The organism is Lentzea sp. NPDC102401 (genome assembly GCF_044765805.1).
Lineage (GTDB): Bacteria > Actinomycetota > Actinomycetes > Mycobacteriales > Pseudonocardiaceae > Lentzea > Lentzea sokolovensis.
The window spans coordinates 1-397,570 of the sequence record NZ_JBIWKS010000011.1; the positions used below are offsets into that span (position 1 = coordinate 1).

A 397,570-nucleotide genomic window follows, 5' to 3' on the forward strand; every position below is an offset into this window, starting at 1 on the left:
CAAGGACTCACAGTCCAGGCGAGCAGAGTGCTCACCCACCAGCGCTACCAGAACCGAGCCTGCCAGACGACCGGCTCAGCACTCATTAGGCGAGCAGACAGAGCGCGCGGTCACGGCAAGCCCACGCCCGCAAGCGACACCGAAGGCGAGCCGTTCTTACCGTGCGGTTTGGGTGGGGTGGCTTCGTCACGAGTCGTGCCACAGCTCTTGCTGCATCAGGGAAGGGGTGTCAACTCGACACGCTTTTCGTCGAGTTGACACCCCTTCCCTGATGTGGCCCGCTCCTGGTGCGACTCGTGACGAAGCCACCCCACCAACGCAACCACCACAGCAACGCAACTCCGCCCAACGCAACAGGCGTGCCATCAACCCGCGCATGGCGCAGACCCCGGCTTTTGATCAGATTGGCGGGGTCTGGGGCGGAGCCCCAGGAATCAGCCGCCGCATCCCCTCGCACGGTGACCCACCTACGGACAACAAACCGCCGCCCGCCAACGCAACAGGGGGACGACCCACCCAACCGACGCGCAGAACCGACGCACAAAACGAAAAGGGGGGCTGGGGCCAGGCGGAAGAAGGCCCCAGCCCCCTCTCTCAAACCCCTGCCAACGGCACGGACGCCGCCAGCTCCTCAGCAGGGGAAACCACGGGAACCTCCCCCGACTCCTCCGAAGGAGGCTCGGCCCGATCACAAGGAGGCACAACAGGCGAAGCAACAGGCGGAACAGGCTCCTCAGCCCGAGGCGTCGACGGCGGAACCTCAGCAGGCGGATCCACAGGCGGAGCCGTGGAAACAGGCGGCACAACCACCGGCGTCTCCACAACCGGCGGAGGCTGCACACTGGACACAGTGGACGGCACCGAGGTAGTGACCACAGGCGGCGAAGCCGCTCCAGAAGACGACGGCGAAGCCGGCTCTTCCTCCTCAGGCTCCGAAGGCTCATTCCGCCCAGTAGCAGCAGGCTTGGCAGAAGAAACCCGGACGGTCTCGGTAACAGTGGTGCCCACAACCCGAGTCTGCGTGGCCAGGCGAGCCGCCCGAACCTCCCGAGCCGCCCCCTCCACCACCACGGTCTCGGTAACGGTGGCCAACGAAACCCCGGTCTCGAAGGGCTCAGTCCACCACTGGGACGTAGAAGGCCGAGCAGGCGGAGGCGCGGCCAACGGCGCCTCACTCGGCGACCCCGTCAAGGCGATCAACGCGAACATGCCGCCCAGTGCCAGGAACGGCACGACGACCACGGCCCCGAAGCACCCGCGGCCACTGCGCGGCTCATCACGGTGACTCATCTTCAGCACACCCCCGAACGGTGAGAACTGTTCCATCTGGTTGATCGTCCACATGGAACAGTCCGTCACAGTTCTTTAGTCACACGATGGGGTGTTCAGCTCAGCGGCGGCAACTCCGGAGCGTGAGCGGCGGGTGAAGATGAAAGGGTTTCCAGAGCCAGCGAAACGGCCTTCTCCAGCTGTGGGTCGCGGCCGGAAACGCGGTCGGACGGTGTCATGACCACGTCGATGTCCGGGTCGACACCGTAGTTCTCCACCGCCCAGCCGTGGCCCTTGAAGTAGGACGCGTACCTCGGCTGGGTGACCATCGTGCCGTCGACCAGCGTGTACAGCATGTCGATGCCGATCACACCGCCCCAGGTGCGCACCCCGACAACGGGGCCGATCCCGAGTTCCTTGATGGCCACGTTGACGATGTCGCCGTCCGATCCGGCGTACTCGTCGGCCACCGCCACCAAAGGGCCACGAGGCGCGTCCTGCGGGTACGACTCGGACGCCGTGTAGCCACGAGCGACGGACCAGCCGATCACCTTGCGGCCGAGCTTCTCGATGACCAGCTGCGAGGTGTGCCCGCCGCCGTTCTCGCGGACGTCCAGCACCAGAGCCTCGCGAGCCAGCTCGACCCGCAGGTCTCGGTGCAACTGGGCCCAGCCGGCGCCCATCATGTCCGGCACGTGCAGGTAGCCCACCCGGCCACCGGACTGCGCGTGCGTGAACGCGCGACGGTTGGCGACCCAGTCGTGGTAGCGCAGAGGCTCCTCATCAGCCAGAGGCACGACTACGACCCGACGCAGCTCGCCGCCACCGCCGGGCCGGACGGTCAGTTCCACGGGCTTCCCGGCGGTCCCCACCAGCAACGCCCCCGGCCCTGCCAGCCCGACCGGGCGGCCGTCCACGGCCACGAGAGCGTCACCAGCGCGCACGGCCACGCCAGGCGCGCACAGCGGCGAACGCGCGTGCGGGTCGGACGTCTCGCCGGGGATCACGCGCTCAACGACCCAGGAGTCGCCGTCCCGCACCAGGTCGGCACCCAGCAGTCCCTGACGACGCGAGGCGGGCACGTGCGGTGACGAGCCCCAGACGTACGCGTGCGAGGTGCCGAGTTCGCCCTGCACCTCCCACAGCAGGTCGACCAGGTCGTCGTGGCTGCCCACCTCGGCCACCAGCGGCCGGTAGCGGTCCAGTTCGCCCTGCCAGTCGACGCCGCCCATGTCGGTGCGCCAGAAGTGGTCGCGCATGAGTCGCCCGTTCTCGGCGTACATCTGCGCCCACTCCAGCGCGGGATCGACGACGACGCGCACGCGTGCGAGGTCGATCTCCACGTAGTCGGCCGAGTCCTCGTCCGCCTTGCTGTCGGACGGCACGACCCGCAGGTCACCGCGGTCCTCGACGACCATCCGCTTGCCGTCGCCGGACACCGCGAACGCGTCCGCGCTGTCCGCCAGGCACTCGGTCTTCTGCTTGGTGAAGTCGTAGCGCTCCAGCACGGTGCGCGGCGGGCGCGCTTCTGGCGACGCCAGGTTGTCCCCCAGCACGCCGAGCAACGGCCGGCGCAGCCACAGCAGGCCGCCGCGAGCCGCCTTCAACGACACGTAGTCGGCGGCCGCGACGGGCACCGGCACCACGCGGTCGGCGAGACCTTCGAGGTCGACCTTCGTGACCGAGGCCTTCTCGTCGTCGTCCTCGGAGTCCTTGTCCTCGTCGCCGACCGGGCGGCCGCCGTGCATCGGCGCGAACGGCGACGGCGTCGTGGCGGCCAGCGGCACGAGGTGCGGTCGGCAGCCGGTCGGGAACGACAGGTCGAACACGTGCGCGTCGTAGACCGGGTCGAACGTCCGGATCGACAGGAACGCCAGGTACTTGCCGTCCTCGGTGAAGGTCGGCGCGAAGTCGGCGAACCGCAGCGGCGTCACGTCCACAACGGACAGATCCACCGCGTTCACCATCTTGATGTGCCGCAACGGAGTCGGCCCGGGATGCGACCACGCGAGCCACGCGGAGTCCGGCGAGAAGGCGAGGTTCGTGATGTGCGCGTTCGCACCGCGAACGACCTCACGAATCTCACCGGAAGCGATGTCCACCAACAACAAACGGCCGTCGTGCGTGGCGACGGCGACGCGCGAACCGTCCGGCGCGGCGGCCAGGGACATGACCCGCCCGAGCGCACCGGAGGCGATGCGGCGCGCGGTGTTGCCCGGCTCGACCCCGCCGACGGGCGCGACCTCCAGGGCCTCCTCGCCCTCGACGTCGGTCACCCACACCACGTGATCGGTCTCGCCGAGCACCTTCGGCAGCCGCGCGCGGACGTCGGAGCGGTCGGCCAGCACGCGAACGGGGCCGTCGCGGTGCGTCACCCAGTGCACGGAGCCGCGGACCTCGACGGCAGAGGCGCGGCCGGTGTGGTCGACGCTGAACGACTCGACGTTGCCGGAAGCCTTGACGTGACGCGGTTGCAGGCCGGTGCGCGGGCCGCCGAGCTTGATGTCGAGCTTGCGCAGTTCGGACAACCCGTCGAGCAGCCACAGCTCGCCGGCCTGGTGGAAGATCACCCGCGAGCCGTCGGTGGAGGCGTTGCGGGCGTAGAACTCACCGGAGGTGTGGCGCTGGAGGTCGGTGCCGTCCGGCAGCACCGAGAACACACTGCCGACGCCGTCGTGGTCGGAGATGAACGCGATGCGCCCGTTGACCCACATCGGGTTCGCCAGCGACGACTGCAGGCCGGACAGCACGCGGACGAAGTCGCCGGAGCCTTCGGCGTCCACCCAGAGCTTGCCCGCGGTGCCACCCCGGTACCGCTTCCACCACGCCGGTTCCTGCATGTAGCTGGACGACGCGACGACCTGGCCGTCCGGGCCGAACGACACGTCGTTGACCCACCCGTACGGCAGCACCTCGGAAGGCCCGCCGTCCAGGGGAACGGCGTGCGCCTGCTTGCGGTGCCGCGACATCTGGCCCGTGGTCGACACGGCGAGCACTCGCCCGTCCGGCGTCCACCCGGACACGGCCGTCCGGGCCACGCCCCAGTGCGTCAACCGGCGTGCGGGACCACCGTCCACAGGAGCCACGCGCACTTCCGGGGCGCCGTCGATCCAGCTGGCCCAGGCCAACTGCGTGCCGTCGGGCGAAAAACGGGGCGTGCGCGCCGGTACCTGATCAGCGGACGCGCGCCAGGCCCTTCCTCCGTCGACGGGCGCGAGCCACACGTCGTCCTCGGCCACGAACGTCACCAAGTCACCGCGCAGATGCGGATATCGAAGGTAAGTCACGAGATCGACGTTAGCCCACGCTCACCGTTTCAGGAGGGCAAAAAACGCCGCCAGTCCTCAGCCATAAGAGAATCTAGACCTTCGGCCCGCGCCTTGGCCTCCGCCTCGCGGACGTTCGCGGCGAAACGGCGGCAGACCTGGCGAAGCTCCGTCTCCGGGTCCTCACCCGCGAGCTTGGACAAAGCGGTCACGGCGAACAACGTCGTGCCCGTGTCGTCACCCTCCGGCAGCAGGTCGACGGGGAAGCCCGCGCGTTTGGTGCGCTGCACCAGCTTCGCGGCCAGCGCGACGGCCGGCTGACCCAGCGCGACACCGTCCACACTGGACTCGCGCTGCTTCTCGGCCTGCTTGAGCTCCTCCCAGCGGTGCTGCTGCGAGGTCGCGTCGTGCACCGCCGGGTCGTTGCCCTCGAAGACGTGCGGATGCCGTCCGACGAGCTTCGCGACCAGTTCGGACGCGACGGCGTCGATGTCGAACGGGTCCTCGGGGTCCTCGGCGGCGACGCGGGCGTGGAACAGCACCTGCAGGAGCACGTCACCGAGCTCCTCGCGCATCGACACGCGGTCGCCGTCCTCGATCGCCTCGAGCAGCTCGAAGGTCTCCTCGACGAGGTACTGGCGCAACGAGTCGTGGTCCTGCTCGGCGTCCCACGGGCACCCGCCCGGCGAACGCAGCCGGTGCATCACCGCGGCCGCGTCGAGCAGCGCGGCGCCCAGCGGCTCCGGCGTCGTGATCACGGTCGCGTCCGGGTACCGGGAGGCCTCGGTGGTGATCACGACCGCGCCGTCCTCCACGACGGCGGGCGCGGGGCCGTCGACCCCGAGCGAGGACCAGAACTCCAGCGGCACGCCCTCGCCCGCGTAGACGGCCGTGGCCGTGCGCAACGCGGGCAGGGCGGCGGCGGGCAGCACGGCGTCGAGCCGCTCGCTCAGGACGACGACGGTGATCAAGACTTGTTCTTGGTCGAGCTCACACCGACGAAACCGGCGCGCTCGCCGGGGTTGCCGACAATCTGCGCGTTGGTCGGGTCCCACACGCCGTAGCGGGGGTTGACCTCGATGTTCAGGTCCGCGGTGAGGAACTGCGCGATCCGCAGGCCGAAGGCGGCGAGCAGCTGCGGGTCGATGCGCTCGATCAGGTCTTCCTCGCCGGGCGTCGGCGAGACCTTGTTGCGCTCCTTGACCAGCGCGACCATCCAGCTGGACTGCTGCTCGTCGGCCGGGAAGGCGACGACGGTGCCGGGCTTCACGCCCCACAGCATCGTGTGCACCAGCGACGGGTTCTCGGTGACGCGGACCTTCTGGTTCGTCGCCGACGCCTGCTGGCCGCTGGTGGTGCGCGGCGCCTCCTGCACGAACTTCGACATCTTCGAGGAGTCGGCGGTGACCTCGGCGGCCTTCTCCTTGGCCTCCTTCGGGTCCTGGACCTGGAAGAAGTCGATGACGACCTCGAGCGTGGAGAGGTTGCGGCGGGCGAGCTCACCCATCACCAGCACGTCGCGCTGACGGCGGTAGATCGTGGTCTCGTCCTGCTCGCTCTGCTTGGCGGCGGCCTCGGCGCCGCCCTTCTCCTTGATCGCGTCGAACACCTTGGTCTCGTCGACCGTGATGTTCTCGAGCTGACCGGCCCGCTCGGCGATCTTGTGGTTGATCTCGTCGGCCAGCACCAGCTTCGAGACCTGGTCGAGCTTGCCCTGGTCCTGCATCTGCTGGGCCGCGGGCTCCTTCTTGAGCACCTTCACGGTGCGGTCCTGGACGGTCTGCAGACCGATCGCCTGGTCCCCGACGATCGCGGCCGAGGTGGCCTTCGCGGGCCCGGTGCCACAACCGGTGGCAAGCAGCGCCACAGCCACACCGACCAGCGAGAAACGCTTCAGAACAGTGCTCACGAGGATCTACCCTCTCACGCCTTGGTGACCGGGGTCACGGGAGTCCCCGCGAGTGAGTCGAGGAACGCACCGCACCAGTTCAACAGCTCCTGGTCGCGCAGCTGCGGTGCACCCATCCGGCCGCCCGCCGCTCCCTCCGTCGGCCTAGGCACGGTGACCGTCCCCATGGACTGCTTGTAGACGGCCTTGGGGAAGAGCCTGCGCAACCTGACCAGCTGCGAGTCGAGCAGTTCCAGCTTCGCGAACCGCAGGTTCTGACCCATCGCGATCACCTCGGTGACCCCGTGGCGGCGGCAGGCGTGACGCAGGCGGGCCACGCCGAGCAGGCGCTCGACCGGCTCCGGCGGCGTGCCGTAGCGGTCCTTGAGCTCGTCCCAGACGGACGTCAGCGCGGCCTCGTCGGAGGCGGCCGCGATCTTGCGGTAGGCCTCCAGCCGCAGCCGCTCCCCCGGCACGTACTCGTGCGGGATGTGCGCGTCGACCGGGAGATCCACGCGGACCTCGGCGAGGTCCTCCTCGACCTCGCCGCCGTCGGCACCGGCGTGCTTGCGGAACGCCTCGACGGCCTCGCCGACCAGCCGGATGTACAGGTCGAAGCCGACGCCCGCGATGTGACCGGACTGCTCGGCGCCGAGGATGTTGCCGGCGCCGCGGATCTCCAGGTCCTTCATCGCGACGGCCATGCCGGCGCCCAGCTCGGTGTTCTGCGCGATCGTCGCGAGCCGGTCGTGCGCGTGCTCGGTCAACGGCGTCTCGGCCGGGTACAGGAAGTACGAGTACCCGCGCTCGCGGCCACGGCCGACCCGGCCGCGCAGCTGGTGCAGCTGGGCCAGGCCGAGCAGGTCGCCGCGCTCGACGATCAGCGTGTTGGCGTTGGAGATGTCCAGGCCGGTCTCGACGATCGTCGTGCAGACGAGCACGTCGTACTCGCGTTCCCAGAACCCCTGGATGAGGTGTTCGAGCTTGTCCTCGTTCATCTGGCCGTGCCCGGTCACGACCCTGGCCTCCGGCACCAGTTCGCGGATGCGCTTCGCGGCCTTCTCGATCGTCGAGACCCGGTTGTGCACGTAGAAGACCTGGCCGTCGCGCATCAGCTCGCGCCGGATGGCCGCGCCGACCTGCTTGTCGTCGTACGCGCCGACGTAGGTGAGGATCGGGTGCCGTTCCTCCGGCGGGGTCAGGATCGTGGACATCTCGCGGATGCCGGCCAGCGACATCTCCAGCGTGCGCGGGATCGGCGTCGCGGACATCGTCAGCACGTCGACGTGCGTGCGCAGCGCCTTGATGTGTTCCTTGTGCTCCACACCGAACCGCTGCTCCTCGTCGACGATCACGAGGCCCAGGTCCTTGTACCGCACGTTCTTCTGCAGCAGCCGGTGCGTGCCGATCACGATGTCGACCTCGCCGTCCGCGAGACCGGCGATGGTCTGCGCGGACTCCTGCGCGTCGGTGAAGCGGCTCAGCCCCTTGACGTTCACCGGGAACTGGCGCATGCGCTCGGCGAACGTGTTGAGGTGCTGCTGGGCGAGCAGCGTCGTCGGCACCAGCACGACGACCTGCTTGCCGTCCTGCACCGCCTTGAACGCCGCGCGGACCGCGATCTCCGTCTTGCCGTAGCCGACGTCGCCGCAGATGACGCGGTCCATCGGCACGGACCGTTCCATGTCGGCCTTGACCTCGTCGATCGCGGCCATCTGGTCCTGCGTCTCGGTGAACGCGAACGCGTCCTCCAGCTCGCGCTGCCAGGGCGTGTCACTCGCGAACGCGTGGCCGGGGGCGGACTGGCGGGCCGCGTAGAGCTGCACCAGCTCGGCCGCGATCTGCTTGACCGCCTTGCGCGCCTTGGACTTCGTGTTCTTCCAGTCGCTGCCGCCGAGCTTGTTCAACGACGGCAGCTCGCCGCCGACGTACCGGCTGACCTCGTCGAGCTGGTCGGTCGGCACGAACAACCGGTCGCCGGGCTGGCCGCGTTTGCTGCTGGCGTACTCGAGGACCAGGTACTCGCGGGTGGCGCCCGCGACCGTGCGCTGGACCATCTCCACGTACTTGCCGATGCCGTGCTGCTCGTGCACCACGAAGTCGCCGGCCTTGAGCGCCAGCGGGTCGACCGCGTTGCGCCGCTTGGACGGCATCCGACGCATGTCCTTCGTGGACGTGCCGCCGCGGCCACCGGTCAGGTCGGTCTCCGTGAGCACCACCAGCGCGAGGTCCGGCAGCACGAACCCGTCTTCGAGCGCGCCGCGCACGACCGTGACGGTTCCCGCTTTCGGTGCCGCGTCGAGGGATTCGACGCAGACGGCCGAGACTTCGGCTTCCCCCAGCCGTTCGACGGCGCGCTGCGCGGTACCGGCGCCGGGCACGACCAGCACGGCCGCACCACCCGTCGCCGTGTGCGCCTTGAGGTCGGCGAACGCGCGCTCGACGTCGCCCTGGTAGGCCTCGACCGGCTTGACGTCGAGGTGCACGACATCACGGGCGTCGGTGGTGAGCTGGCTGAGCGTCCACCACGGACGGTCGTTCGCCTTGGCGTGCTCGGAGATCTCGCCGATGCCCTGGTACCCGCTGCGGCCGAGGTCGATCGGCGCCTTGCCACCGGAGGCGGCCGCCATCCAGGACGCTTCGAGGAACTCCTGCCCGGTGCGCACCAGGTCGGCCGCGCGGGCCCGGATCTTCTCCGGGTCGTTGAGCAGGACGTGCGTGCCCTTCTCGACCACGTCCGTGAGCAGCTGCAGCTCGCCGGGGCACAGCGCGGGGATGAGCGCCTCCATGCCCTCGACCGCGATGCCGCCCGAGATCTTCTCCAGCATCTCCGCGAGGTGCGCGTCGGACCGGTGCTCCTCGGCCAGCTCGGCCGCGCGGTGCCGCACGTCGTCGGTCAGCAGCAGCTCACGGCACGGCGGCGCGACGAAGTCGGTGACCTCCACCGGCAGCGAACGCTGGTCCTGCACCGAGAACGGCCGGATCTCGCTGACCTCGTCGCCCCAGAACTCGACGCGGAACGGGTGCTCGGCCGTCGGCGGGAAGAGGTCGAGGATGCCGCCGCGCGTCGCGTACTCGCCGCGCTTCTCGACCATGTCGACACGGCTGTAGGCGTTCTCGGCGAGCCGCGTGAGCAGCTCGGCGAAGTCCTGCTCCTCGCCGACCTTCAGGTGCACGGGCTTGAGGTCGCCCAAGCCAGGCGCCATCGGCTGGATGAGGCTGCGGACCGTCGTGACGACGACCCTGATCGGGTCGTCCTCGGGGTGCTTGAGCCTGCGGAGGATCTGCAGCCGCGCGCCGACAGTGTCCGCGCGCGGGCTCAGGCGCTCGTGCGGCAGCGTCTCCCAACTCGGGAAGAACGCGACCTTGTCCGGGCCGATCAGGTCCTTGAGGACGTTCGTCAGCTCCTCGGCCTCCCTGCCCGTGGCGGTGACGGCCAGCACCGGCCGGACCGTGGACAGCGCGGCGGTGACGAGCGGGCGGGCGGCCAGCGGACCGTCCAGCTCCAGCTCGGGAACCCCCGCCGATTCGATCAACGTGCGGAGGGCTTTGTCGGGCAGGACACCATCGAGCAGGCCGAGCAGCGACATGTGAGAAACCCCGGTCGAGTGCGGAATGGCGCACGAGGTGCGAACGCCGGACAGACCCCTGCCTGGGACGAGGGGCCTCACCATCCACCTTAGCTCGTTCCGCGACCCCTTATCGGGTGGCTCGAGCGCGGCTCCGGGAGCGCGTCCGTCAGGTCTGCCTCGAGGATCATCACGTGGTGGTGGCCGGGCGGTTCGCGCAGGCGGCCCGCCAGGTGGTGAGGGCTTCCTCGACGGCGCTCGACGTGTGCACCTCGACCACACCATCGGATCGTCGCCCCCCCAGGTCGTCGGCCTCGACCCAGCGCGCTGCCCAGCGGTGGGCGGCGGCCCGGTTGAGCGTGCCGTCCAGCACGGCCTGCCACACGAGCTCGACCGTCTCCCTGGTCGCGTGATCGGGAACGATCATGTCCAGCACGCCTCCGGTTCTATTCGATTGACCGCGGCCCGATCCTGAAATCGTGTCAACGAGAGAGATCAGGGCTGACTACGACGATCAGTCCATCGTGGTCTACCAGGCCTATTCACCGGCCATCGCCGATCCGGCCGTGGCTGCGCAACGGTTCGTGCCGCCGTTCAAGGCGGAGCGGATGACGTGGATCAAGCCGTCGTTCCTCTGGATGATGTACCGCTGCGGGTACGCCCGGAAGGAGGGCCAGGAACGCGTGCTGGCCGTGCGCATCACCCGTGCGGGGTTCGATTGGGCGGTCTCCAACGCGGTCGAGAGCAGCGTCAGGGGCAAGCCGTCGGTGCGCGTGCAGTGGGATCCCGAACGCGGGCTCAACCACGAAGCGCTGGAACACCGCTCCATCCAGATCGGACTGACGCGCGAGGCCTCGGCCATGTACGTCAACGAGTGGATCACGAGCATCACCGACGTGACGGCCCTTGCGCGCGAGGTGCACGGGAAGGTCCGTGCGCTCGATCTGGACGGAGCGCGCGCGTTGCTGCCCGTTGAGCGGCCTTACGGAACCTCCACGGCACAAATCGCATAGTTGGGACATGCGCGCACTTGTTGCTGCCGGGTTGGTGCTGGTCGTCGCGGCGTGCTCGTCGCCGGAACCTGGCGGCAACGCGCCGTCGAAGGCTCCCGCGCCAACAGGGCTCAAGGTCGAGGAGGTCGCGGGCGGCTTCCAGCACGCCTGGGACGTCGGGTTCCTGCCTGACGGCTCCGTGCTCGTCACCGAACGGCCGGGCACCATGAAGCTCGTCAGGAACGGCCAGGTCACGCCCATCGACATCGACCTGCAGGACATCCAGGTGCGCGGCGAGGGCGGCCTGATGGGGCTGGTGATCCATCCGGACGACCAGCGCTTCACGGTGTGCTACAACACGTCCAAGGACGTGCGGCTGGTGACGTTCCGCCTGAACGGCACGAAGGCCACCAAGACCAAGGACCTGCTCACCGGCATGCCGTCGAACTCCAGCGGACGCCACTCCGGCTGCCGGCCGACGCTGGCGCCGGACGGCTCGATGTTCGTCGCGACCGGGGACATCGCGCAGGCCCGCAACCCGCAGGACAGGACCAGTCTCGGCGGCAAGGTGCTGCGGATCGACCCGGAGACGGGCGAGGGTGCGGCCGGCAACCCGTTCATCACCTCGGCGAACGCCAACGAGCGCCGGATCTACTCCTACGGGCACCGCAACGTGCAGGGCGTCGTGTTCCGGCCGGGAGGCGACCAGATCTTCTCCAGTGAGCACGGGCCCGACGTCGACGACGAGGTCAACCTGGTGCAGAAGGGTGCCAACTACGGCTGGGACCCGTCCAAGGGCGGCACGAAGAGCGGGTACGACGAGAGCGTGCCTATGACCGACCTGCAACGGTTCCCCGACGCGGTGCCGGCGGTGTGGTCGTCGGGATCGCCGACCGAGGCGATCTGCCAGGCGGCGTTCTGGAACGGCAAGCTCGCGATCACCGCGCTCAAGGGCTCGAAGCTGCTGCTCTTCACGCTCGACGCGGCGGGCAAGGTGCAGAACGTGAGCATCCCCGATGAGCTGAACGACAAGTACGGCCGCCTGCGCGCCGCCCGCACCGCGCCGGACGGATCGCTCTACATCACGTCGTCGAACGGCACGGACGACAAGCTGCTCAAGCTCACCGGCACCGCCTGAGATCCTGGATGGCCGCCCGACCCCTCGACGAACGGCCACCCCGAGGAGCATCGCTCCAGGGGGCTCGGACCGTTTCAGCGAACCAGATCAGGAACGGCTGCGCAGCCTGGGCTTGTGCTCCATCGCGGAGAGTCCGTTCCACGCGAGGTTGACCAGGTGCGCCGCCACCTCGTCCTTCTTCGGCTTGCGCGCCTCCAGCCACCACTGGCCGGTCAGCGCCACCATCCCGACCAGCGCCTGCGCGTACAGCGCGGCGAGCTTGCGGTCGTAGCCCTGCTTGGCGAAGTGCAGCCCGAGGATGTGCTCGACCTGCGACGCGATGTCGTTCAGCAGGGAGGAGAACGTGCCGGAGGACGACGCGACGGGCGAGTCGCGCACCAGGATGCGGAACCCGTCCGTCGAGCCCTCGATGTAGTCGAGCAACGCGCAGGCGGCCTGTTCGAGCAGCTCACGCGGGTGTGAGCCGCCGTCGAGGGCCGTGATGATCTGGTCCATCAGGCGCTGCATCTCGCGGTCGACGACTACGGCGTAGATGCCTTCCTTGCCGCCGAAGTGCTCGTAGACGACGGGCTTCGACACGCTGGCGCGGGACGCGATCTCCTCGACCGACGTCGCGTCGAAGCCCTTCTCGGCGAACAGGGACCGGGAGACGTCCAGGAGCTGCTCTCGGCGTTCCTTGCCCGTCATCCTGACCCTGACCATCGAGTCAGCCTACAAAGCTCACGTCTTCGCGGTGATCCTGGCCAGCCGCTGTTCACTCGGCCAGCGCACGTTGGTCGCCCAGCCGAGTTTCTCGAACACCCGGATCACACGGGCCGAGATGTCGATCTGGCCCCGCTTCACGCCGTGCCGCGCGGAGGTCGGGTCGGCGTGGTGCAGGTTGTGCCACGACTCGCCGAAGCTCAGGATCGCCAGCGCCCAGACGTTGGCGGAGCGGTCGCGGGCGGCGAACGGGCGGTCGCCGACCATGTGGCAGATCGAGTTCACCGACCAGGTGAGGTGGTGCAGGAAGGCCACGCGGACCAGGCCCGCCCAGAAGAACGCGGTCAGGCCTCCCCAGAAGGACCATGTGAGCAGGCCGCCCAGCACGCCGGGCGCGGCCAGCGAGATCGTCGTCCACAGCACGAAGTGCTTGTCGACCCACACGACGTCCTCGTCGGCCAGCAGGTCCGGGGCGAAGCGCTGGTGGTTGGTCTTGTCGCGCTCGAACAGCCAGCCCATGTGCGCGTGCCAGAAACCCTTGGCCAGCGCCGCGGGACCGCTGCCGAACAGCCACGGCGAGTGCGGGTCGCCCTCGCGGTCGGAGAAGGCGTGGTGGCGGCGGTGGTCGGCCACCCAGTCGATCACCGGCCCCTGCAACGCCATCGAGCCGGCGATCGCGAGCGCGATCTTCAGCGGGCGCTTGGCCTTGAACGAGCCGTGCGTGAAGTACCGGTGGTAGCCGATCGTCACGCCCAGGCCGGAGAGGTAGTAGAACGCGACGAAGAGGACCACGTCGACCCAGCCGAGGCCCCAGCCCCACGCGAAGGGGACGGCGGCCAGGAGGGCGATGAGGGGAACGACGACGAACACGTACACGCCGGACTGCTCGGCGTTGCTTCGTCGTTTTCCCAACAGCGGCTTGGGACCCTGATCCGTGGACTGGTTGATCGTCGTCGTCATGCGCGAACCTCTGGGGGTGGGGGGCGGACAAACCTACGCGACCGTAACTTACGGAAGCGTAGGTTAGGGCCGTCCGCCGTCGCCACACCCCGCGTGGAAACTCTCGGGCAGTTCTCAGGATCAGCACGCTGTGTCGCCTGGAATCGAGACCTCGACCCGGCATCATCGGAAGATGGCCAGACGCAGGATCATCCGGATCACCGTGACCTCGTTGCTCGTCGTGCTCGTGCTGGTCACAGCGGCTCTGGGCGTCGTCGGCTGGTACTACAGCGGTGAGCTGCTCGAACCGGAGGAAGTGCCGCGGCGCTACCCGGAGACCGCGCTCGGCGTGGACGACAAGAACGTCGTTCTGGCCGAATCGAAGCTCACGACGCTGCGCGGCACGTTCGGCATCGTCTGGCCCGGCGGCACCGCGAAGGTCGGCGACGTCGCCTCGGCCGAGGACGGCCGCGTAGAACGTCCTCTGCTCGAAGGCACCGCACCGCCTGAGGGCACGAAGGTGCGCATCGAGACCGACGTCTACGAAGGCACCCCCAAGACGTCGCTCGGCCTGGTCTACAGCGACGTCGCGATCCCCGGCGAACTCGGCGACATGCCGGCGTGGTTCGTCCCGGGATCGAACCAGGACACGTGGGTCATCACCGTGCACGGGCGGGGCGCGTCACGCGAAGAAGCGCTGCGGGTGGTGCCTCAGTTGCACGGCGCGGGGCTGCCCGTCCTGCTGATCACCTACCGCAACGACGCCGGCGTGCCGAAGTCGCCGGACGGCCTCTACCACCTCGGCGACACCGAGTGGCACGACGTCGAGGCCGCCATCAGGTACGCGCAGGGCAAGGGCGCGAAGAAGATCGTGCTCTACGGCTGGTCGATGGGCGGCGCGATCGTCGGCCAGACCCTCGCCCGGTCCGGACTCGCGGCGGCCGTGACGGGCGTGGTGCTCGACTCCCCCGTCACGAACTGGACGCAGACGCTCAACCTGCAGGCCGCGAACCGGGGCGTGCCGACGTGGCTCACGCCGGTGGCCGAGCTGGTGTCCGGCTGGCGCGCGGACATCGACTTCGACCGGTTCGACCTGGTCCGCAACCCTCCCGCACTCAAGCCCCCGACGCTGCTCATCCACGGTTCGGCGGACGGCACCGTGCCCGCCCAGTCCTCGCGCGACCTCGCGACGGCGGCGAGCGGGCTCGGGTGGCCGCTGCAGTACGTCGAGATCCCGGGCGCCGACCACACGTCGGGGTGGAATGTGGCGACGGACACGTACCGGGACGCGCTCGGTGACTTTCTGACCAGGTCAGTCGGCGCCAAGCCGTGATCTTGAACTGAGCCGAGTGAGTGGTGGTTGGACAAGAAGAGGACCACTCGTGACAACATGTGCCCTGAGCGGACGCGAGTTCGCTCATTCCGCCATGGTGTAAAGGCAGCACCTCTGATTTTGGTTCAGATGGTCCAGGTTCGAATCCTGGTGGCGGAGCTGGGCACGAGTCAGTGTGGTCTTTGGGAGGTGCGAAGCTGCCCGAGGAAACGGTCGACGAGCAGGGCAACGTGGGCCACCGCCATCACGAGATGTCCGACGCGTGGCTGGTTGGTCGCGCGTCCGAACTCGTCGCCGTGGCCCAGAGCAGCCACCTCGCCGCGCAGCTCGACGCGGCCTCCGAGATCGACCACATCCTCGCCGAGGCGCAGGGTCGTGGTGAGCCCCGGATCGTCGCGCAGCTGCTCAGAGCCGCGGCCGTGGTCAGGCTGGTCACGCCGGGCCTCGTCGACATGTCCGATCCGCAGCTCGACGAGATGCTCGCCCACTGCCGCCGGCACGGCCTGATCGTGCTGGAGGCGGACGCGCGGGCGTTGCGCGGACGCCGGTTCCTGCTGGGCAACGCCGAGGACAAGGCGCTGACCGAGATCGCGTCGGCGCTCGCGATGATGCTCGACGAGGAACCCGAGATCGACCCGGTCTTCGACAAGCGCATCTGGGACCAGCTGCTCGCCACGACGCTGCAGGACATCGCCCTCGTGCTGACCCAGCTCGGCGTCTACGAGATGGCGGACGACGTGCTGGCGGGCGCGAACAACGCGTTGCGCGAGAGCGGCCAGCCCCACCAGATCTACGTGCACCTGGTCAACCGCGCCCGGCTGCGGATCGGCTGGGGCCTGCGGCTCGAACGGGTGAACCTGCACGACGCCGCGCACGAGCAGTTCAAGGTCGCCTCCGGGCTCGCCGAGGCCGCCGAGGTGCCGTTCCGGCAGTCGCTGCACCCCGGCAGGCGCGACCTCGACGCCGCCGAGCAGGTGCCGATCCTCGGCGCCGCGCACGCGCTGACGAATCCCAAGGAAGGCCACCTCGACCGGCTGTGGTCGTTGCGCGGCCTGTCGATGTACGCGCGGGAACTGATCATCGTCGCGATCGCGCTGGCCCGGTGCCTGGTCGAGGCGAACCGGCTGGACGACGCCCTCAAGGTGCTCGACGACACGCGCACGCAGATGGAGCACGACACGTCCGAACCGTCGCTGGTGCTGTCGCTGGAGCGCGAGTACGCGCACCTGTCCGGGCCGCACACGACGTCGGCGTTGCAGGCCTACAACGCGGCCCTGGAACTGGAGCTGTGGCAGATGCGGGAGTCCCGCGTGGCCACGTTGCAGACGCGCCGTGAGCACGAACGGCTGACGCGCGCGCACGGCCAGATAGCGCAGCAGGCGTTGCAGGACCCGCTGACCGGACTGCCGAACCGCCGCGCGCTCGACGACAAGATGGGCGAGCTCATCGCCGGTCAGGTCGATCCGTTCTCGATCGCGCTGGTCGACCTCGACGGATTCAAGGGCGTCAACGACCGGCATTCACATGCCGAGGGTGATGATGTTCTTCGGGTGATTGCCAGCACACTCCGGCAGGCCCTGCGGGGTGACGACATGGTGGCCCGCTACGGCGGCGACGAGTTCGTCGTGCTGCTGCCGGGAGCCCCTCTGCACGCCGCGGAAGCGGCACTCGGCCGCGCCGTGGATGCCGTGGCAGGCTTGCCAATCGACCTCTCCCGGGGCGTGACGCTGTCGGTCGGCGTCATCTCGCTGCGCCCCCGCGAATCCGCCAACCAGGCCCTGTCAAGGGCGGACTCGGCGATGTACGTGGCGAAGCGTCAAGGTGGCTGCCAGGTTGCGGCCGTGGCCGGGGAGCCGTCCGCGGAGGCTTAGGCTGGTCGCGGACTTCGAAACACCCAGCCTGTTAGGGAGAGCATTGATGCTCGAGGGCCCTGTCAGCACGGTCGTGCTCGCCGCCGGGGAAGGCACCCGCATGCGGTCGTCCACGCCCAAGGTGCTGCATCGGATCGCCGGACGCTCACTCGTCGAACACGCGGTGCGCGCGGCGGCCGGCACAGATCCCGACCACCTGGCCGTCGTCGTCGGCCACGGCCGTGAAGCCGTCACCGAGCATCTGGACACCCTCGCCGGTGCGCTGGGACGCAAGGTCACCGTCGCGGTGCAGGCCGAGCAGAAGGGCACCGGGCACGCCGTCTCGTGCGGCCTGGCCGAGCTGCCCGACGACCTGGGCGGCACGGTGATCGTCAGCTACGGCGACGTGCCGCTGCTCGACACCCAGACGTTCACCGCGCTGCTGGCCGAGCACTCGGCGGCGGGCAACGCGGTCACCGTGCTCACGGCCGTGCTGGACAACCCCACCGGGTACGGCCGGATCGTGCGCGACGACGACGGCACCGTGCAGCGGATCGTGGAGCAGAAGGACGCCTCCGACGTCGAGCAGCTGATCACCGAGATCAACTCCGGCGTCTACGCGTTCGACGCGGCGGTGCTGCGCGACGGCCTCTCGCGGTTGTCCACCGACAACGCGCAGGGCGAGCTCTACCTGACCGACGTCCTGGGCATCGCCCGCGGCGACGGCCTCCGCGTCGGCGCGCTGATCGCGGCCGACCCGTGGCTGGTCGAGGGCATCAACGACCGCGTGCAGCTCTCGGCCGTCGGCGCCGAGATGAACCGCCGCATCGTCGAGGGCCTCATGCGCTCCGGCGTGACCGTCGTCGACCCCGCCTCGGTGTGGGTGGACGCGGACGTGCAGGTCGGCCAGGACGCCCTGATCGAGCCGAACGTGCAGCTCCGCGCGGGCACGGTGATCGGTCCCAAGGCGACCGTCGGCCCCGACACGACCCTGTCGGGCGTGACCGTCGGCGCCGGCGCCTCGGTGATCCGGACCCACGGCAGCGACTCGGTGATCGGCGACAACGCGTCCGTAGGCCCGTTCGCCTACCTCCGCCCCGGCACGAAGCTGGGCGTGAAGGGCAAGATCGGCACCTTCGTCGAGACGAAGAACTCGCAGATCGGCGACGGTTCAAAGGTCCCGCACCTCTCGTACATCGGCGACGCCACGATCGGCGACCACAGCAACATCGGCGCGGCTTCGGTGACCGTCAACTACGACGGCGTGAACAAGCACCGCACGATCGTCGGATCCCACTGCCGCACCGGTTCGGACAACATGTTCGTAGCGCCGGTGACCGTGGGCGACGGCGCTTACACCGGCGCGGGCACCGTCCTGCGCCGCAACGTCCCGCCGGGCGCGCTCGCCGTGTCCGGAGGCCCGCAGCGCAACCTCGAAGGCTGGGTCCTCAGCCGTCGTGAAGGCACGGCCGCCGCTCAGGCAGCAGCCGAGGCCCTGGCGAAGCAGAATGCCGACGAGAACACAGAGGAGGGTCGCTGACCGTGAACCCGCAGATGCCCGGCACACCGAAGAAGAACCTGATGCTCTTCGGCGGGCGTGCCTACCCGGAGTTGACGGAAGAGGTCTCGAAGCACCTCAACGTCACGGTGACTCCTCAGTCGGCCTACGACTTCGCGAACGGCGAGATCTTCGTCCGCTTCGAGGAGTCCGTGCGCGGCTGTGACGCCTTCGTCATCCAGTCGCACACCGCGCCCATCAACCAGTGGCTGATGGAACAGCTGATCATGGTCGACGCCCTGAAGCGGGCCTCCGCCAAGCGCATCACCGTGATCATGCCGTTCTACCCGTACAGCCGTCAGGACAAGAAGCACCGCGGCCGCGAGCCCATCTCGGCCCGCCTGGTGGCCGACCTGTTCAAGACGGCAGGCGCCGACCGCCTCGTCTCGGTCGACCTGCACACCGCGCAGATCCAGGGCTTCTTCGACGGCCCGGTGGACCACCTGTGGGCCATGCCTCTTCTCGCGGACCACATCCGCGGCAAGTACGCGGGCCACGAGATCACCGTCGTCTCCCCCGACTCGGGCCGCACCAAGCTGGCCGAGAAGTGGGCGGACACCCTGGGCGGCACCCCGATCGCGTTCATCCACAAGACCCGCGACCCCCTCCGCCCGAACGAGGTCGTCTCGAACCGCGTGGTCGGCAAGGTCGAGGGCCGCCTCTGCATCGTGATCGACGACATGGTCGACACCGGCGGCACCATCGCAGGCGCCGTGAAGCAACTCCTCAACGAGGGCGCCTCCGACGTGGTCATCGCCGCGACGCACGGCATCCTCTCCGGCCCGGCCACACAACGCCTGCAGGACTCGGGCGCCCGCGAGGTCGTGTTCACCGACACGCTGCCCATCCCAGCGGAGAAGCGCTTCCCGAACATGACCGTGCTCTCGATCGCACCGCTCCTCGCGCGCGTGATCCAGGAAGTGTTCGAGGACGGCTCCGTCACCTCGCTGTTCGACGGCAACGCCTGACCCTCCCTTCTTCACCGCACGCGGGGAGCTTTCGTGCGTTCTATGGGCACGAAAGCTCCCCGCGTGTGTTTGGCGCGGCCCTCCGCCTCGCCACCAGCTCCCCGCGCGGCCAACCGCACGCGGGGAGCTTTCGTGCGTTCTGTGGGCACCAAAGGGCCCTGCGTGCCAAGAGCGGGGACCCCGATTAGCACCCCAGCCGCCCACTCACCTACACTGGTCGGGTTGCCTCGGCGAGGGCGAGCTATCGAGCTCGGCGTGATCGACGCGGTGGCTTGATGCCGCGCGTGTTGACCGTAGTTCCGCGCTGCTCGCCGCCGCTGGCCACCACCCAAAGCCTCAACCGCTGAAAACTTGTGCACCGCCCCGACGTACAAGGCCAGACTTGTAAGGAGTACCCCACCGTGTCCGAGGTCCGTCTCGCCGCTGAGCAGCGCACTGAATTCGGCAAGGGCGCCGCCCGCCGTACCCGTCGCGCCGGCAAGATCCCCGCGGTGCTCTACGGCCACGGTTCCGACCCGCAGCACCTGGCCCTGCCGGCGCTCGAGTTCGCCCGTGTTGTCCGTGAGCACGGCCAGAACGCCGTCCTCACTCTCGCCCTCGACGGCGCGAGCGAGCTGGCGCTCACCAAGACCGTCACCACGCACCCGATCAAGAACTACATCGAGCACGTCGACCTGCTGCTCGTGAAGCGCGGCGAGAAGGTCACCGTCGAGGTGCCGCTGGTCATCTCCGGCGAGCCCGCGTCGGGCACGCTGCTGACGCAGGACCTCAGCACGATCCAGATCGAGTCCGACGCGATGAACATCCCGGACCAGATCGAGCTGTCGATCGCCGGTGTCGCCGCGGGCACGCAGATCCACGCCAGCGACCTGACCCTGCCCGAGGGTGCGGTCCTGATCACCGACGCCGACGCTCTCGTCGTCGCGGTCAACGAGGCGCCGTCCGCGGCGCAGCTCGAGGGTGACGAGGCCGCTCCGGCCGAGGCCACCGAGGAAAGCTGAGCCCCATCACGTCGGGCCGAAACGACGGCGCGTCACCTCCTCACAAGGGGGGCGGCGCGCCGTTGCAGTACCTGCGGCCCGCCGACGTCCGGTCCAAGACCTTCCGCCGCAAGCGGCAGGGGTACGACCCGGATCAGGTCAACGAGTTCCTGCAGATCGTCGCCGACGCACTGGCCGGCCGTCTCCGCCTGAACCCGGACCACGTGCGCACCGTCCAGTTCGCCGCGGTGCCGAACGGCTACGACCCGCTCAGCGTCGACGGCGTCCTGCACGTGCTGGAGTTCCAGATCCGCAACGGCATCGTGCCGCCGACGGGCCTGAACACCGGCGAGGACATCCACGCGCGCAAGCTCACCAAGGCGAGCACCGGATACGATCGCGCCGAAGTCGACGCCTTCATCATCCGGGCCGCGGCCAACCTGGACGGCCGGGGCGCCATGACCTCCACCGAGGTCCGCAACACCCGGTTCAGCATCACGTCCGGCCTGCTGGGCAAGGGGTACCAGGTGCAGGCCGTGGACACGTTGCTGGACGATCTCGAGCAGGAGTTGCGGTTCCGTGGACGCTGACCTCGCCCTCATCGTCGGCCTGGGCAACCCGGGCCCCAAGTACGAGGGCAACCGTCACAACATCGGCTTCCTGGTCCTCGACGAACTGGCCGCCCGCGTCGGCGGCAAGTTCAAGGCCCACAAGTCCGGCGCCGAGATCGTCGAGGGCCGCCTGTCCGGCCACCGCGTCGTCCTCGCCAAGCCGCGCAGCTTCATGAACCTCTCCGGCGGCCCCGTCGCGAGCGCCGTGAAGTTCTTCAAGCCCACCACCATCGTCGTGATCCACGACGAGCTGGACCTCCCGTTCGCCGCACTGCGCATGAAGCTCGGCGGCGGCGACAACGGCCACAACGGACTCCGCTCCATCACGAAGTCCCTGGGCGGCCCGGACTACCACCGCCTCCGCTTCGGCGTGGACCGCCCCTCCGGCCGCCAGGACCCCGCCGACTACGTCCTGAAGGACTTCTCGACGGTGGAACGCAAGCAGCTCGCCCTGGAGATCGACCGGGCGGCGGACGCGGCGGAGGCCATGGTCACCAAGGGCCTGGAAGCCGCGCAGAACAGCTTCCACTGACGGCACCGCGAAGTTCCACAGTGGGCGGCACGACGATCCGAAAGGTCCATGCCGCGCAAGCACCCGCGCGTGGTGCTGTGCGAGGCCCGTGAAGTCCTCGGCTTCGTCGCCCGCGCACTCCCCCGCAGGAGCGCGAGGGAGCTGCGCAAGCGACTCGAAGAGCTCGATGCCCGCTACTAGACCAGAGCAGCCGCAGCGGACCGCCTGAGCTTGCCGGAGGGCGTCTTCGGCAACGTCCCCGGCGCCTGCACCACCACGGCGAACGGCCGCAGCCCCACGGCGTCGACGACCCGAGCGGTGACCTGCTTGACCAGATCCTTCTCGGCGGCCTCGTCCCCGGCGAGCTTCGACTCCAGCACGACGGCGAACCGTTCCCGCTTCGTCCCCGCGTCCAGCCTCACCGCCACGGCGTTGCCGGCCCGCACTCCGTCGACGGAGCAGGCGGCACGCTCCACATCGGTCGGGTAGATGTTCCGGCCGCCCATGATGATGACGTCCTTGCGGCGCCCACAGACGACCACCTGGCCGTCTTCGACCACGTACCCGACGTCCCCGGTGGACAGCCAGCCTTCGGCGTCCTGCGTGGCGAGTGGACCGTTCACCGTCAGGTAGCCGGGGGTGACGGCCTCGCCGCGGATCTGGAGCTCGCCGACGTCCCGCACGCCCAGGACCGCACCGGAGTCCGAGACCACCCGCAGTTCCAGACCGGGCAACGGCGGGCCGAGCAACGGGAACGCGCGACCGTCCGAAGCGGGCACTGCCTTCTTGTCCGCTTCCACGGCGTCCGCGTCCACCACGTCCACCGACAGGCCGGTGAACAACGGCGCGAAAGCCACACCCAGAGTGGTCTCCGCCATGCCGTAGGCCGCCAGGATCGACTCCGGGCGCAGCCCGAACCGTTCGCCCGCGGACACGAAAGCCTCGACGGCGGAAGGATCGATCGGCTCGGCGCCGTTCAACGCCAGCCGAAGAGACGACAGGTCGAAGGAATCCGACGAGGACGCAAGGCGGCGCGCCACGATCGCGTAGGCGAAGTTCGGCGCGGCGGTGATGGTGCCGCGGTAGCGGGTGATCAGGTCGGCCCACAGCGTCGGGCGTGACAGGAAGTCGACGGGTGTGACCTTCACCAATTCCAGTCCGAACAGCATCGGCACGGTCAGGAAGCCGACCATCCCCATGTCGTGGAACAGCGGCAGCCACGAAACCATGACGTCAGAGGCGGGATCGAGCGCCGCCGCGATGCGCATGCCCTCGGCGTTGGCCATCAGATTGCGGTGCGTGATTCGCACCGCCTTCGGATCAGCCGTCGATCCACTCGTCAACTGCAGCAGTGCCGTGGCATCCTCGTCGGTGGGAACAGGAGCAGAGATCGGTTCCGCGTCGAGTTCGGAGAGCAACCTGTAAGGCACTCCGTGCTGGTCCAGAACGGCAGCCAGAGCGTCGAAGGGGCTGCCGAGCAGGACCAGACGCGAATCGATCATGGCGAGCACCCGCAGCGTGTCCTCGGCCCACTCGGCCAGGTCGGTGCGTGGTGTGGGTTGATGCAACATCGTGACGCTGCCACCACACAGCCATGCGGCTTGCACGGCTGGGGCGATCACGGCTGGTTCGGCGGCGAGCACGGCGATCGCGGTGCCCGGCGCCACGTCGAGCGCACCGGCCATCCGCCGGGCGCGTTCGTGCACCTCGGCCCAGGTCTGGCGGACCGGCGCGGCGGGTTCACCCGTCGTCATGCCCCTGTCCCCGCCGCTGGAGGCCGTCGCCAGCATCACATCCACGAACTGACTCATGTTCGCGATCGTAGTGGCGCCGTTTGGTCCATCAGGACGAAACGTTATGCCACGCGAAACGCGATACTCCCCAGTACAGGTACGCAGGAGGAGGTCATTGGTGGATCGGGGCGGCCCCGGAGCGCAGCATCGTCTGCCCGCGCATCCGGCACCTCTGCTCTCCGCGCAGGACGTGGCCCTGGTCGCGTTCCACCGTCCCCCGCGTGGTCAGCGCGGGTACGACGCGGCTGAGGTGGACGCGTTTCTCGACCGTGTCGAGAGCACCATGAAGAGCAAGGACATCCTCACGCGCGAAGACGTGCTCAACATCAAGTTCAGCACCGCGACCCGTGATCCGGGCTACGACGTGAACGAGGTCAACGTCTTCATGGAACTCGTCGCGGACACGTTGCGGTCCACTCCGCAACGCCAGCAAGCCTCCGCACCGGCCCAGGGCGCGCACGCCACGTCGCAGGCGATGAGACCCGCGGTGCGACTGTCCCCCGACGACGTCGCCGCCGTGCGCTTCCACAAGCCCAGACCGGGGACCCGCGGCTACCACGAGGGCCAGATCGACGCGTTCCTCGACCGCATCGAAGGCACTCTGCGTGGCAGGGACAACCTGACCGCCCAGCAGGTGCAGGACGCCGTCTTCGGCGAGACCGCACCGGGCACGTTCGGCTACGACGAGGAAGACGTCGACACGTTCCTCGACCTCGTGGTGCTGATGTTCGAGACCGCGCCGCCGCTCAGGGCGGCCCCGCCGACGACGCAGCTCCCGCAGCAACAGCAGCGGCCGCAGCAGCGCCGTCCGCAGCCAGATCCACGCCCGCGGCCCGAGCCGCGTCCCCAGCCGCAGCAGCGCCGCCCGCAGCCGCCGGCCCCGCTGCAGCCCGTTCAGCAGGCCGCGATGCCGCAGTCCATCGACTCGCCGAAGCTCACGGCGGCGGACATCCGCAACATCGCGTTCCACCGCCCTCCCCGTGGCCGCCGCGGCTACCAGGAGTCCCAGGTGGACGCGTTCCTCGACCGCATCGAGGCGACGCTGCTCGGCCAGGACAACCTGACCGGCAAGGACGTCCGCGACGTCCGGTTCTCCCGTCCGCTGATCGGCAGGCGCGGTTACGACGAGACCGAGGTGGACGGGTTCCTCGGCCAGATCGAGCAGCAGCTCTCCGGACCGGTGCGCAGCATGCCGCAGGTCAAGTCGTGGAAGGACCTGCGGCAGCTGCGGATCCCGCAGGCCGCGGCCGGTCAGCGCGGCTACCGCACCGCGCAGGTCGACCGGATGCTGGAGGAGATCGGCGTCGCGCTCGACGGCATGCTCGGCGCGAGCTCGGAAGAGGTCATGAAGGCGCGCTTCAGCTACGCGTTGCTCTCCGGGCAGGGCTACGACACGTCGTTCATCGACGAGCTGCTGCCCCAGCTCGCCGCCGAACTCCGCCGCAAGGGCAAGTAGTCCAGGGCGGGTATCAGCCCTCGACGACCTCGGCCGCCGCCATCCACTGAGCCTCCACGTCGGACTCCTCCGCCAGCACGGCGCGGAGTTCGGCGTCGAGCTTCAGCAACCGACCGGAATCGGTCGCGGCGTCGGCGAGCGCGGCGTGCAGCTCCGCTTCCTTCTTGTGCAGCACCTCGAGACGGCGTTCCAGCCGGGCCAGCTCCTTGCGGGCGGCGCGCTGATCGGCGGCGTTGGACGGCGCCTTGCCGGCCGCCGGAGCGGCAGCCTCCCTGTCGCGCATCGAGTCGCGGCGCTTGAGGTACTCCTCGATGCCGCCGGGCAGCTCGGTCAGGCCGCCGTCGCCGAACAGCGCCACGACCTTGTCGCACACGCGCTCGACCAGGTACCGGTCGTGCGAGATCACGACGAGCGTGCCGGCCCACGAGTCGAGCAGGTCTTCCAGCTGCTGCAACGTGTCGATGTCCAGGTCGTTCGTCGGTTCGTCGAGCAGCAGCACGTTCGGCTCGGCCATCAGCAGCCGGCACAGCTGCAGCCGCCGGCGCTCGCCACCGGACAGGTCCGACACGGGCGTCCACTGCTTCTGCGCCGAGAACCCGAACCTCTCGCCCAGCTGTGACGCCGACATCTCGTACTTGCCGAGCACGACGCGCCTCGCGACCTCCTCGATCGCCTCCAGCACGCGCATCGACCCGTTCAGGTCGAGCAGCTCCTGCGAGAGGTGCGCGATCTTGACCGTCTGGCCCTGGATCCGCTTGCCCGTCTCGGTTTCCCGTTCTCCGGCCAGCAGCTTCAGCAACGTCGTCTTGCCGGAGCCGTTGACGCCGACCAGACCGATCCGCTCGCCGGGGCCGATGCGCCACGTCAAGTTGCGCACCAGGTACCGGTCCGGAATGGACAGTGTGACGTCCTCGAGCTCGATCACCGTGCGTCCCAGGCGCTTCTTGGCGAACGCGAGCAGCTCCACGTTGTCCCGCAACGGCGGCACGTCCGCGATCAGTGCCTCGGCGGCCTCGATCCGGTAGCGCGGCTTCGAGGTCCGGGCGGGCGCGCCGCGGCGCAACCAGGCGAGCTCCTTGCGCGCCAGGTTCTGCCGCTTCTCCTCCAGCACGCCCGCGAGCCGGGTCCGCTCGGCGCGGGCGTAGATCCAGTCGGCGTAGCCGCCCTCGTACTGCTCGACCTTGCCCTGCACCACTTCCCACGTGCGGTTGCAGACCGTGTCGAGGAACCACCGGTCGTGGGTGACGACGACGAGCGCGCACTTGCGGGCCAGCAGGTGCTCCGCGAGCCACCGCACGCCCTCGACGTCGAGGTGGTTCGTCGGCTCGTCGAGCACGAGGAGCTCGAGGTCCTGGATCAGCGCGGCCGCGAGCGCGACCCGGCGCCGCTCGCCACCGGACATCGTGGAGACCACGGAGTCCAGACCCAGTGCCGTGATCCCGAGTCCGTCCAAAATGGATCGAACGCGGGCGTCGGCCGCCCACTCGTGCTCGGCGTCGAACCCGAGCGGGTCGATCACCGCGTTGCGCACCGTGGAACCGTGCGGCAGTTCGGTCCGCTGCGTCACGACGGCCATCCGCAGATCGCGCGACCGCGACACCCGGCCGTCGTCGGCGGGCTCCACCCCGGCCAGCACCTCGAGCAGCGTCGTCTTGCCACCGCCGTTCAGGCCGACGACACCGATGCGGTCGCCCTCGTTGACGCCGAGCGACACGCCGTCGAGCAGCGGCCGGACGCCGAACGACTTCGACACGGACTCCAGGTTGACCAGGTTGGCCATCAAAACCTCACGACTAGTAAGAAACTGCCCGATGCAGGCTACCCAGCAGGACCAAAGCCCTCGGCTACGCGTGCACCTCGGGGGGCGCGGGCTTGGGCTCCTCAGTCGCGATCACACGCGCTCCTGGGACCGGCCCGTGCGCCACCCGCACCGTCCGGCACACACCGGCACCGGCGAGTTCGGCGGCCACGCGGACCGCCGTGTCGCCGTCCTCGCACAGGAACGCCGTCGTGGGGCCTGATCCGGACACGATGCCGGCCAGCGCGCCCGCGTCGACGCCCGCGCGCAGAGTGCGGCGCAGGTTCGGGCGCAACGAGACGGCAGCGGCCTGGAGGTCGTTGCCCAGCAGCAGAGCGAGCTGACGGGGGTCGCCGGAGGACAGGCCCTCCAGCACGGCCTCGACCGCGCCGACGCGCGGCGGGTCTCCCTCGGCGCGCAGGCGGTCCAGCTCGTCGAACACGTCCGGAGTGGACAGTCCGCGGCGGTCGAACGCCAGCACCCAGTGGAACTGGTGGCGACCCAGCACGGGCACGATCCGCTCGCCGCGGCCGGTGCCCAGAGCGGTGGAGCCGTACAGGGCGAAGGGAACGTCCGCGCCGAGCTTCCCGGCCAGTTCGGCCAGCTCGTCGCGGCTGATGTCCAGGCGCCACAACGACGACAGGCCGACCAGCGCCGCCGCCGCGTCCGCGCTGCCGCCCGCCATGCCGCCCGCGACCGGGATGGCCTTGCGGATGACGACGCGGACCTTGGGGTCGTCCGCGTCCTTGCCGACGTGGGTGGCCAGCAGCTGGACCGCGCGCCAGGCGAGGTTCGAGGCTCCGGTGGGCACCTGGTCGGCGCCCTCGCCGTACACCTCGACTCCTGGCTCGTCGGCGACCGCGACCGTGACCTCGTCGACCAGGGACAGCGCCTGGAAGATCGTCACCAGGTCGTGGTAACCGTCCGGGCGCACGTCTCCTACGGCCAGGTGCAGGTTGACCTTGGCCGGGACGCGAACTGTGACCGGGGGTGGAACGACTGCGAGCACCATGTCAGCGTACGGGCGTTCTGGTGTCCCGGACTCCTCCCCCGGCCACTGTCACCGTCAGACCGGGATGACCGAACCGTTGAAGGTCTGCTTGATGTAGTCCTTGACCTGCTGCGATCCGAGCAGCTCCGCCAGGTCCCTGACGCGCTTGTCGTCCTTGAGCTCGGTCCGCGTGACCAGGCCGTTCGCGTTCGGGTTGCCCTCGGCCTTCTCCAGCGCGAGCGAGTCGGTGGCGGGCTTGAGGCCGGCGTCGATGGCGTAGTTGCCGTTGATCACGGACGCGTCGGTGTCCTCCAGCGAACGCGGCAGCTGAGCGGCCTCCAAGGGCACGAACTGCAGGTTCCTGGGGTTCTCCGCGAGGTCGCGCACGGTCGGTTGGTCCATGGCCTTGAGCTTGATCAGGCCGTTGGCTTCCAGCAGCTTCAGGCCACGGGCCTCGTTGGTGGCGTCGTTGGCGACGGCGATCTTGGCGCCGGACGGCAGCTCGTCGAGCTTCTTGACCTTCTTCGAGTACAGGCCGAGCGGCTCGACGTGGACGGGCTCGACCCACTCGACCTTCGCGCCGCTCTCCTTGGTGAACGTCTCCAGGTACGGGACGGTCTGGAAGTAGTTGGCGTCGAGCGACCCGTCGACCAGCGCCGTGTTCGGCTGCACGTAGTCGGTGAACTCGACGACCTCGATCTTGAGACCCTTCGACGCGGCGAGGTTGTCGGCCACGTACTTGAGGATCTGGGCGTGCGGGACCGGCGAGACACCGACCTTGAGCGTGTCGGACGCACTGGCACCCGACGAGCAAGCGGACAGAGCAGTCAAACCGGTCAAAGCGACTGCGATCAGGGCAGCACGAATACGCATGACGTTCCTTTTGAGAAATTGCTACGGGTCAGACGGAGGCGTGCCGGCGCCGGTCGGACGCACGGGCGGCACGGGTGAAACCGAGTTGGATCACGGTGGTGAGCACGGCGAGCCACGCCACGGTGCTCCACAGGATCCGGTCGTTGAAGCGCTGGTAACCCTCGCGGATCGCCAGGTCGCCGAGGCCGCCACCACCGATCACGCCGGCCATCGCCGAGTAGCCGATCAGGGCGATCACGGTGACGCCGATGGCGTTGATCAGCGCGGGCAGCGACTCGCGGATCAGCACGCTGCGCACGATCCTCAACGTCGAGGCGCCGGTCGTGATCGCGGCCTCGACCACGGTCACGTGCACCTCGGACAGGATGTTCTGCACGAGGCGCCCCACGAACGGGATGGCGCCCACGGCCAGCGGCACGATGACGGCCGTGCTGCCGATGGAGCCGCCGACGATGAGGCGGGTGACCGACGTGAGCGCGACGAGCAGCACGATGAACGGCATCGAGCGGCCCAGGTCGGTGACGAAGCTCAGGATCCTGTGCACCGCGGTGTTCGGCCGCAACCCGCCCTTGGCGGTGAGCTGCAGCCAGACACCTACGGGAACTCCGAGAACGGTGGCGATGACGGTGGAGACGCCGACCATGTACAGCGTCTCGCCGGTTGCTTCGAGAAGGAACGAGAAAACGTCGGACCAGGGTGTTGCAGACCTCACGCAGCTACTCCCTGGGGGCCCTTCAGGGACCTCTGCACCGAGCCGCCGGCCTCGCCGATCCACTCCAGGGCGGAGTCCGAGCGCTCTCCGTTCAGGCCGAGCCGGAAGCGCGCGACCGGGGTCTCGCCCAGGCGCGTCAGACCGCCGCCGACGATGTTCAGCTCGACGCCGAACCGGTGCGCGGCCTCGGGCAGCAACGCGCCGACCGCGGCGAACCCGACGAGCACGACGTCCGCGACGCGGTCGTAGCTGCTCTCGTTGATCGGGTTCAGATCGACGGCGGGCAGCAGCGCACTGCTCGTGCGGCTCGCGACGTCGTTGACCAGGTCCAGAACCTTGCCGTGCTCGACGACGCGGCCCTGCTCCAGCACAGCGACGTCATCGCAGATCTTGCGGACCACGCCCATGTCGTGCGTGACGACGAGAACGGTCACACCCAGCTCGGCGCGCGCACGGTCGAGCACGGTCAGCACGGAACCGGTGGTCTCCGGGTCCAGAGCGCTGGTCGGCTCGTCGGCGAGCAGCACGGACGGGTTGGCGGCGAGGGCGCGCGCCACGGCGATGCGCTGGCGCTGCCCGCCGGACAGCTGGTCGGGGTAGGAGGCGGCCTTGTCGGTCAGCCCGACGAGGTCCAGCAGCTCGCCCACACGGGTGCGGCGCTGCGGTCCGGGGATGCCCGCGGACTCCAGCGGCAGGGCGATGTTGCCGGCGGCCGTGCGCTGACGGAGGAGCGAATCCCCTTGCGGCACAACGCCGATCTGGCGGCGGGCGGCACGCAGGGCCGACCCGTCGAGGCTGGTGATGTCAGTGCCGTCGACGCGGATCGCACCCGAGTCGGGACGCTCCAGCAGCGCGACGCACCGGGCGAGCGTCGACTTGCCGGCGCCACTCGGACCGACGACGCCGAGCACGGTTCCGGCCTCGACGTCGAGGGTCACGCCGTTGAGGGCACTGACGCCCTGGAAGGACTTGGTGAGGTTTTCGACAGTGATCACGTCTGCTCCACGGCTGCGCGCGACGGCACACTGTCCGTTTGAGACGGACGTGCGCGGTCGAAGTTTCTGCTCAGGTGTGTGCGCCACTCGATGACTGAGTGCGCGTCAAAGGACTCTGAAAAGGCGCCTTAGACGAGGTGGCGACGACATGCAGAAGACGAGCGACGGCACTGGTCGATGACTCGACGGCGCGTCAGCATTCGCACGGTACCCATGGTGCTCCTCCATCGGTCCTGGCGTTAGCACCTGCCCGCATCCAGCGGGTGGTTGCTGCGACGTCGTAGAGCCAGGTCTCTCAGTCGCTCCGGATGGCAAGTAGCAGTCAACCGGACGGACGTTCGGTTGCGCAAGCCAGATTCCGATTCGTTCGACAGATCACACTGTTGGCCGAAGGATCCCCGGCCTAGACCTCGGCGATCCGGATGAAGTCGATCACGCTCAGCTGCTCGCCTCGAACCTGGGGATCCACACCAGCTTCGGCGAGCAGTTCGTCAATGTTTCCCGGGTTGCCGGCCCAGCCCTTCAACGCCGCCCGCAGCGTCTTGCGGCGCTGCGCGAAAGCGGCGTCGACGATCGCGAAGAGCTTCTTCCGGTCCACTGTGGACAGCGGCTTTTCGTGACGCTGGAACCACACCAGGCCCGAGTCGACGTTGGGTGCCGGCCAGAAGACGTTCTTGCCGATGGAGCCGGCCTTCTTGGACTCCGCGTACCAGGCGAGCTTCACACTCGGGACGCCGTAGATCTTGTTGCCGGGCTTCGCCGCCATCCGGTCGGCCACCTCGGCCTGGACCATGACCAGACCCTTCTGGAGGCTCGGGAGTTCGGCCAGGAGGTGCAGCACCACGGGGACCGCGACGTTGTACGGGAGGTTCGCGACGATCGCGGTCGGTAGGACCGGCAGGTCCTCTTGGGTGACTTTCATGGCGTCTTTGAGGACGACGTGCAGCTTGCCCGCGTTGTCCGGGTCCATCTCGGCGACCGTCTGAGGCAGCCGCTGCGCCAGTGGCGGGTCGATCTCGACCGCCACGACCTGTTTGGCGGCGGGCAGCAGGGCGAGCGTCAGGGAGCCGAGGCCGGGGCCGACCTCCAGGACCACGTCGTCGTCCGTCAGCCCGGCCGCGGCGACGATCTTGCGGACCGTGTTCGGGTCGTGCACGAAGTTCTGGCCGAGCTTCTTGGTCGGGCGGATGCCCAGCTCTTCAGCCAGACGACGAACTTCGGCAGGTCCCAGCAGGCTCACCGGTGCATTCTCGCAGGCTCGCCCGTGGAGGGACGGGCTGGGACCGCGGTCGTGGGCCTGATGGGCAGCACCGAGCCGGTGCCGGTCATCGCCGCTTGACCGGCGGCCTGGGTTCACCCGCCTCGGCAACGACGAAGGCCGCCCGTGGCGAACCAGGGCGGCCTTGTCAGGGGGACGGAGAGGGTTGTGCGTGTTTACGGCAGGCCGAGCTTGGCGCGGCAGCCCGGCCACGCGCCGTACGTGCCGCCGGCGCGGTCGCGGAGCTTGGTCGCGATGGCGATCTGCTGCTCGCGCGTCGCCTGGTGCGGAAGCTGCGCGTACGCGGTGCCGCCGTTGGCCGCCCAGGTGCCCGCGTTGAACTGGAGACCGCCGTAGTACCCGTTGCCGGTGTTGATGGCCCAGTTGCCGCCCGCCTCGCACTGCGCGAGACGGTCCCAGACAGCACCGTCGGGCAGCGGCTTGGTGCCGACGGTGATCTTCTTCGGCTTCGGCTCCTTGGTGACCTTGCCGCCGATCTTCTCGCGGCTGATCTCCTTGCCGTTCTTCACCGTCACGCGGTACGTCGACGTCTGCTCGCCCGGCGCGCCGGGGTCGGTGACGGTCTGCTCGCCCGCGTTCATGTTCGGGTCGTTGGTCTTCTCGACCGGCGGCGCGACGGGCTCGTTCACGTTGATGACCGTGACGCCGGTGCGCGAGATGTAGACCTCGGCGCCGGTCGCGAGCTTCACGTCCATGCCGGACGCGACGGCGTCCTCGGGGCCGAGGCTGAGGTTCTCGGCCTTCAACAGCTCGTCGACGGTCAGTGCGGTCGTCTGGACCTCGCGGACCGGGTTCGCGCCGTCGAAGAGCTTGATGTTCTTGCGGGTCTTGACCTCGACGCTCATGCCCTCGAGCGGCACGTCGTGCGAGCCGGGCGCGGACATCCAGGCGCCTTCGAGCGGCACGCCGAACTGCTTGGCGGCCTCCTCGACGGTGACCGAGCGGACCCAGTCCTCGCGGGCCTGGCCGTCGATGCTCATCTTGACCAGGCGGCCGCGGTCGAGGCTGATCTTGCCGCCGTCGGAGACCGGGGCGTTCAGCGAGGGCGACAGGGCGTCGTGCTCACCGACGACGATGCCCTCTTCCGCCAGGACCTCGCCGACCGTGCCCTCGTAGGAGTGGACGGTCTGCATCGCGCCGTCGACCTCGACGGTCAGCGACTTGTCCATCGCCATCGCGGTCACGCCGCCACCGGAGATCGACACCAGCACCGCGGCGACCGTGCCCTTGAGGAAGCGGCGCTTCCACGTCGAGGCGGCCTTGACGAGGACCTGAGGGTCCCGCAGTTCCTCTTCCTCCGACGGGAGGACGAGGGGCGGCATGATCGTCGTCTCGGCGTTGATGAGACGGATCAGCTCGTCGACGTCCACGTTCGCCGAGGCGAGCAGGTCGTCGGCGTCGGGGCCGAGCACGTCGAGCACGTCCGCGGGCGTGATGGTCAGCGCACCGGCGGGGAAGCTCGGGTGGGGATCAGCGACGTCAACCGCCGTGCCGCCGACCGGCGTGAACCAGTCGGTGTCGTCGTTGAAGTCGTACGGAGCAGCAGCTCTGTCGCTACCAGACAAGGGTCGATACCTCCATTGCGGAAGCTGTGAGGCCACCGCACAGTTGGCGTTGACAAGATCATTCGAGTTGGAGCTCGAAGGTTCCCGGCAACTCCTCCTACGTGGTCTCGCTTCTTCGCGCTTCTGGCTTCGGTCCCGCCCCGACTGCGGGCGTGCTCCGAACCGACTGGGTCGGTTCAGGTGGCACGGTCACGGGACAGTAACGGGGTAGCCGACGTTGCGCAAACACCCCCGCCAATGTTGTGACGTCAGTCACCCATCGGGGTAGGAACCTCTTGCTCCGTTCGCTCTACGTCGCATTTCAGTGGTCAAGCCCGAACACTCGTTGAGCAGTACGGGTGACAGCGGAGCAGAGTTCAGAAAGATCTTCGTTACGCAACGTGGCGAGATCCCGAATTGTGTAATTCACACAATAGGGTTCGTTTGGGCGGCCCCGGAACGGATGGGGCGTCAGGAACGGGGCGTCCGTCTCGACGAGCAGCTGATCCTGGGGCACCAGGGCCGCCGCCTCCCGCAGCGCACGGGCGTTCTTGAACGTCACCGGGCCCGCGAACGACAGCACGTACCCCGCGTCGACACAGCGACGAGCGAAGTCCGCGTCACCGGAGAAGCAGTGGAACACCACAGTGGACGGTGCGCCCTCGCTGTCGAGGATCTTGAGGATGTCCTCGTGCGCGTCCCTGTCGTGGATCATCAACGGCTTCCCGACTCGCTTGGAAAGGTCGATGTGCCAACGGAAGGCCTCGTGCTGAGCGGCCGGCGGCGAGTAGTCCCAGTAATAGTCCAGACCGGTCTCGCCGATCGCGACCACGCGGGGCAGAACGGCCAACCGCTCCAGTTCGGCCTTCTCCGCGTCCCCGAACGAAGAGGTGCGCGTCGGGTGCACGGCCACCGCCGCGTAGACCCGCGGGTCCCAAGTGGACGCCTCGGCGGCCCACTGCGCGGCCAACAGGTCGTCCGCCACGGTGATCACGTGCGAGACGCCGGCGGCCTCCGCCCGATCGAGCAGGACCGCCACGTCGGCCGCGTCGACGGCCCCGCACGCGTCGAGATGGGTGTGGGCGTCGATCACCGGTGCCGGAAGAGCTTCCGGCACCGGCGGTCGTTCACGCTTGTCCGCCACTACTCGGTCACGATCGGAGCCCACTCGGGCCCGACCTCGCCCAGCTTCGAGTCCAGCTTCGTGAACAACGGGGACGGCTTCTGCAGCGGCCGGCCGACCTCGAGCGGCGTCGACTCCCACTTGGCCTGCTCACCGGCGTAGTCACCGGTCAGCACCGGGTACGAACGGTCGGGGATGTCCAGGTCGTCGACCTCGGTCATCTCCGGCTGTGCGGCCCACACGCCGGTGCCGCCCAACGCCTCGTGCACCTTCTGCGCCGAGTGCGGCAGGAACGGCGTCATCAGCGTGTTCGCGTCCTGCACGACCTGCAGTGCCGTGTGCAGCACCGAGTCGCGGCGGTCCAGGTCGTCCTTGAGCTTCCACGGCTCCTGGTCGGACAGGTACTTGTTCGCCAGCGAGATCACGCGCATGGCCTCGCCGGAGGCCTGCTTGAACCGCGAACGGCGCAGGTGCGCGCCGACCGTGTCGAACGCCGCCTTGGACTGCGCGAGCAGCTCGTGGTCGGCGGGCGTCAGCGCGGTGGCCTTCGGGATCGCGCCGACGTTCTTGTGCGCCATCGAGATCGAGCGGTTGACCAGGTTGCCCCACTCGTTCGCCAGCTCGAAGTTCGTCCGGCGGACGAACTCCTCCCAGGTGAAGTCGGTGTCCTGGTTCTCGGGACCCGCGACGGAGATGAAGTACCGCAGCGCGTCCGGCCCGAACTCCTTCAGGAAGTCGCCGACGTAGATCACGGTGCCGCGCGAGGTCGAGAACTTCGAGCCGCTCATCGTCAGGTACTCCGACGACACGACCTCGGTCGGCAGGTTCAGCGTGCCGAACCGGCCGGGCTCGCCGCCCTTGTCGCCCGCGCCGTTCTGCCCGAGCAGCAGCGACGGCCAGATGAGCGAGTGGAAGACGATGTTGTCCTTGCCCATGAAGTAGTAGCTCTGGGCGTCGCCCGTCCAGAACTCCTTCCAGGCATCGGGGTTCCCGGTGCGCCGCGCCCACTCGACGGAGGCGCTCAGGTAGCCGATCACCGCGTCGAACCACACGTAGAACCGCTTCATCGGCTGGTCGCTCCACCCGTCGAGCGGGATCGGCACACCCCAGTCGAGGTCGCGGGTGATGGCGCGCGGCCGCAGGTCCTTGATCAGGTTCTGCGAGAACTTGAGCACGTTCGGACGCCAGTCCGACCGCGTGCCCATCCAGCTGCTCAGCGAGTCGATGAACGCGGACAGGTCGAGGAACAGGTGCTCGGTCTCGACGAACTTCGGCGTCTCGCCGTTGATCTTCGAACGCGGGTTGATCAGTTCCGACGGGTCGAGCTGGTTGCCGCAGTTGTCGCACTGGTCGCCGCGCGCGCCCTCGTAACCGCAGATCGGGCAGGTGCCCTCGATGTAGCGGTCGGGCAGGGTGCGGCCGGTCGACGGGCTGATGGCGCCCATCTCGGTCTTGGGGACGACGTAGCCGTTCTTCCACAGCGCGGAGAACAGGTCCTGCACCACCTGGTAGTGGTTGCCGGTGGTGGTGCGGGTGAAGAGGTCGTAGGACAGGCCGAGGCCCTGCAGGTCAGAGGCGATGACGCGGTTGTACTTGTCGGCGAGCTCGCGGGCGGTGAGCCCTTCCTTCTCGGCCTGCACCTGGATGGGTGTGCCGTGCTCGTCCGTGCCGCTGACCATGAGCACCCGGTGTCCGGACATCCGCATGTAGCGGGAGAAGACGTCGGACGGGACACCGAAACCGGAGACGTGACCGATGTGCCTGGGGCCGTTTGCATAAGGCCAGGCCACCGCGGTCAGTACGGAGGCACTCATGGACATAGCCTACGGAGGCGGTGCCAGGGGGTTTTCACCGAGTGGGAGGTCTGTTTGTCCGCGACCAGAATGCTGGTGCTCGGCGTGGTCAAGCTCGTCGGCGAGGCACACGGTTACGTGGTGCGCCGCGAGCTGAAGTCGTGGTCGGCGGACAGCTGGGCGAACGTGCAGCCGGGCTCGATCTACCACGCGCTGAAGTCGCTGGCCAAGGACGGCCTGCTGGAGCCGGTGGGCACCGCGGAGTCCGAGGAGGGCCCCGCCCGCACGACCTACAAGATCACCGCGGCTGGTGAGCGCGAGCTGCGCAACCTGCTCTCGCACGCGCTGGCCGACCCGGCCGCCGGCAACGACGAGGTCTCCGCGGGCGTGGCGATGCTCAACCTCGTCCCCCGCAGGCAGGCCGTCGTGATGCTGAAGAACCGCCTGACAGGTCTCGAAGGGCAGCTCGCGCCGACACGGCACGGCATCTCGTCGATGCCGGAGATGGGCAAGCCCGCGCACGTCAGCGAGTTGTTTCGACTGTGGCTCGTCCATCTCGAAGGCCAGGTGCGCTGGACTCGGGAGCTGATCGAACGCCTAGAGGCCGGTGCGTACGAGCTAAGTGACTAGTCAAACTTGATTAGTCCCCGCTAGCCTCTAGTCAAAGTTGACTAGAGGGGATTCAGCCATGATCAAGGCACGCGGCCTCGCGCGCCGATTCACCACGAAGACCGGTCCGGTGGACGCGGTCGCAGGGGTGGACATCGACGTCGCCGAGGGTGAACTGGTGGGGTTCCTCGGGCCGAACGGCGCGGGCAAGTCCACGACGTTGCGCATGCTCACCACGCTGCTGCAACCGACCGCGGGTGAGGCGACCGTCGCCGGGCACGACCTGCTGACCGACCCGGCCGGAGTGCGCCGCAACATCGGTTACGTGGGCCAGAAGAACGGCTCAGGCCAGGACCAGCGGGTCGCCGACGAACTGGAGTTCCAGGCCCGTTTCTACGGCCTGTCCAAGCACGACGCCCGCACGAAGGTCGCCGACCTGCTCGACCGGTTCGACCTGCGGGGCCTGGAGAAGCGCGGCGTCATCACGTTGTCGGGCGGCCAGCAACGCCGGCTCGACATCGCGATGGGCATGCTGCACGACCCGCGGCTGCTGTTCCTCGACGAGCCGTCCACGGCCCTCGACCCGCAGAGCCGCCGCAACCTGTGGGACCACATCAAGCAGCTCAAGGCCGACGGCGTCACGGTCTTCCTGACCACGCACTACCTGGACGAGGCCGACTACCTGAGCGACCGGTTGCTGGTGATCGACCACGGCTCGATCGTGGGCGAGGGCTCACCGGACGACCTCAAGCACCGCGTCTCCGGCGATCTGGTCGTGCTCGGCACCCCGCAGGCCTCGATCGTCGCCTCGAAGTTCGAGAACGCGGTCGTGGACGGCGAGAAGGTCAGCTTCCGCATCCCGAACGGCGACCGCGCGTTGCCGGGACTGCTGCGCGACCTCGACAACATCGGCGTGGAACTGCACTCGGTGCAGGTCCATCGGCCGACGCTCGACGACGTGTTCCTGACCATGACCGGCCGCTCGTTGCGGGAGGAAGTCAATGCTGCATGACACCTGGCTCGTGTTCTCCCGCGTGATGCTTCCGGTGCTGCGCAATCCCGTGGCGATCGTGTTCGGGATCGCCCAGCCGTTGCTCTACCTCGGTCTGTTCGGACCGCTGCTCGGCGACACCGGCTGGCAGTGGTTCGTGCCGGGTCTGCTGGTGCAGATGGCGTTGTTCGGCACGGCCTACGCGGGCTTCTCGCTGCTGCCCGAGGTGCGCACGGGCGTGATGGAACGCCTGCGGGTCACCCCGGTCAGCCGGGTCGCGCTGCTCGTCGGCAGGGTCGGCAAGGACGTCGTGCTGCTGGTCGTGCAGAGCCTGCTGATCATGCTGGCCGCGATGCTGTTCGGTTTCCGGGCGTCGGCCGGGCAGATGCTGCTCGGCCTCGGGCTGGTGGCGTTGCTGGGCATCGCGATCGGCTCGGTGTCGTACGCGATCGCGCTGAAGGTGAAACTGGAGTACGTCTTCGCGTCCGTGCTGTCGGCGTCGATCGTGCCGTTGATGCTGCTCTCCGGCGTGCTGCTGCCGATGTCGAACGGCCCGCAGTGGCTCTACTGGTTGTCGCGGATCAACCCGCTCGCGCACGTCGTCGACGCCGAGCGGTCGATCTTCAACCCCGGCTCGATGGTGTACGGGCTGGTCGCGGTCGCGGCGCTCGTGCTGGTCGGCGTGTTCTACGGCGTGCGGACGTTCAACAAGGAGTCAGCTTGACTTGATCGCCGCGTCGTAGAGCGTCTTCTTGCTGATCCCGGCCGCCTCCGCGACCTCGGCGGCGGCCGACTTCATCCGTTCCCCGTCGGCGACGCGCTGCTTGACCTCGGCGACGAGCGTGTCGAGGTCCGGCGTGTCCGCGATGGGGGCGGGACCGAGCACCACGGTGATCTCGCCGCGTGCGCCTTCCACGGCCCACTCGGCGAGTTCGGCGAGAGTTCCGCGCACGACCTCTTCGTACTTCTTCGTCAGCTCACGGCACACGGCGGCGCGGCGGTCCGGTCCGAGCACCTCGACGGCGTCCGCGAGCGTGTCCGCGAGCCGGTGGGGCGCCTCGAAGAAGACGACGGTGCGTTGTTCGGTGGCCAGAGGTGCGAACCAGCGCTTGCGTTCACCGGACTTGCGCGGCGGGAAGCCGTCGAACGCGAACCGGTCGCTCGGCAGGCCGGACAGGGCGAGCGCCGTCGTCACCGCGGACGGCCCCGGCAGGCAGGTGACCGTCAGGTCCTGCTCGACGCACGCGGCGACGAGCCGGTAGCCGGGATCGGACACGGACGGCATTCCGGCGTCCGTCACGAGCAGCACGGTCGCGCCGTTGTGCAGCGATTCGAGCAGTCCCGGCAGGCGCCCGATCTCGTTCTGGTCGTAGAAGCTGATCACCTTGCCGGACGGCTTGACCTGCAACGCGGCCGCGAGGCTGTGCAGGCGCCGGGTGTCCTCGGCGGCGATCACGTCGGCGGTCTCCAGAGCCTCGATCAGGCGCGCGGAGGCGTCGCGGATGTCCCCGAGAGGGGTGGCTGCCAGGACGAGACGGCCTGAACCGGATACAGGACTCACAAGCTTCACCCTACGATCGGCGGCGTGACAGTCCTCGTGCAGCCAGGAGTGGCGCCCGTCGTCGTCGAGGAGCCGCGTACGGATCGTGCGGCAACGCTCGACCCTCCGCCGTCCGGAGACCGGATGCGCGGATGGCTCATGACGATCGTCGTGACGCTGGTCGGTGCCGTCGTGCGCTTCTGGAACGTCGGTTATCCGACGGACAAGGGCACGCCGATCTTCGACGAGAAGCACTACGTGCCGCAGACGGCGCAGGTGCTGCGCAACGGCGGCTACGAGGACAACCCCGGCTACGAGCTGATCGTCCACCCGCCGCTCGCGAAGCAGCTGATGGCGATCGGCCAGGAGCTCTTCGGCTACGACGGCATCGGCTGGCGGTTCGCCTCGGCGCTCGCGGGTGCGATCACGATCCTGCTGATCGTCCGGATCGCCCGCCGCCTGACCCGTTCGGACCTGCTGGGCGCGCTCGCCGGCGTCCTGCTCATCGCGGACGGCGTCTCGCACGTCCAGTCGCGGATGGGCATGCTCGACATCTTCCTGGCGTTGTTCGTCGTCGCGGCGTTCGGCTGTCTGGTCGTCGACCGCGAACAGATGCGCGAACGTCTGGCCGTGGCCGTGCGCGAGGGCTTCGTCAACAACTCGGCGTTCGGCCCGTGGATCGGCTTCCGCTGGTGGCGCTTCGGTGCGGGCGTGATGCTCGGCGCCGCGTGCGGCATCAAGTGGTCGGGCATCTGGTACATCGCCGCGTTCGGCCTGCTGACCGTCGTCTGGAGCGCGCTGGCACGCAGGGCCGCGGGCGTCGAGGAACCGTGGCTGGGCGCGCTGGCCAAGGACGTGCTGCCGTCGCTGGGCGGCCTGGTCGCCGTCCCGGTGCTGGTCTACGTCGCGACGTGGTTCCCGTGGATGGCCAGCGAGACCGGCATCGACCGGCACGTGGTCGGCGGCAAGGTCAAGGACATCTCGTACGTCCCGGACGTCCTGCAGTCGCTCTGGTACAACGCGAAGAACGTCTACAAGTTCCACGTAGAGCTGGTCACCTCGGAGACCAACCGGCACCCGTGGGAGTCGAAGCCGTGGACGTGGCCGATGGGCCTGCGTCCGATGCTCTACTACTACGACAACTCCGTCACGGGTTGCGGCGCGGCGTCGTGCCTCGGCGCGATCATGCTCATCGGCACGCCCGCGATGTGGTGGCTCGCGTTCCCGGTGATCGGCTGGGCGATCTACCGCACCATCGGCAGGATGGACTGGCGCTACGCCGGCGTCCTGGTCGCCTACGCGGCGGGCCTGCTGCCGTGGTTCCTCAACCTCGACCGGCAGATGTACTTCTTCTACGTCACACCGATGGCGCCGTTCCTGGTGCTGCTGATCGTGCTGGCGCTGGGCGAGATCCTGGGCCGCAAGACCGCGGGCTCCGAACGCCGTGGCACCGGTCTGCTGGTCGTCGCGCTGTACGTGGGCATCGTGGTGGCGAACTTCGTGTGGCTGTGGCCGATCTTGAACGGCAATCCGATCACGCCGGAGATGTGGCAACAGCAACTGTGGCTGCCCAGCTGGCGCTGAGATAATTCGCGTTGGGACTGGGACACCACCGATCCGTTGACTGAGGTCGCCCGCTCCACGGGCAACGCCGGGGTGTCCCTGGTCGACCTGTCCGAGTACTTCTGCGACGAGAAGCAGTGCTGCGCCGTCTGACTAACTCTCGCTGATCTTCAACGCACGCTCCCTGGTCAGGTCTCCTTCGAGTCTGTTGGTGACCTGACCTCGTTGCCACAGCAGGGTCTGCCCGGCCCCCTGCGGCTCCTCGGTGTGCCACTGGCCGTCACGGTCGATGTAGAAGAACGCGTGCGGGTAAGGGATCCAGATCTTGTCGTCGATCAGCTCGACGCCCTCCTGGTGGATCAGCTTGCCGACGGTCGAGCTGATCGTGCCGTCGAACTGGTCGAGCCTCAAGGCTCCGTAGTGCAGCGTGACGAACCGTCCTTCGTGGACGGTGATCCTGTCCGGCTCGCCGAGTTCCGCCGGAAGGTGGATCTCGAACGGCATCTGCTCGCGCGCCTGGTCGAGCGAGACCTCCTGGCTGGGCAACGGAGGCGCGACGCTCGGCGGTGCTTCAGTGCGGAACTCGACGCCGGCGAACTCCAGGAGGTTCTGCACGCCTGCCCGCACCGCCGGGGACACGGCGAAGGCGATCGCGAAGGCCGTCACCGCGGCTACTAGCGCGGCCAGCCAACGGTTTCGGCGGCGCGGGGCGTTGATCCGGGTCAGCACCTGGGCGGTGACGTCCGGCGGTTCGGGCACGTGGATCCGCCGCCCGAGGTCGAGGAGGGCGGCCTCGGCCGGTTCATCGGTCATGGGCCACCTCCTCCAGCATCGGGCGCAGTTTGGCGAGTGCCCTGGACAGCCGCGACTTCACAGTTCCCCTGGCCAGGTTGAGGGTCTGCGCGGTCTCGGCCTCGCTCAGCTCCAGCAGGTACCGGCACGTGACGACCTGGCGATCGTGCTCGGGCAGGCTCTGCACGGCCTTCAGGAGCTGGGCGCGGGAGTCGTCCACGAGCGTGCCGGGGTCGTCGTGGTCGACGGTCTCCGTGACGGTGGCGAGCTTGAGCTCCATCAGGTTGCGCCGCCGCCGGCCGCGGTGCAGGTTCTTGGTCTCGTTGGCGACGATCTTGAGCAGCCACGGCTTGAAGTCGGCATCGGGCTTGAACGTGTGGAGCTTCCGGTACGCCTTCACGAACGCCTCCTGCACCACGTCACCGGCGTCCGCACCCGCCCCGAGCAGGTAGGCCGTCCGGTGCGCGAGCGCGGTGTACCGGGCGACCAGCTCGCCGTAGGCCGCCTGGTCACCTGCGATCGCCCGTGCCACCGCGTCGTCCGTGATGCCCTTCCTACACCGGGAACCTCACTTCGGTTCCCGGTGTAGTCGCGTCATGAGAATTCTCGCCTTGATATGCGCTTTCTTGCTGATCAGCGCGCCCAGTGCGCTCGCGGGCGGCTGGGCGGTCACGTACGTCGACCCGCTGCCGTCGATCCAGACCTCGACCACGCACACGGTCGGCTACTGGGTGCTGCAACACGGCACGCACCCGTTCTCCGGTGATCTCGGCAAGACCGGCCTGCGGTTCCAGTCCGGAGCGGACTCGCGGCAGTTCATCGGCGTACCGCTGGGCGAACCCGCGCACTACGCCGTGACGTTCTCCTTGCCCAACGGCACCTACGAGGTGTTCGGCGTGCAGGGCATGTTCCAGGACCACCCGCTGGGCATGCTGACTGTGCCGGGCACGTTGCTGGTGAAACCGGTCGACCCGCAGATGGTGCAGGGAACGGTGGAAGGCGCGTGGCCGTGGCAGGAGATCGCGCCGCCGCTGAAGAAGGCCGCCCCCGCACCGGCCGCCGTGACCGTGCCGGACGAGTCGCCGGGAAAGCCTTTACCCGTGTGGATCATCGGCGCGGTGGTCGCCGGCGCGGCCGGGCTGTTCTTGCTGCTGCGCAAGCGGTTGCGGCCATTTGCCCGAAGGTGAGTGGTGAGGCGATCGGCGGAAACCGCCTCACCACCCTTCGCGTGGCATCCCGTGAGATGCCGAGGCTTTCCGGGTGAACCACGGCTTAGGTCGGTGAACGGTGAATCACCGTTACGGACCGGTCCAACGTTCACCCGGATGCCTAAGCGTCGACCGAAGCCTCGTGAGGCACCGGTGCCGCCGCCGACACCTGAAGTTCGGGTCCGTCCTGTGATGACGGTGCCGTCGACACGAGTGCCACGGGGACGTCTGCAGGCGGCGTGAACGCACCCTCCGCCCTGATCTTCGGCGGTGTGGCGGACCACGGCTTGAGGTTCTGCACGATCTCCTCGTAGAACAACGAGACCGCGTTCAGCACTGAGTCGATGAAGGAGTTGCGCCCGGTGCCGCGTTTCGAGCCCATGGGGGCCGAGATCTCGACCCGGAACCCGCGGATCTCCTTCTGCGGATCAGTGATCAGCAGCGCGGGATTCGCGCGGACCGCGCCCAGCAATTCCGACGCGCCGGCTCCCCTGCCGTGTGCGACGAACGCTTCCAGTCGAACCGAGTCGGGCGCGTTCTTCAGCTGCCGGAGCAACCAGTTGATCCGGGTCGCAGGGCGTCCTTCCCTGGGACCTTCCACGTCGACACCGCAGATCACCCTTCCGGCCCGCAGATCGGCGACGACGTGCAGCGTGCCGACCGTGTCGGGAATGCGAATCCCTCCGGACAGCCTTCCGTCGGCCACGAGCTGCGCGAGCTGTCTGGCGAGACGGACCTGCGGCTCCGCGAGATCTTTGCGGGACAACGCCGGCGTGACGTCCGTGCCGAGGCGTCTGCCGAGCTGCAGTCCGGCGAACCGGAGCAGAGCCTCGAACCGGAGCACCACGTCGGGTGCGATCTTGTCGGTCGTCCGCAGCGTGCGCGCCTCCACCGCGTCGCGCAGCGGAACCCACGACTGCCCCATGTCCTCGAACGCCATCGCACCTGATCGCGGATGTTCGAGGTACCTGATCAGCTCGCCGAGGACCCACGCCTGATCGGGGTCGGCAACCCCGCGGTGCTCTTTCTGCATCACGGCTTCGCAGAGCACCTCGCTCCACGACCAGTGATGAAGCGCGACCTTCTTGAGCTTCTTGCGATCCACTGGCGTTGGATGCTGACCAGGCAACGGCGAGATCTCGTTCGAGATAGTGATGACCGCGTCGAACCCGAACTCCCGCGCGACATCCAGGTAGTTCTCCAGCTGTGCCACCTGGAGCTCGTTGGATCCGGTCTTCACCTCGACCAGCGCGGTCCACGACTTCTGCCCGCGGGTCACCCTGATCAGCCCGTCCGGGATGAGCTTGCGGCCGTCGAGTTCGAACGGGACCTCGATGAAGGTCTGCACCGCGGCGGCAGGCGCGCCCAACGGCTGGGTCAACGCCCGCCCGAACTCGCGTACCGCTGACATGACAGCCAACAATGCCGATGTCGCCCGTCGCTCTTGTTCTTCAGCACCGTTGATGCCCGAAGTCGGAATCAGGCGTGCGGCATGCCAACTCTCTTCAGCGGTCATAGTTCCCTCGCATGGCGGCTTTGCGTTCAGGAAACAACGCTGTCGTCGTTGAACTCTTTACGACCGTTACCGCCGTGCGAGGTGTTCACCCGGATGCCTACATCGGCATGTGCCTCGTGGGCGGCGGCGTCGGCTTGCTGATCATCTTGGTGACCGGGCCTTCCTTGCTCATGCCCTGCTGGTCGAGGAACTGCGAGAGCTGCCCCCGCACCTGGGCCAGCGACGGACGGCGGCCCGGTTCCGGGTCCATCGCCGCGAGCAGCAGGCGGGCGTGCGCGCTCTTCTGCGGCAGCTTGGTGATCGGTTCGCCCTGCGCGGCGGCCATCAGCGAGGAGATCGGGTTCTCGCGGGAGCCGCGCGGCGGGTGGCCGGTCAGTGCGTAGGAGACCGTGGCGGCCAGCTGCCAGGAGTCGGACGCCGGCGAGGCCGTCTCACCGCGCGCCGTCTCCGGGGCGAGGAAGTCCGGGGTGCCGACCATCATGCCGGTGGCGGTCAGCGTGCTGTCGCCCTTGGAGCGGGCGATGCCGAAGTCGATCAGGTGCGCGGTGCCCTGGTTGTCCACGATCACGTTGGACGGCTTCACGTCGCGGTGCAGAACACCGCGGTCGTGGGCCGCTGCCAGCGCGTCGGCCATGTTCAGCCAGAGGCGGGCGGCGAGCTTGTCGTCGATCAGGCCGTTCTTCAGCACCGTCTCGGACAGCGAGGCGCCCTCGATGTACTCCATCACCAGGGCCAGGCCGTCCGGGTCCTGGACGATGTCGAAGACCCGCACGCAGTTCGGGTGCCGGACCGCGGCGAGCGCGCGGGCCTCGCGGAGCATCCGCGCCTCGGTGTCGTTGTCCGGGGCGTGCGCGAGCTTCACCGCGACCGTGCGGTCGAGCTGCTCGTCCACGGCCAGCCAGACCGTGCCGAAGCCGCCGGAACCGAGCTGGCGGACGCGGCGGAACCTGCCGTTGCCGGGGTTCCAGACCTTGCCCGACTTCTGCACGGGCGCGGGCGACTCGGCGTTGGCCGCGCCCGGTCCGAACGGCAGCGGGCCCGGCGTGTCCGCGAGCACGGCCGGGTTGGACGGCTGTGGCGGCTTGGGCTGGGGCAGGACCTCGGCGACACGGGTCGGCGGGTACTGGCGCGGCGGCTGGTTCTGGGGCGGCTGCTGCGGCTGCGTGACCGGGCGCATCGGCCGGTTCATCGGGGCCGGCTGGTACTTCGGCACCTGCGCCGGCTGGTACGGCGGCGGGTTCTGGGGCGTGTTCTGCGGCGGCGGCCGGTGCGCCGAGGCGTCGATCGGCTTGGTCGGCGCCTTCTTCTGAACAGGCTGACCAGACGGAAGCTGGTTGTTCTGAGGCTGCGGCGTGCGCGCCACCGGCTGCGGTGGCGGCGAGTTCTGCGAGTTCCGGTCGGCGGACCGGTCGCGGCCGGGGCGGTTCAGCATGGCGGTAGTCAACCCGAAAATCCGCACGACGATTGAGCCGATTACCGCAATTGGCAGAAACCCGAGGAGCACATGGCCCACAAGTGTCACGGGGAATGCCGACGTCGTCACCAGCAGTACCAGGAACATCGGCCAGAACACCCGGCGCGGCCAGTTCGGCCCGAGCCGGAACGCCGAGCCCGACTGCAGCATCACGAACAGCAGGCACAGCAGCGCGAGCACGACGGTGATGACGGCGGCGACCAGGAACACGGGCTCCGCCATCGGCCGCTGGGCCACGCCGATGATCGACGGCGCCCCGTCGACCAGGTAGCTCCCCTGGGAGAACGTGCCGAAGCAGGTGTTCTCGTCGAGCGACGCGGACCCGTCGATGGCACGCTTGGCCAGGCCCTGCACGGTGCCGCGCATGATGAGCCACGGCAGCACCAGGCAGCTGGCGACGCCGAGCACGGTGAAGATGGCACCGGTCACGGGGCCGTAGGAGTTGCCCACGATGCGGCGCACGGCGATGGACAGCAGCGCCCCGATCGTCGGGAACAACCCGAGCACCGCACCGAGCGCCGTGGTGGTCCACACCCAGTCACCGGGGCAGACACTCGCGCCCACGAAGCCGTGCAGCCACGTGAGCAAGGACTCAGCGAGCCCCACGACTCACACCACCCCTTCCGAGATCACCCCCAGCCTAGGCGACCTGTCAGCGTACGGTGCGTGATTGGTCTGCGGTTGATGCCACAGCAACCCTTTCCTTGATCACCGCGTTGTGCCTCCGTCCAGCACGCGTTGGGCCTCTTGGCTCTTACACGTTGCGATGGACGGCTCCGTTGACCGATGTCGCTCTGAGTGCACGATTCGTTATCGAACGCAGCGCTGATGGACACCTGGCGAACGGGTGGAAGAAACGGCCTCAGCCGTGGTGAACCCGGTGATCGGAGTGGGTGCGCGAGCTTCCTCGCCCCGCCGACGCGCTGGAAGTCGTGACAGCCGGATCGGGCGCCACAGGCAGGTCACCGAGGCCCGCGACGAACTCGACGGTCCACCGGTGCCGCGCGGCCGGGTCGCGCTCCGTGTAGGAGTCGCCGAGGCCGTAGGTGGCGACGCGGGTGTTCTGCTGGTCGTACATCTCGGCGGTGAGCTGCGAGCCGACCAGGCCCTTCTCACCGGGTGCGCATTCCAGTTCGAGCCGGGTGCGGATCCACTGCGGCTCGGTGGCCGGGTCCGCTTCGAGCTCCTCGGAGACCGCGGCGCAGGACGTGCCATGGGCACGGACGATCAGGGCGGCCCGGAAGACGACGAGCTCACCGGCCGTGCAGCCGGTGAGAACGCGCGCTTCTACAGCTGTCTCCGTGCTGGAGACGACAGGTCGGGCGGCCGTGCACCTGGCGGCAGGGGCTTCGGTCGACGCCGCTGCACCACTGGAGGTGCCGGCCACGAGTAATAACGCGGCGACCACAGATCTCATGAGAGAAAACTATTTGTGGACGCCGCGTTCTTCACCGAACTTCACCCCATAGATGGGTGAGTGCGAAACACGTTGTACGGCAGGCCGTCCCGGCGGATGTCAGTGTTGGCGGAGATCAGATCACCGAGGGTGCGGCGGTAGTCGATGCCGTACCGCGCTTTGATCGAGCGCAGAGCCGGATCGCCTGCGTGGAAGAAACGGTCGCCGTCGCGCAACGCCTCGAACTGCTTCTTCCAGATGGCCTGCTGAAGCTCGCCGAACTCGCTGCCAGGCAGCCGCGGCTCGGCCATCATGCCGACGATCGCGTCCAGGCCGCCCACGTCCTCGTAGATGGCCTTCATCCGGGCGGCGACCGTCGTGCGGCGCTGACCAGGGCTGATCCAGTCGAGGCTGTCCGGATCGTCGATCTCGGCGCCGGGCGTGAGCTCGGGATCGGCGGGGAACGACTCGGTGGCCTCGCCGGAGATCGCCTGGAACGACGGCTTGGGCGCGAGTCCGTACGCACGGCGCACGTCGTTGTACGAGGCGATGCCGTGGTCGCGGCCGCGTTGCACGTCCAGCGCGGCGACGTCGACCACCGCGGTCAAGCAGCGCGGCTGGCAGCCGGGGATGACGAAGATGATGCTGCGCAACGCGTTCTCGTCGATCAGCTCGTCGTTGAGGCCCTCGTCCTGCCGGCCGAAGCTCTGCAGCAACGGGCCGAGCTGCACGTCGTCGACGAGGTCGGGGTTGAACGGCAGCAGCTGCGGCGGCACCTTCACCTCAGCCTTGGAGCCGGTGACTGTCACGGTGAAGCCCTTGTCACGCAACGTCTTCAGCTGCGTCTCCGAGTAGCGGCTCGCCTCGGTGACGACCGAGAGGTCGCCGCGCACCATGCTGTGCGACCGGTAGCCGACGGTCGCGAACTCGTTCGCCAGACTCGTTCGCACGGACGGGTTGTAGCCGCGGTAGGGAGTGAGCCGCACGCCCATCGCCGGCAGGAACTCCTGGTACGTGATCCACTGCTGTTCGGCGCTCACGACCCTGCGCGCGATCTGGAACTTCTCCTCGTCGGAGAGATGCGCGGGGAGCCGGTCCACGATCCTGTTGTGCTCGCGGGCGAACAGCGTCTGCACGGCGGTGATGGTGCCGTTCTCCATGCCGCGCATGTCGCCGGTGACCACGCCGGGCCCGCTGGTGATCGCACCGAACGGCCCGGTCATCGCCGGTGCGGTCTCGGAGTTGCCTCGTGCGTCACGACGCGGCAGGAGGTTGTTGGGCAGCAGCAGTTTCGCGCCGTCACGCAGCCAGTCGAGCCGCTCCTCGCTACCGCCGTAGACCGCCCAGCCGTCGAGGTAGGAGCTGACGATGTTCTTCTGCTCGCGCGGGCTCGACCCCGGCACCTCGCCGCTGCGCCGCATGGGCGTGGACAGCAGGTCGTTGCGCACGGTCTCCAGCGGCGCCTCGTTGTCCCACGGGATCGAGGCGTCGACGGCCGTGTCCTCGCGCAGCCCGAAGGTGTGGTCGACGAACTGGGCCCACACCTGCGCCCACTGGCTGACGTGCCGTTCGGAGAGGTACCGCTGCCCGCCCTCGGCGAAGATCCGGTTGCTGACGTACCGCGCGTTCGGGCCGTCCGCCGGCTGCCCGGCGCCGTCCGCGTACCTCGTGGGAGCCAGCCGGGTGTACCCCTCGCCGACGGCCCCCCACTCGGGATGGGCGCGGTTGTTGCCGCGCCCGTCGAGACTCTGCACCTCGAAGGACGGGGACTCCGCGTGCGCGATGCCGCCCCCGAGGAGCGCCCCGATCGCCACCAACGCCGCTGCCTTGCGCAAGACCTGCATGGGCTGATGATGGCGACGGGCGCCGTGACCGAGCGTGTCCAGTTCTTCACGGCGTGACAGATCCAGGCCACGCAACTGGGAATTCCCCTGGACTTCCCGCCTTTGCCGGACTTCAGGTCCCGTCCGGTTCCTGGCAGGGACCTGTCAGTGGTCGTGGTGGTCGTGCTCGGGAGCGAACGGCTGATAGAGGTAGAACATCGTCACCGGCTCGTCGCCCGCGATGGTCTCGTGGTCGACACCCGGCGGCACGAACGCGTACGAGCCCGCCGTCGCTTCAACGCCACCGATGCTCACCGTGCCGTCGACGACCCACGTGTGCTGCGTCGCCGACGGGTGGTTGTGGCCGACGTCGCGCGCACCGGGCGCCATCTGGATCAGGCCGACGATCGTGTCGCCGTTCGGGGACTTCCACAGCAGCTTGTTCTGCAACCGTTCGTCGCCGTGCAGCGGGAACGACTTCAACTGGGCAAGGGCCTCAGCGGACAGGACCGTCACTTTGTCCTGCGGCGCGTCGCTCATGGGGAACAGCCTTTCGGGAGCCGAACGAGCTTACGGCCCTTATATAGACGAAAGAGCCGTCCACATTACGGTGAACGGCCCTTTTCGACTCAGCTCAGCCGCACTTCGCGGCGCTGTTGAACAGCAGGAACGTCTCCAGCTTCCCGTCGGTGAAGTAGAAGTTCAGCGCGACACCCTGCTGATCGGGCACCGGCACCTCGAACTTCTTGCCGGCTTCGGAGTCCACGACGTTCGGGTACGCGGCCTTGAGCTGCTCGACCGTGGCACCCTTGCCGATCTTCTTGGCGGTCGTGGCTCCCGGCGGCGGCACGATCATCCGGATCTTGTCACCGGCGAACATGACGCCACCGTTGGCCTCACGCGCCTCGGCCCGTTCAGCGATGCGCTTGGTGGACTCCGCGATGAGCTCGGTCGCCTTGGCCGAGGCCTCCGCCGACGCCGCGAGCCTCTCCGCGTGGGCGGCGTAGTCCGCGGCACCCGCGTTCGCTCCCGGCGCAGGTCCGACCGCTGCCTCCGCGTCGTCCGCGGCCTTCTGCGCGGCCGCGTACTTCAGCTCGAACTCCGCGTCGTCCGCGAGCTTCTTCGCGTCCGGCGCCGGTCCGTTCTGGTACCGGTAGTCCTCGCAGGTGCCGGTCTTGCCGGCACCGGTGACGGCGAGCTCACCGGTGGCGAGTGCGTCCTGTTTGGACATTCCGGGCTTCAGCTTGCCGAAGCCCGTGACGTCGAAGTGCTTCTCCTGCGTCGCCGGCTGCTGGTCCCCCGACCCCGAACTCGGCTCCGGCGTGCAACTGACGGTAGCGAGCGCCACCGCCGCGACGAGCACGGCTTTCAATCCCCCATGGTTGTTCACGCGCACAAGATATCCAGCTTCGCAGCATTGACCGAACGCGTTTCAGGACGGGTCCGGCACCTGCCATCCACCGAACTCGCTGGAGGAATGGAGGATCGGAACGCGAGGACGATGCCCTCCGCCACGCGCCGCGTGCCACGTCAGCGCCGGGATCCTGATCGGCGACCGCCAGCGTCCACCGGCATTCCCTTGCGCTCACACGAGCTGTGTACCGAAGCAGACCGAACGCAGTCAGTACTTTGTGGACTTGCGGCCACAACACGAGAACCCCGACCTGTTGGTCAACCTACGGGGGTCCGGGGGCTTGCCCCTGGCCTGGGGGCTCGGCCCCCAGAAAATGCCTCGGGCCGAGAAGATCTGCGCTTTTTGCAGATACTTCTCGGCCCGAGGAACGAGTGGAGCTGAGGGGAATCGAACCCCTGACCTTCTCGATGCGAACGAGACGCGCTACCAACTGTGCTACAGCCCCTTGCGGTGTTACGAGAGAACTATAGCAGTCCCAGAAGGGGTGTTTCACCACCCCCTCCTATGCCCCGACAGCACCTCGGTACCGCAGCGACTCCAGTCCCTCTAACTCGACGAAGACCGGGTCCTCGTCGTCGGAGTCGACCGGGATGGTGCCCGGACGCACGTGGTGTTCGAAGCGCGGCAACGGCGGCAGCGCGGGCCTGTCCTCGACGACCTCGACCTTGGTGGTCTCGGGCTCCTCGGCGGCCTGCTGCGGGACTTCGGCGGCAGGGGTCTCCTGCTGCTGCGGACCCGTCGCACGGCGGCGACGCACCTGCTGCAGTCGGGCGAGCCGGCGCGCGCGGATCTCCTCTTCGATCCGCACCTGCCGGCGCAGGTAGGTCAGGTAGCCCACGATCAGCAGGTCCAGCGCGGCGTGGCCGTACCAGAGCTTCGCGTAGAACACGCCGGCGACGATTCCCGTCGCCACGGCGGCGACCAGCAGGAACGCCACCACTCTGCGGCGGAACGCGTACTTGGCCTGCGCCACCAGAACGGCGGCTTCCGGGTCGTAGCCACCACGGCCGCGCCGGAAGGGGCGTTCGACGTACTCCTCCTCGTCGAAGTAGTCGTCGTCGATGTCGTGGATGTCGTCGTACTCGGCGTCGGGCATGGCGTCGTACTCCTCCCCCACGCTGCGCGCACTCTCCTGGCGCTTGCGGGCCATCATGGGGACGAGGACCACGAGCCAGGCGACGACCAGCGCAATGATGATCAGCGAACTCGGCATTCCCCGTTCACCTCCCCCGGCCCACGCGTGGTGCTGTCAACCACGCTAGTCACAACAGTCACACCTGTCTCGGAGGCACGCCGAACCCGGTGCGTACCAAAGTGTGGTGTATCACCCACTTTTGGGTGAAGTGATTACGACAAACGGAAGCAAACGTCAGGGAAGACGGGCCTCTCCGCGTGCGACCAAACGGCGCACTAGGCCATCAGAGACCTCTTCGGACGTGAGGGCGAAGCAGAGGTGGTCACGCCACTGTCCGGCAACATCCAGATAACGCTTGAAGAGGCCTTCCTCGCGATATCCGGACTTCGTGAGCACTCGGATCGAGGGGCCGTTCTCGGGACGGACGGTGGCTTCGAGCCGGTGCAGACCAGCGTCGCGGAAAGCGTGGTCCGTGAGCAACGCCACCGCGGCCGTTGCGACGCCGCCGCCCGCCCGATCAGCGGCTACCCAGTAGCCGATCCACGCCGACTGCAGCGAGCCCCGCACGATGTTGCCGATGGTGATCTGACCGGCGACCTCGCCGTCCACGAGGATCATGAACGGCAGCGTGGAGCCGCGCCGGGCCATGCCGCGCAACGACGACCACTGCGCAGGCCAGGACAGCGTCGCGTTGCGCTCGTCCCAGCCCTCCTGCGCCGTGGGTTCCCACTGTTCGAGGTAGGCGCGGTCGCGGATGCGCAGCCTCGACCACCTGCTGCCGTCGAAGAACCTCGGCCCGCGCAGCTCAACGGTTCCGGCGCGCACCTGAAGGGGCCCCAGCCGGACCGGCCAGCCGGGGTGTCTGCCCAGATCGGCGAAAACGCTCATCCACGCTGCGCAAGGAAGCTGACCAGCACCTCTTCACCGACGGAGATCTCGGTGACGTCCTCGTCGACCATGATCAGGCAGTTGGCCTCCGCCAGTGACGCGAGCAGGTGCGACCCGGACGTGCCGAGCGGCTGCACCAGGTACTCGCCGTTGTCGGCGTCGCGCAGCAGCTGGCCGCGCAGGAAGCCCCGGCGGCCCTTCGTCGACTGCAGTGGCGACAGCAGGCGTGCGCTGACGGCGCGGCGGTACGGGTTCTTCTTGCCCAGCGCGGCCCTGATCAGGGGCCTGACCAGCACCTCGAACACCACGAGCGCGCTCATCGGGTTCGCGGGCAGCAGGAACGTCGGCACGGCGTCCGGGCCGAGCCGGCCGAAGCCCTGCGCCGAGCCGGGGTGCATGCCGACGCGGGTGACGTCCATGTCGCCGAGATCGGTGATGGCCGCCCTGACCTCGTCGCCGATCGTGCCGCCCACGCCGCCGGCGATGACGACGATCTCGGAGAGCAGCAGCCTGCCCTCGACCACCTCGCGCAGCCGCCGCGGGTCGGCGGACATGATGCCGACCCGGCTGACCTCGGCGCCCGCGTCGCGTGCGGCGGCGGCCAGCGCGTACGAGTTCACGTCGTAGACCTGGCCCTGACCGGGCGTGCGGTCGACGTCGACGAGCTCCTCGCCGAGCGAGATGACGGACACGCGAGGACGTGGGTGCACGAGCACCTTGTTGCGTCCGACAGCGGCCAGCAGACCCACCTGAGCAGCACCGATGGACGCGCCGCGGCGCACGGCGACGTCCCCGGTCTGCACGTCCTCGCCGGTGCGGCGGACGAACCCGGCGGACGGCACGCTGCGGTTGACCGTCACCTTGGCCTGGTGGCCGTCGGTGTAGCCGAGCGGCACGACCGCGTCGGCCAGCGTCGGCAGCGGCGCGCCCGTGGCGATCCGCACCGCCTGGCCGGGCTGCAGTCTGCGGGGCTGCCGGGAGCCGGCCGGGATCTCGCCCACGACCGGCAGCTGCACCGGGCCCGCGTTCGCACCGGACACGTCGACGCTGCGCACCGCGTAGCCGTCCACGGCGGCCTGGTCGAAGCCGGGCAACGCGCGTTCCGCGATGACCTCTTCCGCGCAGAGCAGGCCCTGCGACTCCGAGATCGCCACGCGCACGGGTGCGGGCCGCACCGCGGCCGCGATCACCCGAGCGAGCTGCTCGTCAACTGACCTCATGTGATTGGTCCTCGCGCTCAGGAGTTGTCGAGGCGTTCCCGCAACCACTCACGCAGATCGGGTCCGTACTCAGGGGTCTCGAGTGCGAAGTCAACCGCAGCCCGCAGGAATCCGGCGGGATTGCCGAGATCGTGTCGCCCGCCCCGGTGGACCACGACGTGCACGGGGTGACCCTCGTTGATCAGCAACGCGATGGCGTCGGTGAGCTGCAGCTCGCCGCCCGCGCCCGGCGTGATGCGCTTGAGCGCGTCGAAGATCGCCCGGTCGAGGAGGTACCGGCCGGCCGCGGCGAACGTCGACGGCGCGTCCTCCGGCTTCGGCTTCTCGACCATGCCGACGACCTGCTTGACGTCGTCGTTGCCGGTGTCGCGGACGTCGAACACGCCGTACGCGGAGATCTGCTCGCGCGGGATGTCGAACGCCAGCAGGACGCTGCCGCCCTTCTCCTCGCGGACCTTCGCCATCTTCTTGAGGGCGTCGGCGGGCAGGATGATGTCGTCGGGCAGCAGTACCGCGACGGCCTCGTCGTCACCGGTCAGGTTGCCCTCGGCACAGCCGACGGCGTGGCCCAGGCCGAGCGCCTGCTCCTGGATCGCGGTCTCGGCCTTGATGAGCTGCGGGGCGCGCCGGATCTTCTCGACGAGGTCGGTCTTGCCCTTGTCGGTCAGCGACTGCTCGAGGTCGGGGTTCGCGTCGAAGTAGTTCGCGACCGACGACTTGGTCGGCGACGTCACGATGACCAGCTTCGTCGCGCCTGCCTCGGCTGCCTCCCGCGCCACGTACTCGATGGCGGGGGTGTCGACCAGGGGCAGCAGTTCCTTCGGCACGGCTTTGGTCGTGGGGAGGAAACGGGTGCCCAGACCGGCCGCGGGCACGATAGCGGTGTGGAAGGCGCTGCTCATGGGCAGCGATGCTAACGACATACCGGGGGATACCCACCATGACGTCCGATCTTCGTGACCGGAAGGCCACGCTGCGTTCACGGTTGCTGGCTTCACGGCGTTCGCTGTCCGCTGAAGTTCGCACTCTTGAAGCCGCCGCGCTGGCCGCGCACGTGGCCGCGCTGGAAGTTGCGCCTGATCAGACGGTGTGCGCTTTTCTGCCGGTCGGATCGGAGCCCGGTGACGCCTCGTGGCTGGACGGGCTGCGCTGCCGGGTGCTGCTACCGATCGTGACGGGCGACTCGCCGCTCGACTGGGCCGAGCACACCGGGCCGTCCGGGCTCGCCCCCGCCGGGTTCGGGCTGCTGGAGCCCACCGGTCCCCGGCTCGGCGCCTCGGCGATCGCTGGAGCCTCGCTGGTGCTCGTGCCGGCGCTGGCCGTGTCGGTGGACGGGGTGCGGATCGGGAAGGGGCAGGGGCACTACGATCGCTCGTTGCCGCTGGTCAAAGCCCCGCTGGTCGGTGTCGTGCGTGACTCGGAGGTGCTTTCCTTCGTGCCTGGCGAGCCTCACGACGTGCGGATGAACGGCGTGCTGACCCCCTCGGTGGGTCTGCGATGGCTGTGACTTTGACCTGGGGTGTTTGCGCTCTGGGAAGGTCCTGAGCGAAAATCGTGTTGGCACTCACAAAGGTCGAGTGCCAGAGCTAGGAGCAGACCCAGTGCCTACGTACCAGTACGCCTGCACCGCGTGTGAGCACCGGTTCGAGGCTGTGCAGTCGTTCAGCGACTCCTCCCTCACCGAGTGCCCCGAGTGCTCGGGCAAGCTGCGCAAGCTCTTCGGCGCCGTCGGCGTCGTCTTCAAGGGCAGCGGCTTCTACCGCACGGACAGCCGTTCGGGCTCGTCGAAGAGCACGGCGGCGACCTCGCCCTCGACGGAGACGAAGTCCACGGAGAAGAAGTCCGCGGACACGAAGTCCTCTTCGGACTCGAAGTCCTCGGCGAGCGCTCCGGCGGCCGCCGCGTCCTGAAGATCGCGAGTTGTCCACAACTTGCGGCTGAGCCCCATTCGACTGCCTCCGACCGTCCTACGGTCGGAGGCATGAACCTTTCCACGACCGTTTCGGACCGGGTCCGCTCGCTGGCACGCCGCCGCCCTCCCGCCGCGTGGCGCCGCTTCCTGGCCCTCGGGCTGGCACTGCTGGCCCTGTCGACGTTCTTCTGGCCGGACGTGGGCCATCCCGCCGTGGTCGCCTCACGCGATCTACCGGCCGGAGAGCCGCTCACCGCCGCCGACGTCCGGGTCATGTCGCTCGCCACGCCGCTGCCGGGCTCGTTCCCGGCCTCCGACGCCGTGGTGGGCCGCGCGTTGTCGTCACCGGCGCGGGCAGGCGTCCCGCTGACCGACTTCGATCTGGCCGACGCCGCCGCCGATCAGGCCTCGGTGGCCGTCCGGGTGGCTGACCAGGGCCTCGCCGCCGTGGTGCGGCCGGGTGGCCGGGTCGACGTGGTGTCGGCGTCGGGCGAGGTGCTCGCGGAGAACGCGGCGGTGCGGGAGACGCGCGGAGAAGTCGTCGTCCTCACGTTGCCGAGACTTAATGCAACTCGCGTGGCCGCGATGTCACTGGATCATGCATTAGCCGTTACTCTCCGCTGATGCTGAAGGGTTTCAAAGACTTTTTGATGCGCGGAAACGTCGTCGACCTGGCCGTGGCCGTGGTCATCGGCACGGCCTTCACCGCGATCGTCACCGCGTTCACCACGAGCCTCATCAAGCCTCTCATCGCCTCGCTCGGCAGCACCGAGACGAAGGGGCTGGGCTTCTACATCCGCTCCGGCAAGGAGGACACGTACCTGGACTTCAGCAACGTCATCAACGCCGCGATCAACTTCGTGATCGTGGCCGCTGTCGTCTACTTCGTCCTGGTGCTGCCGATCCAGAAGATCCAGGAGCGCCGCAAGAGGGGCGAGGAGGCAGGCCCGTCCGAGCCGACGAACGTCGAGCTGCTCATCGAGATCCGCGACCTGCTCGCGGCCCAGCAGAACACCCAGCCCCAGGCCGTGGCACCGGCACCGGACCGCCGCGGTCCCGCGATCTGATCCTCCACCCGTCCCCCGCCGAGACGAAGCGCGCACCGCTACCCCGCGGCTCGCGCTTTGTCCTGGGCGTTCGACTCGGAACTCGCCGCTCGCGGTGGCGGATCTGCCTGCGGCCCCGCCGTGGCATCCAGCACGCGCGTTCGCTCAGGCCCCCGGCCGCCCGCGAACGCGGGATCCGCACTCGCCGGTTCATCCGCCGAGCTGCCGGCAGCCTCCAGCGCGAAGTCACCAGGCTCGTCGACTTCGCCGCACACCCGCTTCAAGAACGCGGAACCGTGCCACCGCGGCCGGCCACACCCACGGCTCGCGCTGCCCAGCCGCTCGGCGGACTGGGCGTCAGCCGCCGTGGTGCGGCGGCCTGTTCTCGCGGTACCAGGCCTCGCGGTCGTCCCCGGAGGCCCCGCCACCGCGCTCGTCCGACGTCGTCTCCGGAAGCACGTCGCCGAACACCTCTGCCAACCGACGACGGCGCGCTACGGCGTCGTCGTCGGCCGGCGTCGGCTTCTCACTCTTCGTCAAGACCGCTCAGCTGCTCGATCACGTAGGGCACCAGGGCCGACAGCGTCGCCATGCCGTCGCGGACCGCGGAGCGCGAGCCCGCGAGGTTCACGACGAGCGTGCTGCCGGAGACGCCGACGAGGCCACGCGAGATGCCCGCGTCGACCGCGCCCGCGGCGAGGCCGGAGGCGCGGAGCGCCTCGGCGATGCCGTGGATCGGGCGGTCGAGCACGCCCTGCGTGGCGTCGGGGGTGACGTCGCGCGGGGACACGCCTGTGCCGCCCACGGTGACCACGAGGTCGACGCCACCGATGACGGCCGTGTTGAGGGCGGCCCGGATGTCGACCACCTCACCCTCGACCGCGACGGTGCCGTCGACGATGAAGCCCGCTTCTTCGAGCAGTTCGGTGACAAGAGGTCCGGAGTTGTCGTCCTGCTCACCGTGCGCCACCCGGTCGTCCACGATCACGACCAAAGCGCGGCCAAGGCGCTGCGCGCTGCGTTCCATACCGATCACCGTAGCGGGAGTCTGACTTCGAAGCGGCAGCCAGGACCGTGGTTCTGGGCGTCAATTCTCCCGTGGTGCGCGTCGACGAGCCCACGCGCGATGGAAAGCCCCAGTCCGGCGCCGGTCGGATTGCGCGCGACGCTTCCCCGGAATCCCACGTCGAACACCAATGGCAGCACGTCATCGGGGATGCCACCGCACGCGTCGTCCACCCGCACCACCGCGTCGGGTCCGTCCACATCGACCTGAACGGACACCGCGCCACCCTCCGGCGTGTGCCGAATGGCGTTGGACACAAGGTTGCGCACGACACGCATCAGTTCCGGATCTGAGCCCCGCACGACCGGCCACTCGCGAGCGTCCGCACGCAACACCACGCCCTTGCGCGCCGCCACGGGCCGGGACGCGGCCACCACGTCGCTGACCACATCGGCCAGCCGGACGTCGTGCATCGTCAGGTTCAACGCGCCGGCGGTGATCCGCGAGAGCTGGAACAGGTCGTCCACCAGCTTCGTCAGGTGGTCGGCCTCCAGCGCGATCTGCTTGGCGTAGACGGCGACCTCACCGGGCTCGGAGACGACGCCGTCCTCCAGCGCCTCCGTCATCGCCCGGATCCCGGCCAGCGGCGTCCGCAGGTCGTGACTGATCCACGCCACCAGTTGCCGCCGCGCCGCCTCGGCCTCGCGCTCCCACATGGTGCGCCGCGCGATCGCCCGGCCCAGCATGATCGAGAACGGCACCGTGACCAGGCCGACCAGCGCGCACGCCATGAGCGCGGCGTTGAGCATGGGCGTGAACATGAACCCACCGACCACGAGCACGCCGCCGATGGTCGCCACCACCGGCACTATGACCATGACGGTCATCGCGGTGGTCAGCGACACGCGGCTCAGTCGGTCGAACACGGGTCATACCTGTAGCCGACGCCCCACACCGTGCTCAGCCGCTTCGGTTTCGCCGGGTCCTCCTCGATCTTCTCCCGCAACCGTCGCACGTGGACGGTCACGGTCGACTGGTCGCCGAACTGCCAGCCCCACACCCGTTCCAGCAACTCGGCCCGGCCGAACGCCTTGCCGGCGTTGCCGATGAAGAACGCCAGCAGGTCGAACTCGCGGGTCGTCAGCTGCAACGGCCGCCCGTCCACCGTCGCGGTGTGCGCGGCCACGTCCAGCACGAGGTTCCCGTCCCGCACCACCCGCGGCTCGTAGGCCTTGCTGGCCCGCCGCAACACCGACGAGACCCGCAACGCCAGCTCACGAGGGCTGAACGGCTTCGTGACGTAGTCGTCCGCGCCGATCTGCAACCCGGCGATGCGATCTTCTTCCTCGCCCAGCGCCGTCAGCATGACCACCGGCGTGCTGCCGCGATCCCGGATCCGCCGGCACACCTCAAGCCCGTCGATGCCCGGCAACATCAGGTCCAGGACCACGATGTCCGGCTCGTGCGTGGCCATCAGCCGCAGCGCCTGTTCCCCGTCACCGGCGAGTTCGACCTCGTACCCGGCGTGTTCGAGGTAGCGGCGCACGACATCGCGCACCGTCGTGTCGTCGTCGACGACCAGCACCCGTTCCACCACGTCACCACGCTAAGCCACGAACGCCTGCCAGGCCCGCAAGCGTCACAACGCCGTAAGAAGACGAAACAAAGAGGCCGCAGCCGCGCACGGGGCAGGTGCGCACGGCTACGGCCTCTCCGGGGTCGTCACGTCCGGGTTTCTGGCGGGCGGCGGATGCCAGAAACCCGGACGTCCCCCGACCTATCCCACCTCGACACCGTCGAGGGTGGCTTCCACCGTCCTGTTGTCGGACAGCGTGATCGTGACCTTGTCGCCGGGCGCCTTGGACCGCACGGCGGCCACCAGCGTGTCCGACTCGTCGATGCGGCGGTCACCGAACTTGGTGATCACGTCACCGGCCTTGAGCCCGGCCTTCTCGGCGGCGCCGCCACCGGTGATCTCGGTGATCTTGGCGCCCTGCTCGGTCGACTCGACCTTCACGCCGAGCACGGTCTGCTTGGGCTTGCCGCTCTTCACGATCTCGTCGATCGTGCGGCGCGCCTGGTCCATCGGGATCGCGAAGCCGATGCCCACGGAGCCGGCCTGTCCCTGGCCCTGGCTGGGGCTGTAGATCGCCGAGTTGATGCCGACGACCTGGCCCTGCATGTTCACCAGCGGGCCGCCGGAGTTGCCGGGGTTGATCGCGGCGTCGGTCTGGATGGCGTTCAGCACGGTCGCCTGCGAGTTGCGGTCGCCGCCGGCCGAGACCGGGCGGTTCACCGAGCTGACGATGCCGGAGGTGACGGTGCCGGACAGCTCGAACGGCGAGCCGATCGCGACGACGGCCTGGCCGGTCTTCATGTCACCGGAGTTGCCGAGCTGCACGACCGGGAGGTTCGAGACGCCGTCTGCCTGGATGACGGCGATGTCGGAGCTCGGGTCGCGGCCGAGGATCTTGGCGGTGGCGGTCTTGCCGTCGTGGAAGACGACCTTGATGTCGCCGCCGGAGGCAGCGCCCTCGATGACGTGGTTGTTCGTCACGATCTGGCCGTTGCCGGAGATGATGAAGCCCGAGCCCTCGCCGGCGCCGGAGCGCGTCGTGACCTGGATCTGCACGACGGACGGCAGCAGCTTGTTCGCCACGTCCTCGACCGAGCCGGCGGGCGCGTTCGAGGTCTGCGAGGCCGGGCGGGGTGAGTCGAGGGAGCTCACGGACGACGAGTCGTTCGCGAAGGTGTAGCCCAGGTAGCCGCCGAGGCCGCCGGAGAGGCCTCCGACGATCAGCACGAGGGCGGCGACGCCCGCCACGACCTTTCCACGGCCCTTGGGGCGCTGGGGGACGGGCGGGGGCTGGTAGCCGGGCGGGAGGTAGTACTGACCCGTCTGCGGCCCGGTGTGCGGTCCCTGAGGCCCCGCGAACGGGCCGGAGGGCGGTCCCGCGGGCTGTTCCGCGCCGAACTGCGCGGTCGTGGCGCCGAGGCCGAGCGGGTGAGGTTGGCCGGACCCTGATGGAGGAAGCTGCTGGCCGGGTCCGGGCCCGCCGAGCTGCGTCTGGCCCGCGTCAGGTGAGGGCACCTGCGGCTGGGCCGAAGTGAAGGAGGCGGGCACATCGCCCAAGCCGGCAGGAGCGTGGTTAGCCCCAGCCTGGCCGGATCCCCCCTGCAAAGGATCCGGCTGGCCGGGTTCCGGCAGCGACGGGCCCTGCTCCCGCGCGCCGGAGTCTGTCTGACCGGCGCTCGGAGGCACGGAGGTGGGCTCTTCCGGCTTCGGCGCTGGCTGGTTGCTCTCGGTCATGGGCATAGTCTCTCGGGCCGTCCTGAGAGAACCCTTAGACCAGCCTGGGAGCTAGTTGTGTGTTCCCCGGAGCCGTTCCGCGATCTGTTCCGGCGTCACGTCGTTGATCCACACGGCTTCTCCCGACTCGGAGCCCGCGAGGTACTTGAGCTTGTCCTTCGTCCTGAGCACCGAGAAGACCTGCAGGTGCAGCCACATCTCGTCACGGCCGACGTTGACCGGCGCCTGGTGCCAGGCCGCGATGTAGGGCAGCGGGCGGTCGTACAGCGCGTCCAGGCGGTGCAGCACCAACAGGTAGAGCGACGCGAAGTCATCACGCTCCACAGAGGACAGTGCGGCGATGTCGGGCACCTGTCGGCGTGGCGCCAGCACGACCTCGACGGGCCAGCGGGCGGCGGCGGGCACGAAGGCGGCCCAGTGCGCGGACTCTTCCACCACACGCGCGCCCGCGCGAAGCTCGGCTTCCAGCACGTCGCCGAACAACGGACGCCCGTACGCCGCGTAGTGCTCCAGCGCTGCCTCGAGCATCCGTTCGGTGCGAGGCGTGATGAACGGGTACGCGTAGATCTGGCCGTGCGGGTGCGAGAGCGTCACGCCGATCTCTTCGCCGCGGTTCTCGAACGGGAAGACCTGTTCGACCCCTGGCAACGTTGACAAGAAGGCGACACGGTCCGCCCACGCGTCCACGACGGTGCGCACGCGCGACTCGGAGAGCTCGCCGAACGACTTGTTGTGGTCCGAGGTGAAGCACACGACCTCGCACCGCCCACGCCCCGGCGCGCGCACGAACAGCGCTTCACCATCCACAGTGGACGGCACGTCCGGCACGTTCTGCGCCAGCGAGGGGAACCTGTTCTCGAACACCACGACGTCGTAGTCGGCCTCGGGGATCTCCGTGGGCCTGCCCGGCGTCGACGGGCACAGCGGACAGAGGTCCGCCGGCGGCTTGTACGTGCGTGTCTGGCGGTGCGCCGCCATCGCGACCCACTCGCGGGTCAACGGGTCCAGCCGGACTTCGGACATCGGCTGGGTCTCCGGGAGATCCCGGGTGTCCACCGCGACTCGCGGTGGTGCCTCAGCGCTGTCGTCGAAGTAGATGATCTCCCGGCCGTCCGCCAGTTTGCCCGCGGTACGCCTCACGCCAACTCCTCGCCACTTCCTGGTACATGAGCCAAGACCAACTCGCCGACCTGCTCGGAGAGGATCGCCCGCGCGTCGTCCGGCAAACCCTCGTCCGTCACCAGGACGTGCGCCTCGTCGAGGTCGGCGATCGTGGAAATGCCGACGGTGCCCCACTTCGTGTGGTCCGCGACCACGACCACGCGGCCGGCAGCGTCGACGAGCGCGCGGTCCGTTTCACTCTCGTTGAGGTTCGGGGTCGTGAATCCGGAGCGCTCGGCCATGCCGTGCACGCCCAGGAAGACCACGTCGAGATGCAGCGATCGCAACGCCTGCACGGCCACCGGGCCCACGAGCGCGTCGGATGGCGTGCGCACACCACCGGTCAGCACGACCGTGCGGTCAGTACGCCCGCTCTGCTGCAGCACGTCCGCGACGCGGATGGAGTTCGTGACGACGGTCAGGTCGGGGATGTCGTCGAGGAAGCGGGCTAACGTCCACGTCGTCGTGCCGGCGGACAGGCCGATGGCCGTGCCGGGACGCACGAGGCCCGCGGCCAGTGCCGCGATCGCCTCCTTCTCGGGCAGCTGCCGCACCGACTTGGCCTCGAAACCGGGCTCGTCGGTCGAGCGCCCGACGACGGACGTGGCGCCGCCGTAGACCTTCTCCACCAGTCCGCGGGCTGCGAGCACGTCGAGATCGCGGCGCACGGTCATGTCCGAGACGCCGAGCCGGACGACGAGGTCGCTGACGCGCACCGCACCCGTACGACGGACCTCTTCGATGATTACCGCTTGCCGCTGACGTGCCAGCACCTCACACCTCTTCCCTGAGGACGACTACGTCCCCGGCTCGCACGGTGAGGTGCCCGGAGACCTGCTCGCCGGACAACACGTCGACACCGGACGCCTCGATCTGCGCGTCGGTGTCTGTGTGGTTGACGGCGAAGAGGAACGATACGTCGCCCTTGCGCCGTACAAGCTCAATCGGCGAGGGCGACACCGCCACACCCGCACCGGAAAGCGCGTTTTCCACCGTTCGGCCGAGACCGTCCTCGTCGAGATCGCAGGCCACGTACCAGGCGACACCGTTGCCGAACGCGTTGCGCGTCACCGCCGCCACGCCGGGCAACGGGCCGTCGGCGTAGGAGACAACGGTGTCAGCCGTGCGCGTGTGCAGGTGCTCCGTCCACAACGAGGCAGTCGACCCGTCGGTCAACGAGACTGTTTCGTTCTCCCGCAGCGGGTAGAACTCCTCGGACCACACGCCGAGCACGTCCCGGAACGCTCCAGGGTATCCGCCGAGCCGCACGCGCGTGTGCTGGTCGGCGACACCGGACAGGTACGTGACCACGACATGACCGCCGCCCGCCACGTAGTCCGCGATGACGGCGGCGTGCGCGTCGGACACCGCGTAGAAGGCGGGCACGACCACCAGCGAGTACGCGGAGAGGTTCGTGCCCGGCGCCACGAAGTCGACCGTGACACCGGCCTGCCAGAGCGCCTTGTAGTACCCGAGAACGTGCCTGTAGTAGTCGAAGTCCTGCGTCGGGTGGGCGTCCTGGCGCAGCGCCCAGCCGGACTGGAAGTCGAACAGGACCGCGACGGAAGCGTCCACAGTGGAACCGACGACCTCGCTCAACCGGCCGTACTCGGCACCGACCTCGCAGACCTCCCGGTACACCTTCGTGTCCGTGCCGGCGTGCGGGACCATCGCCGAGTGGTAGCGCTCGCTGCCGCCGCGCGACTGCCGCCACTGGAAGAACAACGTGCCGTCGGCGCCGCGGGCGATGTTCTGGAACGAGTGCCGCCGCATCTCCCCCGCCGTCTTGGCGATGTTGCGCCGCTGCCAGTTCACCGCCGAGGTCGAGGCCTCCATCAGCAACCACGGCTTGCCACCCGCCAGGCCGCGCACGAGGTCCGCGGACATCGCGAGCTCGATGTGCCGATCAGGCGACTGGGCCTCGGTGTAGTGGTCGTTCGAGACGAAGTCGACCTCGCGGGCCCACTTCCAGTAGTCGAGGTCGCCGAACGTCCAGTTGACCATGAAGTTCGTGGTGATCGGCACGTCCGGCGTGATCATGCGCAGCACGTCCCGCTCGGCCTTGTAGAGCTCCAGGATCGCGTCGTCGGAGAACCTGTCGTAGTCCAGCACGTGCGCCGGGTTCTGGAACGTCGGCGTCACGCGCGGCGGCAGGACCTGCGCGAAGTCGGTGTAGCCCTGGCTCCAGAACGCCGTGGACCACGCGTCGTTGAGCTGGTCGAGCGTGTAGCGGCTCGACAGCCACTCGCGGAACGAGGCGGCGCACGTGTCGCAGTAGCAGCGCTTCACGTGGCACGCGTACTCGTTGCCGACGTGCCACGCGGCGAGGGCGGGGTGGTCGCGGTAGTGCGAGGCCATCTCGGCGGCCAGCGCGGTCGCCCGGTCGCGGTAGATCGGCGACGACGGGCAGTAGGCCTGCCGCGAGCCGTGCGAGAGCCTCACGCCGTCCGCGCGGACGGGCAGCATCTCGGGGTACTCGGTGGTGAGCCACGGCGGCGGTGCGGCGGTCGCGGTCGCGAGGTCGACCCGGATGCCGCCTGCGTGCAGCAGGTCCATCACGCGGTCGAGCCAGTCGAACCGGTACTCGCCCTTGCTGACCTCGATCTTCGCCCAGCTGAAGATGCCCAGGCTGACCATGGTGACGCCGGCGCGCCGCATGAGCTCGACATCCTCGGTCCAGACGTGTTCCGGCCACTGCTCGGGGTTGTAGTCAGCCCCCCAGCCGAGGCCTTGCAGGTCAGTTGGCCACGTCGTCACGGCGCAAGCGTGGCCGACAACGACCCCCAACGTCAACACAAGCAAACACAACTGCCCGTTGGGGTCTGTTCGGCGGTTGACCGGGACAAGTACCGGGAAACGCCGACCAACCGCCCGGAACGCGGCTGTCCAGGGGTTTAACAGCTCCGTAACGGGACTTGACATGCTGTATGACTGGGACCACATTATGCGCAACTTTGTTGGAGTCCTGTTCGGTTCGCACGTGCGAGTGTCACCTGTAGGAGCGATGATGGTTCTGCACACGCCTGGTTCCACTCCGTTACCGCACTTCGGTCGGCGAACGATGCTGCGAGTCATGCTGGCCGGTGCGGGCGTTGCCGCGACCGGTGGTCTTCTTTCGGCGTGCGGCGGTGGTTCGGGCACGGGTAGCGAGTCGAAGGTCGTCACCTTCGGCAACAACCTGTCCGACCAGGTGCCGAAGGACGCGATCACCGCCGCGGTGAAGGCGTTCGAGGCCCAGTCGGGCGGCCTGTCCGTCACGATCAACACCAAGCAGCACGAGCAGTACCAGGAACAGATCAACAACTACCTGCAGGGCAAGCCGGACGACGTGCTCGCGTGGTTCGCCGGCTACCGCATGCGGTTCTTCGCCGACCAGGGTCTCACCGGCGACCTCAGCGACCTGTGGGGCAAGATCGGCGGCAACTACTCCGACGCGCTCAAGCAGGCGTCGACGGGCACGGACGGCAAGCAGTACTTCGTGCCGTTCACCCAGTACGCGTGGGGCATGTTCTACCGCAAGAGCGTCTGGCAGGAGAAGGGCTACGCCGTCCCGAAGACGCTCGACGAACTGGTCGCGCTCGCCACGAAGATGAAGGCCGACGGCCTGATCCCGATCGCCTTCGCCCAGAAGCAGGGCTGGCCGGGCATGGGCACGTTCGACCAGCTGAACTTCCGCACCAACGGCTACCAGTTCCACGTGGACCTGCTGGCGGGCAAGGAAGACTGGCAGGACAAGCGCGTCAAGGACGTGTTCGACACCTGGAAGCGGCTGCTGCCGTTCCACCAGGAGAACGCGCTCGGCCGCGAGTGGCAGGAAGCCGCGCAGACGTTGCAGCAGAAGAAGTCCGGCATGTACCTGCTCGGCGCGTTCGTGGGCCAGCAGTTCCCGGACGCGGACAAGGAAGACCTCGACTTCTTCCCGTTCCCGGAGATCAACCCGACGCACGGCACCGACACGGTCGAGGCGCCGATCGACGGCTACATGATGGCGAAGAAGCCGTCCAATCCGGACGGTGCGCTGAAGCTGATGGAGTACCTGTCCTCCGCCGAGCCGCAGCTCGCCTACCTGAAGGCCGACCCGACCGCGGTCGCGACCAACCAGAAGGCGGACCAGGCCGGGTACAGCCCGCTGCAGAAGAAGGTGGCGGACACCATCAAGAACGCCAAGCACATCACGCAGTTCCTCGACCGCGACACCGATCCCGGCTTCGCGAGCGAGGCGGCCACCAACGGCCTCATCGAGTTCATCAAGGACCCGAACAACATCGACTCCGTGCTCAAGGGCATGGCTGATCAGGCGAAGAACATCTTCAAGTGACCGCGTTGCAGGAGAAGCCGAAGGCGGTGGTCCCCCCGGGACCGCCGCCTCGTCGGCGTGGAAAGCGTGCCACGGCCCTCGCCGGCACGGACAAACTCGTGCTGGCGCTCATGCTCGGCATCCCCACGGTCGTGCACCTGCTGTTCGTGTGGATCCCGACGCTGGGCTCGGTCGCGTTGTCGTTCAGCAGGTGGAACGGCATCGGCGGCTTGGAGGACATCGAGTGGATCGGTGTCGGGAACTACGTCGAGATCTTCACGGAGTACCCGCGGTTCTGGCCTGCGGTGCAGCACAACCTGATCTGGTTGCTGTTCCTGCTGATCGTGCCGACGTCGGCGGGTCTGCTGCTGGCCGTGCTGCTCGACCGCGAACTGAAGTTCAGCCGGGTCTACCAGTCCGCGCTGTACATGCCGATGGTGCTGTCGCTGGCCCTGGTGGGCTTCATCTGGCAGCTGATCTACACGCCGGACGGCGGTCTGCTGAACTCGTTGCTGGGGTTGAGCGACAACCCGGTCGACTGGATCGGTGACTCGGACATCAACCTCTACGCGGTGCTGGTGGCCGCGGCGTGGCGGCACACCGGCTACATCATGCTGCTGTACTTGGCGGGCCTGAAGTCCGTCGACCCGGCGCTGAAGGAAGCGGCGTCGCTCGACGGCGCCTCGGCCTCCCAGACGTTCTTCCGGGTCACGTTCCCGGTGATGAAGCCGGTCAACATCGTCGTGCTCGTCGTGACGGTGATCGAGGCGCTCCGCGCGTTCGACATCGTGTACGTCATCAACAAGGGGCGCAACGGTCTGGAGCTGCTGTCGGTGCTCGTGACCGACAACATCATCGGCGAGGCCTCGCGCATCGGCCGCGGCTCCGCGGTCGCCGTGGTCCTGCTGACGATCTCGCTCGGCTTCATCATCACGTACCTGTACCAGGTGTTCAGCAAGGAGAACCGGACGTGACGGCCACCTTGGAACGCGCCCCGGTCGTGAAGCAGAAGCGCCGGGTCACGCCGGCACGCATCGCGTTGCACACCTTCCTGATCCTGACGTGCCTGATGACGCTGGCGCCTCTGCTGTGGGCGGTCTACGCGTCGCTGCGGACGTACGACGACACCTCGGTCAACGGCTACTTCTCCATCGCGAAGTCGCTGACGTTCGAGAACTTCGCGAAGGCGTGGGAGATCGGCGACCTGCCGCACTTCTACTGGAACACGTTCCTCATCACCGTGCCGGCCCTGATCATCACGCTGGTGCTGAGCTCGATGGTGGCGTTCGGCGTGTCGCGGTTCAGCTTCAAGTTCAACATCGCGCTGCTGATGCTGTTCACCGCGGGCAACCTGTTGCCGCAGCAGGTGATCGTGACGCCGCTGTGGCGCCTGTACCGGCTGATCGAGCTGCCGGCGTGGATGTCGGAGAGCGAGTCGCTGATCGACTCACCGCTCGGCGTCATCCTCATCCACATCGCGTTCCAGATGGGCTTCTGCACGTTCGTGCTGTCGAACTACATGAAGACCATCCCGTACGAGCTGACCGAAGCCGCTCGCGTGGACGGCGCCTCGGTGTTCCGGCAGTACTGGCAGCTGACCCTGCCGCTGTGCCGGCCGGTGCTCGCGGCGCTGGCGACGCTGGAGTTCACCTGGATCTACAACGACTTCCTGTGGGCGTTGGTGCTGATCCAGGACGGCGACAAGATGCCGGTCACGTCGGCGTTGCAGAACCTCAAGGGCACGTTCTTCACCGACAACAACCTGATCGCAGCGGGCTCTCTCCTGGTCGCGCTGCCCACGTTGGTGGTGTTCTTCGTGCTGCAGCGGCAGTTCGTGGGCGGACTGACGCTGGGCTCCACGAAGGGCTGAGAACGCGAAAGGGGCGGCGACCACGTGGTCGCCGCCCCTTTCGCGTTGCCTGGAAGTACTACTTCCCGCCGGTCTGCGGGTTGAAGTCCGAGATCGAACCCCATCGCCCGACGGGAATCACGATCACGCGGGCCTTGCCCACCACGTTGTCGATCGGGATCGCGCCGTCGGCCGGAGTCGGGTCGCCGTGCTTGCGCGAGTCCGACGAGTTGTTGCGGTTGTCGCCCATCACCCACAGCTTGCCCGCGGGGACGGTGACCTTCTCGAACGAGTCCTGCTGGCGCGGGCCGCCGCCGAAGTTGAGGTACGGCTCGTCGAGCGGCTTGCCGTCGACCATCACGCGGCCCTGGTCGTCGCAGCACTCGACGGTCTGGCCGCCGACGGCGATGACGCGCTTGATGAAGTCCGTGCCGCTGGGCTCGGACAGGTTCACCATCGAGCCGAGGTCCTGCAGCGTGCCCACCACGAAGTTCGGGGGCTCCTTGCCGCCGGTCCAGTTCGGCGGGCCGCGGAAGACGATGACGTCGCCGGGCCTCGGGTCGCCGAACAGGTACGTGATCTTCTCGACCAGCACCTTGTCGTTCACGCAGCCCGTGCAGCCGTGCAGCGTCGTCTCCATCGAGGCCGACGGGATGACGAACACGCGCGCGACGAACGTCTGGATGACGACGGTCAGCAGCAACGCCACGCTGAAGATGACCAGCAGCTCTTTCCAGAACGGCTGCTTCTTCTTCGCCTTCTTCTTGCGGAACCTGGGCGCCGGGTCGTCCTCGTACGCGGAGGAACGCGGCGAACGGTCCTCGTACGACGAAGCGGTCGAACCGGACGTCGAGAAGCGCGACGTGGGTTCAGCGGGGCCGTCTCCGGTGGGAGGGGTCGTCTCCCAGGTCGACGAAGAATCGTCGTTCACGCGATGACTCACAGGCCCACCTTACGGACGTCCGGGTAGGCGCAACGTGAACAGGGCTCCACCCTCGGGGGCTCTGCCCGCCGTGGCCGTGCCGCCGTGCCGTTGCGCCACCTGTTTGACGATGGCGAGTCCCAGACCTGAACCCGGCAGGGTCCGCGCCTCGGACGAACGGTAGAACCGCTCGAAAACGTGAGGTAGATCGGCGTCCGCGATACCGGGGCCCGCGTCCGCCACCTCCACCACGGCGCTGCCGTCGCCCACCTGACGGAGGTTCAGCCGCACCGCCGAACCCGAGGGGCTGAACTTCACCGCGTTGTCGAGGAGGTTCAGCACCGCGCGCTCCAGAGCACTGGAATCACCCAGAAGTGTCCACGGCTGCAGCTGCACGTCGAACGTGACGTTCGAGGCGCGGCGGCGGGCGCGGTCCATCGACCGTTCCACCACCTCGACCAGGTCGACGGGCTCGTGGATGACCTGCGGGGCGTCCTCGCGGGCCAGTTCGACCAGGTCACCGATCAGCGTGGTCAGTTCGTCGAGCTGGGCGCGCACGTCCGAGTGGATCTCCTGCTTGTCCACTTCGGACAAGTCGGGTGAATTCGGGCGTTCCGATGCGAGCAGCAGCTCCAGGTTGGTGCGCATGGACGTCAGCGGCGTGCGCAGTTCGTGGCCCGCGTCGGCGACCAGGCGGCGTTGTCGTTCCTGCGACTCGGCGACGGCGCCGAGCATCGCGTTGAAGCTGTGCGTCAGCCGCGCCAGCTCGTCGTCGCCCGCCACCGGTATCGGCGTCAGGTCGCCCGTGTTCGCGACGCGTTCGGTGGCCTCCGTCAGCCGTTGCACCGGCCGCAGACCCGTGCGTGCGACGGCCGTGCCCGCGATGGCCGCGAGCAGCACACCGGCACCGCCGATCAGCAGCAGCACGACGCTGAGCTTGGCCAGCGTGGTGCGCTGAGGCGACATCGACTGGGCGATGATGATCGCCTGGCCCGGCTGGTACTTGACGGCGATGACCCGTGACTCGGTCTTGTGGTCGGTCCAGATGAACTCGTTCCGCTCGCCCTGAGCCACGTCCCAGGCCTCCGCGACCGTCGGCGGCCGGTCGGAGTCCTGCGGGAAGAGCAGCTGCCCGCTGTCGGCCAGCAGCACGGCCATCTTCACGTCGCCGGCCGCCAGGAACGCCGCCGGGTACTTGCCGACGAAGTCCGAACCGTTGATCTTCTCGCCGGCCGCCACGGCCACCGCTCGCGTGCGCAGACTCTCGTCCAGAGCGTCGTAGGTGCTCTTGCGGACGATCATGTACGCGCCGAACGACACCAGCGCGACGGCTCCGGCGACGCAGAACGCCGCGAGCCAGGTGACCCGGGCCCGCAGCGACGCCTTCTGCAGGCGTCCCTGTGGTTCCACGATCACGGAGGGGTCTCCCGCAGGACGTAGCCCACCCCACGCACCGTGTGGATCAGCCGCGGCTCGCCCTCCAGTTCCGTCTTGCGACGCAGATACCCCACGTAGACCTCGAGAGCGTTGCCCGAGGTCGGGAAGTCGTATCCCCACACGTCCTCCAGGATGCGGCTGCGGGTGAGCACCTGGCGCGGATGCGCCAGCAGGAGCTCGAGCAGCGCGAACTCGGTGCGGGTGAGGCTGATCGGACGCTCGCCGCGGCGGACGTCGCGCGTCGACGGGTCCAGCTCCAGGTCGGAGAACTTCAGGGCGGCGGCGGACTTCTGGGCCGCGTCGTCGTCGTGGGCGGCGCGGCGCAGCAGCGCGCGCAACCGGGCCAGCAACTCCTCCAGCGCGAACGGCTTGGGCAGGTAGTCGTCAGCTCCGGCGTCCAGACCGGACACCCGGTCGCTCACGGCGTCACGCGCGGTCAGCACGAGGATCGGCAGGTCGTCGCCGGTGCTGCGCAGCCTGCGGCACACCTCGAGGCCGTCGAGGCGCGGCATCATCACGTCGAGCACCATCGCGTCCGGCCTGGCGGCGGTCACCGACTCCAGGGCCTGCATGCCGTCTCCGGCAGTCTCGACCTGGTAGCCGTTGAACTGGAGCGAGCGGCGGAGTGACTCCCTGACCGCCCGGTCGTCATCGACAACGAGGATGCGCATGGGAGCAGTCTTGCCGAGGGATCTGAGAGCCGCCTGAGAAGGGCCCTAACTGCAGGTGTGAGTACAGCGTTAGCTTCTGCTAGCCCTCCAAGCCCCTGGCGACAGGTGCGTTCCACTTCCGCCAGAGCGCGATGAGCCTGATGGTGATGATTAGTGACGCACCGGTCAGCGAGACCAGGCCTTTCGGCAGACCGGCCCATTCACCCACCGCCACGACGACCGCACCGCAGAGCGCCGCCACGGCGTAGATCTCTCTCCTCAGGACCAAAGGAATCTCACGGAGGAGCAAGTCACGGAGCGCTCCACCGCCGATGCCCGTCGTCATGCCGATGAGGCAGGCCGCGTAGGGCGTCGCACCGAGTGACAACGCGGTCGACGTGCCGGACGTGACGAACAGCCCGAGACCCACGGCGTCCAGCAGCAACACGCTGCGGCGGAGCTTCGCGACCTGCGGGTGGAACCAGAAGACGATCAGGCCCGTGCCGCCCGCGACCAGCAGGTACGGCCAGTTCCGCAGGCTCGTCGGCGGGTGCACGCCGAGCAGCACGTCGCGGATGATGCCGCCGCCCAGCGCCGTGGTGAGCGCCAGGATGGTCACGCCGAACACGTCGAGGCGCGCACGGACCGCGGCCACCGCCCCGGAGGCGGCGAAGACCGCGATACCGATCAGCTCCAGGACGATGAGCAGCACGAACGGAGAGAGTAGTGCTTCAGCGCGGTGGCGCTGCCCGGCGGTAACCAGCGTCCAGCCGGCCCCCCGCGGACACCAGCACGGCTTCCACGACGGCGATGAACCGCTCGGCGCCCTGGCCCCGCACCAGCGCCCGGTAGGAGTCCACGAGCTCGTCCTCCTTGGCGTCACGCAGCCGCCGCATCAGCCACTTCCCGTGCCCGAGCCACCGGTTCTGCACGACCAGCGCCAGCTCGCCCGCGCAGGTCAGCAACCGGGCCGCGACGAACAGCCGTTCGTCCTCGTCCCGTGCGCCGATGAGGTCTTCGAGCAGGTCAGTGGTGCCGTAGCGGCGATCTTCCAGCTCCGTGACGGTCGCGAGTGGAGGACCCGCGTCCAGCAGCACGCGCGCCTCGGCCCGCATGCGCTGACCGGTGCCGTCGGCGTCGATCATCAGGAAGCCCTCGGCGCACATGTGCAGCAACGGAGGCCGCCTGCCCTCGGTGTCGCGGGCCACGAAGTCCTGGAACGACTCGATCGTGTGACAGAACAGTTCGACCGGCCAGCCTCGGTGCCGCAACGTCTCCCGGAACGCGCAGGGCAGGTCGTCGACGATCACGACCATGTCCAGGTCGGAGTTGGCGGTGTAGTTCCCCGCCGCCACGCTGCCGCCGAGGAACGCGGCCGTGGCCAGCGGAAACCGGACGTCGAGGAAGTCCCGCGCGACCTGCACCGGGTCCTTGTCCCAGTCCAGCGGGTGCCCGGTGACGTAGTAGTCCTCGTCGGGGCTCAGCGGGCCGAGAACCTGCTCGACGCGCGACCGGATCTCCGGAACCACCTCGTGCATGTCCACGAGCCACGGGTTGTCCTCGGCGTCGAAGAACGGTCTGATCGCCAGGAACTGCGCACGGGAGAGCTCGCGCACGCTGACCGGTGAGCCACTGCGCCGCTTCGCATAGCCCTTCAGGCGCCAACCCATGTTGTCGCCGTAGGCATGCCTGACCTCGTCCTGGTCCCCCGCCACGCCTTCATTCTTACGCGACGGGACGGCGTGGACGAAGTCAGACGCGCGCGACCGCCAGCAAATAGCCCAGTGACGGCTGGATGGCCAGCGGCGACAGGATCTGGTCGAGGTACTGCCGAGCCTCTTCCCCGTGCGCCGCGATGAGGGCGTCGTAGTGCGTGCGCGCACCGATCTGCATCCGCGGCACGGTCTTGCGCGTCTCGTTGCTCAGGTCCAGCAGCTCCACGACCTGCAAACCGGCTGCCGCCAACAACTTCGGGTAGCCGGCGAACGTCGGCACCTCGTCGATGGCGTACGTGCTCAGGATCGGCTGGAGATCGTCCATCACGCCCGGTGCGACCGGCCTGCGCTGCACGAAGTCGGACACCACCACGACGCCCGAACGCTTGACCACGCGCGCGAACTCCCGCAGCACGCTGACCCTGTCCCCCAAATGTGGCAACGTCTCCACGGCCCACGCCGCGTCGAACGTGTCGTCGGGGAACGGCATCGCGTGCGGGTCCGCGTGCACGAACCGGACCTGCTCGTCCACGAACAGGGCCTCTGCCCGCGTGTTGGCGCGCGCCACGTGGTCGGCGCTCGGCGAGACCGAGACGATGTCGGCGTGCGACGCCTCGGCCAGCCGGAACGCGGACGTGCCGACCCGGCGGCCCAGGTCCAGCACGCGCCAGCCGTGCCGGGCACCGAGCCGGTCGATGTGCAGCGCCGTCATCCGCTCGGCGGCGATGCGGTTGGAGGACTCGTCCTCTTCGGACGTCCAGAGACCGAAGTGCAGGTTGTGGTCCCAGATCGCGCGCATGACCTCGTGGTAGACGTCGGTCATCAGAAGAAGTCCGCGAGCCGGGGTGTGCCGGACGAAGCGGTGAGCTGGTCCAGCACCACCGCGTCGGCCGGGTCGCCCTCCAGCAAACCCGCGCGCCGCAACGCATGCGTGTTCTGCGCGCCGGAGAACCACGGACCGAGTGCCCGCGCGTGCAGCCGCACCGCGCCGATACCACCGGGTTCGACGCGCACCACGCCGTCCTCCACGACGATGCGATGCAGGCCGGCGTGCCACGGCGCGTGTTCGTCGATGATCTCCACGTCCACCGCGGCATCGGCGAGGCGCGGCCAGCCTCGGGCGGCCACCGCGGCGGGCAGGTCGACGACGCGTTGCATCCAGGTCGCGGTCAGCACCGGGTGGCGCAACGGGGTACCGCCCAGGAGGTTGACCGTCGCCGGGTCGGTGATCCGCAGGTCGACCGCGTCGAGCGTGCCCGCCCAGGACGCCAGCGAGGCGAGGAGGTTCAGTTGTGCCTCGACGTCGACGCCGATGAGGTCGAGGACCCTGAGCCGGCCCATGTCACCGCCGGGCTTGCGCTCGGCGGTCAGGTACCCCCGCAGGCCGCTCGGGCCGGGCAGCACGCTCACCAGGTCCAGCTCCAGCACCTTGCCGAGGTCGATGCTCGGCGGGCGGCGGTCGGCCATGCCGTCGATCGTCCGCGCCACCTCCAGGTAGCACTCGTGCAGCGCCGTGAGATCGCTCCCATCGGCCGGGCGCGCAGGTATCCGCTCGGCAGGCCGGGGAACCGAGAGCAACCTGTCCATCGGCAGCTCGACCCACTCGAAGACCCCGGCCTTCTCCCAGCCACGCCCCCGGTACAGGGTCGGCACGGTCGGGTAGAGCGCCGAGATCGGCTGGCCGTGCTCGCGCATGACGACCAGCGCGGCGTCGAGCAACGCGTTCGCGACGCCACGGCCGCGATACGCCCCGTCGACGGCGACGCCGCCGATCCCGCCCATGGCAACCGCGGCGCCGCCGTAGAACTGCGCGTAGGAGCCGATGCCGAGCACACCCGCGACCCGGCCGTCGATCTCGGCGACCAGTCCGTGCGTGCCCGGTTTCAGCAACGGTCCGGACGGGTCGGTCCCGTTGAACGCGATCCGGCGGAGCCGGAACACGGCGTCGCGGTCGTCTTCGGTGTACTCACGGATGTGCACGGACAACTATCTACCAGGAAAAGAAGCCCTCACCCGTCTTCTTTCCCAGCTCGCCCCGAGCGACTTTGTCTCGTAACAACTGCGGCGGCTCGAACCGCGGCCCCAACTGGGCCGCGAGGTGCTCGGCGATCGCCAGCCGCACGTCGAGTCCGACCAGGTCGGTGAGCTCCAGCGGGCCCATCGGCCAGCGGTAACCGAGCTTCATGCCGGTGTCGATGTCCGCCGCGGAAGCGACACCTTCCTCCAGCATGCGAATCGCTTCCATGCCCACGGCGACACCCAGCCGAGACGTCGCGAAGCCGGGAGAATCACGCACTTCGATGACGGTTTTTCCCATTTGTTCGGCCCAGGTTCGCGCCTTGGCCACGTTCGCCGGGTCGACGCCCTCGTGGTGCACGAGTTCGACGAGCTGCTGCACCGGGACGGGGTTGAAGAAGTGCATACCCAACACTCGTTCGCCGGGCAGTCCGGCGGCGATCTCGGAGATCGACAGGGAGGACGTGTTGGAGGCCAGGACCGCGTCCGGGCACTTCTCGGCCGCGAACCCCAGGACCTTCTGCTTCAGCGGCACGTTCTCCGGCACGGCCTCGACGACCAGCTCGGCGTCCGCGGGCAGTTCACCCGTGCTCAGGTTCGCGAACACGGCCTCCGCGTCGGCGAGCTTGCCCTTCTCCTGCGCCCTGTCCAGCGAGCGCCGGACGGCGAGCCTGCCCTGCTCGGCACGTTCGGCGTCGGCCTCCGACAGCGTGACCTCGTGCCCGCCCGCGAGCAGGAGGTGCACGATGCCGGCGCCCATCGTGCCGCCGCCGATGACGACGGCCTTCACTTCTCGACCACCTCGGCGCTGAACATCGCGACGAGCTCCATCCCGCCGATCTCGGCGAGGTTGGCGCCGGACGTGGCCCACTCCGGCGTCTGGAGGGCGGCCTTGAACGACTCCTCCGACTCGAAGTACATCTCCGCGATCAGGTGCAGCTCGGTCTCACCGAGGAAGCCCGCGAAGACCACCCGCTGCACCTTGGCGACCTCCGCGCGCACGATGCCCGGAACCGAGTTCACGATCGGCAGGTGCGACTCGAAGTACTTCTCGTCGAAGCCCTCGGGGTCGGCGGGCTTCTTGTACAGAGCGATGTACTTGATCATGTGACACCATCCTCCTCGACTCGCCGAGCACTGTAACGCCCGGAGCACCCGCGGGGCTGAGGCACGATGGTGAGGTGCGGATCATCCTGCTGCGCCACGGACAGAGCCTCGGCAACGTCGACGAGCTCGCCTACTGCCGCATCCCCGACCACGCCCTCCCGCTCACCGAGACCGGCGAGGACCAGGCACGCGCCGCCGGCCCGGCGATCAAGAACCTGATCGGTGACGGCCAGGTCGCGGCCTACGTCTCGCCCTACAAGCGGACGCGCCGGACGTTCGAACTGCTCGGCATCGACGCGGAACGGATCGTCACCGAACCACGGGTGCGCGAGCAGGACTGGGGCAACCTCCAGGACCCGGTCCAGCAGGAGATGCTCAAGCACCAGCGGCACGCGTTCGGGCACTTCTTCTTCCGGCTGCCCAACGGGGAGTCCGGCGCGGACGTGGACGACCGGGTGGCGGCGTTCCTCGACGGCCTGACCGTGCGGATGCACAAGGACGAGAACCACCCGAAGACCGTGCTGGTCGTGTCGCACGGACTGACGATCAGGTTGCTGTGCCGCAGGTTCTTCGACTGGAGCATCGAGCTGTTCGAGTCACTGTCCAATCCGGACACCTGCGAGAACCGCGTGCTCGACCACGACGGCAACGGCTGGAGGCTGGACCGTCCCTTCGACCAGTGGCGCGACTCACCGGACGGAACGGTCCAGCAGCCCGTTTAGATCAACCCGCGCTTGTAGGCCGCGACCAGACGGCGGGGAACGAGGAGTTCCTTGCCGTCCAACGTCCGCACGCGCACCAGGTCCGGCGCAGTGGCCTTCCACTGCGACCGGCGGTGGCGCGTGTTGGAGCGGGACGTCTTGCGCTTGGGAACGGCCATCAGCGCTCTCGCTTTCCGTAGCGGCGGTTGAACTTCTCGACCCGGCCGGCGGTGTCGACGAGTCGTTGCGTGCCCGTCCAGAACGGGTGCGAGTCGGCGGTGATGTCAACGACGAGCAGCGGATAGCTGTTGCCGTCCTCCCACTCGATCGTGCGGCTGGACGTCGCGGTCGACCGGGTCAGGAACGTACTGCCGGTGGACGCGTCCTGAAAGACCACCGGGTGGTAGTCGGGGTGAATGCCTTGCTTCATATCGCCAGCTTTCGGATCGAGTCCACGAAGGACAGTTCGTCGTCGGTGAGCAGTGCGCTTTCGAACGCCGCGGTGATGGAGTCCGGCTCGCCCAGGGTGATCGCCACGATCTGAGTGGTCCTGTCCCCGCGCGGCCCGCCCTCGCCGACGTGCATCCCGCAGCCCGCGGATTCCAGGTGCAGCGCGACGTCCGGCTCGTCCGCGACCCACAGCCGTCCGCGCGAACGCACGACCGTTCCGTCGAGCAACGAGTCGAGCGCCTCGTTCAGCCGGACCGGATGAAACGGCCGGTCGGCCGTGAAAACCGCTGTCGAGACACCGCATTCGGGCGTCAAAGGCATCAGCCGCGGCCGCGTGCTCTTGCGCACGACGACCGTCTCGGGCGTGCAGCGATGCGCGCCGGGAGTCAGCCGGTCGAGCACGGCAAGCGTGCGTTCGTCCGCATCTCCTTGCAGCACCAGCACATCCGCGGCCTCGGCCTGCGCGACGACGACCTGCGCCACCGTGCGCTGGTCGCTGACCATCGAGGCGTCGCCCAGGGCGTCGTCCAGCCAGGTCGCCGCGTCGAGGACGGTGATCACGCACTCGACTTCGACGCCGAGCTTGCGGCGCACCGCGTCCGGTTCGAGCAGCGGGTCCAGGTGCAGCACGACCGTGTGGCCTTCCAGGGCGGAGAGCAGTTCCCGCAGGTCCTCCCGCACGGTGCAGGACACGCAGCCGTGCAGCAGCTCGACGTCGGTCGCGATGCCGTCGACCCACCGCCGCACGCACGTTTCCGCAGCTACGTGCCGCACGAGCACCGAACCGGGCCGGTCGCGCCACACCCGCACGGCGACGTCGTGGTCGACCAGCCCCGCCACCATAACGACAACGGTTTCCATGTGAGGTACCGTAGATGAAAACGAAAGTCGTTTCAATCTACGTCCATCTCTCAGGAGGTACTCGTGCGCTGCCAGCTGACCGGCCGTGAGCCGGGCTTCGGCAACCGCGTCTCGCACTCGCAACGCAAGACGCGGCGCCGGTGGAACCCGAACATCCAGCAGAAGCGGTACTTCGTGCCGTCGCTGAACAGGAACGTGACGCTGACGCTGTCCGCGAAGGGCATCAAGACCGTCGACAAGCTGGGCATCGAGGCCACCGTCGCCCGGCTCCGCGCGCAGGGGGTGAATCTCTGATGGCCAAGAGCACGGACGTCCGCCCGATCATCAAGATGAGGTCGACCGCCGGCACCGGCTACACCTACGTGACCCGCAAGAACCGCCGCAACGACCCGGACCGGCTGGTGCTGCGCAAGTACGACCCGGTGGCGCGCAGGCACGTCGACTTCAAAGAGGAGCGCTGACGTGGCGAAGAAGTCGAAGATCGCCGCGGACCGGCGACGCCGCGAGGTCGTGGCGCGGTACGCGGAACGGCGCCACGAGCTCAAGGAGATGCTGCGGCACCCGGAGACGCGCGCGGAAGCGTTGCGGGGCCTGCAGAAACTGCCACGGAACGCGTCGCCGACCAGGCTGCGCAACCGCGACGTCGTGGACGGACGGCCGCGCGCCTACAACCGGAAGTTCGGCCTGTCCCGCGTCCGGCTCAGGGAGATGGCCCACCGCGGTGAGCTGCCCGGCGTGTCGAAGGCGAGCTGGTGATGCGCGAGAAGAGGCCGCCCAAGCGCAGGGTGAACCTGCTCGCGAAGGAAGGCGTGACCGTCGTCGACTGGAAGGACGTCACGCTGCTGCGCAAGTTCCTCTCGGACCGGGGCAAGATCCGGTCCCGCCGGGTGACGGGACTGACGCCGCAACAGCAGCGTCAGGTCGCCACGGCCATCAAGAACGCACGGGAGATGGCCCTGTTGCCGTACCCGTCACAAGGGCGATGACACGGACCGCCGCGCTGGCCAGGAAGGCCAGCGCGGCGAGTTGCACCAGCAACGCGAGCACCCAGGTCGTGTGTTCGTCGACCGTGAGATCGCCACGAACACCCACCAAGAAGGTCGCGTAGAGGCCCCAGCACTGCAGTGCCGCCAACCCGGCTCCGACGATCGTCGTACGCAGCGAGACGACCACCACGACCGCCGCGAGCAGGATCAGGGCCACGAAAGGCCAGGCACCGGTGAACGTGGCCACGCCGACTCCGCCGCCGAATCCGAGCGCGGAGCCGTAACCACCTTTCATTCTTCGCATCAGATCGGTCTATCGCCTCAGGTGAGATCAGCGCCACCTCTCCAGCGTGAAGTTGGTGCTTTCGAGTGAGGCACGATCGCACGAATGAACCTGTACGAAGCAGTCCACCGACGCAGGGACACGCGCGCCGAGTTCTCCGGCGAGGAAATCCCGTCCGACGTGCTGCGACGGGTGCTGACCGCCGCGCACGCCGCCCCGAGTGTCGGCCTTTCCCAGCCGTGGGACTTCGTGCTGGTGCGGGATGAATCGATTCGGCGGGCGTTCCGGGATCACGTTCAGGCCGAACGCAGTGTCTTCGCGGCTCAGCTGGATCATGAACGAGCGGAGACGTTCGCTCGTATCAAGGTCGAAGGAGTCATGGAGTCGACCCTCGGCATCGTGGTCACCTACGACCCCGACCGGGGTTCACCGGCGGTGCTCGGCAGGCACGCGATCGCCGACGCCGGTCTGTACTCGGTGTGCCTGGCGATTCAGAACCTGTGGCTCGCGGCGACGGAAGAGGGACTCGGTGTGGGCTGGGTGAGCTTCTACCGGGAGGATGTGCTGCGGCGACTGCTGGACATCCCCACAAGGGTCCGTCCGGTGGCATGGTTGTGCGTTGGTCCGGTTCGATCACTGCCCGATACGCCTGATCTGGAACGTCACGGTTGGCGCAACCGACTACCCCTTGATGACGTCCTGCACCACGATCGGTACGGGGCGCGACCGACCCGGTAGCCTGTGCGGGCCGCTCGGCGAGTCGGAACGGAGTCGATGAACGAGTGGAGCAGCGCGATCCGCTGGTAGCGGGCCAGATTCCGCGGTTGGACCTAGAGGTCCGCGCGTTGTACAACGCTGGCCGCGTGCCGGAGGCGAACAGCCTCTTCGACGAAGTCGTCACGAAGGTGTCCCCCGGAGCCGACCGCTGGGTGCGATCAGCGGTGCTGGTGAACCGGGCGGTCATGGCGTGGCGCCTCGGCCGCATACCGCTGGCCCTGGAACTGGCCGCCGAGGGATGGACCGACCTCGACATCGACCGTTCCGACAGCCCGGCCGTGGCCCACACGATGGGTTCCCTCGGTTATCTGATGGAGGGCATCGGCAACCGGCGCGCGGCGCTGGACATGCTGCGGCTGTCCGTTCAGGTGGCGCGGCGGGCGGGCAACACCGACGTGCTGGCCCAGTGCCTGCAGCGCCTCGGTGGTTCGCTCAACTTCCGCGCCTGCTCTGGCCCTCCCGCGGCGGCGCCGGCGATCTTCGAGGAAGCCCTGGCGTACCTCGACGAGGGCATCGGCATCGTGAAGGACGAGCTGCACCGGCGCGCGCTGCTCGGTGCGTGCGGGCGGTCCCTCGCCGGTGTCGGTCAGCTGGACAAGGCCGAGGAGATGGGCGAGGAGACCCTGCGGCTGTCGTTGGACGCCGACGACCTGTGGGGCATCTCGGTCGGCAACTGGGTTCTCGCCGTCGTGCGTCGTGAGCAGAACGATCTCGACGAGGCGCGCACACTCGCGTCCCGTGCGGTGACGAACGCCGAACGCATCAACGACACGTCACTGCTGCTGCGGTTCTCCACGGAACTGGCGGACATCTGCCACGCCCTGGGTGACGCGGAGGGTGAGGCCGCGGCGTTGCGGCGGTCGATGGCGGCTTCTCGCACGGCCACGGAGACGTTGCAGGAAGGTCTGGGCCAGGCACTGGAGCAGCGCCGCGTGGCCGTTCAGGCACAACGGCTGGCGGTGGCGGCGCAGGAGGCCGCGGCGCGCGACCCGTTGACGGGCCTGGCGAACCGGCTCGGGCTCGAACGCGCCGCTGCCACGTTGCTGGAGTCGACGGCGGCGCGCGGCAAGGTGCCGTGGCTGGTGCTGGTCGACGTGGACTGGTTCAAGAACGTCAACGACGACGCCGGGCACGCGACGGGCGACGCGGCGTTGCGCGAGATCGCGGCGTTGCTGCGGCGCGAATGCCGGTCGGACGACCTGGTGGCGCGCTGGGCCGGCGACGAGTTCGTGGTGCTGCTCGGCGACACCGGGCCGAACATGGACGTCGGCCCGAACGTGGCCGAGCGGATCCGCGCGGCCGTCGACGGGCACGACTGGACGATGGTGCTCGGCGCGGTCCGCCGCCCCACCGTCAGCATCGGTGTCGCGGCGGGACCGGCCAAGCTGGACCAGCTGTTCGCGGCCGCCGACATGGCGCTGTACCGCGCCAAGCGGCACGGCCGCAACAGGGTCGAGGTCGAGCCCTCGGTGGACGAGGTGCCCGAGATCGTGTCCGGGAACTGAGGTCCCGGACTCAGGCGATCAGGCCGCCGCGGTAGGCCACCAGCGCGGCCTGCACGCGGTTGACCGCGCCGATCTTGCCGAGCACGGACGAGACGTAGCCCTTGACCGTCGCCTCCGACAGGTGCAGGGTGCCGCCGATCTCCGCGTTGGACATGCCCTGGCCGATCAGCACGAGCACTTCGCGCTCGCGTTCGGACAGGCTTTGCAGCAGCCTGCGCGCAGGCTCCGCCATTCGTTCGCCGTCGGCCACGGCCGCGAGAACTCTGGCGGCGACACCGGGGTCGAGAACCGCTCCCCCGCGCGCGAGATCACGCACGGCTTTGACGAGCTGTTCCGGTTCGGTGTCCTTGAGCAGGAAGCCGGCCGCGCCGAGGCGCAGTGCTTCCGAAACGTATTCGTCGACGTCGAACGTGGTCAGGATGCAGACCCTCGGTGGGTCCGGCAGGGTCCGCAGCCTCCGCAGGGCCACGAGTCCGTCCGAGGTGCGCATCCGGATGTCGAGCAGTACAACGTGCGGACGATGCTGGCGTGCCAGGTCGGCTACCAGGTGTCCGTCATCGGCCTCAGCAACAACTTCGATGTCCCCGACGCTGCTCAGGATCATGCGAAGGCCGGAGCGGACGAGGTCCTCGTCGTCGGCCAGCAGAACCTTGATCACGACGCCTCCCGCATTGGCGTTCCGTGCTCCCTCATGTTCGTGATCTTCGCGTACGCACGCCGAAGACCACGTTAATTCTCAGTTATCTCATCATGTGGTAACGGATTTTCGAGATCACCGGCAACGTTCACAGTTACCGGAATAGCGCGCCGACTTCGCTGCGTAGGCATGCCACCAGGGTTTAGGGGGAGCCGTCAGAACGCTGAGTGACGAAACATCGGAATCCCACTCAGTGGAATGTCGTACCAGAAACACGGATACGGCCTCGGTAATCCGATTCAGATGTCTCACTTGGCATCGTTTCTGCCCATATCTTTTCTTGATGGGCCTCGGTATCGATACAGGACCTTCTCGGCCGTTCCAGAAAACGCGAAAGCCTTTCGCAATAGCCCTACTGGAAAGTAACGTGCGTCACAACAGCCCTGCCCTGCACGGAGAGGAGCTTCGCGCGATGCGGAGAGCCAATCCGGTGACGTCCCTGCTGGCGACTGCCGCCGTCACCGCCTCCCTTTTGATCGTCCCGTCCGCCGCACAGGCAGAGGAGTCACGCGCGGCCGCGTTCGCCGCCGACGACTACTGCCTCGGCCAGTGCAACGACATCGTGCCGCCGGGCAACAACGGCAACGCGACGCTGGCCGAGATCCTCACCCACAAGGCGTTCGGCACCAGGCCCGCGCACTCGGCCGACCAGCTCGGCAAGTACGACGCCCTGGTCAACGGCTACGGCGGCCTGACGAACAGCCAGCTGACCGACTTCTTCAACGACGCGTCGTTCGGCGTGCCGTCCGACCAGGTCGAGAGCACGATCAAGCCGCGCGCCGACGTGACGATCGTGCGCGACAAGAAGATCGGCATGCCGCACATCACCGGGACCACGCGGTCCGGCACGATGTTCGGCGCCGGCTTCGCGGCCGCCCAGGACCGCCTGTGGCTGATGGACATCTTCCGTCACCTCGGCCGCGGCCAGCTGACCGGTTTCGCCGGTGGTGCGCCCGGCAACCGCGTGCTGGAGCAGAGCTTCTTCAACCAGATCGCGTACACCGAGGCGGACCTGCAGAAGCAGATCGAGTCCGCCGCGGCGAACGGCGGTGAGCGCGGGCGGCAGGCGTTGGTCGACGTCGACGACTACACGGCCGGCGTCAACGCCTACATCACGCAGTCCGTGGGCGCCCGCAACTTCCCCGGCGAGTACGTGCTGACCGGGCACGCCGACGCGATCACGAACTGGAACGACATCCAGCCGTTCAAGTCGACGGACATGGTCGCGATCGCCTCGGTGGTCGGCGGCCTGTTCGGTGCCGGCGGTGGCGGCGAGGTGCAGTCGGCGCTGGTGAAGCTGGCCGCGCAGAACAAGTACGGCGCCGCCGTCGGCGAGCAGGTGTGGAAGGCGTTCCGGGCGCAGAACGACCCCGAGGCCGTCCTGACCCTCCACGACGGACAGTCGTTCCCGTACTCGGCCTCTCCCGCTTCGCCCCAGGGCCTGGCGCTTCCCGACGGCGGCAGCATCACGCCGGAACGGATGGTCTACGACGAGGTGGGTGGCACGGGTGCTTCCGTCGCCGTTCCCGCTTCCGAGGACGTGGCGAAGGCTCGGGGGATCTTCTCCGATGGCGTGCTGCCTCCGGACCTGCTGAACAAGAAGCACGGCATGTCGAACGCTCTCGCGGTCTCCGGCGCGTACACGGACAGCGGGAACCCGATCGCCGTGTGGGGGCCGCAGACCGGTTACTTCGCACCGCAGCTGCTTCTGCTGCAGGAGCTCAACGGGCCCGGCATCCGTTCGCGCGGTGTCTCGTTCGCGGGCGTCTCGATGTACGTGCAGCTCGGCCGTGGCGTGGACTACTCGTGGAGCGCCACCTCTTCCGGGCAGGACATCGTCGACACCTACGCCGTCGAGCTGTGCAACCCGGACGGTTCTCCTGCCACCAAGGCGTCTTCGTCGTACCTGTTCCACGGCTCGTGCCTGCCGATGGAACGGCTGGAGCGCAAGAACGCCTGGAAGCCGACGGTCGCCGACGGCACACCCGCCGGTTCGTACACGTTGGTGATGTACCGGACCAAGTACGGCCTGGTGACGAGCCGTGCGACCGTCGGCGGCAAGGTCGTGGCGTACACGACGTTGCGTTCGACGTACATGCACGAGGTCGACTCGATCATCGGTTTCCAGGAGCTCAACGATCCTGGCGCCATCCGTTCGGCCGCGGACTTCCAGCGCGCGGCCAACAAGATCGGCTACGCGTTCAACTGGCTCTACGTCGACTCCCGCGACTCCGCGTACTTCAACTCGGGCCTGAACCCGGTGCGCCGGTCCACTGTGGACCCGAACCTGCCGACCTGGGGCCGCGCCGAGTACGAGTGGGTGAACTGGAACGGCGACGAGAACACCGCGGCGTACATGCCGTTCGCCGGGCACCCGAACTCGATCAACCAGGACTACTACGTGTCCTGGAACAACAAGCAGGCCAAGGACTTCACGTTCGGCGGGTTCGGCCACAGCGCCGTGCACCGCGGTGACCTGCTCGACGTTCGCGTGCGGGCTCTGATCGCTTCCGGCCAGAAGGTCACGCGGGCTGCTCTGACTCGCGCGATGGCCGAAGCGGCCGTGGCCGACCTGCGTGCCGAGCAGGTGCTGCCCGAGTTGCTTCGGGTGGTCGAGTCCGCTCCGGTCGACGCTTCTTTGGCGCCTGTCGTGCAGAAGCTGAAGGACTGGCAGCGCTCCGGCTCGTTGCGCAAGGAGACCGCGAAGGGCAGCAAGACCTACAATCACGCCGAAGCCATCCGGATTCTGGATGCCTGGTGGCCGCTTCTGGTGGAGTCGCAGTTCAAGCCGTCGCTGGGCGACGACCTGTTCAACGCACTGGTAGGAGCCCAGCAGGTCGACGAGGCCCCATCCGACGCGCACGGTGCCGCGCCGCACAAGGGTTCCTCGTTCCAGTACGGCTGGTGGGGCTACGTGGACAAGGACCTGCGCAAGGTCCTCGGCGACCCGGTCCAGGGCGCGTTCCCGCAGACGTACTGCGGCGGCGGCACGTTGTCCGGCTGCCGCACGGCCCTCGTGAACTCGTTGACGCAGGCCGTCGCCAAGCCCGCAAACGTGGTCTACCCAGGTGACGCCGACTGCGCCGCGGGCGACCAGTGGTGCGCGGACACGATCATCCACCGCGCCATGGGAGGCATCACCCAGGACAAGATCAGCTGGCAGAACCGCCCGACGTACCAGCAGGTCGTGCAGTTCCCGTCCCGCAGGGGCCAGAACATCACCAACCTGGCCGCCGGCCGCACCGCCACCGCGTCGTCCCACGAAACGGGCTGGAACAACCTCCCGCCGTCGAACGCGCTGGACGGAAACCCGACCTCGCGCTGGGCCAGCGACTGGAACGACAACCAATGGATCCAGGTCGACCTTGGCTCAGTGCAACGAATCGGTCGCGCGGTGTTGCGGTGGGAATCAGCCTTCGCCAAGGGCTACCGCATCGAGATTTCCAATGACGGTGGCAACTGGCGGAACGTTTTCTCCACAAGTGCTGGCGATGGCGGCGATGATGTCGTAGCGTTCACACCACAGGACGCGAGATACCTCCGGATGACAGGTACCCAACGGGCCGGTCAGTACGGATACTCCCTGTACGAACTTGAGGTCTACGTTTCGTAGGCCTTCGAGATGAGGACGCCGATCCACCCCCAGGGGTCGGCGTCCTCTACTTATTTCAGGCCCTGAACAGGTAGTTCCTGATCTCGCCACCGATGTCGTGCGTCGGCACCCACTCGCCACCGTGCCACGTGCTCATCCGGTACCCGCGCTCGACGAGGAAGTCCGCGACGTCCTTCGCGTGGTACCCGAACCGCTCGACGTGCCGTTCCTCGATCTCCAGCAGGAACGCGGGCTTGAGCCGTTCGATGGTCTCCACGGCCCCTTCGAGGACCCTGAGTTCGGCCCCCTCCACATCGGCCTTGACGAAGTCGAGCTTGCCGATCCCCTGCTCCTCGACGAAGTGGTCGAGCGTGTCCGTCTTGACCAGAACGTCCAGGTGCTGGTCGAACTCCTCGTTGGACCCCAGCCCGTTCGCCCCCACCGTGAGGAACGACCGCCCGGTGATCGGACTCCCGTGCCGCACGGGAACGCTCATGACCTCGCGCCCCTGCTTCTCCGCGCCAAGGGCGACCGAGTGCCGCTTGATGTTGGCCCCTTCGCGCGGCCTGAGCACGTACGAAAGAGCGGGGTGCGCGAACACGAGCGGCTCGACGCTGTGCACAGTCCCTTGTGGACCGACCAGTCTCGACAAAGTGACCGTGTAAAGCCCCAGTGCGGCCCCGACGTCGATGCAGACGTCTCCCGGCTTGACGACCTTGCGGAGCCCGATCAGCTCCGCCTCGGCATAGGGCGTGAGCCGGGCGAGCGCCTGCAACCCGGCAACAACAGCAGCACTGCGAAGTTGGGTCAACACCCCAGTCAGCCTAGACGTGTCCGTTCCGGTGCTGCTCGCCCGCAGGCAACCCGATCTGATCGGCGAACTCCGCGGCCACCCGCTCCCCGCCGTAAACGCTCAACGCCTTGACCAGGTGCAGCCTCAGGTCCCGCCGATGCGCGTCCTCGAGCTCAGGCATGGCCCGCTCGACACTGCTCACCAACGACTCGGCCCAATGCCCGGCCGGCTCCCGCTGCGCGATCTTCACCAGCTCCGCGAGGTGGCCGGCCAGCTTGACCGCCTCCTCGACCTGATACCCGTTGCGCTGCAACCACCAGATCGTCGCCGTACCGACGTCCGTCAACACCTCGTCCCGCAGGTACCGGATCTCAGCCCGCTCGACATCCCGTTCGGCCAACTTGAACGTCGAGTTCCGGAGCAACTCGATGTGCTTCTTGGCCATCTCCAGGTCGTCGTCCCCGACCGAGACCTTCACCTGCTCCGCCCGAGCCCACACGTGCGTCCCAGGCACCTGCCGCTCAGTGGCGAGCTCATCCCCCAACTGCACCTGCAGGGCAGCGTGATGAACCAACATCACCTTGCCGCTGATCTCCTTGGCCCGCTGCAGAACGTGATGAATGGCAGCACTCCGCGGCGAGTTGTGCCGAAGGCCCGTCGCGAGATCAAGCCGCCACACCACCGTGAACTTGAGCTGGAAGTCCAGCCCGTACACCGCACTCGCCAACGGCGTCTCGAACTCCTGCTGATGACTGCTCGCCGGCGGCACGAAGGTGATGTCGTCAGCTCTCTTGGGCACCGTCCGGCGCCACCAAGCCTTGAAGGCACCAAGCGGGCCAGGACGGAAGTCGGGCCAGGGTCTGCTCACACGCCCTCCCTACCTGACGTTTGTGCCCGGTAGAAGGTGGCCTGCCTCACTTCCCTCCAACGGCCGCAGCCTCGTTCGTGCACCCCTCACCGTGCGTGAGCGAGGCGCCGGTCCGCGGTAGCCGGGGGCGCTGGTCAACTCGGTAGCGGCACCCCGGTAGACTGCTGTCGCTAGCCCTAGTAGCTCAGGGGATAGAGCATCGGTTTCCTAAACCGTGTGTCGCAGGTTCGAATCCTGCCTGGGGCACCACCTTTCGCCGGGTGAAATCAGGGCCTGACATGCTGAAACGCTGTCGGGCCCTGATCTATTCGGCCATCTACCAGCCCCACCCGAAGCCAGCCATCAGTCCTTCGCTTCGCGAACGTCCATTCCCAGCTCGGCGAACGCCTTGAAGTCCTGCATGTGCTGTAGAGACTGCTTGCGGAAGGCGCCAGGCATCAGAAGCCCCACCAGCCGCATCAGCACGCCGCTGAACCGGTACTCGTTCTCGCTCACCCAGAGGGTCGTCTCAGGGCCGGCTTCGGTCAGCTGCTCGCGCGCGACGCTCCACACGCCCTCGCCCGCGATCTCGCGTTCGAAGTGCACGACGGTTCCTTCCGGGATCTCGTGCAGGTCTGCCGGTTCCCTGCGGGTGATGGTCTCGGTGCCCTCGAACTTCTGCTGTCCCGTCTGCATCACGACCCGCGATTTGGTGCCGACCTGCCCGTGCACCCCGCTCAGCGGCTCCTGCAGCACCAGGCCTCGTAGCCATTTCGGCATTTGTGCCGGGTCGGCTAGCAGTTGGACCACGGTCTCCAGCGGTACGGCATCGCGTTGGACGTCATCCGCCTGAGCGGACGTGGTTGATGTACGGCTCGTAGGCCGACAGGTCGCGGTGCGGCTCGTACGTGCTCAGGTAGTAGTAGTCGGCCACGATGTTGGCTTGTTGTTCGGTGTTGAAGTCGGCGAACGACTTCCCGCGCAGGCCTTCCTCGCCGCCGTAGTCGTAGAGGCCCTTCACGAAGAAGCCCGCCATGGCGGTCGGGAGCAGGCTCAGCACGCTGCGGCCGTGTTGGTACTGGTAGGCGTGGGTCAGTTCGTGGACCAGCCAGCGCTCGTACCTCGCCTGGTGTTGCGGTGTGGTCAGGATTCCCTTGGGGAAGGTGACCAGCTTCGGGAGGGTGCGGGCCACGCCGAAGCTGCCCAGGAGGCCGCCTTCTGCCAGGCGGAGTTTGCTGATGTCCAGGGCGTCGCCGAACACCACTCGGGCGATGTCGGCCTCGCGTGATTCCAGGTTGCGGCGGAACGCCATGGCAGCTCCCGTGCGTCGGAGGATTCCCGATGTTAAGCGGGCGAACGGCCCAGCGCTCCGAACCAGCAGAAGTACCGGCAGAAAGGCCGTTGTGCACCAACGGTCATTGACCGCTGTAAACAAGGTTTCCTAATTTCGGGGCCATGAGTGAGCCTCCGGGACGCAGGTCGCAGAACGGTCCACGCCTTCAGGAGCTCTACGAGGACGCGCGGAGGCGGTATTCGCGGCGCGGGCTCTTCCGGGCCGGGGCGGTGGGTGGGGCCGTGCTCGCCACAAGCCTCACCGGCACCGCGTCGGCCAGTGGGTTCGAGGTGCCCGGGGTGTTGCTCAAGGAGACCGCGAACGGCAAAGCGCTCAGGCCGTTCGGGCGGCACATCGCGTTCGGGGCGGATCCGTCGAGGCAGGTGGTGGTGTCGTGGCAGGTGCCCGCCAACGTTCAGGCGCCCTACCTGCGGATCGGCACCGCGGCCGGTGAGTACGGGGAGAAGTTGCCTGCGGAGGTGAGGGCGCTTACCAGCGACTTGGCGTGGCAGGAGAGGGAGCCGCTCTTCACCATCTCGCCGCATCTGGGGAAGGGCGTCACGCAGTACTACCTGCACGTCCGGCTTGACGATCTGGTGCCGAACACGACGTACTACTACGTGGTGGGGCATCAGGGGTTTGAGCCACAAGAGCCTGCGACCTTCCGGACGGCACCGGGCACCACCGCTAGGACCGCGTTCTCGTTCACGGCCTTCGGAGATCAAGGGGTCGGGCACAACGCGTTGGCCACCAACGGTCTCATCGCCGATCTGGGGCCGCAGTTCCACCTCGCGATGGGCGACATGAGTTACGCCAACGACGGTGAGGGTGGGCGGCCGGAGACCGACAAGTACGACGCGCGGAAGTGGGATTCGTTCTTCGCGCAGAACGAGCTCGTGGCGGCTGAGGTTCCGTGGATGGTCTCGCTCGGCAACCACGAGATGGAGAGCTGGTACGACAACCACGGGTATGGCGGGATGCGGGCGCGGTTCACCATGCCCGACAACGCCTGGGACGGGTCCACCTGCATCTACTCCTGGCGATACCAGAACGTCGGGATGATCAGCTTGGACGGCAACGACATCTGCTACAACAGCGACGCCAACCTCGACTACACCGAGGGCAGACAGCAGACCTGGCTGAAGGCGCAGCTCGAGAAGTTCCGCAAGGACGCGAGCATCGACTTCATCGTCGTCTACTGCCATCAGTGCACGTACTCGACGTCCGGGAACAACGGGGCCGAGGTCGGCGCGCAGAAGCGGTGGGCGCCGTTGTTCGACCAGTACCAGGTGGATCTGGTTCTCAACGGGCACAACCACGTCTACGAGCGCACGGATCCGATCAAGGCGGGCAAGGGCACCAAGAAGGCGGACATCAGGAGCACCATCAACCCCGTCAAGGACGGCACGACCTACATCACCGCGGGCGGTGGTGGCGAGAGCATCAACAGCTGGGCCGACTCGAAGATCTCCGACTCCTACTTCGGCAACGTCAAGGACGTCACGGCGACGATGCGGGTCGACCAGGAGGACGGCGAGGAGAAGCTGGTCAAGGTGACGTGGTCGCGGGTGCGGTATCGCGGGTACGGGCTGATCGTCGTCGACGTCGAGCCGAGAACGGACAAGCCGGCCCAGATGAAGGTCCGCGCGCTCACCGAGACGGGTGCGCTGGTCGACGAGTTCACGATCCGGCGCGGCTGAGAGGGCCTGACATGACTGAAGAACACTCGCGCCGGTTGTTGTTCAAGGTCGGTGGCGCCGCGCTCGTCACGGCCGCGATCACCGGTACGAAAACAGCCCAAGCCGCACCGGACGGGCGGAAGGTCAGGCCGGTCGGACGGCATCTCGCGTACGGCGCGGATCCGTCCAGGCAGGTCGTGATCTCCTGGCAGCAGCTGGAGAAGGTCAACGGGCCGTACGTCCGGATCGCCACCAACGGGGGTGAGTTCGGGCCGAAGATCGCCGCCGAGCTGCGCACGCTCAAGAGCGAGATCGGCTGGCAGGAAGGCGACCACAGCTTCCCGCCGCACGGCCCAGATCCTATGTACCAGTGCTACTTGCACGCCAAGCTCAACGACCTCACACCGGCAACGACGTACTTCTACGTCGTTGGGCACGACAACTACGATCCCGCCACCAGCAAGCGTCCCAACGAGATCGCGTCCTTCAAGACCGCACCGACAGCAACCGCCACAACGCCGTTCACCTTCACGGCGTTCGGCGACCAGGGCTACGGCTACAACGCGCGCAAGCTCACGAGCCTCGCCGCGGACCAAGGTCCGGCCTTCCACCTCGCGCTCGGCAACCTGAGCTACGCCATCCACGGCGGCACGACGAACGTCGAGGGCGGGCACGCCGACACCGACAAGTACGACGCGGCACGGTGGAACAGTCTGTTCGCGCAGAACGAGTTCATGGCGCAGACGACACCCTGGATGCTGACGCTCGGCAACCGCGAGATGGAGAAGTGGTATTCCCCCAACGGCTACGGCGGCATCAAGCAGCGCGTCACCATGCCGGACAACGCGTGGAGCGGCTCCATCGGCATCTACGCGTGGCGGTACCAGAACGTCGGGCTGATCAGCCTGGACGGCAACGACATCTGCCACCGCAACGCCGCGAACCTCGACCACACCAAGGGAAAGCAGCTGACCTGGCTGGACGGGCAGCTCGAGAAGTTCCGCAAGGACAAGAGCATCGACTTCATCGTCGTCTACCTGCACCACGCCCCGTACTCGACGGCCGACGGCGGCGGCGCGGAGAGCGTCGCGCAGCAGAAGTGGGCGCCGGTGTTCGACAAGCACAAGGTCGACCTGGTCCTCAACGCGCACAACCGCGTCTACGAGCGCACCGACCCGATCAAGGCTGGCAAGACGAGCAAGGAAGGCACGATTTACATCACGGCGGGCGCGGGCGGTCAGTCGCTGGACAAGTTCTACAAGAACGCGCCGGAGTCCTACCTGGGCAACGAGAACACCAGCGGCACCCCGACCATGCGCTGCTACAAGAGGAACAGTGCGAGCTCGACTGACACCAAGGTCACCTGGTCACGCACGAGGTACCGGGGCTACAGCATCGTCGCGGTCGACGTCACCAAGACCACGATGAAGGTCCGCGCGCTGAACGAGGACGGCGTACTGATCGACGAGCTCACCCTGCGACGCCGCTGAACCGGTAGCGGATCTCCGTCAACTCGGCCCCGCCGATGGTCTCGGTCTTGGCCGTGCCATCGGCGCGGAACCCGAGCCGCTCGTAGAACCGCCGCGCCCGCGGGTTCTCGTCGAACACCCACAGCACCACGTCCTGCTCATCGCCCAAAGCAGCTCGAGCCAGCGAGAACCCCAGGCCGGTGCCCCACGCGGAGGGCAGCACGTAGATCGCGTACACCTCGAACGCCGCATCGGGCTCACGGGACGGGCCGACCGCGACGAACCCGGCCACCTCGTCGTCGACGAGCCCGACCCACACCCCACCCCGCGGGATGCCGCGTTCCCACATGGCTGTGCGCTCTTCCACGGAGAGCCCGTCCAGCACGGAGTCCGGGACCAGACCGCGGTAAGCGGCCTGCCAGGTCTGGACGTGCACGGAGGCAACGGCAGGAGCGTCGGCGACGACTGCTGGACGGACTGTCACGGCATCCCCCAATGGCATGATCGAGCGCATGCGGATCATCGTCGACGCGGACCCCGGCATCGATGATGCCCTTGCTTTGTACTACCTGCGCGCCCAGCGAGAAATCGAAATAGTCGCCATCGGCACGGTCCACGGCAACGTGCCGGTGCAGCAGGCCACCGCCAACGCTCTGAGGCTCACCGAACGCCTGAACCTCGACGTCCCGGTGGCGATGGGCGCCGCGAAACCGCTCGCCCAGCCCCTCAAGACCGCTGAAGACGTGCACGGCCAGGACGGTCTCGGCGGGCATGCGGGAGACGAGCCGAAGACCTTTCCCACGAAGGAAAGCGCCGCCGAGCAGCTCGCGAACCAGGCACGCGCCAACCCGCGAGAACTGAGCCTGCTCGCGATCGGTCCGCTCACCAACGTCGCGCTGGCGCTGCAGATCGAGCCACGCCTGCCGGAACTGCTCGACAAGGTCGTGGTCATGGGCGGCGCGCTCAACGTGCCGGGCAACATCACCTCCCACGCCGAGGCGAACTTCTGGCACGACCCGGAGGCGGCCGATCTGGTCCTGGCCGCCGGCTTCGAGGATCTCACCATCGTCGGCCTCGACGTCACCATGGAGAGCCACGCGTCACAGGAGTGGCTCGACGCGCTCCCCGACGACTGCTACCCGCGGCGGATCCTCGGCTTCTACGCCGACTTCTACGGCAGCTTCCTGGGCAGGAAGGGCTTCGTCCCGCACGACCCGCTGGCCGCCGCGATCCTGGTCGACCCCGGTCTCGCGAGCTACCACGAGGACCGGTTCGCGATCGAGCTCACCGGCCGCTACACGCGCGGCAAGATCGTCGCCGACCAACGGTTCCTCGCCCCCGGAAGCCCGTTCGGGCGGGACATCGCCACCGAACGCACGAAGGCCAGGTACGCCGTCACGGCCGACCACGCCCGATTCCTCGACCAGCTGAGGCACGCTGTGACACAACCATGACAAACCACCGACGGGACCTGGACAAACACCAGGGACCGTGAAGGTATGAACGTCCACTTGAAACGATGGCTCGCGGTCTCGGGGGCCGCCGTGGTCATCGCGACGGGCGTCGTGGCCGGGGGCTCCTACTGGCGGCTGGAGAGCAATCTCAAGACCGTCGATCTCTCCACGGAGATCACCCACCCCAGGCCTCCGTCGACGCCTGGCCGCCCCCTCAACATCCTCCTCATCGGCAAGGACGACGGGCGGTCCGACACCGCCATGGTCGTGCAGCTGAACGCGAAGGGCGACCAGGCACGCGTGGTCAGCATCCCGCGCGACACGATGGTGCCGAGGCCGGAGTGCGGGACCAACCCGCCGGCCGCGATCGCCATGTTCAACAGCGCCTTCTCCACGGGCGGCGCCGCGTGCACGGTGGCGACGGTCGAGCAGATGAGCGGCATCCGGATCGACCACTTCGTGCAGATCGACTTCAACGGCTTCCGCGACGTCATCGACAAGCTCGGCGGCATCGACGTCACGATGCCCGAGGCGATCGACGACGAGAAGAGCGGGCTGCACGTGCCGGCAGGGCCGACGAAGCTCGACGGAACCCAGGCGCTCGCATTCGTGCGCACCCGCTACAGCATCGGCGACGGCAGCGACCTGAACCGCATCAAGAACCAACAGCTGTTCATGCGGGCGTTGAGCGAGAAACTGGCGAACGAGAACTGGCTCGCCAGCCCGGCGAAAACACTCCAGCTCGCGGACATCCTCACGAAATCCATCGTCACGGACACCGGAATCGGTTCGATCCCCGAATTGGCCGATCTGGCGGGAAAACTCACCGCTCTGAAACCGGACGCGATCACGTACGTGACGCTGCCGACCGAGAGCTACCTGCCCGATCCGAACCGGGTTCAGCCCAAGCAGCCGGAAGCGGACGAACTGTGGCAGGCCGCCTGACCTAGCAGGCGGCGCCCTGCCACTCAGCGGGAAGCGGACCCGCGGGCCACGGCTGAGGAGACCCCCAGGACTCCTCAGCCGTGGACGTTCTGCCCCAGTCAGCCACAGCCACTTTGACGGTCTCCCAGTCTCGTGAAGGACGTGGATTCGAGGTTGTCAGACCGCCTCGTTATGGTGGGCCTCTGACCACCTGTCCGATGCGTGCGCCGCAGCTCAGAAGGGCGGTCCACGTTTTCCGGTCCGGACGAGGAGGAGGCCGATTGGGACCCCGTGGCGTCTTCGCGGAGCGCTTCGCGCTGCTCTACGCGGAGGCAGGCGACCCGCCTCTGAAGCGAGTCACGGAGTCGGTCACCCGTGCCCGCCGGACGGATGAACAGGGCCGGCCTCTGCGCGTGCCCGCCCAGCGGGTCAGCGACTGGCGGCGCGGGCGCAACGTCCCCGCCAGGTTCAGCGGCCTGAGCGCGGTCCTGGAGGTCCTGGTCGGCGAGGCGCGCAAGCGCAGGCCCCAGCCCTCGATCGACGGCCTGTACGAACTCGACGTGTGGCGCGCCCTCTGGGAAGAGGCGCTCGCGAGCCCTGTCGCGGAAACGGGCACACCTCCTCAGGAAGACAACTCCGTCTGCCCGTACATGGGCCTGAGCGCATTCGGGCCGCAGGACGCGAATTGGTTCTTCGGCCGGGAAAGGGCGACGAACGCACTTCTCGACCGGCTGAACGAGAACGGCATCACCACGCTCGTGGGCGCGTCCGGCGCCGGCAAGTCCAGTTTGATGAAAGCGGGCGTCCTCCCCCGGCTGAACAAAGAGGCCGTCATCATTTCGCCCGGCACCGATCCGCTGAAGGAGTTCGCGCTCCAGGTGCCGGAGCTGATCCGCGTGCTGGAGTCCGCCGCCGAGTCGGACGGGCTCGTCGACTTCGCCCACGAGGTGCAGGCCGCGGTCGGCGACCGGGTGGTGATCGTCGACCAGTTCGAGGAGGCGTTCACCCTCGGCGGCGACGAGAACCGGTTGCGGATCTTCGTCCAGGCCCTGCACGCGGCGGCGGGGAGAACTGCGGTCGTGCTCGGCGTGCGGGCCGACTTCTACGCCCGCTGCCTCGACTTCCCCGAGCTCGCCGAGGCCCTGCAGACCAGGCAGATGGTGCTCGGCGCGATGACGGCGGCCGAGTTGCACGACGCGGTGACGAACCCGGCCAAGGCAGCCGGGCTGCAGCTGGAAGCCGGTCTGGTCGACCTCGTGCTGCGCGACCTCGGCACACACAACCGCCGCGGCAAAGACGCCTACGACGCGGGCGCGCTCCCCCTGCTCAGCCACGCGCTGCTGGTCACGTGGCAACGCAGGCAGGCGGGCCGCCTCACGATCGCCGGCTACCGGGCGGCGGGCGGCATCCAGGGCGCCGTCGCCGCCACCGCCGAACGTGCCTGGTCAGACCTCGACGAACCGGCGAGGGCCGCCGCGAGACAGCTGCTGCTGCGCCTGGTCAGGGTCGGCGACGACACCCAGGACACCCGCCGCCGTTCCAGCCGCCACAGCCTGCTGGAGGCGAGCACGAACCTCCCGGCGACGGAACGTGCGCTCGAAGTCCTCACGCACGCCCGCCTGATCACCATGGACGCCGACTCGGTGCAGATCACGCATGAGGCGTTGCTGCAGGCGTGGCCGCGGTTGCGCAGCTGGATCGACGAGGACCGCGCGGGCAACCTGACCCGGCAGCGGCTGGAAGAGGACGCGGCGACGTGGTCCACGCACGACCGCGACTCGTCACTGCTCTACCGCGGTGCACGGCTGGAGGGCGTGCGCCAGCAGCAGGACGTCACCACGATCGCCAAGGAGTTCGTGCGGACGTCCGAACGCCAGCACCGCAAGAGCGTCTGGCTGCGCCGCAGCGCGATCTCCCTCGTCGTGATCTTCGCGCTGATCGCCGCGGGCGCCGCGGTGATCGCCGTGCGGCAGCGTGACGACGCGGTGTTCCGCCAGATCGTGGCAGAGGCGGACCGGCTGGCCGACACGGACGCGTCGGTGGCCGCCCAACTGCTGCTCGCCGCCCACCGGTTGCGGCCGGACGACCTGGACGTGGGCTCCAAGCTGCTCGCGAACCAGCAGAAGCCGCTGGCCGTCCCGCTGCCGGGGCACACCGGCGCGGTGTACCTGACGTCGTTCACCACTGACGGCACCGTGCTCGCGACCGCCAGCTACGACCGGACCGCCCGCCTGTGGGACGTGCGGGACCGCGCGAACCCCAAGCCGCTCGCGGTGATCACCGGCCACACCGACTGGCTCACCTCCGCCGTGTTCTCCCCGGACGGCAAGGTGCTCGCCACCACCGGCAACGACAAGACGATCCGGCTGTGGGACATCACCGACCGGGCGAATCCCCGGCACCTCAGGACGATCGAGACCGGCAACGGCACCAGCTACCTGCTGGAGTTCAGTCCCGACGGCAGGATCCTGGCCGCGGCGAACGAGGACAAGACCGCACGGCTGTGGAACGTCAGCGATCCCGCGGATCCGCAACCGCTCGGCGAACCACTACGCGGCGCCACCGCGGCGGTGCGGACGCTCGCCTTCACCCCGGACGGCAGAACGCTCGCCACGTCCGGCGACGACCAGGTGATCCGGCTCTGGGACGTCGCGACCAGGACGGCGCTGGGCAAGCCGATGACGGGCCACACCGGCGGCGTGCACTCGGTGACGTTCAGCCTGGACGGGAAACTCCTCGCCTCCGCCGCCGACGACACGACGGTGCGGTTGTGGGATCCCGTGACGCAGGCACCGATCGGTGACCCGCTCGTCGGCCACACCGCCGGCGTGTGGTCGGTGAAGTTCAGCCCCGACGGGCGGATGCTCGCCTCCGGGGCGGTCGACGGCACCGCGCGGCTGTGGAACGTCACCGATCCGGTCAACGCGATGCAGCTCGGCAAACCGCTCGCGGCGCCCAGCGGTGGCGTGTTCGCGGTCGGTTTCTCCCCGGACGGCGCGACGCTGGCCACCGGCGCGGGCGAGAACTCGGTGCGGTTGTGGTCGTTGCCGCGGCACGTGGTGCCGGTCCCCGCCGGGAACGCGGGCGTGACGTCGTTCAGCGAGGACGGCAAGCTGCTCGTGACCGCGGACGGCAACGGCGGCAAGGACGGCAAGACCGCGCGGTTCTGGGACACCGCGGACCCGTTCACGCCGAAGTTCCTCGGAGCGGTGAAGGTCAGCCCTGACAAGGGATCCGTCCGGGTGCAGCTCCGGCCGGACGGCAAGGTGCTCGGCGCGCTGGCCGGCGAGAAGTCGCTGCAGCTGTGGGACACGAGCGATCCCGCGCACGTCGTGCCGCTCACGCCGTTGATCACGCTCGGCACGCGGTTCACCAACCAGCTCGTCTTCGCTCCCGACAACAAGATCATGGTGACCGGCGGCGACGACGAGTCGGTGCAACTGTGGAACGTCAGCGATCCCGCGCGACCGGTGAAGCTGGGCGAGCCGCTGACCGGCCACGACGGGTACGTCAACGACACGACGTTCAGCCCTGACGGCAGGACCATGGTGACCGCGAGCAGCGACCGCATGTTCCGGCTGTGGGACATGACCGATCCCGCGAGACCGCGCCTGCTCGGCAAACCGGTGGAGGACCACCACGAACCGGTGCAGCGCGTCATCTTCACGCCGGACGGCACCAAGCTGATCACCGGCGGCGCCGACAAGGCGATCCGGCTGTGGGACGTGCGCGACCGGGAGAAGCCGGTGGCGCTCAGCGTGCTCACCGGGCAGACACAGCAGGTCTTCTCGCTCGCGGTGACGCCGGACGGGAAGACGCTCGCGAGCGCCAGTGCGGACAAGACGTTCCGGTTGTGGGACATCGGAAATCCCGCCAGGGCGACCCCTCTCGGCCAGCCGATGGCGCTCGCGTCCGGCGCCGAGCCGAACGTCCTCTTCAGACCGGACAGCCGGACGCTGGTGCTGTCGGGCGGGGGCGACGGCCTGCTGCGCCTGTGGGACATCGACGTCTCGCACGAGGCCGACCGCATCTGCGCCACCACACGGGGCGCGCTCACCGAGCAACTGTGGCAGAGCCGCCTGCCCCAGGTGGAGTTCCACGCGCCCTGCTGACGGTGCTCAACCAACGCAAACCCTCTCACCGACAGCACCTCATCGATTACTGTCCGCTTCATGCGTCTTCTTGCTCGGGTCGGCAGCTTGCGCGCGGTCGTCGCGGTGACCGTCGGGTTCATCGCCCTCAACATGATTCTCGTGGTGCTCGGCAACGTCACGGACTACGGCACGAACGAGGCGTTCGTGAAGCACGTCCTCGCGATGGACACCACGTTCGGCGAGGGGCTGAAGTGGCGGGCGATCACGAGCCCCGCCGTCGTCACGATCGTCTACGTCTTGATCATCCTGTGGGAGGCGATCTCCGCGGTGCTGCTGACCGCGGGCACCGTCGCCTACGTCCGCGACAAGGAGGACAGCGCGCGCAGGTTCGCGTCCGCCGGTCTGCTGATGATCGTGGCGCTGTTCCTGGGCGGCTTCATCACCGTCGGCGGAGAGTGGTTCGCGATGTGGCAGTCGAAGGACTGGAACGGCATCGGCGCGGCCCTGCGGATGGTGACCATCGCGGGCTTCGCGCTGATCCTCGTGCACCTCAGCCCGCGTCGGGCCACTCAGTAGTCGGCTCCACGCAGAACACGGGTCCGACGCCGGCGTCGGCGCCCAGGCCACTCCACCAGTCGCGCTGCTCAGCGTCCTCGATCAAGTCGATCACGACGAGCCCACCGGCCTCGTGCACGAACCCGAAGAGGTCGCTGAGCACGTGCGACACCAACTCGTCCGGCTTCTGGCAACGCCCCTTCACCCGCACGGCCGCCACGCCGAGCGACCGCACCAGTTCGATCTCCGCGGTGGAACCGGAGAAGTCGCGCGCGCCGATGTGGATGCCCATGTCGGAGAGCAGTTCGAGGTTGTCGGCGGCCTCGCTGTCCTCGGACGCGAGCACGTGCACCGGAAAGCCGAGCAACAACCGCCCGGCCGGTAACCCGGTGTCCGCGAGCACGCGCCGCACGTCGCGCACGAGGTCCGGGCTGTTCGCCATGCTCTCGGTGAGGCAGACCGCGAGCATCTCCTCGTACCGGCACGCGGACTCGGCGGCCGTCCGCAGCATCCACTCGCCGAGCGGCAACATCAGCCCGGTGTGCTCGGCCATCCCGACGCACTTCTCGTGCGGGATCAGCCCGACGTCCCGATGCCGCCAGTTCAGCTCGGCCTCGACGCACACCCGCGCCGATCCGTCGAGCTTCATGACGGGGTTGAACACGACCTCGATGTCGCCGTTCTCCCAGGCGCCGGGCATCACGGCGGCAAGAGCGAACTCCTCCTGCTCCCGCTTGTCCTGAGTGGCGTCCTGCAGCCCCCACTGCCGCCGTCCGCTGCGCTGGGCACGCCGCAACGTCATGTCCGAGGCCCGCAACACCTCGGCGGGATGATCGCCGGGATGCAGCCGGGGCAGCACCCCGATCGACGCCGACACCGCGACCCCGTGCTCGCCGAAGTAGACGGGCTCGGCCAGTTCGTGCTCGATCATCCGAATAGTCGTGTCGACGTCCGGCGTCTCGGGCCCGTTCTCGACGAGCACGGCGAACTCGTCGCTCTCAAGCCGGGCGACCATCGCCTTCTCGGCGGAGAACACCGAACTGAGCCGTTCCGCTACGAGCTTGAGCACCTTGTCGCCGATCTCGCGCCCCAGGCCGTCCGTGATCACCGCGAAGGCGTCGAGATCAAGGTGGTACAACGTCACGCCGTACTCGATGTCGCTGTGCAGCAACGACTCCAGCCGTGTCGTGAGGTACTGCCGGTTCGGCAGTCCGGTCAGCGCGTCGTGCAACGACTGGTACTGCAACCGCCCGCCGAGCAAGGTGAGCTGGCTGTCGTCGTCGATCATCACGACGAAGTGCTGCGGGTTGTCCTCCGCGTCCTTCTGCACGGTGGCCGCGAGCAACACCCGGAAGTGCTCACCATCGCGATCGATCAGCCGCGGCCGCTCCTCGACCCGCCGCATCCGCCCGTACCGCAGGCCGGCCAGCGCGTCGTTGATGAGCGGCAGATCAGCGGGCGCGATCAAATCCGTGAGCGTCATCCCGGCGGCGTCTTCACGCCGAAGAATGGTGCACAACGCCTCGTTGGCCCGAATCAGCTCCCCGTCGAGCCCGACCATCGCGATGCCGGTGGAGGAATGCGCGAAAATATCCTCGAACCGCTCTTCGCTGGCCTGCAAATCCAGCTGCACGGCCCGATTCGCCCGTAACAGAGCCTGACTGACACTTTCCTGCTGCTCCAGGACGAACGCCTGAATCGCCCCGGTGTAAGCGGCCGAAACAGCCCCGATCACCAGCGCGGCCTGCCGGGCGTCGGCCCCCTCCCGCACGACGAACATCGCGAGAACCTCGATGGACTCCCGCAGACTCTCAGCGCCGACGCAGTGGATCTCCACCAGCCGAGTGCCGACCAGCGAGGCCACCTGGGGATCCCCGACGAGCGCCTCAGCCACCAGGTTGAGCAGCTCGTGCAGCTCCTCCGTCAGCTTCGCGGCAGACAGGGGTATGTACGCGGTACGACTGACCTTGATCGCCCAGTCGCGCGCCAACGCGTCGCGTCCCACCGGACGTGACGGTCTCGCGTCGTCCTGGCTCGGCAAAACGTTCCACCTGACCTGCTCGGCGAGCAACGGTGCGGAAGCCTACCGCCAGCAAACCACACCGTCCCAATGCGCGGCGCCGTTCCCCCCAACGGGGGCATAGCCATCTCTGAGCGTTACACCCTTTACTCGCTCGATCGGACCAATTTTCTCACGAACAAGCCCAACCCTCGACCCTCGATCGGGCTACAGCGGCCAGCGGAGGGTTCACGACGATGAACGGCAGGCGAGCCCGAAGCCCACGAGCGTCAGCCCCCGATGATGTGCCGCAACTGAGCCAGCAGATCCGACCGGGACGTAGACCCCAGCCGCTGCCTCATCCGAGCCATGTGGTGCTCAACGGTCTTGGCGGAGATGAACAACCGATCCCCGACCTGCTTGTAGGTCATCCCCTCCACCACCAGCTGAGCCACCTCCCGCTCCCGATCACTCAGCTTCCCGGCGTCCTCGACGACCGGAGCGGCGTCCTCAGCCCCGCGCCGAACCGAAACCGGCCGCCCCTGCAACAACCGGGCACAGTCCAGCAACCGAACCATCGCCTGCCGGTCGGAAGTGCGAATAGCCGCCTGCCCAGCCAACCGGGACGCATCCCACCACAGCCCGACCGCGTGCAGCCCCCGAGCAGCTTCCTCGACCCGATCAGCGTCGACCTCGCCGGCCACCACATCCAGCCAGCACTCGGCAGCCGCGGACAGAATCGCGCAGTACCGGTTCCGCTCCCGATGAACGGCCAACGCGGCCGCATGCTCCTCAGCGGCAGCGGTGTTCTCGTCGATGATCGCCGCGTGCAGCAAACTCCAGTGCAGCTGCGTGGCCCACAACGGCGGATTTCCCAACGCCCGCAACAAAGCGGCTGCCTGCGCAAGATGCGGCGCCAGCCGCTCGTGATCCCTCAACCGGGCGGCGGCCGCGGCGAACTCCCCCAACGGCAAAAGGCTGAACAGATCCACCGGATGCCGAAGAACAGCCTCACAGGCCTGCTCCCACGTCCGCCGCAACGTGGCCAGATCGGAGTTCCGCCGGGCAACACCCATTTCAAGGGCCACCGCGAAAATCCAGTCACGGGGTTCAAAGGTCCCCCGAACGGACATCAACGTCTCGCGAGCCACGGCCAGGTTCCCGCGCAACATGTGCAGCCATGCCTGCAACAACCGATGCCGCACGGACATCAGCACTCCACCGGTACCGGTCTCGACCGCACGATCCAGCACCGACTCCGCCACGTTCGGCTCGCCACAGTGCACCGCGACCAGCGCGGCCAACGCAGCCGGGCTGTCTGGCAACAACACCGCACCACCAGCAGGTTCGAGCATCGACGAAGCACGGACCAAAGTGGACAGTGCCGCGGTCTCGGCACCGACAACCGACTGCCGAACCCCCTGCAACATCAGTGAAGCCGCACCACCGAGCATCGTCGGCGGCTGCGGAGGCGTCTCCTCGAACAGATGCCCGGTGCCGATCAACCCGATCCCGGCAAAGGCAGCCGCATAGGGCGTGGCGGCCCAACGGAACAACTCGGTGCTGCGCGCCAACTGCCCGCGGTGAGCCAGGGCGACAGCCGCCACCTCGGCCGCGGTCCGGCGATGCGGCGAATCGGCAACGCTGATGACCTGGTCGGCAAGGCGAAGCGCACCGTCCAGATCACCCGCCATCGCCGACGCCGTAGCCCACGAAGCGGCGGTCTCGGCAGCAGGAACTCCGCCCCCGGTCGAGGCCTTGAACAGCCGGGCCGCAAGAGCAGGATCCGAAGCCAAAGCCTCACGAGCAGCGGCGACGAACACGGGCCCGCCGATGCCGGTGTCGAGCAACGGCCGCACCAACTCAAGAACGGGACCACCGCGGTCGAGCTGGAGCTGGGCCAGCTTCTGCCGCACCGCGATCCGCCGCTCAGCACGGGTCAACGACCCCACAGCCCGCGAAGCGAGCGGCAGCAGGGTGCCGTCCTCGGCGAGCAGACCGGTGGCGCGGGCGGCCTCGATGATGTCGCTGACCTCGTCGAAGTCCTTGTCCAGCAACGCGGACAGCAGGTCCAGGCGCTGGGCGGCCCCGGCTTCCGCGGCCAGCAGGAACTTCTGCAGATCGGGGTCGAGCCAGTCGAGTTCGGCGCGGAACGCACTCAGCACGTCGGAAGAAACCTCCGCGACAGCACCAAGGCGCTCCACGAACAGAGGCACGCCGCCGGTCTGCGCGAACACGAAGTCAGCAACGGCTTTGGGAGCGTTCAGCAGTTCGCGAACTGCCTCACGGGAAAGCGGCTCCAACGGCACGACGACCGCGCCACGGGTCAGTTCGGCGAGCAACGCACGCCGCGGCCACGGGCGGTAGGCCAGCGCCAAAAGCGGTTCGGAGGCAAGTGCGCGCAACGAAGCATCGTCCAGCAGGTGCGCGTCGTCGACCACGCGCACGGCGGTGTTGGTGATCTCCGAAAGCAGCGCTGTCTTGCCGTAACCACCAGGCGCCGCAACGACAACACGCAGGCGGTCACCTGCGGTTGCGTCGTTGATCCGGTCGAGGACGCCTCGCACTGGGGCGTCCAGCACCAACCTGGCTCGCGTGGTCACGCTCAACGGCCGTCCTCATCATCGTCTCGGGATCGGGAACCGGAGCGGCGTCCGGCGGGCTTCAGCGCGCTCGCGACGCGCTTCACCCGCCTCGGCGGCAGCTCCAGCGGGGACACGTCCACCGGCGGGCGGGGCGGTGGCGCGGAGAACTCGTCGTCGTCGGGGTTCGGGACCTCGCCGACGGGGAAGCGCAACGACGCTTCGCGGGTGTGCACCAGGACCGACGTGTCGAGCGGGGCCGGTTCGGCCTCGGGGCCCATCAGCACCAGGCGCGCGGCGACCGCGAGGCCCTTGGCGACCGAGTGCTCGGGGGCTGCCTCGGCCAGCACGCGGCAGTCGACCGCGGACGACAGCGCGTCGCCGATCACGGGCATCCGGCAGCCGCCACCGACGAGCAGCACGGCGTCGGGCTGCACGGCGCCCAGGGTGCGGACGAAGGTGCCGACCAGGTGGTCGACGGACGGCCGGATCTCGTCCACGAACTCGTCCCGCGCGATCTCCACACCGCTGACCACCACGGACTGACCGGACGGGCCGAACGCCCGCTTCGCCGCCTCGCACTCGGCGGACGACACGAGGCCGTCCTTGCCGAGCCGGCCTCGCACCAGTCCCAGCAGCAGGTCGTCGAAGTCGGCGCCGGTGTGGTGATCGACGCCGTCGACGTGGTTGACCAGCTCGAACGTCCGTTTCTGCGCACGCCGGACGACCGACGCGGAGAACGCGTGGCTGCCCAGCGAGAACACCGCCAACGACGCGTCAGGCACCACACGGGAACGCACGGCGTGGTTCTCGGCCGCGGCCAACGGCTCTGGCACCAGCGTCACGTCGTGCACGCCGACAGCCCGCAACGCCGCGTGGAGCTGTCCTCGGCGATAGGGGCCCCACCCGGCCGGGTGGCTCACCGCCAGGTGACGGGGCCGTTCACCCTCTCGGGCGACCACCTCACCGACGACCCACATGATCAGCAACGCGGTGAGCTCCTCGGCCGTGCACACCTCCGGGCCCAGCGCGAACGGCACCGCGTCACCGATCCGGCGAGCGAAACCGGAGGCCGTCCACCCGGCCGCGCCGCGCTCGCCGACCGTGAACGTCCCCGCGTCCGTGAGCTGCAGGAACGAGGGCACCACAAAGGCGATTTCGGCATCCCGGGCACCGTCGAGGCGGCACACGGCAGCCGTCGTCCGGGTGGTCCCGACATCGACTCCGAGTACGTACGCCAAGTCTCTTCCTCACCTGTTCGCAGCAGCGACCAGTACCTACACGGGTGAACAAGAGGCACTCAAGCGAGGCCCCTAATCCCCTAGGGGGTCAACGACCGTCACCCCATTGGGGAACGGGGAATCACTGGGAGTGATCCCCGATGCAGGTGGGGGCCTCGCTCTCATAACTTTCAGCCACACACCCCGAACGACATCCGCGTCTCACCAGGAGTGCCCTCAGATGACCCAGCCCAGCACGCTCCACGACTTCGTGCTCAACCTGCTCAGCGACCCGTCGCTCAAGGACGCGTTCGCGGCCGACGCTCAGGGCACCCTGGAGCAGGCTGGCCTGGCCGACATCACGGCCGTCGACGTGCAGGAGGTCATCCCGCTGGTGATCGACCTGCTGCCCGCCACCCCCGCTGGCCTGCCCGCCATCGACGGTGTGGACCTGGCCCTGCCCACCGACGCCCTCCTCGCGGACGGCCCGCTCGGCGCCATCAGCCAGCTGCAGGCGGTCGCGTCTCAGCTGACCTCGTCGGGCGTGAGCCTCAGCGACCTGCACACGTCGTCGGCCGGCGTGCTCGCGGCGGACGAGAACGGCTTCAACCTCATCACGGCCAACAAGACCCTCGGCCAGTACACGTCGACCAACGTCGGTCTCGACGGTGACTTCTCCGCCGTCGGCGACGTGACGAGCGTCCTCGACCAGACCGCGTCGCCGCTCACCGGCACCGTGCTGGACGTGGCCGACACCGCCACCGCGACCGTCGACGCGCCGCTGGACGGCGTCACCTCGGCCGTTCCCGGCGTGGACGGCGTCCTCGGCCACCTGGGCGGCGTGACGGGTCTCGCCCACGACGCCCTCGGCGTGCTGGGTGGCGGCGGCGCCGACCTCGGTGTCCTGAACGTCTCCGGCCTGGGTGACCTCGCCGACGGCAACCTCACGGCGCACTCCACCGAGACCGTCATCACCGCGGAGCACACCGCGACCGGCGTCGTCGACACCGCCACGAGCCTCACCGGCACCGCGACCGGCCTGGTCGGCGACCACGGTGTCGGCAACGTGCTCGGCACCGTCACCGACGTGACCCACAACGTCCCGGTCGTCGGCGACCTGGACCTGGGCCTGCTCGGCTGAGCCACCCTCCCGACGCGGACCGGCCCTGTCTCTCGTGGACAGGGCCGGTTCGTCGTCTCGGCTGACAAAACGATCAAAACAGTTCACGTTCTCCCTCGGTGAGCAACGTCACCGTCCTTCCGAACAGCCCCGTCTGGCCGAACAAAACCGGTATCGCGTTCGAGGCTTTCACCCAAGGGGGTGAACACGGCACTATGAGTCAGGTGATGGCACCGCCCTGGCTCGACGTGCTCGACGAGACGATCGGGGCCTGCGTCACGCACCGGAGGCCCGATCTGGAGGCCCGGCTGCGCGAAAAGCGGGCACAGCAACTCGACCCGAAGTTGCGCGTTCTCGTCGTCGGCGAGTCCAAACAAGGCAAGAGCCAGCTCGTCAACGCGTTGCTCAACGCCCCGGTCTGCGCGGTGGGCGACGACATCACGACGACTGTGCCGACCTTCGTCCAGCACGCCGACACCCCGTCGGCGGCGCTGGTCCGCAACGCGTCCGCGGGCGGATCGATCTTCCACACACCGACCGAGCGCATCGCCGTGCCGATCGACCAGGTGACGAAACAGGCCGCAGCGCAGCACGTCGTGCGGGCCGAGATCGGCATTCCGCGCGCGTTGCTCGACAGCGGCCTGGTCCTGATCGACACCCCCGGCGTCGGCGACACCCGGTCCGCGCACACCGCCAGCACGTTCGCGACGCTGATGCAGGCCGACGCCGTGCTGCTGGTCTCCGACGCGACCGGTGAGCTGACCTCGGCGGAGATGACGCTGCTCAAGAAGGTCATGGAGGCCTGCCCGAACGTCACGGTGGTCGTCACCAAGATCGACCTCGTGCCGAGCTGGCGCAGCGTCGTGGAGCGCAACCGGGCTCTGCTCGCCCGCGCCGGCGTCCGCGCGAAGCTCATCCCGGTGTCGAGCGCGCTCAGGCTGCGCGCCGCGAAGACCGGCGACCAGCGCCTCAACGCCGAGTCCGGGTTCCCGGAGCTGGTGACGTGCGTGCAGAGCGACATCGTGGCGAGCGCCGAGCTGCTGGCCCGCCGTGCCGTCGCCGTGGTCGCGTCGAGTGCGATCACGCAGCTCGTCACGCCGTTGCGCGAGGAGCTGACGGCGCACGACTCGTCCCACACGGTCGCCACGATCTCGACGCTGCAGGAGGCCCAGCGGCGCGTCGACGAGCTGCGGCGCCGGTCCGCGCGCTGGCAGAACGTGCTCAACGACGAGATGGCCGACCTGATCTCCGACGTCGAGTACGACCTCCGCGACCGGACCCGCAAGATCCTGCGCGAGGTCGACAAGACCTACGACGAGGCCGATCCCGCGGTCGGCTGGGACAAGTTCGAGCAGTGGCTGGAGGACAACCTCAACGAGGCCGCCACCACGAACTTCGCCTGGCTGATGGAACGCGCGGAGTGGGTGGCCACGAAGGTCGCCAAGAACTTCCCGGTCTACCGCGAGGACCTGATCCCGGGTTCGGTGCTGCCGGACGACCTGCTCGAACCGGTGAGCAAGCTGGAGAAGCCGAAGATCGAGCCGTTCTCGGTGCCGCAGAAGCTCTTCACCGGTCTGCGCGGCTCCTACGGCGGCGTGCTGATGTTCGGCCTGGTCACCTCGCTGGCGGGCATGCCGCTGATCAACGTGATCTCGCTCGGCGCCGGCGCCCTGTTCGGTGGGAAGTCCATTTTGGACGAGAGCGACCAGCGGCTGAAGCGCCGCCAGGCAGCCGCGAAGGCCGCCGCCCAACGGCACGTGGACGACTTCTTCATGAAGTTCTCCAAGGACGTCCGCGACTCCGGGCGGCACATCCAGCGCTCGCTGCGCAACCACTTCAGCACGCTCGCGGAAGAGCTGCAGGAGACGTTGCTGGAGTCGGCCCGCAGCGCCAAGCGCGCGGTGCAGGACGACCAGACCGAACGCGAGCGCAGGATGCGGGAAGGCCGCAAGGAGCTGGACAAACTCGTCACGCTCTACAAGCGGGTACAGGCGCTCGGGGGTCCGGCGATGGAGCTCACCGCGTGACATTGGACCGCGTCGTCTGGTCGATGCTGCAAGAGGCGTTGGGCGTCTACCGCGACAGCCCCCGTGCCACGGCCTGGCTGCGCTCGCACGTCGAGCGCTACACCGAACCCGTGCGGATCGCGGTGGCCGGCCGGTCGCGGATCGGCAAGTCCACTGTGGTCAACGCGCTGGTCGGCGACGAGTTCACGCCGCAGAGCTCGTTCGTCTGGTACCGCGGCGGCACCGAGCCGCGCGCACAGGTGTTCGCCGGACCCGGCCGGCCGCACGACGTCCCGATCGGCAGGCGGGGCAGCCGCAACCACGTCGAGACCGGCCAGTTCGACCGCGCCGACCGGATCGTCGTCGACTGGCCCGCGCGGGCGTTGCGCGACGTCGTGCTGATCGACACCCCGTCCGAGGCCACCCCGGAGCAGGTGCTCGGCGACGCGGACGCGTTGCTGTACCTGATGCGACACGTGCAGGACGAGGACCTGAAGTTCCTGCAGTCCGCCAACGACCACCCGATCGCCCGCACAGCCGCCGTGCACACGGTCGCGGTGCTCGCCCGTGCCGACGAGATCGGGGCAGGGCGGATCGACGCGCTGTCGTCCGCCAAGCAGATCGCCCGCCGCTACCGCCGTGACGTGGCCGTGGAACCGTTGTGCCAGAACGTGGTCTCGGTCGCCGGGCTGCTGGCGGTGGCCGCGAGGACGTTGCGGGAGGACGAGTTCGCGGCGTTGCGCGTGCTGTCGTCGCTGGGCCGCGAGGAGCTGGAGGACCACCTGCTGTCGGCGGACCGGTTCGCCGGCGAGCAGTTCCCGCTGACGATGGAACCGGCCGTGCGGCAGGCGTTGCTGGAACGGTTCGGGATCTTCGGCGTCCGGCTGATCACCGCGTTGATCAGGCAGGGCTTCGACTCGCAGGTGAAGCTGACCGGCCAGCTGGTGCAACGCAGCGGGCTCGGCGAGCTGCGCGACTCGATCGCGGTCCACTTCGTCGAGCGCCGCGAGATCCTCAAGGCGCGCTCGGCGTTGCTGGCGCTCGACGTGCTGTTCCGGATGGAGCCGCGGCAGAACTCCCGCAAGCTGATGGCCGACCTCGAACGGGTCGTCGCCTCCGCGCACGACTTCCGCGAGCTGCGACTCGTGGCGGCACTGCAGTCCGGACGGACGAAGCTGCCCGCCGAACTGCAGGCGGAGGCGTTGCGGATCATCGGCGCCGAGGGCGTCGCTCCGTTGGCACGGCTGGGTTTCGAGTACGAGGCCGACGCGCGGGAGTTGCGCGAGGCCCTGCTCGACGCGCTGGTCCGGTGGCAGGCACAGGCCTCGGACGTCCACGCGTCTCACGAGCATCGGAAGGCCGCGCAGATCGTGGTCCGCACGTGCGAGGGGCTACTCCCCCAGTTCAGCTGAGGCACGATGGTCGCCATGGAACTCGTGCGGTGGGAGGACGGGCACTTCGGCTACATGCTGCGGTGGGCGTCCGATCCTCGGATGACGGCGTACGTCGGCAACGGCATGCCCTGGACTCCGGACTACGTGGTGGAACGGCACGAACAGGCGCTGCGGCACTGGGAGGACCACGGCTTCGGCCTGCACGTGGTCGTCGAGGACGGCGTGGTCATCGGCCTGGCGCAGATGCTCGACGGCGACCTCGGCGAGATCGAGATCGGCTACTGGATCGACCCGGCGCACTGGGGACGTGGCGTCGCCACGCGGGTCGCCGTGGAGTTGCGGGACAAGGCGCTCGCCATCGCCGACCGGGTCGTCGCCGGGACCGACGCGCGCAACGTCGCGTCCGGCCGGGTGCTGGAGAAGGCAGGGCTGACCTACTTCACCAGCAGGAACATGGGCGGAAGGCTTCAGCACTGCTATGCGTTGCAGCGAGGTATGAGCGACAAGGGCGTACTGCGGTACAGCGCGTTCACGACGGACCCTGCGGGCGGCAACCCGGCGGGCGTGGTGCTCGACGCGTCCGACATGACCGACGACGAGATGCTCGCGGTCGCCGCGAAGGTCGGTTACTCGGAGACGGCGTTCGTGGTGCCGTGGGTGGCTGAGCGCCAGTTCGACGTGCGGTACTTCAGCCCCAAGGCGGAGGTGCCGTTCTGCGGGCACGCCACGATCGCCACGTCCGTCGCGCTGGCCGAGCGGATCGGCGACGGGCCGCTGACGTTCCACACTCCGGCCGGTGAGATCACCATCGAGACCTCCGCCGGGACGGCCTCGCTGACCAGCGTGCCGACCGAAAGCGCTGTCGCGGATCCGGCGTTGGTCTCCGCGGCCTTGGAAGCGTTGGGGTACAAGGAGATCGGTGACGGGCCGGTGCACGTCGGCTTCGGCGGGGCCCGCCATCTGCTGATCCCGGTGCGGGACCGCGAGCAGCTGCGCGAGCTGGACTACGACTTCGACGCGTTGCGCGACCTGATGCTGGCGCACGACCTGACGACGGTGCACCTGTTCTGGCGCGAGTCCGCGGAGTTGGTGCACGCCCGCGATCCGTTCCCGGTCGGAGGTGTGGTCGAGGACGCGGCGACGGGCGCCGCCGCGGCCGCGTTCGGTGGCTACCTGCGCGATCTCGAAGGACCGCAGCGGTTCGTCATCAGCCAGGGCGAGGACATGGGCAGGCCGTCCCGGCTGGAGGTCGACGCGACTCGCGAGGACCGCCGGGTGGTCGTGACGGGTGCGGCGGTTCCTATCCGCTGATCCGTTCCAGCACCACGACGGGGATCTCGCGGTCGGTCTTGCGCTGGTAGTCGTCGTAGTCCGGCCAGACCTCGGTCATCAGCTTCCACAGCCGGTCCCGCTCGTCGGGCCCGGCCGTGCGGGCGCGCGCCTGGAACTTCTCCGCCGCCACCTGGACGTCGACCACGGGTTCCTCTTCGAGGTTGAGGTACCAGGCCGGGTGCGTCGGCTTGCCGCCCTGCGACGCCACGACCACATGATCGTCGCCGGAGGGCTGGTAGATGAGCGCGGTCCGCCGCATCTCGCCGCTCTTGCGTCCCTTGGTGGTCAGCAACAACGTGTAGACACCCGGCCGCCACTCGTGGCCCTCGGCGCCGTTGGTCTCGACGTACTTCTGGATGTGCTCGTTGACCCAGCTCGTGGGAGAGTCCTTCACCGCCATGGGTTCGACGCTACTGCCGCGGAGCGCAGGGTGCGCGACAGCAGCGTCGAACCGAGGGGTGCGCACCCTCCCGCGCCGGACCCTCGGGCGCTGCCGCAAGCGCCGGGCCGGATGATCGATCGAAAGTCACTATGCCCCGATCGAAGGGTGGCGGTGCATTCAGAAGGGGGATACAAGGTCTTTATGCCCGAGTTGGAGCTCCGCCACCTTCGCGCGGTACGAACTATCGCCGAAGAAGGCAGCGTCACCAGGGCCGCGACGCGGCTCGGACTCACCCAACCCGCCCTGTCCGCCCAGCTGCGCACCGTGGAACGCCTCGTCGGTGGCCAGCTCTTCGACCGAACGCGCAACGGTTGCGTCCCAACGGACCTGGGGCGCCGAGTGCTGGGCACCGCCAGGTTGGTGCTCGACGAGATGGCGCAGCTGATGGCCAACACCCGGGAGACCGACCGGCGAGGGCCGCTGATCTTCGGCTGCATCCCGATCCTGTACTTCGCCTCGGTCGTCGAGGGGCTTCGGGCGCTCAACGCCGACGTGCGCGCGGAGGTTCGGCCTTCGTCCGCGGAGATCGTGGACATGCTGGAGGCCGGGCAGGTGCACGTGGCGCTGTTCGAGTTCTTCGACGGGATGCACGCGCGGGATCTGGCCGGGATCGAGCTGCGGAAGCTCGTGACCGAGCCGGCGTTCGTGGCGTTGCCGGAGACCGATCCGCTGGCCCTGCTGGACGAGGTCGACCTCGCTGATCTCGCTGATCGGGACTGGGTCACGCCGCCCAAGCAGCACATCGGCAGTCGTACGCAGATGTTCCAGGCCTGTGCGGATGCCGGGTTCGTGCCTCGGCTCACCCATCACACCGGGGAGGCCAGCATGGCTCGCGGGCTGGTGGCCGGCGGGTGCGTGTCGTTTGCCGCCGCGCCCTCCCGGACCGGGGAGGGGATCGTGATCCGGCGGTTGCGGGGGATGCCGTTGATGACCGACATCTTCGTGGCCACTCGCCGGGATTCGCCGGTGGCCGGGCGGGCGCACGAGGTGTTCGCTTGTGCCGCCGAGGCTTATCGGTCTGTGCTGGACCGGAATCCGGAGTACCGCAAGTGGTGGGACGCGCATCCGGAGGCGCATCCCGAATTCACCTAGGCGGCCGGAAAGGCCGGGCTGAAAGCGCCCGGCCGTGCCATCACCCGCGCTGGTCGCGTTCCGGCGGTTCTACTGGACCTTGATCGGCGTGGAGGGGCGGCCGATCAGCTTCTCCAGGTCCGGGCGGACCTCGGCGAACACGCCCTCGCGGATCGCCTTGAAGAAGTCCACGAAGATCGCGGGCACGCCGGCCGCGATCAGGTCCTCGTCGCTGACGTCCTGGAAGCGGTCGCCGGCGAGCTCCGGGAAGGACCAGGTGGTCGAGCCGGTGAGTTCGTAGACCTGGTTCTCGTGGCCGGGGGTCGTCAGGGCCGCGGCCGCGGCCTGGGCGTAGTCGTCACGGGCGGCGCTGGCGATCCGGCCGTCCTTCGTGGAGACCGCGACGGTGTCGCCGGAGAGGGCGCCGAGGTAGTTCTCGTGGTACATGCCGTTGCGCAGGAACGTGAACGGGATGCCGGTGGCGCGGATGGCCTCCTCGGTGGCCTTGTGCACGACCGCGACGCCCACCGTGGACGTGTCCGCGTCGGTGAGGCTCGTGTAGAAGATGTGGCCCACGCCGTGTTCCACCGCCTTGGCGATGGCGTTCTTGTGCTGCTGGATGCGGGTGTCCGTGTCGGGGGCCTCGCCGGACACGATCAGCAGCTTGTCGGCGCCGGTGAAGTTGAGGGTCTCGGGCTGTTCGAAGTCGCCCTGGCGAACCTCGACGCCGTCGAGCGTGAACTTCTCCGGGCTGCGCACGGAGACGATGACCTGCTCGTCCGTGCGAGCGAGGACGTGGCGGACCACTGCGTTGCCGAGCTGACCGGTTGCTCCGGTGATGAGGATCGTCATAGCCACAAAGCTAGGGATAGCGCTAACCTTTCGTAAGTACCCACTTTGAAGTTGGGTACTTACGTGGAGGTGAGCATGCAGGTCACGATGTGTCCCGAGCGGGCAGTCATGGAGCACGTCACAAGCCGGTGGGGCGTACTGGTGCTGCACGCGCTCTCCAACGGGGAGGCGTGGCGGTTCAGCGAGTTGCGGCGTGAGCTGGAGCTCGCCAGCGAGAAGATGCTCACGCAGACGTTGCGGACGCTGGAGCGGGACGGGTTCGTGCATCGCGAGGTCTATCCGGTCATCCCGCCGCACGTCGAGTACTCGCTGACGCCTCTCGGCAAGGGTGCGGCGAACCACCTCGTGGCGCTCGCCCACTGGATCGCGGCGAACCAGCCCGAGGTCACCGAGGCGCAGGAACGCTATGACGCCTCCTGAGCCTGGCCGGAGTGTCGACAGGGAGACATCGGGTTAGTCACCCGATTGCGTAGTGTTAGTTCTCACTAAGTCCCGAGAAATGCGGGTCGGTCATCGGATGGGTCACGATTAGGGGGCGCGATCCGGCCCCTTGGACTGGCACAATGGACCAATGGCCCAACCGTTCACCGACGAAAGCCATCCGGCGGAGCCCTATCCGGGCACTCGTCCAGACCACTGTTTCGTCCACGTCGACGAAACGGGCTGGCCAGTGCGACCGGACCTCACGATGGAGTCGGGATGGCGAGTTGAGCCGGAGAACATCGACCTAGACCAATGGTTGGCCAACCATGGTGAGGCCCCGCTGGCGACCCGGATGCCGGTGCTCGGCTACGGCTCGAACGCCAACCCCAGCAAGCTCACCTGGCTTCGCGAAGAGCTCGGACTTGAAGGCCCCGCGGTCGTGCTTCGCGCACGGTGCGAGGGCCTTTCTGCTGTCTGGGCCGCCGGTTTGCGCATGCGTGACGGCCAGCGCCCCGCCACCCTCGCGGGGGCTCCCGGCGTCACGGAAGAGCACTCCATCTGGTTCGCCACGCCTGAGCAGCTGCGTGTGCTGGACCGCTGCGAGGGACGCGGGCTGCGCTATCGCCTCGCACGTGTCCACACGGGCCGTGTGGTGCTCTACAACGGTGGCGTCATCGACAGCGTTCTCGCCTACACGGCGGGCTCCAAGAAGCGGATGCCCGTGCTCTTCAACGGCCGTATGGTCCGTTGCGCGGACGTCTCGCAGCGAGGGGCCCGCGTACTGGGCGAGAGGGCCGCGATGAGCGACGGACTGGACGTGACCGAGGTCCACGGCGAGCCGTCCGCCGACGACTGGCCCGAACTGCTCTTCGTCTACGGCACGCTCCAGCCGGGCGCAAACGCTTGGCACCTGATGGAGCCGCACGTCGTGGAGTCCGAGGAGACCCACCTGCCCGGCACGTTGTTCGACACGGGCATGGGCTACCCCGCGCTGCGCCCCGGCGCAGGGCTGGGCGTGCCGGGCTTCGTGCTGCGGCTCAGGTCGCCCGAGGACGCGCTGCCGTTGCTCGACGAGTACGAGGGCGAGGACTACCGCCGCGTGCGCGTCGTGCTGCCCGACGGCCGGATCGCGTGGACGTACATCTGGACCGCGGCGGTGAAGGGCATGTCCGAACTGCCGGACGGCTGGGACGTCCACCAGATCCGGTCAACTTCTCAGCCCTGAAGAGCCGGGCCTGCGCCCGGTTCCTTCAAGCCAAGTCGCGTTCCTCATCCACCACTGGCCGTGGTGTGCGGGCCGCATCCACCAACGACCTAGGCAGTCATCGGTACGGGCACGTTCAGACATCTCCGGCTCGGGCACCTCGCAGGTGGCGATCAGGAACCACATGCCGTGAACGAGTCGGGATTCCGCCGCCAAACCATCGAGTGAATTTCCGGCATGGTGTGTGGGCTAGTTGATATTTGGGCACATCCTTCGGTGGTAGGAGGTGCACCCATGACTCGTCGTCTGATCGCTTGCGGACTGGTGCTCACCGCGTTTACCGCCGTAACGGCTTGTGGGACGAGAACCCCGGACAACGCCTCGCAAACGCTGCCGACGTCCACGTCACCGTCTTCGTCGTCGTCGGCACCCGCCTCGTCCACCGCCCCGGCCGGCAACTCCGGTGCGGCCGCTCCGGCCGTGAAGCGCTGCGACTCGGCCGCGCTCAAGGGCGAGGTCACCCCCACGGACGCCGGTGCGGGCAACAGGTACGGCAAGTTCGTCGTCACGAACTCCGGCACGATGCCGTGCACGCTCAACGGCTACAGCGGTTTCCAGCTGGAGAACGCCTCCGGCGCGGTGCCGACCAAACTGGAGCGCAAGGCGGATCCGGGGCCGGCGGCCATGACGCTCGCACCGGGTGGCAAGGCATCGGCGAACCTGCACTGGGGCGTCGTGCCGTCGGGCAACGAGCCCGTGGAGGGCCCGTGCCAGCCGGAGCCGTCGAAGGCCGCGGCCATTCCGCCGGACGAGACGGCGGCGCTGACCGTGCCGTGGACCCTTGGCCCCGTTTGTTCCGGTGGCCGGATCGAGATCAGCGCCTTCTACGCTTCGTAGATGCACGTACCTGGATGGCTCGCCGTGCTTCCGCACGGCGAGCGCATCGCCCGTTCACTGCGCGCAGCCGGTGTTCCGGTCGCGGTGAGCGAGGACATCGAGGCGGTGGTGGAAGCCGCCGATCGACCGGTCGTCCTCATTGGACACTTCACCGGCGCGCCCGCCGCGGTTCGTTATGCGCAAACGCATTCGGGGCTCGCCGCCCTGATCCTGATCTCGCCGGTGCTCGGTATGTGGGACGGCGCGTCCAACGGGCTGGCCGACCTCATGGACGAGGTCAGCTTCGGCCCGGCGCTGGGCGACCTGCCGACGTTGTGGCTGCACGGGTCGGAGGACGAGATCGTGCCGATCTCGGACACCCGCGCGGGCACCGACCGGATCCGCGGGTCGGCGTTCGAGGAGCACGTCGTGGACGGGCTGCTGACCGACGGCGAGGCCGTCACTCGGGTGCTGGAGTTCGCGCGGAGGGTCATCTGACACCATTTCGGGTGTCATGGACGAAGACGACCTCGTGCTGGTGATCACCGTGGTGGTCGAAGCAGCGAACGAGCAACAGGCGCGTGCCGCGTGCGGCGCGCTCATCAGCCGTGCGGGCGCTCAGATCGTGGACGCCCGTGACTGCTCGGACGAAGAGCCGGGCTGCTGGGCTGTGGTCATCACAAGGCCGAGCACGGAGAAGGCCACTCACAACGTCGCCGCGGCGCTGGCTCGGGCCGTGCGCACCTTCGTGCGCGGTCTGGGTGAGGGCTTCTCGGCGCCACGGGTGGCGTGCGAGCCACCGACGGCGTGGACCGTGCTGGACGAGCCGGAGCTGATCAACCAACTGGTGCCGGGCGCCGAGCGCGTCATGGTCGAGGTGTGGGCAGGAGATGACCCGTTCGGGGCAGGCACTCCGCGTGACAAGTCACCCAGCAAGCCGTCTTGATTCACCCGGCCGGTCGGTGCTTCAGCACGACAGGCTGTAGGCGGCATTGTGAGTGTCACAACACGCGTGGGCAAGGGGCCAGCAGCGCGCTCAACTGATCATTAAAGCAAGGCCCGTTCGAGTGGATTCAGGCATCCACCCGGTTAGCCGATCTTCGCTCTCAACTGTGAAAATCTGGGCACAATCTCTACTAAGGGTGGTCGTCAGACCACCTTGTTCCGGAGGGTTCGGGAGCCGACATGGCCAGCATCGAAGAGGTCCGTGCCGCAATTGCCCAGGCGATCGACAAGGCGGCTCAGAGCCAGTCCGCCCTCCAACAGGCGGCTGAGCTCGCCGAGGACGCGCAGCAACTGCTGACATCGGTCACGCAGGGCTCCGTGCAGGCGGACGTCGAGACGACGAACGCCCAGTTCGCCCAGGTCGTGTCCGGCGTGAGCGAACTGCAGAACTACCTCGGCGCCGGCATTTCCGGGGCCGAGGGCATCAACAGCAGGCTTTGATGGCGTCCATCGGCGAGGTTCGCGCCGCGCTGGAGCAGGCGAGCGAGATCCTGCGTGAGTCGTACCGCAACGTGCGATCAGCGCAGGAGGGCCTCGACGAGGCCGTCGCGATCCTCGCCGAGTCGAGCGAGAACCACCACGAGTCGCTGCTTCCACCGGAGTTCGTGCGTGCGAAGGAAAGATTCCCTGATCAGCTCGAGCTGATGGTGGGAACCCTAGAGCGCATCCAACGACTCACCGTGGAGCTGTGATGAGCAGGCGGGACGACCGGCGACAGAGGATCGAGGACGCCTTCGCGGAGTTCCAGCGCGCCGTTTCGGCCGCGCTGGGTTCGGTGGCGCGCGAACACCGGGCGCTCGCCTCCGAGCACGCCAAGGACATGTTCGAGTTCACCGTGCGGGGCATGGGCGTCGACAAGGCGTTGCAGGACGTCGCTTTGAAGGACGTCACCTCGTTCCTGACGGTCGACGAGAAGCGCGTGAAGAACCCGCGTCAGGCACCGCTCTCGATGGCGCAGTTCGCCGAACGCCTCGACCAGATCAAGTACGACTGGCAGCAGTCGTTCCACGAGTGGACGACCTCGGGTCCCGAGCAGCTGACAGAGCTGGTGAACTCGGTCGCCGCCGGTCCCGCGTCGTGGCCGCACGAGTCGTGGCTCGGCCACCCCGGCACGCACGACGGCAGCGAGGGCGTGCCGGAGCTGTGGCGCATCGGCACCGGCGTGGTGACGTCGGCGCCGGAGACCAGGCCGTTCCCCGTCGCGGTGCCGTTGCTGGATCAGGCACACCTGCACATCTCGTCCACTCCGGACACTCGCCAGCTCGCGGACACGCTGGTGGAGAGCCTGTTGCTGCGGGTGTTGTCGCACTTCCAGCCGGGGCTCGTGCACGTGCACGTGTGGGACGTCGGCCAGCTGACCGGGTCGTTGCCGGGGCTCTACCCGCTGACCCGTGCGAACCTGCTGACGGTGCACGACCCGGCACGGCTGCACGAGCTGCTGGACGAGCTGTCCGAGCACATTCGCCAGGTGCACACCAAGGTTCTCGTCGACGGCCATCTGACCGTTCGTGCGGTCAGCGGTGAGGGCCGGCGCACCGAACCGTGGCGGATCGCCGTGCTGTTCGGCAACCGCAAGGCGTTGAAGGAAGACCAGCAGCAACAGCTGCAACGCGTGGCGCGCAACGGTTTGGCGTGCGGTGTGCAGCTGTTCATCGTGGACATTCCGATCACGATCAACTCGCCGGTGGAGACGGTGTCGTTGCGCAGCGACGGCACCGCGTTCTGCACGATGACCGGCAAGAACGTGACCGTCACGCTGGACGACGCGCTGCCGCGCACGCTGGTGCCGCGCGCTTGTGCCGCCATCGCGGAGAAGCGCGAGGAACGGCGTTCGCGCATGGGCAAGTTCGAAGATCTGCTGCCCGACCGGCCGTGGACCGAGAACTCGTCGGCCGGAGTCATTGCGCCCGTTGGCTTCGACGACGGTGAACAGGTCTGCGTGCAGCTCGGCGACACCTCACCGCACGCGCTGATCGGCGGGCCTTCGGGTTCCGGCAAGACGAACTTCCTCTACGCGATGCTCGGTTCGTTGTGCGCGCGCTATTCGCCGAACGAGCTCGAGTTGTACCTGCTGGACTTCAAGGAAGGCGTGTCGTTCGCGCAGTTCGCGCCGGGCCGCAAGGACCCGTCGTGGCTGCCGCACGCGCGCCTGGTCGGCGTGAACGTCAACACCGACCGCGAGTTCGGCGTGGCACTGCTGCGGTACCTGTCGGACGAGATGCGCCGCCGCGCGGACGCGGCCAAGCAGCACGAGGTCACCAAGCTGCAGGACCTGCGCGCCGAGGACCCGTCCGGCCGCTGGCCGCGGATCGTCGCGGTGATCGACGAGTTCCAGTACCTGTTCGGCGAACGCGACCAGGTCACCGCTGCCGCGACGCAGCTGCTGGAGGACGTGGCGCGCCGCGGCCGTTCGCAGGGCATCCACCTCGTGCTGTCGTCGCAGGACGTCTCGGGCATCGAGGGTTTCTGGGGCAAGTCGGCGATCTTCGAGCAGTTCACCGTCCGCATCGCGCTGCCCAAGGCCCGCCGCGTGCTGGCGGAGCCGCAGAACGACGCCGCCGTCGAACTCCCGCGCTGGCACGCGGTGATCAACCACGAGTCGGGTGTCAAGCCCGGCAACGAGATCTGCCGCATCCCGGACTCGACGTCCAAGGGCACCATGGACTTCCTGCAGACCGAGCTGTGGCGGCGCGAACGCGGCCAGGCGCCAAGCCTGTTCGACGGCAGCAAGATCCCGCTGATCGACGCGACGCAGGACTTCCTCGCCCTGCGACCCGGCGACGCATCGCCTACCGTGCTTCTCGGGCAGGTGATCGACGTCGCGGGCAGCGCGGCACGGGTGCGGTTCGCCCGCACGCCGGGCCGCAACATCGCGGTGATCGGTTCCGTGGTCCAGGACGCGGCCGCGGTGCTCGGCGGAGCGGCCGCGTCACTGGGCAGGCAGCACCGCCCGCACGAGGCGGTCTTCACGCTGGCCTGCCTGGTCGAGGAGGCGATGCCCTCCGCGTTGCATCTGGCAAAGCGCCTGAGCGCGGACGGGCATGATGCAGAGGTGATCGGCATCAACCGCGTCCGCGACCTGCTGGACGAGACGGCGGCCCGGCTGCAGTCGATCAACACGGGCGAGACGGACGCGCCGCTGAAGCCGCACTACCTGGTGCTGTACGGCGTGGACGCCGCGCAGACGTTGCTGGAGCAGAAGAACGCGACCACCAGGATGTCCGGCGTGGACAGTCTGCGGACGGTCCTCAAGCACGGCCCGGAGAACCGCACGCACGTGCTGGGCTGGTGGCGCGGCGTGCAGAGGCTCAAGGCGAGCCTCCCACCCGGCGTCTACGACGACATCGGCGCCTGGGTGGCGTTCGACGTCCAGGGCAAGGAACTGCTGTCGCTCGGACCGGAGCAGGTGATGGCGTGGTCGCCGAGACCACGCCGCGGCCTGTTCTTCGACCGGTTCGAGCACTCGCGACCGCAAGTGATCATCCCGTTCGACACTGGAGAGATGTCATGAACCCGATGATGACGACGATGTTCGACCCGGTCCCGTCGCAGCGTCAGAGCGAGGAGGTGATCGAGGTGCCGACGATCTCCGCGGTTGAGCGCTACAAGGAGATCATCGCCATCGCCACGGACGCGGCCGCTCGCCAGCGCAAGCTGGACGAGGTGCGGTGTGCCGAGCTCGCCGCGCGGCTCGCGTCGACCCAGCACGAGATCGCCGAGGTGCGCGATCGCGAGCGGGTCGTGCGGATGGGCGCCGCCCTGCACTGGGAGGCGGCCGTGGAGCAGCTCTGGAACGAGCGCTGGCTCCAGATGGTGACGCCCCCACAGCCGGACGAGTCCGTCCCCCCACGCCCCCAGGGTGAGTACAACCGGGCGATGGACGTCGCGTACCAGGCGCTGGAGGACTCGCTCGCGAAGCGAACCTTGCTGCGCCGCAAGCAGAAGGACTGAGTGCGCCGGTTACGCACCACCGCCGACGTGCAGGACGCCAGCGACGACCCGATGGTCCGCTGGGCAGCTCAGGCATTGTCGTGCGGTGGTGCGGCCTGGGAACACGGCGGCGCGGTGGCCGTGCACGCACCAGCCCTCACCAGACGCCGCCGGCTGGTCCTGACAGGCCCAGCCGAAGGCGTGGCATCCCTGCTGGCAGCACACGGCCGAGGCGTCGACCTACGTCCACTGCTGGAACGCAAACTGGCCGAAGAGGTAGAGCCCCTGATGCCCACCCCGTGGGTGGAGGACAAGCCCTTCGGCTGGATGGATCGCAAAGGCAGCCTCGACCTCCCCGCCGACGCCACCTGGCTCCACACCACCACCGACGTGGAACCCCTCCTGCGCGAGGCAAATCCGGCCTCCTGGGCCTGGCCAGGAGAGAAAGGCGTCCACCGTTGGGCGGGCGTGCACATCGACGACAACCTGGTGGCCACGGCAGCAGAAGCGTGGTCGTCCGCCGACGTCGGCTTCATGATGGGCGTAGCCGTCCACCCGTCCCACACGGGCCAGGGCCTGGGCCACCGCGTCTGCCAGTTCGTGACGTCATCGCTGCTCGCGCTCTACGGCACCTGCGCCCTCTTCGTCGAGAACCACAACACCGCGGCCATCGCCCTGTACCGCAAGCTCGGCTTCGCCTATCGGGACGTCACGACACTTCTCCCTGCGGTCTAGGTCACATTCCGGAACAGTCGTCACCGACAGACGGTTGAAACGGATAACTGATCCGAAACGCAATGGATGGAGATGGTCTGACCATGACCAACACCGCACTCGAAGTCAGGCTCGCGTCCCGCCCGAAGGGCTGGCCGACCGAGGACGACTTCGAGATCGCCGAGGTCGAGATCCCGACCCCGGGCGAAGGCCAGATCCTGGTCCGCAACGTGGTCATGAGCGTCGACCCGTACATGCGCGGCCGCATGAACGACGTCAAGTCCTACGTCCCGCCGTTCCAGGTGGGCGCCCCCCTCGAAGGCGGCGCGGTAGGCGAGATCGTCGCGGTGGGCGAAGGCGTCGAAACCCTCAAGACGGGCGACAACGTCCTGCACGGCCTCGGCTGGCGCGACTACGCCCTCGTGGACGCCAAGCACGTGGTGAAGGTAGACGGCTCCGTCGCCCCGCTCTCCACCTACCTGGGCGTCCTGGGCATGCCCGGCCTGACCGCCTACGCAGGCCTCTTGGCGACCGCGGAGTTCAAGGAAGGCGACGCCGTCTTCGTCTCCGGCGCAGCAGGCGCAGTGGGCCAGATCGTGGGCCAGATCGCCCGCCTGAAGGGCGCCAGCCAGGTGATCGGCTCCGCAGGCTCGGCCGACAAGGTCAAGTACCTCACCGAAGAACTGGGCTTCGACGCCGCCTTCAACTACAAGGACGGCCCGGTGGCCGAACTGCTCGCCGCAGCAGCCCCCAACGGCATCGACGTCTACTTCGACAACGTGGGCGGCGAACACCTCGAAGCGGCAATCGAAACCCTGAACCTCAACGGCCGCATCACCATGTGCGGCGCCATCTCGCAGTACAACGCGTCCGAGAAGCCGACGGGCCCGAGCAACATGATCCAGATCCTCGCGAAGCGCCTGACCCTGCGCGGCATGCTGGTGGGCGACCACAAGGCACTGCAGCAGCAGTTCGTCTCCGAGGTAGCAGCCTGGATCGCGTCCGGCGAACTCAAGTACTCCGAGACGGTCATCGAAGGCGGCACCCGCCAGGCCCCGGCAGCCTTCCTGGGCATGCTCCGAGGCGAGAACACGGGCAAGATGCTCGTCCAGTTCTAAGAAGCACGACCCAGCCCCAACCACCCGCGAAGCCGAGCCGTCCCACCGAGCGGGCCCGGCGGTGGGTCCCGTCACGAGTCGCGCCATAGCTCTTGCTCTTGGTGCGGCTCGTGACGGGACCCACCGCCAACGCACCCGAACTACGAAACAGGCAGCCGCCCAAAGCAACAGGCGTGCCATCAACCCACCCGCGGCGCCACCCCCCGCTCAGATTGCCGGGGGTCTGGGGGCAGAGCCCCCAGGGGACGCACGCAACCGCAGGCCCGCCAACGCAACCGGGGAACGCAACGCAACCGGCGCAACTAAACCAACTTCCCAGGATTCAAAATCCCAGTCGGATCCAGCCGCTCCTTCACCGCCCGCAACACCGAAACCCCAACAACCCCGATCTCCTTCTCCAACCAGGGAAGGTGATCCCGCCCAACAGCATGATGATGCGTAATCGTCCCAAGCCGGGAAATCGCATCCGAGGCAGCGATCTTGGCCTTCCCCCACTGCCCAACAGGATCCGCGAGATCCCGAGGCACCAACACGGTGAAGTACAACGATGCCCCAGTCTCATAAGCGTGCGAGACATGGCACATCACCACAGGATCCCCGAGCTCCGAGACCAACGCGCCCCGCACAGCATCCCGAAGCTCAGAAACCCGAGACCACCGAGTAGCAGTCTCCAGCGTCTCAACACAAACGCCGGCATCCAACAACGCATCCCGCTGCCGAGGCCCGTTGAACCGCCCGTGCAGCCAGGACTCCCCCATGGCTCGCCCAAGCCGAACAACCTTGTGCCCGCGCAACGCGCTCATGGTCGCAGCACGGGACCGCCCCTCCCACCCCAGAATCACCAGGCAAGGCTGCCGAACCCCACGAACCCGCAGGTACTTCTTCACCAGATCGGCCTTGGACCCGGCCAACGCCAGCGCGACCTCAGTCTCGTCCACATCGGACAGACGGGTGATGTCGGCCAACGCCCCGGCCTGAGCCAACGACCGCACGAGCGAAACCCCGGCCTCCCACCCGTCGACGACCAACCCCTCGTACCGGGGCGCGGAAGGCTTGGGCCGAACCCGCACGGACACCTCGGTGATGACCCCGAAAAGCCCTTCACTACCAAGCACCAACTGCTTCAGGTCCGGACCGGCCGCAGATGCGGGAGCGGCACCGGCGACCCACTCCCCCACCGGCGTGGCCACCCGAACCGACTCGACCATGTCCTCGAACCGCCCATACCCGGACGACGCCTGCCCAGCAGACCGAGTAGCAGCAAATCCGCCAACAGTGGCCCGCTCGAACGACTGCGGGACGTGCCCGAGCGTGAACCCGTGCTCCCCCAGCAGCCGCTCGGCCTCAGGCCCGGTGACCCCGGCCTGCAGCACGGCGACCCGCGACACGGGGTCGACCGACACCAGAGACCCGAGTCCGGCCAGGTCCAGCGCCACCACGGCGGACTTGGGCCCGCGCAGAGCCTCGACTCCGCCCACCACGGACGTCCCGCCGCCGAACGGCACCACGGCGACGTCGTACTCGACGCAGACCCGCAGAACCTCGAGGACTTCCTCCGGCGAGGAAGGCTGGACGACGGCGTCAGGCACGGCCAGTTCCCCGTGCCCGCGATGACGCAGCAGGTCGAGGTACGACAACCCGCCTGCCCGCCCAAGCCGATCCGCGTCCTCCACCGAGACCGTGCAGACAGCCTCCAACGCCGTGAAAGCGTCCTCGCTCAACTCGGACGGAGGCACCGACACCGGCACCTCCGGCAAAGGCTCCCCCAGCCCGACGCGCTGACTGAGCCAAGCCAGCGCGTGCGGCGGCAACGGCACGGTTTCGGAGGTCCATCGAGCCCTGGTCACTGCTACAGTGTTACACATGACGTCTCAACGTCACACCCACGACGCTCTGCTCGACGCCACCCGTGAGTGTGTTCTGGAGGTGGGGGTGCGCCGCACGACCCTCACCGACGTGGCGAAACGGGCCAACGTCAGCCGCATGACGCTCTACCGCCGCTACCCGGACGTGGACCACCTCGTGCGGGCCCTGATGACGCGTGAGTTCGCCGCACTCCTCGAACAGGCGGAACGAGCCAGCGGCCAGGGCAACGCCCGCGAGCAGCTCGTTCGGAGGGCCGTGGACGCCATCCGGCTGCTCGAGGCCAACCCGCTCATGCAACGCGTCCTGCAGCTCGACGCGGACCTGATGCTGCCGTACCTCACCGACCGGCTCGGCAGCACGCAGCGGCTGGTCGAGCAGTTCCTCGTCGCGCAGATCGAGGCCGGGCACATCGACGGGTCGATCCGGTTCGGCGACGCCAAGACGCAGGCGCGCGTGGTGCTGATGAGCACGCAGTCGATGGTGCTCTCGACCAGGCCGGTGACGTCCGGGCTCGACTTCGGCTCGTTGCTCGACGAGCTCGCCAAGCAGCTGGACGGAGCTCTGAAGCCGTGAACACGTCCCTGAACGCGGACAGGCGCGAGAAGGATCTCGAAGCCGCTCAGCAGGAAGTCGCCGACGTGCTCGTCATCGGCGGCGGCGTCACGGGCACGGGTGTCGCGCTGGACGCGGCCTCCCGGGGTCTCAAGGTCACCCTGCTGGAGGCGCACGACCTGGCGTTCGGGACGTCCCGGTGGTCCAGCAAGCTCGTCCACGGCGGCCTGCGCTACCTCGCGAAGGGCGACGTGCGGCTCGCCCACGAGAGCGCCGTCGAGCGCGGCATCCTGATGACCAGGACGGCACCTCACCTCACCCGCACGCTGCCGATGCTGTTCCCCCTGCACGCCAACGCGGGCCACTTCGTCATGTCGGGCTTCCGCGCGGGCAACGCGCTGCGCATCGCCGCCCGTACACCGGTGGACGTGCTGCCGGCGCCCCGCCGAGTGCCCAGACACGAAGCGCTGGCGCTGGTTCCCGGCCTCGACCCGGCAAAACTCACCGGTGGACTCCTGAGCTACGACGGCCAGCTCGTCGACGACGCCCGGCTCGTGGTCGCACTGGCCAGAACAGCCGCCGGACACGGCGCGAAGGTCATCACCCGCGCGAAAGTCCTGGCACTGCAAGGCGATGGCGCCGAGGCACTGGACACGCTCACCGGCGCCACGTTCACCATCAGGGCCAAAGCGGTCATCAACGCGACCGGAGTCTGGGCAGGCACGCTCGCCCCGGTGCACCTGCGTCCGTCCCGCGGCTCCCATCTCGTGATCGACGCGAGGACCGCGGGCCTCACCGGAACGGCGCTGACGATCCCGGTCCCCGGCGAACACAACCGCTACGCACTACTGCTGCCCCAGGCGAACGGCCGCGCCTACCTGGGTCTCACCGACGTGCCGGTGGACGACATCCCGGACGTGCCGGCAGTTCCGGAGTCCGATGTGGACTTCCTGCTCGCGACCGCTTCTCACGTCCTGCAACGAAAACTCACCAGGGACGACGTCATCGGCAGCTACGCGGGCCTGCGCCCGTTGCTCCAGGCCGACGGGCAGACCGCGGACCTGTCCCGGCACCACGCCGTGCTCAGGGCACCGAACGGCGTGATCACGATCGTCGGCGGCAAGCTCACCACCTACCGCAGGATGGCGGCGGACGCCGTGAACGCGACGAACCTGACGCAGATCCCCTGCCGCACCAAGGACATCCGCCTGGTCGACGACAGGCCGGCGCCGACCACCCCGATCGCGCCCGGCGTCACCGAGGCCGACGTCGTCCACGCCGTCCAGCACGAGGGCGCGCTGGACGCCGACGACGTTCTCGACCGGCGCACGCGCATCGGCCTGGTGCCGAAGGACCGCGAGAAGGCCGCGCCGGAGATCGCGAAACTCCTGGCCGCGGTGTGAAAAACGGGGCGTCCGCGAGGGACGCCCCGTTCAGCGCAAGGAACTCAGGGGTACGAGGTCACTCGCCGATGACCGGCTTCGCGGCCTTCGGCGGCTCGACCAGGGCCTCGCCCTCGATCCGGACCTTCCGCTTGTGCTCGTTGCTGCCGCCCTGCTGACCGGCACCGCCGGCCATCGGAGCGCCACCCATCATGCCGCCCGCGCCGGCGCCACCAGCGCCACCGCGAGGAGCACCACCGGCGGCGGCAGGAGGAGCGGCGGGAGCGTTGCCGCTGCCGGCCGCCATGACGCCCGCCGCGCCACCGAACTGCGTGGCCGAGGTCCCACCGGCGCCACCGCCACCGGCCGGGCCACCGCCGAAGCCGGCGGGCATGCCGCCACCTCCGCCGCCGCCCATGCCCTTGGGGGCACCGCCACCGCCGCCACCCCCGCCACCCGAGGCAGCGGTCGCGGCGTGGTCAGTCGTCGGCGGCCGGTACCAGTCGGCGTTCGCCGTGGTCGGCGTGACGCCGAACGACGGAGGCTTGGTCGTGGCGTTGCCACCGGCCGTCGTGGTCGTGCCGGGCTCCCAGTGACCAGGAACCCAGCGACCCGTACCGGTACCGGTGCCCGCACCCGCGCCACCGCCCGCACCGGAGCCGGTACCGGGCCCGGGCAGGAACTGGCCACCGCCGGCACCGCCACCCGCGCCACCGCCCTGGCCGCCAGGAGGCGTGTAGACGGGAGTCACGGCAGGACCGGCGCCCGCGCCGGGCCCCTGGCCGTACGGGCCCTGGTAGCCACCCGTGCTGCCGCTGCCCGCGTACGCGGGCCGGGTGTTGCCCAGGCCGTCGCCGACGTTGGACCCGCCACCCGCGTAACCGGAGTTCGTGCCGCTGGTGAACGTGCCACCCGCACCGCCGGACGCACGGCTCTGGTCGTCGGCGCGGATGCCGTCGAACCCGCCGGAGGTCTGCCGGACGGAAGCGCCGCCGCCACCGCCCTTGCCCTGGTTCGCCATCGTGGAGATCGCGTCGATGATCGTCTCGGCGGCCTTGGCGATCTGCGAGACCGACTTGATCAGGTTCATCAGCTTCTGCACGGAGCCGACGAGCTTCTGCAGGAAGTCGGAGAGCTTCTTCGCGTAGTTGACCGCGGTCGTGACGATGTCCGCGATCGCGCCCGCGATGGCCGCGCCGAAGGTCAGGAACGAGGCCGCGAGCCACTGGATGATCTTCATGACCATGTCGGACACGGCCTGGCTGATCAGATCCATGATCATCTTGCGGACGGTGCCGACCAGCTCTCCGGCGCCCTTGACCGCGCCCGAGATGCCGTCGACCGACTTCGCGAGGGTCTCCAGGCCGGTCGCGTGCCTCTTGGCGGCGGCGCGGTAGCCGTCGGCCGCCTTGCCCTGCCACTCGCGGGTCTGCGAGACGCAGATCTTCTCGTACTCGGTCGCGATGTCCTTGACCTGCTTGCCCGCGCTCTTGAACGACTCGGACATCTTGGCGATGGACTCGGGGCTGCCGAGCAGGACGTCGAACGGCTCGCGCAGGAAGTCGACGTGCTGGATGGCCCAGCTGAAGCCCGCGGAGAGGAAGCCGCTGAGGGGGTTCGAGCCGTTGCCGACCATGCTCATGGCCGCGTTCGCGATACCGAGGCCGCCACTGACCCAGTCGCCGCTCTCGATGGACTTGTAGGCGTTCGAGACGTTGTTGAACAGCTGCGCGGTGTCACCGCTGCTGGACTGCGTCGCAGGGGCGTTCATCCCCGGCCTCCCTTGAAGCCGAACATGTTGTCGAGGTCGACCTGCTCGTACTGCTCAACGGTCCGCTTGAGGCCGCTCGCCATGTCCATCAGCGAGTTCGCGGCCTTGCCCAGCCCGTCCTGCGACAGACCGGCCTCCTGCAGGACCTTCGACGCCAGGAACCCGAGGAAGACACCGAACGCCTCGGTCGTGAGGGCACCCGGATCACACGTCTCGGTGGCCTTGCGCATCCGTTCCATGAGCCCGTCCACGCTGGCGGCGTGGGTTCTCAGCTCGTCGAGGTCGATGTTGAAGTGCTGCTGCATGCCTAACCCCCTCCTGCACTCAGGCCATGACGTCGGGCGGGTTGGTGAAGTACTCGTCGTCGGGCCGCACGTCCTTGCGCTCCAACTCCGACTTCGGTTCTTCCTCGTCGGTTCCGTCGCCCTTGTATCCGTTCGGCATCTGCGCCTTCACGAACTCGAGTGCGGGGCTGTCGCCGACGAAGTCCGTCATGATCTGCACGACCCGCCCGGAGGCGTCACGCTGGGCCTTGGCGGAGGCCGTGAGCACGGCTGAGGCGATCTCGCTGGGGTCCATGCCGCGGGCTTCCGGCTTGATCTGGAGATCGGTCAGCACGCCCGTGGCGTTAACTGTCACCGTGATCAGGCCGTCTGGCGAGCTGGCGCTGCCACCCACACCACCGAGCTGGTCGCGGGCCTGCTCGGCGTGCTGCTTGGCCTGCTCGATCTTGGCCCCGTACTGCTTGAGCCACTGATCGGGGTCAATGGGCTGCATGGTCACCCCCGTTGAGTGAATTGGTCGTTCGTTCGATTCGCCGTAGACGCCCGTATCGTTTCACTCGTTCCCTGCTCACCGATACTTTCAGTCCGATTACCGCCATCCGGGCTAACGAAGGGGTTCACCGTGCCTGAGGGAGTGCTGGAGATCGACGCGGTCTCCAAGCGCTACGGGGAGGTCGTCGCCCTGCGGGACATGTCTTTCGACGTGCGCGCCGGCGAGCTCTTCGGGTTCGTCGGAAGCAACGGCGCCGGGAAGACCACGACCATGCGCATCGCGCTGGGCGTGCTCTCGGCCGACTCCGGCGAGGTGCGGTGGAACGGCAGAACCGTCGACCTCGACACCCGGCGCCGGATCGGCTACATGCCGGAGGAGCGCGGTCTCTACCCGCGCATGAAGGTGCTCGACCAGCTCGTCTACCTGGCCGAGCTGCACGGCATGAGCACCAACGAGGCCCACACGAGCGCGGAGAACTGGATCGCGCGCCTCGGGTTGCGCGACCGCCGCACCGACGAGGTGCAGCGCCTGAGCCTCGGCAACCAGCAGCGCGTCCAGCTGGCCGCCGCGCTGGTGCACGAGCCGGACGTGCTGGTGCTCGACGAGCCGTTCTCCGGTCTCGACCCGGTGGCGGTGGACGTGATGAGCCAGGTGCTGCGCGAGAAGGCGTCCGCCGGGGTGCCCGTGGTGTTCTCGAGCCACCAGCTCGACCTGGTGGAACGGCTGTGCGACCGGGTCGGCATCGTCAGCGCCGGTTCGATGGTCGCGATCGGGACGGTGGACGAACTCCGGTCGGGCGGCACTCCCCGTCTGGTCGTGGAGTCGCCAACGACGGTGTGGACTGCCAGTCTTGACGGCGTGCGGGTGATCGAGAAGAACGGGACGCGTTGCGTGCTCGAACTCGCCGACGGCGTGGACGACCAGGCAGTGCTGCACGCGGCACTCGCGGCAGGTCCCGTGCACGAGTTCTCCCGGCAGCGCCCGTCGCTGACCGAGCTGTTCCGCAACGTGGTGACCACCGAGGGCAGGAGCGCATGACGTCGGCCCGAGCTGTTTCGTTGGTGGCCAAGCGCGAGTTCGTCACGAAGGTCCGCACCAGGTCGTTCCTGATCGGCACGGCGGTGATCATCGCCGTGCTCGCCGGGTACGTGGTGCTGCAGTCGGTCCTGTTCGACGACCAGCAGCGCAGTGTCGTCGGGTTGAGCGGCCAGGCGACGCAGCTCGCGGATCCGTTGCGGGACAAGGCGAGAGCCTTCGGCATCGACCTGGAGACCCGTGACGTCACGACGGCGGGCAACGCCGAGCAGGAGGTCCGCGACGGCGGGCTGGACGCCCTGGTGACCGGTGCGCCGCCGGAGCTGAAGATGATCGTCAAGGGCTCCGGCGACGAGGTGCTGACGACGGCGCTGAACGACGTGCTGCGGCAGCAGGTGCTGATCGCGCAGCTCGCCGAGTCGGGCACCACCCCGCAGGAGGTCGCGCAGAGCCTCGCGAACGTCAAGGTGGACGTCACCGCCCTGGAACCCGTTGACCCGCAACGAGGTCAGCGCCTCGCGATCGGGTTGATCGTGGCCGCGCTGCTGTACTACTCGCTGCTGGTCTACGGCACGATGGTCGCGCAGGGCGTGGTCGAGGAGAAGTCGAGCCGGGTCGTGGAGATCCTGCTCGCGACCGTGCGGCCGTGGCAGTTGTTGCTGGGCAAGGTGATCGGGCTCGGCGCGGTCGGCCTGCTCCAGTTGCTGGTGATCTCCACGGTCGGCCTCGGGTTGTCATCGGCCTTCGACGTCGTGGACGTCGGCGCGCTCGGCGGCGCGGCCCTGCTGACCGGCGTGCTCTGGTACCTGCTCGGTTTCTTCCTGTACGCCACCGTGTTCGCGGCCGCCGCGTCGCTGGTGTCGCGGCAGGAGGAGCTGCAGTCGGTGCTGACGCCGATCAGCATGACGATCATCGTGGCGTTCGTGGCCGGCATCAACCTGATGATCGGCAGCCCGTCCGGTCCCACCGTGACGGTGCTGTCGATGCTGCCGCCGTTCGCCCCGATCCTGATGCCGGGGCGGATGGCACTGGGTGTCGCTCCTGCCTGGCAGGTGCTGCTCTCGGTCGTGCTGGCACTGCTCGCCATCGCGGCGATCACGTGGCTGGGCGGGAAGGTCTACGCGAACGCCGTGCTGCGGACCGGCGCTCGCGTCAAGCTCCGCGAGGCGCTCAAGCTTTGATGGCCTGGTAGCGGTCGAGCGCCACCTGGCGTTCGACCGCGTGGTCCACGATCGGCGTCAGGTCTGGCGAGTCCGGCGCGTACTTCCGCACGTAGGCACCGTCCGGGTCGAACTTCTTGGCCTGGGTCATGGGGTTGAAGACGCGGAAGAACGGCGAGGCGTCCGTGCCGCTGCCCGCGACCCACTGCCAGTTGTGCTGGTTCGAGGCGATGTCGCCGTCGATCAGGTGCTGCATGAAGTGCCGCGCTCCCCACCACCACGGCAGGTGCAGGTCCTTGACCAGGAAGCTCGCGACGATCATGCGCACCCGGTTGTGCATGAAGCCTTCCCGCAGCAGCTGCCGCATGCCGGCGTCGACGATCGGGAAGCCGGTGCGGCCCTGTTTCCAGGCCTCGAACAACTCCTGGTCGTCGTCGTGCTCCATGCGGTCGAACCTGCGGTCGTAGTTCTCCCTCGCGGTCTCCGGCTTGTGCCACAGCACGTCGGCGTAGAACTCGCGCCAGGCGAGCTCGCTGCGGAACGTTCCGTCACAGTCCTGCAGCAGCGTCCGCGGGTGCAGCACGCCCCACCTCAGGAACGCCGACATCCTGCTGGTCGCGTCCATGTCGGGACGGTCGCGGGTGGTGTCGTAGTCCTCCAGCCGTTCGTCGCGGAACTCCTCCCAGAGCTTCATCGCGTCCGGCAGTTTCTCCTCGACGGCCGGGATCTTCGTGCTGTGCTCCGGTTCGATCCAGTCCAGAGTGGACGCGTCGGTGTCCGCGGGCTTGCGCCAGCCGTGGTCCAGCCAGGCGTTGCGGAACGGCGTGAAGACCTTGAACGGCGTGCCGTCCTGCTTGCGCACCCGGCCCGGCGTCACGGCGTAGGGCGAGCCGGAGCGGACGAGTGCGATGTCCCCCAACGCTTCCTCGACGGCCTCGTCCCTCCGACGCCCGTACGGCGCGCAGTCCGCGGTGATGTGGACGGTCTCCGCGCCGATCTCCTTCGCGACGCGCGGAACCGTCTTCACCGGATCGCCGTGCACGACCATCAACCGGCCGCCCAGCTCGTCGTTCAACGCGTGCAAACAGCGGTGCAGGAAATCGATTCGCGGCTGCCCCGACGGTTTCAGCAACCTGTCGTCGAGAACGAACAACGCGAGTGCGCGAGGTGATCTTTCCGCGGCGGCGAGAATGGCGGGATGATCGGATGTCCGCAAATCGCGGCGGAACCAGACGAGCGACGGGGAAGAACTCACCTCTCGACGCTAAAACGAACGGGGCCCGCCTGCATGACAGGCGGGCCCCGGACGGGTGAAGCAGCGTGTGACTAGCGGTTCTCCATCGCGATGAAGTCGCGCTCCGTCGGGCCGGTGTAGATCTGCCGCGGGCGACCGATCTTGGTGGCCGGGTCGTTGATCATCTCGCGCCAGTGCGCGATCCAGCCGGGGAGCCGGCCGAGCGCGAACAGCACGGTGAAGAACTTGGTCGGGAAGCCCATCGCCCGGTAGATCAGACCCGTGTAGAAGTCCACGTTCGGGTAGAGCTTGCGGGAGATGAAGTAGTCGTCGCTCAGTGCGGCTTCTTCCAGCTGCTTCGCGATGTCGAGCAGCTGGTCGTCGGCGCCGAGCTTGCCGAGGATCTCGTCGGCCGTCTTCTTGATGATCGCGGCGCGCGGGTCGTAGTTCTTGTAGACCCGGTGGCCGAAGCCCATCAGGCGGACGCCGTCCTCCTTGTTCTTCACCTTGTTGACGAACGACTGCACGTCGCCGCCGTCGTTCTTGATCTTCTCCAGCATCTCCAGCACCGCGCTGTTCGCGCCGCCGTGCAGCGGGCCGAACAGGGCGTTGATGCCCGCGGAGATGGACGCGAAGAGGTTCGCCTCGGAGGAGCCGACCAGGCGCACGGTCGACGTGGAGCAGTTCTGCTCGTGGTCGGCGTGCAGGATGAAGAGCAGGTCGAGGGCGCGGACCAGGTCCGGGTCGAGGTCGTAGGCCTCCGCCGGGAACCCGAAGGTCATCCGCAGGAAGTTCTCCACCAGGCCAAGGGAGTTGTCCGGGTAGAGGAACGGCTGGCCGACCGACTTCTTGTACGCGTAGGCCGCGATGGTCGGCAGCTTGGCGAGAAGGCGGATCGTGGAGATCTCCACCTGGTTCGCGTCGAACGGCGACAGCGAGTCCTGGTAGAAGGTCGACAGCGCGGACACCGCGGAGGAAAGCACCGGCATCGGGTGCGCGTCGCGCGGGAAGCCGTCGAAGAAGCGCTTGAGGTCCTCGTGCAGCAGCGTGTGCCTGCTGATCTTGGAGGTGAAGTCCTCGAGCTGGGCGGCGGTCGGCAGCTCACCGTAGATCAGGAGGTAGCTGACCTCCGCGAAGTTCGAACGCGCGGCCAACTGCTCGATCGGGTACCCGCGGTAACGCAGAATTCCCGCGTCACCATCGATGTAGGTGATCTCGGAGGAGCAGGAGGCCGTGTTGACGAAACCGGTGTCCAGGGTTACCAGACCGGTGGTCGACAGCAGCTTGCCGAGATCGATGCCGGACGCGCCTTCGGACGCCCGCACCACCTTCATCTCGAGCTCTGCGTCCCCGTGGCGCAGCGCGACGGTCTGTGGGTCGGTCGGCGCAGTCGTCGCGTCGGGCATTCAAGTCCCTCTCAACGCTCGGACGGGGTGGCGGCAGGCCACGCTGGGCCAGCCGTCGTCTCGGACCACCCCGTTGGGATCTGAGTCTTCAAGTCCACTCACGCTAGTCGGCGGAAGGCCCGCCTCGCAGCAGCGGTGTGAACCGATTCTGAGAGATGGGACCGGCATCACATCCGTAATGCCAGTTTCTAGCGCGGCTACCCCACGGTAGTCCGATCCTCCGTTTTATCCACCCAACGCGGCGGTGAGTTCGCTCGCAAAGGGCGGTTCGGCGCCCGCACGGGAACATGTGATCGCGGCGGCCGCACCGGCATACGTCAATGCGGCGGTCCATTCATCCGTGGAGAGCCCACGGATCTTCTCTGCGCTCAACGCATCGTGGTCGTGCAGCCACGCGAGCAGGGCACCTTGCACCGTGTCGCCCGCCCCAATCGTGTCGACCACGTCCACCTTCACGGGTGGCACGTCGACCTGTCCGGTGGCGGTGATCACTGACAGACCTTCGCCACCTTTCGTCAGGACGACGGCGGCGGGTCCCTGTGAAATCCACGTCCTTGCGATCTCGATCACGTCGCCGTCCTCGGCGAGCCACTGCGCGTCTTCAACGGACGCCTTCAACAGCCCGACGTCCGGCAGCCACGACCGGAACCGCGCCCGGTAAGCGCCCGGATCGTGGATCAGGCCTGCCCGGATGTTGGGGTCGAGCGCCGTCAGCAAGCGCTTGCTCTCGCGCCGCAGCACCGTCTCGTAGACCGAGGCGCCGGGCTCCAGCACCAACGACAGCGTGCCGAACGACACGGCCTTCGTCCCGGCGGGCAGCGGACCGGGGTCCTCGACGAGCCGGTCGGCGGTGCCGTCGACGTAGAACGAGTAGCGCGCCGACCCGTCGTCGGCCAGCCCGACGACGGCGAGCGTGGTGTTCTCCTGTCCACGTTGGACCAGATCCGTGGCGACCTTCGAGGCGTGCAGCCGTTTGATCAGCTGCTCGCCGAAGTGGTCGGTCGAGACGCGCGACAGGAAGCCCGTCGGCACGTCGAGCCGGCCGAGCGCGACGGCCACGTTGTACGGCCCGCCGCCCAGCTTGGGCGCGAGCGGCGTGAGCTCGTCGTCCCCCACGGGCACCATGTCGACCAGGGCCTCACCAGCAACCACGATCACGCGCTCTACTCCTTCTGGGAAGCACCACTCCGCTGGAGCCCATCCAACAACAGTTCGCCCAGTGCGGTGAACGCCTCAGCGTCCGAAACGCCTGCCCGTTTCGTGAGGACACCGGTCTGGATGCTCTCGATGAGCAGACCGGCCATCTCGGCGAACAACGTGGCGTGCACCTCGCGGAACACGTGCCGCTCGACCCCGTCCTGGATGAACGCCTTGATGCGCTCGGCCGCGGCGCGCGCGTTGCGTTCGTACGTGGCTCGGGTGGGCGGGAAGTCCGACACGTCCGCGATGAACGCCGCCGAGGCCTTGTTCAGCTCCTCCGCCGCGCCCGCGAGGTAGCTGCCGATGCGTTTGCGCACGTCGTCGAGGCCCGCGATGCGCTTCTCGATGCGTTCGGCAGCGCCTTTGAAGTACCGGCCGACGACCCTGACCGCCAGCTGCTCCTTGCTGCCGGCGAGCGCGTACAGCGTCGATTTCGAGCAGTGCAGCCGGGCGGCGATGTCATCCAGCGTGAGATGTCCGAAGCCCTCGGTGAGGAACAACGCCTCCAACCGGGTGAGCAGCTCGGCCTGCCGCTGCGTGAGCGCCCGCGTCATGGTGACGACCCTGCCACATTCGCTGGCTGCTGTACTGCACAACGCACTAGAGTACAGCTACCAGTACACACCGGAGGTCGACGATGCCCGCCGAGCGGTTGCTCCCCACGCAAGAGGCCGAGGACCTGATCGCGCTGGTCAAGGAGATCGCGCGGGACGAGCTGAAGCCCCACGCCGCGGACGCGGAGGAGAACGAGAAGTTCCCCCGCGACGCGTTCCGCCTGCTGGGCAGGTCAGGTCTGCTCGGCCTGCCGTACCCCGAGGAGTTCGGCGGCGGCGAGCAGCCCTACGAGGTCTACCTGCAGGCGCTGGAAGAGGTCGCCTCCGCGTGGATGACGGTCGCCGTGGGCCTCTCCGTGCACGTGATGTCCTGCTACGGCCTGGCCACCTTCGGCACCCGCGAGCAGCAGGACCGCTGGCTGCCCGAGATGCTCGAAGGCGAACTGCTCGGCGGTTACGCCCTCTCCGAGGTCCAGGCGGGCTCGGACCCGGCAGCCATGTCGACCAGGGCCGTCCGCAAGGGCTCCGAGTACGTCGTGAACGGCACCAAGGCGTGGATCACGCACGCCGGCGCCGCCGACTTCTACACCCTGATGGCCCGCACGTCCCCCGACGCGGGCCGGGGCATCTCCTGCTTCCTCGCCCCCGGTGAGGCTCAGGGCATCGTCGCCGCCACCCCGGAACGCAAGATGGGCCTGACCGGCTCCATCACCGCGCAGTTGTCGTTCGACGACGTGCGCTTCGGCACCGACCGCCTGATCGGCAACGAGGGCGACGGCCTCAAGATCGCACTGTCCGCTTTGGACTCGGGCCGTCTCGGCATCGCCGCCTGCGCGGTGGGCCTGGCCCAGGCCGCCCTCGACGAGGCGGTCGCCTACGCCAAGACCCGCACGCAGTTCGGCCGCCCGATCATCGAGTTCCAGGGCCTGGAGTTCCTCCTGGCGGACATGGCCGCGGCCGTCGAGTCGGCCCGCGCCACCTACATCTCGGCCGCGCGCCGCCGCGACCGCGGGCTGCCGTTCCGCCAGCAGGCGTCGATCGCCAAGCTCATCGCCACGGACGCGGCGATGAAGGTGACAACCGACGCCGTGCAGGTGCTCGGCGGCGCGGGCTACACCCGCGACTTCCCGGTCGAGCGCTACATGCGCGAGGCCAAGGTCCTGCAGATCTTCGAGGGCACCAACCAGATCCAGCGCCTCGTGATCGGCAGGGGCTTGCGCTAGCTCTCGCGGTAGAAGGGGTCGGCCACGACCCCTTCCCCGGTCCGCTCGTCGAACGTGTAGACCTCGTGCCCCTGCACGAAGACGTGCAGTGCCCGGCTCATCACGTCGAGCGGGTCCCCTGACCAGATCACCACGTCGCCGTCCAGTCCGGGCTTCAGCGCTCCGACCCGGTCGTCCAGTCCCATGATCCGCGCCGGGTTCGTCGTGATCGACCGCAGCGCGACGTCGCTGTCCAGTCCTTCCTTCACCGCCAGGGTGGCCTGGTGCACCAGGAAGTTGATCGGCACGACGGGGTGGTCGGTCGTGATCGCCAGCTCCACCCCTGCCCGCGCCAGGATGCCGGGGTTGCGCAGCCCCCGGTTCCGAAGCTCCACTTTGGACCGGGTGGTGAACAGCGGGCCGATGATCACCGGGATCTGCTTGTCCGCGATGACGTCCGCAATCAGGTGACCTTCGGTGCCGTGGTTGAGGATCAGCCGGTACCCGAACTCCTCCGACAACCTGATCGCCGTGGCGATGTCGTCGGCCCGGTGCGCGTGCTGGCACCACGGCAGCTCGCCGCTGAGGACCTTGCCCAGGATCTCCAGCGTGGTGTTGCGGTCGAACGCCTTGCCGTCGGCTTCGGCCTCGGCCTTCCTGGCCAGGTAGTCCTGCGCCTTGGTCAGCTCGTCCCGGATGACCGCCGCGACGCCCTGCCGCGTGGACGGCAGCTTGCCCTTCTCGCCGTAGACCCGTTTCGGGTTCTCGCCGAGCGCGCTCTTCACGCTGACCGGTTCCCTGACGAGCATCTCGTCGACGGTCCGCCCCCAGCACTTCACCGCGACCGTCTGGCCGCCGATGGGGTTGCCGGAGCCGGGCTTGATCACCGCGGTCGTGACACCGCCGCTGAGCGCGTCACCGAACCCGAGGTCGGCGGGGTTGATCGCGTCGAGCGCCCGCATCCGGGCGCCGACGGGATCGGTCATCTCGTTGGTGTCCTGGCCGGCCCACCCCTCGGCCTCCTCGTGGACGCCGATGTGCCCGTGCGCCTCGACGAAGCCGGGCAGCACCCAGGCCCCGTCGGCGTCGACGACCTCGACGCCGTCCGGAATGTCGACGTCCGCACCGACCGCGACGATCTTCCCGTCCTGGATGAGGACAGTGCCGCCTTCGACGGGCTCGCCGTCGACGGGCACGACGTAGCCCCCGGTGATCGCGATGTTCATGGTTAGCAACGCTAACGGTTGCCGGGGCCGTCGGCCACCCCGAGAACCTGACGGGTCAGCTCAACGGCCGAATCCCCCACCGCGCGCCCCAGGACTCCCCGGGAGAGACCCGGATCAGGTCCACTCCGGAGTTCAGGGCGTCCGGCGGGCAGGTCATCGGTTCGACGGCGACGGCCCGGCCCCGGCCGGGGTACGAATCGGGCGTGTAGACCTGAACCCACCGAAACGCCGGATCCGCCCACACCTCGACGCCGCCGTCGGGCGAGGCGAGCGTGTGGTGCACCAGCCCGTCCGGGCCCGGCTCGCACCCTCCGAACGGCGTGTCGAGCTGGACCCCGTCCAGCGCCCGCCCCTCCCGGAAGTCGAACTCGGTCCCCTCCACCGGCCGCGCGACGCCCGAAGGCACCATCCGCTCGGTGTCCAGCGGCAGCACGGTCGTCGCGGCAAGCGTCAAGGTGCACGAATCGGTCGGCGCGTTCCCGGCCCGCGGATAGGGATGCATGCCGACACCGAACGGCGTCGCCACGTCTCCCACGTTCGTGACCCCGTGGGTGATCGTCAGTCCTCGATCATCCAGCGCATAGGACACCGTGACGTCCAAAGCGGCTGGCCACCCGGCCTGCGGTTCGATCAACGCCCGCAACGACACCAACGACCCGGTGTGCTCCAGAACTGTCCACGGACGACGTCGAAGCAGCCCGTGAATCGCGTTCCCGCGAGCGGGCTCGGTGACCTCCAGCTGCTGCCGAACCCCGTCCAGCACCCAGGACGCGCCGGCGGTCCGGTTGGGCCAGGGCACCAGCACGGCCCCGGCGCTCATCGGCGGCTTCTCGTCCTCGCCGAATGTCTCCACATACGGAACGCCATCCACCTCGAAAGACCGCAGGCCCGCGCCTACAGTCGTGATCACGGCGGTGGCACCCTCGTACGAGATCCCCAACATGAGGCTGAAGCCTACGGGGCCAGCGAAAGGATTTGCCCATGAAGGTTCATCACCTCAACTGCGCCACGATGAGGCCGCCCCTGGTCGCGGGCGGGATCGTGGCCCACTGCCTGCTGATCGAGACCGACCAGGGCCTGACCCTCGTCGACACGGGCTTCGGCACGCACGAGGTGAGCGACCCGAAAGCGACGATCGACCCGCTGAGCCGCAAGCTGCTCAAGCCGGCGCTCGACATCACCGAGACGGCGATCAGCCAGGTCGAGCGGCGCGGCTACACGGCCGACGACGTCCGGCACATCCTGCTGACCCACCTCGACCTCGACCACGCGGGCGGGCTGCGCGACTTCCCCAAGGCCACCGTGCACGTGCTGGACGCGGAGCTGGAAGCCGCGACGAACCCCAAGGGCACCAAGGAACGGGCGCGGTACCCGAAGGCGCAGCGCGAGGGCGTCACGTTCGAGACCCACAAGGCCGAGGGCGAGGACTGGTTCGGTTTCGAGGCCGTCAGCGCCATCCCCGGCCTGCCGGAGGACGTCCTGATGGTGCCGCTGATCGGCCACACCCGCGGCCACACGGGCATCGCCGTGAAGAGCGACAACGGCTGGCTGCTGCACGCCGGCGACGCGTACTTCTACCGCGGCGAGGTGGAGACGCCGTCCAGCAACATCTTCGCGCTCAAACTCACCGCCAAGCAGACCGAGACGATCCGCGAGCAGCGTCTGTCCAATGTGGAACGCCTGAAGGAGCTCAAGGCACAGGGCGAAGTCGAGGTGTTCTGCGCGCACGACCCGGTCGAACTGGCGCGCCTGGCGTGACGTTCGTCCACCGCATCCGCCTCGACCAGGTCGACGACACGCACCGCTATCCGTTCACGCTCCCGGTCGTCCAGCACCTGATCAGAAACCCGCTGGAGCTCAAGCGCCCCATCACGTTCCTGACCGGGGACAACGGCTCGGGCAAGTCCACCCTGGTCGAGGCGATCGCGGTGGCAGCCGGCTTCAACGCCGAGGGCGGCACCCAGTCCTTCCGCTTCGCGACGAAGGCGACGGAGTCGTCGCTGGGCGACTACCTGATCCTGAGCTGGGGCACCAGAAAGCCCCGCACGGGCTTCTTCCTGCGCGCCGAGTCGTTCTACAACGTCGCCACCGAGATCGACCGGATCGGCGAGGGGATCCACGCGTCGTACGGCGGAAAGTCGTTGCACGAACGCTCACACGGCGAGAGCTTCATCGACCTGATGACGCACCGGTTCGGCAGCAAAGGCCTTTACGTGCTGGACGAGCCGGAGGCGGCGTTGTCCGTCAAAGGCTGCCTCACGGTCCTGAGGCGCATGCACGAACTCGTCGAAGAAGGTTCGCAGTTCATCATCGCCACGCACTCGCCGATCCTGCTCGCGGCACCGAACGCCACGATCCTGGAGATCACCGACACGATCGACGAGATCGACTACGACACAGCGGAACCGGTCCGGCTCACCCGCAACTTCCTGGGCGAACCGGACCGGTTCCTGAAGCACCTGCTGGAGTAGCTACTTGCCGAGGTTCTCCGGGTGGGTCTCCACCTTGCCGTGCAGCACGCGGTTGATGCCCCAGAGCACCAGGCCGGCCAGCAGCAGCCAGCCCGCGATCTTGTAGTCGTCGAACGGACGCCCGGACGTCCACGGGATCGCGAGGTACGCACACGTGATCGCGCCGAGCACCGGCGCCCACGTGGGCGCCCGGAAGTGCTTGTGCTCCGACTTCTCCCTGCGCAGCACCAGACACGCGACGTTGACGATGGCGAAGACGATCAGCAGCAGCAACGACGTCGTGCCGCCGAGCTTGCCGATGTCCGCGGTCGACACCAGGATCACCGCGACGCCGGTCGTGAAGACGATCGAGATCCACGGCGTGCGGCGGAACGGGTGCACGGCGCCGAAGAACTTCGGGATGATCTTCTCGTTCGCCATGCCGTACAACAACCTCGACGCCATCAGCATGTTGATCAGGGCCGAGTTGATGACGGCCAGCAGACCGATCAACGCGAAGATCCACAGCGGGAAGCCGGGCGCGCCGACGGTGACGACCTTCAGCAACGCGCTGCTGCCGGCCTTCGCGAGCTCGTCGGACGGGATCAGCAGCGACGACGTGATCGCGACGAGCACGTAGATCAGGGCCGCGATGCCCATGCCCCACAGCATCGCGCGCGGGAAGATCTTGACCGGGTTGCGGCACTCCTCCGCCATGTTGACCGAGTCCTCGAAGCCGACCATCGCGAAGAACGCGAGTGCCGTGGCCGAGGTGACCGCGAGCACCACGTTGCTGCCGGACGGGACGTGGATGTCGGTGAGCCTGCCGGGGTCTCCGTCGCCGTTGACGACGGCCCACGCGCCGATCAGGATGATGATCACCAGACCGGACAGCTCGATGCAGGTCAGCACCACGTTGGCCTTGACCGACTCGGACACGCCGCGGAAGTTGATGACCGCCAGCGCCGCGATGAAGACGATCGCGATGCCGGTGATGACCAGTGACTCCGGGCTGAGCGCGAGGTCGAAGAACTCCACCAGCAGCTGCCGCAGGTATGTGCGGCCGAACGCGAGCGCCGCCGACGACGCCGACGTGATGCCGGAGCACATGACCGCGAACGCGACCATGAACGTCAGGAAGTGGATCCCGAACGCCTTGTTCGTGTACAGCGCGGCGCCGGCGGCTCTGGGGTACTTGCCGACGAGTTCGAGGTAGCTGAACGCGGTCAGGAACGCCACCACGAACGCGAGCAGGAAGGGCAGCCAGAGAGCGCCGCCGATCTTGCCTGCCACGTTGCCGGTGAGGGCGTAGATGCCGGTCCCGAGGATGTCGCCGACGACGAAGAACAGCAGCAGCTTCGGGCCGATTGCCCGATTCAGCTCTGGTTGCTCCGTTTGTGGAGTCGCTTCAGCCATGCCCGAAGATTCTGCCTGTTGTGCCTGGCCACCAGCACGAACGGACGCCCACCTCACCCAATTGGTGTAACAATTCCCGCATGGGAGTTCGACTGAAACTCGCGATCGTCGCCGCCGTGACGCTGACCGCCTGCTCGTCCCCGACGCCTGCCGAGAACAACTCCCAGCACCGCGACGTGAAGAGCATCATCGCCGCGGTGACCAAGTCGATCAACGAGAAGGGGACCTACCGCTTCAGCATCACGCCACCGCCCACGGGAGGCGGCGTGCGAGCCCCGTCCAGCGGCTCGATCCGGCTGGGCGGCGAGGTTCCGAGCATGGACGCGACCACCACCCGTCCCGTGCAGACCGACGGCGAGGCGGTCGAACTGAGGCTGCTCTCGACGACGAAGGACACCGCGTTCGTGAAGCTGCCCGCCACCGTCTTCGGCCTGCCCGCCGACAAGCCGTGGGTGAAGCTCGACCGCAAGGCCGGCGACGACTTCACCACGACGGTGCTCGGCTTCCACGACGTCGTCTACCAGCAGGCCGCCTTCACGACGTATCACCTGCCGGTGATGGAGGCGGGCGGCGAGCTCAAGCTGACCGCGGAGATCAACGGCCACACGCGCTACTCGATCGCCGTCGACTACCAGAAGGCCTACGACACCCTGAAGGACGAGGCCCTGCGCGCCGAGGTCAAGCTCGCGCTCGACCAGAAGGTCCCCGGCTCCACCGGTGAGATCGAGCTGGACGAGAACGGCCTGCCGGTGCGCATCACGTTCGTCACCCAGTTCCAGGGCGTGCAGATCGTCGACGAGGCCCGCTTCTCCGACTGGGGCAGCGATGTGAAGATCAGCGAGCCGAACCCGGCCGAGATCAGCTCGCGGAACTGACGCGGTAGCGCCAGATCGCCGGCAGCAGCGCCACCATCGCGACGGACGCCACGACCACCAGCAGGCCACCGACCGACACCGCCGCGGCCGTGCCGAACGCGGCGCCACCCGTGCCGTGCAACAGGTCCGCGATGCGCGGCCCACCCGCGACGACGACGATGAAGACGCCCTGCATCCGCCCGCGCATCTCGTCCGTCGCCGCCGACTGCAGGATCGCGCCGCGGAACGCCATCGACACCATGTCCGCCGCGCCCGCCAGCGCCAGGAATCCGGCCGCGACCCAGATCGACCCGGCAAGACCGAAGCCCATGATCGCGAGACCCCAACCGACCACGGCGAGCGTCAGCGCGACCCCGTGGCGACTGACGTTCGAGATCCAGCCGGACGTGAGTCCGCAGATCACCGCGCCGACCGGAATCGCCGCGAACAGCACGCCGAGCGCGAACCCACCACCGGCCGGGTCGCCGAACGTGTGCTGGGCCATCTCCGGGAACAGCGCCCGCGGCATGCCGAACACCATCGCGATGATGTCCAGCAGCATGCTCGCCATCAGCACCTTCTGCGCCCACAGGTACGTGAAGCCGGCCAGCACGTCCCGCAGCCCTGCGCGGCGCACCACCCCGTCCAGCGGCGGCATCGCGGGCAGCTTCCACACCGCGTAGACCGTCACGACGAGCGCGATGGCGTCCACCAGGTACAACGTCGAGAGCCCGACGATCGGCATGAACGCACCCGCGAGCAACGGCCCGAGCACCGCGCCGAACTGCATGACGGTCGACCCGAGCGCACCGGCCGACGGCAACAGCTCAGCAGGCACCAGCCGGGCGATGGAGGCCTGCCGCGCCGGCGCGTTGGCCGCGAAGAAGACCTGCTGCAGGCCGAGCAACGCGATCACCAACCACACCGAGCCGATGTTCATCGCGGCCTGCGCCCACAGCAGCACCGACGAGACGGCGATGCCGATGTTCGTGACGAGCAGCAGCTTGCGACGGTCGACCGTGTCCGCGATCGCGCCACCCCACAGCCCGAACACGAGCAGCGGAACGAGCGCGACACCAGCGGCGATGCCGACCCACGCGGACGAGCCGGTGAGGTCGTAGACCTGCTTGGGCACAGCAACGGCGGTGAGCTGGGAGCCCACCGCCGTCACGATCGTGGAGAGCCACAACCGGCGATACGCGACGATCTTCAACGGACGAGTGTCGATCACGAACGTCGAGCGCGCGCTTCTCCCCACAGTGGCCACTTGGTTAGCCTATGGCAACTAACAAGCGCTTCATGTGATTGTGTCGCCAACACCACTCGTCAGAGACGCACCGGGTAGACCGGCTCCGGCACCTTCGGGCTGATCCGGCCCTCGACGAAGATCCCGTGCCAGATCATGAAGCACAGCAGGCTCCACAGCTGCCGGCTCCGGTCGAACTGCTCGGACTTGTGCTCGGCGAGCAGGTCCAGAACCGCGTTCTTGTCGAGCAGGTGACCGGTCTGCGAGTCGTTGATGATCCCCCGCGCCCAGTCGTACATCTCGTCGCGCAGCCACAACCGGATCGGCACCGGGAACCCGAGCTTGGGCCGGTTCAGCACGTGCGCCGGAATGATCTTCGCCAACGCCTTGCGCAGCGCGTACTTGGTCGTACCCTCGGTGAGCTTCTGGTCGAGCGGCACCTCCGCCGCGACCCGGAACACCTCGGGGTCGAGGAACGGCACGCGCAGCTCGATCGAGTTCGCCATGGTCACCTTGTCGGCCTTGACCAGGATGTCGCCGCGCAACCACGTGTAGAGGTCGATGTGCTGCATGCGCGCGACCGGATCCCAGTCCTCCGACTCGCGGTACCAAGGCGCTGTGACGTCCTTGAAGCCCACGCCTTCGACGTACCCAGGAAACACCGCACGCACCTGCGCATCACTGAAGTTGCGCGCGTTGCCGTAGTACCGGTCCTCCAGCCGAAGCGCCCCACGCCGCAAGAGATCCTTACCGCGCACACCCTCCGGAATGGACTTCGACACCGCGCCCATCAACTTCCGAACGCCACCGGGCACCTTCTCGAACGGCGCCAACGACAGCGGCTCGTGATAGATCACGTACCCACCGAACAGCTCGTCCGCACCCTCACCGGACAGCACAGCCTTGACGTACTTACGCGCTTCCTTCGCGATGAAGTACAGCGGCACCAACGCCGGGTCCGCCACCGGGTCGTCGAGGTACCAGAGGATGAGCGGCAGCTCCTCCATCATCTCGTCGGCCGACACGGTCCTCACCACATGCCGCACCCCGATGGCCGCCGCCGTCTCCGCGGCAACATCGACCTCCGAGTACCCGTCACGATCAAACCCGCTGGTGAACGCGATGAGGTTCGGGTTGTGCAGCTTCGCCAACGTCGCAGTGGCGGTGGAGTCGATCCCACCCGACAGGAACGCACCGACCGTGACGTCCGGGTCCGAGATCATGTGCTTGGACACCGAGTCACGCATGACGTCGGCAATGCGCTCGTGCAGCGCCTCAGCCTCGTGCGCCCCGTTGACGGGCCGGGGGTTGAACACGGGCTTGAAGTACCGGTTGAACAGCACCTGCCCACCAGGCGACACCTTGAACGACGTCCCGGACTCCACCCGCCGAATCGCCTTGTGCAGCGACTCAGGCTCAGGCACGTACTGCAACACCAGGTAGTGCTGCAACGCCGTCTGGTCCAGCTCCTGACTGATGCCAAGAACCCCGGTCAGCTGCAGCAAGCTCTTCTTCTCGGACGAGAACCCGACCCCGCCGGGCCCAGCGGCCCAGTACAACGGCTTGATCCCGAACGGATCGCGAGCGCCGAAGACCACCCGCTCCTGCGCGTCCCAGATCATGAACGCGAACATGCCGCGCAACATCTTGACCCAGTCAGCACCGAGGTAGTGATAACCGGCGACGATGGCCTCACCATCACCCTTGGTCTTGAACTGGGCCCCGAACTTCCGCATGAGCTCCGAACGAAGCTCCTTGTAGTTGTAGATCTCGCCGTTGAAGTTCAACGTGTACCGCGTCGGGTTCTCCGGCGGCCCCCACACCAGCGGCTGATGCGAGTGCTCAAGATCGATGAATCCAAGCCGGTTGAACCCGTAGACGACCTCAGCATCAGCCCAGGTGTCCTGCTCGTCGGGCCCACGGTGCCGCTGGCAGCGCAGCGCTGCGGCCACAGAGGCACGCGCGGAGACCGCAGCTGCTTCGGTGGAACAGATGAGTCCGAGCACTCCGCACACGTGAAATCGCACCTCGTAGCTAGCTGTTGCTGAAATCCCAGTATGCCGAAGCCGGGATCGGACATTCTCCGCAGCCTGAGGACGCCTGAGCGACCAGTCAGGTTCACCGCCACCCCAGCCCACTCACCCGCGAAGCCGAAGGCGAGCCGTCCTTACCGAGCGAGCCCGGCGGTGGGGTCCCGTCACGAGTCGCGCCACAGCTCCTGCTGCATGCAGGTAGGGGTGTCAACTCGACACGCTTTTCGTCGAGTTGACACCCCTACCTGCATGTGGCCCGCTCTTGGTTCGGCTCGTGACGGGACCCCACCGCCAACGCAACCCTCAAAGCAACAGGCAGCCGCCCAACGCAACAGGCGTGCCATCAACCCGCCCACGGCGCCACCCCCCGATCAGATTGCCGGGGGTCTGGGGGCAGAGCCCCCAGGGGAAGCACCCAACCGCAGGCCCGCCAACGCAACAGGGGAACGCACGCTAACGCAGGCGTCCCCCCGATCTCGGAACCCCTACAACTCAACCTACTCAGAGGGTCCGACAAGATCAGCAAACAGCAAAAGGGGCGCCTCCCGCCCACAGGAGACACCCCATCCGCAAAAGCCCTACCCCGGCGAAGCCCTACGGAGCGACCCGCTCCAAACTCCACCCGTCCCGACCATCCCGGAACCGCAACCGGTCATGCATCCGATCCCGCCGCCCCTGCCAGAACTCGACCTCTTCAGGCCGAATCCGCCACCCACCCCAATGCGGCGGCACAGGAATCTTCTCGGTATCGGCGAACTGCCGCTCAATCTTGTGCAGAGCAGAATCCAATGTGGACCGCCCGGTCACGACCCGGGACTGAGGCGAAGCCCAGGCCCCGATCTGCGACCCCCGAGGCCGCGAGTTCCAGTACTCAGCGGTCTCCACAGGCCCGACCTTCTCCACAACCCCACGCACGTGAGCCTGCCGCTGCATCGCGAACCACGGGAAGGTGGCCGACGCATAGCGAGTGGCCATCAGATCGTGCGACTTGTTGGACGTGTAGTTCGTGAAGAACACGAGACCACGCGAATCCAACCCCTTCGCCAACACGGTCCGCGACGACGGACGGCCCTTCACGTCAGTCGTGGCGAGCACCATCGCGTTCGGCTCGGCAAGGCCTGCGTTGGTCGCGTCGTCCAGCCACAGCTGGAGCTGTTCGTGCCAGGTGGCGGCAAGCTCCGACTCGCTGAGCGAGCCCTGCTCGTAGGACACGCGCATCGCCGGTAGTGCGATGTTCGTGGTCTCCGTCATCGGCGAACCTCCAAGCGGCGGCAGAACTCGTGGTCCCTGGACCCGCGACCATACGCACGGCGAACGGATCCCGAAACCGCCTGCGCGGTGATGACCACCACCTGAACGGTGACTGTCCGTGCAAAGAACAGTTCTGGATCGAGTCCGTGATCGAATCAGATGGCATCGAGCGCACGTGTGACGGTGACCACGTCATCACCCAGTGCGGTGGCAAGGGTTCCGCCTGCTGCCAACGGAACGACGCTCCACCACTCCCCGCCGTCCGAACCGCGCACCGCCGAGTCCAGGACCACCTCGGTGCCGACGACCCGCTTACCGGCCAGACCCGCGGAGGACGCGTCGACCTCCGCGTCCCCCACGACCAGCTGCTGGTGCAACAACGGCGTGCCACAACGGGTTGCGCGCATCGTCGAAGACAACGTGCCCGGCTTCTCCTCGGCCCGGCCGAGCACCAGAACCTCGCGAGTTCGCAACTGTGCGTGACCGTCCAATTCGGCCTCCACCACCGCGGTGTGACGCGCACGGCTCGTTACGACGGTCGGTTCCGGCAGGTAGGACACGGTTCCCTCGACCAAAAACCGCACGACCGACGAGGAAGCCGCGCCAGACGAGCCGGGCAACAACAGGGTCGCCGCAACACCTCGAAGCTCAAGCGAGGCTCCAGGACCGACTTCGACGGTCAGGGACAACGAATCGCCGCCCAACGGCGCGGTGACCGAAGAAACCAGGTGCACCAAGGCAACCGGCCCCACCCGCCGGTGCGGCACCAATGTCAACGGTGTCATCGACCGCAGAACTCGCACGACGCTGTTGCCGTGCGAGTCCAAGGTGACCACCAGCCGTGCTGCTGCCTTCACAGAACCGCCTTCACAGCTGGGCCAGCACCCACTTCGCGACCTCGGGCGCATCGGGCGTCTCGACCAGCGACTGCGCGATCACCGGCAGCTCCCCGCGCATCCGGTGCGCGTCGGAGATCATCACGTCCATGTCAGCGCCCACGTACGGCGCCAAATCGATCTTGTTGATGACCAGCAGATCCGCAGTGGTGACTCCAGGCCCACCCTTGCGCGGCACCTTGTCCCCGCCGGCCACGTCCACCACGAAAATCTGTGCATCGACCAATCCACGTGAGAACACCGCGGTCAGGTTGTCGCCGCCACTCTCGATGATCACCAAGTCCAACGACGAATGCCGGTGCTCCAATCGCTCCACCGCATCAAGGTTCGCGGTGATGTCGTCGCGAATCGCCGTGTGCGGACAGCACCCGGTCTGCACGGCCTCAACACGTGACGGATCCAGCACCCCGGCTCGCCGCAGAAAATCCGCGTCCTCGGTCGTGTAGATGTCGTTGGTGACGACCGCGAGTTCCAACTGAGAACCCAGTGCGCGGCACAAAGCAGCGGTCAGTGCCGTCTTACCGCTACCCACCGGCCCACCGATGCCGATGCGCGGCGCGGCTCCGTGGTGGTGATCATGCGGGTCGGGCCCGTGGTTAGCTCCCAAAGAGACGCACCCCTTCACGTCGATCATGTGCCTCGGCCAGAAGATCCAAGGCAGGCGAACCCAGCGCGGGCAGTTCCTTGCAGGCCCGCGAAGCAACGTCTTCCACCGCAAGCGAAGCCACGATCGCGTTGACCCCGAACGGATCCAGCCCGAGCAGCCGGACAGCCGCGGACGCCGGCCCGCTGACGGCAAGATAAGCGCAGGTCAGAGCAGCCTCGAACGGCTCACCGACCAACACCCCGATCACCAGCGGCTGGTGCGGATCGCGCGGCAACGCCTCCAGCCGAGCGGAAGGCCAGGCCCGCCGAGCCGCCCGCAGCATCCCCCGCCCCTGCGCCCGCGAAGCGGAACGCTGGGCAGGCGACGGCGTGCGGGCGTCCAGTTCCGCGTCCAGCATCGCAAGGTCCTCACCGCGAGCCGCCGCAGCCGCGAACCCAGCGGCCAGCAGCCCGGCACCCAGCAACCGCCCGTGCAGGAACGACCGCAGCGAAGGCTCGTCGACGACCAGCCCGCGCGCGGCGGCCTCCTCCAGCCCGCCGGAGTGCACGTGGCCGCCACCGGGGAACCGGGAGTCGGCGAGGATCAGCGCGGTCAGCATCAGAACAGGAAATACCGTTGTGCCATCGGCAGTTCCGCGACCGGCGAGGGCTCGACCAGTTCACCGTCGACGTGCACGGCGAAGCTGTCCGGATCGACCTGGACGTCCGGCATCGCGTCGTTCAGCACCATGTCGGCCTTGGTCACCGACCGCGTCGAGGACACCGGCAGCACCTGTCGCGCGTACCGCTCGCCGATCCCCGCCTCGATCGCCTCCGGCGCGACGAAGAACACCGAGGAAGCCGCACCAGCCGTCGCCCCGAACATCGGCCGCGCCCACACCGGCTGCGGCGTCGGGATCGAGGCGTTCGCGTCACCCATCGCGCCCCACGCGATGAACCCGCCCTTCACCACCACCGAAGGCCGCACACCGAAGAACTTGGGCTCCCACAGCACGAGATCGGCCAGCTTGCCGACCTCGACCGACCCGACCTCGGACGCGATCCCGTGTGCCACAGCGGGGTTGATCGTGTACTTGGCGACGTACCTCTGAGCCCGCAGGTTCGAGTCCAGCGAACGACGCGACGACATCACGTGCGCGGTCTGCCAGGTCCGGATGATCACCTCGCCGACGCGGCCCATCGCCTGCGAGTCCGACGAGATCATCGAGATCGCGCCCAGGTCGTGCAGCACGTCCTCGGCCGCGATCGTGGTCGGCCTGATGCGCGACTCCGCGAACGCCAGGTCCTCCGGCACGGACGGGTTGAGGTGGTGGCAGACCATCAGCATGTCGAGGTGTTCTTCGAGCGTGTTGACGGTGTGCGGCCGCGTCGGATTGGTGGACGACGGCAGCACGTTCGGCAGGGACACCACGCGGATGATGTCCGGCGCGTGCCCGCCACCGGCACCTTCCGAGTGGTAGGCGTTGATCGACCGGCCGGCGATGGCGTCCACGGTGGACTCCAGGAACCCGGCCTCGTTCAACGTGTCCGTGTGGATCGCGACCTGCACACCCGACTCGTCCGCCACCCGAAGGCAGGCGTCGATCGCGGCGGGCGTCGTGCCCCAGTCCTCGTGCAGCTTGAACCCACCGGCCCCGCCGGCGAGCTGCTCGCGCAGGCCTTCGACGGAGACCGTGTTCCCCTTGCCCAGCAGCAGAACGTTGACCGGCATGTGGTCCATCGACGTCAGCATGCGGTCGAGGTACCAGGCGCCGGGCGTGACGGTGGTGGCCTTCGTGCCCTCCGCCGGGCCGGTGCCGCCGCCGATCAACGTCGTCAGCCCGGACGCCAGCGCCTCGTCCACGATCTGCGGGCAGATGAAGTGGACGTGGCAGTCGATGCCGCCCGCGGTCAGGATCTTGCCGTTGCCGGACAGGATCTCCGTCGACGGCCCGATGACCAGCGACGGGTGGACGCCGTCCATCGTGTCCGGGTTGCCTGCCTTGCCGATCGCGACGATCCGGCCGTCCCGCACGCCGACGTCGGCCTTGACGACACCCCAGTGGTCGAGGATCACCGCACCCGTGATGACCAGGTCGGGAGCGCCCTCGGCACGGGTCGCGACGCCCTGCCCCATCGACTCGCGGATCACCTTGCCACCGCCGAAGATCACCTCGTCGCCGGAGCCGGCGCCGCGCGAACGGTCCTCGGTGACCTCGATGAACAGGTCGGTGTCGGCGAGCCGGATCCGGTCGCCGACCGTCGGCCCGAGCAGCTCGGCGTAACGCTCGCGGTCGATCATCGCTGCAGCCCCCTGACGATCCTCAGTCCCGCCAGCGGAACCAGCGTGACCTCGCGCTCGACCCCCGGCTCGAAGCGCACGGCCGTGCCCGCCGGGATGTCCAGGCGGTAGCCGAACGCGGCCTCGCGGTCGAACGACAGCCCCGTGTTGACCGAGGCGAAGTGGAAGTGCGACCCGACCTGGACGGGCCGGTCGGCGACGTTCACGACGACCATCGTCACGCGCGGCCGGCCGGGATTCAGCTCGACGGGCTCGGAACCGACGATCACCTCGCCCGGCGCCGGACCGGCGGAAGGCGCGATCGGATGGTGCACGGTGACGAGCTTGGTGCCGTCCGGGAAGGTCGCCTCCGCCTGCACCGAGTCGATCATCTCCGGTATGCCTCGCATGACCTGCTCCGGCGCGAGCACGGTCCGCCCGCTCTCCATGAGCTCGCTGACAGTGCGGCCGTCCCGCGCGCCCTCCAGCACGTGGTCGGTGATCAGCGCGACGGCCTCGGGGTAGTTGAGCAGCACCCCGCGTTCGAGCCTCCTCCGTGCCACGTCAGCGGCGACGTGCACGAGGAGCTTGTCCCGTTCATGCGGCGTCAGATGCACCCGGCTGTTCTAACACGCGAAAGCGGCCTATCGAGGAGTGGAAACACGGCTGAAACACGGTCGCGTGTCCACCGACCGGTTGACAACCGGGGTCAGCGGCACGGTCGTCCCGCCGAACCCCCTCGAAAACGCAGGATTCACCCCATGAACGCGATCCGAGTGAGGGGCCTGAAGAAGGCCTACAAGGGCCACCAGGCGGTGGCAGGGGTGGACCTCGACGTCGCACGGGGCGAGGTGTTCGCGGTCCTCGGCCCGAACGGCGCCGGCAAGACCACCAGCGTCGAGATCCTGGAGGGGCACCGCGACCGCGACGCCGGTGAGGTCAGCGTGCTGGGCGTCGACCCGGCCAAGGGCAGCAGGGAGTGGCGTTCCAAGCTCGGCATCGTCCTGCAGAGCGCGACGGACGCCGCGACCTTGACGGTCCGCGAAGCCGTCCACCACTACTCCAGGTACTACGGCGACCCGCGTGACCCGGACGAGGTCATCGACCTCGTCGGACTCACCGAGAAGGCCAAGTCCCGCGGCGGCACGTTGTCCGGTGGTCAGCGGCGCCGGCTCGACGTCGCGCTCGGCATCATCGGCCGCCCGGAGCTCGTGTTCCTCGACGAGCCGACCACCGGCTTCGACCCCGAGGCGCGCCGCCAGTTCTGGAGCCTGATCAAGCTGCTGGCCTCCGAAGGCACCACGATCCTGCTGACCACGCACTACCTGGACGAGGCGGAGGCGCTCGCCGACCGCGTCGCCGTGCTCGCCGGAGGGAAGATCGTCGCCGAGGGCACGCCACAGACGCTCGGCGGCCGTGCGCACGCCGACGCAACCGTGCGCTGGATGTCCGACCGCGGTTACACGGAGATCAAGACCTCCGAACCCACCAAGGCGATCGCCGAGCTGTCCCGCAACGGCGAGCTCGCCGAACTCACCGTCACCCGCCCGTCGCTGGAAGACGTCTACCTGGAGCTGATCAAATGACCACCGCGGTGGCTCTGCCCGGAACCCTGTCGCTCGGTCTCTCGAGGGGTGCGACCGAGCTGCGGGAGTTCTTCCGGCAGAAGGAAAACCTCATCTTCACGGTGTCGCTGCCCGCGATCCTGATGCTGCTGCTCGGCACCGTCTACGTGCACGAGGCCGCGCAGGGCCAGATGTTCGCGGCCAGCATGATCGGCGCCGGCATCATCTCGACGTCGTTCGTCGGACTCGGCATGAGCGTCGTGGCCGACCGCGAGGACGGCACGCTCAAGCGCCTGCGCGGCACGCCGATGCCGTTCACGTCCTACTTCATCGGCAAGATCATCCTGGTCTTCGTGTCGAGCCTGTTCGAGGCCGTGCTGCTGATGATCGTCGCGATGCTGCGGTTCGACGTCGCACTGCCGTCGACCGCGGAGAAGTGGTTCACGTTCGGCTGGGTGTTCGTGCTCGGCGTCATCTCGTGCTCGCTGATCGGCGTCGCGCTCAGCTCGATCGCCAAGTCCACCCGGAACGCGGCGGGCGTGCTGAACCTGCCCTACATCGTGTTGCAGTTCCTCTCGGGTGTTTTCATCAGCCAGGCGGCGCTGCCGGAGTCCCTGCGCGTGACGGGTTCGCTCTTCCCGCTCAAGTGGGTGTGTCAGGGTTTCCGCTCGGTGTTCGCACTGAACGACGGCTATGCGGTCATGGAGGCGGCGGGATCATGGGAGCTCGGCAGGATCGCGCTGGTGCTGGGGGCGTGGACGATCGGCGGCCTGGTACTCGTGAGCAGGACTTTCAAGTGGAGCAACACCGCCAGCTGATCACCTGGTACGTGCTCTTCGCGATCACCCAGATCACCGCTCTGGTGCTCGTCCTGATCGACAACAACAGCCTCGCCGACCGCCTGACTGCGGCGGGGTTGTTGTGCTTGAACGGTGTGTGGTTCCTGCTCTACGGCAGGCGCCTGGTCGTCCGGGGGGACGACGACTGGCACGGCTTCGTCTACGCGGCCGGTTCGCTCGCCACGTTCGCACCGGCGGTCTGGTTCAGCGGCAACGCCACCTTCGCCCTGTTCGGCCTGGTCCCGCAGGTCTACATGGTGCTGCCGCTCGCGTGGGCGTTCGTCCCGATGGTGTTGTTCGTGCTGACACCGCAGATCCTCACCTGGGCCGCGGGTGCCGTCCCCGCGCTGCCATGGCCGGCGGCGCTGCTGATCATCGGCTTCTCCCAGGCGTTCGGGTGGGCCATCAGCCGGATCGCGACGCAGAGCCAGCAGCGCGGTGAGCTGCTGCAACGCATCGAGTCGCTGACCATCGAGGCAGAGCGGGCACGGTGGTCGGCGGACATCCACGACACGCTGGCGCAGGGCTTCACGTCGATCATCACGCTGTTGCAGGGCGCGCAGCCGAACGTCGAGCTGGCGTTGCGGACCGCGCGGGAGAACCTGCGCGAGGCACGGGCACTGGTCGCGTCGAACGCACCGTCGCCTTTGGACGGTTCGACGCTGGAGGACGCGTTGCGGCGGTTGGTCTCCGGGAGCGCGCTGCCGTCGACGTTCCGGGTGATCGGCGACGCGGTCGGGTTGCAGACCTCGGCCGAAGTGGTGCTGCTGCGGACTGTCCAGGAGGCGTTGCACAACGTGGCACGGCATTCCGGCGCCTCGCGGGTCGACGTGGTGATGAGGTTCGACGAGGACAGCGTGTCGCTGGAGGTGCGCGACGACGGGCGCGGGTTCGGGGACGCCCCGGAGGGCTTCGGCCTGCGGGGCATGCGCGCGAGGCTGGAACAGGTGGGTGGCACGCTCTCGCTGTCGAGCGACGAGGGGGCGTCCGTGCTGGTGGAGGTACCGCTGTGATCAGGATTCTGCTGGTGGACGACCATCCCGTGGTGCGTCAGGGCTTGAAGGGCATGCTCGTCGCGGACGATCTGGAGGTCGTCGGCGACGCGGGTTCGGGCCAGGAGGCGATCGCCCAGGCCGCCCTGCTCAGGCCGGACGTCGTGCTGATGGACCTGCGAATGCCCGAAATGGACGGTGTGGCCGCTACCGCGAAGATCGTCGGAACCGGTCCGCGTGTCCTGGTCCTCACGACGTACGAGACGGATTCGGACATTCTTCGCGCGGTCGAGGCCGGCGCGTCCGGGTACCTGCTCAAGGACTCGACGACCGAGGACCTCATCGCGGCGATCCGCGCGGCGGCGCGCGGCGAGACCGTGCTGGCGCCGTCGATGGTCGCGAAGGTCGTCGGGCAGGTGCGCACCCCGCCTCTATCGGCGCGCGAGGCGGAGGTGCTGAAGTTGGTGGCCAAGGGGATGTCCAACGCCGAGATCGGAAGGACGTTGTTCATCTCCGAGGCGACCGTGAAGACTCACCTGTTGCGGGTGTTCAACAAGCTCGGGGTGTCGGACCGCACCGCGGCGGTCACGACGGCGATGGATCGCGGCATGTTGCAGTGACCCAGGACACCCGGCTGTCACCTCCCGGCCACCGGCCTGCAACACTGTGAGCTCCGGCAACGGCGCCGGTCAGGTCCCTGAAGCTCGTCAATCGCCCCGGAGGCGTGACCACATGACCCAGACCGCCGATCCGACCTCGTTGGTGCTTCCCGCCGAGCTCAAGCCGTCTGACGGCCGCTTCGGCTGTGGACCGTCCAAGGTGCGTCCCGAGGCCGTCGCGGCTCTCGCTTCCGAGGGTGCGGCGCTGCTCGGCACGTCCCACCGGCAGAAGCCCGTCAAGAACCTCGTCGGCCGCGTCCGCTCAGGACTGCGCGAGTTGTTCCAGCTGCCGGACGGCTACGAGGTCGTGCTCGGCAACGGTGGCACCACGGCGTTCTGGGACGCGGCGTCGTTCGGGCTGGTCCGCGAGACCGCGCAGCACTTCACCAACGGCGAGTTCTCCTCCAAGTTCGCGAAGGTCACGCAGACCGCACCGTTCCTGAAGGACTCCCTGGTCACCAAGGCCGAGCCGGGCACCACGCCGGAGCTCTTCTACGCCGAGGGCGCCGACCTGGTCGGCTGGGCGCAGAACGAGACCTCGACCGGTGTCGCGATGCCCGTCACCCGCATCGAGGGTTCCGGCGACGCGCTGATCGCGATCGACGCGACGTCCGCTGCCGGTGGCCTGCCGGTGAAGGCTGAGGACTTCGACGTCTACTACTTCGCGCCGCAGAAGTCGTTCGCCTCGGACGGCGGCCTGTGGCTCGCGCTGATGTCGCCCGCCGCACTGGCTCGCGTCGACGAGCTCAAGGACCGCTGGGTGCCGGAGTTCCTGTCGCTGCCGACCGCGCTCGACAACTCGACCAAGGACCAGACGTACAACACGCCGTCGGTCGCCACGCTCTTCTTGCTGGCGCACCAGATCGACTGGATCAACGGCAACGGCGGCCTCGACTGGTCCGTCGCGCGCACGAAGGACTCCTCGGACCGCCTGTACGACTGGGCCGAGAAGACCGCCTACACCACGCCGTACGTCGAGAAGGCCGCTGACCGCTCGCAGGTCGTCGGCACGATCAACTTCTCCGACGACGTGGACGCGGCCGTGGTCGCGAAGGTGTTGCGCGCCAACGGCATCGTGGACGTCGAGCCGTACCGCAAGCTCGGCAAGAACCAGCTGCGCGTCGCGATGTTCCCGGCCATCGAGCCGAACGACGTCACGATCCTGACGCAGGCGATCGACTGGGTCGTCGGCCAGCTCTGAAATGCGGAACGCGGGGGCCCTACGTTTCCCTGAAGGAAACGTAGGGCCCCCGCGTTCCCCTCAGGCAAGTGCTTCCGTGGGCGACTGACGTGCCGCCCGCACCGCGGGATAGACGCCGGCGATGGCGCCGATGAGGATCGCCGAACCCACTCCCCCGAGCAGGGCCGGCCACGGCAGTGCCGCCGGCCATTGCTGACTGATCGAATATCCGGCCGTGACCGCGATTCCCACGATCACGCCGACCAGTCCGCCAAGACCGGACAACAACACCGACTCGGTGAGGAACTGCCACCGGATCTGCCGCCGGGTCGCCCCGAGCGCCCGCCGCAGACCGATCTCCCTGCGTCGTTCCAGCACCGAGATCACCATCGTGTTCGCCACGCCGACGCCACCCACCAACAACGCGACTCCGCCCAATCCCAGGAACAGCGCGTTGTAGGAACTCTCGGCCAGCTGCTGCGCTTCCAGCGCCTCGGACGGCCGGGAAACCTTGACCTCGTTGGACTTCTGCGGGTTCAACGTCGGACCGAGCAGGTTGCGGACGTTGTCGACCTGGTCAGGGGACGTGCGCACGTAGACCGTGTTCGCGTTGCCCTCGAACCCGAACGCCTCCTTGGCCGCGTCCCAGCCGATCAGCGCGGACCTGTCGATCTCCGGCGCGAGCGGCAGCGGCCCCAGGATGCCGACCACGGTGAACCACTGACCGTCGATCCACAGCTGCACACCGGGCTTGTCGATCCCCAGGCGCGAGGCCGCGGTGCCCCCGAGCACCACCGACTTCTCACCCGGCAACAGCCACCGGCCCTCGCGGACCTCGGCGCCCAGCACCTTGAGCAGGTCCTTCTCCGCCGCCTGCACCTGCAACCCGAGCGTGTCGCTGGTCGGCACGAGGTCGTTCTTGCGGACGCTCGCGGACAGTTTGCCGGTGGCGCTGGCCGCCGACACGGCGCCGATCCGCTTGGCCATCGGCACCGCCGTCTCCGGCAGCTTCGCGTCCTGGCCGAAGAAGTCCTGGCCCGGCGCGGCGGTCAGGAGGTTGGTGCCCAGCTTGGACATCTTCTCCTTCAACGCGGCGGCGCTGGAGGCCGGGATGCCGACGACCGCGACCACGGCGGCGATGCCGATCGCGATGCCCAGTGCGGACAGCACCGCGCGGATCGGGCGGGTCCGCATCCCGAAGAAGCCCAGGCGCAAGAGGTCGATCACACGATCACTCCGTCCCGCACTTCAACGCGGCGCGGCGCCCACGCCGCGATGTCCCGGTCGTGCGTGATCATCACGACCGTCGTGCCGTCGGAGTTGAGGCTCTCCAGCAACTCCAGCACACCCGCGCCGTTCTTCGTGTCCAGGTTTCCGGTCGGCTCGTCGGCCAGCAGGATTCCCGGCGTGTTCACCACGGCCCGGGCGATCGCGACCCGCTGACGTTCACCGCCGGACAGCTCGTGCGGCTTGTGCAGCGCGCGGTGGATCAGGCCGACTCTGTCCAAAGCGGACATCGCCATGGCCCGTCTCTTCGAGCGGGGCACACCGGCGTAGACGAGTCCGGAGGCCACGTTCTCGATCGCCGACAGCCCGTCGGTGAGGAAGAACTGCTGGAACACGAACCCGATCGTGCGCGCCCGCAGCGCCGACAAAGCGTTGTCGGACAAGGTGGAGATGTCGTTGCCGTCGATCTCGACCTTGCCGGCTGTCGGCTTGTCGAGCGTGCCCATCAGGTGCAGCAGCGTCGACTTGCCCGAGCCGGACGGCCCCACGATCGCGAGCATCTCCCCGCCCCCGACGGTCAGGGAGACGTCGCGCAACGCCTGCACACCACCGGGATACGTCCGGCTCGCGTGGTCGACGGTGATCACTCGGTGGTCACCACCTTCATGCCCTCGCGCAGGCCCTCGCCCTGCACCTCGACCTGGCCCTTGGCGAAGATGCCGACGGTGACCGGGATGGTCCTGCCGTCCTCGGCGACCACGCCGTAGCCGCCCTCGTTCAACGCGAGCAGCGCGCCGATCGGGACCGCGAGCACGTTCTGCTTCTTCGACACCGTGAAGAGCGCGGTGACGCTGCCGGTCTCGATGCCCTCGGCGGCCTTGGGGTCGTCGACGGAGATCGTCAGCACGATCTTCGGCTTGGAGCCCTGGTTCGGGTCGCCGGTGGTGCGGGTGATGCCGGTGATCGTGCCGGTGGTGGGCTTGCCGCCGGTGATCGACAGCTCGACCTTCTCGCCCTGCTTGGCGAGGCGCTGCTTGGACTGCTCCAGCTCGACGGTCACCGCGCGTTCGGTGCCGGTGACCTTCATCAGGTCGCCGCCGGCGGGGGCGCCGAGTTGGGCGGTCAGCGAGGACACCCGGATCGCTCCTGGTTGGACGATCACGTCACCGGCGCCGAGCTTTCCGGTCTGCTCCAGGCCGTTGGCCTTCTGCCACTTCTTCAGCGCGGTGGCCGTGTAGTACGTGAACTTCTCGTCGGGGGCGCCGAAGTCCTGGAACCCGAGTGCGGCGAGGTTCTCCTCCACCACCTTGACATCGGGCCCGTTCGACATGCCCGATTCGAGATCGCGGTAGAGCGGCATCGAGCTGTAGAACAACGGCACGGGCTTGGCGTCCGAGAAGAACACCGGTTTGCCCTGCTCGATGACGTCGCCCTGCTTCGGCAACCCGGTGACGGTGCCACTTTTCCGGCTGGCCAGAGCCCTTTCCGCACCGAAGCCGAGCTGGCCGGTCACCTGTTGCTGGTCGGCGAGGTTGGTCTTCTTCACCGGCGTGGTCTTCGACGGATCGTTCTGCAACGGTGCGGCGTTGGCCTGGTTGGACGCGATCCTGGTGAGCACCACGACCCCACCTGTGCCGAGCACCACGGCGACGACGAGTGCTGCGACGACGACCTTCCTGTTCACGTAGCGCTTCATCCGACGGGCCTCGCAGCGACCATGCCTTCACCCATGCCGCAGTCCTTCATGTCCTGCTTGACCTTGTCGTCCTCCATGTCGGGCAGCTCGATCGCCTCGCCCATGCCGCCGCCCTCGAACTTCGGGTCCGGCCAGTTGTAACCCCTGTCCCGCATGCACTTCGCGTTCTGGCGCATCTTGTCCTGCTCCTCCGGCGACGGCGGCTTGAACTCGCCACCGTTGGGCAGGTGCTGCTTGCAGGCCTCGTGGGCGGTCTTCATCTTCTCCGGGTCGAGGGCCGCACCGTCCTCGCCGCCGATCGTGATGCCGACGCCCCCGCCGTCCTCCTTCGGGTCCGGCATGTCGATGCCGTTGTCCCGCATGCACTGGGCGAACTTGACCATGTCGCCCTTCTCGTCCTTCTGGGCGGCAGGCTGCTCTTTCGACCCGCAGGCGGTGAGCGCCAGGAGCAGGCCCAGCAACACTGCGATGGTGGATTTCATGGGGACAGGTCTACGGAGAGCGCCATTCGGCGGCGTTAAGCGAAAGGCCTTATCCGGCGCTTATGCCTGTTACGCGGAAAATAGGCGTCATGCGTGTGCTGGTGGTCGAGGACGAACGGTTGCTCGCGGACACGATCGCCGAGGGGTTGCGCAGGTTCTCGATGGCGGTCGACGTCTGTTACGACGGCGAGGCGGCGCTGGAACGGGTGGGCGTGCACGCGTACGACGTCGTGGTGCTCGACCGCGACCTGCCCCTCGTGCACGGTGACGAGGTGTGCAAGGCGGTGCACGCGACCGGCGGCGAGGCGCGGGTGCTGATGCTGACGGCGGCGGCCGAAGTGGACGATCGGGTGGCCGGGCTCGGGCTCGGCGCCGACGACTACCTGACCAAGCCGTTCGCGTTCGCCGAGCTCGTGGCCCGCGTGCAGGCGCTGGGCCGCCGGGCTCGGCCCGCCCTGCCGCCGGTGCTCGAACGGGCCGGCGTGACGCTCGACCTGCCGCGGCACCAGGCGTCGCGCGGCGGGACGTTCCTGCCGCTGTCCCCGAAGGAGTTCGCCGTGCTGGAGGTGCTGATGCGGGCGGAGGGCAACGTGGTGAGTCCCGAGGAGCTGCTGGAGAAGGCCTGGGACGAGCACGCGGACCCGTTCACGAACGCCGTGCGGGTGGCGGTGATGACGCTGCGCCGCAAGCTGGGCGCGCCGCAGGTCATCCAGACCGTGCCCGGTGCCGGCTACCGGTTCGGCTCATGACGCTCCGGACCAGGCTGACGGCCTGGTACGCCGGGGTGTTCCTGATCGCGGGCATCGCGCTGATCGGGCTCAACTACTGGCTGCTCGCCGAGTGGACGCCGGGCGACGGCGTGGCGATGGCCAGGACGGTGCCGGCGGAGCTGGTCGACCCGTACTCCGGCTACACGGCGGTCGCGGCGGGCGAGCTCCCGACCGACACCGCGGTGTTCACCGGCGAGCAGATCAAAGCCAGCACGATGAGCACGGTCCTGTGGCAGTCGATCATCGCGCTGCTGGTGGCCGCGGTGATCGCCGTCTGGCTCGGCTGGGTCGTGGCCGGACGGGTGCTGGCACCGTTGCACTCGATCACCTCGACCGCGCACCGGCTGGAGGCCGAGCGGCTGGACCAGCGCATCGAGCTGGACGGGCCGCCGGACGAGCTGAAGGAGCTCGCGGACACGTTCGACGGGATGCTCGACCGGCTCGCGTCGTCGTTCGACAGCCAGAAGCGGTTCGTCGCGAACGCCTCGCACGAGCTGCGCACGCCGTTGGCAGTGCAGCGCACGTTGATCGAGGTGGCGTTGGGCGACCCCGGCGCGTCGGACGAGATCCGCCGTCTCGGAGCGCATCTGCTCGACACCAACGAGCGAAGCGAGAAGCTCATCGACGGGCTGCTCCTGCTCGCTCGCAGTGACCGCGGGCTCGCCACGCGTGAGCTTGTGTGGCTGGACGAGATCATCGACGACGAAGTGGAGTCGTGCGCCGCGCTGGCCTCGGAGAAAAAAGTCACGTTTGAGGTTCGGACTCGCAGGTATCTGGTGGACGGCGATCCGGTCCTACTTGCCCAGCTCGTCGGCAACCTGTTGCGCAACGCGGTGCTCTACAATAAGCCGGGCGGCTCCGTCTCCGTGAGGCTTGATCAAGAACTGATCGTCACCAACACCGGTCCCACCGTGCCTGCCCAGGCAGTACCCGGATTGTTCGAGCCGTTCCGCCGGCTCCGCGACCGCACCGGGACCGCCGGATCCGGCCTCGGCCTGTCGATCGTGCAGTCCGTGGCGAAGGCTCATCAGGGTTCGGCCAGGGCTCGCCCGAACGGGGGAGGCGGACTCGTGGTCCAGGTGAATCTTCCGGAAACGGGCGTGCGACAGGCCTCGTGAACTGGCAAGATCACGTAGAGATATCGGCGAGTCTCCCACGCAGTGACGGCTCGTTGTCCTAACGTTGTCTGCTGGCGAGGTGCGAATTCAGGGAGGCCACGATGCGAGCGCTGCGAGTCATCGGGCTCGACGAGGACGGCAAGTCCGTCATTCTCGAGGACCCCGAAAACCGCGGCGAGCGCTTCACGCTCCCCGCTGACGAGCGCCTCCGGGCGGCCCTGCGCGGTGATCTGGCGCGTCTCGGCCAGATGCAGATCGAGTCGGGCGAGGCCCTCATGCGGCCTCGCGAGATCCAGGCCCGCATCCGCGCCGGCGAGTCGATCGAGCAGGTCGCGGCCGCCGCCGGCATGCCCACGCACCGCATCGAGCGCTTCGCCTACCCCGTTCTGCTGGAGCGTTCGCGCACGGCCGACCTGGCCCAGCGCGCGCACCCGGTCCGTGAGGACGGCCCGGACGTGCAGACGCTCGGTGAGGTCGTCGCGCACTCGTTCGGCCTGCGCGGCCACGACCTGTCCGACACCAAGTGGGACGCGTGGCGCGGCGACGACAACCGCTGGATCGTGCAGCTGCAGTGGAAGACCGGTCGCTCGGAGAACCGCGCGCACTGGGCGTTCCACCCCGGTGCGCAGGGCGGCACGGTGACGGCTCTGGACGACGCCGCGGTCGACCTGATGGACCCGAACCCGAACCGCACGCTGCGCACGGTGCGGCCGGTGACGCAGCTGGCACGGCAGGCCCTGGAAACGCCCCCGGCCCTTCCGGCGGCCCCCGCACCCGTTGCCGAGGAGCCCGCACCCGTGCCGGTTCCCGCTCAGGCGCCCGCCCCCGTGGCGGCACCTGTCGTGGCCGAGAAGCCGGCTCAGGAGAAGCTGCCTGAGCCGGAGCCCGCGCCTGCCCCGCCTCCGCCACCGGTGAAGACGGAGCAGGAGCCCGCGGCGGAGAAGCCGGTGCGCAAGGACCCTCCTCCGAAGCGGGGGAAGAAGAACCACCCCATCGTCCCTTCGTGGGAAGACGTTTTACTGGGCGTGCGGTCGAACCGCTGAGTGAGACGCTGACACCGTGGGACGTCGTGTCGCGCTGGCTGCCGGAGTGGGTGCACTCCTCGGCCTGGCCTGGTGGGGAATGTTCGAGCTCCTCGCTTCGGGCGCGGTCTGCTCGAAGGACGAGTGGGGCTGCCTCCAGGCCTTCGTGATCGCCACTCCGGTGTTCGCGGTGGCCGGGGCGGTCGCGGGTGGGATCGCACTGCGTTCTTTGCAGGTGTCGCGGGCATGGCTGGTGGCCGTGCCCGCGACCCTCATGGCGGTGGTCGCGATGATCCTGTTGCTGGGAACGACTTTTTTGGCCTTCGCGGTGTTCGCCGCGCTGTACGCGTTGATCGCCGTGCTCACGAACCCTCCGCGCGGTGAAGGTGCAGTGGAGGGTTCGTGAAGATCGAGCTCTCGCGGGCCTTGATCAGGTAGCACTGGGCGCATGTTGCTGCGCACTGTGGTGGGGGCGGTCGCTGGCGTTCTGGCCGGGGCCGGGTTCGCGCTCACGCTCGAAGGATTCAGCCGGTACTGCTACCTCCGGCCCGGCCGCACCGGCTGCGGCGTCGGACTCCCGGTGTTCTACCCACCCGTCTTCGCGCTGTGGATGGCCGTCGCGGGTGTCCTGATCTGGGTGGGGTTCCGGGTGGCCCGGCAGGAACGCGGGTGGCTCGCGACCAGCGTCGGCAGCGTGCTGTGGGCCGTGTCGATCGTGGCCGTCGTGTGGTTCAAGGCCACCTACCTCGACATGTACCAGGAGGACGGGGTCCGGTTCCTGATGGCCGCGGCGGTCGTCGTGCCGTGCGTGGCCTATGCGGTCGCCGCACTGGCGGCGGGGCGGGCGCGGCGGTGCTGACGCGGGCGTTGGTCGGGGCGGCTGCGGGAGGGGTCGCCGGGATCGCGGGATACCTGAGCTGGTGGTGGGTGCTGCCGCCTCAGTGCGTGGGCGCGGCCGGCCGGACCTGTGACAGGTGGACGCTCTCCGGGCTGTTGTTCCTGCCCGTCTTCTGGGCCGTCGTGGCGAGCCTGGCCCACTACTGGACGCTCGCACTGCTGCGCCTTCCGCGAGCTTGGCGGGCGACCTGGCTCGGGTGCGTGTTCTGGCCGGTCGTCTGGATCGCGGGTGTGTACGTGGGGTGGACGCGCGACGAGGTCTCGATGATCTTCGTGCCGGTGATGGCCTTCGCGATGGCGGGCGCGCTGACCGGCCGGCGCGACCCGTGACCCCGCAAACGTGACGTTCGCGGTGGCAGGAGGTGGCCGCCATGCCTTGGCTGGCGTGGTGACGCTGGTTACGGTGGGTGGCGTGACAGAGCAGAGCACCGCGGGCAAGACGGGCAGGACGGGACGCCGGCTGTTGTTCCGGGTCGTCCTGTCGATGGCCGTCGGCGCCGGGCTGGTGCTCGGGTGGACGTGGGCGTACGAGTCGGGCTTCCTGAAGTCGTGGCTCGACAGCACGTCGATGTCGGCGTTCCTGCTGCTCGTGCTGATCGGGTTGCCGCTCGCGCTCGTGTCGTCGCTGGTGCTGGCCGGGCCGATCCTGCGGCTCTTCGGGGTGCGGCCGGTGTGGCCGATCATCCTGCTCGGACCGATCGTGCTGGGCGTCGGGCTCTACTTCAAGGTGCACGAACCCGCCATCGGGTGGTTCGCCAACCGGCACCACGCCGAGGCGTTGCTCGCGGCCGTCGCCTACGGGCTGGTCGGCCTGTTCACCTTCAGGAAGTGACCGGCACCTCGTCGAGCAGGTTCAGGTCCCAGCCCTCGCGTTCGCACCAGTCCTCGGCCTCCTCGCGGGAGACGAGCATCGCGTGTCTCGGGCGTGGACCTGCCAGGTGGTCCCAGCCGTCCGGAGCCAGCACGTAGTTCACTCCGTCGCGTGAGGCGATGAGCCGTCCGTGTGGAAACGCCATCGTCTGCTCGGTTCGCAGAAACCGCGTCATGGTGGTCATCGTGCCCTTGACCTCGACCTAAGTCGAGCCTGCACCCTCCGGTGGGGAGAAAAACCGGATGCTGAAGACGGGTCCGACTTCGTACTTTGGAGACGACCTGGAGGGGGCTCATCGCGTGAGCGATCAACGAAACTCGACGATCAGGACCTTGCGGAGGTTGTGGCCGTACGTGCGGCCGCACCGCGCACGGATGATTGTCGTGCTGTCGGCGACGATGCTCGCGATGCTGTGTGGTCTTGGCATCCCGCTGCTGACGCAGCGCATCGTCGATGGTCCGATTCAGAACAAGCAGACCGGTCCGCTGCCGTGGCTGATCCTGGGCGTGCTGGTGCTCGGGCTCGGCGAGGCGGCGCTGTTCTACATCCGGCGCAAGATCGTCGCCAGGCCGGCGGCCGAGGTCGAGGCGCGCATGCGGTTCGACCTGTACCAGCATCTTCAGCGGCTGCCGGTGTCGTTCCACGACCGGTGGCAGTCCGGTCAGCTGCTGTCGCGCGCGACGAACGACCTCACGACCGTGCGGCGGTTCGTCGCGTTCGCGATCGTCTTCCTGATCGTGAACAGCGCGGTCGTGCTGATCGGGCTGGGCATCATCGCGGCGCTCTCGCCGTGGCTGCTGGTCGTGTCGCTGTGCGGCTCGCTGCCGTTGATCATCATCTCGTACTTCTTCGAGTCGAAGTTCAAGGTCGTCGCGCGGAGGGCGCAGGACCAGGCGGGCGACCTGACCACGACCGTCGAGGAGTCGGTGCTCGGCATCCGGGTGCTCAAGGCGTTCGGGCGCGGGCCGGAACTCTCGAAGCGGTTCCTGGCACAGGCGCGGGAACTGCGGGCGACCGAGCTGAACAAGATCTCGATCCTGGCCGCGCTGTGGTCGGTGCTGATCGTGCTGCCGGAACTGTCGATCGCGGGCATGCTCGGCGTCGGCGCGATCGGCATCGTGAACGGCTGGATGACGGTCGGCACGCTGGTCGCGGCGGTCGCGGTGAGCGCTTACCTGCGCTGGCCCATCGACTCCATCGGCTGGCTGCTGGCGGAGACGAACCAGGCCGCCTCGGCGCTGGAACGCTACTGGGAGGTCATCGACTCCCCCGTCACGATCACCAGCCCCGCCTCGCCCGCGCCGCTGCCCACGCCGCTGCGCGGGCACGTTCGTTTCGAGGGCGTGCGGTTCGCGTTCGACGACGGCCGCGAAGTGCTGTCGGGCATCGACCTCGACCTGCGTCCCGGCGAGACGCTGGCGCTGGTCGGCGCGACGGGGTCGGGCAAGACGACGCTGACCGCGCTCGTGCCGCGGCTCGCGGACGTCACCGGTGGCCGGATCACGATCGACGGCGCCGACGTGCGGGACCTCTCGCTGGAGGACCTGCGGACCGTCGTGGGCACCGCGTTCGAGGAACCGGTGCTGTTCTCCGCGTCGGTCACCGAGAACGTGGGGCTGGGCCTGCCGAACGTCACCGAGACCCAGGTGCGCGAGGCGTTGCGGGTCGCCAAGGCGGAGGAGTTCGTGGACGCGCTGCCGTGGGGTCTCGCGACCCGGATCGGCGAGCAGGGCCTGTCGCTGTCCGGTGGTCAGCGGCAACGGCTGGCGCTGGCGCGCGCGGTCGTCGGCAGGCCGGCGGTGCTGGTGCTGGACGACCCGCTGTCGGCGTTGGACGTCCACACCGAGGCCGAGGTGGAGGGTGCGCTGCGCAGGGTGTTGCGCGACACCACCGCGTTGGTCGTGGCGCACCGGTCGTCGACCGTGCAGCTCGCCGACCGCGTGGCGCTGCTGGTCGACGGCAAGATCGCCGCGATCGGCTCGCACCGGGAACTGCTGGACACCAACGAGGAATACCGCCGGCTTCTGTCCAGCATGGACGAGGACCTGGTCGAAGAGGAGGTGGCGTCGTGAGTGAAGTTGTCGCACCCGTTGCGGCTGAAGAAGAAGAGTGGCGCGGCGTCGCCTCCGAGGAGATCGAGGAGATCTCGTACTCGACGGGCCTGCGCCTGCAGGCACGGTCCCGCAGGCTGCTGGGATCGTTGCTGCGCCCGCACGTCGCCCGCACGTCGCTGGCGATCGCGGCGGTCGTCTTCGGCAACCTGGCGGCTCTCGCGGGCCCGTTGCTGATCGCCGCCGCGATCGACAAGGGCATCCCCGACGCGGTCGGCGGCAGCCCGGCGATCCTGATCTGGTGCGTCGCCGGCTACGCGGTCTGCGCGCTGCTGATGACGTTCCTGCGCTGGGCGTTCCTGCGGATCTCCGGCCGCGTCGGCCAGGACCTGCTGCTGGACCTGCGCGGCCGGATCTTCCGGCACTCGCAGAGCCTGTCGGTCGGCTTCCACGAGTCGTACACGTCCGGCAAGGTCATCTCCCGGCTGACCAGCGACGTCGACGCGTTGCAGGACCTGCTGGAGGAGGGCCTGGACAGCCTGTTCAACGCCGCGCTGTCGGTGGTGGGCATCGCGGTGATCCTGATCTGGCTCGACGCCCCGCTGGCGTCGGTCGTGATCGCGGGCTTCGTGCCGCTGTACTTCCTGTGGCGCTGGTTCCGCCGCCGTTCGATGGAGGCGTACCGGGGCACGCGCGGCGCGATCGCCAAGATCATCGTGCAGTTCGTGGAGTCCATGAACGGCATCCGCGCGGTGCAGGCGTTCCGCCGCCAGCCCCGCAACGAGCAGATCATGGCCGGCTTCAACGGCCAGTTCCGCGACGCGAACACCGATGCACTGGGCGTGATGGCCACGTTCGTCTCGACGATCCGCGCCATCGGCAACGTGTCGCTGGCCGTCGTCCTCGCCTGGGGTGCCTACCGGGTCGCGGACGGCGCGGTCGAACTGGGCGTGCTGGCGGCGTTCATGCTGTACCTGCGCCGCTTCTACGACCCGTTCGACGAGCTGGCGATGTTCGCGAACTCGTACTCCTCCGCCACCGCCGCGCTGGAGAAGATCTCCGGCGTCCTGGAGGAGCAGCCGTCGGTGCCGGAGCCTTCGTCACCGGTGGCCGTCCAGCACGCGCGGGGCGCCGTCCGGTTCGCCGACGTGGAGTTCCAGTACCCCGGCACGTCCCGGCTGGTGCTGCCGCGCTTCACGCTGGACGTGCCGGCGGGCCAGACCGTGGCCCTGGTGGGCGCGACCGGCGCCGGCAAGACGACGGTGGCGAAGCTCGTGGGCCGCTTCTACGACCCGTCGTCGGGCTCGGTGCGGCTCGACGGCACGGACCTGCGGTCGATCGCGGACACGGATCTGCGCAAGGCCGTGGTGATGGTGACGCAGGAGAACTTCCTGTTCTCGGGCTCGGTGGCGGACAACATCGCGCTGGGCCGTCCGTCGGCGTCGCGGGCGGAGATCGAGGCCGCCGCGGCCGAGCTGGGAGCGCACGAGTTCATCGCGGCTCTGCCGGACGGCTACGACACGGACGTCCGCAAACGGGGCGGCCGGTTGTCCGCGGGACAGCGCCAAATGGTCGCTTTCGCGCGTGCTTTCCTGGCAGACCCGGCGGTGCTGGTCCTGGATGAGGCAACATCATCCCTGGACGTGCCCACCGAACGCGCCGTGCAGGCAGCGCTGGAGACAGTGCTGGCCGACCGGACGGCGTTCATCATCGCCCATCGCCTGTCGACGGTCCTGATCGCGGACCGCGTTCTGGTGCTGGATGGTGGCATTGTGGTGGAAGACGGCTCCCCCGCGGAGCTGATCGGTGAGCGGGGCCGGTTCGCGGCCCTGCACACGGCCTGGCGCGACTCGCTCGCGTAGGCCTGCAGGTCGCGTTCGCGCCAATGGGGATCTGGCGCGAACGCGACCTCACGACTCCAGCTCGGTCGTTCTCCCTAGTCACCGCGTCCGATAGGTTTCTGGCCGAAGGTCCAGACCGAGGAGGACGCAGTGGAGTTGCGAGTCCGGGACGGCCGCGCCGTGCTGGCCGGGGAAGACGACTCCGGTGAGCGCGAGGTCGACCCGCACAGCCTGCCCCTCGGCGCCGATCTCGCGGAGGCGCTGCACGAGTGGGCGAAGGTCGCCGACGCGGTGGTGCGCTCCGAGACGCCCGCCGACGGCGTGGCCAGTGCGCTGGTCGCGCGCAGGGGCAAGCAGCTCGCGGGCAGGATCGCGTCGGTCATGAACTCCCCCGTCAGCTACACCGACCCCGTCAGCGGCGAACTGGTCAGCGTCGACGCTCCCGAGGCGGCCGCGGTCGCCGTGCAGACGGTGGCCGAGGACGAGCCGGAGCCGACGCCGTGGGGCACCGGGCTCACGGTCAGCGTCATCACGGCCGCGATCGTCACGGTGACCGTCGTGTCGCTGTCGCTCGGACTGGGCGAGACCAGCCGGTGGCTCGCGCTCGTCGCGAACGTGCTGGTGGTCGGCGGGCTGGCACCGTCGGTCTGGCTCGGGCGCAGCGTGCCGGTGTGGCGCTGGGTCGCGTACGGGGTCGTGACCGGGGTGCTCGTCGCCTGGCTGGCCCTGATCCTGACGTTGCTCTAAAGCAGGGCGTAGAACGCCACCGCGCCCGCGGTGGCCACGTTCAGCGAGTCCACGCCCGACGACATCGGGATGCGGACGGCCAGATCCGCGGCGTCGATCGCCTCGTCGGTGAGGCCCGGCCCCTCCGAACCCAGCAGCACCGCCACCCGACGGCCGCGCAACCCCGCATCTGCAAGATGCAGAGCGGATGGGCGCGGCGTCAGAGCGGCAACGGTATAACCCTTTTGCCGCAACAGGTTCAGCGCCGCGGGCCACTCATCTGTGGTAGCGAACGGCACGCGCAGGACGTGACCCATCGACACCCGCACACTGCGTCGATACAGCGGATCGCTGCATCCCGGCCCCAGCACCACGCCGTCGACGCCCAGCGCGGCGGCGTTGCGGAAGATCGAACCCAGGTTCTCGTGATCGCCCACGCCCTCGAGCACGGCGAGGCGCTGGGACGTCTCGGCGAGCTCCTCGAACGACACCGCGGGAGCGCGGTCCGCCGCCGCCAGTACACCCCGGTTCAAGTGGAAACCAACGGCCGACGCCATAACCTCTGCTGACGTCACGTAGGCGGGAACGTCCAGGTCAGAAAGGTCCAGCGCCTCGATCCGCCGCCGCACCCCGAGCAGCCCGCGCACCGGGTACGGCGACGCCAGCAGACGTTCCACCACCACGACACCCTCGGCGATGACGAGACCTCGCCCGCCCGGTCGATCCGGCCTGCGGTCGGCCGTCGACAGGTCCCGGAAGTCGTCCAGCCGAGGGTCCGCCGGGTCGTTGATCTCGATCACCTTCGCCACGCCGGAAGTTTCGCATCCGGTCCGGTGTGGAACAGGCGAGGTAGTCCGGAGGGCGGAACCGCACACGTCCGACCAGGGGATGATCGCTGGTTGTTACCTCCACGTGACAGAGAGCACCGTTTTGGGCGATGTAAAGGGGGATTGCGCTGTGCGACTTTTGGCGTTCCGCCTGGCCCGCGCCCACCGGCGCCGAGCGAAGGGGTAGCGGCATGGGAAGTGAAGTGTCCAGCCGCACTTTCACCAGAGACGATCGCCAGCGCTATCGCGAGAAGATGCAGCGAAGTCTCGACGCATTGGCCACGATGCTGGCCGAAGACACGTTCTCCTTTCCCCGTCGGCAGATGGGGCTCGAGATCGAGCTGAACCTCGTCGACGACGCGATGCGGCCGGCGATGGCGAACTCGGAGGTGCTCGAGAAGATCGACGATCCCTCGTACACGCTGGAGCTGGGGCAGCAGAACCTGGAGATCAACGTGCCCCCGCGCGAGCTGGCCGGGGGTGAGATGCTTGGCCTGGAAGAGGAACTGCGCACGTCGCTCGACAACGCGGACTCGAAGGCCAACGACGCGGGCGCCAACCTCGCCATGATCGGCGTGCTGCCCACGTTGCGGGAGAGGCACTTCGACCGCAAGTGGCTCTCCGAGGCGCCGAGGTACGCGCTCCTCAACGACACCATCTTCAAGGCACGTGGCGAGGAGATGGTGCTGCGCATGGAAGGCCCGGCGATGCCGGGCAAGAGCCCGGAGAAGCTGGACACCTACGCGGAGTCGATCCTGCCGGAGGCCGCGTGCACGTCCGTGCAGCTGCACCTGCAGGTCGAGCCAACACACTTCGCCGCGCACTGGAACGCCGCGCAGTGCCTGGCGGGCGTGCAAGTCGCCATCGCCGCGAATTCGGCTTTCCTGCTGGGCAAGGCGCTCTGGCACGAGACCCGGATCCCGTTGTTCGAACAGGCCACCGACACCCGTCCGGACGAGCTGAAGAACCAGGGCGTCCGTCCGCGCGTGTGGTTCGGTGAACGGTGGATCACGTCGATCTTCGACCTGTTCGAGGAGAACGTGCGCTACTTCCCCAGCCTGCTGCCCGAAACCGACGACGAGGACCCGTTGGAGGTCCTGGAAGCCGGTGGCGCGCCTCGTCTTTCCGAGCTGCGCCTGCACAACGGCACGATCTGGCGCTGGAACCGCCCTGTCTACGACGTCGTCGACGGCGTGCCGCACCTGCGCGTCGAGAACCGGGTCCTGCCCGCGGGCCCCACCGTTCTCGACACGATGGCCAACGCCGCCTTCTTCTACGGCGCCCAGCGCGCGCTCACCTCGCAGGAACGTCCACTGTGGACGCAGATGTCGTTCCAGGCGGCCGAGGAGAACCTCTACACCGGCGCCAGGCACGGCATGAACGCCCAGCTGTACTGGCCGGGCATCGGCTGGATCCCGCCGGACGAGCTGGTGCTGCGCAGGCTTCTGCCGATGGCGCACGACGGCCTGCGCGACTGCGGCGTCTCCGACGAGGCCCGCGAGCGCTACCTCGGCGTGATCGAGCAGCGCTGCCTCGCGCGGCGCACGGGATCGTCGTGGCAGCGGGAAACCGTTGCGCTGCTGGAAGAACGTGGCCTCTCCAGGGATGCGGCGCTGTCCGGCATGCTCAAGCGGTACATGGAGCTGATGCACGGGGGCGAGCCCGTGCACACGTGGCACGTGGGCTGACCCGCTAGGGCCGCAGCTTCTGCAGGAACGTCTCCCACACGGCCTTGGACAGGCCGGCGTCAACGGCGCCGCCGGCCTCGTCCCCGCCGACGAACACCGCCACCGACAGCTCCGGGGTGGCTCCGGCGAACCACGCGTGCCGCGTCCCGGTCGGCCACACGCCTTCGCGGCAGGCCATCCAGAGGTGCCCCCGGAACAGCCAGAACTCGCCTCATCGCATCCCCCGGCGGGAAACTCCCCCAGGGAATCGAATCCAGCGGCGGCGTCCAGCCTCAGAGCGTCAGCGGCGGCGCCCCGCCTTCAGGGGCGCGACGTCCGCGCCGTCGTGGGAGATCCGGCACTCGTCCGGCGTCACGGCCTCGACCGCCAGCGTCAGCTCGCCCTTCACTCCCGTGTAGATCGACTCCCCTCGCGACGCCAGTGAGGCGTGCACGCGGTTGGAGTCGGTGAAGTCGCGCTCGTCCTTCACCCGCTTCTTGCCGGTCTCCTCGGGCCTGGTGGCGCTGCGGAGGTTGACCTCCAGCCACGCGGCCACCTCCGCCGGCGACGTCAGCACTTCCTCAGGGGTGCGTTCCAGCCGAACCTGCCGAGGAGAGGCGTGATCGAGAGAAGTGTGCTCCACATAGGCGTGCCAGTGGGTGTTGCGCATCGACCAGGTCTGTTCGACCGGCCAGTCCTCCTCGGTGGTCATGCCTCCTATCTTCCACCCTTCACACGAGGAAACGTGAGAAGGTCGCGGACGTTGATCTCGTGATCCACCCGCACGGCCGATGCGAGCCGCCGATCGTGCGTGACCAGCAACAACGTGCCTTCGTAGTGTTCGAGTGCCTGTTCCAGCTGTTCGATGGCCGGCAGGTCGAGGTGGTTCGTCGGTTCGTCGAGCACCAAACATGTGGTGCCACGAGCCTGCAACAAGGCCAATCCCGCGCGGGTGCGTTCACCCGGTGAGAGGTCCCGCGCTGGCCGCAGCACGGCGTCCGCGCCGAGCCGGAACTTCGCCAGCAGCGTGCGCACCTCGACGTCCTGCAGCCCCGTCGCGCCGGCCACGATCCGCAACGCGCTCTCGTCGCTCGCGAACTCCGCCCGGAGTTGGTCGACCTCGCCCACGACAACACCAGGCCCGATCGAGCGGTCGCCTTCGGACAGCGGGATGCGGCCGAGCAACGCGCCGAGCAACGTCGACTTGCCGGAGCCGTTCGGACCGGTGACGCGCCACCGCTCACCCGCGCCGATCGTGAGGTCGATCGGCCCGAGCGTCACGTCGCCACGGCTGACCACGGCGTGGCGCAAGGTGAACGCGACCGAGCTGCCCCGCCCGGCCGACGGCAGGGTGAGCCGCAGCTCCCAGGCCTCGCGCGGTTCCTCGACCTCCTCTATCCGGTCGAGCTGACGCTCCACAACGGACGCTTTCGCGGTCAGGCTCTCCGCGCCGCGCTTGAGCCCCGCCCTGACGTTGCGGTCCGGTTCGTCGTTGAGCGTCTTGGCGCTCGTCGCCCGGCGCACGCCCTTGCGCGACCACTCCTTCACCTGCCGGCTGCGCTGCACCAGCGAGTCGCGTTTGGCCGAGTACGCCTCGTACTCCTCCTGGGCGCGACGGCCCGCGTTCGCCTTCTCCTCGACGTAGGCGTCCCACCCGCCACCGAACACGGTGATCTTGTGGGTGAACTCGTCGAGCTCGGCGATCGCGGTCGTGGTGCGCGCCAGGAACTCGCGGTCGTGACTGACCAGCACGATCGCGCCCTGATACGCCCGGACGTGGGACTCCAGCAGATCGAGCCCGGCGGCGTCGAGGTCGTTCGTGGGCTCGTCGAGCAGCAGGACGTCGGCACGGGTGAGGAGCACGGCCGCGAGCCGGAGCCTCGCCTGCTGGCCACCCGACAGCTCGTCGGGTTCCCGGCCGTCGAGCAGATCGGCCCGCAGTCCAAGACGGTCGCAGACGGCGTCCGCGCGTTCGTCGAAGTCACCGGCACCGATGGCGATCCAGTGGTCGAACGCGTCGGAGTACCGCTCACCGCCGCCGTCCGCGAGGGCTTCGGCCTCCCGTTGCAACCACTGCTCGGCCCGCGCGACGCCGGTGCGCCGAGCGAGGTGGTCCCGGAGCGACTCCCCAGCCACGTGGAGCGTCTCCTGCGTCAGATGCGCGACGATCCCGGTGCTGGAGACAGATCCGGATTCCGGCAGCAGCTCACCGGAGAGCAGGCGGAGCAACGTGGACTTGCCGACGCCGTTGGGCGCGATCAGGCCGACGCGGTCACCAGGCGAAACATCGAAATCAACCTCCGAGATCACGGTCCTCGGACCGAACGACAGCGAAATTTTCCTGGCTGTCAGCACGGACACGCTTACGACGGTACGACCGCACGCAACTGGTTAACTCCTCTTATTGCTAGTAAGTTGCAACTACCAAGCGATTGCAGGAGACGTCATGGCCCAGTACGTGCTGCCGGATCTCGACTACGACTACGGCGACCTCGAGCCGGCGATCATCGGTGAGATCAACGAGCTGCATCACGGCAAACACCACGCCGCCTACGTGAAGGGCGCGAACGACACGCTGGAGCAGATCGAGGAGGCCCGCGACAAGGAGGCCTTCGGGGGCATCGTCGGCCTGGAGACCACGCTGGCGTTCCACCTCGCGGGCCACGCGCTGCACCAGGTGTGGTGGAAGAACCTCTCACCCAACGGCGGCGACAAGCCCGTGGGCGAGCTCGCGGCCGCGATCGACGAGCACTTCGGCTCGTTCGACAAGTTCCGCGGCCAGCTCAACGCCGCCGCGTCCTCGATCCAGGGCTCCGGCTGGGGCATCCTCGCGTGGGAGCCGATCGGCCAGAAGCTGGTCACGCTGCAGCTCAAGGACCACCACTCGAACCTGTCGATCGCGACCACGCCGCTGCTCGCGTTCGACATCTGGGAGCACGCGTACTACCTGCAGTACCGCAACCTGAAGACCGACTACATCTCGGCGCTGTGGAACGTCGTCAACTGGGAGGACGTGTCCGCTCGGTTCGAGGCGGCGCGCGCCGGTCAGAACGGTCTGCGGCTGCCCTGAGGCTTCGGCGGTGGGTGCTCCGACAAGCTTCCCGCTGCTGAAACACGACGAGGCCCCCTCTCTGCCCAGAGAGGGGGCCTCGTCCGTTCCCGAACTGACTGACGCTCCCACCACGAAGCGACGAGACTTAGGTTAGCCTAACTTCGCTTGATTGGGAAGTCTCCGCGCGATCTCACCCGAACTAGCGACTTGCCGCAACTTCTGAATAAGTTCACACTTGTTGCGTGAGCATCACAAGTGAAGTGCAGTGGAGCGAGTTGCAACGCGATCCGAAGAGCGTCGCCGCCATCGCCGAGCAGCACGAAGTTCGAGTCAAGCGCCGAGACGGAGCCGATCTGCTCCTGGTGCGAGCCGACCAGCACCAGAACCGGCACAGCGCCGCAGTCGTCGCAGCCCGCGCCATGCGCTCGGTGTTCCGGGCTGCGGGTCCCGACGTCGTGGCCGACGCCCTGAAGGACGAGTTCCCATGGATCGCGGTACTGCCTGAGTCCGACCGTGCGGAGTTCGTGCAGGAGTTCATCCAGGCCATCAACGCATCTGCTGAACTCGGCCAGTGGTCTCTGCTCGCGCAGATCATGCACGAGTGGGCGAACACCGCGATCGTGCACGCGGACCCGGAGTTGCACCGGGCCCTCAGCGAACCGACCAGCGGGGACTTCGGTCCGGTGCCGAATCCGATGGAGATCTGAGCTCGTGCCAGCAAAACGCGGCGATCACATGACGCCGCCTCCACGTCCGGGCGGCTACGCGGTGCGCTTCGGATCAACCGATGCAGCCAAAGGTTGGGAGGAACTCTGCCGCACTGCGGCATCGAACGCCTGGGAGGCATGGATAGTGCCGAGTGAGCACCCCTCGTCTGTCGTGAAACCACACCGACAGCACCTGCTCAAGGGCAACTTGCGACATCACACCCACAACGGCGTTGTGTTCGACCAATGGCAATACGAGGTCACGTCCAGTGGCCGAATCTGGTACGTCGTGGACGAAGCGAGCCGAACCGTCTGGGTCACTCGCGCAGGAGCAGGTCACCCGAAGCTGACGGACTAGACGTCTTCCAGGCCCTGCTGCGCCCCACGTGACCCGCGCCTCGCCGCCCGGCGTTGCCAGTAGAAGACTCCGTACCCGATGATCCCGAGCAGACCGCCGGACAACGTCGTCCAGATCAGGGTGCTGTTCGAGCGGTCGACGAGCAGCACGACCAGGAATCCGAGGAACCACAGCGCGGTACCGCCCAGCACCACCGGCACCGGATCGGCCAGTCGATGGGGCAGTGCAGGCGGGTGTGGGGCGTGCTCGCGTTCGGACACATCGGTAAGGAGAGCAGATGCTGGACGGGTTCTTCAAGATTTCCGAGCGCGGGTCGACCGTGGCGCGTGAACTGCGCGGCGGTGTCGTGACCTTCTTCACGATGGCCTACATCGTCGTGCTGAACCCGCTGATCATCGGCAGCTTCGCGCCGACGGGGCCGGGGTCGCATCCCGACGTGCTCGGGAACATCCTGCCGGTCGGGCAGGTGGCCGCCGTGACGGCGTTGGTCGCCGGTGTGATGACCATCCTCTTCGGACTGATCGCGAACTATCCGTTCGCACTCGCCACGGGGCTGGGCATCAACTCGTTCGTCGCGGTGAGCGTGGCCGCCAAGGTCACGTGGCCCGAGGCGATGGGCCTCATCCTGGTCAACGGCCTCGTGGTGCTGCTGCTCGTCCTCACCGGGGTGCGGACCGCGGTGTTCAACGCCGTGCCGAACGAGCTCAAGGCCGCGATCGCGGTCGGCATCGGCCTGTTCATCACCTTCATCGGACTGGTGGACGCGGGATTCGTCCGCCGGCTGCCGGACGCCGCCAACACCACCGTCCCGGTCGGACTCGGCATCAACGGGTCGATCGCGAGCTGGCCGACGCTGGTGTTCGTGGTCGGGCTCGTGCTCACGGGTGTGCTGTTCGCGCGCAGGATCAAGGGCGCGATCCTCATCGGCATCGTCGCGACCGCGATCTTCGCGATCGTCCTCGAGGCGATCGTCAAGGCCGGTCCGTCCGCGGGCGTCAACGCCAAGGGCTGGAACCTCGGCTACCCCGCGCTACCGGACCAGGTCTTCGGCCTGCCGGATCTGTCGCTGCTCGGCGAGGTGTCGTTCGGCGCGTGGACGCGGATTCCGGCGCTGGCCGCCGCGCTGATCGTCTTCACGCTCGTGCTGACCGACTTCTTCGACACCGTCGGCACGATGACCGGACTGGGCAAGGAAGCTGACCTGATCGACAAGGACGGCCAGCTGCCCAACGTCAGCAAGGCCCTGTTCGTCGACGGTCTGGGTGCCGTGGCCGGTGGCGCCGCCTCCAGCTCGTCGAACACCGTCTACATCGAGTCGGCGTCCGGCATCGCGGAGGGCGCGCGGACGGGTCTCGCGAACGTCGTGACCGGTGTGTTGTTCCTGCTCGCGATGTTCTTCACGCCGCTCTACGAGGTCGTGCCGATCGAGGCGGCCGCGCCCGCGCTGGTGATCGTCGGCGCGTTGATGATGATGCAGGTCCGCGAGATCGACTTCAGCGACTTCACCATCGCCCTGCCCGCGTTCCTCACGATCGTCGTCATGCCGTTCACCTACTCGATCGCGAACGGCATCGGCGCGGGATTCGTCAGCTACGTGTTGCTCAAGGCCCTCACCGGCAAGGCGAGGAACGTCCACCCGCTGATGTGGATCGTGGCGGCCGCTTTCGTCGTCTACTTCTCGCTGGGACCGATCCAGGCCCTGCTGAACTGACCTTTCGGCAGGAAACTATTTCGTGAGGTATGCTAACTAGGTGGCGATCGATCAGCACGGACTGGCGAGCAGGCTGAGGCTTGCCGTCGTTCGTCTCAACCGCCGCCTGCGAGCGCAGCGCACCAACTCGTCGGTGTCGCTCACCCAGGTGTCAGCGCTGTCCACACTGCACAAGTGCGGCCCGCTGACCCCTGGCGAGCTCGCGGCCAAGGAAGGCGTGCAGCCGCCGTCGATGACGCGCGTGATCGCCGCCTTGGAGGAGTTCGGGTTCGCGACGCGCAGCCCGCACCCCACCGACGGCCGTCAAGCCATCGTCGAGCTCACGGGCGAAGGCTTGTCGTACCTGGAAGACGAGATCACGGCCCGCGAGGCGTGGCTGGACAAGAGGCTGGCCGAGCTGGACCCCGAGGAACGGGAACTGCTGACACGGGCCGCCGAAATCATCGACAGGATGGCGGGTCAGTAAGAACGTGTCGGGTTACGCGGGTGGTGGAGCAGACAGTTCGCCACCTCGTCGTACCGGAATGTTCGGATCCTTGGGCATATACAACTATCGCCTCTACGCCTCCGGTCAGATCATCTCGCTGGTCGGCGTCTGGATGCAGCGGGTCGCCCAGGACTGGCTGGTCCTGGAGCTCTCGAACGGCTCCCCCGTCGCTCTCGGCTTCGCCGCCTCGCTCCAGTTCCTCCCGGTTCTGCTGCTGTCCATGTGGGGCGGCGTCCTCGCCGACCGCATGGACAAGCGCAAGCTCCTGCTGTGGCTCGAGTCCGCGCTGGGCATCTGCGCCCTGGCGCTGGGCATCCTCGACGTCACCGGCGTCGTCGAGCTCTGGCACGTCTATCTGCTCTGTCTGCTTCTGGGTGCCTTCTCCGCGGTGGAAACCCCGGTGCGCCAGTCGTTCGTGGTCGAGATGGTCGGCCGTGACCAGCTGACCAACGCCGTCGCGATCAACTCGATGATGTTCAACCTGGCCCGGATCATCGGCCCGGCCATCGCCGGCGTGACGATCGTGGCCATCGGCACCGGCTGGGTCTTCCTCGCCAACGCCATCAGCTTCGTGGGCGTGGTCGGCGGCATCTGGTTGATGCGCACGTCCCAACTGCTGCGCGCCGAGCCGCTGCCGCGCGAGAAGGGGCAGCTCCTCTCGGGCCTGCGCTACGTCAGAAGCCGCCCGGACCTGCTGACGGTCATGGTGCTCGTGTTCTTCATCGCCACGTTCGGCATGAACTTCTACATGACGCTGGCGATCATGGCCCGCAACGTCTTCGGCGGTGACGCCGACGCCTACGGACTCCTGTCGACGTTGATCGCCGTCGGCACCCTCGCGGGCGCGACGCTGGCGGCGAAGCGAAAAACGCCGAAGCTGACCGTGTTCATCGGCTCCGGCGTGATCTTCGGACTGCTGGAGATCGTCTCCGGCATGATGCCGACGATGCTGCTGACCGGCCTGATGATGATCCCGGTGGGCGTCGCGATGATGACCTTCAACACGACCGCCAACGCCACCATCCAACTGGCCGTCGAACCCGAGATGCGCGGCCGCGTGATGGGCATCTACATGCTGGTCTTCCTGGGGGGAAACCCCGTCGGCGGCCCGCTGATGGGCTGGCTCGGCGAGATCAACGGCCGGGCGCCGATCATCATCGGCGGCGCCGTGTCGATGCTGGTGACGATCACCGCGTGGATCGTCCTGGTGAAGCGCGGGGACATCGGGAAGCCGAGGCTGCGACGACGCCGGCAGGCCCCGGCGGAGGCGCTGCCGGAGCCCGCCGAGGTGGCGAGCTAGGCGCTACGGCGCGAACTCGGTGGACGGTTCGGTGGCGTAGTTCTGCCAGATCGGCACCATGGTCTCGCGCGTCATGGGCTGCCCGGACTCGACCATGGCCTTGAGGTCGCGGAAGTACTGCACGTACAGGTCCGGCGTGAAGGTGGTCAGCATGACCGCCGGGTCGTCGCCGGGGTTGGCGAACGTGTGCGGCGCGCCCGGCGGGACGGTGACCCACGTGCCGGCGCCGACGTCGTGGTTGTCCTGCCCGATGGTGAACCGCACGGTGCCCGTGAGCACGTAGAAGCCTTCGTCGTGCTGCGCGTGCCGGTGCTGCGGAGGACCGGGCGTGTGCGGGGGAATGACGACCTCACCGATTCCCAGGCGGCGACTGGTGTTGCTGCCGTCTTCGAGGATCCGGATCTGCGACGGACCGCTGGCGATGAGTTCGCCCTCCCCGGGCCTGACGATCGACACCTCGGTCATGAGAAGCCTCCTGATGCGATTGCAGCTTGTGCAATCACCGTAGCACCAGTGACTGCACATTGTGCAGTCGCTAGTCTCAGGGCATGCCGCGATGGAAACCGGACGCGCCCGAGCGGCTGCAGACCGCCGCGCTGGAACTCTTCGACACACAGGGGTTCGAGCGCACGACGGTCGCCGAGATCGTCCAGCGGGCGGAGCTCACCCAGCGGACGTTCTTCAACCACTTCGCCGACAAGCGCGAGGTGCTGTTCGGGATGAGCTCGGAGATTCAGCGGGAGATCGTCCGCGAGATCGAGGCCGGCGACGACACCTTGCCGCCCCTCGACGCCGTCGTGCGCGCGCTGGAAGTCGTCGCCGACAGGATGTTCGAGAACCGGCGTGCCGTGATGGCGCGCCGTTACGCCGTCGTCGCCGCCAACCCGGAGTTGCAGGAGCGCGAACTCGGCAAGAACGCCGCGCTCACCGAGGCCATCGCGGCCGCGCTGCTCGTGCGATGCGGGGATCCCGAAACCGCGTTCCTCACAGCCGGTGCCGCCATGCTGGCGCAGCAGGTGGCGTTCCGGCACTGGACCCGGCCGGGCGAGACCCGGACCCTGCGCGATCTGCTGCAGGACGCGTTGCGCTCCCTGCGCACGACTGTCGAACCGGCTTGACGCCGCGCCTCAGCCCAGCAACGTGGCGGCGCTCGGATCGCTGATCAGGGCGACGAACGTGTGCCGGTCCGACCAACGCTCGGAAACCCAGGCCAGAGCCCGTCCCAGCCCCTCGGGCGAGTCGGCGGCGTGCGGAACGCCGTCGACCATCCACCACTCGACCCGCTGCCCCTCGACGTGCAGTTCGTCGTGCACCACGACGAACCCGTCGGGCAGCGCGACCTCCAGCAGTTCGCACGCCATCCGAACCGCGCCGAGGTCGTGCCACTGGACGACCTCGCCGACGTGGTCGGGAGAACCGTCGAACTCCTCGGAGGCCAGCGCCAGGTCCAGCAGGTCGGCGAGTTCTTCCGAGCCGTCTGCGAGCAGCACTCGGGAAGCCGGAGCCAATCCCAGCAACCACGGGTGATCCAGCACCACGACGTCCTCGGCGGCCGCTACGGCCCCGGAGAGCACGCGAAGCCTCTCTGGCGGAGCGAAGTCGCCCTCGGGCAAAGCCGCGTAGGCACGCAGCACCACGGCGTCCGCGATCGCGCGGTCCGCGTCGCCGAGCCGTTCCAGGACGAACTCGGCGTCGTCGTCGTCCCAGATCTCCAGCGACGACCGGACCCCGGCGGCCCGCAGCACGTGCTCGGGCAGCTCAAGATCCGGCACCGTGTCGAACAGTCCGTCCAGCAGCGTGGCCTCGGCCAGCCGGTACTCCCGCGGCGACTTGCCTGCCAGCAGCGCGTGCCGGGCGATCCACCAGCCCGTGTACCCGTCCGGCTCGGTCACCGCGCGCCAGGTCACCGGGTCGGAAGCCAGCAACCGCAACGCCGCCGGCCAGTCGGCGACGAGATCCAGATCCCGGACGGCCACGACGCGGCGAGGTTCGTCCGGCACGGACGCCCACCACTCGGACTCGTCGGCGAGGTCGTGATCCGGCCCGGAAGGCTCGTCGTCGACGACGACCGAGAACCCGTCCACCACACCGACGGCGACCAGCGCGGAACGCGGGTAGGAGTCCGCGATCTCCTTGGACAGCAACGGAAAGGCGTCGGCCTCGACCACGCCGACCAACGGCGAGTCGGGCAGCAGCACCTCGTCCGCGCGATGCCATTCACCGGTGCCGTCCGGCAGGGCCAGCGCCCCCAGCCAGGGCTCCTCGCCGGCCCGCAGACCGGCGCGGTCGACGAGGCGCAGCACGGTCTCGACCAGGTCCAGCCCGTCGAGTCCGGCTTCGGCGTCTTCCAGCGACCGCGCCACGTTCTCGCGGAGTGTTGGATCCGCGAGCAGTTCGGCGGCCCCGGCCTCGACCGCGCCCAGCCGAACCAGCAACGGGTGCACGGCGTCCGGGTGCACGACCCGCAGGCCGGGCAACGGCTCGTCGGCGATCAAGGTGGTCCGCGGCCCCGTCACCACGCGGCCGTCGGCCAGCGGCACGGGCAGCGAGGCCAGCGCCTCGCGGACGTCCGGATCCACCTCGGCGAGAGGTGCGAAGGCCGCGTAGACGTCTCGCCACCAGCCGGGATCGCCGGAGACGCCCGCCAGAGCGGCAACCACCTCGGCGGTGGTCACGCGCGGGACTTCCAGTGCCGCCAAGGCCTTGGCGTGCACCGGAGCGGAGAGTTCAGCGTCCAGAAGACCGGGCAGAGCGTCCTCGACCAGGTCGACGAGTTCCTCGGAGCCGACGTCCAGAACACGGGCGCGCGAAGGCTCGATCCACTCACCGGAGGCCAAAGGCAGCCAGGCGGAGGCACGCAACGAGCGCACCACGGCCGTGCGCAGCCGATCGTCCACTTCGGACAACGGGAAGCCCGGCAACGGCACGAGGGCGGTCCGCTCGATGGCAGGCACCCGCGCCACCAGTGCCGGGTAGGCAGCGGCGGCGGCGTCCAGCACCGACCACGCGGCCGGTCCCGGCAGGATCCGGCGGCGCGAGGGCTCGACCGGCACGGTCGCGATCAGGCGGGCGGGCAGTGACAGGCGCTCGTCGGTCGGGGTCGGCGCGTGCAGCACGTCCTCGCCCAACTCCGAGTCGAGCGGGTACGCCCACGACACGGTCCACTGAGGACGGTGCTCGACGCCCTGGACGAGCTCGGCGGGCAGTTCGCCGACGGTGCGCTCCACCAGCCAGCGCGACTTGCCGACGGTGACCACGCCGTCGTCGGTGACGAAGCGTTCCCACGACTGGGAGCCGACCTCGACGCGACGCAGGCCCGGCAGCGCCAGGAGCAGGTCCGGCACCTCCTCGGCCAGGTCGTCCAGCGACAGGTCGACCTTCAGCGGCAGGCGGACCTCGGTCGCGAACCCTTCCGGCACGTCCTCCACGACGGGCCAGACCAGGCGCAGCACCGGCACGTCGCCGCCGCGCTCGGACGCCAGGTCCGGCACCTCGGCGCGGGTCCTCGCCAGGGAGAACTCGACGCCACCCGTCGTGGACACCACGCGCGGCGCGTCCGACACGGCCAGCACGGCCGCGAAACCGACGCCGAACTGGCCGACGCCGGACTCCTTCGAGGACGCACGCAGCGACGCCAGAGCGGCGACACCGGCCTTCGTCAGAGGCGCACCGGTGTTGGCCGCGCGAAGCTCGCCGTCGACGAGAGTGATCCGCAACACACCCGGCTCGGAACCGGCCGCGTCGGACGCGTTCTGGGCGAGTTCGACTAGCAAACGGTCCCGGTAACCACCGATGCGGAGGTCTTCTTCGGCGTTCGCGTCTTCACGGAAGCGGGTGGGCGAACCACGCCATGCGGCGAGGACCGAGGTGCGCAGGACCTCGGTGCCGAACGGGTCGGTCACTCCGAGACGTCCAGAACGTCCAGCTGCGCGTCGTCGTAGACCAGGTCGGCGACCGGCACCATCGGACTGATGTCGACCTCGACCTGCGAGTGCGCGCCGCAGCCGTAGTCGACGTGCACGACGTGGCCGTCCGCCGGGGCGATCTCGTTGGCGCAGACGCCGAACGCGGCACCGAACGCGCCGGCCACGCGGGTGTAGAAGCCGCAGGTCCCGCAGTGTGCGGGGGCGCTGCGGGCCATGTCGGAGCGCGGGCCGAAGTCCGAGGCGGCCCAGCGGTCGGCAGCGTCGAGGCGGCCCTCGCGGGACAGGACGCGGGTGCGGCCGAAGCCGATCTCCAGCGCCACCTCCTCGATGGCCGGGTCGTCGGACTGCACGTACGCCTCGACCAGGCGCGGGTCGTCCTCGCGGGGCGGCATCAGGTCGCCCACGCCCAGGTCACCGGCACGGACCCGTTCGCTCCACGGCACCCACTCCGGGGCGACCAGGGCGTCCTGGCCGGGCAGCAGCACGACCTCGCTGACCGAGACGGGCGTGCCCTCGCCGGCGTGGGCGACGGTCACCGCCCAGCTCCAGCCGCGATAGCCCGCGTGCTCGGCCTCGAACAGATGGGTGACGGAGTACTCGTCCTCGTCCTGCACCCCGACGTGAGCGCCGACGCGTTCCACCCCGGCCTCTTCCTGCGCAGCTGCGCGGGCGAGATCAACGGCGTCGAGGAGCATCTCAGTCGCGGTCACAAGATGAATTGTGCCGCAGGTCTTCGCCGGGACGAAAACTCGTGCCACCCTCCGTTGGGTGCGCTCACCCATCTGGCTGGTCCTCGTCGCGGTGCTGGCCGCCTGCTCGACTCCGCAGGAAGCGAAACCGCAGGTAGAAGTCCTGCAGAAGATTCCGCACGACACGTCGGCGTTCACCCAGGGGTTGGAACTGGTCGACGGCGTCCTCTACGAGGGCACCGGGCTCGAGGGCGAGTCGACGATGCGCGCGCTCGATCCGTCGACCGGCAACGTCCAGAAGAAGGTCGACCTGCCGCCGGAGTACTTCGGCGAGGGCATCACCGTCGTCGGCGACACCATCTGGCAGATCACCTGGCAGAACGGGGTCGCGATCGAACGCGACCGCAAGACGCTGAACGAGCTCCGCCGCGTGAGCTACGAGGGCGAGGGCTGGGGCATCTGCGACGACGGCAAGCGGCTGATCATGAGCGACGGCACCGCGAAGCTGACCTTCCGCGACCCCAAGTCGTTCAAGGAGACCGGAAGCGTGCAGGTCACGCGGGGCGGCCAGCCCCTCGCCCAGCTCAACGAACTGGAGTGCGTCGGCGGCAAGGTCTGGTCGAACGTGTGGAAGACCGACGAGATCGTGCGCATCGATCCGGCCAACGGACAGGTGACGAGCACCTACGACCTGTCCTCGCTCAAGCCGCAGGGCGACGTGGACGTCCTCAACGGGATCGCGCACGTCCCCGGAACCGACGAGTTCCTGGTCACAGGCAAGAACTGGCCGACCATCTTCCGAGTGAGGTTCAACGGGATGGGGCAGGATTGAGGGTGTGACGGACGAACGCGGGCGGAGTGACGGACCGGCTCCGAAGCGCTATCCGTGGCAGGACGACGAGTACCGGCCCCGGGAGCGTCGCGGGCCCGCGTCCGAGCACGGTTTCCAGGCCCCTCCCCGCCGCCCCCAGAACACCCGTCCGCTGCCCAACTCCGACCAGCAGACGACGCCGACGCCCAAACCGCCGCGCAAGCTCACGGTCACGCGCGTCGCGTGGTTTCGCGGCAAGCAGCTCTCGCAGCAGGCGGTCGCGGCGTTCCGGCGCGCGGCCCGCGCCGACGGAGCCGGCAAGTCCGGTATGACGTCGGTCACCTACGCGGTGATGATGAACTACGCCGCCGACGCCGCGATGGCCGTCGCGCTGGCGAACACGCTGTTCTTCTCGGCCGCGTCCGCCGAGTCCAAGACCAAGGTCGCGCTCTACCTGCTGATCACGGTCGCGCCGTTCGCGTTGATCGCGCCGGTGATCGGCCCGCTGCTGGACAGGATCCAGCGCGGCCGGCGGCTCGCGCTGGCGGCGTCCTGCGTGCTGCGGATCGTGCTGTCGGTCGTGATGGCGCTGAACTTCGACAACTGGCTGCTGTACCCGGCTGCGCTGGGCAGCATGGTCCTGTCGAAGTCGTTCACCGTGCTCAAGTCCGCGATCACCCCGCGCGTCCTGCCGCCCGAGATCACGCTGTCCAAGACCAACGCCCGCATGACGATCTTCGGACTCGCGGCGGGCGGCGTGTTCGGGGCGTTCGCCGCGGGCTTCGCGAACGTGTTCGGCTCGCCGGGCGCGTTGTGGTTCACCGCGGTGCTGTGCCTGGTGAACGCGTGGTTGTGCATGAAGATCCCGTCGTGGGTCGAGGTGACCGAGGGCGAGGTCCCCGCCACGCTCACCCCCAGGGCCGCCAGGCAACCCGTCTCCCGGCACGTCGTGGTCTCGTTGTGGGGCAACGGTTCCATCCGCGTCCTGACCGGCTTCCTGACGCTGTTCGCGGCGTTCGTGATCCGCGAGCAGACCGAGGGCGACGCGGTGCGGCAGTTGCTCCTGCTCGGCGTGATCGCCGGTGCGGCGGGTGTCGGCAGCTTCCTCGGCAACGCGATCGGCGCACGCCAGCACTTCGCCAAGCCGGACGAGGTGGTCATCGCCTGCGTCGGCACCGCACTGGTGGCCACGATCGTCGCCGCCGCGCTGCCGGGCCTGGTCACCGCGGCCATCGTCGGTCTGCTGGGCGCCACGGCGTCGTCGCTGGCCAAGATCAGCCTCGACGCGGTGATCCAGGACGACCTGCCGGAGGAGTCGCGCGCGTCCGCGTTCGGCCGCTCCGAGACGATCCTGCAGCTCGCGTGGGTCTTCGGCGGCGCGCTCGGCGTGCTGCTGCCCGCGACGTTCTGGGTCGGCTTCCTCGTGCTCGCCGTGCTGCTCGCGCTGGGCCTCACGCAGACGTGGATGTACCGCAACGGCACGTCGTTGCAGAGGCTGGTCCGCAGGCCGGCTCCGGCGACCCCGTAGGCTGCCTGACGTGCGTCGACTTGCTTCTGTAATGGCCGCCAGCGTTCTCGTGCTGTCCGGATGTTCGCTCCAGCGGCACGACCCCGAGGTCACGTTCTACGCGAACGGCGAGACCATCCGCATGGAGCCGACGATCTACTGCGACGTCGAGGGCTCCAACTGCGCCGAGAAGAACGAGCCCGGCACGCTGAAGGTGCCCGCGGGCAAGGTCGTGCAGATCTCCGTGGACGGACAGCTCGCGGACGGCCTCTGGGAGGTCGTGTGCGTGTACGAGAACGCCGCTCGCGTGCAGGAGGGCTGCACCTCGCCGTTGCTCGGCAAGGGCGAGAACTACACGTACACGCTGGCCGTGCCGAACGACTCCGACCAGCTGGTGCGCGTCGAGGTGCACGAGGCGGCCGGCGCGGTGCTGGAGACCGGCCAGCCGCTCATGCGCGGTTCGTGGGTCGTCGACATCACCCGCTGATCACCGCCTGCCGAACGCCTCCCACCACTCGCTGGGAGCGATCCGCAGGGCGGAGTCCATCAGGGCCTTGCCGGTGTCGGTGACCACCGACGCCTGCATGGTCTGGATGAAGCGCTCCATCTTGGTGACGCCGGCGGCCTGGTACTCCCTGGCCTGCAACAACAGCTCCAGCTTGTCCGCGTCACGCGAGCAGCGCGCCTCGGGCGTGTGGTCGAAGCCCTTGGCGGACTCGTGTTCGGCCACCAGCGCCTCGATGTGCGCGGCCAGCGGCGCGGGCAGGTGCTGGACCTGGTCCCGCGCGACCTGTTCCGGCGGCATCTTCACGTCGAGGTAGAGCTTGCCGACGTACGGGATGTCGCCGATGCGCGCCTCGGGCACGTCGTGGAAGAGGCCCAAGGTCGCCGCCCTGTCGGGATTCGCGCCCTCCTGCACGGCGATCGCGTACGCCAGAACGCCCACCCGGAACGAGTGGGCGGCCACCGACTCGGGGTTCTGCACCCCGGCGAAGAGCCACCCCGCTCTGGGCAGGCGTTTGAGCTGGCCGACCTCGTAGACGAACTCGACGATCCTGTCAGCGTCAGACATGACGCTGATCCTTTTACGGATCGAGGTCCCGCGCCACCACGCGGACGGCCTCTGCGACGAGCTTCATGGTCTTCTTGTCAGACGGGTAGCGGCCGCGGCGCAGGTCAGGCTGGACCTTGTTCTCGAGGAGCCTGATCACTTCCTCGATCAGGCCGTGCAACTCCTCGGCCGGACGGCGACGCGCCTCCACGACGGACGGCGCCGGGTCGACCAGGCGCACGGACAGCGCCTGCGGACCGCGGCGGCCTTCAGCCATGCCGAACTCGATGCGCTGGCCGGCTTTGAGGCCTTCGACACCGGCAGGCAGGGCGGCTTTGCGGACGTAGACGTCCTCGCCACCGTCCTGGGTGACGAATCCGAAGCCCTTCTCCGTGTCGTACCACTTGACCTTGCCGGTCGGCACCGCGCTCACCATTCCCTTGTCTGCATGACGAACGCGCCCCAGGCGTACCCAGGACGCGTCCCACCAGAGTAGCCAGAAGACCTTGAAGTAGGCACCTCCGTTAGCGCGACTAGCATCTTCGGCATGACCGTTCCGAAGTTGATGCCGCTGGCCATCGGCCTGTTCGCCGTGGGCGTACTGGCGATCATCGCGGTCTTCGTGCTCTTCGCCCTGGGCCACAGCGACCTGCCCGCGTGGCTGAACTTCGCCGGCACCTACCTGCCCGCGATCGGCCTCGGGCTCGGGATCGTCGCGGTGATCAGGAAATCACGCCGGAAGAAGTCCTGAGCCACTCCGGGAACTCCCGCAGGTCCTCCAGCACGACCGCCGCGCCCGCTTCGGCCAGTTCCGCACGCGAGCACGGCCCCGTGACGACGCCGACGCCCAGCGCCCCGGCCGCCCTGGCGCCGTTCATGTCGCCGACGTGATCACCGACGTAGACAGCGGCGCCGTGCAGCTTGAGCGACTCGGCCTTGCCCGTCGACCACAGCTCGCCGTAGAGGTGGTCGACCTCCCAGCCCATGGCTTCCAGGTGCAGCGCGGCGTTCTTGCGGTACTTGCCGGTGACGACCATGGTCCGGCCACCGAGTTCGCGGACGCACTGCAACGCCGCGGCGGCTCCGGGCAACGCGACGGTGCCGGGAATCACGAGCTCCGGGTACAGGGCGCGGAAGAGCGAGACCATGTCCGGGATCTCCTCCTCGGGCACGCCCATGTCGCGGTAGGTCATGTCGAGGGGCGGGCCGAGGTTCGCCGCGAAGTGCTCGCCGTCGAGGGCGTGCCCGGTGCGGGCGCCCACCTCGTTCAGCACGGCGGCCATGCCCGGTCGCGGGTCGATGAGGGTCATGTCCAGGTCGAAGCCCACGGTGAACGACACAGAACCTCACTCTACGTCTTTACAAAAGCTGTAACTGTGTAAAGGTGAAGCGGTGAGCGACATCACCGAGCTCTTGCTGGACTCGGCCGCCGACCTCTTGGCGGCCCGTGGATTCCACGGGCTGCGCATGATCGAGGTCGCCAGTCGCGCCGGAGTGAGCAGACAGACCGTCTACAACGAGTTCGGCAACAAGGAAGGGCTCGTCCAGGCCGTCGCCGTGCACAAGACGGAGGAGTACCTGACCGGGATCGCGACCCGGCTCAAGGAGGACCCGGACCCGTGGGAGGCGATGCGGTCGGCGTTCCGCTTCACCTTCGAGCAGACCGAGAAGGACCGCCTGGTCTCGGCCGTGCTGACCGGGCAGAACGCCGAGGACCTGCTGCCGTTCATCACGATCCGCGGCCATCCGATCCTGTTCTACGCCACCGAGGTCGTCGAACAGCACCTCAGCAACCACTTCCCCGGCAGGCACGTGCGGTTCACGGCGGAGACGACCGTGCGGCTCGCCCTGAGCCATCTGCTGATGCCGAGCGGGGATCTGGACAGCGCGATGGACGCCGTGGTCCGGGTCGCCAGAGTGACGATGGACGCATGATCAGGTAGACGTCGGTCTGGCTGACCTCGCGCCGGTCCGTGATGGCCTCGTTCACGAACCGGCGCTCAGTCACGTTCGCCGCTGGGGTGGTGGCCTTCGCGGTGGACGTGGCGTTGATCTACTTGGCGCCGGCGTAACTGACGCCGAGCTGGCGCAGTGCTTCTTCGAGCGTGCGCATGACCTCCAGGGTGTTCTCCCAGGTGATCCGCGGGTTCTCCGTCAGTCCCGCGGCGACGCTCTCCTCGACGGCGCGGATCTGGTGCTGGTAGCCCTCGTCCTCGATCGTGTGCTCGACGCCGTTGATCACGACGGCGGTGGGGTTGAACATCGGGTCGACGAGCTCGATGCGGCCCCGGGTGCCGACGATCTCCGCGCGGGCCCCGGTGTTGGCGACGAGCGAGCAGCTGAGCAACGCGTGGGCACCGTTGTCGTAGGCCAGGAAGATGCCCGCGTCAGCGTCCACTTCGGTCGGTGCGAGGCTGCCGTGCGCGTGGACGTGCGTTGGCACGCCCAGCAGTTGGTGCGTGAGCGCGACCGGGTAGACGCCGAGGTCGAGGGTCGCGCCACCGCCGGCTTCCTTGGCCCACAGGCGGTCGCCGTCGCTGAACGCGTGCCGGAAGCCGAAGTCGGCGCGGATCATCCGCACCTCGCCGATCTCACCGGCTTCGATCGCCTCCTGGACCTTGCGGACCAGCGGGTTGAACCGCGTCCACATGGCCTCCATGAGGAAGAGGTTCTTCGATCGTGCCCGTTCGATCATCTCCTCGGCGTCCGCGACCGTGAGCGCGAAAGCCTTCTCGCACAGCACGTTCTTGCCGGCGTCGAGCGCGGCCAGCACGACCTCGTGGTGCTGGCCGTGCGGCGTGGCGACGTAGACGACCTCGACGTCAGGGTCGGCGAGCAGGTCGTGGTAGTCGCCGTACGCGCGCTCGATGCCGAAGTTCTCCGCGAACTTCTGGGCTTTGGTGATGTCCCGCGAGGACACCGCGAGCACGGTGGCACCCGCCTTGAGCATGTCGGCGGTCACGGCATGCGCGATTCCACCTGTAGCGATCACACCCCACTTCATGAGGTGAGCTTAGATTGGAGGCATGCGCCTCATCCTGAACGTGATCTGGCTGGTGCTCGCCGGTTTCTGGATGGCCGTCGGCTACGCGGTCGCCGGGCTCATCTGCTGCGTCCTGATCATCACGATCCCGTGGGGCATCGCGTCGTTCCGGATCGCGAACTACGCGCTCTGGCCGTTCGGCCGCGAGGTCGTGGACAAGCCGGGCGCCGGCACCGGATCGCTGCTGGGCAACGTCATCTGGATCATCGTCGCCGGTGTGTGGCTCGCGATCGGCCACGTGATCACCGGCATCGCGCTCTGCGTCACGATCATCGGAATCCCGCTCGGGCTCGCGAACTTCAAGCTGGTGAAGGTCTCGCTGGTGCCGCTGGGCAAGGAGATCATCGAGGTCCCGTGAGGGTTCCCCGCGCCTCGTCGGGGCGAGGCGCGGGGAACCACTCAGTGGCACGAGCTCTCAGGCTTCGCTGTCCAACAGCTCGTGCAGGCACAGGATGTTGCCCTCGGTGTCGGTGAACCACGCCGCGCGCTCGCTGCCCATGACCGCGATGTGGCCGGTGGTCTTGAAGTCGGGCAGGTCGTAGTCCTCGAAGCGCACGCCCCTGCCTTCGAGTTCCGCGATCTCGCCCTCCAGATCGGGCACCTCGAAGCTGATGGCCGTCTGCCGGCTCTGCGCCCCCTTCTCGGCAGGCCTCAGTCCCAGCGCGTCACCCTGGCCGAGCGCGAAGATCCGCGTGCCGTCCTCGGTCGTGGTGATGGGCTTGAGGCCGAGCATGTCGGCGTAGAAGCGGCCGGCGCGCTCGGGGTCTTCGACGGGCAGCATCGTCGTGGTTCTGGTGGTGGTGAGCATTGCGCGCCTCCTCCGGCGGAATCCACTGATGTTGCGCCCGTCACACCCTTCCCGCAAGAGGTACTTTGACCTGCGGAGATTGTTGATTCGCGGGACGATTTCGCTCCGTGAACACTCTGCGCCTCGCCGTGCTCGCCGCTGCTCTCGGGCTGTCCGGATGCGCGATGGTCCGGCCTCCGGTCAAGACCGTCGAGCCCTTCGTGGTGCCGTCGACGACGCCCGCGGACACACCGGCGTGCCGCCTGTTCGACCCGGCCGACCTGACCGAGCACCGGTTCCACCACGGGTACGCGAACGCTTCGAGCTGCTTCTGGCTCTCGGACGACTCCGGCCCGCTCTCGATCAGCCTTCGCGACAGGTCCACGCCCGAGCAGTACCTCGCGAAGCCGGACGGACTGAAGACCTCGCCGATCACCATCGGCGGGCACTCCGGGCTGCTCGCCGAGAACAGCAGGGGGACGGGCACGTGCGGTGTCGTGCTGACGCATCCCGGCGGCGTCGCGGCCGCGGAAGTCCTCACCGATGCCGGCGGCAGGTCGTGCGAGATCGCCCAGGCCGTGATGAAGGTGATCGAACCGAAGTTGTCCTAGGCGTGCTTCGCGCTGTCGTCGAGGTTGAGCAGCTCCACCGACTTCGCCCGCATCTCCACCTTGCGGATCTTGCCGGTGACCGTCATCGGGAACTCGTCCACCACGTGCACGTAGCGCGGGATCTTGTAGTGGGCGAGCTTGCCGGCGCAGAACTCCCGCACGGCCTCGGCGGTCAACCCCGAGGCGCCGTCGCGCAGGCGCACCCAGGCCATCAGCTCCTCGCCGTAGCGGGCGTCGGGCACACCGATCACCTGGGCGTCGAGCACGTCCGGGTGGGTGTAGAGGAACTCCTCGATCTCGCGCGGGTAGATGTTCTCGCCGCCGCGGATGACCATGTCCTTGATGCGGCCGGTGATGTTCACGTAGTCGTCGTCATCCATCACCGCGAGGTCGCCGGTGTGCATCCAGCCGGCCGGGTCGACGGCCTCCGCGGTCTTCTCCGGCTCGTTCCAGTAGCCGAGCATGACGGAGTAGCCGCGCGTGCACAGTTCCCCCGGTTCACCGCGCGGGACCGTGCGGCCCGTGTCCGGGTCGACGATCTTGACCTCGAGGTGCGGGCCGACCCTGCCGACCGTCCCAACGCGACGGTCGAGGGAGTCGTCCACGCGCGTCTGCGTTGACACCGGGGAGGTTTCGGTCATGCCGTAGCAGATCGAGACCTCGCGCATGCCCATCCGGTCGACGACCTGCTTCATCACCTCGACCGGGCACGGCGAGCCCGCCATGATGCCGGTGCGCAACGACGACAGGTCGTAGCCGTCGGCCAGGTCCAGCATCGCGATGAACATCGTCGGCACGCCGTAGAGCGACGTGCACTTCTCTTCCTGAACGGCCGCAAGGGTTTTCGCCGGGTCGAAAGCCGGTGCCGGGATCACGACGCACGCGCCGTGGCTCGTGGCGGCGAGGTTGCCCATGACCATGCCGAAGCAGTGGTAGAACGGCGGCACCACGCAGATGCGGTCGTGCTCGGTGTAGTTGACCAGCTCACCGACGAAGTAGCCGTTGTTGAGGATGTTGTGGTGCGAGAGGGTCGCACCCTTGGGGAAGCCAGTGGTGCCCGATGTGTACTGGATGTTGATCGGGTCGTCGCGGTCCAGCTCGACGTCCGGGATCTCGTCGCCGGTCCACTGCGGATCGTCGACGAACACGACGTTGCGCAGCTCGGTGCAGCGCGGCCGCACCTCTTCGATCATGGCCGCGTAGTCGGACGTCTTGAACGACCGCGCGGACACCAGCGTGTGGATGCCCGCCTGGTTCAGCACGTACTCCAGCTCGTGCACGCGGTACGCCGGGTTGACGTTGACCAGGATCGCGCCGATCCGGGCCGTCGCGTACTGCACGAACACCCACTCGGCGCAGTTCGGCGCCCAGATCCCGACCCGGTCGCCCTTGCGCACGCCCAGCGTCGTGAGGCCGGCGGCGGCCCGGTCGACCTCTGCCGAGAGCTCCGCGTACGTCCATCGTCGATCTGTTGCTTTGTCGACAAGTGCCTCACGGTCGCCGAAGCGCGCGACGGTCGCCGCGAGGTTCGCGTGGATCGTGTCGCCCAGCAGCGGGGCGGCGGAGGTGCCCGAGGAGTAGCTGGCGGTCATCCACCAGACGGTAGTCAGGCTCCGGCGTATGGCAAGGGCACGACCAGGCACGGACCGCCGCTGTAGAGGCCGGCGTCGATCGCCAGCACCTTGTCGTCGGCGTAGACGAGAGGCCCGTCGATCTGGTCCGGCGGCACCCCGAGCTGATCCGCGATGACGCTGTGGCCGTGCACGATCGTGCCGCCGCCGAGGGTCGCGAGCAGCTCGTCCGCGATTTCCGGCCCCTGCGGCCCCCGGAACGCGTACCGGGTCGTCATCTTGCGCCAGCACTCCCACCAGTCGACGAGGTCGTCGCCCTTGAGCACGTGCCGGACGGCCTCGTTGACCTCTTCGATCGAGGACCCCCATTCGAGGTAGGCCACCGTGTCGGAGTGCATCAGCAGGTGGTCGTCGCGCAGCTTCAGCACCGGCCGGTTGGTGAGCCACTCGACGTGCTCGTCGGTCAGCCGGTCCTGGTCGCTGCGCAGCCCGCCGTTGAGCAGCCAGCTGCGCGCGAACGACCGCGGCCCCATGCTGTCGGGCACCTGCTCGTCGCCGAACCGGTGCATGCCGAGCAGCAGGACCTCGTGGTTGCCGATCAACGAGCTGACCGAGCCACCGGCCTCCGCCGCCTCCTCGCCGAGGCGCATGACCAGGTCGATCACGCCCACCCCGTCGGGTCCGCGGTCCACGAAGTCGCCGAGGAACCACAGCTCGGCCTCGCCACCCGCCCAGTGACCGTCCTCGTCGCACAGCTCGGCGACGTGCAGGGCTCTGGTCAGTTCTGCGAGGTGCCCGTGCACGTCACCCACGACGTACATCGGACGGCGATCCGTGTCCACCTCCGCGACGATAGGTGATGAACCCTCGCGCGTCAGTGGTCAGTCCAGTCGCCGAACGGGTCCTGAGAGTGACCGACGAGCTCAGCGATCGACTTCAGCACGCGCGTCGGCCGGTACGGGAACATCTCCGCGCTCTCGGCCGTGAAGACGCCGGACAGCACGAGGATGGTCTGCAGACCCGCTTCCAGGCCCGAACGCACGTCGGTGTCCATGCGGTCGCCGATCATCAGCGCGTTCTCGGAGTGCGAGCCCAGCGCGCGCAGAGCCGAGCGCATCATCAACGGGTTCGGCTTGCCGACGTAATAAGGCTCACGGCCGGTGGCGCGCTCGATCAACGCCGCCACGGCACCGGTCGCGGGCAGCGAGCCCTCGCGCGACGGGCCGGTCGCGTCGGGGTTGGTCGCGATGAACTTCGCGCCCTCCTCGACCAGGCGGATGGCCTTGGTGATCGCGGTGAAGCTGTAGGTGCGGGTCTCGCCGAGCACCACGTAGTCCGGGTCGCGGTCGGTCAGCACGTAGCCGATCTCGTGCAGCGCGGTGGTGAGGCCGGCCTCGCCGATGACGAACGCCGAGCCGTTCGGGCGCTGCGAGTCGAGGAACTTGGCCGTGGCCAGCGCGGACGTCCAGATGGACTTCTCCGGGATGTCCAGGCCGGTGCGCTGCAGACGCGCGCGCAGGTCCCGTGGCGTGTAGATGGAGTTGTTCGTGAGCACGAGGAACGGGGTCTCGGCGGCACGAAGCTCCGCGACCAGCTCGTCCGCTCCCGGGATGAGGTGCTCCTCGTGCACGAGGACGCCGTCCATGTCCATCAAGTAGTGCCACATGGGTCTAAGTATCGATCACGCGGGCGCGGAACGTCGCGATCTGGAGCTGGAGATAACGTTCGATCACCTGGAGTTCATCGTCGCCGAAGTGGCCGAGCACCTCGATGAGGCTCTGCCGGGCCTCCTCGAACAGCTGGCCGAACTTCTCCACGTCGCCGACCGTGACCTCGACCAGCACCTTGCGGCGGTCGTGCGGATCCCGGACCCGGCGGACGAAACCGGCGCGTTCGAGGCGGTCGATCACGCCCGTGACGGCGCCGGTGGAGAGCCCGGAGAGTTCGGCGAGGCGACCGGCCGTGATCGGCCCCCCGGCCCTCATCGCCAGGTCGAGGCACTTCTCGTCGGTCGCGGACAGGCCCATCCTGGCGGCGACCTTCGTGTGGAACATGACGGTGAGCGCGCTCTGCTCCCGCATGTACCAGGTGAACCTCTCGAGCACTTCAGGTTCCATGTTGAACATCTTAGCCACTAAGACAATTCGTTGTGGGAGTGCTCCAAACGGGCAGAGAGTGAGAAACCTCGTTTGTGGAGTCACCTACAGCGGGTTGTTCATTAAGCTAAACAAGGTGACTGCAGTTGAGCTGGGAATACCCATCGTGCGCGGCACTCCTGACGTGTCCGCACGTCCGGACTCGCCGCTGCTGGTCGACAGGTTCGGCCGGGTGGCGAAGGACCTCCGCGTCTCGCTGACCGACCGGTGCAACCTGCGCTGCACCTACTGCATGCCCGCCGAGGGCCTCGACTGGCTGCAGAAGGACGAGCTGCTCACCGACGACGAGCTGATCCGGCTCATGCGCATCGCGGTCGTCGACCTGGGCGTCACCGACATCAGGTTCACCGGCGGCGAGCCGTTGCTGCGGCGCGGCCTCGAGCAGGTCATCGCCGCGACGGCCGCGCTGGAGCCCCGTCCGCGCATGTCGATGACGTCGAACGGCATCGGCCTCAAGCGCAGGGCCCAGTCGCTCAAGGACGCCGGTCTGAACCGGATCAACGTCTCGCTCGACACCCTCGACCCGGACCGGTTCGCGACGCTGACCAGGCGCGACCGCATCACGGACGTGCTGGACGGCCTGGACGCCGCCCGAGAGGCCGGGCTGGAACCGGTGAAGGTCAACTCCGTGCTGATGCGCGGGTTGAACGAGGACGAGGCCGTCCCGCTGCTGCGGTTCTGCGTCGAGAACGGCTACCAGCTGCGGTTCATCGAACAGATGCCGCTCGATGCGCAACACGGCTGGACGCGCACAAACATGGTCACGGCCGATGAGATCCTCACGATGCTCTCGTCCGCCTACACGCTGACGCCGGAGGAGACCCCGCGCGGCGGTGCTCCGGCCGAACGCTGGCTGGTCGACGGCGGTCCCGCGGTCGTCGGCGTGATCGCGTCGGTGACCAGGCCGTTCTGCGCCGCCTGCGACCGCACCCGGCTCACCTCGGACGGCCAGATCCGCAACTGCCTGTTCAGCCAGAGCGAGACCGACCTGCGCGCGCTGCTGCGCGACGGCTCCCCCGACGCCGCGATCGCCGACGCCTGGCGTGCCACAATGTGGGCCAAGGCGGCCGGTCACGGCATCAACGACGCGGGCTTCTCGCAGCCCGACCGCCCCATGAGCGCCATCGGAGGATGACAGTGACGGCCGTGAAGATCCGCTATTTCGCGGGCGCCCGCGCCGCGGCCGGGGTCTCCGACGAGGACCTGCTGCTCGACACCTCCGAACCCACCGTGGCGCTCGTGGTCAGCACCATCGGCGAACGGCACGGCGACAAGCTCGGCAAGGTCCTCGCCGCGTCGAGCTTCCTGCTGGACGGCGTCGCGGTCCGCGACACGTCGGTGCGCGTGCCTGCGGGTTCCCAGCTGGACGTGCTGCCGCCGTTCGCCGGCGGCTGACGCAGCCGGCAACGCCTTCGCGAGCGCGTCGATCCTCCTGCCTCAGGTCCTGGCGTGCCCGCGTCACCCAGGTTCACGAAGCCGCCTGGAGCCCGCTGGAGGGCCAGAACACCCAGGCGATCAAGTGCCGGCCGCTACTCCTTCGCGCGAGCCCCGCGAGAGCGTTTCGGACGTCGTTCCGGCTCGGTCAGGTGGTGGGCGTGGCGCCCCTTTCAGGGGACCGTCCGCCGCCTCCGATGGCCCAGCACGCGTGAGCCACGCCTCACTTTCCGTAATAGTTTTCGCCCGATCTCAGAATGGAAACGGACCGATAACGACACCTTTGACCTGCGCGTTTGTAGGCTCTGCACAACACTCCAAACCGTTACTGTGATGCGCGTCACAGGCACAAACATTTGATGAGGGCCCCGCCGGTTACGTACGGTCGCTCCTCGGCTGGCCCCGAACCGGCCAAGAGCACGACCGGAGCACCAGCACCGAACCCAGTCCGACGGTGCTCCGGAACAACCCCGAGCGAGAGAAACCGCCGGACTGGGACGCAGGAACGCACCGGGCCCCGAACCCGAGTTCCTGGCAGCAGGTGTGGTGGACCGAGAGGCACATGGCTTTCAACCGTGGCAAGCAGGGCAAGCAGAGTTCCGCCGCTCGCACTATCGCCAAGGTCGCGGCCGTCGGCATCATCGCCGGCGCCCCTCTGGGCCTGGCCGTTGGCACCGCCAACGCGGCCCCCGTGAACTGGGACGCCCTCGCGCAGTGCGAGGCAAGTGGTAACTGGGGCGCCAACACGGGCAACGGCTACTACGGCGGCCTGCAGTTCACCCAGCAGACCTGGAACGCCTACGGCGGCCAGGGCAGCCCGGCCAACGCCTCCCGCGAACAGCAGATCGCTGTCGCCGAGCGCGTGGCCGCCGGCCAGGGCGTCAGCAACGCCTGGCCCGCCTGCAGCCGCAAGCTGGGCGCCAACTCGGCCCCGGCCCCCGCTGCCAAGGCCGTCCCGCAGCAGCAGCGCAAGGCCCAGCCGCAGCAGCGCCAGACCGCACCGGTGCAGCAGGCCCCGGTCGTCGCGCTCGCGGGTTCGAAGACGAACCCGTCCGGCAACTACGAGATCAAGGCGGGCGACACCCTGTCGAAGATCGCCGATGCCAACAAGGTCGCCGGCGGTTACCAGGCCATCGTGGAGAAGAACAAGGACTTCCTCACGAACCCCGACCTGATCTTCCCGGGCCACAAGATCCTGATCTGAGTCTTCCAGGACTCGGACCGATTCACCTCGGATCTGACAGGCCGCACGAACGCCAGCCCCTCTGACGCGGGCTGACACAGGACCAGGGATCTCACCGTTACCCCCCGACGGTGAGGTCCCTGCCTGCGTCTCCGCACAACGGCGCCGAACGGGCTGCAAGACCGAGGGAGACACGCCCGCGGGACCACCCTCGCAAGGTGACGCCCTCACGGCAGGCGACCACCCCGCTGGAACGCGACGAGCCAACGCAAGCCGACCCACACGGCCGAGCCCGCCAACACAAAACGCCCCGCGCGGTGCCACCAGGCGCGCACCAACGCAAGGCAACCACGGACGAAGCCTGGCGTGGCGATGCGAAGCGAGCCGTCTGAACCTAGAGCGCCGGGTAGCGGTTCGGGCCCTTCAAGGCGATTGGGGCTTTACCTTGAGTGGGCGGGATGCTCCCCGCATGGGCACGGCCGGGCGCTTTTCAGCCCGGCCTTTTCCGGCCGTCAAGCATCCCGCCAGAGGCTCAAGGTCAAGCCCCAATCGCAACCCCGCTCAGTTCTGTCACGACCCGAGGGACCACCCTCGCAAGGTGACCACCCGCACGGAACGCGACCAACCCCGCTGGAACAGGAACGGCCAACGCAAGCGGACCCGCGCCACCGACCTCAGGGGCAGTTGACCCACTCGTCCTCGCCCCCGGAGAACACCTGCCGCTTCCACACCGGCAACCGAGCCTTGACCTCGTCCACCAGGTCAGCACAAAGGGAAAACGCTTCCCCCCGATGCTCCGCGGCCACCGCACACGCAAGGGCGACATCGCCGATCTTCAACGGCCCGACCCGGTGCGAAACGGCAATCCCGTGCACCCCGGAGTACTTCTCAGCCAAGGAAGAAACAACCTCAGCCACCACATCCGAAGCAGACGGGTGCGAGTGGTACTCCAACTCCAGCACCGACCGCCCACCGTCGTGATCCCGCACAACGCCAGAAAAGGTGACCACGGCACCAGCCCGGTCAGACCCGACCAGCGCGGCGTGCTCCTCGACCGACAGCGGCTCCTCGGTCACAACGGCCCGCAGCACAACGCTCATTTGTGGTCACCTCCACGCAGCTGGTCGAGAGCATGCTCGACGACCGAGGCCAACACGTCCAGCCCGTCCCGCACCCCGCCGGTCGACCCGGGCAGGTTCACGATCAACGTCCGCCCGGCCACCCCGGCCACTCCGCGCGACAACACGGATCCTGGCACGCGCGGCCAGCCGGACATGCGGATCACGTCGGCCAGGCCGGGCACCTCGTAGTCCAGCACGGCCCGCGTGGCCTCGGGAGTCCGGTCGGTCGGGTTGATTCCGGTCCCACCGGTGGTCAGAACGAGGTCAGCCCCGGAGGCCACCGCGTCGGCCAGCGCCTTCTGGACCGGATCGCCATCAGGCACGACGACCGGGGCGGAAACCGAGAACCCGCGCGACGAGAGCCATTCGACGATCAACGGTCCGCTGCGATCGGCGTAGACCCCGGCGGCAGCACGGTTGGAAGCGGTGATCACCACTGCCTTCACGGACGCTCCCACAGACCGGACTTGCCGCCTTCCTTGCGCTCCACCCGAACCGCGTCCAACGAGGCGGCGGGGTCGACCGACTTCACCATGTCGTGCAACGTCAGGCCGGCCACGGACACCGCGGTCAGGGCCTCCATCTCGACGCCGGTGCGGTCGGTGGTGCGGACCGTGGCCGTGATCAGCACGGAGTCCGAGGCCAGGGCCAGGTCGACCACCACCGAAGACAACGAGATCGGGTGGCACAGGGGCACGAGTTCCCAGGTGCGCTTCGCGGCCATGATGCCGGCGATCCTGGCCGTGGCCAGGGCGTCGCCCTTGGGCAGGCCGTCGGCGCCCAGCAACGCAACCACCTCGGCGGTCGTGTGCAGGATCCCGGTGGCCACGGCGGTCCGGGTGGTCTGCTCCTTGCCGGAGACGTCGACCATCCGGGCCGCGCCGTGGGAGTCCAGGTGGGTGAACTGCTTGGTCATACGGCGATCGTATGCCTGCCCAAGGCCTACAGCCCGTGCGTAAAGACCTCAAGCGGGCACGCACTTCGCCCGTTTGAGGTCTTTACGGCTTTGGCTTGTACTGGCGTCACAGCGGCCTTAGGAAGTCGCGGCCTTGCGCACCGCTTCGGCCACGGCCGGAGCAACGGTGTTGTCGAAGACCGACGGGACGATGAACGACGCGTTGAGGCGGTCGCCGTCCACCACGTCCGCGATGGCCTGCGCGGCGGCCAGCAGCATCGCGTCGGTGATGGTGCGGGCGTGCGCGTCCAGCAGGCCGCGGAAGACGCCGGGGAACGCCAGCACGTTGTTGATCTGGTTCGGGAAGTCCGAGCGGCCGGTCGCGACGACGGCGGCGTGCTGCTGGGCCTCCATCGGGTCGATCTCCGGGTCCGGGTTGGCCAGCGCGAACACGATGGCGTCCTTGGCCATCGTGGCGACCTGGTCCGCGCCGAACAGGTTGGGGGCCGAGACGCCGATGAACACGTCGGAGCCGACCAGCGCGTCGTGCAGGCGGCCGGACTCGTTGCCCTTGTTCGTGGTCGCGGCGATGGACTTCAGGTTCGAGTCCAGGCCGGGACGGTCGCGGTGCACGATGCCGTCGACGTCCACGGCGATGATGTCGCCGGGCGACTGGGCCTGCAGCAGGCGGATGATCGCGGAACCGGCCGCGCCGACGCCGCAGACCGTGATGCGGCAGTTCTTGATGTCCTTCTTCACGACGCGCAGGGCGTTGCGCAACGCGGCGACGACGACGATGGCCGTGCCGTGCTGGTCGTCGTGGAACACCGGGATGTCGAGCTTCTCGCGCAGGCGGGCCTCGATCTCGAAGCAGCGCGGCGCGGAGATGTCCTCGAGGTTGATGCCGCCGTACACGGGAGCGATGAGCTCGACCGCGCGGATGATCTCCTCGGTGTCCTGGGTGTCCAGGCAGACCGGCCAGGCGTCGACGCCGGCGAACTTCTTGAACAGCGCGGCCTTGCCCTCCATCACGGGCAGGGCGGCGGCGGGGCCGAGGTTGCCGAGGCCCAGGACCGCGGACCCGTCGGTCACCACGGCGACGGTGTTGCGCTTGATGGTCAGGCGGCGCGCGTCGTCCGGGTTCTTGGCGATGGCCTCGCACACGCGGGCGACACCCGGCGTGTACGCGCGGGAGAGGTCGTCACGGTTGCGCAGCGGCACCTTGGACGCGATCTCGATCTTGCCACCGAGGTGCACGAGGAACGTGCGGTCCGACACCTTGCGGACGACGATGCCGGGCAACGTCTCCAGCGTGTCGGTGATGTCCTTGGCGTGGTTCGCGGACAGGGCGTTGCACGTGAGGTCGATGACGACGCGGTCGTTGTGCGACTCGACGACGTCGAACGCCGTGATCACACCGCCGGCGCGGCCGACGGCCGAGGTGAGGTCACCCGCGGCGCTCGCTGACGGCGGCGCCTCCAGACGAACGGTGATCGAGTAACCAGGGCCGGGGACCGGCATCGTCGTCCTCCCACGAAGTACAGCTCAAGCGGGAAGTGAGCCTATCCCCGGGCCCATTGCGGTACGCACGCGACTCGGCAGTCTTAAGACCGCCCTGACAGTCCGATGAGGACCGATCAGGATTTGTTGATCTCGGTCACCGGGTGCCGGTACGGGAGGTCGTCCGACGACAGCGGGAACGTCACCGTGCCGAACGGGGACAGCGCACCCTGCACGTCACTGGTCAGTTCGGTGACGGGGTGGCCGCCGTCCGGACCTTCCGGCCAGTGCGGGTCGACCCGTCCAGGGCGTCCTTTCGCCACGTTCTCCTCCTCGGTGGTGCCAGATGACGCGACAAGTGTGACAGAGGACGACGAGATCACCAGCGGCCCATATACCGTGGTGAGAATGTCCGGCACCACTCTCGCCGACTGGCTGCGCGCCCAGGACGACGCTGCTCTCGTCGCGCTGCTGCGCGCCCGTCCCGACCTGGCAACGCCCCCACCTGCCGATATGTCCGTGCTCGCGACACGGGTCGGCACCAGGGCGTCGATCGCGCGCGCCTGCGAGGACCTCGACACGTTCACGCTGGCCGTGCTCGAAGCCCTGGTCGTGCAGGGTGCGGACGCCGAGCCCGTGGCGTTGCCCACACTCGGCGAGATCCTCGGGCCGGACGTGAAGCCCAGACCGCTCAAGCAGGCGGTCGGCAGGCTCAGGTCCCTCGCGCTCGCCTGGGGCGACGACGACGCGCTGTCGGTCCCTCCCGTCACGAGGGAGGCGTTCGGCCCCTACCCCGGCGGCCTGGGTCGCCGGACCGGGCAGACCTACGACCTCCAGGGCATCACCGAGGGCGAGCAGCGCGTCCTGCAGAAGCTCGCCGCCGGACCGCCCATCGGCGACACGAAGGACGCCTCCCGGGTCGTTCCGCTCGACAAGGCCGAGACGCCGGTGCAACGGCTGCTCGCGCGAGGCCTGCTGCTGCGCCGCGACCCCGGCACCGTCGAACTGCCCCGGGAGATCGCCCTCGAACTGCGAGGCGGTCGCCCCCTCGGCCCGATCCAGGTCACCGAGCCGAAGCCGAAGATCACGACGCTCCAGCAGACCAGCGTCGACGCCACCGGCGGCGGCGAGGCGCTGGAACTCGTCCGGCACGTCGAGAACCTGATCGCGAGCTGGTCGGCGGAGCCGGCGCCGGTGCTGCGGACGGGCGGCCTGGGCGTCCGTGAGCTGCGCAAGGTCGCCAAGGACCTCGACGTCGACGAACGCCGCGCGGCCCTGCTGATCGAACTCGTCGTCGGCGCGGACATGGCCGCGAACACGGAGGCCTCCGAGCCGGAGTGGATGCCGACGACCAAGGCCGACGTCTGGCTCGCCGCGACCACCGAGGTCCGCTGGGCCACGATCGCGCACGCCTGGCTGGAGCTGCCGCGGCTGCCCGCGCTGGTCGGCCGCCGCGACGAGAAGGACAAGCTCTTCAACCCGCTCTCGGACGAGATCCGCCGCGCCCAGGCCCCGCGCGACCGCCGGTGGGTCCTGGAGGCGCTCGGCGCGTTCCCCAAGGGCACCTCGATCTCGAACCCCACCGAGCTGGCCGCGCTGCTCGGCTGGCGGGCACCGCGCCGGGGCGGGCGCCAGCGCGACGAACTGGTGCGCTGGACCGTCGAGGAGGGCACCGCGGTCGGCGTGCTCGCCCTCGGCGCGATCACCAGCGCGGGCCGCGTGCTGCTCGAGGAGGGTCCCGGCCACGCGGCCAAGGCCCTCGGCGACGCCCTGCCCGCGCCGCTCGACCACGTGCTGGTGCAGGCCGACCTCACCGTCGTCGCCCCCGGCCGCCTCGAACCCGAACTCGCCGACGAGCTGGCGCTGGTCGCGAACGTCGAGTCTGCCGGCAGCGCCACGGTCTACCGGATCAGCGAGGCCACCGTCCGCCGCGCGCTCGACTCCGGACGCACCGCCGACGAGCTGCACGAACTCTTCAAGACCCGCTCGCGCACGCCCGTCCCGCAGTCGCTGAGCTACCTGATCGACGACGCCGCGCGCCGCCACGGCAGGCTGCGCGGCGGGGCGGCGGGCTCGTTCCTGCGCTGCGACGACTCGGTGCTGATCAGCGAGGTCCTCGCGCACCCGGAGGCCGGGCGGCTGGAGCTGCGCCGGATCGCGCCGACCGTGCTCGTCAGCCCGTTGCCGCTGGCGGACGTGCTGGACGGACTGCGCTCGGCAGGGTTCGCCCCGGCCGCGGAGGGCCCGGACGGCCAGGTCCTCGACCTGCGGCCGGGTGGCCGCCGGACCACGCCGAGGCAGCGCACCGCCCGCAAACCGCTGTCACCCGCCGTGCCCGCCGACGAGCGGTTGGGTGAACTCGTCCGGCTGGTCCGGGCCGGTGATCGCGCCGCCGCGACACCACGGGGTGAACGCGTCGCCGTTCCTGGCCACCTCGGCGCCGGTCCGTCGGCGACCCTGTCGTTGCTCCAGCAGGCCGCACGGGCGCGCCGCAGGGTGCTCGTCGGGTTCGTCGACTCCCACGGCACGGCGGCACAGCGCGTGATCGAGCCGCACGTCGTCGGGGGTGGCGTGCTGGAGGGCTACGACCACAGCTACGGAGAGGTGCTGAGGTTCCCTCTTCATCGCGTCACGTCCGCCGCATTGGTGGACGAGGACTGACGGTCGGTCATCCCCCGGTAGGAGAACCGGATCACCCTTGCGTGGCTGGTGCGCGACCTAGCGTCGGTTGACGTGGACGTTCCCGAGAACGTCCGCATCGACCCGAGGAGGTCCTGCGCACATGGCCAGCTCCCGGTGGGCTCTGAGAGCCGCCGCCACCGTCACGACCCTGGCGTTCGCCCTGCCGTTCTCGACGGGCACCGCGAACGCCGACCCGATCCTCGTCCTGTTGCAGGACAACCACGTCAACGCGACGGTGGGGGTGAGCGGCAACGTCGACATGCTCGACGTCGCCGTCGGGGCCCACGTCGCGCTCGACACCGGTCCCGGCATCAGCGTGATGACCAACGGTGGCATTCAGGTCGCTCTTGGGCTCGCGGCCCAGGTCGACGCGGGCGTCAGCGCCGGCGTGGACGTCGGTGCCGCGCTGGAAACGGACCTCGACGTCGATCTCGACGCGGCGGTGGACGCGGACGTGGACGCCGCGGCGGTAGCAGACGCTGAAGTCGCTGCCGACGTGAGCGCCACGGACGATCGCGCGCCCATCGCCGTTGTCGAGACCGCTGCCGCACCGGTCGCACCGACCGTCGAACCCGTACCCGCCGCACCCGCCGAAGTCACCGAGGCGGTCGTGAGCACGGATGCGGTCGTGGACGCGGACATCGACGCCGACGTCGACGCGGACATCGGAATCGGCATCGGATCACACGGGCCCTACGACCACCATCACCACCACCACGGTCTGCTGGGCGACCTGCTGAACATCAACATCGGCGCCGGTGTGGGCGCGGACGCCGACGTGGACCTGAACGACGGGGACATCTCGATCGGCGCTCTCATCGGCGTCGGCCTGACCATCGGCTGACAGCGACCCACGGCGAAAGGACGACCGCTTGGACCCACCTCGGACGAACTGATCCAGACCGCAACGACGAGGCGAGCGCCGCACCCGAAGGTGGCGCTCGCCTCGTTCGTGTTTGCAGTTGTCCCCAGCGGGAGGAGATCAGCCCGCGCGGACGGACATCCACTGACGCATGGCGTGCTCGACCAGCGTGATGAGCGTCTGCTTGGTCGACTGCCGGTTGCGCGCGTCGCACGTCACGATCGGCACCGACTCGTCGATCGTCAGTGCTTCACGCACGTCCTCCAGCCTGTGGTGCAGGAGGCCGTCGAAGCAGTTGACACCGACGACGTACGGCAGCTGCCGGTCGTCGAAGAAGTCGATCGAGGCGAACGCGTCGGCCAGGCGGCGGGTGTCGACCAGCACGATGGCGCCGATGGCACCGCGTACGAGGTCGTCCCACATGAACCAGAACCGGTGCTGACCCGGTGTACCGAAGAGGTACAGGATCAGGTCGCTGTCGAGCGACACGCGGCCGAAGTCCATCGCGACGGTCGTGGTGACCTTGTTGGGCGTGGCGGAGAGGTCGTCCACCCCCGCGCTGGCCTCGGTCATCACCGCCTCGGTGGTCAACGGGACGATCTCGGACACCGAGCCGACGAACGTCGTTTTGCCCACACCGAAGCCACCCGCCACCACGATCTTGGCAGACGTCGTCGGCTTCCGTGCGCCCTCGGCGCCCTGGGGACTAGAGCTTGCGAAGCCCACTGAGCACCCTCTCCAGGAATTCCATGGAAGGCCGGTCCCCCACGACCAGACCGCCCTGGTGAATCAAAACCAAACCCATGCTTGCCATGTCGCCGATCAGCACCCGCACGACGCCAAGAGGCAAGCGTAGGAGTGCCGCGACCTCGGCCACCGACCGCGTGTCCACACACAACCCGCAGATCGACCTGTGCTCGGGAAGAACTGCGGCATCCCGTTCGAGGCCCTTTTCGCTGGTCGAAATCAGCGCCTCGATAGCAAGGTCGTAATCAGGTCGTGTGCGTCCACCGGTGCGTGTGTAAGGCCGCACCAGTGAACCCGAGTCCGCCGAAGCATTCTCCTCCGGGCGCAGTTGAGGCTGCGCACCGGTGCTGTACGCCGGTTGCCCGCCGGTGCTGTACACCGGATGCGAACCGGTTGTGTACGGCAGTTGCTCCGGTACGGCATCCGGCATCTCGTGCTGGCCGAAGAGGTCCGCCCCTGGGCCACCGAACAGCCCGGAGCCGTACCCGTCTATGTCGAATCGGTTCGGCACGTCGTCGTACGGGTACGACGACGAGTCGTCCACCTCACGCTGAGACATATCGCCTAGCCCTTGCCCTGTAACCCGCTCATCGTGGGGTGCGTCCTCGGCTTCCTCTTGTTCCTGGGGTATCGCGTCAGGCTCTTCGAACTGGAACCCACCAGAAGCCCACTCCTGGTAGTTGAAGTTCCTACCGAAGCCCCGGCCTCTAGCGCCAGATCTACCAGCCATTGGTTCTCACCCCTGAACTTCAGATGAGGTCTAGCGACGGACCACGCCCTGAAGCTGCGCGCGCAGCTCAGGGGTGAGTTGTTGACCGACTCTCTCCACCAACAGCGTCATCTCGTAGGCCACGAGGCCGATGTCGCAGTTGGGTGCCGCCAGGACGGCAAGGCAAGAACCGTCACTGATCGACATGAGGAACAGGTAACCCCGCTCCATCTCGACGACCGTCTGGTTCACCCCGCCTGCCTCGAAGCAGCGGGCAGCACCCTGGGTGAGGCTGACCAGTCCGGACGCGACCGCGGAGAGCTGCTCTGCACGGTCCCGGGGCAAGCCCTGGGACCCCGCGAGCAACAGCCCGTCCGCGGACACCACAACGGAATGTGCCACGCCGGGCACCCTCCGCACGAAGTCGGTGATAAGCCAACCAAAGCTGCCTGGCTGCGCTGCGGTCGTCACTCCTGCTCCTCGTTCTGCCGGCTCGATTGGTCACCAGCGTATGCCTCGATCAATGCGTGCCGGCCTCGCTTGACACCACTCTGCAGGCTCGACATCCGTCCGCGCACCGCGTCAGCGGTACGGGGCGGCAGCGGCGGGCGCTGCGCTGTCGACGACAGGGACTGCGGCTTGGGTGCAGCAGATCCTGGCACGAGCTGAGCCTTCGGTGTCCGTTTCGGCAGTCCTGCCGTGGTCTTCGTCTCCGGCGTCTTGTTCAACAACGCCTGAGCCGCGTGCCATCCCTCATCGGCCGGCGATTGCCAGGCCGACTCGGAAGTAGCTGCCGCCGCTGGAGTCTCCTCCACAACGGGCTCGGGTTCCACAACTCGCTCCTGCTCGGCGGGTGCGGGTACTTCCTCGGCCACCGGCTGGACCTTCGAGCGCGGCGTGCGCACCGGAAGACCAGCGGCCGACGTGGTGGTGGGTGCCACCGCCGGTACAGGCTTGCGGGATCGGGTCGGCAGCTCCGGTTCGGGCCCGTCCGAGAGCGGCGGAACCGTCGGCGGCTCGTCGATGTACTCGACCGACCCCTTGTCGGTCCCGCCGAGCCTCGACTCGACGTGGCCGTTGGTGTCCGCCGGTGCGTCGCCCTCAGCGGTCGCACGGACCGGCTGGGCCGCCGAGGCGGACGTCTCGCTGCCCACGGCCTGGAACCACTGCGACAGGACCGCCTCGTAGATCGGCAGGCGTTCCGTCGGGGCGTCCAGGTCGTGCTCGATCTGCTTGCGCGAGGCTCCCGAGGTCCCGTTGCGGTGTGCCATCCCCAGATCGAGGAGGCCCTCGCCGGACGAGTCGTGCGAAACGCCGTTGGACGGCGAACGCTCGTCGTCGATCGGCGAGATCGGCACGAACTGCGTGGTCTCGTAGCCGGGCTCGAAGGAGATCTCGCCGGCTTCCTCGTTGCGGTCCTCATAGGCGGTGAAGAGCGTGGGCTCGCCGAACGAACCCTCGGGCTCCACAGCGGCCAGCTGGTCACGACGCCACCGCTCGGACGGCGTCACGTCCTCGATCGGCGGGTCGCTGTAGACGGGGACCGCCGTCGCGCCGGCACCGGTGTCGGTGAGGGGGCTCGAGACGAAGCTGACCGGCATGCTCGGGAGGCTCGGGCTCGACTCGTCGATCCGCGGCGTGACACCGGTCGCACCGCCGAAGGCGCCGGCGATGCCGCTGGCCCTGTTCGCGGTGGTGCCGATCTCCGTCGTGTGCTCGGCGGGAGTCGGAGCGGGCGCGAGGGCCTGCTGCGACATGCCGAACGCGGAGGCCAGCGAACCGGAGCCCGACGGCGGGGTCGAGATCGGTGCCTGGCCGGGGATCGCGATGAGCGTCTCCGGCACGATCACCAGTGCCGTCGTGCCGCCTTCGATGTCCTCGTTGCCACGCAGGCGGACCTTGATGTCGTGGCGCTTGGCGAGCCGCGCGACCACGTACAGGCCCATTCGGCGGGAGACGGCGACGTCGACGTCCGGCGGGTCCGCCAGCCGGTCGTTGGCGTCGATGATCTCCTGGTCGCCCATGCCCACGCCGCGGTCCTGGATCTCGATCGCCAGCTCGCCCTTGCGGGTCTTGGCCGTGCGAACGGTGACCTTGGTGACCGGGTCGGAGAACGCCGTGGCGTTGTCCAGCAGCTCGGCGATGAGGTGCACGAGGTCGTTGACCGCGCGGCCCTGGACCGTGAGGTCCGGGGTCTGGCCGACCTGCACGCGGGCGTACTGCTCGACCTCGGAGACCGCGGCGCCGAGAACCTCGGCGGCCGGGACGGGCCGGGTCAGGCGCCGCGAGAGGTCCGTACCCGAGAGGACCAGCAGGTTCTCCGAGTTGCGGCGCATGCGGGTCGCGAGGTGGTCGAGCTCGAACAGCGAGGCCAGCTGGTCCGGGTCCTGCTCGTCCTGCTCCAGCCGGTCGATCAGGTTCAGCTGGCGTTCCACCAGGGCCTGCGACCTGCGGGACAGGTTGACGAACATCGCGTTGACGTTGTCACGCAGGAGGGCCTGCTGGGCGGCCAGTCGCACCGCTTCACCGTGCACCGCGTCGAACGCGCGCGCCACTTGGCCGATCTCTTCCCGCGTATGCACCGGCACCGGTTCGACGGCGCTCTTCGCGGCGTTCTCCGGGTTCGGGTCCGCGAGGATCCGCTCGACCGCGTCCGGAAGACCGTGGTCGGCGACGTCGAGGGCCGTGCGGCGCAGCGTGCGCAGCGGGTTGAGGATCGAGCGGGCGACGAACAGCGCCATCAGCAACGCGAGCGCGAGGATCGCGAGCACGATGCCGGACTCGACGTACGCCCTGGTGCGGGTGTCGCCGGCCAGCTCGTCGGTCTTGTTCTGCAGCTGCTCGACCAGCAGGTTCTCGACGTCACGCGTCAGGTTGACCGTCAGCGTGGCGGCGATGTCCCACTTCTCGGGCGTGATCTGGGTGAAGTCCTTCGCGCCCGACTGCTGGTTGATCGCCGATTCCTGCATGTCGTTCGCGTTGTCGACGATCAGGCCGGTGACGGTGTCGTCGTAGATCTTGGCCTGGTCGGGCGTCGCGGACTTGCGGAAGTCGTTGCGGGCCGCTTCGAGCTCGGCGTTCGCGGCCTGCAGGGAACGCAGCTGGGACGGGGTGAAGGCCTTGCGCTGGAAGACGTCCAGGAGGATCGCTCGCTTGAGCGACTCCTGCTCCTTGATGCGCGCGATGGCGTTCGTGGTCAGGTGCAGTCGCACCAGTTCCGGGTCGCTGATCTCGGAGATCGTCTGCTCACCGAGGTTGATGAGCGTCTCGATCGACTCCGAGTAGGTGCGCTGGACGGCCTCCGCGGGGTACTGCGTGTCGCGCACCGAGTTGCGGAGGCTGTTCAGGCGGTTGAGCTGGTTGAACGCGACCTGGAACCGCTCGACGGCAGCCGGGTTCAGGTCGGAGCTGAGCTCGGCGATCCGGTTGCTGAACGCCTCGCTGGTGTCGTTCACGCGGCGCAGCTGGCGCTCCAGGACGACCCTGTCGACCTTCTTGTTCGACGCGACGTAGCTGACCGACAGGTCGCGTTCGCGCTGCAGCTGCTGCACCAGGTCCGCGACAGCGGTCTCGAGGCGGATCTGGTTCGCGAGGTTGTTGAACTCCGTCGCGGCCTGGAGGTCGCTGCGCACACGCAGACCACCCAGGGCGAGCGCACAGACGGTCGGGATGAGCAGAACGGCGAGCAGCTTGGTGCGCAGCCGCCAGTTGCGCAGGCGCCATCCCGCGGATCGGTTAGATCCTGAACCGGGTGCGGCACCGACTTCGTGCGTCACCGAGTCCGGTGTCACGTTCATCGGTCCGTTACCCAGCGCAGCCAGTCCGTCACCCGATTCGGGCCTTTCGGAGCGTGTGGTGTCACCCACGCCAAACTGGCTGGGACCTCTCTCACGTCGGGCCACTCTGGGCTTCCTCTTCCAGCAGCAGTGTCCCGGTCTCTCCCCAGGACCGAGCATGGACTCGTCAAACGGGCCGAATTGCAGCACAGAGGTTGTTCGCCCGGTGAGGCGCCCTACCCCGTCTGAAGACACGTAGGTCTACTACGACCAGTGCCACCCGAGCCGGAAGGGTAATGGTCACCCCCTACTCGGGGGAAGTCTCCAGAAGCACTCACCGTATCGAGATGGGGTGTCGTTTCATACGTTCAGGTGGTTAACATCCCCGGATGTCGGCACACCTCACCTCCGTCCGAACGCCCAGTTGGGGCTGCGGAGTACCAGGTCTGTAACGACACTCACTGATCAAATCGATGCTACTCAAGACCTACCGGCAAGAGGTGCCATGGCTACCCGAGCCAAAGCTCTGCGGCTTGCCGCAGTGCTCATCACGTGTGCTCTGACCGCGAGCTGCGGCCTGTTCGGAAGTTCGTCGAACAGCGGCAACGCGGACGTCGAGCGCAACGTCATCCGCATCGGCGTGCTGCCGGTCGTCGACGTCGCCCCGCTGCGGATCGCACTGACCGAGAAGCTCTTCGAGAAGGCCGGTCTGCAGGTCAACCTGGTCCCCCAGCCCAGCGAGGCAGAGGCCATCAAGCAGCTGGACACCACGCTCGACCTCACGTGGGCGACGCACGTCAGCCTCTTCCGCGCGGTCGCAGAGGGCACCGAACTGCAGTTGCAGGGTGAGGCCTACCAGGCCGGTCCGAACTCGATGGCGCTCGTCACGTCCGCCACCTCGGACTACGACGACCCCGGCAAGAAGGCCGCTCCGACCATCGCCGTGAACAGCGAGACCGACATCGGCGCGCTGACCACGCGTGCCGTGCTGGACACCGCCGCGGTCGAGAAGCAGAAGATCAAGTTCAGGCCGATGGCGTTCGCCGACATGGAGGCCGCGCTCGTGGCCGGGCAGGTCGACGCGGCGTTCATGATCGAGCCCTTCATCACGAAGGCGCAACGCAAGATCGGCGCGAAGATCCTCACCGACACCGCCCGCGGCCCGACACTGGACTTCCCGATGTCCGGGTACGCGTCGTCGAAGAAGTTCGCCGAGGCGAACCCGAAGACGATGAAGGCCTTCCGGGACGTGCTGCGCGAGGCGCAGCAGCGCGCGCAGGCCAACAAGCTCGGCGTGCAGGACTCGCTGACCAGCTACGCCGACGTCGACCAGCCGACCGCGGCACTCGTGTCCGTGGGCACGTTCCCGCTGTCGCTGAACCCGATCCGGCTCCAGCGCGTCGCCGACATGATGGACACCGAGGACGTGCTGTCCGGGCGTCTGGACGTGCAGCAGCTTTTGCCGCCTGGCACGACTAATTAGTTGCTTTCGAGCATGAGAATTGGCGGGCCGGTCATCGGCCCGCCAATTTCTCGTTCGGTCACTGTCCGCCGAGCGCGGTCACGCAGTAAGTGATGCCGGGGGAAGGCTCGGTGTACGAGATCGCCGTGGCCTCACCGCAGTCCGCGGTGGCCGCCTTGACGACCTTCTCGATCTTCAGGACCTTCTGGACGGCGAACTCGTTGTTGCCCTTCGAGCAATCAACGACCTTCATGCCCTCCATGTTCATCTTGACGAGTTCTTCCTCGTAGCACTTGCCCTCTTCGAGCTTCTCCACGAGGCAGAGCTTCAGCGACGAGCTGCGCCGGCCGGACTCGGTGTACTCGGCGTAGTCGTCGCTCGGGCACGCCTCGGTCGTCGACTTCATGGCCTTGGCGATGAAGTAGTTCGCCTCGGGCGAGCCGCAGTCGACCTTCTTGTACTTCGGGCTGAAGGTCGTGCCGGTGACGTTCGCGCAGTCGCCCGCCTTGGCCGACGGCTCGGTGATGGCGCTCAGGCCACCGCCGATCAGGACCTTCACCAGGATGCCCACGCCGACGAGCACGACGATGGTGACGATCGAACCGATGACCTTGCCGGCGCCGCTCTTCTTGGGCGGCGGGCCGTAGGGCATCGGCTGGCCCAGGGGCTGACCGGGCATCTGGCCGGGCGGCGGGCCGTACGGGTTCTGCTGCTGGGCGTACGGGTCGCCCGGCTGGCCCTGGTAGGGCTGCTGGGCGTACGGGTCACCGGGCTGACCCGGCTGTCCGGGCTGGCCGGGGTAGCCCTGGCCGGGCGGCGGGCCGTAGGGGTTCGGCTGTCCTGGCTGCTGGCCGTACGGCTGCTGCGGCTGCCCACCGGGAGGCGGCCCGTAGGGCCCTGGCTGCTGGGGGTAGTTGGGGTCGGTCACTGGATTCCTCTCGGATGGGTCAAGCGAAAGACAGCGAAACCGGAGCCGTGGGACACGACTCCGGTTTCACGAGTGCAACGCTGTTAGGCGGGTGCACCGACGCAGTAGTTCAGCTTGACCTCGGGGTACGGCAGCGCCTGCTCCCCTTCGGCGCACTGCGGCGCGGCGGCTTCCTTGACGACCTTGGTCACCTTCATGGTGCTGGCGCCGGAGCACTCGACGGCCTTGAGGCCGATCCCGCCGGTGTTCTCGCCGTAGCACTTGCCCTCGGCGAGAAGCGGCGCGAGGCACAGCTTCGTCTTCGGGCCGCGGCGCTGCGTCTGCGTGTACTCGTCGTAGCCGTCGCCGCACACCTCGCTCGTGCCACCGGCCTTGGCGACCGTGTAGTTCGCCTCGGCGGCACCGCAGTCGATCTGCTTGTACTCGGGGCTGGTCGACGTGCCGGTGATGGCGGCGCAGTCCCCGACCTTGGCCTGGGCGACGTCGCTGGTGAAGTAGTTGAACGCGTAGAACGCGCCACCGACGACGATCAGGCCGACGATGTAGGTCAGGATCCGCTTGCCGATGCTCGACTTCTTCGGCGCGGGCTCCTGCGTGGGCTCCGGCGCGGGCGCGGGCGAAGCGGACTCAGTCGTGCTCATGCGGGTTCTCTCATTTCCGAATTACCCCAGACGGCCCATGCCCCCCGACACAGCCGGAGCAGAGAGTGCCACGCAGCGCGCGAAACCGCTGCGGCTTTACGGAAACGTTACGACCGCTTGGATCGGCTACTGGTCCGCGGTGCAGTAAGTCAGCTTCACCTCGGGGTAGCTGTACCTCTGCTCGTCGGCCGCGCACGACGGCCCCGGTCCGTCCCTGCCGATCTTCGTGACCTTGAACGAGTCCGCTCCGCACTCCACCGGCGTGAGCTCCATGCGGGAGGACGCTGCCGGATAACAGGCGCCTTCCTCCCACAGGGGAACGAGGCAGATCCTGACCGCCGGGTCCTGCGCCCGCCTGGTGATCATGTCCGCGTAGGCGTTCGCGCAGCTCTTCGACTTGGCGACGGACTCGGTGACCACGTAGTTCGCGCTCGACGACGTGCAGCTCACGGTGTCGAGTTCCGGTTCGTTCGAGTAGCCGGTGACGTTCGCGCACTCACCGGTCCTCGGTGCCGTGATCGGGGCGAGGAACTCGGTCATGCCGTAGATGGCGACCGCCGCGGCGACCAGGGTGAGGCCGTAGGTCAGCACTCGCGTCCCGAGGCTCTTCCTGGGCGCGGGCGGCTCGTCGATCATCACGCCGCGCAGCGTTCCACGTGGACGGTGGGGCGTGGTGCGGTTTGCGGAAGATCACTGCTGCCGGTCGCCGCGCTCCAGGCAGAAGGTGATGGCGGGCTCCGGGAAGACCGCCGCGCGCGAGTCCCCGCAGGCCGCGCGGTCGGCCTTGCCGCTGACCACCTTGGCGACCTTCACCGAGTCCTTGGTCGCGCAGTCGACCTTCGCGATGCCGGTCTCGGAGTTCTGGCCGTAGCAGGCGCCCTCGACGAAGTTCGGCATCAGGCACAGCGTGGCGTCACCCGTGTACGTCGAGTAGTCCATGCCGCCGGACGGGCAGGTCTTCTCGTTCCAGTCGAGGACCTTGGCGATCTTGACGTTCGCCTGCTCCGAACCGCAGTCGACCGCCTGGTACTTCGGGTTGTCGAGTGCGCCGGAGATCCGCGCGCAGTCGCCGGGCCGGGCCGCCTCGGCCACGTCGCCGAGCTGGTTCAGGACGAACCCGCCGAGCAGGACGAGCGCGATGACAACGGCGATACCCAGGCCGACCTTCTTCATGGCCTGGGTATCGGCGTCAGACGGGGGTCGACCTAACCGAGTTCACCCGATCAGGATCCTTCGTGGACACCCATGCAGTAGACGGAGGCCGGTTCGGTGAACCGCAGCTCGCTCGAACCCTCCGGGCAGACCGAGCCCTCCTCGGGCAGGCCGTCGACCTTCTTCACGATCTTCACGGGCGAGTCCTTGGTGCAGGCTTCCTTCTTGAAGGCACCGTCGTCGCTCGACGTGTAGCAGTTGCCCTCGGCGAGGTTCGGCATCAGGCACATCGACTTGCCGTCGGACTGCATCTGCTCGTAGATGCCCTCGGCCGGGCACTGGTCCTCGGCGTTCTTCAGCATCGAGGCGACCCGGTGGGTGGCGTCCGCGTCGCCACAGCTCTTCGACGAGATGTTCCAGTCGCCGTCCGGCTTGTCCACGTCCTTGGGCGAGGCGCTCACGCAGTCACCGACACCGGTGCTGTTGAGCGAGGTCAGCGCCCACACGCCGCCACCGACCAGCACGATCGCCAGCACGCCGACGATGACGAACTTCAGCCAGTTGTTGTTCTTGGGCGACTCGTCGGTCTCGGACTCCTCCGGAACCGGGGTCACCACGGCCGGCGGCTCGACGGGATCAGTCGACTCGGTGCTCATGCGCGAGAACGTACGACACCGGGTGTTGGCTGCGTGTGTCGCCTCACACTTGTTGTCACCAGTTGACGCTGGTCGAACGCATTTGGCGTCGTCAGGGAGACTTGTCGGCGTGACCGATGGCCCTTTGATCGTCCAGTCGGACAAAACGCTGCTGCTCGAGGTCGACCACCCGCTCGCGAACGACGCGCGCACGTCCATCGCGCCGTTCGCCGAGCTGGAGCGGGCTCCGGAGCACGTGCACACGTACCGCGTGACGCCGCTGGCGTTGTGGAACGCACGGGCGGCAGGGCACGACGCCGAGCAGGTGGTGGACGCGCTGGTGCGGTTCAGCCGCTATCCGGTGCCGCAGCCGCTGCTGGTGGACGTGGTCGACACGATGAGCCGCTTCGGGCGGCTGGTGCTCGCCAACAACCCCGCGCACGGGCTGGTGCTGCACTCCAACGACCGCGCGGTGCTCGAAGAGGTGCTGCGCAACAAGAAGATCGCGCCGATGTTCGGGGCCCGCATCGACGACGACACCGTCATCGTGCACCCGAGCGAGCGCGGACGGCTCAAGCAGCTGCTGCTCAAGGTCGGCTGGCCGGCCGAGGACCACGCCGGGTACGTCGACGGCGAGGCCCACGCGATCGAGCTGGAGGAGACCGACTGGAAGCTGCGCGACTACCAGCGACTGGCCGCGCAGGCGTTCTGGGCGGGTGGCTCCGGCGTCGTCGTGCTGCCGTGCGGCGCGGGCAAGACGCTGGTCGGCGCGGCGGCGATGGCCGAGGCCCAGGCGACCACGCTGATCCTGGTCACGAACACCGTGGCGGGACGGCAGTGGAAGCGGGAGCTGATCGCGCGCACCTCGCTGACCGAGGAGGAGATCGGCGAGTACTCCGGTGAGCGCAAGGAGATCCGGCCGGTCACGATCGCGACCTACCAGGTCATCACCCGCAAGTCGAAGGGCGAGTACAAGCACCTGGAGCTGTTCGACTCGCGCGACTGGGGCCTGATCGTCTACGACGAGGTCCACCTGCTGCCCGCGCCGGTCTTCCGGATGACCGCCGACCTGCAGTCGCGCCGCCGTCTCGGGCTGACCGCGACCCTGGTCCGCGAGGACGGCCAGGAGGGCGACGTCTTCTCGTTGATCGGGCCGAAGCGCTACGACGTGCCGTGGCGCGACATCGAGGCGCAGGGCTGGATCGCGCCCGCGGAGTGCACCGAGGTCCGGGTGACGCTGACGGACAACGAGCGGCTGCAGTACGCGACGGCCGAGCCGGAGGAGCGCTACAAGCTCTGTTCGACGGCCCGGACGAAGATCCCGGTGGTCAAACGGGTGCTGGAGCGGCATCCCGGCGAGCCGACCCTGGTGATCGGTGCTTATCTGGACCAGCTGGACGAGCTGGGCGAGGAGCTGGGGGCGCCGGTGATCAAGGGATCGACGAAGAACAAGGAACGCGAGCAGCTGTTCGACCAGTTCCGTCGCGGCGAGCTCCAGACGCTGGTGGTGTCCAAGGTCGCGAACTTCTCGATCGACCTGCCGGAGGCGTCCGTCGCCATCCAGGTGTCCGGCACGTTCGGGTCGCGGCAGGAGGAGGCCCAGCGCCTCGGCCGGATCCTGCGGCCCAAGGGTGACGGGCGGCAGGCGCACTTCTACTCGGTCGTCTCGCGCGACACCCTCGACACCGACTACGCGGCGCACCGGCAGCGGTTCCTGGCGGAACAGGGGTACGCGTACAAGATCGTCGACGCGGACGACCTGGTCGGATGACGTTCTGGTGGATGTGGGACCCGGCTGGGACCGTGCCCGTGCGGCGGTTCCGGTCGGAGGAGTCGCTCGCGAAGTCGGCGCCGGACACGCAGGCCGTCCGGTCCGCCGACTTCACCTGTCCGGCGCAGCGGCGCCGTGCCACGGCCGTGCGTTCCGACTTCCTCCGGGTGACCGGCGATCCGGTGCAGGTCGCGTTGGTCGAGCAACGGCTGTGGACGCTGCTCGTGGCGTTGCGCCGGGCTCAGCCTCTTCGTGACGCGCTGGCGACCGCCGTGCCCAGGGCGGGGCGGGCGGCGCTGGTCGCGGAGCCGTCGCGCGAACTGGCCGAGTTCGACCGGCGCTTCGACCAGTTCGCGGACGCGTTGCGGGTGCTGGTCACCGACCCGACGCCGGAGCAGCTACGCCACACCGCCGCTCTCGACTAGTGCCGGGATCTCGGCGACGCTGCGGAGCAGGTGTGTGTGGCGGCTGGCGCCGAGTTCCTCCGCCGTCTGGCTGCCGCTGAGCACGCCGACGACGAAGCCCGCACCGGCGTTCGTGCCCGCCCGCAGGTCCCTCGCGGTGTCTCCCGCCGCCAGCACGCGGCGGACGTCGCGGACGCCGGTCAGCTCCATCGCTTTGAAGATCATGTACGGCGCCGGGCGGCCCGCGGACACGTCGTCCACGCACACCACCGCGTCCAGCACGCCCTCGCGCCAGCCCAGGACGTCGAGCAGGCCGTCCACGACCGGCCGGTCGAAGCCGGTGGTCAGCGCGACCTTCACACCTCTGGAACGCAGCTGCGCCAACGCTTCCGGGACGCCCGGGATCGGCGTCGGCGGCATCTCGGCGTAGTACTTCGCGAGCCGCTCGTGGAAGTCGGCGAACTCGGTGTCCACTTCGGAGCGCCCGAGCATCGACGAGATCGCCTCGTACTTGTCGGCACCCATCCACCTGCCGACGTCGTCCGCGCTGCCACCGGCCGCGATCACGGTGTCCGCCAGGGCTTTGTAGACGAGTCCGTGCTCCTCCACGGTGGTGCCGGCCATGTCCAGCACCACGAGGTCGACGGGGTTCACGAGGCCCTCCAGTCCCGCAGCAGCGCCGGGTGCGCCTGCTGGGAGTTCTCGATCGAAAAGCTGACCATGTCGGGGCGGTAGCGGTCGTCGGAGTACTCGACCGGCCTTCCGTCCATTCCGGACGCTCGCCGCCGTTCGCGCAGAAGTGGTGCGTGCAGAGCGACTTCCAGCAGTTCGCTGTCGGTCTCGTCGGCCGCGACCGCGTCGATCTGGTGCCGTGCGACGGTCATGTCGACGCCGTGCGCCCCCAGGTGCGCGTAGAGCGACCCGCTGTCGCAGTCGAAGTCGAACAGCAGGCGCCCCACCGGTTCCACGAACGTCGTGCGCTCCAGCATCGTCGGGCGGCCGTCGATCAGCCGTTGTCTGAGCAGCTGCACGACCGGCGTGCCCTCGTCGAGTTGGAGAGCGTCGGCGATGTCCGCGTCGGCCGGGCGGCGCGCGATCTCCAGGGTCCGTTGTCCCGGAACGTGTCCGAGTCCCGCGGCCCAGCTGGAGAACGACAGGAACGTCTCGAACGGCTGCGACAGCGTGTGCCTGCGCACCACCGCGGGCTTGCCGCGGCCGCCGCCGATCATGCCTTCGGCCCTGAGCGACGTGAGTGCCTGCCGGACCGGCGCGCGCGAGGCGTTCCACTGCGCGCACAGCTGCGATTCGGACGGCACGGGGTCGCCGACGGCGAGTTCACCCGAGCCGATGCGGCGGCGCAGGTCGGCCGCGATGCGCTCGTGCAGTGGCATCTCCATGCGTCGAACGATACATGTCATAACAAGTCTGAACTCCAAGTGAACACATCAGCACAGCCATTGATTCTGGTTGTGGAGCCACTCATCGTTCTTGTCATGACAAGTGTGGACCTGGTGGTCGTCGGCGCGGGGATCGTCGGGCTCGCGCACGCCTGGCACGCGGTGCGGCGGGGTCTCTCCGTCACCGTGGTCGAGCGGGACGAGCACGCGGCCGGGGCTTCCGTGCGCAACTTCGGGCACGGCTGCTTCACCGCCCAGGACGGAGTGGCGTTCGAGTACGCGATGGCCGCGCGTGAACAGTGGCTGACACTCGCTCGCGAGGCCGGTTTCTGGCTGCGCGAGTCCGGCTCGGCCGTCGTGGCTCGCCACGAGGACGAACTTGAGGTGTTGCGCGAGTTCGCCGCGGTCCGTGATGTTGAGTTGTTGAACAATTCGACGAAGGAATCGTTCAACGATTCAGGTGTCGGATTGTTCAACAATCCTTCGATCCTTGGCGCGGCCCTGCTCCCCCTCGACATCCGCGTCAACCCTCGCGAAGCCGTGCACGCGATCGCCGCTCTGCTGGCCGCGCGCGGTGTCACGTTCCACTGGTCGACCAACGTGCTCACCGTCGAGCCGGGCCTGGTCCGCACCTCTCGCGGGGAGCTCCGCTGCCGTGCGGCGGTCGTCGCGGTCGGCCACGACGTCGACAGGTTCTTCCCCGACCTGGCCGAGGAACGCGAGATCCAGCGCTGCCAGCTGCGCATGCTGCGCGTCGCGCACGGCGGCGTGATCGACCCGGCCGTGCTGACCGGGTTCTCGATGCTGCGCTACGAGGCGTTCGCGCGGTGCCCGAGCACCGAGAAGGTCCGCGAGCGCCTCACGAACGACCACCCCGAGCTGGTCGAGGCGGGGCTGAACCTGATGTTCACCCAGCTCCCCGACGGCTCGCTCACGATCGGCGACACCCACCACTACAGCCGCACGGTCGACCCGTACCGGCCGGAGGACCTGGACGACCTGGTCCTCACCGAGACGGCCCGGTTGCTCGGCGTTCCCAGCCTGCGCGTGCTCGAACGCTGGCGCGGGATCTACGCGTCGGCCCCAGAACCCTTCCTGACCGCGACGCCCGTTCCCCTCACCAGGGCCGTCTCGGTCACCTCCGGCATCGGCATGACCACCGCGCTCGGCCTCGCCCCGGCCGTGCTCGACGACCTCCTCCAGGAGATGTGAGATGAGAGCCTTCAGCGTCGTCCTCGCCGCGGCACTGCTGCTGACAACAGCCTGCGGCACCACGAACTCCGCTTCCAGCGGCGGTGACTGCCCGAACGGCAAGGTGCGCTTCGGCGTCGAGCCCTACGAGGACCCGGAGAAGCTCAAGCCCGCCTACGAGGTGCTCGCGAAGGCGCTGACCTCGAAGCTCGGTTGCGAGGTCGAGCTGCAGGTCGTCGACGACTACGCCGCCGAGGTGCTGGCGATGCGCAACGACAAGCTGGAGATCGCCCAGTTCGGCCCGCTCGGCTACGTCTTCGCGGCGCAGAAGGCCGGCGCGGAGCCCATGGTCTCGTTCGCGGACGGCTCCGGGAAGCTCACCAGCTACACCGCCGGGATCTGGGTCGCGAAGGACTCGCCCGCGCAGAAGATCGAGGACCTGGCCGGGAAGTCGCTCGCGCTGAGCAGCGTCGGGTCGGCGTCCGGTGACGCGCTTCCCCGCTACGGCCTCAAGAAGCACGACGTCGGCGGGGTGAAGCTCGACTACGCGGGTGGTCATCCCGAGGCGATGCTGTCGCTGGTCAACGGCAAGGTCGACGCCGCCGAGATCAACAGCCAGACGCTCGCCACGGCGCGGTCCGCCGGCACGTTCGACGAGTCGAGGTTCCGCCAGGTCTGGAAGTCCGAGCCGATCCCGAACGACCCGATCACCGTGCGCGGCGACCTCGACCCGGCGTTCAAGGACAAGGTGCGCAAGGCGTTGCTGGAACTGGAGACCGCGGACGTCGAGAAGGTCGGCGCGTTCCTCGACGTCACCCCGCCCGGACCGCTCGTCCAGGTCGGCAACGACACGTACAAGGTGCTCTTCGACCTCGCAACCACGCTGGGGCTCAAGGAAGAGGACGTCTGATGCTCGCCATCCGCGGCCTGCGCAAGTCGTTCGGCGGACGGGTCGTGCTGGACGGGTTCGACCTCTCCGTCGAATCCGGCGAGTTCGTGGCGCTGCTCGGGCCGAACGGCTCGGGCAAGTCCACGGCGCTGCGATGCGTGGTCGGGCTGGAGACCCCGGACGGCGGGTCGATCGACGTCGGCGGGAACGCCGCGATGGTGTTCCAGAAGATCCATCTCGTCGGTCGCCGCAACGCTTTGGACAACGTCTGTTCCGGCGCTCTCGGCCGGCTTCCGTTGCACCGCTCGTTGTACTTCCCCGCCGACGTCCGGGAGGAAGCCATGCGGTGCCTGGACAGGGTCGGGCTCGCGGACCGCGCGCTGGACCGCTGCGCGCGGCTTTCCGGTGGCCAGCAACAACGTGTGGCGATCGCGCGGGCGTTGTGCCAGCGCGCCAACGTGATCCTCGCCGACGAACCGGTGTCGGCGCTCGACCCGCAGGCCGCCGTGCAGGTGATGGAGCTGCTGGTGGACCTCGCTGCCGAAGGTCTGGCGGTGGTGGCCGTGCTGCACCAGCCCGAGCTCGCCCGGACGTACGCGCACCGGATCGTGGACATGCGGACGGCGGTGGCGGCATGACGCTCGCGGTTCCCAAGCGTCGCCGGCCGTCTGCCACGGTGTGGGTCGTCGTGGCGATCGCCGTCGTCGTGCACGTACTTGCCTGGCAGGCCACGGAGTTCTCCCCCGCCGCGCTGATCGCCGGTTGGGACGGCATGGCGGACTTCCTGGCGGAGTCGTTGCCGCCGGACTTCTCGGTGCTCGGGAAGTCCCTGGATGCAGCGGTGATCACGCTCTACATCGGACTGCTCGGCACCACGTTCTCGATCCCGTTCGCGCTGGCCCTGGCACTTCTGGCCTCTCGTGCCACGACTTCGGCGGCGTGGGCGCAGCAGGCCGCCCGCGCGGTGCTGTCGTTCCTGCGCTCGGTGCCGGACGTCGTGTTCGCGTTGATCTTCGTGACGGCGGTCGGGCTCGGGCCGTTCGCGGGCGTGCTGGCGCTGGTGTTCCACAACACCGGCGTGATGGGGAAGCTCTGGGCGGAGGCGATGGACGAGAGCGACCGCGGGCCGCGCGACGCGTTGAAGGTGACCGGTGCGTCCGGTCCGCAGATCGCGTTGCACGCGGTACTCCCGACCGTGATGCCTTCCCTGGCGGGACTTCTGCTCTACCGGCTGGACGTGAACGTGCGGTCGTCGCTCGTGCTCGGCCTGGTCGGCGCGGGCGGGATCGGCTTCCTGATCAACCAGTCGATCAAGCTGTTCCGGTTCGACGAGATGGTCACGCACATCCTCGTGGTGCTGCTTCTGGTCGTTGTGGTCGACCAGGCTTCTGGTCTCGTGCGCAAGCGGCTAGGTGCTTGACCTGCTGGCCGTAGCGGGCGCCCTGGTGCACGGTCACCGTGCCGTCCGCTGCGACCTCGCAGGGGTTGTTGGCCGTGCACTGCTCACCGTTGTCGTTGCCGGTGCTGTGCACGCCGACGACCGTGACGCCGTCCTTGAGCACGATCGGTGAACCCGAACCGCCGTGCGACGGCGTGCACTCCGGGTTGTAGCGGTAGGCGTTGTCCTGCGTGTAACCCTCTTCGCGCAGATGCGGGACGACGGCTTCGATCGTGCAGCTGAAGCGGTTGCCGTTGCCCGCCGAGATGATGTCGACGCGTTCACCGGGCCTGGCCGGCCTGTCCGCCAGCCTGAAGATCTTCACGCCCTTGGCCTTGAGCTGCGCGTACGTCTGGTCGAGCTCGAACAGCGCCGTGTCGGAGCCGGTCATGGTCGCCGAGACCAGACGGGTCGTTTCTGCTTTGGCCTGCTGGTAGCCCTGGCGGTCGCCGATGGTGACCGGGAGCTTGAGCGCGACGTCCCTCAGGGTCTGGCCTGGTGCAGGGCGTTCCGGGACGCAGTGGCCGTTGGTGAGCAGGAGCGCCGGATCGCCGGGCTTGGTGTGGCCGGTCCTGACGACGGACGCCGAGCACACGCCACCCAGTGACGCGGCGCCTTCGAGGTTCGGCACCGGGGTGTCCGGCGGGTTGATCTTGCCGGTGACGACGTCGTCGACCCAGCCGGTGAAGTGGTGGACGTCGGTGTACATGACGGGCCGGTCGTCGCCGCCCGCGCCGCTGACGATGCCGGCGATCACCCAGCGGTCGCCGTCGCGGACGAGTGCGGGGCCGCCGGAGTCCATGTTCGTGGCCGCGACGCTGCCGTCCAGTGCGCCGATGCACAGCTCGCGATCCGCGTAGATGCCCTCGCAGGCCGCGGCCGGTTGGATGACGGTGTCGGCCTCGCGCAGCTTCTGCGGGTAGCACTCGGGCGCGCGGCGGTCGCACGTCATGCCCCAGCCGAGGATCCGTGCTGTCGTGCCTTCCGCGGGCCGTGCTTTCGGCAGTGCGACGGGCTTGGTCTTCGCGTTCTTCTTCAGCTTCAGCAGGCCGATGTCGCCTTCGTGGACGGGGTTGGGCGAGTAGGTGATGAACCGCTCGACTTCGATCACCTCGCCGCCGCTGCCCGCGTCGAGCGTGCCGAGCCGGACCGACCAGTTCTTCGGCCTGCCGACTTGGGCGAGGCTGGGGTTGTTCCTGGTGCAGTGGCCCGCCGTGACGGCCCACTGCGGCGCGACGAGCGTGACGCCGCAGGTGTGGCCGTCCGCGCGCGGCGAGTCGGGGCGTTGCAACGAGCCGGAGAACGGGTAGGGGGCCGGGGCCTCGGCACCGCCTCTGATCGCCAGCGCCGGGGTGACGGTGGTGATCATCGCGAGAGCGGCGAAGGTCATCGCCGGTAGCACTTTTCGCATGTCACAGAGGCTGTCGAAGCTGTGTCCGCACACGGTGATAGCCGCGCAACAACTGCGCACGGGCGCTCGTTACGCAACGATGACGTCGCAAGAACGTCCCCATGAGACCCATCGGGAAAGCTGGAGGACATGCCGCGCGTACTGCTGATCGAGGACGACGAGGCGGTCCGCGAAGGACTGTCGCTCGCCCTGACCTACCAGGGACACACCGTGGACGCGGTGCGCACGGGCGAGGAGGGCCTCGACCTGCTGTGCAGCGTCACACCCGACGTGGTCGTGCTGGACCTGATGCTGCCGGGGGTCGACGGGTTCGAGGTGTGCCGCCGCATCCGTGCCACCGGCGACCTCCCGATCATCATGCTGACCGCGCGCAACGACGACATCGACGTCGTCGCGGGCCTGGAAGCCGGCGCCGACGACTACGTGGCCAAACCGGCCCAGGCCCGCGTGCTGGAGGCACGCATCCGCGCCGTGCTGCGACGGTCGACGGCTTCGGTCGCCGAGGTCGTGGCCGAGCGCTACGGCGACCTGACGATCGACCGCGAGAGCCTCGTGGTCACCCGGTTCGGCAAGCCGGTCTCGCTGGCTCCCACCGAACTGCGGTTGCTGCTGGAGCTCTCCTCGTCGCCGGGCCGCGTGATGTCACGGCAGCAACTGCTGGGTTCCGTGTGGGACCAGGGCTACCTCGGCGACTCGCGGCTGGTCGACGCGTGCGTGCAGCGGCTGCGCTCGAAGATCGAGGACGACCCGGCCGCGCCCGTGTACGTCCAGACCGTGCGCGGATTCGGCTACCGCTTCGGACCGCTGTGACGCTCCGCCTGCGACTGCTGCTCGCGTTCGCCCTGCTGACCATCGTGACCGCGGCGGCCGTCGCCGGCGCCGGTTACGTGCGGGCACGCGACGCGATCGTGCAGCGCGCCCAGGACAACGCCGTCATCGAGACCACGAACCGCGTCGAGCAGCTCTACCCGCTGCCGTCGCGGCCAGTGGACGTCGCCGTCCTGGAACGCGTCGCCGCCCGCGTCTCCGGACGCGAAGGCCAGGCATTGGCTTACGGCAACGGGGTTTCCGCGGGCGGCATGAACCCGTCGGTGATCACCGCCGAGTTGCGTTCGCTCGTGTCGTCCGGACGCGTCGGCTGGCAACGCGTGGCGTACCAGGACGGCGTGTGGCTCGTCGTCGGCATGCAGCTGCGGGTGTCGTCCGGCGCCCCGTCGGGCATCGAGGTGTACGTGCTGCGGCCGTTCACGTCGGAGATCGCGTTCGTCGACGAGCTGGCGCGCAACGCGTGGCTGATCGGCGGTGCCGTGCTGATTCTGGCTCTGGGCCTGGGTTTCCTGGCAGCGCGCGGCGTGCTGCGCCCCGTCCGCGAACTGCAGCTGGCGGCCTGGCAACTCGGACAGGGAGACCTTTCGGCTCGGGTGCCGGTGCGCGGGCGCGACGAACTGGCGTCCGTCGCGTCGACGTTCAACAGCACGGCCTCCTCGCTGGAACACCACGTCGGCGAGCTGCGACGGATGGAGGCGGACGCACGGCGGTTCGTGGCGGACGTGTCGCACGAGCTGCGCACTCCGCTGGCCGCGATGACGGCCGTGACCGACGTGCTGGACGCCGAGACCGCCTCACTGCCCGGTGTCGCGGGCCAGGCGGCGCGGCTGGTGAACCGGGAGACGCTGAACCTGACCCGGCTGGTGAACGACCTGATCGAGGTGACCCGGTTCGACTCGGGCACGGCTGCTTTGGCGCTGGACGACGTCGACGTGGCCGAGGTGGTGCGAACCTGCCTGCGGATGCGCGGCTTCGAGATCTCCGCGACCTTGCCGGACGGGGTGCGGGCGCGGCTGGATCCGCGGCGGCTGGACGTGATCGTGGCGAACCTGGTCGGCAACGCGCTGCGGCACGGAGCCGCTCCGGTGTCCCTCGTGCTGTCGGTCTCGGGGTCCTCGCTGGTGATCGAGGTCGCCGATTCAGGGGACGGCCTGCCCGCGGAGGTCCTGCCGCACGTGTTCGCGCGGTTCTACAAGGCCGACTCGTCTCGCGGGCGGTCGGAGGGATCCGGGCTGGGGCTGGCGATCGCGTGGGAGAACGCGCGGCTGCACGGGGGCACGCTGGTGGCGGAGAACCGGCCGGATGGCGGGGCGTTGTTCACGCTGCGGCTGCCGCTGGGAGGTGAGTCGTGAGGCCGGAAACTGTCGGTGCCGCCTGGAAGAATGGAAACAGGGGGACCCCCAGGAGGGGACCCCTGCGCGCGCTCGGACCGACAGCGCAGACGGACGCTGCAGGCGCGCCTTCCCGGTGGCGAAGCCTCGTTCACGCAGCCGGCGTCGGGCGAACGCCGAGCCACGAAGCCGGCGGGACCGCACCGCCGCACTTCGGTGCGTCGCCACCGGCTAAGCAGCCCGGCCGCAGAATCGCCACCGGAGCCGCCGTCAACGCCTCGCACCGCAGGTCCTCGGCGGGGCGGCCTCTGCGCGGGTTCGGGCTGGCAGTGCTCGTGCTCGCCGTGCTCACCGCGTGCGGCATCCGCCCGACCGACCCGATTCCCGGCCTCGAAGCCCCCAGCGGCCCCGCCGAGAACACCTCGCCCATGCTCTTCTGGGTCGCCCCCGGCGGCAGGGTGATTCCCGTCGGCCGGCCGGAGGGCAGCCTGAGCGGCTTCGACGTCGTGGCGCTGCTCGCCAAAGGCCCCACCAACGACGAGCAGTCCCGCGGCCTCGCCACGGAGGTGCCGTTCGACGCCGCGCCCGCCACCGTCGACCGCGTCGCGAACGGCCTCGACGTCACCATTTCCGGCGACGTCTCGCAGCTCAGTGGCCCCGCTGTCCAGCAGATCGTGTGCACCCTGCTGACCGTGCAGCCCGTCGGCACCGTGAACCTGCGCGGGGGCGGGCATTCGCTGGAGTTCCAGAAGTGCGCTTGAATCGGCGCGTGCACGTCTACTCCATCCCGATGCGCGCCCGGTTCCGCGGCATCACCCGGCGCACCGGCCTGCTGTTCGAAGGATCGGCCGGGTGGGGCGAGTTCTGCCCGTTCGAGGAGTACGACGACGACGAGGCCATGGCCTGGCTGGCGTGCGCACTGGAAGCCGCGAACGAGGGCTGGCCGGCGCCGGTCCGGGATCGCATCCCGGTCAACTGCACCGTGCCCGTGGTCAGCCCTGAACGGGCGCACGAGATCGTGGCGCGGTCGGGTTGTTCGACGGCCAAGGTGAAGGTCGCCGAGTCGACGCTGGCGGAGGACTGCGCGCGGCTCGAAGCCGTGCGGGACGCGCTGGGACCAAAAGGTTTTGTGCGCATCGACGCGAACATGCTGTGGGACGTCGACACGGCCGTCACCGCGATCAGGGCCATGGACAAGGCCTCCGGCGGGCTCCAGTACGTGGAACAGCCGTGCCACACGCTGGACGAACTCGCGGCGGTGCGGCGCAGGGTCGCCGTGCCGATCGCCGCGGACGAGTCGATCCGCAAGGCCGACGACCCGTTGAAGGTGGCCGTGTCCGGTGCCGCGGACATCGCGGTGATCAAGGTGGCGCCGCTCGGGGGCGTGCGGAAGGCCCTGGAGGTGGCCGAGGCGTGCGGGCTGCCGTGCGTGGTGTCGTCGGCGTTGGAGACGTCGGTGGGGATGGCGGCCGGGGTTGCGCTGGCCGCGGCGCTGCCTGAACTCGACTACGCGTGCGGGCTGGCGACTTTGCAGCTGCTCGACGGCGACGTCACGAGCGATTCGCTCACCCCGGTCGACGGCTACCTGCCAGTGCTCTCGAAACCACCCGTGCCGGACCGCGTCGAGGAGTTCGAGACCGGGGACCAGGCCTGGATCGACCGATACGCCAGGGTGCTGAGCAAACTCACTCGGTGAGCAGATCCAGCTGGATCTTCAGGGGAAACGGCTCGACCGACTCGTGGACACCGGTCTCGGCGGATGCCTCCTGATACCGCCGCTCGGTGAGGCGCAGCGGAGTCAGCGAGACAGGCTTGCCGAGGTCGATGATCCAGTAGAACGGGATGCCGGCCTCCGCGTAGTCGAGACGCTTGGCGCGACGATCCGTGTAGTGCGAGTTGAACGACAGCACCTCGACAGCGAGGACGACCTCCGCCGCCCTGACAAGGCCACCTGTCGGCCGTCTGCGTGGGAACACGACCAGATCAGGGCGGCGGACGAAACCGGGTTCGCCCGGCAGGGCCAGCTCCAGGTCCACGTCGACGGCGTAGGCGACCTGGAGATCCTCCGGAAGCTGACCGGCGAGCTGCATGATCAGGTTGCCGCAGGCGAAGTTGTGCTCGGCAAGCGCCCCGGGCGACCGGATCAGACGCCCTTCGACGAGTTCGGTGTAGCCGGCTTCTCCGAGCGCGGCGTATTGAGCAACGGTCAGCAGTTCGGTCACTCGATCACCGTGGCACATGGAGCCGATCTAAGGCTTGGCCCTCGTCAGCCCCTGCTCCGCCGCGCCCATGCTGAACACGATCCCCTCGGTCCGGTTGATCGCCTCGGTCCGCCGGGCGGAAGCAGGTACGCGCGTCAGGTCCACCAGCCGGATCGGCGGCCCCAGCTCCACCAGCGTGGGCGTGTAGGAGGCCTCGACCACCGTCCACCCGGCAGGTCGCTGCTCGAACTTGAACCGCGCGATCGCCCCCTCCTCGGTCACCCCGCGAGGTTCCGAGTGCCGGGCGACCTCGTTGCCGAGCCCGTAGGCGACCCACTTGTCGCCGATCTTCTCGAACGGCTGCACGACGTGCACGTGCGTCCCGATGATCAGGTCCAGAGCGGGGTCGGCCAGCAGCTGACGGGCCAGCGCCTTCTGGTCGGCGGTCGCCTCGTGCTGGTACTCGTTCCCCCACTGCACGGACAGCACCACGACCTCGGCGCCGGCGGCACGAGCGGCACGGGCGTCAGCCAAGATCTTCTGAGCGTTGATCTGGTTCGCGCGCCACGGCTGGGGCAGCGGGATGCCGTTGAAGCCGTACGTGAACGACAGCTGGGCGACCTTCACCCCGCCCGCGTCCAGGATCAGCGGCGCGGCGGATTCCTCCTGCGTGCGGAACGAGCCGGTGTGCTTCAGGCCGACCGCGTCCATCGCGTCCAGCGTCGAGGTGATCGCCGAAACTCCGCGGTCCAGCGTGTGGTTCGAGGCGGTCGAGCACGAGTCGTACCCCACGTCGACCAGGCCCTTCGCCACCTCGGGAGGCGCCAGGAAGGCCGGATAGCCGAAGAACGGGCCTTCCTTCGGACCGAGCGGCACCTCCAGGTGGCACAGGGAGAGGTCTGCCTTCAGGGTGTCCTTGATGCCCGAGAACAGCGGCAGGAAGTCACGCCCGGCCGCGCCGCCGTCGGCGACCGCCTGGTCGGTCAGCGGCGGGTGGATCAGGATGTCGCCACCGGCGGTCAGCACGAACGAACGCGGCGGTGGCGGAGTCTGGGACGTCGAGGCAGGCGTGGGAGACGCCGAGGTGATAACGACGGGCGAGCCGGTGCACGCGGACAGCAGAAACCCGGTGACCAGCACGAATGCCGGCCACCGGAGCCCACGCTTCAGCGCTGCCGCCTGCGTCGCAGGACCACGAACAGCACGACCGCCGCCGCGGCGACCGCGAGGGGCAGCACGCGCTTCAACACCGGAACGCCTGCCGTGTCGATCAGGTCGATCGGCTCGTCGGGGACCACTCGGAGATGCTGCTGTTGCGCCACCTCGTCAGGATCCACGGATCCCAGCGTGCTCGCCAGGCATTCCGCGAACTGGTCGACGAGCTTGCCGCTGACCTCGGCGATCAGGCCGCGGCCGAGTTGCGCCGGACGGCCGGTGATCGCCAGGTCGGTCTCCACCTCGACCGAATCACCGACCACGAAGGTCACGACAGCGGACGCCGTGCCGTTGCCGCGGGTGTCCTTACCTGCGGCTTTCATGACGGCGCGGCGCAGCACCGGGTCGATCTCCACGAACTCGCCGGTCCCCCGGTACAGCAGCTGCACCGGGCCGAGCTTGACCTTCACCTCCCCGCCGAACGACTTGCCGTCCACCGAGGTCAGCGTGGCGCCGGGCAGGCAGGGCGCCACCCGTTCGGGATCGATCAGCGCCGCCCACACCTCCTCGGCGGGCCCCGGCGACGCGAACGAGTGCGTCAACTTCATCCCGAGACCGCCGCCGTCAGCGCACGACCGGTCAGCACGCGGGCCAAGTTGTCCTTGTAGCTGTCACCGGTGGACGCCCGCAGAGCCGCCTCGGAGATCACCTCGGCGGAAGCGGGCTGCCCGACCAGGGCCTCCTCGACGTCGACGGCCCGCAGCGGTCCGGACCCCAGGTTCGTGAGGCCGACCCTGGCAGCGGAGATGGATCCGTCACGCACCTGCACGGCCGCCGCGACCGCGACGATCGACCACGCCTGCGCGACCCGGTTGAGCTTCTCGTAGTGCGCGCCCCAGCCGGTGTACTTCGGCACGCGGACGTCGAGCAGGATCTCGTCGGGAGCCAGCGCCGTCGTGAAGTAGTCGACGAAGAACTCCGCCGCTGGCACCTCCCGCCGTCCGCCAGGACCGGCGATGATCATCACCGCGTCCAGTGCCAGCGCGGGTGCCAGCAGGTCGCCTGCCGGATCCGCGTGGCACAGCGAGCCGCCGAACGTGCCGCGGTGCCGGATCTGCGGATCGGCCACCGTGTCCGTGACCAGCTTCAGAAGCAACGCGTGGTCGTGCACCAGATGATCGCGCTGCACCTCGTAATGCGTGGTCATGGCACCGATGAGCAACGAGTCGCCGTCGTCGCGCACGCCCGTCAGCTCGGTCAGGCCGCCGATGTCGATCAACGCCGTGGGTGCCGCCAGCCGCATGCGCAGCACCGGCACGAGCGACTGCCCGCCCGCGATGACCTTGGCGTCCTCGCCCTCCTCGGCGAGCATCCGCACGGCTTCGTCCACAGAGGACGGGAACAGGTACCTGAACTCCGCCGGGATCACGACTGTCCTCCCTGCGTGTCGATCGAACCGAGCCCACCCGCGGCGACCTCACCGGCACCGGGATCCGGCCGTCCCTGCAAAGCGGTCCACACGCGCTCCGGCGACATCGGCATCTCGATGTCCCGCACGCCCAGGTGCCGCACGGCGTCCAGCACGCTGTTGACCACGGCCGGTGTCGAGGCGATCGTGCCCGCCTCGCCGACTCCCTTGGCACCCAACGGGTTGGATGTCGCCGGCGTCTCGGTGCGGTCCGTCAGGAAAGCCGGCAGGTCCGCCGCGCACGGCACGAGGTAGTCGGCGAACGTCGCCGTCGTCAGCGTGCCCATCTCGTCGTGCGTGGCTTCTTCGTACAACGCCTGCGCGATGCCCTGCGCGAGCCCGCCGTGCACCTGACCGTCGACGATCAACGGGTTCATGACCGCGCCGACGTCGTCCACGGCCACGTACCGGCTGATGCGAACCATGCCCGTCTCGGTGTCGACTTCCGTTGCGCACAAATGGGTTCCGTGCGGGAACGAGAAGTTGTCCGGGTCGAACGTGGCGTCGGCGTCCATGCCGGGTTCCATGCCCTCGGGCAGGTCGTGCGCGACGTGCGCGGCCAGCACGACATCACCAAGGGTCCGCACGGTCGACGTGCCGCGAACGGAGAACGAGCCGGCAGCGAACTCCACGTCCGACTCGTCGCACTCCATCATGTGCGCGGCCAACGTTCGGGCCTTGGCCAGCACTTTCTCCGCCGCGTGCACCAGAGCTGTGCCACCGACGGCCAGCGAGCGCGAGCCGTAGCTGTCCATGCCCTTGTGCGACGTGGCCGTGTCGCCGTGCAGCACCTCGACGTCCTCGAACGGCACGCCCAGCCGGTCGGCGACGATCTGCGACCACACCGTCTCGTGGCCCTGGCCGTGCGGCGAGGTCCCGGTGATCACCTCGACCTTGCCGGTGGGCAGCATGCGGATCGACGCGGTCTCCCATCCGCCTGCGGCATAACGCAAAGCGCCCAGCACGCGGGACGGCGCGAGGCCGCACATCTCGGTGTAGGTGGAGATTCCGATGCCCAGCTGCACGACAGAACCGTCGGCACGACGCCGCGCCTGCTCCTCGCGCAACTCGTCGTACCCGAACAGTTCCATCGCGCGAGCCGTCGCGGCCTCGTAGTTGCCGGAGTCGTAGGTCAGCCCGGCGACCGTGTTGAACGGGAACTCCTCGTGCTTGATCCAGTTCAGCTCGCGGATCTTCATCGGCTCCATGCCGAGCTCGACCGCGAGTTCGTCCATCATCCGCTCGATCGCGAACGTGGCCTCGGGCCGTCCGGCGCCGCGGTAGGCGTCGGTGGGCACCTTGTTCGTGAACACGTTGGTGCACACGAACCGGTAGGCGGCGAACTTGTAGATCGAGTTGAACATGAACGCGCCCAGGATCGGCACACCCGGCGTGACCAGGCGCAGGTACGCGCCCATGTCGGCGAGCAGCTCGACCTTCAGGCCGGTCACGGTGCCGTCGCGGCGGGCGGACAGCGTGAGCTTCTGGATCTGGTCGCGGCCGTGGTGCGCGGACAGCATCGACTCGGTGCGCGACTCCGTCCACTTCACCGGACGGCCCATCCGGCGCGCGACCAGCAGGCACAGCACCTCTTCCGGCGTGACCTGGAGCTTGCCGCCGAACCCTCCGCCGACGTCCGGCGCGATCACGCGGAGCTTGTGCTCGGCGATGCCCGTGACGGCCGACAGCATCCAGCGCAGGATGTGCGGGATCTGCGTCGCGGACCAGACCGTGTACATGCCCGCGGTCGTGTCCACGACGACCGAACGCGGTTCCATGAACGCCGGGATCAGCCGCTGCTGCTTGAACGTCCGCTCGATCACGACCTCGGCCGACGCGATCTCGTCCTCGACGTCGGTCCCCGCCCCCGCCTCGGCGGAGTCGAAGATCCACGTGGCGCACTTGTTCGTGCCGAGGTCTTCGTGCACGAGATCGTTGTCCCGCAACGCTTCTTCCATGTCGAGCACGACCGGCAGCTCGTCGTAGTCGACGTCGATGGCCTCCAGCGCGTCCGCTGCCCGGTACGCGCTGTCGGCGATCACGAGTGCGACCGCCTCACCGGCGAAGTTGACCTGTCCGACGGCCAGTGCGGGTGCGGGCGGGGCCTTCATGTCCTCGGTGATCGGCCACGCGCAGGGCAGAGATCCCTGCTCCGCCGCGAGATCCTCACCGGTGAGCACCACGGCCACACCGGGCATCGACGTCGCGCGACTGACGTCGATGTTGGTGATGCGGGCGTGGGCGATGGGGCTGCGCAGCACCGCCATGTGCAGCATGCCGGTCAGCTGGAGGTTGTCGGTCCACGTGGTCTGGCCGGTGATCAGCCGCGCGTCCTCCTTGCGGAGCCGGGCCCTGCCGATCTCCGGTTCCGCGGTGGCGGTCATTCGCCACCTACCGCGTGCGGCGTCCGCTGCTCGATCTCCGGGCCCGCGCCGGGTTTCATCCGCTGCGCGGCGTCCTGAACCGCGCGCACGATGTTCTGGTAGCCCGTGCAGCGGCAGAGGTTGCCCTCCAGGCCTTTGCGCACGGTCTCGTCGTCGGGATCGGACTCGTCGGCGAGCAGGTCGATGGCCTGCATGATCATCCCGGGCGTGCAGAAACCGCACTGCAACGCGTGGTTGGAGTGGAACGCCTCCTGCACCGGATGCAGCTTGCCGTCGCGGGCGAGGCCTTCGACGGTGGTGACCTCGTGCCCGTTCGCCTGCACGGCGAGCATCTGGCACGACTTCACGCTGTGGCCATCGAGGTGGACAGTGCAGGCGCCGCAGTTGCCGGTGTCGCAACCGACGACGGTGCCGGTCTTGCCCAAACGCTCCCTCAGGTAGTGCACGAGCAGGAGGCGTGGTTCGACCTCGTCGGCGTAGGTCACTCCGTCGACGTTGACCGAGATGTGCATTGAAACCCTCCCAGGGTGGTGGGCCTTCAGTGACGAGGGTCACTTCAGCTTGCTCCCTGTTTGCGTGTTCAACAACCCGATCAACGATGAATCGGGTCCTCGATCTCCGTCAGCCGGCGTCCGGTTCCCTTCCAGCGCAAGGAGATGATCTCGGCGGCAATCGCAACTGCGGTCTCTTCAGGGGTCCTGGCGCCGAGATCGAGCCCGATAGGCGAAGACAACGCCGTAAGTTCGGATTCGGTCAAGCCCGCTTCCCTCAACCGTTCCAGCCGATCTTCGTGCGTGCGCCGCGACCCCATCGCTCCGATGTAGCCGACCTTCAGTCGCAACGCGACTTCCAGCAGCGGCACGTCGAACTTCGGATCATGCGTGAGAACGGCGATGACCGTGCGTTCGTCGAGCTTGGACGCTTCGCCTTCGAGGTACCTGTGCGGCCAGGCGACGACGACCTCGTCCGCCTCCGGAAAACGGCTGCGCGTCGCGAAGACCGGTCGCGCATCGCAGACGGTCACCCGGTAGCCGAGGAACGCGCCGAGCCGGGCCATGGCGGCGGCGAAGTCGATCGCACCGAACACGAGCATGCGCGGCGGCGGTTCGAACGAGTTCACGAACACGCTCATGCCCTCGCCGCGCCGCTGGCCGTCCGGGCCGTACTGGAGCACGCCGGTGCGGCCGGAAGCCAGCATGCCGCGTGCGTCGTCCGTGACGGCGTCGTCGATCCGTGCGCTTCCCAGGCTGCCGTCACGCCGGTCCGGCCAGATGACCATGCGCCGGCCGATGCCGTCCGGGTGCTCGATGACCGTCGCGACGGCCACCGGTTCCTCGGCGCGCACCGTCTCCACCACCTCACCGAGCTGCGGGAACGTCTCCGAACTGATCTTCTCGACGTAGATGTCGATGATCCCGCCGCAGGTCAGCCCGACCGCGAACGCGTCGTCGTCGCTCACCCCGTAGCGCTGCAGGACCGGGCCGCCGGTCTCCTGCGCGAGGTCGTAGACGGCGCCCTCGACGCAGCCGCCGGACACGCTGCCGACCGCCTCGCCGTCCTGCGTCACGAGCATCGCCGCGCCCGCCGGCCGGGGCGCCGAACTGAAGGTCGCGACCACCGTGCCGACGCCGACCGTCTCGCCGTTCGCCACCCGTTCGGCGAGGTCGTAGAGGACATCACGCACGGCGCACCTCCTTCAGCAGTTCTTCCAAAGCGTGCACGCTGTGGCCCGCGACCATCGTGTCGACGTGCGGGAGCGCCGCCACCACACCGCCCTGCAACGGCCGGTAGCCCGGCTTGCCCGCGTGCGGGTTGGCCCAGATGACCTTGTGACTCACGCGTCTCAGCCTCGCCATCTCGGTCGCCAGCAGGCTCGGGTCGCCGCGTTCCCAGCCGTCGCTGAACAGCACGACCACCGCACCTCGTTGCCGCCACTGCTGGTTGAACCGCCGCAACGAGTCGCCGAGCCGGGTACCGCCCTCGTAGTCCGGGATCGCCCTTCCAGCGGCTCGCAAAGCCCGTTCCGGATCGCGTTCGCGCAACTGACGGGTGACGCGGGTCAGCCGGGTGCCGATCGTGCGGACCTCGACGGGCATGGCGTGGGCGATGACGTGCGCGAACCGCAGCAGCGCGTCCGAGTAGGCGGCCATCGAGCCGGACACGTCGATCAACAGCACCAGCCGGCGCGCCTTCACGCCGCGGCGGCGATGGCGCGGCAGGGCGATCTCGCCGCCGGTCTCGATCATCGCGCGCACGGTCCTGGCCAGGTCCATCCGGCCGCGACGGGCCTTGCGGAGCCGGCGCGACCGTCTGCGCGGCGGGAGCGGAGTCAGCCTGGCGATCAGCGGTGCCGCGTCGAACTCGGAGATGTCCTTGTGCTTCAGCACTTCCACATCGGACGCGGCCACGCCGACGGTCACCGAGTCGAGTTCGATCGTCGTGCGCGGACGGGGCGGCGTGCCACCGAAGTACGCCTGGTACGCGGCGTCGTAGCGCGGCAGGTCGTCCGGATCGGCACACAGCGTGAGGCGCCCGGCCCAGTACAGGTCGACGTGCTCGGTGGCCCGCAGGAACGCCTGGACGCGGTCCGGCCCGCACGGGAGTCCGGCGCCCCGCAGGACGCGCGTGAACCCGACGCAGGCTTCCGTCACCCCACGATTGTGCTCCCGATCACGCGATCCGCGTCCTCCCGGTACTTCAGGACGGCCCCGAGCGTCGTCACGTCCGGCTCGGTGCGGCCCAGCGCCTGCAGCGCCCGCGCCCAGTCCAGCGACTCCGCGACGCCCGGAGGCTTGAGCAGGTCGAGGCCGCGCATTTGCTGAACGGCTTCCGCGACCTTCCGCGCGAGCCGTTCGTCGAGGCCGGGCAGGGTGCGCCGGAGGATCGCGATCTCCCGATCGAGCGAGGGGTGCTCCAGCCAGTGGTAGAGGCAGCGGCGCTTCAGCGCGTCGTGCACCTCGCGGGTCCGGTTCGAGGTCAGCACGGTCAGCGGCGGTGTCGTGGCCCTGATCTCGCCGAACTCGGGGATGCTCACCGCGTTCTCGGACAGCACCTCCAGCAGGAACGCCTCGAACTCGTCGTCCGCACGGTCGATCTCGTCCACGAGCAGCACGCACGGCGCGGTCTCCAGCGCCTGCAGCAACGGACGGGCCAGCAGGAACCGTCGCGTGTAGAGGGAGGCCTCGTCCACCTCGCCGCGCGTCTCCAGGACGCGCAGGTGCATGAGCTGACGCGGGTAGTCCCAGTCGTACAGGGCCTGCGTGGCGTCGATGCCCTCGTGGCACTGCAGCCGGATCAGCGGGACGTCCATCGACTTCGCCAGCGCCAGCGCGAGCGAGGTCTTGCCGGTGCCGGGTTCGCCTTCGAGGAACAGCGGCCGTCCCATCGCGACCGCGAGGAACGCCGCCGTGGCCACCCCGCCGTCCGGCAGGTACCCCGCGCGGTCGAGCCCTGACGCGAGCTCCTCAGGGGACTCCATGAGCCTCAGAGTACGACTACGGTGGGGAAATGGGTTCGATCAAGCAGATCCAGGTCACGTTCGACTGCACGGAACCACCGCGCGTCGCCCAGTTCTGGGCCGAGGTGCTCGGCTACGACGCACAGCCGGACACAGACGGTTCGTGGTCCGCCTGCAACGACCCCACCGGCGTGGGTCCGCGGCTGTTCTTCCAGCGCGTCCCCGAGGGGAAGACCGTGAAGAACCGGGTCCACATCGACGTCCGGGCCGGCAGTGGAATGGTGGGCCGCGACCGCCTCGCCGCGCTTCAGGCCGAGCGTGCACGGCTGGAGGCGATCGGCGCGGTGTGCGTGCGTGTCATGGAGGCCGACGAGGAGAACGAGTCCTGCATCGTGATGCAGGACGTCGAGGGCAACGAGTTCTGCCTGGACTGAACCCTGGGGTCCGGACCAGGGATCAGGGTCGGGTTCGGGGTGGTCACCGATGTGCCAGGCCGTGATTTCGACGAACCTTGAGCCATGACGAACAACGTGCTCAACGAAGCCACTGACCAGGTCAAGAAGCTCCGCAGGAGTCGCAGCGACAAGATGCTCGCCGGCGTCTGCGGCGGTCTCGCCAAGATGATCGGTGTGGATGCCGCGATCCTGCGGATCATCCTCGTGGCGGCGACGCTGCTCGGGTTCGGCACCGGAGCGATCCTCTACGTCGCCGCCTGGATCCTCATGCCCGAGGAAGACGCGGCCGTGTAAGCGTGATCAGCGTGGAAACCCGGGAACTCCAGGGAGCCGTTGCCAGGGGTGGGGACCGGTGAGGGGCCGGTACTCCACCCCCAGAGCGTCGAGCCTCGGGAGATGGTGTTCCCGCAGCCGTTGCACGAAATCAGGGTCCTTCTCCGCCGGGGACCACACGACCTCGGCGAACGCGGCCAGCCTCGGGAACGCCGCGTAGTCCACCCGCCGGGCCGAGTCGAGGTGCTCGGTCCAGATGTTCGCCTGCGCGCCCAGCAACCGTCCTGGCTCCGCGCCCGTGAGGCCTTCGGGCACCGGATCCCACGCGTAGACGTCCTCCAGCGTGGTCACCGTCCCCACCGGGATCGGCTCGTCCGGTGACTCCGACTGCCGGTAGTCGAGGTAAACGTGCTGCTCAGGGCACATCACCACGTCGTGGCCCTCGCCCAGTGCCGTGATGCCGCCCTCGACCCCGCGCCACGACGCGACGACCGTGCCCGCCGGCAACGGTCCCGACTCGAGGATCTCGTCCCACCCGTACGGCCGCCGTCCGTTGCGGACGATGTGCTTCGCGATCGCCCTGACCAGTTCGCCGTCGTGGCCGGGAGCCTCGTCGCCGCCGAGTCCGATGATCTCCGCGGGGAAGACGTCCATCAGCTCGTCGAACACGTTCCGATAGAAGTCCACTGTGGACTCCTCGGTGTTGAGCACGCGTTCGTTGACGCCCCAGTCGGTCCAGACGCCGCCGCCGTGCACGCCGAGTTCCGGATAGGCCGCGATCGCCGCCTGCGAGTGACCGGGGATGTCGATCTCCGGGATCACCGTGATGAAGCGCCGGCGGGCGTACTCGACGATCTCCCGCAGGTCCTCCTGCGTGTAGAAACCGCCGTGCGGCCTGCCTTTCATGCCTGCGGAGCGCCGGTCGCCGAACCGCGAGTCCTCCCGCCACGCCCCGGCCTCGGTGAGCTTCGGGTAGCGCTTGCACTCGAAGCGCCAGCCCTGGTCGTCGGTCAGGTGCAGGTGCAGGACGTTGAGCTTGTGCACGGACAGCAGCTCGACGTATCGCAGCACCTCCCGCTTGGGCAGGAAGTGCCGCGACACGTCCAGCATCACGCCACGCCACGCGAACCGCGGGTGGTCCACGATCTCGCACGCGGGGATGAACGCCGGCTTCTCGCCCGCCGCCCGGAACGCCTGGGCGCCCAGCAACTGCCGCAGCGTCTGCAGCGCGTTCATCTCGCCGGCCGCGTCGTTCGCCTCGATCAGCACACCGGCGTCGGACGAGAGCAACCGGTAGCCGCCGGGCGGGCCGTCGACGAGGACCGTCTGCCAGCCCTGGTACTCGCAGAGTCTCCCGCCGTCCACGTAGGACACCGGGCGCGGGAGGAGGTTCATCCCTTCACCGCCCCCGCGAGCCCCGACACCAGCCGGCGTTGCACGAGCACGAAGAAAATGAGCACAGGGATGGTCATCAGGGTGGAGCCCGCCATGATCGCGCCCCAATCGTTCTGGTCTGGTTTGACGAACACCTGAAGAGCCAGCGGCAGGGTCTGGTTCTCCACGGCCGAGATGATGAACGTCTTGGCGAACAGGAAGTCGTTCCAGGCGTGGATGAACGACAGCACCGACGTCGCCACCAGGCCGGGCGCGACGAGCGGGAACAGCACCTGCCACAGGAACCGGAACCGCGAGGCGCCGTCCAGGGTGGCGGCCTCCTCCAGTTCCACCGGCACCGCGGCGACGAAGCCCCGCAGCATCCAGATCGCGAACGGCAGGCTGAAGGCCAGGTGCACCAGCACGAGCGAGCCCAGGTGGTTCAGGCCGAACACCGGCACGCTGTCGCCGACGGACCGCATCAGGAAGAACAGCGGCACGGTCAACGCCTCGACCGGCACCATCTGCACGACCAGCAGCATGATCAGCAACGTCGTGCGGCTGCGGAACCGGAAGCGGGTCAGCGCGGTCGCCGCGAGGAACGAGATCACGATGCTCAGGAGCACCACGACCACCGCGACGATGATGCTGTTCAGGAAGTAGCGCCCGAAGTTCGCGACGGTCAGCGCCCGAGTGAAGCTGTCGAGCGTCGGCCGCGTCGTCCACGGCACCGGGTCGGCCGAGATGATCTCGTCCTCCGGCTTGAAGGCGCTGAGCACCATCCAGAACAGCGGGAACGCCACCACCGCGGCGATGATGAGGACGAAGCCCTCGGTCAGCCAGCGCCTCACAGGACCTCCCCCGACCGCCGCAGCGCGCGGAGGTAGAACATCGTGATTCCCAGCAGCAGCACGGTCATCACGACACCGATGGTCGCGCCCAGTCCGTACTCGGACGCCGCGAACGCCTGCTGGTAGGCGTAGACGTTGAGCACGAGGTTGCGCCCGGCGATGCCGCCGCCGTTCGTCATCACGTAGATCTGCGTGAAGACCTTGAAGTCCCAGATGATCGACTGGATCGTCACCACGAGGATGATCGGCTTCAGCAACGGGAGCGTGACGCTCCACGCCGTGCGGAACGCCGACGCGCCGTCCAGTGCCGCGGCCTCCAGCACCTCGCCCGGAATCGCCTTGATGCCCGCGAAGAGCGTCACCATGACGAACGGGAACGAGCACCAGATCACCTGCGCGGCAACGAGTCCGAACGCCGTCCACTTGTCGAACGTCCAGGAGAAGCCCTGGATGCCCAGGACCTCGTTCACGAACCCGAAGTTCGCGTCGAACAGGAAGAGCCAGATCGTCGAGCCGGCGACGGCGGGCGTGGACCACGCGCCGAGCGCCGCCAGGAACAACGTCATGCGCACCCACGTGCGAACGCGGGTGGCCAAGATCGCGAGAAACGCGCCCACTAGCAACGTGCCGACCACGCAGACCGCCGCGAAGGCGACGGTCTGCCCGAAGACACCCCAGAACTGCTGGTCGCCCAGCAGTTTCTGGTAGTTCCCGAGGCCCAGGAACTCGAGCGGCGCACCGCCGCTGACCTGCTCCTGGCCGTAGTCGTAGAGCGAGATGAGCACCAGCTGATAGATCGGGTAGGCCAGCAGGCCTCCGAGGATCAGCAGCGCTGGAGCCAGGTAGGCGAACGCGGTCCGCCCCTGGCCTTTGGCCGTCACGCTCACGACGTGAAGGCCGCGTTCATCGTCTTGGCGGCGTCCGCGGTGGCCGTGTCGACGTTCTTCGCGCCGGTGACGATCTCCTGGAGCATCGTCGGCACCACGGTCTGGGCCTCGATCTTCGCCCACGCCGGCGTGACGGGAACGAACTTCGTGCCGGACTGCAGGGTCTTCGTGAACGGCTCCAGGAACTTGTCGGAGTCCGCGACCTGCTTCTGCACGTCGCTGAACGTCGGCAGGTTGCCCATCGCCGTGTACATCTTCTGCTGGTACTTCTTCGACGCGAGCAGCTGCGTGAACTCGTTCGCGAGCGTCTTGCGCTGCGTGCCCTTCATGACGCCGAGCAGGTTGCCGCCGGCGAACGCGGGAGCGACCGAGCCCTTCGTCTTGCCGGGCAGCGGCACGACGCCGTACTTGCCGGCCGCGGAAGAAGCGTCGACCGACTTGCGGTTGAAGTCGCCGCCGATGGTCATCGCGGCCTTGCCCGCGCGGAACGCCTCGACGCTCGCGTCACCGCCGTTGCCCGCGCAGATGGCGGGCGGGCAGATGTCGTCCTTGATCAGTTCGGTGTACTTCGCGACACCGGCCTTGGCCTCGGCGCTGTCGATCGTGGCGGTGAACTTGCCGCCGTCGGACTTGGCGATGTCCCCGCCCTGCGCCCAGATGAACGGCAGCGCAGCGAACAGGTACTTGCCGCCGGCCGAGATGCCGATCAGCTCAGGCTTCTTCTGCCTGATCTCACGAGCCGTGGTCGCGATCTCGTCCAACGTCGTCGGCGGCTTGAGGCCAAGTTCGGTGAACACGTCCGTGCGGTAGTACAACGCGCGCACGCCGACGAACCACGGCACGCCGTACGTCTTGCCGTCGACCTTGGCCGTGTCGAGGATCGACGGGACCAGGTCCTTCGACTCGTCCCACTTGCCCAGGTCGAGCTCGGAGAAGCCGCCGGCGGAGACGTAGCCCGCGAGGTCGGTGTTGCCGAACTCGGCGACGTCCGGAGCGCTCTTCGGGTCGCTGAACGCGGCCTTGAAGCGCTCCGCCCGGCTCGACACCTGGATGTACTGGACGTCGACGGTGACGCCGCTGTGCTTGCCCTGGAACTCGGAGATCGCCTCCTTCACCACGGCTTCCTTCGGACCTCGGTTGACCTCGTCGAACAACCAGACCCGCAACTGCCCGGTCTGCTCGTCGGTGCCAGAGTTCGTAGGTCCTGACTGCACCGGTGCGCAGGCGACCACCGCGCCCACGCCCAGCACGGCCACAAGTGCCTTCAGCCTCATCGCGCCCTCCGCATTGCATATAGTGCAACAGCCATTCCACAGGAAGCAACGTGACTGTAGAACGGACCAGGGCAAGGGTCTAGACCAGACGATTCACCCATTCCCGAACTGATGCGAAGTCGACCGGTGAGTCCCAGCCGGACGGACGGACCGCGCTGCCGACGTGAAAACCCTTCACGCCCGCTGCCAGCAGTTCCGGGACGTGGCGAGCCTGCAGGCCGCCGCCGACGAGCAGTGCGGGAGGTGCCTGGTCGGCCAGTTTCTTCAGGTTCTCGATTCCGTCCTCGACGCCCTTCGCGCTGCCGGCGGCGAGCACCGTGTCGCAGCCGAGGGTCTGCACGATCTCCCAGGACCGGAAGACGTCGTTCGAGTTGTCCAGCGCGCGGTGGAAGGTCCAGGCACAGCCCTCCAGTTCGGCGAGGAGGTTGAGCGTGACGCCCTCGTCGATCTCGCCCTCCGCGTCGAGGAAGCCGAGGACGAACTCGGTGGCGCCGGCCTCCCTGAGCTCCCAGGCCCGCCTGCGCAGGTGCTTGAGGTTGCCCGGCGCGAACCCCTTGGAGTCCCTGAGCATCACGCGGATGGGGATGTCCACGGCGCTTCGGACCTCTTTGAAGGTGGCGACCGACGGCGTGAGCCCGTCCGAGGCCATGTCGGCGACCAGTTCGAGCCGGTCAGCACCTCCCGCCTGGGCGGCAACGGCGTCCTTCGCGTCCAGTGCGATCACTTCGAGAATCGGCATGGTCTAGACCATAACGGTCTTCGTCGTGTGCTTTCGGGAATCGCGGAGCCTTGTCGCCGCTTCGTGCGTCGGAGGCTGTATCTGCTCGCCTGAACCCCGCTCTTTTCGGATGAGCGCTTTGTTCAGGCGTGGAGCACGCGTCAGCCGGTTCGAGGGGTGCCGGCCGGCGCGGGCTCCCACCACTGGCGGCCCGTGACTCGGAGGGGGAATCACGGGCCGCTGGCATACCCGGAGGAAGATGAGGGTCGACCCGGCGGTGGTACTGCTCCAATCGAGTGAATTTTGTATCTACCGCCCAGTTAGCCCTTCATGAGTTGGCGGACGGCGCTGACAAGGGCGGCCGATCGGAGGTGCTGCATGGACGAGCTGCACACGGCGGATGACCGTCCGCCGTGGGACGGGCTTGAAGGCACCGAACGACATGCGATGTGCGTGGAGGCCGCGCGTGAGGGCAACCGCAACGCGCTGGACGTGCTGGTGACCGAGCTGACCCCGCTGTTGTGGCACGTCGCCCGTGGCCAGGGCCTGGACAGGGCCGCCGCGGAAGACGTGGTGCAGACCGTGTGGCTGGCGTTCTTGAAGAACATCGAGAACATCAACGAGCCCAAAGCCCTGGTCGGCTATCTGGTGGTCACAACGAGGCGTGAAGCACGCCGAACCTGGACACCCAACAAGCGTGAGACGCACCTGTCCGACGAATACGCCGAACAGCTCGAGTCCGACACCGGCCTGCCGGAGGACGTGACGCTGCTGGACGACCGCGACCGCCGCCTGTGGCTCGCGTTCGGCCGACTGACCACGAGATGCCAGGAACTGCTCCGACTCACCGTGCTCGCGGGCCGCGCGGAGTACCGGGCAGTCGCCGAGGCACTGGCCATGCCCCACGGCAGCATCGGTCCGACCAGGGGACGGTGTCTGACACTGCTGCGCAACTACCTGGAGACGGAAGGAGGATCGCGGTGAACGAGATCGACCCGCGCGACGACCGCAGGGGCCCTGAGGACACCGCCGTCCTCTCCGAGCTGAACAGGCTCGTCGACGAACTGGACCCGCCACCCGCCGACCTGGTGGACCGAGTGAAGTTCGCGATCGCCCTGGAATCCCTGGACGTGGAGGTCGCGCGCTGGGAGCGGGCCGGATCGTTCGCCGGGGTCCGGGGCGGGCAGACCGGCACGATCACGTTCACGGTCGACAACCTGACGTTGATGGTGAACTTCACCTCGACCGGGTCACGGCACCGGATCGACGGGTGGCTGGTGCCCGCCGGGGAGCACGAGGTCGAGGTGCGGGTCGCCGATCATCAGTCGTCCTGCACGCGGGCGGATGACGGGGGACGGTTCGTGCTGCCCGACGTGCCGGCCGGGACCACGCAGATCCTGGTGCACCTGGTGAATTCTCGTGGAGAGCCCGGGCGGACCGTCGTCACGCCCACGATCATGCTTTGACGCTTCGGCTGGGGTTTCTGGGGTTCTGGGGTTCGCGTCTCTTCGGCTGAGTGACCGGCAACGGCCGGCCGCAGGGATGCCTGCGGCCGGCCGTTGTCCCCCTGGCAGCGACCTAGGACTGAATGCCACCGTGCCCGACGACGACGGCGGTGTAGTCGCACCACACGGTTGAAACACCATCGTTCGCGGCGCGAGTGCCGAAGTGGCGGTACACGAATCCGTTGTCCGTGCGCCTGCAGTCGATGAAGCCGGTGAAGAAGTTGCCGAGGCCGGTGCACCTCACGTTGGCACCGAGGTGGCCCTTGCCATCGTTGATGGGCTGCGCGGAGCAGCTGGCCTGCACCGACACCTCACCGGACGGCGCGGCGGACGCCGGTGCCGCGAGCCCTGCGAATCCCCCGATCGCAATGGCCGACGCCGCCAGAACAGTTGCGTACTTCGCCTTCATCTCACATCCCCCTCTTGATGGATCAGCCCTTTGCGGACTGGTCTCATCCTTTCGGCAGGGCGGTTTCCCGGACAGATCACCAACCGGTCACGTGTGACCGGTCCGTCATTTCCGTTCATCCGGCCCGAAATGCCGAAAGGCCCGGCTCGCCGAAGCGAACCGGGCCTTTCAGAGGTGATGCGGTGCGGACGGACTCAGAAGTCCATGCCGCCGGCGTCCGGCGCGGCGGGCGCGGCGTTCTTCTCCGGCTTGTCCGCGACGACGGCTTCCGTCGTCAGGAACAGGGCGGCGATGGACGCGGCGTTCTGCAGCGCGGACCGGGTGACCTTGGCCGGGTCGATGATGCCGGCCTTGATCAGGTCCTTGTACTCGCCGGTCGCGGCGTCCAGGCCCTCGCCAGAGGGGAGGGACTTGACGCGCTCGACCACGACGCCGCCTTCGAGGCCGGCGTTGACGGCGATCTGCTTCAGCGGAGCCTCGACGGCGACCCTGACGATGTTGGCGCCAGTGGCCTCGTCGCCCGTGAGCTTCAGGCCCGCGAAGGCGACCTCGGCAGCCTGAAGCAGCGCGACGCCACCACCGGCGACGATGCCCTCTTCAACGGCGGCCTTGGCGTTGCGGACCGCGTCTTCGATGCGGTGCTTGCGCTCCTTGAGCTCGACCTCGGTGGCCGCGCCCGCCTTGATGACGGCGACGCCGCCGGCGAGCTTGGCGAGGCGCTCCTGGAGCTTCTCGCGGTCGTAGTCGGAGTCCGACTTCTCGATCTCGGCGCGGATCTGGTTGACGCGGCCCTGGATCTGCTCCGCGTCACCTGCACCCTCGACGATGGTCGTCTCGTCCTTGGTGACGACGACCTTGCGGGCCTTGCCCAGCAGCGAGATGTCGGCGTTCTCCAGCTTCAGGCCGACGTCCTCGGTGATGACCTGGCCACCGGTGAGGGTGGCGATGTCCTGGAGGATGGCCTTGCGGCGGTCACCGAAGCCAGGCGCCTTGACGGCGACGGACTTGAAGGTGCCACGGATCTTGTTCACGACCAGGGTCGCCAGGGCCTCGCCCTCGACGTCCTCGGAGATGATCAGCAGCGGTTTGCCGCCCTGCATGACCTTCTCCAGGAGCGGGAGCAGGTCCTTGACCGTGGAGATCTTGGAGCCGAACAGCAGGATGTACGGGTCCTCGAGGGTCGCTTCCTGACGCTCGGGGTCGGTCACGAAGTAACCGGAGATGTAGCCCTTGTCGAAGCGCATGCCCTCGGTGAGCTCCAGCTCGAGCCCGAGGGTGTTGCTCTCCTCGACGGTGATGACGCCTTCCTTGCCGACCTTGTCCATCGCCTCGGCGATGAGCTCGCCGATCGTGGGGTCAGCGGCGGAGATGGACGCGGTAGCAGCGATCTGCTCCTTCGTCTCGATCTCCTTGGCGTTCTTCAGCAGCTGCTCGGCAATGGCCTCGACGGCCTGCTCGATGCCACGCTTGAGGCCGAGCGGGTTCGCACCCGCGGCCACGTTGCGCAGGCCCTCGCGGACCAGTGCCTGGGCGAGCACGGTCGCGGTGGTGGTGCCGTCACCAGCGACGTCATCGGTCTTCTTCGCGACCTCCTTGACGAGCTCGGCCCCGATCTTCTCCCACGGGTCCTCGAGCTCGATCTCCTTCGCGATGGAGACACCATCGTTGGTGATGGTCGGCGCGCCCCACTTCTTCTCGAGCACGACGTTGCGGCCCTTCGGGCCGAGCGTCACCTTGACGGCGTCAGCGAGGATGTTCATCCCGCGCTCGAGACCGCGACGGGCTTCCTCGTCGAACGCAATCATCTTGGCCATTGCGGTGTGTTCCTCCGCCTATGTGGATTCTGGGCCACTGCGAGCACCTGCCCGCAGCGGAACACGATTCGCGTGGCCAGGCTCGGTGCCCGCGACGGACGACCCCGGAGGGCCTCACCGTCCCAGCCTCACTTTTGGCACTCAATGGAGCCGAGTGCTAAGTCGGTTTTAGCACTCGGGCACGTCGAGTGCAAGCGAACCCAGGGGACTCTCAGCGAGACGTGCGCACCGGCACAGAGGTGGGCAGCGGCTTGTTCGAGGTCGTCTCGTCGCCGATGTTCAGCGACGGCGCGGAGCTCGTCTTGGGCTGACGTGCGGGCTCGTCACCCGGCGACAGGACCACCACCACGATGATGATCACCACGATCGCCACCGCGGCCGCGATGACCGGCGCGAACCACGCGGGGCGCTCCTTCTTGCCGGCCGTGAACGCGCTCACACCCACCTGGTTCGGCGGGCGCAGCCGGACCGGGTCCGACAGGGGCTGCTGGTAGCCGCCCTGGTACTGGCCCTGCTGGATCGGCATCGGCCCGGACATCGGCGCTTGAGCCGGGAACGAGCCGGACTGCGGCCCGAGTTGAGCGGGAGCCGAGCCCTGCGCGACTCCGGCGAGAGCGACGCGGGCGGCGTTGATGAGCTCGGCGCAGTTCGCGTACCGCTGCGACGGGTCCTTCGAGGTGCCCTTGCGGATCACGTCGTCGATGGCCGGCGGCAACGCCACGACCTGCGACAACGCGGGAACGACGCTGCCGAGGTGGCCGTGGATGACCTCCTGCACACCGCCCTGGAACGGCGGTCGGCCGGACAGGCAGGCGAAGATCATGCAGGCGAGCGCGTACTGGTCGGTGCGGCCGTCGACGGGCTCCCCGCGCAGGTGTTCCGGCGCCGCGTAGGTCGGCGAGCCGAGGAAATCACCCGTTCGGGTGCGGTGGCCGGTGGCGCCGCGGCGGGTGAGGCCGAAGTCGGCGACGTAGACGTGCTCGCGCACGCCTTCCTTCTGGGTCACCAGCACGTTGGCGGGCTTCACGTCGAGGTGCACGAGGCCCTTGCCGTGCAGCATGTCGAGCGCCTCGGCCACCTGGGCGAGCAACGACAACGTGCGCGCGGGGGTGAGCGGCCCCTCCTTGATGTGCCCGGACAGGTCCTGGCCGTCCACGAGCCGCATGGCGATGTAGAGCAGGCCGTCGACCTCGTCGAAGTCGTACAGCGGCACGATGTTCGCGTGGTCGATCGCGGAGGTGTTGCGCGCCTCGTCGACGAACCGCTCGCGGAACTCCGCGTCGGGCGCGAGGTGCTCACCGATGACCTTGAGCGCGACCTTCCGGCCGAGCCTCACGTCCGTGGCCCGGTACGTCACGCTCATGCCACCGCGACCCAGCACACCGTCGATCCGGTAATGGGCGATTCGCCGTCCGCTCAGGTCCTCCGACACGCAAGGCAGCCTAACGTCCGGCCGGATCGGCTTGCCCCGGGTCGGCCGAAGCCGTGATCAGAGTGACGTCTGGCCGGGTCGGTCAGCTGGCTCGGCGCACGTCCGACGCCTGGCTGCGCCCGTCCCGCCCCGCCTGCACCTCGAACTCGACCCGGTCGCCTTCTGACAGGGTCCGGAAGCCTTCCATCTGGATCGCCGAGTAGTGCACGAACACGTCGGGCCCGCCATCGGTCGCGATGAAGCCGTATCCCTTTTCGGAGTTGAACCACTTGACGGTACCGAGAGCCAAGACGTCCTCCTTCAGATCGCGCATCTCACGCAAAGCGCAGAGAGCAACGCTAAAAGAAGAAATCTCACGCGGATACCTCCTTACGGAGTCATGAACGGGAGCTGACTCCGTTGGCGCGCAACCAGGTGGTGAGCCGGCGAGGGCCGCGCGTCTGCGTCAGCACGGCACCAGGACCGGCGAAGTCGAACACCAGGCCCTCACCGGTCTGAATGGATTGCACGCCATCGGGCACGGACGGCCGGAGACGGCATTGCACGGTGTCCGCGAACGCCACGACGTGATCGCTGCTGATGGTCACCGCTTCCCCGGCTTCCAGCGTCACGAGGTCGAGCGCGCCGTAACAGGCGAGCACCATCGCGCCCTTGCCGTGCGCGTAGTTCATGAAGCCCTCGACGCCTCCGAAGATCGCCTGCATCGGCGGCGCCTCGGGGTTCATCGCCACCGTGCTGCTCGACGCGATCCAGCTGTGCCGGGCGAGGCACCAGCCGTACGCCCCGTCGAGCTCGATCTGGTGCAGGTCACCGGGCAGCACCGGGGCCGCGTCGATCCAGCCGCCCTCCGCGCCCGACGTGCACAGCGCCACCGCCTTCGTGCCCGAGCCCTTCACCTCGACCGTGAGCCCGTAGCTCGTGGCCGCGATGGTCAGCGGGTCGACCAGCACCGCCTCGCCGGGCGCGAGGACGAGTCTCGCCACGCCGAACGTCGGTGTGTGCCTGGTCCGGACCTGCACGAACAACACCTCCGGGAAGGAAAGGGGGCAAAGCGGCCGTCACGAGCGCCGCGACGTTGGCAGTATGCAGTCGTGTCCCCCACCACTGTCGCCGAACACCGCCAGCGCGTCGCGGAGCTCGTCGGGTCGATGCCCGTGCTGCAGCTCCCGCTCGACGAGTGCCTCGGGCTCGTGCTCGCCGCCGACGTCATCGCGCCGCTCGACCTGCCGCCGTTCGACAACTCCGCGATGGACGGGTACGCGGTGCTGGCCGCCGATCTGGCCGGTGAGCTCCCGGTCCGGTTGCCGGTCGCCGACGACATCCCCGCGGGCCGCACGCGGCTGAACCCGCTGGTGCCCGGCACCGTGCAGCGGATCATGACCGGCGCCCCGCTGCCGCCCGGAGCGGACGCGGTCGTTCAGGTCGAGTGGACCGACGGCGGCACGGAGACCGTGACGATCGATCGGGCCGTGGCGCCCGGCCAGAACATCCGCACCGGCGGCGACGACGTGCGCAAGGGCGACGCGGTGCTGGCCGCGGGCACGGTGCTGCGCCCGTCCACGCTCGGTCTCGCCTCCGCCCTCGGCTTCCCCGAGTTGCCGGTGCGCCGCCGTCCGCGCGTGCTGGTCCTGTCGACGGGCTCCGAGCTGGTCGAACCGGGCAAGCCGCTGCAGCCGGGGCAGATCTACGAGTCGAACGGCATGATGCTGGCCTCGTCCGTGCGGGACGCGGGCTGCGTCGCCGTGCAGCTGCGGTTCGTGCCGGACGACGTCGAGGAGTTCCACCGCGCGCTGGCGCCGTACCTCGGTTCGGTGGACGTGATCGTGACGTCCGGCGGTGTCAGCGCGGGGGCGTACGAGGTGGTCAAGGACGCTTTCGCGAGCCACGACGTGGAGTTCACCAAGGTCGCGATGCAGCCGGGAGGGCCGCAGGGCTCCGGCCGCTACGAGGGCGTGCCGGTGCTGTCGCTGCCGGGCAACCCGGTGAGCGCGCAGGTGTCGTTCGAGGTGTTCGTGCGACCGGCGCTGCTCGCGTCCATGGGCCACACGCAGCCGGAACGCCACACGGTGCGAGCGACCATCACGGCTCCTCTCACCTCTCCGGCGGGGAAGACCCAGTTCCGGCGCGGCCTGCACGACCCGTCGTCCGGCGAGGTCGTGACGCCCGTGGGCGGGCCGGGGTCGCACCTGCTGTCGGCGCTCGCGCTGTCGAACTGCCTGATCGAGGTGCCCGAGGACGTCACGGAGCTGGCGGCGGGGGCCGAGGTCACCGTCCGACACCTCCAGTGAGAGCGGCACTGGCCCTGGTGATGCTCGCCGGGTTCTTCGTGCTCGCGCTGGGCCTCACCGTGTTGCTGGGCGTTCTCGCGTACGTCCTGTTCGACCGGGGCGACGTCGAGGGCGGGGCGTTCCTCACCGCGTTGACGCTCATCGTCGGCGGGCCGTCGCTGTACGCGATGGTCAGGGCGTTCTGGGCCCGGCCGCGGCCGACCGGCGTCCCGCTGACCCGCGCGACGCACCCGGAGCTGTGGCGGCACGTCGACGAACTGGCCGTGCTGGCCGGCACCCGCAGCCCCGACGACATCCGGCTCGTCAACGAGGCGAACGCGGGCGTGTGGGAGCGCCACGGCACGCGCTACCTGGAACTGGGCCTGCCGTTCGTGGCCGGCATGACGATCGGTGAGCTGCGGTCGGTGGTCGCCCACGAGCTCGGTCACTACGGCGGCGGCCACACGCAGGTGTCGGCGGTGACGTTCCGCGCGAAGCTCGCCCTGGGCATGGTGATCGGGCAGGGCAGCTACCTGTCCGCCGTCCTCTACGCGTGGGCGAGGCTGTACGCGCTGGTCGCGGCCTCGGAGAGCCGCAAGCACGAGCGGTTCGCCGACGAGGTGTCCGTGGCGGCGGCCGGGGCGGAGGCGACGGCGCGGTCGTTGCTGCGCGGCGGCCCGCTCGGCGAGGCCTGGAGCGAGTACCTGCGCTGGTACGTCTCGCTGGCCGTGCTGGCCGGGCGCACACCGCCGTTGCTGGAGGGCTTCCGCGCCTACCTGGACCACCCGCGGCGCGTGCACCAGCTGCGCGAGATCGAACCGCTGATGGCCGCGCAGGAGCCGTCGTCGATCTTCGACAGCCATCCGCCGATCCGCGAGCGGGTGGCGACGATCAGGCAGCTCTCCCCGTTCTCCGGCGGCGTGACGGAGGCGGTCGACGAACGGCGCGCGTGGTCGTTGCTCGACGGCACCCCGCCCGAGGCCGTCGCGGCACTGGTCGGGGTGCAGGGTCCGCCGATCACCTGGCAGGAGCTCGCGCCGCTGGCCGGGCCGGTGCTCGTGCGCCGCTACGCCGACGCGCTGCGGCACGCGGGCCGGGTGAGCAAGGTCGGCGAGACGCTGGCGGACGTGCTGGCGGCGTTGTCGCGTGCCGAGCTGCACAAGCTGACGGGGGCGCCGGTGGACGCGTCGCTGACCCCGGAGCAGGTGCACGACGCCGCCGTCGAGGCCGTGACGGAACTACTCGGTTGCATGGTGTCTGACCTGCTTGTGACGACTAACCGCGCGACGCTGGAACTCAACTGGGGAGGACTGTTCGTCCTGCGGTTGCCCGACGGAGCTGCGGTCTACCCGGAAGACCTGGTCGCACCGGCCGTGCGGGACGCTAATCAGGTCGCTGACGTGCGCTTGAGGCTGCAGAACCTCGGCGTCGACGGACTGTGACGGAACGCTCACCCAGCGACGTTGTTCACGCCATGTGACGGGGATTACACTGCCCGCAGGTGCCGGTCGGCCCGCGCATTCGTCGGGGGATGCACGGGCCGACCGGCCACTTGTCTTTCCGGCAGTCCCGATGGGCGGTTTGGCGTGTTGCCGTAGCGTGTTGGCGCCCGACAACTCACGGAAGCTACGGACCCCCAGACACGATGAGCAGCGAGAAGCCCGTCTCCCACTTCCTCGAACTCGCGCGCGGCATGGTGCCGCCGATGCACCCGGCAGGCCGCCCGTTCGTGGCCGCCGCGGCGATCGCGACCCTCCTCGTCCGGCTGCGCTTCAAGCGCCTGGGCGTAGTCCTCGCCCTGGTCACGGCGTGGGTGGCGTGGTTCTTCCGCGAGCCGAAGCGCGTGACGCCGACCCGTCCGAACCTCGCCGTGGCCCCGGCCGACGGCACCGTCTCGCACGTGGTCGACGCCGTCCCGCCCGCCGAGCTCGGCCTCGGCACCCAGCCGATGACGCGCGTCAGCGTGTTCCTCTCGGTGTTCGACGTGCACGTGCAGCGCGTGCCCGCGGACGGCGAGATCGTCCAGGTCTCGTACCACCCCGGCAAGTTCCTCTCGGCCGACCTCGACAAGGCCTCCGAGGAGAACGAGCGCAACACCGTGTGGCTGCGGACGGTCGACGGCCACGACCTCGTCGTCGTGCAGATCGCCGGCCTGGTCGCCCGCCGCATCGTGTGCGAGGTCGCCGAGGGCGAGAAGGTCACCGCCGGCCAGACCTACGGCCTGATCCGCTTCGGCTCGCGAGTGGACCTCTACGTGCCGCGCGGCAGCCGCGTCCTGGTCGAGGCGGGCCAGCGCACCATCGGCGGCGAGACCGTCCTCGCCGAGCTCCCGGAAGCCTGATGGCTCCCAGCGGGCCCAGCGTCCGCCTGCTGCCGAACGCGATCACGGTCCTGGCCATGTGCTCGGGCCTGTCCGCGGTGCACTTCGCGAACGTCGGCATGTGGGGCGCGGCCATCGCCTCGATCGCGGCAGCCGCCGTCTTCGACGGCCTGGACGGCCGCATCGCCCGCCTGCTGGACGCGACGTCGAAGATGGGCGCGGAGCTGGACTCGCTGGCCGACGCCATCTCGTTCGGCGTGGCGCCGGCCCTCGCGATCTACCTGTGGAAGTTCGAGGGCAACCGCGCGGGCTGGGTCATCGCGCTGATCTTCGCGGTCTGCATGGTGGTCCGCCTCGCCCGCTTCAACACGTTGCTGGAGAAGGAACAACCACCGTTCGCGAAGGAGTTCTTCGTAGGCGTCCCCGCTCCCGCAGGCGGGTTGTTGTTGCTGCTGCCCCTGATCATCGAGGAGCAGGTCCGCACCGCCGGCTGGTGGAACAACTCCTACGTCGTGGCAGCGTGGACCGTCCTGGTCGCGATGCTCCTGGTCTCCCGCATCCCGACCCTGTCGGTGAAGACCGTGAAGGTGCCGCCGCGCGCGGTGGCCCCGTTGCTCGTCGCCGTGGGGTTGCTCGCCGCCGCTGTGATCACCTACCCGTTGGTGGCGTTGATCATCGCGATGGTCGTGTACCTGGCGCACCTGCCCTACTCGGTGCGGCGGTACATGTGGCTGTCGAAGCATCCGGAGGCGTGGACCGTCACCAGCGCCGACCGCCGTGCGATCAAGCGGGCGCATGGGGTTGCGGCTCGTCGACTCGGTCTGCGGCAGCCATTGCGCGGTCGTGTGGCCGGTGCGGCCATGCGGGCCGTGCGCCGGCCTCGGCGTGATGGTGCTGTCGCCGCTACCGCAGAGGGCGCGGTGTCCTCTACCAACGGACGCCGTCGCTCGTGGCGACAGCTGGGACTTCGGCGGCAGCCGAAGCGCTAGTCGCTCCTGCTCACTCGGGCCGGACACGTTCGTCGTGTCCGGCCCGAGGTCGTCGTGAGGAACCAGTGGCGCGACCCGGAACGTCGGCGAGGTAGTTCACGCTCAGCAGGGCGCCTCGCGGCCGCGAATTCCCCCGGCGACGTTCCGGGCCACACCACTAGAGTCGGCATCGTGATCACGCTGACGGCTCGCCTGTCCCCGTCCGCTCTGGACACCCGGCGCGGCGTAGTCCGCCTTCATCCCGAGGTGCTCGACGCCCTGGGCCTGCGTGCCTGGGACGCCGTGAAGCTGACCGGTGCCCGCGTGAGCGCCGCTCTGGCCGCCGCCGGCGAGCAGCCGCCGGGCGTGGTCCTGGTCGACGACGTGACGCTCACCAACCTCGGCGTGGTCGAGGGCTCCGAGATCGTCGTGGCTCCCGTTCAGGTGACCGCCGCGCGTTCGATCACCGTCGCGGGCTCACGGCTGGCCACCACGGCACTGACGCCGGACCACGTGCGCATGGCGTTGACGGGCAAGGTCCTGACCGTCGGCGACAACGTCTCGCTGCTCCCCCAGGACCTCGCACCGCCGCCCGGCGCGAATGTCTCCGAGACGCGCCGCAAGCTGTCCAACGCCATCGGCATGACGTGGACGAACGAGCTGATCACCATCACCTCGACCGACCCTGCGGGCCCGGTGGCCGTGCAGCCGTCGAGCGTCGTGGGCTGGCGTTCGGCCTCGGCACCCGCCGCCGAGGTGACGCCGGTGGTGGTGCAGGAGAAGCACGAGGCGCTGCCGCTCGCGGACCTGGTGGGCCAGCGCGAACAGGCGCGTCGCCTGACGGAGTGGCTGGAGCTGATGTTCCGCCAGCCCGAACTCCTCACCAAGCTGGGCGCCTCCGCCCGCCTGGCAGCCATGATCAGCGGCCCGGAAGGCGTCGGCAAGGCAACGCTGGTCCGCGCCGTCGCTCGTTCGGTCAAAGCGACGGTCGTGGAACTGGCCGCGCCGAGCATCGCCGTCCTCGAACCGGGCGCGATGGCGAAGCAACTCGGTGACGCGATCGCGGGCGTCCCCGAGCAGCCCACGGTCCTGCTCCTCACCGACATCGACGCACTGCTGCCCACCGCACCGCCACCGGTGGCGACCGTCGTCCTGGACATCCTGCGCACGGCCATCTCCCGCCCGAACCTCGCGCTCGTGGTCACCTCGGCCCGCGCGGAGTCGGTGGACGCCCGCCTGCGCGCCCCCGACCTGGTGGACCGCGAGCTGACACTCCCCCTCCCCGACGCCGCGGGCAGGACCGAACTCCTGCGGGTGCTGCTGCGCGACGTCCCGGTGGAGTCCGATGTGGACTTCGGCGAGGTAGCCGCCCGCACACCGGGTTTCGTGGCGGCGGACCTCTGCGCCCTGCGCCGCGAAGCAGCGGTCCGAGCCGCCCTCCGCCAACGCGAGGTGGCAGAACCCCGTGTGGGACAAGAGGATCTGCTGGGCGCCCTGAACACGGTCCGCCCGATCTCCATGTCCGCCTCCGACACGGTCCAGACCGGCGGACTGACGCTGGACGACGTGGGCGACATGAAGGAGGTCAAGCAGGCCCTCACGGAAGCGGCCCTCTGGCCCCTGCGCTACCCGGACTCCTTCGCCCGCCTGGGCGTGGACCCGCCGCGCGGCCTCCTGCTCTACGGCCCGCCGGGATGCGGCAAGACCTTCCTGGTCCGAGCACTGGCAGGCACGGGCCAGCTGAACGTCCTGACCGTCAAGGGCGCCGAGCTGATGGACAAGTTCGTAGGAGAATCCGAACGGGCGGTCCGCGAACTCTTCCGCCGAGCAGCCGACGCCGCCCCGGCCCTCGTCTTCCTGGACGAGGTGGACGCCCTGGCCCCACGCCGAGGCCAGTCCTCGGACTCCGGCGTGGCCGACCGAGTGGTAGCCGCCCTGCTGACCGAACTGGACGGCGTGGAACCCATGCGCGACGTGGTCGTGATCGCCGCGACCAACCGCCCAGAACTGATCGACCCGGCCCTGCTCCGCCCAGGCAGGTTGGAACGCATCATCTACGTGCCACCACCGGACGCCGAGGCGCGCACGGAAATCCTCAAGGCCTCGTCCCGGAACACGCCGCTTTCCGGCGACGTGGACCTGGCCGAGTTGGCCGAGGATCTGGACATGTACTCGGCGGCAGACTGCGCGGCCCTGATCCGCGAGGCGGCTTTGACGGCGATGCGGGAGTCTCTGGACGCGGCCGAGGTGACGCAGGCCCACCTGGCCAAGGCGAGGGCAGTGGTGCGCCCGTCACTGGACCCGGCACAGCTGGCATCGCTGGCCGCTTACGCGACGGCACGCTGACGCAGGGGTCCCCTCGATGTCAGGACCCCCCGCGACCCAAATTAGCGACGAGGTCTGACACTCCCGCGAAGGCGAAGGCGAGCCGTCCTTGGCTTGCGGTCTGGGTGGGGTGGTTTCGTCACGAGTCGTGCCACAGCTCTTGCTCTTGGCTCGGCTCGCGACGAAACCACCCCACCAACGCAACTACCTGCGCAACGCAACTCCGCCCAAAGCAAAAGGCGTGCCATCAACCTGCGTACGGCGTGGACCTCGGGTTTTGAGCAGTTTGGCGGGGTCTGGGGCGGAGCTCCAGGAAGCAGCCCGAGGTCAGGACTAAACCCAACCACCTGCGGACTCGCAACCTACTTGTTCTTGGAAGGCCCCTGAAAATCATTCGTAACAATCAAAATGATCCCGGCCGCAGCAGACTGGATCCCGTCGAACCGAGGCTCAACCCGAGCCCGCAAAACCTCAGCCAACTCCTTGGCCGAAGCTTCTTCCTCAGTCCCAGGCCGGAAATAAACGGTCGTGGTCGGGATGGTCCCAGACGAGTAGTTACCGGTCTCGGCGACAGTCCACCCGTTGCCCCGAACCGCATCCGAAGCCTTCGAAGCCAACCCGGTGATGGTCGAGTTGTTGTAAACCCGAACAGGAACCTTGGCCACTCCAGGCTGGGTGACCGGCGGAGGCGGCACAACAGAGGTATCCGGTGTGGAAGCCGGAGGCGCCGAAGACGGAGTCGAGGCCGGAGTCGAGGCAGGTGTCGAAGCCGGTGCGGACGCCGGAGGCTCGGAACTGCCGGACGCGGGCGGCGCGGTGGACGACCCCTCGGCAACCGGGGGTGTCTCAGACCCCCCGCTGCTGAACAGGCTCACAACACCGATCACCAACGCGACGGCGGCGACACCGAGCAGGGCGAAGCCGGCGGCCTTGGCCGGACGGGACGGGCTTGCGGACTCGGGGGAGGTCATCAGTCCTCGGTGCTCCTGGCGCGTGCGCGAACCCGCTGGCGGCCTGTTCGCACGCCGCGCAACCGCTTGACCAGCATCGGATCGGCAGCCAGTGCGGCTTCGGATTCAACGAGCGCGTTGAGCAACTGGTAGTAGCGGGTAGCTGACATGTCGAACAGTTCCCTGATGGCCTGTTCCTTGGATCCCGAGTACTTCCACCACTGACGCTCGAACGCGAGCATCGTGCGTTCGCGGCTGGTCAGCCCGTCAGCGGAGGTGAGCGTCTCGGCGTGATCCATCTGGCTCCCCACGGTCGCCACACCATCTCAGGTGCGGGCAATTCAATCACGTGATCGTTCCAACCTACCGCGCGACACCGACAGTTTTGGACCGCATAAAGTTCAGCCATGGCCGTCCATCGCATCCGCATCGCCGGCGACCCCGTGCTCCACAACCCGACGCGCGAGGTCACCGAGTTCGACACCGAGCTGAAGACGCTCGTCGACGACATGTTCGAGACGATGGCAGCCGCTCGTGGTGTCGGACTCGCGGCCAACCAGATCGGCTTCGACCTGCGGGTATTCGTCTACGACTGCCCGGATGACGAGGGTGTCCAGCACCGCGGTGTGGTCGTGAACCCCACCCTGGAGACCTCCGAGATCCCGGAGACCATGCCGGACCCGGACGACGACTTCGAGGGCTGCCTGAGCGTGCCCGGCGAGGCGTACCCGACCGGACGCGCCCACTGGGCGAAGGTGACCGGTCAGGGCCTCGACGGGCAGCCGTTCGAGGTCGAGGGCACCGGCTTCTTCGCGCGCTGCCTGCAGCACGAGACCGACCACCTCAACGGCTACCTCTACACCGACCGCCTCATCGGCCGGTACAAGAAGGAGGCCAAGCGGATGCTGCGCGACAACGAGTGGAACCAGCCGGGCCTGTCCTGGGACCCGAACGACCCCGCGAACTTCGACGAGGACGACGAGGACTAGGGGCGGAGCACCGACTCCACCTGCTTCAGCTCGTCCACGCTCAGAGGCCCGAACTCCAGCGCACCCGCGTTCTCCTCGACCTGGGCCACCGTCCGCACGCCCGGAATCGGAACCAGGCGGGGAGAACGCGCCCAGAACCAGGCCAGCGCACCCTGCACCAGCGTCCTCCCGCCCGACGTCAGCACGTCCCGAACGGCCTCCCGCGCCTGGAAGTACTCCGGCGACGGCCTCCCGTCGACGAAGAACCGCAGCCAGGACGGGTTCGTGACGCGCACGTCGTCCGCGGGGAGCTGACCGAACGTCTCGCGCGCCAGCAGGCCCATGGCCAACGGCCTCCTGCACAGCACCGCGAAGTCGCCCGCGTACATCCCGGGGTTGTCGAACAGCAGGTTGACGTCGGCCTGGGCAGCGATCCCGTGCTCCCCTTCGCAGAAGAACCGCGCCCGCTCGACGTCGTCCGTGCTCCACCCGTAGGCCCGGATCTTGCCCGCCGCCACGAGCGCCTCGCACTCGTACCGCAGCAGCGCGGCCTCGTCCAGCCCGAGGTCGCCGACGTGCAGCTGGTACAGGTCGATCCGATCGGTCCCCAGCCGCCGCAACGACCCCTCGACGGCGCGGCGCAGGTACTCGACCGACCGTTCGTCGCCGGTCATCCGACGGGAGGCGGCGTCGAACCCGCAGCCCCACTTCGTGGCGATGAGCACCTGGTCACGCACGTCCGCAAGCGCTTGCCCCACCACGGTCTCCGCGTGCCCGCAGCCGTAGACGTCCGCGGTGTCGAACAACGTCACGCCCAGCTCCACCGCCCGCCGCAGCGCCTTGACCGACTCGCCGTCGTCCGCCGGTCCCCAGCCGACCGGCGATCCGTCCGGACCCGAGAACGGTCCGCCCATGGCCCACGTGCCGAAACCCAACTTCCCCAGTTCCAAGGTCATGGGGCTACCGAACATCCTGGAGCGCGCTCCAGGTCAAGAAACAAGTTGCGACGACCAGCGACCATCAACGGCATGCCCATCGAAAACATCGTCGCCTTCGTCGCGGCCTCGTTCCTCATCGCACTGTCGCCCGGACCTGGCACGGCCATGGTCCTGCGACAGTCGGTGCACGGGCGAAAAGCCGCGCTGGCGACGGTGTTCGGCATGGAGGTCGGCGTGGCCTGCTGGGCGATCGCGGCCGCGCTGGGCCTGTCAGTCCTGCTCACGGCGTCCGAGATCGCCTACCACGCGCTGAGGATCATCGGCGCGGTCTTCCTGATCTACCTGGGCGTCAAGGCCCTGATCAGCAAGAGCCTGCCCGCCGCCGAACCGCCACCGGCCAGTCACGCGTTCCGCAGCGGCCTGGTCGTGAACCTGGCCAACCCGAAGCTGGGCGTGTTCGCGATCTCGTTCCTACCGCAGTTCGTGCCTGCCGGGGAGGCCGGCAAGGGGGTTCTGCTCTTCCTCGCCGTCGCCTGGGTCCTGATCGACACCGTCTGGTACCTCATCATCGTGTCGATCCTGCACACGATCCGCGGCTGGCTGAGCCGGCCGCGCGTCCGTCCCGCGCTCGAGAAGCTGTCGGGCGGCGTGCTGCTGGCGCTCGGAGTCCGGCTGGTACTCGACCCGCGTTGAGATCGGGCTGCCCCGGCGCCAGAACAGCTCGGGCAGCCCGGCCAGCTCGTCGAAGGTGTGACAGGCGGCCATCGACGCGTAGCCGCCGGCCAGCACGTGCGCGCGGATCCGGTCCAGGCGGCCGAACTCGATCACCTCACCGGCGATCAGGAACGGCAGCACCAGCTGCCAGGCCTGCACGACGGCCGGCCGACGCCGGTGAGGTGCGCGCAGAGCCGCGCGGGCGACTCTCAAGAGGTGCTCGTTCGCGCTCATCGTGTACGGATGGGCCGAGTGGTCCCAGCTCCACCGGCGCTCTTCGGTCACCGCGCACCGCACGCACTCGACCGGACCGGTACCGAGTTCGGCACCGCACCTCGAACAGGCGAGCAGCGTCATCGCCCAGTCCACGCACGTCCACGGGTACTGGCCGACGTCCGCGGAGGTCACCAGTTCGGCCAACTCCCGGTCCGCCAGCTGGGACGACGTGCGCAGCGCCTCCCAGTCCGCGAGCCAGAACTGGTCGAGCAGTTCCGCGCAGAAGCCGCAGTCGGGGTAGCCGCGACCTGCGAGTTCGCCGCAGGAAGGGCATGCCGAGACCACGGCGGGACGCTGGCCGCGTCGCGCGCCGGGCGGGAACGGCTGGTGATCAGCCACGAGGAAGAGATTAGGGGCAAACGACGCCCTTGGCAGCTACGGCGCGCTCTGACTATGGTCGGTTCTCGACAACTCAACACAACGCGGGAGCTCGCGCCTGAGCGGGCTGAGAGGGTGACTGGCAGTAGTGCCGGTGTCACCGACCGCCTGAACCTGACCGGGTAATGCCGGCGTAGGGAGGAATGTCGTGACGGCACTTGACGACCGTTCGGTCAAGCCCAGTGTGACCACCGGCCCGATCTCGGGCTCGCGCAAGGTGTATCGGGAAGTCTCCTCTGACATCCGGGTGCCCTACCGCAGGGTCGAGCTGACCAACGGCGAACATGTCGATCTCTACGACACTTCCGGTCCGTATACCGACGACAACGCGACCATCGACGTCCACAGTGGACTCCCCGACCTGAGGTCGGGGTGGATCGCCGCACGGGAACCGATCAACGGAGCTGTCAGCCAGCTCGCGTACGCGAAGGCCGGGATCATCACCCCGGAGATGCGCTTCATCGCGGTGCGCGAGAACCTCGACGCGGAGTTCGTGCGCGAGGAGGTGGCCATCGGGCGTGCGGTGATTCCGTTGAACCGCAAGCACCCCGAGGCCGAGCCGATGATCATCGGCAAGAAGTTCCTCGTCAAGATCAACGCCAACATCGGCAACTCCGCCGTGTCGTCGTCGATCGAGGACGAGGTCGACAAGATGGTGTGGGCGTCCCGCTGGGGTGCCGACACGATCATGGACCTGTCCACCGGCAAGCGGATCCACGAGACGCGTGAGTGGATCCTGCGCAACTCGCCGGTCCCGATCGGCACCGTGCCGATCTACCAGGCGCTGGAGAAGGTGAACGGCGATCCGGCGGCGCTGTCGTGGGAGGTCTACCGCGACACCGTGATCGAGCAGGCCGAGCAGGGCGTCGACTACATGACCGTGCACGCGGGCGTGCTGCTGCGGTACGTGCCGATGACGGCCAAGCGCGTCACCGGCATCGTCTCGCGCGGTGGGGCGATCATGGCCGGGTGGTGCCTCGCGCACCACAAGGAGAGCTTCCTCTACACGCACTTCGAGGAGCTCTGCGACATCCTGCGCACCTACGACATCACGTTCTCGCTGGGCGACGGGCTGCGGCCGGGTTCCATCGCGGACGCCAACGACGAGGCGCAGTTCGCCGAGCTCCGCACGCTGGGCGAGCTCACGCACATCGCACGGGCGAAGGACGTCCAGGTGATGATCGAGGGCCCCGGCCACGTGCCGATGCACAAGATCGCCGAGAACGTCCGGCTGGAGGAGGAGTGGTGCGGTGAGGCGCCGTTCTACACCCTCGGGCCGCTGGCCACGGACATCGCGCCGGCGTACGACCACATCACGTCCGCGATCGGCGCGGCGCAGATCGGCTGGCTGGGCACCGCGATGCTCTGCTACGTCACGCCGAAGGAGCACCTCGGCCTGCCGAACCGCGACGACGTGAAGACCGGCGTGATCACGTACAAGATCGCGGCGCACAGCGCGGACCTCGCCAAGGGCCACCCCGGCGTCCAGGACTGGGACGACGCGTTGTCCAAGGCGCGCTTCGAGTTCCGCTGGGAGGACCAGTTCAACCTGTCGCTCGATCCGGACACCGCGCGCTCGTTCCACGACGAGACGCTCCCCGCGGAACCGGCGAAGACGGCGCACTTCTGCTCGATGTGCGGGCCGAAGTTCTGCTCCATGAAGATCACGCAGGACGTGCGGCGCTACGCCGAGGAACGCGGACTGTCCACAGTGGAGGCGATCGAGGCGGGCATGGCGGAGAAGTCCGGCGAGTTCGCCAACACGGGCAACAAGGTCTACCTCCCGGTCGTGGAGACTTCGTGACCACGGCACCACCCAGGGTCCTCACCATCGCCGGAAGCGATTCCGGCGGTGGTGCGGGCATCCAGGCCGACCTCCGCACGCTCTTCGCGTGCGGAGTGCACGGCTGCGTCGCACTGACGGCCGTGACGGTCCAGAACTCGCTGGGCGTCACGGGAGTCTCGGAGATCCCGGCGGACGTCGTCGCGGCGCAGATCGTCTCGGTGGCCGAGGACATCGGCGTGCAGGCCGCGAAGACCGGAATGCTCGCGTCGGCGCGGATCATCGAGGCCATCACCCCGGCCCTGGACCGCGTCGGCATCGGCTCGGGGAAGACGCCGTTCGTCGTCGACCCGGTCTCGGCGTCCATGCACGGCGACCAACTGCTCGCCGACAACGCCCTGGACGCGTTGCGCGGCCTGCTGTTCCCACGCGCGACGCTGGTGACGCCGAACCTGGACGAGGTGCGGCTGATCACCGGCATCGCGGTGAAGGACCGCGCGGACCAGCGCGTGGCGGCGGAGGCGTTGCACGCCTTGGGGCCGGAGTGGGTGCTCGTGAAGGGCGGCCACATGTGGGACGACCCGGAGTGCCTCGACCTGCTCTACAACGGCAGCGAGTTCATCGAACTGCCTGGCCCTCGCTACGACACCAAGCACACGCACGGCAGCGGCGACACCTTGGCGTCGTCGATCAGCTCGGCGCTGTCGAAGGGTGCCTCGGTGCCGGAAGCCGTGCGGTTCGGCAAGGAGTTCATCGTGAAGTCGGTGGCCGCGGCCTATCCGCTGGGTGGCGGCGTCGGTCCGGTGTCGCCGCTGTGGAGGCTCGACAGCTAGCCCGGCGCTGATTCGTGACGCAGGCGCTCGAACCACGTCGTGATCGAGCGCCTGTACCCGGACGGCAACGCCCCTGATCGAGACGGGGTAGCCGTGCACAGTCACGAACGGTGCTACTTGGGCTCTTCGCCGACCAGCGTCTCCAGCGCGTCCAGGGCGTGCACCAGAGCCGAAACGTGCTCCGGCGTCAGCTGTTCGATCCGCCGCTGCAGCTCGCGCACCCGCGCGGACCGCACGCCGGACACCATCGTCTCGCCCTCGGGCGTGGGTGTGGCGAGCCAGGCGCGGCCGTCCTGCGGGTCGGGTTCGCGCTTCACGTAACCGGCTTCCACCAGCGCGGCGACGATGCGGGACAACGTCGGCGGCGCCACGCCCTCCTTGTTCGCCAGGTCGCCGAGGCGCATGGGGCCGCAGCGGGCGAGGGTGGCCAGCGCGGAGACCGCGCCGGGGCCGAGTCCGGGGGAACCGGTGCGTCGCAGCAACCGGGCCAGCCGGCCGATCGCCAGGTACAGGCGCGCGGTCGCGTCCTCGACCTCGGCGTCAATGGGGGCCGTCACGGCTTGTCGTCCTCCTCGGCGGGATTCAGGTAGTTCTCAATCATCCCCCAACACGTGTGCACCCACGGTAGCGACCTCAGCGTCCCGGCGAAGACGCTTGGGCCCAAAAGCGTTGTGGAATTCGTCCGGCCAGGCGCGCCAGCCGTCCGCCCTCGACCGCACAACGCATGGCGGCGCCCATCCGTTCCGGGTCCTGCGCCCGTGTGACGGCTGTCGCCAGCAGCACCGCTGAGCAGCCGAGTTCCATCGCGAGGGCCGCGTCCGACGCCGTGCCGATGCCCGCGTCGAGCACCACTGGAACAGATGCGCGGGAAGTGATCAGCTCGATGTTGTGCGGGTTGCGGATGCCGAGACCCGTACCGATGGGAGAGCCCAACGGCATGACCGTCGCACAGCCGATGTCCTGGAGCTTCAGCGCGAGCACCGGATCGTCGTTGGTGTACGGCAGGACCACGAAGCCGTCCCGGACCAGCCGTTCGGCCGCGTCGAGCAGCTCGACCGGGTCCGGCAGCAGCGTCTCCTCGTCGTGGACGACCTCCAGCTTGACCCAGTTGGTCTCCAGCGCCTCCCGCGCCAGCTGCGCGGTCAGCACGGCCTCGGCGGACGTGCGGCAGCCCGCGGTGTTCGGCAGGACCTCGATTCCCAGTCTCCGCAACAACTCCAGCACACCGGTCTGGCCCGCCGCGTCGACCCGGCGCATGGCCACGGTGGTCAGCTCGGTGCCGGACGCGACCAGGGCCCGTTCCAGCACCGAGAGGTTCGCGGCACCGCCGGTGCCGGTGATGAGCCTGGACCGGAACTCCCGGCCCGCGATGATCAGCGGATCGTCCACGTCAGCCTCCCTGGACCGCGGTCAGCACCTCGACCACGCCGCCGTCCGGCACGATCGTGGAGTCCCACAACGCCCTCGGCACCACGGTGCCGTCCAGCGCCACGGCCACGCCCTTCTCGGGCGCTCCCACCAGCGTCACGACCGCGGCCACCGACGTGCCCTCCGCCAAGTCACGGGAAGCCCCGTTCACCTGTGCCTTCACGAACTTCCTCCCTGGAGCAGATCGACGACGAGCCGAGCGGTGTGCGGGGCCAGCAGCAGGCCGTTGCGGTGGTGACCGGTCGCCGCGATGACGCCGGGCTCCAGCCACCGCACGATCGGGACGTTGTCCGGACTGCCCGCGCGGAACCCGACGGCGGCCTCGGTCAGCGCGTACTCGGCGATGCCCGGCAGCACGGTTTCCGCGTCCCGCAACAGGTCCCGCACGCCCGCGACGGACACGTCGGTGTCGAACCCGGCCTCGTACTGGGTCGCGCCGACGACCAGGCCGTCGTCTCGTGGAACGAGGTACACCGGACGGCCCGACACCAACGCGCGGATCGTGTGGCGAGGCGGTGGCAACGCGCCGGGCCGATGGGTCAGCCGCAGAATCTCGCCCTTGACCGGCCGGATCACGTCCTTCAACGCGGGATGCAACGCACCGCTCCACGCTCCGGCGGCGATCACCGTGACCCTGCCGTCCACTGAGGACACAACACCGGCGTCCAGACAAGCCTTCCACAGTGCGGAAAGCAGCACGCGGTTGTCGACGGCCAGATCGCCCGACGCGTACACGCCACCGCGAACCGCCGGGCCAAGAGAAGGTTCGAGTGCGCGGATCTCCCGCGAGGTCAGCAACTCCCCCGCGTGGCGCAGATCGGCGAGGTCACCGGGTTGCGTACCAACGGCCAGCGTCCCCGCCGTGAACAGCGGAACTCCGATCGAGGCAGCGAACGAGGGCCACAACGCGAGCGCCTCGACACCCTGCGCCACCACGGCTTCCTCGCCCGGCCAGGCCTCCGTCAACGGGGCGAGCATCCCGCCAGCGACCCGCGATCCCGCGTGCGGCGAGCCGTCGTCGAACACGGAGACCGAGAACCCGGCCCGTGCCGCGGCAAGAGCCACGGACAGCCCGATGACACCGCCACCCCGGACGGCCACTTCCACACTGCTCAAGGCATTCACGCTCCCTGCGCCGGCATGACCCGGATCAGGTTCGACGGTCGGAGCGAACCACGCTCCCTCTCAGCCCGGTGTTCTCCAGGCTCCCGTGCGGACCGGCTTCAACATAACGGTTAACGTGCGTACGTGCCAGGACTCGACGGAAACCTGATCAGGCAACGACTCGCCGACGCGACGCTCTACCTCTGCACGCCGGACCGGCCCGATCTGGCCGAGTTCGCGGACGCGGCGCTCGCGGGCGGTGTCGACATCATCCAGTTGCGGGACAAGTCACTGGAGGCGAAGCAGGAGATCGAGGCGATCGAGATCCTCGCCGAGGCCACCGAACGCCACGGCAGGCTCCTCGCCGTCAACGACCGCGCCGACATCGCCCACGCCGTACAGGCCGACGTCCTGCACCTCGGCCAGGACGACCTGCCCGTCCCGCTCGCCCGCCGGATCGTCGGCGACGAGGTGGTGATCGGCCGCTCCACCCACGACGTCGACCAGATGACCGCGGCAGCCGAAGAACCCGGCGTGGACTACTTCTGCACCGGCCCGTGCTGGCCGACCCCGACCAAGCCGGGTCGTCCGGCACCGGGCCTCGACCTCGTCCGGGCCACGAAGTCCGAGCGCCCCTGGTTCGCCATCGGCGGCATCGACCTCACCAACCTCCGCGAAGTGCTCCTGGCAGGAGCCACCCGAGTGGTCGTCGTCCGGGCGATCACCGACGCCGAGGACCCGCGCAGGGCCGCCGAGTCGTTCAAAACTGAACTTACTAGTTGAAATTTGAACAAACGGGCGTACTCTCGATGACGTGAGCGCACCTGTGCTGTACCTGAGCCACGGGGCTCCCCCGCTGGCTGATGACGAGACGTGGACCAGAGAGCTCAAGGACTGGTCCGCCACCCTCCCGCGCCCGGAGGCCGTGCTCATGGTCTCCGCGCACTGGGAGGAGGCGCCGACGACCATCGGCGCGACGACGACCGTGCCGCTGGTCTACGACTTCTGGGGCTTCCCGCAGCGGTACTACGACGTCGAGTACGAGGCGCCGGGCGCACCGGAACTCGCCGCCGACGTCCGCAAGCTCCTCGGCGGCCACGTCGAGCAGGACGAGGCGCGCGGGCTCGACCACGGCGCCTACGTGCCGTTGAAGGAGATGTTCCCGGACGCCGACGTGCCGGTGCTGCAGATGTCGATGCCCACGCTCGACCCGCGTGAGCTGCACGAGATCGGCCGCAAACTGGCGCCGCTGCGGGACAGGAACGTCCTGATCGTCGGCAGCGGGTTCATGACGCACAACCTGAGCTGCGTGAACTTCCCGGCCGGACCGGACTACGAGCCGCCGTCGTGGTCGAAGGAGTTCGACGACTGGGCGCACCAGCAGCTCGCGAACGGCGACGTCGACGCGTTGCTCGACTTCCAGCAGAAGGCGCCGGCCGCCGGGATCGCACATCCGAGGACTGAGCACTTCGCGCCGTTGTTCGTGGCGCTCGGCGCCGCCAGCGACGAGAAGGCCCGCACCAGCGTCGACGGCTTCTGGTACGGCCTCTCGAAGCGGTCCGTGCAGTTCAGCTAGCCGCTCCCTCCAGGAACAGCGTGGCGAGCCGCCGCGCGATCGCGGGCGTCCCCGATCGGACGCCCCCGCTCGCCATCAGGAGCAGCACCACGTCGTCGACCGAGAAGTCGGCCCGCAGCCGCCCGGTCGCCTTCGCCCGCCGGATGAGTTCGGCGAGCGAGCGGAACGACGTCTCGCGCACCGAGGCGAAGTCGATCGCCTTGGGATAGGCGCTCGTGAACGCCGCCGAGAACCCGCGGTCGAGCACGTGCAGCAGGCACACCTGCTCCACGGTCCGGCAGAACCCCTGCCAGGGATCCGGGTTCGCCAGGCCCTCGTCCACCGCGGCCGTGCAGGCCGCCAGCCGCTCCGAGAACGCCTCCACCAGGAGCGCCTCCTTGGTGGGGAAACGGCGGTAGAGGGTCGCCGGACCGACCCCGGCCCTGCGGGCGATCTCGCGCATCGGCACGTCCAGGCCTTCCGAGGCGAAGGCCTCGCGTGCCACGACCAGGATCCGGTCGCGGTTGTCCTGGGCGTCCGAACGCAGGTTCTGAGTCAGTTCCACCGTCACCGTCTCAGTTTCGGCTAAGTGGACGCCCTGTTCCACTAATTTCGCCGCCATGCGAGCACTTCAGTTCACCCAGTACGGACCCGCCGACCTCCTGCAGGTGGCCGAGATCGCCGAACCGCACGCGGGTCCCGGCCAGGTCCGCATCGCCGTGCGCGCCTCCGGGGTCACTCCCGGGGACACGTACCTCCGCTCCGGGATGTTCGGCGAGCGGTTGCCGTTGCCGCACGTGCCCGGCGTGGACGCGGCCGGTGTCGTCGACGAGGTCGGCGAGGGGGTGACCGGCGTGAACCAGGGCGACGAGGTGTTCGGCGTGGTCGACCTGGCCCTGCTCGGCGGAGCCAACGCCGAGTTCGCGGTGCTGGCCGCGTGGGCACCGAAGCCGGCGGCACTGAGCTGGGAGCAGGCGGGCGGCGCCGCGGCCAACGTGGAGACCGCCACCAGGGCGCTGGACCTGCTCGGGGTGCGCGACGGCACGACGTTGCTGATCGCGGGCGCGGCGGGCGGCGTCGGCACGGTGGCGATCCAGCTGGCGGCCGCGCGGGGAGTGAAGGTGGTCGGCACCGCGGGGCCGGCGACGCAGGACTTCGTCGCCTCGCTGGGCGCGACGCCGGTCGTCTACGGCGAAGGCCTGGCGGACCGGGTGGGCGCGGTCGACGCCGTCCTGCACTGCGCGGGCACGGTGCCCGACCTCATCTCGATCGCGGGCTCACCGGATCGCGTGGTGACGATCGCCGACCTGTCCGGCGACCACGGGATCCGGCTGACCCACACGGCGGGCGGCCCCGGTGCCGATCCCCAGGCGCTGTACGGCCTCGCGATCGCGGCGGCCCTCGCCGAGCAGGGCGCGTTCACCGTTCCGCTGGCCGAGGTCTTCCCGCTCGCCCAGGGCGCCGACGCCCACAGGCTGAGCGAGACCGGGCACGCCCACGGCAAGATCGTGCTCGTCTGAGAACGCGAAAGCGCCGTGACACCGAGGTGCCACGGCGCTTTCAGCTGGTGCCTAGCCCCGCGTGAGGGTGAGGCCGTAACGCGACAGGATCGGGTTCACCGGCTGGAAGTACGTGGTGCCGCCGGACGAGCAGTTGCCAGAACCGCCGGACGTCACGCCCTGGGCCTGGCCGAAGCCGGAGCCCGCGACCCACGAACCACCGGAGTCACCCGGCTCCGCGCAGGCGTTGGTGCGGGTGAGGCCCCGGACCTGGCCCTGCGGGTAGTTCACGGTCTGGTTGAACGCCTGGACGGTGCCGCAGCGCCATCCGGTCGTGGAGCCCGAGCGGCAGATCTGCGAGCCGACGGCCGCCTGGGTCGAGCCCTTGACGATCACGTTCGCGCCGCCGTAGCGGTTGACCCACGGCCGCGGGGTCCAGTTCGAGTTGGTCCGCACCCAGGAGTAGTCGTTGCCGGGGAAGACCGAGCCGGCGAACGTGCCGGCCGCGACGCGGTTGAAGCCCGAGACGGCGGTGCCCGTGGTGCCGCAGTGGCCCGCGGTCACGAAGCCACCGGTCACGGAGAAGCCCAGCGAGCAGCGGCCGCCACCCATGTAGATGGCGTCACCACCGCGCAGGTCGTACAGCGGGGTCGGGCTCTCGGTCACCTCGGCGACCTGAACCGCACCGCTGACGGACTTCGCGGTCGCGATCCACTTGTCCGCGGCCGCGTCGCGCACGTTCTTGTTGACCTCGACGACGACGCTGTTCGACTTCTCGTCGACGCGCCAGCTGGTGATCGCCGCGGGGGCACTCATGAGGTCGAGAACCGACTTGGTCCCGTTGAGCTGGGTGAGCGAGTTCTTGACGACCTGGGTGTCCGCGCCGGTCACGGAGAGTCCCGACTTGGTCACCCCGACCGTCAGTCTGCCGCTCGCCTGGTCGATCCAGGCTCCGCCGAACGCGTCTCCCAGAGACGACTTCGACTGCTCCGCGATTTCGCTCGACCTCTGGTCAGAAGCCAATCGGACGCGTACCTGGTCAGCGTTCAGGCCCAAATCACGCTGGACCGCTTGGAGCAACTCTGCCGAGTAGCTCTCCGTATCGGAACCGGTTGGGGCGACCGGTGCGGCAGGGGCGCCAAACGCCGGTACGCTGAGAGCAGTCACGACTCCGGTGGCGAGAACAACGGCACCGGTTACACGGGCCGCACTCGTGCGGTTCATCAGACGTCTCCCTCACTTTCGGGTGCAGGGGAACCCGAGAGATCGGTTGCAGGGACCTCTCTCGGGGGCTCTAGGGGGACGGGTGGTGGGGCGGCGGCAGGGGTCGCCCCACCCCTCCCGTCCCAAGTTGCCTCTCAAATCCGGTGCAGGCGTTGTGCCCTCCACCGAAGGCGCCGGGCTCAAGCGGACGTGCCACGAGCCTCATTGCGCCTCCTCCCGGTCTCTTTCGGACCGAATTCCTTCGCCCGTTCGAGTGAAGTTGCGGGCCTTCCGGCTATGACGCCCCGCCTCGAACGTGAACGAAGTGTGTCACAGCTCACGACAGATCAACTGCGGCGCGTAGCCTTTGACAGTTAACTGTCGCTCAAAGTAGTGACGTGATCACCGAATGGGGTCGGTGGTCGAGGTAGGCGCCGAGCTGTCGGTCGGCTGTCGGGATTCTGTCGACGTCGTCGTGGGAGCGGTGGTCGTGGTGCTCTCGGACGACGACGGACCGGACGTGCTCGGAGGCGCCGTGACGGTCATCGTTTCGGTCTTCGTCGTCTCGGTATGGGTCTCGGTGTGGGTGCTTGTGGACGGTTTGCCCGGATCGGCGGTGACGGGCTTGCCGGTGACCAGCTGGACGCTCGTCGCGGTGAGCACGGTCACAGCGAAAACAAGTAGGCCGCCGACCGCGATCACCTGCCAGCGCTTCTCGCGTTCCATCGACCGCTGGTAGAACACAGCGCCCAAAGTGGTCACGAGGCTCGCCAGAATCGCACCGACGATGGTGCCGACGAGGTTGAGGCGAAGGCTCAGCACGGCCGCGGTGGCGGCGGCGAGCACACTCGCGATGAGCTTGACGGGGGTGATCTTCTCCTTCTCAGACATGACACACGTAGGACGTTGGGCACAGTTCACCGGTTGTGCCCCGGTGACGTGCATCATCGACGCATGCGCCTGGTGACTCTCGAAGACGTCCACGCGGCCGCCGCCGCGATCGCCCCGCATGTCGTCCACACCCCGTTGCTGCCCTTCGACTCCGGCCTGTGGATCAAGCCGGAGTCGCTGCAGCCGATCGGTGCCTTCAAGCAACGCGGCGCGGTGAACGCGTTGTCCCGCATACCTTCCGAGGACCGGGCGCGCGGTGTCGTGGCGTATTCGAGCGGTAACCACGCGCAGGCGGTCGCCTACGCCGCCAAGATCCTGGGCATGCCGGCCGCGATCGTCGTGCCGGACAACACCCCGCAGATCAAGATCGACGCGACGCTCGCGCACGGCGCGGAGGTGTTCGTCGTCGGCATCACCGAACGCGAATCGCGCGCCTACGAGCTCGTGGAGGAGCGGAAGGCGACGCTGATCCCGCCGTTCGACCACCCCGACGTCATCGCCGGCCAGGGCACCATCGGCCTGGAGATCTGCGCGGATCTTCCCGACGTGGCAACGATCCTGGTACCGGTCAGCGGCGGCGGACTGATCTCCGGCGTCGCGACGGCCGTGAAAGCCTTGCGCCCCAACGTTCGGGTGATCGGGGTCGAGCCGGAGCTGGCCGGTGACGCCGCCGCCTCGTTCACCGCGGGCGAGCAGGTCCACTGGGACGCGCACGACCGCGCCCGCACCAGCGCGGACGGCCTGCGCGCCGAGCCGTCGGAGCTGACGTGGGCGCACATCCGCGAGTACGTCGACGACATCGTCACCGTCTCCGAGGACGAGATCCGGGACGCGGTGAGGCAGATCGCCCGCCGCACGCGGATCGTGTCCGAGACGAGCGGCGCGGTTCCCGTCGCCGCCTACCTGAACCGCGATCTGCCGGCCGGTCCGGCCGTCGCGATCGTCTCCGGCGGCAACATCGAGCCCAGCCTGCTCGCGTCGATCCTCGGATGATCGCGCTCCCAGACATCCGTTCGGCGGCGGCGGTCATCGCGCCGCACGTGGTGCGCACGCCGCTGCTGCCGTTCGGTCCTGGATGGATCAAGCCGGAGAACCTGCAGCCGATCGGCGCGTTCAAGCTCCGCGGCGCGCTGAACGCGTTGGCACGACTGGAGAACCGCGCCAACGGCGTAGTGGCCTACTCCAGCGGCAACCACGCCCAGGCCGTGGCGTTCGCGGCCCGCCTGCACGGTGTTCCCGCCGCGATCGTGATGCCGGACAACACCCCGGCGGTCAAGATCGAGGCCACGAAGGCGTTGGGGGCAGAGGTCTTCATCGTCGGCATCACCGAACGCGTCGAGCGCGCCGAGGCCCTGGTCGCCGAACGCGGCGCGGCGCTGATCCCGCCGTTCGACCACCCCGACGTCATCGCAGGTCAGGGCACGATCGGCCTGGAGATCCTCGACGACCTGCCTGATGTCGGGGCCGTCGTGGTGCCCATGTCCGGCGGCGGGCTGATCTCCGGCGTGGCCACGGCGATCAAGTCGCTGCGCCCGGACGTCCGCGTGATCGGCGCGGAACCCGAGCTGGCCGCCGACATCGCGGAGTCGCTCAAGGCGGGCGAGCTGGTGCGCTGGGACCCGCTGAAACGGGCTCAGACGGCCGCTGACGCGTTGAGGGACGAGCCCTCGGAACTCACCTGGGCCTACATCAGCAGGTACGTGGACGACGTGATCACGGTGTCGGAAGAAGAGATCCTGAAAGCGGTGGCCGACCTGGCCCGCCACGCACGACTGATCGCCGAGCCGAGTGGAGCCGTCGCGGTGGCGGCCCAGGTCAAGCTCGGAGGCGGTGTCGCCATCGTGTCCGGCGGCAACGTCGACCCCGCGCTACTGGTGCGCCTTCTCGCCACCTGACCGGATGTGCGTCGGCGGACCTTCCACGCCGCAGTGCAGGCACTCGCCGGGATGCGGGGCCTCGTGCTGCTCAGGGGCCGCCTCCAGCACCCGGTTGTCCACGCCTATCGCCAGCAGGCCGCCGATGATCGCCGCGGCCGCGCACAGCACGAGGGCCATCTGGAACCCGTCGGTCATGACGACGGGGTTCATGTAGTCCTCGCCGATCAGGCCGACCGCGGCGGGCAGCACGGCCATCGCGAGCAGGCTGCCGGTGCGGGCCACGGCGTTGTTCACGCCGGACGCGACACCCGCGTGGTGATCGGGGGCGGAGGCGAGCACGGTCGCCGTCACCGGGGCGACCACGATCGCGAGACCGACTCCGAACAGCACCACGCCGGGCAGCACGCCGGTGACGTAGGAGGCGCCGGGAACGGCGTTGCGCAGCAGCAACATGCCGAGGCCGACCAGGATCGGGCCGGCGATCAGCTGCAACCGGGGCCCGTAGCGCTGGGCGAGCCGGCCGGACGTCGAGGACGCCAGCAGCATGATGATCGTGAGCGGCACGCTGGCCAGGCCGGACGCCGTCGGCGAATATCCGAGCGAGATCTGGAGCTGGAGCACGAGCAGCACCATCACGCCGCCGAGCGCCGCGTAGACCAGGAACGTCACCACGTTGGAGACCAGGAACGTCCGGTTGCGGAACAGCTCCGGCGGCACCAGCGGGTCCGCGGACCGCTTCTGGACGACCCCGAACGCGATCATCGCGGCCAGTCCCGCGGCCGCCAGCACGTACGACTGCTCGACGAGCCCGCCCGTCAGCAACGCGAGCCCGACCGCGCCGACCAGCGCGGACAGGTAGTTCGGGTGCCCGGCCGACTCGTCGCGCGACTCCGGCACGAACCGCAGCGCGAGGAACACGCAGACCGCGGCCACCGGCAGGTTCACCAGGAAGGCGAGCCGCCACGACCAGGCCTGCACCAGCAGCCCGCCGACGAGCGGCCCGACGGCGGTCGCCACACCGGCCAGCCCGGACCACGCGCCGATCGCACGGGAGCGGTCCTCCCGGTTGAACGACGACTGCAGGATCGCGAGCGCCCCCGGCGTGAGCAACGCCGCGCCCACGCCCTGCAGCACCCGTGCCGCGACCAGCACCGGAACGCTCCACGCGGCGCCGCACAGCAGTGACGCGACGCCGAACCAGATCACGCCGATCACGTAGACCCGGCGCCGCCCGAACCTGTCGCCGAGCGAACCGGCGATCAGGATCAGCGAGGCCAGCGCGAGCAGGTACCCGTTCAGAATCCACTGCAGGTCGGTGACCGACGCGCTGAACTCCGCGCCGATCCGGGGCAGCGCCACGTTGACGATCGTCCCGTCGAGCATGGCCATGCCCGAGCCGAGGATCGTCGTCGTCAACACCCACCGGGCTCGTGGCGTGCCCCAGGCGATCAAGACGGCCTGTTCAGCGTGGCGACGAACTTGTAGCGGTCGCCGCGGTAGACCGACCGGACCCACTCGATCGGATTGCCCTCGGTGTCGAACGAGTGCCGCGACAGCAGCAGCATCGGCAGGCCGATGTCGGCGCCGAGCAGCTCCGCCTCCTCGGGCGAGGCGAGCGCGGTCTCGATCGTCTCCTCCGCGTGTCCCATCTCGACGCCGAACCGCTCGGACAGCACCTGGTACAGCGACGCTCCTGGCGCCAGGTACCGGCGCAGCCCGCGGAAGCGGCCCAGCGCGAGGTGCGTCGTCTCGATCGCCATCGGCTCGTTGTCGGCGAGCCGCAGGCGGTGCAGACGCAGGACCTTCGCCCCCGGACGCACGCCCAGGTACCGGGCGAGTTCCGCCTCCGCCGGCATCTCCGAAGCCTCGATCAGCTTCGACGACGGCACGCGACCCTGGGCTCGCATGTCCTCTGTGTACGAAGACAGCTGCAACCTCTGGGCGACTTTGGGTTCCGCCGCAAAGGTGCCCTTGCCCTGCACACGGAGCAGGCGGCCTTCCACCGTCAGCTCGGCGAGCGCCTGGCGAACGGTCGTCCTGGAAACGTCGAACTCCGCGGCCAGCGACCGTTCCGTGGGGATCGGCGAACCGGGCGGCAACGCCCTCAACAGGTCGAGCAGGTGCCGCTTGAGACCCCAGTACTTGGGTTCGCGTTGCGCCCGCGTCCTGGCGTCCACGCCTGATGCAGGCGTCGTCTCCAGCATGGCCTCCTCCTCGCACTCCATGTCAAGCATCACAAGGATGCCTTGTCCGTGTCGATTCGTGCGTCCGAACCCCCGACATCCGCCCCGAAATTCGTCCGATGACTTCGCAACGTCTTGGCAACGCGCTTGACAGACGCGGTGACGCAGCACACGCTGTTCCGCATTGGTCTACACCACTTGGACGTTCCGGCCGAGTGCCGGGCTTGGTGAAAGGGCGCGAACTGTGAAGGGCTGGAGAGGACTCGCTGTCGGTGCCGCCGCACTGGCAGTGGCCGTGTCAGGCTGTGGCACGAGCACGAACAGCGGTAGCACCACGGAGACCAAAGAGATCACCGTGTGGCTCATGGACGGCTCCGCGCCGACGACCCTGACCGACGCCTTGAACAAGGAGTTCGAGCAGGCGAACGGGATCAAGGTCAAGTACGAGGTCCAGAAGTGGACCGGCATTCAGGAGAAGCTGACCACGGCGCTGGCCAGCAGCACCCCGCCGGACGTCATCGAGCTCGGCAACACCCAGACGGCGAGCTTCGCCGACCAGGGCACGCTGGCCGACCTCACCGCGGACGCCGGGCAGTTCAACAGCGGCGAGTGGCTGGGTGGCCTCAAGGACTCGCTGACGCTCAACGGCAAGCAGTACGGCGTTCCGTTCTACGCCGCGAACCGCACCGTGATCTACCGCACCGACCTGCTGCAGGCCGCGGGCGTGGCGAAGCCGCCGACGTCGCGCGCCGAGTGGATCGACGCGATCAACAAGCTCAAGGCCGCCAACGCGTCCAACCCGGACTTCCAGGCGCTGTACCTGCCTGGTCAGTCCTGGTACTTCCTGCTCTCCCTGATCTGGGACGAGGGCGGCGACATCGCCAAGCAGGACAACGGCAAGTGGACGGGCACCCTCGACACGCCGCAGGCGAAGGCCGGTTTCGAGGCCTACAAGGCCCTCTACGACGCGTCGGCCACCAAGAAGGTCCCGGCTGACATCGACGAGGCGAAGCCCCAGCAGATGGAGGTCTTCGGCACGGGCAACGTGGGCATGATGGTCGGCCTCCCGTGGGAGCTCGGCGGCGCCGTGAAGGCGAAGCCGGAACTCGCGGACAAGACCTCGGCGTTCCCGATCCCGTCCAAGAAGGCCGGTTCGGCCGCGCCGGTGTTCCTCGGTGGCTCGAACCTCGCCATCCCGGCCTCCAGCAAGAACGCCGCGGCCGCCAAGAAGTACCTGGCGCTGCTGTCCTCCAAGAACTACCAGGACCAGCTCGCCACGGGTGGCGCTGTCCCCGGTACCTCGAAGGACACCTCGAAGCTCGCCAGCAACGCGATCGGCAAGGCCATGGCGGACTCGTCCCCCAACGGCAAGGTCACCCCGGTGACGCCGAAGTGGGCGGCCGTCGAGGCGGGCCAGAACCCGCTGAAGGACGCGCTGACCGCGTACCTCACCGGTGCCAAGTCGCTGGACCAGGCAACGAAGGACGCGAGCGACGCCATCACCAAGGCCATGGCCTAGCCAAGCTGAGATGACGGCCGTCAAAACGACCGAAACGGCAGCGCCGGCAGGGGACATCCCTCCGGCGCTGCCGCCTGCCGCGACGGGTGGGGCGCCCAGGCGCCGCCGCCGGGGCAGTGCCTTCGACCGGGCGCTGCCCTACCTGCTGCTCGCTCCCGCTCTCATCGCGATCCTCTGGCTGATCGGCTGGCCGGTCGTCTCCGTCCTCGTGACGAGCTTCCGCCAGCTGAACCTCGGCGAGCTGGTCCGCGGCGAGATCGTGTGGACGGGCATCGACAACTACGTGACGGTCCTGCAGGACGAACGGTTCTGGACCGTCTCGCTGCGGACCGTCGTGTTCACCGTCGCCGTGGTCGGCGCCTCGGTGGGCATGGGCCTCGGGATCGCACTGCTGATGCGCGTGCTGACGCCGTGGGTGCGCGTCGCCCTGCAGATCGCCATGCTCTGCGCCTGGGCGATGCCGATCCTCGCGTCCACCACGGTGTACCAGTGGATGTTCGACCAGAACTACGGCATCTTGAACAAAACGCTGGTGCAGCTGGGTTTCGACTCGTTCGCCGGCTACTCCTGGTTCTCCTCGGGAACCTCCACGCTGTCCGTCGTCGGCCTGCTGATCATCTGGCAGGCGATCCCCTTCCTCGCCTTCTCGCTCTACGCGGGGCTCGTCGGCATTCCTCGTGACCTCTACGAGGCGGCGGGCATCGACGGCGCCACGGGCTGGCAGACGTTCCGCGCGGTGACGTGGCCGGAGATCCGGTCGCTGCTGATGATGGTGACGTTCCTGTCGACGTTGTGGGACTTCAAGGTCTTCGCCCAGATCTGGGTGTTCCGCGAGGGCGGTCCCAGCGGTGAGAGCACGACGCTGCCTGTGTTGCAGTACCTGGAAGGCATCGCGAAGAGCCACTTCGGCGTCGCGGCCGCGATCTCCGTGCTGATGATGGTCATCCTCGGCCTGATCACGTTCCAGTACCTGCGCAAGCTGCTGCAGACCGAGGAGGGCAAGATCTGATGCTCAAGAAGTCTGCTGCGAACGTCACCGGGATCGTGCTGGCGTTGTTCTTCATCTTCCCGACGTACTGGATGGTCACGTCGGCGATGAAGCCCAAGGGCACGACGATCACGTCGGACTACGACCTGGTCCCGTTCTCGGTGACGTTCTCGAACTTCGTCACGGCGTGGACCAAGCCGGGCTTCCTGTCCTCGCTCGGAAACAGCCTCCTGGTGACGCTGACGGCGGTCGTCGCCGCGATCGTCATCGGCATCACGGCCGCGGTCGCCATGTCGCGCTTCGCGTTCCGCGGCCGCAAGAGCTTCGTGCTGCTGATGCTGGTCGCGCAGATGGCGCCGTTCGAGGCGTTGCTGATCCCGATGTTCCTGATGATGCGGGACCTCGGGCTCTACGAGCACCTCACGTCGCTGATCCTCGTGTACTTCGCGGTGACGCTGCCGTTCTGCGCGTGGACGTTGCGCGGGTTCGTCAACGGCATCCCGGCGGAGCTCGAAGAGGCCGCGATGGTCGACGGCTGCGGCCGTTGGGGCGCGTTCCAGAAGGTGACGTTGCCTTTGCTGGGACCGGGTCTCGTCGCGACGTCGGTGTTCGCGTTCATCACCGCGTGGAACGAGTTCCTGTTCGCCAAGGTGTTGATCCGCAGCCAGGACAGCGAAACGCTGCCGGTGTGGCTGTCCGGGTTCCAGACCGCGTTCGGCACCGACTGGGGTGGCGCGATGGCCGCGTCCGTCCTGTTCACCGTGCCCGCGCTGGTGTTCTTCCTGATCGTGCAACGCAAGATGGTCGCCGGCGTCACCGCCGGTGCAGTGAAGGGATGACGCGTGGATCAGTTGGCCGCTGCCGTTCTGCTTCCCGGTTTCCACGGAACGACCGCCCCCGACTGGTTGCTGCGGCGGGTCGCTGACGGCCTCGGCGGCGTTGTGCTCTTCGGGCGCAACGTCGTCGACGACGCCCAGGTGACCAAGCTCTGCGGCGAACTGCGTTCGGTGCGCCCGGACGTGGTGATCGGCATCGACGAGGAGGGCGGCGACGTCACGCGTCTCGACGCGGGCCGCGGTTCCGAGGTGCCGGGCAACCACGCCCTGGGCGCGGCGAACGACCTCGACCTCACGCGTTCGGTGGCCGCGTCCATCGGCGCGCGGCTGGCGAAGTGCGGGATCTCGCTGAACCTCGCGCCTTCCGCGGACCTGGTGCTGACGCTGGACGACCCGATCATCGGCGTCCGCGCGTTCGGATCGGACCCGGTGCTCGCCGCACGGCACGTCGCCGCGTGGGTCGAGGGTCTTCAGACCATGGGCGTTGCCGCCTGCGCCAAGCACTTCCCCGGCCACGGAGCGTCCACTGAGGACTCTCACGAGCAGCTTCCCGTGCTTCCCCGCACCGAGGAACAGCTGCGCGCCGTCGAACTCGTGCCGTTCCAGGCGGCCGTGCACGCGGGCGTCCGCTCGATCATGACCGGCCACCTGGTGATCCCCGAGTGGGGCCCGGCGCCGGTGACGCTGAACAAGCGCGCCATCGACCTGCTGCGCACCGAACTCGGGTTCACCGGCGCGGTGATCACCGACGGCCTGGACATGAAGGCGGTCGGCGGCGATCTCGCCGTGGGCGCCGTCCGTGCGCTGGCCGCCGGCGTGGACTCGTTGTGCCTGGGCGGCATGGCACTGGACGACGACGACCTCCAGTGGCTGATCGACTCGATCGTCGCGGCGGTCAAGAACGGTGAGCTGTCGGAAGAACGCCTCACCCGTGCCGCGGCCCGGTCGCTGGCCCTGGGCATGCCCCCGTCGACCATCGACGCCCACGACGCCGAGATCGGTCTCGTCGCCGCTCGGCGCGCTGTCGAGGTACGTGGCCGGGTCGATGTCGGTCCGGACCCGGTCGTCGTGGACCTGGTCGTGGACTCGTCGATCGCGGTGGGCGACGTGCCGTGGGGCCTCGGCCCCTACCTGCGCGAGGTGCTGCCGGGTGCGGAAGTGATCGCCGCCCGCGACATCTCCGCGGACGAAGTTGCGAAAACCGCAGGTGACCGCACGATTGTGGTCGTGACCCGCGACGCACACCGGCACACCGGCGCTCGACAACTGGTAACAAACTTAACTAATCTGGGCAGGGACGTGGTGCACGTGGAAACCGGCGTGCCTGGTCCAGACCTGGGCAGCGTCGCCCGCATCGACACCCACGGCGGTTCTCGGGTGAGCCTCCGAGCCGCGGCCGAGCTGATCCTGAAAGGCACGACATGACCACGCCAGGCCGGCACATGGCAGCCGAGATCGCCGAGCAACCGTCGATCTTCTCGTCCCTCTACTCGGCGCGCTCGTCGTTCGCCGAGGTCGCGGCCGTGATCCGCGAACGCGCACCGCGCTTCGTGCTCTTCGCGGCCCGCGGTTCCAGCGACCACGCGGCGATCTACGCGAAGTACCTGACCGAGATCCTGCTCCAGCTCCCCGCGGGCCTGGTCTCCGCTTCGACGACGACGTTGTACGGCGCCGAGCCCGACCTCCGCGACGTGCTGCTGGTGACGGTCTCCCAGTCCGGCGGCTCCCCCGACCTGCTGGAGGTCACCGCCTCCTACCGCAGGCGCGGCGCCCTGACCGTGGCCGTGACGAACACCGCGTCGTCGCCCCTGAACGCGGCCGCCGAGCTCTCGGTGGACGTCTCCGCGGGCGTGGAGCACGCGGTGGCGGCGACCAAGACCTACTCGGCCACGCTGCTCGCTCTGTACCTGCTGATCGACGCCATCCGGGGCGGCAACGGCGAGGCCGCGGCCAACCTCGGCGAACTTGCCCAGGTGACGCTGGACCAGTCGGCCCCGACCGTCGAGGAGGCCGTCCGCCGCTACCGGTTCGTGGAGCGCGTTCTCACGACCGGCCGTGGCTACTCCTACGCGACGGCGCTGGAGGCTTCGCTGAAGCTGGCGGAGACGTCGTACCTGGCGGCCCGCGCGTACAGCGGCGCGGACCTCCTGCACGGCCCGGTCGCGGCCGTCGACGGCGAGACCGCGGTCCTGGCCATCACCTCGCTGGGCAAGGGCGGCGACTCGCTGCGCGACGCCCTCGACGTGGTGCACCAGCGCGGCGCGGACGTCGTGGCGGTCGGCTCCGCCTCGGAGAAGGTGGGGGCGACCCTGTCCATCTCCATCCCGGAGACGCCGGAGGAAGTGGCTCCGGTGCTGGAGATCCTCCCCGTGCAGCGCCTGGCCTACGGCCTCGCGCTCGCCCGCGGCGGCGACCCGGACAGTCCGCGAGGCCTGAACAAGGTCACGCGCACCCTTTAGTTCCAACGAAAAGGGCCCCCGCTCACGGTGAGCGGGGGCCCTTTTCGTTGGTGTTACTGCCCTGCGGTGGCGTACCCGGCCGCGACCGGCGCGACGGGCACCTTCGGCGCCTCCGCGTCGAACACGACCCGCCCGTCGACCCAGACCTTCTTCGGCCGGAGGTCGTCGTCCCACCACACCAGGTCCGCGACGGCACCCGGTGCGAGGCGGCCGAGACCGGACTCGCCGATCACCTCGGCCGGCACGATCGTCGCCGAGGCGAGAGCGTCGGCGACCGGCACTCCCACGGAGACGATGTTGCGGACGGCGCGGTCCAGCGTGAGCGCCGAGCCCGCGATCGTGCCTTCCGGCGAACGCGGCACGCCATCCTCGGTGAGCAGCACGTCCGCGCCACCGAGGTGGTAGCGGCCGGGCGGCATCCCCGCGGCGGCGACGGCGTCCGTGACCAGCGCGACTCGTGCGCCGGCGGCGTTGAACACGAGCCGGCACACGTCCGGGCCCACGTGGGCGAGGTCCGCGATGAGCCCGAGGGTGAAGCGTTCGTCGACCAGGGCCACGCCGGGCACACCGGGTTCGCGGTGTCCGAGCGGGCGCTGGGCGTTGAACAGGTGCGTCACCATGCGGGCACCCGCGTCGGCGGCGGCCCTGGTCTGCTCACCGGTGGCGTCGGAATGGCCCACCGCGACCAGAACCCCGGCCTCGACGAGCCGGCGAACGGCCTCGAGACCTCCTGGCTGCTCCGGCGCCATGGTCACCATGCGCAACGCACGGCGAATCAGTTCGTCGTCCAGCAGCGCCGAGATCTGGGCGGGCCCAGGCTCGACCATGAACGACGGGTCGTGCACCCCGGCCCGTTTCGGCGACAGAAACGGCCCTTCCAGGTGCACGCCGAGCGGCCTGGCCCCGACCCCGTCCGGCAGCGCTGCCGAAGCGGCCAGAACGGCACGAGCCTGCCTCAGGACCACGTCGACCGGTGCGGTGATCAACGTGGGCAAGAACCGGGTCACACCGGTGGACGGCAGAGCTTCGGCCACGGAACGCATTCCGGCGGCGTCCACCTCGGCGAAGTCGACGCCGACGGCGCCGTTCACCTGCACGTCGACCAGGCCCGGTGTCAGCAGGCCGTCGGACAGGACCTCCGCGCCGGGTGGTGCTTCACCGGTGGTCACCTCGACGATGCGGCCGTCCCTGATCCGCACCGAGGCAGGACCGACGATCGTGCGACCGAGCAATGCGCGCGGTGCTGCGACAACGGCGTCCAAGATCCCTCCTTGAATGGTCCAGACCATTATGGCGACAACAGGGGTTCCCGTCACGTGTCGTTAAGAGATAACCATCTTACATAGGACCTGGTTAATGATCGCCGGAAATGCCGGGTTGCGCCGAAGATGACCATCTGTGGCGCATACTGGTCCCCAGACATCCGAGGTCTACGACGAGTTGAGGGTGCCGTGGCAGTCACTGACGATGCGATCCTGCGCGTCAAGGAGATGATCGTTTCGGGCGAGCTGAAGCCCGGCGATCGGCTCCCGCGTGAGGCTGATCTGGCAGAACGTCTCGGTCTGTCGCGCAACTCGCTGCGCGAGGCCGTGAAGGCACTGTCACTCGTCCGGGTGTTGGACGTCCGTCAGGGCGATGGCACGTACGTCTCGTCACTCCGCGCGGACGACCTGCTCGGCGCGCTCTCGTTCGTGCTCGATCTGCACCGGGGCGAAGATTCGGTCCTGGAAGTTCTTCAGGTTCGGCGCATTCTCGAGCCCGCGGCGGCCGCGATGGCCGCCCAGCGCGTCGACGCGGACGAGATCGTCAAGCTCCGCGCCCTCTGCGACGCCGCCGAGGGCGCCAAGTCCGTGGAGGAACTGGTCGAGCACGACCTCGACTTCCACCGCGCCATCGCCCACTGCTCCGGCAACGCCTACCTGGCCCAGCTCCTCGACACGCTGGCCGGACCCACGGTCCGCGTCCGCATCTGGCGCGGTATCACCCAGTCGAACGCCGTGGACCGCACGGTCGCCGAGCACCGCGCCATCGTCGACGCGCTGGCCGCCCACCAGCCGGAACTCGCGCGCAGCTGGTCCACGGTGCACGTGGCCGGCGTCGAGCAGTGGCTGTCAGACCTGGCGTAGCTGCTCCAGCACCGCACGCACCGCAGGCTGCCCATCGGCGCGATTCCGCACCACGGCGGACACGGTCCGGAACACCTCCTGCTTCAACGGCCGCAACGCCACCCCGGGCCGTCGCGCGACGGACGGCACCAGCGCCACCCCCAGGCCTGCCTCGACCAGCCCGCACATCACCCCGAAGTCGTCGCAGTAGGCCTGCGCCCGCGGCACGAATCCGGCTGCGCCACAGGCTCGTTGGGTCAGCTCGTGGCAGGAGGCGTCGGTGCGCGGCATGATCCACGGCCGGTCGGCCAGCACGGCGAGGTCCACGGAGTCCTGCTGCACCAACGGATCGCTCAACGGCAGCGCCACGTTCACGGGCTCCACGAACAGCTCGTGCGACTCGGTGGACGTGGGCAGGGACCGCGGCATGATGTTGTAGGAGTGGATCACCGCGATGTCGATGTCCCCGCGCCGCAACGCGGGCAGTGACGCCTCGGGTTCCATCTCGTGCACGAAAAGCTCCACATCCGACCCGTGCGCCGACCGCAGCACCTGAATCACGCGCGGCAGCAGGGCGGCGACGGACACGAACGCCCCGACGCGCACCACGCCGGACACGGACGTGCGCAACGAGGCCAGATCCGCCTCGGCCGCCGCGAGCTGATCCAGAACGAGCTGCGTGTGGGCCGCCAGCACGTGCCCGGCGCGTGTCAGCGCCAGCCGCCGCCCGTCCCGTTCGACCAGCGCCACCCCGGCCTCACGTTCCAGCGCGGCGAGTTGCTGGGACACGGCGGGAGAGGTCACGTGGAGAGCCTCCGCGGCGGCCGTGACCGTGCCGTGGACCGACAGAGCGTGGAGCAACCGGAGCCTTCGCACATCCAACACAAAGCTCAGCTTAACGTTCCGAGCAGAACTTCTAACTGGAACTTTGCGAAGACTAGAGCCACGCTGGAGTCATGTTCGGACGAGTGCTCGTAGCGATGGTCACCCCGTTCACCCCCGACGGTGACCTGGACCTCAAGGGTGCGCAGGAGCTGGCGGCGCACCTCGTCGACAAGGGCGGCGCGGACGGGCTGGTCGTCAACGGCACGACCGGCGAGGCGCCCACCACCACCGACGCCGAGAAGGCGCGGATCATCAGGGCCGTGAAGGAGGCCGTCGGCGACCGGACCCAGATCCTCGCGGGCGTCGGCACCAACTCCACGCGCCACACCATCGAACTCTCCCGCAGCGCCGAGGAGAACGGCGCGGACGGCCTGCTCGTCGTGACGCCGTACTACAGCAAGCCCACGCAGGAAGGCGTCGAGAACCACTTCCGCGCCGTCGCCGACGCGTCCGGCGTCCCGGCGCTGCTCTACGACATCCCCGGCCGCACGGGCACCGCGATCGAGACCGAGACGCTGCTGCGCCTCTCCGAGCACCCGCGGATCGTCGGCGTGAAGGACTGCAAGGTCGACCTGCTGGCGACGGCCCGCGTGATCGCCGAGACCGGCCTCGACTTCTACTCCGGCAACGACGAGCTGATCCTGCCGCTGTACTCGATCGGCGGCGTCGGCACGGTCAGCACCGTCGGCCACGTCGTCGGCAACGAGATCAAGGCGATGCTCGACGCCTACGACGAGGGCGACAACAAGGAAGCCCTGCGCCGCCACCAGGCGCTGCTGCCGGTGATCACCGCGATCATGACCCGCGAGCCCGGTGCCGTCGCCGTCAAGGCCGCGCTCAACCTGCTCGGACTCCCGGCCGGCCCGGTCCGGGAACCGCTCGCCGAGGCGACTCCGAAGCTGATCAACGAGCTGAAGGCCCTCTTCGTCTAAAGCGCGTAGACCCGGCGAGCGGTGCCCTCGAAGATCGAGGCCTGCTCGTCGGGCGACAGCTCAGCGGTCAACTCCCGAGCAGCACCAAGCCACTCGTCGTAGGTGGCAGCCAGCAGGCACACGGGCCAGTCCGAGCCGAACATCAGCCGCTCAGGCCCGAACGCGTCCAGCACGACCTCGAAGTACGGCCGCAGGTCCGCGACGCTCCACGACTTCCAGTCGGCCTCGGTGACCAGCCCGGACAGCTTGCACGTGACGTTCTCGTGCGCCGCCAAAGAGCGCACCAGCTCGGCCCACTCCCCCGGATCCGACCCGATCGCGGGCTTCGAGCAGTGGTCCACCACGAACTGGACCTGGGGCAACGCCGCCACGGTCCGGCGCGCGGCTGGCAGCTGGCGCGGCACCGTCAGCAGCTCGTAGAGCAGCCCGGCAGCGCCGACCTGCGCGAGCCCGTGCCACACGTCCTTGCGGCACAACCACTCCGGGTCCGGCTCGCTCTGCACCTGGTGCCGGATCCCGCGCAGCCACGAACCATCGGGCCGGTCCACCAACTCCGCCAGCGCATCACCGACGGCCGCCGAAGTCAGGTCGGTCCATCCCACCACCGCGCCGACCACGTCCGAAGACGCCGCGATCGCCAGGAACTCCGGCGTCTCCTCCGGCACGCACACCGTCTGCACCAGCACGGACGTCGACACGTCCGGTGCCGCGGCGATGAAGTCGGGCTCCAGGAACGACCGCCGGATCACGCCCATCGGCGGATCGGTGATCCAGTCCTGGTCCCGGACCGAGAGATCCCACAGGTGGTGGTGAGCGTCGACGATCACGGCGTCGGTACCTCCGCGTCCAGCAGCCCCGACGACTTCAGCTCCTCCCACAACCCGGCGGGAATCGAGGCCGAGAAGTACTGGGCATTCGAGGTCATCTGCTCCGCCGTCCGCGCGCCGATCACCACCGACACCACCGCCGGATGACCCAGCGCGAACTGGATCGCCACCTCGGGCAACGTCACCCCGTGCCGCCCGCACACCTCGGCGATCGCCCGAGCCCGCGCGACCAGCGCGGCAGGCGCCTCTTCGTAGTTGTACTTCGCGTCCTCAGCCACCACGGGCTTCGACAGCAGCCCGGAGTTGAAGACCCCGCACGCCACCACCGAAACACCGCGCTCGACGCAAGCAGGCAGGAACGACGGCAACGCGGGCTGTTCCAGCAGCGTGTACCGCCCGGCCAGCATCACCACGTCGATGTCGGTCTCGCGGACGAACCGCTCCGGCATCTCCCACTGGTTCATGCCGACGCCGATGGCACCGACGACACCCTGCGACCGCAGCTCTTCCAATGCCGGATAGGCCTCACCGAAAGCCACGTCCCAGTAGTCGTCGGGATCGTGGATGTAGACGATCTCCACCCGGTCCGTCCCGAGACGTTCCAAAGAGGACTCAAGAGACCGCTTCACCCCGTCGGCCGAGTAGTCCCGCACCCGCCGGAAGTTCCGCGGCACCGCGAAGCCCTCGTCGTCGAGCCCGATCCCGTCCGCGGGCTCCAGCAGCCGCCCGACCTTCGTGGAGATCACGTACTCGTCGCGCGGCCGCCCCGCCAGACCCAGGCCGAGCCGCCGTTCCGACAGCCCGAGCCCGTAGTGCGGCGCGGTGTCGAAGTACCGGACGCCGGTCTGCCAGGCCGCCTCCACCGCGCCCAAGGCCTCCTCGTCCGGAATCTCCCGGTAGAGGTTGCCGATCGGCGCGCCGCCGAAGCCCAGACGAGAAACAGCAACCTTCACGGCAGCTCCCACACGAGTCGCACAGCGGGTTCGGCGCCGGAGTAGTCGTCCTCGACCTCCAGCAGTTCGGCCATCTGAGCCTGCCACGGAACGTTGGCCGGGTGCTCAGCGAGAAACGCCCTCATCGCGCGGTAGTCATCCACCTCGACGAGGTGGAACAGCTCGCGCCCAGAACGCCAGATCCGCCACGAGTGCACCCCGGCCTCGCGCAACGCCCCGTCCAGTTCGGTCGGAATGGACGCGTGGATGCGGTCGTAGTCGGCCTCGCGCCCCTCACGAAGCCGGGTGTGCAACGCAACGGTCTCCAAGGCTCACTCCTGCTTCTGGCCGGTGGCGAACCGCGTCACGATCAACGCGAGGATGATCACCGCGCCGTACGAGGCCTTGATGTAGAAGCCGGACACACCCTGCAACCGCAGGATCTGCTCCACGAGCCCCAGCATCAGCACACCCGACAGCGCACCGAACAGCGTGCCCTTGCCGCCGTTCAACGAGATCCCGCCGATCACCGCGGCCGCGAAGACCTGGAAGATCATGCCCTCGCCCTGGGTCGCGGCGACGGACCCGAGTCGTCCGGTCATCAGGATGCCCGCGATCACGGCCAGCACCGAACCGATGATCAGCACGGTCCACACCACCCGGTCGACCCGGATGCCCGCGGCCCGCGCGGCCTCGGAGTTGCCGCCGATCGCGTACAGCGAGCGGCCGGCGCGCAGGTACTTCAGCACGAAGATGCCCGCCGCGTAGCAGACGATGCAGATCCACACCGCCGCCGGCAGCCCGAGCCACGTCGTGGAACCCAGGTACAGGAACGACTCCGGCACGTCGATCAGCGACTTGCCCTCGGTGATCGCGAGCTGCAGGCCGCGCAGCATCGTCAGCATGCCCAGGGTCACCATGAACCCGGACAACCCGACCTTCAGGATAAGGAACCCGTTCAGGCCACCGATCGCCACACCGATCAGGATGCACAACGGCAACGCCAGCCACGCGGCCAAGCCGACGTCCAGCCCACCGGCCGACGACGGGATGATCAACGCGACCGCGAGTGCGGGCGCGAGACCGACCGTCGACTCCAGCGACAGGTCCATCTTGCCGACGATCAGGATCATCGCCTGGCCCAGCACCAGCAACGACAGCTCGCTCTGCTGGGTCAACACGGCGATCAGGTTGTTGGGTGTCAGGAAGATCGGCGAGAGGATCGCCCCGATGATCAGCAGGATGATGATCACCGGGACCAGTGCGAGGTCCTGGTACCGCGCCAGCCGGAACCTCTGCTTCTGCGGAGGTGCGGACGCCGCGACCGGCGGAGTCATGGCCTTGGTCATTCTGAGCTCATTCCCTCGATGGCAGAGATGAGTTCCTGATCGCGCCAGCCGCGGGCGAACTCCCGCACGACCTGGCCGTGGAACAGCACCAGAACACGGTCGCAGACCCGCAGGTCGTCGAGCTCGTCGGAGACGACGATCGCGGCCTTGCCCCGGCGCGCCTGCGCGTCGACGACCCCGAGCAGCGACTCCTTGGACTTCACGTCGACACCCGCGGTCGGGTTGATCAGCACCAGCACGGACGGGTCGCCGGCGAGCGCACGCGCCATCACGACCTTCTGCTGGTTGCCGCCGGACAGGTCCGAGACCGGCTGGTCCGGCCCTGCGGCCTTGACGTCGTACGACGCGATGGCCGTGCTGCCCGCCGACCGTTGCGCCGACGGCCACACGAACGCACCCGCCGTGCTCATCGTCGCGTTCTCCGCGATCGACAGGTCCAGCACGAGCCCCTGGTGGTGCCGATCCCGTGGCACACAGCCGATTCCAGCCTTCAAAGCCGCCGGAACGTCTCCGCCACGAACCGAGGCACCGTCCACCGAGATCGAGCCGGACGACGGCTTGCGCAGCCCGTAGACGGTCTCGGCGAACTCGTGCTTGCCCGACGACGCACTGCCCGCGAGCCCGATGACCTCACCGCGGGTGGCCGACAGCGAGATGTCCGAGAAGTGGTCCCCGCTCAGCGAAGACACCGTCAGAACCTGTTCGGCGGACGACGGCCGGTCGTCGCCGCTGGGCACGTTCAGCCCACCGGCCTCACCGGTCATGGCCTCGATCAGGTCGGGCTTGGACATCTCGGCCACCGGCGCGGTGACGATGTGCCGCGCGTCGCGGTAGACCGTCACCGTCTGGCAGACCTCGTAGACCTCCTGCAGGTGGTGGGAGATGAACAGGAACGTCACTCCCTTGTCCTGCAACGACCTCATCCGGTCGAACAGCCGCTCGATCGCCGGGCCGTCGAGCTGCGCTGTCGGTTCGTCGAGGATCACGAACCGCGAGCCGATCGACAGCGCCCGCGCGATCTCGACCAGCTGACGCTGTTCGACGGTCAACGCGGACACCAGCTCGTCCGGGTCGACCGCCACGTCATAGGTCTCCAGCAGTTCGGAGGCCTGCCGCCGGAGCTTCTTCCAGCTGATCAGCCCGCCGCCGAGGTCCTGCCGGTTGATGAACAGGTTCTCGGCGACCGACAGCTCCGGCACGACCGTCGACTTCTGGTACACGCACGCGACATGCCGACGCCACGCCGCGCTGTCCGAGACGGGCGGCGCGGGTTCGCCGAAGAAGGTGACCTCGCCCGCGTCCGGCGTCTGCATGCCGGTGAGGATCGAGACCAGGGTCGACTTGCCCGCGCCGTTGCGACCGACGAGCGCGTGCGACTCACCGGCCCGGATCTCGATGCCCACGTCGTCCAACGCGAGCGTCTGCCCGAACCGCTTCGTGACGCCACGCGCGACCGCTGCCAAATTGTCGGCACCGCCGACGGAAGCGAACTCGGCCATCAGATCTGGTTGCCCCAGAACGCCTTGTCGTCGACGTTCTCCTTGGTGATCAACGGGGCCGGGAGCTGGTCCTCCAGCCGGCCGCCGCCGGTGTCGACGATGACGGAGTCGTGGTCGGTCTTGCCGGGCTGGAAGGTCTTGCCCTCGACAGCGGCCTTGGCGTAGAAGAGCGCCCACTGCGCGTAGAGGTCGGCCGGCTGCGAGACGGTCGCGTCGATCTCGCCCTTGCGGATCGCCTCCAGCTCCTGCGGGATGCCGTCGTTGGAGACGATGAAGATGTGCTTCGGGTCGGTCGGCGGCACGATCAGGTTCTTCTGCCGCAACACCTGCAGCGTCGGCGTGAGGAACGCGCCACCGGCCTGCATGTAGATGCCGTTGATGTCCGGGTGCTGGTTGAGACGGGTCTGCAGGGCCGCGGACGCCTTCGGGCCCTCCCAGTCGGTCGGCTCCTCGAACACGGTGATGCCGGGGTAGTCCTTCTTCATGCAGGCGGCGAACGCCTCGGAGCGGTCACGGCCGTTGACCGACGCCAGCGCGCCCTGGAACTCGACGACCTTGCCCTTGCCCCCGAGCTTGTCGCCGAGGAACTTGCAGGCCTTCTCGCCGTACGCCTTGTTGTCCGCGCGGACGACCATGTAGGTCTTGCCCTTGTCCGGACGGGTGTCGACGGTGACGACAGGGATGTTCGCCTTCTCCAGCCGGTCCAAAGTGGACGCGATCGCGCCGGTGTCCTGCGGCGCCATGATGATCGCCTTGGCGCCCTGCGACTGCAGCGACTGGGCGTTGGCGACCAGGTTCTCGACCTTGTTCTGCGAGTTGGTGGGGTTCAGCAGGTTGACGCCGAGGTCCTTGGCCTTCTCCGGGAAGTACTTGATGTAGGAGTTCCAGAAGTCGGTGTCGGCGCGCGGGTGGTCGGCGCCGATCGGGCCGACGCCACTGGCACCGGTACCGGCGGTCCCGCCGCCACACGCGGACAGTGTGAGTGTACCGGCAAACGCGAGGCACACCGCGGCGGTGAGGTTGCGACGCTTCATCGTTGAACTGCCTTTCATGACTGCTGGGGACGCAAGCGCAGGCCGTACATGCCACCGTCGACGGCGAGGATCGTGCCGGCGGTGGATCCCGACAGCGGGCTCGCCAGGTAGGCGATGGCTCCCGCGACCTCATCGGCGGAGACGAGCCGGCCGTGCGGCTGGCGTGCCTCCAACGCGGCTCGTTCGGCGGCCGGGTCCGGCGCCGAGTCGAGCAGACGGCCCACCCACGGGGTGTCCGCCGTGCCGGGGGCGACCGCGTTGACGCGAATGCCTTCGCGCACGTGGTCGGCGGCCATCGCGAGCGTCAGCGAGTACACCGCGCCCTTGCTGGCCGAGTAGAGAGCACGCTGCGGGAGCCCGGCCCAGGCAGCGATGGAACAGGTGTTGACGATCGCCGCGGACGGCGAGTTCCGCAGGTGCGGCAGCGCGGCCCGCGAGACGCGGACCATGCCGAGCACGTTGACGTTGAGCACTTTGAGCCACTCGTCGTCGGAGTTGGCCGCCACGTCGCCCTGCGCGCCGATGCCCGCGTTGTTCACCACGACGTCGAGCCGTCCGAACCGTTCGACGACCTCGTCGACGGCGGCCTTGACGCTCTCGTCGTCCGACACGTCCGCGCGGATCCCGACCAGCGGGTCCTTCACGTCCGGGTCGAGGTCCAGCGCGACGACCGTCGCTCCCCTGCTGCTCAGCAGGTTCGCCGTGGCGAGGCCGATGCCGGACGCTCCGCCCGTGACGACGGCGACGAGCCCTTCGAAGTCAGTCATTCCCACCCTCCAGTTCTGTCCACACAGGACCCTCGGGGTAGAGGTAGTCGGCGAGCGTCTCGTCCTTGAGCTGGGCGGAGAATCCCGGCTCGGCGGGCGCCAGGTAGCGGCCGTTCTCGACGACGGCCGGGTCGAGGAAGTGCTCGTGCAGGTGGTCGACCCACTCGATCACGCGCTCGCCGACCTCGCCGGAGACCGCGACGTAGTCGAAGAACGACAGGTGCCTGACCAGTTCGCACAGGCCGACGCCGCCGGCGTGCGGGCACACCGGGATGTCGAACTTCCTGGCCAGCAACAGGATCGCGATGTTCTCGTTGACACCCGCGACCCGGCACGCGTCGAGCTGCAGCACGTCGATCGCGCCGGCCTGCAGCAGCTGCTTGAAGATCACCCGGTTCTGCACGTGCTCGCCGGTGGCGACCCTGATCGGGGCCAGCGCGTCGGCGATCGCGCGGTGCGCCAGCACGTCGTCCGGGGAGGTCGGCTCCTCGATCCAGTACGGGTCGAACGGCGCGAGCTCACGCATCCAGCGGACCGCCGTGTCGACGTCCCAGCGCTGGTTCGCGTCGACCGCCACGCGGACCTCGTCGCCAACGACCTCGCGGGCGAGCTTCATCCTGCGGACGTCGTCGTCGAGGCTGCCGCCGACCTTCAGCTTGATCATGTCGAAGCCGTCGGCGAGGGCCTGGCGGGCGAGGCCTGCGAGCTTCTCGTCGGAGTAACCGAGCCAGCCCGGTGACGTCGTGTAGGCCGGATATCCTTCGCGGGCAATGGTTTCCGCGCGCTCGGCCTTGCCGTGCTCGATCTTGCGCAGGATCTGCAACGCCTCGTCGGGCGTCAGGGCGTCGCTCAGGTAGCGGAAGTCGACGAGGCTGACGATCTCCTCCGGCGTCATCCGCGCGAGGAACCGCCAGACCGGCAGCCCGGCGCGACGGGCCGCGAGGTCCCAGGCCGCGTTGACGACGGCACCGATCGCCATGTGCGCGACGCCCTTCTCGGGGCCGAGCCAGCGGATCTGCGAGTCGCCGATGAGTTCGAAGTACAGCTCTGCCAGCGCTTTCGCGTCCTCCGGCACGTCCTTGCCGACGATGTGCGGCGCCAGCGCCCTGATGCCGGCGGCCTGCACGTCGTTGCCGCGGCCGATGGTGAACGCGAGCCCGTGGCCCTCAGGTCCGTCGTCGGTCCGCAGCACCACGTACGCGGCGCTGTAGTCCGGGTCCGGGTTCATCGCGTCGGAGCCGTCGAGCTCGCGCGACGTCGGGAACCGGATGTCGAGGACGTCCAGTGCGGTGATCTTGGGCATGGGCTCAGGCCTGCCCGAGGATCTGCCGCTGCCTGCCGAGGCCTTCGATCTCCAGCTCGACCACGTCGCCGGCGCGCAGGTACGGCTTCGGCTCCGGCTGGCCGAGCGCGACACCAGCGGGTGTACCCGTGTTGATGACGTCACCCGGACGAAGGACAAGGAACTGGCTGAGGTAGCGGACGATCTCCGCCACCGGGAAGATCATGTTCTTGGTGGACGAGTTCTGCTTGATCTCGCCGTTCACCCAGAGCCGCATCTCCAGGCTCTGCGGATCGGCGATCTCGTCGGCGGGCACGAGGAAGGGGCCGAGCGGGTTGAACGTCTCGCAGTTCTTGCCCTTGTCCCACGTCCCGCCGCGCTCGATCTGGAACTCGCGCTCGGAAACGTCGTGCGAGAGCACGTACGCGCCGATGCACGCCAGAGCGTCCTCTTCGGACTCGAGGTAGCGGGCGGTGCGCCCGATGACGACGCCGAGCTCGACCTCCCAGTCGGTCTTCACGGACCGGCGGGGCACGAGCACCTCGTCGTACGGGCCCACGATCGTGTCGGGTGTCTTGAGGAACATCACCGGCTCGCCCGGGATGTCCGCGCCGGTCTCCTCCGCGTGGTCGCGGTAGTTGAGGCCGATGCAGATGACCTTGCCCGGATGCGCGAGCGGCGCCCCGACGCGCACGTCCTCGGTGCTCAGCGCCCCCAGTTCACCGGCCTCGACGGCGGCGCGCACGCGGTTGACGCCGTCGTTCGAGAGGAAGGCCCCGTCGATGTCCGGGGTGATCGGCAGGAGGTCGTATGTGGCCCCGTCGTCGGTCCTGACTGCGGGACGTTCGTCGCCGACCGGCCCCAGGCGCAAGAACTGCACGGCCGTTCCTCCTCTGCTCACACCTACGAAATACATCGGATGTATAGCCCTGCAAGGTTGGTTTCGTCTAGGGCCCAGCGTGAAGTCGTCCGATGAATAAGAGGAGTTGATCATGAATCTGGTGACCGCATCACTCCTGGTGGGCGCACTGCTCGCGCCATCCGGCCCAGTCGAGCCTGTAACCGTTTTCGTCGAGCTGACCTCGGCCGCAGCCGCCGACACGGGCACCGTTGCGCAGGCGCGTTCAGCACGGGATCGGACATCGGAGCACGTCTCCCGGGTCGTGTCCCGGTCCGGCGGCCGGGAAGTCGCCCGAACGACCAACGCGGTGCCCGGCGTGGTGCTGTCGGCGGACAAGTCACGCTTGTCGGCTTTGTCGCGCATGCCCGAGGTGCGGGCGGTGCACCGGATGGTCCCCAAGAAGCTCACGAACGCCCACGCGGTCCGCCTCACCCGGACGTCCGACGTGTGGAAGTCGCTCGGGCGCTTCGGCGACGGCGTGCGGATCGGCGTGATCGACACCGGCATCGACTACCGGCACGCGGACTTCGGCGGCGGCACCTTTCCCAACGCCAAGGTCGTCGGCGGCCACGACTTCGCGGGCGACGCCTACAACGGCAAATCGGGGTCGATCCCGGAGCCGGACGCGGACCCGCTGGACTGCGAGGGCCACGGCACGCACGTCGCCGGGACCGCGGCCGGATACGGGGTCAACGCCGACGGCACGACCTATCGCGGTTCCTACTCCTCGGTCGACCTCGACTCGTTGAAGATCGGACCGGGCACGGCCCCCATGGCGTCGCTCTACGCGTTGAAGGTGTTCGGCTGCGAGGGCGGCACGAACCTGACCGCGCAGGCGCTGGACTGGGCGCTCGACCCCAACGGCGACGGCGACTTCTCCGACAAGCTCGACGTGGTGAACCTGTCGCTGGGAAGCGACTTCGGCGCACCGGACGACCCGGACTCGCTGTTCGTGCGCAAGCTCGTGGAGCACGGCGTGGTGGTGGTCGCGGCGGCCGGCAACGGTGGCGACTTCTACGACGTGTCCGGATCTCCCGGCAACACCCCCGAGGCGATCTCCGTGGCCAACAGCCGTGACTCGTTCTCGATGCTGGACGGGCTGGAGGTCGCCGGGAAGCAGTGGCCTGGCCAGTACAGCCAGAACTTCAAGGACTCCTTCGACCTCACGCTGCCGGTGGTGCGGCTCTCGTCCGATGTGGACGGCTGCAAGCCGATCTCGGAGGCGCTCGCCGGGAAGATCGTCTGGCTGGAGTGGGACGACAGCGACGCCACCCGCGCCTGCGGTTCGGGTGCCCGCACGGACAACGCCTGGAAGGCCGGGGCGGCCGGGGTGCTGCTGCCGACCTCCCTGCCGGTGTTCGCGGCCGGAATCGCCGGAAACGCGCACATTCCCGCGTTCCAGCTGACGGCGGCGGCTTCCACCGCACTGCGTCCTGCACTGGAAGCCGGAACCCTGAGCGTGCACCTGACCTCGGCGTTGAAGGTCGCGGTGCCGTCCGTGGAGCCGGCGATCGCGGACACGATCACGCCGTCGTCGTCGCGTTCTCGTTCGTCGATCGCCGTGGCCGCGCCGGGTGACACGATCTTCTCCGCCGCCTCCGGAACGGCCTCGGCCGGTGTGTCGATGGGCGGCACGTCGATGGCGTCGCCGCACGTCGCCGGGATCGCCGCGCTGCTGCGCGAGGTCCATCCGAAGTGGACGGTCGCGGAGATCAGGGCCGCGCTGACGAACACCGCGTCCGGCGTGATCAGGAACGCGGACGGAGTGCGGGAGGCTCCGATGCGGGTCGGCGCGGGCCGGGTGGACGGGCTCGCCGCGCTGTCGTCGGACGTGCTGGCGCTGGGCGACGCGTCGTTCGGCACGGTCGAGGCAGCCGGTCCGGTGCTGCAGAGTCGCACGATCCGGTTGGTGAACAAGGGTTCGCAGAGCGTTCGTCTGCAGGCGCGCTTCGAACCGATCACCGCCGTGCCCGGCGTGTCCTTCCAGGTCATCGCGCCGTACGTCGCGTTGCCGCCGGGTGGTTCGGCGTCGGTGCCCGTGCAGCTGCGGATCTCGAACCCCGCCGCGTTGCGCAAGACGCCCGACCCCACGGTCGCGCTGGACGAGGGCCGTCAGTTCCTGGCGGAGGCGTCCGGTCAGGTGACGTTCACCGGCGACCGGACGCTGCACGTGCCGGTCTACGCGGCGCCGAAGCCGGTGTCGCGGCTGACCGCGTCCGGTGGACGGGTCGCGGGCCGCGGTCTCGACCAGCCGGACTACCAGTCCCGCATGACCGTGCTGGAACTCGGCGCGCGCTCCGGCCGCCTGCCCGACTGCGGCCCTGACGTGCAGGACAACTGCGCGATCAACCGCACCGCGCGTGGTGGCGACCTGCGGTACGTGGGCGCGACGGCGACGTCCGACCTGCTGGCGTTCGGCGTCGCGACCTGGAGCACCTGGGCGAACATCGGCAGCAACATCCAGCCCGAGGTTCGCTTTTCAGCGGGTGGCAAAGACTTCGTGACCACGGCTGTGAAGCCGACCAACCCGGACGGCGACATCACCGCCGACATCTGGCTCGCCAGGACCAAGGTCGCGGGTTCGGACGAGGTCGTGGACGAGCAGCCGTTGAACGGCCTGGACGGCGCGACCGACACGAACCTGTTCGACAGCGACGTCGTGGTGCTGCCGGTGTCCCGGGCGGCTCTGCCATCCGGCCCGGTGACCTACACCGTTGGCGTGCGGAGCCCTTACACCGCGCCCGCCGACTCGGACGACCTGGTCGACGTGACGCCCGCCGCCACGTTCGACTACGGCTTGATCGTTCCCGGACTGTCCACAGTGGTACGTCCGGGTGATCCACTTTCGTCTGGATCGTTGGTGTTCTTCCACCACAACGCAAGCGGTAACCGCGCCTTCGTGAGGTGACACCCGGTTGGGCGTGCCTAAGGTGAGCGGGTCTCGGCATACTCGGTCGTTATGGACCTGGTTGTGGGACTCGACGCCGGCGGCACCTCGACCAGGGCCTTGGTGCTCGATCTGGACGGCGCCCGCCTGGGCCAGGGCCTGGCGGGCGGCGCGAACCCGAACTCGCATCCGCCGACGGTCGCCGCCGCCCACATCGGCGAGGCGCTGGCCGAGGCCCTGGACGGCCTCGACTCCCGCAAGGTCCGTTCCGGTGTGCTCGGCATGGCGGGCGCCTCGAAGCTGGCCGATCCCGCGATCTCCGCGCTGTTCCGCGAGGCCTGGGAACGCGCGGGCCTGCACTGCCCGATGCGGGTGATCACCGACTGCGAGGCCGCCTTCGCCACCGGCACCTCGTCGGCCGACGGCACGGTTCTGGTGGCGGGCACGGGTTCCATCGCGGGCCGCATCGCGGGCCACCGCATGATCGCCCAGTCCGGCGGCTACGGCTGGCTGATCGGCGACGACGGCTCGGCGTTCTGGCTGGGCCGCGAAGCCGTCCGGGCGGCGCTGCGCCTGCTGGACGTGGACGCACCACTGGAAGGCCTGGCCACCGCTGTTCTCACCGCCGCGGGCGCGAAGAACCGCGGCCAACTGATCAACGCCGTCAACGCCCAGCCTCCGATCGCGCTGGCGCGGTTCGCCCCGCTGGTCAGCTCGGCCTACCACCACGGTGACCCGGAGGCGCTGGCGATCGTCGGCTCCGCCGCCCGGCTGCTCGCCGACACGGCCTCAGCCGTGCGCGAACCGTCCGACACCTCACCGATCGTGCTGGTCGGCAGCCTGATCAAGACGCCGGTCGGCACACACCTCAAGCAGGAACTGCTCACGCGCTGCAACGCTCAGGTGATCATGGCGACGGAGGGCGCGGCCGGTGCCGCCTGGCTGGCGGCCGTGGACGTGCTCGGACCGGACGCGCCGAGGCCCAGCAGGTCATGAGGCCAGCAGCCGGCCCGAGTGCGGGGTCCGGTCGCGGTAGGCGCGCAGCAGTCCGGCGTGCACGTCGTCCACGTGCGCCGCGGCGTCGACGTCGGTGTTCCACACCAGCGTGATCCGCCGGTGCAGCGGGTTGCCGATGATCGGTTTGAGCAGCACGCCCGGCACGTCGGGGCCGGGGAAGAAGCCCGCCACCGCACCGGTGGAGCGCACCAGGTCCGCCGCCACCGTCGGGTCCACGCCGAAGTGGGCGCAGCGCGGGGTGAAACCCACGGCTTCGCAGGCCAGGTCGAGGTTGAGGCGGCCGCCGTGGTTCTCGTCCGGCGCCACCCACTCCTCGCCGGCCAGTTCCGACAGCAGCACCTCGCTGCGGCCGGACAGGCGGTGGCCGACGGGCACGCCGATCAGCATGCGTTCCGTGACCACGCCGCGCAGGCCCACCGCCTTGGGGAACCGCAACGGGCTGCGCGGGAACTCCACCACCAGCGCGAGGTCTAGGTCGCCGGTGCGGACGAGTTCCAGCACCGCGTCGCCGCCGCGTTCGATGTGGGTGGTCTGCGGCAGACCGGGGAGCATCTCGCGGACCACGCCGACGAGCAGTGCGGTCGGGGAGCCCGCCACCCCGCCCAGGCGGATGCCCGAGTCGCCGCGTTCGGCCAGTTTGCGCGAGGAGACCAGCAGGTCGTCGAACCGTTCGACCAGGTCCTGGGCTCGCAGGACCACGTGACGACCTAGTTCGGTGAGCTCCACGCCGTCGGTGCGCCGCAGGAACAACGGCCCGCCGAGACTCGCCTCGATGCGCCTCACCTGGGCGGTGAGCCCGGCCTGGGCGATCTTCAGCTGGGAGGCGGCCCTGCTGATGCTGCCTGCTCGTGCCACGGTCAGCACCACGTGCAGATGTCTGAGCTCCATTCGCACTGACGAAGCCTAAGGCAGTTACCGATCCACAAACACGGCCACGCGGGTGTCACCAGGTGACGCTCCGTCGCCGTTGTAAGCGCGATTGCGCTATCAGGCCGATAACTCGGGAATTATCGGCACCTCACACCTGCCGCTGCGTGCGCGGACTCCTCCACCCTGTTGACCACCAAACGATCGAGGGGTGTGAACGCCATGAGGAAAGCGTTGCGGCTGCGACGCCTTTCCCGTCCGCAGGACGACAGGTATCTCTTCGTGCCGTTGGACCACAGCGTTTCGGACGGTCCGGTGGTGCCGCGGGACAGGTGGCAGGAGCTCATCCGTGCCGTCGTGCAGGGCGGTGCGGACGCCATCATCGTCCACAAAGGACGAGTGCGCACGATTGAACCCGCTGTGCTGGGCGGATGTGCGTTGATCGTCCACCTGAGCGCCGGCACCGCGCACATGGCCGACGCCAACGCGAAGGTGCTCGTCGGCGAGGTCGACGAGGCGCTGCGGCTCGGCGCCGACGCGGTGAGCGTGCACGTCAACATCGGCTCCGACACGGAGTCGCGCCAGCTCACCGACCTCGGCGCGGTCGCGGCGGCGTGCGACTCGTGGAACGTCCCACTGGTCGTGATGGCCTACGCCCGCGGCCCCCGCGTCGCCGACCCGAGGGATCCCGCGCTGCTCGCCCACGTCGTCAACATCGCGGCGGACCTCGGCGCGGACATCGTCAAGACCAACCTGGCCGACGACATGACCGAGGTCGTGGCCAGCTGCCCGATTCCGGTGATCGTCGCGGGCGGTCCCGCCTCCACGAACAGCCTCGCCGGCCACGCCAGTGCCGCGATGGCCGCTGGCTGCTCGGGTCTCGCCGTCGGACGCCGGGTCTTCACCTCGCCCGCGCCGATGCAACTGGTCGCGGAGCTGGCGTCGATCGTCCACGCGCCCACCGACGCAAGCCTCATGCACGCACTGACCGCAACCTTGGAGAACCGGTGAAGTTCGCCTGGATCGACCTCAGAACCGTCCCGGAAGAGCAGCGGACCGCCGTGATCGACGCCGCGGTGCACAGCCGGATCGCCGGCGTCGTCGCGGACGATCCCGCGCTGCTGGACGACCTGCCGCCGACAATCACCCGCGTGCTGCTGACCGACGACCACGTCGACAGCCCGCACCTCGTCACCTCGGTGGTGGACGAGCAGGACCAGTTGGACCGGTTGTCCACGGGTTCCGCGTTCGTGACGGTCAGCGACGACCGCACGCTCAAACTCGCTTGTGCCGCAGCGGAACGGCTCGACCACACCGTCGTCGCGTTCACCGACCCGACGAAGATCCCTCTCGAAATCGTGATCGCGGCGGCGGACGGCGCACCCGGCAAGCTCGTCACCGTCGTGACCGACCTCGTCGAGGCCGCGATCGTCCTCGAATGCCTGCAACACGGCTCCGACGGCGTGCTGATGGCCCCTGCCGACGCGACCGACGTGTTCAGACTGGCCCGGCTGCTGGAAGTCACGTCCCCGCCGCTGACCCTGACCACGCTCACCGTCGAAGCGTTGACCCACAACGGACTCGGCGACCGCGTCTGCGTCGACACGGCCTCGCACTTCCAGGAGGACGAGGGCATCCTCGTCGGCTCGTTCTCGTCGGGCTTCATCCTCTGTTGCAGCGAAACGCATCCGTTGCCGTACATGCCGACGCGGCCGTTCCGGGTCAACGCGGGCGCGCTGCACTCCTACGTGCTGGGCCCGGCCAACCGCACCAACTACCTGTCCGAACTGCGGTCCGGCAGCAAGGTCCTCGCCGTCAACGCCGAGGGCCGCACCCGCGAGATCACCGTCGGCAGGGCGAAACTCGAGTCACGCCCGATGCTCACCATCTCCGCGCACTCGCCGGAGGGCGTCGAGGTCCACCTGATGGTGCAGGACGACTGGCACGTCCGCGTGCTCGGTCCCGGCGGCAAGGTCCGCAACGTCACAGAACTCCAGCGTGGCGACGAGTTGCTCGGCTACATCGCTTCTGAGCAACGGCACGTGGGCCTCCCGATCGGCGAGTTCTGCAAGGAGTACTGAAAGAAATGCGCGAGTTCATCACCGACCTGTTGCACCGGCACGGCGACGATGTGCCGATCTTCAGTCACCGCAACACAGTCACGCACGGTCTGCTGCGCGCCGACGTCTCCGCTCACGCCGCACGGTTCGAGGCCGTCGGAATCCGTGAGGGGAGCACGGTCGCCGTCCAGGTGCCGCCGAGCTTCAGCCAGTTGGAGGCCGTGCTCGCGTTGTGGAGCATCGGCGCACAGGTGATCTCGATCGACCACCGGTTGCGCCCGGCCGAGACCCATGTTCTGCACGACCTGACCCGTCCCGAGTTCCTCGTGCACCCCAGTGGCGTTCCCGCTCAGGGTTTCCAGGAGCGCTACGGCCTGGTCGTCGAACACGCGCCCGGCGTCCCCGCCGCGACCCCGCACCGGCTGGTGCAGTTCAGCTCCGGCTCGACCGGACGGCAGAAGGTGATCGGCCGCGGCACCGAGTCCCTCGCCGACGAGGTGGCGCGGTTCGCCGCGTCCGACGGCGTGGTGCGCGGCGGCGAACGCTTCCTGCTGCTCAACTCCCCCGCCCACAGCTTCGGCCTGATCGGCGGCCTGCTGCACTCACTCGCAGTCGGCGCACACCTCGTGTTCGCCGAAAACCCTTCCGCCGAAGCAGTTCTGCGGCAGGCACGGACGCACGAGGTCGACTTCGTCACCGGCCTGCCGTTCCACTTCGACCTGCTGGCCTCCTCGCCCGACCGCGACGCGTTGCGCACGGTCCGCGGCGCGTTCGCCGGCGGCGAGATGATGCCGCAGGACGTGGCCGACAGGTTCCTTGCGGCGTACGGCTTCCCGGTCGGCGAATGCTTCGGCACCACCGAGACCGGCGCGCTGACCATGGCGGTGGGCGGCACGGTCCGCCCGTCGGTCGGTCGGCTGATGCCGGGCATCACGGCCCGCGTGCGCAACGGCCTGGTCGAGGTGGCGCTTCCAGAAACCCCGTACCTGTCCGAGAACGACCCCACGCGCTACTCCGGCGGCTGGTTCCGCACCGGCGACCGGGGCGAGTTCTCCAGCGACGGCGAACTCCGGCTGCTGGGCCGGGCGGACTCGCTGGTCGTGGTGCGCGGCAACAAGGTCGACCTGACCGAGGTCGAACACGTCCTGCGTGGACACCCGCAGGTGACCGAGGCCGTGGCGGTGGGAAAGCCAGAAATCCGCGCGTACGTCGGCACGGCCAGTGACACGCTCACGGCACAAGCGTTGTCGGAGTGGTGCACGGAAAGACTCGCGGAATTCAAGCTCCCCACCCAAATCCTCGTCATGGACACACTTCCGCGAACGTCGAGCGGCAAGATCATCCGAAACATGGAGCCGCTCCATGCGTCCTACCTTCAGGCACATTTGACCGGAAACAATGGAGAAGAATGACCTGCCGGGCCTAGCTTTCCCGCATGCCCAAAAGATCGTCCAGTGTGGCGGGCCGTGAGTTCGGTGGCACCGTTCGCGCCATCATCGCCAGGACCGGCCTCACCCACCGCAAGCTCGCCGAACTCCTCGGCTGGCAGGAAGCCAAGATCTCCGACATGACGCTCGGCAAGGGCGGCGTGACCGAGGCGGACGTCCTGCTGTTGCTCGGCTACTGCCGGGCCACGGTCGAGGAGCGCGAACACCTGCTGGCGCTGCTGCGCGAGTCCGGCACCGCCTGGATCCAGATCCCGCAGGACGGGGTTCCGGACCAGGTCCGCACGCTGATCGACCACGAGCAGGACGCCGAGGAGATCATCACCTGGTCGATGATCCTCGTGCCCGGCCTGGTGCAGACGCCGGACTACGGCTACATCGTCACCGAACGCTCGCCCGTGATCAAGGCCGAGGACGTCCCGGCGGTCGCCGCCGCCAGGGCGGCCCGCGCCAGCATCATCGAACCTGGCAGGAAGTTCGTCTTCCTCGTGCACGAGCAGGCGCTCGAACTCCCGGTCGGCAACGTCGAGGTGTGGCGGGAACAGCTGGCGCACCTGCTCAGGATGTCGGTGCGGAAATACGTCAGCATTCGGATCGTTCCCCGGTCGGCAGGCGTGCACGCGGGCACGTGCGGCGATTTCTGCCTGATGAAGTTCCCGAAGTACCCACCGGTCGTCTACGCCGACAGCGTCAACTACTGCCTTTTCTTCGACGACCCGGAGACCATCAAGATCCATGAAGACATCCTGACGGCTCTCGCGACCGTCGCACTGAGTGAGGAAGAATCCAGGGTGGTGATCGACAACATTCTGGAGGGCCTTCAATGACCGCCTGGCGCAAGAGCACCTACAGCGGCAGCAGCAACAACTGCGTCGAGGTCGGCCACGGCGTCGGCCTCCGGGACAGCAAGGCGCCAAGCGCTCACATCCCGCTCTCCGCCGATGCCTGGTCCGCCTTCCTGCGCTTCGCCCGTTTCCCCGGCGCGGCCCGGTAACCCTCGGTAACGTCCCCCTCACGCACGTGCAAGGGGGGCCCACATGACCGATCCGAACCAGCTCATCGAGGACTACGAGCAGCGCACCGCCGCCCTGCTCGAACAGGCAGAGGAAGCCAAGTCCCAGATCGCGAACCTGACCGGCGCCGCCACCAGCCAGGACGGCGCCGTGACGGTGAGCGTGAGCGCAGGGGGCGCGCTGCTCAGCCTGTCGTTCGGCGCGAAGGCCGACGACCTGCCCAAGGACCGCCTGGCCGCTCTCGTGATGTCCACGGCCAAGCGCGCCCAAGCTCAGGCCGTGGGCCAGATCGCCACGATCATGGCGCCGCTGATCGGCGACAACAGCGAGGCCATGCAATTCGTCCAGTCCCAGATCCCGCCGATCGACGTCCCGGACGAGGACCCTGCACCTCCCACCCCGCAGCAGTTCGTGGTGAACGAGGAACAGCAGGACGCCGCCACGACCCAGCCTCCGCCTCGCCCGGCCCGGCGCCCAGCCGAGGACGACGACACCGACTACGACCAGCGCAGCCTCTTCAAGAAGGAAGGTGGCTGGTGATGTCGGGCTTCCAAGTCGATCTCGCGGCCCTGGAGGCCCACGAACGAGAGCTCAAGGCCCTCCTCGCCGGCCTGCCCTCCGCCGCCGACTCGGGCGCTGACTACGTCGGCAACCCACAAGCGTGGGGCGTTGTGGGCATGTTCTTCGCCCAGATCATGGAGCACTGGACGAACGACGCGCGGGCGTACGTCGACACCGTCAAAGGCGCGGGTGACGACGTGGTCGAGCGGTTCGCGGGCATGCGCCAGGCCTACGCCGAACAGGACGAGGCCGTGGCGCAGTCGTTCAAGAAGCTCCGCGAGGGCCTGGACGGGGTGCAGCCATGAGCGACCAACCGCAGAACCCGCTCAACGCCACTGAGAAGTTCGACCCGATGAGCCTGGCGCAGAAGTCGAACTTCGACAGCCCGACCCAGGGCTGGGACGCGGCCGGCATCTTCAGCAGTTCCGCCAACCTCATCTACGACGGCATCAAGGGCGACTGGGGCGCCATGGCGGGCGACGCGGCAGCGTTCGGCATGGACCTGCTCGGCTTCGTCACGAACCCGATGGGCAGCCTGCTGTCGGCGGGAATCGGCTGGTTGATCGAACACATCGGCTTCCTCAAGGAGGGTCTCGACCTCCTCGCGGGCGACCCTGATGCCGTGAACGCGATGGCACTGACCTGGAGCAACATTGCCAAGCGCATGCAGGAGACCGCCGACAAGTACACGAGCACCCTCGACGCGCTGAGCCAGTCGCAAGGTGCCGCGGTCGACGGCTATCGCAAGGCCGTGCAGGACTTCTCCAACGTCGTGACAGGAGGCGCGAACCACGCCACCTCGGCTGCTTCCGCGATGACAGTCGCCGCGTCCGCCGTCGGTGTCGTTCGAGGTGCGGTTCGTGACGCCATCGCAAGCTTCGTCTCCAACGCGATCATCAAGTTCGCGGCGGCGAGTGCTCTGACACCTATCACGTTTGGTGCCTCGCAGGCGGCGTTCATCGCGGACACCGTCGTTCAGGGCACGATCACGGCGGGCAAGAACGCGAAGAAGATCAGCAAGGTCGTGAAGCAACTGGAGAAGGTCGCCGACGACGCCAAGAGGTCGCGGGACACGATCAAGGGCACGACCCGCAATCTCCGCAGCACGGTGAAGACCTACAACCAGGACGCAGTCCGACACTCGCAACAGGCGTTGCACCTCGTCAAGAAGGCGCAGGCGGGCAAGCTCGACGCGGGTGACGCCGATCGGATCAGAGAGCTCGGCGAGCAGGGCAGGAAGCTGCAACACGACCACTCGTCGGTCAAACGGGAGCTGGGCGAGAACGTCAACGACAACCTCCGCTCCAGTCTGGGTCTGGGAAATCGGCGGCTGGACGACCTGAACGGCCTGCTGGACGGACAGGTCGTACCGAGGTTCGGGAAGAACGACGACCTAGGGCTCCCCGGCAGGGAGTTCCCCGGTATCTCCGTTCCCATGGCCCCGAAAGTCCTCGGCAACGCGATAGCGCAGGAGTGGAGCGATCAGTCCCACCGCGAGGCAGACGCTCAGGTGAAGCAGAACGAGCGAGACCAGGAGTGGCGCGAGTACTGGCAACAGCAGCGGATGGCGGGAGAGCTGTGATCGAACGGTTCCTCCGCAGGACCGCAGCACTCGCCCTGGTCATGTTCGCCGCGGCCCTGACGCTCGTCGTAGCGGTACGGCTGGGTGAGTGGGAGAACGCTCTTGCGAACCGGAGATCGGTTCAGCAGTTGAGCGTTGCCGACATCGCAGAAGGGGCGGTGGCGTTCTGGATCATCACCGTCTGCGGGCTGGCCTGGCACCGCAGGCGAATGCCGATGTGGCGGGTCTGGACCCGCTGGGCCGCGTTCCCAGGCGTGTACATCGCGTTGCTCAAGACCTTCGCTTTGGTGGCCGATCGCGATCAGCCTCTCGCGCTGCTCGCCATGACGGGATTGCTCGTGGCGTGCTGGGCATTGGGCGAACTGGTCGTGTTTGTCACGACCAGGCCTGTGACGTCGGCATTGACAGCGTCCGGGTGGGAGATTCCATTCCCCACCAGAGGGCTCAAGGTCCGGTTGTGCGTCCGCGAGGACCGGTTGGTGCTGGACAGCCTGGTGTCGCGCCGGAAGCGGTCACGTGACGTGGTCGCGGTTCCGTGGACGGCAATGCGGTCGATCGAGCTCGTCGAGGTCGAGCAGGAGATGACCTGCCAGGTGGTCATCCACGCCGACGGCGACATCGGCAGACCACGCACGTTCGACGTCGAACCCGGCCCGGCTCTCCACGTCATCGGCACTGCACGAGAACTGTTGATCCCGGTCACCGAGGACGTCGGCAGGACAGCGCTGAGGATGATCCGAACGCGGTCAGAGCGCATCGAGGTGGCCGAGAGGCGGGTCTGGTCGAACCGCCGCATGAGGAAGCGCGACCTCCGGCCGGCGAACTGGGAGTTCCGGACCGACAGCCGTCCGTACATCCTCCTGCTCATCGGCGCGTTCCTGCTCATGCCGCTCTACATGCTGACGATGATCACGCTGTCGGTCGTCACAGGCTCCCCGGAACTGCAGAAGGACTGGGACACCGTGGGCGGCCTGGACAGCCAGTACCGGATGATCGTCGCCGGCCTCGGGGTCGTGTCGGTCGCGTTCGCCTACCTCGCCTACCGGTTCTGCTACAAGGCCTTCCTGGACTTCATGGAGGGCCAGGACGCCCTCGAAGCCTTCCCCGAGCCGCCACCGCCTCCACCCAAGATCGGGACGGTGTCCGGCTCCGGCAAGAAGCGGAAGAAGCGCTGACCTAAGAGGCAGACTCGGGCACCTGCGGATGCCGGAACCCGGGGTGCCCGTCCGGCAGCGCCCTCCTCAGCATCCACCCCGACACCAGGATGCAGGCGATCTGCAAGGGCCACGACATCGCCACCCGCAACGTCGCCAACCAGAACACCTGCGCGTCCAGCCACAGTGGCGTGAAGATGGCGACACGCAGCACGTACTGCCCGACCCACGGCCACGAGGCGATGGAGTACGCGCGCAAAAGGGCAGGATCTCGGCGCCACCGGGTCTTCTGTCCGAGAAGGGTTCCCACCACCACGCCGAGCAACGGCCAGCGCACCGCGATCGAGCCCGCCCACGCCAGGGACGAGGCCACGTTGGACAGCAGCTGGATGAGGAAGAAGTCCTCGACGCGGCCCGTGTACAAAGCGACCAACGCCGCTGCCACCACGAGCAGCACGGACAGGATCACCGCGCGAGGTTTCTCGCCTCGTACGAGCCGCACGACGCCGATCACCACGCCACACAACACGGCGGCGATCGCACCCGCGCCGATGGAGTGCCCGAACAGCAGCCAGCCCGCGACGAACGCCAGAGGTGGCAGGGAGGCGTCGAGGGCGCCGCCTCGGCCTCCGAGCAGTGATGCGAGCGACTCCTGGCGCACGTCGGTCATGGTTCCAGGGTGCCTTAGGCGAACCTAACTCAGGTAACGGACCCATATCGGGGATTGACCCCGGTGAACCAGGTCACTACCGTCTGCCGAAATCGTCTGGAAAGTTAACAGACAGGAGCGGACCTAATGCGTGCCGGAAGCCCACGACTGTTGCGGGAGATCAACGACCGCGCAGCCATCGAGGCTTTGCTGCGCAACGGGCCGCTGACCAGGTCGGAGTTGGAAGGTCTGATCGGCCTCTCCAAGCCGGCGACCGCACAGCTGCTCACCCGGCTCGAAGACGCCGACACCGTGGTTCGCAACGGACTGCGTGGCGGCGGACGCGGGCCACGAGCACAGCTGTGGTCGGTCAACGGGGCGCTTGCGCACATCGCCGCTGTCGATCTCACCCCTGAGACGGTCGACATCGCGATCGCGGACATCTCCGGTGCCGTGCTCACCGAGTACAAGGCGCCGATGCCCGCGAAGCACGGCGTGCTGGAGGCGTTCGTGAGCGCGGTCGGCAAGGCCTGCGGTCAGGCAGGTCTGAGCGCCGACCAGTTGCTGCACGTCGTGGTGGGCTGTCCGGGAGCGGTGAACCCCGCGAACGGTGAGCTCGCCTACGCACCACATCTGCCCGGCTGGAGCAATTTCGACATGCCCGGCCAGTTGCGGGAGCAGCTCGCGACCTCGGTGAGCGTCGAGAACGACGTCAACCTCGTCGCGCTGGAGGAGATGGTCGCCGGACGGGCCACCAAGGTGAGCGACTTCGTCGTCATCTGGCCCGCGGACCTCGTCGGTGCCGCCGTCGTCGTCAACGGATCGCTGCTGCGCGGCGCTTCCGGTGGCGCGGGCGAGATCGACGGGCTGATGATCCCCGACCGCGCGGCGGCCGACACCGACACGGACCGCTCCGGCGGCACGTTCGGTGAACTGCTCAGCAACACGTCGATCTGCAAGCTCGCACGCGCCCACGGGCTCGCCGCGCGAAACGGCCACGGTGCCGTGCGCAAGGCGTTGGCCGCAGGTCCGTCGGGCCGTGAGTTCATGGCCGATCTCGCCAAGCGCATAGCCACGGGCGTGGCTAGCGTCGTCGCGGTGCTCGACCCGGAACTCATCCTCCTGTCCGGCGACATCGCGCAGGCAGGCGGAACCACGCTGAACGACCTCGTTGCCGCGGAACTGCGGCAACTGGTGGTGCCGAGAACACCGATTCAGCTGGCTTTGGTCACCGGGAAACCAGTGCGCAGCGGCGCACTGCACTCGGCGCTGGCCTTCGCCCGCGAAGAGGTGTTCGGCCTCCCGGCAGCCACCACGGCTCCATTCCGCGGCCCAGTGGTCGCCGGGTCCCCACGTTGATCGAGAAGGAGTGCACATGCGCAAGCACACCCGTGCTGCCTTGCTCTGTGTCGCCGCAGCGCTGACCCTCACCGCATGTGCGGCGGGCAAGGGTGGCGGCGCGAGTTCCGATGCCGCCGCTGCTCCTGGCAAGGACGACAAGCTCACGCTCACGGTCTGGAGCAACTACGCCGACCGCGAGTACGAAGAGGTCACGAAGGCTCTCAAGACCTTCAACAAGAAGTTCCCGAACATCGAGATCAAGCACGAGGGTTCGCAGGACGACGACAAGATCACCGCGGGCATCCGTTCGGGCAACACGCCGGACGTCGCGCTGTCGTTCACCACGGACAACATCGGCCAGTTCTGCTCCTCCGGCGCGTTCCAGCCGCTGAAGTCCTACATCGACCGCGACAAGGTCGACCTGAACCAGCTCTCCCCCGCGGTGCAGCAGTACACCGAGTACAAGGGCAACCGCTGTGCGATGCCCATGCTCACCGACGTGTACGCCATGTACTACAACAAGGACCTGCTGTCGGGCGCCGGCATCGCGAACCCGCCGAAGACGCTGGACGAGCTGTACGACGCGGCCGTGAAGGCGACCAAGAAGGCGCCCAACGGTGACATCGAGGTGGCGGGTTACCTGCCCACGATGGGCTTCTACGCCAACCGCCCGACCATCCTCGCGCCGACGTTCGGCGCGGAGTGGGAGAAGGACGGCAAGTCCGGTCTCGCCAGCTCCCCCGGCTTCACCGAGATGATGACGTTCCAGAAGAAGCTCGTCGACTTCTACGGTTACGACGCTCTCGAGCGGTTCCGCGCGGGTCTCGGCCAGGAGTACTCGGCCGACCACGCGTTCCACCAGGGCAAGATCGCGATCATGATCGACGGCGAGTACCGCACCGCCTTCCTCAAGGCGCAGGCGCCGCAGATCAAGTTCGGCACGGCTCCGTTCCCGACCTGGAAGCCCGCCGACTACGGCACCGCGTTCACCACCGGCACGATCATGGGCATTCCCAAGGGCGCCAAGAACGCCGGCGCCGCGTGGGAGCTGATCAAGCACCTGACGTTCGACACCGACACGATCGTCGACCTGTCCAACGCCATCAAGAACGTGCCGAGCACCAAGGCCGCGATGGACAGCTCCAAGCTCGAGGTGGACGAGCAGTTCAAGACGTTCATCGACCTCGCCAAGAGCGACAAGCTCAAGGGCAACCCGGTCACCCCCATCGGTGACGCGCACATCAAGGCCGTCACCGACTTCTCGGTCTCCTACCAGTCCGGCAAGGTCCCGGACCTGGCGGCAGGCCTCAAGGAAGTCGACAAGAACATCGACGACCAGATCGCCAAGAGCGGCAAGTAGGGATTCGCGAAGATGACCGCCACGCTCGGCGCGCGGCCCGCCCCCGGCAAGGGGCGGGCACGTGCCCGCCACCGTCTAGCCGTGCTCGGGTTCATGGCCCCGGCACTCATCGGCTTCGTCCTGTTCTTCGTGTACCCGTTGGTCGCCACGGTCATCTTCAGCTTCACGAAGTACGACCTGATCAACCCGCCGGAGTTCAACGGCCTCGCCAACTACGAGTTCATGTTCAAAGATCCCTTGCTGATCAAGGCGATCACGAACACGCTCTGGTTCGTCGTGGTGCTCACGATCGCGCGCACGGTCTTCGCGCTGGGCGTGGCGTCGGTCATCGCTCGTCTGAAGTCGGGCGTCGGTCTGATCCGGACGCTCTGCTATCTGCCCTCACTGGCACCGCCGGTGGCCGCGACACTCGTGTTCTTCATGGTGATGCGACCCAACGGCGGTCCGCTGGACAAGATCCTCGGCGTCTTCGGGCTCGACTCGCCGCTGTGGTTCTCGGACCCGGCGTGGGCCAAGCCCGGCATCACCGCGATCATGCTCTGGATCTCCGGCGACCTGATGATCATCATCCTCGCCGCGATCCTGGACGTGCCGCAGGAGCAGTACGAGGCAGCCGAACTCGACGGCGCCGGCCCGATCCGGCGCTGGTGGCACGTCACGCTTCCGACGATCTCCCCGGTGCTGCTCTTCGGCATCGTGAACTCGGTGATCCTCGCGTTGCAGCTGTTCACACAGGCGGTCGTCGCGGGGTCGGCCGGCTCGGGAGCAGCGGACGCGACGGGATCGACCAAATATCTCGGTTTCCCGGACAACTCGACGCTGACGTTCCCGGTTTACCTGTACACGCAAGGCTTCCGCTACTTCGACATGGGCTACGCGGCCGCCATGGCCACGGTCCTGTTCATCATCTCGTTCGCCGTGACCATCGTGCTGGTCCAGCGGATGCGGAAGAACTCCACCGCTGAGGAAGGGGGTCCGGGAGCATGACCGCCACGCTGACCAAACCACCGGTCGACGTCTCAGCGGAACCGGAGGAGCCGCGTCGCAAGCGCGACGTCGGCGGCATCCTGAACTGGGTCGCGACCCATGCGATCGGGCTCGCGCTCGGCCTGATGTTCGCCACACCGGTCGTGTTCGTCTTCCTCACCGCGGTGATGTCGGACGACCAGGCGTTCACGTCGAACCTGTGGCCGACCGAATGGCACTGGGAGAACTTCGTCGAGGTCTTCGACAAGGCCCCGCTGTTCCAGTACCTGATCAACAGCCTCACCTACTCGCTGCTCGCGACGCTGGGCATGCTGATCTCGTCGATCCCGGCGGCCTACGCGCTCGCGAAGCTCAAGTGGCGCGGCCGGAACGTGGCGTTCATCCTCGTCATCGGCGCGATGATGCTGCCGCCGCAGGTCGTGGCCGTGCCGCTGTACGACACGTGGTCGTCGCTGGGCCTGACCGGCACGCTGGTGCCGTTGATCGCGCCGTACTTCCTGTTCGACGCGTTCAGCATCTTCCTGCTGCGCCAGTTCATGCTCACCATCCCGCAGTCCTATGTGGACGCGGCACGGGTGGACGGGTGCTCGGAGTTCCAGGTGCTGGTGCGGATCATCGTTCCGATGGCGAAGCCGGGCATCGCGGCCACCGCGCTGTTCTGCTTCCTCTTCACCTGGAACGACTACTTCGGCCCGTTGCTCTACACCGGCGAGGTCAAGGACCAGTGGACGTTGTCGCTGGCACTGGCGACGTTCAAGGGCATGCACATCGTCCAGTGGAACTCCTCGATGGCCGTCACGTTCCTGACGATGATCCCGGCCGTCGTCCTCTTCGTCTTCGCCCAGAAGTCGTTCGTCAAGGGAATCACGTTCACGGGAGTCAAAGGATGAAACTCACCGTCGTCGGTGGCGGGTCCACCTACACACCGGAGCTGATCGACGGCATCGCCGGCCGTCGCACCAGCCTGGCGGTGGACGAGATCGTCCTCGTCGACCCGGACGAGCACCGCCTCTCACTGATCGGCCCGTTCAGCCAGCGCCTGCTGGAGCACGCGGGTCACGGGGCGAAGGTGCGCACCACCACGTCGCTCGAAGAAGGCATCGAGGGCGCGTCGGCTGTACTGCTGCAGCTGCGGGTCGGCGGGCAGAAGGCGCGCGCCTCGGACGAGACGTTCCCGCTCAGCTGCGGGTGCGTCGGCCAGGAGACCACCGGCGCGGGAGGCCTCGCCAAGGCCCTGCGGACCGTGCCGGTGGTCCTGGACATCGCCGAGAAGGTGCGCAGGATCGCGGGCCCCGACACGTGGATCGTGAACTTCACGAACCCGGTCGGCATCGTGACGCGCGCGCTGCTGCAGGAGGGTCACAAGGCGATCGGCCTGTGCAACGTGGCGATCACGTTCCAGCGCTGGACGTCGGCACTGCTCGGCGTGGATCCGTCCACCGTGGAGCTTGAGCACGTCGGCCTGAACCACCTCACGTGGGAACGCGGCGTGTACGTGGACGGCGTCGACCGTCTACCGGAGCTGCTCGCCGACCACGTCGAGGGTCTCGCCGAGCACATCGGCATCGACGGCGGGCTGATGCGGCGGCTGAACATGGTGCCGTCGTACTACCTGAACTACTTCTACAACCACGACGCCGTGGTGCAGAAGCAGCTCACCTCACCGCCGCGCGCCGAAGTCGTGGCCGCGGTCGAGAAGGAACTGCTCGACATCTACGGCGACCCGTCGGTCGTGACGAAGCCGGAGCAGCTGTCGCAACGCGGCGGCGCGTACTACTCCGAGGCGGCCGTGCAGCTCGTGCACGCGCTGACCGGTGGCGCAGGCGCTGAGAAGCACGTGGTGAACGTGCAGAACAACGGCTCGCTGCCCTTCCTGCCCGACGACGCCGTGATCGAAGTCTCGTCCACTGTGGACGCGAACGGCGGCAGGGCGCTGCCCGTGCGTCCGGTGGAACCGTCCATCTCCGGCCTGATCTCGCACGTCACCGCGTACGAGTACCTGGCGCTGGAAGCGGCCAGGCACGGTGGCCGCGACCGAGTGGCGAACGCGCTGCTCGCCCACCCGCTGATCGGCCAGCACGCCATCGCGGACCAGCTGGCCGACGAGCTGATCGCGCAGAACCGCGACCTGCTGCCGTGGGTGAAGGGAAACTGACAACGATGACCGACCGTGTCCTCGCCATCGACGGCGGGAACAGCAAGACCGCGGTGCTCCTGGTCGACGCGGACGGCAAGGTGCTCGCGCAGGTGCGCGGGCCCGGTGCCCCGCCGCAGACCGTGGGCATGAAGCGCGGACTCGACGTGTTCGAGGGACTGGCACGCGAGGCCGCAGCTCAGGCGGGACTGTCCCCCGACGAGCCGATCGCCGCGCACACGTCCGCCTACCTCGCCGGGGCAGACCTGCCCCGCGAGGAGGAGGACCTGACGCGGGCGATCACCGAGCGCGGCTGGTCGAAGACGACGTTCGTCGGCAACGACACGTTCGCGTTGCTGCGGGCGGGTACCGCGGCGGCGGGCGGCATCGCGGTCGTCTGCGGTGCGGGCATCAACGCCGTGGGTGTGGCCAGGGACGGCCGGACGCACCGCTTTCCGGCCCTGGGCGCGATCTCGGGCGACTGGGGTGGCGGCGGCCAGCTCGGCAACGACGCCCTCTGGCACGCCGTGCGCGCCGAGGACGGCCGGGGCAAGCCGACGTTGCTGCGCGACGCCCTGCTGGAGCACTACGGCGAGACGTCGATCTTCACCGTGGTGGAGAAGATCCACTTCGAGGAGATCGAACTGGACCCGCACGCCCTCTGCCCCCTGGTCTTCCAGGTGGCGGCGCAGGGCGACTCGGTCGCGCTGGCCCAGGTCGACCGCCTGATCGAGGAGATCGTCGTGCTCGCCACCGTCTCCATGCGCAAGCTCGGCCTGATGGACGAGCCCGTGGACGTGGTGCTGGGCGGCGGAGTCCTGACCCACACCGGTGACGTGGTGGTCGGCCCGGTCCGTCAGCAGATCCTGGAAGCCGCCCCACTCGCCCAGGTCCGCCTGGTCGACGTGCCACCCGTGGTGGGTGCGGCACTCCTCGGCCTCGATCACATCGGGGCCTCGCCGAGCGCGGAGCTGAGGCTGCGCTCGGCCTACAGCGAGCACGTTCCGGCTGCCGCACTCGACGTGGCGGCCAGCGGCTAGGCCCACAGACCCCGTCTCAGGGGGTAGATCGGCGGCGGCGCCCCCTGAGACGGTCCCAACCCCACTGCTCGGGGCAGATCGGCGGCGGCGTCCCGAGCAGTGGCCCCAACCCTTTCCGAGGGGGCAGGACCGGCGGCGGCGCCTCCTCGGAAAGGCCCTACGGCCCCCGCAGCGACCTCACGCGCCGAGGTCGCTGCGGGGGTTTTCCGCGTTCGGGGCATCGGACGAAACATAGGTGGGCAAGACTGCGGGCGAACCCGAGGAACGGGAAGGCACGACGGTCGTCGCGGCGACGCTGTCCCGCGGAGTGACCACCGGATTGGAATGGGGAGGCGGTGTGACCATCGCGGGCCCGCCGGCTCCGGGCGAGGCAGGACCGGTCAGCGCGACGCCGGCCACCACTCCTGCTGTGACAAGCGCTACACCGAACGAAAGGAACGGAAGCGGCAAACCAGAACGCACCCGGCAGAAGGTAGCGACTGAATGAGACGAATCCCCTGGAAAACCCTCAAGCATCCCTCGATCGAGTGGTAAAAGAATCGTCACCCACAGCGACAAAACCTACGATGCCGTAACCGACGGTGGCGTAACCAGCGATTCGTTGTGCATGCTAACTAGTCGCCTGCGGACGGGAGCCCGCGGACAGACCGGCTCGCACGAGAAAAGGGGGATGTTGTGCTGCTGCGATGGAACAGTCTTGTGTCCGTGGGGGACAGCTTCACCGAGGGCATGGACGACCCGGGCCCTGGGGACACCTACGTGGGCTGGGCGGACCGCCTGGCCGGCATGATCGCCCAGCAGGCGCCTGAGTTCAGGTACGCCAACTTCGCGATCCGCGGCAAGATGCTGCAGGAGATCATCGACGAGCAGGTGCCGCTCGCCATCTCGCTCAAGCCGGACCTGGTCACGTTCTGCGGCGGCGGCAACGACATCATGGTGCCGAACAGCGATCCGGACGCGCTGGCGGAGGTCTACGAGGTGGCGGTGGCCGACCTTCGGGCCGCCGGGTGCGACGTCGTGATCTTCACCGGCTTCGACACCCGGTCCACCCCGCTGCTCAGGAGCCTCCGGGGCAAGATCGCCATCTACAACACGCACCTGTGGTCGATCGCCGAGCGCTACCACTGCCGGATGGTCGACCTGTGGGGGATGAACGCGCTGCACGACCGTCGCGCGTGGAGCGCGGACAGGCTGCACCTCTCGCCGGAGGGGCACCAGCGGGTCGCGCTCAAGGCCGCCGAGGTGCTCGGGCTGGCCGACGACCACTCCTGGAACGAGCCTTGGCCCGCGCTGGAGCAGATCGACTGGGTCACCCAGCGGAAAGCCGACCTGAAGTGGGCGCGAGAGCACGTGGTGCCGTGGATCGGCCGCACTCTCCGGGGTGAGTCGATGGGCGACGGCATGGCGCCGAAGAGGCCGGAACTGCTGCCGCTCGCGCGCTGCACCGAGGAGAACTTCCAGTAACAGCGAAAGGCCCGACCGGCATTCTCCCCCGAGTGCCGGTCGGGCCCTCCAGAACGCAGGCGCCTTACCCCCTCGGTAATCCCCCACTCGGCGGCCTGCTAGTCCAACATCCCATGCTTTGGGACCAGACGACTAAACGTCCGCTAAACCTCGGACGACAGTGAGTCCAATGCGGTTCGCACCTCGACCGCACGGGCCGAGTTGACCTGCGCGTACAGCCGCAGCGCCTCCGTCAATTCCGCTGCCGCAGCAACCCATTCCGCCCGCCGGAGCAACACCCCGCCGAGCACGTGCCTGCCAAAGCCCTCGAGGTACGTGACCTCGGCCACGGCGGCCTGGTCGACGACCTGGCGGGCCAGCGTCTCGGCCTGGTCCAGCGCACCGGCCTGGAGGTGGAGTTCGGCGAGGTTGGCGAGGCCGCGGATCAACGCCACGTTGTCACCCGACCGCCGGTACACCTCGACGGCGTGAGCCTGGTGCTGCAGCGCGACTTCCACCTGGCCGCGGGCCTGTTCGACCTGGGCCACGTTGTTGAGTCCGTGCGCCTCCCCGACGATGTCGCCGGACTGCTGCGCGAGTTGCACGGACTCCCAGAAGTGCAGCAGCGCCTCGTCGTGTTGCCGCAGGCGGAACAGGACGTCGGCGAGCTGGGCGAGCGTCAGCACCAGGTACTGGCGCTCGCCCAGCTCGGTCGCGAGCCGGTGCGCGCGGCGAGCGTCCGGCAGCAGGACGGGACGTCCCAGCCGGGCGTTCGTCGTGTAGGTCGTGTCCAGCATGAGGACCTGGCCGAGGCGGCTCCCCGTCACCTCGGCCGCGGCCAGACCGAACCCGACCAACGCCACCCACTCGCCGGTGAGTGCGCGCACGGTCGCATAGGGGTGCAGCAGTCTCACGAGCTGCCACACCTGGTCGTGCAGGCCCCTTTCGGCGGACGCGTGCACGACCGCGACGATGTTGGGCCATTCCTGGTCGAACCAGTCGACGGGGTCGCCGAAGGTAGGCAACGCCGTGGAACCGTTGTCCCCGAAGGCGAAGTCCAGGCCGTCGCGCGCCGGTCGGATGGCGCGGCGGACGTGGTCGCACGCGACGAGGTAGTAGTTCACCAGGCGCCGCAACGAATCCAGGTCCGGGCGGCCCGCTCCCCGCACGTACAGGCGCACCAGTTCGTGCATCGTGAAGCCGTCCGGCCACGGTTCGACCAGGAGGTTGACGCCGACGAGCTGCGCCAGCCGCGAACGGGCCGACTCGACCTGGATGCGGGTCAGCGCGGCGACGGCGTGAGGCGACATCCAGCGGCCGGGCGCGAGGCCGACGGACTGGAAGACCTCGCCCAGTTCGGACGGCAGGTCACGGGTCGACAGGTCCAGCGCCCGCGACACCCCCACCCCCGCCTCCGGCAGGTCGAGGCCGCGCATCCGCTGCCCGTCGTCGGCCAGCTCCCCCACCAGCTCCTCGACCGTCCACTCCGGACTGATCACGAGCTTCGCCGCGGCCACCCGCAACGCCAGGGGCAGCCCTCCGCACAGTTCGGCGAGCTTGCGGGCGGCCACCGGGTCCTCCAACGACAACGGCCTGCCCAGCACCTCGTCCACCAGCGCACGGGCCGCCTCTTCGTCCAGCGGGCCGAGCTTGCGCACGCGGGCGCTGTTGGTGACGACGAGCCGTTCCATGTGGGACCGCGACGTCACCAGCACCACCGAGCCCGAACCGGGCGGCAGCAGCGGCTGGACCTGGTCGAACGACGTCGCGTCGTCCAGCACCACCAGCACGCGGCGGCGGTTGAGCAGCGAGCGGTACAGCCCGACGCGGTCCTCCACGCCGACCGGCACGCCGTCCGCCGGCACGCCCATCGCCACCAGGAACCGGGTCAGCACCTCGCCCGGCTCGGTGTCGCCCAGGGACGCGAACAGCACGCCGTGCGGGAACATCTCGGAGTTCTCGTGCCCCCACGTGATCGCGAGGGCGCTCTTGCCGACACCGGGCGCACCGGTCAGCACGGCGACAGAGGTGGACAGGAGGTTCCTGGTCGAGCACACGTTGTCGAGCCACGACCTGTCGTCGTCGCGGCCGAACAGCCGGGACGCGGACGCGGGCAGCAACGCGGGCGCCACGATCCCGGCGCGCGGGGCGACGGGACGTGACTCGACCGGGCCGATCACGCTCAACGACGGGTCGTCGCGCAGCACCTGTTCGTGCAGCGACCGCAGCTGCGGGCCGGGATCGATGCCCAGTTCCTCGACGGCACGGCGCTGGAACCGTTGGTAGGCCTCAAGAGCGTCGGCGCGCTGACCGGACCGGTAGAGCGCGCGCATGCTGTGGGCGACCAGGCGTTCGCGGAACGGGTACTCGGTGCACAGCCCGCGCAGCTCGCCGACCAGTTCCAGGTGACGGCCGAGTTCGAGCTCGGCGTCGATGCGTTCCTCCAGCGCCGACAGCCGCAGTTCTTCCAGGTCCGAGGTCATCGGGTCACCCGGCACGTCCGCGAGCACCGGCCCGCGCCACAGTCCCAGCGCCTCGCGCAACAGGCCCGCCCTGATGGCGGCGGGCTTGCCGCGCGACGACGCCACGAGTTGCCGGGCGCGGTGCAGGTCGAGACGCCACGGGTCGACGGTCAGCTGGTAGCCCGTCGGCGTGGTGCGGATCGTCGCGGAGCCCGCGGGATCGGACTCCTCCAGCACCTTGCGCAGCCGCGAGACGTAGCCGTGCACGATCGTCCGCGCGGTGGCCGGAGGCGTGTCCGTCCACAGCGCGTCGACGATCTGGTCGATCGAGACGGGTCGGTTCGCCTCGACCACCAGCATGGCCAGCAGTCCGCGCATGCCACGACGGCCCAGCTGGACGAGACGTCCGTCCGCGAGCACCTGGAGTGGACCGAGCACGCCGAACTCGAGTCCGGTTTTGCTCCGCATGCCCCTCCTCCGGTGCGCTGACCTCGTCACTTCAGAAGGTGCGCAGGCCCGGGTCTCAGATACAAGTACGGCCCAAGTTCGGGGGACGCTACTGTTCACACGTGCCGCGAGATCGAAATACCGTGGTTGACCGCGGCGCCGGGTGTCTCCTCGGCGGCGCCCTCGGCGACGCGCTCGGAGCCCCCGTGCAGTACCTCGGCTGGGCCGACATCCAGCGCGAACACGGCCCAGAGGGCGTGCTGGGCCCACCGAAGCCCGCGCTGTTCACGGACGACACCCAGCTGACCCTCTTCACCGCCGACGGCTATCTGCGCGCCTGGGTGCGCGGGAAGCGGACCGGCGACTGGGAACCGTCCCAAGAGGTCTGGCACAGCTACCGGCGCTGGCTGATCACCCAGCAGCAACCGGCCCCCGAGCGGGGCGCGGTCGGGCTGCTCGCCGACGAACGGCTGTACGAGAGCCGCTCGCCGGGCCTGACGTGCCTGCGCGCGCTGGCCGCCGAGACACCGTCCACTCCGGAGAACCCGCACAACGAGTCGTCCGGCTGCAACGGCGTCACGCGCACGGCCCCCGCGGGCTTCGCGCCGTCCGCAGCGATCGCCTACGACCTCGGCTGCCGGTTCGCCGCGCTCACGCACGGCGGCACGGGCGGCTGGGTGTCCGGCGGCGCGCTGGCGTTGCTGGTGCACCTGCTCGCCGTGAAGGCCAGGCCGTTGCGCGAGGCGATCGACCAGGTCATCGGCCGGGTGCTGCGCGACGACACGTACACGGCCACGGTGCTGACCAGGGCCGTGGTGCTGGCGGACGACCACGACGGTTCGTCGCCCGTGCGCGTCGACCGGCTCGGCAGCGGCTGGACCGGTCCGGAAGCGCTGGCCATCGCGGTCTACACCGTGCTGACGCACCCGAAGCCGTCGCAGTTCGTGGACGCGATGCGCGCCGCCGCGAACCACTCCGGAGGCAGCGACGCCACGGCGGCGTTGACCGGCAACGTGCTCGGCGCGTTGCACGGCACCGACGCGCTGCCCCGCGACTGGCTGATGGGGCTGGAGATGGTGGACGTGCTGGACGCGATGGGCCGCGATCTCGGCATGTCCGCGGTGAACCTGGACTTCAACGAGGACCGCTACGCCTGACCAAAAGAGAGAAGACCTGCCGTGGTGCGCTCCCGAATTCGCGCCACAGCAGGCCTTCTCGCACGAGTAGTTGGTCGACAGCAGGCCGGGACTTGCCCCGAGCGCGAGCTCCGATCCAGCTCTGGATCAACGAAATCATGCCCCGGAGTCAAGGCTCCGTTGGGCGAGCATGTTAACAGATGTGTACCGGAAGTCCAGGGCTCGAGAAGACGCGACGATCTTCGTCGACGATGAAGACCTCGCAGTCCTCCTGCGCCGCCGCCCACTCGATTCCGTCTCTACCCAGCGCAAACGCCGCTGTGGCAGTGGTATCCGCGATCGCGAGGTCGTCGGAGAAGACCGTCACCGAGAGAATTCCCGAGACCGGCTGACCGGTACGGCCGTCCAGGATGTGCTGGCCGCGTTCGTACAACGCTGACGTGGCAACGGCTCCGTCCCGCACGCCGAGCACGACGCTCAGCTGGTCGGCGAGATCGGGATGCCGAACGCCGACGCGCCAAGGCTTTCCGGGCTCGGGCTCGCCGGCCGTCACCACGTCGCCGCCCGCGTTCACGCAGAACGTCGTCGCGCCGCCCTCGCGCAGCAGGTCCGCCGCCCGTTGCACGGCCCAGCCCTTCACCACCGCGCAGGGGTCGAGCCCGCGTCCCGGCACCCGTGCCGTGAACGCGCCGCCCGTCGACTCCTCGTACCAGTCGCACAGCGAGAGCACCTCCACCAGATCCGGGGTGAGCTCTTCCCTGGTGAGCTCACCCCGGTCCAGCCGGGACACCTCGCTGTCGGGCTTGAACGGCGAGAACTGGGCGTCGGCCGCGCGCAGCCAGGCGAACGCCCGCTCGGCCAGCGCGGCGTCGCCGTCACGCAGGTCCACCGAGATCGGCAGCCCCATGATGTGCTCGACGCGCCGCACCGCCACTTCTACTTCGCCCCGTCGAGCGCGGCCTGGAGCGACTTCTTGTAGCCCTCGGAGGTCGCGGTCGCGCCGGAGACCGTGTCGATGTCCGCGCTCTGCGCCTTCAGCGCCGACTGCCTCAGCAGCGGCAACGCCATCCTGGTCGGGTCGCTGTTGGGCGCCCGCAACGCCTTCACGTCGATGATCTTGGTGCCCTGCAGCGTCACCTGCACCTGCACGGTGCCCTCGGACGTGTTCACCGCGGGGCCGGGCACGGTGCGGTTCTGGGCCTGCTGCTGGGTCTGCTGTTGCGGGGTCGTGGTCTTGGGAGCGGCGCCCGTCGCCTTCGGCGCGGAGCCGGTGGTCTTCGGGACCGTCTGCTGGGTGGTCTGCTGCTGTTCCTGGGTCGGCGCCGCCGCGACCTCGTTGATCTCGCCCTCGTGCGCGGCACCCGGTGAGTAGAGCCAGACCGGAACCAGGCCGGCCACGCTGAGCACAGCTACGGGAATTGCCCACTTCACGTCGTCGAACCCCTTCAGTTGGCCAGCGCGAAGCGCTCGGCGTGGATCTGGCTGGCGGGCACTCCCAGTTCGTCGAGGCTCGTGATCACCGCGTCGGTCATGCCGTTCGGGCCGCAGATGAAGATGTCGCGGTCCGCCACGTCGGGCACGAGCGCGGCGATGTTCTCCGGGCCGAGCAACGGGCCGTTCGCGGTGATGGTCTTCGACGAACCGGTGACCAGGCGCAGCACCGCGCCCTTGGCCCTGGCGAGGCCTTCGAGCTCGCGCAGCAGAACGGCCTCGCGCGGGTCGCTGACCCGGTAGAGCACCACGACGTGACCCTTGATCTCCTCCAGCAGCGCGCGGACCGGCGTGACGCCGACACCGCCCGCGACGAGGAGCGCGTTGGGCCTGGTCTGGTGCATGGTCGTGAACGCGCCGTACGGGCCCTCGGCGAACACGCGGGTGCCGACCTTGATGTTGCGGATGTCCGCGCTGCCGGTGCCCAGGGCCTTCGCGGTGAGCCGCAGGTACTTGCCGTTCGGCGCCGCGGACAGCGAGAACGGGTTGGCCTGCCACCAGCGGTCCTTGGTCAGGAAGCGCCACAGGAAGAACTGGCCGGCCTTCGCGCCGAGCTGGTCGAGGTCCTTGCCCTCGATGTAGACCGAGACGACGTTGTGCGCCTCGGGCACCACGGCGGCGACGTGGAACTGGTGCTTCCAGTTCCGGTAGAACGGGAGCACCACGCGTCCGATCAGGACGGACCCGAGCGCGAACGCCCACAGGCCCCACCAGTAGCCGGTTGCGAGCGCGGACTTGCGGAACGTGCTGCCGACCGCGACCTGGTGCGAGAACGCGAGGAAGATCGCGACGTAGGTGTACAGGTGGATGAAGTGCCAGGTCTCGTAGGCCATCCGGCGCCGCGCGAAGCGGGCCGAGACCGTGCCGACGACCATGATGATCGCCCACGCCACCAGCGCGCGGAGGATGCCCTCCAGCTCGGTCGCCTGCCGGACGACCTCCGCGATCGGGCCTTCGTCACCGGCGTTGCCGAACGCGATGAAGACCAGGTGGCCCATCAGCGTGAAGAAGATCGTGAAGCCGACCCAGCGGTGCCACGAGGTGAGCTTGTCCATGCCCAGGCGCCGGTCGAGCCACGGCAGCCGCGCCACCAGGAGCAGCTGGAACGCCATCGCGAGCGCGCCGTACAGGCCCGCCAGGCGGCCGAAGTTGACCAGCTTGTTCGAGCCGACACCCGCCGCGTTGAACAGGTAGGTCACGAACGCCGCGTTGGCCAGGAGGAACACGTACAGGCCGGCTTTGGCCAGCACCTTGTGCGGCGTCGCCCGGCCGGCCGGAGCCGGTCGCACGGGATGCTGCAGGGTGGTCGTCACGGCGGGCTCCTCGGTCAGGGCGGTCTCTGGCGGTCGGTCTCGATCCTTGGCGTTCGAGCTGTGGCTCCGCTTTGCACCCGCTGTCGACTTCCTGTCGATCGAGCGCCGGAGCCACCAGGTGACGCACCATGAGCACGTGGACAAGGGGAACTCGGTTCGATTGCTCGTCGTAGATGACGAGCCGCACATCGCTGACCTGGTCGCGACGGTCGCCCGGTACGAGGGCTGGCAGGCCGCGACGGCGCTCAACGGTGAGGAGGCTTTGAGAGAGGCCGCCGAGTTCCAGCCGGACATCGTCGTGCTCGACCTCATGCTGCCTGACCTGGACGGATTCACCGTTCTCGATCGGATGCGGGCGGCCGGTGCGATGGTGCCGGTGGTCTTTCTGACGGCCCGTGACGGCACCGCGGACCGGGTGGCGGGACTCACCCGAGGTGGCGACGACTACCTCGTGAAACCTTTCTCGGTCGAGGAACTGATGGCACGTCTTCGGGCCGTGTTGCGCCGCTCGACGGGTCCGTCGTGGAAGCGATCGGTCCTGAAAGTCTCCGATCTGGTGATGGACGAGGACACCCGCGAGGTCCGTCGCGGCGGCAAGCTCGTGACGCTGACGCCGACCGAGTACGAGCTGCTGCGGTACCTGATGCGGCGCTCACCGGCCGTGCTGACGAAGGCGCAGATCCTCGACCACGTGTGGGAGTACGACTTCGGCGGCCGCTCGAACGTGGTCGAACTGGTCATCTCCCACCTGCGCCGCAAGCTCGACGACGGCCGCGAGCCGTTGATCCACACCGTGCGCGGTGTGGGGTACGTGCTCCGCAGAGCAGCCGAGTGAGCCCGCGATGAGGTTCGGACTGAAGCCCGTCCGCGACTGGCGGCTCGGCACCCGCCTCGCGCTCGGTCTGGGTGCGCTCGCGCTGACGGTGTTCGTGATCGTCGGCTGGGTCATGGTCACGTCGATGCAGGACTTCCTCGACCGCCGCCTCGACGACCAGATGGTGATCAGCCAGCAGGGCGCGGCCAAGGAGGTCGAGTACTACGGCAAGGTCAGCAAGATCCCGCCGGACTGGTTCGCCGTCGTCTACAAGATCGAGAACGGCGGCGTCACGCCCCTGCCCGGCGACCAGCAGCCGCAGGACCGCGAGGAGTTCGACGCCCTCGCGAAGCAGGCGCTGACCGCCGACAGGTTCGCGACCGACTACCTGCGCGACGAGGGCAAGTTCCGGCTGCGCGCCTGCCAGGTCGTCAAGGACGAGTACATCGTGGTCAGCGCGGCCCCGATGCAGGACAGGGACGGCACGATCTCCCAGCTCGTCACGGTCGGAGTGATCGCGTTCCTGGCCGCGCTGGTCGCGTTGGTGGTGGGCGGACAGGCGTTGATCCGCAAGGGCATGCAGCCGCTGTCGGACATGGCCGACACCGCGCACGACATCTCGTCGCACGACCTGACCGACTCGGGTGATCTCGCCGTGCGCGTGGACAGCCGAGGCGGCGGAGTGGAGGTCGAGGAGCTGCGCGAGGCGTTCAACAAGATGCTCGCGCACATCGACACGTCGCTGGTCGCGCGCACGGCCGCCGAGCAACGCCTCCGCCGGTTCATCGCCGACGCCTCGCACGAGCTGCGCACGCCTCTCACGTCGTTGCGCGGCTACGCGGACCTGTTCAAGTACGCGGCGGCCAACGAACCGGGCGAGCGCGAGAAGCACCTGGAGAAGCTGCGGTCGGAGGCGTCACGCATGAGCGTGCTGCTCGACGACCTGTTGTTGTTGGCACGCCTGGATTCCGCGGCGACCGAACCACCGTTGCGGCCGGAGGAGCTGGACCTGTCGGTGATCGCGGAGGCGGCGGCGGACGCGTTCCGCGCGGGCAGACCGTCGCACGCGCTGGACGTCGACGCCGACACGGTGACCATGACCGCCGACCCGACCCGGTTGAGGCAGGTGCTCGACAACCTGCTGACCAACGCGGCCGTGCACACGCCCGCGGGCACCACGGTGTCGTTGAAGGTGACGGCCGAGAACGGCTGGGCGGTGATCCGGGTGAGCGACACCGGTCCCGGAATTCCGGAGGCGGACCAGGCGCGGATCTTCGACAGGTTCTACCGCGTGGACGACTCGCGGACTCGTCAGCGCGGCGGCAGCGGCCTGGGCCTGGCCGTGGTGCAGTCGCTGGTGCAGGCGCACGGCGGCAGGATCGAGCTGGCCAGCCGGCCGGGGTCGACGGTCTTCACGATCCGTCTCCCCCGGCGGCACTCGTAGCTAGTCGGCCTGCGAGCTCGTCGCCCACAGGTCGATGCCCGACTCGACGGCGTACTTGTCGATCTCGGCGAGCTCGTCGTCGGTCAGCGGCGGCGCCTGCAGGGCCGCGAGGTTCTGCTCCAGCTGCCCGACGGAGGACGCGCCGATCAACGCCGACGTGACGCGCGGGTCGCGGATCGTCCAGGTCAGCGCGAGCTGGGCCAGCGACTGGCCGCGCGACTTCGCGATCTCGTCGAGCGACCGGATGCGGCTGAGGTTCTGCTCGGTCAGCAGGTCCGTCGACAGCGACTTGCCCTGCGACGCGCGCGACCCCTCGGGAACGCCGTTGAGGTAGCGGTCGGTCAGCATGCCCTGCGCGAGCGGCGAGAACCCGATGCAGCCCGCGCCGACCTCCTCGAGCGTGTCCAGCAGCTCCGGCTCGATCCAGCGGTTGAGCATCGAGTAGGACGGCTGGTGGATCAGCAACGGCACGCCGGCGCTCTTGAGCAACTGGGCGGCCTCGCGGGTCTTGGCGGGCGAGTACGACGAGATGCCGACGTAGAGCGCCTTGCCCTGCTGGACGGCGGACACGAGCGCGCCCATCGTCTCTTCCAGCGGCGTCTCCGGGTCGAACCGGTGCGAGTAGAAGATGTCGACGTAGTCGAGGCCCATCCGCGTCAGCGACTGGTCGAGCGAGCTGAGCAGGTACTTGCGGCTGCCCCACTCCCCGTACGGCCCGGCCCACATGTCGTAGCCCGCCTTCGTCGAAATGACGAGCTCGTCGCGGTACGGCCTGAGATCATCCTTCAGGATCTGCCCGAACGTGATCTCCGCCGAGCCGTAGGGCGGACCGTAGTTGTTGGCGAGGTCGAAGTGCGTGACACCGAGGTCGAACGCCCTCCGCGCGATCCCGCGGCCCAGCTCGTAGGGGCGGTCACCGCCGAAGTTGTGCCACAGGCCGAGCGAGATGGCGGGCAGCTTGAGGCCGCTGCGTCCCGTCCGCCGGTACGTCATCTGGTCGTAGCGCGCGCTATCCGCGAGGTAGGACATGGTGCCCAGAATGTCACGTCCTGATGAGACGGAGCAGGACGAGAAACACATCTTCATGCGGGCAGAGGACGTGCGCGCGAAGGTGCTCGAAGCGCAGGACTCGCCCGCCGGCGTGACGATCTACCGGACGTGGATCGACGGCCACCTCGACCTCGGCTTCCTGACGATGACGGGGCCGCTGACCCTGGTCGGCTGCCACCTCCCGGAAGGGATGACCCTGCGGCACGCGCAGATCGGCACGATCGACCTCAGCAGCACGAACGTGTGGGGCTTGCGGGCGGATGGCCTGCGCACCAGGAGCTTCGAGATGACCCACGCGCGGTGCGGCGACAAGTTCGACCTCGACCACGCCCAGATCGACGGCACCCTTCAGCTGGCCGGCACCAGCGTCGGTTCGTTCACCGCGTACGGCCTGAAGGTCGGCGGTTCCTTCATGGCGAGGGAGCTGTACGCGTGGCCGGGGTGGCGCGGTGGATGCGCGCTGCACCTGGACAACGTCGACATCGGTGGCGACCTGGTCCTCGACGACGGCATGATCACCGGACTCGCCGGGCCCGCGATCACCGCGAACAGCGCGAAGGTCGGCGGCGTGTTCTCCGCCGAGAACGCGATCATCCGCGGTGACTCCGACGCGCTCTTCCTCCTCGAAGCCGACATCGGCGCGCTGGATCTGCGCGACACCGTGCTGCGCGGGGCGTTGTGCACGGACGGCGCGCGGATCCGTTCCGAGGTGAAGCTCAGTGGGATCGACGCCGTCTCGTCGGAGGCCGACGCCACCATCCGCATGGTGGACACGACGATCGGCGCGGGGCTTCTGCTGACCGGCCTCGTGCGCAGCCGCACGGGCCGGGCCGTGGCGCTGCACAGAACGACGGTCGCGGCGAGCCTGACCATCCGCGAGGCCGAGATCGACGCGGACAGCGGCAAAGCCGCGTTGGAGATCAGCAACTGCGACGTCGGCAGCGAGCTCACGATCCGCCCTGACGTTCTCCGCAACCGCGGTGACGGTCTCGAACTCGATCTCTTCGCCACGAGGGCAGGCCGGGCACTCGGGCTCGAAGCCGAGGACCTCATCGAGGCCGACGTCTTCACCGTGACGATGCAGGGACTGTCCTATCCGGACGCACCGGAGGACACCGACGCGTGGCTCACGATGCTGCGCGATCACACCTTCGGGTACGAAGCACAGCCGTACCAGCAACTCGCGGCCGTGCACCGCGCCGCAGGCCACGAGCACACCGCCCGCAAGGTCCTGATCGCCCAGCAACGAGACCTCCGCCGCCGCGGCGACCCCGGCAACAAGCTCTGGCACTGGTTCCTCGGCGCCACTCTGGGCTACGGCTACCGGCCCTCCAGGGCGGTGATTGGCCTACTCGTCACGTTCCTGCTCGCGCTTTGTCTCGTGTGGACAACCAACGCCTATAACGGCCTGACACCGGCCAAGGACCGCCCCGCCGACTCGTGTTCACCTGTGAACAGAATCAGTCTTGCGGCGGATCTCGCGATCCCGCTGGTGAAGCTCGGTGGCACACCGAGATGCGAACTGGCGAACGGACCAGCCGGGCAGTGGGCGACAGGGGCGGGCTGGGTCGTGCAGATCCTGGGTTGGTCGTTCGCCACGCTCAGTGTCGCGGGCTTTACCGGACTCGTCCGCAAAAGCTGACCGTCGTCCCGCCGGAATGAGACGAGGGTCCGCCCACCTGGGCGAACCCTCTTCTCCAATGGAGCCGGCGAGGGGAATCGAACCCCTAACCTTTCGCTTACAAGGCGAGTGCTCTGCCAATTGAGCTACGCCGGCCGGCTCGTGTTCGCGAACATCGTAAGCGCCCGTTGCGGGTGCTACCTGCGGCGAACGGTCTGCTCTCAGTGTGATCGGATTGCTCCGACCGGAGTCGGACCAACCAACTGAGTGGGTCAATGCCTCGGAGCGAGCGCCTTGACCAGGTCAGGAGGGTAACCAACGGACAGTGATCATGTCCTCCTTTTCGGGTCGCCCGATCGGAGGTGGCCGACGACACAGCAACAGTCGAAGTCCCCGTCACGATCACACGACGGAGGTGCCCAAGATTTCCACGAACAGCCTGCACGGCCCCGCTCTGCCCGATGACACCACGGTTCACCTGGTACTCGATCTCGCCCTGAAGATCGGTGAGGTCCAAATGTCCAGTGGGGCCGGCGCGGCCGATGTGACAGCGACGATTCTCTCGGTCACCGAGAGCTATGGACTGCCGCACACCGAAGTCGACGTGATCTACACCTCTATCAGCGTGTCGTGTCATCGCGGCACGGAGGCAATGCCGATCACGTCGATACGCGTCGTCCGGCAGCGCAGTCTCGACTACACGCGGCTTGCGGACGTCGAACATCTCGTGCGCAATCTGGGGCCGATCGAAGAAGCGCACGCACGGCTTGAAGACATCACGAACGCCAAGCACCCGTATCCGCGTTGGGTCGCCACCGCCGCATGGGGCGGAATGGCCGCCGCCGTGGCGTTCCTCGTGGGCGGCGGGCTGGTGCTCGCGCTCACCGCCGCGGCCATCACCGCCGTCGTCGACCGGGTCGGCCGGATCCTCAACCGCCGCAACCTGCCGTTCTTCTTCCAGCAGCTCGTCGGCGGTGCGCTCGGCACGGGTGCGGCGCTGGCCATCTTCTCGACCGGGTTGCTGCCGGTGCGGCCGAGTCTGCTCGTCGCCGTCGGGATCGTCGTGCTGCTGTCCGGGCTCGCGCTCGTCAGCACCGTGCAGGACGCGATCTCCGGCTACAACGTCACCGCCGCGGGCCGCACGGTCGAGACCGTGCTGCTCAGCGCGGGGTTGATCGCGGGTGTCGCGCTGGCCATCCGCGGGGCCGTCCACTTCGGACTGGACATCACGCTCAGCGACCCCATCCCGGCGTTGATCTCCGCGGTGCCGATGCAGTTCGCGGCCGGCGCGGCGACGAGTGCGTTCTTCGCGCTCGCCTGTTACGCCCGGCCCCGCGCGCTCGTCGCCGCCGCCATCTCCGGCGCGATCGGCACGGCCGCCTACGGACTCATGACGAGCTTCGGCCTGGACGCACTGCTCGGCTCCGCCGTGGCCGCCGCGATCACCGGGTTCGGCGGCGCGACGATGACCCGCCGGCTGCGCATCCCGACGCTCGTCGTCGTCCAGGCGGGCGTCGTCCCGCTGCTGCCCGGCTGGACCACCTACCGGGGTCTGTTCCAGCTCACCGCGGAGGGCGATCCGGCCGGTTTGAGCACGCTCGTGTTCGCGAGTGGCATTGCTCTCGCTCTGGCCGGAGGGGTCGTGTTCGGCGAGTACCTGGCACAGCCGGTGCGCACCGGACTGGGCCGTCTGGAACGCAAGTTCGCTGGTCCGCGCATGTCCGGGCCTCTCAAACCATCCAAGCGTCGTTTGGAGTGAAACTCGCTGTGACGGGGGTTACACGGCACGCCGACAGCACGCGTCCGCACTAGCCTCAGATCCGTGAGCATGGACATTGGCGAGAACGGGGCGGAATTCGTAGTCGTGGCCAACCGGTTGCCGGTTGACCTGGAGCGCTTGCCTGACGGAACCGAGCGGTGGAAACACAGCCCTGGCGGTCTCGTCAGCGCTCTGGAACCGTTCCTCCGCTCACACAGCGGCGCCTGGGTCGGCTGGCCCGGCGTCGCGGACACCGAGGTGCCGCCGTTCGAGGACGACGGCCTCCTGCTGCACCCGGTCGAGCTGTCCGCGAAAGAGGTCGAGGACTACTACGAGGGCTTCTCCAACGGCACCCTCTGGCCGCTCTACCACGACGTCGTGGCGCAGCCCGCGTTCCACCGGCACTGGTGGAACGCCTACGTGAAGGTCAACCAGCGGTTCGCCGACGCGACGGCGAAGGTCGCCGCGCAGGGCGCGACGGTGTGGGTGCAGGACTACCAGCTGCAGCTCGTCCCGGCGATGCTGCGCGAGCAGCGGCCCGACCTCAAGATCGGCTTCTTCCTGCACATCCCGTTCCCGCCGGTCGAGCTGTTCATGCAGCTCCCGTGGCGCACGGAGATCATCCGCGGCCTGCTCGGCGCCGACCTGGTGGGCTTCCACCGGCCCGGTGGCGCGCAGAACTTCCTCTGGCTGGCCCGCCGGCTCGTGGGCCTGGAGCCGAGCCGCGGCACCGTGGGTGTCAGGACCCGGCCAGGTGTCGTGCAGGTCGGCGACCGCACCGTGCGCGTCGGCGCGTTCCCCATCTCGATCGACAGCGCGGGGCTCGACGCGGTCGCCCGGCGCAAGGAGACGCAGGCCCGCGCGAAGCAGATTCGAGCGGACCTGGGCAACCCCAAGCGCATCCTTCTGGGCGTGGACCGTCTCGACTACACGAAGGGCATCGACGTCAGGATCCGCGCTCTGTACGAGCTGATCGCGGACGGACGCGTGGACCCCGAGGACGTCGCGATGGTGCAGCTGGCCACGCCCAGCCGGGAGCGGGTCGACCACTACGTGACGATGCGCAAGGACATCGAGCAGTCGGTCGGCCGCATCAACGGCGAGTTCGGACGGGTCGGCAAACCCGTCGTGCACTACCTGCACCAGTCGGTGAACCGCGAGGAGCTCGTCGCGTTCATGGGCGCGGCGGACGTCATGGTCGTCACGCCCGTTCGGGACGGAATGAACCTCGTGTGCAAGGAGTACGTGGCCTGCCGATATGATCTTGGTGGAGCTCTGGTGCTCAGCGAGTTCGCCGGCGCTGCCGCAGAACTGACCAGTGCGTTCCTGGTGAACCCCCATGATCTGGACGGTGTCAAGAACGCTCTGCAGGCCGCCCTCGACATCGATCCTGCTGAAGGCCGCCGTAGGATGCGCGCGCTGCGCCGCCAAGTCCTCACCCACGACGTTGATCGCTGGGCAAGGTCGTTCCTGGAGGCGTTGGGCACGCAGACCTCGGTCTGAATCCTTTCAGATCCCATTGACCCATCGAGTGCTCCAGGAGGGGCGTTGACCGCCGAGGCCCTCCCCGCCGAACTGCGCCGCGCGATCGTGCAGCTGGCCAGGACCCCACGACTGCTGGTCGCCAGCGACTACGACGGAACACTCGCGCCGATCGTGGCCGACCCGGAGGCGGCTCGCCCGCTTCCGGAGTCGGTGAACGCGCTCCGTTCGCTGGCGAGCCTGCACGAGACCACCTCAGCCGTGATCTCCGGGCGCGCGCTGCGCGACCTGGCCACGCTGTCCCGTCTGCCTGGCGAGGTCCACCTAGTGGGCTCGCACGGCTCCGAGTTCGACGTCGGCTTCGTCCACGCGCTGGACGCGAACGCCAAGGCGTTGCTGCGGCGCATCGAAGCCGAGCTCGAAGAGATCGCCGACGGCCAAGAAGGCGTCCAGCTCGAGGTCAAGCCCGCCTCCGTCGCGGTGCACGTGCGCCGTGCCGCGAGCGAGGCCATCGGGGAGGCCGTGCTCACCGCCGTCCGCTCCGGCCCGTGCACCTGGGAGGGTGTGCAGGTCACCGAGGGCAAGGCCGTCATCGAGCTCGCCGTCGTCGAGACCAACAAGGGCCAGGCGCTGGACATCCTGCGCCACCAGGTCGGCGCCACCGCGGCGATCTTCCTGGGCGACGACGTGACGGACGAGAAGGCGTTCGCGCGCCTGTCCGGCCCGGACGTCGGCATCCGCGTGGGTGCCGGCGAGTCGCTGGCCGAGCACTACGTGGCCGACCCCGCCGACGTGGCGACGGTGCTGGCGTTCCTCCTGGAGGAGCGCCGCGCGTGGCTGCACGGCGACCAGGCCGTGCCGATCGAGCGCCTGACCATGCTCGCCAACGAGCGTTCGGTGGCCCTGGTGACGCCGGACGCCAAGGTCAACTGGCTGTGCCACCCCGAACCGGACTCCGCGGCGATCTTCGCGGACCTGCTCGGCGGCCCTGCCGCGGGTCACTTCTCGATCAAGCCGGAGCACGGGTCGCTGCCGCTGGGCCAGCGCTACCTGCCGGGCACGATGATCGTGGAGACCCGCTGGTCGCGGCTCCTGGTGACGGACTACCTGGAGCACGACCTCGCCTCCCACCGCACGGACCTCGTCCGGCGCATCAGTGGCTCCACCAACGCGGTGATCACGTTCGCGCCGCGGCCCGAGTTCGGCCAGGTGCCGGTGCGGCTGCTGCGCGAGCGCGACGGCCTGCGCGTCGTCGGCACGTCGGACCCGATGGTGCTGCGTTCCCCCGGTGTCGACTGGGAGATCACCTCGGACGGCGTGCAGGAGACCGCACGCGCCGTGGTCCGCCCACGCGAGGGTGCGCCGGTGTTGCTGGAGCTGCGCTGCGGCACCGACGACATCTCCGAGCACGCTCAGGCCGAGTCGGTGCGCCGTGACCGCGCCGCCGGCTACTGGTCGGACTGGGCGGCGGGCCTGCACCTGCCGAAGGTGCAGACGGACCTCGTGCTGCGTTCTGCTTTGACGCTGCGCGGCCTGGTGCACAAGGACTCCGGCTCGATCATGGCCGCGGCCACCACGTCGCTGCCGGAAGAGCTCGGCGGCGTCCGCAACTGGGACTACCGCTACTGCTGGCTGCGCGACGGCGCGATGACCGCCGCCGCACTCGTGTCGGTGGGCTCGTACACGGAGGCCGACGGATTCCTGGCCTGGCTGCACGGCGTCCTGGAGACCATCCCGGGCCCCGAGCGGCTGCACCCGCTGTACACGCTGCACGGCACCCAGCTCGGCGCCGAGGCCGTCATCGAGTCGCTGCCCGGCTACGCCGGCTCCCGGCCGGTCCGCGTGGGCAACCTCGCGAACCAGCAGGTGCAGCTCGACGTGTTCGGCCCGGTCGTCGACCTGGTCGTGCAGCTGGCCACCGCACGGGGTTCGTTGTCGGACACCGACTGGACGATGGCCGGGGCGATGGCCGAGGCCGTCTCGCGGCGCTGGCACGAGCCCGACCACGGCATCTGGGAGGAACGGCACGCGCCGCGCCACCACGTGTACTCGAAGGTCATGTGCTGGCTGACGATCGACCGGACGATCAAGCTCGGCGAACGGTTCGGCCGCGAACTCGACCCGTCGTGGGTGCCGCTGCGCGACACGATCGCCACGGACGTTCTGAAGAACGGCTGGAACGACGAGGTCCAGTCCTTCACCACGGCCTACGACGGCGACGACCTCGACGCCGCCTCGCTGTTCGTGGGCCTGTCGGGCCTGATCGACCCGACCGACGAGCGCTTCCAGTCGACCGTGACGGCCATCGAGGCGGAGCTGCGGTCCGGTTCGACCGTGTACCGCTACCGCCGCGACGACGGCTTGCCGGGCGACGAGGGCGGCTTCCACCTGTGCGCCGCGTGGATGATCGAGTCGTACCTGCTCACCGGCCGTCGCACCGAGGCCGAGGAACTGTTCGGCCAGATCGTCGCGGCCGCGGGCCCCACCGGCCTGCTGCCGGAGGAGTACGACCCGATCGCGGAGCGCTCGCTGGGCAACCACCCGCAGGCGTACTCGCACCTGGGCCTGATCCGCTGCGCCCAGCTGCTCTCGCAGTGATCTCGTAGTTCTGGTGATCTTGTAGTTCTGGTGCCGCCGCGGTCCTGCTTCAGGGCCGCGGCGGTGCTGGTTCAGGGCCGCGGCGGTCCCGGTTTCGGGGGCCGCGGCGGTGCCATTTCCACGATCTACGCTGTGCCTGTCCCGGGGCCTCAGCTGTGCCGAAGCAGGATCTCCACTGTGCCGAGGCGAGCGACACGTGTGCAGCGGGCTGAGGCTGTGCCCACCGCTCCCCCGCGCGATTCCTCCTGACGCAACGCGCGAACCCCGGATTTGGTTCCTGCTCTATCCACAGGCTACCCAGAATCGCATAACACCAGGTCAGAACTTTGCCAGCCTGTGGACAACTCGCGATCAAGGTCAGCTGTCCGCCCAGCCGGCAGTCCACCCAGCCAGCCGGCAGTCCACCCAGCCGACGCCTGACGCCGTACCGGAGCCCATGCTTCGGATCCCCCGCCGCAGGATCAGGGTCGGGGCGGCACCTTCTCGATGATCTTCGCGGTCCCCGGCGAGCTGCCGTGCAACGTGATCACGTCGCCCCGGATGAGGTGCGCCCACGCCGGCGGCACGAACGGCCTCAGGCGTGCGGTCGCGCGTTCGCCCGGACCCAGCACCGGCTTGGACTCGATCCACAGTGCGGCTACCCGCTGGTGTTTGCCGGTGACGTCCCACATCGGGCGTTCTCCCCTGGCCTGCAACGGTTCCGCGTCGACAGACAGGGTCAGCTCGACTCGCAGCAGGCCTTGGATCGACTCCACGCAGCGCCATTGGAACCAGGTCTCGTCCTGGTCCATCTGGGTCGCCGCCTCGGCGAGCAGGGCCCAGTAGCGCGGGGTCTGCCAGGTGTGGCCGTCGAAGTCGCCCAGCAGGGTGAGGACCAGTTCCCACTCTTCGAGGTCCAGGTAGTCGAGCAGGTCTGAGTTCTGCACCTCCGCTGGCACCAAGGACGCCGCGAACCGCAGTAACTCACCTATCTCGCTGTCGTGTCTCCCCAACACTCGCGTATTCGATCACAGTCGCGGTACCGGCCACCGGCTGTCCCTCGTGCATGGTGATCACGTCGCCCGGTACGAGGTGCCGCCACCCCTCCGGCGACAACGCCGTCAGCCGGACGATCGCGCGGCCACCGGCCTCCAGTTCGGGCTTGGACTCGATCCACATCCTGGCCACCCGGTAGTCGCCGCCGCCCACGTGCCACAGCGGCCTGAGCACGCCCTGCGCCGGAATCGGGTTCCGCGTGCTCGGCACCAGCTGTAGATCGGCGCGGATCAGGCCGAGCCGCGTCTCGGCCTCCCGCCAGTGGAACCACTTGGACGGCAGGTACAGCTCCTCCGCCGCGGCCGCCAGCAGCTTCCAGTACTCCGAGGTCTGCCAGGCGATGCCGTCGAAGTCGCCGAGCAGGTCGAGCGCGATCTCCCACTCGTCGTGTTCCAGGTACTCGCGGACATCCGCGGACGTGCACCCAGCGTCGCTGCGCGCGTCGCCGGGCACGAGCGCGACGGCACAGCGCAGCAACTCAGTCATCTTCCGGCTTCTCTTCGGACTTGCTGCTGCGTTTGCGGTTCAGGCCGAGCAACTCCAGCGCCGACACCAGATCGTTCGCCACCAGCGCGCGCACCCCGTCCGGCAGCGGGCCGTGGTCCGGCGGCACCAGGGCCTTCTTGAACCCGAGCCGCGCGGCCTCGCTGAGGCGTTTGCCGACGCCGTTGACGCGCCTGATCTCGCCGGCCAGGCCGACCTCGCCGAGCACCACCAGGTCGGCGGGCAGGGCGATCTCGCGTTCCGCGGAGGCCACCGCCAGCACCACGGCCAGGTCCGCCGCCGGCTCGACGAGTCGCATGCCGCCCACGGTGGCGGTGAAGACGTCCTTCTGGAACAGGTTGACCTTGCCCCGTTTCTCCAGCACCGCCAGCGCCATTGCGATCCGCGCCGAGTCGAGTCCGCTCACCGCGCGCCGGGGCGCGGGCAGGTTCGTCTTGGCCACCAACGCCTGCACTTCGCCCAGCATCGGCCGCTTGCCCTCGACGATCACCGTGACGCAGGTGCCCTCGACGGCCTTCTCGCGCCGCGTGAGGAACAGGCCGGACGGGTCCGGCACGCACACGATGCCGTCGTCGCGCAGTTCGAAGCAGCCCACCTCGTCCGCCGCGCCGTAGCGGTTCTTGATGCCGCGCAGCAGCCGCAGACTGGAGTGGCGGTCGCCCTCGAACTGCAGCACCACGTCGACCAGATGCTCCAGAACCCGAGGCCCCGCAACGGAACCGTCCTTCGTGACATGTCCAACGAGGACGATCGGCAGGCCGCGTTCCTTGGCCATCGCGATCAGTCCTGATGCGACGGCCCGCACCTGCGTGACGCCGCCGGGCCCGCCCTGGGCGCTCACCGTCGACATGGTCTGAATGGAGTCGACGATCAGCATGGACGGCTTCACCTGGTCGACCTGCCCGAGCAACGAGCTGAGCTCGCTCTCGGCCGCCAGGTAGATGTCGGAGTGGAGATTGCCGGTGCGTTCCGCGCGCAGCCGCACCTGGCCCGCGGACTCCTCACCGGTGACGTAGAGGCAACGCCCGTGCGACTCGGCCCAGCGGTGCGCAGCCTCCAGGAGCAACGTCGACTTGCCCACGCCGGGCTCACCGGCCAGCAGCACGACGGCACCGGGCACCAGGCCGCCGCCCAACACCCGGTCGAACTCGCTGACACCGGTGGACAGCGCCCGCGCCGACTCGATGTCGACCTCGCCGATGGGCCGGGCCGCGGACGTCGGAGCGCCCGCCACCACGCGCGTCACCGACGCGGTGCCTCGTTCCTCGATGCTGCCCCACGCCTGGCACTCGGGGCAGCGGCCGAACCACTTCGCCACCTCGTGCCCGCACTCGGCACAACGGAAGATCGGCCGCGCTGTCTTCGCCACGAACCGAACGTTAGAGGACGACACCGACAGTTTTCGACGGCCGCTGTTCCGCACACGGCGGCGAGTTCGCCGGGAAGTTGGTCGTCCGGCCAACGCGAACTCGCACCGCAGGTCAGGCCCGTCGCCGGAGAAACTTCAAGATTTTTCGGCGGGTTTGTCGATCCGGCCCAGGGCCCGTTCGACGCATCAGTGGAAGGACACGACAAACCTGGAGGACACAGTGAGCACCGCAACCGTTTCCGCGACGCAGACCCGCAAGTTCGCCCTCGGCCGCTACGCCACCGTCGTCACCCGCGTGCTGACCGGCCTGCTGTTCGCCACGACCGGCCTGAACGGCTTCGTCATGTTCATGCCCGCCCCGGACCCCAGCACGATGGCGCCGGAGGGCCTGGCGTTCACCGGCGCGCTCTACGCGACCGGATACATGTTGCAGCTGACGTCCGGCGTGCAGCTTCTCGCGGGGCTCCTGCTGATCGCCGGCCGGTTCGTGCCGCTGGCGCTGGCGCTGCTCGCCCCGGTGGTCGTGAACATCCTCCTGTTCCACGTCTTCCTGGAGCCGAGCGGCATGGTCATGGGACTGCTCGTGGTCGCAGCAGAGATCGGCCTGGCGTGGGCGTACCGCGATAAGTTCCTGCCGATGCTCAAGGCCTCCTGAACAAACGCGAAACGCCGCCCCCTGAAGCCAGGAGGCGGCGTTTTCGTGTGTCAGGGGTCAGTGACCGCCGGACTCGTGGCCCTCGCTCGTGCGCTTGTGCTCAGACGGCGCCACGGGCACCTCCAGCGTCACGGAGCCGGCCTTCTCGAACAGGAACGTGACCTTGACGGTCTGGGCCGCCACCACGTCGCGGTTCAGCTTCTTGAGGGTGCAGCGGATCTCCAGCACCTCGAGGCTCGGGTCGACCGCGGCCGACGACGAGGTCGGCGCGACGGAGGAACCCGACGGGCGGCCGCTCGACGACGCGCCCGAGGACGGCGACACGTTCGAGGACGACACGCCCGAGGACGGGGCGCCGGACGACGGCGTCACCGACGACGGGTTCGAAGAGGACGGGTTCGACGACGGGGCACCCGAGGTCGGCACGACCGACGAGGACGAGGCAGCGGACGACGAGGGCGCGGAGGACTTCACCGGCGCCTTCGAGGCGTCGTACTCGGCCCGCAGCGCGTACTGCGCCGGGATGTCCTTCGAGCCGACGACCTCGGCCTCGGCTTCCGAGGCCTCCGACTTGATCGACAGCAGCTTGTCCGGGGCGGAGCCCGAGTTCGCGATGACGAAGGTCAGCGGCGCGTCGTCGCCTTCGTGGTACCGGTTGCCGTCCGGCGGGAAGGCGAGCATGACGTTGCGCACCGCGATCGGGCCCGCGTTGCCGCTCGCACCGTCGACGGCGGCGACCTGGGTGTCGGTCTGGGTGACCTGACCGGCGCTGCAGCCGACCGCCACCAGGCCTAGGCCCGCGGCCAGCGCTGCCGTCACGATCATCCGGCGAGACACTCCTGAGTTCACGGCTCCAGCGTCCTTCCTAGGGAACAACCACCAGGCGAGGAGCCTAACCGGGAGCCGAATCGAGGACGCGACGGGATGCCAGTCGATCTTCGATGAGACGTACCTTGCACGCGAACAGGTGGTTTGTCAACCCCCCGCATGGCCCTGACCAGCACTAACGGATCATCGAGCAGCGATCGAAGGGTTGCCGGACGTGTTAGGATGGAGGCATCGAAAGGGGCAGAGGACACATGGTTTTCAAGGTCGGAGAGACCGTCGTCTACCCGCACCACGGTGCCGCTCTCATCGAAGCAATCGAGACCCGCGTGATCAAGGGCGAGGAGAAGAAGTACCTCGTTCTCAAGGTAGCGCAGGGCGACCTCACCGTTCGGGTTCCCGCTGACAACGCCGAAATCGTAGGCGTGCGTGACGTTGTCGGCCAGGAAGGGCTCGACAAGGTTTTCGAGGTCTTGCGTGCTCCCCACACCGAGGAGCCGACCAACTGGTCTCGGCGGTACAAGGCCAATCTTGAGAAGCTCGCCTCCGGCGATGTGAACAAGGTTGCGGAAGTGGTGCGCGACCTCTGGCGGCGCGAGAAGGATCGCGGGCTTTCCGCCGGCGAGAAGCGGATGCTGGCGAAGGCGCGGCAGATACTGGTCAGCGAGCTGGCGCTGGCCGAGGGCACCGACGAGGACAAGGCCGAGGTTCTCCTCGACGAAGTTCTCGCCACCGCCTCGTAGTTTTCTCAAACAAACAAATCAGAGCATCGGACTTAGTCGCGAACATGAGTGTTGTCGCGCTCGTGCCCGCGGCAGGGCGAGGTGAGCGTCTGGGCTACGGGATGCCCAAGGCGCTCGTGCCGGTCAACGGCGTTCCGCTGTTGACTCGTGCCGTGCGGGGTCTGTTCGAGTCGGGCCAGGTTCAGCACGTCGTCATCGCAGCTCCACCGTCCGATGTGGACTTGGTGCACACCGCAACCGCCTCGCTGGCTCCGGCCGGCGGGGCGGTGCACGTGCTTTCAGGGGGTGCCGAACGCACCGATTCGGTGCGGCTCGCCCTCGAACACGCGCTCCGCGTGATTCCGGACACCTCGATCGTGCTGGTCCACGACGCTGCCCGTGCCTTCACCCCTCCCGAGGTCATCGCCGACGTCGTCGCCGCTGTGCGCGGTGGGTACGACGCCGTCATCCCGGTGCTTCCGGTCGCCGACACGATCAAGCAGGTGGACGAGGTCGGAGTGGTCGTCTCCACACCTGATCGAGCCGGTCTGCGGGTCGTGCAGACCCCGCAGGGTTTCCGCGCCGAGACTCTCAAAGCCGCCTATTGCTCCGGTATCGCCGCGACTGACGACGCCGGTCTCGTCGAGAAGAACGGTGTCGCCGTGCACACGGTTCCCGGGCACGCGCACGCCATGAAGATCACCACCCCGTTCGACCTCGCGGTCGCGGAAGCACTGTTCAGCGGAGGCCAGAAGTGAGGATCGGCCAGGGCGTCGACGTCCACCCGATCGAGTCAGGCCGCGAGTGCTGGATCGCCGGTCTGCTGTGGGAGGGCGTCGACGGTTGCGCCGGCCACTCCGACGGCGACGTGGCCTCACACGCCCTGTGCGACGCGCTGCTGTCCGCGGCGGGTCTGGGTGACCTGGGTGCCGTTTTCGGCACGTCAGACCCGCGCTGGTCAGGCGCGCACGGCGTGGTCCTGCTCACGGAGGTGCGCCGTCTCGTCGAAGAGGCCGGATACCGTGTGGGAAATGCCACAGTGCAGGTCATCGGCAACGAGCCGCGCATCGGCAAGCGCCGCGACGAGGCCCAGAAAACGCTTTCCGACGCGGTGGGCGGCCCGGTCTCCGTCGCCGGCACCACCACGGACGGCCTGGGTCTCACAGGGCGAAACGAGGGCATCGCCGCGATCGCGACAGCACTGCTGTTCCCCGTAGCCTGACGAACATGGCCACGCTTTCAGAAACGCAGCGCGAACTCCTCGACAGCCCGAACTACGCCACGGTCGCGACGCTGTCCAAGGACGGCAGCCCGCAGACCTCGGTCGTCTGGATCAAGCGCGACGGCGACGACGTGCTGTTCTCCACCGTCGTCGGCCGGGCGAAGGAGCGCCACCTGCGGAACGACCCGCGGGTGAGCATCACCGTCATCAACAAGGACAACCCGTACCAGTACAGCGAGTTCCGCGGTGACGCGTCGCTGACCACCGAGGGCGGCGCCGAGCTCATCAACGAGCTGTCGCACAAGTACCTCGGCAAGGACTACCCCGGTGACGCCGGCACGGACAACGTCCGCGTGATCGTCCGCGTGCAGGTCACCAAGACCACCGGAAACGCGTAGAGCCGTTAACTCGGCTGCCTCTGCGCGGGCACGTTGAGCACGGCACGGCCGCCGTCGAGGTCCACCCGGCTTCGCGGCGGCGCGCCGTCCCCCTCGTCGTCGCGCAGCAGGCGTTCCTCCTTGCGGAACTCGATCTCCTCACGCTTGCCCGCCTCGAACGTCGCGCCGAGCTCACCGATCCCGGCGGTGGACATCGGCGTGCCCTTCTTCTTGCCCCGCGCGAAGCGCTCGACCACGGCGAGCACGAACAACGCCGCCACCAACGCGGGTAACGACATCGCGAACAGGAACCCCAGGCTCATACCTGGACAACTCCCCGTACGTCGGTGTGGTTCCCGCCACTAACATGCGCCTCGTGCCCAAGTACGACGTTTGTCTCTCCTTCGCCGGCGAAGACCGCCCCTACGTCGACGAGGTGGCCCGCCACCTCACCGAGCTGGGCGTCTCCCGTTTCTACGACACCGACGAGCAGGCCGATCTCTGGGGCAAGAACCTCGTCGAGCACCTGGACCAGATCTACCGCCACGACTCGCGCTTCTGCGTGATGTTCATTTCGGAGGCCTACGCCAGGAAGATGTGGACCAGGCACGAGCGGCAGTCCGCGTTCGACCGCGCCCTGGTCTCCGACACCGAGTACGTGCTGCCCGTCCGGTTCGACGACACCGAGATCCCCGCGCTGCGCGTCGGCACCGGGTACCTGGACATCCGCAACCGGACGCCGCGCGAGCTGGCCGAGATGATCGCGAAGAAGGTCGGCGCCCCGGTGGCCGGACCGCGGCCAGGCTGGGAGTACCAGCTGTTCGCCGACACCGTGGGGCTGCACATGCGCAACCTCAAGGACAAGCGGATCAGCCACGAGATGGGCAGCGTCAAGCCGAAGCGCATGATCACCGCGGACGTGGACGCACTGGACACCTTCATGGCGCGCAGCCGCACGTTCGACGGCATCATCAACGGCATCGCGGACCTGCTCTCCCCCGGCAGGCTGCAGAGCGCGTTCGGCCCGGCCAGCAAGCCCGGCGACAGCGACAAGATCAAGTATCTGGCCAACAGCTTCGTGGAGGCGTACGAGAACCTCCTCGACTGGTCCGCCGACCTGCGCGGCACCACGACGCCGGACCGCTTCACCGCGCTCTACAAGGCCGCGTCCCAGCTCGCCGACCAGCCGCTCCAGCAGATCGAGCAGTTCGTCGAGGAGTTCGCGGCCGCCAGTGTCCGCGGCACGGGCGACCTGCGGCTGACCCTGTCCTACGACGCCTCGCTGGTCGAGGCCGAGCTCAAAAAGGTCCAGACCACCTAGCCGTTCGGCACGTAGAGTCGGGGGCGTGACGATCCGCGCCGCGCTCTTCGACTTCTCCGGCACGCTGTTCCGGCTCGAACACCCCGAGCTGGAGTCCAACGGTGCCCTGATGCGTGCACTCACCGCCCCGGTCGGCATCGCCGACGGCATGGACCCCGAGCTGGCAGACGGCTGGAACCGGCGCGACCTCGACCCCGACGTGCACCGCTGGGTGCACGTGAAGGTCCTCGAGGACGCGCTGGTGCCCGACGCCGAGGCCTTCTACGACAAGCTGCTGCACCCCGAGTCCTGGCAGCCCTACCCGGACACCAGGGCGACGCTGGAGCACCTCGAGGACATCCCCGTCGCGGTCGTCAGCAACATCGGCTGGGACATCCGCACCGTGTTCGAGCTGCACGGCCTCACGCACCTCGTGGACGAGTTCGTGCTCTCCTACGAAGAAGGCGTCATCAAGCCGGACCCGAAGATCTTCACCACCGCGTGCGAACGGCTGGGCGTCGATCCCCGCGATGCCGTGATGGTCGGCGACAGCGAGGAGGCGGATGGCGGAGCGGAGTCGATCGGTTGCTCCTTCCGGCTCGTCAACCCGGTTCCGACGAGTGACCGCCCGACCGCTCTTTTGGATGTGGCCCGTACCATTCCCGTGTGAGCCTCCACATCTACGACACGGCGAGCCGGTCCATGCGGGAGTTCCACCCGCAGGTCAACGGAACGGCGTCGATCTACGTGTGTGGGGCGACCGTGCAGGGCGTGCCGCACATCGGGCACGTCCGCAGCGGCCTGAACTTCGACGTCCTGCGCCGCTGGCTCGCCCGTGACGGCGCCGACGTCACGCTGGTCCGCAACGTCACCGACATCGACGACAAGATCCTCACCAAGGCCGCCGACCACGGCAGGCCCTGGTGGGAGTGGGCGTACACGCACGAGCGCGCCTTCGAGGACGCCTACGACGCGCTGGGCTGCCTGCCGCCGTCGTACGCGCCGCGCGCCACCGGCCATGTCACGCAGATGGTCGAGCTGATGCAGCGGCTGATCGACAAGGGCCACGCCTACGACGTCGACGGCGACGTCTACTTCGACGTGCGCTCGTTCCCCGAGTACGGCGCGCTGTCCGGGCAACGGCTCGACGGCGTGGAGCAGGGCGAGACGGCGGTGCGCGGCAAGCGCGACCCGCGCGACTTCACGCTGTGGAAGGCCGCCAAGCCCGGCGAGCCGTCCTGGCCGACGCCGTGGGGCGACGGCAGGCCCGGCTGGCACCTGGAGTGCTCGGCGATGGCCACGACGTACCTCGGCAGCACGTTCGACATCCACGGCGGCGGGCTCGACCTGATCTTCCCGCACCACGAGAACGAGCAGGCCCAGTCCCGCGCGGCCGGTGACGGCTTCGCGAACTACTGGATGCACAACTACTGGGTGACGCTGGCCGGCGAGAAGATGGCCAAGTCGCTCGGCAACACCGTGTCCATCCCCGCGATGCTGGAACTGGTCCGTGCCCAGGAGCTGCGGTACTACCTGGTCTCGCCGCACTACCGGTCGCACATCGAGTACTCCGAAGAGGCGTTGCAGGAGGCGGTGACGTCCTACGGGCGCATCGAGTCGTTCCTGCGCCGCGTCGCGGAACGCGTCGGCCCGATCGAGCTCCGCGGCGACATGTGCCCGGACTTCGTGGTGGCGATGGACAACGACCTGAACACGCCCCAAGCCGTGGCGGCGCTGCACAACAAGGTGCGCCAGGGCAACACCGCACTCGCCGACGGCGACCACGAGACGGCCCGTGCGGCCGCCGAGTGCGTGCGCCGGATGGCTGACATCCTCGGCGTCGACCCGTTGTCGCCGAAGTGGAACGACGCGTCGTCTGCCGATCTCGGCATGCGACAGGCGTTGACCACCCTGGTGGATCGACTTCTCGTCGAACGCCAAGAAGCCCGCAAGAGCAGGGATTTCGCGCGCTCTGACGCATTGCGCGACCAGCTGCACGACGCGGGCATCGCCGTCGAGGACACCCCCGACGGTCCGCAGTGGACTTTGAAGGACGACTGACTTCCGTGGCTGGCAATTCCAAGCGCAAGGGCGCGATGCGCAATCCGGGCTCGAAGAAGGGCGCGGTCGTCGGCTCCGGCGGGCAGAAGTCCAAGGGGCTGACCGGCAAGGGTCCGACGCCGAAGGCGACCGAGCGCCCGAACCACCCCGCCTACAAGCGGGCCAAGGTGGCGGCGAAGACCGACGCGGCCAAGACGCAGCGCCGGCACACCAAGGAGAAGGCCTCCGCGGAGACCGTGGCGGGCCGCAACCCCGTCGTGGAGTGTCTGCGCGCGGGCACTCCCGCCACGGCGCTGTACGTGGCGCTGGGCATCGACGCGGACGACCGCGTGGCCGAGGCCGTGCGCCTGGCCGCCGACCGGGGCATCACCGTGCTGGAGGTCGCCCGCGGCGAGCTCGACCGGATCACCGGCGGCGCGATGCACCAGGGCCTCGGCCTGCAGGTGCCGCCGTTCGAGTACGCGACCGCGGACGAGCTGCTCGAGCTCGCTCAGCGCGCCACCACGCCGCCGTTGCTGGTGGCACTGGACGGCGTGACGGACCCGCGCAACCTGGGTGCCGTCGTGCGGTCTGCCGCGGCGTTCGGCGCTCAGGGCGTCGTGGTGCCGCAGCGGCGCAGCGCGTCGATGACGGCGGTCGCCTGGCGCACCAGCGCGGGCACGGCCGCCAAGATCCCGATCGCGATGGCCACGAACCTCACCCGGACGCTGCGCGACTGGGCCGAGGCGGGTCTCATGATCGTGGGTCTCGACGCGGACGGTGACGTCGACGTCGACGGTCTGGAACTCGCGACGGGCCCGCTCGTCGTGGTGGTCGGATCGGAGGGCCGCGGTCTCGGCCGTCTGGTCAAGGAGACGTGCGACCAGACCGTGTCGATCCCGATGGCGAAGGGCGTCGAGTCGCTCAACGCCTCCGTCGCGTCCGGTGTCGTGCTGGCCGAGATCGCTCGTCGCCGCCGTCTCGACGCCAAGAGCTGACCTCTCGGTCGGCCTTGTCTGACAGTTGCCTGACGTTATCGGCTAGTTCGCGACGCTAAGCGCCTTCATTGCCGACGTTAGTGATCGTTTTCCTCGCCTGCGAAACCGGTTTCGTTACGCGGGCGGGGAAACGAGATCTCCACACTTGCCAGAACTTCGCGACTCATCGGGATGACAAACGGCGTGGCCTATTCCGCGCCACTCCCGGGCGCGGGTACCTTCGTCTCGATCGCAATTCGCCTGTTTCGCCAGGTAGGAGCCGGTGCGGGTTGCGCCGCTCGGCGGAACCTGAGACATCCGTTTGGCACCGGTTGACACACACCGTGACCATTTGGGGTCCAATCAGGCGACGACGAGGTCAACTGTGAAGAAGATCAGGTCTACGTTTCGCTATTGTAACTACTTTAGGTAACTGGCCTGCTCCGTTTAGGTACACACTGTGGTAGGACAGACGTTGAACGGTCAGACAGCTTCTACCGTGATTGTCGATAGGAATTGATTACCACCGGCGGGGGCGACGTGACTCGGCGTAGAGCGAATCGGGACGTGCCGATTCACCGCGCGCGGGGAGCGGCTGTCCGGAGCACCGCATGACGACCCGCGGCGCGCTCCGCGAGCTCGTGGGTTTGCGCGAGTTCCGCGCCATGTGGATCGGCTCGACCGCTTCGACCGCCGGCGACCAGCTCGCGGCGGTCGCATTGTCACTGCTCGTATTCGAGCGAACACAATCCGCTGCCTGGACCGCCCTCACGTGGTCACTGACGCTGTTCCCGCCACTGATTTCGGGCCCGTTGCTCGGCTGGGTCGCCGACCGGTTCCCGCGACGCACGGTAATGGTGACGACGGCCTGGATGCAGGCCGTGCTCATGGGCGCGATGGCCATTCCCGGCATGCCCCTGTGGGCCATGATCGTGCTGCTCGTGGTGGTCCTGGCGATCTCCTCGCCGTACCTCGCGGCCCAGGAGGCGAGCCTCCCTCACGTACTCCCGCCGAAGCGCTACGACGACGGTGTGGCGCTGTTCGGCACGTCCGTCGACATCGCCCAGATGGCGGGTCTCGCCGCTGCGGGCTTCCTCGTCGCCCACAGCGGCCCCGGCCTCGCGCTCGGGATCAACGCGGTCACGTTCGCCGTCCTGGCGATCCTGGTGCAGACGTCCGTGAAGCACCGCCCGGCCGCCGATCCGCTGGGCCGCAAGAAGAAGGACGACGAAGAACCACGCGGCGTGCTCGCGCTGATGGTGTCCGAGCCGCGATTGAGGACCCTGCTGGGCGTCCGGCTGCTCGCGGGCCTCGCGATGGTCCCGGAAGGACTCGCGGTCCCGCTGGCGGCGAGCCTGAACGCGGTGTGGGCGGTCGGCCTGATCCTCGCCATCGAACCCGCCGCGAACGTGCTGGGTGTGGCGCTGCTCTTCCGTCTCGTGCGGGATCCGGCGAAGCGAGAACGGCTGATCGGCCCGCTGGCGATCCTGTCGCTGGCGCCGTTGATCATGTTCGCTTTCAACCCGAACCTGACCTGGACGATCGTTTTGCTCGTGATTGCCGGTATAGGCGGGGCTTATCACACACCCGCTCGTTCGGCGTGGATGCGCCTGCTACCCGACCAGTACCGCGGAAGGGCTTATGGCATTGGGCGCGCGGCGTTGCGTTCGAGCCAGGGCGGTGGAATGGCGCTGGCCGGTGTCGTCGCTCATTCGATCGGATCGGTGACGGCCACGATCGCCGGCGCGGGCGGCATCGGACTGCTGCTCGCGACGCAGGCAACCTTCGCCTGGCGACGTGCGCGGGGTCGCGACGGCACGAAGGCGGTGGCAATCTGAAACAGAACGGTCACCAATAGCGATATCCGTCGTAGAGGCACCATGATGATCTGGATGCGAGATTGAAGCCGACTAGAGGAAGGGTGGCGTTCAGAAGTCTCGGTTGCACATGGAAGGACACCTCCTCGTTGCGACAAGCGGCAGCGCGGTGGTCTACGACCTGGTCAGCGGCGGCTTAGCTCATGACTTGCCATGAGCGTAGGGGGTCGTGGTGAAGAACAGTTTGACTGATCGCGGGCGATCGCGGGCACTCGGCTTGACTCCGATTCGCAACTGGGACCTTTGGACCGTTGCGCCCAGTGCGATCGCATACTTTTTCGTGCTCGAAGCGGCCGTGGCCGTTGCCGCCATCTGGCTGCTGACGAAGCTCACCGACGTCGCGACCACCGACTGGCTTCGCTTCGCCGCGCTCATCGCCGCGATCACCATCCACCTGACCGTCGTGCGCAGAGCGGAAGAAGCCCGCCGCAACGAGGCCTCAGGCCCCCACATCGACCTGACGTCGGTCTGGACGTTCGCCGCGGCCGTGGCGCTGCCCGGCGGCCTGGCCGTGATCGCCACGATCTGGATGCGCATCCTGATCCAGCCGATCGCCCGCCGCCAGCCCTACCGCTTCGTCTTCGGCACCGCCTCCATGCTCGCCTCGACCCTCCTGTCCTGGGCACTGGTGCACCTGTCGGGCGTCTCGCTGGCCGCCACCGGGAACATCCCGGCGGACCTGAGCCTCGTCCTGATCCTCGCGATAGCCGCCGTCGTCTACTGGCTGGTCCAGGTGATGACCGTCGCGGCCGCGTTCAAGATCGTGACACCGAACTCGAAGATCCTCGACTTCCTCGGCTCCAAGGTCGACAACATGCTCGAGATGAGCACGCTCGGCGCCGGCGCCATGCTCGGCATGCTCATGACGAGCCACTGGGTCGGGCCGCTGTTGCTGACCGTGCCGGTGATCCTGGTCAACGCGCTGCTGTCGCGCGCGGGTGAACGCCGTACCCACCTGGAACGCCTGCTGCGCGAACAGGAACAGCTCCACCAGCGCCTGGCCGCGGACGCCCACACCGACTACCGGACGGGCCTGCTCAACACCAACGGCCTCACCGAGTACGCGGGCCGCCTGGCCGAACGCTGCCGCCTGGACGGCGAACCGATGACCGTCCTGGTGATCGACCTCGACCACTTCAAGCGCATCAACGACACCTGGGGCCACCCGGCGGGCAACGCCGTCCTGGCCGAGGTGGGCCGAATCCTCCGCGAGAAGCTCCGCCCCGGCGACGTGGCGGGCCGGGACGGCGGCGAGGAGTTCGTGGTGGCGCTGAAGGACACCCCGGTGGCCCAGGGCGTGACGATCGCCGAACGCATCCGCGAGGCCATCGGCTCTCTCGCCGTCCCCACCACCGACAAGCACCGCAACGTGGTCACCCTGTACGGCCGCGAGATCCAGCCCCCGGAGCCGGAAGGCGAGTCGCTGCAGGCGATCTCGGCGTCCATCGGCGTGGCGGTGATCCCGGACAACGGCCCGGACATGGCCACCGCCCAGCACTCGGCGGACGCGGCGCTCTACAAGGCCAAGGAGAACGGCCGCAACCAGGTCCGCGTGGCAGGCCTGGACATCCCGCCGCGGCTGATGCCCGCGCCCCGTCAGGACGACGTGACCAAGCCGATCAGCTCACGCAGTGCGTGACCGTCGCCAGGACACGGCCCGGCAGACCAGGTAGATCACGAAGCTCAGGGCAGTCACCAGGGCGCTGACCGGAAGCGCCGGCACGAGCGACAGCAGGATGCCTCCCACCGCGGCGATCTCGGCGAAGACGACGGACAGGATCGTGGCCCTCAACGGCGACGCGGTCAGACGCATCGCCGCGGCCGCCGGCGTGATCATCAACGCCAGCACCAGCAAGGCGCCCACGACCTGAACGGACAGCGCGGTCGCGACACCGACCAGCACCGCGAACACGATCGACAGCGTCCGCACCGGAACCCCGCGCGACACCGCCACGTCCGGGTCCACCGACGCGAAGAACAACGGCCGGTAGATGAACGCCATAACCACCAGGACGGCGATGGACGAGATCACCAGGAGCTTGAGGTCGGTGGAGTCGACGCCGACGATCTGACCGGTCAGCAGACCGAACTTGTTGGACGTGCGCCCCTTGTAGAGCGCGAGCATCAGAATGCCCATGCCGAGTCCGAACGCGAGGATCGCGCCGATCACCGAGTCGCGGTCGCTCTCACGGCGTGACAACACACCGAGCAGCACCGCGGCGATGATCGACCCGGCCAGCGCGCCGTACCCGATGCCGACGCCGAGCAGCAACGCCGCAGCGCCACCGGTGAACGCGAGCTCACTGGTGCCGTGCACCGCGAACGCCATCTTGCGCGTGACCACGAGCGGCCCGAGAACGCCGGCCACCAGCCCCAGCACCGCGGCCGCGATCAGCGCGGTCTGCACGAAGTCCAGTTCGAGCAGGTCGAAGAACGTCACGACGCGGCCTCCGCCGACAGGTGGTGCGTCTGCTCCTCGCAGGCGCCGGCGCCGACCACCAGGATCTGGTCGCGCACCCGCACGACCTCGACCGGCGTCCGGTACAGCTCGGACAGCGTGCGGGAGTTCATGACCTCTTCCGGCGTACCTACGCGGAACCGCCCGCCCACCAGGTACAGGACCCGGTCGACGAGCGGCAGCACGGGATTCAGCTCGTGCGTCACGAAGAGAACCGCGGTGTCGGACTCACGACGCCGTTTGTCGATCAGCTCGGACACGATCCGCTGGTTCGCGAGGTCCAGCGACAGCAACGGCTCGTCGCACAGCATCACGGTCGGGTCGCCGACCAGGGCCTGCGCGACCCGCAACCGTTGCTGCTCCCCGCCGGACAGCACCCCGATCGGCGAATCCGCGTATCGAGTGCCGCCCACGGCCTCGATGGCCGCGTCGACACGGATCTTGCGTTCCCGGCGGCCGCCCAGCCCGAAACCCCACCGGTGGCCGTCCAGACCCAGTCCGACGAGATCGCGGCCGCGCAACGTCATGGACTGGTCGAGCGCTCGCTGCTGCGGGACGTATCCGATGGAGTGGTTGCCGCCGGCGATCGAGACCGTGCCGGAGGACAGCGGCTGCAGTCCGAGCAGCACGCGCATCAGGCTGGTCTTGCCGGAGCCGTTCGGCCCCAGGACCGCGAGGAACTCACCGGGTTCGACGTCGAGGTCGAGCCCGTCCCACAACACTCTGTCCCCGTAGGACAACCGGGCCCCGCGCAGCGAGATCGCGCTCATGCCTTGAGCGCCTGCGTGAGCGCGTCAACCTGCTTGCTCATCCAGTCAAGGTAGCCGGTCACGCCCTCGGGCAACGTCTCGGTGACCGCGACGACCGGAACGCCCGCGGCCCTGGCCTTCTCGACCACGCTCTTCGTGACCTGGTTCTCGGTCTGGGTGTTCTCCACCAGCACGTTGACCTGCTTGGACTCGACCAGCTGGTTCATCGACGCGAGGGCGGCGGCCGGCACGTCCGACTCCTCCTCGATCGCCTTGCTGAACGCCTCGGGCGTCACGTCCTCGGCACCGGACTCGTCGATCAGGTAGTGCGCGATCGGCTCGGTCGACGCGACCTTGCGGTCCTTGCCGATGCCGGCGACCTTCTTCTCCAGCTCTTCGAGCTTGGTGGTGAAGTCCGCGGTGTTCTTCTCGAACGTCGTCTTCTTGTCCGGCGCGATGGCGCCCAGCTCGTTCGCCGCGGCCTCGGCCACCGCCTGGACGGTGTGCAGGTCGTACCAGACGTGCTCGTTCACGCTGTGGTCGTGACCGTCGGCGTCGGGCGCGCCGGTCTGCGGTTCCGCGTGGTTGTCGCGCAGCGGGAACGCCTCGATCTTCTTGGTGGCGTCGCTGGTGATCAGCTTGGCGAAGAAGTCGTCGTAGCCGCCGCCGTTGAACACGACCAGCTTGGCGTCCTTGACCAGCGCCGCATCGGCGGGCTTGCTCTCGTACGAGTGCGGGTCGGCACTCGGGTCGTCCAGCAGGGCCTTGACCTCGACCTCGTCGCCGCCGACCGCCTTGATGACGCTGCCCCACACGTTGGTGGAGGCGACCACCTGGATCTTGCCGCTGTCCGCGGACGGCGTGCTCGTGCCACAGGCGGCCAGGCTCACGACGGCGAGAGTGCCGACCAGAGCGTTGCGGAGAGTCATCACGCCATCCCTCGATCAGGTAATGGAAACCGTTGTCGAGTTCAGTTTACGACACGAAAAAGCCCCCGACGGTCACGCCGGGGGCTTGAACGTGTGACTCAGGACTCCAGGCGCTCGCCCGTCTCGGGGTGGAACAGGTGGATCTCGGTGTCGTCGCGCACGGCGACCTTCACGTGCTGGCCCAGGGTCGGCGGCGTGCGGCCGTCGACGCGGACGACGAAGCGCTGCGACGAGTCGCCGATCTTCACGGCACCGTGCACGAGCGCGTCGGCGCCGAGCTCCTCGACCAGTTCGACGGTCATCTCCATGCCCTCGTCGGTCGACGGCACGATGCCGAGCGCCTCGGGCCGGATGCCGAAGGTGACCTCGTCGAGACCGCCGGCGGCCTCGTGCGCGGCACGGCTCAGCGGCACGATGATGCCGTCGAGCTTCGCGCCCTCCGCCGAGATCGGCACGGTCTTGAGGTTCATGGCCGGCGAGCCGATGAAGCCCGCGACGAACGCGTTGGCCGGGCGGTCGTACAGCGCGCGAGGCGTGTCGCACTGCTGCAGCAGGCCGTCCTTGAGCACCGCGACGCGGTGGCCCATCGTCATGGCCTCGACCTGGTCGTGCGTGACGTAGATCGTGGTGGTGCCGAGACGCTGCTGGAGAGCGGCGATGTTCGCACGCGTCTCGACGCGCAGCTTGGCGTCCAGGTTGGACAGCGGCTCGTCCATGAGGAAGACGGACGGCTCACGCACGATGGCGCGACCCATGGCGACACGCTGACGCTGACCGCCGGACAGCGCCTTCGGCTTGCGCTCCAGGTACTTCTGCAGGTCGAGCATCTTGGCGGCCTCTTCGACCTTCGCCTTGATCTCGGTCTTCGGCACACCGCGCAGCTTGAGCGCGAAGCCCATGTTCTCCGCGACGGTCATGTGCGGGTACAGCGCGTACGACTGGAACACCATCGCGATGTCCCGGCCCTTCGGCGGCACGTTCGTGACGTCCTTGCCACCGATCTGGATGGCGCCCTCGTCGATGTCCTCCAGGCCCGCGAGCATGCGCAGCGCCGTCGACTTGCCCGAACCGGACGGCCCGACCAGCACCAGGAACTCGCCGTCGCTCACTTCGAGGGAGAGCTCGTCGACCGCCCGCACCGGCGGGTTGCCGGAGAAGATCCGCGACGCCTTGACGTAGGACACCTCTGCCATGTGACGCACCTTTCACCGCTTGTCTGGGCGCGACGTTATGCATTGCAAGCGCTTACGGGAACAGACGTAAGCGCTTACGTTTCGCGGCACGGCAACGTAAGCGCTTACGTTCAGCGGCATGAACGAACAGCCGTTGCCAGGTGGTTTCGTCAGCCACGTCGTCCGAATCGGAGACACGGTGCGGCGAGGGACGACCGACCGTTCCGAGTTCGTCCACCGGCTGCTGCGCCACTTCGAACAGCACGCGTGGCCGGGCGCTCCGAGGTTCCTCGGCGTGGGCGAACAGGGCAGGGAGGTGCTGACGTTCCTGGACGGCTCGTACGGCGGTTCCACGACCTGACCGCGGGAACCACGCTGGCCGGCGACCAGGAAGTCGTGTGCCACAACGACCTGTCCCCGAAGAACACCGCGTACCGCGACCGGTCCCCCGTCACCTTCGTGGACTGGGACCTCGGCCCGGCAGGCGGCGATCTCGCCACGACGTCCGAGCGGCTGCGGATGATGTGCGGCGCCTACGGCCTGACCGACCGGAGCCAGGTCGTCCGCACGATCCTGTGGTGGCAGGACCGTTGCCGGCGCGGGATCGAGTCCGGCACGGACGCGCGACTCGGGCGCCGCCCGGTCCGTGCGTGCCGCCCACGAGTGGGTCACGGCGAACCGGGCCGCACTGGAGGTGGCGCTGACGTAGCGCCACCTCCGACAACGATCAGCCCTTCACGGCGCCGGACGACAGCCCGGTCACCAGGAACCGCTGCACCAGGTAGAACACGATCACCGCGGGAATGGCGACCAGAATGGACGCGGCGGCGAGATGCCCCCACTCCGTCCGGTTCTGCTGCACGAACACCTGCAGCCCCACGGCCAGTGTCTTCGACTCGTCCGCGGCGGACAGGAAGGCGGACGCGAACGCCACCTCGCCCCAGGCCGTCAGGAACGCGTAGAACGACGTCACCGCGAGACCCGGCTTCGCCAGCGGCATGATCAGCCGCCAGAACACACCGAACGGCGAGAGCCCGTCCACGCGGCCGGCTTCGTCGATGTCCGTGGGGATCGTGTCGAAGTAGCCCTTGAGCATGTACGTGCAGAACGGCACCGCGGTCGTGCAGTACACGAGCACGAGGCCGATCGAACTTCCCTGCAGCCCCAACGCGATGAGGATGTTGTACAACGGCACGATCAGCACCGCGAACGGGAACATCTGCACCACGAGGAACGACATCATCAGCGATCGCTTGCCGGGGAACCGGAAGCGCGACGCCGCGTAGCCCGTCGTCGCCGAGAGGAACACCGCGATGACCGTCGTCAGCAACGCGATCAGCACCGAGTTGCCGAACCAGGTGAGGAACGCGCCCTTCTCGCCGCCGAGGATCCGCGTGTAGTTGTCCAAAGAGGACTCGTTGAACAGCTGCGGGGTGGTCTCGACCGCGCGGGCGTCCGGCTTGAAAGACGTGACGAGCACCCAGAAGACCGGGAACACCGCGACCAGCGAGGCGACGATCAACCCGGCGTGCAGGCCGATCGACGCCAGCGGCGAACGGTCGGTGCGCTTGAGACGGCGCTCCGGTTTCACCATCTGCAAAGAAGAAGCGTCGAGCGTCATCACCACACCTCGCCTTGCTTGCGCAGCGCACGGCGATAGACCGTGGCGAAGACCAACAACACGGAGAGGATGAGCACGCCGTAGGTCGACGCGATCGCGTAGTCACGTGAGGCGCCGGAGAAGAAGCGCTCGAACGCGTACGTGACGAGGATGCGCGTGTTCGGGTTCGGGCCGGCGATCAGGTAGATCACCGGGAACATGTTGAACGTCCAGATGATGCCCAGCAGGATCACCGTCGACGAGACGGAACGCAGGCCGGGCAGCGTCACGTTCCGGAAGCGCTGCCACGGCGTCGCGCCGTCCATCTCCGCGGCCTCGTACAGGTCGCCGGGGATCGACTGCAGGCCACCGAGAAGCGCCACCATCATGAACGGCACGCCGAGCCAGACGTTGACGACGATCACGGCGAACAGCGCCCAGTCGGACTGGCCGAGCCACACCGGGTCGGGCAGGCCGACGGCGCGCAGCAGCTGGTTGATGATCCCGTACTGCGCGTTGAACATGTACTTCCACGCGAACGCGCTGATGAACGCGGGCACGGCCCACGGCAGGATCAGCAGGACGCGGTAGAGCGTGCGGCCCTTGACTTCGCGGTTGAGCAGCAGCGCGAGGCCCAGGCCGATCGTGTAGTGGAAGAACACGCAGCCGAAAGTCCAGATGAGCGTGCGGACCAGCGTGCCCCAGAACGCGCCGTACGACGAGTCGCCGGACAGGACGTTCAGGTAGTTCTTGAAACCAACGCCGTCGTACGTCGCCGGGCGGTCGAGCACCGGGTTCGCGATGTTGGCCTCGTTGATGTTCGTGAAGGTGAAGAACACGCCCTGGGCGAGCGGGTAGAGCACCAACACCGCGATGACCACCACGACCGGCAGGACCATCGCGTACGCGTACCAGTGCCGTTCCAAAAACCGGCGCACCGAATCTCTCCCCTCGACTAATTGGGTGGCCGGGAAGCCCCGGCCACCCGGTCACTGATCAGCCGATGGAGTACTCGGGAACGACGGTGTCCTTGTAGGCCTTGGCGACCTCGTCGAGCGCCGCCTTGGGCTCCTTCTTGCCGGCGAGAACGTCGGCGTAGGCGATCTTCAGCGGGTCGAACAGCTGGCCGCCCTCGGGGATCCACGGACGGGCGTGCGCGGCCTTGGCGACCGGCTCGAACGCGGACACGACGGCGTTGGCCTTCACGTCGGCGTTGCCGTACGCGGACTTGCGGGTCGGCAGCAGGCCGAGCTCCTTCGCGACCTGGGCCTGTGAGTCGGCCGAGCTCATGCACTGGATGAACTTGATCGAGGACGTCTTGGCCTTGGTGCCCTGGCGGATCACGTAGTCGTGGCCACCGACCGGAGCGCTGCCCTTGCCGGCGGAGTCACCGGGGACCGGCGCGATGCCGAGGTTCGCGGCGTCGGTGAACGCGGCGCCCTTGAGGTAGTCGGCGACGGCCCACGGACCGTTGACGACCATGGCGGCCTCACCGGACGAGAACGCGGCCTGCATGTTCGCGTACGAGTTCGTCGGGTCGAGCGCGGTGGACGCGGCCTTGGCGTCGAGCAAGCCCTTGGCGGTCTGCAGCGCCTTCACGTTGTCCGCGGAGTTGACCACGATCTTCTTGGCGGAGGCGTCGACCAGGTCGCCGCCCGCGCCGTAGATGAACGGCAGCGCGTAGTACGCGTCGTTGTTGAGGAAGAACGACTTCTCGCCACCCAGCTTGGCGGCGGCTGCCTTGAGCTCGTCCCACGTCTTCGGCGGCTCGACACCCGCGTCCGCGAGCTTCTTCTTGTTGTACAGCAGCGCGAGCGAGTCGGTGACCTGCGGAACGCCGTACGACTTGCCCTCGTACTTCGTGGAACCCAGCGGAACTTCCAGGAAGTCGCCGGTGTCCTTCGCGAGGTCGGTGTCGCTCAGGTCGGCGACGAGGCCGTTCTTCGCGAGCTGAGGCACCCAGGCGACCTCGGAGCGGAACACGTCGGGCCCCTGACCGCCCTGCGCCGCGGTCTTGTAGTTGTTCAGGGCCTGGTCGAACGCGACGGTCTCGGTCTTGACCTTGTAACCGTCCTTGGTGGCGCAGGCCTCCGCGATCTTCTTGAAGACCGGGCTCTCGTTGGGACCACTGGTGTCCCAGAAGGTCACTTCGCCCGAGTCGGTTCCGCTGTTGCTGCTCGATCCACCGCTTCCGCAGGCGGTGAGCACGAGGGCGACACCCGTCGCCATGGCGGTCACGAGGGTTGTCCGTCGCATCGTTGCTGCCGTTCCCTCCAGCTGGGGCCTCATCTCCGAGTGAGACAAGGGTCTTGCAAGGTTTTGCGATAATGTTGCGGGCGATTTCACTACCAGAACCATGGTCAGGTCAAGACGTCGACCGTAACCAAGCCGTAACGGCCCTGTCTTGCAAACGCTCGTTGCAAATTTTTTCCTAACACGGCAGGCTTGCGCCAAACCTGATCTGAGCTGGGAGGCAACGTGTCCGGACTGTCCGAGATCGCGAGGGCAGCCGGGGTGTCCATCTCGACCGTGAGCCGTGTTCTCAACAGGCGCGCCGGTGTGAACGAGGAGACCCGGCAACGGGTGCTGTCGGTCCTCGCGGAGATGCCGTACACCCCGCGCGGACTCGGTGCGTTGCAACGCACCGGCGTGATCGGCCTGCTGGTGCCGGAGCTCTCGAACCCGGTCTTCCCGGCGTTCGCCGAGGCCCTGGAGACGCGGGCCGCGCGCCTGGGCTACTCGTCACTGCTGTGCAACACCCGCAGCGGCGCCCCGATGGGCGAGGAGGAGTACGTCCGGATGCTCCTGGCCCGCGGGGTCGAGGGCATGGTGTTCGTGTCACCGGAGATCACCAACGTCGAGGTGCCGCTCGGTCAGGCGCCCCGCCCGAGCTACTACGCGAAGCTCCTGGCGGACGGCGTCCACATGGTCTTCCTGAACGGTGCCACGCCCGCGCTGGACGTGCCCGACGTGACGGTGGACGAGCAGCTCGCGGGCTACATGGCCACCAAGCACCTGATCGAGCTGGGCCACGAACGGATCGGGTTCGTCTCGGGTCCGGCGCGCTCGCTGCCGTCGCGCCTGAAGCGCGCCGGATGGGCCGCCGCGCTGGAGGAGAACCACCTGCCGGCGGGCTCGGAGTACGTCGCGCACGCGCCGTTCAGCGCTGAGGGCGGCGGTCAGGCCGTGGCGCAGCTACTGGACACAGTGACGCCCACGGCGGTGATCTGCTCGTCCGACCACATGGCGCTCGGCGTCATGCGCGAGGCACACCAACGAGGGATCTCGGTACCCGGAGAGCTGTCCGTCGTCGGGTTCGACGACATCCCATTGGCTGCCTATTCTTCGCCCGCTTTGACGACGCTCGCCCAGCCGATCGAGGAGATGGCCGCGGCCGCGATCGACGAGCTCGTGCTGCGCTTGGACCCGGATCGCCGCAGGCAGGGGACCGACAACTACACCCGCGTGTTCCGGCCGCGGCTCGTCGCGAGGGAATCGTCTGCGCCTCCCAAGTGAGATGTCCGATTGACCTAATTGGTCTGGACCAAATTCTGAACAAGGCAGATGGGTCAACCTGCGCGGATGCGTCATTTGAGGGACGCAGGTCACCCTGACTTCACGAATTGGTTCTGAACCGTTACGGTCCTTTCATGGCGCGGTCGATGCATGTGCGACGTCCGGCAACGTTGGCCTCTCTGGCCGCTGAGCTGGGCGTTTCCCGGACAACGGTGTCCAACGCGTACAACCGGCCCGACCAGCTCTCGCCCGAGCTGCGTCGGCGGGTGTTGGACACGGCCCGAAGGCTGGGTTATCCCGGCCCGGATCCTGTGGCGCGGTCGTTGCGCACGCGCAAGGCCGGGGCGGTGGGCCTGTTGCTCACCGAGAACCTCTCCTACGCGTTCCGCGACCCGGCCGCGATCGGGTTCCTGGAGGGCCTCGCGCTCGCGTGTGAGGACGCCGGAACCGGTCTGCTGCTGGTCCCCGCGAACCCCGAACGCGAGGACGTCGCGTCCGTCCACCGTGCCGGTGTCGACGGCTTCGTCGTCTACTCGGTGCCGGACGACGACCCGCACCTCGCCGCCGTGCTGGAACGCCCGGTGCCCACCGTCGTCTGCGACCAGCCGGACCTCGGCACCGTGGACCGCGTCGGAATCGACGACCGCGGCGCGATGTACGAGCTCGCGAAGCACCTGATCGGGCTGGGCCACCGTCGCATCGGCGTCGTGTGCATGCGTCTCGCGCGGGACCGCAACGACGGCTTCGTGACGCCGGACCGCCAGCACGCCGCGCACTTCCACGTGCAGCGCAACCGCCTGTCGGGCCTGGCAGAGGCGTTCAGCGAGGCCGGCGTCGACTGGTCGCAGGTGCCCGTGGTCGAGCGCTTCGACCACAACATGGTCTCCGGCGCGTCCGGCGCGGCCCAGGTGCTCGACCGCGACCCGCAGATCACCGCCCTGATCTGCACCTCGGACGTGCTGGCGCTGGGAGCGATGACCGAGGCCGCCCGCCGTGGCCTGCGCGTGCCCCACGACATCACGGTGACCGGGTTCGACGGCATCCGCGCCGGTGAGGAGGCCGGGCTCACGACGGTCCGTCAGCCGGTGCTGGAGAAGGGCCGGGCGGCGGGCAAGCTGCTGCTCGACACGAACGAGCGCACGCGGCCGCGGTCGGTCAACCTCGCGACCGAACTGATCATCGGCAACACGTCGGCGGCGCCGCGCGGTGGTGCCGAGGAGCGCTGGTTCGGGCCGTGAGGCCTAGTGTTCGAGCCTGAAGACCACGGGTGAGCTGGCCTTCCCGGCCAGCTTCGCCACCAGCAGGTAGTCGCCGGGCCCGACCCGCGTGTGCGCGCCACAGCCAGGCGTCGAGGTCGAGCCGGCCCACTTCGTGCCGTAGTTGAAGGCTTCCTTGGGCTGCATCACGCGCACCTCGTTGCCCACGGCGGACAAGCAGTGGTTGCTCGACCACAACACGGTCGCGCCGTCCGCGGTCAGCACGTTCAGCTCGCGGTGCTGGCGCCCGATGTCCCTGATGCACGGCACCGGCCCGGTGTTGACGATGTCCATGGACAGTTCTGGCTGGTCACCGATGGTGTAGAAGGGCTTGTTGGCCTTCGCCACGACCCCGATCACGTCGTCCGGGCAGGGCTGCGGCGGTCCCGGAGGCGGGGGCGGCGGAGTTTCGGAGGTCGGCGACGGCGGCGGGGTCGTAGAACTGGACGACGCGGCCGCCGGGCTCTCGGACATGCTCGGCGGCGGGTTCGAGGACGACGCCGCGGCCGCGTTCGTGGGCTGGGAGGTCTCGGCGTCCGAGCCGAACATCCCGACGATCCAGATGACGAGCAGGAGTGTGACCAGCGCTGCCCCGATCGCGGCGAGGCGGCGGCGCCAGTACACCGTGGGCGGCAGCGGACCTGTGGGCTCGATCACGGCCCGAACGTAGCCCGACCAGGTCTGATCCAGGCGTAGGCGAGCGTCGCTCGATCCGGTGAACGTGATATTGAGCGGAAACCCCTTGTGAACGTGCGCTAACTCCGGTTCCAATCGACGCGGGGTCCGCCGGTAGGCCATGGAGGTGTGTCACATGACCGCGATCGACGAACTGCTCAAGCGGAACTACGAGCTCGGGAACGTGGTTCCAGGAGACCGCTCGTCCGCGAAGCCGTCCCTGCAGGTGGCGATTCTGACCTGCATGGACTCGCGCATCCGGGTGTTCGAGATCTTCGGGTTGAAGCAGGGTGAGGCGCACGTGCTGCGCAACGCGGGAGGGGTCGTCACCGACGACGCCATCCGCTCGCTCGCGTTGAGCCAGCGCAAGCTCGGCACGCGCGAGGTGCTGCTCGTGCACCACACGAACTGCGGCCTGGAGATGGTGACCGAGGACGACTTCAAGGACGAGCTGGAGACCGACACCGGTCTGCGCCCGACCTGGGCCGTCGAGGCGTTCAAGGTCGTCGAGCAGAGTGTGCGCGGGTCGATGGCGCGGCTGCGGCGCAGCCCGTTCATCCCGCACACGGACAAGATCCGGGGGTTCGTCTACGACGTGCACACCGGTGAGCTGCGCGAGGTCGACGCCGCCGAGACCGCCGCCGCCTGAACTTCGGGAACGCGGGGGCCCCGCGTTACCCCTGGGGTAACGCGGGGCCCCCGCGTTACCTTGCGCGACAATGGCGGCGATGAATCACGAGTTGCTGTTGGGCTGGTGGGACACCACCGCCCGTGACCTGCCGTGGCGCCGTCCCGACTGCACCGCCTGGGGCGTGCTGGTCAGCGAAATCATGTTGCAGCAGACGCCGGTCTCGCGCGTCGAGCCGATCTGGCACGAGTGGCTGGCGCGCTGGCCGGTGCCGTCGGCGATGGCCGCGTCGTCACAGGGCGAGGTGCTGCGGATGTGGGGCAAGCTCGGCTACCCCCGTCGTGCCATGCGGCTGCACGAGGCCGCCACCGCCATCGCACGTGACCACGGCGACGTGGTGCCGTCGGACATCGAGACGCTGGAGTCGTTGCCCGGCATCGGCAGCTACACGGCTCGTGCGGTGGCCACGTTCGCGTACGGGCAGAAGTGCGCTGTCGTCGACACGAACGTCCGGCGCGTGGTCGCTCGGGCCGTGCACGGAGCCGGTGACGCCGGGCCGCCGTCGACCAAGCGCGATCTGCGTGACGTCGAGGCGATCCTGCCAGAGGCCCAGGACGACGCCGCGGTGTTCTCGGCGGCGTTGATGGAGCTCGGGGCGTTGATCTGCACGGCGAAGAACCAGAAGTGCGCGGACTGCCCGTTGTTCGCGGAGTGCGCGTGGCAGCTGAACGGCCGCCCGGCCTACGCGGGGCCGGAGAAGAAGGTGCAGAAGTTCGCCGGCACCGACCGTCAGGTGCGCGGCAAGCTGCTCGACGTGCTGCGGGGCGCGCCCGGCCCGGTGCCCAAGGGCCAGCTCGACATCGTCTGGAACGACATCACGCAACGCGAGAAGTGCCTGGTCTCGCTGCTGGACGACGGCCTGGTCGAGCAGACGCGCGACGGCCTGTTCGCACTGCCTGGGGAGCACTGATGCACGCGCTGGTGGCGTTCTTCGACGACGAGGCGGACAAGAAGGTCCGTGAGCTGCAACGACGCGTGGGCGCGAAGCACGCGTACCCGCCGCACCTGACCTACGCCGTCGCGAGCACCATCGGCCCCAAGGTCCGCAAGGAGCTGCGCGAGGACCTGGAACGGCTGTGGCTGCCGGACCTGTACCTGCACACGCTCAGCACGTTCTCGACCTCGGAGAACGTGCTGATGCTGGGCGCCGTGGTCGACACCGAACTGCTCGCCGTCCACTCCGCGATCCACGACGTGCTCGCGAGCAAGGTGAAGAACCCGAGCGCCTACTACCTGCCGGGCAACTGGGTGCCGCACTGCACGCTCGTCCACGACGTCGACGACGAGGCGATGAAGGCCGCGTTCGCCGCGGTGTTCCCGGTCGAGCCGATCCGCGCGAAGGTCCGCGAGGTGTCGGTTGTCGACACTCAGACCGGCGAGATCGACGTGCTCAAGAAGGCCTCGACGGCGCCGCGGTAGACCCACGGCGCGGTGGCGTGCACGACGTGGCCGGCCTCCTCGACGTAGAGGTACCGGCCGTCTGAACGCCGTGCCGCCTCTTCCATCTGGTTCGGCAGCTGACCGCCCTTGCCCGCCTCGATCACGAGCGACGGGCACCGCACGGCGTCGATGAAGTCCCAGTACGCCCGCGTGCCCCAGTGGCCGGCGATCTCGTAGAGGTCGTCCATCTCGGCGATCAGGTGCCAGCCGTCCTCGCGTTCCTCGAAGTACTCGGCGAACACGGGCGAGCCGAAGTACGACGTCACGTGCCCGAGCGACTGGAAGGGCACCGGCCAGGCGTCGAAGAGCCACTTCCACTCGTCGATCGTCCTTCCCCTGTTGTCCGGGGCGAAGTCCTCGACCACAATCGCGCGCACCAGGTCCGGACGGGCCGCCGCGAGACACCACGCGTGCAGCCCGCCCATGGAGTGCCCGATCACCACGGCGGGTCCGAGGTCCAGGTCCTCGATGGCGGCAGCGGCGTCGGCGACGAAGTCCTCGGTGCGGAACGGCCCCCGCCGCGGGTTCCGGCCGTGCCCGCGCTGATCGATCCCGACCACGCGGCCGAACGGCTTGAGCCACTGCGCGACCGGCCACCAGGCGGTGGCCCTGCTCATCAGACCGTGCAGGAGCAGTACGCCTTGACCCGTTCCGCCGAACTCCACCACCGACACAGGGATGATTAACGCATGAAGGCCCGCCCGTACCTGATCGCCCTGGTGTTGATCGTGCTCGTCGCCGGTCTGCTCGTCGTGTTCAGAACGCCGAGCAACGACCCGGCGAAGCAGCGGGAGACGTCACCGGAGGCGGCTGTGGAGGCCGGTGCGGGCGCGGGCGACCCCTACTACCCGACGGACGGCAACAGCGGCTACGACGTCACGCTCTACGACCTCGCGATCACCTACGACCCAGGGGCCCAGCAGCTCGACGGCGTCGCGTCCGTCACCGCGACCGCCACGTCCGACCTGTCGCGCTTCAACCTCGACCTGAAGGGCCTGAAGGTCAGCGAGGTGAAGGTCGGCGGCCAGCCGGCGAAGTTCGCGCAGGAGGGCGACCACGAACTGGTGATCACGCCTGCTGCCCCGCTCGCGAAGGGCAAGCCGTTCACCGCCGTCGTCACCTACGGCGGCAAGCCCACGACGATCGACGACGCGTCGCTGGGCCGCAGCGGCTGGCAGGTCTCGTCCACCGGCGGCGCGTTCGCCGCGGGTCAGCCGCACTCCGCGACGACGTGGTTCCCGGCCAACGACACCCCGCGCGACAAGTCGGCGCTGAAGATCGCGGCCCGCGTCCCCGACGGCTGGACGGCGATCTCGAACGGCCTAGAAGGCCCGGTGACGCGCGACGGCGGCTGGACGACGTTCAACTGGTCGGAGGAGACGCCGCTCGCGACGTACCTGGCCACGGTGGCCGTCGACAAGTTCGAGGTGGTGCGCTCCCAGCTGCCGAACGGCACGCCGGTGCTCGACGCCTACGCTCCCGGCACGTCCGCCGCCAAGAAGCCGATCCAGGCCCAGGGCCCGGAGATCCTCGCCTACCTGGAGACGAAGTTCGGCCCGTACCCGCAGCGCGCGGCGGGCAGCATCTGGGTGGCCGACCAGATCGGGTTCTCGCTGGAGACCCAGACCCGGCCGATCTACGCCGCGTGGGCGGACCTGGAGACGGTCGTGCACGAGAACGCCCACCAGTGGTTCGGCGACTCGGTCTCGATCAGGAACTGGGCGGACATCTGTCTGAACGAGTGCCTCGCGTCCTATGCGCAGTGGCTGTGGCTGGAGAAGGAGGGCACGGACCTCGACCAGCGCTACCGCGACAACGTCGAACAACGGCGCGAGCGGTCGTCGTTCTGGGCGCCGAAGCTCTACGACATGGGCAAGGGCAACGAGTTCCGCGGCGTCTACGACAAGGGCCTCATGGGGATGCACGCGCTGCGCAAGACGGTCGGCGACGACGTGTTCTTCAAGGCCCTGCAGTCGTGGACGGCCGGGCATCGCGACGGCAACGCCACCTGGCCGGAGTTCGAGGACCACTTCAAGCAGGCCTCCGGGCAGCCGCTGGACGGGTTCTTCAAGGCCTGGTTCCGCGACTCGGGCATTCCCGGCGATCAGTACCTGCTGCCTGTCGGTGTGCGCCGCTAGAGTCGATGGCATGGCAGTCGTGAAGATCAACGCGATCAAGGTCCCCGAGGGCAGCGGCCCCGAGTTGGAGAAGCGGTTCGCCGCCCGCCTGGGCGCGGTCGACAACCAGCCCGGCTTCCTCGGCTTCGAGCTTCTGCGCCCGGTCGCGGGCGAGGACCGCTACTTCGTCGTCACGCACTGGGAGACCGATGAGGCCTTCACCGCGTGGCGCGACGGCGAGGCCGGTGCGGCCGCACACTCCGGTGAGCGCGCACGGCCCGTGTCGAGCGGTGCCGACCTGCTGGAGTTCGAGGTCGTGCTCGGGAGCAAGCCCAAGCAGTGATCGAGCAGTCCTACGACCAAGCCGCTGAACTGATCGCCGGAGCGGACGCCGTGCTCGTCTGCGCCGGTGCGGGCATGGGGGTGGACTCGGGTCTCCCGGACTTCCGCGGTACCGAGGGCTTCTGGCGGGCGTATCCGCCCTACGAGCGCCTCGGGCTGAAGTTCGAGGAGATCGCCGACCCCGTGCACTTCGCCGACGATCCCGCGCTGGCGTGGGGTTTCTACGGCCACCGGCTCAACCTGTACCGCGAAACGGTGCCGCACGAGGGTTTCGCCGTTCTGCGGTCATGGGGTGCGCGGGTCTTCACGTCCAATGTGGACGGTCAGTTCCAGAAGGCGGGCTTCACCGACGTCGCCGAGGTCCACGGTTCGATCCACCACGCCCAGTGCGCGGAACCGTGCACCGACGACATCTGGGAGTGCTCGTTCGACGTCACCGTCGATCCGACGACGATGCGCGCGGTGGGCGAGTTGCCGTCGTGCCCTTCGTGCGGTGGGCTGGCGCGGCCCAACATCCTGATGTTCGGCGACTGGGGCTGGGTACCGCACCGCAGCCAGCAGCAGTTGGACGAGCTGACGGAGTGGCGGCGTTCGCACCGCGAGCTCGTCGTGATCGAGATCGGCGCCGGCACCGCCGTGCCGACCGTGCGGCGTCAGGCCGAGCTGGCGAGCGCGGCTTCCGGTTCGCTGATCCGGATCAACACCCGCGAACCCGCGGTGCGGCACGGCCGAGGCGTGTCGCTGCCGGTCGGTGCCCTGGAAGCCCTCACAGCCTTGGCACGACGAACTGCGTGACGACGGCCCGGTGATCGCTGCCGGGCACGTCGAACACGTCCACCGTGTCCACCAGGACCTTCGAGTCGACCAGGACGTGGTCGATGGTGACCGGCGGCGGCCAGAACCCGCTGTTCGAGGGCCAGGTGTGGATGAGTCCCTTGCCGACCTGGTCGGCGGCGTCGACGTAGCCCTTGTTCAGCAGTCGCGTGAGGCCGACGTGGTCGAGCGTGGCGTTGAAGTCGCCCGCGAGCACCCTGATCGCACCGGTCGAGTCGGGCGAGGGCAGCCCGGCGAGCTCACGCTGCCACGCCTCCGGTCCCGCGGTGACGACCGGCGGCAACGGGTGCACCGAGACGACCTCGATGTCCTTGCCCGGCAGGTCCACCAACGCCCCTGCCTGCTGCAACGTGCCCGGCGGCGTCAGATTCCTCCGCGTGAGCGGGAACTTCGAGGCGAGCCCGCTGCCGGAGCCGCCCGGCTCGTCCAGGAAGACCCGGTTGGGCAGCACCTGGTTCAGCCCGGCCCGGTCGAGGTCGCGCACCATGTCGGGCGTCAGTTCCTGCATCGCGAGGACGTCGATGCCGCGCTTCCTGACCTCCTGGACGATGAACTGGGCGTCCGCGATGCCGGTGAGCAGGTTCGCGGTCATCAGCCTGACCTGCTGTCCCACCCCGTTCGGCCGTGCGTCGGAAAACGCCCGCGGCGCCACGTTCGCGACCAGCACGATTCCGACGAGAGTCATCGTCAGCCCGACGACCCACCTCTTGCGGAACAACGCCAACAACCCGACGAGCAGGCCGGCCACGGTGATGTAGGGGGTCAGCGACGTCGCGGCGATCATGTACCGCGACCCGTCGATGCCGAGCAGTCTGACCAACGCCGCGGCGACGAACGCGATCGCGCTCAGGACCAGCAAGAACGTGGCGATCCCGCTCCTGGCCGGCTTCACCTCGGTGGTGGCCACGCCGTGCAGTGTGCCCGAACGCGCGTCGGTCTCCGGTGTGGTGCTCACACCCGAATGGACGGCCGGCGCCCTGCTCCCGTTGCCCGCGAAAAATTGTCAGACCCCTCCGTCATGCTGATTCCAACCGACTCTGAGGGGGCCCGATGGGAGCCAAGGACTGGATGCTCTTCTACGCATCCGACGACGTCAGCAAGGTGCTGCGGGCAGCGCCGAAGATCGACCGGGAGGCCACGGCGGCCTTCGTCGAGCGCCTCTACCCGTCCCACGACATTCGCCCGATCGAGGACGGCAACCTCCACTACGGCAACCCACCGGAGGGCAAGGTCTACGCCGGTGTGTTCGAGGGCCTGTCGATCATCTGCACGCAGGACGCGGCCGGCGACTCCTACACCGACCTGCCGGAGCAGTTCGTCAGCGAGGCCGCGGGCCGCACCCTGTACCTGCACGCGATGCACAGCGTCGTCGACTTCTTCTCCTACGCCGTCTGGGAGCCGGACGGCACGGTGCGCCGCGCGTACAGCCTCTCCCCCGACAGCGGCGTGATCGCCGACGTGGGCACTCCCCTCCCGTTCGAGGAGAAGTACCTGGCGGGCGACCCGGAGTTCCTCGAGTCCCTGGACTCCGACGAGGAGTACCCGTTCCGCTTCCACCCGCTCGACCTGGCCGAGGCCGCCCTGCGCGCCCTGTTCGGCTTCAACTACGAGGGCGCGTACGAGGACGACGACCCGGAGCTGGAGGACGTCGTGCTGGCGGGCTACGCCGTCACTCCGCGCTGACTGCCGGGCACGAGGCTGAGGAGGTCGATGATCGCGTCGACCTTCCGCGACAGGAACCGCGGATGAATCGGACCGTCGAGCACCGTGTAGGCGATCCCGGACTCAAGGCACGGGTTGAACACATGTGCCGCGCCGACGAGGTCGCTGGTGAACGCCACGTACGCGTGGTCCACGGATACCGGTAGTCGCAGTGGCATCCACAGCGGCCGGTCCTCGCTCTCGACGGTGCGCGGCATCTCGCGGGCCCATCTCCCACCGAGCCCTCCGCCGAAGGACTGCGTGATCTTCAACGGCACGAGGTCGGCGGTGGCCACCTCGATCCTCGTCTCCTGGGCGGTCCGGGTGCTGGTCGACGTCGCCACCTCCATCGACGCCTCGCTGACCCGAACCCGCCATCCGTTCCGCGAGAAGTCCAGCGCGTAGTCGAAGCTCGATCCCGACGCCCGCCCGAGCCACTTGAGCACCGTCCCGTACTGGCTCGCCATCGCCCGTGTCAGATCGGCCGACCACGGCCGCGCACCGGTCCGCCGGTCCGCGGCCGTGCCACCAAGGCTTTCCGCGAACTCGGTCAGCTCGACCAGGCGGGCGTGTTCCGCCTTCCTCCGGCCGCGCAGCACCAACCCGTACGCCACGGCGGCGAGAACGCCGACGCAGAGCACGAAGAGCCAGAGCCGCACTTCCCAGGTGTGCATCGTCAGACGGTCGCAGCAGGGTGCCGCGGCCGCGCGCCCGGCATGCGGTCGAGCAGCCCGCAGATCGTGTCGACCACGACCATCAGGTCGTCGGGGTAGATGTGGTCGGGCGCGACCAGGTAGACGAAGCCCGACTCGAAGGTCAGCGACATCCTGCTGGCCCAGCTGGGCAGGCTCTCCGCCTGGTCGATGAGCCAGTGCAGCGCGTCGAAGTTCAGTTCCCTCGCCGCAGCAGCGGGATCACTGCCGTACGCCGAGAACTCCTGGTCCATGGGCGGCAGCAACGGCACCGGCAACCACTCGGCATCGGCCTGCTTGGCGGTTTCCGGTTCGTTGCCGACGATCTGCTTCCACTCGGACTCGAGCCGGCCGGGTGACAGCGGCTGTCCGTTGGTGACGCTGTACTTGTTCGGCCGCGTCACCTTCAGCGGAGCCAGGCGAGCGGTGGCGATCTCGATGCGGTGCTCCTGCAGCCAGCGCACTCCGAAACCGCGGCTGTCGTACCGGATCGATGCCTCGGTCACCCTGACGTGCCACGGGCCGCGCTGGAAGTCCAACGACAGGTCGAACTGCCGCTTCGACCGGAACGCGATCGAGAACTCGTTCGAGAACGGCTTGCACAATTCGGCCGTCCACATGCCCGCCTCGTCAGGACCGAGCACCTTGCCGCCGAGACGCTGCGCCAGCGGGGTCAACGCGGCATTCTGTGCGTCCCGCGCTTTTCCGTGGCTGCGGAACTGGAGCAGGCGCCGCACGACCATGAACACGATCATGATGGCAAGGGTGGCCAGAACAAGAGGACTGAGCAGGTAGTCCGTGACCCACAGCTTCAGAAGATCCATGATCAGAGGTCCAGATACCCTTCGATGCGCTGTTTCGAGTGATCAGTTCCGGTCTCGCGAGACTCGACGGCCTGCTGTCGCAGGGACTCGTTTCGCGCGCCCTTCTCGTGGGCGGGATTCACCTGAGCGAGGACCTCGTTGCCGACGGCGTCGAGCATCGACTTCCCGAATCCCTGCTTCATGCGCTCGCCGACGATGCCGTCGTGGCTGTTCATCCGGGTGAGCGGGTTGCTCCTGAACGTCTCCCACTTCGTCTTGCCGTGGAGTGCGTCGGTCGCTTCCTGGCTTCGGACCTTCTTGTCCGCCATGGCCTTCTTGAAGCCGGTGCCGAGGTTCTTCGCCTTGGTCGCCAGGTTGCGCAGGAAGTCCATGATCTTGGTCAGCAGCTGTCGCAGCTTCGCGACGATGCGCGACACCCGGCTCGCGGTGGAGGCCACGCGAACGCCGGTCGCGGCACCCGCGGCGGCCGTTGAAGCACCGCAACTCACGCATAGCCCTGGGCGGTGTCGCGGAACTTCTCCACACCGGAGTCCAGCCCTTCGGTCATCGCGGTGAGCGTCTCCTTGAGATCCCCGAGCATCTCCGTGTACTGCTGCTTCACGAAGATCCCGACCACGCCCCACGACTTGTCGCCGACGTCGGACTTGTCGACGAGACCGGTGACCTCGCCGGCGAACCCGCGGTGGCCCTGAAGCTTGTCGGCGTACTCCCGCAACTCCTCCGGTTCGACGCTGAACCCGCTCACCGGCCGTCCTCGTCGTCGAAGAGGTTCAGGAACTTGCCATCCTTTGTGGGCGGAGCGGCGGACGGCTGCGACCTGTCGTCCCAGGCGTTGCCGCGCATGATGTTCTGGTCGGAGAAGTCGTCGTGCGGTTCGGGCGCGGGCCTGCGCGGCGGAGCGGGCGGCTGCCGGACCTGGCCCGCGTTCTGGGGCGGCGAGGGCATCGGCCGCGCGGGAGGCATCGGCGGCCGAGGCGGTGCCGCGGGGGCGGTCTCGTCCGTCCTCACGGCGCGGAGCTCCTCTTTGGACATTCCGAAGAGCTGCGCCTGGGTTTCGAGAACCTGGTCGGACAGCTTCATGTCGTCGCCGATCGCGCCCTCGACGATGCCCGCCTGGCGACGAGCGGCCTCGGCGACGGCCTTCTGCAGCGTCGACATCAGTTCGGCGGCGAGGGCGTGCGGTGGGCGGCGCATCGCCTGGTCGGTCAGCCGGATGTCCTTGATGCTGCCCGACGGACCTGCCACCACCGTCACGGCGCGGTCGGCCGAGGTGGCGACCGCCTCCAGATCGGTGAGTTGTTGCCGCATCTCGCCGACCTTCGCGAACTGCTGGTCAACGCGCTGCATCTGAGACTGGAACCGCTCGAACTGAGCGACCAACTGCTCGAACGCCGCCGACGGCACACGGACCTCCTCCTGGACCCACCCGCGCAAGATCACGCGAGCGGAAGACATGGTGGCAGGAGGAGTTTCCTGTTCGCGGCGAAACGGACGAACCAACGTAGCCGGGTGATCCACACGACAGGGCGCCCAGACGAGAACGGCCCCCAGGCCGGAAGCCTGGGGGCCGTTCTCACGTGCTGCCTAGATCACTCGGACTCGTTCGCCGGAGCGTCCTGCGGCTCGATGGCCGCGGGGGCCGCGAGCTCGACGGGCGGGGCGTCCGGGACGCGGTTCGGCTTGGCCTCGCCGCGGAACACGAACTTCGCCTTGTCGTGCTGGTCCGACTCGCCGTCCCAGCCCTCGACGTCGGTGATGATGATCTGGCCCGGCTGGAGTTCGCCGAACAGGATCTTCTCCGACAGGGTGTCCTCGATCTCGCGCTGGATCGTCCTGCGCAGCGGACGGGCACCCAGGACCGGGTCGAAACCGCGCTTCGCGAGCAGGGACTTGGCCCTGTCGGTCAGCTCGATCGCCATGTCCTTGTTCTTCAACTGCTGCTCGACGCGGGCGATCATCAGGTCCACCATCTTGATGATCTCGTCCTGCGTGAGCTGGTGGAAGACGATGATGTCGTCGATGCGGTTGAGGAACTCGGGCCGGAAGTGCTTCTTCAGCTCGTCGTTGACCTTGTTCTTCATGCGCTCGTAGTTGGACGCGCCGTCCTGACCCGAGGTGAAGCCGAGGCCGACGGCCTTGCTGATGTCCGACGTGCCCAGGTTCGACGTGAAGATGATGACGGTGTTCTTGAAGTCCACCGTCCGGCCCTGACCGTCGGTCAGGCGGCCGTCCTCCAGCACCTGGAGCAGCGTGTTGTAGACCTCCTGGTGGGCCTTCTCGATCTCGTCGAACAGCACGACGGAGAACGGCTTGCGGCGCACCTTCTCGGTGAGCTGGCCGCCCTCCTCGTAGCCGACGTACCCGGGAGGGGCACCGAAGAGCCGCGACGCGGTGTACCGGTCGTGGAACTCGCCCATGTCGATCTGGATGAGCGCGTCGTCCTCGCCGAACAGGAAGTTCGCCAGCGCCTTCGACAGCTCGGTCTTACCCACACCGGACGGGCCGGCGAAGATGAACGAGCCGGAGGGGCGCTTGGGGTCCTTCAGACCGGCGCGGGTGCGGCGGATCGCCTTCGACACGGCCTTGACCGCGTCGACCTGGCCGATGATCCGCTTGTGCAGCTCGTCCTCCATGCGGAGCAGACGCGTGGTCTCCTCCTCGGTGAGCTTGAACACCGGGATGCCGGTCCAGTTGGCGAGGACCTCGGCGATCTGCTCGTCGTCGACTTCGGCGACGACGTCCAGGTCACCGTCCTTCCACTGCTTCTCCCGCTCGGCCTTCTGACCCAGCAGCGTCTTCTCCGCGTCACGCAGCTTCGCCGCGCGCTCGAAGTCCTGCGCGTCGATCGCGGACTCCTTGTCGCGACGGACGTCCGCGATCTTCTCGTCGAACTCGCGCAGGTCCGGCGGCGCGGTCATCCGGCGGATGCGCATGCGCGCACCGGCCTCGTCGATGAGGTCGATCGCCTTGTCGGGCAGGAACCGGTCGTTGATGTACCGGTCCGCCAGCGTGGCGGCCGCGACCAGCGCGGAGTCGGTGATCGAGACGCGGTGGTGCGCCTCGTACCGGTCACGCAGACCCTTGAGGATCTCGATCGTGTGCTCCAGCGACGGCTCGCCCACCTGGATCGGCTGGAAACGGCGCTCCAGCGCGGGATCCTTCTCGACGTGCTTGCGGTACTCGTCCAGCGTGGTCGCACCGATCGTCTGCAGCTCACCCCGAGCCAGCATCGGCTTGAGGATCGACGCCGCGTCGATCGCGCCCTCCGCGGCACCCGCGCCGACGAGGGTGTGGATCTCGTCGATGAACAGGATGATGTCGCCGCGCGTGCGGATCTCCTTGAGGACCTTCTTCAGGCGCTCCTCGAAGTCACCGCGATACCGCGAGCCCGCCACCAGCGACCCGAGGTCGAGGGTGTAGAGCTGCTTGTCCTTGAGCGTCTCGGGCACCTCGCCCTTGACGACCATCTGCGCCAGCCCCTCGACCACGGCGGTCTTACCGACACCGGGCTCGCCGATGAGGACGGGGTTGTTCTTGGTGCGGCGCGACAGCACCTGCATGACCCGCTCGATCTCCTTGGCACGCCCGATGACCGGGTCGAGCTTGCCCTCACGGGCCGAGGCCGTGAGATTGCGCCCGAACTGGTCGAGCACCAACGAGGACGACGGCGTGCCCTCGCCACGACCGGTCGACTCCGCCGCACCCTTCTCGGTGGAGTAACCGGACAGCAGCTGCAGCACCTGCTGACGCACCCGGTTGAGGTCGGCCCCGAGCTTCACCAGGACCTGGGCGGCGACGCCCTCGCCCTCGCGGATCAGGCCGAGCAGGATGTGCTCGGTGCCGATGTAGTTGTGGCCGAGCTGAAGCGCCTCGCGCAGCGAGAGCTCCAGGACCTTCTTCGCACGGGGGGTGAAGGGGATGTGTCCACTCGGAGCCTGCTGGCCCTGGCCGATGATCTCTTCGACCTGCTGGCGGACGCCCTCCAGCGCAATCCCCAACGACTCGAGCGCCTTGGCGGCGACACCTTCACCCTCGTGGATCAGACCCAGGAGGATGTGCTCGGTGCCGATGTAGTTGTGGTTGAGCATCCGTGCCTCTTCTTGGGCAAGGACAACCACCCGCCTCGCGCGGTCGGTGAACCTTTCGAACATTCGCACTCCCTGACTGCTGCGTCGGCGGTCCTCGGCTCCACCGATCTACCCTGGTGAGCGCGGCACCGTGGCTCCACTGTAGTGGGCGGTACCGAGGCCTGTGGTTCCCGTCAGCGGCCAGCCGCCTCCGGAGAACATTGACATCTGCATCAACGCAGGTCGGGAGCAACGGATTCCACAGATCGGGCGATGTCCGCTGAACGCGAACAACCGACCGTTGAGCGATACTCCTGTGACCGGGCCCACCTGGGGAGGCGAAAGAAGGGCTATCTAGGTAAGGTTAGGCAAGCCTCATCGCATGAGATTGGACTTGCGCGTTGACCGTACCTACGAGGGTCTCACAGCAGAACCCGCGTGCGCTCACGCCACTGGCCGAATCCATCGCCCGCCTGCAGACCGGTACCGAGATCGTGTTCGGCACGCCTTCTGGGGACTGGACGGTCTGTTCGGACCTGCTGGCCGAGCCCACGCGCTTCGACCTGTGGCGCAAGGACCTCGCGGAGTGGATGGTCGAGCAGTACGGCGAGTCCGACGACCGCGCGACCGCCGGCTACGTCATGGGCTGGTACCTGCACCTGCCCGGCTACCTCGCGGGCCTGCTGTTCCACACCGCCCGCCGCGTCCCGACGCTCAAGCCGTCCGACATGGCGTTCCGCCTCAACACCTCCGGCCGCCCGCACCCGAACGGCACGGCCGTCCTGTGCGACGAGTTCGCCTGCCTGCCCGACGACCCGGCCTCGAACCACCCGGCCGCCACCGTCGTCGCGGACGAGGCGGCGCTGGCCGCGATCCTGCGCGCCCGCTACGCGGCCCACGCCGCCCAGTTCGTGGCCTCCTTCGGCCAGGTGGTCCGCTTCGGCCGCCGCCAGCTCTGGGCCGCCGCGACCGACATGCTGGAGTACGGCCCCTGGGCCGCGGGCCGCCTGTTCGGCGACGAGAACGCGGGCGTGACCGACGCGGCGATGATCCTGCCGGAGAAGCTGGAGCCGTTCGTCTCCGCTTCCACCCTGCACTTCACCGACGAGGGCTGGAAGCGCAAGCGGAACAGCTGCTGCTTCCACTACGTGCTGCCGAACGCGGAGCCGTGCACGGCCTGCCCGCGCACCTGCAACTGACCGGCCATCAACCCGCCCGCGGCGCCCTCAAGCCAGGGAAGGCGACAGCCGCGAACAGCCCCTACGGCAGCCGATGCCGCGACCCGACCGGCACCACCAGCGGCGTCCCGGAAACCGGATCCTCGACGACACGGGCGTCCAACCCGAACACGTCCATCAGCATCTGCTCGGTCAGCACCTCGGACGGCGTCCCCTGGGACACGATCCGCCCACCGCGCATAGCGACGATGGTGTCCGCGTACCGGGCAGCCAGGTTCAGATCGTGCAACACCATCACAATCGTCCGCCCCATGGACGCGTGCAGTTCCTGCACCAAATCCAGCACATCGATCTGATGAGCCAGATCCAAATAGGTGGTGGGCTCGTCCAGCAGCAACAGATCCGTGCCCTGGGCAAGAGCCATGGAGATCCACGCCCGCTGCCGCTGCCCACCGGACAGCTCGTCCACGGTGCGCTCGGCCAGATCCAGAATCCCGGTCATCTCCAACGCCGCGTCGACCGCCGCCGCGTCATCAGAAGACCACTGCCGATACCAGGACTGGTGCGGATGCCGTCCCCGAGCGACGAGATCCGCGACCGTCAGCCCCTCGGGAGCGGACGGAGCCTGGGGCAACATCCCCAGCACCCGAGCGACGTCCCGGGTGGACATCCGATCGATCTGCTTGCCGTCCAGCAGCACCGCCCCTGACCGCGCGGGCAGCAACCGCCCCAGAGCCTTCAGCAGTGTGGACTTGCCACACCCGTTGGGCCCGATCACCGCGGTCACGGTGCCGCCGATGATCGACAGGTCCAAACTGTCGACGACCAGCCGTTCCCCGTAACCGATCGACAGCGACGAAGCCTCAAGACGCACACTCATACCCGCGCCTCCCGGCGGCTTCGGATCAGCAGGAACATCAGATAGGGCGCGCCGAGCACGGCGGTGACGACGCCGACCGGCAGTTCGGTGCGGTAGATCGTTCGCGCGACCAGGTCCGACAGCATGACCAGCGCGCCGCCGATGACGACGGAGCCGAACAACGGCGGCTGCGCGGTCCCGGACAGACGCAGAGCGATCTGCGGCGATGCCAGAGCCACGAACGTGATCGGGCCGGCCGCGGCGGTGGCCACGGACGCCAGCACGATCGCCACGATGATCAGGAACGACCGCGCGACGTTCACCCGCACGCCGAGACCGCGTGAGGTCTGGTCGTCGAACTGCAGCGCGCCCAGCACGTGACCACCGACCAGGGCGACGGGAACCAGTACGACCAGCGCCAGGGCGACGGGCACGACGTGTTCCCAACCACGGCCGTTCAGGGAGCCGGTGATCCACACCATCGCGCGGCCCGCGTCCTGCACGTCGCCGACGGTCAGCAGGTAGTGCGTGAAGTTGCCGGCGACGGCGGTGATGCCGATGCCGACCAGCACCATCCGGAAGCCCTCGATGCCCTGCCGCCACGCCAGCGCGTAGACCAGCAGGCCCGCGAGCAGGCCGCCGGCGAGGCCCGCCAGGGGGACGCCGATCGACGCCGCACTGCCGGTCAACACGCCGAGCGAACCGGCGAAGGTGATCACCGAGACCGCGCCGGCGCCTGCTCCCCAGGTCACGCCGAGGATGTCGGGCGAGGCCAGCGGGTTGCGCACGATGGCCTGGAAGATCGCCCCGGACAGGCCCAGCGCGCCACCGACCAGCAGGCCCGTCAGCGCTCGCGGCATCCGGAGTTCCATGACCACGAACTGGTCGCGGCGCGTGCCTCCGCCCAGCAGCGTGTCGACGACCTGGGCCACGGTCAGCGGGAAGTCGCCGATCATGATGTCGGCGATCAGCACCGCCGCCAGCACGACCAGCGACGCCGCCACCACCAGCAACGGCCGGCGGCGCAGCTTGAACGAGGTGGCGCCCAGCCGCAGGGCAGGCGCTTGGGCAGCGGGGGTCTTCACCGCGGTCGTCGTCAAATCTTCACCAGCTTCTTGCGCCGCACCAGGAAGATGAAGAACGGGGCACCGATCAGGGCCAGCATCACGCCGACCTCCACTTCGGACGGACGGGCGACCACCCTGCCGACGATGTCGGCGAACAGGATGAGGATCGCTCCGAGCAGTGCCGAGTACGGCAGGATCCAGCGGTAGTCCGGCCCGGTGAACGCGCGGGCGACGTGCGGCACCACGAGGCCCAGGAACCCGATCGGCCCGCACGCGGCGACGGCACCGCCCACCAGCAGCGTGATGGCGAAGATGCCCAGCGAGCGCGTCCTGCCGGTGTTGACGCCCAGCGACTTCGCCACGTCCTCGCCCAGCGACATGGCGTTGAGGCCGGGCGCGTTGAGCGCCGCGATCACCAGGCCGATGAGCAGGAACGGCGCGACCTGGGTCAGCACCGTCAGGTCGCGGCCGGCGATCGCGCCGACCTGCCAGAACCGGAACGCGTCGAGCGACTGCTGGTCGAGCAGCACGATCGCCGACACGAGGCCGTTCATCAGCGCGGAGACCGCGGCACCGGCCAGCGCCAGCGTCACCGGCGACGGGCCGCCTCGCCCCGCCGACCCGAGCAGGAACACCACGACGCTCGCGATCATCGCGCCGGCGAAGGCGAACCAGATGTAGCCGACGAGCGAGTCGACGCCGAGCAGGAAGATCGAGAGCACGACCGCCAGGGCCGCGCCGTGCGTGACGCCGAGGATGCCGGGATCGGCCAGCGGATTGCGCGTGTGGCCCTGCATGAGAGCGCCACCCACGCCGAGTGCGATGCCCACCGCGATGCCGAGCAACGTCCGCGGGATCCGCAGTTCGCGGATCACCACGTCGTCCTCGACGCCGGTCGGCGTGAAGAGACCGTGCCAGACCCCGGAGAGCGGGATCTCCTTCGAGCCGATCGCGATGCTCGCCAGGCACACGGCGACCAGCACGACCAGCAGGAAGAGCAGGCCCAACGACCTACGCCCCAAGGCCCACCCTCCTCGACTCCAGACAGGAGAGGTAAGCCTAACCGAACCATGAGGTCAGACCGCGGTCCAGGGCGCGGTTCTGGTCACATCACCGGTCCCACCAGGAGAAGAACAGCCGCGGCAGATCGTGAAAAAACATTCAGCAAACCCGTTGTCGGATCAACTAAAAAGTCGGCGGCAAGAGTGTTCTCGATCTCGTTTGGATCGCACCGTTCCGCCTTCTGGACGTCTGCCGGTAGCTGATCGGTCACCCAAATAGCACGAAGGGGTTCCGAGGAATCATCCTCGGAACCCCTTCGTGTTTTACCGAATTTCAGCCCTGCTGGTGGTAGGCGTCGAGCACCTCGGCCGGGATGCGACCCCGGTCCGACACCTTCATGCCCTGCTTGCGGGCCCACTCGCGAATGGCCTGGTTCTGCTCACGATCCGCCGAAGCGGGGCGCGCCTTCACGCTGCCGGCCGGACGACCGGGCCCAAGGCGCTTGCGACCACCCGCACGACGTGCACTTCCCACGAAGTCGGCAAGAGCGTCACGCAGTTTGCCCGCATTGCCCGAGGAAAGGTCGATGGTGTAGCTGACACCATCCAGTCCGAACTCGACGGTCTCCTCAGCGGTGGAACCGTCCAGATCGTCGACGAGGGTCACCGTGACCTTCTGCGCCATGCGTATCCTCCTGGACCCCGAATGCGCGGTCACCCGCGTCGCCAACTAAAGCCTTCTGCGACGCAGGTTAGCGCACAGGTGCCGCATTGCACCTATCGACATCCGGAAAGTTACTCATTCAGGGCGAACGAGCGGGAACAAGATGGTCTCCCGGATACCCAGACCCGTGAGGGCCATCAGCAGCCGATCGATACCCATTCCGACGCCACCACTCGGTGGCATTCCGTACTCCAGTGATCGCAGAAAGTCTTCGTCGATCGGCATCGCCTCGTGGTCACCGGCCGCGCCAAGACGCGCCTGTGCTTCCAGGCGTTCCCGCTCGATGACCGGGTCCACCAGTTCGGAGTAACCGGTTCCGAGTTCGAATCCGCGCACGTACAGATCCCACTTTTCGGCGACACCCGGCTTGCTGCGGTGCTGCCTGGTCAGCGGAGACGTCTCCACCGGGTAGTCGCGCACGAACGTCGGCGCGTAGAGCGAGTCGCACACCAGGTGCTCCCACAGCTCCTCGACCAGCTTGCCGTGCCCGAACTTCGGGTTGACCTCGAGTTCGTGGCGGTCACAAAGCTTCCGCAGCGTCTCGGCGGGCGTCTCGGGGGTGATTTCCTCACCAACAGCTTCGGACAACGACTCGTAGATGCTCAGAGTCGTCCATTCACCCGAGAGGTCGTACTCGCTGCCGTCCGCCAGCGTCACGATCTGAGATCCGGTCACGGCTTCCGCCGCTTCCTGGATCAGCTCGCGCGTCAGTACGGCGTTCGAGTCGTACGTGGCGTACGCCTCGTAGTACTCCAGCATCGAAAACTCGGGCGAATGCGACGAGTCCACACCCTCGTTGCGGAAGTTGCGGTTGATCTCGAAGACCTTCTCGATGCCACCGACGACGCAGCGCTTCAAGTACAGCTCCGGCGCGATGCGCAGGAACAGGTCGATGTCGAGCGCGTTCGAGTGCGTGATGAACGGACGTGCGCTGGCACCACCCTGCAGCGTCTGCAACATCGGCGTCTCGACTTCGAGGAATCCGCGCCGGTGGAACGAGTCGCGCAGAGAACGAACGACGTTCGCACGGGTCCGAACAGTGTCACGCGCCATCGGCCTGAGGATCAGGTCGACGTATCGCTGGCGAATACGGGTTTCCTCGCCGAGTTCCTTGTGCGCGACCGGCAACGGGCGCAGCGACTTCGACGTCAGCTGCCACCCGTCGGCCATCACGGAAAGCTCACCGCGGCGCGAGCTGATGACCTCACCGCTCACGAAAACGTGGTCGCCGAGGTCGACGTCGGTCTTCCACTCGGAAAGTGCTTCTTCACCGACACCGGCGAGGCTCAGCATCGCCTGGAGTTCGGTGCCGTCGCCTTCGCGCAACGTCGCGAAGCACAGCTTTCCGGTGTTGCGCATGAACATCACGCGCCCGGTGACGCCGACCATCTGACCGGTCTGGGTGTCGGGTTCGAGTTCCGGATGCGCGTCGCGAATCTCGCGCAACGTGTGCGTGCGCGCGACTTCGACGGGATACGGCTCCTTGCCGGAAGCGAGCAGCCGCGCACGCTTTTCCCGGCGCACGCGCATCTGCTCTGGCAGGTCTTCTTCGCTGGTCACGAGGTTTTGCTTCGGCTGCTCACTCACGCCGAGAAGGGTACGGAAGGGCTCAGGGGTGCAGCGAACCGGATACCCCGCCGGATACCCGACACCCTAAGTTGGGGTGATGGATCTACACGCGAGGCGAGCGGACTCGTTCGGCGCGCAGGCCGAGGCCTACGCCGAACACCGGCCTGACTATCCCGTGGCGGCGATCCGGTGGGCACTGGAGCCACTGGGCACGACCGAGCACCTGGACGTGCTCGACCTGGCCGCCGGCACCGGCAAGCTGACCTCGGGACTGGTCGCGGAAGGCCACCGCGTGACAGCCGTGGAGCCCAACGAGCAGATGTTGTCCGAGCTGGTCCGCCGCGTGCACGGCGTGCGCGCGCTGCCGGGTCACGCCGAGCACATCCCGGTCCCGGACCAGACCCTCGACGCGGTGTTCGTCGGCACCGCGTTCCACTGGTTCGACCAGGAGAAGGCACTTCCGGAGATCGCCCGCGTGCTGCGGCCCGGCGGGGTGCTGGCGGCGATGTGGGCCGAGCCGGTCACGGACGTCGAGTGGGTCCGCGAGCTGGAGCAGATGTCGCTGAGCAGCGTCGAGTCGCAGCGGCACGACCCCGTCGCGATCACGCCGCACCCGTCGTTCACGACGGAGGAGCGCGCGACCTTCCCGCACACCCACCACCGGGACTCGCCGGAAGCGGCCGTCGCGTGGATCAACACGCACTCGCGCCTGCTCGTCATCGACGACGAGGAACGGGCCGCGATCAACGACAAGATCCTCGCGTTCCTCCGCTCGCGCCCGGAGACGTCGAACGGGCCGTTCGACATCCCCTTGCGCGCCGCGGTCTTCCGGACGGTCCGGGTCAGCGAATAGCGGACATGTTGCGCTCGAACACCATGCGCAGCCCCAGCAGTGTCAGGTCGGGCACGTGGTGCGCGATCGTCGAGGACTCCGACACGACCAGCGGCGCGAGGCCACCGGTGGCGATCACCGTGACCGGCCCCGGATCGGTCTGCTGGAGCTCCTCGGTGATCTTGCGCACCAGCCCGTCCACCTGGCCGACGAACCCGTAGACGATGCCGGACTGCAGGCACTCCACGGTGTTCTTGCCGATCACGTTGCGGGGCCGGACCAGCTCGACCTTGCGCAGCTGGGCGGCGCGGGAGGCGAGCGCGTCGACCGAGATCTCGATGCCCGGCGCCAGCGCGCCGCCGAGGAACTCGCCGCGCGACGAGATCACGTCGAGGTTCGTGGACGTGCCGAAGTCGACCACGATGCACGAGGTCGCGTAGAGGTGGTGCGCGGCCAGCGTGTTGATCACGCGGTCCGAGCCCACCTCCTTCGGGTTGTCGACGAGCAGCGGGACGCCGGTCTTCACACCCGGCTCGACCAGGATCTTCGGCACCGCGTCGTAGTAGCGGCCGAGCATGACCCGCAGCTCGCGCAGCACGGCGGGCACGGTGGACAGCGCGGAGATGCCGGTGATCTTGTCGGCGTACTCGCCGAACATGCCGCGCATGGTCAGCGCGAGCTCGTCGGCGGTCATCCTGGCGTCGGTGCGCATCCGCCAGTCGCGCACGAGCGGGGCCGAGTCGCCGACCCCGTCGTACAGACCGAGCACGATGTTGGTGTTGCCGACGTCGATGGCGAGCAGCACGTGGTGTTCCTTCAGTTCTCGGCCTGGATCAAGGCGTCGAGCGCGGTCGCCTCAACGGTCTCAGAAGACGGTGCGCTCGTGGAGCCGTTCACCAGACCGGACCCCTCGGGAGCGTGCGCGGGGTCGGCGCCGAGGTCGACGACCTTGTTGTCGGCGTCCACGAACACAACGCGCGGCTTGTAGGCGCGCGACTCCGCGTCGTCCATCTGCCCGTAGGCGATCAGGATCACGATGTCGCCGGGGTGCACCAGGTGCGCCGCGGCGCCGTTGATGCCCAGCACGCCGGTGCCGCGCTCGCCGGGGATGACGTAGGTCTCCAGCCGGGAACCGTTGGTGACGTCGACGATGGCGACCTGTTCGCCCGCCAGCAGATCGGCGGCCTCCATCAGGTCCTCGTCCACCGTCACCGAGCCGACGTAGTGCAGGTCGGCCTGCGTCACCGTGGCTCGGTGGATCTTGGACTTCAGCATCGTGCGGAACATGGCATCCCCCTACTCGTCGCTTTCGCCGAGCAACACCGCGATGTTGTCGATCAGGCGGGTGGTACCGACACGGGCCGCGACCAGCAGCCGGGCGTCGCCGTTCTCCGGCGCGGCACCGAGGTCGGTCCCGCGCAGTTCCAGGTAGTCCACTTCGACCTCGGGCACCTGTGCCAGCACGTCGTGCGCGGCCTTGAGCACAGCGTCCGCGCCCTGCGACGACACGTGCGCGCCGGCGGTGAGCGCGGCCGACAGCGTCACGGCGTGCTGACGCTGCTCCGGGGTCAGGTAGGCGTTGCGCGACGACAGCGCGAGGCCGTCGTACTCGCGGACGGTCGGCACGCCGACGACGTCGAGCGGGAAGTTGAGGTCCCGCGCCATCTTGTGGATGAGCTGGAGCTGTTGGTAGTCCTTCTGCCCGAACACCGCGTACGTGGGCTGCACGATGTTGAACAGCTTCGAGACGACGGTGAGCACGCCCCCGAAGTGGCCGGGCCGGACCGCGCCTTCCAACTCGTCGCCCAGCGGTCCCGGGTGCACGGTCACCTGCGCGCCCTCGGGATACATGTCCTCGACGGACGGTGCGAAGACGATGCCCGCCCGCTCCTCGCGGCAGATGTCCACATCGGACTCGAACTGGCGCGGGTACTTCGCGAGGTCCTCGTTCGGCCCGAACTGCAACGGGTTCACGAAGATCGACACGACGATCACCGTGTTCTGCATGACCTGCGCCTCGCGGATCAGCTGCCGGTGGCCCGCGTGCAGGGCGCCCATCGTGGGCACCAGGGCGACGTTGCGCCCGGCGTTGCGCAGCGCCCTGATCACCCGGTTCAGGCGGACGGGGTCGCGGTGCACCGTGACGTCGTCCGGGCGGTAGTCGTCCTTGGTCAGTGGCTTCGTCACGTCAGTCCTCAAGAGTGGTGCGAACGTCGTTGGCCGCGTCGGGCTTGAGCAGCCCGGAGCGTTCGGCCCGCTCGGCGGTGCGGCGGGCGAGCACGCGGTAGCTGGGCAGGGTTTCCGGTGCCTGCCCGGCCAGCACGTCGAGGTGCTTGCGCAAGGTACCCGTGTCGCCGCGGGCGACCGGACCGGTGAGGGCGCGGTCACCGTGGCGCAGCGCGTTGTCGAGCGCGGCGGACAGCAGGGGGCCGAGCAGGCGCTCGGCGTTGGCGACACCGGCGTTCGTGAGCAGGTCGGCGGCGTCGCGGACCAGCGTGATCAGGTGGTTCGCGCCGTGGGCCAGTGCCGCGTGGTAGAGCGGGCGGACGGCCTCGGGGACCCGGACCGGCTCGGCGTCCATCTCGACGACCAGCGCCTCGCCGACGCTCCAGGCCACCTCGTCGCCGTCCGCCGCCGTCACGCCGACGCACGCGGACGTCATCCGCAGCAGGTCTTCCGAACGGCCGGTGAACGTCATGACGGGGTGCAGCGCGAGCGTGAGAGCGCCCAGTTCGGCGGCGGGTTCGAGGACCTGCACGCCCTGCGCGCCGCTGGTGTGCACGATGATCTGGCCCGCCCGCAGCGACTCGGTGGCGACGAGGCCCTTGACCAGGCCTTCCAGCTCGTCGTCCGGCACGGCCAGCAGCACCAGGTCGGCGCGTGCGGCGACCTCGGTGGGGTCGGCGATCGGGACGCCGGGCAACAGTTCGTCCGCGCGGTCGCGGGAGGCCTGGGAGACGGCGGAAACGCCGGTCACCACGTGGCCCGTCCTGGCCAGCGCGGCGCCCAGCACGGAGCCGACGCGGCCTGCCGAGATGACACCGACGGCGAGCCTCGCCGGACGTGGGGTCGCGTCCATGCGACTAACTCCTTCTGACGTTCCAGTCCCTGGTGCGGGTACCGGACGACGACGCCGAGGGTAATCCCGCCACCGTCTCGTGCACCTGGTCGGTGACCGGATTCACCGGCGGGCGGCGGCCCTGGCGGCATGCAGGCTGTCGAGCAGCACCCCGTGGCGTTGCTCGGCGCTCAGACCGGCCGTTCCCCGCTCGATGCGGTGCCGCAGGAAGGCCAGTTCGGTGACCGCGATCTGGTAGCTCTTCACGGCCTTGACCGACGCGTCACCCGACTTGCGCTTGACCGCCCGCAGCCAGTTCCTGCGGCCGTTGAGGCTGGCCAGCAGGGCCACCTCGCTGTTGGCGATCCACCGGTTCTGCGCCATCGCGGCGAGCTGCCCGGCGACGATCCGCTGTTCCCTGCGGCGCTGCCACACCACGATCGAGACGGCTCCGGCGAACACCGGCACCATGATCAGGAAGTACAGGTTGATGAACGCCGACCCGGTGCCCACGGTGGTCGAGAAGTTCCACAGCGAGTGCAGGCCGACGGCCGTGAGGTAGCCGCCGATCGGCGCGAGGATGCGCACGGTGGCGTTGCTCGTGGTGGCCGCGATGCCGACGCCGATGCCCGTCATGGCCGTGAACAGCGGGTGCGCGAACGGCGACAGCACACCGCGCAGCACGAACAGCGCGATCACGCCGCCGCCCATGTTGCCGAGCCCGTCCTCGAGGAAGACCCGGCCGAAGTACCAGATGTTCTCGGTGAACGCGAAGCCCGCAGCCGTGATGCCCGCGTAGACCATGCCGTCCACAACGCCGTCGAACTCGTGCCGGCGCCGCACGAACACGGCGATGAGGAACGCGGCCTTGGTCGCCTCCTCGACGATCGGCGCCCCGACCACGGCGGTGAACGTCGTGCCGTCGTTGGTCAGCAGGTCGCCGAGCACACGGGCCGTCTGGTTGAACGCGAGCGAACTGATCGTCGCGCCGCACGCACCCCAGACGAACGCGAAGAGCAGCATCTTCGCCGGTTCCGGTTCCCAGCGGTCGATCCACAGGAACGCGGTCACCACGAAGGCGACGGGGATCAGCGCCGCGGCGGCACCGACCAGCAGCGGTTCGATGCCGATGCTCGACGTGCCCAGAGCGAACAGCACGAGTCCGGCCGCGGCGAGCGCGATCAGCGCCACGACGGGGAACAGGACGGTCCAGCGGCGCTGCTCGATGCGCTTCTTCGTCGGCGTCGGCGTGAGGTCGGCGTCGGTCACGGGAAATGACCTTAGATGCACACTTGTCCGATGTTCGACTGGGAAGCCGCTTGGCACGCCGCGTTGTACGGCCCCGGTGGCTTCTTCGCCCGCGGCGAGAAGCCTTCTTCGCACTTCCGGACGTCTCCGCTGGTCGGTCCGGAGCTGGCCACCGGTCTCCTCGAACTGCTGTCGCGGGTGGACGCCGCACTCGGATTTCCCCCGGTCGTGGACTTCGTGGACGTGGGTGCGGGCGGGGGTGAGCTGGCGTTCGCGGTGCGGTCGATGGCGTCCGGGTCGCTGGCCGAGCGGCTGCGGGTGACGGCTGTCGAGGTCGGTCCGTTCGTGGAGCTGCCCGGGGTTCGGTGGACCACCTCCGTGCCGTCGTGCGTCGGGCTGCTGGTCGGGCACGAGTGGCTCGACGCGATTCCCTGTCCGGTGGTTCGCGGGCCTTCCGCTGATCCGTGGATCGCCCGGTGGTGGCCATCGCTCGAGGACGGTTCGCCGGCCGAGGTCGGCGCGCCCCGGGATGCGGCGTGGGCCGCGGCCGTGGCTTCGGTGCGCGGGGCGGCGCTGGCGATCGACTACGGGCATCTGGTGTCGTCGCGGCACTTCTCGCTGACCGGGTATCGGGACGGGCGTCAGGTTCCCGTGGTCTTCGACGGGTCCTGTGACATCACCGCGCACGTCGCGCTGGACGCCTGTGCCGCGGCTGCCGGTGGGGACTTCGTGCTGATGTCGCAGCGGGATGCGTTGGCGGCCTTGGGTGTGACCGCGGAGGTGTCCGGGTCCGGGTGGGACTGGCTGGAGTCCGCCTCGCGTGCCGGACGGATCGCCGAACTGCGCTCGCCTGCCGGGCTCGGGGCGTTCGGATGGTTGCTGCACGGGCGCGGGGTGGCCGTGTCGGACCTGCTTCCGGCACTGCCGCCCTGGCGTCCGAATCCCGCCAGCTTTTGCGGTGACTGACGACGATCGTGGGGGTCATGCGAATCCACACCGTGTCGCCGTCCGACTCGTTCTCCGACCCCGGCCGCGAGTACCGCGCCTCCGAGCCGGGTGTGCCGTTGCGCTGCTGCCTGCGGAAGTCGCTGGCCGACGAGCCGGTCTGGCTGTTCCGCTACTCGCCTTCGTCCGGGAAGGGCCCGTACGCGGAGGTCGGGCCGGTCTTCACACACGTGGAGTGCCCGGACACGCCTTCGCTGGATCGTCTCCCTGTTGAGTTGTTGAACAGTCCCCGGATCCTGCGGTCCTACAACGCCGCAGGTCAGATCCACGACGGCGAGGTCGTGGAGCCCGGCTCGTTCGATCGTGCGGTCGAAGGATTGTTGAACGATCCCTCGATCGAGTCGCTCCAGGTCCGCAGCGTGTCGCACGGCTGCTTCTTCTTCGCGATCACGAGGTCGTGAGCCGCGTCCAGGCGGGTTCCCGGCGCCGTGAAACCATGCTCGGGTGAGCGAGCAGATCACCGTCGGCGTGGGTGCGGGCGCCCGGTACCTGGGCGTGGACCGCGTGATCGACCTGGGCCCACTGCACCCGTCGGCCCACGGCGCCTACCGCCTGCGCCTGACCGTCACGCCGGACCTGCTGATCACCGCCGCCGAGCCGCTCGTGGGCCATCTCCACCGCGGCGCCGAGAAGCTGTTCGAGGTGCGCGACTACCGCCAGGTCCTGACGCTCGCCAACCGCCACGACTGGCTCTCGGCCTTCTGCAACGAGCTCGCCGTGGCGCTGGCCGTGGAACGCATGACGGGCATGGACGTCCCGGCCCGCGCCCAATGGCTGCGCGCTCTGCTGTGCGAACTGAACCGCCTGATGGCACACATGGTCTTCCTGACCCCGTTGTCCCCCAAAGCCGCCACGTACCGCGAGGGCGTGCAGGCGTTGATGGAAGAGGCGTCCGGCGGCCGCATCCACTTCATGTTCAACCGAATCGGCGGCCTGCGCGAGGACGTCCCGGCGGGCTGGGCCTCGCGGGTCGCCGACTTCCTGTCCACTGTGGACGTCGCGCGGCTGCCGATCGACTTCGAGAAGTTGCAGGGCCTCGGCGTCCTGCCGCACGAGGACGCGCTGGCGTACGGCGTCACCGGCCCGATCGGCCGGGCCAGCGGAGTGGACTTCGACCTGCGCCGCGACGACCCCCTGCCCGCCTACCGGACGCTGGGCTTCACCCCCGTGGTCCGGACCGAGGGCGACGCGGCGGCACGCGTTCGGTGCCTCGTGGACGAGGTCCGGAAGTCGGCCGAACTGGCCGCGGCGTGCCTGGAACAGTTGCCGCAGGGCCCGGTGAACGTCCGGCTGCCGAAGGCCATCAAGGCTCCCGAGGGCTCGGTCTACACGCGGGTCGAGGCCCCACTCGGCACGTCGGGCGTGCACCTGTCGTCGCGTGGCGAGAAGACGCCGTGGCGCCTCAAGCTCCGCACGCCGTCGTTCAACAACGTTCAGGCGTTGTCGGCACTCCTGCCCGGCACGAAGGTGGACGACCTGCCGACCGTGCTGAGCTCGTTCGCCGTGATCGTCGGCGACATCGACAAGTAACCGCGAGAAGGCTCAGGAAGACGTCAGGCAGAAGGGGTGACCTGCCGGATCCAGGAGCACCCGCCAGCGTCCGTCGCCCGGCTGGTGGTCCGGTTTGGCCGCTCTGAGTTCCAGCGCCAGCTCCTCCGCCGCGTCGAGGTCGTCGGTGCGGAGATCCAGGTGGAACTGTTGTGGCACGTCCTGCCCCGGCCACTGCGGAGCCCGGTAGCCGTCGACCCGCTGGAATCCCAGATCACAGCCGGAGCCGCCCGTCAGAGCGACGAACTCGTCCGAGCTGAAGAGCTCGTGCATCCCGGTCAGTGCGCCGTAGAAGCCCGCCAGCGTCCGCGGGTCGGCACAGTCGAGAGTCACCCCTCGCAGTTCAGCGCCAGGCAACATTCGCTCCTTCGGTGTCCGCGCGGCTGACGTCGCAAAGCCGCCGCTGCACGCGATCACCGGCCGCAGGCACACCGTACGCACCACGACCATCGCTGAAGTAGCGGTTTTACCCCTGCCTCAGCACCACGGGTGGCTGTGGCCGACTCGCGTCCTAGTCGTCGCGCCGGCGCCGGCGGCGAGGCGCGTCGCCTCCGCCGAGCGAGGCCAGCAGTTCGCTCACCGACTTGCCGTCCGCGTGCGCGCCGGAAGGGTCTTCCGGTGCGGCACGGCGGCCGGTCGAGACGGCGGGCAGGCGCGTGGACGAGTCCTCGGCCACGCGACGGCCGGAGACCGGGGTCTCGTCGACCGGTGAGCGCCGGCTGGGCGAGACCGCGGGGAGCCTGGCTGAGGACTGCTCGGCCGCGGAACGGCGGCCCACCGGCGGGAGTGACACCAGTGAGTCCTCGGAGGCGGTACGGCGGACCGGTGCGTCGTCGGCACGGCGGCGGCCGGCGGGGGTGGAGGCGGGAGCGTCCGGCTTCAGGGTTTCCCACGAGCCGCTGTCCTGCACGGGGGCCGGGCGGTCGTCGGCACGGCGGCGGCCGTTGCCGCCGGTGGCCTGCAGGGCCTTCGGGTCGATCATCTCGGTGCGCTCGGCGACGCGGGAGCGTGGTTCCGGCTTGCGGGACTCCACGGACTTCGCGATGGCCGCGGGGGCCTTCGGGGGCTGTTCCGGGCGCGACAACGCCTCGGTGCGGGCCGGGGGCTGCGGCGGGCGGGGCACTCGCTCGGTCCGGTGGACCTGCGCCTGCGCGGGCTGGGCCTGGACGGGCTGGGCCTTCACGGTCGGCGGCGGCGGGGCCTTCTGCGGTGCGGGCGAGGGGGTGGCGCCGCCCAGCCTGGCCGAGACGGCGGCGGCCGCGGAGGGACGGGGTTGCGGCCTGACCGGTTCCTGTTTCGCGGCCTTCACGGGCTCGCGGCGGACCACGGCGGGCTGCGGGCGGGGCGAGTTCCTGGCCGGGTCCGGGCGGACGGGCTCGGGCCGCAGGGGTTCGCGGCGGGGGGCCTGCACCTTGGCGTCGTGGGCGACGCGCTCGATCAGTTCGGTGCGCTCGGACGGCTTCTCCGCCGACGAGGACGCGGTGATCGCGGGCTTGGCGTTGATGATGCGGTTCTCTCCGATCCCGGCCAGCCGGGACGCCTCCGAGCCCAGCGAACGCAGACGGGTCGATTCGGCGCGCAGGGCCACGCGTTCGACGAGGACGTCACCACCCAGCAACGCCTGGAGGTTGTCGCGCAGCGAGTGGAGATCGGCGCGCAGGGCCTCGATGTCCGCGCGCGACTCCTCCTCGATCCGCTTGCGCGTCTCCGACTCGATCTCGAGCTCGTACTCGCGGCGCGCGGCCACCTCGCGCTCGAGTTCCAGTTCGTAGACGGACTGGAGATCGGCCACTTCGTCGTCACGCTCGGTGACCTGCTTGCGGTACCTGGCGGCGAGGAAAGCGCCCACCAGAGCCGCCCACAACGCGGCCACCACGGCCAGACGCAGCATGCGGGCGCTGTCGCTCAGCACGAGCACCGCCGCGGCCACGAGGGCGAGCGCCAATGCCGCTACTAACAGCAATCGCCCTGAGCCACGACCGTGATCATCTTGCTCGTCGTCGGTCGACGCGCCTCGCCCGGTCATGGGCACTACGGTACCGCGTAGTTATGCGACTGAGACCTACGGCCGGGTATCTATTCGTTCCCGGAACTCTCCCGCGGTGTCTTGCAACAGTGCTCCAGCCACAGCGCGGCCGCCGTCAACGCGACCGCCGCGACGATCCCGACAATGGCCGCGACCAGGTCGTTCGAGGCCGCGGCGAACGAGTCGCGGACCGGGATCACGAAGATCAGCAACCCGGTCCAGGCGCCGAACATCAAAGCGCCCAGAACGGACGAGGCCTTCGCCAGTGCGACGGCTCTGGCGGCGGTCAGCGGCTGCACCGGACGCGCTCCCCCGCGGCGCTGGATCCTGGCCCGCAACGAGAACGCGAACACGACCTCCACGACCGCGATGACGAACAGCGTCGAACCGGCCAGCACGGGCAAGGGCGGCAACGTGTCGTAGGTGAGCCGCAGCAGCAGATGGGCCAGCAGCGCGCCGACGAGCGCGACGGCCGCCAGGTCTCGGGGACGGGTGAACCTCACGCGTCCATCCAACCCGAAAGCACGAGATCGTCACGCCGCCGCACGCCCTCGGCCGAGAACTCCAGGCCCGCAACGGGTCCGTGGCCCGCCAGCACCGCGTCCGGCTCGACGTCGAGCCACGGGACGAGGACAGTTGCGCGCTCAAACGCCCCAGGATGCGGCAGAAGCAGCTCGGGGTGGTCCGAGGTCACCCCGTCCACCGAAACCACGTCCACGTCCAACGTGCGCGGTCCCCAGCGCTTCTCCCGCACGCGTCCGGCGGCGTTCTCCAACGCCTGCCCGCGGCGCAGCCAGCCCCACTCGTCCACGTCGTCCGAAGAGACGATCACGATGGCGTTCAGGAAGTCCGGCTGGTCCTCGACGCCCCAGGCCGCCGTCTCGTACACCGGTGAAGCGGCGACGACGAAGGGCCGCAACCCGTCCACCACGGACTGCAGGAAGGCGAACCGGTCGCCGAGGTTCGAGCCGATCGAGAGAACCGCGCGGGTCACCGGGATTCCTTGGGAGGCGACGGCGCGGCCAGCCGGCGCGAGCGGCGGATCGTCACCGACACGTCGTCGAAGGTCAGCGGGATCGGCGCGGACGGCTTGTGCACCGTCACCTCGACCGCGTGCAGCCGTGAGTCCGTCATCGCGGCGTCGGCGATCTTGCCCGCCACCGTCTCGATGAGGTCGTGCGGTTCGCCGCCGACGATCGCCGCGGCCATCTCGGCGAGTTCGCCGTAGTGGTACGTCTCCTTCAGGTCGTCCGTGCGAGAAGCCGTGCTGAGGTCGAGCCACAGCGTGACGTCCACGACGAACTCCTGCCCGTCGCGCTTCTCGTGCTCGAACACGCCGTGGTTCCCGCGCACCCGCAGACCCGTCAACGCGATCCGGTCAGCCATGTCCCCGCCTCCACGCACCGGCGACGGCGACCGCGTCCAGCGTCCGGTCGACGTCGTGCACCCGCACACCCCACGCTCCGTTGAACGCCGCCAAAGCGGACACCGCCGCGGTCGCGTCCTCCCTGCCGTCCGGTGGACGGTTGCCGAGCAACGTGCCGAGGAACCGCTTGCGCGACGCCCCCACCAGCACCGGGAAACCCAGCTCGACCAGTTCGTCCAGGCGCTGCAACAACTCCCAGTTGTGGTCGCCGAGTTTCGCGAAGCCCAGGCCGGGGTCGAGCACGATCGACGACTCCGCGACACCGGCGGCCAGCGCGGCCTCGACGCGCTCCAGCAGTTCCGAACGAACGTCCGTCACCACGTCGTCGTACGTCGCCAACGCGTCCATCTCCGTGCTGTGCCCACGCCAGTGCATCAGCACGTACGGCACACCCGCAGCGGCGACGACGGCGGCCATCCCGGGATCGGCCAGGCCACCGGACACGTCGTTCACGATGGACGCGCCCGCCTCCAGCGCCGCGGTGGCAACGGAAGCACGCATGGTGTCCACGCTGACCGGCACGCCTTCTGCGACCAGCGCACGGATCACCGGCACGATCCGGGCGATCTCCTCGGCCGGTTCGACGCGCTCGGCGCCGGGCCGGGTCGACTCGCCGCCCACGTCGATCACGTCCGCGCCGCGCTTGAACATGTCGACGCCGTGCGACACCGCGTCACGCCGGTCGATGTAGCGGCCGCCGTCGGAGAACGAATCGGGCGTCACGTTCAGCACGCCCATCACGACGCACCGGCCGGGACGAGGCAGCCCACTCACCGGATCCGGCCCCTGATCAGCTCGATGGCCTCCGCCCTCGACGAGGCGGACGTGCGCAGCAGCCCGCGCACCGCGGACGTCGTCGTGCGGGAGCCGGGCTTGCGCACTCCGCGCATGCCCATGCACAGGTGCTCGGCCTCGATCACCACGATCACGCCGCGCGGTTCCAGCCTGCGCACCAACGCGTCCGCGACCTGCGACGTCAGCCGCTCCTGGACCTGTGGCCGCTTGGCGTAGAGGTCGACGAGCCTGGCCAGCTTCGACAGCCCCGTCACGCGGCCGTGCTCGTTCGGGATGTACCCGACGTGCGCGACGCCGTGGAACGGCAGCAGGTGGTGCTCGCAGAAGCTGAACATCGGGATGTCGGTGACGAGGACGAGTTCTTCGTGGCTCTCGTCGAACGTCTTCGCGAGAACGCTGTCCGGGTCCGTGTAGAGGCCCGCGAACAACTCCTGGTAGGCGCGTGCCACCCGTGCGGGTGTCTCGCGCAGACCCTCCCGGTCCGGATCCTCACCGCACGCGATCAGAAGTTCGCGTACCGCAGCCTCTGCCCGCGACTGGTCGAAGACCCGCCGCGCGGAGACGCCGGCCTCCCCGTGGTGGGTGAGGCCGGCGTCTCCGTCGAGCTGTTGTTGCTCGGTCACTGCCGCTCGTCCTGGTCTGGCTGCGGCTTCTTCGGCTCCCAGACGTTGTGCGGCTTGCCGCCGGGCACGGTCGCCGGGGTCCATCCGGGCGGGGCGCCGTAGTTCGGCGGACCCGACTGGTTCGAAGGCTGACCTGGCTGGTGCACGCCGTTCGACCCGTTCGGCGACGGCAGCGCCTCCGTGGCCGGTTCCGCCGCGGTGGGCTCCGCCGCCTGCGTCTCCGGCTCGTCGTCGAGGGTGTCCTCGACGACCGGCGGCCACGGCTCGCCGCGTTCCTTGGCGAGCTCGCCGGGGGTCTTGATCGGCGGGATGTCGGACGGCGTGCGATCACCGAACTCGTTGAACTGGGTGATGCGCGGCCGCTTCTCGACCCTCGCGAAGATCCGCTCCAGTTCCTTCTGGTGCAGGGTCTCCTTCTCGATCAGCTCGAGCGTGAGGTCGTCGAGGACGTCGCGGTAGGTGACGAGCACCTCGTACGCCTCGGTGTGCGCGGCCTCGATGAGCTTGCGCACCTCCTCGTCGATCTCGTGCGCGACCTCCAGCGAGTAGTCCGCCTGGCGACCGGCCGAGCGGCCGAGGAACGGCTCACCCTGTTCCTGCCCGTACTTGACCGCACCGAGCTTCGCGCTCATGCCGTACTCGGTGACCATCGCGCGGGCGATCTTGGTCGCCTGCTCGATGTCGTTGGACGCACCCGTCGTGGGCTCGTGGAAGACGAGCTCCTCGGCGGAACGGCCACCCAGTGCGAACACCAGTCGCGCGATCATCTCGGACCTGGTCATCAGGTCCTTGTCCTCTTCCGGCACCGAGAGGGTGTGACCACCCGTGCGGCCGCGGGCGAGGATCGTGACCTTGTAGACCGGGTCGATGTCCGGCATGGCCCACGCGGCCAGGGCGTGCCCTGCCTCGTGGTACGCGGTGATCTTCTTCTCCTTCTCGGAGATGATCCGGCTCTTGCGGGCCGGACCGCCGATCACGCGGTCCACGGACTCTTCGAGCGCCGCACCGTCGATGGTGTGGCCGTTGTGGCGCGCGGTGAGCAGCGCGGCCTCGTTGATGACGTTCGCGAGGTCGGCGCCGGAGAACCCGACGGTGCGCTTCGCGAGGCCGTCGAGGTCCGCGTCCGCGGCCAGCGGCTTGCCCTTCGAGTGCACCCGCAGGATCTGCTTGCGGCCCTTCAGATCCGGTACGGACACCGGGATCTGCCGGTCGAAGCGGCCGGGGCGCAGCAGGGCCGGGTCGAGGATGTCGGGACGGTTCGTCGCCGCGATCAGGATGATCCCGCCGCGCGAGTCGAAGCCGTCCATCTCGACGAGCAGCTGGTTGAGGGTCTGCTCGCGCTCGTCGTGACCGCCGCCCATACCCGCGCCGCGGTGGCGGCCCACCGCGTCGATCTCGTCGACGAAGATGATGCACGGCGCGTTCTGCTTGGCCTGTTCGAACAGGTCACGCACACGCGAGGCACCGACACCGACGAACATCTCGACGAAGTCCGAACCGGAGATCGAGTAGAACGGCACGCCGGCCTCACCGGCGACGGCTCGGGCGAGCAGCGTCTTGCCCGTTCCCGGCGGGCCGTACAGCAGCACGCCCTTCGGGATCTTCGCGCCGAGCGCCTGGTAGCGGCCGGGGTTCTGGAGGAAGTCCTTGATCTCTTCCAGTTCCTCGACGGCCTCCTCGGCCCCGGCGACGTCGGCGAACGTCGTCTTCGGCATGTCCTTGGAGAGCTGCTTGGCCTTGGACTTGCCGAAGTTCAGAACGCGGTTACCGCCGCCCTGAGCGTTGTTCATCATCCACATGAGCAGCAGCAACAACAGGCCCAGCGGCACGAGGTAGATCAAGATCTGCATCAGGATCGATTCCTGGCTGACCTTGGTCTCGACGGTCGGCTTGTTGCCGGCCTGGTCGAGGACGGTGAAGATCTCGTCCGTCGAGCTGGCCGGGAACTGCGTGATCAGGCGGTTGCTGCCCTCGAAGGTCGTGCCGTCGGTGAGGGTGAGTCGGAGACGCTGCTCCTTGTCCTCGATCGTGGCTTCCTTGACCTTGCCGTCCCGAACCTGTTGAAGCGCTTGAGACGTTTTCACGGGGTGATAGCCCCGTGAATCGTCAAAGAGGACGGTGAAGACGAAGTAGAGCAGCAACACCGCAGCGATCCACAGCAGCGGGTTGCGAAGCAGGCGCTTGCGGTCCATGCACTTACGGCCGGGGGCGGCCTCGACCCTCCCTGACTTGCGCGTCGGGCAGTGGAAGACCCACATACCGCGTCCGACCAGCCTACCGCTCGCTGGCCGGGTACTGAGCAACCAACGGGCGGGGGCGGTTCCGGGTTCCCGCGGGTGACCCCCACCACGCATGTTCACGCAGTTTGGTTCATCCGGAACAAATACCGCCGTCCAGACGAGTGACGCAGGTCACGCTGTCTCATTACGTTTGGGGGTCACATGTCATCCTCATCTATCCCCCGAACGTTTCCCTCGCCACTCGAAAGAGTGAACCCGTGACCGAAGGTAAGTAACTGTATGTCAGCACGTCATACGTCCCCCGGATTGTTCCGGCGGGTGGCCCTCCCCGTGGGCGCCCTGCTCGGAGTGGTCGCGGCGGCAGGCGTCACGGTCGTGGCACTGCGTGTCACCAGCGGTGCCGACTGCTCCGGCGCGCTGCCGCTGAAGGTCGCCGTCACCCCCGCAGCGTTGGATGTGGTGAACGCGGCGGCGCAGGACTACCAGCGGTCACAGCCGGTCGTGAACGGCCGGTGCGTCCAGGTTCAGGTCGAGTCGCGCAACGCGGCCGACGTGGCGAACGAACTCCCCACCGCCCAGATCAACCCCCACTCCCTCTGGATCCCCGACTCCTCGATGTGGGCCGCCGAGGCCCAGCGGCAGGCAGCGGAGACCGGCCCGGAGGCCCCGAAGCTGGACATCAAGCCCTCGCTGGCGTCCAGCCCGCTGGTGATGGCGGGTTCCGAACAGGCGATGTCGAAGATCGGCTTCCCGGTCACGCCCGTCTCCTGGGCGAAGGTCGTCGACCCGAAGGTCCAGATCTCGATGAGCGACCCGACGATGACGTCGGAGGGCCTCGCCTCGCTGTTCGTGATCCGCACCTTGCTGGGCAATCCAGACGGAACACCCAAGCCTGAACTGGTCGGCACCCTGCTGCGCGTGGGCCGCAGCGCCGTTCCTTCAGTTCGCGACGCCTTCGGCAAGGTCACCACGGACGCCGACAAGGCACCGCTGTTCGCCGCCACCGAACAATCGGTCGTGGCGAACAACCGCTCGGCGAAGGACAACGCCGTCCTCGGCGCGCCGCCGAAGGAAGGCACGCTCTCCTTCGACTATCCGCTGGTCAGGGTCTCCCGCCCGAACGAGCCGGAGGGCATCGGCGAAGCGGCAGCGGAGTTCGAGAAGACCCTGCGCTCCGCCCAGACGTCCAAGCGCTTCGGCGAAGCGGGCTTCCGCACCGTCCAGGGCGCGGCCCCGGCCAAGTGGTCGACCGACGTCGAAGGCGTGCAGGCAGGCGACGTCAAGCTGATCGAGACCCCTGGCGCGGACCAGGTGTCCGAACTGCTCCGCACCTGGGGCGCCATCAGCCTGGACATGCGCATGCTCACGGTCATCGACGTCTCCGGCTCGATGATCGAGAAGAGCGGCAACGGCAAAACCCGGGTGGAGGCCGCCACCGAGGCGTCCATGACGGCTCTCTCGATGCTCCCGGACACCACGGCCATCGGCCTGTGGGCCTTCTCCACCGACAAGAAGCCGCCGAACGACTGGATCGAACTGGTCCCGATCGGCCCGCTGGGCGAACCGCTGGCAGGCGTGACCCGCCGCAAACGCCTGGAAGCAGGCGCCTCGCAACTCCCCGGCCTGGTCGGCGGCGGAACGGCCCTGAACGACACGACCCTGGCCGCCTACCGGCACGTTCTCTCGGGTTATGACGCGTCGAAGGTCAACTCCGTCGTTCTCATGACCGACGGCCGCAACGACGACATCTCGTCGATCGACACCGGCGCGCTGATCGAGACCCTGAAGCGGGAGTCCGACCCCGCGAAGCCCGTCCCGATCATCATGGTGGGCCTCGGCGACGAGGTCGACATGGACGCACTCCGCGCGATCTCCGCGGCAACCGGCGGCAAGGCGTACCAGGCGCGCAATCCGGAGGACATCCGCGGCGTGCTGCTCGACGCGGTATCGCAACGGCGCTGCCGCCCGAACTGCTGATTTTTCTTCAACGCGAAGCCGGGTCTCCTACGGGAGGCCCGGCTTTGTCTTTTGGACTCGACCAGGCCTGGCGCAGCGAGCCGTCCGAACCTGATGCCCGCCAACGCAAAGCGGGGGCGCCGCCGCAACCGGCAACGCCCCCGCCTCGTCGTTCGAACGCTCAGTTCGAGTAAACCTTCGGGTCCAACGTCCCGATGTAGGGCAGATCGCGGTACCTCTCCGCATAATCCAGTCCATAACCCACGACGAACTCGTTGGGAATGTCGAACCCGACGTACTTCACCGGCACCTCGACCTTGACCGCGTCAGGCTTGCGCAACAAAGTGCAGACCTGCAGAGACCGAGGCTTCCGGGACTGCAGATTCTTCAACAGCCAGGACAACGTCAGCCCGGAGTCGATGATGTCCTCGACGATCACCACGTTGCGGTCGGCGATGTCGCGGTCCAGGTCCTTCAGGATCCGCACCACGCCCGAGGACGAGGTCGAAGATCCGTAGGACGAAACGGCCATGAATTCGAGCTGCACCGGAACGGGCAGCGCGCGTGCGAGGTCGGCCATGAACATCACAGCGCCCTTGAGCACAGTGATCAGCACGAGGTCGGAGTCACCTTCTGGGTGATCAGCCGCGACCTGCTTGGCGAGTTCGGTGACCTTGTCGCTGATCTCCTGCTCGGTGATGAGCACGGATGCGATGTCGCCGTCGTACACGGACAGGTCCCCTCTGCTTAAGTCTGTGGTTCCACAACGAGCCTGCCATGCGCGCGCCGCACGACAAAGCCGCCAGGTAGCCAGACACCGCCCTGACCGCGCCATTCACTCACCAGTGAGTCGACACGTCGCAGGTGCGAATCGGACAGTTCGGGCACGCCTTCCTCGATCAGCCACGCCCGGAGCACTCTGCGCCTCAGCGCGACCGGCAGCTCGGAGATGTCGCCAACGGCACAGCAGTCGCCGGCGAACGCCTCCGCAAGAGAGTCGAGCGCGTCACAGTCCTCACGCAACTGGGCAGCCGTCCGCGCCAACGACGAGGCAACACCGCCCTGCAGCACGGACTCCAGCAACGGCAGCACCTCGGACCGCAGCCGCACACGCGTGAACGACGGATCGACGTTGTGCGGGTCGTCCCACACCTCGATCCCCTGCTCCGCGCAGGCAGCACGGGTGACCGCCCGCGACACGCCGAGCAGCGGACGCCCCCACGGCGCGTCGAACGCACGCATGCCGGCGATCGAACGTGGCCCGGACCCGCGCCCCAACCCGAGCAACACCGTCTCGGCCTGGTCGTCCAGCGTGTGACCGAGCAGCACGACCCCGGACGACGGCCTGAGAGCCGCGTAGCGGGCGTTGCGGGCCGCGGCCTCGGGACCACCAGGCCCGGCGACCTCGACAGCCTCCACGCGAGCCACAAGCCCGAACGAGGAGCACTGCCGAGCCGCCCGCGAAGCGACGTCGGCCGACCCCGGCTGGAGCTGGTGATCGACGACCACAGCGCACGCGCCGGGCACCAGCCGTCCCACACAGGCAGCCAGAGCCAAGGAGTCCGCACCACCCGACACGGCGACGGTCACCGCCTCCGGGCGCACCTCGTCCAGGAACCGACGAACCGCCACCCGGATCTCGGCGACCGGTCCGTTCACGGCGACACGCGACGCAGCCAGCTCATGGGCTCGGCGATCTCGGCGCGGGTCGGCAACGTCTCGGCAGACGTCCAGATCGAGTTGAAGCCGTCCATCCCGACCCGCTCCACCACGTACGAGGTGAACTCCGCGCCCTCCTCGTACTGGCGCACCTTCGCCTCGACGCCGAGCAGCGTGCGCAGGATCCGGTCGAGCAGGCCACCGCCCTTGCGCCGCGCGCTGAAGCGGGTGCGGATCGTCGACACGGACGGCACCACGGAAGGCCCGACGGCGTCCATCACGTGGTCGGCGTGGCCTTCGAGCAAAGTGGACAGTGCGATCAGCCGGTCCAGCACGGCCTTCTGCTGGGGCGACTGGATGAGCTCGATCAGTCCCATCGGGCCGTCGCCGGCACGCAGCTTGTTCCGGAAGTCGCGGATCACGTCGGTCAGCGGCGCGCGGTCTTCATCCATTGAGGACAGCAACGCGGTGACCTGGTCGGAGAAGTACCGGCGCAGCCACGGCACGCCGGTGAACTGCAGGCGGTGCGTGCACTCGTGCAGGCACACCCACATCCGGAAGTCGTCGTCCGGCACGTCCAGAGCCTGTTGCGCGCCAACGATGTTCGGCGCGACCAGCAGCAGCCGCCCGGCGAGCTGCTCGTTCGGGCTGAACGGGTCGTACTGGCCGAGCACCCGTGAGGACAGGAACGCCAGCACTACGCCCGCCTGCACACCGGCCGTGCCCGCGAGGATGCCCGCCATCGGACCTGACGGACGTGGCATCGCAGGCCCTGTCAGCGCGGCGAGTCCCTGCGCGGCGGCCGCGACCCACGCCGGTCTGTCGACGACCTCGCCCGGCAGCAGCGGCAGCCCCTGACCGAGCCCGGTCAGCTCGCGGACGTGCACCTCCGCCTGGGGCGCGAGCTCGCGAAGTCTGCCTACCACGTGGTCGGCCTCGTCCTTGCCGATCACGGGGCCCGGCCGGACGAGCCGCGTGGCGGTCGTTACCGCCAGCTCCCAGTCCACCGGGCCGAGCTCTGCCTCCGTCGCGCCGTTCACGCTTCCGACGCTACCTGCGCACGGCCCGCTACGAACAGCCACAACCCCGCAACGCAGCGGCCAGCACGTCCAGCGCGGGCCGCACCTCCCTCTCCGCGTTGGCGTTGCTCGCGGACATGAACGAGAACACGAGCACCCGGCCGTCCACGTCGACGACCATGCCGGCGAGCGCGTTGACCCCGGTGAGCGTGCCGGTCTTGGCCCGGATCCAGCCCTTGCCCTGCGCCGCGGTGCCGCCGTAGCGACCGGCGAGGGTGCCGCTGCCGCCCGCGACCGGCAGCGCCGTCAGCAACGGCCGCAGCTTCGCGGTGCGCGGGTCGTCCAGCGTGGGCTTGGCCGCCGCGGTGAGCACCTCGGTGAGCAGCTTGGCCGGGATCTTGTTCGACGCGGACAACCCGCTGCCGTCCACGAAGTTCGCGGTGGTGAGGTCGAACCCGTTCTTGGTCAGCACGTCCCGCACGGCTTTGACGCCGCCCGCGAACGACGCCTCGTTGCCGGTCTTGATCGCGATCTCGCGCGCGATCGCCTCGGTGAGGACGTTGTCCGAGATCTGCATCATGTTGTCGACGAGCTGCTCGACCGGCGCCGACTTGATCTCGCCGAGCACCTGCGCGCCCGCGGGAGCCGTGCCCGCCGTGGCTCCGGAGGCGCCGATGCGCTGTGCGAACGCGTCCGCCGCCGCCTGACCGGGGCTGGCCGTGCGCGCGCCGTTGACGTTGGACTGGTCGACCCGGCCGCCGTCGAGCATGAACGGCACGATCGGCGCGACCGAGCCGCCCGCGATGTCCGCCGTCTCCCACTGCGGGCCGAGCGCCTCGCCCGTGTACCGGCTCAGGTCGAACTGGACCTTGGTGACCGGGCCCTTGGCCTTGACCTGGTTGACCAGGTCGTCGAGCGTCGCGGCACCGGGGTAGACCGACTTGCCGGGCGCACCGGAGATCGTCGGGTCGCCGCCGCCGATGATCACCACGGTGCCGGGTTCCGCGCCCTGGACGACCTTGGTGGACAGCTGGTCGGTCTTCTCGAGACTGAGCAACGCCGCGGCGGCCGTGAGGATCTTGAGGCTCGACGCCGGGGTCGCGGGCGTGGTGTCGCCCTGCTGCCACAGCGCGGTGCCACTGGCCGGGTCGATGACGCTGCCGGTGAGCGTGCCCAGCACGCCGTTGGCCGCCGGTCCGGTGAGCGCCTGTGCCACGCCTGCCGGGGTCGGCGCCGGGGCGCCCGCGGTGGCGGCCTTGACCAGCGGCTGGACGTTCGCGGGCGCGGCCGGAGGCCTGGTCTCGATCGCCTTGGTGCCGCCGAACTCCTCGACCGCGTAGATGGTGGCGCCGGCCAGAGCCGCGACGACCAGCAGGCTCAGGACCACGACGAGGGACCTGCGGCCCTTCCTGGGCTCGTCGTCGGTGGCGAGGCGGTCCTCCGGTTCCTCCTCGTAGCCGGTGACGGGGAGGTCCTGGTGGACGGGCTGCGACTCCTGCCGGGCGGGCGGGGGCGGCGGTGGCACCGGACGCGGCTGCTCTTGGCGCGGCTGCTCCTGGCGCGGCGGTTCCTGGCGGTGGAGCTGGTCGACGCGCCTGGTCTGCTCGGGACGCTGTTCGGGACGCGGCTGCCGCTGTTCGGGCCGCGCGGGCTGCTGGTCCGGCCGGTTCGTCTTGTCGAACCACGACGGCTCGGAGTTCGGCAGCTGGTCGACGCGCGCCGTCTTGGCGTTCGGGACCGAGAGCTCCGTGGTCTTCTGCTCCGGCCTCGGCACGACGCGGATCTGGTCGTTCTTCGGCTCGATCCGCACCGGGGTGGCCCGAGGTTGGCCGACTTCTGGACCAATCGCCCCGTGAGACTTCCCACCGGCGGATCCACCGGAAGGCCCGCCGGAACCGCCGGAGCCGGTCGTTGGCACACCTGACGCGGAATGACCGGCCCCCGCACCGTTCGGGGCGGAACGGACCGGCGACGAACGCAGAGGCTCCTGAGTGGACGGTGCCGACAGGATCGCCGCGAGCGGGAAGCGCATCGTCGGCTGGTCGACGGACGGGCGGCTGACCTGCACAGTCGACTCCGAGGCGGCCGCAACCGACCCGGCGTCGTCGTCCTCGGTCGGCCACTGGGGCTCGTCCGGCAAGTGGGCCTCCGTCAGCTCGGTACGGGCAATCTCACACCCACCAACCACGGCTCCGATGAGGGTTGACAAGGCGTTGTGGTCCACACTAGTGGGCATCACGAATGGGCTACATGAGCGAGGACCAGTGGAATTCGACGTCCTGATCGAGATCCCCAAGGGCGTGCGCAACAAGTACGAGGTGGACCACAAGAGTGGCCGCATCCGCCTCGACCGCACGTTGTTCACGTCGACGCAGTACCCGGCCGACTACGGGTTCATCGAGAACACCCTGGGTGAGGACGGCGACCCGCTGGACGCCCTCGTCCTCGTCCAGGAACCGACGTTCCCCGGCTGCCTGATCGCGGCGCGCGCGATCGGCATGTTCCGCATGACCGACGAGAAGGGCGGCGACGACAAGGTTCTGTGCGTCCCGGCCTTCGACCCGCGTCACGAGCACCTGCGCGACATCCACCACCTGGCGGAGTTCGACCGCCTGGAGATCCAGCACTTCTTCGAGGTCTACAAGGACCTGGAGCCCGGCAAGAGCGTCGAGGGCGCGAGCTGGGTGGGCCGCACCGAGGCCGAGGCCGAGGTCAAGCGCTCCTACCAGCGTCTCAAGGACGCCGAGGCGCGCGGCGAAACGCTGCACTAGCAACGACGAAAGAGGGGCCGCTCGGTGAACTGGTCCCCGGAAGTTGGACTGGCTAACTGAAGGTTAGGCCGCGAGGGTCTGGGCTCGGTATTCGACCGGGCTCAGGCCCTTGAGCGTGGTGGAGATGCGGGTGGTGTTGTATCAGTCGATGTAGTCGTCCAATGCCGTGGTGAACTCGGCGATGGTGTCGAATCTGGTGTGGTGGAACAGTTCTGCCTTCAGGTGGCCGAAGAAGTT

General features: G+C 68.6%; 395 protein-coding genes, 4 tRNA genes, 2 pseudogenes and 3 riboswitches. Of the genes and pseudogenes, 187 read left to right on the forward strand and 214 right to left on the reverse strand.

Going from position 1 to position 397,570, the window contains the following annotated elements:
- Positions 1-1,385 precede the first annotated feature (1,385 nt).
- The 5 genes from ACIRG5_RS32345 to ACIRG5_RS32365 form a co-directional block, all read right to left on the reverse strand.
- Positions 1,386-4,556 carry a PDZ domain-containing protein gene (locus ACIRG5_RS32345; RefSeq protein ID WP_402911743.1) on the reverse strand — a complete coding sequence of 1,057 codons (3,171 nt, stop codon included), beginning with the start codon at positions 4,554-4,556 and terminating at the stop codon, positions 1,386-1,388.
- A gap of 29 nt (positions 4,557-4,585) precedes the next feature.
- Positions 4,586-5,506 (reverse strand): MazG family protein, encoded by a 921-nt coding sequence (locus ACIRG5_RS32350; RefSeq protein WP_402911745.1) that lies wholly within the window; start codon positions 5,504-5,506, stop codon positions 4,586-4,588.
- A complete protein-coding gene (locus ACIRG5_RS32355) occupies positions 5,503-6,444 on the reverse strand; it encodes a hypothetical protein (RefSeq protein ID WP_402911748.1) in 942 nt (313 codons plus the stop codon). Before ACIRG5_RS32355 ends, ACIRG5_RS32350 begins: the two co-directional genes overlap by 4 nt.
- Before the next feature lie 14 nt (positions 6,445-6,458).
- A complete protein-coding gene (mfd, locus tag ACIRG5_RS32360) occupies positions 6,459-10,013 on the reverse strand; it encodes a transcription-repair coupling factor (RefSeq protein ID WP_402911750.1) in 3,555 nt (1,184 codons plus the stop codon).
- Positions 10,014-10,182: 169 nt separating this feature from the next.
- Positions 10,183-10,428, reverse strand: coding sequence for a hypothetical protein (locus ACIRG5_RS32365; protein WP_402911753.1), 246 nt, complete (start codon positions 10,426-10,428; stop codon positions 10,183-10,185).
- 43 nt (positions 10,429-10,471) lie between these two features.
- On the opposite strand from ACIRG5_RS32365, the gene ACIRG5_RS32370 reads away from it, so the two are divergent.
- Both ACIRG5_RS32370 and ACIRG5_RS32375 read left to right on the forward strand, forming a co-directional pair.
- Positions 10,472-11,005: a DUF4291 domain-containing protein gene (locus ACIRG5_RS32370; RefSeq protein ID WP_402911756.1), complete on the forward strand. Its 534-nt coding sequence runs from the start codon at positions 10,472-10,474 to the stop codon at positions 11,003-11,005.
- 7 nt (positions 11,006-11,012) lie between these two features.
- Positions 11,013-12,122 (forward strand): PQQ-dependent sugar dehydrogenase, encoded by a 1,110-nt coding sequence (locus tag ACIRG5_RS32375; protein WP_402911759.1) that lies wholly within the window; start codon positions 11,013-11,015, stop codon positions 12,120-12,122.
- 87 nt (positions 12,123-12,209) lie between these two features.
- Here the strand turns inward: ACIRG5_RS32375 and ACIRG5_RS32380 are convergent, their stop codons facing one another.
- Together ACIRG5_RS32380 and ACIRG5_RS32385 are read right to left on the reverse strand one after the other, a co-directional pair.
- Positions 12,210-12,809, reverse strand: coding sequence for a TetR family transcriptional regulator (locus tag ACIRG5_RS32380; RefSeq protein ID WP_402912621.1), 600 nt, complete (start codon positions 12,807-12,809; stop codon positions 12,210-12,212).
- Between the two features lie 33 nt (positions 12,810-12,842).
- Complete coding sequence (locus tag ACIRG5_RS32385) at positions 12,843-13,784, reverse strand: acyl-CoA desaturase (protein WP_402911761.1); 942 nt, start codon at positions 13,782-13,784, stop codon at positions 12,843-12,845.
- A 172-nt stretch (positions 13,785-13,956) separates the two neighbouring features.
- Here ACIRG5_RS32385 and ACIRG5_RS32390 point away from each other — a divergent pair, with 172 nt between their 5' ends.
- The 9 genes from ACIRG5_RS32390 to ACIRG5_RS32430 all read left to right on the forward strand — a co-directional run bounded on the left by ACIRG5_RS32390 (position 13,957) and on the right by ACIRG5_RS32430 (position 21,775).
- Positions 13,957-15,096, forward strand: coding sequence for an alpha/beta hydrolase family protein (locus tag ACIRG5_RS32390; protein ID WP_402911764.1), 1,140 nt, complete (start codon positions 13,957-13,959; stop codon positions 15,094-15,096).
- Positions 15,097-15,184: 88 nt separating this feature from the next.
- Positions 15,185-15,255: transfer RNA gene (locus ACIRG5_RS32395), tRNA-Gln, on the forward strand.
- A gap of 14 nt (positions 15,256-15,269) precedes the next feature.
- The gene (locus ACIRG5_RS32400; RefSeq protein ID WP_402911767.1) at positions 15,270-16,967 is read left to right on the forward strand and encodes a GGDEF domain-containing protein; all 1,698 of its coding nucleotides are present in this window, start codon (positions 15,270-15,272) and stop codon (positions 16,965-16,967) included.
- A 46-nt stretch (positions 16,968-17,013) separates the two neighbouring features.
- Positions 17,014-18,486, forward strand: a complete 1,473-nt coding sequence (gene glmU / locus ACIRG5_RS32405) for a bifunctional UDP-N-acetylglucosamine diphosphorylase/glucosamine-1-phosphate N-acetyltransferase GlmU (protein ID WP_402911770.1) — start codon at positions 17,014-17,016, stop codon at positions 18,484-18,486.
- 14 nt (positions 18,487-18,500) lie between these two features.
- Positions 18,501-19,472, forward strand: a complete 972-nt coding sequence (locus tag ACIRG5_RS32410) for a ribose-phosphate diphosphokinase (protein WP_030482093.1) — start codon at positions 18,501-18,503, stop codon at positions 19,470-19,472.
- Positions 19,473-19,873: 401 nt separating this feature from the next.
- A complete protein-coding gene (locus tag ACIRG5_RS32415; protein ID WP_402911772.1) occupies positions 19,874-20,473 on the forward strand; it encodes a 50S ribosomal protein L25/general stress protein Ctc in 600 nt (199 codons plus the stop codon).
- A gap of 62 nt (positions 20,474-20,535) precedes the next feature.
- A complete protein-coding gene (locus ACIRG5_RS32420; protein WP_402911775.1) occupies positions 20,536-21,042 on the forward strand; it encodes a DivIVA domain-containing protein in 507 nt (168 codons plus the stop codon).
- The gene (gene pth / locus ACIRG5_RS32425) at positions 21,032-21,595 is read left to right on the forward strand and encodes an aminoacyl-tRNA hydrolase (protein WP_093606450.1); all 564 of its coding nucleotides are present in this window, start codon (positions 21,032-21,034) and stop codon (positions 21,593-21,595) included. The genes ACIRG5_RS32420 and pth overlap by 11 nt, the downstream gene beginning before the upstream one ends.
- Positions 21,596-21,643: 48 nt before the next feature.
- The gene (locus ACIRG5_RS32430) at positions 21,644-21,775 is read left to right on the forward strand and encodes a hypothetical protein (RefSeq protein ID WP_402911778.1); all 132 of its coding nucleotides are present in this window, start codon (positions 21,644-21,646) and stop codon (positions 21,773-21,775) included.
- On the opposite strand, the gene ACIRG5_RS32435 is transcribed toward ACIRG5_RS32430, so the two are convergent.
- Positions 21,772-23,385 (reverse strand): fatty acyl-AMP ligase, encoded by a 1,614-nt coding sequence (locus tag ACIRG5_RS32435; protein ID WP_402911780.1) that lies wholly within the window; start codon positions 23,383-23,385, stop codon positions 21,772-21,774. The genes ACIRG5_RS32430 and ACIRG5_RS32435 overlap by 4 nt on opposite strands.
- Before the next feature lie 100 nt (positions 23,386-23,485).
- Here ACIRG5_RS32435 and ACIRG5_RS32440 point away from each other — a divergent pair, with 100 nt between their 5' ends.
- A complete protein-coding gene (locus ACIRG5_RS32440; RefSeq protein ID WP_319975634.1) occupies positions 23,486-24,823 on the forward strand; it encodes a DivIVA domain-containing protein in 1,338 nt (445 codons plus the stop codon).
- Positions 24,824-24,836: 13 nt separating this feature from the next.
- Here the strand turns inward: ACIRG5_RS32440 and ACIRG5_RS32445 are convergent, their stop codons facing one another.
- The 9 genes from ACIRG5_RS32445 to metG form a co-directional block, all read right to left on the reverse strand.
- Positions 24,837-26,603 carry an ABC-F family ATP-binding cassette domain-containing protein gene (locus ACIRG5_RS32445; RefSeq protein WP_402911784.1) on the reverse strand — a complete coding sequence of 589 codons (1,767 nt, stop codon included), beginning with the start codon at positions 26,601-26,603 and terminating at the stop codon, positions 24,837-24,839.
- A gap of 64 nt (positions 26,604-26,667) precedes the next feature.
- Positions 26,668-27,630, reverse strand: coding sequence for a 4-(cytidine 5'-diphospho)-2-C-methyl-D-erythritol kinase (locus ACIRG5_RS32450; protein ID WP_402911786.1), 963 nt, complete (start codon positions 27,628-27,630; stop codon positions 26,668-26,670).
- Between the two features lie 57 nt (positions 27,631-27,687).
- Positions 27,688-28,485, reverse strand: a complete 798-nt coding sequence (locus ACIRG5_RS32455) for a MetQ/NlpA family ABC transporter substrate-binding protein (protein ID WP_402911788.1) — start codon at positions 28,483-28,485, stop codon at positions 27,688-27,690.
- Positions 28,486-28,513: 28 nt separating this feature from the next.
- On the reverse strand, positions 28,514-29,197 hold the full coding sequence (locus ACIRG5_RS32460; protein ID WP_093606455.1) for a methionine ABC transporter permease: 684 nt from the start codon (positions 29,195-29,197) through the stop codon (positions 28,514-28,516).
- Positions 29,194-30,192: a methionine ABC transporter ATP-binding protein gene (locus ACIRG5_RS32465; protein ID WP_093606456.1), complete on the reverse strand. Its 999-nt coding sequence runs from the start codon at positions 30,190-30,192 to the stop codon at positions 29,194-29,196. Before ACIRG5_RS32465 ends, ACIRG5_RS32460 begins: the two co-directional genes overlap by 4 nt.
- Before the next feature lie 221 nt (positions 30,193-30,413).
- Positions 30,414-30,507: riboswitch (SAM riboswitch) on the reverse strand.
- An 88-nt stretch (positions 30,508-30,595) separates the two neighbouring features.
- Positions 30,596-31,426 carry a 16S rRNA (adenine(1518)-N(6)/adenine(1519)-N(6))-dimethyltransferase RsmA gene (rsmA, locus tag ACIRG5_RS32470; RefSeq protein WP_402912624.1) on the reverse strand — a complete coding sequence of 277 codons (831 nt, stop codon included), beginning with the start codon at positions 31,424-31,426 and terminating at the stop codon, positions 30,596-30,598.
- Between the two features lie 200 nt (positions 31,427-31,626).
- Positions 31,627-33,036, reverse strand: coding sequence for a transglycosylase family protein (locus ACIRG5_RS32475; protein ID WP_402911793.1), 1,410 nt, complete (start codon positions 33,034-33,036; stop codon positions 31,627-31,629).
- A 301-nt stretch (positions 33,037-33,337) separates the two neighbouring features.
- A complete protein-coding gene (locus tag ACIRG5_RS32480; protein ID WP_402911795.1) occupies positions 33,338-34,132 on the reverse strand; it encodes a TatD family hydrolase in 795 nt (264 codons plus the stop codon).
- A gap of 26 nt (positions 34,133-34,158) precedes the next feature.
- Positions 34,159-35,952, reverse strand: coding sequence for a methionine--tRNA ligase (gene metG, locus ACIRG5_RS32485; RefSeq protein WP_402911798.1), 1,794 nt, complete (start codon positions 35,950-35,952; stop codon positions 34,159-34,161).
- 54 nt (positions 35,953-36,006) lie between these two features.
- Here metG and ACIRG5_RS32490 point away from each other — a divergent pair, with 54 nt between their 5' ends.
- From ACIRG5_RS32490 to ACIRG5_RS32500, 3 genes are read left to right on the forward strand one after another with little or no spacing between them, the layout of a single operon-like run.
- Entirely contained in the window at positions 36,007-36,561 is a 555-nt protein-coding gene (locus ACIRG5_RS32490) for a PadR family transcriptional regulator (protein WP_402911801.1), read from the forward strand.
- Between the two features lie 58 nt (positions 36,562-36,619).
- Positions 36,620-37,552 carry an ATP-binding cassette domain-containing protein gene (locus tag ACIRG5_RS32495; RefSeq protein WP_402911804.1) on the forward strand — a complete coding sequence of 311 codons (933 nt, stop codon included), beginning with the start codon at positions 36,620-36,622 and terminating at the stop codon, positions 37,550-37,552.
- Entirely contained in the window at positions 37,542-38,255 is a 714-nt protein-coding gene (locus ACIRG5_RS32500; RefSeq protein ID WP_402911806.1) for an ABC transporter permease, read from the forward strand. The genes ACIRG5_RS32495 and ACIRG5_RS32500 overlap by 11 nt, the downstream gene beginning before the upstream one ends.
- On the opposite strand, the gene rsmI is transcribed toward ACIRG5_RS32500, so the two are convergent.
- On the reverse strand, positions 38,247-39,092 hold the full coding sequence (gene rsmI, locus ACIRG5_RS32505) for a 16S rRNA (cytidine(1402)-2'-O)-methyltransferase (RefSeq protein WP_402911809.1): 846 nt from the start codon (positions 39,090-39,092) through the stop codon (positions 38,247-38,249). The two genes, ACIRG5_RS32500 and rsmI, sit on opposite strands and share 9 nt — an antisense overlap.
- A gap of 24 nt (positions 39,093-39,116) precedes the next feature.
- On the opposite strand from rsmI, the gene ACIRG5_RS32510 reads away from it, so the two are divergent.
- On the forward strand, positions 39,117-40,655 hold the full coding sequence (locus ACIRG5_RS32510) for a dolichyl-phosphate-mannose--protein mannosyltransferase (protein WP_402911811.1): 1,539 nt from the start codon (positions 39,117-39,119) through the stop codon (positions 40,653-40,655).
- Between the two features lie 132 nt (positions 40,656-40,787).
- Here ACIRG5_RS32510 and ACIRG5_RS32515 read toward each other — a convergent pair whose 3' ends face one another.
- Together ACIRG5_RS32515 and ACIRG5_RS32520 are read right to left on the reverse strand one after the other, a co-directional pair.
- Positions 40,788-41,447 carry a hypothetical protein gene (locus ACIRG5_RS32515; protein ID WP_402911813.1) on the reverse strand — a complete coding sequence of 220 codons (660 nt, stop codon included), beginning with the start codon at positions 41,445-41,447 and terminating at the stop codon, positions 40,788-40,790.
- Entirely contained in the window at positions 41,437-41,958 is a 522-nt protein-coding gene (locus ACIRG5_RS32520; RefSeq protein WP_402911816.1) for an RNA polymerase sigma factor, read from the reverse strand. Before ACIRG5_RS32520 ends, ACIRG5_RS32515 begins: the two co-directional genes overlap by 11 nt.
- 79 nt (positions 41,959-42,037) lie before the next feature.
- Here ACIRG5_RS32520 and ACIRG5_RS32525 point away from each other — a divergent pair, with 79 nt between their 5' ends.
- On the forward strand, positions 42,038-42,613 hold the full coding sequence (locus ACIRG5_RS32525) for a hypothetical protein (protein WP_402911819.1): 576 nt from the start codon (positions 42,038-42,040) through the stop codon (positions 42,611-42,613).
- Positions 42,614-42,755: 142 nt separating this feature from the next.
- Here ACIRG5_RS32525 and ACIRG5_RS32530 read toward each other — a convergent pair whose 3' ends face one another.
- From ACIRG5_RS32530 to ACIRG5_RS32580, 11 genes are all read right to left on the reverse strand, one after another.
- Positions 42,756-44,045 carry a hypothetical protein gene (locus ACIRG5_RS32530; protein ID WP_402911821.1) on the reverse strand — a complete coding sequence of 430 codons (1,290 nt, stop codon included), beginning with the start codon at positions 44,043-44,045 and terminating at the stop codon, positions 42,756-42,758.
- Between the two features lie 202 nt (positions 44,046-44,247).
- Positions 44,248-46,230, reverse strand: coding sequence for a protein kinase (locus ACIRG5_RS32535; RefSeq protein ID WP_402911824.1), 1,983 nt, complete (start codon positions 46,228-46,230; stop codon positions 44,248-44,250).
- A gap of 256 nt (positions 46,231-46,486) precedes the next feature.
- Positions 46,487-47,041 (reverse strand): hypothetical protein, encoded by a 555-nt coding sequence (locus ACIRG5_RS32540; protein ID WP_402911827.1) that lies wholly within the window; start codon positions 47,039-47,041, stop codon positions 46,487-46,489.
- Positions 47,042-47,082: 41 nt separating this feature from the next.
- Complete coding sequence (locus tag ACIRG5_RS32545; protein ID WP_402911829.1) at positions 47,083-48,864, reverse strand: peroxidase family protein; 1,782 nt, start codon at positions 48,862-48,864, stop codon at positions 47,083-47,085.
- 144 nt (positions 48,865-49,008) lie between these two features.
- Positions 49,009-49,383: a cupin domain-containing protein gene (locus ACIRG5_RS32550; RefSeq protein WP_319975654.1), complete on the reverse strand. Its 375-nt coding sequence runs from the start codon at positions 49,381-49,383 to the stop codon at positions 49,009-49,011.
- A 94-nt stretch (positions 49,384-49,477) separates the two neighbouring features.
- The gene (locus ACIRG5_RS32555) at positions 49,478-50,233 is read right to left on the reverse strand and encodes a hypothetical protein (RefSeq protein WP_402911831.1); all 756 of its coding nucleotides are present in this window, start codon (positions 50,231-50,233) and stop codon (positions 49,478-49,480) included.
- Between the two features lie 396 nt (positions 50,234-50,629).
- A tRNA-Ala gene (locus tag ACIRG5_RS32560) sits at positions 50,630-50,702 on the reverse strand.
- 57 nt (positions 50,703-50,759) lie between these two features.
- Positions 50,760-51,470 (reverse strand): gephyrin-like molybdotransferase receptor GlpR, encoded by a 711-nt coding sequence (gene glpR / locus ACIRG5_RS32565; protein ID WP_402911833.1) that lies wholly within the window; start codon positions 51,468-51,470, stop codon positions 50,760-50,762.
- Positions 51,471-51,626: 156 nt separating this feature from the next.
- A complete protein-coding gene (locus ACIRG5_RS32570; RefSeq protein WP_402911835.1) occupies positions 51,627-52,280 on the reverse strand; it encodes a GNAT family N-acetyltransferase in 654 nt (217 codons plus the stop codon).
- On the reverse strand, positions 52,277-53,500 hold the full coding sequence (gene glp, locus ACIRG5_RS32575; RefSeq protein ID WP_402911837.1) for a gephyrin-like molybdotransferase Glp: 1,224 nt from the start codon (positions 53,498-53,500) through the stop codon (positions 52,277-52,279). Before glp (ACIRG5_RS32575) ends, ACIRG5_RS32570 begins: the two co-directional genes overlap by 4 nt.
- Positions 53,501-53,517: 17 nt before the next feature.
- A complete protein-coding gene (locus ACIRG5_RS32580) occupies positions 53,518-54,402 on the reverse strand; it encodes a UTP--glucose-1-phosphate uridylyltransferase (protein WP_402911839.1) in 885 nt (294 codons plus the stop codon).
- 38 nt (positions 54,403-54,440) lie between these two features.
- Here ACIRG5_RS32580 and ACIRG5_RS32585 point away from each other — a divergent pair, with 38 nt between their 5' ends.
- From ACIRG5_RS32585 to mscL, 4 genes are all read left to right on the forward strand, one after another.
- Positions 54,441-55,007: a 5-formyltetrahydrofolate cyclo-ligase gene (locus ACIRG5_RS32585; RefSeq protein ID WP_402911842.1), complete on the forward strand. Its 567-nt coding sequence runs from the start codon at positions 54,441-54,443 to the stop codon at positions 55,005-55,007.
- A gap of 94 nt (positions 55,008-55,101) precedes the next feature.
- Complete coding sequence (locus tag ACIRG5_RS32590; RefSeq protein ID WP_402911844.1) at positions 55,102-55,410, forward strand: FmdB family zinc ribbon protein; 309 nt, start codon at positions 55,102-55,104, stop codon at positions 55,408-55,410.
- A gap of 71 nt (positions 55,411-55,481) precedes the next feature.
- Positions 55,482-56,036: an SAF domain-containing protein gene (locus ACIRG5_RS32595; protein WP_319975668.1), complete on the forward strand. Its 555-nt coding sequence runs from the start codon at positions 55,482-55,484 to the stop codon at positions 56,034-56,036.
- Positions 56,036-56,479: a large-conductance mechanosensitive channel protein MscL gene (mscL, locus tag ACIRG5_RS32600; protein WP_402911846.1), complete on the forward strand. Its 444-nt coding sequence runs from the start codon at positions 56,036-56,038 to the stop codon at positions 56,477-56,479. The genes ACIRG5_RS32595 and mscL overlap by 1 nt, the downstream gene beginning before the upstream one ends.
- Positions 56,480-56,815: 336 nt before the next feature.
- On the opposite strand, the gene ACIRG5_RS32605 is transcribed toward mscL, so the two are convergent.
- From ACIRG5_RS32605 to ACIRG5_RS32640, 8 genes are all read right to left on the reverse strand, one after another.
- Positions 56,816-56,998 (reverse strand): hypothetical protein, encoded by a 183-nt coding sequence (locus tag ACIRG5_RS32605; RefSeq protein ID WP_402911848.1) that lies wholly within the window; start codon positions 56,996-56,998, stop codon positions 56,816-56,818.
- On the reverse strand, positions 56,985-57,485 hold the full coding sequence (locus tag ACIRG5_RS32610; protein ID WP_045311897.1) for a molybdenum cofactor biosynthesis protein B: 501 nt from the start codon (positions 57,483-57,485) through the stop codon (positions 56,985-56,987). Before ACIRG5_RS32610 ends, ACIRG5_RS32605 begins: the two co-directional genes overlap by 14 nt.
- A 5-nt stretch (positions 57,486-57,490) precedes the next feature.
- Positions 57,491-58,351, reverse strand: a complete 861-nt coding sequence (locus ACIRG5_RS32615) for a sensor histidine kinase (RefSeq protein WP_402912627.1) — start codon at positions 58,349-58,351, stop codon at positions 57,491-57,493.
- A gap of 23 nt (positions 58,352-58,374) precedes the next feature.
- Positions 58,375-59,061: a response regulator transcription factor gene (locus ACIRG5_RS32620; protein ID WP_402911850.1), complete on the reverse strand. Its 687-nt coding sequence runs from the start codon at positions 59,059-59,061 to the stop codon at positions 58,375-58,377.
- Positions 59,062-59,241: 180 nt separating this feature from the next.
- Complete coding sequence (locus ACIRG5_RS32625; protein WP_402911853.1) at positions 59,242-60,555, reverse strand: S1C family serine protease; 1,314 nt, start codon at positions 60,553-60,555, stop codon at positions 59,242-59,244.
- A 270-nt stretch (positions 60,556-60,825) separates the two neighbouring features.
- Complete coding sequence (gene galT / locus ACIRG5_RS32630) at positions 60,826-61,914, reverse strand: galactose-1-phosphate uridylyltransferase (protein ID WP_402911855.1); 1,089 nt, start codon at positions 61,912-61,914, stop codon at positions 60,826-60,828.
- A complete protein-coding gene (locus ACIRG5_RS32635) occupies positions 61,911-62,708 on the reverse strand; it encodes a DeoR/GlpR family DNA-binding transcription regulator (RefSeq protein WP_093605353.1) in 798 nt (265 codons plus the stop codon). Before ACIRG5_RS32635 ends, galT begins: the two co-directional genes overlap by 4 nt.
- A 1-nt stretch (position 62,709) precedes the next feature.
- The gene (locus ACIRG5_RS32640) at positions 62,710-64,692 is read right to left on the reverse strand and encodes a beta-galactosidase (RefSeq protein WP_402911857.1); all 1,983 of its coding nucleotides are present in this window, start codon (positions 64,690-64,692) and stop codon (positions 62,710-62,712) included.
- 316 nt (positions 64,693-65,008) lie between these two features.
- Here ACIRG5_RS32640 and ACIRG5_RS32645 point away from each other — a divergent pair, with 316 nt between their 5' ends.
- The 3 genes from ACIRG5_RS32645 to ACIRG5_RS32655 are packed head-to-tail and all read left to right on the forward strand — an operon-like array spanning position 65,009 to position 68,102.
- Positions 65,009-66,253, forward strand: coding sequence for an ABC transporter substrate-binding protein (locus ACIRG5_RS32645; RefSeq protein WP_402911860.1), 1,245 nt, complete (start codon positions 65,009-65,011; stop codon positions 66,251-66,253).
- Complete coding sequence (locus ACIRG5_RS32650) at positions 66,250-67,206, forward strand: carbohydrate ABC transporter permease (protein ID WP_402911863.1); 957 nt, start codon at positions 66,250-66,252, stop codon at positions 67,204-67,206. The genes ACIRG5_RS32645 and ACIRG5_RS32650 overlap by 4 nt, the downstream gene beginning before the upstream one ends.
- Positions 67,203-68,102 carry a carbohydrate ABC transporter permease gene (locus ACIRG5_RS32655; protein ID WP_402911866.1) on the forward strand — a complete coding sequence of 300 codons (900 nt, stop codon included), beginning with the start codon at positions 67,203-67,205 and terminating at the stop codon, positions 68,100-68,102. The genes ACIRG5_RS32650 and ACIRG5_RS32655 overlap by 4 nt, the downstream gene beginning before the upstream one ends.
- Positions 68,103-68,160: 58 nt before the next feature.
- Here the strand turns inward: ACIRG5_RS32655 and lepB are convergent, their stop codons facing one another.
- The 9 genes from lepB to ACIRG5_RS32700 form a co-directional block, all read right to left on the reverse strand.
- On the reverse strand, positions 68,161-69,024 hold the full coding sequence (gene lepB, locus ACIRG5_RS32660) for a signal peptidase I (RefSeq protein WP_402911868.1): 864 nt from the start codon (positions 69,022-69,024) through the stop codon (positions 68,161-68,163).
- A 9-nt stretch (positions 69,025-69,033) separates the two neighbouring features.
- A complete protein-coding gene (locus ACIRG5_RS32665) occupies positions 69,034-70,419 on the reverse strand; it encodes a sensor histidine kinase (RefSeq protein WP_402911871.1) in 1,386 nt (461 codons plus the stop codon).
- A complete protein-coding gene (locus tag ACIRG5_RS32670; protein WP_090007381.1) occupies positions 70,416-71,111 on the reverse strand; it encodes a response regulator transcription factor in 696 nt (231 codons plus the stop codon). Before ACIRG5_RS32670 ends, ACIRG5_RS32665 begins: the two co-directional genes overlap by 4 nt.
- A gap of 79 nt (positions 71,112-71,190) precedes the next feature.
- Positions 71,191-71,802 carry a trimeric intracellular cation channel family protein gene (locus ACIRG5_RS32675; protein ID WP_402911873.1) on the reverse strand — a complete coding sequence of 204 codons (612 nt, stop codon included), beginning with the start codon at positions 71,800-71,802 and terminating at the stop codon, positions 71,191-71,193.
- A gap of 19 nt (positions 71,803-71,821) precedes the next feature.
- Positions 71,822-72,805 (reverse strand): nucleotidyltransferase domain-containing protein, encoded by a 984-nt coding sequence (locus ACIRG5_RS32680; RefSeq protein ID WP_402911876.1) that lies wholly within the window; start codon positions 72,803-72,805, stop codon positions 71,822-71,824.
- A 37-nt stretch (positions 72,806-72,842) separates the two neighbouring features.
- On the reverse strand, positions 72,843-73,628 hold the full coding sequence (locus tag ACIRG5_RS32685; protein ID WP_402911878.1) for an SAM-dependent methyltransferase: 786 nt from the start codon (positions 73,626-73,628) through the stop codon (positions 72,843-72,845).
- The gene (gene eis, locus ACIRG5_RS32690; protein WP_402911880.1) at positions 73,628-74,785 is read right to left on the reverse strand and encodes an enhanced intracellular survival protein Eis; all 1,158 of its coding nucleotides are present in this window, start codon (positions 74,783-74,785) and stop codon (positions 73,628-73,630) included. Before eis ends, ACIRG5_RS32685 begins: the two co-directional genes overlap by 1 nt.
- A 10-nt stretch (positions 74,786-74,795) precedes the next feature.
- Positions 74,796-75,611: a 3-hydroxyacyl-CoA dehydrogenase family protein gene (locus tag ACIRG5_RS32695; protein ID WP_402911882.1), complete on the reverse strand. Its 816-nt coding sequence runs from the start codon at positions 75,609-75,611 to the stop codon at positions 74,796-74,798.
- Positions 75,608-75,928: an EthD family reductase gene (locus ACIRG5_RS32700; protein WP_402911885.1), complete on the reverse strand. Its 321-nt coding sequence runs from the start codon at positions 75,926-75,928 to the stop codon at positions 75,608-75,610. Before ACIRG5_RS32700 ends, ACIRG5_RS32695 begins: the two co-directional genes overlap by 4 nt.
- A 74-nt stretch (positions 75,929-76,002) precedes the next feature.
- On the opposite strand from ACIRG5_RS32700, the gene ACIRG5_RS32705 reads away from it, so the two are divergent.
- Positions 76,003-76,650 (forward strand): histidine phosphatase family protein, encoded by a 648-nt coding sequence (locus ACIRG5_RS32705; RefSeq protein WP_402911887.1) that lies wholly within the window; start codon positions 76,003-76,005, stop codon positions 76,648-76,650.
- Here the strand turns inward: ACIRG5_RS32705 and rpmF are convergent.
- From rpmF to ACIRG5_RS32720, 3 genes are read right to left on the reverse strand one after another with little or no spacing between them, the layout of a single operon-like run.
- Positions 76,647-76,808 (reverse strand): 50S ribosomal protein L32, encoded by a 162-nt coding sequence (rpmF, locus tag ACIRG5_RS32710; RefSeq protein WP_030481357.1) that lies wholly within the window; start codon positions 76,806-76,808, stop codon positions 76,647-76,649. The genes ACIRG5_RS32705 and rpmF overlap by 4 nt on opposite strands.
- On the reverse strand, positions 76,808-77,059 hold the full coding sequence (locus tag ACIRG5_RS32715) for a type B 50S ribosomal protein L31 (protein ID WP_402911890.1): 252 nt from the start codon (positions 77,057-77,059) through the stop codon (positions 76,808-76,810). Before ACIRG5_RS32715 ends, rpmF begins: the two co-directional genes overlap by 1 nt.
- Positions 77,056-77,940 (reverse strand): GTP-binding protein, encoded by an 885-nt coding sequence (locus ACIRG5_RS32720; RefSeq protein ID WP_402911892.1) that lies wholly within the window; start codon positions 77,938-77,940, stop codon positions 77,056-77,058. Before ACIRG5_RS32720 ends, ACIRG5_RS32715 begins: the two co-directional genes overlap by 4 nt.
- A gap of 63 nt (positions 77,941-78,003) precedes the next feature.
- On the opposite strand from ACIRG5_RS32720, the gene rpmB reads away from it, so the two are divergent.
- From rpmB to rpsR, 4 genes are read left to right on the forward strand one after another with little or no spacing between them, the layout of a single operon-like run.
- Complete coding sequence (gene rpmB, locus ACIRG5_RS32725; protein ID WP_402911894.1) at positions 78,004-78,234, forward strand: 50S ribosomal protein L28; 231 nt, start codon at positions 78,004-78,006, stop codon at positions 78,232-78,234.
- Entirely contained in the window at positions 78,234-78,401 is a 168-nt protein-coding gene (rpmG, locus tag ACIRG5_RS32730; protein WP_355562243.1) for a 50S ribosomal protein L33, read from the forward strand. The genes rpmB and rpmG overlap by 1 nt, the downstream gene beginning before the upstream one ends.
- A gap of 1 nt (position 78,402) precedes the next feature.
- Entirely contained in the window at positions 78,403-78,696 is a 294-nt protein-coding gene (gene rpsN, locus ACIRG5_RS32735) for a 30S ribosomal protein S14 (protein WP_402911896.1), read from the forward strand.
- Positions 78,696-78,926: a 30S ribosomal protein S18 gene (gene rpsR, locus ACIRG5_RS32740; RefSeq protein ID WP_319975690.1), complete on the forward strand. Its 231-nt coding sequence runs from the start codon at positions 78,696-78,698 to the stop codon at positions 78,924-78,926. Before rpsN ends, rpsR begins: the two co-directional genes overlap by 1 nt.
- On the opposite strand, the gene ACIRG5_RS32745 is transcribed toward rpsR, so the two are convergent.
- On the reverse strand, positions 78,874-79,230 hold the full coding sequence (locus ACIRG5_RS32745) for a hypothetical protein (RefSeq protein WP_402911898.1): 357 nt from the start codon (positions 79,228-79,230) through the stop codon (positions 78,874-78,876). The genes rpsR and ACIRG5_RS32745 overlap by 53 nt on opposite strands.
- Before the next feature lie 84 nt (positions 79,231-79,314).
- Here ACIRG5_RS32745 and bluB point away from each other — a divergent pair, with 84 nt between their 5' ends.
- Together bluB and ACIRG5_RS32755 are read left to right on the forward strand one after the other, a co-directional pair.
- Positions 79,315-79,947 carry a 5,6-dimethylbenzimidazole synthase gene (gene bluB / locus ACIRG5_RS32750; protein WP_093605367.1) on the forward strand — a complete coding sequence of 211 codons (633 nt, stop codon included), beginning with the start codon at positions 79,315-79,317 and terminating at the stop codon, positions 79,945-79,947.
- Between the two features lie 86 nt (positions 79,948-80,033).
- Entirely contained in the window at positions 80,034-81,491 is a 1,458-nt protein-coding gene (locus ACIRG5_RS32755; RefSeq protein WP_402911900.1) for a diguanylate cyclase, read from the forward strand.
- A 10-nt stretch (positions 81,492-81,501) separates the two neighbouring features.
- On the opposite strand, the gene ACIRG5_RS32760 is transcribed toward ACIRG5_RS32755, so the two are convergent.
- Positions 81,502-82,149, reverse strand: coding sequence for a response regulator transcription factor (locus tag ACIRG5_RS32760; protein WP_030481367.1), 648 nt, complete (start codon positions 82,147-82,149; stop codon positions 81,502-81,504).
- A gap of 451 nt (positions 82,150-82,600) precedes the next feature.
- On the opposite strand from ACIRG5_RS32760, the gene ACIRG5_RS32765 reads away from it, so the two are divergent.
- Positions 82,601-85,801 (forward strand): penicillin acylase family protein, encoded by a 3,201-nt coding sequence (locus ACIRG5_RS32765; protein WP_402911903.1) that lies wholly within the window; start codon positions 82,601-82,603, stop codon positions 85,799-85,801.
- A gap of 55 nt (positions 85,802-85,856) precedes the next feature.
- Here the strand turns inward: ACIRG5_RS32765 and ACIRG5_RS32770 are convergent, their stop codons facing one another.
- Positions 85,857-86,594: an FkbM family methyltransferase gene (locus tag ACIRG5_RS32770; protein ID WP_402911905.1), complete on the reverse strand. Its 738-nt coding sequence runs from the start codon at positions 86,592-86,594 to the stop codon at positions 85,857-85,859.
- Between the two features lie 10 nt (positions 86,595-86,604).
- Positions 86,605-87,372, reverse strand: a complete 768-nt coding sequence (locus tag ACIRG5_RS32775) for a hypothetical protein (protein ID WP_319975695.1) — start codon at positions 87,370-87,372, stop codon at positions 86,605-86,607.
- Between the two features lie 242 nt (positions 87,373-87,614).
- Between ACIRG5_RS32775 and ACIRG5_RS32780 the strand changes: the two genes are divergently transcribed.
- A tRNA-Arg gene (locus ACIRG5_RS32780) sits at positions 87,615-87,690 on the forward strand.
- 93 nt (positions 87,691-87,783) lie between these two features.
- Here the strand turns inward: ACIRG5_RS32780 and ACIRG5_RS32785 are convergent.
- Together ACIRG5_RS32785 and ACIRG5_RS32790 are read right to left on the reverse strand one after the other, a co-directional pair.
- Positions 87,784-88,230, reverse strand: coding sequence for an SRPBCC family protein (locus ACIRG5_RS32785; RefSeq protein ID WP_402911908.1), 447 nt, complete (start codon positions 88,228-88,230; stop codon positions 87,784-87,786).
- A gap of 31 nt (positions 88,231-88,261) precedes the next feature.
- Complete coding sequence (locus ACIRG5_RS32790; protein WP_402911909.1) at positions 88,262-88,732, reverse strand: hypothetical protein; 471 nt, start codon at positions 88,730-88,732, stop codon at positions 88,262-88,264.
- Between the two features lie 143 nt (positions 88,733-88,875).
- On the opposite strand from ACIRG5_RS32790, the gene ACIRG5_RS32795 reads away from it, so the two are divergent.
- Together ACIRG5_RS32795 and ACIRG5_RS32800 are read left to right on the forward strand one after the other, a co-directional pair.
- Positions 88,876-90,453, forward strand: a complete 1,578-nt coding sequence (locus ACIRG5_RS32795; protein ID WP_402911911.1) for a purple acid phosphatase family protein — start codon at positions 88,876-88,878, stop codon at positions 90,451-90,453.
- An 11-nt stretch (positions 90,454-90,464) separates the two neighbouring features.
- Complete coding sequence (locus ACIRG5_RS32800) at positions 90,465-91,922, forward strand: purple acid phosphatase family protein (protein WP_402911913.1); 1,458 nt, start codon at positions 90,465-90,467, stop codon at positions 91,920-91,922.
- Here the strand turns inward: ACIRG5_RS32800 and ACIRG5_RS32805 are convergent.
- Positions 91,903-92,415 carry a GNAT family N-acetyltransferase gene (locus tag ACIRG5_RS32805; RefSeq protein WP_402911915.1) on the reverse strand — a complete coding sequence of 171 codons (513 nt, stop codon included), beginning with the start codon at positions 92,413-92,415 and terminating at the stop codon, positions 91,903-91,905. The genes ACIRG5_RS32800 and ACIRG5_RS32805 overlap by 20 nt on opposite strands.
- On the opposite strand from ACIRG5_RS32805, the gene ACIRG5_RS32810 reads away from it, so the two are divergent.
- The 4 genes from ACIRG5_RS32810 to ACIRG5_RS32825 all read left to right on the forward strand — a co-directional run bounded on the left by ACIRG5_RS32810 (position 92,414) and on the right by ACIRG5_RS32825 (position 98,949).
- Entirely contained in the window at positions 92,414-93,355 is a 942-nt protein-coding gene (locus ACIRG5_RS32810) for a nucleoside hydrolase (RefSeq protein WP_402911917.1), read from the forward strand. The genes ACIRG5_RS32805 and ACIRG5_RS32810 overlap by 2 nt on opposite strands.
- 45 nt (positions 93,356-93,400) lie before the next feature.
- The gene (locus tag ACIRG5_RS32815; RefSeq protein ID WP_402911920.1) at positions 93,401-94,300 is read left to right on the forward strand and encodes an LCP family protein; all 900 of its coding nucleotides are present in this window, start codon (positions 93,401-93,403) and stop codon (positions 94,298-94,300) included.
- A 260-nt stretch (positions 94,301-94,560) separates the two neighbouring features.
- Positions 94,561-98,391, forward strand: coding sequence for a hypothetical protein (locus tag ACIRG5_RS32820; protein WP_402911922.1), 3,831 nt, complete (start codon positions 94,561-94,563; stop codon positions 98,389-98,391).
- Positions 98,392-98,451: 60 nt separating this feature from the next.
- On the forward strand, positions 98,452-98,949 hold the full coding sequence (locus tag ACIRG5_RS32825; RefSeq protein ID WP_402911924.1) for a DUF2165 domain-containing protein: 498 nt from the start codon (positions 98,452-98,454) through the stop codon (positions 98,947-98,949).
- On the opposite strand, the gene ACIRG5_RS32830 is transcribed toward ACIRG5_RS32825, so the two are convergent.
- The 3 genes from ACIRG5_RS32830 to ACIRG5_RS32840 form a co-directional block, all read right to left on the reverse strand.
- Complete coding sequence (locus ACIRG5_RS32830) at positions 98,924-100,933, reverse strand: diguanylate cyclase domain-containing protein (protein WP_402911926.1); 2,010 nt, start codon at positions 100,931-100,933, stop codon at positions 98,924-98,926. The two genes, ACIRG5_RS32825 and ACIRG5_RS32830, sit on opposite strands and share 26 nt — an antisense overlap.
- A gap of 284 nt (positions 100,934-101,217) precedes the next feature.
- Positions 101,218-103,530, reverse strand: coding sequence for a LuxR C-terminal-related transcriptional regulator (locus tag ACIRG5_RS32835; protein ID WP_402911928.1), 2,313 nt, complete (start codon positions 103,528-103,530; stop codon positions 101,218-101,220).
- A 2-nt stretch (positions 103,531-103,532) separates the two neighbouring features.
- Positions 103,533-104,750: an Hsp70 family protein gene (locus ACIRG5_RS32840; RefSeq protein WP_402911930.1), complete on the reverse strand. Its 1,218-nt coding sequence runs from the start codon at positions 104,748-104,750 to the stop codon at positions 103,533-103,535.
- A gap of 220 nt (positions 104,751-104,970) precedes the next feature.
- On the opposite strand from ACIRG5_RS32840, the gene ACIRG5_RS32845 reads away from it, so the two are divergent.
- The 4 genes from ACIRG5_RS32845 to ACIRG5_RS32860 all read left to right on the forward strand — a co-directional run bounded on the left by ACIRG5_RS32845 (position 104,971) and on the right by ACIRG5_RS32860 (position 110,560).
- On the forward strand, positions 104,971-105,870 hold the full coding sequence (locus tag ACIRG5_RS32845) for an IniB N-terminal domain-containing protein (RefSeq protein WP_402911933.1): 900 nt from the start codon (positions 104,971-104,973) through the stop codon (positions 105,868-105,870).
- 206 nt (positions 105,871-106,076) lie between these two features.
- Complete coding sequence (locus ACIRG5_RS32850; RefSeq protein WP_402912629.1) at positions 106,077-107,876, forward strand: dynamin family protein; 1,800 nt, start codon at positions 106,077-106,079, stop codon at positions 107,874-107,876.
- On the forward strand, positions 107,873-109,267 hold the full coding sequence (locus ACIRG5_RS32855; RefSeq protein ID WP_402911936.1) for a hypothetical protein: 1,395 nt from the start codon (positions 107,873-107,875) through the stop codon (positions 109,265-109,267). The genes ACIRG5_RS32850 and ACIRG5_RS32855 overlap by 4 nt, the downstream gene beginning before the upstream one ends.
- 15 nt (positions 109,268-109,282) lie before the next feature.
- Positions 109,283-110,560 carry a PhzF family phenazine biosynthesis isomerase gene (locus ACIRG5_RS32860; protein WP_402911938.1) on the forward strand — a complete coding sequence of 426 codons (1,278 nt, stop codon included), beginning with the start codon at positions 109,283-109,285 and terminating at the stop codon, positions 110,558-110,560.
- Here ACIRG5_RS32860 and ACIRG5_RS32865 read toward each other — a convergent pair.
- On the reverse strand, positions 110,550-110,981 hold the full coding sequence (locus tag ACIRG5_RS32865; protein ID WP_402911941.1) for a nitroreductase family deazaflavin-dependent oxidoreductase: 432 nt from the start codon (positions 110,979-110,981) through the stop codon (positions 110,550-110,552). The genes ACIRG5_RS32860 and ACIRG5_RS32865 overlap by 11 nt on opposite strands.
- A gap of 183 nt (positions 110,982-111,164) precedes the next feature.
- Between ACIRG5_RS32865 and ACIRG5_RS32870 the strand changes: the two genes are divergently transcribed.
- Positions 111,165-112,115, forward strand: coding sequence for a LysR substrate-binding domain-containing protein (locus ACIRG5_RS32870; RefSeq protein ID WP_402911944.1), 951 nt, complete (start codon positions 111,165-111,167; stop codon positions 112,113-112,115).
- Between the two features lie 69 nt (positions 112,116-112,184).
- Here ACIRG5_RS32870 and ACIRG5_RS32875 read toward each other — a convergent pair whose 3' ends face one another.
- Positions 112,185-112,946, reverse strand: a complete 762-nt coding sequence (locus ACIRG5_RS32875) for an NmrA family NAD(P)-binding protein (RefSeq protein ID WP_402911946.1) — start codon at positions 112,944-112,946, stop codon at positions 112,185-112,187.
- A gap of 75 nt (positions 112,947-113,021) precedes the next feature.
- On the opposite strand from ACIRG5_RS32875, the gene ACIRG5_RS32880 reads away from it, so the two are divergent.
- From ACIRG5_RS32880 to ACIRG5_RS32930, 11 genes are all read left to right on the forward strand, one after another.
- Entirely contained in the window at positions 113,022-113,366 is a 345-nt protein-coding gene (locus tag ACIRG5_RS32880; protein WP_402911948.1) for a winged helix-turn-helix transcriptional regulator, read from the forward strand.
- 151 nt (positions 113,367-113,517) lie between these two features.
- Positions 113,518-114,594: a gamma-glutamylcyclotransferase gene (locus ACIRG5_RS32885; protein ID WP_402911950.1), complete on the forward strand. Its 1,077-nt coding sequence runs from the start codon at positions 113,518-113,520 to the stop codon at positions 114,592-114,594.
- A gap of 273 nt (positions 114,595-114,867) precedes the next feature.
- Positions 114,868-115,470, forward strand: coding sequence for a DUF4232 domain-containing protein (locus ACIRG5_RS32890; RefSeq protein ID WP_402911952.1), 603 nt, complete (start codon positions 114,868-114,870; stop codon positions 115,468-115,470).
- Positions 115,471-115,947 carry an alpha/beta hydrolase gene (locus ACIRG5_RS32895; RefSeq protein WP_402911954.1) on the forward strand — a complete coding sequence of 159 codons (477 nt, stop codon included), beginning with the start codon at positions 115,471-115,473 and terminating at the stop codon, positions 115,945-115,947.
- Positions 115,948-115,963: 16 nt separating this feature from the next.
- Positions 115,964-116,395: a hypothetical protein gene (locus ACIRG5_RS32900; protein ID WP_402911956.1), complete on the forward strand. Its 432-nt coding sequence runs from the start codon at positions 115,964-115,966 to the stop codon at positions 116,393-116,395.
- A 239-nt stretch (positions 116,396-116,634) separates the two neighbouring features.
- A complete protein-coding gene (locus ACIRG5_RS32905; RefSeq protein WP_030481403.1) occupies positions 116,635-116,895 on the forward strand; it encodes a hypothetical protein in 261 nt (86 codons plus the stop codon).
- Entirely contained in the window at positions 116,895-117,146 is a 252-nt protein-coding gene (locus ACIRG5_RS32910; protein ID WP_319975726.1) for a hypothetical protein, read from the forward strand. Before ACIRG5_RS32905 ends, ACIRG5_RS32910 begins: the two co-directional genes overlap by 1 nt.
- The gene (locus ACIRG5_RS32915) at positions 117,146-119,965 is read left to right on the forward strand and encodes an FtsK/SpoIIIE domain-containing protein (protein WP_402911959.1); all 2,820 of its coding nucleotides are present in this window, start codon (positions 117,146-117,148) and stop codon (positions 119,963-119,965) included. The genes ACIRG5_RS32910 and ACIRG5_RS32915 overlap by 1 nt, the downstream gene beginning before the upstream one ends.
- The gene (locus ACIRG5_RS32920) at positions 119,962-120,405 is read left to right on the forward strand and encodes a hypothetical protein (protein WP_402911962.1); all 444 of its coding nucleotides are present in this window, start codon (positions 119,962-119,964) and stop codon (positions 120,403-120,405) included. Before ACIRG5_RS32915 ends, ACIRG5_RS32920 begins: the two co-directional genes overlap by 4 nt.
- Positions 120,406-121,119 carry a GNAT family N-acetyltransferase gene (locus ACIRG5_RS32925; RefSeq protein ID WP_402911964.1) on the forward strand — a complete coding sequence of 238 codons (714 nt, stop codon included), beginning with the start codon at positions 120,406-120,408 and terminating at the stop codon, positions 121,117-121,119. It abuts the gene before it with no gap.
- An 83-nt stretch (positions 121,120-121,202) separates the two neighbouring features.
- Positions 121,203-122,216, forward strand: a complete 1,014-nt coding sequence (locus tag ACIRG5_RS32930) for an NADP-dependent oxidoreductase (protein WP_402911967.1) — start codon at positions 121,203-121,205, stop codon at positions 122,214-122,216.
- Positions 122,217-122,518: 302 nt separating this feature from the next.
- Here ACIRG5_RS32930 and ACIRG5_RS32935 read toward each other — a convergent pair whose 3' ends face one another.
- Positions 122,519-124,081: an FAD-binding oxidoreductase gene (locus ACIRG5_RS32935; protein WP_402911969.1), complete on the reverse strand. Its 1,563-nt coding sequence runs from the start codon at positions 124,079-124,081 to the stop codon at positions 122,519-122,521.
- Here ACIRG5_RS32935 and ACIRG5_RS32940 point away from each other — a divergent pair.
- Positions 124,080-124,655: a TetR/AcrR family transcriptional regulator gene (locus ACIRG5_RS32940; RefSeq protein ID WP_402911972.1), complete on the forward strand. Its 576-nt coding sequence runs from the start codon at positions 124,080-124,082 to the stop codon at positions 124,653-124,655. The two genes, ACIRG5_RS32935 and ACIRG5_RS32940, sit on opposite strands and share 2 nt — an antisense overlap.
- On the forward strand, positions 124,652-126,037 hold the full coding sequence (locus tag ACIRG5_RS32945; RefSeq protein ID WP_402911974.1) for a glycerol-3-phosphate dehydrogenase/oxidase: 1,386 nt from the start codon (positions 124,652-124,654) through the stop codon (positions 126,035-126,037). Before ACIRG5_RS32940 ends, ACIRG5_RS32945 begins: the two co-directional genes overlap by 4 nt.
- Before the next feature lie 58 nt (positions 126,038-126,095).
- On the opposite strand, the gene ACIRG5_RS32950 is transcribed toward ACIRG5_RS32945, so the two are convergent.
- Genes ACIRG5_RS32950 through ACIRG5_RS32960 form a run of 3 tightly spaced genes read right to left on the reverse strand, consistent with a single transcriptional unit; the run spans position 126,096 to position 128,564 of the window.
- Positions 126,096-127,787 carry a WXG100 family type VII secretion target gene (locus ACIRG5_RS32950; protein ID WP_402911977.1) on the reverse strand — a complete coding sequence of 564 codons (1,692 nt, stop codon included), beginning with the start codon at positions 127,785-127,787 and terminating at the stop codon, positions 126,096-126,098.
- On the reverse strand, positions 127,784-128,092 hold the full coding sequence (locus tag ACIRG5_RS32955) for a hypothetical protein (RefSeq protein ID WP_402911979.1): 309 nt from the start codon (positions 128,090-128,092) through the stop codon (positions 127,784-127,786). Before ACIRG5_RS32955 ends, ACIRG5_RS32950 begins: the two co-directional genes overlap by 4 nt.
- 19 nt (positions 128,093-128,111) lie before the next feature.
- Positions 128,112-128,564, reverse strand: a complete 453-nt coding sequence (locus ACIRG5_RS32960) for a YbaB/EbfC family nucleoid-associated protein (protein ID WP_319975741.1) — start codon at positions 128,562-128,564, stop codon at positions 128,112-128,114.
- A 129-nt stretch (positions 128,565-128,693) separates the two neighbouring features.
- Here ACIRG5_RS32960 and ACIRG5_RS32965 point away from each other — a divergent pair, with 129 nt between their 5' ends.
- Positions 128,694-129,602 (forward strand): ABC transporter ATP-binding protein, encoded by a 909-nt coding sequence (locus ACIRG5_RS32965; protein ID WP_402911982.1) that lies wholly within the window; start codon positions 128,694-128,696, stop codon positions 129,600-129,602.
- On the forward strand, positions 129,599-130,780 hold the full coding sequence (locus tag ACIRG5_RS32970; RefSeq protein WP_402911985.1) for an ABC transporter permease: 1,182 nt from the start codon (positions 129,599-129,601) through the stop codon (positions 130,778-130,780). Before ACIRG5_RS32965 ends, ACIRG5_RS32970 begins: the two co-directional genes overlap by 4 nt.
- Here ACIRG5_RS32970 and ACIRG5_RS32975 read toward each other — a convergent pair.
- The 4 genes from ACIRG5_RS32975 to ACIRG5_RS32990 all read right to left on the reverse strand — a co-directional run bounded on the left by ACIRG5_RS32975 (position 130,770) and on the right by ACIRG5_RS32990 (position 135,153).
- Positions 130,770-132,014, reverse strand: a complete 1,245-nt coding sequence (locus tag ACIRG5_RS32975; protein ID WP_402911987.1) for a cryptochrome/photolyase family protein — start codon at positions 132,012-132,014, stop codon at positions 130,770-130,772. The genes ACIRG5_RS32970 and ACIRG5_RS32975 overlap by 11 nt on opposite strands.
- Positions 132,015-132,085: 71 nt before the next feature.
- Positions 132,086-133,399: a citrate synthase gene (locus ACIRG5_RS32980; RefSeq protein ID WP_090065417.1), complete on the reverse strand. Its 1,314-nt coding sequence runs from the start codon at positions 133,397-133,399 to the stop codon at positions 132,086-132,088.
- 225 nt (positions 133,400-133,624) lie between these two features.
- Positions 133,625-134,557: a carbohydrate kinase gene (locus ACIRG5_RS32985; protein WP_402911990.1), complete on the reverse strand. Its 933-nt coding sequence runs from the start codon at positions 134,555-134,557 to the stop codon at positions 133,625-133,627.
- Positions 134,558-134,562: 5 nt separating this feature from the next.
- Positions 134,563-135,153: a TetR/AcrR family transcriptional regulator gene (locus ACIRG5_RS32990; RefSeq protein ID WP_402911993.1), complete on the reverse strand. Its 591-nt coding sequence runs from the start codon at positions 135,151-135,153 to the stop codon at positions 134,563-134,565.
- 83 nt (positions 135,154-135,236) lie between these two features.
- On the opposite strand from ACIRG5_RS32990, the gene ACIRG5_RS32995 reads away from it, so the two are divergent.
- Positions 135,237-136,376: an acyl-CoA dehydrogenase family protein gene (locus tag ACIRG5_RS32995; RefSeq protein WP_402911996.1), complete on the forward strand. Its 1,140-nt coding sequence runs from the start codon at positions 135,237-135,239 to the stop codon at positions 136,374-136,376.
- Here ACIRG5_RS32995 and ACIRG5_RS33000 read toward each other — a convergent pair.
- Positions 136,373-137,581, reverse strand: coding sequence for an amidohydrolase (locus tag ACIRG5_RS33000; protein WP_402911998.1), 1,209 nt, complete (start codon positions 137,579-137,581; stop codon positions 136,373-136,375). The two genes, ACIRG5_RS32995 and ACIRG5_RS33000, sit on opposite strands and share 4 nt — an antisense overlap.
- A gap of 55 nt (positions 137,582-137,636) precedes the next feature.
- Positions 137,637-138,524, reverse strand: a complete 888-nt coding sequence (locus ACIRG5_RS33005; RefSeq protein WP_402912000.1) for an aldose 1-epimerase family protein — start codon at positions 138,522-138,524, stop codon at positions 137,637-137,639.
- Positions 138,525-138,562: 38 nt separating this feature from the next.
- Between ACIRG5_RS33005 and ACIRG5_RS33010 the strand changes: the two genes are divergently transcribed.
- Positions 138,563-139,339 carry an MBL fold metallo-hydrolase gene (locus ACIRG5_RS33010; RefSeq protein WP_402912003.1) on the forward strand — a complete coding sequence of 259 codons (777 nt, stop codon included), beginning with the start codon at positions 138,563-138,565 and terminating at the stop codon, positions 139,337-139,339.
- Entirely contained in the window at positions 139,336-140,052 is a 717-nt protein-coding gene (locus ACIRG5_RS33015) for an AAA family ATPase (RefSeq protein ID WP_402912005.1), read from the forward strand. The genes ACIRG5_RS33010 and ACIRG5_RS33015 overlap by 4 nt, the downstream gene beginning before the upstream one ends.
- Here ACIRG5_RS33015 and ACIRG5_RS33020 read toward each other — a convergent pair whose 3' ends face one another.
- Positions 140,053-141,447 (reverse strand): APC family permease, encoded by a 1,395-nt coding sequence (locus tag ACIRG5_RS33020; protein ID WP_402912008.1) that lies wholly within the window; start codon positions 141,445-141,447, stop codon positions 140,053-140,055.
- 80 nt (positions 141,448-141,527) lie between these two features.
- Between ACIRG5_RS33020 and ACIRG5_RS33025 the strand changes: the two genes are divergently transcribed.
- The gene (locus tag ACIRG5_RS33025) at positions 141,528-142,322 is read left to right on the forward strand and encodes a hypothetical protein (protein ID WP_402912011.1); all 795 of its coding nucleotides are present in this window, start codon (positions 141,528-141,530) and stop codon (positions 142,320-142,322) included.
- On the opposite strand, the gene ACIRG5_RS33030 is transcribed toward ACIRG5_RS33025, so the two are convergent.
- From ACIRG5_RS33030 to ACIRG5_RS33065, 8 genes are all read right to left on the reverse strand, one after another.
- Positions 142,306-143,568 (reverse strand): MFS transporter, encoded by a 1,263-nt coding sequence (locus ACIRG5_RS33030; protein WP_319975756.1) that lies wholly within the window; start codon positions 143,566-143,568, stop codon positions 142,306-142,308. The two genes, ACIRG5_RS33025 and ACIRG5_RS33030, sit on opposite strands and share 17 nt — an antisense overlap.
- 59 nt (positions 143,569-143,627) lie before the next feature.
- Entirely contained in the window at positions 143,628-145,562 is a 1,935-nt protein-coding gene (gene asnB, locus ACIRG5_RS33035) for an asparagine synthase (glutamine-hydrolyzing) (protein ID WP_402912014.1), read from the reverse strand.
- Between the two features lie 612 nt (positions 145,563-146,174).
- Positions 146,175-146,831 carry a pyridoxamine 5'-phosphate oxidase gene (gene pdxH / locus ACIRG5_RS33040; RefSeq protein ID WP_319975758.1) on the reverse strand — a complete coding sequence of 219 codons (657 nt, stop codon included), beginning with the start codon at positions 146,829-146,831 and terminating at the stop codon, positions 146,175-146,177.
- Positions 146,832-146,986: 155 nt separating this feature from the next.
- On the reverse strand, positions 146,987-147,688 hold the full coding sequence (locus ACIRG5_RS33045; protein WP_402912017.1) for an urease accessory protein UreD: 702 nt from the start codon (positions 147,686-147,688) through the stop codon (positions 146,987-146,989).
- A gap of 10 nt (positions 147,689-147,698) precedes the next feature.
- Positions 147,699-148,361, reverse strand: coding sequence for an urease accessory protein UreG (gene ureG / locus ACIRG5_RS33050; protein ID WP_402912019.1), 663 nt, complete (start codon positions 148,359-148,361; stop codon positions 147,699-147,701).
- On the reverse strand, positions 148,324-148,935 hold the full coding sequence (locus tag ACIRG5_RS33055; protein ID WP_402912632.1) for an urease accessory protein UreF: 612 nt from the start codon (positions 148,933-148,935) through the stop codon (positions 148,324-148,326). Before ACIRG5_RS33055 ends, ureG begins: the two co-directional genes overlap by 38 nt.
- On the reverse strand, positions 148,932-150,614 hold the full coding sequence (locus ACIRG5_RS33060; protein ID WP_402912022.1) for an urease subunit alpha: 1,683 nt from the start codon (positions 150,612-150,614) through the stop codon (positions 148,932-148,934). Before ACIRG5_RS33060 ends, ACIRG5_RS33055 begins: the two co-directional genes overlap by 4 nt.
- Complete coding sequence (locus ACIRG5_RS33065) at positions 150,611-151,210, reverse strand: urease subunit gamma (RefSeq protein ID WP_330271246.1); 600 nt, start codon at positions 151,208-151,210, stop codon at positions 150,611-150,613. The genes ACIRG5_RS33060 and ACIRG5_RS33065 overlap by 4 nt, the downstream gene beginning before the upstream one ends.
- 144 nt (positions 151,211-151,354) lie before the next feature.
- Between ACIRG5_RS33065 and ACIRG5_RS33070 the strand changes: the two genes are divergently transcribed.
- The 5 genes from ACIRG5_RS33070 (at position 151,355) to serC (ending at position 155,849) form a co-directional block, all read left to right on the forward strand.
- Positions 151,355-152,179, forward strand: coding sequence for an ABC transporter ATP-binding protein (locus tag ACIRG5_RS33070; RefSeq protein ID WP_402912025.1), 825 nt, complete (start codon positions 151,355-151,357; stop codon positions 152,177-152,179).
- Positions 152,176-152,976, forward strand: coding sequence for an ABC transporter permease (locus tag ACIRG5_RS33075; protein WP_402912028.1), 801 nt, complete (start codon positions 152,176-152,178; stop codon positions 152,974-152,976). Before ACIRG5_RS33070 ends, ACIRG5_RS33075 begins: the two co-directional genes overlap by 4 nt.
- Positions 152,955-154,010 carry a sensor histidine kinase gene (locus tag ACIRG5_RS33080; RefSeq protein ID WP_402912031.1) on the forward strand — a complete coding sequence of 352 codons (1,056 nt, stop codon included), beginning with the start codon at positions 152,955-152,957 and terminating at the stop codon, positions 154,008-154,010. The genes ACIRG5_RS33075 and ACIRG5_RS33080 overlap by 22 nt, the downstream gene beginning before the upstream one ends.
- The gene (locus ACIRG5_RS33085) at positions 154,007-154,609 is read left to right on the forward strand and encodes a response regulator (RefSeq protein ID WP_402912034.1); all 603 of its coding nucleotides are present in this window, start codon (positions 154,007-154,009) and stop codon (positions 154,607-154,609) included. Before ACIRG5_RS33080 ends, ACIRG5_RS33085 begins: the two co-directional genes overlap by 4 nt.
- A gap of 112 nt (positions 154,610-154,721) precedes the next feature.
- The gene (serC, locus tag ACIRG5_RS33090; RefSeq protein WP_402912037.1) at positions 154,722-155,849 is read left to right on the forward strand and encodes a phosphoserine transaminase; all 1,128 of its coding nucleotides are present in this window, start codon (positions 154,722-154,724) and stop codon (positions 155,847-155,849) included.
- 60 nt (positions 155,850-155,909) lie between these two features.
- Here serC and ACIRG5_RS33095 read toward each other — a convergent pair whose 3' ends face one another.
- From ACIRG5_RS33095 to ACIRG5_RS33110, 4 genes are read right to left on the reverse strand one after another with little or no spacing between them, the layout of a single operon-like run.
- Entirely contained in the window at positions 155,910-157,022 is a 1,113-nt protein-coding gene (locus ACIRG5_RS33095) for an ABC transporter permease (RefSeq protein ID WP_402912634.1), read from the reverse strand.
- Between the two features lie 29 nt (positions 157,023-157,051).
- Positions 157,052-157,702 carry an ABC transporter ATP-binding protein gene (locus tag ACIRG5_RS33100; protein ID WP_402912040.1) on the reverse strand — a complete coding sequence of 217 codons (651 nt, stop codon included), beginning with the start codon at positions 157,700-157,702 and terminating at the stop codon, positions 157,052-157,054.
- On the reverse strand, positions 157,699-158,751 hold the full coding sequence (locus tag ACIRG5_RS33105) for a peptidoglycan-binding protein (RefSeq protein WP_402912043.1): 1,053 nt from the start codon (positions 158,749-158,751) through the stop codon (positions 157,699-157,701). Before ACIRG5_RS33105 ends, ACIRG5_RS33100 begins: the two co-directional genes overlap by 4 nt.
- Positions 158,748-159,233 (reverse strand): hypothetical protein, encoded by a 486-nt coding sequence (locus tag ACIRG5_RS33110; RefSeq protein ID WP_402912046.1) that lies wholly within the window; start codon positions 159,231-159,233, stop codon positions 158,748-158,750. The genes ACIRG5_RS33105 and ACIRG5_RS33110 overlap by 4 nt, the downstream gene beginning before the upstream one ends.
- Positions 159,234-159,322: 89 nt before the next feature.
- Here ACIRG5_RS33110 and ACIRG5_RS33115 point away from each other — a divergent pair, with 89 nt between their 5' ends.
- The 7 genes from ACIRG5_RS33115 to ACIRG5_RS33145 all read left to right on the forward strand — a co-directional run bounded on the left by ACIRG5_RS33115 (position 159,323) and on the right by ACIRG5_RS33145 (position 163,872).
- Entirely contained in the window at positions 159,323-159,982 is a 660-nt protein-coding gene (locus ACIRG5_RS33115; protein WP_402912049.1) for a response regulator transcription factor, read from the forward strand.
- On the forward strand, positions 159,979-161,121 hold the full coding sequence (locus ACIRG5_RS33120) for a sensor histidine kinase (protein ID WP_402912052.1): 1,143 nt from the start codon (positions 159,979-159,981) through the stop codon (positions 161,119-161,121). Before ACIRG5_RS33115 ends, ACIRG5_RS33120 begins: the two co-directional genes overlap by 4 nt.
- A 101-nt stretch (positions 161,122-161,222) precedes the next feature.
- Positions 161,223-162,164 (forward strand): septation protein SepH, encoded by a 942-nt coding sequence (sepH, locus tag ACIRG5_RS33125; RefSeq protein ID WP_402912055.1) that lies wholly within the window; start codon positions 161,223-161,225, stop codon positions 162,162-162,164.
- A 16-nt stretch (positions 162,165-162,180) separates the two neighbouring features.
- Complete coding sequence (locus tag ACIRG5_RS33130; RefSeq protein ID WP_402912058.1) at positions 162,181-162,549, forward strand: hypothetical protein; 369 nt, start codon at positions 162,181-162,183, stop codon at positions 162,547-162,549.
- A 42-nt stretch (positions 162,550-162,591) separates the two neighbouring features.
- Positions 162,592-163,002, forward strand: a complete 411-nt coding sequence (locus tag ACIRG5_RS33135) for a hypothetical protein (protein WP_402912061.1) — start codon at positions 162,592-162,594, stop codon at positions 163,000-163,002.
- On the forward strand, positions 162,996-163,370 hold the full coding sequence (locus tag ACIRG5_RS33140; RefSeq protein ID WP_402912065.1) for a hypothetical protein: 375 nt from the start codon (positions 162,996-162,998) through the stop codon (positions 163,368-163,370). Before ACIRG5_RS33135 ends, ACIRG5_RS33140 begins: the two co-directional genes overlap by 7 nt.
- An 82-nt stretch (positions 163,371-163,452) precedes the next feature.
- Positions 163,453-163,872, forward strand: a complete 420-nt coding sequence (locus ACIRG5_RS33145; protein WP_402912068.1) for a hypothetical protein — start codon at positions 163,453-163,455, stop codon at positions 163,870-163,872.
- Here ACIRG5_RS33145 and ACIRG5_RS33150 read toward each other — a convergent pair.
- Positions 163,862-164,086, reverse strand: a complete 225-nt coding sequence (locus ACIRG5_RS33150) for a hypothetical protein (RefSeq protein ID WP_402912071.1) — start codon at positions 164,084-164,086, stop codon at positions 163,862-163,864. The two genes, ACIRG5_RS33145 and ACIRG5_RS33150, sit on opposite strands and share 11 nt — an antisense overlap.
- A 124-nt stretch (positions 164,087-164,210) precedes the next feature.
- Here ACIRG5_RS33150 and ACIRG5_RS33155 point away from each other — a divergent pair, with 124 nt between their 5' ends.
- The 3 genes from ACIRG5_RS33155 (at position 164,211) to ACIRG5_RS33165 (ending at position 168,550) form a co-directional block, all read left to right on the forward strand.
- On the forward strand, positions 164,211-165,983 hold the full coding sequence (locus tag ACIRG5_RS33155) for an ABC transporter ATP-binding protein (RefSeq protein WP_402912074.1): 1,773 nt from the start codon (positions 164,211-164,213) through the stop codon (positions 165,981-165,983).
- Positions 165,980-167,824 (forward strand): ABC transporter ATP-binding protein, encoded by a 1,845-nt coding sequence (locus tag ACIRG5_RS33160; protein WP_402912077.1) that lies wholly within the window; start codon positions 165,980-165,982, stop codon positions 167,822-167,824. Before ACIRG5_RS33155 ends, ACIRG5_RS33160 begins: the two co-directional genes overlap by 4 nt.
- Positions 167,825-167,953: 129 nt before the next feature.
- The gene (locus ACIRG5_RS33165; RefSeq protein ID WP_402912080.1) at positions 167,954-168,550 is read left to right on the forward strand and encodes a DUF2537 domain-containing protein; all 597 of its coding nucleotides are present in this window, start codon (positions 167,954-167,956) and stop codon (positions 168,548-168,550) included.
- Here ACIRG5_RS33165 and ACIRG5_RS33170 read toward each other — a convergent pair.
- Complete coding sequence (locus ACIRG5_RS33170; RefSeq protein ID WP_319975785.1) at positions 168,547-169,338, reverse strand: RNA methyltransferase; 792 nt, start codon at positions 169,336-169,338, stop codon at positions 168,547-168,549. The two genes, ACIRG5_RS33165 and ACIRG5_RS33170, sit on opposite strands and share 4 nt — an antisense overlap.
- A 209-nt stretch (positions 169,339-169,547) precedes the next feature.
- Here ACIRG5_RS33170 and ACIRG5_RS33175 point away from each other — a divergent pair, with 209 nt between their 5' ends.
- Positions 169,548-171,044 carry a glutamate--cysteine ligase gene (locus ACIRG5_RS33175; protein WP_402912083.1) on the forward strand — a complete coding sequence of 499 codons (1,497 nt, stop codon included), beginning with the start codon at positions 169,548-169,550 and terminating at the stop codon, positions 171,042-171,044.
- Between the two features lie 4 nt (positions 171,045-171,048).
- On the opposite strand, the gene ACIRG5_RS33180 is transcribed toward ACIRG5_RS33175, so the two are convergent.
- The 3 genes from ACIRG5_RS33180 to ACIRG5_RS33190 all read right to left on the reverse strand — a co-directional run bounded on the left by ACIRG5_RS33180 (position 171,049) and on the right by ACIRG5_RS33190 (position 173,384).
- Entirely contained in the window at positions 171,049-171,222 is a 174-nt protein-coding gene (locus ACIRG5_RS33180; protein WP_402912086.1) for a hypothetical protein, read from the reverse strand.
- A gap of 102 nt (positions 171,223-171,324) precedes the next feature.
- Positions 171,325-171,735: a hypothetical protein gene (locus ACIRG5_RS33185; RefSeq protein WP_030467775.1), complete on the reverse strand. Its 411-nt coding sequence runs from the start codon at positions 171,733-171,735 to the stop codon at positions 171,325-171,327.
- 5 nt (positions 171,736-171,740) lie between these two features.
- Positions 171,741-173,384, reverse strand: coding sequence for an ABC-F family ATP-binding cassette domain-containing protein (locus ACIRG5_RS33190; protein WP_402912089.1), 1,644 nt, complete (start codon positions 173,382-173,384; stop codon positions 171,741-171,743).
- Between the two features lie 85 nt (positions 173,385-173,469).
- Here ACIRG5_RS33190 and ACIRG5_RS33195 point away from each other — a divergent pair, with 85 nt between their 5' ends.
- Together ACIRG5_RS33195 and ACIRG5_RS33200 are read left to right on the forward strand one after the other, a co-directional pair.
- Positions 173,470-174,093 carry a superoxide dismutase gene (locus tag ACIRG5_RS33195; protein WP_402912092.1) on the forward strand — a complete coding sequence of 208 codons (624 nt, stop codon included), beginning with the start codon at positions 173,470-173,472 and terminating at the stop codon, positions 174,091-174,093.
- Between the two features lie 224 nt (positions 174,094-174,317).
- Positions 174,318-174,782: a DUF6247 family protein gene (locus ACIRG5_RS33200; protein WP_402912095.1), complete on the forward strand. Its 465-nt coding sequence runs from the start codon at positions 174,318-174,320 to the stop codon at positions 174,780-174,782.
- 354 nt (positions 174,783-175,136) lie between these two features.
- On the opposite strand, the gene ACIRG5_RS33205 is transcribed toward ACIRG5_RS33200, so the two are convergent.
- The gene (locus tag ACIRG5_RS33205) at positions 175,137-175,400 is read right to left on the reverse strand and encodes a DUF2530 domain-containing protein (protein WP_402912098.1); all 264 of its coding nucleotides are present in this window, start codon (positions 175,398-175,400) and stop codon (positions 175,137-175,139) included.
- A gap of 17 nt (positions 175,401-175,417) precedes the next feature.
- Here ACIRG5_RS33205 and ACIRG5_RS33210 point away from each other — a divergent pair, with 17 nt between their 5' ends.
- The 3 genes from ACIRG5_RS33210 to ACIRG5_RS33220 all read left to right on the forward strand — a co-directional run bounded on the left by ACIRG5_RS33210 (position 175,418) and on the right by ACIRG5_RS33220 (position 178,638).
- Complete coding sequence (locus tag ACIRG5_RS33210; RefSeq protein ID WP_402912101.1) at positions 175,418-176,851, forward strand: NCS2 family permease; 1,434 nt, start codon at positions 175,418-175,420, stop codon at positions 176,849-176,851.
- A gap of 40 nt (positions 176,852-176,891) precedes the next feature.
- Positions 176,892-177,317 carry a MarR family winged helix-turn-helix transcriptional regulator gene (locus tag ACIRG5_RS33215; protein ID WP_402912104.1) on the forward strand — a complete coding sequence of 142 codons (426 nt, stop codon included), beginning with the start codon at positions 176,892-176,894 and terminating at the stop codon, positions 177,315-177,317.
- A 70-nt stretch (positions 177,318-177,387) separates the two neighbouring features.
- Positions 177,388-178,638: an MFS transporter gene (locus tag ACIRG5_RS33220; protein ID WP_402912107.1), complete on the forward strand. Its 1,251-nt coding sequence runs from the start codon at positions 177,388-177,390 to the stop codon at positions 178,636-178,638.
- A 3-nt stretch (positions 178,639-178,641) separates the two neighbouring features.
- Here ACIRG5_RS33220 and ACIRG5_RS33225 read toward each other — a convergent pair whose 3' ends face one another.
- Positions 178,642-179,103 (reverse strand): cupin domain-containing protein, encoded by a 462-nt coding sequence (locus ACIRG5_RS33225; protein WP_402912110.1) that lies wholly within the window; start codon positions 179,101-179,103, stop codon positions 178,642-178,644.
- Positions 179,104-179,186: 83 nt separating this feature from the next.
- On the opposite strand from ACIRG5_RS33225, the gene ACIRG5_RS33230 reads away from it, so the two are divergent.
- A complete protein-coding gene (locus ACIRG5_RS33230) occupies positions 179,187-179,756 on the forward strand; it encodes a TetR/AcrR family transcriptional regulator (RefSeq protein WP_402912113.1) in 570 nt (189 codons plus the stop codon).
- Between the two features lie 9 nt (positions 179,757-179,765).
- Here ACIRG5_RS33230 and ACIRG5_RS33235 read toward each other — a convergent pair whose 3' ends face one another.
- Positions 179,766-182,540, reverse strand: coding sequence for a sacsin N-terminal ATP-binding-like domain-containing protein (locus tag ACIRG5_RS33235; RefSeq protein ID WP_402912116.1), 2,775 nt, complete (start codon positions 182,538-182,540; stop codon positions 179,766-179,768).
- Positions 182,537-183,274, reverse strand: a complete 738-nt coding sequence (locus ACIRG5_RS33240; RefSeq protein WP_402912119.1) for a DUF3027 domain-containing protein — start codon at positions 183,272-183,274, stop codon at positions 182,537-182,539. The genes ACIRG5_RS33235 and ACIRG5_RS33240 overlap by 4 nt, the downstream gene beginning before the upstream one ends.
- A 58-nt stretch (positions 183,275-183,332) precedes the next feature.
- On the opposite strand from ACIRG5_RS33240, the gene ACIRG5_RS33245 reads away from it, so the two are divergent.
- From ACIRG5_RS33245 to ACIRG5_RS33255, 3 genes are read left to right on the forward strand one after another with little or no spacing between them, the layout of a single operon-like run.
- Positions 183,333-184,085, forward strand: a complete 753-nt coding sequence (locus ACIRG5_RS33245; protein WP_402912122.1) for a glutaminyl-peptide cyclotransferase — start codon at positions 183,333-183,335, stop codon at positions 184,083-184,085.
- Positions 184,086-184,089: 4 nt separating this feature from the next.
- Entirely contained in the window at positions 184,090-185,592 is a 1,503-nt protein-coding gene (locus ACIRG5_RS33250) for an MFS transporter (protein ID WP_402912125.1), read from the forward strand.
- Positions 185,593-185,623: 31 nt separating this feature from the next.
- Positions 185,624-186,058: a DUF2771 family protein gene (locus ACIRG5_RS33255; protein WP_402912128.1), complete on the forward strand. Its 435-nt coding sequence runs from the start codon at positions 185,624-185,626 to the stop codon at positions 186,056-186,058.
- Here ACIRG5_RS33255 and ACIRG5_RS33260 read toward each other — a convergent pair whose 3' ends face one another.
- Complete coding sequence (locus ACIRG5_RS33260; RefSeq protein WP_402912131.1) at positions 186,059-186,643, reverse strand: HD family hydrolase; 585 nt, start codon at positions 186,641-186,643, stop codon at positions 186,059-186,061.
- 13 nt (positions 186,644-186,656) lie between these two features.
- Positions 186,657-187,046: a cold-shock protein gene (locus ACIRG5_RS33265; RefSeq protein WP_258947641.1), complete on the reverse strand. Its 390-nt coding sequence runs from the start codon at positions 187,044-187,046 to the stop codon at positions 186,657-186,659.
- A 123-nt stretch (positions 187,047-187,169) separates the two neighbouring features.
- On the opposite strand from ACIRG5_RS33265, the gene ACIRG5_RS33270 reads away from it, so the two are divergent.
- Positions 187,170-187,373, forward strand: coding sequence for a hypothetical protein (locus ACIRG5_RS33270; protein ID WP_402912134.1), 204 nt, complete (start codon positions 187,170-187,172; stop codon positions 187,371-187,373).
- Here ACIRG5_RS33270 and ACIRG5_RS33275 read toward each other — a convergent pair.
- Entirely contained in the window at positions 187,345-187,962 is a 618-nt protein-coding gene (locus ACIRG5_RS33275; RefSeq protein ID WP_402912137.1) for an HAD family hydrolase, read from the reverse strand. The genes ACIRG5_RS33270 and ACIRG5_RS33275 overlap by 29 nt on opposite strands.
- 52 nt (positions 187,963-188,014) lie before the next feature.
- Between ACIRG5_RS33275 and ACIRG5_RS33280 the strand changes: the two genes are divergently transcribed.
- The gene (locus ACIRG5_RS33280; RefSeq protein ID WP_402912140.1) at positions 188,015-188,557 is read left to right on the forward strand and encodes a TetR/AcrR family transcriptional regulator; all 543 of its coding nucleotides are present in this window, start codon (positions 188,015-188,017) and stop codon (positions 188,555-188,557) included.
- A 118-nt stretch (positions 188,558-188,675) separates the two neighbouring features.
- On the opposite strand, the gene ACIRG5_RS33285 is transcribed toward ACIRG5_RS33280, so the two are convergent.
- Positions 188,676-189,626 (reverse strand): Gfo/Idh/MocA family protein, encoded by a 951-nt coding sequence (locus ACIRG5_RS33285; protein ID WP_402912143.1) that lies wholly within the window; start codon positions 189,624-189,626, stop codon positions 188,676-188,678.
- 22 nt (positions 189,627-189,648) lie between these two features.
- Between ACIRG5_RS33285 and ACIRG5_RS33290 the strand changes: the two genes are divergently transcribed.
- Positions 189,649-190,023, forward strand: coding sequence for a YccF domain-containing protein (locus ACIRG5_RS33290; RefSeq protein WP_319975805.1), 375 nt, complete (start codon positions 189,649-189,651; stop codon positions 190,021-190,023).
- A gap of 57 nt (positions 190,024-190,080) precedes the next feature.
- Here ACIRG5_RS33290 and ACIRG5_RS33295 read toward each other — a convergent pair whose 3' ends face one another.
- The gene (locus ACIRG5_RS33295; RefSeq protein WP_402912147.1) at positions 190,081-190,473 is read right to left on the reverse strand and encodes a VOC family protein; all 393 of its coding nucleotides are present in this window, start codon (positions 190,471-190,473) and stop codon (positions 190,081-190,083) included.
- Between the two features lie 107 nt (positions 190,474-190,580).
- On the opposite strand from ACIRG5_RS33295, the gene ACIRG5_RS33300 reads away from it, so the two are divergent.
- The gene (locus ACIRG5_RS33300; protein WP_402912150.1) at positions 190,581-191,063 is read left to right on the forward strand and encodes a DUF3558 family protein; all 483 of its coding nucleotides are present in this window, start codon (positions 190,581-190,583) and stop codon (positions 191,061-191,063) included.
- Here the strand turns inward: ACIRG5_RS33300 and ACIRG5_RS33305 are convergent.
- The 4 genes from ACIRG5_RS33305 to ACIRG5_RS33320 are packed head-to-tail and all read right to left on the reverse strand — an operon-like array spanning position 191,060 to position 194,751.
- On the reverse strand, positions 191,060-192,655 hold the full coding sequence (locus ACIRG5_RS33305; RefSeq protein ID WP_402912153.1) for an AMP-binding protein: 1,596 nt from the start codon (positions 192,653-192,655) through the stop codon (positions 191,060-191,062). The genes ACIRG5_RS33300 and ACIRG5_RS33305 overlap by 4 nt on opposite strands.
- 14 nt (positions 192,656-192,669) lie before the next feature.
- The gene (locus ACIRG5_RS33310) at positions 192,670-193,455 is read right to left on the reverse strand and encodes a metallophosphoesterase (protein ID WP_402912637.1); all 786 of its coding nucleotides are present in this window, start codon (positions 193,453-193,455) and stop codon (positions 192,670-192,672) included.
- A gap of 53 nt (positions 193,456-193,508) precedes the next feature.
- A complete protein-coding gene (locus ACIRG5_RS33315) occupies positions 193,509-194,300 on the reverse strand; it encodes an HAD-IIA family hydrolase (RefSeq protein ID WP_402912156.1) in 792 nt (263 codons plus the stop codon).
- A gap of 4 nt (positions 194,301-194,304) precedes the next feature.
- Positions 194,305-194,751 carry a MarR family winged helix-turn-helix transcriptional regulator gene (locus tag ACIRG5_RS33320; RefSeq protein ID WP_402912158.1) on the reverse strand — a complete coding sequence of 149 codons (447 nt, stop codon included), beginning with the start codon at positions 194,749-194,751 and terminating at the stop codon, positions 194,305-194,307.
- A 115-nt stretch (positions 194,752-194,866) separates the two neighbouring features.
- Here ACIRG5_RS33320 and moaA point away from each other — a divergent pair, with 115 nt between their 5' ends.
- From moaA to ACIRG5_RS33335, 3 genes are all read left to right on the forward strand, one after another.
- A complete protein-coding gene (moaA, locus tag ACIRG5_RS33325; protein WP_402912161.1) occupies positions 194,867-195,925 on the forward strand; it encodes a GTP 3',8-cyclase MoaA in 1,059 nt (352 codons plus the stop codon).
- Between the two features lie 11 nt (positions 195,926-195,936).
- Positions 195,937-196,185, forward strand: a complete 249-nt coding sequence (locus ACIRG5_RS33330) for a MoaD/ThiS family protein (protein ID WP_402912164.1) — start codon at positions 195,937-195,939, stop codon at positions 196,183-196,185.
- 601 nt (positions 196,186-196,786) lie between these two features.
- Entirely contained in the window at positions 196,787-197,428 is a 642-nt protein-coding gene (locus tag ACIRG5_RS33335; RefSeq protein WP_402912167.1) for a transglycosylase family protein, read from the forward strand.
- Positions 197,429-198,081: 653 nt separating this feature from the next.
- Here ACIRG5_RS33335 and ACIRG5_RS33340 read toward each other — a convergent pair.
- The 4 genes and pseudogenes from ACIRG5_RS33340 to ACIRG5_RS33355 form a co-directional block, all read right to left on the reverse strand.
- Positions 198,082-198,986 (reverse strand): annotated as a pseudogene (locus ACIRG5_RS33340) (molybdenum cofactor biosynthesis protein MoaE).
- Positions 198,971-199,444, reverse strand: a complete 474-nt coding sequence (moaC, locus tag ACIRG5_RS33345) for a cyclic pyranopterin monophosphate synthase MoaC (RefSeq protein ID WP_319975818.1) — start codon at positions 199,442-199,444, stop codon at positions 198,971-198,973. The pseudogene ACIRG5_RS33340 and the gene moaC overlap by 16 nt, the downstream one beginning before the upstream one ends.
- Positions 199,445-199,561: 117 nt before the next feature.
- On the reverse strand, positions 199,562-200,944 hold the full coding sequence (locus ACIRG5_RS33350; RefSeq protein ID WP_402912171.1) for an NAD-dependent malic enzyme: 1,383 nt from the start codon (positions 200,942-200,944) through the stop codon (positions 199,562-199,564).
- Between the two features lie 116 nt (positions 200,945-201,060).
- A complete protein-coding gene (locus ACIRG5_RS33355) occupies positions 201,061-201,246 on the reverse strand; it encodes a hypothetical protein (protein ID WP_330271303.1) in 186 nt (61 codons plus the stop codon).
- 85 nt (positions 201,247-201,331) lie between these two features.
- On the opposite strand from ACIRG5_RS33355, the gene ACIRG5_RS33360 reads away from it, so the two are divergent.
- Positions 201,332-203,584 (forward strand): helicase-associated domain-containing protein, encoded by a 2,253-nt coding sequence (locus ACIRG5_RS33360; RefSeq protein WP_402912174.1) that lies wholly within the window; start codon positions 201,332-201,334, stop codon positions 203,582-203,584.
- 121 nt (positions 203,585-203,705) lie between these two features.
- Positions 203,706-204,449: a hypothetical protein gene (locus tag ACIRG5_RS33365; protein WP_402912177.1), complete on the forward strand. Its 744-nt coding sequence runs from the start codon at positions 203,706-203,708 to the stop codon at positions 204,447-204,449.
- Positions 204,450-204,587: 138 nt separating this feature from the next.
- Here ACIRG5_RS33365 and ACIRG5_RS33370 read toward each other — a convergent pair whose 3' ends face one another.
- From ACIRG5_RS33370 to ACIRG5_RS33385, 4 genes are all read right to left on the reverse strand, one after another.
- Positions 204,588-205,193, reverse strand: a complete 606-nt coding sequence (locus ACIRG5_RS33370; protein WP_093605474.1) for an ATP/GTP-binding protein — start codon at positions 205,191-205,193, stop codon at positions 204,588-204,590.
- On the reverse strand, positions 205,174-205,758 hold the full coding sequence (locus ACIRG5_RS33375; protein ID WP_360046548.1) for a DUF742 domain-containing protein: 585 nt from the start codon (positions 205,756-205,758) through the stop codon (positions 205,174-205,176). The genes ACIRG5_RS33370 and ACIRG5_RS33375 overlap by 20 nt, the downstream gene beginning before the upstream one ends.
- Positions 205,759-205,974: 216 nt before the next feature.
- The gene (locus ACIRG5_RS33380) at positions 205,975-206,394 is read right to left on the reverse strand and encodes a roadblock/LC7 domain-containing protein (RefSeq protein WP_030470879.1); all 420 of its coding nucleotides are present in this window, start codon (positions 206,392-206,394) and stop codon (positions 205,975-205,977) included.
- Entirely contained in the window at positions 206,391-209,720 is a 3,330-nt protein-coding gene (locus ACIRG5_RS33385) for a nitrate- and nitrite sensing domain-containing protein (RefSeq protein ID WP_402912182.1), read from the reverse strand. The genes ACIRG5_RS33380 and ACIRG5_RS33385 overlap by 4 nt, the downstream gene beginning before the upstream one ends.
- A 484-nt stretch (positions 209,721-210,204) precedes the next feature.
- On the opposite strand from ACIRG5_RS33385, the gene ACIRG5_RS33390 reads away from it, so the two are divergent.
- Complete coding sequence (locus ACIRG5_RS33390) at positions 210,205-211,182, forward strand: ABC transporter substrate-binding protein (protein WP_402912184.1); 978 nt, start codon at positions 210,205-210,207, stop codon at positions 211,180-211,182.
- Positions 211,183-211,240: 58 nt separating this feature from the next.
- Here the strand turns inward: ACIRG5_RS33390 and ACIRG5_RS33395 are convergent, their stop codons facing one another.
- From ACIRG5_RS33395 to ACIRG5_RS33415, 5 genes are all read right to left on the reverse strand, one after another.
- Positions 211,241-212,089 (reverse strand): hypothetical protein, encoded by an 849-nt coding sequence (locus tag ACIRG5_RS33395; protein ID WP_402912187.1) that lies wholly within the window; start codon positions 212,087-212,089, stop codon positions 211,241-211,243.
- A gap of 83 nt (positions 212,090-212,172) precedes the next feature.
- Positions 212,173-212,730 carry a hypothetical protein gene (locus tag ACIRG5_RS33400; RefSeq protein WP_402912190.1) on the reverse strand — a complete coding sequence of 186 codons (558 nt, stop codon included), beginning with the start codon at positions 212,728-212,730 and terminating at the stop codon, positions 212,173-212,175.
- Positions 212,731-212,856: 126 nt separating this feature from the next.
- The gene (locus ACIRG5_RS33405) at positions 212,857-213,369 is read right to left on the reverse strand and encodes a hypothetical protein (RefSeq protein ID WP_402912193.1); all 513 of its coding nucleotides are present in this window, start codon (positions 213,367-213,369) and stop codon (positions 212,857-212,859) included.
- A 51-nt stretch (positions 213,370-213,420) separates the two neighbouring features.
- Positions 213,421-213,903 carry a hypothetical protein gene (locus tag ACIRG5_RS33410; protein WP_402912196.1) on the reverse strand — a complete coding sequence of 161 codons (483 nt, stop codon included), beginning with the start codon at positions 213,901-213,903 and terminating at the stop codon, positions 213,421-213,423.
- 50 nt (positions 213,904-213,953) lie between these two features.
- Positions 213,954-214,538, reverse strand: coding sequence for a hypothetical protein (locus ACIRG5_RS33415; protein WP_402912199.1), 585 nt, complete (start codon positions 214,536-214,538; stop codon positions 213,954-213,956).
- 109 nt (positions 214,539-214,647) lie between these two features.
- Between ACIRG5_RS33415 and ACIRG5_RS33420 the strand changes: the two genes are divergently transcribed.
- A complete protein-coding gene (locus tag ACIRG5_RS33420; protein ID WP_319975831.1) occupies positions 214,648-216,288 on the forward strand; it encodes a DNA repair helicase XPB in 1,641 nt (546 codons plus the stop codon).
- The gene (locus ACIRG5_RS33425; RefSeq protein WP_402912203.1) at positions 216,285-216,713 is read left to right on the forward strand and encodes a hypothetical protein; all 429 of its coding nucleotides are present in this window, start codon (positions 216,285-216,287) and stop codon (positions 216,711-216,713) included. Before ACIRG5_RS33420 ends, ACIRG5_RS33425 begins: the two co-directional genes overlap by 4 nt.
- Here ACIRG5_RS33425 and ACIRG5_RS33430 read toward each other — a convergent pair.
- Together ACIRG5_RS33430 and ACIRG5_RS33435 are read right to left on the reverse strand one after the other, a co-directional pair.
- Positions 216,687-217,346 (reverse strand): phosphonatase-like hydrolase, encoded by a 660-nt coding sequence (locus tag ACIRG5_RS33430; protein ID WP_402912206.1) that lies wholly within the window; start codon positions 217,344-217,346, stop codon positions 216,687-216,689. The two genes, ACIRG5_RS33425 and ACIRG5_RS33430, sit on opposite strands and share 27 nt — an antisense overlap.
- Positions 217,343-218,089 carry a GntR family transcriptional regulator gene (locus ACIRG5_RS33435; RefSeq protein WP_402912209.1) on the reverse strand — a complete coding sequence of 249 codons (747 nt, stop codon included), beginning with the start codon at positions 218,087-218,089 and terminating at the stop codon, positions 217,343-217,345. Before ACIRG5_RS33435 ends, ACIRG5_RS33430 begins: the two co-directional genes overlap by 4 nt.
- Before the next feature lie 96 nt (positions 218,090-218,185).
- Here ACIRG5_RS33435 and ACIRG5_RS33440 point away from each other — a divergent pair, with 96 nt between their 5' ends.
- From ACIRG5_RS33440 to phnE, 4 genes are read left to right on the forward strand one after another with little or no spacing between them, the layout of a single operon-like run.
- Positions 218,186-219,301: a TIGR03364 family FAD-dependent oxidoreductase gene (locus tag ACIRG5_RS33440; protein ID WP_402912212.1), complete on the forward strand. Its 1,116-nt coding sequence runs from the start codon at positions 218,186-218,188 to the stop codon at positions 219,299-219,301.
- Between the two features lies 1 nt (position 219,302).
- Positions 219,303-220,190: a phosphate/phosphite/phosphonate ABC transporter substrate-binding protein gene (locus tag ACIRG5_RS33445; protein ID WP_402912215.1), complete on the forward strand. Its 888-nt coding sequence runs from the start codon at positions 219,303-219,305 to the stop codon at positions 220,188-220,190.
- A complete protein-coding gene (locus ACIRG5_RS33450; protein WP_402912218.1) occupies positions 220,190-220,807 on the forward strand; it encodes a phosphonate ABC transporter ATP-binding protein in 618 nt (205 codons plus the stop codon). The genes ACIRG5_RS33445 and ACIRG5_RS33450 overlap by 1 nt, the downstream gene beginning before the upstream one ends.
- Entirely contained in the window at positions 220,804-221,589 is a 786-nt protein-coding gene (phnE, locus tag ACIRG5_RS33455; RefSeq protein ID WP_402912221.1) for a phosphonate ABC transporter, permease protein PhnE, read from the forward strand. The genes ACIRG5_RS33450 and phnE overlap by 4 nt, the downstream gene beginning before the upstream one ends.
- Here the strand turns inward: phnE and ACIRG5_RS33460 are convergent.
- Entirely contained in the window at positions 221,507-223,018 is a 1,512-nt protein-coding gene (locus ACIRG5_RS33460) for a trypsin-like serine protease (RefSeq protein ID WP_402912224.1), read from the reverse strand. The genes phnE and ACIRG5_RS33460 overlap by 83 nt on opposite strands.
- A 129-nt stretch (positions 223,019-223,147) precedes the next feature.
- Here ACIRG5_RS33460 and ACIRG5_RS33465 point away from each other — a divergent pair, with 129 nt between their 5' ends.
- From ACIRG5_RS33465 to ACIRG5_RS33480, 4 genes are all read left to right on the forward strand, one after another.
- Positions 223,148-223,828, forward strand: a complete 681-nt coding sequence (locus tag ACIRG5_RS33465) for a response regulator (RefSeq protein WP_402912227.1) — start codon at positions 223,148-223,150, stop codon at positions 223,826-223,828.
- Positions 223,825-225,198 carry an ATP-binding protein gene (locus tag ACIRG5_RS33470; RefSeq protein ID WP_402912230.1) on the forward strand — a complete coding sequence of 458 codons (1,374 nt, stop codon included), beginning with the start codon at positions 223,825-223,827 and terminating at the stop codon, positions 225,196-225,198. Before ACIRG5_RS33465 ends, ACIRG5_RS33470 begins: the two co-directional genes overlap by 4 nt.
- Positions 225,199-225,512: 314 nt before the next feature.
- The gene (locus tag ACIRG5_RS33475; RefSeq protein ID WP_402912233.1) at positions 225,513-225,938 is read left to right on the forward strand and encodes a hypothetical protein; all 426 of its coding nucleotides are present in this window, start codon (positions 225,513-225,515) and stop codon (positions 225,936-225,938) included.
- Between the two features lie 8 nt (positions 225,939-225,946).
- Complete coding sequence (locus ACIRG5_RS33480; protein WP_402912639.1) at positions 225,947-226,873, forward strand: o-succinylbenzoate synthase; 927 nt, start codon at positions 225,947-225,949, stop codon at positions 226,871-226,873.
- On the opposite strand, the gene ACIRG5_RS33485 is transcribed toward ACIRG5_RS33480, so the two are convergent.
- The 9 genes from ACIRG5_RS33485 to ACIRG5_RS33525 form a co-directional block, all read right to left on the reverse strand.
- On the reverse strand, positions 226,863-227,399 hold the full coding sequence (locus tag ACIRG5_RS33485) for a Uma2 family endonuclease (protein WP_402912236.1): 537 nt from the start codon (positions 227,397-227,399) through the stop codon (positions 226,863-226,865). The genes ACIRG5_RS33480 and ACIRG5_RS33485 overlap by 11 nt on opposite strands.
- A 27-nt stretch (positions 227,400-227,426) precedes the next feature.
- The gene (locus tag ACIRG5_RS33490; RefSeq protein ID WP_402912239.1) at positions 227,427-228,518 is read right to left on the reverse strand and encodes a CapA family protein; all 1,092 of its coding nucleotides are present in this window, start codon (positions 228,516-228,518) and stop codon (positions 227,427-227,429) included.
- Between the two features lie 26 nt (positions 228,519-228,544).
- Entirely contained in the window at positions 228,545-229,141 is a 597-nt protein-coding gene (locus tag ACIRG5_RS33495) for an SRPBCC family protein (protein ID WP_402912242.1), read from the reverse strand.
- Entirely contained in the window at positions 229,138-229,962 is an 825-nt protein-coding gene (locus tag ACIRG5_RS33500) for an FAD binding domain-containing protein (RefSeq protein WP_402912245.1), read from the reverse strand. Before ACIRG5_RS33500 ends, ACIRG5_RS33495 begins: the two co-directional genes overlap by 4 nt.
- Positions 229,959-232,385, reverse strand: a complete 2,427-nt coding sequence (locus tag ACIRG5_RS33505) for a xanthine dehydrogenase family protein molybdopterin-binding subunit (protein ID WP_402912248.1) — start codon at positions 232,383-232,385, stop codon at positions 229,959-229,961. Before ACIRG5_RS33505 ends, ACIRG5_RS33500 begins: the two co-directional genes overlap by 4 nt.
- Positions 232,382-232,897 carry a (2Fe-2S)-binding protein gene (locus ACIRG5_RS33510; RefSeq protein ID WP_319975848.1) on the reverse strand — a complete coding sequence of 172 codons (516 nt, stop codon included), beginning with the start codon at positions 232,895-232,897 and terminating at the stop codon, positions 232,382-232,384. Before ACIRG5_RS33510 ends, ACIRG5_RS33505 begins: the two co-directional genes overlap by 4 nt.
- 80 nt (positions 232,898-232,977) lie before the next feature.
- Positions 232,978-234,069 (reverse strand): XdhC family protein, encoded by a 1,092-nt coding sequence (locus tag ACIRG5_RS33515; RefSeq protein ID WP_402912251.1) that lies wholly within the window; start codon positions 234,067-234,069, stop codon positions 232,978-232,980.
- Positions 234,062-235,036, reverse strand: coding sequence for a VWA domain-containing protein (locus tag ACIRG5_RS33520; RefSeq protein WP_402912254.1), 975 nt, complete (start codon positions 235,034-235,036; stop codon positions 234,062-234,064). The genes ACIRG5_RS33515 and ACIRG5_RS33520 overlap by 8 nt, the downstream gene beginning before the upstream one ends.
- On the reverse strand, positions 235,033-235,863 hold the full coding sequence (locus tag ACIRG5_RS33525) for an AAA family ATPase (RefSeq protein ID WP_402912257.1): 831 nt from the start codon (positions 235,861-235,863) through the stop codon (positions 235,033-235,035). The genes ACIRG5_RS33520 and ACIRG5_RS33525 overlap by 4 nt, the downstream gene beginning before the upstream one ends.
- 29 nt (positions 235,864-235,892) lie before the next feature.
- Between ACIRG5_RS33525 and ACIRG5_RS33530 the strand changes: the two genes are divergently transcribed.
- Together ACIRG5_RS33530 and ACIRG5_RS33535 are read left to right on the forward strand one after the other, a co-directional pair.
- Positions 235,893-236,276 (forward strand): VOC family protein, encoded by a 384-nt coding sequence (locus ACIRG5_RS33530; protein WP_402912259.1) that lies wholly within the window; start codon positions 235,893-235,895, stop codon positions 236,274-236,276.
- Between the two features lie 84 nt (positions 236,277-236,360).
- On the forward strand, positions 236,361-236,591 hold the full coding sequence (locus ACIRG5_RS33535; RefSeq protein ID WP_319975853.1) for a PspC domain-containing protein: 231 nt from the start codon (positions 236,361-236,363) through the stop codon (positions 236,589-236,591).
- 6 nt (positions 236,592-236,597) lie between these two features.
- On the opposite strand, the gene ACIRG5_RS33540 is transcribed toward ACIRG5_RS33535, so the two are convergent.
- From ACIRG5_RS33540 to ACIRG5_RS33560, 5 genes are all read right to left on the reverse strand, one after another.
- The gene (locus tag ACIRG5_RS33540) at positions 236,598-237,965 is read right to left on the reverse strand and encodes a beta-N-acetylhexosaminidase (RefSeq protein WP_402912263.1); all 1,368 of its coding nucleotides are present in this window, start codon (positions 237,963-237,965) and stop codon (positions 236,598-236,600) included.
- Positions 237,962-238,795 (reverse strand): carbohydrate ABC transporter permease, encoded by an 834-nt coding sequence (locus ACIRG5_RS33545; RefSeq protein ID WP_402912266.1) that lies wholly within the window; start codon positions 238,793-238,795, stop codon positions 237,962-237,964. The genes ACIRG5_RS33540 and ACIRG5_RS33545 overlap by 4 nt, the downstream gene beginning before the upstream one ends.
- Positions 238,792-239,676 (reverse strand): sugar ABC transporter permease, encoded by an 885-nt coding sequence (locus ACIRG5_RS33550; RefSeq protein ID WP_319975856.1) that lies wholly within the window; start codon positions 239,674-239,676, stop codon positions 238,792-238,794. The genes ACIRG5_RS33545 and ACIRG5_RS33550 overlap by 4 nt, the downstream gene beginning before the upstream one ends.
- Before the next feature lie 2 nt (positions 239,677-239,678).
- Positions 239,679-240,956 carry an extracellular solute-binding protein gene (locus ACIRG5_RS33555; RefSeq protein WP_402912270.1) on the reverse strand — a complete coding sequence of 426 codons (1,278 nt, stop codon included), beginning with the start codon at positions 240,954-240,956 and terminating at the stop codon, positions 239,679-239,681.
- 79 nt (positions 240,957-241,035) lie between these two features.
- The gene (locus tag ACIRG5_RS33560) at positions 241,036-241,695 is read right to left on the reverse strand and encodes a copper homeostasis protein CutC (protein WP_402912273.1); all 660 of its coding nucleotides are present in this window, start codon (positions 241,693-241,695) and stop codon (positions 241,036-241,038) included.
- Positions 241,696-242,052: 357 nt separating this feature from the next.
- On the opposite strand from ACIRG5_RS33560, the gene ACIRG5_RS33565 reads away from it, so the two are divergent.
- On the forward strand, positions 242,053-242,658 hold the full coding sequence (locus ACIRG5_RS33565; RefSeq protein ID WP_319975859.1) for a sigma-70 family RNA polymerase sigma factor: 606 nt from the start codon (positions 242,053-242,055) through the stop codon (positions 242,656-242,658).
- A 5-nt stretch (positions 242,659-242,663) separates the two neighbouring features.
- Positions 242,664-243,140, forward strand: coding sequence for a carboxypeptidase regulatory-like domain-containing protein (locus ACIRG5_RS33570; protein WP_169746023.1), 477 nt, complete (start codon positions 242,664-242,666; stop codon positions 243,138-243,140).
- A 112-nt stretch (positions 243,141-243,252) separates the two neighbouring features.
- Here ACIRG5_RS33570 and ACIRG5_RS33575 read toward each other — a convergent pair whose 3' ends face one another.
- The 5 genes from ACIRG5_RS33575 to ACIRG5_RS33595 form a co-directional block, all read right to left on the reverse strand.
- Positions 243,253-243,588, reverse strand: coding sequence for a hypothetical protein (locus ACIRG5_RS33575; RefSeq protein WP_402912276.1), 336 nt, complete (start codon positions 243,586-243,588; stop codon positions 243,253-243,255).
- A 194-nt stretch (positions 243,589-243,782) separates the two neighbouring features.
- Positions 243,783-245,402: a chaperonin GroEL gene (gene groL, locus ACIRG5_RS33580; RefSeq protein ID WP_319975861.1), complete on the reverse strand. Its 1,620-nt coding sequence runs from the start codon at positions 245,400-245,402 to the stop codon at positions 243,783-243,785.
- Positions 245,403-245,613: 211 nt separating this feature from the next.
- Positions 245,614-246,834 carry a serine/threonine-protein kinase gene (locus ACIRG5_RS33585; protein WP_402912279.1) on the reverse strand — a complete coding sequence of 407 codons (1,221 nt, stop codon included), beginning with the start codon at positions 246,832-246,834 and terminating at the stop codon, positions 245,614-245,616.
- An 82-nt stretch (positions 246,835-246,916) separates the two neighbouring features.
- Positions 246,917-247,123 (reverse strand): cold-shock protein, encoded by a 207-nt coding sequence (locus ACIRG5_RS33590; protein WP_090014840.1) that lies wholly within the window; start codon positions 247,121-247,123, stop codon positions 246,917-246,919.
- Positions 247,124-247,211: 88 nt separating this feature from the next.
- Complete coding sequence (locus ACIRG5_RS33595; RefSeq protein WP_402912282.1) at positions 247,212-247,853, reverse strand: AIM24 family protein; 642 nt, start codon at positions 247,851-247,853, stop codon at positions 247,212-247,214.
- A 72-nt stretch (positions 247,854-247,925) separates the two neighbouring features.
- Here ACIRG5_RS33595 and glp (ACIRG5_RS33600) point away from each other — a divergent pair, with 72 nt between their 5' ends.
- The 5 genes from glp (ACIRG5_RS33600) to ACIRG5_RS33620 all read left to right on the forward strand — a co-directional run bounded on the left by glp (ACIRG5_RS33600) (position 247,926) and on the right by ACIRG5_RS33620 (position 254,735).
- Positions 247,926-249,122 carry a gephyrin-like molybdotransferase Glp gene (gene glp, locus ACIRG5_RS33600; protein WP_402912285.1) on the forward strand — a complete coding sequence of 399 codons (1,197 nt, stop codon included), beginning with the start codon at positions 247,926-247,928 and terminating at the stop codon, positions 249,120-249,122.
- Positions 249,119-250,543: a M48 family metalloprotease gene (locus ACIRG5_RS33605; protein WP_402912288.1), complete on the forward strand. Its 1,425-nt coding sequence runs from the start codon at positions 249,119-249,121 to the stop codon at positions 250,541-250,543. Before glp (ACIRG5_RS33600) ends, ACIRG5_RS33605 begins: the two co-directional genes overlap by 4 nt.
- 203 nt (positions 250,544-250,746) lie before the next feature.
- Positions 250,747-251,442, forward strand: coding sequence for a phosphatidylserine decarboxylase (locus ACIRG5_RS33610; protein WP_402912291.1), 696 nt, complete (start codon positions 250,747-250,749; stop codon positions 251,440-251,442).
- On the forward strand, positions 251,442-252,410 hold the full coding sequence (gene pssA, locus ACIRG5_RS33615) for a CDP-diacylglycerol--serine O-phosphatidyltransferase (RefSeq protein WP_402912294.1): 969 nt from the start codon (positions 251,442-251,444) through the stop codon (positions 252,408-252,410). The genes ACIRG5_RS33610 and pssA overlap by 1 nt, the downstream gene beginning before the upstream one ends.
- Before the next feature lie 171 nt (positions 252,411-252,581).
- Positions 252,582-254,735 carry an AAA family ATPase gene (locus ACIRG5_RS33620; RefSeq protein ID WP_402912297.1) on the forward strand — a complete coding sequence of 718 codons (2,154 nt, stop codon included), beginning with the start codon at positions 252,582-252,584 and terminating at the stop codon, positions 254,733-254,735.
- A gap of 341 nt (positions 254,736-255,076) precedes the next feature.
- On the opposite strand, the gene ACIRG5_RS33625 is transcribed toward ACIRG5_RS33620, so the two are convergent.
- Positions 255,077-255,379 carry a LytR C-terminal domain-containing protein gene (locus tag ACIRG5_RS33625; RefSeq protein ID WP_402912300.1) on the reverse strand — a complete coding sequence of 101 codons (303 nt, stop codon included), beginning with the start codon at positions 255,377-255,379 and terminating at the stop codon, positions 255,077-255,079.
- Between the two features lie 305 nt (positions 255,380-255,684).
- A complete protein-coding gene (locus ACIRG5_RS33630) occupies positions 255,685-255,963 on the reverse strand; it encodes a DUF3263 domain-containing protein (protein ID WP_089910320.1) in 279 nt (92 codons plus the stop codon).
- 108 nt (positions 255,964-256,071) lie between these two features.
- Between ACIRG5_RS33630 and ACIRG5_RS33635 the strand changes: the two genes are divergently transcribed.
- Positions 256,072-256,653, forward strand: a complete 582-nt coding sequence (locus ACIRG5_RS33635; protein WP_402912303.1) for a peptide deformylase — start codon at positions 256,072-256,074, stop codon at positions 256,651-256,653.
- Here ACIRG5_RS33635 and ACIRG5_RS33640 read toward each other — a convergent pair.
- The gene (locus ACIRG5_RS33640) at positions 256,650-257,588 is read right to left on the reverse strand and encodes an aldo/keto reductase (RefSeq protein WP_402912306.1); all 939 of its coding nucleotides are present in this window, start codon (positions 257,586-257,588) and stop codon (positions 256,650-256,652) included. The genes ACIRG5_RS33635 and ACIRG5_RS33640 overlap by 4 nt on opposite strands.
- Before the next feature lie 72 nt (positions 257,589-257,660).
- On the opposite strand from ACIRG5_RS33640, the gene ACIRG5_RS33645 reads away from it, so the two are divergent.
- The 4 genes from ACIRG5_RS33645 to thiD all read left to right on the forward strand — a co-directional run bounded on the left by ACIRG5_RS33645 (position 257,661) and on the right by thiD (position 261,554).
- Positions 257,661-258,263, forward strand: a complete 603-nt coding sequence (locus ACIRG5_RS33645) for a LysE family translocator (protein WP_402912309.1) — start codon at positions 257,661-257,663, stop codon at positions 258,261-258,263.
- 256 nt (positions 258,264-258,519) lie between these two features.
- On the forward strand, positions 258,520-258,801 hold the full coding sequence (locus ACIRG5_RS33650; protein WP_402912312.1) for a hypothetical protein: 282 nt from the start codon (positions 258,520-258,522) through the stop codon (positions 258,799-258,801).
- Positions 258,802-258,972: 171 nt separating this feature from the next.
- Positions 258,973-259,097: riboswitch (TPP riboswitch) on the forward strand.
- Complete coding sequence (gene thiC, locus ACIRG5_RS33655; protein ID WP_402912315.1) at positions 259,087-260,742, forward strand: phosphomethylpyrimidine synthase ThiC; 1,656 nt, start codon at positions 259,087-259,089, stop codon at positions 260,740-260,742. Its footprint overlaps the riboswitch before it by 11 nt.
- On the forward strand, positions 260,739-261,554 hold the full coding sequence (thiD, locus tag ACIRG5_RS33660; protein ID WP_402912318.1) for a bifunctional hydroxymethylpyrimidine kinase/phosphomethylpyrimidine kinase: 816 nt from the start codon (positions 260,739-260,741) through the stop codon (positions 261,552-261,554). The genes thiC and thiD overlap by 4 nt, the downstream gene beginning before the upstream one ends.
- Positions 261,555-261,667: 113 nt before the next feature.
- On the opposite strand, the gene ACIRG5_RS33665 is transcribed toward thiD, so the two are convergent.
- From ACIRG5_RS33665 to ACIRG5_RS33680, 4 genes are all read right to left on the reverse strand, one after another.
- Entirely contained in the window at positions 261,668-262,111 is a 444-nt protein-coding gene (locus ACIRG5_RS33665) for a MarR family winged helix-turn-helix transcriptional regulator (RefSeq protein WP_402912321.1), read from the reverse strand.
- A gap of 76 nt (positions 262,112-262,187) precedes the next feature.
- The gene (locus tag ACIRG5_RS33670; protein ID WP_402912324.1) at positions 262,188-262,943 is read right to left on the reverse strand and encodes a thiazole synthase; all 756 of its coding nucleotides are present in this window, start codon (positions 262,941-262,943) and stop codon (positions 262,188-262,190) included.
- Between the two features lies 1 nt (position 262,944).
- The gene (gene thiS / locus ACIRG5_RS33675) at positions 262,945-263,145 is read right to left on the reverse strand and encodes a sulfur carrier protein ThiS (RefSeq protein WP_402912327.1); all 201 of its coding nucleotides are present in this window, start codon (positions 263,143-263,145) and stop codon (positions 262,945-262,947) included.
- Entirely contained in the window at positions 263,142-264,098 is a 957-nt protein-coding gene (locus tag ACIRG5_RS33680; protein WP_402912330.1) for an FAD-dependent oxidoreductase, read from the reverse strand. The genes thiS and ACIRG5_RS33680 overlap by 4 nt, the downstream gene beginning before the upstream one ends.
- Positions 264,093-264,204: riboswitch (TPP riboswitch) on the reverse strand. It overlaps the preceding gene by 6 nt.
- 26 nt (positions 264,205-264,230) lie before the next feature.
- Here ACIRG5_RS33680 and thiE point away from each other — a divergent pair.
- On the forward strand, positions 264,231-264,869 hold the full coding sequence (thiE, locus tag ACIRG5_RS33685; protein WP_402912332.1) for a thiamine phosphate synthase: 639 nt from the start codon (positions 264,231-264,233) through the stop codon (positions 264,867-264,869).
- Positions 264,870-264,900: 31 nt separating this feature from the next.
- A complete protein-coding gene (locus ACIRG5_RS33690; protein WP_402912335.1) occupies positions 264,901-265,662 on the forward strand; it encodes a dioxygenase in 762 nt (253 codons plus the stop codon).
- Here ACIRG5_RS33690 and ACIRG5_RS33695 read toward each other — a convergent pair.
- Complete coding sequence (locus ACIRG5_RS33695; RefSeq protein ID WP_402912338.1) at positions 265,655-266,212, reverse strand: TetR/AcrR family transcriptional regulator; 558 nt, start codon at positions 266,210-266,212, stop codon at positions 265,655-265,657. The genes ACIRG5_RS33690 and ACIRG5_RS33695 overlap by 8 nt on opposite strands.
- Before the next feature lie 49 nt (positions 266,213-266,261).
- On the opposite strand from ACIRG5_RS33695, the gene ACIRG5_RS33700 reads away from it, so the two are divergent.
- Entirely contained in the window at positions 266,262-267,161 is a 900-nt protein-coding gene (locus ACIRG5_RS33700; RefSeq protein ID WP_402912341.1) for an NADP-dependent oxidoreductase, read from the forward strand.
- Positions 267,162-267,212: 51 nt separating this feature from the next.
- Here the strand turns inward: ACIRG5_RS33700 and ACIRG5_RS33705 are convergent, their stop codons facing one another.
- Both ACIRG5_RS33705 and ACIRG5_RS33710 read right to left on the reverse strand, forming a co-directional pair.
- On the reverse strand, positions 267,213-268,163 hold the full coding sequence (locus tag ACIRG5_RS33705) for a S1 family peptidase (protein WP_402912344.1): 951 nt from the start codon (positions 268,161-268,163) through the stop codon (positions 267,213-267,215).
- Positions 268,164-268,745: 582 nt separating this feature from the next.
- Complete coding sequence (locus tag ACIRG5_RS33710) at positions 268,746-269,234, reverse strand: hypothetical protein (protein ID WP_402912347.1); 489 nt, start codon at positions 269,232-269,234, stop codon at positions 268,746-268,748.
- A 63-nt stretch (positions 269,235-269,297) separates the two neighbouring features.
- Between ACIRG5_RS33710 and ACIRG5_RS33715 the strand changes: the two genes are divergently transcribed.
- Both ACIRG5_RS33715 and ACIRG5_RS33720 read left to right on the forward strand, forming a co-directional pair.
- The gene (locus ACIRG5_RS33715) at positions 269,298-270,227 is read left to right on the forward strand and encodes a threonine/serine dehydratase (RefSeq protein ID WP_402912350.1); all 930 of its coding nucleotides are present in this window, start codon (positions 269,298-269,300) and stop codon (positions 270,225-270,227) included.
- Positions 270,224-271,129 carry a threonine/serine dehydratase gene (locus tag ACIRG5_RS33720; protein WP_402912353.1) on the forward strand — a complete coding sequence of 302 codons (906 nt, stop codon included), beginning with the start codon at positions 270,224-270,226 and terminating at the stop codon, positions 271,127-271,129. The genes ACIRG5_RS33715 and ACIRG5_RS33720 overlap by 4 nt, the downstream gene beginning before the upstream one ends.
- Here ACIRG5_RS33720 and ACIRG5_RS33725 read toward each other — a convergent pair.
- The gene (locus ACIRG5_RS33725) at positions 271,103-272,530 is read right to left on the reverse strand and encodes an MFS transporter (RefSeq protein WP_402912356.1); all 1,428 of its coding nucleotides are present in this window, start codon (positions 272,528-272,530) and stop codon (positions 271,103-271,105) included. The two genes, ACIRG5_RS33720 and ACIRG5_RS33725, sit on opposite strands and share 27 nt — an antisense overlap.
- A 29-nt stretch (positions 272,531-272,559) precedes the next feature.
- Complete coding sequence (locus ACIRG5_RS33730) at positions 272,560-273,315, reverse strand: GntR family transcriptional regulator (protein WP_030480591.1); 756 nt, start codon at positions 273,313-273,315, stop codon at positions 272,560-272,562.
- Positions 273,316-273,538: 223 nt separating this feature from the next.
- Here ACIRG5_RS33730 and ACIRG5_RS33735 point away from each other — a divergent pair, with 223 nt between their 5' ends.
- The 5 genes from ACIRG5_RS33735 to ACIRG5_RS33755 are packed head-to-tail and all read left to right on the forward strand — an operon-like array spanning position 273,539 to position 279,096.
- Positions 273,539-274,813, forward strand: coding sequence for an extracellular solute-binding protein (locus ACIRG5_RS33735; protein WP_402912359.1), 1,275 nt, complete (start codon positions 273,539-273,541; stop codon positions 274,811-274,813).
- Between the two features lie 10 nt (positions 274,814-274,823).
- The gene (locus ACIRG5_RS33740) at positions 274,824-275,822 is read left to right on the forward strand and encodes a carbohydrate ABC transporter permease (protein WP_402912362.1); all 999 of its coding nucleotides are present in this window, start codon (positions 274,824-274,826) and stop codon (positions 275,820-275,822) included.
- Positions 275,822-276,640 carry a carbohydrate ABC transporter permease gene (locus ACIRG5_RS33745; RefSeq protein ID WP_402912365.1) on the forward strand — a complete coding sequence of 273 codons (819 nt, stop codon included), beginning with the start codon at positions 275,822-275,824 and terminating at the stop codon, positions 276,638-276,640. Before ACIRG5_RS33740 ends, ACIRG5_RS33745 begins: the two co-directional genes overlap by 1 nt.
- 3 nt (positions 276,641-276,643) lie before the next feature.
- Positions 276,644-278,062, forward strand: a complete 1,419-nt coding sequence (locus ACIRG5_RS33750; protein ID WP_402912367.1) for a glycoside hydrolase family 3 protein — start codon at positions 276,644-276,646, stop codon at positions 278,060-278,062.
- The gene (locus tag ACIRG5_RS33755; protein WP_319975896.1) at positions 278,059-279,096 is read left to right on the forward strand and encodes an SIS domain-containing protein; all 1,038 of its coding nucleotides are present in this window, start codon (positions 278,059-278,061) and stop codon (positions 279,094-279,096) included. The genes ACIRG5_RS33750 and ACIRG5_RS33755 overlap by 4 nt, the downstream gene beginning before the upstream one ends.
- A 53-nt stretch (positions 279,097-279,149) precedes the next feature.
- On the opposite strand, the gene nagA is transcribed toward ACIRG5_RS33755, so the two are convergent.
- Entirely contained in the window at positions 279,150-280,358 is a 1,209-nt protein-coding gene (gene nagA / locus ACIRG5_RS33760; protein WP_402912370.1) for an N-acetylglucosamine-6-phosphate deacetylase, read from the reverse strand.
- 189 nt (positions 280,359-280,547) lie between these two features.
- On the opposite strand from nagA, the gene ACIRG5_RS33765 reads away from it, so the two are divergent.
- A complete protein-coding gene (locus ACIRG5_RS33765; protein WP_402912372.1) occupies positions 280,548-281,222 on the forward strand; it encodes a FadR/GntR family transcriptional regulator in 675 nt (224 codons plus the stop codon).
- On the opposite strand, the gene ACIRG5_RS33770 is transcribed toward ACIRG5_RS33765, so the two are convergent.
- Positions 281,208-282,086, reverse strand: a complete 879-nt coding sequence (locus ACIRG5_RS33770) for a LysR family transcriptional regulator (protein ID WP_330271380.1) — start codon at positions 282,084-282,086, stop codon at positions 281,208-281,210. The two genes, ACIRG5_RS33765 and ACIRG5_RS33770, sit on opposite strands and share 15 nt — an antisense overlap.
- Before the next feature lie 71 nt (positions 282,087-282,157).
- On the opposite strand from ACIRG5_RS33770, the gene dapA reads away from it, so the two are divergent.
- The gene (dapA, locus tag ACIRG5_RS33775; RefSeq protein WP_402912376.1) at positions 282,158-283,018 is read left to right on the forward strand and encodes a 4-hydroxy-tetrahydrodipicolinate synthase; all 861 of its coding nucleotides are present in this window, start codon (positions 282,158-282,160) and stop codon (positions 283,016-283,018) included.
- Here the strand turns inward: dapA and ACIRG5_RS33780 are convergent.
- The 9 genes from ACIRG5_RS33780 to ACIRG5_RS33820 are packed head-to-tail and all read right to left on the reverse strand — an operon-like array spanning position 283,015 to position 291,588.
- Positions 283,015-283,845: an amidohydrolase family protein gene (locus ACIRG5_RS33780; protein ID WP_402912379.1), complete on the reverse strand. Its 831-nt coding sequence runs from the start codon at positions 283,843-283,845 to the stop codon at positions 283,015-283,017. The two genes, dapA and ACIRG5_RS33780, sit on opposite strands and share 4 nt — an antisense overlap.
- A complete protein-coding gene (locus ACIRG5_RS33785) occupies positions 283,842-284,798 on the reverse strand; it encodes an aldo/keto reductase (RefSeq protein WP_402912381.1) in 957 nt (318 codons plus the stop codon). Before ACIRG5_RS33785 ends, ACIRG5_RS33780 begins: the two co-directional genes overlap by 4 nt.
- Positions 284,795-285,106 carry an L-rhamnose mutarotase gene (locus ACIRG5_RS33790; RefSeq protein ID WP_402912384.1) on the reverse strand — a complete coding sequence of 104 codons (312 nt, stop codon included), beginning with the start codon at positions 285,104-285,106 and terminating at the stop codon, positions 284,795-284,797. The genes ACIRG5_RS33785 and ACIRG5_RS33790 overlap by 4 nt, the downstream gene beginning before the upstream one ends.
- 3 nt (positions 285,107-285,109) lie before the next feature.
- A complete protein-coding gene (locus ACIRG5_RS33795) occupies positions 285,110-286,126 on the reverse strand; it encodes an ABC transporter permease (RefSeq protein ID WP_402912387.1) in 1,017 nt (338 codons plus the stop codon).
- A complete protein-coding gene (locus ACIRG5_RS33800) occupies positions 286,123-287,625 on the reverse strand; it encodes a sugar ABC transporter ATP-binding protein (RefSeq protein WP_402912389.1) in 1,503 nt (500 codons plus the stop codon). Before ACIRG5_RS33800 ends, ACIRG5_RS33795 begins: the two co-directional genes overlap by 4 nt.
- The gene (locus ACIRG5_RS33805) at positions 287,625-288,659 is read right to left on the reverse strand and encodes a sugar ABC transporter substrate-binding protein (protein ID WP_402912391.1); all 1,035 of its coding nucleotides are present in this window, start codon (positions 288,657-288,659) and stop codon (positions 287,625-287,627) included. The genes ACIRG5_RS33800 and ACIRG5_RS33805 overlap by 1 nt, the downstream gene beginning before the upstream one ends.
- 14 nt (positions 288,660-288,673) lie before the next feature.
- Positions 288,674-289,426: an SDR family NAD(P)-dependent oxidoreductase gene (locus ACIRG5_RS33810; protein WP_402912394.1), complete on the reverse strand. Its 753-nt coding sequence runs from the start codon at positions 289,424-289,426 to the stop codon at positions 288,674-288,676.
- A complete protein-coding gene (locus ACIRG5_RS33815) occupies positions 289,419-290,729 on the reverse strand; it encodes an enolase C-terminal domain-like protein (protein WP_402912396.1) in 1,311 nt (436 codons plus the stop codon). The genes ACIRG5_RS33810 and ACIRG5_RS33815 overlap by 8 nt, the downstream gene beginning before the upstream one ends.
- Positions 290,730-290,733: 4 nt before the next feature.
- On the reverse strand, positions 290,734-291,588 hold the full coding sequence (locus ACIRG5_RS33820) for a fumarylacetoacetate hydrolase family protein (RefSeq protein WP_402912398.1): 855 nt from the start codon (positions 291,586-291,588) through the stop codon (positions 290,734-290,736).
- A 112-nt stretch (positions 291,589-291,700) separates the two neighbouring features.
- Between ACIRG5_RS33820 and ACIRG5_RS33825 the strand changes: the two genes are divergently transcribed.
- A complete protein-coding gene (locus tag ACIRG5_RS33825; RefSeq protein ID WP_402912401.1) occupies positions 291,701-294,517 on the forward strand; it encodes a S8 family serine peptidase in 2,817 nt (938 codons plus the stop codon).
- 51 nt (positions 294,518-294,568) lie between these two features.
- Positions 294,569-295,492, forward strand: a complete 924-nt coding sequence (locus ACIRG5_RS33830) for an N-acetylglucosamine kinase (RefSeq protein ID WP_402912403.1) — start codon at positions 294,569-294,571, stop codon at positions 295,490-295,492.
- Here ACIRG5_RS33830 and ACIRG5_RS33835 read toward each other — a convergent pair.
- Positions 295,487-296,401, reverse strand: a complete 915-nt coding sequence (locus tag ACIRG5_RS33835) for a LysR family transcriptional regulator (protein ID WP_402912641.1) — start codon at positions 296,399-296,401, stop codon at positions 295,487-295,489. The two genes, ACIRG5_RS33830 and ACIRG5_RS33835, sit on opposite strands and share 6 nt — an antisense overlap.
- Positions 296,402-296,602: 201 nt before the next feature.
- Here ACIRG5_RS33835 and ACIRG5_RS33840 point away from each other — a divergent pair, with 201 nt between their 5' ends.
- The 9 genes from ACIRG5_RS33840 to ACIRG5_RS33880 are packed head-to-tail and all read left to right on the forward strand — an operon-like array spanning position 296,603 to position 304,216.
- Complete coding sequence (locus tag ACIRG5_RS33840; protein ID WP_402912405.1) at positions 296,603-297,391, forward strand: 2-amino-3,7-dideoxy-D-threo-hept-6-ulosonate synthase; 789 nt, start codon at positions 296,603-296,605, stop codon at positions 297,389-297,391.
- The gene (locus tag ACIRG5_RS33845; RefSeq protein ID WP_402912408.1) at positions 297,388-298,461 is read left to right on the forward strand and encodes a 3-dehydroquinate synthase II family protein; all 1,074 of its coding nucleotides are present in this window, start codon (positions 297,388-297,390) and stop codon (positions 298,459-298,461) included. Before ACIRG5_RS33840 ends, ACIRG5_RS33845 begins: the two co-directional genes overlap by 4 nt.
- A gap of 5 nt (positions 298,462-298,466) precedes the next feature.
- Positions 298,467-299,852, forward strand: a complete 1,386-nt coding sequence (locus ACIRG5_RS33850) for a class I adenylate-forming enzyme family protein (protein ID WP_402912410.1) — start codon at positions 298,467-298,469, stop codon at positions 299,850-299,852.
- 23 nt (positions 299,853-299,875) lie between these two features.
- The gene (locus ACIRG5_RS33855; RefSeq protein WP_402912412.1) at positions 299,876-300,712 is read left to right on the forward strand and encodes a helix-turn-helix domain-containing protein; all 837 of its coding nucleotides are present in this window, start codon (positions 299,876-299,878) and stop codon (positions 300,710-300,712) included.
- On the forward strand, positions 300,709-300,879 hold the full coding sequence (locus tag ACIRG5_RS33860; RefSeq protein ID WP_402912415.1) for a DUF397 domain-containing protein: 171 nt from the start codon (positions 300,709-300,711) through the stop codon (positions 300,877-300,879). Before ACIRG5_RS33855 ends, ACIRG5_RS33860 begins: the two co-directional genes overlap by 4 nt.
- A gap of 43 nt (positions 300,880-300,922) precedes the next feature.
- Complete coding sequence (locus tag ACIRG5_RS33865) at positions 300,923-301,438, forward strand: YbaB/EbfC family nucleoid-associated protein (protein ID WP_402912418.1); 516 nt, start codon at positions 300,923-300,925, stop codon at positions 301,436-301,438.
- Complete coding sequence (locus ACIRG5_RS33870; RefSeq protein ID WP_402912420.1) at positions 301,438-301,764, forward strand: hypothetical protein; 327 nt, start codon at positions 301,438-301,440, stop codon at positions 301,762-301,764. Before ACIRG5_RS33865 ends, ACIRG5_RS33870 begins: the two co-directional genes overlap by 1 nt.
- On the forward strand, positions 301,761-303,041 hold the full coding sequence (locus ACIRG5_RS33875; RefSeq protein WP_402912423.1) for a hypothetical protein: 1,281 nt from the start codon (positions 301,761-301,763) through the stop codon (positions 303,039-303,041). The genes ACIRG5_RS33870 and ACIRG5_RS33875 overlap by 4 nt, the downstream gene beginning before the upstream one ends.
- The gene (locus ACIRG5_RS33880) at positions 303,038-304,216 is read left to right on the forward strand and encodes a hypothetical protein (protein WP_402912427.1); all 1,179 of its coding nucleotides are present in this window, start codon (positions 303,038-303,040) and stop codon (positions 304,214-304,216) included. Before ACIRG5_RS33875 ends, ACIRG5_RS33880 begins: the two co-directional genes overlap by 4 nt.
- Position 304,217: 1 nt before the next feature.
- Here ACIRG5_RS33880 and ACIRG5_RS33885 read toward each other — a convergent pair whose 3' ends face one another.
- The gene (locus ACIRG5_RS33885) at positions 304,218-304,865 is read right to left on the reverse strand and encodes a DUF3159 domain-containing protein (protein ID WP_402912429.1); all 648 of its coding nucleotides are present in this window, start codon (positions 304,863-304,865) and stop codon (positions 304,218-304,220) included.
- A 126-nt stretch (positions 304,866-304,991) separates the two neighbouring features.
- Between ACIRG5_RS33885 and ACIRG5_RS33890 the strand changes: the two genes are divergently transcribed.
- From ACIRG5_RS33890 to ACIRG5_RS33920, 7 genes are all read left to right on the forward strand, one after another.
- Positions 304,992-306,203 carry an ROK family transcriptional regulator gene (locus ACIRG5_RS33890; RefSeq protein ID WP_330271405.1) on the forward strand — a complete coding sequence of 404 codons (1,212 nt, stop codon included), beginning with the start codon at positions 304,992-304,994 and terminating at the stop codon, positions 306,201-306,203.
- A 16-nt stretch (positions 306,204-306,219) separates the two neighbouring features.
- On the forward strand, positions 306,220-307,545 hold the full coding sequence (locus tag ACIRG5_RS33895; protein ID WP_402912432.1) for an ABC transporter substrate-binding protein: 1,326 nt from the start codon (positions 306,220-306,222) through the stop codon (positions 307,543-307,545).
- A gap of 12 nt (positions 307,546-307,557) precedes the next feature.
- Positions 307,558-308,532 (forward strand): carbohydrate ABC transporter permease, encoded by a 975-nt coding sequence (locus ACIRG5_RS33900; RefSeq protein WP_402912435.1) that lies wholly within the window; start codon positions 307,558-307,560, stop codon positions 308,530-308,532.
- Complete coding sequence (locus ACIRG5_RS33905; RefSeq protein WP_402912438.1) at positions 308,529-309,422, forward strand: carbohydrate ABC transporter permease; 894 nt, start codon at positions 308,529-308,531, stop codon at positions 309,420-309,422. The genes ACIRG5_RS33900 and ACIRG5_RS33905 overlap by 4 nt, the downstream gene beginning before the upstream one ends.
- Positions 309,419-310,687, forward strand: coding sequence for a 6-phospho-beta-glucosidase (locus ACIRG5_RS33910; protein ID WP_402912441.1), 1,269 nt, complete (start codon positions 309,419-309,421; stop codon positions 310,685-310,687). Before ACIRG5_RS33905 ends, ACIRG5_RS33910 begins: the two co-directional genes overlap by 4 nt.
- Positions 310,688-310,692: 5 nt before the next feature.
- Complete coding sequence (locus ACIRG5_RS33915) at positions 310,693-311,706, forward strand: N-acetylglucosamine kinase (protein WP_402912443.1); 1,014 nt, start codon at positions 310,693-310,695, stop codon at positions 311,704-311,706.
- Between the two features lie 705 nt (positions 311,707-312,411).
- A complete protein-coding gene (locus ACIRG5_RS33920; protein WP_402912446.1) occupies positions 312,412-313,170 on the forward strand; it encodes an SGNH/GDSL hydrolase family protein in 759 nt (252 codons plus the stop codon).
- A gap of 143 nt (positions 313,171-313,313) precedes the next feature.
- Here the strand turns inward: ACIRG5_RS33920 and ACIRG5_RS33925 are convergent, their stop codons facing one another.
- On the reverse strand, positions 313,314-316,079 hold the full coding sequence (locus ACIRG5_RS33925) for a BTAD domain-containing putative transcriptional regulator (RefSeq protein WP_402912448.1): 2,766 nt from the start codon (positions 316,077-316,079) through the stop codon (positions 313,314-313,316).
- A gap of 122 nt (positions 316,080-316,201) precedes the next feature.
- Between ACIRG5_RS33925 and ACIRG5_RS33930 the strand changes: the two genes are divergently transcribed.
- Positions 316,202-317,215 carry an ADP-ribosylglycohydrolase family protein gene (locus ACIRG5_RS33930; protein ID WP_402912451.1) on the forward strand — a complete coding sequence of 338 codons (1,014 nt, stop codon included), beginning with the start codon at positions 316,202-316,204 and terminating at the stop codon, positions 317,213-317,215.
- Between the two features lie 172 nt (positions 317,216-317,387).
- Here ACIRG5_RS33930 and ACIRG5_RS33935 read toward each other — a convergent pair whose 3' ends face one another.
- From ACIRG5_RS33935 to ACIRG5_RS33945, 3 genes are read right to left on the reverse strand one after another with little or no spacing between them, the layout of a single operon-like run.
- Positions 317,388-318,122 (reverse strand): FAD:protein FMN transferase, encoded by a 735-nt coding sequence (locus tag ACIRG5_RS33935; protein ID WP_402912453.1) that lies wholly within the window; start codon positions 318,120-318,122, stop codon positions 317,388-317,390.
- Between the two features lie 8 nt (positions 318,123-318,130).
- The gene (locus tag ACIRG5_RS33940) at positions 318,131-318,625 is read right to left on the reverse strand and encodes an FMN-binding protein (RefSeq protein WP_402912456.1); all 495 of its coding nucleotides are present in this window, start codon (positions 318,623-318,625) and stop codon (positions 318,131-318,133) included.
- A gap of 14 nt (positions 318,626-318,639) precedes the next feature.
- On the reverse strand, positions 318,640-319,998 hold the full coding sequence (locus ACIRG5_RS33945) for a ferric reductase-like transmembrane domain-containing protein (RefSeq protein ID WP_402912459.1): 1,359 nt from the start codon (positions 319,996-319,998) through the stop codon (positions 318,640-318,642).
- A gap of 136 nt (positions 319,999-320,134) precedes the next feature.
- Between ACIRG5_RS33945 and ACIRG5_RS33950 the strand changes: the two genes are divergently transcribed.
- Positions 320,135-320,833 (forward strand): response regulator transcription factor, encoded by a 699-nt coding sequence (locus ACIRG5_RS33950; protein WP_211335635.1) that lies wholly within the window; start codon positions 320,135-320,137, stop codon positions 320,831-320,833.
- A 7-nt stretch (positions 320,834-320,840) separates the two neighbouring features.
- Positions 320,841-322,256 carry a sensor histidine kinase gene (locus ACIRG5_RS33955; protein ID WP_402912462.1) on the forward strand — a complete coding sequence of 472 codons (1,416 nt, stop codon included), beginning with the start codon at positions 320,841-320,843 and terminating at the stop codon, positions 322,254-322,256.
- Here the strand turns inward: ACIRG5_RS33955 and mgrA are convergent, their stop codons facing one another.
- Positions 322,257-323,285, reverse strand: coding sequence for an L-glyceraldehyde 3-phosphate reductase (mgrA, locus tag ACIRG5_RS33960; RefSeq protein WP_402912465.1), 1,029 nt, complete (start codon positions 323,283-323,285; stop codon positions 322,257-322,259).
- A gap of 10 nt (positions 323,286-323,295) precedes the next feature.
- Here mgrA and ACIRG5_RS33965 point away from each other — a divergent pair, with 10 nt between their 5' ends.
- Complete coding sequence (locus ACIRG5_RS33965) at positions 323,296-324,948, forward strand: hypothetical protein (protein WP_402912468.1); 1,653 nt, start codon at positions 323,296-323,298, stop codon at positions 324,946-324,948.
- A gap of 59 nt (positions 324,949-325,007) precedes the next feature.
- Here the strand turns inward: ACIRG5_RS33965 and ACIRG5_RS33970 are convergent.
- A tRNA-Thr gene (locus ACIRG5_RS33970) sits at positions 325,008-325,083 on the reverse strand.
- Positions 325,084-325,342: 259 nt separating this feature from the next.
- On the opposite strand from ACIRG5_RS33970, the gene ACIRG5_RS33975 reads away from it, so the two are divergent.
- From ACIRG5_RS33975 to otsB, 3 genes are all read left to right on the forward strand, one after another.
- Positions 325,343-326,686, forward strand: a complete 1,344-nt coding sequence (locus tag ACIRG5_RS33975) for a threonine/serine exporter ThrE family protein (protein ID WP_402912471.1) — start codon at positions 325,343-325,345, stop codon at positions 326,684-326,686.
- Between the two features lie 69 nt (positions 326,687-326,755).
- On the forward strand, positions 326,756-328,189 hold the full coding sequence (locus tag ACIRG5_RS33980) for a trehalose-6-phosphate synthase (protein WP_402912644.1): 1,434 nt from the start codon (positions 326,756-326,758) through the stop codon (positions 328,187-328,189).
- Between the two features lie 45 nt (positions 328,190-328,234).
- Complete coding sequence (otsB, locus tag ACIRG5_RS33985) at positions 328,235-330,766, forward strand: trehalose-phosphatase (protein WP_402912474.1); 2,532 nt, start codon at positions 328,235-328,237, stop codon at positions 330,764-330,766.
- A gap of 461 nt (positions 330,767-331,227) precedes the next feature.
- Here otsB and ACIRG5_RS33990 read toward each other — a convergent pair whose 3' ends face one another.
- The 3 genes from ACIRG5_RS33990 to radA are packed head-to-tail and all read right to left on the reverse strand — an operon-like array spanning position 331,228 to position 333,674.
- A complete protein-coding gene (locus tag ACIRG5_RS33990) occupies positions 331,228-331,692 on the reverse strand; it encodes a hypothetical protein (RefSeq protein WP_402912477.1) in 465 nt (154 codons plus the stop codon).
- A gap of 37 nt (positions 331,693-331,729) precedes the next feature.
- On the reverse strand, positions 331,730-332,287 hold the full coding sequence (locus ACIRG5_RS33995; protein ID WP_402912480.1) for a hypothetical protein: 558 nt from the start codon (positions 332,285-332,287) through the stop codon (positions 331,730-331,732).
- Positions 332,280-333,674 carry a DNA repair protein RadA gene (gene radA / locus ACIRG5_RS34000; RefSeq protein ID WP_402912483.1) on the reverse strand — a complete coding sequence of 465 codons (1,395 nt, stop codon included), beginning with the start codon at positions 333,672-333,674 and terminating at the stop codon, positions 332,280-332,282. The genes ACIRG5_RS33995 and radA overlap by 8 nt, the downstream gene beginning before the upstream one ends.
- Before the next feature lie 220 nt (positions 333,675-333,894).
- On the opposite strand from radA, the gene ACIRG5_RS34005 reads away from it, so the two are divergent.
- On the forward strand, positions 333,895-334,329 hold the full coding sequence (locus tag ACIRG5_RS34005; protein WP_402912485.1) for a hypothetical protein: 435 nt from the start codon (positions 333,895-333,897) through the stop codon (positions 334,327-334,329).
- Positions 334,330-334,386: 57 nt separating this feature from the next.
- On the opposite strand, the gene ACIRG5_RS34010 is transcribed toward ACIRG5_RS34005, so the two are convergent.
- Entirely contained in the window at positions 334,387-335,154 is a 768-nt protein-coding gene (locus tag ACIRG5_RS34010) for a hypothetical protein (RefSeq protein WP_402912488.1), read from the reverse strand.
- 254 nt (positions 335,155-335,408) lie between these two features.
- Here ACIRG5_RS34010 and ACIRG5_RS34015 point away from each other — a divergent pair, with 254 nt between their 5' ends.
- Genes ACIRG5_RS34015 through ACIRG5_RS34030 form a run of 4 tightly spaced genes read left to right on the forward strand, consistent with a single transcriptional unit; the run spans position 335,409 to position 337,496 of the window.
- Entirely contained in the window at positions 335,409-335,897 is a 489-nt protein-coding gene (locus ACIRG5_RS34015) for a CarD family transcriptional regulator (RefSeq protein ID WP_012782996.1), read from the forward strand.
- A 44-nt stretch (positions 335,898-335,941) separates the two neighbouring features.
- Positions 335,942-336,634, forward strand: coding sequence for a 2-C-methyl-D-erythritol 4-phosphate cytidylyltransferase (ispD, locus tag ACIRG5_RS34020; RefSeq protein ID WP_402912491.1), 693 nt, complete (start codon positions 335,942-335,944; stop codon positions 336,632-336,634).
- A complete protein-coding gene (gene ispF, locus ACIRG5_RS34025; RefSeq protein ID WP_319975942.1) occupies positions 336,631-337,098 on the forward strand; it encodes a 2-C-methyl-D-erythritol 2,4-cyclodiphosphate synthase in 468 nt (155 codons plus the stop codon). Before ispD ends, ispF begins: the two co-directional genes overlap by 4 nt.
- Positions 337,099-337,103: 5 nt before the next feature.
- Complete coding sequence (locus tag ACIRG5_RS34030; protein ID WP_402912494.1) at positions 337,104-337,496, forward strand: PPOX class F420-dependent oxidoreductase; 393 nt, start codon at positions 337,104-337,106, stop codon at positions 337,494-337,496.
- Between the two features lie 5 nt (positions 337,497-337,501).
- On the opposite strand, the gene ACIRG5_RS34035 is transcribed toward ACIRG5_RS34030, so the two are convergent.
- Positions 337,502-337,798: a DUF6191 domain-containing protein gene (locus ACIRG5_RS34035; protein WP_402912496.1), complete on the reverse strand. Its 297-nt coding sequence runs from the start codon at positions 337,796-337,798 to the stop codon at positions 337,502-337,504.
- A gap of 53 nt (positions 337,799-337,851) precedes the next feature.
- Here ACIRG5_RS34035 and ACIRG5_RS34040 point away from each other — a divergent pair, with 53 nt between their 5' ends.
- The 6 genes from ACIRG5_RS34040 to ACIRG5_RS34065 all read left to right on the forward strand — a co-directional run bounded on the left by ACIRG5_RS34040 (position 337,852) and on the right by ACIRG5_RS34065 (position 345,308).
- Entirely contained in the window at positions 337,852-338,796 is a 945-nt protein-coding gene (locus ACIRG5_RS34040; protein WP_402912499.1) for a toll/interleukin-1 receptor domain-containing protein, read from the forward strand.
- A 25-nt stretch (positions 338,797-338,821) separates the two neighbouring features.
- Positions 338,822-339,445 carry an HAD family hydrolase gene (locus ACIRG5_RS34045; RefSeq protein ID WP_402912502.1) on the forward strand — a complete coding sequence of 208 codons (624 nt, stop codon included), beginning with the start codon at positions 338,822-338,824 and terminating at the stop codon, positions 339,443-339,445.
- Complete coding sequence (gene cysS / locus ACIRG5_RS34050) at positions 339,442-340,836, forward strand: cysteine--tRNA ligase (protein WP_402912505.1); 1,395 nt, start codon at positions 339,442-339,444, stop codon at positions 340,834-340,836. Before ACIRG5_RS34045 ends, cysS begins: the two co-directional genes overlap by 4 nt.
- Positions 340,837-340,841: 5 nt before the next feature.
- On the forward strand, positions 340,842-341,813 hold the full coding sequence (gene rlmB / locus ACIRG5_RS34055; protein WP_402912507.1) for a 23S rRNA (guanosine(2251)-2'-O)-methyltransferase RlmB: 972 nt from the start codon (positions 340,842-340,844) through the stop codon (positions 341,811-341,813).
- Between the two features lie 590 nt (positions 341,814-342,403).
- The gene (locus ACIRG5_RS34060; protein WP_402912510.1) at positions 342,404-343,630 is read left to right on the forward strand and encodes an MFS transporter; all 1,227 of its coding nucleotides are present in this window, start codon (positions 342,404-342,406) and stop codon (positions 343,628-343,630) included.
- A gap of 319 nt (positions 343,631-343,949) precedes the next feature.
- The gene (locus ACIRG5_RS34065; RefSeq protein WP_402912512.1) at positions 343,950-345,308 is read left to right on the forward strand and encodes a GGDEF domain-containing protein; all 1,359 of its coding nucleotides are present in this window, start codon (positions 343,950-343,952) and stop codon (positions 345,306-345,308) included.
- Here ACIRG5_RS34065 and ACIRG5_RS34070 read toward each other — a convergent pair.
- The 4 genes from ACIRG5_RS34070 to ACIRG5_RS34085 all read right to left on the reverse strand — a co-directional run bounded on the left by ACIRG5_RS34070 (position 345,294) and on the right by ACIRG5_RS34085 (position 348,998).
- Complete coding sequence (locus ACIRG5_RS34070; RefSeq protein WP_330271434.1) at positions 345,294-346,109, reverse strand: metal ABC transporter permease; 816 nt, start codon at positions 346,107-346,109, stop codon at positions 345,294-345,296. The genes ACIRG5_RS34065 and ACIRG5_RS34070 overlap by 15 nt on opposite strands.
- Positions 346,106-346,897 carry a metal ABC transporter ATP-binding protein gene (locus ACIRG5_RS34075; RefSeq protein WP_319975952.1) on the reverse strand — a complete coding sequence of 264 codons (792 nt, stop codon included), beginning with the start codon at positions 346,895-346,897 and terminating at the stop codon, positions 346,106-346,108. The genes ACIRG5_RS34070 and ACIRG5_RS34075 overlap by 4 nt, the downstream gene beginning before the upstream one ends.
- Complete coding sequence (locus ACIRG5_RS34080; protein WP_402912516.1) at positions 346,894-347,805, reverse strand: metal ABC transporter solute-binding protein, Zn/Mn family; 912 nt, start codon at positions 347,803-347,805, stop codon at positions 346,894-346,896. The genes ACIRG5_RS34075 and ACIRG5_RS34080 overlap by 4 nt, the downstream gene beginning before the upstream one ends.
- A gap of 98 nt (positions 347,806-347,903) precedes the next feature.
- A complete protein-coding gene (locus tag ACIRG5_RS34085) occupies positions 347,904-348,998 on the reverse strand; it encodes a sn-glycerol-3-phosphate ABC transporter ATP-binding protein UgpC (protein ID WP_319975954.1) in 1,095 nt (364 codons plus the stop codon).
- A 118-nt stretch (positions 348,999-349,116) separates the two neighbouring features.
- On the opposite strand from ACIRG5_RS34085, the gene ACIRG5_RS34090 reads away from it, so the two are divergent.
- Positions 349,117-349,338, forward strand: coding sequence for a hypothetical protein (locus tag ACIRG5_RS34090; RefSeq protein WP_402912519.1), 222 nt, complete (start codon positions 349,117-349,119; stop codon positions 349,336-349,338).
- A 366-nt stretch (positions 349,339-349,704) separates the two neighbouring features.
- On the opposite strand, the gene ACIRG5_RS34095 is transcribed toward ACIRG5_RS34090, so the two are convergent.
- The 3 genes from ACIRG5_RS34095 to ACIRG5_RS34105 are packed head-to-tail and all read right to left on the reverse strand — an operon-like array spanning position 349,705 to position 352,833.
- Positions 349,705-350,598: a sugar ABC transporter permease gene (locus tag ACIRG5_RS34095; RefSeq protein WP_402912521.1), complete on the reverse strand. Its 894-nt coding sequence runs from the start codon at positions 350,596-350,598 to the stop codon at positions 349,705-349,707.
- The gene (locus tag ACIRG5_RS34100; protein WP_402912524.1) at positions 350,598-351,515 is read right to left on the reverse strand and encodes a carbohydrate ABC transporter permease; all 918 of its coding nucleotides are present in this window, start codon (positions 351,513-351,515) and stop codon (positions 350,598-350,600) included. Before ACIRG5_RS34100 ends, ACIRG5_RS34095 begins: the two co-directional genes overlap by 1 nt.
- Before the next feature lie 58 nt (positions 351,516-351,573).
- The gene (locus ACIRG5_RS34105; protein ID WP_402912526.1) at positions 351,574-352,833 is read right to left on the reverse strand and encodes an extracellular solute-binding protein; all 1,260 of its coding nucleotides are present in this window, start codon (positions 352,831-352,833) and stop codon (positions 351,574-351,576) included.
- Positions 352,834-353,055: 222 nt separating this feature from the next.
- Here ACIRG5_RS34105 and ACIRG5_RS34110 point away from each other — a divergent pair, with 222 nt between their 5' ends.
- Entirely contained in the window at positions 353,056-354,093 is a 1,038-nt protein-coding gene (locus ACIRG5_RS34110) for a LacI family DNA-binding transcriptional regulator (protein ID WP_093594115.1), read from the forward strand.
- A gap of 134 nt (positions 354,094-354,227) precedes the next feature.
- A complete protein-coding gene (locus tag ACIRG5_RS34115; RefSeq protein ID WP_319975958.1) occupies positions 354,228-355,331 on the forward strand; it encodes a LacI family DNA-binding transcriptional regulator in 1,104 nt (367 codons plus the stop codon).
- Between the two features lie 3 nt (positions 355,332-355,334).
- On the opposite strand, the gene ACIRG5_RS34120 is transcribed toward ACIRG5_RS34115, so the two are convergent.
- Positions 355,335-356,006 (reverse strand): hypothetical protein, encoded by a 672-nt coding sequence (locus tag ACIRG5_RS34120; RefSeq protein WP_402912528.1) that lies wholly within the window; start codon positions 356,004-356,006, stop codon positions 355,335-355,337.
- A 154-nt stretch (positions 356,007-356,160) separates the two neighbouring features.
- Here ACIRG5_RS34120 and ACIRG5_RS34125 point away from each other — a divergent pair, with 154 nt between their 5' ends.
- The 3 genes from ACIRG5_RS34125 to ACIRG5_RS34135 all read left to right on the forward strand — a co-directional run bounded on the left by ACIRG5_RS34125 (position 356,161) and on the right by ACIRG5_RS34135 (position 358,131).
- Complete coding sequence (locus ACIRG5_RS34125; protein ID WP_319975960.1) at positions 356,161-356,673, forward strand: carbonic anhydrase; 513 nt, start codon at positions 356,161-356,163, stop codon at positions 356,671-356,673.
- Between the two features lie 79 nt (positions 356,674-356,752).
- The gene (locus tag ACIRG5_RS34130; protein ID WP_402912531.1) at positions 356,753-357,622 is read left to right on the forward strand and encodes an A/G-specific adenine glycosylase; all 870 of its coding nucleotides are present in this window, start codon (positions 356,753-356,755) and stop codon (positions 357,620-357,622) included.
- The gene (locus tag ACIRG5_RS34135; RefSeq protein ID WP_402912534.1) at positions 357,622-358,131 is read left to right on the forward strand and encodes a 2'-5' RNA ligase family protein; all 510 of its coding nucleotides are present in this window, start codon (positions 357,622-357,624) and stop codon (positions 358,129-358,131) included. The genes ACIRG5_RS34130 and ACIRG5_RS34135 overlap by 1 nt, the downstream gene beginning before the upstream one ends.
- Here ACIRG5_RS34135 and ACIRG5_RS34140 read toward each other — a convergent pair.
- On the reverse strand, positions 358,080-358,826 hold the full coding sequence (locus ACIRG5_RS34140; RefSeq protein WP_402912537.1) for an alpha/beta fold hydrolase: 747 nt from the start codon (positions 358,824-358,826) through the stop codon (positions 358,080-358,082). The two genes, ACIRG5_RS34135 and ACIRG5_RS34140, sit on opposite strands and share 52 nt — an antisense overlap.
- A gap of 15 nt (positions 358,827-358,841) precedes the next feature.
- On the opposite strand from ACIRG5_RS34140, the gene ACIRG5_RS34145 reads away from it, so the two are divergent.
- The 3 genes from ACIRG5_RS34145 to ACIRG5_RS34155 are packed head-to-tail and all read left to right on the forward strand — an operon-like array spanning position 358,842 to position 361,406.
- Positions 358,842-360,290 (forward strand): M1 family metallopeptidase, encoded by a 1,449-nt coding sequence (locus ACIRG5_RS34145; RefSeq protein WP_402912540.1) that lies wholly within the window; start codon positions 358,842-358,844, stop codon positions 360,288-360,290.
- 10 nt (positions 360,291-360,300) lie between these two features.
- Positions 360,301-360,612, forward strand: a complete 312-nt coding sequence (locus ACIRG5_RS34150) for an antibiotic biosynthesis monooxygenase family protein (RefSeq protein ID WP_402912542.1) — start codon at positions 360,301-360,303, stop codon at positions 360,610-360,612.
- Entirely contained in the window at positions 360,612-361,406 is a 795-nt protein-coding gene (locus ACIRG5_RS34155; protein WP_402912646.1) for an SIR2 family NAD-dependent protein deacylase, read from the forward strand. Before ACIRG5_RS34150 ends, ACIRG5_RS34155 begins: the two co-directional genes overlap by 1 nt.
- On the opposite strand, the gene ACIRG5_RS34160 is transcribed toward ACIRG5_RS34155, so the two are convergent.
- The gene (locus ACIRG5_RS34160; protein ID WP_402912544.1) at positions 361,378-362,400 is read right to left on the reverse strand and encodes an endonuclease/exonuclease/phosphatase family protein; all 1,023 of its coding nucleotides are present in this window, start codon (positions 362,398-362,400) and stop codon (positions 361,378-361,380) included. The genes ACIRG5_RS34155 and ACIRG5_RS34160 overlap by 29 nt on opposite strands.
- A 95-nt stretch (positions 362,401-362,495) precedes the next feature.
- Here ACIRG5_RS34160 and ACIRG5_RS34165 point away from each other — a divergent pair, with 95 nt between their 5' ends.
- Positions 362,496-363,128 (forward strand): DUF6928 family protein, encoded by a 633-nt coding sequence (locus tag ACIRG5_RS34165; protein ID WP_402912546.1) that lies wholly within the window; start codon positions 362,496-362,498, stop codon positions 363,126-363,128.
- Here ACIRG5_RS34165 and ACIRG5_RS34170 read toward each other — a convergent pair.
- From ACIRG5_RS34170 to ACIRG5_RS34195, 6 genes are all read right to left on the reverse strand, one after another.
- Entirely contained in the window at positions 363,107-363,820 is a 714-nt protein-coding gene (locus ACIRG5_RS34170) for a hypothetical protein (RefSeq protein ID WP_402912549.1), read from the reverse strand. The genes ACIRG5_RS34165 and ACIRG5_RS34170 overlap by 22 nt on opposite strands.
- 2 nt (positions 363,821-363,822) lie before the next feature.
- Positions 363,823-364,662, reverse strand: coding sequence for a hypothetical protein (locus ACIRG5_RS34175; RefSeq protein WP_402912551.1), 840 nt, complete (start codon positions 364,660-364,662; stop codon positions 363,823-363,825).
- Between the two features lie 2 nt (positions 364,663-364,664).
- On the reverse strand, positions 364,665-365,099 hold the full coding sequence (locus ACIRG5_RS34180; RefSeq protein WP_402912554.1) for a hypothetical protein: 435 nt from the start codon (positions 365,097-365,099) through the stop codon (positions 364,665-364,667).
- Between the two features lie 47 nt (positions 365,100-365,146).
- Entirely contained in the window at positions 365,147-365,407 is a 261-nt protein-coding gene (locus tag ACIRG5_RS34185; RefSeq protein WP_402912555.1) for an ESX-1 secretion-associated protein, read from the reverse strand.
- Positions 365,404-366,117, reverse strand: coding sequence for a YbaB/EbfC family nucleoid-associated protein (locus ACIRG5_RS34190; RefSeq protein ID WP_402912558.1), 714 nt, complete (start codon positions 366,115-366,117; stop codon positions 365,404-365,406). Before ACIRG5_RS34190 ends, ACIRG5_RS34185 begins: the two co-directional genes overlap by 4 nt.
- A gap of 134 nt (positions 366,118-366,251) precedes the next feature.
- Positions 366,252-368,813: an ATP-dependent Clp protease ATP-binding subunit gene (locus tag ACIRG5_RS34195; protein WP_402912560.1), complete on the reverse strand. Its 2,562-nt coding sequence runs from the start codon at positions 368,811-368,813 to the stop codon at positions 366,252-366,254.
- 317 nt (positions 368,814-369,130) lie between these two features.
- Between ACIRG5_RS34195 and ACIRG5_RS34200 the strand changes: the two genes are divergently transcribed.
- The gene (locus ACIRG5_RS34200) at positions 369,131-369,928 is read left to right on the forward strand and encodes a (2Fe-2S)-binding protein (RefSeq protein ID WP_402912563.1); all 798 of its coding nucleotides are present in this window, start codon (positions 369,131-369,133) and stop codon (positions 369,926-369,928) included.
- 61 nt (positions 369,929-369,989) lie between these two features.
- Here the strand turns inward: ACIRG5_RS34200 and ACIRG5_RS34205 are convergent, their stop codons facing one another.
- From ACIRG5_RS34205 to lysS, 5 genes are all read right to left on the reverse strand, one after another.
- Positions 369,990-370,787 carry an ABC transporter ATP-binding protein gene (locus ACIRG5_RS34205; protein ID WP_402912565.1) on the reverse strand — a complete coding sequence of 266 codons (798 nt, stop codon included), beginning with the start codon at positions 370,785-370,787 and terminating at the stop codon, positions 369,990-369,992.
- Complete coding sequence (locus tag ACIRG5_RS34210; RefSeq protein ID WP_402912568.1) at positions 370,784-371,851, reverse strand: FecCD family ABC transporter permease; 1,068 nt, start codon at positions 371,849-371,851, stop codon at positions 370,784-370,786. The genes ACIRG5_RS34205 and ACIRG5_RS34210 overlap by 4 nt, the downstream gene beginning before the upstream one ends.
- An 11-nt stretch (positions 371,852-371,862) precedes the next feature.
- Positions 371,863-372,855 carry a FecCD family ABC transporter permease gene (locus ACIRG5_RS34215; RefSeq protein WP_402912571.1) on the reverse strand — a complete coding sequence of 331 codons (993 nt, stop codon included), beginning with the start codon at positions 372,853-372,855 and terminating at the stop codon, positions 371,863-371,865.
- Between the two features lie 313 nt (positions 372,856-373,168).
- The gene (locus ACIRG5_RS34220) at positions 373,169-373,519 is read right to left on the reverse strand and encodes an Lsr2 family protein (protein ID WP_030477509.1); all 351 of its coding nucleotides are present in this window, start codon (positions 373,517-373,519) and stop codon (positions 373,169-373,171) included.
- A gap of 114 nt (positions 373,520-373,633) precedes the next feature.
- Positions 373,634-375,088, reverse strand: a complete 1,455-nt coding sequence (gene lysS / locus ACIRG5_RS34225) for a lysine--tRNA ligase (protein ID WP_402912648.1) — start codon at positions 375,086-375,088, stop codon at positions 373,634-373,636.
- Positions 375,089-375,224: 136 nt separating this feature from the next.
- Here lysS and ACIRG5_RS34230 point away from each other — a divergent pair, with 136 nt between their 5' ends.
- On the forward strand, positions 375,225-375,980 hold the full coding sequence (locus ACIRG5_RS34230) for a class I SAM-dependent methyltransferase (protein WP_402912573.1): 756 nt from the start codon (positions 375,225-375,227) through the stop codon (positions 375,978-375,980).
- On the opposite strand, the gene ACIRG5_RS34235 is transcribed toward ACIRG5_RS34230, so the two are convergent.
- The 5 genes from ACIRG5_RS34235 to ACIRG5_RS34255 all read right to left on the reverse strand — a co-directional run bounded on the left by ACIRG5_RS34235 (position 375,970) and on the right by ACIRG5_RS34255 (position 380,286).
- Positions 375,970-376,764 carry a type III pantothenate kinase gene (locus ACIRG5_RS34235; RefSeq protein WP_319975978.1) on the reverse strand — a complete coding sequence of 265 codons (795 nt, stop codon included), beginning with the start codon at positions 376,762-376,764 and terminating at the stop codon, positions 375,970-375,972. The genes ACIRG5_RS34230 and ACIRG5_RS34235 overlap by 11 nt on opposite strands.
- Before the next feature lie 11 nt (positions 376,765-376,775).
- A complete protein-coding gene (gene panD / locus ACIRG5_RS34240) occupies positions 376,776-377,246 on the reverse strand; it encodes an aspartate 1-decarboxylase (protein ID WP_093594175.1) in 471 nt (156 codons plus the stop codon).
- 9 nt (positions 377,247-377,255) lie between these two features.
- Positions 377,256-378,146, reverse strand: coding sequence for a pantoate--beta-alanine ligase (gene panC / locus ACIRG5_RS34245; RefSeq protein ID WP_402912576.1), 891 nt, complete (start codon positions 378,144-378,146; stop codon positions 377,256-377,258).
- Position 378,147: 1 nt separating this feature from the next.
- The gene (locus tag ACIRG5_RS34250; RefSeq protein WP_402912579.1) at positions 378,148-379,038 is read right to left on the reverse strand and encodes a Rossmann-like and DUF2520 domain-containing protein; all 891 of its coding nucleotides are present in this window, start codon (positions 379,036-379,038) and stop codon (positions 378,148-378,150) included.
- 102 nt (positions 379,039-379,140) lie between these two features.
- Positions 379,141-380,286, reverse strand: coding sequence for a PrsW family intramembrane metalloprotease (locus ACIRG5_RS34255; protein ID WP_402912581.1), 1,146 nt, complete (start codon positions 380,284-380,286; stop codon positions 379,141-379,143).
- A gap of 30 nt (positions 380,287-380,316) precedes the next feature.
- Between ACIRG5_RS34255 and ACIRG5_RS34260 the strand changes: the two genes are divergently transcribed.
- Genes ACIRG5_RS34260 through ACIRG5_RS34270 form a run of 3 tightly spaced genes read left to right on the forward strand, consistent with a single transcriptional unit; the run spans position 380,317 to position 382,800 of the window.
- Positions 380,317-381,231, forward strand: a complete 915-nt coding sequence (locus ACIRG5_RS34260; RefSeq protein WP_402912583.1) for an SAM-dependent methyltransferase — start codon at positions 380,317-380,319, stop codon at positions 381,229-381,231.
- 17 nt (positions 381,232-381,248) lie between these two features.
- On the forward strand, positions 381,249-381,671 hold the full coding sequence (locus tag ACIRG5_RS34265) for a DUF1203 domain-containing protein (protein ID WP_402912586.1): 423 nt from the start codon (positions 381,249-381,251) through the stop codon (positions 381,669-381,671).
- Between the two features lie 43 nt (positions 381,672-381,714).
- Complete coding sequence (locus tag ACIRG5_RS34270; protein WP_402912589.1) at positions 381,715-382,800, forward strand: NADH-quinone oxidoreductase subunit D; 1,086 nt, start codon at positions 381,715-381,717, stop codon at positions 382,798-382,800.
- A 12-nt stretch (positions 382,801-382,812) separates the two neighbouring features.
- Here the strand turns inward: ACIRG5_RS34270 and ACIRG5_RS34275 are convergent, their stop codons facing one another.
- The 8 genes from ACIRG5_RS34275 to ftsH all read right to left on the reverse strand — a co-directional run bounded on the left by ACIRG5_RS34275 (position 382,813) and on the right by ftsH (position 389,880).
- Positions 382,813-383,151 carry a VOC family protein gene (locus ACIRG5_RS34275; protein ID WP_402912591.1) on the reverse strand — a complete coding sequence of 113 codons (339 nt, stop codon included), beginning with the start codon at positions 383,149-383,151 and terminating at the stop codon, positions 382,813-382,815.
- A gap of 178 nt (positions 383,152-383,329) precedes the next feature.
- Positions 383,330-384,763 (reverse strand): DUF6779 domain-containing protein, encoded by a 1,434-nt coding sequence (locus ACIRG5_RS34280; RefSeq protein WP_402912594.1) that lies wholly within the window; start codon positions 384,761-384,763, stop codon positions 383,330-383,332.
- A gap of 131 nt (positions 384,764-384,894) precedes the next feature.
- Positions 384,895-385,347 carry a DUF3180 domain-containing protein gene (locus tag ACIRG5_RS34285; protein WP_402912597.1) on the reverse strand — a complete coding sequence of 151 codons (453 nt, stop codon included), beginning with the start codon at positions 385,345-385,347 and terminating at the stop codon, positions 384,895-384,897.
- The gene (gene folK / locus ACIRG5_RS34290) at positions 385,344-385,838 is read right to left on the reverse strand and encodes a 2-amino-4-hydroxy-6-hydroxymethyldihydropteridine diphosphokinase (RefSeq protein ID WP_402912600.1); all 495 of its coding nucleotides are present in this window, start codon (positions 385,836-385,838) and stop codon (positions 385,344-385,346) included. The genes ACIRG5_RS34285 and folK overlap by 4 nt, the downstream gene beginning before the upstream one ends.
- Positions 385,835-386,230 (reverse strand): dihydroneopterin aldolase, encoded by a 396-nt coding sequence (folB, locus tag ACIRG5_RS34295; RefSeq protein WP_402912603.1) that lies wholly within the window; start codon positions 386,228-386,230, stop codon positions 385,835-385,837. The genes folK and folB overlap by 4 nt, the downstream gene beginning before the upstream one ends.
- The gene (gene folP, locus ACIRG5_RS34300) at positions 386,223-387,008 is read right to left on the reverse strand and encodes a dihydropteroate synthase (RefSeq protein ID WP_319976122.1); all 786 of its coding nucleotides are present in this window, start codon (positions 387,006-387,008) and stop codon (positions 386,223-386,225) included. Before folP ends, folB begins: the two co-directional genes overlap by 8 nt.
- A gap of 32 nt (positions 387,009-387,040) precedes the next feature.
- Complete coding sequence (gene folE / locus ACIRG5_RS34305) at positions 387,041-387,688, reverse strand: GTP cyclohydrolase I FolE (RefSeq protein ID WP_402912605.1); 648 nt, start codon at positions 387,686-387,688, stop codon at positions 387,041-387,043.
- On the reverse strand, positions 387,685-389,880 hold the full coding sequence (ftsH, locus tag ACIRG5_RS34310; RefSeq protein WP_402912607.1) for an ATP-dependent zinc metalloprotease FtsH: 2,196 nt from the start codon (positions 389,878-389,880) through the stop codon (positions 387,685-387,687). Before ftsH ends, folE begins: the two co-directional genes overlap by 4 nt.
- 366 nt (positions 389,881-390,246) lie before the next feature.
- Here ftsH and ACIRG5_RS34315 point away from each other — a divergent pair, with 366 nt between their 5' ends.
- On the forward strand, positions 390,247-391,905 hold the full coding sequence (locus tag ACIRG5_RS34315; protein ID WP_402912610.1) for a substrate-binding domain-containing protein: 1,659 nt from the start codon (positions 390,247-390,249) through the stop codon (positions 391,903-391,905).
- Positions 391,906-392,065: 160 nt separating this feature from the next.
- Here the strand turns inward: ACIRG5_RS34315 and hpt are convergent, their stop codons facing one another.
- The 4 genes from hpt to dacB are packed head-to-tail and all read right to left on the reverse strand — an operon-like array spanning position 392,066 to position 396,702.
- On the reverse strand, positions 392,066-392,614 hold the full coding sequence (gene hpt, locus ACIRG5_RS34320) for a hypoxanthine phosphoribosyltransferase (protein WP_319975994.1): 549 nt from the start codon (positions 392,612-392,614) through the stop codon (positions 392,066-392,068).
- A gap of 17 nt (positions 392,615-392,631) precedes the next feature.
- A complete protein-coding gene (gene tilS, locus ACIRG5_RS34325; protein ID WP_402912613.1) occupies positions 392,632-393,543 on the reverse strand; it encodes a tRNA lysidine(34) synthetase TilS in 912 nt (303 codons plus the stop codon).
- Complete coding sequence (locus ACIRG5_RS34330) at positions 393,540-394,583, reverse strand: zinc-dependent metalloprotease (protein WP_402912616.1); 1,044 nt, start codon at positions 394,581-394,583, stop codon at positions 393,540-393,542. Before ACIRG5_RS34330 ends, tilS begins: the two co-directional genes overlap by 4 nt.
- Positions 394,584-394,611: 28 nt before the next feature.
- Complete coding sequence (gene dacB, locus ACIRG5_RS34335; RefSeq protein WP_402912618.1) at positions 394,612-396,702, reverse strand: D-alanyl-D-alanine carboxypeptidase/D-alanyl-D-alanine-endopeptidase; 2,091 nt, start codon at positions 396,700-396,702, stop codon at positions 394,612-394,614.
- Positions 396,703-396,826: 124 nt separating this feature from the next.
- Between dacB and ACIRG5_RS34340 the strand changes: the two genes are divergently transcribed.
- On the forward strand, positions 396,827-397,333 hold the full coding sequence (locus tag ACIRG5_RS34340; RefSeq protein ID WP_090070060.1) for an inorganic diphosphatase: 507 nt from the start codon (positions 396,827-396,829) through the stop codon (positions 397,331-397,333).
- 63 nt (positions 397,334-397,396) lie between these two features.
- Here the strand turns inward: ACIRG5_RS34340 and ACIRG5_RS34345 are convergent.
- Positions 397,397-397,570 (reverse strand): annotated as a pseudogene (locus ACIRG5_RS34345) (IS3 family transposase); the annotation flags it as partial.

What these genes read in the sequence shown, in the direction of transcription:
- mfd (WP_402911750.1), bottom strand. Translation starts at nt 10,013, where the DNA reads ATGTCGCTGCTCGGCCTGCTCGATGGTGTCCTGCCCGACAAAGCCCTC.
- ACIRG5_RS32375 (WP_402911759.1), top strand. Translation starts at nt 11,013, where the DNA reads ATGCGCGCACTTGTTGCTGCCGGGTTGGTGCTGGTCGTCGCGGCGTGC.
- ACIRG5_RS32380 (WP_402912621.1), bottom strand. Translation starts at nt 12,809, where the DNA reads ATGACGGGCAAGGAACGCCGAGAGCAGCTCCTGGACGTCTCCCGGTCC.
- ACIRG5_RS32385 (WP_402911761.1), bottom strand. Translation starts at nt 13,784, where the DNA reads ATGACGACGACGATCAACCAGTCCACGGATCAGGGTCCCAAGCCGCTG.
- ACIRG5_RS32390 (WP_402911764.1), top strand. Translation starts at nt 13,957, where the DNA reads ATGGCCAGACGCAGGATCATCCGGATCACCGTGACCTCGTTGCTCGTC.
- glmU (WP_402911770.1), top strand. Translation starts at nt 17,014, where the DNA reads ATGCTCGAGGGCCCTGTCAGCACGGTCGTGCTCGCCGCCGGGGAAGGC.
- ACIRG5_RS32410 (WP_030482093.1), top strand. Translation starts at nt 18,501, where the DNA reads ATGCCCGGCACACCGAAGAAGAACCTGATGCTCTTCGGCGGGCGTGCC.
- ACIRG5_RS32430 (WP_402911778.1), top strand. Translation starts at nt 21,644, where the DNA reads ATGCCGCGCAAGCACCCGCGCGTGGTGCTGTGCGAGGCCCGTGAAGTC.
- ACIRG5_RS32435 (WP_402911780.1), bottom strand. Translation starts at nt 23,385, where the DNA reads ATGAGTCAGTTCGTGGATGTGATGCTGGCGACGGCCTCCAGCGGCGGG.
- ACIRG5_RS32445 (WP_402911784.1), bottom strand. Translation starts at nt 26,603, where the DNA reads ATGGCCAACCTGGTCAACCTGGAGTCCGTGTCGAAGTCGTTCGGCGTC.
- ACIRG5_RS32455 (WP_402911788.1), bottom strand. Translation starts at nt 28,485, where the DNA reads ATGCGTATTCGTGCTGCCCTGATCGCAGTCGCTTTGACCGGTTTGACT.
- metG (WP_402911798.1), bottom strand. Translation starts at nt 35,952, where the DNA reads ATGAGTGCCTCCGTACTGACCGCGGTGGCCTGGCCTTATGCAAACGGC.
- ACIRG5_RS32495 (WP_402911804.1), top strand. Translation starts at nt 36,620, where the DNA reads ATGATCAAGGCACGCGGCCTCGCGCGCCGATTCACCACGAAGACCGGT.
- ACIRG5_RS32500 (WP_402911806.1), top strand. Translation starts at nt 37,542, where the DNA reads ATGCTGCATGACACCTGGCTCGTGTTCTCCCGCGTGATGCTTCCGGTG.
- ACIRG5_RS32515 (WP_402911813.1), bottom strand. Translation starts at nt 41,447, where the DNA reads ATGACCGATGAACCGGCCGAGGCCGCCCTCCTCGACCTCGGGCGGCGG.
- ACIRG5_RS32530 (WP_402911821.1), bottom strand. Translation starts at nt 44,045, where the DNA reads ATGTCAGCGGTACGCGAGTTCGGGCGGGCGTTGACCCAGCCGTTGGGC.
- ACIRG5_RS32540 (WP_402911827.1), bottom strand. Translation starts at nt 47,041, where the DNA reads ATGAGATCTGTGGTCGCCGCGTTATTACTCGTGGCCGGCACCTCCAGT.
- ACIRG5_RS32545 (WP_402911829.1), bottom strand. Translation starts at nt 48,864, where the DNA reads ATGCAGGTCTTGCGCAAGGCAGCGGCGTTGGTGGCGATCGGGGCGCTC.
- ACIRG5_RS32550 (WP_319975654.1), bottom strand. Translation starts at nt 49,383, where the DNA reads ATGAGCGACGCGCCGCAGGACAAAGTGACGGTCCTGTCCGCTGAGGCC.
- glpR (WP_402911833.1), bottom strand. Translation starts at nt 51,470, where the DNA reads ATGCCGAGTTCGCTGATCATCATTGCGCTGGTCGTCGCCTGGCTCGTG.
- ACIRG5_RS32570 (WP_402911835.1), bottom strand. Translation starts at nt 52,280, where the DNA reads ATGAGCGTTTTCGCCGATCTGGGCAGACACCCCGGCTGGCCGGTCCGG.
- glp (WP_402911837.1), bottom strand. Translation starts at nt 53,500, where the DNA reads ATGAGGTCAGTTGACGAGCAGCTCGCTCGGGTGATCGCGGCCGCGGTG.
- ACIRG5_RS32580 (WP_402911839.1), bottom strand. Translation starts at nt 54,402, where the DNA reads ATGAGCAGCGCCTTCCACACCGCTATCGTGCCCGCGGCCGGTCTGGGC.
- ACIRG5_RS32585 (WP_402911842.1), top strand. Translation starts at nt 54,441, where the DNA reads ATGACGTCCGATCTTCGTGACCGGAAGGCCACGCTGCGTTCACGGTTG.
- ACIRG5_RS32595 (WP_319975668.1), top strand. Translation starts at nt 55,482, where the DNA reads ATGAACCTTTCCACGACCGTTTCGGACCGGGTCCGCTCGCTGGCACGC.
- mscL (WP_402911846.1), top strand. Translation starts at nt 56,036, where the DNA reads ATGCTGAAGGGTTTCAAAGACTTTTTGATGCGCGGAAACGTCGTCGAC.
- ACIRG5_RS32610 (WP_045311897.1), bottom strand. Translation starts at nt 57,485, where the DNA reads ATGGAACGCAGCGCGCAGCGCCTTGGCCGCGCTTTGGTCGTGATCGTG.
- ACIRG5_RS32615 (WP_402912627.1), bottom strand. Translation starts at nt 58,351, where the DNA reads ATGACCGTCATGGTCATAGTGCCGGTGGTGGCGACCATCGGCGGCGTG.
- ACIRG5_RS32645 (WP_402911860.1), top strand. Translation starts at nt 65,009, where the DNA reads ATGCTGGCCGGTGCGGGCGTTGCCGCGACCGGTGGTCTTCTTTCGGCG.
- ACIRG5_RS32670 (WP_090007381.1), bottom strand. Translation starts at nt 71,111, where the DNA reads ATGCGCATCCTCGTTGTCGATGACGACCGGGCGGTCAGGGAGTCACTC.
- ACIRG5_RS32685 (WP_402911878.1), bottom strand. Translation starts at nt 73,628, where the DNA reads ATGACCGACGTCTACCACGAGGTCATGCGCGCGATCTGGGACCACAAC.
- ACIRG5_RS32700 (WP_402911885.1), bottom strand. Translation starts at nt 75,928, where the DNA reads ATGATCAAGTACATCGCTCTGTACAAGAAGCCCGCCGACCCCGAGGGC.
- rpmF (WP_030481357.1), bottom strand. Translation starts at nt 76,808, where the DNA reads ATGGCCGTTCCCAAGCGCAAGACGTCCCGCTCCAACACGCGCCACCGC.
- ACIRG5_RS32715 (WP_402911890.1), bottom strand. Translation starts at nt 77,059, where the DNA reads ATGAAGCAAGGCATTCACCCCGACTACCACCCGGTGGTCTTTCAGGAC.
- ACIRG5_RS32720 (WP_402911892.1), bottom strand. Translation starts at nt 77,940, where the DNA reads ATGGAAACCGTTGTCGTTATGGTGGCGGGGCTGGTCGACCACGACGTC.
- rpmG (WP_355562243.1), top strand. Translation starts at nt 78,234, where the DNA reads ATGGCCAAGAGCACGGACGTCCGCCCGATCATCAAGATGAGGTCGACC.
- rpsR (WP_319975690.1), top strand. Translation starts at nt 78,696, where the DNA reads ATGCGCGAGAAGAGGCCGCCCAAGCGCAGGGTGAACCTGCTCGCGAAG.
- ACIRG5_RS32745 (WP_402911898.1), bottom strand. Translation starts at nt 79,230, where the DNA reads ATGCGAAGAATGAAAGGTGGTTACGGCTCCGCGCTCGGATTCGGCGGC.
- bluB (WP_093605367.1), top strand. Translation starts at nt 79,315, where the DNA reads ATGAACCTGTACGAAGCAGTCCACCGACGCAGGGACACGCGCGCCGAG.
- ACIRG5_RS32765 (WP_402911903.1), top strand. Translation starts at nt 82,601, where the DNA reads ATGCGGAGAGCCAATCCGGTGACGTCCCTGCTGGCGACTGCCGCCGTC.
- ACIRG5_RS32790 (WP_402911909.1), bottom strand. Translation starts at nt 88,732, where the DNA reads ATGGCGTTCCGCCGCAACCTGGAATCACGCGAGGCCGACATCGCCCGA.
- ACIRG5_RS32795 (WP_402911911.1), top strand. Translation starts at nt 88,876, where the DNA reads ATGAGTGAGCCTCCGGGACGCAGGTCGCAGAACGGTCCACGCCTTCAG.
- ACIRG5_RS32800 (WP_402911913.1), top strand. Translation starts at nt 90,465, where the DNA reads ATGACTGAAGAACACTCGCGCCGGTTGTTGTTCAAGGTCGGTGGCGCC.
- ACIRG5_RS32810 (WP_402911917.1), top strand. Translation starts at nt 92,414, where the DNA reads ATGCGGATCATCGTCGACGCGGACCCCGGCATCGATGATGCCCTTGCT.
- ACIRG5_RS32805 (WP_402911915.1), bottom strand. Translation starts at nt 92,415, where the DNA reads ATGCGCTCGATCATGCCATTGGGGGATGCCGTGACAGTCCGTCCAGCA.
- ACIRG5_RS32815 (WP_402911920.1), top strand. Translation starts at nt 93,401, where the DNA reads ATGAACGTCCACTTGAAACGATGGCTCGCGGTCTCGGGGGCCGCCGTG.
- ACIRG5_RS32825 (WP_402911924.1), top strand. Translation starts at nt 98,452, where the DNA reads ATGCGTCTTCTTGCTCGGGTCGGCAGCTTGCGCGCGGTCGTCGCGGTG.
- ACIRG5_RS32845 (WP_402911933.1), top strand. Translation starts at nt 104,971, where the DNA reads ATGACCCAGCCCAGCACGCTCCACGACTTCGTGCTCAACCTGCTCAGC.
- ACIRG5_RS32850 (WP_402912629.1), top strand. Translation starts at nt 106,077, where the DNA reads ATGGCACCGCCCTGGCTCGACGTGCTCGACGAGACGATCGGGGCCTGC.
- ACIRG5_RS32860 (WP_402911938.1), top strand. Translation starts at nt 109,283, where the DNA reads ATGGAACTCGTGCGGTGGGAGGACGGGCACTTCGGCTACATGCTGCGG.
- ACIRG5_RS32865 (WP_402911941.1), bottom strand. Translation starts at nt 110,981, where the DNA reads ATGGCGGTGAAGGACTCTCCCACGAGCTGGGTCAACGAGCACATCCAG.
- ACIRG5_RS32870 (WP_402911944.1), top strand. Translation starts at nt 111,165, where the DNA reads ATGCCCGAGTTGGAGCTCCGCCACCTTCGCGCGGTACGAACTATCGCC.
- ACIRG5_RS32875 (WP_402911946.1), bottom strand. Translation starts at nt 112,946, where the DNA reads ATGACGATCCTCATCACCGGAGCAACCGGTCAGCTCGGCAACGCAGTG.
- ACIRG5_RS32880 (WP_402911948.1), top strand. Translation starts at nt 113,022, where the DNA reads ATGCAGGTCACGATGTGTCCCGAGCGGGCAGTCATGGAGCACGTCACA.
- ACIRG5_RS32885 (WP_402911950.1), top strand. Translation starts at nt 113,518, where the DNA reads ATGGCCCAACCGTTCACCGACGAAAGCCATCCGGCGGAGCCCTATCCG.
- ACIRG5_RS32890 (WP_402911952.1), top strand. Translation starts at nt 114,868, where the DNA reads ATGACTCGTCGTCTGATCGCTTGCGGACTGGTGCTCACCGCGTTTACC.
- ACIRG5_RS32895 (WP_402911954.1), top strand. Translation starts at nt 115,471, where the DNA reads ATGCACGTACCTGGATGGCTCGCCGTGCTTCCGCACGGCGAGCGCATC.
- ACIRG5_RS32900 (WP_402911956.1), top strand. Translation starts at nt 115,964, where the DNA reads ATGGACGAAGACGACCTCGTGCTGGTGATCACCGTGGTGGTCGAAGCA.
- ACIRG5_RS32905 (WP_030481403.1), top strand. Translation starts at nt 116,635, where the DNA reads ATGGCCAGCATCGAAGAGGTCCGTGCCGCAATTGCCCAGGCGATCGAC.
- ACIRG5_RS32910 (WP_319975726.1), top strand. Translation starts at nt 116,895, where the DNA reads ATGGCGTCCATCGGCGAGGTTCGCGCCGCGCTGGAGCAGGCGAGCGAG.
- ACIRG5_RS32915 (WP_402911959.1), top strand. Translation starts at nt 117,146, where the DNA reads ATGAGCAGGCGGGACGACCGGCGACAGAGGATCGAGGACGCCTTCGCG.
- ACIRG5_RS32920 (WP_402911962.1), top strand. Translation starts at nt 119,962, where the DNA reads ATGAACCCGATGATGACGACGATGTTCGACCCGGTCCCGTCGCAGCGT.
- ACIRG5_RS32930 (WP_402911967.1), top strand. Translation starts at nt 121,203, where the DNA reads ATGACCAACACCGCACTCGAAGTCAGGCTCGCGTCCCGCCCGAAGGGC.
- ACIRG5_RS32940 (WP_402911972.1), top strand. Translation starts at nt 124,080, where the DNA reads ATGACGTCTCAACGTCACACCCACGACGCTCTGCTCGACGCCACCCGT.
- ACIRG5_RS32935 (WP_402911969.1), bottom strand. Translation starts at nt 124,081, where the DNA reads ATGTGTAACACTGTAGCAGTGACCAGGGCTCGATGGACCTCCGAAACC.
- ACIRG5_RS32950 (WP_402911977.1), bottom strand. Translation starts at nt 127,787, where the DNA reads ATGAACGCCCCTGCGACGCAGTCCAGCAGCGGTGACACCGCGCAGCTG.
- ACIRG5_RS32955 (WP_402911979.1), bottom strand. Translation starts at nt 128,092, where the DNA reads ATGCAGCAGCACTTCAACATCGACCTCGACGAGCTGAGAACCCACGCC.
- ACIRG5_RS32960 (WP_319975741.1), bottom strand. Translation starts at nt 128,564, where the DNA reads ATGCAGCCCATTGACCCCGATCAGTGGCTCAAGCAGTACGGGGCCAAG.
- ACIRG5_RS32970 (WP_402911985.1), top strand. Translation starts at nt 129,599, where the DNA reads ATGACGTCGGCCCGAGCTGTTTCGTTGGTGGCCAAGCGCGAGTTCGTC.
- ACIRG5_RS32980 (WP_090065417.1), bottom strand. Translation starts at nt 133,399, where the DNA reads ATGCCCGACGCGACGACTGCGCCGACCGACCCACAGACCGTCGCGCTG.
- ACIRG5_RS32990 (WP_402911993.1), bottom strand. Translation starts at nt 135,153, where the DNA reads ATGACGCGGGCGCTCACGCAGCGGCAGGCCGAGCTGCTCACCCGGTTG.
- ACIRG5_RS32995 (WP_402911996.1), top strand. Translation starts at nt 135,237, where the DNA reads ATGCCCGCCGAGCGGTTGCTCCCCACGCAAGAGGCCGAGGACCTGATC.
- ACIRG5_RS33000 (WP_402911998.1), bottom strand. Translation starts at nt 137,581, where the DNA reads ATGAACATCGCGATCACCGGGGGCTACGTCGTGCCCGTCGACGGCGAG.
- ACIRG5_RS33005 (WP_402912000.1), bottom strand. Translation starts at nt 138,524, where the DNA reads ATGTTGGGGATCTCGTACGAGGGTGCCACCGCCGTGATCACGACTGTA.
- ACIRG5_RS33010 (WP_402912003.1), top strand. Translation starts at nt 138,563, where the DNA reads ATGAAGGTTCATCACCTCAACTGCGCCACGATGAGGCCGCCCCTGGTC.
- ACIRG5_RS33020 (WP_402912008.1), bottom strand. Translation starts at nt 141,447, where the DNA reads ATGGCTGAAGCGACTCCACAAACGGAGCAACCAGAGCTGAATCGGGCA.
- ACIRG5_RS33025 (WP_402912011.1), top strand. Translation starts at nt 141,528, where the DNA reads ATGGGAGTTCGACTGAAACTCGCGATCGTCGCCGCCGTGACGCTGACC.
- pdxH (WP_319975758.1), bottom strand. Translation starts at nt 146,831, where the DNA reads ATGACGGAGACCACGAACATCGCACTACCGGCGATGCGCGTGTCCTAC.
- ureG (WP_402912019.1), bottom strand. Translation starts at nt 148,361, where the DNA reads ATGATCGACGTGAAGGGGTGCGTCTCTTTGGGAGCTAACCACGGGCCC.
- ACIRG5_RS33060 (WP_402912022.1), bottom strand. Translation starts at nt 150,614, where the DNA reads ATGATCGACCGCGAGCGTTACGCCGAGCTGCTCGGGCCGACGGTCGGC.
- ACIRG5_RS33070 (WP_402912025.1), top strand. Translation starts at nt 151,355, where the DNA reads ATGAACGCGATCCGAGTGAGGGGCCTGAAGAAGGCCTACAAGGGCCAC.
- ACIRG5_RS33075 (WP_402912028.1), top strand. Translation starts at nt 152,176, where the DNA reads ATGACCACCGCGGTGGCTCTGCCCGGAACCCTGTCGCTCGGTCTCTCG.
- serC (WP_402912037.1), top strand. Translation starts at nt 154,722, where the DNA reads ATGACCCAGACCGCCGATCCGACCTCGTTGGTGCTTCCCGCCGAGCTC.
- ACIRG5_RS33095 (WP_402912634.1), bottom strand. Translation starts at nt 157,022, where the DNA reads ATGCGGACCCGCCCGATCCGCGCGGTGCTGTCCGCACTGGGCATCGCG.
- ACIRG5_RS33105 (WP_402912043.1), bottom strand. Translation starts at nt 158,751, where the DNA reads ATGAAGCGCTACGTGAACAGGAAGGTCGTCGTCGCAGCACTCGTCGTC.
- ACIRG5_RS33110 (WP_402912046.1), bottom strand. Translation starts at nt 159,233, where the DNA reads ATGAAATCCACCATCGCAGTGTTGCTGGGCCTGCTCCTGGCGCTCACC.
- ACIRG5_RS33115 (WP_402912049.1), top strand. Translation starts at nt 159,323, where the DNA reads ATGCGTGTGCTGGTGGTCGAGGACGAACGGTTGCTCGCGGACACGATC.
- ACIRG5_RS33120 (WP_402912052.1), top strand. Translation starts at nt 159,979, where the DNA reads ATGACGCTCCGGACCAGGCTGACGGCCTGGTACGCCGGGGTGTTCCTG.
- sepH (WP_402912055.1), top strand. Translation starts at nt 161,223, where the DNA reads ATGCGAGCGCTGCGAGTCATCGGGCTCGACGAGGACGGCAAGTCCGTC.
- ACIRG5_RS33135 (WP_402912061.1), top strand. Translation starts at nt 162,592, where the DNA reads ATGTTGCTGCGCACTGTGGTGGGGGCGGTCGCTGGCGTTCTGGCCGGG.
- ACIRG5_RS33150 (WP_402912071.1), bottom strand. Translation starts at nt 164,086, where the DNA reads ATGACGCGGTTTCTGCGAACCGAGCAGACGATGGCGTTTCCACACGGA.
- ACIRG5_RS33175 (WP_402912083.1), top strand. Translation starts at nt 169,548, where the DNA reads ATGGGAAGTGAAGTGTCCAGCCGCACTTTCACCAGAGACGATCGCCAG.
- ACIRG5_RS33180 (WP_402912086.1), bottom strand. Translation starts at nt 171,222, where the DNA reads ATGGCCTGCCGCGAAGGCGTGTGGCCGACCGGGACGCGGCACGCGTGG.
- ACIRG5_RS33185 (WP_030467775.1), bottom strand. Translation starts at nt 171,735, where the DNA reads ATGACCACCGAGGAGGACTGGCCGGTCGAACAGACCTGGTCGATGCGC.
- ACIRG5_RS33195 (WP_402912092.1), top strand. Translation starts at nt 173,470, where the DNA reads ATGGCCCAGTACGTGCTGCCGGATCTCGACTACGACTACGGCGACCTC.
- ACIRG5_RS33210 (WP_402912101.1), top strand. Translation starts at nt 175,418, where the DNA reads ATGCTGGACGGGTTCTTCAAGATTTCCGAGCGCGGGTCGACCGTGGCG.
- ACIRG5_RS33225 (WP_402912110.1), bottom strand. Translation starts at nt 179,103, where the DNA reads ATGACCGAGGTGTCGATCGTCAGGCCCGGGGAGGGCGAACTCATCGCC.
- ACIRG5_RS33230 (WP_402912113.1), top strand. Translation starts at nt 179,187, where the DNA reads ATGCCGCGATGGAAACCGGACGCGCCCGAGCGGCTGCAGACCGCCGCG.
- ACIRG5_RS33255 (WP_402912128.1), top strand. Translation starts at nt 185,624, where the DNA reads ATGGCCGCCAGCGTTCTCGTGCTGTCCGGATGTTCGCTCCAGCGGCAC.
- ACIRG5_RS33260 (WP_402912131.1), bottom strand. Translation starts at nt 186,643, where the DNA reads ATGTCTGACGCTGACAGGATCGTCGAGTTCGTCTACGAGGTCGGCCAG.
- ACIRG5_RS33270 (WP_402912134.1), top strand. Translation starts at nt 187,170, where the DNA reads ATGACCGTTCCGAAGTTGATGCCGCTGGCCATCGGCCTGTTCGCCGTG.
- ACIRG5_RS33285 (WP_402912143.1), bottom strand. Translation starts at nt 189,626, where the DNA reads ATGAAGTGGGGTGTGATCGCTACAGGTGGAATCGCGCATGCCGTGACC.
- ACIRG5_RS33290 (WP_319975805.1), top strand. Translation starts at nt 189,649, where the DNA reads ATGCGCCTCATCCTGAACGTGATCTGGCTGGTGCTCGCCGGTTTCTGG.
- ACIRG5_RS33295 (WP_402912147.1), bottom strand. Translation starts at nt 190,473, where the DNA reads ATGCTCACCACCACCAGAACCACGACGATGCTGCCCGTCGAAGACCCC.
- ACIRG5_RS33305 (WP_402912153.1), bottom strand. Translation starts at nt 192,655, where the DNA reads ATGACCGCCAGCTACTCCTCGGGCACCTCCGCCGCCCCGCTGCTGGGC.
- ACIRG5_RS33310 (WP_402912637.1), bottom strand. Translation starts at nt 193,455, where the DNA reads ATGTACGTCGTGGGTGACGTGCACGGGCACCTCGCAGAACTGACCAGA.
- ACIRG5_RS33315 (WP_402912156.1), bottom strand. Translation starts at nt 194,300, where the DNA reads ATGTGGCACTACTTGATGGACATGGACGGCGTCCTCGTGCACGAGGAG.
- ACIRG5_RS33320 (WP_402912158.1), bottom strand. Translation starts at nt 194,751, where the DNA reads ATGGAACCTGAAGTGCTCGAGAGGTTCACCTGGTACATGCGGGAGCAG.
- ACIRG5_RS33335 (WP_402912167.1), top strand. Translation starts at nt 196,787, where the DNA reads ATGGCTTTCAACCGTGGCAAGCAGGGCAAGCAGAGTTCCGCCGCTCGC.
- moaC (WP_319975818.1), bottom strand. Translation starts at nt 199,444, where the DNA reads ATGACCAAGCAGTTCACCCACCTGGACTCCCACGGCGCGGCCCGGATG.
- ACIRG5_RS33350 (WP_402912171.1), bottom strand. Translation starts at nt 200,944, where the DNA reads ATGCCGGTCCCCGGCCCTGGTTACTCGATCACCGTTCGTCTGGAGGCG.
- ACIRG5_RS33360 (WP_402912174.1), top strand. Translation starts at nt 201,332, where the DNA reads ATGTCCGGCACCACTCTCGCCGACTGGCTGCGCGCCCAGGACGACGCT.
- ACIRG5_RS33365 (WP_402912177.1), top strand. Translation starts at nt 203,706, where the DNA reads ATGGCCAGCTCCCGGTGGGCTCTGAGAGCCGCCGCCACCGTCACGACC.
- ACIRG5_RS33385 (WP_402912182.1), bottom strand. Translation starts at nt 209,720, where the DNA reads ATGAACGTGACACCGGACTCGGTGACGCACGAAGTCGGTGCCGCACCC.
- ACIRG5_RS33390 (WP_402912184.1), top strand. Translation starts at nt 210,205, where the DNA reads ATGGCTACCCGAGCCAAAGCTCTGCGGCTTGCCGCAGTGCTCATCACG.
- ACIRG5_RS33400 (WP_402912190.1), bottom strand. Translation starts at nt 212,730, where the DNA reads ATGAGCACGACTGAGTCCGCTTCGCCCGCGCCCGCGCCGGAGCCCACG.
- ACIRG5_RS33410 (WP_402912196.1), bottom strand. Translation starts at nt 213,903, where the DNA reads ATGAAGAAGGTCGGCCTGGGTATCGCCGTTGTCATCGCGCTCGTCCTG.
- ACIRG5_RS33415 (WP_402912199.1), bottom strand. Translation starts at nt 214,538, where the DNA reads ATGAGCACCGAGTCGACTGATCCCGTCGAGCCGCCGGCCGTGGTGACC.
- ACIRG5_RS33425 (WP_402912203.1), top strand. Translation starts at nt 216,285, where the DNA reads ATGACGTTCTGGTGGATGTGGGACCCGGCTGGGACCGTGCCCGTGCGG.
- ACIRG5_RS33435 (WP_402912209.1), bottom strand. Translation starts at nt 218,089, where the DNA reads ATGGAGATGCCACTGCACGAGCGCATCGCGGCCGACCTGCGCCGCCGC.
- ACIRG5_RS33440 (WP_402912212.1), top strand. Translation starts at nt 218,186, where the DNA reads ATGACAAGTGTGGACCTGGTGGTCGTCGGCGCGGGGATCGTCGGGCTC.
- ACIRG5_RS33445 (WP_402912215.1), top strand. Translation starts at nt 219,303, where the DNA reads ATGAGAGCCTTCAGCGTCGTCCTCGCCGCGGCACTGCTGCTGACAACA.
- ACIRG5_RS33450 (WP_402912218.1), top strand. Translation starts at nt 220,190, where the DNA reads ATGCTCGCCATCCGCGGCCTGCGCAAGTCGTTCGGCGGACGGGTCGTG.
- phnE (WP_402912221.1), top strand. Translation starts at nt 220,804, where the DNA reads ATGACGCTCGCGGTTCCCAAGCGTCGCCGGCCGTCTGCCACGGTGTGG.
- ACIRG5_RS33460 (WP_402912224.1), bottom strand. Translation starts at nt 223,018, where the DNA reads ATGCGAAAAGTGCTACCGGCGATGACCTTCGCCGCTCTCGCGATGATC.
- ACIRG5_RS33465 (WP_402912227.1), top strand. Translation starts at nt 223,148, where the DNA reads ATGCCGCGCGTACTGCTGATCGAGGACGACGAGGCGGTCCGCGAAGGA.
- ACIRG5_RS33495 (WP_402912242.1), bottom strand. Translation starts at nt 229,141, where the DNA reads ATGAAGTTGACGCACTCGTTCGCGTCGCCGGGGCCCGCCGAGGAGGTG.
- ACIRG5_RS33505 (WP_402912248.1), bottom strand. Translation starts at nt 232,385, where the DNA reads ATGACCGCCACCGCGGAACCGGAGATCGGCAGGGCCCGGCTCCGCAAG.
- ACIRG5_RS33510 (WP_319975848.1), bottom strand. Translation starts at nt 232,897, where the DNA reads ATGCACATCTCGGTCAACGTCGACGGAGTGACCTACGCCGACGAGGTC.
- ACIRG5_RS33525 (WP_402912257.1), bottom strand. Translation starts at nt 235,863, where the DNA reads ATGGAGTCCCCTGAGGAGCTCGCGTCAGGGCTCGACCGCGCGGGGTAC.
- ACIRG5_RS33530 (WP_402912259.1), top strand. Translation starts at nt 235,893, where the DNA reads ATGGGTTCGATCAAGCAGATCCAGGTCACGTTCGACTGCACGGAACCA.
- ACIRG5_RS33535 (WP_319975853.1), top strand. Translation starts at nt 236,361, where the DNA reads ATGACGAACAACGTGCTCAACGAAGCCACTGACCAGGTCAAGAAGCTC.
- ACIRG5_RS33540 (WP_402912263.1), bottom strand. Translation starts at nt 237,965, where the DNA reads ATGAACCTCCTCCCGCGCCCGGTGTCCTACGTGGACGGCGGGAGACTC.
- ACIRG5_RS33555 (WP_402912270.1), bottom strand. Translation starts at nt 240,956, where the DNA reads ATGAGGCTGAAGGCACTTGTGGCCGTGCTGGGCGTGGGCGCGGTGGTC.
- ACIRG5_RS33560 (WP_402912273.1), bottom strand. Translation starts at nt 241,695, where the DNA reads ATGCCGATTCTCGAAGTGATCGCACTGGACGCGAAGGACGCCGTTGCC.
- ACIRG5_RS33565 (WP_319975859.1), top strand. Translation starts at nt 242,053, where the DNA reads ATGGACGAGCTGCACACGGCGGATGACCGTCCGCCGTGGGACGGGCTT.
- ACIRG5_RS33575 (WP_402912276.1), bottom strand. Translation starts at nt 243,588, where the DNA reads ATGAAGGCGAAGTACGCAACTGTTCTGGCGGCGTCGGCCATTGCGATC.
- groL (WP_319975861.1), bottom strand. Translation starts at nt 245,402, where the DNA reads ATGGCCAAGATGATTGCGTTCGACGAGGAAGCCCGTCGCGGTCTCGAG.
- ACIRG5_RS33610 (WP_402912291.1), top strand. Translation starts at nt 250,747, where the DNA reads ATGAGCAGCGAGAAGCCCGTCTCCCACTTCCTCGAACTCGCGCGCGGC.
- pssA (WP_402912294.1), top strand. Translation starts at nt 251,442, where the DNA reads ATGGCTCCCAGCGGGCCCAGCGTCCGCCTGCTGCCGAACGCGATCACG.
- ACIRG5_RS33630 (WP_089910320.1), bottom strand. Translation starts at nt 255,963, where the DNA reads ATGGATCACGCCGAGACGCTCACCTCCGCTGACGGGCTGACCAGCCGC.
- ACIRG5_RS33635 (WP_402912303.1), top strand. Translation starts at nt 256,072, where the DNA reads ATGGCCGTCCATCGCATCCGCATCGCCGGCGACCCCGTGCTCCACAAC.
- ACIRG5_RS33640 (WP_402912306.1), bottom strand. Translation starts at nt 257,588, where the DNA reads ATGACCTTGGAACTGGGGAAGTTGGGTTTCGGCACGTGGGCCATGGGC.
- ACIRG5_RS33645 (WP_402912309.1), top strand. Translation starts at nt 257,661, where the DNA reads ATGCCCATCGAAAACATCGTCGCCTTCGTCGCGGCCTCGTTCCTCATC.
- ACIRG5_RS33700 (WP_402912341.1), top strand. Translation starts at nt 266,262, where the DNA reads ATGCGAGCACTTCAGTTCACCCAGTACGGACCCGCCGACCTCCTGCAG.
- ACIRG5_RS33710 (WP_402912347.1), bottom strand. Translation starts at nt 269,234, where the DNA reads ATGTCTGAGAAGGAGAAGATCACCCCCGTCAAGCTCATCGCGAGTGTG.
- ACIRG5_RS33715 (WP_402912350.1), top strand. Translation starts at nt 269,298, where the DNA reads ATGCGCCTGGTGACTCTCGAAGACGTCCACGCGGCCGCCGCCGCGATC.
- ACIRG5_RS33720 (WP_402912353.1), top strand. Translation starts at nt 270,224, where the DNA reads ATGATCGCGCTCCCAGACATCCGTTCGGCGGCGGCGGTCATCGCGCCG.
- ACIRG5_RS33730 (WP_030480591.1), bottom strand. Translation starts at nt 273,315, where the DNA reads ATGCTGGAGACGACGCCTGCATCAGGCGTGGACGCCAGGACGCGGGCG.
- ACIRG5_RS33740 (WP_402912362.1), top strand. Translation starts at nt 274,824, where the DNA reads ATGACGGCCGTCAAAACGACCGAAACGGCAGCGCCGGCAGGGGACATC.
- ACIRG5_RS33745 (WP_402912365.1), top strand. Translation starts at nt 275,822, where the DNA reads ATGCTCAAGAAGTCTGCTGCGAACGTCACCGGGATCGTGCTGGCGTTG.
- ACIRG5_RS33755 (WP_319975896.1), top strand. Translation starts at nt 278,059, where the DNA reads ATGACCACGCCAGGCCGGCACATGGCAGCCGAGATCGCCGAGCAACCG.
- dapA (WP_402912376.1), top strand. Translation starts at nt 282,158, where the DNA reads ATGTTCGGACGAGTGCTCGTAGCGATGGTCACCCCGTTCACCCCCGAC.
- ACIRG5_RS33795 (WP_402912387.1), bottom strand. Translation starts at nt 286,126, where the DNA reads ATGACCAAGGCCATGACTCCGCCGGTCGCGGCGTCCGCACCTCCGCAG.
- ACIRG5_RS33800 (WP_402912389.1), bottom strand. Translation starts at nt 287,625, where the DNA reads ATGGCCGAGTTCGCTTCCGTCGGCGGTGCCGACAATTTGGCAGCGGTC.
- ACIRG5_RS33805 (WP_402912391.1), bottom strand. Translation starts at nt 288,659, where the DNA reads ATGAAGCGTCGCAACCTCACCGCCGCGGTGTGCCTCGCGTTTGCCGGT.
- ACIRG5_RS33810 (WP_402912394.1), bottom strand. Translation starts at nt 289,426, where the DNA reads ATGACTGACTTCGAAGGGCTCGTCGCCGTCGTCACGGGCGGAGCGTCC.
- ACIRG5_RS33815 (WP_402912396.1), bottom strand. Translation starts at nt 290,729, where the DNA reads ATGCCCAAGATCACCGCACTGGACGTCCTCGACATCCGGTTCCCGACG.
- ACIRG5_RS33825 (WP_402912401.1), top strand. Translation starts at nt 291,701, where the DNA reads ATGAATCTGGTGACCGCATCACTCCTGGTGGGCGCACTGCTCGCGCCA.
- ACIRG5_RS33830 (WP_402912403.1), top strand. Translation starts at nt 294,569, where the DNA reads ATGGACCTGGTTGTGGGACTCGACGCCGGCGGCACCTCGACCAGGGCC.
- ACIRG5_RS33835 (WP_402912641.1), bottom strand. Translation starts at nt 296,401, where the DNA reads ATGGAGCTCAGACATCTGCACGTGGTGCTGACCGTGGCACGAGCAGGC.
- ACIRG5_RS33840 (WP_402912405.1), top strand. Translation starts at nt 296,603, where the DNA reads ATGAGGAAAGCGTTGCGGCTGCGACGCCTTTCCCGTCCGCAGGACGAC.
- ACIRG5_RS33850 (WP_402912410.1), top strand. Translation starts at nt 298,467, where the DNA reads ATGCGCGAGTTCATCACCGACCTGTTGCACCGGCACGGCGACGATGTG.
- ACIRG5_RS33855 (WP_402912412.1), top strand. Translation starts at nt 299,876, where the DNA reads ATGCCCAAAAGATCGTCCAGTGTGGCGGGCCGTGAGTTCGGTGGCACC.
- ACIRG5_RS33860 (WP_402912415.1), top strand. Translation starts at nt 300,709, where the DNA reads ATGACCGCCTGGCGCAAGAGCACCTACAGCGGCAGCAGCAACAACTGC.
- ACIRG5_RS33865 (WP_402912418.1), top strand. Translation starts at nt 300,923, where the DNA reads ATGACCGATCCGAACCAGCTCATCGAGGACTACGAGCAGCGCACCGCC.
- ACIRG5_RS33870 (WP_402912420.1), top strand. Translation starts at nt 301,438, where the DNA reads ATGTCGGGCTTCCAAGTCGATCTCGCGGCCCTGGAGGCCCACGAACGA.
- ACIRG5_RS33875 (WP_402912423.1), top strand. Translation starts at nt 301,761, where the DNA reads ATGAGCGACCAACCGCAGAACCCGCTCAACGCCACTGAGAAGTTCGAC.
- ACIRG5_RS33885 (WP_402912429.1), bottom strand. Translation starts at nt 304,865, where the DNA reads ATGACCGACGTGCGCCAGGAGTCGCTCGCATCACTGCTCGGAGGCCGA.
- ACIRG5_RS33890 (WP_330271405.1), top strand. Translation starts at nt 304,992, where the DNA reads ATGCGTGCCGGAAGCCCACGACTGTTGCGGGAGATCAACGACCGCGCA.
- ACIRG5_RS33895 (WP_402912432.1), top strand. Translation starts at nt 306,220, where the DNA reads ATGCGCAAGCACACCCGTGCTGCCTTGCTCTGTGTCGCCGCAGCGCTG.
- ACIRG5_RS33900 (WP_402912435.1), top strand. Translation starts at nt 307,558, where the DNA reads ATGACCGCCACGCTCGGCGCGCGGCCCGCCCCCGGCAAGGGGCGGGCA.
- ACIRG5_RS33905 (WP_402912438.1), top strand. Translation starts at nt 308,529, where the DNA reads ATGACCGCCACGCTGACCAAACCACCGGTCGACGTCTCAGCGGAACCG.
- ACIRG5_RS33910 (WP_402912441.1), top strand. Translation starts at nt 309,419, where the DNA reads ATGAAACTCACCGTCGTCGGTGGCGGGTCCACCTACACACCGGAGCTG.
- ACIRG5_RS33915 (WP_402912443.1), top strand. Translation starts at nt 310,693, where the DNA reads ATGACCGACCGTGTCCTCGCCATCGACGGCGGGAACAGCAAGACCGCG.
- ACIRG5_RS33925 (WP_402912448.1), bottom strand. Translation starts at nt 316,079, where the DNA reads ATGCGGAGCAAAACCGGACTCGAGTTCGGCGTGCTCGGTCCACTCCAG.
- ACIRG5_RS33955 (WP_402912462.1), top strand. Translation starts at nt 320,841, where the DNA reads ATGAGGTTCGGACTGAAGCCCGTCCGCGACTGGCGGCTCGGCACCCGC.
- mgrA (WP_402912465.1), bottom strand. Translation starts at nt 323,285, where the DNA reads ATGTCCTACCTCGCGGATAGCGCGCGCTACGACCAGATGACGTACCGG.
- ACIRG5_RS33965 (WP_402912468.1), top strand. Translation starts at nt 323,296, where the DNA reads ATGTCACGTCCTGATGAGACGGAGCAGGACGAGAAACACATCTTCATG.
- ACIRG5_RS33980 (WP_402912644.1), top strand. Translation starts at nt 326,756, where the DNA reads ATGGACATTGGCGAGAACGGGGCGGAATTCGTAGTCGTGGCCAACCGG.
- ACIRG5_RS33995 (WP_402912480.1), bottom strand. Translation starts at nt 332,287, where the DNA reads ATGACTGAGTTGCTGCGCTGTGCCGTCGCGCTCGTGCCCGGCGACGCG.
- ACIRG5_RS34010 (WP_402912488.1), bottom strand. Translation starts at nt 335,154, where the DNA reads ATGATCGTGACGGCAGCGCTGGCCGCGGGCCTAGGCCTGGTGGCGGTC.
- ACIRG5_RS34015 (WP_012782996.1), top strand. Translation starts at nt 335,409, where the DNA reads ATGGTTTTCAAGGTCGGAGAGACCGTCGTCTACCCGCACCACGGTGCC.
- ispD (WP_402912491.1), top strand. Translation starts at nt 335,942, where the DNA reads ATGAGTGTTGTCGCGCTCGTGCCCGCGGCAGGGCGAGGTGAGCGTCTG.
- ACIRG5_RS34030 (WP_402912494.1), top strand. Translation starts at nt 337,104, where the DNA reads ATGGCCACGCTTTCAGAAACGCAGCGCGAACTCCTCGACAGCCCGAAC.
- ACIRG5_RS34035 (WP_402912496.1), bottom strand. Translation starts at nt 337,798, where the DNA reads ATGAGCCTGGGGTTCCTGTTCGCGATGTCGTTACCCGCGTTGGTGGCG.
- ACIRG5_RS34060 (WP_402912510.1), top strand. Translation starts at nt 342,404, where the DNA reads ATGACGACCCGCGGCGCGCTCCGCGAGCTCGTGGGTTTGCGCGAGTTC.
- ACIRG5_RS34075 (WP_319975952.1), bottom strand. Translation starts at nt 346,897, where the DNA reads ATGAGCGCGATCTCGCTGCGCGGGGCCCGGTTGTCCTACGGGGACAGA.
- ACIRG5_RS34080 (WP_402912516.1), bottom strand. Translation starts at nt 347,805, where the DNA reads ATGACTCTCCGCAACGCTCTGGTCGGCACTCTCGCCGTCGTGAGCCTG.
- ACIRG5_RS34085 (WP_319975954.1), bottom strand. Translation starts at nt 348,998, where the DNA reads ATGGCAGAGGTGTCCTACGTCAAGGCGTCGCGGATCTTCTCCGGCAAC.
- ACIRG5_RS34090 (WP_402912519.1), top strand. Translation starts at nt 349,117, where the DNA reads ATGAACGAACAGCCGTTGCCAGGTGGTTTCGTCAGCCACGTCGTCCGA.
- ACIRG5_RS34095 (WP_402912521.1), bottom strand. Translation starts at nt 350,598, where the DNA reads ATGACGCTCGACGCTTCTTCTTTGCAGATGGTGAAACCGGAGCGCCGT.
- ACIRG5_RS34105 (WP_402912526.1), bottom strand. Translation starts at nt 352,833, where the DNA reads ATGCGACGGACAACCCTCGTGACCGCCATGGCGACGGGTGTCGCCCTC.
- ACIRG5_RS34115 (WP_319975958.1), top strand. Translation starts at nt 354,228, where the DNA reads ATGGCGCGGTCGATGCATGTGCGACGTCCGGCAACGTTGGCCTCTCTG.
- ACIRG5_RS34125 (WP_319975960.1), top strand. Translation starts at nt 356,161, where the DNA reads ATGACCGCGATCGACGAACTGCTCAAGCGGAACTACGAGCTCGGGAAC.
- ACIRG5_RS34130 (WP_402912531.1), top strand. Translation starts at nt 356,753, where the DNA reads ATGAATCACGAGTTGCTGTTGGGCTGGTGGGACACCACCGCCCGTGAC.
- ACIRG5_RS34135 (WP_402912534.1), top strand. Translation starts at nt 357,622, where the DNA reads ATGCACGCGCTGGTGGCGTTCTTCGACGACGAGGCGGACAAGAAGGTC.
- ACIRG5_RS34145 (WP_402912540.1), top strand. Translation starts at nt 358,842, where the DNA reads ATGAAGGCCCGCCCGTACCTGATCGCCCTGGTGTTGATCGTGCTCGTC.
- ACIRG5_RS34150 (WP_402912542.1), top strand. Translation starts at nt 360,301, where the DNA reads ATGGCAGTCGTGAAGATCAACGCGATCAAGGTCCCCGAGGGCAGCGGC.
- ACIRG5_RS34165 (WP_402912546.1), top strand. Translation starts at nt 362,496, where the DNA reads ATGGGAGCCAAGGACTGGATGCTCTTCTACGCATCCGACGACGTCAGC.
- ACIRG5_RS34170 (WP_402912549.1), bottom strand. Translation starts at nt 363,820, where the DNA reads ATGCACACCTGGGAAGTGCGGCTCTGGCTCTTCGTGCTCTGCGTCGGC.
- ACIRG5_RS34175 (WP_402912551.1), bottom strand. Translation starts at nt 364,662, where the DNA reads ATGGATCTTCTGAAGCTGTGGGTCACGGACTACCTGCTCAGTCCTCTT.
- ACIRG5_RS34190 (WP_402912558.1), bottom strand. Translation starts at nt 366,117, where the DNA reads ATGTCTTCCGCTCGCGTGATCTTGCGCGGGTGGGTCCAGGAGGAGGTC.
- ACIRG5_RS34195 (WP_402912560.1), bottom strand. Translation starts at nt 368,813, where the DNA reads ATGTTCGAAAGGTTCACCGACCGCGCGAGGCGGGTGGTTGTCCTTGCC.
- ACIRG5_RS34205 (WP_402912565.1), bottom strand. Translation starts at nt 370,787, where the DNA reads ATGAGTGTGCGTCTTGAGGCTTCGTCGCTGTCGATCGGTTACGGGGAA.
- ACIRG5_RS34220 (WP_030477509.1), bottom strand. Translation starts at nt 373,519, where the DNA reads ATGGCGCAGAAGGTCACGGTGACCCTCGTCGACGATCTGGACGGTTCC.
- lysS (WP_402912648.1), bottom strand. Translation starts at nt 375,088, where the DNA reads ATGCGCGTGCGCCGGGAAAAGCGTGCGCGGCTGCTCGCTTCCGGCAAG.
- ACIRG5_RS34230 (WP_402912573.1), top strand. Translation starts at nt 375,225, where the DNA reads ATGGATCTACACGCGAGGCGAGCGGACTCGTTCGGCGCGCAGGCCGAG.
- panD (WP_093594175.1), bottom strand. Translation starts at nt 377,246, where the DNA reads ATGTTCCGCACGATGCTGAAGTCCAAGATCCACCGAGCCACGGTGACG.
- ACIRG5_RS34250 (WP_402912579.1), bottom strand. Translation starts at nt 379,038, where the DNA reads ATGGACGCGACCCCACGTCCGGCGAGGCTCGCCGTCGGTGTCATCTCG.
- ACIRG5_RS34260 (WP_402912583.1), top strand. Translation starts at nt 380,317, where the DNA reads ATGTTCGACTGGGAAGCCGCTTGGCACGCCGCGTTGTACGGCCCCGGT.
- ACIRG5_RS34265 (WP_402912586.1), top strand. Translation starts at nt 381,249, where the DNA reads ATGCGAATCCACACCGTGTCGCCGTCCGACTCGTTCTCCGACCCCGGC.
- folB (WP_402912603.1), bottom strand. Translation starts at nt 386,230, where the DNA reads ATGGCTGACCGGATCGCGTTGACGGGTCTGCGGGTGCGCGGGAACCAC.
- folP (WP_319976122.1), bottom strand. Translation starts at nt 387,008, where the DNA reads ATGGGCGTGCTGAACGTGACGCCCGATTCGTTCTCCGACGGCGGCCGC.
- ftsH (WP_402912607.1), bottom strand. Translation starts at nt 389,880, where the DNA reads ATGGACCGCAAGCGCCTGCTTCGCAACCCGCTGCTGTGGATCGCTGCG.